The organism is Streptomyces sp. B6B3 (assembly GCF_039871525.1).
Taxonomy (GTDB): Bacteria; Actinomycetota; Actinomycetes; order Streptomycetales; family Streptomycetaceae; genus Streptomyces.
Genome location: NZ_JBDPLU010000002.1, coordinates 1 through 461,373, shown reverse-complemented (window position 1 = coordinate 461,373; position 461,373 = coordinate 1). Strand labels below are relative to the sequence as shown.

The following is a 461,373-nucleotide window of genomic DNA, read 5'->3' as shown; positions in this document are numbered from 1 at the left end:
ACCGGATCGCCACTCGTACGAATGGGGGCACCTCCCGGACGGAGTCTGGGGGAGTCGCGGGCCCGCGAAGATCCGCCGGACAGGGCCTAGGCGCGGGCCGCGCACAGGAGGCCGTCGCCGACCGGCAGCAGCGCGGGTACGAGATCCTTGCTCTCCCGGACCGCGCGCAGCAGTTCGCGCAGCCGCAGCACCTCCGTCGGCTGTACCCCCGAGTCCACCGTGCGGCCGTCCGCGAAGACACCGGTGAAGCAGAGCAGCCCTCCGGGACGCAGCAGACGCAACGATTCTCCAAGGCATTCCAGGCACTCCAGCCGGTTGCCGTCGTAGAACACCATGTCGTAGCCGCCGTCGGTGAGCCGGGGCAGCACGTCCAGCGCGTGGCCCGGGATCAGCCGGGCCCGGTTGCCGGGGAACCCCGCCATCCGGAACGCCTGCCGGGCGAACTGCTGCCGCTCCGGTTCGAGGTCCACGGTGGTGAGCACGCCCTCCGGGCGCATGCCGTGCAGCAGATAGAGGCCGGAGACGCCGGTGCCGGTGCCGATCTCGACCACCGCCCGGGCGCCCGCCGCGGCCGTCAGCAGCCGGAGCGCGTCCCCGGTGCCGGGGGAGACCGGACGCAGCCCCGCGTCCTGGGCCCGGTTACGGGCCCAGCGCAGCGCCGCACCCTCGGCGGTCTCGGCGTCCGGTGCGCCGTACGCCTCGGCGAACGCCCAGCTCGTCAGCCGGTTGCCGGTAATGGCCGTCTCCTGTCCCCGTCAGTCACGCGCTTTGACTGTAGCGACTCCGCCTGGGGAACAGGGCGGCAGGACCAAACGTTGGAACAATGAGCCGTGCGACCGAAAGTCGGTCAAAATTGCTTATCCGTAGTTGACGGGGGAGGTGGTTATGGTAGGGATCCCACTGGACACCACCACAGCCGACAGGGGAGGTGCGGCCGCCGGCCGGGGGGTGCTGAAACGCCTCTTGCGACCAGCCGGTGAGCCGAATTCCGTGACTGAGAACGCTGACGTAGACCGAGCCCAGGAGCCCGTCGGGCCCGCCGAGGACGCCGCGGCCCCCGTCGCCCAGCTGGCGACCTTCGGCGACGGACCCGACGGGGGCACGTGGGCCCCTCCCAGCTGGGAGGAGATCGTCAGCACCCACAGCGCCCGGGTCTACCGCCTCGCCTACCGGCTCACGGGGAACCAGCACGACGCCGAGGACCTGACCCAGGAGGTCTTCGTCCGGGTGTTCCGTTCACTGTCGACGTACACCCCCGGCACGTTCGAGGGCTGGCTGCACCGGATCACCACCAACCTCTTCCTCGACTCGGTGCGCCGCAAGCAGCGCATCCGCTTCGACGCGCTCGGCGACGACGCGGCCGACCGGCTGCCCAGCCGGGAGCCCACCCCGCAGCAGCACTTCAACGACACGCATTTCGACGCCGACGTGCAGCAGGCGCTGGACACCCTGGCGCCCGACTTCCGGGCGGCCGTGGTGCTCTGCGACATCGAGGGCCTGAGCTACGAGGAGATCGCCACCACCCTCGGGGTGAAGCTCGGCACGGTCCGCAGCCGGATCCACCGCGGCCGTTCCCACCTGCGTAAGGCCCTGCGTCACCGGTCCCCGCGGGGCCGCGTCGAGCACGAGCAGGAGTCCGTCCTCGCCACCGTGCCCGCCGCGTCGCCGGCGGAGAAAGGTGGGGCCGGGTGACGAGCGCCCCCGAGACAGGCCCCGCCGATCAGCATCTGGGCGAGAGCCTGGCCGCGTTGATCGACGGCGAGCTCTCGCACGACCGCAGGGATCGGGTGCTCGCGCACCTGGCCACCTGCCCCAGCTGCAAGGCCGAGGCCGACGCCCAGCGCCGGCTGAAGAGCGTGTTCGCCCAGAGCCCGCTGCCGGCGCTGTCCGCCGGCCTGCTGGCCCGCCTCCAGGGACTGCCGGCCACCGACGGCGCCGGGCCCGCGCTGGACGACGGGCCCGACGAGGAGCCGCCGGGCCCTGACTTCGGCCCGCTGCCCGGTGGCCGCGGGCGCGAGTCGCTGCTCGGCCCGCCCGTCATCGGCGGCGAGCGCGGTTTCCGGATACACGAGCCGGGGGCCGCCGTTCGTCTGCACCGCGGTCACCGGCTTGCCTTCGCCGCCGCGGGCGCCGTCTCGCTGGCGGCCTTCGCCATCGGCGGCGCCATGTCCAGCGCGGGCACCGTGGGCGCCGGCACCGGCTCGAACGGCAGCACCCTCAGCACGGTCGCCGCGGGCGGCGGCGCACCCGTCAGCACGGCGCGCCCCACGAGCGCGCGGGGGAGCGAGACCGAGGAGTCGACGGACCGCGGCGTCTCGCTGCCGATCACGCTGGTCTCGTACACCGGCGACTACCCCGAAGGGTTGAATCCGTCGGGCACCTCGGGCTCCACCGGCCTGGCGGAGGGCCTTTTCCCGGCGCTGGGGCCCATACTGGCACCGGGCCCGGTCTCGGAATCGTCCACGTCGGCGTCGACACCCATGCTCACCGGCCTCGCTCCAGCCGGCGGCTCCGGGGGCATCGGGACGATGAACGCCCGCTGAAACGCGGGTCTGGTGACCCGGCGGACGGGTACCTGGTTGAATCCCTTGCCGAGACCGAGCACTGGCCGGTACCAGGCAGCGCGGACACGATGGGGACGGGAATGGACAAGGGGAAGAGCGATTCCTGGGGGTCCCCAGGGCAGAGCCAGGGGGAGGCCCCCGACCCGCGACACGCGGAGGAGCCGTACGGCACGCCTCCGTACGGGCAGCCGGGCCCCTGGGCGCCGGCCCCGCCGGTGCAGCGGCCCGACCCCACGCCGGCCGCGGGCACGCCCCTCGCGCCCCGCGAGCCGGCGGACGCCCCGCCCGCGGGATCCGCGTCCGAGCCCAGGGACGCCGTGCCCTCCGGCCCGCCGGCCGGCCCGCCCGCGGCGGAGCCGCCGAACCCCGCGCGACCACATCCCGGAGCCACGCCCGCGGGCGGCACCCCCTATCCATCCGGCGCCACCCCGGCGGGTGGCACGCCGTATCCCCCCGGTGGCACGCCCGCGGGCGGCACCGCGCTCCCCGGCGGCGTCACGCCGCCCGGCGGCACCCCCCGGCCGGCGGCCGGGATGACCCCGCCCGGCGGCACCGCGCTCCACGCCCCGGCGGGCATGACCCCGCCCGGCGGCACCGTGACGGGCGGCGCCCCGCCCGGGGCCGGGCCCTACGCGCCCCCGGCGCAGCACGCCGCGGGGCCGGGGACCACGACGCTGCCGGGGGAGCCGTTGCAGCGCTACGACCCGTGGGGCGCGACGAACGGCGGCGGTATCCCGTTGCCCGGGCCCCAGGCCCCCGAGGGCGGCCGGGAGCCGCTCCGGCTCAGCCGCGCCAGGCTGCTGGTCGGCGCCGCGGCGATCGCCCTGCTCGCCGGCCTGCTCGGCGGCGCGGTCGGCGTGCAGATGGAACGCAACGGCGGCGGGGAGGTCGAACTGCCGCAGGCCCGGGACGACGACCGCGAGATCGCCGAGGGCAGCATCGCGGGCATCGCCGAGGACGTGCTCCCCGGCGTGGTGACCCTGCACGCCTCGGGGGCGGAGGCGGCCACCACCGGCACCGGCTTCGTGCTCGACGAGGAGGGCCGCATCCTCACCAACGCCCATGTGGTCTCGCCCGCCGCCGACGGCGGCGGCGTGATAGAGGTCACCTTCAGCAGCGGCGACACCGCACAGGCCGAGGTGGTCGGCCACGACACCGGCTACGACCTGGCCGTGGTGCAGGTCGAGGGCGTCTCCGGGCTCAGCCCGCTGGAGCTCGGCGACTCCGACTCCGTCCGGGTCGGCGATCCGGTCGTGGCCTTCGGGGCGCCGTTCGACCTGGAGGGCACCGTCACCTCCGGCATCATCAGCGCCACCGAGCGTCCGATCACCGCCGGCGGCGCCGAGTCGGACGGCTCCGACATCAGCTACGTGAACGCCCTGCAGACCGACGCCCCGATCAACCCGGGCAACTCAGGCGGACCCCTGGTCGACATCAACGGCCGGGTGATCGGCATCAACAGCGCGATCCGCAACGGCGACTCGGACAGCGGTATGGACACCGGCTCCGGCAGCGTCGGCCTCGGCTTCGCCATCCCGATCAACACGGGCCGGGACGTCGCCGAACAGCTGATCAACGTCGGCTACGCCACCCATCCGGTCATCGGCGTGATGCTGGACACCGGGTACCTGGGCGAGGGCGCGCGGGTCGGCAGCACCACGGGCGATCCGGCGGTGACGCCCGGCGGCCCGGCGGAGTCGGCCGGCGTCCGGGACGGCGACATCATCACCGCGGTGGACGGCGAGCCGGTGCGCAGCGGCGACGAGCTCATCATCAAGGTCCGCAGCCACGAGCCCGGCGACGTGGTCCAGCTGACGATCGACCGGGACGGCGAGGAGATCACCATCGACGTCAGGTTGGGCGCGCACACCTGTTGCTGTGGGTGGGGGGCCGGCCCCCCGGGCCGCCCCGCCACCGTTCACTCCCGGTCTAGTCGTCGAGGGTGTCTCCCATCCGCGGCCCCGGGCAGGTACCGTTGCCATCGCCGTATGTGTGGAATGCGGGAAGCAGGTCGTTCGTCAGGCCCGGCGTGAGGGAGCTGTCAGGTGTTCTTCGATATAGGGTCCCTGGAGTTCTTGTTCCTCATCGTGCTGGCCATCATGGTCTTCGGGCCGGAGAAGCTGCCGAAGATGATCCAGGACGCGGCGGGGTTCCTCCGCAAGATCCGGGACTTCTCGGACAGCGCCAAGCAGGACATCCGCAACGAGCTCGGCCCCGAGTTCAAGGACTTCGAGTTCGAGGACCTGAACCCGCGTCGGTTCGCCAAGAAGCACCTGATGGACAACGACGACCTGGGCCTCAAGGAGCTGACCAACAGCCTTGACATGCGCAAGGAGCTCTCCGAGGTCACCGACGCGGTCAACGGACGTCCCGCCAACGGCAGCCGGAGCAGCCGCCTGAGCAAGGGCGCCGGCGCGGCCGGCTCCGTGTCCACCGCCAAGGACACCGCGGCGAGCGCCACCCCGACGAGCGAAGGCGCCGCCACTCAGGTGAGCCTGGCCAAGGAGGGCGACGCCAAGCCCGCCGCCGCGCCCCGCGAAGAACCTCCGCCGCCCTTCGACGCCGACGCCACCTGACGGGCCCGCTCCGACCGCGCCACGCGGGGGCGCGTTCGCGCCATGCGATCACGCCATGCGCGCCTGTTCGAGGGCATATGACCCGACCTGATCTCCGGTCATGCCCGACACCCCGGACCCGTATGGCTATCCTCCCTATGTCCGGGGTGAGCCCAGGACGAGGGCAATGAGGAGGCGTCGCGCAACATGGAGACGACGAGTCGGACCGAGCCGCAGGACGCGACAGACACCACGCCGGCACCCCAGGGGGTGCCGGGTGCGCGCCGGGCGCTGGACGGCTACCTGATGGCCGGCTTTCCCTGGTACGGACTTGACGAGGCGTTCACCGGACCCCGCTGGCTGATGCAGGTCGGCGTCGCCGCCGACGGCGCGGTCGAGCACGGTTCCACCGGGCACGGGGACGAGCCGTCGCTGCGCGGCGAGCTGGGGCAGACGCCGCAGCGGTTCACCGTCGTGGTGACCGTCGCCAGCCGGCCGGTGCGGCGCAGCGCGGACGGCACGGGCGTGTTGGAGGCCACGTCCGCCTCCTCGGCCGCGTGGCTGGCCGGCTCGGGACTGCTGTCCTCGACCTGGCCCACGCAGATGGAGCGGGCGCTGCGCCAGGACTGGCTGGAACAGCAGACCGCCATCGCCTGGGAGCTCGCGGACGACCTGCACGGCGGCGGCTGGACGACGCTGTCGCTGCCGGTGGACGGCGAGCCGACGGACTTCCACTACCGGGAGTCCGAGTACGGCTGGGTGCTGGCGGGTGCCGCGCAGCACGGCGTGCACCTCGGCGCGTACGGCCGCGGCATGAGCGCCTACGGCCTCGGCTTCGCCGTGATCAAGGACATCGAAAGCTACGGATAGCGCGTGCCGGCCGCGCGGTCCGGGCCGGGACCGCGCGGCCGGAGAGCCTTCCGGTCCCGGAGAGCCTCCCGGTCAGCGCCTGGTGGGCGTGAGAGACAGGGACATCCCGGCCAGGCCGCGCTGGCGGGCGCCGAGCGCGGAGGCCACCGCCCGCAGCGCCGTGGCGGCGGGCGAGTCGGGGTCGCCGAGCACCACGGGGGTGCCGTCGTCGCCGCCCTCCCGCAGCCGCACGTCGATCGGCACGGTGCCGAGCACCGGCACCTCCGCGCCGGTCGCCCTGGTCAGCCCCTCCGCGACGCGCTGGCCGCCGCCGCTGCCGAAGACGTCGACCATCTCGCCGCAGTGCGGGCACGGCAGGCCCGACATGTTCTCCACCACGCCGACGATCTTCTGGTGCGTCTGCACGGCGATCGACCCGGCGCGCTCGGCGACCTCCGCGGCGGCCTGCTGCGGCGTGGTGACCACCAGGATCTCCGCGCCCGGCACCAGCTGGGCGACCGAGATGGCGATGTCGCCCGTGCCGGGCGGCAGGTCGAGCAGCAGCACGTCCAGGTCGCCCCAGTAGACGTCCGCCAGGAACTGCTGCAACGCCCGGTGCAGCATCGGGCCGCGCCAGACCACCGGCGCGTTGCCCGGCGTGAACATCCCGATCGAGATGACCCGCACGCCGTGCGCCGTGGGCGGCATGATCATGTTCTCCACCTGGGTGGGCCGGCCGTCCGTGCCCAGCATCCGCGGCACCGAGTGGCCGTAGATGTCCGCGTCCACCACGCCCACCTTGAGGCCGTCGGCCGCCATCGCCGCCGCCAGGTTGACCGTCACCGAGGACTTGCCGACCCCGCCCTTGCCCGACGCCACGCAGTACACGCGGGTGAGCGAGTCGGGCTTGGCGAACGGCACCTCGCGCTCGGCCTGCCCGCCGCGCAGCGAGGCCGCCAGCTGCTGCCGCTGCTCGTCGCTCATCACGTCCAGCTCGACCCGGACGTCCGTGACGCCCGCGACGCCCCGGACCGCCTCCGTCACGTTCGCGGTGAGCGTGTCCCGCATCGGGCAGCCCTGGATCGTCAGGTACACCCCGACGTGCACCGTGCCGTCCGGCTCGATGTCGACCGACTTGACCATCCCGAGGTCCGTGATCGGCCGGTGGATCTCCGGGTCGTTCACCCGGGCCAGCGCGGCGCGCACCGCGGCGTCGGTGGGCCCGTCGGTGGGCACTGTCGTGGGCGTTTCGGTAGCCATGCCCCGATGGTACGGCGGACCCGCGGGGGCCCGGCGGGGCGGGGGACGGGCGGCCGGTACGCTGCGGCTCAACCAGCCTGGGAGGAGAGGCAGCCGACGTGACAGCAAACGTCTACGCGTCCGGTTTCCCGTGGCGCAGGGCGGTCGGGGCGGGAGTGGCGGCGCTGCTGCTGACGCCGCTGGCCGCGTGCGGTTCGGGCGGCGGGTCCGGCGAGGACACCAACGGCATGGAGGAGCTGTCAGCGGAGGAGATCGAGCAGCAGGCCAGAACCACCGCGCTGGAGGCCCAGACCGTGCTGCTGACCGGAACGGTCATCTCCGGGGAGCAGTCCTACCGCATCGACATGCGGCTGGCCGAGGACGGCGGCGTCGGCGAGGTGTCCGCGGAGGGCGGTAGCACGTTCGAACTGCTCCGGGTGGGCGAGGAGCTGTACCTGAAGGCCGACGAGGCGTTCTGGGAGAGCGAGGACCTGCCGGCCGAGCTGGAGTCCGACCCGGCCAAGAAGCTGGACGACAAGTACGTGAAGGTCGCGCCCGACGACCCGGCGTACGAGGAGCTGAGCGGGTTCACCGACAAGAACCTGCTGCTCGACGGCCTGCTCTCGCTCCAGGGCGAACGGGACACCGGCGACCACGGCGAGGTCGGCGGCGTGGAGACGATACGCGTCGAGGCGGACGGCGGCACGGGCGGCGCGATGGAGGTGGCGCTGGTCGGCCCGCCCTACCCGCTGCGGCTGGTGCGCGGCGGCGGCGCCGGCGAGGTCACGCTCGCCGACTGGAACCAGGACTTTCCGCTGCGCCCGCCCGCGGAGGACGACATCGTCGACTACGGCGAGGACATGATCTCGCCCGGCGGCGACGGGGACGGCGACGGCGGGGACTGAGCCGGGGCCCGGCCGCCTCAGCCGCGGCGGCGGCGCCGCACCGGCAGCCCCGAGGGGGCGTCCACCCGGGTGCTCGCGGCCGTCGGCAGCGGCGGCGCCGCGTGCGACTCCGCGGGCATCGCGCCGGGCCGCTGGAGCGCCGTGCCCGACGGTTCCAGGCGCAGCACCCGGCAGGCGCGGGCCCACCGGCTCGGCAGCTCCTCGGCGTCGGGGGCGTTGAGCCGCTTGCCCTTCAGCTCCGCGACGGCCGCCTGCCACGCCTCGCCTTCGGGCGCCAGCTCGGCCACCAGGGCCGGCCACACGATGAGGCGCCCGCCCTTGTCCTTGCTGCGACAGGTGACGGTGGCCCGGCCGCCGTCGGCCAGCCCCAGACCGTCGAGCGGCTGCTCGCCGGGGCCACCGACCAGACAGACCGCGCCCTCGTGCCAGACGTGCCACAGGGCCCGGGGCGACCCCTGCTGCCCGCGCACCCACACCAGCGCCGACTTCTTCGCCGACTCCTCGATCAGCGCCCGGTCCATCAGCGGGGCACTCGGCACGTCACTCGCCATGCCCGGAGCGTAGGCCCTTCCCGGGCCGCCCGCCACCACACCGGCCTTGCCGGCCGCGAACCCCGTCCCAACGTCCGGCGGTTCCGTCCGGACCGCCGAGCGCGGGGCGGGGCGGCCGGGCGTGGGCCCGGTTGGTGCCTTCGGCCCGCGTCCGTGCCCTGCGGGCGGCCACCCGGCCACCCTGCCCTGTCCGCGGGCTCCCCGCCGGGCCCTGCGGGCGGACTCCGAGGGCTGGCAGCCTGCCCGGGGCGGGCCGCCCCGCCAGCGCACCGGCCAGCCCGGGCCGCCGGGCGCGGGGCGGCCCGGGCGGATGCCTCAGGATCGTGCCGGGTCCGCAGGCCCTCGCCCCACGGGCCCCGGTCCTGTGGTGCTTCCGCTCCTTCCGGGCAGCGCCGGAGGGGGTGGACGAGACAGGGAGCCGTCACGGCCGACGAGGACGCGGTGCCCCCGGGCACCTCGGCCCACCGGACCGTCGGGCGGAGGCCGCCTGTACCGGCCCGGAGGGCGTCGTCGGGCGTCTGCGACGCGGCGCGGGCCTCCCGGGCCGCGGGCCGGGGTGGCGGGGCACCCCGCGGCTGCCAGGACAGGCGGTGTCCTGCTCCCCGACGCTTCGGGACGCCCGGGGAAGGGGCTACGCCGAGAGGCCGAGGGCGGACATGCGGCGGGTGTGGGCCTCGGTGATGCGGGAGAACATCCGGCCGATCTCCGCGAGGTCGAAGCCCGCCGCGACGCCGCCCACCAGCATCGTGGAGAGCGCGTCGCGATCGGCCACCACGCGCTGCGCCTGGGCCAGTGCCTCGCCCATCAGCCGCCGGGCCCAGAGCGCCAGCCGGCCGCCGGCCCGCGGGTCGGCCTCGATGGCGGCGCGCACCTTCTCCACGGCGAAGGAGCCGTGCCCGGTGTCGTCCAGGACGCGCAGCACCAGGCCGCGGGTGTCGGAGTCCAGCCGGACCGCCACCTCGCGGTAGAAGTCCGCGGCGATCGCGTCGCCGACGTAGGCCTTGACCAGGCCCTCCAGCCAGTCGGAGGGCGCCGTCATCGCGTGGAACTCGTCCAGCGGTGCGGCGAACGGCTCCATCGCCACCGTCGGATCCTCGTCGATCGCCCGCAGTCGCTCGGTCAGCTGTTCGAAGTGCTGGAACTCGGCCGCGGCCATCCGGGCCAGCGCCGCCTTGTCGGCCAGCCCCGGCGCCATCTTGGCGTCCTCCGCCAGCCGCTCGAACGCCGCCAGCTCGCCGTAGGCCAGCGCGCCCAGCAGGTCAACGACCGCGGCCCGGTATCGCGCGTCCGCGCTCGCCTCCACCCAGTCCTGCGTGGCGATGTCCTTCGCCTCGGCGTCCGGGGCGGCGTCGGCCTCCGGCTCGGCGGGAGAGCTCTCTGGCGCTGGGGTGTCGGACGTCTCCATGGCTCAGCAGAATAGCCCCCAGCAGCACGTTCGCGGCGAACGAGGGAACCGTCCCCGGGATTCTCAAACGTGACCTGATACACAGCCTGACACATGTGCGTGGATCCGGGGTAGAGTGATATAAGCCCGCTGAGGTGGGCCCGATTCCCAAGCTGGAGTCCCCTGGACCCGTACGTCACGGGGAGCCAGGACCTGCGGATGCCCGGTCGGTGGCCCGATCGGCTCCGACCTGACCAGCCCTCCGCGTGGTCCGTGCACCCCGCACGAGCCGCCGCAACGAGGGACCCGCTCGCGCGGTGCGTGCGCTTGAGCGAGACGACCGGGTCCCGCGCCGGACAGCCCCCTGTGGGCGTCACCGACCGGCGCGGTACGCAAGACCCGCCTCGCCGCCGCGTGCCGCGTCACACAGAAGAGGCAAAACGCTGTCCGCAACCACCACCACCTTCCGTGATCTCGGGATCCTGGCCGAGACCGCCGAGGCCCTCGAGGCCGTCGGCATCATCACCCCGTTCCCCATTCAGGAGATGACCCTGCCCGTCGCGCTCGCCGGCAGCGACGTCATCGGTCAGGCGAAGACCGGCACGGGCAAGACCCTCGGGTTCGGCCTGCCGCTGCTGGAGGCCGTCACGGTTCCCGCCGACGTCGAGGCGGGCCGGTCCACCCCCGAGGAGCTGACCGACGCGCCCCAGGCGCTCGTCGTCGTCCCCACCCGCGAGCTGTGCCAGCAGGTCACCAACGACCTGCTGACCGCCGGCAAGGCGCGTAACGTCCGGGTGGTCTCCATCTACGGCGGCCGGGCCTACGAGCCGCAGGTCGAGGCGCTGGCCAAGGGCGTGGACGTCGTCGTCGGCACGCCGGGCCGGCTGCTCGACCTGGCGGGCCAGCGCAAGCTGCGCCTGTCGCAGGTGCGCTGCCTGGTGCTGGACGAGGCCGACGAGATGCTCGACCTCGGCTTCCTGCCCGACGTGGAGAAGATCATCGAGATGCTGCCGATCCGGCGGCAGACGATGCTGTTCTCCGCGACCATGCCGGGCCAGGTGATCTCCCTCGCCCGGCGCTACATGAACCAGCCCACCCACATCCGCGCCGCCGAGCCGGACGACACGGGCGCGACCGTGGCGAACACCACACAGCACGTCTTCCGCGCCCACTCGCTCGACAAGCAGGAGCTGGTGTCCCGGATCCTGCAGGCCGACGGGCGCGGCCTCGCCATGGTGTTCTGCCGCACCAAGCGGACCGCGGCCGACGTCGCCGAGCAGCTGACCAGGCGCGGCTTCGCCGCGGCGGCGGTGCACGGCGATCTCGGTCAGGGCGCTCGGGAACAGGCGCTGCGCGCCTTCCGCAAGGGCAAGGTGGACGTCCTGGTCTGCACCGACGTCGCCGCGCGCGGCATCGACGTGGACGGCGTCACCCACGTGATCAACTACCAGACGCCCGATGACGAGAAGACCTACCTCCACCGCATCGGCCGCACGGGCCGGGCCGGCGCGGCCGGCACGGCGGTCACGCTGGTGGACTGGGACGAGATCCCGCGCTGGCAGCTGATCAACAAGGCCCTGGACCTGGGGCTCCCCGACCCGCCGGAGACGTACTCCACGTCCCCGCACCTGTACGAGGCGCTCGGCATCCCGCAGGGCACGAAGGGCGTGCTGCCGCGGGCGGAGCGCACCAGGGCCGGGTTGGACGCCGAGGAGGTCGAGGACCTGGGCGGCCGGGACAGCCGGCGGCAGCGCGGCCGGGGCACCGGCGGCCGGAGCTCCGGCCGGACCGGCGGCACCGGCGGTGGTTCGGGCTCCGGTGGCTCCGGTGGCTCCGGTGGCTCCGGCGCGACGAGCGGCACCGGCGGCGGTTCCGGCGGCGAGGGCGAGCGCGAGCGCCGCTCCCGCACGCCGCGCCAGCGGCGCCGCACCCGGGGCGGGGTGACGCTCTCCGCGTCCGCCGCCGCGGCGGAGGCCGTGGCCGAGGCACCGGCCGTCGTCGAAGGGGCGGCGGCCGAGCCCGCCGCGTCCGAGCCGGCGACGCCCACGTCCCGTCCCCGTCGCCGGCGGCGCCGCCGCCCCAGCGGCGGCGGGCAGCAGAACCGCCCGGCGGAATGACAAGGGCCTGAGGCCCGACGACGCGACGACCGGACGCCGCCCCGCCCACCAGGCGCGACGGCGTCCGCTCATGTGCACGCGGGCCTCGGCCGCGGCTGCCGCCCGGCCGGCGCGTCGCCCTCCGGGCCCGGCCGCGGCCAGCCGCTCGTCTCTCGCGCCCGCCCGCACCGGCCCGGGTCAGAGGACGGGCGTGCCCTCGCGGGTGAGCAGCCAGTCCGTGCCGGCGAAGTCGGCGGGGTCGATCTGGCCCCGGTCCTGGACCCAGCCGACGATCGTGTTGCGGATCTCGTCCGAGTTCGCCCAGAGCTGTTCGGCCGCCGCGACATGCGGGAAGTTGCCCCCGCCGTTCGCCCGGTAGTTGTTCACCGCGAGCACGAACTCCGCGTCGTCGGCGACCGGCTCGCCCCGGAAGCTCAGCCCGGTGATCCGTGAGCCGGCCTCCCTCGCGATGTCGATCTCGTACGCCACGCCGCCGACCACGTCGTAGTTGTAGTCGGGGATGCCGTCGGCGTTGGTCAGGTCCGCCGGGTCCACCTCGCCGCCGGCCGGGGTGCGGACGAAGTAGCGCGCGGAGAACTCCAGGTAGTCCCGCAGCTGGGCGCCGGTGATCAGCCGCGCCTCCAGCGTGTTCTCGTAGACGTACAGGCCCGCCACGTCCCGGATCGTCACCTCGCCGGCCGGGATGGCGGCCGAGCGGGAGAAGCACGCCGCCTGCGACAGCACCGGCAGGTCCGCGTACTCGCCGCCGGCCAGCGCCGCGCCCACCGTCTCCGCCTGCACGTGGTTGATCAGGTCGATGATCGACGTGTCCCGGTACGGCGCCTCGGCGGCCGACATCGCCTCGGTCGCGGTGCCGATGACCTGGTTGACGTAGCCGACCACCCGCTCGTGCTGCTCCGCGACGAGGCGGGTGATCCGCCGGTCCTCCGGCACCGTGTTGGAGTTCAGCACGCCGGCCGCGACCGAGGCGACGTGCCAGGACCCGCGCCGCCACTCCACCTCGATGTCGAACAGGGTCAGCCGCTGGCCCCACATCAGCGGCTCGGAGAGCACCACCTCGCGCCCGGTCTCCGCGTTCCGCACCCGGAGCTCGGGGATCTCGTCGTGCGCGTGACCGACCAGGATCGCGTCGATGCCCGGCACCTGCTCGGCCACCAGCGCGGCGGCGTTCTCGACGTACGGCAGCTGGTCGCCGTACGAGGAGGACCCGTCGCTGCCGGAGTGGGCGGCTACCACCACCACGTCGGCGCCCATCGCCCGCAGCCGGGGCACCCAGCGCGCGGCCTGCTCCCGCAGGCCGGGGAAGACCATCTCGCCCTCCACGTGGCCGCGGTCCCAGATCGCGATGCCGGGGTTGGTGAGGCCCAGCACCGCGAGCGTCACGTCCGGGCCGTGCGGGGTGCGCAGCCGGGTGAGCCAGTACGGCGGGAACGCGGGGCGCTCGGTGCGGGCGTCCAGCGCGTTGGCGGCCAGCAGCGGGAAGTCGCACTGCCGCTGGAACCTGCGCAGCAGCGGGATGCCGTAGTTGAACTCGTGGTTGCCCAGCGCCGCGGCGTCGTAGCCGATGGCGTTCATCGCCAGGGCCATCGGGTGCACCGGGGCGGCGTCGCCGGCCCCTCCGCCGGTGATCGGGTCGATCTTGGCGTAGTAGTAGGCGAGCTGGGTGCCCTGGATGGTGTCGCCCGCGTCGATCAGGACGGTGTTGCGGCGGCCGCGGTCGGCCCGCACCTGGTCGATGAGGGTGGACAGCTTGGCCAGGCCCACGTCGTTGTGCGCGGCGTCGTCGAACTCGGCGTCCGTGAAGTAGTCCCAGTTCATGACGTGGCCGTGCAGGTCGGTGGTGCCCATGACGGTGAACGCGTAGCGCCGCTCCTGGCCGCCGGAGGCCGCGGTGGCCGGCGCGGCGCCCGCCACGCCCGCGGGGCCGGCGAGCGCGGCGCCCGCGCCGGTCGCGGCGGTTCGGCCAAGGAACGTTCTGCGGTCGAGCGGAGACATGGGAGCTCCTCGCGGGTGGGGCGGCGGTGCCGTGGTGCTTAACGCGCGTAGATTCTGGCGCACCCCGCGCCCCGGGGGACAGCCCCGGGGCGGAACCCCCGCAACCCGGTGCCGATACGCTCACAGTCGTGAGCAGACCGCCCTTCCTCGACCCGCCGCCCGGGGTGCGCGCCTACGCGCTGCGGACCCGGCGCGGGTCGTTCGCCGTGCTGGACGCCGAGCCCCGCGGGCCGGTCGGGACCGCGCTGCTGGTGCCCGGATACACCGGCAGCAAGGAGGACTTCATCGCGCTGCTGGAGCCGCTGGCCGACGCGGGCTTCCGCGCGGTGGCGGTGGACGGTCGCGGGCAGTACCAGTCGCCGCGCGGCGGCGGGCGGCACGCCTACCGGCTCGGCGAGCTCGCCGAGGACGTGCTGGCCCAGGCCGAGGCGCTGCCCCCCGGCGGGCCGCTGCACCTGGTGGGGCACTCGCTGGGCGGCCTGATCGCCCGCGGCGCGGTGCTCCGGGCCACGGCCCGGCGGCGGACGCCGTTCGCGTCGCTCACCCTGATCGGCTCGGGACCCGGCCGGATCGCCCGCGGGTCGCGCTGGCGGGTGCGGGCCCTGGTCGCCGGGCTGCCGGTGCTCGGGCCCCGCGCGATGTGGCGGCTGTGGCACCCGGTGCGCGACCCCGGCATCACCGGGACGTTCCTGCGCCGGCGCTGGCTGGCCAACGAGCCGGCGCAGGTGCTGGTCACCGGGCGGACGCTGCGCCACGAGCCGGACCGGGTGGCCTGGTTGGCCGACGCCGGGCTGCCGGTGCACGTGCTGTCGGGGGAGCGCGACGGCGCCTGGCCGCTGCCGCAGCAGGACCGGATGGCGCGGCGGCTGGGCGCGCACCGGACGGTGATCAAGGGCGCCGAGCACTCGCCCAACGCGGAACAGCCGCTGCCCACCGCCGCCGCCCTGGCCGACTTCTGGACCGGCCTGCGCCCGGCCACCGAGGCCCCGGAGACCCCGGAAGCCCCGGAGACCACCGAGGCCGGGTCGGTCACGCGGTGAGCGGCTTGGCGCCCTTCGCCTGATCGACGATCCTGGCGTACTGCTCGGGGGAGGTGAGGTCGTTGCCGAGCCGGACCTCCTTCACGTCACCGTGGTAGTCGCTGGCTCCCGTGACGATCAGGCCCAGATCGGCCGCCAGGCCGCGCAGCTTGGCGCGGTTGGCGTCGTCGTGGTCGTAGTGGTCGATCTCCACGCCGTCGAGGCCCGCCTCGGCCAGCTTCACGATCGAGCTGTCGGACACCACCTGGCCGCGGAGCACCGCCAGCGGGTGGGCGAAGATCGCCACGCCGCCGGCGTCGTGGATCATCCGCACCGCCTTGTAGCCGTCCAGCTCGTGCTTGTCCACGTGGGCGCGCCCGCCGTCGGCGATCCACTCCAGCGTGAAGGCGTCGGCGACGCTTCCGACGACCCCGGTCTCCACCATGGCGGCCGCGATGTGCGGGCGGCCCACCGCGCCGTCCCCCGCCAGGCGGCTGACCTGCTCCCAGGTGACCGGCACGTCCAGGGCCCGCAGCTTGTCGATGATCGCCTTGGCCCGGGGCACCCGGTCGTCGCGCAGCAGCTCGCGCTGGGCGGCCAGCCGGGGCTCCTCGGGGTCGAAGAGGTAGCCGAGCATGTGGATGCTGACGCCGTCCAGCCGGCAGGAGAACTCCGTGCCGGTGACCAGGGTCATCCCGGCGGGCAACTCGGCGGCGGCCTCGGCGTGTCCCCCGACCGTGTCATGGTCGGTCAACCCCAGCACGTCGAGCCCCGCGGCGGCCGCGTTGCGGATCAGCTCGGTCGGGGTGTCCGAACCGTCGGAGGCGGTGGAGTGGGTGTGCAGGTCGATTCGCACGGGGGCGCTCCTGACGAGGCGAGGGGGGTGGGCCGCGAAGCCCAAGGATATCGGTGCGTCAACTCCCCGTGACGGCCGGTCTCGGCTCGGCCGGGGCGGCCGGGGCGGCTCAGGAGAGGATGCGCGGCGACAGCGCGCCGCAGGGCACCAGGTCGACCTCCGAGCCCGCGTCCCGCAGGTCGGTGAGCACGAGCTCGTCGTAGAGCAGCACGCCGCAGCGCTCCGGCCAGACCACGGCCCACAGCCACAGCCCCATCGCCTCGCCGGCGAACACCGCGCGGTCGCTGGGCACGTCGTTGACCTGCCACAGCGGGGTGGGCCGGCCCGCCGCCAGCACCTTGACCTGCGGCGGCTGGTCCACCCGCAGCCCCGGCCCCGGGTCGGGTCCCTCGATGCCCGCGTAACGCGCGCCGAGGCCCACGCCCAGCTCCTCGGCGATCAGCAGCAGCTCGCCGGGACCGCCCAGCGGGCTCGGGCCCGAACAGGCCACGGCCGTCGCCCGGCCGCCGGTGCGCTCGTCGCCCGCGCAGGCGACGCCGGTGAACAGCCAGCCCACGGGCAGCGGCCACGGCATCCAGACCGGCACCTGGGTGCGGTTGACCACGACCGTGAGCGCCTCCGCGCTGGGCGGCACCACGGGCTGCATCGGGTGGACGGCGCCGTGGACGGCGCACTGCCAGGAGTCCGCGAAGAGTCCGGGCGCCCGCACCCGTCCCCCGCACTTCGGGCAGCTGGGTTCGCCCCTCATGTGCATCAACGGTCCCCGCGCGCCGCCGGTACGTCAAGGACTGTCACCCGCCCAGAGGCGTCAGCCGCACCGAGCCCCTGGTCGGGTCGCGGAGATCCGTTCCGTGTAGCCGCCACAGATCGCGCAGCGCGTCGGTGCCGCGGGCCCTCCGCCAGGCGGCCTCCGCCGGGGTCAGCGGCAGCAGCGGGAGCAGCCACGGCGTCCCGGCGTCGGTCGGCCGGTCCACCAGCACGGCGCTGAACGGCGCGCCCGGCCACAGCGGCTCGCCGAGGTCCAGGGCGGCGCCCGGCGCCAGCGTCACGCCCTCCACCTGCGGCGACGCGGCGACCACCGCCAGCGCCCGGAGCACGCCGTCGGTGTCGGCCCGGCCCGCTCGCAGGGTGAGCAGCAGCTCGGCCTCCGGGTCGGCGCCCAGCGTGGCGTAGCGCACCAGCCCGCCGTCCGCCGGATCGCGGAAGCGCAGCACCTCGATCCGCGCCGCGCCGAGGAAGGTGACGCCGGCCCGCGCGTCGGGCTCGCCGAGCGCCGCGCGCAACCTCTCCCACCCCGCCGCCGGGGGCACGGCGCTCACCGCGCGCCCCGTTCGCCGCGGACCACCAGGACGAGGCCCAGCAGGATGAGCACCAGCGCGGGATACGCGGCGGGCGGCGGCAGCTGGCCCAGCCAGACCGCGGCGAGCAGCGCGGCGCCCGGGGTCTCCAGCAGCACGCTGGTGGCGACGATCGACGGGCCGAGGCCGCGCACCACGCGGTTGAGCAGCGAATGGCCGAGGAACTGGGAGGCCACGGTCAGCATGAGCAGCTTCAGCCAGGTCTCCGCGCTGTAGCCGGCGCCCAGCGAGACACCGCCGACCAGACAGGCCGCGAGCAGCCCGACGGAGGCGGTGCTGTAGCACACCAGGGTGTACGAGGTGGTGCTGAGCGTGCGCCGCGCCTCCGCCCCGGCCAGCACGTACACCGCCATGGCCATGCCCCCGGCGAGCGCCAGCGCGTCGCCGGCCAGGGCGCGCCCGGACACGGCCAGATCGACCCCCGACAGCAGCAGCACGCCGGTGAACGCGACCAGCCCGCCGCCCCACACCCGGGCGGCCGGCCGGTGCCCCCGCAGCCGCAGCAGGATCGTGGTCCACACGGGCGTGGTGCTGACCAGGGCGATCGAGGACGCCACCGAGGTGAGTCCGATGCTGGGCAACCAGAGCCCGAAATGCAGAGCAAGCGCCCCACCGGCCACCGCGGACGACCTTACCGGTCGGATTCCCCGTGCGCCCGGCCCACCACCGGCGCCGAGGCCGCCCGCGGCCCGGTTGGCCAGGCCGGCCGGGCCACCGGCTGTGACCGAGGAACTGGCTGTCGTGCCGTCGGCGGGGCCGGTCGTCGTGTCGCTGGTGGTGCCGGCCACGGCGCGGCCAGCGGTGCTGTCCGGTGGGCCGGCTGTCGTGCCGTCAGTGATCGAGTCCGCGGGGCCGGTCGTCGTGCGGTCGATGGTGTCGGCCGCCGTGCCGGCCGTGGTGCGGTCGGTGGTGTTGGCCGGCGGGCCGGCCGCCGTGCCGCTGGCGGTGCCCGTCGCGGGACCGGCTTCGACGTCGTCGGTGGTGCCGGCCGGCGGGCCAGCTGGCGTGCCGTCAGTGGCCTTGCCGAAAAGGTGGGTTCTGCTGTCGGTGGCGCCTGCTGGGTCACCGGCATCGGCGTCCTCGCTGATGCCGGCCGGCGGGTCGGCTGTCGTGCCGCTGGTGGTGTCCGCCGCGGGACCGGCCGGCGAGCCGTCAGTGGCGATGCCGGCAGGGCCGACCGTGGTGCCGCTGCTGACACCGGTCGCAGGGCTGGCCGGCGGGCCGGTCGCGGGGCTGGCCGTGGCGTCGGAGGTGGTGTCAGCGGGGATGGCAGCCGGTGGGCCGGCTGGGGTTCCGTCAGAGGTGCTTCCGGCGGGACCGGTCGTCCTGTCGTCGGTGGTGCCGGCGGTCAGGCCGGATGCGGCGTCGTCGGTGGGGGCCGCCGGAGGCGCTCCGCGGAGGAGAGCGGCAAGCTCACCGCGGGTGGCCGCGACGGGAAGGAGCGCCGCGGCGGCGAGCGCGTTGCGCCAGAAGGCGATGGCCAGGGCCGGCGCCGCGGTGACCGCGACCAGCGGTCCGGAGAGGGAGATCCCGGCGATGCCGACCGCCAGCAGCAGCACGTCGACACGCGGATGGGCGGCCGGTCCGGCCGCCGCGGTCGCGGTGCCGGGCCCGGCCGGCCGCGGCGCGGCGGCGCGGGAGCGCCCCGCGCTCACGGGGTCGCCAGGGGCGTCCTCACAGAGCCCCGAAGCCGACCCTCCGGTGGGCCTGCTCGCCGATCTCCACATACGCCACCCGGTCGGCCGGGACGATCACCTTGCGTCCCCGCTCGTCGACCAGGGTGAGCAGCTTCCCGTTGCCGGTGAGGGCCTTCGAGATCTCCGCCTCCACCTCCTCGGCGGACTGCCCGCTCTCGAGAACGATCTCGCGCGGTGTGTGCTGTACGCCGATCTTGATCTCCACGGCCTGTCCCTCCGCTGTTCGATGGCGGTGCCCCGCCGACTGTGCACAGGCTATCCGGGGCCACGGCCAGCCCGGAAAGCGTTCGCAACGCCGAGAGCGAACGCGAACAGCGCCCCCGGCCGCCCGGCGGCCTCAGCCGTGCTGCATCGGGAACCCGGCGATGCCCCGCCAGGCGAGCGACGCCATGAGGTTCTTCGCGACGGCGCGCGGCACCTCCCGACCCGAGCTGAGCCAGTGCCGGGCGGTGATCTGGGCCATCCCGCACAGGCTCACGGCCAGCAGCATCGCCTGGTCCTCCGGCAGGTCGGTGTCCTCCGCGATCAGCGGGCTCACCAGCTTGGCGCAGTCCGACGCCACCTGGTCGACGCGCTCCCGCACCGCCGGCTCGTTGGTCAGGTCGGACTCGAAGACCAGCCGGAAGGCCCCGCCCTGGTCCTCCACGTAGGCGAAGTACGCGTCCATGGTGGCGGCGATCCGCTGCTTGTTGTCGCTCGTCGAGGCGAGCGCCTCGCGCACCCCTTGGACCAGCGCCGCGCACTGCTGGTCGAGCAGCGCGAGGTAGAGCTCCAGCTTGCCGGGGAAGTGCTGGTAGAGCACGGGCTTGCTGACGCCCGCGCGGTCCGCGATGTCGTCCATCGCCGCGGCGTGGTAGCCCTGGGCGACGAAAACCTCCTGGGCCGCGCCCAGCAGCTGGTTGCGCCGGGCTCGGCGCGGCAGGCGGGTGCCGCGCGGGCGTGCCTGGGTCTGCTCGGTGGCTGTCACGCCGCCTCCCGGGGTGGGTTCGTCCAGCGCGTTGGGTGGTGCTCGCGCGGGGTGGCGCGAGTCGCTCGCGCCGGTGCTCTTCGTGGTGTGGCGGATACGCCGTGACCGTCATCGTACGGTCGAGTAATCGTTCAGTGCGCTGCCCGCGGGGAGGATTTCCCGCCAGTGATCAGCCGCGGTCTCCCGATCACCGGTAGTCCTCGTCCCCGGGATCGACGGTCCGCGCCTGTTCGGCGGCGTCCGCCGGGTCGGCGTCGTCCGTGCCGCGCTCGGTCAGCGGCGTGTCACGCAGCCGCAGCAGCTCCAGGCGCTGTTCCGCGGCGTCGGCCTCCGGGGTCTCCGGGTCCTCAAGGGCGCGCTGGGCGTCCCGCGCGTCGTCCGGCTCGTCGTCGAGGTACTCGTCGAGGGTCTCGGGGTCGCTTGGGTCCTGGGTCACAGCGGCTCACCTCCGCATGGCGTGCATGACCGGTTCTGGCCGGTGGCTGACCGGTCGGTGCCCGGTGGGTGACACCCAGCCTAGGAGCCAGGCGCGCCTGAGGCGAACCCGCGTGTGACGCCGGACACAGCGAAGACCCAGGGGAGTGCGTGTGAGGCACGTGACGGGCTCGTAATATTGCGGCTATGCCGACGACCGAGCCGACCGCGCAGCAGCAGCGACTGCACGCCGCGCTCGCCGCGGCCGAGGGGTGGCCCGGCGTCCGGGACGGGGAGACGATCAGGTCGGTCCAGCTGCCGGGGATGACCATCGCGGTGCGCCGCCGCCCGGGGACCCGGGACGGTCTGGAGCCGGCGTTCCTGGTGCACGGGCTCGGCGGCTCCTCGCGGAACTGGTCGTCGCTGATGGCGCTGCTCTCGGACGACCTGGAGTGCGAGGCCCTCGACCTGCCGGGCTTCGGCGCCTCGCCGCCGCCGGACAGCGGCGACTACTCGATGTACGGGCACACCAGGGCCGTGATCCGCTGCCTGGAGGCGAGCGGGCGCGGCCCCGTGCATCTGTTCGGCAACTCGCTGGGCGGTGCCCTCGTCGTCCGGGTGGCCGCGCTCCGGCCCGATCTGGTGCGTTCTGTGACCCTGGTCTCGCCCGCGCTGCCCGAGGTGCGGGTGCAGCGCACGGCGCTGCCGACCGCGCTGCTCGGCGCGCCGGGAATGCCCCGGCTGCTGGCCAGGATGATGGGGGAGCGGCCGCCGGAGCAGCGGGCCAGGGAGGTGCTGCGGCTCTGCTACGGCGATCCCGCGCGGATCACCCCCGAGGAGTTCTCCGCCGCGGTGGCCGAGCTGGAACGGCGGGAGACGCTGCCGTACTTCTGGGACTCGCTCAGCCGCACCGCGCGCGGCCTGGTCAACGCCTACACCCTGGGCGGGCAGCACGCGCTGTGGCGGCAGGCCGAGCGGGTGCTGGCGCCGACCCTGCTGGTGTACGGGGTGCGCGACCGGCTGGTGTCCTTCCGGATGGCGAACCGCGCGGGGCGGACGTTCGGCCAGTCCCGGCTGCTGGTGCTGCCGGAGGCCGGGCACGTGGCCATGATGGAGTTTCCCGAGTTGGTAGCCCGCGGGGTCAGGGAGTTGCTCTCCGACGTCGCGGCGCACACCGGTCCGAGCAGCGACGACTGAGGGGCCGGATGACACACCAGGACGCGACCGACCAGCGCCACCCGCGGCAGCAGTCGGCGGGACTCCGCGGCCCGATGGGCTCCGGCCGGGTCCCCGGCCCGCGGCAGGAGTACGTCGACGCGTTCGACGACCAGAACTTCGGGCGGGTGTCCGAGCCGCGGCCCGCGGCCGGCACGGGCCCGCAGCGGGTGGTGCGGGATCCGCGTCCGGCCGGGCACCAGTACGCGAACGCGGGTTCGGCGAGGGCCGGCGGCGGGGCGTCGACCGGCCAGCACCCGGTGGTCGCCGGGTCCGCCGGGTCCGCGGCGGGGCCTGACGCCGACGAGCCGGCGGCGCAGCCGCGCGGCCGGTCGCGTGGCGGTAAGCGCCGCGCCCCGAAGAAGAGCCGGCGGGAGCGGCGGGAGGCCGGCGAGCGGGGCGGCTGGGGCCGCACCCTGACCGGCGTCGCCTCCGCCGCCGTGGTGACGGTGCTCGCCGTGGTGGTCGCGGTGCAGATCGCGCTGCCCGACGAGGACGCGGAGAGCCAGGCGGAGCTGAACGAGCTGGCGGGCCTGGACGGCGCCGACGGTCCTGACGGCGCCGGCGGCCGGGGCCCGGACGCCGGCGAGGGCGGTGACGGCACCGGCACCGACCTGGGCCGCGAGGAGCCGCCGCCCGCGGAGCCGACGTACCAGGAACTGCTCGACACGCCGTTCGAGATGGCGCCCGACCTCGCCGGATCCGGGGAGCTGGTGCCGGTCGGCGGCAGCGATCCGGCGCCGGATCCGGACGCCACCACCGTCGTGCGCTACCGGGTGGACGTCGAGGAGGGACTCGGGGTGGACCCGGAGTTCTTCGCCGAGGCGGTGCAGCGCACGCTGAACGACGACCGCAGTTGGGGGAGCGACGGCGAGCGCAGCTTCGCCCGGGTCTCCACCGGCGACTACGACTTCGTGGTCACCCTCGCCAGCCCGGGCACCACCGCGGAGTGGTGCGACATGTCGGGGCTCGACGTGCGCGAGGACAACGTCTCCTGCAACTCCTCGTTCACCGAACGGGTGATGATCAACGCCTGGCGCTGGGCGCAGGGCTCGGAGACCTACGGCGACGACATCGCCGGCTACCGGCAGATGCTGGTGAACCACGAGGTCGGGCACCGGCTGGGCTACGGGCACGCGCTCTGCCCGGCGAACGGCGCGCTCGCCCCGGTGATGATGCAGCAGACGAAGTTCCTCGCCACGGAGGGACACACCTGCGAGCCCAACCCCTGGCCGCACCCGGAGAACTGACCCGCGGCGGCGCCGCACCGCGCCTTAACGACGGGACACCGCTCAAAGTCACGAATGTTCACCCCTTCTGGTGGTGTGCGGGATGACTCCTGGTCGCACACGGCACATGTAGACATACCGTCTTTCCGCTGAAGTTCTTTGTCGTCCGTGGTTCCGCAGGGAGATCAGGGGGTGCGTCCGTGCGTGTGGCACTGCTCACCGAGGGTGGCTACCCGTACGCCCACGGCCAGCGACCGTCCGGGGCACGGGTGCCCGACGGGGGCACCCGCCGGCAGGCGGACCGTTTCGCCATTACCGGGCTCTCCGGGTTACCCGCGCCGGTCGTCGCCGAGTGAGAGGGACGACCGGCCGGCGCGCCGGTCCCGCCCGCGCCCCCACCCCCCGTGGGCCCCCACCAGCCGAACCGCCACCCCGCCCCCACCGTCACACCCGCACTGTCACCCCCGCACCGTCCCATCCCACGACACACACCGCACGGAAGGAGGGAGGGGCTCGTCTCGGCCGTGCCGGCCGCGGCGCCCGCCCCGACGTCTGATGACCCCACCACACCCCGGTTCCTCGGCCGCAGCGCGGAAGGGCATCCGATGAGAGTGCTGCTTCTGGGCGCGGCCGGGTACCTGGGCCGGTTCGTCGCCGACCGGCTGCTCGCCGACCCCGCCGTCCAGCTCACCGCCCTGGGCCGCGGCGACGACGCCGACGTCCGCTTCGACCTGTCCACCGGCAGTCCGGGCGCCCTCACCCGCTTCCTGGACGCGGTGCACCCCGGGGTCGTCATCAACTGCGCCGGCGCCATCCGCGGCACGGCCAGCGAGCTGACCCGGCACAACACCGTCGCCACCGCGACCCTCTGCGAGTCCCTCCGGCGCAGCCGATGTCGGGCTCGACTGGTACATATCGGCTGCGCCGCGGAGTACGGTCCGTCGGCCAACGGCTCCTCGATCGCGGAGGACGCCATCGCCCGTCCCGGCGGGCCCTACGGCGTCAGCAAGCTGGCCGCCACCGAGCTGGTGCTGGGCTCCGGACTGGACGCGATCGTGCTCAGGGTGTTCTCGCCGACCGGCCCGGCCACCCCGGCGGGCTCGCCGCTCGGCCGGCTGGCGGACGCGCTGCGCCGCGCCATGCAGCACGAGGACAGCGAGTTGAAGCTCGGCGGGCTGGCCGTGCACCGGGACTTCGTCGACGTCAGGGACGTCTCCCGGGCGGTGCACGCCGCGACGCTCTCCGCGGCCCAGGGAGTGATCAACATCGGCTCCGGGCACGCCGTCCGGCTGCGCGACGCGGCGCTGACGCTGGCCCGTATCTCCGGATACGGCGGGACGTTGCTGGAACTGGAGGGGCCGCCTCCCGGGGTGCCGGCCCAGCCGGCCGGCGGCGGCTCGACGGCCGTCGTCCCGCAGCCGGTGCCCGCCGCGGCGCCCTCCCATCCGTATCCGGACGGCTGCGGTGCCTGGCAGCAGGCCGACGTGCGCACCGCCCGGGACCGGCTGGGCTGGCGTGCCAGGATCGGCCTGGAGGAGTCGCTGGCCGACATCTGGATGGAGGCGGCGTGCCGGATGTGACCGGCGGGCCCTGCCCGAGGGTTGGGACGCCCTCGTCTCGACCCGCAAGACCGGCGTCTCGGAATGAGACCGCCCGTGGCAGTGTTGTACGGCAGAGCACTGATTCGTAGCCCCATGACCTTACGGAGTCCCCGTGTCGCTGCCACCCCTGGTCGAGCCGGCCGACGAGCTCACCGTCGATGAGGTCCGCAGGTACTCGCGTCACCTGATCATCCCGGACGTCGGGATGGCCGGGCAGAAGCGGCTGAAGAACGCCAAGGTGCTGTGTGTCGGCGCGGGGGGCCTCGGCTCGCCCGCGCTGATGTACCTGGCGGCCGCCGGGGTCGGCACCCTCGGCATCGTGGAGTTCGACGAGGTGGACGAGTCGAACCTGCAACGACAGATCATCCACAGCCAGGGCGACATCGGGAAGTCCAAGGCGCTGTCCGCCAAGGAGTCGGTGCTCGGCATCAACCCCTACGTCCAGGTCAATCTCCACGAGGAGCGGCTGGACTCCAGCAACGTGATGGAGATCTTCGCCGGGTACGACCTGATCGTCGACGGCACGGACAACTTCGCCACCCGGTACCTGGTCAACGACGCCTGCGTGCTGCTGAACAAGCCGTACGTGTGGGGCTCCATCTACCGCTTCGACGGCCAGGCGTCCGTCTTCTGGTCCGAGCACGGGCCCTGCTACCGCTGCCTGTACCCCGAGCCGCCGCCGCCCGGCATGGTGCCGTCCTGCGCCGAGGGCGGCGTGCTCGGCGTGCTCTGCGCGTCCATCGGCTCGATCCAGGTCACCGAGGCCATCAAGGTGCTGACCGGCACCGGCGACCCGCTGGTCGGGCGGCTGATGATCTACGACGCCCTGGAGATGAACTACCGCCAGGTCAAGGTGCGCAAGGACCCGAACTGCGCGGTCTGCGGGGAGAACCCGACGGTCACCGAGCTGATCGACTACGAGGCGTTCTGCGGGGTCGTCTCGGAGGAGGCGCAGGCGGCGGCGCGTGACGCCACGATCACGCCGCTGCAGCTCAAGCAGTGGATCGACGCCGACGAGAAGATCGACATCATCGACGTCCGCGAGCCCAACGAGTTCGAGATCGTGTCGATCCCCGGCGCGCGGCTGATCCCGAAGAACGAGTTCCTGATGGGGAACGCGCTCGGCGACCTGCCCCAGGACCGGCGCATCGTCCTGCACTGCAAGACCGGCGTCCGGTCGGCCGAGGTGCTCGCGGTGCTGAAGGACGCCGGGTTCTCGGACGCGGTGCACGTCGGCGGCGGGGTCATCGGCTGGGTCAACCAGATCGAACCGGAGAAGCCCGTCTACTGACGGCGACGGCCTCGCCGGCCGAGGGGCCACCCACGTTCCGCGCCGCGGGCTTGGCCCCCCGCCGCGCGAACGGGCCGACTCGTCCCGGGCGAGGCTCCGGCGCGGCGCAGCCCATGACGGACCGCGGGGCGACGGTGCGCAACCTGGCGGACCAGGTGTCAGGGCTGCGCTGCGCGTGGTTCCGGCCGGCGCGCGGGCCGACTCGTCCCGGGCGCGTCGCGGTGCGGAGCCTGGCGGGCCAGGTGTCAGCGTTCCGTGGGCTCGGCCGCGGGTGACGTACCCGCGGCCGAGCCGCCGGTCAGGCCCGTGCGGCCTCAGCACACCGTGCCGTCGTCGGGGAGCGTGCCGGCCAGCAGGTGGGCGTCGACCGCCTCCGTCACGCAGGTGTCGCCGTCGCCGTACGCGCCGTGGCCCTCGCCGTCGTAGGTGAGCAGCACGCCCACCCCCTCACCCAGCTCCTCGCGCATCCGCTCCGCGCCCACGTACGGCGTGGCGGGGTCGCCGGTGGTGGCGAGCAGCAGGATCGGCTGGGCCGCGTCCGCCGCCGAGACCTCCGGCTGGTCCTGCTCGCCGGTCACCGGCCAGTTGGTGCAGGACAGCAGGCCCCAGAGCAGGTGCGGGCCGAAGACCGGGGAGGCGGCGACGAAGGCGTCGCGCTGTTCGTGGACGGTGGCCAGCGTCGGCCGGGAGGCGAAGTCGGCGCAGTTGACGGCCCGGTTGGCGGCGTGCACGTTGCGGTAGTGGCCCGCGTCGTCGCGTCCGTTGTAGTTCTCCGCGGCGGCGAGCAGCAGGTCCCCGCGGCCCTCGTCCCGCATCTGCAGCAGCGCGCTGGTCAGGTACTCCCAGGAGCCCTGGGAGTAGAGCAGCCCGAGCATGCCGGTGACGGCCAGGCCCTGGGTGAGCTCGCGGTCGGTGTCGGTGGGCAGCGGCCGGTCCCCGAGCGCGTCGAGCAGCGCGTTGAGCCGCTGGTACGCGGCGGGTCCGGCGCCCGACCCGCCGGCGGGGCAGGGGCCCTCCCGGGCGGCGCAGTCGTCCAGGTAGTTGTCCAGGGCCAGTTGGAAGCCCTCGGTCTGCAGCAGCGCGCGCTCGACCACGTCCCTGGTCGGGTCGACCACGGCGTCGAAGACGGTGCGGCCGACGCGTTCGGGGAAGAGGTGGGCGTACACGCCGCCGAGCTTGGTGCCGTAGGAGATGCCGAAGTAGTTCAGATGCCGGTCGCCCAGCGCCTGGCGCAGCAGGTCCAGGTCGCGGGCCGCGTACTCGGTCGTCATATGGGGCAGCAGGTCGCCCGCCCGCGCCTCGCACGCCGCGGCGTACTCCCGCGCGTCCACCAGGTACGCCTGCTCCTGCGCCGGGGTCTCGGGCGGCCCGTCGTCCTGCTGTCCCGACCGGTCGATCTCCGCGCCGTCCAGGCAGACCACGCCGTCGCTCTCGCCGACGCCGCGCGGGTCGAAGCTGACCAGGTCGTATCCCTCGTGCAGGGCGGCGTAGTCGTCGCCGCTCCGGGGCAGCGCGGCGACCCCGGAGCCGCCGGGGCCGCCGAAGTTGAACACCAGCGAGCCGAGGTGCTCCCGGCCCGGCGCGGCCGCCGCCCGGATCAGCGCCAGGTCGATGGTCTCGCCCTCCGGATCGGGGTGGGCGTAGTCCAGCGGCACCGTGAGCGTGGCGCACTCCCACGGCGTGCCGTCGGGCAGCGGCTCGGGCGCGGGGCCGGAACCCTGCCGGATGGTCGGGCGCCCGCACTCCCCCCAGTCGAGGTCCTGTCCGGTGAACTCCGCGGGCGGCTCGGGCAGCTCGGTCCCGCCGGCGGGCTCGGGGCCGTTCGGTCGCTGCACGCCGGGTATCGGCTCGTCGCTCGCCCCGCCGCTGCATCCGGCCGCGCCCAACGCGACGAGGAGGCCGAGGGTCAGGGCGCGCGCACCGCGCCACCGGCTCCGACTCTTCGGCATGGCCCCCCTCCCCGCTTTCCTTCTCGGAGGCTACCCGCCCACCCCGACAGCCGACAGCGCACGGCTGGTTCGCCCGACTAGTCGGCGGCGGTCAGCTCGTACTCGTAGGTGACCAGTTGCGCCCGGTGGTCGCCGGGCGGGAGGTAGGCGGCGGCCTCGCCGCGGAAGGTCGAGGCGATGGACGGCTGCGGGGAGACGCCGAGGACGGCGGCCTCCTCGCTGGGCACGAGGTTCGCGTTCGAGCCCTGCACCGTCTCGGTCATGGTGTGACCGAGCGGCACGATCGCCAGCACCCCGCCGCCCGCGGTGCGCAGCGCGTACACCTCGGGGTGCTCCGGCGTCGCCCGCTCGTACTCGCGGGCGATCAGCGGATCCTCCGGCTCGCGGGCCGCCTCCTGGCACAGGTCGTCGAGCGCGGGCGTGTCGCCCCACACGTCGCCCTGCAACTCACCGCGGTGCTCCCAGGTCTCCTCGACGTGCTCGGTGACCGCGGCGGGGGTGATCAGCAGGCCGTCGTCCTCGGCGGGCACCGCCTCGGCCAGGTCCCCGCCGTCGAGCTCGATCTCCGGCACCTCGTCGTCCTCGAGCACCTCAAGCGCCGAGACCAGCTTCCAGTCCTCCCCGCGCTCGGCGAACGTCAGCAGCCGCTGGTGCCGGTCGGGATCCGCGCTGCTCACCGCGCTGACCAGGAACCACGGCTCGCCGCCGGCGGGGATGAAGTACTCCCGCTCCTCGAAGAAGACGTCGGTGTGCGCGGCGTCCGGCTCCAGCGCCTCGCGCTTGGTCAGCCGGGCGGTGTCCCGCTGGAGCTGCGAGCCGGCCTCGGCCTCCGCGAGCCGCTCGGCGTCGCCCGCCCGATGGGCGTCGTTGCTGATCCGCTCGTACCGGTCGACGGCCTGCTCCGCCAGGAGCGGTGTGATCGCCGGGTCCACGTCCTCGGGCGCGATGTCCTCCAGGTTGTCGGACGGCGACTGCAGCCCGTCCGCGCCGCAGCCGGCGGCGCCGACCGTCGCCAGCCCCACCGCGCAGGCCAGGACGAGTCTCCTGGTCCACGATCCGCCGACTCCTCGCACCGGCTCCAACCGAGCCACCCCCCACATCCCCAGGTGATCCTACGGAACGGTCATTCCTCGACGACGGCGAGCGTGAAACCGTCGTAGCCCTTCGCCCCCACGGTCTGCACGGCGGTCGCGGTCAACCGGGGCTCGGCGCCGACCCGTTCCAGATAGCGCCGGGTGCCCACCACGCCCGGATCCGTGCTGTCGGCGTCGAGCACCGCGCCGTTCCGCACGACATTGTCGCCGATGATCACCGTCCCCGGGCGGGACAGCCGCAGCGACCAGGCGTGGTACTCCGGGTTGTTCGGCTTGTCCGCGTCGATGAAGACCAGGTCGAACGGCGCCTCGTCGGCAAGCGTGGGCAGGGTCTCCAGCGCCGGGCCGATCCGGATGTCCACCACGTCGGCCAGGCCGGCGCGGGCGATGTTGCGGCGGGCCACCTCGGCGTGGTGCGGGTCCGCCTCCAGGGTCGTCAACCGGCCGTCGGGCGGCAGGGCGCGGGCCAGCCAGATCGTGCTGTAGCCGCCGAGCGTGCCGATCTCCAGGATGCGGCGGGCGCCGCTGATCCGCGCGATGAGGTGCAGCAGCTTGCCCTGGGTGGGCGAGACGCTGATCGCCGGCAACCCCTCCGCCGCGCTGTCCCGGGCGGCCGCCTCCAGCTCCGGATCCACCGGGAGGAGGAGGTCCACGAGATAGCGGTCGACGTCACTCCACAGCTGCTCCGGCATCAGCGTCTCCCCTCGTAGCGTTCCGCCGATCAACGTACTACGCCGGCCGCGGCGGTCAGCCGCAGCTACTGCCGTCCTCGGGGACCCTGCCCTCCAGCAGGTAGGCGTCGGCGGTGTCGCGCACGCACGCGTTTCCGCTGGTGTACGCGCCGTGCCCCTCGCCGTCGTAGGTGAGCTCCACGGCCACGTCGTCGCCGAGCGCCTCCTTCATCCGCCGGGTTCCCTCGTACGGGGTGGCCGGATCGCCGGTGGTGCCGATCAGCAGGATGGGCGCCGCGCCTTCCGCCCCGACGTCCGTGTCCCGGGAACTGCCCCGCACCGGCCACTGGGAGCAGCCCAGCAGGCCCCAGGCGAGCGGCGGTCCGAAGACCGGGGAGGAGTCGGAGAAGTCGTCGAGCAGCCGCCTGACGTCCCGCTCCGTGTACCGCTGCCGGGCGTCGGCGCAGCTGATCGCGGTCAGCGAGGCCTGCAGCGTGGTGTACGTGCCGTCGGGGTTCCGGCCGTTCATGGCGTCGCCGAGGGCGAGCAGCACGGTGCCGTCGGCGCCCTCCTCGGCCAGCGCGTCGTCCAGGCCCTGGGTGAGGTAGGACCAGAAGTCCTGGGAGTAGAGCGACTGGGCGATGCCGTTCCAGGCGAGGGACTCGGTGAGCCGGCGGCCGTCCGGGTCCTCGGTTCGCAGCGGTTCGGCGCGCAGCCGGGCCAGCAGCTCGCCGAGCCGGTCGGTGGCCTCGTCGGCGTCGTCGCCGAGCGGGCAGTCGTCCTCGCCGGCGCAGTGCTCCAGATAGGTTTCGAGGGCGTGTTGGAAGCCCTCGGCCTGGCCGCGCGCCGACTGCTCGGGGGTGAGCGTCGGGTCGACCACGGCGTCGAGCACGGCCCGCCCGACGCGTTCGGGGAAGAGGTGGGCGTAGACGCCGCCCAGCTGGGTGCCGTAGGAGACGCCGAAGTAGTGCAGCACGTCGTCGCCCAGCACCTCCCGCATCAGGTCCAGGTCGCGCGCGGTGTTGGCGGTGGTCAGGTGGGGCAGCAGCGGCCCGGCGCGGTCCTCGCAGGCGGCGGCGAACGACCCGAGGCGGTCGGTGAACCGCTGGCGCTGCTCGGCGGTGCGGGGCACGGCGAGGGCGGCGAAGTACGCGTCGAGCCGCTCGTCGTCGTAGCAGACCAGGCCCTCGCTGGCGCCGACCCCGCGCGGGTCGAAGCTGACCAGGTCGTACCGCTCGTGCAGGCGTCCGTACTCCTCGGCGAAGACCGGCAGGGTGGCCACGCCCGAGCCGCCGGGGCCACCGAAGTTGAAGACCAGGGAGCCGAGCCGCCGCTCGCCCTCCGCCTCGGTCCTGGCGCGGATCAGCGCGATCTCGATCGTGTCACCCTCGGGCTCCGCGTAGTCGAGCGGCGCCGTCATGTCGGCGCATTCCCAGGGGACGTCCTCGGTCAGCGGCGGGGGCGTGGACTCGTCGTCGCCCTGTTCGGGCCGGGGCGGCGGGCAGGGCGACCAGTCGAGCGTCTGTCCGGTCAACGAGGCGGGCAGGTCCGCGGTGTCGGTCCCGTCGTCCGCCTGGTCTGCCTGGTCTGCCTCGTCCGCGTCGCCGGTGGCGTCCGCCCGGGCGCTGGCGGAGCCGGTGGAGCTGGCCTCGGCGGCCGGCAGCCGGGTGCCGTCGCCGCCGGACGAGCCGGCGGGGCCGCCGGAACAGGCGGCGGCGACCAGCGCGGCGGCGGTGGCCGCCGCGACGAGCGCGGGCAGCGGAGGTCGGGCCATGGGGTCAGCCTGGTGAGGCCGCGGCCCGACCGCACCCGTTGCACGTCATCCGGGTGACGGCCGGGGCTCAGATCTGTTCCTTCCGGGTCAGCTGGGTGAACGCCAGCCAGCCGGGGATCACCGGCAGCCAGAAGGTCATCAGCCGGAACAGCAGCACGGCGGGGAGCGCCACGGCCTGCGGCACGCCGAAGGCGATGAGGCCGCCGGCCAGCGCCAGTTCGACCGCGCCGATGCCGCCGGGCGTGGGGGCCGCCGAGCCCAGCGCGTTGCCCGTCAGGTAGACCACCGCGACGGTGGCGAACTCCATGTCCTCGCCGAACGCGCGCAGCGAGGCGTCCAGGCACATGATGAACGCCAGCGTCATCAGCAGCATCCCGCCGATGCCGCCGAGCAGCTTCCGCGGCTGCTGCACCACGTCCAGCATCCGCGGCACCACCCCGGCGAACAGGCTGCGCAGCCGCTCGCCCAGGGCCTTGCGCAGCACCGGCACGGCGGTGACGATCAGGGCCAGCACCGCGACCGTCAGCACGCCGGCGATGATCGTCCGGGACGGGGACAGGCTCGGGGTGTTCTCCTTGCCGGTGACGTAGCCGAAGATCAGCAGCAGCGTCAGATGCGCGCTGAGGCCGAAGAGCTGGGACGCGCCGACGCTGGCCACCGCGTGGCCGGGGCGCAGGCCCTGCCGCTGCAGGAAGCGGGTGTTCAGCGCCACTCCGCCGATCGCCGCCGGGGCCACCAGCTTCACGAACGAACCGGCCACCATCACGACGACCGTCCGCAGGTACGACACCTTCTCCGGCACGAAGCCGAGCAGGCTGGCCGAGGCGGCGAAGTAGGTCAGCGTGGAGAACGCCGCGGCCGCGATGACCCAGGCCCAGTTCGCCTCCTCCCAGACGCGTCCGAACGGGATGTTCACCAGCTGCGTGGTCAGGAAGTACGCCGCGAACACCGCGGCGATCAGGCTGACCAGGGTGCGCGGCCTGATCCGTTCCACCCGGGCCGGCTCTATCGGGGCCAGCGGGCGGATCAGCAGCACCTGCTGCCGGATCTCCGAGAGCAGGTCGGGCTCCCTGGCCTTCTCCAGCGCCGCCTCCATCGCCTGCTTCTCGGCGTGCTTGGCCTTCCGCACGGTCCGGCGGTCGGCGTTCTCCGGCAGGCTGCCGCGCGCCTGCCGGTACGCGCGGGTGGCGTCCAGCACCGCCTGCCGCTCCCGCCCCGCCCGCTCCCTGGCCAGCTGCCGCAGGGTGGCCCGGGTGCCCCGGCTCAGCGCGATCGGCTGGAGCAGGGGCAGGCTGGCCGCGACCGCGTCGGGACCGAGCACCGCGACGGCGGCCGCCACCGCGCGGCTCGCGCCGACCCGCAGCGCGAAGGTGGTCAGCAGCTGCGCCACGTCCGTGCGCAGCGACAGGTCGCCGGCGGCGATCTCCCCGCCGCGCAGCTCCGCGAGGTACACGGTGCCCGTCCCAGCCACCAGCAGCGAGCCGCCGTCCAGCCGGCGGTGCGCGATGCGCCGAGACTGCAACGCCGCCACCTGCCGCCAGGCGTTCTCCATCAGCGCGTCGTCGATCTCCTCGTCGGTCAGCGCGTCCAGCGGCCGGCCGTCGAGGTACTCGTAGACCAGCATCACCGCGTCCGGGCCGAGCTCGGTCGTCGCGATGAGCCTCGGCGCGTTGGCCCCGGCGGCGCTGGCCGCGTAGACCATCAGCGCCTCCTGCTCCAGCGTCTGCCGCAGCGAGGGCAGGCTGCGGCGCTGGGTGAAGCCGCGCAGCGCGAGCCGCCGCCAGGCGCGGTAGAAGTAGCCCTGCGCCTGCTGCTCCCGGTCGACCACGGTGACGTCCAGCGGAGGTCCCGACTCCCGGGTCACCAGGTACCGGCGGGTCAGCACGGCGCGGTCCCCCCGCTCCGGCGGTCCGCCGTTCTCCCGGCTCCGCCCGGGCAGCCGCTCGGCGCGCAGCGCGCGGACCGGGGCGAAGCCGACCTGCCGCAGGCCGGCCAGCAGCTGCTGGCCGGTGGGGCGCACGTTCGGCGTGCCCACGGCGTACAGCGTGGCGTAGGCGACGGCCCAGCCGATCAGCACGGTGACGGCGATGGCGAACGGGGTGCTGTGCCCGGCCACCATCATGGCGGTGCCGTCCAACACCAGCACCGCCCACATGGCCAGCCGCCAGCGCGGGCGGTGCGCCATCCCGACGGCGGTGACGTACGCGATGACCGGCGCGAGATAGCCGTGCACCGGTTCGGTGGTGCCGCCGCCCGGCGCGGTGCGGGTCAGCGCGTTCTGCACGGAGTCGGGGGAGAGCCGGGCGACCCAGAGGCTGAACGACAGCGCGACGCCGTGCGCCAGCACGGCGGCCAGCACCCCGTCGGCGATCCGCAGGCCGTCGCGCTTCACCAGCCGCTCGATGGCGAAGGCGACCGGGACCACCAGCACGGCCACGCTGGAGGCGAAACCGGCGAAGTTGATCAGCAGCGACGGCGCCTGGTCGGCGCCCTTGTCCACGTCCTGCTCGATGCCCTCGGTGGTGCCGATGGCGAAGGTGGCCAGGGCCAGCACGATGCCGATGCCGAGCAGGCCGAGCAGCACCCGCAGCAGGTCGGAGGGGCGGTGCGCGCGGGCGGCCAGGATCGGCTCGTCCACCTCGACGTAGCCGGCCGGCACGGTGCCGGAACGACCCGGCTGGTCGTCCCGGTCGTCGGCCCGCTCGTCGTCGGGTTGGTCGTCGGGTGCGTCGTCGCGGTCCTGGTCCTGGTCCTGGTCCGGCTGGTCGTCCTGGTCCTCGGCGCGCTGGTCGTCCGGGTCCCGCTCCGGATCCGGTCGTTCGTCCCCGGCGTCCGGAGCGGCCGGCCCGGGCTCCGGCGTCGGCTCCCGGGCCGGGTCAGGGACGTCCGCCGCCCCGTCCGCCGCCGGGATGTTCCGCTGCCGGGACGCCGCGGCTCCTGCCGGGTCCTGTGCTTCGGCCGCGGGGTCGGGGTCCGGGTCGGGTTGTTCGCCGTCGGGCTGTGATTCGGGCGCCGGCTCGGGGTCCGGGCCCGGCCGCCTGTCGTCGGGGCGTGCTGTGGCTGCGGGGTCGGGGTCCGGGTCGGGTTGTTCGCCGTCGGGCTGTGATTCGGGCGCCGGCTCGGGGTCCGGGCCCGGCCCCTTGTCGTCGGGCTGTGCTGTGGCTGCGGGGTCGGGATTCGGGTCCGGCCGCTTGTCGTCGGGTCGTGCTTCGGGCGCCGGCTCGGGGGACCGGGCGGGTCGTTCGCCGTCCCGGTGGTGATGCGCCGTCGTGGGGGAGGGGGTGGTCGGCGAGCCGGCGCCCTCGGGGGCGTCCGCCGCGGCCGTCAGCCACGCGTCGGCGGGGAGCGCCAGCTCACCGCCGACCGGCGGCCGTTGCCCGGCCTGGTCCGCTGGCCGGCCCGGCGACCGCTCGGTCGGTCGCTGTGTTCGCTCTTCCTCGCCCCGTATCACTGGCCGCGTCCCCGGGATTCTGGTCGGCGTTCTCCCCGTCCGAGGGCGCCGACGCCGCTGCCACCCCCGCTGTGACGATAGTGACACGTGTGGCCCGCGGTCGGCCGTCCGGGCGTGGCCGGCCGTCCGTGACGTGCGGCACCATGAGCACCATGACCGGCCCGCCGATCCACCAGCTCCCGGACTACGCCGACCGCGTCCTCACCGTGGTCGAACGGATCCCGCCAGGACGCGTGCTGACCTACGGGGACGTCGCCCGGCAGCTCGGCGAGGGCGGGCCGCGCCAGGTCGGCCGGGTGATGGCGACGTACGGCGGCGCCGTGGCGTGGTGGCGCGTGGTGCGCGCGGACGGCCGGCTGCTGCCCGGACACGAGCACCGCGCGCTGGCCGAGTACCGCGTCGAGGGCACCCCGCTGCGCCCGGACGGCGCCGCCGACAGCGTGCCCCGGCTGGACATGCGCCGCGCCCGATGGCACGCCGACGACGGGGACGTCACGCCCTGACGTCACCTCGGCTGCCGGCCCCGCGGCGGGCCACGTGCGGCTCCTCACACCGACCAGCTTCCGTCATCCCGCCACCACGGATGCGACAGACCGTCCGTACGGGCTACCCGAGCGAAGAGCTGTGCCTCGGGGGCCGACTGGCGTAGCGTCGGCACCACCGACCCGCCCGGTCCCGTTGCCGAGCGGAGCCCCCGCCAGAGTCTGCGATGCACGTGAGTCTCTCCGTCCCGTCCACTGTCCCGAGCGCCGTTCCGTCCGCCGGCGAGGAGCCCCCCATCCCGGGAGCGTACCGACTGGTGCGCACCCCGGTGACCGAAGCGTGCGCCCCTGTCGTGGACGCGGACCAGCGCGCGGTGGTTGAGCATCCGGGCGGACCGCTGCTGGTGCTGGCCGGCCCGGGGACTGGAAAGACCACCACGCTCGTGGAGTCCGTCGCCCGCCGGGTGGACCGGGGGAACGACCCGGAGCGGCTCCTGGTCCTCACCTTCAGCCGCAAGGCCGCCGCCGAGCTGCGCGACCGGATGACCGCCCGGATGGGTGGTCGCACGCCGCGGGCCACCACGTTCCACTCCTTCGCCTACGCCCTGGTGCGGGCGCACCAGGACCGCGAGCTGTTCGCCGAACCGCTGCGCCTGCTCACCGGCCCCGAACAGGACCTCTACGTGCGCGAGCTGCTCGCCGGCCACCGCGAGCTCGAAGCGGCGGGGCGCGGCCAGGAGTGGCCCGCCGAACTGCGCGCCTGCCTGACCACCCGCGGTTTCGCCGACGAGCTGCGCGCGGTGCTCGCGCGCAGCCGGGAGCTCGGCCTGGACCCGGCCATGCTCGCCGATTTCGCCCGGGGCGCCGAGCGCGCGGACTGGACGGCGGCGGCCCGTTTCCTCGCCGAGTACCTGGACGTCACCCGGGCGCAGGGCGTGCTGGACTATCCGGAGCTGCTGCGCACGGCGGCCGCGCTCGCCGCCCGCCCCGACGTCGCGGCCGAGCTGCGGGCCCGCTACGACGGGGTGTTCGTCGACGAGTACCAGGACACCGACCCGGCGCAGGTGGCGCTGCTGACCGGGCTCGCCGGCGGCGGCCGCGACCTGGTGGCGTTCGGCGATCCGGACCAGTCCATCTACGCCTTCCGCGGCGCGGACGTCGGCGGCATCCTCGGCTTCCCCGACGCCTTCCGCACGGCCGGCGGCGAGCCGGCGCCGGTCGCCGTGCTCACCGCGAGCCGGCGCAGCCGGCCCGCGCTGCTGGCCGCCAGCCGGTTGCTCACCCAGCGCATGCCGCTGGCCCGGCTGCCCGCGGACGCCGTGCGCCGCCACCGGGCGCTCGTCCCGGCGCCGGAGCCCGAGGCCCCGGACGACGCGCCGGGCGCCGATCCCGGCCGGCTGGAGGTGTACACGTACCCCACGCCCGGCGCGGAGCTGGACAACGTCGCCGACCTGCTGCGCCGCGCGCATCTGGAGGAGGGCGTGCCCTGGGGCGAGATGGCGGTGCTGGTCCGGGCCGGGGCGCGATCCATCCCGGGCGTGCGCCGGGCGCTCACGTCGGCCGGCGTGCCGCTGGAGGTGGACGGCGACGACCTGCCGCTGCGCGACGAGCCGGCCGTGGCCCCGCTGCTGACGGCCCTGCGCGTGGTCGCCGATCCTTCCCCGGCGCTCGACGAGGAAGCCCCCGGCCCAGGGGACCCCCATACCGGGCTGACCGCCGATCCGGCTACGGCCACCGCGCTGCTCACCTCGCCGCTGGGTGGCATGGACACCGCCGACCTGCGGCGGCTCGGCCGGGCGCTGCGCAACGAGGAGCGGGCCGCGGGAGCGGCCGTGCCGCGGCCCTCCGAGGAACTCGTCGCGCGGGCGTTGGCGGAGCCGGAGCGGCTGGTCACCCACGATCCGGCGTACGCCGCCCCGGCCCAGCGGCTGGGTCTGCTGTTGCGCAAGGCACGGGAGCTGCTCGCCGGCGGGGGCAGCGCCGAGGAGGCGCTCTGGCTGCTGTGGGAGGGCACGCCGTGGCCGGGCCGGCTGGAGCGCGCCGCGCGGCGCGGCGGCGCCGCCGGGCGTAACGCCGACCGGGACCTGGACGCGGTGTGCGCGCTGTTCGCCGCCGCCGCGCGCGCGGAGGAACGCACCGGCGGGCGCGGCGTGCGCAACTTCCTCACCGAGCTTCAGGCGCACGACATAGCGGCCGACACGCTGGCCGCGCGCCCGGTGCGCCCCGACGCGGTGCGGCTGATGACCGCGCACCGGGCCAAGGGCCTGGAGTGGTCGCTGGTCGTGGTGGCCGGCGTGCAGGAGGGGCTCTGGCCCGACCTGCGCCGGCGCGGTTCCCTGCTGGAGGCCGACCGGATCGGGCGCGACGGGCTCGCGGAGCCGCTGAGCCCGGCCGCGCTGCTGGCCGAGGAGCGGCGGCTGTTCTACGTCGCCGCCACCCGGGCCCGGGACCGGCTGGTGGTGACGGCGGTGCGCGGCGCGGAGGACGGCGACCAGCCGTCCCGTTTCCTGTTCGAGCTCGGTGCCACGCCCGTCGAGGTGAGCGGCCGGCCGCGCCGCCCGCTGGCGCTCGCCCCGCTGGTGGCCGAGTTGCGCGCCACCACCGTCGACCCCGACGCCTCGCCGGCGCTGCGCCGGGCCGCGGTTCGCCGGCTGGCCGAACTGGCCGCGCTGCGCGACGACGACGGACACGCCCTGGCCCCCGCGGCCCACCCCCAGCGCTGGTGGGGCCTGCGCGAGCCGACCAGGTCCGCGGTGCCGCTGCGGGATCCCGAACGTCCCGTGGCGCTTTCGGGAAGCGCGTTGGGGCAGCTGGTCGACACCTGCTCGTTGCAGTGGTTCCTCGGCCGCGAGGTGCACGCGGAGGCGCCCGCGACAGCGGCCCAGGGCTTCGGCAACGTGCTGCACGTCCTCGCCGACGAGGTGGCCTCCGGCGCCACACCGGCCGACCTGTCGGTGCTGATGGAGCGCCTGGAGACGGTCTGGGACGCGCTCGCCTTCGAGGCACCGTGGCAGTCGCGGAAGGAGCAGGCCGAGGCGCGCGCCGCCCTGGAGCGCTTCCTGCGCTGGCACGTGCTGCAGCACGAGGCGGGCTACGAGCCGGCCGCCAGCGAGCAGGAGTTCGACGTCACGCTGCGGGCGGGGGAGCACCAGGTCAGGATCCGCGGGGTGGTGGACCGGGTCGAGCGCGACGCCCAGGGCCGGGCCTACGTGGTCGACTTCAAGACCGGCCGCACCCGGCCCACCAGGGCCGAGGTGGAGCGCCATCCCCAGCTCGCCGTCTACCAGCTCGCCGTCCGCCAGGGCGAGCCGGGCGAGGGCTCGGCGGAGGCCGGCGAGCACGAGGTGGCCGGCGCCGCGCTGGTCCACCTGCGGCAGGGCGCGGCCAAACGGGACGGCGGGGACGCGCTGCCCGCCGTGCAGCGGCAGCCGCCGCTCGACGGCGAACACGGTGACTGGGTCGGCGACCTGCTGGCCACGGCCGCCGGCCGGGTGCTGGACGAGAGCTTCGCCCCGTCCCCCGGACAGCACTGCGGCGGCTGCTCGTTCCGCACCGCGTGCAGCGGCCGCCCCGAGGGCCGACAGACCGTCGACTGACGGAGGCGGCGTGCGCCGCACGGCCCTGCCGGTGGCCCGGCCGAGGCGGCTCTCGACGACGGCCCGCGCCGGGTGACTTCACCCGTCGCGACTCCGTGCCCCGGCCCGCCGGGCCGGCCCACCGACGTGCCGCCCCACCGCGGACGTTGTTCCACCGTCGCGCGCGGCGGCCCGGCGCCGCCCGGCGCTGCCCGGACTCGTCCGGAGGCCGCCGCACGCTCCCGGCTGCCCGCCCGCGAGGGCAACGTGTCAGACCCCGCCGCTAGTCTCCCTTGGATGCCTGCCCGACTCAGCCGTCCCGAGGAGCTCAGCGAGCTGCTCGGGATCCCGTTCACTCCTGAGCAGTTGGCGTGTATCACCGCACCCCCGGCGCCGCAGGCGATCGTGGCCGGGGCCGGTTCGGGCAAGACGACGGTGATGGCCGCCCGGGTGGTGTGGCTGACCGGCACCGGGCAGCTGCCGCCCGAGCAGGTGCTCGGCCTCACCTTCACCAACAAGGCCGCGGGGGAGCTGGCCGAGCGGGTGCGCAAGGCGCTGGCCGAGGCCGACATCGCCACGCCCGACGGCGGCGAGCCGCAGATCTCGACGTACCACGCGTTCGCCGGGCGGCTGTTGACGGACCACGGGCTGCGGCTCGGCATCGAGCCGGCCTCCCGGCTGCTCGCCGACGCCGGGCGCTTCCAGCTCGCCGCGCAGGTGCTGCGCTCCGCCCCCGCCGACTTCGACGCCCCGGCCGGCACCTTCACCTCGCTGGTGGCCGATCTCGTGGCGTTGGACGGCGAGCTGTCGGAGCATCTGGTCGAGCCGGCGCGGCTGCGGGCGTTCGACGAGCGGCTGCTGGCCGAGCTGGCCGGCGCCGAGCTCACCAACGAGGCGCTCCGTCAGGTCCCGCAGGCCGCGCGCGGGCGCGGGGAGTTGCTCGGCCGGGTCGAGGAGTACCGGCGGCGCAAGCGCGAGCGCGACCTGCTGGACTTCGGGGACCAGATCGCGCTCGCCGCCCGGCTGGCGCGCGACGTTCCCGAGGTCGGCCGGGCGCTGCGCGAGGAGTTCGCCGTGGTGCTGCTCGACGAGTACCAGGACACGTCGGTGGCCCAGCGGATCATGCTCGCCGGGCTGTTCGGCGACGGCACCGGACATCCGGTCACCGCCGTGGGCGACCCCTGCCAGGCGATCTACGGCTGGCGCGGCGCCTCGGTGGCCAACCTGGACGACTTCCCCGAGCACTTCCCCGCCCGGGGCGGGCGTCCGGCCGCCCGGTTCAGCCTCAGCGAGAACCGGCGCAGCGGCGGCCGGCTGCTCACCCTGGCCAACGACCTGGCCGCCCCGCTGCGGGAGCGGCATCCCGCGGTGCGCCCGCTGCGGCCCGCCGAGGGCGCCGAGCACGCCGGGCGGGTGCGCTGCGCGCTGCTGCCCAGCCACGCCGAGGAGCTGACCTGGCTCGCCGACTCCGTGGCCCATCTGGTGCGCACCGGCACCGCGCCGGGCGAGATCGCCGTGCTGTGCCGGACCGCGACGGACTTCGCCGCGATCCAGCGCGAGCTGGTGGCCCGCGACGTGCCGGTCGAGGTGGTCGGCCTGACCGGGCTGCTGCACCTGCCGGAGGTGGCCGACCTGGTGGCGGTCTGCCAGGTGCTCGCCGACCCGACGGCGAACGCGGCGCTGGTGCGGCTGCTGACCGGCCCGCGCTGGCGGATCGGGGCGCGCGACCTGGCGCTGCTGGGCCGCCGGGCCCGGCTGCTGGTGCGCCGGACGGGCGGCGACGACGGGGCCGAGGGGAGGCTCGCCGCCGCGGTGGAGGGCACCGATCCGGCCGAGATCACCTCGCTCGCCGACGCCCTCGACACCTTCCTCGGCCAGGGTGGCCAGGGTGGCCAGCACGACCCGGGCGACCGGGGCGGGGACGAGGGCCCCGGGCAGGCCGAGGACGGGCTGCCGTTCTCCGCCGAGGCCCGGGTGCGGTTCGCGCATCTCGCCGCCGAGCTGCGCGAGCTGCGCCGGTCGCTGGGCGATCCGCTGATGGACGTGCTGCACCGGGTGCTGGCGGTCACCGGCCTGGAGGTCGAGCTGGCCGCCTCCCCGCAGGCGCTGGCCGCCCGGCGCCGGGAGACGCTGAGCGCGTTCCTCGACATCGCGGCCGGTTTCGCCGGCGGCCAGGGCGGTACCGCCGTGGACGGCGAGGTCACCCTGCCGGCGTTCCTGGCCTTCCTGCGCGCCGCCGAGCAGTACGACAAGGGGCTCGACGGCTCGCTGCCGGCCGGCGGGAACGCCGTCCAGGTGCTCACCGCGCACAAGTCCAAGGGCCTGGAGTGGGACGTGGTGGCGCTGCCTGGGCTGTGCGCCGACGCCTTCCCCGCCAAGCCGCGCCGGGACTCCTGGCTGCGGCAGCCGCGCGCCCTGCCGCACCCGCTGCGCGGGGACGCGGCGACGCTGCCGGAGGCGCCCGAGTGGACGGCGGCCGCGCACAAGGAGCATCTGGCCGAGGTCGCCGAGCATCTGGGCCTGGAGGAGCTGCGCCTCGGCTACGTGGCGGTCACCCGGGCCCGCTCCCTGCTGCTGGGCTCGGGGCACTGGTGGGGGCCGAACCAGAAGCGGCGGCGCGGCCCCTCCGCGTACCTGGAGGCGCTCCGCCTGCACTGCGCGGTGAGCCCGGACCACGGAGAGGTGGAGGTCTGGGCGGAGGCGCCGGCCGAGGACGCGGAGAATCCGGCGCTGGCCGCCGCCGAGCGGGACCGCGCCTGGCCGCTGCCGCTCGATCCGGAGGCCCTGGCCCGCCGCCGGGCCGCCGCCGACCAGGTGCTGGCGTTGCTGCGCGAGGGCCAGCCGGCCGACCCGGTATGGGGGTCCCCCCGGCCGAAGGCTGGGGGCGGGCCCGCGGCCCGGGAGGCCGAGCCTCCGCCAGACCCTGACGGCCTGGGAGGCGCCCCGGTGGCGGAGGAGGACGGGCTCACCCCGGAGGAGCGGCGGGCCGTCGCGTCCTGGGACCGCGACCTCGGGGCGCTCGCCGGGGAGCTGCGCCGGGCCAGGCAGGCGTCGCGCGACGTGCCGCTGCCGGTCTCGCTCTCCGCCACCCAGGTGCAGCGGCTGGCCGCCGACCCCGAGGGGTTCGCGCGCGAGCTGGCCCGCCCGATGCCGCGTCCGCCGCGGCCGGCGGCCCGGCGCGGCACCCGGTTCCACGCCTGGGTGGAGTCGCGCTTCGAGACGCTGGCGCTGCCCATGCTGGGCATGGACGAGCTGCCCGGCGGCGACCCGGAGGAGGACGCCGAGATCCGGGACGAGCGGGAGCTGGCGGCGCTGAAGGAGGCGTTCGGCCGGACCCCGTTCGCCAGCCGCACGCCGTACCGGATCGAGGAGCCGTTCCAGCTCCAGCTGGCCGGCCGGGTGATCAGGGGTCGGATCGACGCCGTCTACCGCAGGCGCGGGCCGGCCGGGCCCGGCAGCGACACCTTCGAGATCGTCGACTGGAAGACCACCCGCCGGCAGGACGCCGACCCGCTGCAGCTGGCGATCTACCGGCTGGCCTGGGCCGAACGGCACGAGCTGCCGCTCTCCGCGGTGAGCGCGGCGTTCCTCTACGTGCGCAGCGGGGAGCTGGTGCGGCCCCCGGTGTTGCCGGGGCGGGCCATGCTGGAGCGGCTGCTGCTGGGGGACGACTCCTGGGAGCCCAACGACCCCGGTTAGGCTTTTGTCCATGCGTACCACCCCGGCTCAGGACAGCGCGGTCCGGCCTCCCGTCCCCCTGACGGCCACCGGCGGCATCGACAGAGACGCCCATCACCGACTCGACGAGGCGTGGCTGGCCGCGGCGTGGAGCCATCCCACCACCAGGGTTTTCGTCGTCTCCGGCGGTCAGGCGTTGATCGAGGAGACCGAGGAGGGTCGCACCGAGCTGGTGATGATGCCCTCCTTCGACGCCCCGCTCACCGAGGCCCACCGGTACTTCCTCGGCACGGACCCGGACGGGGTGCGGTACTTCGCGCTGCAGAAGGACTCGCTGCCGGGCCGGATGGACGACCTGGCCCGGCCCGCGGGGCTGCGGGAGGCCGCGGGGCTGCTGTCCGAGCGGGACAACGAGCTGCTGGTGCACGCCGTGGCGTTGGAGAACTGGCAGCGCATGCACCGCTTCTGCTCGCGCTGCGGCGAGCGCACCGTCATCGCCGCGGCGGGTCATGTGCGGCGCTGCCCGGCCTGTGGCGCGGAACACTATCCGCGGACCGACCCGGCCGTGATCATGCTGGTGGCGGACGAGGACGACCGGGCGTTGCTGGGGCGGCAGCTGCACTGGCCGGAGGGCCGCTTCTCGACGCTGGCCGGCTTCGTGGAGCCGGGCGAGTCGGTCGAGCAGGCGGTGGTCAGGGAGGTCGCCGAGGAGGTCGGCGTGACGATCGGCGAGGTCGACTACGTGGCCAGCCAGCCGTGGCCGTTCCCGTCCAGCCTGATGCTGGGCTTCATGGCCAGGGCGACCTCCACCGAGCTGCGGGTGGACGGCGAGGAGATCGACGAGGCCAGGTGGTTCACCCGGGACGAGCTGCGGACCGCGCTGGAGACCGGCGAGGTGCTGCCCCCGCACGGGGTCTCCATCGCGGGCCGGCTCATCGAGATGTGGTACGGCAAGCCGCTGGTCTGAGCGACCCGACCCGACTCGACCCGACTCGGGCTCGGACGGCTCAGAGGCTCAGACGGCCAGTGCCTGCTTGACCTGGGCCAGCGAGGGGTTGGTCATGGTGACCTCGGCCCCGCCGTCGCGGGGCGCGATGACCACGGTCGGCACCGTCTGGTTGCCGCCGTTGGCCTGCTCCACCAGCGTGGCCGCATCGGGGTTCAGCTCGATGTCGACCTCGGTGAACGCGATGCCCTCGCGCTCCAACTGGCCCTTGAGCCGCCGGCAGTAGCCGCACCAGGTGGTGCTGTACATCGTCACGGTGCCCATCGTCGCTTCCGCTCCTTCAGGTCTGGCGCTCGTCCTCGGCGTCCCGCCCGCCATGCTGCCAGGCGTCGCGGGCGTCACCGGACCAACGCCCGGCGACGTATGAATAATCCCGTCCCGCTGTGGACAACGAGCCCGGAGTGTCGGCGACACCTGGCAGCATGGCGGGCGTGACAGCAGCAGCACCACACCCCCCTTCAGGCCCCGACGGCGCGGGCGGCCCTGGCGACCCCGGCTTCCCCGCGGCCCCGGACGGGGCGGCGGACGCCGTGCTCGAAGGGCTCGACCCCGAGCAGCGGGCCGTGGCCACCACGCTGCACGGGCCGGTGTGCGTGCTCGCCGGGGCCGGCACGGGCAAGACCCGGGCCATCACCCATCGCATCGCGTACGGCGTGCTGGCCGGGGTGTACCAGCCGGCCACCGTGCTCGCGGTGACGTTCACCGTGCGGGCCGCGGGGGAGATGCGCGGGCGGCTGCGGCAGTTGGGCGCCGGCGGGGTGCAGGCCAGGACGTTTCACTCGGCCGCGCTGCGGCAGCTGCAGTACTTCTGGCCCAAGGCCGTCGGCGGCGAGCTGCCCCGGCTGCTGGAGTCGAAGTACTCGCTGGTGGCGGAGGCCGCCTCGCGCTGCCGGATGCGGCTGCAGCGGCTGGAGCTGCGGGACGTCACCGGCGAGATCGAGTGGGCGAAGGTGACGCAGACCACGCCGGACGACTATCCGGCGGTGGTCGCCAAGCTGTCCCGCGAGGTCCCCCGCGACACGGCCGAGACGGCCCGGGTGTACGCGACGTACGAGCAGCTGAAGCAGGAGCGCGGGGCGATCGACTTCGAGGACGTGCTGCTGCTCACCGTGGGCATCCTCACCGACCGGCACGACATCGCCGAGATCGTCCGGCGCCAGTACCAGCACTTCGTGGTCGACGAGTACCAGGACGTCAGCCCGCTGCAGCAGCGGCTGCTCACGCTCTGGTTGGGGGACCGGGACAGCCTCTGCGTCGTCGGGGACGCCAGCCAGACGATCTACTCGTTCACCGGGGCGACCCCCGACCACCTGTTGAACTTCCGCGCCCGGCACCCCGAGGCCACGCTGGTGAAGCTGGTGCGGGACTACCGCTCGACCCCGCAGGTGGTGCACCTGGCCAACGGGCTGCTCGACCAGGCGAAGGGCCGGGCCGCCGAGCACCGTCTGGAGCTGGTCTCGCAGCGGCCCGCCGGCCCGGATCCGGTGTTCGCGGAGCATCCGGACGAGCCGGCCGAGGCGGAGGCCACCGCCCGCCGCATCCGGGACCTGCTGACCCCCGTCGCCGAGGGCGGCCCCGGGGTGCCGGCCAGCGAGATCGCCGTCCTCTACCGGGTGAACGCCCAGTCCGAGGTGTACGAGCAGGCGCTGACCGACGCCGGAGTGCCGTACCAGCTGCGTGGTGCGGAGCGGTTCTTCGACCGGCCGGAGATCCGGCAGGCCCGCCTGGCGCTGCGTGGGGCGGCCCGCGCGGGGGGGAACGACGCCGCCGTGGACGGGGCCGTCGACCTCGCCGGCCAGGTGGGCGCGGTGCTCGCCGCGACCGGCTGGACCCCGGAGCCGCCGGCCGGCTCGGGCGCGGCCCGGGACCGCTGGGAGTCACTGCGCTCGCTGGTCCGGCTCGCCGAGGATTTCGAGCGGGCCAGGCCCGGTGCGACGCTGGCCGACTTCGTGACCGAGGTGGACGAGCGGGCCGCCGCCCAGCACGCCCCCACCGTGGAGGGCGTCACGCTGGCCTCGCTGCACGCCGCGAAGGGGCTGGAGTGGGACGCGGTGTTCCTGGTCGGCCTCACCGACGGGACGCTGCCCATCACCCACGCCAGGACCGCCGAGCAGGTCGAGGAGGAGCGCCGGCTGCTCTATGTGGGCGTGACCCGGGCCCGGCGGCATCTCACGCTGTCCTGGGCGTTGGCGCGCTCGCCGGGCGGCCGGGCTGGCCGCCGCCCCAGCCGCTTCCTGGACGGCCTGCGGCCCGGGTCGAGCGTCCGGAGCGCGGGGAGCGGGGCGGGCGGCGGCGTGGAGCGCGGCGCCGGGCGGAGCCGCCGGCCGCGCGGCCCGGTGCGGTGCCGGGTGTGCGGGCGGACTCTGACCGAGGCGACCGAGGTCAAGTTGCGGCGCTGCGCGGACTGCCCGTCCAGCATGGACGAGGCGCTGTACGAGCGGCTGCGCGCCTGGCGCCTGGACCGGGCCAAGGAGCTCTCCCGGCCGGCGTACGCGGTGTTCACGGACGTCACGCTGATGGCGATCGCCGAGGACGTGCCGGGCTCCGAGGACGAGCTGGCCCGGATCTCCGGCGTCGGGCCGCACAAGTTGCGGCAGTTCGGCGCCGAGGTGCTGGCGCTGTGCGCGGGCGAGGAACTGCCCGAGACCGGCTCCGACCAGGAGTCCGTCGAGGATTCCGGGGATTCTGAGGAATCTCGAGAAAATGGTTTGCGCCCGCCGGAGAAGTCCGCATAGCGTTCTGCTCACGGCAGGGCCGGGGAGGCTTCCCCTTCCCCGCCAGCCATGTTGTACTGAGATGACCCCAACCGGGTGGGAATGAGTCCCGCCCTGTGAGCGCCGCGAAGGAGGCGAGCCCGATGGCCAGCATCACCAAACTGCCCGGTCGCGCGGCCTTCGCCTGCCTGCCTGGTGGTACGCGCCTGTCCGGCACCGGCCTGTCCGGTGCTGCCGCCGCGCGTCCGGCCACCATCGCGGTCCGTGATGTCGACCAGCGACCGATCCAGGCGCCGGCGGTAGTGGCGGCAGAGCGGTTCGACGCCTATGGCGCGTCCGCTGCCGCCGTGGCCAATGGCGCCGGACACCAGACCTTCGGACAGCAGAAGACGCGCCTTCACTCGATGTGGGCCCTCCGTGGGCTAGATCCCTGGAGTGATCCAACCTGATCGGCGAGATCAGGTCGGCACCTTCCAGGGCCGCGGAACCCACACAGGGATCCGCGGCCCTTTCGTTTTCCCTCGCCGTCCGGGCCACCAGCCCGGACAACCGACAACCGAACGACACGAGGACTCACCGTGCCACTCGCGCCGTACGCCAGCCCCGACCTGAACTCACCACCTGATCCGGAGACTTCTGTGACCCCGCTGTTCACGCTGAACGAGCTCGACGAGGCGATCGAGCGCCTCGACGACAGCGTGCCCTGTCGCACCGGCGACCCCGAGGTGTTCTTCGCCGAGACCCCCGAGGACGTCGAGTACGCCAAGTCGCTCTGCCGCACCTGCCCGCTGCGCGAGGCGTGCCTGGCCGGCGCCAAGGACCGCCGCGAGCCCTGGGGCGTCTGGGGCGGCGAGCTGTTCGTCCAGGGCGTCGTGGTGCCCCGGAAGCGGCCCCGTGGCCGTCCGCGCAAGAACCCGGTTCCGGCATGAACGCTCACGGCACCATCGGCCGACCGGCCGCCCACGGCCCGGACGACACCGGCACGACCCTCGTCCACCCCCCGACCACCGAACACACCGGCGCGCCCCGCGCCGAACCGGCCGCGGCCACGCCGCGCCGCAAGCAGAACAGGAACAGCACCTTGCATCTCATCCAGGAGGCGCTGGCCCGCTCCCATATGGAGGAACGGGTCAGGACAGCCGAAGCCGAAAGACGGGCGCACCGGCTGGCGATCGCCGACCGGCTGGAACGCCGGTCCCGCCGGCTCCAGTCGCGGGCCGAGCGCGCATCCCTGCGTGCCCGGCGCGCCCTGGCCCGGGCGATCACCCTCTGAGGTGATCGGTCAGCATCCAACACCCCGGACCCCGGTCCGGCGTCCTCAACCCGGACGCGCCCCGGTCTCGCCGACTCCCGCGGCTCAGACCGGGGCGCGCCCGTGTCTCCGGCCGGGCGGCCGGCAGCCGCGACGCCGGCCGCTGCCCCGGCCCGGCGACGATCCGCGGGACGGGCCCTAACCCGTGGTCGCGCCGGCTCCCTTGCCGCCGCGCTCATCGCCGGCCGCCTCGCCCTCGGCCGTCTCCTCGCCGTCGAACTCCTCGCCATCGAATTCGCCGGCCGGCTCCTCGAAGTCCGCCTCCTCGACGGGCGGCTCGGGGTCGGCCGGCTCCTCCCAGGGAAGGGGCTCCGCGAAGCCGGGGAGGCCGGCCTCGAGTTCATCGCGCAGCCGCACGCTGGCCCCGAGCTGGCACAGCACCCCGATGGTGCTGAGCGTGACCCGGTGTATCAGCAGGTACGACGGCGGCAGGTTCAGCTGGCGTCCCAACTGGTGGGCCGCCGACCTCGGGTCCGCGATCCGGGCCGCCTGCCGGCGCAGCCACTCCCGGCTGAAGGCGAACTCGTCCACCCGCGCGGGCTCGATGATCGGCAGGAGATAGTCCAGCACCGCCTGGGGGTCCAGCTCGATCGTCGACTTCACGAACCCCTCGGCGCACAGCTCCTGGTACACCTCGTCGGCCTCGCCGTCCAGGGTCATCCGCAGCGCCCGGCCGATCGCCGGGGGCAGCCCGCCGGGCAGCCGGCTGACCGCGCCGAAGTCCATCACCCCCAGCCGCCAGGATTCCGGATCCTCGTCGTCGGTCTGCACCAGTCGGAAGTTCCCCGGGTGCGCGTCGGCGTGCAGCAGCCCGGTCCTGGCGGTGCCGGAGAACAGGAAGCGGGCCAGCAACTGTCCCGCCCGGTCCCGCTGCTCCTGGCTGCCCTCGCCGATGATCCGGGAGAGCGGCACCCCCTCCAGCCACTCGCTGACCAGCACCTGGTCGACCTGGCAGACCACGTCCGGCACCAGCATCCCCGGATCGTCCCGGAACATCTCCGCGTACGTCCGCTGCGCCTCGGCCTCCAGGCCGTAGTCCAGCTCCTCCGACACCCGCTCCCGGAGCTCGCTGATCAGCGGCTTGAGGTCCATGCCGGGCACCAGCGGTCCCAGCAGCCGCGCGAACCTGCCGAGCTGGGTGAGGTCGGACAGCAACGCCTCGCCGGCCCCCGGGTACTGGATCTTGACGGCGACCTCCCGGCCGTCGTGCCAGACCGCGCGGTGCACCTGGCCGATGGACGCGGCCGCCGCCGGCCGCTCGTCGAACTCCAGGAACAGCTCGGCCCAGTCCTCCCCGAGCCGCTCGGCCAGCGCGGCGCGCACCGACGCCCGCGGCATCGGCGGAGCCGCCTCCTGGAGCTTGGTCAGCGCCGCGCGGTAGGGGGAGGCCATGGATTCGGGAAGGGCGGACTCGAAGACGGAGAGCGCCTGGCCCAGCTTCATGGCGCCGCCCTTGAGCTCGCCGAGGACGGTGAACAGCTGCTCGGCCGTCCGCTGCTGCAACTCGTTGCCGACCAGCTCGGCCGAGCGCCCGCCGATGCGCTTGCCGAGGCTCCAGGTGGCTCGCCCGGCGAAGCTCAGCGGCAAGGTGGCGAGCTTCGCGGTCCTGGTCACCGCCTTGCGGGGCAGATCCGACATGTTCCCCTCCAACTCCTACGGTCCCCCGAGGCCAGCCGATGTCGGTCCGGGCCCACCTCCGCGGCGACGAGACCCACCACGATAGGCACCATCGGTCAGGGAAGTACTACCCGTTTATCGTCGCCGGCTCCGCGGCCGCCGCCCGCGCCGAGGACCGCTCCGCCGCACCGCAGGGGCATTCGGCGTCCGGTTCGATCGGATGACTGGCCAGTGAGGGGCCCGGCAGCACCACCTCGACCCGGGTGCCAGGGCCCGGCGGCGAGGCGCCGTCCAGATAGTCCAGCGCGGCACAGGCGGTCAGGCCCGCCACGGCCGACGCCAGGGCCGCGTCGCAGGCCGGAACCCCGTGCCGCCGCGCGTTGCGCCACTGGCCGACGAGCAGCGGCCACCCCGGCTCGCGCCGGGCGCGCTCCCGCAGCATGCAGCCCGCGCAGCAGGTCCGCCCGGGCAGCACCAGCGGTCCGCAGAATCCGGTCGCCTCCACCACCCCCGCGTACAGATGGGCGGTGCCCGCCTCCCGCACCGGCTCGGCGAGCTCCGGATCCGGGGCGTAGGCCAGCAGGCCGTCCCGTGGGGTGAAGATCACCAGCCGGGCGCCGTCCGGGGGGCGGCGCCCGGAGTCGCGCCGCCACGGCAGCGCGGCCCGCACCATCCGCCGGGCCGCCACGTCCCGGCGCTCGCCGGCCTGCTCGGCACGGATCCCACCCGGGGCGGTGTCCGCCGCCTCCACCCGGCCGCCGTCCACCACCTCCACGCCGCCCACGCCGGCCTGCGCGAGCGTCGCCGCGACGGCCGCGCCCACCCGCCCGGCGCCCCGCACCTGCACCCACGCGCGGCGCCTGGCCGTGAGCCGGCGCAGTCCGGCGCCGGGCGCGGGATGCAGCAGGGACAGCGACGCCAGGTCGGGCCGGAGCCGCTCGGTCACCTGCGCGGCGGCGGCCCGGTCGGCCGTGGCGTCGTCCAGCACACCGGCCGCCGTCAGCTGTCCGGCCAACCGGTCGGCGGCACCCCGCCCGAGTCCGAGCGCCGCCGCGGCCTCCCGCAGCGCGGGCAGCCCGCGCGTGCCGTCCAGCAACGACAGGAAGCTTTCGGTGGCGCTGTCCAACGGGCCGAACAGCACCGAATGCGCCGGCGTCACCCCGTACCGGACGGTCTGCCGGTCCCGCCAGCCGCGCCGCAGTGACGGCTTGATCATCGGATGCATGACGGCTCCTTCGGTCGTCTCCCCCGCGGGCCCGCATCGGCCCACGCGGCACATCATGGGTGCGGAGGAGGCGGGGGTGACGTCCGTTATCCACAGGAGCCGGAGATAGTGTGATAAATGGTGCAGGGGTCGACGTGATTCGCGTTTCCGCTGATCGGCAGGGGGGACATTTCCACTTGTCAACGGGTAACGTCGAAGCGTGCCCGCCGATCCGCTGAACAGCGCCGGCCCGCCGCAGCGCACCTCCTCGGCGGGTCCGCACGCGCTGCACGGAGAGGCCGTGATCATGGAGCGGGGCTCGGTCGAGGTGCGGCGCAGCGTCCGCCGCCGGCGCACCGTCTCCGCGTACCGCGAGGGCGACCGCACCGTCGTCATGATCCCCGCCCGGATGAGCGCCGACGAGGAGCAGCGCTGGGTTTCGGTCATGCTCGACAAGCTCGCCGCCCAGGAGAGTCGCCGGCTGCTCGACGACGACGAGCTGGGGCGCCGGGCGGCCGAGTTGTCCCAGCGGTACCTCCAGGGGCGCGCCCGTCCGGACAGCGTGCGCTGGGTGACCAACCAGAACTCCCGCTGGGGCTCCTGCACGCCGGCGCTCGGCAGCATCCGGCTCTCCCACCGGCTCCAGGGCATGCCCGAGTACGTCATCGACTACGTGATGCTGCACGAGCTGGCACATCTGCTGGTCCCGGGCCACGGCGCCGGTTTCTGGGCGTTGCTCGACGGCTATCCGCGCACCGAGCGCGCCCGCGGGTTCCTGGAGGGAGTGGCGGCCACCGAGCGGCTGCCGTACGTGCCGCAGGCGCGCGGCGACTGAGCGTCCCCACCGGCCGTCGGCGGCCGCGCCCGAGGGCTCCCCGGACCGACGCGCTGCGCCCGGATCCCGGTCCGCGTCGGTCCCAAGGGCTAGTCTGGCGGCCGAAACTTTGTCTTATCGGATGGGGGACGGTCGTTACGTATGTCAAGGCAATTCCAACGCGGCCAGAAGGCCAGGCTGAGCGATCTGACGCTGGGCACCGATCTGTACGTGGGCGTGCAGATATCCGGGCCGGGTCTGACCTTTGACCTCAGCTGCTTCGGGCTCGACGCCGCTGAGCAGCTCTCCGACGACCGCTACTTCGTCTTCTACAACCAGCCCAAGTCCCCCGAGGAAGCCCTGCAGCTGCTCGGCGCCCAGGCCGGCGACACCGAGTCGTTCCGGATCACCCTGGACCGGCTGCCGGACGCCGTCGACCGGCTCGCCTTCACGGCCACCATCGACGGCGCCGGCACCATGTCCCAGATAGCCCCCGGATACCTGCGGATCGTCGCCGGCGGCGAGGAGGTGGCCAGGTACGCCTTCGACGGCTCCGAGTTCACCACCGAGCGGGCGGTGATGCTCGGGGACTTCTACCGCAAGGACGGCTGGCGCTTCGCCGCGATCGGTCAGGGCTTCGACGGCGGTCTCCAGGCACTGCTCCAGCACTTCGGCGGCGAGGCCGAGGAGGAGCAGCCGCAACAGCCGGCCGCCGGCGGCGTGCCAGGGTTCGCCCCGCCGGGCGGGGCCGCACCGCAGCCCGCGGCGCCCCCGGCCTTCGCGCCCCCCGCGGGTGCCGCGCCCGCCGCTCCGGCTCCCGCACCCGCGCCACCGGCTCCGGCCCCGGCGCAGGCCGCGCCGCCGCCGGCTCCCCAGCCGGCGCCCGCCCCCGCACCCGCGCCTCCCGCTCCGCAGCCGGGCCCGGCCGGCGGCTTCGGCGCCCCTCCTCCCGCGCCCGCCCCCTATCCCGGCCAGCCGCAGCAGCCGATGCCTCAGCAGCCGATGGCGCCGCAGCCGATGCCGGCGCAGACCCAGGCCTTCTCGCCGGCACCGCCGCAGTATCCGGGCCAGCCGCAGCAGCCGGCCCCGCCGCCCGGCGGCCAGCAGCCGTTTCCCGGCCACCAGCACCCCCCGGCCCAGCCGGCCACCAGCCTGCACGGCGCGCTCGAAGCGTTCCGCGGGGCCGTCGAGCAGCGGCGCTGGTCCCACCCCAACCCCTATCTGGTCCGGGTCGACCTGGGCCAGGACCGGCAGCCGTTCCTGGCCCGCCAGGGCAGCATGGTGCTGTACCACGGCGACGTCGAGTTCTCCTTCAAGGGCGGCGGGCTCAAGCGCCGGCTGACCGCGGGCATGACCGGCGAGGGCTTCGCCTCGATGATGCGCTGCACCGGTGCCGGCCAGGTCTATCTCGCCGAGGAGCAGGCGCATCTGCACATCGTCGAGCTCCAGGGCGACGCGATCTGCGTGGCCTCCCAGCACGTGCTGGCCTTCGACGAGTCCCTCGACCAGGACGTGCGCCGGATCGACGGCCACGGCATCCCGGGCGGCTCGCTCTTCGCGCTCCAGCTCAGCGGTCACGGCACCGTGGCGATCAGCACCCGCGGCGAGCCCGTGGTGCTGCCGGTCACCCAGATGACCTTCGCGGACGCGAACGCGGTGGTCGCCTGGTCCTCCGCCGCGCAGGTGCTCGTCGCCAACCAGGTGCGGCTGCGCCGCAGCGCGTTCCCCGGCCACAGCGGCGAGACCACCCAGCTGCAGTTCCGCGGTGCCCCGGGGAACTTCGCCATCATCCAGCCCTACGAGATCTGAGGGAGCGTTCGATGAACCAGCCGATGATGGCGGGCCTCGCCGCGAGCGCCCCCGTCGCCCGCATGGAGAACCACGGCCCGGCCATCGCCAAGATCGCCATGCAGTCGGGCAACGACCTGTACGCGCGTGCCGGATCCATGATCGCCTACGAGGGCTTCATCCAGTACGAGTCGAACCCGTCCGGCCTGCGCCGGGCCGCCGCCGGCGGGATCACCGGCGAGAACGTCCCGTTGATGAAGTGCCTCGGCGACGGCGTGCTCTACCTCGCCGACTACGGGGCGCACGTGGTCTGCGTGCCGCTGCAGAACGAGAACATCTCGGTGAACGCCACCAACGTCCTCGCCTTCGACGCCCACCTCGACTGGGGCGTCCAACGGGTCAAGGGCATCGCCAAGTTCGCCGGCCAGGGACTGTTCAACCTCGGCATATCCGGCACCGGCTGGGTGGCGCTCACCTCGCGCGGCACGCCCCTCGTGGTGGACTGCGCCTCCGCCGGCGAGACCTTCGTCGACCCCGACGCGCTGGTGGCCTGGTCCACCGGCCTGGACATGAAGGGCAAGCGCAGCTTCAAGGCGTCCACGCTGATCGGCCGGGGCAGCGGCGAGGCGTACCAGCTGGCCTTCACCGGCCAGGGGTTCGTCATCGTGCAGCCCAGCGAGGACAGCACCGACCGGCTCAACGGGCAGCAGGGCTGAGGGGGAGACATCATGCAGGGCACCATCTTCAACTACGCCGCCCAGCCGCCGGGGCAGCCCGGACAGCCGGGGCAGCCGCAGGAGCACCTGGCCCTCCAGAACCCGCAGATGCTGCGGGTGAGCCTGGCCGCGGGCGACGTGGTCGCCAGGACCGGCAGCATGGTCGGGTTCGAGGGCATGGTCGAGTTCGACGGCGAGTACCAGTCGCAGCGCCAACGGCACGCCCAGCACGCCACCGGCGAGCTGCTCCCGCTGATGCGCTGCTTCGGCCAGGGCACGGTCTACCTCGCCAACCTCGCCCAGTACGTGCACATCCTCGACGTCGGCCACGAGGGCCTGACCGTGGACAGCTCCTACGTGCTGGCGCTCGACTCGCACCTGCACTGGGACGTCGTCGCGGTGGAGAGCCAGTACGGCATCCCCGGCGCGGGCGCGTACAACCTGGTCATCACCGGCCAGGGCCAGGTCGCCATCACCACCTCGGGCGGCCCGCTGGTCCTCCGGGTCACCCCCGAGCGGTACTGCAACGCCGACGCGGACGCCGTGGTCGCCTGGTCGTCCAGTCTGCGGGTGCAGATGCAGGCCCAGACCAGCAGCCGTTCCGTGTGGCGGCGCCGGGGCCAGACCGGCGAGGGCTGGGAGATGAGCTTCATGGGGGACGGGTTCGTGCTCGTGCAGCCCAGCGAACTGCTGCCCCCGCAGCACACCTCCTACGGCGAGCAGGTCCGCTTCCGCCAGGGTCCGGGCCCGGGCCTCGGCCAGGGCGGCGCCTGGGGGCGCTGACCCCGCGACCGCGCCCGCCGCTCAGAGCAGCGCGCGGGTGCGGTCGACCAGCCGGACCACCGAGGGGTCGGCGACCCCGGCCACCTCGTCATAGCCGAACCACCGCACGTCCAACGACTCGTCGCTGACCGTGAACCGGGCGTCGGCCGGCGCGACGGCCGCGTACTGCACGTCCAGATGCGTCGCGCACGGCGTCCGGTGCCGGTCGAGGCCGACCGGCGCCGGACGCAGCATGCGCAGCCCGTCGATCCCCGACTCCTCCGTCGCCTCGCGCAGCGCCGCGCCGGCGAGCGTGGCGTCGGACGGCTCGCAGTGCCCGCCCATCTGCAGCCACCTGCGGAGCTTGCCGTGCAGGGTCAGCAGCACCCGGCCCCGGCCCGGGTCGAGCACCAGCGCGCTGGCCGTGATGTGCCCGGCCCCGCACGCCTTCCACATGCCGTCCGGATGCCTGTCCAGATGGGCGGCGTACGCCTGCCGGAGCGCGTCCTGGTCGGCGTCGGGCGCCGACCAGTCGTCGAGCACCCGGGCCGCGTCCGCGTGCAGCGTGCCGGCTTCCGGCCCGGTCACCTCCCGTCCCTGCCGGCCGTCCCGTCGCCCTCGCCGTCGTCACCGCGGTCGCCGCCGTCGCCGGGCTCCTTGCCGAGCCGCGGCCCCGGCTCGCCACCGGACCGGCCCTCGTCCGCGGCGCCCTCGACCGGCCCCGGGCCCTCATCGCCCAGCAGCCGCCGCAACTCGTCGAAGTCCGGCTGCTCGCGGTGCACGAAGCCGTCCGGGTCGTCCAGGTCGTCCGCCGTGGGCAGCATGTCCGGGTGGCCCCACAGGGCGTCCCGGCCCTGCGGGCCCCTGGCGTCGGTGAGCGACGCCCACAGCCGGGCCGCGTCCCGCAGCCGCCGCGGCCGCAGCTCGAGGCCGATCAGCGTCGCGAACGTCTGCTCCGCCGGACCACCGCTGGCCCGCCGCCGGCGCAGCGTCTCGCGCAGCGCCGACGCGGACGGCAGCCGGTCCTCCGCCGCCGCGAACACCACCGCGTCCACCCAGCCCTCGACCAGCGCGAGCGCCGTCTCCAGCCGGGCCAGCGCGGTCTTCTGCTGCGGGGTGTCCTCCGGCTGGAACAGGCCCTGCCGCAGCTTCTCCTGCAACTCCTCCGGGCGCCCCGGGTCCAGCTGCCCGACCAGGTCCTCCAGCTTGCCGGTGTCCACCTGGATGCCCCGCGCATAGCCCTCGACGGCGCCGAAGAGGTGCGCACGCAGCCACGGCACGTGGGCGAAGAGCCGCTGGTGGGCGGCCTCGCGCAGCGCCAGGTACAGCCGCACCTCGCCCTCCGGCACGCCGAGACCCTCGCCGAGGGCCGCGACGTTCTGCGGCAGCAGCGCGGCCTTGCCGGCCGGGCCCAGCGGCAGGCCGATGTCGCTGGAACCGACGACCTCGCCGGCCAGCACGCCCACCGCCTGTCCGATCTGGGTGCCGAACATCGCGCCACCCATCTGCCGCATCATGCCCAGCAGCGGGCCGGCCATCGACCGCATCTCCTCGGGCAGCACGTCGCCCATCGCGGCGCCGACGCGCTCGGCCACCGGGTCGACCAGCTCCCGCCAGACCGGCAGCGTCGCCTCGACCCACTCCGCGCGGCTCCAGGCCACCGCGGAGCTGGTCCCCGACGGCAGCGAGGTGACCCCGTCCAGCCACAGGTCGGCCAGCCGGAGCGCCTCCGCCACCTCGGAACGGGCGTGCGCGCCGACGCTCTCGTCCTTGGAACCGTCGGGCGCGCCCTGGGCCACGGTCTGCCGGGCGACGTTCTTCGCCAGGTCCCAGTTGACCGGGCCGCCCTCGTACGACAGCAGCTGGCCGAGCTGCTGGAAGGCCGCGCCCAGGTCCTGCGGGCCGGCCGCGCCGCCGAGGCCCATGCCGCCCGGGCCGAACATCGCGGCGAACGGGTTGTCCATGGGTCCGGGGCCGCCGGTGCCCTTGTCCTTGTCCTTGTCCGACCGGTCGCCGGATTCGCCGTCGTCCGGCTCCTCCGGGAGTCCGAATCCGAATGGCATGTTACTCACGGGAATCCTCGGCTCTACGTCGTCGGGCATGGTGAATCGCCGGTCTCTGCCTCCAGCCTAGACACCTCTCAGGCAGGATGGGCCTGCGCACCTCGTACCAGAAACAACCGCTGGAGTCGTCTCGTGAGTTCCCCGGAGCCAACCGTTCGCGCACCGCGAAACGGCACCGCGACCCCGTTGACCATCGCGGTGACCGGCGCGGCCGGCGGACTGGGATCCCTGCTCACGGAGCGACTGGTGGCCGCGGAGGGCGTGAAGCGGGTGCTGGCGCTCGACGAGCGGCTCGGCGAGACCAAGGGCGCCGAGTGGCACACCCTGGACGTTCGCGATCCGGCCATCGCGGAACTGCTGCGCACCTCGGGGGCGAGCCGCGGTCCCGCCGCCCGCGAGGGCGGCCGGGACGGCGCGCGGGAGCGCGAGGCGCAGGGCCCCGTCGACGTGGTGGTGCACCTCGCCGTCGACTTCGACCTGGCCTCCGACCCGGCCGCCCGCACCGCGCTCAACGTGCGCGGCACCCAGACCGTGCTGACCGCCGCCGCGGCGGCCGGGGTGCGCCGGGTGGTGCTGTGCACGTCGGCCATGGTCTACGGGGCCCTCCCGGACAACGACGTGCCGCTGGCCGAGGACGCCGAGCTGCGCGCCACCGCCGACGCCACCTGCGTCGGCGACCTGCTGGAGATCGAACGGCTGGCCCAGCGGGCGCCGCGCGCACATCCGGGCCTGAACGTCACGGTGCTGCGCCCCGCGGTGCTCGTCGGCGGCACCGACACCGCGCTGACCCGCTACTTCGAGTCGCCGCGCCTGCTGGTGGTCGCCGGCACCCGGCCGCGCTGGCAGTTCTGCCACGTCGAGGACCTGGTCAGCGCGCTGGAGTTCGCCGCGTTCGAGAAGGTGGAGGGCGAGCTGGCGGTGGGCTGCGACGGCTGGCTGGAGCAGGAGGAGGTCGAGGAGCTGACCGGCATCCGCCGAATGGAGCTGCCCTCCGCGCTGGCCCTGGGCGCCGCGGCCCGGCTGCACCGGCTGGGCCTCACCCCGTCGCCGGCCGGCGACCTGGCCTACACCATGCACCCGTGGGTGGTCAGCGGCAGCGGCCTGCACCAGGCCGGCTGGCGCCCCCGGTGGAGCAACGAGGACGTGCTCGCCGAGCTGGTCACCGAGGTCGCCGGGCGGCACACGGTGGCCGGGCGGCGCCTGGGCCGCAAGGACGCGGCGACCACGCTCGGCGCCGCCGGCGCCACGGTGGCGCTGGTCGGCACGGCGGCCCTGGTACGCCGGGCCCGCCGGGCGCGGCGGCGCTGAGACCATGGAGCACATGACGCGCTCCGATCCCCTCAGGCTGCTGGGCATCCGCGACACGCCGCTCTCGGTGGACGAGGTCCTCGCCGCCGTCGGCGACCCCGCGGCGGGCGGCACCGCGCTCTTCGTTGGCACGGTGCGCGACCACGACGGGCACGAACAGGGCGCGGCCGTCACCGCACTGGAGTACTCGGCGCATCCGACCGCGGAGGCGGAGTTGCGCCGGGTGGCGGAGCGGGTGGCCGCGGACTTCCCGGTGCGGGCGCTTGCCGCGGTGCACCGGGTCGGGACGCTCGCCGTGGGCGAGCTGGCGGTGGTGGTCGCGGTCTCCTGCCCGCACCGCGCGGAGGCCTTCGCGGCCTGCCGCCGCCTCATCGACGACCTCAAACACGAGGTCCCCATCTGGAAACACCAGTCCTTCGCCGACGGCTCGGAGGAGTGGGTCGGAGCCTGCGCGTAGCGCAGCTCCGGCCCACGATCGGGGGCACCCCCATTACGGAGTATTGGGGGAGGGTCGGAGCCTGCGCGTAGCGCAGCTCCGGCTCACGATCGGGGGCACCCCCATTACGGAGTGTTGGGGGAGGGTCGGAGCCTGCGCGTAGCGCAGCTCCTGGGTCCGGCGACGGTGTGGTGACCTGTGCGTAACGGGTGGATGAAGGTACGTCTGAGGTCGGCACTTCCGCGGTTGCGTAACTCGTTCCCACCGCAGAGCGTTGGTTGTACGTCGCCGAGGTGGGAGGTCGGTTCATGGCGGCTCTGGTCTGGCTACTGATTCCCGTCGCCGGTGCGGTGGTGGCCGCCGCGTGGAGTGCGTGGGCCACACGCCGTAGCAGTTCACAGGGCGGCGTGGGCGACGCCGCCGGCGTCCGCAGCTACGAGGCGTTCCGCGCTGCCATGGAGCGGGCCCCCGCAGACGGCTGACGGTGCCTTCACGTACTGTCAAGGCATGCCACGCCGCACCGCGACGCTGCTGACGTCGATCCTGCTCCTCATAGGGGTGCTCTGCGCCGGAGTGCTCATCCGGGTGCCGTATTCGGAGCTCTCCCCGGGGCCGACGGTCAACACCCTGGGCGAGCACGACGGCCAGCCGGTGCTGAGCGTGGAGGGCGCCGAGACGTACGACACCTCGGGCCATCTGAACATGACGACCGTCCGGGTCACCGGCGTGGACTACGAGATGAACCTGCTGGAGGCGGTCTACGGCTGGCTCGCCGACGACGCCGCTGTCGTCCCGTACGAGTCGATGTATCCGGAGAACGTCACCGCGGACCAGGTCGAGGAGCAGAACGCGGAGGAGTTCACCGCCTCGCAGGAGAGCGCCGAGGTGGCGGCCCTCGAGGAGCTGGGGTACGACCCGTCGCAGACGGTCGTCGGCGCGGTCCTCGAGGACACCCCGGCCCAGGGCAGGCTGCACGCCGGGGACGCCATCGTGGCGGTGGACGGGGTTCCGATCTCCGAGCCCGAGGAGGTCGCCGAGCTGGTGACCGAGCACGCGGCGGGGGAGGACGTCTCCTTCACCATCGTGCCCGCGGACGCGGCCGAGGCGGCCAGGAAGGACGGCGAACCGCTGCCCGAGGGCCCGGGCGCCACCGAGGAGGTCGTCATCACCACCATGGAGGCCCCCGACGACGGCCGGGCCCTGGTGGGCATCGAGACCCAGCCGGTGTACCCGGTGGAGATCGACATAAGGCTGGCCGACGTCGGCGGGCCCAGCGCCGGTCTGATGTTCGCCCTCGGCCTGGTGGACACCATGACCGAGGAGGACCTGACGGGCGGCTCCTTCATCGCCGGCACCGGGACCATCGACGGCGAGGGCACGGTCGGGCCGATCGGCGGCGTGTCGATGAAGACGATCGCGGCCCGGGAGGCGGGCGCGGAGTACTTCCTCACGCCGGAGGACAACTGCGCGACCGCCGCGGAGAATCCGCCGGACGGGCTGACGCTGGTCGAGGTCGGCACGCTCGACGACGCCCTGGCCGCGCTGGAGGACATCCGCCAGGGCACCACGGACCAGCTCCCCCTCTGCTCGGCGCGCTAGGTCCTGTCCGGGCACCCACCCGACGCACCACCCGGCTCCACCTCGGCACCCATCCGGCGGCCGCGCCGCCGCACGCTCCTCGCTCAGTCCTCGAAGGTGGCCGCGAGCGCCTGGGACAGCCCGGGCACCAGATCGGGACCGGTGAGCACCTCGGTCGTGTCGTCCTTCTCGCGCAGCCGGATGGCGGACTCGCGCCGGCCGTCCCGCAGCACCGCCACGGTCATCCGGACCTCCTGCCGCTCCGGGTGGTCGGCGACCCAGCGCTGCAGCGTCGCGGCGGCGTCCCCGCCGCCCGCCCGCAGGTCGTCCCGCAGCGCCTCGGGCATCGCCGCCTCGGCGGACGGCGGCAGCATCAGCCGCTCCACCGCCAGCGCGCAGCCGGCCACCGCGTCCGGCCAGGCGATGGTGGCGAGGAACTCGTCCAGCGGCACGTCGGGCGGCAGCTCGTCCTGCTCGACCGGGGTCAGCGCGTCGGCCGCCTCCGGGGCGTCGGCGCCGTCGGGCTCGGCGACGCCGAGGCGCTCGGCCAGTTCGGGCTCGTTGGCGCGCAACTGCTCGGTGTCGACGAGGGCGAAGAGCTGGGCCGGCCGGTCCCAGCCGAGCCCGGCCAGGTACTCGTCGATGTCCAGCACGGCGCGGGTCAGTGGGCTGCCAGTCAGCGGGGTGTTGTCCATGGGGATATCGTGCCGTCTCCAACCCCGGAAACGGGAACCGAGTAAAGCTTGAGTAAGTTAGTCGAGTGGGCCGCTTCTCCGGCTGGCCTGGCTGCAACCCTGCGAGAATCCAGCGAATCTTTGAGGTGCCACCTTGGCTTTCCAGATGCCGGACCGGGGCTCCGGCCGCTCGAACGGTCGGAACGGGCCGCGCGGTCCCCGCGGTCCACGAGGCCCCGGCGGGGGGCGATTCAGCGTGGGACGCCCGTCTCGTGGGGCGAGAACGCTGCTGATCACGGCGGCCGTTCTGGTCGGTCTGCTCATTCTGTTCGCGATGTTCGCCGGGTTCTGGACGGACTGGCTCTGGTACGACTCGGTGGGATACACCAGCGTCTACCGGACCGAGCTGTTGACCCGGTCGCTGATGTTCGTGATCTTCGGGGTCCTGATGACCCTGGCGGTGGGCTTCAACATCTGGTTGGCCCACCGGCTGCGCCCGCCGCTGAGCGCGATGTCGATGGAGCAGCAGAACCTCGACCGGTACCGGATGAGCATCGCGCCGTACAAGCGCTGGATCCTGATCGGCGTCTCGCTGCTGGTCGGCCTCATCGCGGGCGGTTCGGCCTCGGGTGAGTGGCGCACCTGGCTGCAGTGGGTGAACGGCACCTCGTTCGGGGTCACGGATCCGCAGTTCCACATGGACGTGAAGTTCTACGCGTTCGACTATCCGTTCTACCGCTTCCTGCTGGGCTTCGGCTTCGCGCTGGTGGTGCTGTCCATCCTGGCCGCCGCGCTCACCCACTACCTGTACGGCGGCCTGCGGGTGACCACCCCGGGCAGTCGTATCACCCAGGCGGCCACCAGCCACCTTTCGGTGCTGCTCGGTCTCTTCGTGGCACTGAAGTCGGTGGCGTACTGGCTCGACCGGTACGGCCTGGCGCTGAAGACCGGAGACTTCCGGGACGCCGGCTGGACCGGCCTGCGGTACGTGGACGCCAACGCCTACCTGCCGGCCAAGACGATCCTGACGATCATCGCGGCGATCTGCGCGCTGCTCTTCTTCGCCGCCCTGTGGCGGCGCGGTTGGCAGCTGCCGGTGATCGGGCTCGGCCTGATGGTGCTCTCCGCGGTGCTGATCGGCGGCGTCTACCCGGCCCTGGTGCAGCAGTTCCAGGTCCGGCCGAACGAGCAGGTCAAGGAAGAGCCGTACATCGACAAGCACATGGACGCCACGAAGGACGCGTACGACATCGCGGACGCGCAGATCACGGACTACTCCGGGGTCAGCGACGCGAGTCCGGAGACGCTCCGCGAGGCGGTGCCGGCGACGGCGAGCATCCGGCTGCTCGACCCGGACGTGGTGTCGCCGGCGTTCCAGCAGATCCAGCAGGTCCGCGGTTACTACCAGTTCCCGACGACGCTCGACGTGGACCGGTACCCGACCGAGGACGGCGAGCAGGACACCGTGGTCGGCCTCCGCGAGATGGACGTGAACGCCGTCCCGGAGAGCAACTGGATCAACGAGCACTTCCGGTACACGCACGGCTTCGGCATGGTGGCCGCCTCCGGCACCGAGGTGGACCCCAACGGCGAGCCGCTGTTCACCGAGGAGGACCTGCCGCCGCAGGGTGAGATCACCGAGGCCGAGGACTACGAGCCCCGGATCTACTTCGGTGAGTACACCACCCAGTACTCGATCGTCGGCGGCCCGCAGCAGGAGATCGACTACGCCGGCGAGGAGGGCGAGGTCGAGTACAGCTACGAGGGCGACGCCGGCGTCGAGCTGGACAACTACTTCAAGCGGGCGGCGTACGCGCTCACCATGGGCGAGCCGCAGATCCTCTACTCGGGCGCGATCGGCGAGGGTTCGCAGATCCTCTACAACCGCACGCCCAAGGAGCGGGTCGAGGCGGTGGCGCCGTGGCTGACGATCGACGGCGATCCGTATCCGGCGGTGGTCGACGGTTCCATCCAGTGGATCGTGGACGCCTACACCACGACGAGCGGCTATCCGTACTCCTCGCGCACCACGCTGGGCGAGGCCACGGAGACGTCGCTGACCGAGAGCCAGGGCGAGGTCGTCGCCCAGGAGAACCAGGTCAACTACATCCGGAACTCCGTGAAGGCCACCGTGGACGCGTACACCGGCGAGGTGGTGCTCTACGAGTGGGACGAGGACGATCCGGTCCTGCAGACCTGGATGAAGGCCTTCCCCGGCACGGTGGAGGACCGCAGCCAGATCAGCGACGCCCTGCTGGACCACCTGCGGTACCCGCAGGACCTGTTCAAGGTCCAGCGGGACCTGCTCCAGCGGTACCACGTGAACAACGCGGCGCAGTTCTACAGCGGTTCGGAGCGCTGGCAGGTGCCGGCGGACCCGACGCACGAGGGCACCACCTCCGTGCCGCCGTACTACCTGAGCATGCGGATGCCGGACCAGGAGGAGCCGGTCTTCTCGCTGACCACGACGTTCGTGCCGCTCAACCGGCAGAACCTCGCGAGTTATATGGCCGTCGAGGCCGACGCGCGAAGTCCCGACTACGGCACGATGAGAATCCTGACGTTGCCCACGGCGACCACCGTCTGGGGCCCCGAACAGGTGCAGGCGAGATTCAACTCCGACACCCAGGTCGCCGACCAGGTCAACATCTGGCAACGCGGTGACTCGACGGTGGACTACGGCAACCTGTTGACCGTCCCCCTGGAGGGTGGACTGCTCTACGTCGAACCGGTCTACATCCGCGGAGCCGGGCAGAACTATCCGCTGATGCAGAAGGTGCTGGTGGCCTACGGCGAGGAGATCGCCTTCGAGGACACCCTCGACGACGCGCTCAACGTCGTCTTCGGCCTGGAGGAGTCCGACGGCGGGACGGAGCCACCACCCGAGGGCGAGGAACCGCCGCCCGAGGGAGAGGGCGAGCAGACGCTGGACGAGGCCGTTCAGGAGGCCCAGGACGCCTACCAGGACGCCCAGGACGCGTACGCGGAGGGCGACTGGGAGGCCTACGGCGACGCCCAGGAGCGGCTGGAGGAGGCGCTCGACCAGCTCGGTCAGCTGGAGGAGGCGCGGCGGGAGGAGGACCCCGCCGACGGCACCGGCGGTTAGCCGGCGGCGCCGGGCAACTCTGCCGCAGGACGACCACCTTGACGGGCCCGGAGGCCGAACACGCCTCCGGGCCCGTCCCCTTCGCGCCCCACGACGTCAACCCCGTGCAACAGTTCGGCACCAGCGCCGCACCGCCGCTGACCGGCACTCCTCCGGAGCGGCACCATACTGCGAGTCGGCACCTGGACAATCCGCAGCCGGCCAAGCGTTTGGGTGTATCCATATCGGGAAGTCGATAAACCTCTGAAGTGACTTCACTGGCTGCGCTATACGAGGTGTACGCAGGTTTCAGGTGGTGCGACTATGGACCTTATGGGGGACAAGGCGAGGTTCGAGAGTAGTGCGGCAGTCGCGCGCGAGGGCGCGCGACTGCTGCGACTCGGCGACCTGGACCGCGCCGAACCGCCGCTGCGGGCCGCCGCCGCGGACGGTGAGCGTTCCGCTGCGAACAACCTCGGGGTGCTGCTCTTCCAGTCCGGCCGGTACGACGAGGCCGCCGAGTGGTGGCGGATCGCCGCCGTCGCCGGCTCGGCCCCGGCCGCCCACGCCCTGGGCCGGCACCACCGCGAGCGCGGCGACGAGGCCTCCGCCGAGTACTGGCTGCGCCAGTCCGCCGAGTCCGGGCACGCCTCCGGCGCCTACGCGCTGGCCGATCTGCTCGACCACCGCGGCGCGGCGGACGCCGAGGCGTGGTTCCGCGCCGCGGCCGAGCACGGCCACCGGGAGGCCGCCTACCGCTACGCCTGCCTGGTCAGCCGCCGCGCCGCGGCGCGCGCCGACGCGTCCGACGGGACGGCCGGCGACGCCGCCGGCACCGCGGGGCCCGCCGAGGCGTGGTTCCGGCAGGCCGCCGCCCGCGGCCACCGCCGGGCCGCGCTGCGCCTGGGCGCGCTGCTGGAGGAGCGCGGCCAGATCACCGAGGCCGGCCGCTGGTACCTGGACGCGGCGCAGGCGGGCGAGCCGCGCGCGGCCAGCGCGCTGGGCTTCCTGATGCGCGACGCGGGTGACGAGCCCGGCGCGGAGCGCTGGTGGCTGCGCGCCGCCCGGGACGGCGACGGCCCGGCCGCGAACGCGCTCGGCGCGCTGCACGCGGAGCGCGGCGAGCGTCAGGAGGCGCAGCGCTGGTACCGCGCGGCCCTGGACGCCGGGGACATCAACGGCGCGTTCAACCTCGCGCTGCTCTGCGCCGAACAGGGCCGGATCGCGCAGGCCGAGCAGTGGTACCGGCGTGCCGCGTACGCGGGGCACCGGGAGGCGGCCAACGCGCTGGCCGTGCTGCTGCTGCAGCGCGGCGACGCGGCCGGCGCCGAGCCGTGGTTCTCCAAGGCCGCCGAGGCCGGCAGCGTGGACGCCGCGTTCAACCTCGGCATCCTGCACGCCGGCCGGGGCGAGGACGACCAGGCGAGGCGCTGGTACGAGCACGCCGCCGCGGCCGGTCACGCCGAGGCGTCCCTGCAGATCGCGGTGGACCTGCTGCGCAACGGCGCGAACGAGGAGGACCAGCGCCGGGCCGCGCGCGAGCTGCGCCGGGCGGCCGAGGGCGGCAGCGTGGAGGGCGCCTTCCGGCTGGCCGTGCTGCTGGAGCGGCAGGGCGTGACGGACCAGGAGACGGCAGAGACGGGAGCGACGGGAGCGACGGGAGAGGCGGGAGAGGCGGGAGCGGCCGGCGCCGAGGGTCCGGCGGACGCCGAGGAGGAGGGCGCGGACGGCATGCCGGCGCACGAGCGCTGGTACGCCCACGCGGCCCACCGCGGCCACCGCAGGGCCCAGGTTCGGCTCGGCATGTGCGCCGCGGCGCGCGGCGAGGTCGTCGAGGCGGCGCGCTGGTACCGGGCCGCGGCCGAGGCAGGCAGCCGGAACGGCGCGTTCAACCTCGGGCTGCTGCTGGCCCGCGAGGGCAGCGAGCCGGAGGCCGCGCTGTGGTGGACCCGGGCCGCCGAGGCCGGGCACGGCCGCGCCGCGCTGCGCCTCGCCCTGCTCGCCTCCCGCCGCGGCGACCTGGCGGAGGGCGGCACGTGGTGCACCCGCGCGATGGAGCTCGGCCCCGCCGAGGTCACCGAACGCGCCGCCCGCCTCCGCGACGCCCTGCGCCAGGAACTGACGGCCTAGCCGGCCCACGCCCCGCGGCGACGCGAGGGGCGCCGTCGCCCACCGGCGACGGCGCCCCCGTCACCACACGCTGGCTCCAGCGGCCGGAGCACCGCTCGCTGGACCGCTGCGGCCCTGGCGCACGCCGAGCCGGAGGCGTGGCCGCACCCCGGCACCGGCGGCCGGTCCTCGGCGTTCGCGGGTACGGGCGAGAGGCACCCCTCGTGCCCACCCGCCGAGCCCTGGGGCCGCTGGCCCGGCCGGGAGCCGAGCGGCGTTCGCAGCCGTCCGGCACCGGCGACCGTCCCACCGGACTGGCGCACCGCCTCGTCCGTGCCTGGGCAGGTGTGAGGCCGCGCCGGCACCAGTGGGCGGGCCGGGTTGTTCCGGGGGTCGCCTCCGAACCGGTGGGCCGGCCCCAGGGTGGTGGCCCGCACCGCCTGTGGTCCGTGCCCGTGGGCACATGCGCGGGCCGGCCCCGCAGGGCACGTCCGGGCCGGGGTACCCGTGCCGGGGTCTGGCCGGCCGGGGGCCGGGGGGTTCGGGGGCGGAGCCCTCGACGGAAGGGGCGGGTGGGTGAGAGGGACTCAGCCGAACTCCCGGACCGCGTCGGCGACGATCGCCGCCAGCTGCGCGTGGTGCGCGCCGCGCCAGTACACCCGGCCGCACGCCGTGCAGCGGGCGAACGCGTCGTAGGTGCGCCGCGTCCCGTGCTCCAGGTCGTCGGCCACCGTCGCCTTCTCCGCGTGCTCCAGCCACCCGTTGCAGGCCGTGCACCGGGTCCACGGCGCCAGTTCGGGGGTGAACCGGCTCAGCACGTCCCGCAGCTGCTCCGCCGTCCTGTCGCTGTACACGTACGCGCCCGCCCACAGCTCCCGGCGCCGCAGCAGCCCCCGGTCCCGGGACAGCAGCACCCGTCGCTCCGCCGCCGAGCGGGTGGCCAGCGCCGGGTCGCCGATGTCCTCGTTCTCGTACGCCGTGTCCACGCCGAGCAGCCGCAGCCGGCGCGCCAGCGACCCCAGATGGACGTCGAGCAGGAAGCGCAGCGGCGCGCCCGGCACCCGCTGCGGCCGGTCCACCGGGCAGACCCGCACCGCCTCGTCGGCCCCCGCGGGCACGTGCGAGACGGGCACCTCGTGCCCGTCCACCAGCAGCCGACCCACCTCCGTGAGCGGCACGCCGAGCGACTCGACCACGTGCCCGAGCGTGGACATCCCGTCCACGGTGACGCTCCGCTCGTCGGGGGCGGCCAGCGGCCCCAGCTCCGGCGCGAAGCTGACCCGGATCCGCGGCACCGCTACACCCCCGCCGGCGCCGCGGCCGCGGCGGCCGCGAAGGCGCCGCGCGCCATGCGGTGCAGCAGCGCCGCGGTCTCGTCGCGGTCGGGGAGCGAGGCGGGCCGGGAGAGGTGGGGAGTGGAGTTCAGCAGTCCGAACACCGCGTGCACCGCGGCCCGGGCCCGCGCCTCCGGCAGCGCCGGGTACACCCCGCGCAGCACCGCGACCCACAGCTCCACGTACTGCCGCTGCAGCTGCCGCACCCGCTTGCGGTCCTCCGGCGGCAGCCGGTCCAGCTCCCGGTCGTGCAGCGTGATCAGCGCCCGGTCGTCCAGGGCGAAGTCGATGTGCCCGCCGATCAGCGAGTCCAGGGCGCTGCCCGGCGGCTCGCCCCGCTCCTCCGCCTCCGACACCCGCAGCTGGCCGCCGTCCCGCAGCCGGCTGCTGATCCCGACCAGCAGCTCGGTCAGCATGGCGTCCTTGCCGGGGAAGTGCCGGTACAGCGCGGGCCCGCTGATGCCGACGGCGGCGCCTATCTCGTCCACGCCGACGCCGTGGAAGCCGCGCTCGGCGAAGAGCCGGGAGGCGGCGCGCAGGATCTGCCCGCGCCGGGTGGCACGGGTGGAGCCGGTGTCGCTGTCGGTGCGCGTGTGGGGGCTCATGTACCCCATTCTAGACAAGCCAGGTTAGCGAACGTTAACCTTGGTTCCATGCGGCAGGCAACGTTGCTGAGCAGCTCCGTCGATCCGGCCTCCGAGGCGTTCCTGGCCAACGAGGCGGCGCACCGCGAGCTGGCCGCCCGGCTGCGCGAGCGGCTCGCCGTCGCCCGGCTGGGAGGGGGCGAGCGGGCCCGCGCCCGGCACGTGGCGCGCGGCAAGCTGCTGCCCCGCGAGCGGGTGGACGCGCTGCTGGACCCGGGCTCGCCGTTCCTGGAGGTCGCCCCGCTGGCGGCCGAGGGAATGTACGAGGGCCAGGCGCCGGCGGCCGGCGTGATCGCCGGCATCGGACGGGTCAGCGGCCGGCAGGTGATGGTGCTGGCCAATGACGCCACGGTCAAGGGCGGCACGTACTACCCGATCACCGTCAAGAAGCATCTGCGGGCCCAGGAGATCGCCCTGGAGAACCGCCTGCCGTGCGTCTACCTGGTGGACTCGGGCGGCGCCTTCCTGCCGCTGCAGGACGAGGTGTTCCCGGACCGCGACCACTTCGGCCGGATCTTCTACAACCAGGCCCGGATGTCCGCCGCGGGTGTCCCACAGATCGCCGCCGTGCTCGGCTCCTGCACCGCCGGCGGGGCGTACGTGCCGGCGATGAGCGACGAGGCGGTCATCGTCCGGGGCCAGGGCACGATCTTCCTGGGCGGCCCGCCGCTGGTGAAGGCGGCCACCGGCGAGGTGGTGACCGCCGAGGAGCTGGGCGGCGGCGAGGTGCACGCGCGGACCTCGGGCGTCGCCGACCACCTCGCGGAGAACGACGCGCACGCGCTGCGTATCGTGCGGAACATCGTGGCCACGCTGCCGGCCTCGCCGGCCACCGAGGGGGCCGGGCTGCCCTGGCCGGTGGAGCCGGCCGAGGAGCCGGCGGTGGACCCGGCGGGCCTGTACGGCGTGGTGCCGGCCGACCCGCGCACGCCGTACGACATCCGCGAGGTGATCGCCCGGCTGGTGGACGGCTCCCGGCTGCAGGAGTTCAAGGCGGAGTACGGCACCACGCTGGTGACCGGCTTCGCGCGGATCCACGGGCATCCGGTGGGCATCGTCGCCAACAACGGCATCCTCTTCTCGGAGTCCGCGCAGAAGGGCGCGCATTTCGTCGAGCTGTGCGACCAGCGCGGCGTCCCGCTGCTGTTCCTGCAGAACATCGCGGGCTTCATGGTCGGCCGGGACTACGAGGCCGGCGGCATCGCCAAGCACGGCGCCAAGATGGTGACGGCCGTCGCGTGCGCCCGGGTGCCGAAGCTGACCGTGGTCGTCGGCGGCTCCTACGGCGCGGGGAACTACTCGATGTGCGGCCGGGCGTACGGTCCGCGCTTCCTGTGGATGTGGCCGAACGCCAAGATCTCGGTGATGGGCGGAGAGCAGGCCGCCGCCGTGCTGGCCACGGTCCGGCGCGACCAGGTCGAGGGGCGCGGCGAGGAGTGGAGCGAGGCCGAGGAGGAGGCGTTCCGGGCGCCGATCCGCGCGCAGTACGACACGCAGGGCGACGCGTACTACGCGACCGCCCGGCTGTGGGACGACGGGATCATCGACCCGCTGGAGACCCGCACGGTGCTCGGCCTCGCCCTGACCGCCTGCGGCAACGCGCCGCTGCCCGCCCCGTCGTTCGGCGTCTTCCGGATGTGACGGGACCTGACGCACCCGACGCACCCGATGCACCCGACGGACCCGACGGACCTGACCGACCGACCTGACGGAGAGGACCGGGGAGCATGTTCGACACCGTGCTGGTGGCCAACCGCGGCGAGATCGCCGTCCGGGTGATCCGCACCCTGCGCCGGCTCGGCGTCGCCTCCGTCGCGGTGTACAGCGACGCCGACGCGGACGCCCGGCACGTGCGGGAGGCGGACGCCGCGGTGCGCATCGGCCCGACGCCGGCCGCCGAGAGCTACCTGTCGGCCGAGCGGCTGCTGGCGGCCGCCGCCCGGAGCGCCGCCCAGGCCGTCCATCCCGGATACGGCTTCCTCGCGGAGAACGCGGCGTTCGCCCGCGCCGTCACGGCGGCCGGGCTGGCCTTCGTCGGGCCGCCGGCCGAGGCGATCGAGGCGATGGGCGACAAGATCAGGGCCAAGCGGATCGTCGCCGAGCACGCCGTGCCGGTGGTCCCGGGCACCCAGGACGCCGAGGCGGACCTCACCGCCGAGGGGGCGCGTGCGCTGGGCTTCCCGTTGCTGCTCAAGCCCTCGGCGGGCGGCGGCGGCAAGGGCATGCGCCTGGTCCGCGATCCGGCCGAGCTGACCGAGCAGATCGCCGGAGCCCGGCGCGAGGCCGCCGCCGCCTTCGGCGACGCGACGCTGCTGGCCGAGCGGTGGATCGACCGCCCCCGGCACGTCGAGGTGCAGGTGCTGGCGGACGGCGCCGGAACGGTGCTGCGGCTCGGCGAGCGCGAGTGCTCGCTGCAGCGGCGCCACCAGAAGATCGTCGAGGAGGCGCCGAGCCCGCTGCTCGACGACGAGACCCGGGAGGCGATGGGCCGCGCCGCCGAGCGGGCCGCCCGGGCCTGCGGGTACCGGGGCGCGGGCACGGTCGAGTTCATCGTGCCGGGGGACGATCCCGGCACGTTCTACTTCATGGAGATGAACACCCGCCTCCAGGTCGAGCACCCGGTCACGGAGCTCACCACGGACCTGGACCTGGTGGAGTGGCAGCTGCGGATCGCGGCCGGCGAGCCGCTGCCGTTCGGGCAGGACGCCGTCCGGCACCGCGGCCACGCCGTCGAGGCGCGGATCTACGCGGAGAACCCGCGGGTCGACTTCCTGCCCTCCTCCGGCACCGTCCGGCTGCTGCGCGAGCCCGTGGGCGAGGGGGTCCGCGTCGACTCGGGCCTGGTCGAGGGCGCCGAGGTGGGCACGGCGTACGACCCGATGCTGGCCAAGGTGATCGCGCACGGCCCCGACCGCGCCACCGCGCTGCGCCGGCTGCGCGCCGCGCTGGCCCGGACCACCGTGCTGGGCCTGGACACCAACGTCGGATTCCTGCGCCGCCTGCTCGCCCACCCGGACGTCGCCGCCGGGGACCTCGACACCGGCCTGATCGAACGGGAGGCCGCCGCGCTCGCCGAGCCCGCCGTCCCCGACGAGGTGTACGCGGCCGTCGCCCTGCTCCGCCAGCACGCCCTGGCGCCGCGGACCGCGCCCGGCGGGTGGACCGATCCGTTCGCCGTGCCCTCGGGCTGGCGGCTCGGCGGCGAGCCCGCCTGGACCACCTCCGAGCTGCGGGTGCCGGGCGGCGACGCCGTCACGGTCCGGGTCAGGACCGGCGAGGTCCGGGTCGGCGACGCCGAGCCCGCGCCGGCCCGGCTCCTCGACCCGGCCACGGCCGCGGAGAGCGGCACGATACGCGTCGAGCACGCCGGCGCCACCCACACCTTTCAGCACGCGGCGGTGCCCGGCGGGCACTGGCTGGGTCGGGACGGCGAGGCGTGGCACGTCCGGGAGCACGACCCGATCGCGGCGGCCGGCACCGGGCCGACCGCCGCCGGCGACGCGCTGACCGCGCCGATGCCCGGCACCGTCACCGTCGTCAAGGCCGCCGTCGGCGACCGGGTGACGGCGGGTCAGAGCCTGGTGGTGGTGGAGGCGATGAAGATGGAGCACGTCGTCACCGCCCCGCACGACGGGACCGTCACCGAACTGACCGTGACCGCCGGCGCCGTGGTCGCCATGGACCAGGTGCTCGCCCAGGTCGCCCCGGATTCCCCGGACACCCCCGACGCCCCGGAGGAGGAGCCCCGATGACCGACGAGCCGACGGGCGGGTCGCCCCGCCCCCTGCCGATGCGGGTACCGGCCGACGGCCTACCTGACCAGGTCCGGATCCACGAGGTCGGCCCGCGCGACGGCCTGCAGAACGAGTCGTCCGTCGTCCCCGTCGAGGTCAAGGCCGAGTTCGTGCACCGGCTGGCCGCGGCCGGGCTGACCACCGTCGAGGCCACCAGCTTCGTCCACCCGCGCTGGGTCCCGCAGCTGGCCGACGCCGAGGAGCTCTTCCCGCTCCTCGGCGACCTGACCGGCGTCCGGCTCCCGGTGCTGGTGCCCAACGAGCGCGGGCTCGACCGGGCGCTCGCGCTCGGCGCCCGCGAGGTCGCCGTCTTCGCCAGCGTCACCGAGTCGTTCTCCCGCGCCAACCTCAACCGGTCGGTGGACGAGGCGCTCGCCATGTTCGCCCCGGTCGTCGCCCGCGCCGCCGGCGCCGGCGTCCGGGTCAGGGGCTATCTCTCGATGTGCTTCGGCGACCCGTGGGAGGGCCCGGTGCCGGTGGCGCAGACCGTGCACGTGGCGCGCCGGCTGCACGAACTGGGCTGCGACGAGCTGAGCCTCGGCGACACCATCGGCGTGGCCACCCCGGGACACGTCAGCACGGTGCTGCGCGCCCTGCTCGCCGCCGACATCCCCGTCCAGCACCTCGCGGTGCACTTCCACGACACCTACGGACAGGCCCTGGCCAACACCCTGACCGCGCTCGGCCACGGCGTCACCACCGTCGACGCCTCGGCCGGCGGCCTCGGCGGCTGCCCGTTCGCCCGGAGCGCCACGGGCAACCTCGCGACCGAGGACCTGCTGTGGATGCTGCGGGGCCTGGGCATCGAGACCGGCGTCGACCTCGACCAGCTCGTCGCCACCAGCGCCTGGATGGCCGACCACCTCGGCCGCCCCAGCCCCTCCCGAACCGTTCGCGCGCTCAGCCCGCATCCCGGCTGACACCTCTCCCGGCCGGCTCCCACAGGAGCCCGAACGATAGGAACCGACCATGCCCCTGGACCACCGACTCTCCCCGGAACACGAGGAGCTGCGCCGGACGGTGGAGTCGTTCGCCCGCGAGGTGGTCGCCCCGAAGATCGGCGACCACTACGAACGCCACGAGTTCCCCTACGACATCGTTCGCCAGATGGGCAGGATGGGGCTCTTCGGCCTGCCCTTCCCCGAGGAACACGGCGGCATGGGCGGCGACTTCCTCGCCGTCTGCCTGGTGCTGGAGGAGCTGGCCCGCGTCGACTCCTCCGTCGCCATCACCGTGGAGGCGGGCGTCTCGCTCGGCGCCATGCCGATCCACCGCTTCGGCACCGAGGAGCAGAAGCGCCGCTGGCTGCCCCGGCTGTGCTCGGGGGAGGCGCTGGCCGCGTTCGGCCTCACGGAGCCCGGCAGCGGCTCGGACGCCGGCGCCCTGTCCACCACCGCCGTCAGGGACGGCGACGAGTGGGTGATCAACGGCACCAAGTGCTTCATCACCAACTCCGGCACGGACATCACGGACCTGATCCTCGTCGCGGCGGTCACCGGGCGCGGCGACGACGGCTCCCCCCGCATCTCCACGATCGTCGTGCCGACCCCCAGCCCGGGGCTGACGGTCGCCGCGCCGTACTCGAAGGTCGGCTGGAACGCCTCGGACACCCGCGAGTTGTCCTTCGCCGACGTCCGCGTTCCGGCGGAGAACCTGCTGGGGGAGGAGGGGCGCGGCTTCGCGCAGTTCCTGTCCACCCTCGACGAGGGCCGGATCGCGATCGCCGCGCTCGCCACCGGACTGGCCCAGGGCTGCGTGGACGAGTCCGTGGCCTACGCCGCCACCCGCACCGCGTTCGGCCGCCCGATCGGGAAGAACCAGGCGATCCAGTTCAAGATCGCCGACATGGAGGCGCGCGCCCACACCGCCCGCACGGCGTGGCGGGACGCCGTCTCCCGGATGCTGGCGGGGGAGCCGTTCAAGAAGCAGGCGGCGATCGCCAAGCTGCACTGCTCCGACGTGGCGGTGACCAACGCCCGCGAGGCCACGCAGATCCACGGCGGGTACGGCTTCATGAACGAGTACCCGGTCGCCCGGATGTGGCGGGACGCGAAGATCCTGGAGATCGGCGAGGGCACCAGCGAGGTGCAGCGGATGCTCATCTCCCGCGAGCTCGGCGTGGGGTGACCCGGCGCCTCGACACAACGTGCCCGGGACGCGGCCTGTCGTCGCGTCCCGGGCACGTCACACCCGCCCTGGGTGTGCCGGGCCGGTGGCGGCGGAGCCACCGACCCGGTATCCCCCGTGAGCTCCGCCGGCCGGTGGAGGGGCTCCGGCGGTGCCACAACGACAAGAATGCGGGTGACGCTTTCGTCTCACTTTCCTCGCCAGGGAAGCCGGCACCGCCGACCCTGTGACCTGGTGCGCCAGACTGGGGCCCGGCGGGGTGGAGGAGTGCGAAAGAGACCATGGACTTCCTGGTGCTGGGCCCTCTGGAGATCCGGTGGGACGCGCGGCGTGACACGGTCCCGGGGCGGTTGCGGCGGATCCTGCTGGGTGTGTTGTTGGCGCGGGCGAACCAGTCGGTGCCGGCGGATGTGCTGGTGGATGTGTTGTGGGGGGAGCGTCCCGAGGAGCGGGCTCGGCAGCGGTTGCATCTTCATGTGCACCGGTTGCGGGCGGTGCTGGGCGATCCGGAGCGGCTTTCGCATGGTCCTGAGGGGTATCGGCTGCGGGTGGTGCCGGGGGAGTTGGACGCGGAGCGTTTCGAGTCGTTGGTGGCCGAGGGGTTGGAGGTCGCGGGTGGGGATCCGCGGCGGGCGGTCGAGGTCTTGCGCGAGGCGTTGGGGCTGTGGCGGGATGTGCCGTTCGCGGATCTGGATATCCCGCTGCTGACGGACTGGGCTCACGAGTTGGCCGAGCGTCGGCTGGTCGCCTGTGAGGCGTTGTTCGAGGCGGAGGTGGCGTGTGGCCGGAGCGCCGCGGTGGCCGGGGAGTTGGCCACCTTGGTGCGGGAGCATCCGTTGCGGGAGCGGTTGCACGGGTTGCTGATGATCGCGTTGTACCGGTCGGGGCAGCCGGGTGCGGCGTTGGCGGCGTACCGGGCGGCACGGGAGACGCTGGTCGCGGAGCTGGGGTTGGAGCCGGGTCCCGAGCTGCGGGAGCTGGAGGCCCGGATGCTGGCGGGCGAGCCGGTGGAGGTCGGCGCCGAACAGGAAGAGGAACCGCGCACCGCCGTGCCCGCCCAGCTTCCCGGCGACGTGACGGGGTTCGTGGGCCGGGAGGTCGAGCTGGCGGAGTTGGACGGGTTGCTGTCTCCCGACGCCGCGGGCGCGCGGGGTGTGGTGATCTCGGCGGTGGCGGGGACGGCGGGGGTGGGGAAGACCGCTTTGGCGTTGCGCTGGGCGCATCGGGTGCGGGAGCGGTTCCCCGACGGGCAGTTGTACGTCGACCTGCGTGGTTACGGGCCTGATCAGCCGGTGTCGCCGCTGGATGCGTTGGCGGGGTTCCTGCGGGCGTTGGGTCTGGAGGGCGCGGCGATCCCGCAGGACGAGGCGGAACGGGCCGCCCGGTTCCGCACCCTGCTGGACGGCCGACGGATGCTCGTCGTCCTGGACAACGCGCACAGTGTGGCGCAGGTGCGGCCGTTGCTGCCGGGCAGCCCGACCTGCTTCGCGCTGGTCACCAGCCGCGACGCGCTGGCCGGGCTGGTGGCGCGCGACGGCGCCCACCGACTCAACCTCGACCGCCTGCCGTTGGCCGATGCCCGTGCCCTGCTGCACGAGGCGCTCGGGGAACGCGCGGCGGTCGACCCGGCGGCGACGGACGCGTTGATCGAACGCTGCGCCCGGCTGCCGTTGGCCCTGCGGATCACCGCCGAGCTGGCCCGATCCCAGCCCGCCCGCACCCTCGCCGACCTGGTCGAGGAGCTCGCCGACCAGCAAGGCACCCTGGACCTGCTGGATGCGGACGGGGACCCCTACACGGCCGTGCGGGCGGTGTTCTCCTGGTCCTACCAGCGCCTCGACCCGGCCGTGGCCCGGGCGTTTCGGCTGCTGGGCGTGCATCCGGGGCACGACGTGGACGCGCACGCCGTCGCGGCCATGGCCGGCGCCGGGCCGAGGGAGACCCGCCGCGCCCTGGACGCCCTCCTGCGGGCGCATCTGGTCGATCAGGTGGCCGGCAGCCGCTACCAACCCCACGATCTGCTGCGCGCCTACGCCGCCGAACTCGCCGCCGACACCGAAGGACCCGTGGAGCGGGAGGCGGCCCTGGGCCGGCTGCTGGAGTACTACCTGGCCACCGCCTCCGCCGCCATGGACGTCCTCGTGCCGCACGAGGCCCACCGGCGGCCCAAGCTGTCGTCCCCCGGGTTCGGCGGCTTCCCCTTCGAGGCGCCGCCGCTCACCTCCCACGACCATGCCATGCGCTGGCTGGACGCCGAACGGGCCAACCTGCTGGAGGCCACCCGGCACGGCGACGACGCCTACACCATCGCCGTGGCGCAGACCATCTGGCGCTATCTCGACATCGGCGGTCACTCCCTGGAGATGCTCGCCCTGTGCACCCGGGAACTCCAGGCGGCCGAGACCCTCGGCGACCCGCTCGCGGAGGCCAACGCGCGCACTCATCTCGCCCTGGCCAGGAACCAGTTGGGCCAGGGCGACGAATGCGTGATGGCCCATCTGCAGCGGGCCGTCGACGCCTACGAACGGGCGGGTGAGCCGGAGCTGCAGGCCCTGGCGACGAACAACCTCGGAATCGTCCTGGTGCGCAACGGCGAACTGGCCGAGGCCGCAGGCCGGTTCGAACGGGCGCTGGAGCTGAACGGACCGACCGGGCCGTGGACCCTCCGCCGCGCGGCCAGGGTCAATCTGGCCTACTGCCTCAAGGGCCTCGGCCGGTACGAGGAGGCGCTGAGGACCAACGAGGCCGCCCTCGTGCTCTGCCAGGAGAACGGCGACCAGACCAACGAGGCCAACGTGAACGTCGGCATCGCCGAGGTGCACCACCTGGTGGGCCGGGGGGACAAGGCACGCGAGCACGCCCTCCGCGCCCTGGAGCTGGCCCGCAGGACGGGCTACCGGGGCGTCGAGTCGGACAGCGTGCGTCTCCTCGGCGTGCTGTGCCGCGACCAGGGGGACCACGAACAGGCGGTGCGCTACCAGGACGAGGCGCTGGCGCTGGCCCGTGCCGTGGGCCACACGGACTCGCTCGTCGAATGCCTGATCGAGCTCGCGGCCACCCACGCGGCGGCCGGAGACTCCGCCCGAGCGCTGGCGCTCTACGACGAGGCGCTGACCGTGTCCGGCGAGGCCGGCCACCGCAAGTGGCTGGCCGACTCGCACGCCGGCGCGGGCGCCGCCCGCGCCGGGCTCGGCGAGCTCGAGGCGGCGCGCGAACACTGGCGCCAGGCGCTCGGCCACTACGAGGCGCTCGACCTGCCCCAGGCGGACGAGATGCGGGCCCTGCTCGGCGGCGCCTGAGCCTGCCCGCCGCACGCCCCGGCCCCCGGCGGCCACCGGGGGCCGGGGCGTCCCGGTGTCGGCCCGGCCGTGGTCGCGCTCCGCCTCCCAAGGCGCCACGGTGAGTGCGCTCATGACACTGACACCCCACAGGTATGCATCCGTAACACTCCTGACGGAACGTCTCTCCTTGCCCAGACCTGATCGAACTGCGCGACTCGGGCGGTGCTCCGCGTCGTGGGCTAGGAGGCAACATGGAGGTGGGGGCTTCCCGCCGCGACTTCCTGCGGTCCGTGGGGATCGCCGGTGGTGCGGGGGTGCTGTACTCGACGATGGGCGCCATGGGCCTCGCGCCCGTTCCGGAGGCGCGTGCCGAGGAGTTCCGCCCCCCGCGGCGCGGTGATCTCACGCTCACCGGCCGGCAGGGCCAGCGGATCCTGATACTCGGCGGCGGGATAGCCGGTCTCGCCACCGCCTACGAGCTGGGGAAGGCCGGCTACGACTGTCACATCCTGGAGGCCAAGGACCGGCCGGGCGGCCGGAACTGGACGATCCGCGGCGGCACCGGGCTGACCGACCTCGACGGCCGCACCCAGCGGGCGTCGTTCTCCGAGGGCCAGTACATGAACGCCGGCCCGGCGCGGTTGCCGCAGTCCCACGTGACCCTGGACTACTGCCGTGAACTCGGCATCCCGCTGGAGGTGTTCACCAACGCCAACGCCAACGCCTACATCCACCACGAGAACAGCGCCGCGCTCGCCGGCCGGCCGGTGCGGTGGCGCACCGCCAAGGCGGACGTCTACGGCTACGTCTCCGAACTCCTCGCCAAGGCCACCGATCAGGGCGCCCTGGACGCCCAGCTGACCGCCGAGGACAAGGAGCGACTGCTGGCGTTCCTGCAGAACTTCGGCGCCATCAAGGGCCGCGCCGACGGCTGGTCCTACACCGGCACCGACCGGCGCGGCTACACCACCGAGCCCGGGGCGGCGTTCGAGGCGGGCACCGTGCTCGGCCCGCCGCCCTCCATGTCCGACGTGATCGCCAGCGGCCTGGGGCAGCGCCTCTCGTTCGAGTTCGGCTACGACCAGGCCATGCTGATGTTCCAGCCGGTGGGCGGCATGGACGCCATCCCGTACGCGTTGGCCGAGGCGATCGGCCGCCGCCGCATCACCTACGGAGCGCGGGTGACCGCGGTCACGAACCTCGACGACGGCGCCGAGGTCACCTGGACCGACTCCCGGGACCGGGAGCGGACCGAGCGCGCCGACTACGTGGTGGCGGCCATGCCACCGCAGATCATGGCCCGCGTCCCGCACAACCTCGGCGCCGACGTCACCGCCGCGCTGCGCTACGCCGTGCCCACGCCGGTGGGGAAGATCGGCCTGGAGTACCGCAGCCGTTGGTGGGAGCGGGACGAGCACATCTACGGCGGCATCACGCCGACCGACACCGACCTGGCCACCATCTGGTACCCCTCCTACGGCTACCACGGCCGCCGCGGCACGCTCATCGGCTACTACAACTTCGGCGACCACGCCCTGGCCTACAGCGCGCTCCCGCACCACCGCCGGGAGGAGCGGGCAGTCAGCCGGGGCGTGCGGATCCACGGCCCGAAGTACCGCGACGAGTTGGCCACCTCCTTCAGCGTGGCCTGGCACCGCACCCCGCACATCGAGGGCGGCTGGGTGGGTTGGCCCTCCCAGTCGGGACCGGAGTACCGGCTCCTCAACGAGCCGGCCGGGCACGTCTACTTCGCCGGTGACTGGCTCAGCCACGTCATCGCCTGGCAGCACGGGGCGTTCACCTCCGCCCGCAAGGTCGTCATGGACATCCACGAGAGGGTGATGGCGCAGTGAGCGCGTACCTCAACTCCCGACGTCTCCGGCTGTGCGGGGCACTCGCCGCCGTCGTCGCCCTGCTGGCCGGCACCGCCGTGACCGCCGAGGCCCGCGGCTGGTGGGCGCCGCGCCCGCACGAGGTGCGGGTCATGCTGCCGGAGGGCAACAGCAACCCGGCGATCGCCAACGGCGTGGCCGTCGGCGGCGAGGTGGCCACGTACACCAGCAGCGGCCTCGGCCCCGCCGAACGCAATCCCGCCGCCCCCGCCGGCTCGCCCGAGCGCTACACCGACCCGGAACTGACCGAGGGCAAGGACGGCGTGACCATCACCGAGGCCCAGGCCCTGGTGGTGCTGGACGCCATCGTCGCCAACCTCGCGGCGGCCGGGGTCGCCCCCGACGACGTCGTCACCATGACCTGTTACCTGGTCGCGCCGCCCGGGACGGCGACCGCCGACTACGCCGGCTGGAACCGCGCCTACCGCCAGTACTTCGCCAACGTCGACCTGGAGACCGAGGAGGTCCTGCCGGTGCCGATGGGCACCTCCGAACCGGCGCCGCCGCTGGTCCCCAACGATGCCCGCCCGGCCCGCGCCACCCTGGAGATCGACTCACTGGCCGTGCCCGGCTGGCTGGTCGAGGTCCAGGTGACGGCGACCTACCCGCGGCACCGCTGAGGCGCGTTCGCCCCCCGGTCCGCCTCACCCGCTGATCCACTCCACCCTGCTCCGCTCCGGACCGTCCCGACACCTCCACACCGTCACCCCACGTGCGGTTTCCCACGGAACTCCCCACACACGCGCCCCTCCTTCGCACCCGTCCCACCCGACGCGCTGGTTTCGGACCCGGCCGGGGCGGGGGAGGGGGCCTGGGACGCCACGATCCGCACCAACGTCGGTTCCCGCCACCCCTTCCCTCCACGTCCTCGACCAGGAGCCCACGGTGGACACAGACCCCTCCCGACGCCTCCCCGCAAGCGACTCCCGCCGCCTCTCCCGGCGCGACTTCCTCCAGGCCACCGCCGCGACGGCGGCCACGGTCGCCACCGTCACCGCCGTCGATCCGCCGGCCGCGGCGGCTCTCTCCGGCGCGGCGACGCACCCGCACCCCGGCACCGCGTCCGGCGCCGTCACCCTGTCCTTCTCCGCCGCCACCAACGGCTCCGCCACCCTCTCTCCCGCCGGCGACGTGCTCGTCGCCGAGGTGCAGACCGTGCTGTGGTCCCTGCCGCGCCAGGGCGGCGAGGCCACCCCGCTCACCCCGCCCGACCTGGAGCCCACCCGGCCGCACTTCTCCCCGGACGGCCGGTCGCTGGTGGTCAGCGCCTACCGCGGCGGCGGCTTCCACATCTGGACGCTGCGCCCCGACGGCTCCGGGCTGCGCCAGCGCACGGACGGCCCGTTCGACGACCGCGGCCCGGCGTGGTCACCCGACGGCACCCGGATCGCGTTCTCCTCGGAGCGCGAGGGCGACCCCGTGACCGGGAGCCCGTACCGGATCTGGGTGCTCGACGTCGCCACCGGCGGCCTGACCCGCGTCACCGGACTGCCGGGACAGGACGGGCCGCTCCAGGACGGCGCCTGGGAGGACTTCGATCCGACGTGGTCCCCGGACGGCCGGCGGCTGTGGTTCGTGCGCGGCTCGCTCACCGCCCAGGCGACGCTCCAGGCCCGCACCGTCGTCTCCGTGCCGGCCGACGGCGGCGGCCCGGTGACGGTCGAACACGTCGACGACGCGGACCCCGGCACCGGCGCCCAGATCATGACCCCGACCGTCTCGCCCGCGGGACGCCTCGCCTACCTCCGCACCACGCCCGCGCCCGCCGCCTCCTGCACCCTCGTCGTGGACGGCGGCCCCGTCGACCTCGGGGCCGTGGCCCTGCCCGTCCCGCCCCGCTGGGTCTCCCGTGACGACCTCCTGCTCACCGCCGGCGGCCAGTTCCGCGTCGTGCGCCCCGCCGCACCCCAGGACGCCCCCGCCATCCCGTTCACCGCCGCCCTCCCCGTCGAGCGCCCCCGCTACCGCGTGAAGCGCTACGACCTCGACGGCGGCGGCAGCATGGGGGTCCCCCCGGCCGAAGGCTGGGGGACGGTCCGCGCCCCGCACCTGCCCGCGCTGTCCCCGGACGGCCGGCAGGTCGCGTTCGTCGCCCTCAACGCCCTGTGGGTGGCGCCCGTCTCGGGCCACGGCCGACCGCGCCGCATCGTCCGGGCCGACCCCACCCGCTATCTGCTCGCGCCCACCTGGACGCCCGACGGGCGCGGCCTGGTGTACGCCGACGACCGCGACGGGCTCCTCGCCGCGCGCCGCCGCGACCTCGACTCGGGCGAGGAGACGGTGCTCGCCGCCGGCGGACGCGTCTTCCCGGTGCTCTCCCCGGACGGCGAACGGCTGGCCTGCCTGGACATGGCGGGCAACCTGCTCGTCGTCGACCTGGCCAGCGGGTCCGAACGCACCCTGGCCGCCCCGCTCGGCGGCGGCGGCCTGCCCGGCCCGCCGAGCTGGTCGCCCGACGGCCGCCACCTCGCGCTCTGCGACCGCAACCGGCTCAACCAGCGCTTCCGCGAGGGCTACAACCTCATCCGGGTGGTCGACACCGAAACCGGCGCTGCCGCCCTGCACGCCGTCCGGCCGCACACCTCGCTCTCCGACCGATACGCCTCGGGCCCCGCCTGGTCCCCGGACGGCCGCTGGCTGGCGGTGGTCGCCGAGTCCGCGCTGTGGCTGCTGCCGGTCGCGGCGGACGGCACGCCGACCGGCGAGCCGCACCAGCTCACCAGCGAGGCCGCCGATCATCCCTCCTGGTCCGCCGACGGGCGCACCCTGCTGTACCTCACCGCCGGAGGGTCGGCCGGCACGCTCCGCACGATCGACGTGGACGGCGGCACCCCCAGGACCGTGCCGCTCTCCCTCGACTACCGGCGCCCGAGCCCGGTGGACGTCGTGGTGCACGCCGGCCGCCTCTGGGACGGCACCGGCGACGCGGTGCGCGAGGACGTCGACCTCGTGGTGCGCCGGGGCCGGATCGCCGCCGTCGAACCGCACCGCGCCGGGCGCCCGGCCGCCCGCCGGGTCGACGCGTCCGAACGGACCGTCATCCCCGGCCTGTGGGACTGCCACACCCACCCCTGGCAGAGCACCTACGGCGGGCGGCAGACCGCACTGCAACTCGCCTACGGCATCACCACCGCGGTCTCGCTCGGCGGCTTCGCCTACGAACAGGCCCGGATCCGCGAGGCGGTGGCCGCCGGCGAGCTCGTCGGGCCGCGGCTGCTGGCCACCGGGGAGCTGCTCGACGGGACGCGCGTCGCGTACAGCATGGCCCGCGCCCACGGCACCCGGGAGGGGCTGCGACGCTCCCTGGACCGGGGCGCCGCGCTCGACTGGGACTTCGTCAAGACGTACGTCCGGGCGCCCGGCTGGATCATGGAGGAGGCGGCGGCCTTCGCGCACGACCGGCTCGGCGTGCGCACCGGCAGCCACCTGTGCACGCCGGGCGTGCAGCTCGGCCAGGACCTGACGACCCATCTCCAGGCCACCCAGCGCCTGGAGTACGGCCACGCCACCACGGCCGCCGGACACGCGTACCAGGATCTCGTCGAGACCTACGCCGCGGCCGGCGCCGACTTCCACCTGATCGCCACGCCGTTCACCGCGCTGCCGGTGCTGGGCGCCGACCCGGAGCTGGCGGACGACCCCCGGGTCGGCACGCTGATGCCGCCGTGGGACGTCGCGGCGGTCCGGGACCAGGCGGGACGCCCGCCCACCGCCGACGAGCTGGCCACGCTGGGCACCGAGACCGAGATCTACCGCCGGGTGCTGAGCGCCGGCGGCCTGGTCGCGCTCGGCACCGACCAGCCACTGGTCCCGGTCGGGCTGCACCTGCACCTGGCGCTGCGCGCCCTGCACCACGCCGGGCTGTCCCCGGCCGAGACGCTGCGCACCGCGACGGCGTTGCCGGCCCGGGTGTTCGGCGCCGACGAGGACCTCGGCACCCTCACCGAGGGCCGGCTCGCCGACGCCACGATCGTGGACGGCGACCCGTTCGCCGACTTCGCCGATCTGGTCCGCACGACCGCGGTGCTGCGCGCCGGCGTCCCGACCCACCAGTCCGATCTGCTCGACGCCTTCGCCGACGCCCCCGGCACGGCGGCCGACCCGGGTGCCGCCCGTTGGCGCGAGGTCACCCACCTGATGCGCCGGGACAGTTGCTGCGACCTGTCGGGGCCCGGGCACTGAGGAGCACTGGGCGGCGCCGGGGACCGGGGGGCGGCTGAGAAGCACTGAGAAGCACTGAGAAGCACTGAGGAGCGCTGAGAAGCACTGACGGGCGCGAACGGCCGCCGGCGCGCGGGTCAGGCCGGCGGCCGGCCCCGGTGCCCGGCCCACTCCGGGGCGAGGATCGACATCACCGTGGCGTCCACCCACCCGTCGCCGTCGCGCAGGGCGTCCCGCAGCACGCCCTCGGCCACGAAGCCGACCTTCTCGTAGGCCCGGCGGGCCCGCGCGTTGAACGCGTAGACCTCCAGCGAGATCCGGTGCAGCCCGAGCCGCTCGAAGCCGTAGCCGACGGTCAGCCGCACCGCCTCCGTGCCGAGCCCGCGGTCGCGTCCGGCCGGGCCCAGCAGGATCCGGAAGCTGCAGCCGCGGTTGCGCTCGTCCCACTCGTTCAGCACCGCCTCGCCCACGCAGCCGCCGCTCGCCCGGTCCACGACGGCCAGGTCGAGCCGGTCGGGCTGCGCGTCGCGCGACCCGTACCAGGCCCGCAGCGACGCGTCGTCGTCCGGCGGCAGCGGCGTGCTCCCGGTGAGCCGGACGGCCTCCGGATCGCGCAGCGCCTCGCTGAGGGCGGGCAGGTCCGCGACCACGTCGAACGGCCGCAGCACCACCTTCTCGCCGGTCAGGGTCGGCTTGACGGTGAAGTCGGTGAAGTCGGTGAAGTCGGTGAATTCGCCGGCCGGCACGCCACCGCTAGGCCCATTCGCTCTTGTAGAAGACACTCGCCTGCCGCACCCCGTCGGTGTTCGAATGGAAGCCGAAGGCCAACCGCGGGCCGCTCGAGGACAGCCAGACGGCCATGCCCTCCGGCTCCCGCCCCGAAAGCGACTCCCCGGCGGTGGTGCCGAACCGGTCCACCTCCGTCGACTGTCCCACGTCGTTGAGGTCGACCGCGGTGAGATACGAGGTGCGACCCACCCCGCCCTCCAGCAGGTAGGCGTACCGGCCGTAGGCCGTGAAGCCCTGGAAGGGGTGCTCCTCGCCCCACGCGCCCCGCGAGGGCAACGCCCGCTCGACGAGCCGGTACTCGCTGGTCAGCCGCCCCGCCCGGGCGTCGCTGAGCCGGAACGCGACGATGCGCGGCATGTCGGCGTCCACCTTGTAGCGCACCAGCAGCCGGTCGTGGGCGGGGTCGATGGCCGGCTGGGGGTTGACCATGGTGTCGCCGACGGAGGGGGTGCGGTCCTGGATCGCGGGGTCGTCCTGGTCGAGCGTCGCGCCGTTGACGAACCGGAACCGTCCGACGCGGGTGCCGAAGCCGCTGCCGCTGGTGCGCCACTCGGTCCACAGGTAGACCTGCCCGTCGTACGGCTCGACGCCGATCTGGACGCCGTGTCCGAAGCCGTGCAGCGCCATGGCGCCGAGCTCGTTGCCCGCGGTGTCGGTCCTGGTGACCCACAGGTCCCCGACCCGGGCGGGATCGGTGTTCGCGGGGTTGGTCTGCACGAAGTAGACGTGCTGGTTGACGTTGTCGTAGGCGAACGACTGCATCTGCCAGTTGGCGTGTAACGACGCCCGCCACACCGGGTTCCCGCCGGCGCCGTCCAGCGCGAACCGCGTCGAGTCCGGCACGTCGGCCGAGGCGGCCGGCGCGTTGCGCAGCCCGCCCACCCCCACCAGCGCCGCCGCGGCCGCCACTCCGCCGGCCCGAACCACTCCCCGCCGGCTCACGGTCATGAGGCCCCTCCCTCGGTCGTGCCCTGGCCATGTCTGGCGCTCCTCGGCGGCAGCCTAGCCTTCGGGCGCCCGTCCCGACCCCCGTTCGACCGAGTCGCGCACGACGCCCTTCCGGGCCCGCCCCACGGCGTCGCGCGACACGCCGCTGCCCGATATCGGGCAGGATTGTTGCGGAACGGCGTCTCGATCCCCAGTATCGAAGGGTGCTCTCGGCGTCGTACGGACATGACGATCTCGTGGACCATCTCGTGCGCACCACGTCGCTGGGGCGCGGCGAGGCGGCCCGGGTGGTGTTCGACGTGCTGGCGTACTTCGACGAGTCGACCGAGGAGTTCGTCCGGCGGCGGCACCGCGAACTGCGGGCCCACGGGCTGCGGAACGACGCGATCTTCGGGCGGATCGCCGAGGAACTGCCGCGCCGCGCGGTGGCCCCGCCGGCGCTGTCGCTGCGACAACTGCGACGCATCGTCTACGGCTAGGCCGCCGGAGACCGACCAACGGACAGCAGGAGGAGACCCTTCATGTGCGGGATCGTGGGATATATCGGGAAACGAGATGTTGCGCCCCTGCTGCTGGAGGGACTCCAACGGCTGGAGTACCGCGGCTACGACTCGGCCGGCATCGCCATCCACTCCAGCGGCCGGGCGGGCGGCATCAAGTCGGTCAAGAACAAGGGCCGGGTCCGCGACCTGGAGGGGATGATCCCCGCGCGGTTCGCCGGATCCGCCGGCATCGCCCACACCCGCTGGGCCACCCACGGCGCGCCGAACGACGTCAACGCCCACCCGCATCTGGACGCCAAGGGCCGGGTCGCCGTGGTGCACAACGGCATCATCGACAACAGCTCGGAGCTGCGCGCCAAGCTGACCGCCGACGGCGTCGAGCTGGCCTCGGAGACCGACACCGAGGTGCTCGCCCACCTCATCGCCCGGGCCCAGGCCACCACCTGTGAGGAGAAGGTCCGCGAGGCACTGCGCCACGTCGAGGGCACCTACGGCATCGCGGTGCTGCACGCCGACTTCCCCGACCGGATCGTGGTGGCCCGCAACGGCTCCCCGGTGGTGCTGGGCATCGGCGAGAAGGAGATGTTCGTCGCCTCCGACGTGGCCGCGCTGATCAGCCACACCCGCCAGGTGATCACCCTGGACGACGGCGAGATGGCCACCATCAAGGCGGACGACTACCGCACCTACACCACCGACGGCAGCCGCACCGCCGCGTCCCCCACCACCGTGGAGTGGGAGGCGGAGTCGTATGACATGGCCGGCCACGACACGTACATGCACAAGGAGATCGCCGAGCAGCCGGAGGCCGTGGACCGGGTGCTGCGCGGGCGGATCGACGACCGCTTCGCCACCGTCCGGCTCGGCGGGCTCAACCTGGACGCCCGGGGTGCCAGGGGCGTGCGCCGGGTGAAGATCCTGGGCTGCGGTTCGGCGTACCACGCCGGGCTGATCGGCGCGCAGCTGATCGAGGAGCTGGCCCGGGTGCCGGCCGACGCCGAGCCGGCGAGCGAGTTCCGGTACCGGAACGCCGTGGTGGACCCGGACACGCTCTACGTCGCGGTCAGCCAGTCCGGCGAGACGTACGACACGCTCGCCGCGGTCCAGGAGCTGAAGCGCAAGGGCGCGATGGTGCTCGGCGTGGTGAACGTGGTCGGCTCCGCCATCGCCCGGGAGACCGACGGCGGGATCTACGTGCACGCGGGTCCCGAGGTCTGCGTGGTGTCCACCAAGTGCTTCACCAACACGGCGGTGGCGTTCGCGCTGCTGGCCCTCCACCTGGGCCGGATCCGTGACCTCTCGGTCGCGGACGGCAAGCGGATCATCGCCGGGCTGCGCAAGCTGCCCGAGCAGATCGACGAGATCCTCCGCCAGGAGCAGCGGATCGCCGCGGTGGCGGCCGACTTCGCCGGCGCCAACAGCATGATGTTCGTCGGCCGGGTGCGCGGCTTCCCGGTCGCCAAGGAGGCCTCGCTGAAGCTGAAGGAGGTCTCCTACATCCACGCCGAGGCGTATCCCGCCTCCGAGCTCAAGCATGGCCCGCTGGCGCTGATCGAGCCGTCGGTGCCGACGGTGGCGATCGTCCCCGACGACGACCTGCTGGACAAGAACCGCGCCACGCTGGAGGAGATCAAGGCCAGGTCGGGGCGCATCCTCGCGGTGGCGCACCAGGACCAGCCGAAGGCCGACGACACGATCCTGGTGCCGCGCAACGAGCCGGAGCTGGACCCGGTCCTGATGGGCATCCCGCTCCAGCTGCTGGCCTACCACACGGCGCTCGCGCTGGGCCGGGACATCGACAAACCCCGGAATCTGGCCAAGTCCGTCACCGTGGAGTGACCGAAGAGGAACGGTCCGCCCGGCGCCCGGTGTCACCGGGCGGGCGCCCGGCGTGACCGGCCGCCGCGCGGCGGCTTGCCAGCGGCATACGGAGACCGCACGGAGACCGCGGCCGGGTGTGAGCGGGCATGCGGCGGCGTGCGAGGGCATACGGCGGCCCCCGTGGGGTGCGTGCCACCAAACGCACCCCCGGGGGCCGCCATCTTGTGCCGGCGTCGCCCATTACGCCGGCGGGAGGAGCCGCCGACGGGTCCGTCACCTCCCGTCGGCGGCCAAAGCCTTCCTGTCCCCCTTTATGCCCATCACAAGCGCACAATCCACCCCCGGTAGCTGGGGTTTTTGGTGAATGACCGGTGAGCGGTGCCGGTGGCCATCCCGAAGCCCCTACGGGATGACGACCACGGGGCGCTGGGCGCGCCGCGCGAGTCGTCCGGAGACGGAGCCGAAGAGCCTGCCGAGCAGCCCGGTGGTGGTGCCCACGACGATGGCGTCCGCCTCGTACTCACGCCCGACCTCCTCCAGCTCATGACAGATGTCGCCGCCGCGCTCCAGCAGCACCCAGGGCACGTCCGACAGGTGCTCGGCGCAGGCCAGCTCCAGGCCCAGCACCTCGGTGCGGTGGTCGGGGACGTCGACCAGGGCCGGGGGCTCGCAGCCCGCCCACACGGTGGTCGGCAGCCGGTTGGCCACATGCACGATGATCAGTCCGGAGCCGGACCGCTTCGCCATGCCCACGGCATAGGCGAGCGCGCGCTCGCTCGACATGGAGCCGTCGAAGCCCACCACCACGCCGTGCCGGAACGCCGGATCCTGCGTGGTGCGATCGTCTTCCGCCGGTTCGGGCGTGAAAGCCGCCGGATCGGCGACTCGCCTGCGATCCGCTGGTTCGGGGAACTCGTATCCAGCCATCGGAGCCTCAGCGGTGGGTCAGTGGGAAAACCTCGTGAGTGTGCCGGGGGGACGGAGGGGGGACGTGGAGAAACCGGATGCCAAGCATCCAGCGCCGTTCATCCGGCTGTTTCACCCGTTCCACCTCCAGGGTACGGCGTCGGCTGCGGGTCCATCCCTCGTAGCCCAGAGATTGTGCGGATACCCTCCGTGCAACCCCTGAAACTCGTGACCGAGCAGCATGCCGTAGTGCACCGCGCGGCGCAATGCTTTCGGACACTTTCCGATATGCCCGGTGCCGGAGCGTGACGGCGGGATACCGCGCTGCGTTCCCGTCGGCCTCGGGCCTGGGCGGAGTCCCGCCCGGAAGCCCGGTGGATGGAGGCATGAGGGGCGCACGGGGCGCACGGGGAGCGCGGGATGTGGCACAGAGGGTGGTGGGCGAGCGATCCTGGGCATCTGATGGGTAGTATTTTCAGCCAACTTCCTCACAGCCGCCACAGGTTGCTCATAGGGCACACCAACACCTTTGACATACCTGGAAGAAGGCGGGATGCCGGGCCACCGCCCGGCGTCGAGGACGTCGGCAACCCCGCCGATGACCTGCACCGGAGGTAGGCGCACTTCCCCCAACTGCTCCCACGTGTAACGCTTCCTGATCGAATGCTTCGCGCCACGCTGTCATGTCGATTTAGCGCCGAGTGATGAACTTGTCCCGCCGACCTCATCCGACACAGTAGATTCGATCTTGGCAATCACGTCGGGGGAAACGTGCAGGACCGAGAGGATGCGACGACCGAGGGAACTGAGGAGCATGAGCCAGGACCCAACGCACGGCCCCGAGCCCGCCGTCAAGCTCGCCGCCCGGCGCCGCCGCGAAATCGTCGCGGTGCTGCTGTTCAGCGGCAGCCCCATGTTCGAAAGCTCCATCCCGCTGTCCGTCTTCGGCGTCGACCGCCAGGATGCGGGCGTCCCGCGCTACCGGCTGCTCGCCTGCGCGGGGGAGGAGGGGCCGCTGCGCACCACCGGCGGTCTGGAGTTGCGCGCACCGTACGGGCTGGGGGCGGTCTCCCGAGCCGGGACCGTGATCGTCCCGGCCTGGCGGTCCATCACCGGACCGCCGCCCGCCGCTGCGCTGGCCGCGCTGCGTCGGGCACACACCGAAGGGGCGCGGATCATCGGCCTCAACACCGGGGCGTTCGCGCTGGGCGCCGCCGGGCTGCTGGACGGCCGCCCGGCCACCACCCACTGGATGTACGCCCCCACGTTGGCCAAGCGCTACCCGTCGGTGCACGTGGATCCGAGGGAGCTGTTCGTCGACGACGGCGACATCCTCACCTCGGCCGGCACCGCCGCCGGCATCGACCTGTGCCTGCACATCGTGCGCATGGACCACGGTCCGGAGGCCGCCGCGGCGCTGGCCCGGCGGCTGGTGCTGCCGCCCCGCCGGGGCAACGGCACGGAGGCCGGCCACGGCCGGCACCTCGACAGGTCTTTACCAGAGGACATCGGGGCCGACCCGCTCGCCGAGGTCGTGGCCTGGGCGTTGGAGCACCTGCACGAGCAGTTCGACGTGGAGGCGCTGGCCGCGCGCGCCTACATGAGCAGGCGCACCTTCGACCGGCGCTTCCGTGCTCTCACTGGGAGCGCTCCCCTGCAGTGGTTGATCACCCAGCGGGTGCTCCAGGCGCAGCGGCTGCTGGAGGTCTCCGACTACTCCGTGGACGAGGTGGCGGGCCGGTGCGGTTTCCGTTCGCCGGTGGCGCTGCGCGGGCATTTCCGCCGCCAGCTCGGCGCCTCGCCGGCGGCGTACCGCGCCGCCTACCGGGCGCGCCAGCAGGATCCGGCCAGCCGCGCCAAGCCGGTCAACGACGGCTACTCTCCGCGCCTGCCCGGCCAGCGGACCCGTCCGGGGCAGTGAGCCGCGGTGGGGGGACGTGGGGGGCCGGGGGGCGCGGGGCGGGAGGAGCCGGTGACGGCCGGGTGGGGCTCGGGCACGGTGCGCGATCGATGCGTGTCACAGCGGCGACGTAAGGTTGTTCGCATGAACGATCGCATGGTGTGGATCGACTGCGAGATGACCGGCCTCTCGCTGACCGACGACGCGCTCATCGAGGTGGCGGCTCTCGTCACCGACTCCGAGCTGAACGTGCTCGGTGAGGGCGTGGACATCGTCATCCGACCCCCGGAGGCCGCGTTGGAGTCGATGCCCGAGGTGGTGCGCGCCATGCACACCGCCTCCGGGCTGCTGTCGGAGCTGCCGGACGGCGTGACGATGGAGGAGGCGGAGCGGCGGGTCCTGGACTACGTCAGGGAGCAGGTGCCCGAGCCCGGCAAGTCCCCGCTGTGTGGGAACTCGATCGGCACCGACCGCGGCTTCCTGGCCCGGGACATGCCCCGTCTCGAGTCGCATCTGCACTACCGGGTGATCGACGTCTCCTCGGTGAAGGAGCTGGCCCGCCGCTGGTACCCCCGGGTGTACTTCAACAGTCCGGAGAAGAACGGCAACCACCGGGCGCTCGCGGACATCAAGGAGTCCATCGCCGAACTGCGGTACTACCGCGAGGCGATCTTCGTTCCGCGCCCGGGGCCCGACTCGGAGGCGGCCCGCCGCATCGCCGCCCACCACGTGGTCTCCTGACCCGCCGGCCGCGTCGAAACCCCGGCGCTGGCACCCCCTTCGACCATGTACCATCAGTACGGCCGGCCGAAGCCGGTCATGGTGGGTGTAGCTCAGTTGGTAGAGCACCTGGTTGTGGTCCAGGTGGCCGCGGGTTCGAGTCCCGTCACTCACCCCAGATCCCCTTCGTGGGTCCCGGCGGTGTTCGTAGGTTCCGTGGGTTCGTAGGATCGTCGTTCGCCACCAGTGCGCGCCGACCCCCGGGAGACGTGACGAATGGACATCGTGGACGCCGCCACTCTCGGCGAGCTGTGGGACCGCGTCACGGGCACCCAGCCCGAGCCCGACCGCTGGTTGGTCCTGGTGACCCTCGGCGTGGCCCTGGCCGCCGTCACCCCGTACGGCGTGTGGCGCCTGGCGCGGAACACCATCACCATCGCGCACGAGGGCGGGCACGGGCTGATGGCACTGCTCAGCGGCCGCACCCTGGAGGGCATACGCCTGCACTCCGACACCTCGGGTCTGACCGTCTCCCGGGGCAAGCCGACCGGCTTCGGCATGATCCTCACCGCCGCCGCCGGCTACACCGCGCCCTCGCTGCTCGGCCTCGGCGGCGCCGCGCTGCTGGCCGCCGGGCACATCACCGCCCTGCTGTGGGGCGCCATCGCGCTGCTGCTGGCGTTGCTGGTGATGGTCCGCAACGCGTACGGGATGCTCACCGTGCTGCTGACCGGCGCCGCGTTCTTCCTGGTGAGCTGGCTGACCGAGCCGGAGGTGCAGGCCGCGTTCGGCTACGTGGTCGTGTGGTTCCTGCTGCTCGGCGGCGTCCGGCCGGTCTTCGAACTGCAGGCCAAGCGGCGCCGGGGCGCGGCCAGGGACTCCGACGCCGACCAGCTGTCCCGGCTCACCCGCGTGCCCGCCCTGGTCTGGCTGCTCTTCTTCCACGCCGTCGCGCTCACCTCGCTCGTCGGCGGCGGGCGCTGGCTCCTCGACGCCTGACCCGCCCGTCCCCGCCCGTCCCCGTCCGCCGCCCGGGCCCGCCCGGGTCGCCGACGACCGGCCGGGAAGCGCCAGCCGGGCGGGTGTGGCCCACTACAGTGAGTGCCATGACGGAGCCCCGCCACCCTTCCGCCCTCTGGCCCGCGCCGCTCGCTTCCGGCGGAGTGGACGCGACCGTGACCGTGCCCGGATCCAAGTCGGTCACCAACCGCGCCCTGATCCTGGCCTCGCTCGCCGCCGACCCCGGCTGGCTGCGTCGCCCGCTGCGCTCCCGGGACAGCGTGCTGATGGCCGACGCGCTGCGCGCCCTCGGCATCGGCATCGAGGAGATGGCGTCCTCGTCCTCCGCGGTGTCCGGGCTCCCCGAGGGTCGCGGCGAGTCCTGGCGGGTCATCCCCGGCACGCCCCAGGCGCCCGCCTCGGTGCATGTGGGCAACGCCGGGACCGTGATGCGTTTCCTGCCGCCGCTGGCCACCCTCGCCGAGGGCCCGGTCCGGTTCGACGGCGACCCACGGGCCCGGCAGCGCCCGGTGGGCGCGCTGCTGGACGCGCTGCGTCACCTCGGCGCCCGGATCGACGACGACGGTCACGGCTGCCTGCCCGCCACCGTGCACGGCATCGGCTCGCTGGACGGGGGTTCGGTGTCGGTGGACGCGTCGTCGTCCTCGCAGTTCATCAGCGCCCTGCTGCTCTCCGCCCCCCGTTTCAACCAGGGCGTCGAGGTGCGGCACGTCGGGGCCACGCTGCCCTCGCTGCCGCATATCCGGATGACCGTGGACATGCTGCGGAAGGCCGGGGCCCAGGTGGACACCCCCGACTCCGGCGGCGAGCCCGGCGTCTGGCGGGTCACGCCCGGCGCGCTGCGCGGCCGCGACCTGGTGATCGAGCCCGACCTGTCCAACGCCCAGCCCTTCCTGGCCGCCGCGCTGGTCACCGGCGGGCGCGTCACCATCCCCGACTGGCCCGTCGCCACCACCCAGCCGGGGGACGCGTTGCGGCGGATCCTCACCGAGATGGGCGGCGACTGCACGCTCGACGAGCGGGGCCTGACCCTCACCGGCAGCGGCCGGGTCCACGGCATCGACGCCGACCTGAGCGAGGTCGGCGAGCTGACCCCGGGCATCGCGGCGGTGGCCGCGCTGGCCGACGGCGAGTCCGTGCTGCGCGGCGTCGCGCATCTGCGGATGCACGAGACCGACCGGCTGGCGGCGTTGACCAAGGAGATCAACGCGCTGGGCGGCGACGTCACGGAGACCGCGGACGGCCTGCGGATCCGCCCCCGGCAGCTGCACGGCGGCGTCTTCCACACCTACGAGGACCACCGGCTGGCCACCGCCGGCGCGGTGCTCGGCCTGGTCGTCAAGGACGTCGAGGTCGAGGACATCGCGACCACCGGCAAGACGATGCCGGACTTCCCCGAGATGTGGCACGAGATGCTGGGCGGCTCGGGAGCGAGAGTCTAGGCCGGCGGCCCCGCCATGCGCCGGTACGGCAAACACACCGACGAGGATGACGTCCGGGTGCGCCCGCGTGGCGGCAGCCGGCCGCGCACGCACCGCCGCCCGGCCCACGAGGACGCGGCCGAGGGGTTCGTGACGACGGTCGACCGGGGGCGGGTCACCTGCCTCGTCGAGGGCCGCCGCGTGGTGGCGATGAAGGCCAGGGAGCTGGGCCGCAAGAGCGTCGCGGTCGGCGACCGGGTGGCCGTGGTCGGGGACCTCTCCGGCGGCCGGGACACCCTCGCGCGCATCGTGCGGGTCGAGGAGCGGTCCTCGGTGCTGCGCCGCACCGCCGACGACTCCGACCCGTTCGAGCGGGTGGTGGTGGCCAACGCCGACCAGCTGGCCATCGTCACGGCGCTGGCCGACCCCGAGCCCCGGCCGCGGCTGATCGACCGGTGCCTGGTCGCCGCGTACGACGCGGGCCTCGAGCCGCTGCTCATCCTCACCAAGGCCGATCTGGCGCCGGCCGAGCCGCTGCTGCGCACCTACGCCCCGCTGGGCGTCCGGCACGTGGTGACCAGCGCGGAGAACTTCGCCGACGCCGAGGGCGCCGCCGAGGGCGCGGCCGTGGCCGCGGCCAGGGAGCTGCTGGCGGGGCGGACCACGGCGTTCGTCGGGCACAGCGGGGTCGGCAAGACCACCCTGGTGAACGCGCTCGTGCCGGGCCGCGAGCGGGCCACCGGCGCGGTCAACGCGGTCACCGGCCGGGGCCGGCACACCACGGTCTCGGCGCTCGCGCTGCCGCTGCCCGACGGCTCGGGATGGGTCATCGACACCCCGGGCGTGCGGTCCTTCGGACTGCACCACATCGACCCGTCGCGGGTCATCTACGCCTTCCCCGACCTGGAGCCGGGCACGGCCGGATGCCCGCGGGCGTGCAGCCACGACGAACCGGACTGCGCGCTGGACGCCTGGGTGGCCGAGGGCCACGCCGAGCCGGCGCGGCTCTACTCGCTGCGCCGGCTGCTGGCCACCCGGGAGCGCCGGGAGGGCGACTGACCGTCCCCCAGGCCCTGGGGGCCTGGGCGGTGCCCCCAGGCGCCGACCGGCGGGTGCACGAACCGCGCGGGCCGGTGCGGCGGCAGGTATCCGGGCGCCGGGCCGGCGTCGGCACCGGGGGCGGGCGCCACGATGTGCGACAGCGCCAGCCGGATCGCCGTCTCGCAGCGCCGGGCCAGCTCCGCCTCCGCCAGCTGGCCGTCCACCCCGGGGGCCGCACGGGCGCCGTCCGGGCCGGCCGCCCCGGCGTGGCCGTCCGCGCCGCCGGGTTCCGCCGCGGGCGTGCCGCGGAGCACCCGCAGCGCGCGCTCCCGCAGCTCGACCACGAGCCGCCCGGGCTCCCCGTCGCAGGGCGGCAGGTCCGGGGTGTGGCAGCCGGTGAGCGTGGCGCGCACCAGGCGGTCGCGGCGGGCGGCCTGCGGCAGCCAGTCGGCCATCCAGTCGGCGGCCCCGGACAGCAGGGCCTCGGGGGAGGCCCGGGTGGCATCGGCCGGCGAGCCGGTGAGCCCGCGCAGCCCGGTGACGAACCCGTCCAGGAACCCGGCGACCTGATGGCCCACCAGGGCGACGCCGAGCCCGGCCTTGTCGCCGAACTCGTTGTAGAGCGTCTGCCGGGACACCCCGGCCGCGGCGGCGACCTCTACCATCCTCACCACTGGCCACGGGCGCCGCTCCACGGCGTCCCTGGCCGCCTCCAGCAGTGATTCACGCGCGGTGGGCATCGTTGCCTCCTCGCCTCCAGGTACGGCTCTGCCTGGTGCCGGACAGGATTGACGCGGTACGAGGGGGTGTCAAGACGCCCTGCGCGCCCTGGCTCAGCCCGGCACGGGAGTGCCTGCTGGCTGGGGTGCCGGGGCGCGGATACTGTTTCGGCATGCCCGATTACCACGATGATCTGCGTCTGGCCCACGTGCTGGCGGACGCCGCGGACGCGGCGACCATGGCACGGTTCAAGGCGCTCGATCTGAAGATCGAGACCAAGCCGGACATGACGCCGGTCAGCGAGGCGGACAGGGCCGCCGAGGAGCTGATCAGATCGTCGTTGCAGCGCGCCCGCCCACGCGACGCGGTGCTGGGGGAGGAGTTCGGCAGCGAGGGCCAGGGGCCGCGCCGCTGGGTCATCGACCCGATCGACGGCACCAAGAACTACGTCCGCGGCGTGCCGGTCTGGGCCACGCTGATCGCCCTGGTGGAGCGCGGCGCGGGCGGCGACCAGCCGGTGGTCGGGGTGGTGTCCGCGCCCGCGCTGAACCGCCGCTGGTGGGCGGCGCTGGGCGGCGGCGCCTACACCGGGCGGAGCCTGCACTCGGCCAGCCGGTTGCAGGTGTCGCGGGTGGCGCGCCTCGCGGACGCCTCGTTCTCGTACTCCTCGCTCTCCGGCTGGGAGGAACTGGGGCTGCTCGGCGGGCTGCTGGACCTCAGCCGGGCCTGCTGGCGCACCCGCGCCTACGGCGACTTCTGGTCATACATGATGGTGGCCGAGGGCGCGGTGGACATCTGCGCCGAGCCCGAGCTGTCGCTGTGGGACATGGCGGCGCCGGCCATCGTGGTCGCGGAGGCGGGCGGCCGGTTCACGGGCCTCGACGGGCGGGACGGGCCGCACGGCGCGAACGCCGCGGCGTCCAACGGGCTGCTCCACGACGCGCTGCTGGACTATCTGGGCACCGCGGACCGCATGGCCTGATCGGCCTTCCCCTCGTACCGCGGCCGGATTGCCCACGTCGGCCCTCTTGTTGCGTGGGTCCTCTCATGTGAGCATGTAGCTCCCCCCGCTTGTGCCCTTGTGAAAACTCTCTCAAGCATCGGAGAGTTTCCCGGCACGGATCAGGAGGTGAACGGTCCATGCTCGTGCGAGACGCGATGAGCACCATCGTCCTCACCATCGGCCCCGACCACACGCTCCGCCAGGCCGCCCGGCTGATGTCAGCCCGCCGGGTCGGCGCGGCGGTCGTCCTCGACCCCGAGACCAGCGGAGTCGGCATCCTCACCGAACGCGACGTGCTGACCTCCCTGGGACTCGGCCAGGACCCCGACCACGAGCGGGCGTCCGCTCACACCACGACCGACGTCGTCTTCGCCGCGCCACAGTGGACGCTGGCCGACGCCGCCCACGCGATGACCCGGGGCGGCTTCCGGCACCTGATCGTGCTCGACGAACAGGAGCCGGTCGGCATCGTCTCGGTGCGGGACATCATCAGCTGCTGGACCCCGGTGCTGAGCGGCGTCTGACGGCGCCGTCCGAGCGGCGTACGACCCCGTGACAGGCCGGGGCGGCCGGAGCCTCCCAGTGGCGTCCGGCCGCCCCGGTGGGTACGGCGAAGCGGTCGTCCTCAGCCGCGGAGGGCCTGGACCGCGGCCTGCAGCCGCTTGCCGTAGTCCTCGTCCGCCCTGCGGAAGTTCTCGATCGCGCGCTCCGCGATGTCCTCGCGGGAGACCTGGGCGAGGGAGCCCGCCAGGTTGGCGATGAGGCGTTCCTGCTCGTCGGCGGACATCAGTCGGTACAGGTTGCCGGCCTGCACGAAGTCGTCGTCCTCGGTGTGCACCGGCGCCGGGTGGTCACCGGTCTGGCCGCTGACGGCCACGGAGTCCCACAGCGGGCGGTCCGTCTGGGCCGGGCCGTCGAAGCTGTTGGGCTCGTAGTTCTTCGCGCGCCCGTGCCGCCCGTCGTAGGCGTAGCCGTCCCGGCCGTAGGTGCGCGCCTCGGTGGCGTGCGGGCGGTTGACCGGCAGGTGGTCGGCGTTGATGCCGACGCGGTACCGGTGCGCGTCGCCGTAGGCGAACAGCCGGCCCTGCAGCATCTTGTCGGGCGACGGGCCGATCCCGGGCACGAAGTGGTGCGGCGAGAAGATGGACTGCTCGACCTCGGCGAAGATGTTCTCCGGGTTGCGGTTGAGCTCCATCCGGCCGACCTCGATCAGCGGGTAGTCCGCGTGCGGCCAGATCTTGGTCAGGTCGAACGGGTTGAAGCGGTACGTCGCCGCCTCCGCGACCGGCATGACCTGCACGTACACCGTCCAGGACGGGTACTCGCCGCGCTCGATGGCGGTGCGCAGGTCGCGCTGGTGGCTGTCCGGGTCCCTGCCCGCCAGGACCTCGGCCTCCTCGGTGGTGAGGCTCTTGATGCCCTGGTCGGTCGTGAAGTGGTACTTGACCCAGAAGGACTCGCCCGCCTCGTTCGTCCACTGGAAGGTGTGCGAGCCGAAGCCGTGCATGTGCCGGTACGAGGCCGGGATGCCCCGGTCACCGTGCAGCCAGGTCACCTGGTGGGTCGACTCCGGGCTCAGACCCCAGAAGTCCCAGACGTTGTCCGCCTCCTGGGAGCCGGTGTACGGGTCGCGCTTCTGGGTGTGGATGAAGTCGGGGAACTTGATGGCGTCCTTGATGAAGAACACCGGGGTGTTGTTGCCGACCAGATCGTAGTTGCCGTCTTCGGTGTAGAACTTCACCGCGAAGCCGCGCGGGTCGCGCACCGCGTCGGCCGCGCCGAGGTTGCCGGCGACCGTGGAGAAGCGGACGAAGACCTCGGTCTGCTTGCTGACCTCGGACAGGAACTTCGCCCTGGTGTACTGGGAGACGTCAGCCGTGACGGTGAAGGTGCCGTAGGCTCCGGCGCCCCGGGCGTGCACGATCCGCTCGGGAATCCGCTCACGGTTGAAGTGGGCCAGCTTCTCGATGAGCAGCTGGTCCTGGATGAGGACGGGCCCGCCCACGCCCGCGGTCTGACTGTTCTGGTTGTCAGCGACCGGGGCACCGGCCTCGGTGGTGAGGGGTCCTGCTGCGATCTGGTCGGTCATCTACCTTCTATGCCTTTCGGCTCGCTTTTGGTACAGGTCCCGGCCTTGGCCGGTCGCCTGAAGCGATCCTATATTGGACTCAATCTAAGTCAAGACGTGGACTGAAGTTGCACGGGATCGGTCCATGCGGGCGGGCGAACGTTAAGGTGGATGACATGACCGATCTGCTCCAGCGACTCAGGGACCGAGGCTGGCGGCTGACCGCGCAGCGGCGCGTCATCGCCGAGGTGCTGGACGGCGAGCATGTGCATTTCACGGCCGAGGAGGTGCACGCCAGGGCCGTCCGGCGGCTGCCGGAGATCTCGCGTGCCTCGGTTTATAACACGCTCGGTGAGCTCGTCGCGCTCGGAGAGGTCCTGGAGGTCACCACGGACGGCCGGGCCAAGCGGTACGACCCGAACGCCCACCAGCCGCACCAGCATCTGGTGTGCTCCGGCTGCGGCACGATCCGCGACGTCCGCCTCGTCGGCGATCCGATGGGAGCGCTCCCGGAGGCCGAGCGCTTCGGCTTCACCGTCTCGGAGGTGGCGGTGACCTACTACGGCCGTTGCCCCGAATGTGCCACGGCGGGCCGCTGATTTGCACCAACGGCTTGTGGCGGTCTACAGTTGAGACATCGCCGCGGGGTGGAGCAGCTCGGTAGCTCGCTGGGCTCATAACCCAGAGGTCGCAGGTTCAAATCCTGTCCCCGCTACTGATGACCGAGGCCCGGATCCGATCGGATCCGGGCCTCGGTGTTGTGTGCGTGCCCCTGTGAGTCCGCCGGCCTGTTGTGGCACCGGGTACCGATGGGTAGCTTGACACTGAGCAAGCGCTTAGACACCCACCACCCCTGGGAGGCACCGTGCGCCGCACCGTCTACAACGAGGACCACGAGGCCTTCCGGCGGATGCTCCGCGAGTTCATCGCGGAGGAGGTCGTGCCCGTCTACCCGGAGTGGGAGGCGCAGGGGCACGTGCCGCGGGACTTCTACAAGCGGCTCGGGGCACTCGGCGTCTTCGGCATGGAGGTGCCCGAGGAGTACGGCGGCGCGGGGGAGACCAGCTTCAAGTTCCACGCCGTGATCACCGAGGAGCTCAACCGCGCCGGGGTGAGCTTCGGCGGCTCCTCCGTGCACGCCGCGCTGTGCCTGCCGTACCTCCTCAGGTACGGCACCGAGGAGCAGAAGCGCCGCTGGCTGCCGCCGTTCGTCACCGGTGAACTGATGACCGCCATCGCCATGACCGAGCCCGGCACCGGCTCCGACCTGGCCGGCATGACCACCACGGCCCGGCTCTCCGCCGACGGCTCGCACTACGTGCTGAACGGCGCGAAGACGTTCATCACCGGCGGCGTCCAGGCCGACCGGGTCCTCGTCTGCGCCCGCACCGCCCCGGCGGGTCCGGAGGACCGGCGCGGCGGCATCACCATCCTGGTGGTGGACACGAAGAGCCCGGGCTACGCGGTCGGCCGCAACCTGGAGAAGCTCGGGCTGCTCACCTCCGACACCGCCGAGCTGTCCTTCACCGACGTCCGGGTGCCGGTCGAGGACCGGCTCGGCGAGGAGGGCAGGGCGTTCGAGTACCTCACCCACAACCTGCCGCAGGAGCGGCTCAGCATCGCGCTCTACGCCTACGCCCAGTCCGCCGCGGCCGTCCGTTTCGCCCACGCCTACGTGCAGGAGCGCACCATCTTCGGCAAGCCGGTGGCCGGCTTCCAGAACACGAAGTTCGTGCTGGCCGACTGCCAGGCGGAGGTGACCGCCATGGAGGCGCTCGTCGACCGCGCGCTGGACGCGCACGACGCCGGCGAGCTGTCCGCCGCGGACGCGGCCACGGTCAAGCTGTTCACCACCGAACGGGCCGCCACGGTGGTCGACCGCTGCCTGCAACTGCACGGCGGCTACGGCTACATGCGCGAGTACCCGATCTCCCGGCTGTACGCCGACACCCGGGTCACCCGGATCTACGGCGGCACCAGCGAGGTGATGCGCACCATCATCGCCAAGTCGATGGGCCTCTGACGGCCCTGGTCGCCGGGGCCGGCGGGCGGCGCGCGGGCCCTTCGAGGACAATCATCAGATGGACGCTACTGACCGGTATCTGCTCGACGTGCTGAACCTCGAACGGATCGAGGAGGACATCTTCCGCGGTTCCAGCCACTCCTGGGTGGCGCCGCGGGTCTTCGGCGGGCAGGTCGCCGCGCAGGCGCTGGTCGCCGCCTGGCGCACCGTTCCCGAGGACCGGCAGCCGCACTCGTTGCACTCCTACTTCCTGCGGGCCGGTGACCCGGGCGCGCCGATCGTCTACACCGTGGACCGGATCCGCGACGGCCACTCGTTCACCACCCGGCGGGCGGTCGCCGTCCAGCACGGGCAGGCGATCTTCCACCTCTCGGCCTCGTTCCAGCGCCCGGAGGAGGGCCTCGAACACCAGGAGCCGATGCCCGCGGCCCCTGACCCGGAGACCCTCCCGGACGCGGACGCCATGCTGCCGCGGTACCGCGACCTCTTCGTGGACCCGCGCGTCGTGGACCTGCTGCTCCAGGCCCGCCGGTCGATCGACCTGCGCTACGTCGCCGAGCCGCCGTTCGCCACCGCGGGCAAGCCGCGCGAGCCGCGCAGCCAGGTGTGGTTCCGGTACACCGGCAAGCTGTCCAGCGACGACGACAACCCGGTGGTGCACACCTGCCTCGGCACGTACGTCTCCGACATGACGCTGCTCGACTCGATCCTCCTCGCCCACGGCCGCGGCGGCTGGATGACCGGCGACATCGTGGGCGCCAGCCTCGACCATGCCATGTGGTTCCACCGCCCGTTCCGGGTCGACGAGTGGCTGCTCTACGACACGTCCTCGCCCGTCTCCCGCGGCGGCCGGGGCCTGGCCCACGGCCGGATCTTCACCCGCGACGGCGCGTTGGCGGTGTCGGTGGTCCAGGAGGGCCTGATGCGGGTGCCGCGGGGTGAGCAGGGGGGATAGCCGGCAACGCTGTTCGTCGACGAGCACCGAGTGGTGTCTCCGCCGGATCGATGTCCCCTTTGCTAGGGAGGGGACCATGCGTCGACGACCATCGAATATGTGTCTCGTTCCGTCTCGTTGCCGCTGGCCACGAACCACCGTTCTTGTGCCGATCGTGTGCCGGCGACAGGACACTCTCCCTGCGGACTGCTGCGGAGAAGGCCGACGATTCGCCCGGGGCCATATGACTGAGGCCAGCAACCCGGCTTGGTCATACAGCGGCGAGGGGTCAGAACTGCCCGAGTGTCGGTGAGCGTCTGACCCGTGCGGGACGATGACAGGACGCCACCCCAAACCTACTTCACTGGTGCGCGGTAGGATACCGCGATCACGGCTACGTGCGGGAGACAAAATGACCGACGACTTCAGCTTCAATAACATCACACAAGCCCTAGATGCCGTGAATGCTGTATTCGTTCCATCGGCCCCAGTCTCCGATCAAGAGTTGCTGGCAGGGCGCACGGAGCAGCTATTCAGGTTGATCGAGATGACGAGAACCGCAGGTGCTCATGCAGCCATTTACGGTGAGCGTGGAGTTGGCAAGACGAGTGTGGCATCAGTTTTCGAGCTGATGATTCACGGTGAATTCTTCGCCACTCGCATGAATTGCTCTGCGGAAGATGACTTCGCTAGCCTGTGGCTTTCTATGGCTGACTTCATCTCAGAAGAAGCAGGGGTTTCTGGAGCATTCAATCCCTCAGAGATTGAGCAGGCAAGGGAGGCTCTTGCCTATTCTCAGACAGCGAACGATATTGCACGCTTCCTCAAGCGTCTATCCGAGAAAAAGTCACTAGTTCTTCTCTTCGATGAGTTTGACGTCGTAGGAGATTCTCGCATCAGCGAACAGTTCGCTAATCTCATGAAGGCGCTTTCGGATTTGCGTATCCAGGCGCATATCGTAGTCATCGGCGTTGCCGAGGATATTGATGCCCTTCTCGAGGGTCACGCTTCAGTGGCGCGAGGTTTGCAGCAAGTTAAGATGCCTCGTCTCTCGGATGACGAGCTAAGAGATATTATCATTCGGGGAAGTCGTAAGCTAAATCTTTCCTTCGATGAGGAATTGATTGAAAAGATCGTCGCACTTTCACAAGGTTTGCCGCACTACACGCATCTACTTGCTCAGCAGGCTGCGTCCTCGGCAGTGATCGCGCGCAAGGACAGCGTAGGGTCAGAGCTGTGGGGAACCACTCTGTCTGCGGCGCTGCAAAGAGCGCAGCAGCAGATCGTGGACCTTTATCAAAGTGCGACAGTCTCGGCAAAGAAGGCAATGTTTGGCGATATTCTTGTCGCGTGCGCCCTGGCAAAGAAGGATAAGCAGGGTTTTTTCCGTCCGACAGATCTCGTTGAGCCGCTAAGTCGAGTACTTGATAGGCGTGTCGGAATTCCTGGCTTCATTAAGTCTTTGGCGCTCTTGGCTGATCCCGAAAGGGGTCCGGCATTGGAGACGCGTGTTTTCGCCGACAAGCGTCCGAGGTACCGATTCGCTAATCCGCTACTGCAACCGTACGCTCTTATTGCTGCCGAAGAGCAGGGAAAAATTCATCTTTGATGCCGTCTCCTTGAAAATTTTGATGGAGCTGAAGCGAAGAGTCACGGCGAGTCGCCTGGTGAGATCAAGAATTATCGGATAAGCGCTTCGTCTGTCGCTCTGCTGTCTATAATTTCGAAGTGCTCGGCGTTCGATATCGCAGAAGTTGGGTACAGCAATCTCATTGACTGCAACCCGGTTATTGCTGGCCCTTGAAGCTAACCTTATCGGTTATCCCGCAGTTGGCGGCGAGGGTATTGCCGGGTCACAAAACGCCCGGGTCGGCACCGAGGGCGGCGATGATGCGTTGGGTGGCGGCGGCTTGTTCGCCGTGGATGCAGCGGGCGTAGGTCTGGAGGAGGACGGGGACGGAGTTGCCGGCGCGGCGGGCTACTTCGGCAGGTGGGACGCCGGCGTTGAGCCAGGTGGACAGGGCCGCGTGGCGCAGGTCGTAGGGCCGACGGGCGAGCGGGGAGGCCGCCAGCGCGGGAGGCAGGGCGAGTTCGCGGGCCTTGTGCCAGACGTTGAGGTAGCGGGTGGAGTCCAGGATCTCGCCGCGTGGGCTGCGGAAGAGACGGCCGTCGTCGGCGGTGCCGAAGTCCTTCAGGTAGCGCTGGAGGATGCGCACCAGCTCGGGTGGGATCGGGACGTCGCGCACGTCGTCCTGGGCGCGATGCTTGAGGCCGCGCTCGTCGTGCTTGGAGCCGGTGTCGGTCCACTCCCGGCCGGCGCGGGTTGCGGCGCCGCTCAGCCACAACGTGCCAGGGCCGTCGCTCGGGAGGACGCAGTCGGCCAGGCGCAGGCGCACGGCTTCCTCGGGACGGAGCGCGGCGAAGTACAGGCAGGCGAAGAAGGGCATCAGGAGCCGGCCGCGGTTGTGAGCCCAGTCGCCGACGTAGGTCGTAGCGATGAGGATTTCTCGGGCCTGGCGAGGGCTGACCACGATTCTGGGGTCCACTTCGCGTGTCACGGCCGGGGCCCGCATGGTGAGTCGGGCCATGGGATTCTCGGGGAGCACGCCGCGTTCCACACCGTAGGCCAGGAGGTGATGGAGAACTGCGCGGTGGCGCTGTGCGGATGTGGGCTTCGCCGGTTGGCCGTTGAGCTTCAGGGAGAGCTGGTGGAGCACGTGACGGAGGAGGTCCAAGTCCCGGAGGTCTTCCAGAGGGCGGGAGCGGGTGGCCACCCATTCCAGCAGTGCCGCCGTTGCTGGTGGAGGTTCCTGCCGCGACGTGGCTGGCCGGAAGGACCAGAGGCGTAGGGCGGTTCGTAGTTCGCGCTCGGGGGGAATTCCGCGGTCGTCCGCGAGCATGAGCAGCGAAACCCTGGCGAGTGTGGAGGCGGTGTTGCGTCGGGAGTTTCCTGCGGAGGCCGGCCACATCATCGTGGCGTATTGGCGGGCGAACGTCAGCCAGGTGACCGGCTTCGGCTTCGGGCGCATCGAGGACGGAAAACCGTCCTCGTCGGAGAACTGCTCGCCGTTCCGAGCCGCCGACATGAGGTTGTTCCGGAAGTGCTCAGCCAGCGCAGCGGTGACGAACGACCGCGTGAACGGCTTGCTGCCAACCGCCCAGCGCACCTGGTACGGGCTCTTTCGGCCCTCGCGGTAGGCGGTCTTCCGGAAGTGCACGTTGTGCACGCGCAAGAGGTGCTTCTCCTCTGTCGGATGGGTTCGGGATGGGTGGGCCCGTTGGAGTGCGGGCCCACCCGGGCGAGTTAGCGGCGTCAGGAGCCGAGTTCGTCCATCCACTGCTTGAGGTCGGCGCGGCGCACGCGGATCTGGCCGTTGGGGAGGCGCTTGTACTTCGGCCCGCGGCCGGTCGCGCGCCAGCGGTAGAACGTGGAGCGGGGGACGCCACCGAGTTCCCGGAGGACCTGGCGGGTGCTGAGCCATTCGTCGGCGGACTGGTTCACGGTCACTTCTCCTTGCTCGAGCTGGGCGGGGCGACGGTGAGGTAGAGGCGGACCAGGCGGCTCGGGGGACGGTCCGGGTAGGGACGGCTGACGTCCAGGAGCTCGAGGTGCTGGGCGAGGTGGTCGGCGGTGCGGCGGCACTCGTCCTCGGTGCCGTGGAGGCGGATCTTCATCGGGTGTCGGCCCCTTCCGGTGGGTCGCAGGCGGGGTGGGTGGTGTCTCCCTGGGCGATGAGGAAGGCCGGGAGCGGGAGGCGGCACGCGGCGCAGCGGGTCGTGGGATCGGTGAGTAGCTGCGTTTCAGCACCCGGAGCGCCCGCAGCACCCGGTGAGGGGTGTTCAGCCTGCTCAGAGGGGGTGTCGGCTCCGGGTGCTGGGAGCGACGTAGCGCCCGGTGCGGTGCCCGTAGCGCCCGGAAGGGTGGGCGTGCGGGTGCTGCGGGCGCCCTCGCGGGTGCTGGCGGCTTCGTCAGCACCCGGTCGTTCGTGCTGGTCAGGAGCGGTTCCGGGTGCTGCGGGCGCTCCGGGTGCTGAAATGCGCCTACTCACCGATGCCGTGAGCTTGTAGAGCCGGGAGCGGTTGCCATCGGGCTGGCGTCGGCTGTCGTCCAGGTGGACGCCGATGGTGCGCAGGGCCGGTGCGAGGCGCTTGAGTTGGCCGCCGGCGCGGGTGGCGTCCTTGGGCCACTTCTTCGGCAGCTTCTCGGGCGCCTGGACGGCCTCCAGGACCTCCCCGGCGGTCATCTCGATGCCGTCGGAGTCGGCGCCGTCGACGAGGGCGACGACGGCCTGGGCGAAGGGCTCGCCGTCCAGCACGTCTGCGACGGCGTCTTCGGCGGTGGCCTTGTAGCTGGCCTGAGTGCGCCAGCCGGTGACGTGGTCGACGGCGGCCAGGACGCGGGCGAAGTCGGCCATGCGGGGCCGCTCAGTGAGTTCGACGTCGGGCAGCGCCTTGAGCACGGCGGCCAGGAGGTCGAAGAGCGAGGCGAGGATGGCTGGGTGGGCGTCGCGGTAGACGGCGTCCAGGTCGGCTTCCTCGCGGCGTTGGTCGTCGGGGATGAGCTGCAGCTCGATGGTCAGCATCCGCTCGGCCAGGTCGCCAGCGAGCGCGCCGGCGTCGATCGTCGTCATGGCCAGCACCCGGCGGTACTCCAGGACCACCACGTCGTCGTCGGTGAACAGCGCGCGGTCGATGACGCCGGCGCCGGTGACGGCCTGGCACAGCGCGTCGGAGAGCCAGTCCGCGATGTGCGAGACGTTGTCCAGGCACAGCGCCCAGGAGTTGAACGCCTGCACCGACCAGGACTTCATGTCCCTGGGCGAGGTCCGCTTGGGCGCTCCGGACGGGTCGACGAGGCCGATGACCATGGCGGCGCCCTTGGACTTGCCGGTGCCCTGCTCGCCGCGGAAGGTCAGGATGGGGTGCGGCAGGTCCGGGATGAACGCGGCGATGAGCCAGGCGACCAGGAGGTGGAAGCCCTCGTCGGTGGTGTTGAGCAGGCCGCGCAGCGCGGCCAGGCCGTCGCCGTCGCGGATGGGTTCGGGGAGCGGCTTCATCGCCCCGGAGCGGCGGAAGATGACCGGGGAGCATCCCTCTCGGCGCCAGCCGTTCGGGCCGACCATGACGCAACGGCCGTCCGGGGTGCCGAGGTCGATGACGATCTCGTCCTTGTGGCGGGCCACGCGGAGCTGGGGTGTGGCCGGTTCAGCCGTGGCGGCGATTCCCTCGAGGACGGTGACGGCGTCGGTGAGCGCGGACTGGCCAGGGACGGTGCCGCCGTGGGCGTCGGTGTAGATGCGGGCGAGCTGGGAGCGTAGGCCGGCCTTGCCGCGCAGCGGGAGCGCGACGTTCGGGCCGGCCTTTGGCACGCCGTACGGGCGGCCGTCGTCCGACATGAACAGCTCGTAGCGCTCCCGGGCCAGGGCGACGAGCTGGGACGCCTGCGAGGGACCCTTCTTGTCGGGGTCGACGCCGTTGGCGACCAGGAGCTCGCGAGCCTGGTCGGTGGTGTCGGCGTGCGCGCTCATCGGCCGCTCCCGCTGCTACGGCGGCGGGCCGAGGAGGCGAGGGTGGCGCGGATCTCCGCATCGGGCAGGCCGACGTGTGAGGCGGCGTCGGCCAGCGCGGCGACGAGCTGGCGGCCGTCGTCCGCCTCGTGGGCGCGGCAGGCCGCCCAGTAGAGCCGGGAATTGCGTTCGCCGGCCCGGGCCTCCAGGACGAAGCGCACGAGGGCGACGGCGCGTTGGCCGCTCGGGAAGGCGGCCGCGGGAGCCGGCGGTGCGGGAACGGGCGGCGGGGTGGCGAGGGAGAGCAGGCCGGCCGGGGCGGCGCCGATCCAGTGGCGTTCGGTGCCGGCGGTGAGCGTGTAGCGGCCTCGGGTAGTCACCGAGCCGGGGCCGACCAGGTAGCCGCCGGAACCGCGCACGTCGACGCCCGGCGCCAGACGGCCGGCGGAGTTCGGCACGGGGACGTCGGCGGGGCCGGACAACCACAGGTGTCGGCCGCCGGTCGGGGTGGTGATGGTGACCGTGGGAGGCAGGGCGAAGCCGTGTTCGGCCGCCAGGCGCTCGATGGCGGCGATGCCGTCGACGCCGTTCTTCACGTCCAGGTCCAGGCCGATGAGGTGATGCGGCGGCCGGCCGCAGGCGATGCCGTAGCCGGTGGCCCACGGTGCGGCGGCGAACAGCGCCCGGACGCGGTCGGGGTCGGCAGTGGCGTCGTGGACGCCGTGCCCCAGTCGCCCGCACTCGCCGCGGCAGCGACGGCTCGCGGACTGCTCGCCGTGCGGTGAACGGACGGCGGGCAGCTTGGTGCGGGAGAGCGGGATAACCGCCAGACCGCGTGCGGCGGCGGCCAGAGCGGGCGCCAGTGGGTCAACGTGCACGGTGGGCGACCCCTTTCACAGGTTGGTGGTGGACTTGCCGAACCACTTGTTGTGGTGGGTGATGTGGTAGGTGTCGCCGCCGCCGCGACCGGGCCGCTTGGGCATGCGGAGGGCGATGACCAGCAAGGCGAGAGCGAGCAGCGCGCCCGTGCCCACGCCGGCGAGGGCGTTGAGGAGCTGGCCGGCTCCCCAGCCGACGCCGGCCGCGCACACGCCGCCGGCGGCGACGAGTTGGGCTCGCGGGTCGATCAGCGGTCGGGGCGAGAGGTCGCGGGGCGGGGTGCGCTCGGGGAGCGACGGCGCGAGGTCGCGGGCGATGGGCACCATGCCGCGGCCGTACGCGTCGGGGACCCAGACGACGCCGCGCTCGGAGGCCGGGACGACGGCGGCCGGGGTGAGCGGCTGGTCGGGCTGGGGCGGGTCGTCGCCGCGCCGGGCCGGCGGGAAGGGCTGGGGAGGATCGAACTCGCGTTCGCGCATCGTGGGCTCCTATCGGGTGCGTGCGGCGGGGAGGCCGGGGCGGACGGCCCACGCAGGCCGGGGGACGAGGCGGAAGACGCCCGGTCGCCAGGTCTCGCGCAGCCGGCCGGCGTCGACGAGGCCGGCGAGGTGTCCGGCCAACTCGGACTTGGTGCGGCCGGCGCGGGCGGCGACGTCCAGGAGGTCGCGGGCCCGGACGCGGGTCCGGCCGGCTGCGGCCTGTTCGGTGAGCCAGCCGTCGACGTGGTCGGCGAGGGTGGCGGGGGTGCGGGCGACGTCCTCGCGCAGCAGAGCCAGAACGCGGTCGGCACCGGCGTCGTCGAGGTCGATCGTGGCCACGTGCGACCAGCGGTCGGGCTGGCGGACGTCGACGCGTACGGCTGGCGGCGTCGTGGTGCGGCGTAAGACGGCCCAGGTGCGCAGGGCGGCGGCGACCACGCGCGCCCGGCGGGATCGGTCCCGGCTCATGCGGGCTCCTCAGGTGTCAGCGGGGAGGTGTCAGTGGGCTGTCAGCGGCCGGCCGGCCGCGTGATGCCTAGAGGTGGCGGCGGGTGTCAGCTCGCTGACACCCGGCCCTGACACCGCCTGACACCCGAGGGGAGATGTCAGGCGGCGTCATCGCAGGCCGGGCCGGCGTCAGGCGTCGGCCGGCTCGGGGTAGAGCAGGCGGTAGACGCCTGGCTCGTCCGTCTCGGCCAGGTGCAGGCCGACCTCGGCGAGCTCGGCCAGCCGCGGGCTGAGCCAGGCTCGGGAGCGGTTGAGTCGGCCGGCCTTGCCCCAGAAGGGGGCGAAGTCCTTCGGCCCGAGGCTCTCCCGGTCCTGCGCGCGGAACTCGTCGAGGAGCACGAGGAGTTCGGCTTCGGCCTCGCTGGTGCTCAGCTCCGGGAACTCCTGGTCGTCGTCGACCGGCGGCGCGAAGCGCCACAGCTGGTCGGCCGGAACGGCGGGAATCTCCCGGTCGGGGTCGACCTCGAGGTCCGGGGTGCCATCGTCGTCCAGGCCGGCGATATCCATCGCCTCCCGGGCGACCAGTTGCTCCATCACCGCGTCGCGCTCCACGTCCTGGTCCTCCTCGGCGGACACGACGACGGCCTCGTGCGGGCTGGCCAGAGGCTCGGAGTACCGGGTGCGGTTGGCGTACGCCTCGCCGGCCGCGGTGGTGGTGATGCGGTCGGCCGGCGGCCGGGGCGCGATCGCCAGGGCACCGCCGATGGCGTCGTCGTCGGCCCGGTAGGTGCGCAGCGGTGTGGTGTACCGGTCCTCGTCGACGCCGGGGGCGACCAGGTAGGCGTAACCGGGTCGGCGGTTCTCCCACGCCTCCGGGCGGGCGCCGGCGTCGCGGACGTCCTCCGGCAGGGCCATGTCGGCGGTCGTGGCACCCTTCACGCCGAAGCAGATGACGCCACCGAGCTGCTCGCGCACGTCGGTCGGCATCGAGGTCGACGACGGTCGCTGGAGGCTGACGATGACGGAGATGCCGGCCGACCGGGCCTCCATCACCAGCCCTTCCATCTCGGCACCCTCACGGAAGAACTTCGCGGCCTCTTCGATCCAGACGACCATGTAGGGCATGCCGAGCCGGATGAAGGCCTCAGCGGTCCAGTTCTTGAAGCCGTTTCGGCCCAACGCGTCGGCCCGGGCGGTGATGACACGGGACAGGACAGCGATCATGGCCTCGCCGCCGGCGAGAGACATCTCGCACCAGTCCAGGTAGGGCAGGAACGGGCCGAACGTCTGCTGACCCTTGGACGGGTCGGTCGCCCACACGATGACGTCGCGCCGGGTGAGGACCTCGGTGATGCCGACGCTGACGCCGGCGCTCTTGCCCGAGCCGTTCATCCCGGCCGTCAGGAAGTGCGTCGCGTTGCGGCCGGATTCCTCGTCGGCCGGGAACCAGAGCACGGCGTCGGCGCCGTCCTCGTAGCGGCCGATGACAACGGGCTCCGTGATCGAGCCGCCCATCGAGGACGGCCCGGGCCAGTCGGTCGGTTGCCTGAGCATGTCCTGCGGCACGATGACCAGGTCGCCGCGGTCGGCTCGGTCGGGGTCCGGCAGGATGCGGATGCTGGTGGGGGAGACGCCCAGTTCGCCCGCGATGTGCTTGATGCGGTTGCCCAACTCGTCGGTGGTGATGTCGCCGCCGGCGAGCTGAAGCGGGGCGACGACCTTGTTCGGCTCGACTTCCGGCTTCTTGCGCAGCTTCGCGCGGGCCTCGCCGATCGCCTTGACCAGCACGCCCGTTTCGCTTGCGGTCTTCTCGCCGCCCTGCTTCGCGGCATCGGGGTCCGCTCGGAGGGCCTGCCGGATGTTCCAGGAGCCGGCGGCCACGGTGCCGCCCATGATGAGCGTGGACAGCAGCCCCGGTGTCAGTGGATCGGTGACCGTGGCCACGACCAGATAGCCGCTGCCGGCAGCGGTCGAGGCGGTGGCGTGCATGCGGCGGGCGATCCGGGTGCCGCTGCCGGCCCACCAGGTGGCCGCCGTGAGCACGCCGGCGGCCACCGTCAGGCCCACGGCCGCTGGGGGAGAGTCTCCCCAGGCCGCGTGCGCGGCCAGGGAGGCGGGGAGTTCGGCCGCGACCGCCAGCCACGGCCGCGTGCGGGGGTGCTTGGCGGCCTTCCAGAGGTCGCCCTTGAGGCTGTCAGCCACGGTGCCACTCCAGGTGTCAGAAGGGATATCGATGCAGGGCAGGAGCGGCGTCAGCCCCAGGTGAACGGCGCCCGCGGCTGTTGCTGGGCACGGCCCTTGCCGACCTTCCGCAGCTCGGACTCGTACTCGCGCTCGAAGGCGGCGTAGAGGGCGGCGGCGCGGCGAGCGATCAACTTCTCGGCCGCGGCGATGAGCTTCAGGTGTCGACTCACCCGGCGGGCCCGTGCCCGCGAGCCGGCCCGGGACCCGGTGCTGTCAGGGATGTGCCGCAGCACCGCCTGGAGCTGCTCGGCGTCCATCGAGCGCTCCGTCGCCCGGGTCCGGGCCTCCCGCCGCACGTGCTCGGAGAAGGCGCGGATGTCCTCGTTGCTCATGAAGTCTGAGCCGGGAGTGCCCTGCTGTCCCTGCGCGACGGCCGCGACGACCTGAGCGCCCCCGCCGCTGGCGGACTTGCCGATGTGCACGTGAATGGACTTGTTCCTGTTCACCGTGCGGTTGGTCGTGCGGTGGCTGGTGCGCTGCTTCTTCAGCGCCGCCGCCATCGCCGCGCGCCGCGCCGCCGCGCGCTCACTGCGCGGCGTCTTCGACTTCCGATCCTGCCGAGGATGTTCCGGTGCGGACGCGGACTCGCGGGAGGGAAAGCTGCGGACGTTGCTGTCAGACACGGGCGGTCTCCTTCGGCTCGGAGGTCGGCTCGCTCGCGTGTGCGGCGAGCTGGGCGCTGCGGGCGGTGCGGAAGTCCTTGAGCCAGTTGCGGGCGTTGCCCGGGTCGATGCCGAAGCGGTCGGCGAGCTGGGCGGCGCTGGGCTCCTGCTCGCCGTGCGAGGCGCTGAGGGTGGCCAGGTAGAGCTGCCAGCCGGCCTGCTTGCTCTCCGAGCGCCACACCGGATCGACCGGGCCGTCGCCCGGGTGAAGTTCGGCCAGGTCGTGACAGATCCGGTCGCGCAACATGCGGGCCTCGGCCGCCTGTGTCCTGGCCTCCTGCGCGGCTTGGGCGGTGCGCTGAACCTCGTCGCGGACCTGTTGCAGCTCGGCGTTGAGAGCGGCCAACACCTCGCGACGCGCGGCCAGCCCGCGGTCGGCATCGAGCCGCGCGGCCTCGTTGGACTCCCGCGCGCTGTCCGCTTCGCGTCGCGCAGCTTCCGCGCGCTGCCGCGCGTCCTGGGCATCCCGCCCCGCGCGGTCGGTCTGCTCGATGAGGTCCTGCCGCGCGGCAGTCGCTCGCTCGATCTCGGCTTGCACATCTGCCAGTTCGTCGACGGCGCGGCGCCGCGCGTTCTCCGCTTCCTGCCGCGCGGCTTCCGCGCGTTCCCGCGCGGCCTCGGCTTCGGCCACGTGCGCCGCGCCCTCGATCCGCGCGGCGGACCCGATGAGGTTCAGGTCCTCCAGGAGGGCGAGTACACCGGGAGCGTCGGTGAAGTCGAGCCGTGCGATGTCGTCGGCGCGGGTGAGCGCGGCCAGACGGCGGGCGAACGCCAACGCCTGAGCGGTGTTGGTGGCGATGTCCGCGCGGTCGATCGCCTTCTGCGCAGTCGCGCGTAGGTTGCCGATCCGCTTCTGTGCCTTCCGCAGGCTGCGCGGCCGGCCACCGGCCAAGGTCTCTCGAGGCTCCAGCGCGAGGCGCAGCTCGTAACAGCGGCGCGCGGCACGCTGGACGCGGGCCGCCTGGCTGATGGCGCCGTGGGAGGTGCTGGCGTTCAGCCCCAGGGCGGCGAACAGGGCCGCCCAGGCATGCTGCCACAGCAATGCCACGAGCCGGACCGGGCCGGGGCGGGCCTCGCCCTCGTCGTCGTGGTGCCGCGCCACGGTGCCCTGGAGCTTGGCGCGCAGCTGCAGCTCGATGAGCCAGGCCGCAAGCATCGGGATGGCCGCCAGCACCGGGCGAGACCACCAGTTCGGGGCGTGGACGGCGTTCATCGCCGCGGAGAATCCGACGAGGGTCCACGCGGTGCGGTGGATCAGCCGCAGCTCCCGTGTCCAGCCCACCGCTGGATCTGCCGTGCGGTACAGCATGGCCAGCAGCACCAGTTCAGCCGCGTCGAACGTCGCGATGAACCCGACGCGCAGCACCAGCGGCAGCTCCGCCGTGTCGGTGGCGAAGCCCCAGAGCCCGTGCACGCTGACGGCCACGCCACCCAGCGCGACGAGGGCCTGCGGACCGATCCCGCTCAGCCAGCCGGTGCGCTCGCCCGAACGTCGGCGGGCGACGACGAGGACGACGACCAGGAGCAGCACGCCGACGCCGATCCCCACGGACTGGGCCATCGGCGACCAGGCCGTTAACTGCGGCGTCTCGGTCAACCAGTTCACGACCGGTCACCCTCTTCCCGGGCGGCCTGGTAGCCGATGCGGCCGAGGGCCTGGTGCGCGCCGTCCAGCGCCCGCCGGAGCAACTGGGCGGCGCGGAAGGCATCGGCCGTCGACTGCTCGAAGGACGCCAGCTCGATGCCGAGCCGGCTCGGGTTGCCGGAGTCGTGCCGCAGCCGGCCCTCGTCCTGCAGGACGTCGATGAACAGGGCGAGCTGGCCGATCGCCTGCGGCAGCCGGCCGGCCATGGCGACAAGCTCGCCGAAGGTCGCGTAGACGTCGCCGGGATAGCGCAGGCAGGCGTTCGGCGTCGCCCGCGTGGCGTGGTTCAACGCCCGGATCGCCTCGGCGGCCTGTTCGGCGAGCTGGGGAGCGGTGCGTTTCGTCATGGGAGGTCTCTCCTCAGAGCGCGGCGATGAGCAGGGCGGCGACGAGCAGCCAGAAGTGGTGCCAGCTCTGGTCCAGGGCGTAGGCCCCGGTGCCCAGGTGGCTGGGGCGGCCGTGGGAGTCGGTCACCGTGCTGCCCAGGGCGTGGAACTCGCCCTTGCCGAGCAGCTGGGCGAGACGGGCCAGCGTCGAGCGACGGTCGGCCCACCAGTGCGAGTAGGCGTCTACAGCCAGGCCGACGCACGTGCCCGTCGTGGTGAGTGGAAGGGAGAGCACGACGGCGACGAGCGCCAGGAGCAGGAGCTTGGTCAGCGTCAGGCCCACGACGTGGCGGACGCCGGCCAGTCGGCCGGGCCAGCCGGGGCGTCCCTTGTTCCTGGCCTGGGGAGTGGTCTGCACCCAGTGATCGCCCACCGAGTGCGCCACGAACAGCGTCGCGAACACGGCCGCGAAGGTGCCGGCGGTGTCGTTCACCGGGCACCTCCGACCGAGTCGTCGCAGGAGGCGTGCGTTCCGGGACGGCCGGACCGACGGCCGTTGACCGTGGGGTGTGTCGGGTCGGCGGCGTGGGCGATGAGCCAGCCACCACCGGACCGCTTGACCGCGTACATGGCCTCGTCCGCCCTGCGCAGCAGTCCGGACAGACCCGCGCCGGGGTGGCGACTGGAGTAGGCGGCACCGATGGACGCGCCGACCCCAAGCGGCACCACGTGGCCGTCGATCGGGAGCGGGCTGCAGATGGCGCTGTGCAGCTCGGCGACGTGGAACGGCAGTCCCGGACCGTCCGTGGGAAGGCTGAGGACGGCGGCGAATTCGTCGCCACCCAGCCTCGCGGCGATCCCGTGGGCGGCGACGTGGTCGACCAGGCGGCGCCCGGTCGTCGCCAGCGCGATGTCGCCGGCGGCGTGGCCGAACTCGTCGTTCAGCCGCTTGAAGCCGTCGAGGTCGATGACCAGGACGCCGACCGACGCGTGCTTCCGCAGCATCCGAGCGGCCCGCTTCTGGAAGCCGTCGCGGCGGAGCAGGCCGGTCAACGGGTCACGGCCGGCGGCGGCCAGGCGGCGACGCAGCAACACGGCGTGCGCCGACCAGCCAGCCGCGAGCGGCGTCGCGGCGGCAGCGGCAGCCGCGGCGGGAAGGAGACTGCTCATCGGGCGTTCCCCTCCCGCTTGGCGTTGGTGCGGCGGGCCGGCCGCGGCCGGCAGCGGTGAATACGGGCCGCGCGGTGGCCGGCCTTCTGGGAGCGATAGACCGGACGCCAGCCGCAGACGGGGCAACGGGTGGGGGAGCTCACGCCAACCTCCAACCGATGGCGACCGCCAGGACCTCGTCCAGGTCCTCGTCGTCGTTCTGGTCGAGGGCGATCAGCGCGAGGTCGGTCAACTGCGGGGCGTACTCAGGGAGCTTGCCGAGCTGGTCGAGCGTGTCGATCAGCACGCCTAACGGCGAGGACTCGCCGTCGAAGTGCTGGACCACCGTCGTGCGGGCGGCGGCCACCAGCTCGTCGTGCGCGCGCCGCAGCTCACTCAGCTCACGGCGGAGCTGGGCGTTCGCGTCGACGAGCTGCTGGCGCGTCAGGTGCTTGGTGGACATCGGGGCAGGAACCTCCGTGCGTGCATGGCCGCTCGGCTGGCAGTGGAGCCAACGGCGGCGAGGAGTCCGGGGAGGGATTGAGGGCCCGGGGTCACCCAGCGGCACGCGGTGCGGCGGGGCGACCCCGGACGGCCGTCAGCGCCGGCCGTTGAGGTGGTTGTTCGCCTGCTGCTGCAGCCGGTCGGCGGCCGCGAGGGCGTGGGCCAGGTCGTCGGCCGTGCGCTGCGTCGCCGCGAGCTGCTGGCGCTGCTCCTCGGCAGCGGCCTGGAGGTCCGCGGCCTGGGCGGCCGACTCGACGCTGCGATCGATGAGCCTGCTCATCAGCTACCCCACCCCCGCTTCGACTTCGGCTGAGCGGTGTTCGCGGCGGCGTTGCCCGAGGCCTGCTGGTAGGCGGCCTGGTAGTGCGGCAGCACAGCGTTCGACGGGTTGGACGGGTCGGAGGAGATCTGATCGATCCGCCACGCCAGCCCGTCGGCTCGCTGCTGCTCCGAGTCGGCGAATGCCTCGTTCGCCCGCTCGTTCCTGCTCATCGGCCACCCCCGCGCGGCTTCCGGCGGGCGGCGTCCTCGCGGACGCGCCGCAACGCCTCGTCGGCCTGCGACCGGGGAGGAGGAGACGCCGCGGACGCGGCGTTACCCTTGTCGTGCATCGAAGACTCCAACTCAGGGTTCGATGTGACGGCCTCGGTGAGAGGAGCCGGAAGGCGTTGCAGCGCCGACTCGGTCCCGACGACCACCGGGGCCCTTCTTTGTGTGCCAGGGGTGCTCAGCCAGACGAAGGACGTCTCGGTGAGCCCCAGCCTGTCTCACTGTTCTGGTGTTGTAGCACAGATGGTGATGTGTAGCAATCGCCGGTAGGCTCGATGGGGCGCGAAGGGTGGTGAGCAGGCGCATGGCAAAGCGGATCAATCCCAGCGACCCGACCCCGGCATACCTGCAGATCGCCGGCGATCTTCGGCGTGCCATCAGCGACAAGGAGCTCGAGGACGGCGACCAGCTGCCCTCGCTCCGCAGCCTCATGGCTGACTACGGCGCGGCCTCGGGCACCGTGCGCCAAGCTCTGGACCAGCTCCAGAACGAGGGCCTGATCATCGCCCGCCAGGGCCAGGGCGTCTTCGTCCGCATGCCGCGGCGCCTGGAGCGTCGGGGGACGAAGCGTCATCTCCGATCAGCACGACCGAGCGCGACAGCACCGCTCGAGGCGGAAGCGCAGGCGCAGGGCTTCGTGCGCGGGCAGCAGCTCCTGGAGGTGGCCACCGTGCCGGCCCCGGAGAGCATCGCGCAGCGGCTTGGCATTGAGCCCGGCACTCAGGTCCTGGTCCGCCGACACCTGCTCACCCTCGACGAGGAGCCGGCTCAACTGGCCGACAGCTACTTTCACGTGGCGCAGGTCGAGGGCAGCCGAATCGCCCGCAACGAGAAGATCCCGGGCGGCGTGCACGCGGAGCTGGCGTCCGTGCTGGGCACACCTCTCACGCATGCCTCCGAGGAACTGATCGCGCGGATGCCCACCCCGGGCGAAGCCATCGAACTCCGCCTTCCCAGAGGCACTCCCGTGGTCGAGCTCCTGCGCACCATCTACGCCAGCGACGACCCGGTAGAGGCCACCCGCTTCCTCTTCGATGGTTCACGTCACACCTTCACGTACGACGTTCCATTGGATTGAGACGCCTGCGAAATCAATCTATGGGAAACGCTCATACATCAAAACATTGGGTGTTGTTCTGAACTCGGAGACTCCGTCGAAGTCTGAACAATCTCCATAGCAATCAACTCAATTTGATCAGGATCATAGAGCCAGTAATAGCGACCTTCGATTTCTTGGCGCCCTCGCATTTTCATGGCCAAGTTGTCTCTATGGGCGTCCACAGCGAGATCATAGTCTTCAGCCTTAAGCCTGACGCGCATCTTGCGTGCGGTTGTTCCACCTAGCACGTCGAGCCTGATGACACCCGGATGCCCCGGCTTCGGGCGCTCAAGCAGGGTGACTGAACCCACAACGGTCACAGTCTGAGGGCGAGAAGTTGCGGCCAGTACGTTGCCAGCGGTTTCCAAGATTGGGTAGTCGGCTGGACTGAATTCCAGTCGATGAGACTCCAGATGCTCTTCCGAGAAAAGATCGGCACCTACAGTCATCTCGACACTAACTTCTGCACCGTCGGAATCCCTCACCAAATCCCGCACCGCCTGGGTGATTTCGAAGCAGAAGCCGCGACCCACGCTTTCGATGAATCCTGCACTGGATCCAGTTTCGGCGAAATGATCTACCGCTTCCCTTGTCGTCTCAAGAACGTTCACCAGGCTGCGAGTGATATCGCGTCCAGTATGCCGCCCGGTAGCCGGGAGCGTATCTCCAGGTTTGAGCTTTTTCTCAGTGTAAACCTCATCCGGTGGGGCGTAGGCAGTCACGACATAGCTGCCCACCTCGGTTTGCCCCATCAGCACGGAGTCTAGGAAAGACCGTGCGAGGTGAGAATTTGAGTTCCCGTAGTAGGGAAGCTTCGATTTTCTGGATTTCGCGGCTACGGCCATGGATTTTCGCGCCGCCGCGTGAAGGTCTTCTCCGGCGAGCCATTGGATGGTGCCCTTAATGCTTCTGGCTTCTTTTTCAAACCTCATTTCATCGCCCAGCGAAGGTGCCGTTCCGGCCTTCTCTAGCAGGGTTCTCAGTCGATCATCGCCAAGCTTCCATGCTTTTGCTACGGCCTGCAGAAAAAGCTCGTGATAATCCTCGGCACTAGGGTCTTGGGGTAAGAGTAGGCTTATCGTCGGATGATCTCCAGCGGGGCGCCAGCGGCTGTAAAGATTCTCCTGGCCACCGAATCGTTGCCATCCGCTGCGTTTCAGGATCTGCGAAAGTTTCGAGTCTGTGAGCGTAGATGCAATCGCGCGATAGTCTGGGGCTGTCACGGTGTCCCCCCTTTGCCGATTCTCTCCATGATCGCGCAAAGAGCCAGATCGTCGAAGATGTTGTCTGTTGGAACCCGAACTGCCGTACTCTTCTGGCCTGAAGGTGTCTCGCCAATTAAGCTACGCCAGTACGCGCAGTGCCGTAAAGTGAAGTAATCATGGGTCGCTTCCACCCATCTGGCAATTTCTTCAGGGATGATCATTGCAACAATTATTCTATGAACGATCACAGATGGTCGGGCCAGCATCTCCAGGCGATCGTTGCTGACGTTCACGGATACGTATCCCTGCTGAGGGCTTGGCGGAGACAAAGAGGTGCTCTTGAGCTGAACCTTCAGATCGATCTGACAGTCGACTGCGTGAGATTGGGAAGAATGCGTTAACTGCCAGTCGATTCCATCATCCGGTTCCGGCTTCGCCATGGTGCATCCGGCCGCTGCGGCCACAGCTCGCAGGTAGCTGTCTTGCAACATCTCCATGCGATCCTTCGGTCGCAGCTTGCCCCGCAGCGGCTCAGCCGGTGACTCCCCGCCCACTCGCAGCATCTTTGCCCTCCCACCAAGCTATGAGCACACAGTATGTAGCTGTATGTGTTGTTGGCTAGATCGCGCGCGGCGGCCGTATCCGGAACGTAACCCAACGAAGCTGGAGCTTCCAGGAGGTTATTCGTGAACACGGATGTATCGGCAACCCTGAGGTGCAGTCAGGGCAAGCGTTCCTACGACTGGGTTTGACTCGGCGCCACCTGCCGAGGTTGTGCGAGTTGCGCGAGAGCCGATCTGGTGATCTCCCAAGGTCGGCGACACAGAGCGGGCAGCCTGTCGGGATGCGGCCATGAGTCAGGTCAGCCTTGTGGGGTGCCCTTCAGGAGAGTGCGCAGCACCTCCATGGCGGTGCGGCGCCGGCACGGGGTTCGGGCGAGGATGGCTGTCAACGCCGCGGCTGCCACGGTGGCCGCGTACAGGAGTGCGGCGGCGGCTAAGGAACCAAAGAACATGTTGGTCTCCGAGTGAGTCGGCGGAGTGGTTCGGAGCGGTAGGTTGCGGCCTCCCTGGCTGTGCTCGCACGCACTGTTCGCGTGCAGCACGTGACGTTGCGTGCGTAGCGAGCTGTTGCCGACTCATCCGTCCCAGGCGGTGGTGGATGCACGCGCAGCGTGCATCCACCACCGCCTGGGTGACGTGGCCGCTTGGGCCGCCTACCGTGAGTGGCGGGAGACCACCGACCGCAGCGAGGACTGCGCACGGTGTCTCGACACGTGGGGAGGGGCCATGGCCGGATCGGACGCCACGCCGCACTCGCTCGGTTGTGCTCGTGCTGTACGGGAGCAGTGCATGGCGCTGGACCTGAGCATCGAGGAGACAGCCCAGCGGATCGGAAAGCACTGTGGCGTATCGGCACTGCGAGCGTGGCGCCTGGCGTCGAACATGACGCTGCAGGACCTGGCCAAGCGCATCCGGCAGCACGCTAAGGAAACAGGCGAGCCAACGCCGTTGATCAGCCATCAGCGGATTTCGGCCTGGGAGCGTGGGGAGGACGTACCGTCCCCGCGCTACCTGGACGCCTTATGCCGGGCCTTCGGCACGCGCCCGGATCGGTTGGGCTTCGGGACCGACTATGGCCACGCCGCTGCCTCCACCGCCAATCAAGCTGACGTGGACAGATCGGGGGAAAATCGGCAGAACGTCCGAACCGGAGAGGAACTGCACGTGAAACGCCGGAATCTGCTGCGCGGCGCCGCAGGCCTCGGGCTTGGCGCTGGCGCCCTCGACCAGGTCGCTGACACCAGGATCCGTGTGAGTGATCTTTTTGGCACCTCCGGGCTCAGTCGGGAAGCGCTTGAGCGGTGGGAGGAAACGGCTGAACAGCACGGCCTCGACTACCGTGCGACACCCGCCCATCTGCATCTGCTGCAGGTGACCGAGGACTTCGAACAGATCGGCGCCTGCCTGGCCGCCCCGCAAGGGCTGAGAAGCCGGTACCGCCTCCATCGCGTTGCGGCCCAGCTCGCCGCCGTTGCTGGCGTCTTACTGATCGATCTGGAACAAGGGCAGGAGGCTCGAGCATGGTTTCGTACCGCTGCACTGGCAGCGGCGGAAACCGGTGATCGGCCGCTGCAATCCTGGATCCGCTCACGTGAGAGCCTTTGTGCCTTCTACTACAGCAGTCCGCAGACGGCCTTGAGGCTGGCCGGCTCTGCTGCGGCGCTGGCTGACGGCCTGGACGGCGCAGCGCCCGCCATGGCCCTCGCTGTCCTTGCTCGGGCTCGTGCTCTGGCCGGAGATCAGGTGGGGGCTGTCCAAGCCCTCCGCGCGGCCCGGGAGCGGCACGGACGGGCGACGCGATCCGAAGCAGGCCTGTATGGATTCGCCGAGCGCAAGCTCAGCTTCTACGAGGGCGAGGTTCTCGCTCGTGCGGGGGACACCAGGTCGGCCATGGCCGCGCAGGAGACAGCCCTGCAGCTTTATGGCCGGAGCGAGCGCATCGACCCGGCACTGGTGCGCGTAGCTCGCGCCCAGACCCTGCTCCGTTCAGGGGAGATCGACGAAGGAATGAACGTGCTGCTGCGGACGATGCTGCCGTTGACCTCGCAGGAACTTCACGGCACCGTGCTGGCAGCCGTCCAGGCCACGGCATCATCCGTGCCGGAGAGGTGCATTGAACGCCGGTCCGTCCGGGAGATCCGCGAGTTTCTCGCTGAGGTATCGCCCAGTCCGTAGGGAGTCGCCTCAGGTACTCAGGCGGCCGAGGTCCGAGCAGAGGACCTGATGATCAGGGTTCCCAGCGGGACTTGTGCCCATAGCGTGCCTGTCCCGCAGGAGAAGGTGCGCGACATCGTGTATCCGCAGATGAGAGGCCCCTTTGGCACACTGATACGTGCCCATGCCATGTGGTTCCACCGCCCCTTCCGGGTCGACGAGTGGCTGCTCTACGACACGTCCTCGCCCGTCTCCCGCGGCGGCCGGGGCCTGGCCCACGGGCGGATCTTCACGCGGGACGGGGCGTTGGCGGTGTCGGTGGTGCAGGAGGGCCTGATGCGCGTGCCGCGGGGTGAGCAGGGGGCCTAGCGGCTCGTCCGTGCGGCGCGGGCCCCGCGGCTGTCGAATTCCGTTGACTGGGGGCCGCGGAGGCACGAGAGTGTCGCCGCTGGTCGGGATCGAAGACATACCGGGGGGTGGTGTGCGGTGGCTGGTTCGGACACGACCCGTGACCTGCGGACCAAGGAGACCTCGACCGCGCGTCCGCCGCTGTGGACGGTGGACTTCCGGCTGTTCTTCGCCGCCCGCACCACCTCGCTGCTGGGCGACGCGATGCTCCCCGTCGCGATCACGGCCGCCGTGCTCAAGGCGGGGTACGGGGCGAGCGGGGTGGGCTACGCGCTGGCCGCGCTCGTCGCGCCGTTCGCGGCACTGATCATCTTCGGCGGGGTGCTGTCCGACCGCATCGGCGCCCGGCTGCTGATGATCGTCTCGGACACGACCCGGCTGTTCTTCCAGGCGGTGCTCGCGCTGCTGTTCCTGCTCGGCACGCCGGCGTTGTGGCAGATCCTGGTGCTGCTGGCCCTGGTCGGGGCGGGTAGCGCGATCTTCCAGCCGGGCGTCGCCAGCATCACGCCGCGCATCGCCCGGGACGTGCAGAAGGCCAACGCCACCCTCCGCATCTCCGAGTCCGTCACCGGTGTGATCGGCCCGTCGCTGGCCGGCCTGCTGCTGGTGGTCTCCTCACCGGCGACGGTGGTCGCCCTCGACGCCCTGACCTACGGCGTCAGCGGCGCCTGCCTCCTCCTGCTCCGCTCCGTCCCGATGCGCCCGGCCGGGCGGGGCGGCGTGACGTTCCGGGCCGATCTCGTCGAGGGCTGGCGGGAGTTCCGGTCCCGGACCTGGCTGTGGAACGTCATCGTCGTCTTCATGCTCTGGCAGCTGGTCGGCGGCGGCCCCACCATGACCCTCGGCAACAGCACGTTGGTCACCGACTACGGGGCATCGACGTTCGGCCTGGTCATGTCGTCCCTCGGGGCGGGAAGCGTGCTGGGCGGGATCGTCGCGATCAGGCTTCGCCCGCGGTATCCGCTCCGGGCCGGCGCCCTCTCCATGATCCTGTGGACGCTCATGCCGTTGGGGGTCGCGCTCGGCCTCCCCGCGCCGCTCATCGCCGGGTGCTACGCGGTGAGCGGCGTGGGCCTGGCGTTCTGGGTCGTCATGTTCCACACCAGCGTGCAGACGCACGTCCCGCAGGACGTCCTCGGCCGGGTGCACGCGTACGACGCGGCCGGCTCGCTGGTGATGAAGCCGGTCGGACAGGCGGTGGCGGGCCCGCTCGCGGTCGTCGCGGGCACGGTGCCGCTGCTGTTCGTGTCCGCGTCCATGGCGCTCGTCACCTGCGCCCTGCTGCTGTCCATCCCGGCCGTGCGCGGCCTCCGGCGCGCGGACGGCGTTCAGTCGTCTTGAGCCTCTTCGTCGGCGGGCGTGGGTGGGCGGTCGTTGATGACGATGCGGGTGGGGGCCTGGGCGCCGTTCTCCGGGGGTTCGAGCCCCTGGAGCGCGTCGTGGACGCGGCGGTAGGTCTGGATGGCGAGCGCGCGGGTGCCCGGCGCGTTGGCGGGGTCCCGGTGGGTGTTCCAGAGCGCGTCGATGACGGCGATCAGGGTGCGTCCTGACACCTCGGCGTTGATGGTGCCGTCGTCGTTCTCGTGAACGTCCACCGTGAGGCGGAAGTGCTCGACCCGGGCGGCCTGTTCGACGAGGAACGCCCAGGTGTCGCGGTGGCAGACGAGCTCCGCGCAGGCGACGCCCGCGGCGAACTCGAGCAGCTGGACGTAGCCCGGGTCCTCGTCCCCGGTGTCCCCGTAGTCCGCGCCGTCCACCCTGGCCGTGGGACGTCGCGGCGGCGGCTCCGCCGGAGGTCCCGTCACGGAGGCCGCCTCCGCGACGGCTGGGGGGACGAGGGTGGCCTCCAGCGCGCGGCGGGTGACCTCGGCCTCGGCACGCACGGCCGCGGCCTCGGCCCGCCAGCCCTCGATGAGCGCGTGGAGCTGGGTGATGTCGTTCCTGATCGCCCGGCCGTCGGCCGACGTCTGGGTTGCGGTGTCGCGCAGGCTCCGGATGTCCGCCTGTACGGCGTCGAGCCGGACGTTGACGTCGTTACGGGCCTCGCTGATGGCCGTGAGAACACGGTCGAAACCGCTGTGCATCTCCCGGTTCACCGCTGACAGGGCGGTCTGAATGTCGTTCACGGTCTGCTGGACGCGTTCGATCCCGAATGCCATGCATCGCCCCCTGATGCTGTAGCTCTCCGTGGCCGAGTCATGTCTCCCCGGATCCGGATGTGCTGATGCACTGTCAATCAGACGGTCATTTGATCGAGGGATTGCCGGGCGCCGGAGCGGCGGCCTGGGGCCTGAAGCCGCACGGCGTCGGCGGTGCATGACAGTCCGCGCCACTCGTCGGGCATATCGGCGATCTCCGGCATCTTGCGACCACTGGACTCGCAGATCACCATCAAGGAAACAGAGGAGGGCGTATGGACGATTCAGTCTGGGAGCAGCGCAGAGTCTCGACGAACCACCTGACGCTGTGGCTGCCCCAGGCCCTTCTCCTCCTCTCCCTTCGCAGACCTGGTCTGGGAGGTCATCAAAGCCAACCTGAGCGAGCCGGCACGCACCACGTGGCCCTGGCGCTTCACCATGCTCGACGCCTCCGTGTGTGCGGCGATGGTCACTCTGCTCACCGGCATAGTCGTCACTCGCGTTCAACTGTCCCTGACTCTGCGACCGGTGATCACTTGGTCCGGCTTCGCTGGGGGCAGTGAGAGCGTGCCTGACTCTGTGCGCACCGTGATACTGAGGAACGCGGGCGGTGGCCGCTCCATCGTGCGTTCTGTGTCCTATCGCATCACTCCGCGCCACTCACCTGCCAACCACGCGACGATCCCGTCTGGCTGGATCACGTGGCGTGCCGCAGCTCAGGACCTGATCACGCTGGGCCTCGTAGAGGAGCAAGACTTCTACCTCCATCACCTGGGTTCCGGAGCGGCTCTTCTTATGACAAGCAACAGCCGTGAGGGGCTGGAGCTGCTTGCCTTGGGCTCGAAAGCTCTTGAGCGCCTGTCCGCACTGGACGTCAGAGTCCGGGTCATCGACACGCTGGGCGACGTCTACGAACGGGACCTCCAGTGCATCCGGCCCTGGTGGGACCCCTCCTCCCGTCCGTGAAGGTCCCCACCTAGCGCGGCCCGCCGAGGTGTCAAGCCCGGCAAATGCAGGTATGGCGGCGGCTGCGAGCCGACCTTGAACTAAGCAGGCTCAGTGCGTTGCGTGCCCGAAACGACGTCGGTGGACGATTGGTGGGTGGTGACCACGGATACCCGTTCCAGGTGTTCGGTCGCCTGGCTCTGAAGGCGTACGGCGGTGGCGAGGGAGCGGGTCAGGTCGTCGGCCGCGCGCTGCGTCGTGGCGAACAGCAGACGTTGCTCTTCGACAGCCGTTTGTAGGTCCCTGGCGACGGGCTGGCTGCCGCGAACGGTGTGCCAGTTCGCCGCCCGTGCCACTCCGTGCTTCGGTTCCGGGGGGTCGATCGGCGTCTGCGGACCCGGCACCGGTGCCTCGTCCTCTTGGGGCCCGGGAGAAGGATGAGCGGCAGGAACGGCGCTAGCCTGGTCGTGCATCGAAGACTCCATGTCAGGGTTCGATGTGACGGCCTCGGTGTGGGGAGTCGGAACGGCGTTGCAGCGCCGACCGGTCCCGGGGAACACCGGGGCCTTCTTCGTGTCAGGGGAGCTTGATGGCTTTCTCATCAAGCTAGCAATCGCGTAATGAAAGGCTCATCGACTCAGTAGCCCGCTATCGTGGAGGAGCAGCCAGCGAAGGGGGCCGTTGTGGCAGGTCAGACGTGGGAGTCCGAGTCGGTGGCGTATCTCGTTCCTCGTCCGGCCGGGCGGGGTGACGCGTGGGCCGAGGAGGCCTCCCGGGGCGGCGGGCGGGGCATGCAGCGGCTGCTGGAGGTGCGGGAGCTGGTGCCGCCGGAGGATGTCGGCGTGGCGTTGGGGTTGGAGACGGGGGAGTGCGCGGTGGTCCGGCGGCGGGTGATGTATCTGGACGAGCGGCCGGTCGAGCTGACCGACTCGTACTATCCGGCGACCGTCGCGCGTGGCACCCGGCTGGCTGAGGCGCGGAAGATTCCGGGGGGCGCGGTGACGTTCGTCGCCGAGTTGGGCCACGCGATTCGGGAGGTGGTGGAGGACGTGGCGGTTGATCTGCCGGCACCTGAGGCGCGAGATGTCCTCCAACTGGCTGCGGGGGAGCCGGTGCTCGTGCTGACCCGCACCAGCATGACGGCGGATCTGCTGCCCGTTGAGGTGAGCCGGATGGTGATGCCCCGGGGACACCGGCTGCGGTATCGGACGCGGGTGGGCTGAGGCGTGGCGCGACACCAGGACAGCCGTCCGGCACATCACCGGATCGCCGCCTCGATACGAGCGGACATCATGTCGGGAGACCTGGCGCCGGGTGAGCAACTGCCCATCACCCAGCAGTTGATCGAGCGCTTCGGCGTCTCCAACCAGACCGTGCAGCGGGCGTTGCAGCTCCTGAAGGCCGAAGGGCTGATCGTCGGCAGGTCGGGGCGTGGGGTCTTCGTTCGGGAGACCGCGCTGCGCGGCTTCGACAGTGTCGGGACCATGGCGCCGTCCGGGGAGGGCGAGCCGTATTCCGTCCTCGCGCAGGCCGCGCAGCAGGCCACGCGTGGGATGTACCGGATTCTCGACGTTCGAGAGGTCGTTCCGCCGGTGCAGGTACGCGAGGCGTTCGGGCTGCGTGCCAACGGGACGGCGTTGCTGCGGTACCGCCTGTTGCTTCTTGACGACGATCCTGCGGAACTCGTCTGGTCGTACTACCCGATGGGCATCGCTCGCGGTACGGCGCTGATGGATCGGCGGAGGATCAAGGGTGGCTCGCCCACCCTGCTGACCGGACTCGGCTTCCCGCCGCGCGAGATGGTGGACACGGTGACCTGGCGGGCGCCCACGGAAGAGGAGTTCGTCACCCTCGAACTGCCCACCGGGGTTCCCGTGTCCCGCACCTTCCGCGTGGTTTCGTCCGACGACGCGAGGCCCATCGAGGCCACCGTCATCGTGCAGGCCGGGCACCTGCAACACCGGCTGTATCGCGTGACTCTGTGAACCCGTTCGCCGCCGCCATGGACCGGCGAGCCGTCGAATGAGTCAGATGGCGGGACGGCGGTAGATCTGCCGGGAACCGCCTTCCGGGCCCGGGTCGGTGGGTTCGGCGGGGGTGAAGCCGAGGCGTTCGTAGAAGGCGCGGGCGCCGCTGGCGATGGCGCCCGGGTGGTCGGCTCCGAAGGTGACCACCTCGATGGTGCCCTGGCCTTGTACGAATCTGCGTGTCGCGTCCGCCAGCAGTGCCCGACCGACGCCCCTGCCGCGTGCCTCCTCCGAGACGACGAGCCAGCGGATGTGGTAGGTCGGTGCCTTCGGTCCGAACAACAGCCCGCCGAGGAGTCCCGGCTCCGAGGAGACAGCGACGAGCGCGGTGGACCGACGAATCTGCTTGTTCACGGCGTTGTGGAAGCCGGGATCGTCGACCATCGGACCGAACCAGTGCTCGACCTGGGCGGCCAGGCCGAGGAAGCCGGAGAAGTCACGCTCTTCCGCGAGTCTGACGATCATCCGAGCAGTCTGACAGCACGACGAGCACCGACCGGTGCGACGGTTGGCGGAACCACCGGCCGGGCTGATCCACGAAGATCCGCCGGACAGGGCCTAGTAGGCGACGGAGATGCGGGCCTGGGGGTGTTCGGCCTTCTCGATCTCGTCGACGAAGGCGATGGCGTAGTCCTCGGCGCTGATGTTGCTGTTGCCCTCGGCGTCGGTGAGCAGGCTGTCCCCGCCGGTCCGGAAGGTGCCGGTGCGCTCGCCCGGGGCGATGACCGCGGCCGGGGAGACGCACGTCCACCGCGGATCGGTCACCCGGCGCAGCATCGCCAGCAGGTCGGCGTGGGCGGCGGCCTCGGGCCCGTACTCGGCCGGGAAGCCGGGAGCGTCCATCAGGGCCGTGCCGGGAGCGACCTCCAGTGAACCCGCGCCGCCGACGATCACGACGCGGCGCACGCCGGCGGAGCGCAGGCCGTCCAGAAGGGCGGTGTTCAGGGCGACGAAGGGGGCGCGCGGGTCGGTGCCGTCCCGTGGCGGGGCCAGCGCGGAGGCCGCGACATCGCCGCCACGCGCCAGGTCGGCGACCGTGGTGGCCGAGCCGGCGTCGCCCGCCACCGCGGTCAGCCGCGGGCTGTCGACCGGGGCGTCACCCGAGCGGGAGACCGCCACCACCTCATGGCCCCGGGCGACGGCCTCGGCGGCGATGCGGCTGCCGACCATACCGGTGGCGCCGAACAGAACGATCTTCACGGTCGTGTCCTCTCTTCCTGGTGTGCGTGACGGAGGGCGGCTCCTCGCCTTTTTCCGTCACCGCCAGGCCTTCTTGGTGGCCTGCGTCTCCACGCTAGGGCCACAACCTGCGGACTTCTGGATACGCTGGTGACCGATGATGGCCAAAAAGCGACACGGTGATTCCGGAGAGATTCCCGAGATCCCCTTCGTCGCCCCGGCGGGCACCCCGGCCGGCGTGGAGGTGATGTCCCTGGACGACCTGCGCCGGCGCCTCGCGGCGAGCGACTTCGCCAGACCGCAGCGCCCCGCCTTCCACCATCTGCTCCACGTGGCCGCCGGGACGCTGCGGCACACGGTGGACTTCCGCGCCCACGTCCTGCGGCCCGGCTCCTGGATATGGGTCCGCCCCGGCCAGGTGCAGCAGTGGGGCGACCTCGCCGGCGCCGAGGGCACCCTGGTCCTGTTCGAGACGGACTTCCTCGACCCCGCCACCGCCGCGGCCGCCCGGGTGGACGACCTCCACGGAACCGTCCTCGTCCCGCACCCGCCGGCCGATGCCGTCGCCCGGGCCCTGGACCTGGCGCTCGCCCACCTCACCCACGAATTCCACGCCCTCGGGCAACTCCCCCTGGCTCCCCACACCGCGGCGCTGCGCCACCTGCTGGCCGTCCTCGTGCTGCGCCTGGCGCACCCCGGCACCTCGGCGGGCGGCCCCGTGCCGGAGCCCAACGAGACGTACGCGCGCTTCGTGGCCGCCGTCGAGCAGCACTTCACCCGCATCCGCCGGGTGGAGGACTACGCCCGCATGCTGGGCTACTCCTCGCGCACCCTCTCCCGCGCCACCCTGGCCGCCGCGGGCGTCAACGCCAAGGAGTTCATCGACCGCCGGGTCGTTCTGGAGGCCAGGCGGCTGCTCGCCCACGGCGACGCCACCGCGAGCCAGATCGCCCACCAGCTGGCCTTCCCCAACCCCACCCACTTCAGCAAGTACTTCCAGCGGCGCACCGGCCAGACCCCGATCGCCTTCCGCACCACCGTCCGCGGCCGCGCCTGACCCGGCGCGGAGGGCCGTCAGCCTCCGGCGGCCGCACGCGGGTGGCGGGCGCCGTTCAGCACGGAGTCGAGCAGGCCGGGGAAGAGCGCGTCCAGGTCGTCGCGACGCAGTCGCACCAGCCGGGTCCGGCCCTTGACGGTGGTCCAGGTGACGCCCGCCTCGCGCAGCACCCGGTAGTGGTGGGACAGCGTCGTCTGGTGAACGTCCAGGTCGCCGCCGATCGCGTTGCAGCTCTCCTCGCCGGTCACGGCGAGCCGTTGGATGATCTCGAGCCGCACCGGATCCGCCAGCGCACGCAGGACGTCCACCATCCGGATCGCCTCGGTCGCCGGCTGGGACACCTCGCGCATCGCTTCCCTCCGTCCCTGACGGGCCCACAGCCTACCCACTCATTGATATATGGACAACAATCCATGTATCGCTTACGGTGCCATCCATGCTGAAGCGACTCCTGCCTCTCGCCCTGGCGGCGTTCGCCGTGGGTACCGACGGCTTCGTCATCGCGGGCCTCCTCCCCGCCATCGCGGCCGATCTGGGGGTGTCCACCCCGGCCGCCGGCCAGTTGGTGACGGTGTTCGCACTGACGATGGCGCTGTCGGCGCCGATCATGGGCGCCCTCACCGGCGGGCTGGACCGGCGGTCGGCGCTGCTGATCGCGTTGACGGTGTTCGTGATCGGCAACGCCGTCACCGCGTTGGGGACCAGCTACGAGGTGGTGATGTCCGCCCGCATCGTCACCGCCGTGGGAGCGGGCACCATCACCGCCGCCGCCTCCAGCACCGCCGCGGCCATCGCGCCGCCGGAACGCCGTGGCCGGGCGCTGGCCTTCGTGATGGGCGGTCTGACCCTGTCGACCGCGCTGGGACTGCCGCTCGGCACGCTGATCGGCCGCGCCGACTGGCACATCACGCTGTGGGCCGTCGCCGGGATCGGCCTGCTGGCAGCCGTCGGCATCGCCGTTGGCGTCCCCCGGGTCACGCTCCCCGCCGCCTCGCTGCCCGACCGCCTGCGTCCGCTCCGGCAGGTCCGGGTGCTCGCCCTGCTGGCGGTCACGTCACTGGCCTTCCTCGGCTCCTACACCCTCTACACCTACCTCGTCCCCGCTCTGCGGGACGCCACCGGCGGCAACGAGTCGCTGCTGACCCTGATCCTGCTGGCCTGGGGCGTCGGCACCCTGACCGGGAACATCGCCGCCGGGCGCCTGGTCGACCGCCACTCCTCCGCCCGCGTCCTCACCGGCACCCTCGCGTTCGCGACGCTCGCCCTGGCGCTGACCCCGCTGGCGACTCGCGCCCTCGCGCCCACCCTGGTCTGGGCGGCGGTCTGGGGCGTGTCCCTCGGCGTGGTCGTCGTCCCGCAACAGCACCGGCTCATCGCCCTCGGCCCCGCCGCCGCGCCCGTCCTGCTCGGCCTCAACTCATCCGCGCTCTACCTCGGCGTCGCCCTCGGCGGCGGTCTCGGCGGACTGGCGCAGCAATGGCTCGGGCTCGCCGAGGCCGAACTGGGCCTGGTCGCCGCCGGCATCACCGGCCTGGCCCTCCTGTGGCACCTGGGAACCACGCGTCATCCGGCCGGGTCCGCCGGGCTGTCGGCGCCGGCTGTTACGGTCCGTCGGTGATCACCGCAGGGGCTGAAGCAGCCGGGTGCTCAGGTCCCAGAGGCGGCGGGCGGAGGCCGGGTCGACGGCGTGGGGGGCGACGCCGGGGAGGGTGATGGGTTCGGTGCCGAAGGCGACGGGTGGGGTGGGGTCGTTGAGTGGGGCGATGTCGTTGTCCTTCAGGTAGACGCCGCCGACGTCGGCGAGTCGGGGGTTGGTCGCGGCGAACACGCTGGTGCTGGCGGCCTGGTGGGGCGTCTTCAGCTCGCGGTCCGGGTCGATGATCGGCTGGCCGGCGTCGTCGAGGATGCCCATGGCGCGTAGTTCGTCGTCGGTGATCCAGGGCCCGAGTGCGGTGCCGAAGGCGATGCCGGGGTGGACGGCGTAGCCGCGGATGCCGTCGTCGGCCCAGCGTCGGTCCAGTTCGACGGCGAAGAGGACGTTGGCGGTCTTGGACTGGCCGTAGGCGAGCATGCCCTCGTAGCCGGTGGTGAAGTGCGGGTCGTCCCAGCGGATGTCGGAGAGCTGGTGGCCGCCGGAGGACACGTTGACGACGCGGGCGCCGTGCGCGGCGCGGAGCGCGGGCAGCAGGCCCCGGGTGAGCTGGAAGTGGCCGAGGTGGTTGGTCGCGAACTGCGACTCGTAGCCGCGGGCGTCGCGCACCAGGTCGCCGCCCATGACGCCGGCGTTGTTGACCAGGATGTGCAGCGGGCGGTCGGAGGCGACGTACCGGGTGGCGAAGGCGTCGATCGACGTCGGGTCGAGGAGGTCGAGTCGGGCGATCTCGACGCGCTCGACGCACGTCAGGGAGGAGGCGGCGCGGTCCGGGTCGCGGGAGCCGACGGTCACGGAGGCGCCGGCCCGGCTGAGCGCCCGGGTGGTCTCCAGGCCGAGCCCGACGTGGCCGCCGGTGACGACGACGTTGGTGCCGGACAGGTCGATGCCCCGGAGGACCTCGTCGGCGGTCGAGGCGGCGGTGAAGCCGGATCCGAGGGGGCGTTGCCGGGTCAGGTGGGTCGTGTTCTGTGCCATGACGAATACTCTGCGCGGGAGTGGTCGTACTCTGAATAATTATGAGTTCGCATTTCCTGCGCGAGAGTACGGAGATGGCCGGCGATCAACTGTCCGAGGTGTTCGATCTCGTGGAGATCCGGGGCCTGTTGTCCGGTGGGTTCGCGGTGCGGGGTCCGTGGGTGTCGCGTGGTTCCATCGGGGACGCGCTGAAGTTCCTGGCGATGGTGAGCGGGCGCGCCCGGCTGACCGCCGACGGCGTCGACAGCCCGATCGAGTTGGCGGCCGGGGACGTCGCGATCCTCAACGGCCGGTCGTGGCTGGAGCTCCGGGGCGGCGCCGGCGACGGCCCGCCGCGCGAGGTGGTGCCCGAGGAGAACGATCCCGCCACGAGCCTCGTCGGTGCCGGTGCCGGTGCCGGTGCCGGTGCCGGTGCCGGCGACGTCGTCCTCGGCGGGCACGTCGAGCTCAACGCGGCCGGTCGGGCGCTGCTGTCGCAGGCGCTCCCGCCCGTGGGACACGTGCGGGCCTCGGCCGCCGCCGTCACCCCCCTGCGGGGCATTCTCGACCGGCTGTTCGCCGAGGTGAGCGGTCGGCGGATCGGTTCGGCGTTCGCGATCCGGCAGTACGGCCAACTCCTGCTGCTCGAGGCGCTGCGGGCCTACGTCGAGCAGGCCGACCTGCCCCCGGGCTGGCTGCGGGCGCTGACCGACGAGCGGCTGCGTCCGGCGCTGACCCTGATGCACGCCGAACCGGGCAGGCCCTGGCGGTTGGAGGAGCTGGCGCGGGCGGCGGCGATGTCGCGGACGTCGTTCGCCGAACGCTTCCGCAGCGTGGCGGGCGTGCCGCCGCTGACCTATCTCGGCCGCTGGCGGATGCTGTTGGCGCAGCGCGCGCTGCGGGACGCGGACGTCCGGGTGGGGTCGCTGGCGGTCGAGTTGGGGTACGGGTCGGAGAGCGCGTTCAGCACCGCGTTCAAACGGGAGGTGGGGGAGTCGCCGCTGCGCTTCCGCCACCGACACCGGGCGACGCCGGCCTGAGCGGCGGCGGGCGGCGGCGGGTTCAGCGGCTCACGGCGGTCTCGTGCTCGACGCGGGACAGCTTCTCGGGGTTGCGGACGGCGTAGAGGCCGCTGATGAGGCCGTCGTCGACGCGGACGGCCAGGACGGTGTCGATCTCGTCGCCGCGCCGGAGGATCAGCGCGGGGTGGCCGTTGACCTGTGCCGGCCGGAGCGACGCCGCGGCGATCCGGCCCAGCACGTCGGCGACGCTGGCGGCCCCGTGACGGGCGCGAGCGCGCCCGGACCACGCCGCCGCCGTCGGTCAGCAGGACGACGTCCGGCGCGAGGGCGTCGAGCAGGCGTCGCAGGTCGCCGGTCTCGACCGCCCGCTGGAACGCCAGGAGCGCGTCGTGGGTCTCGGCCGGGGACACGACCCCGCGCGGGCGACGGGCCGCGACGTGGGCCCGGGCCCGGTGGGCGATCTGGCGTACCGCGGCCTGGCTCTTGTCGACGGCCTCCGCGATCTCGTCGTACCCGAGGTCGAACACCTCGCGCAGCACGAACACCGCCCTCCCCCAGGCCCGGGGGCCTGGGAGGCGCCCCCATGGTCGGCGTGAGCGTCTCCAGCACCAGCAGCATCGCCATCGAGGCGCTGTCGGCCAGCGCCACGTCCTCGGCCACGTCGGGCGTGGTCAGCAGCGGTTCGGGCAGCCACGGCCCGACGTAGGACTCCTTGCGCCGGCGGAGCGTGCGCAGCCGGCTCAGCGCCAGGCGCGTGGTGATCCGGACCAGGTACGCCCGCTGGTCCCGCACCATGTCGTGGTCGACGCCCGCCCAGCGCAGCCAGGTCTCCTGCAGCACGTCCTCGGCGTCGGCGGCCGAGCCGAGCATCTCGTAGGCGACGGTGAAGAGGAGGTTGCGGTGGGTGACGAACGCCTCGGTGGCGGGGTCCATGGTCGGCTCGCCGCGCTCGTCGCGTGCGTCGTTCATGGCCGGCTCCTGCCTGCTCGTTTCTGACCGGGTGACGCGCACAGGACGCCGGTCCTGACCGTCGTGTGACGTCCGCGGGCGGTGGCGCTCGTCACAGCGCCACGCCGTCACAGGGACCGGGGCGCCGGCATCCCGCGTTCGTCAGGGCGCCGCGCGACGATCCGCGCGGTGTCGCGAGTCCACGAACGAGGACGGACCCATGGAACCCCGTTTCAACCTGCTGGCCAACGAGGTCGGCGCCAGGATCGCCAAGCGCACCTACGGCGTCAGCCTGGTGATCGAGCAGTCGTCGCTGCCCGGGACGACCCAGGAACTGGTCAGCCTCCGCGCCGGCCAGATCAACGGCTGCGGCTTCTGCGTCGACATCCACACCAAGGAGGCCGCGGCGGCCGGCGAGACCGCGGACCGGCTCCACCTGGTCGCCGCCTGGCGGCACGCCACCGTGTTCACCGACGCGGAACGGGCCGCGCTGGCGCTCGCCGAGGAGGGCACCCGGCTCGCCGAAGCCCGCGACGGCGTCTCCGACGAGACCTGGGACCGGGTGCGCGAGCACTACGACGACGACCAGATCGCCGCGCTGGTCGGCCTGGTCGCCATGATCAACGCGTCCAACCGGTTCGGCGTGATTCTGCACAACCAGGGCGGCTCCTACCAGCCCGGGATGCTCACCAGCATGACGAGCTGACCGGTGATCGCCTCACCCCCGACGTCGTTGAGCCCCGCGGCTGCCGATGGCAGAGTGCTGGCTCGGGCGGGCTCTCGGCCTGGCCCAGGAAGGCCAGGAAGGGAAATCCCATGTCGTACGGACGCATCGCCTCCTTGAAGGCTCGGCCCGGCCACCGGGACCAGGTCGTCTCCCTGCTGCTGAGCGGTTCCGACGGCCTCCGGGAGGCGGGATGCGACCTCTACGTCGTGGGCGTGGCCGACGACGATGACGTGACCATCTGGGTCACCGAGGTCTGGCGGAGTCAGGAGGCTCACGCCGCCTCGCTGGAACTCCCCGAGGCGAAGGCCGCCATCAGCGAGGCGATGCCGATGCTGACGGGAGAGTTCACCAGGCAGGAACTGTCCGTCGTGGGCGGGCTCGGCCTCTGAGTCGGCTCCGACGGCTGGCCGTGGCGCGGTCCTGGTCGTCGCCCTGGTCGCCAACGCGGCATCGTCCTGAACGGGCCGCGGGCCGCGGGTCGCCGCTGGCCGCCCAGAGGTCAGCGCGGGAGGCGGCGGGACCAGGTGGACCAGAGGGGGCGGTAGCCGCAGCGGTGCCAGAACGGGCCGGAGAGCGGGTTGAGCGCCGCGTAGTGCAGCAGGGTCGCGGTCTGTCCCGTGTCCGCCAGGGCCGCGTGCGCGGTGTTGGCCAGGGCGGCGCCGACGCCGGCGCCGCGGTGGTCGGCGGTCACGCACAGGTGCGTGATGTAGCCGGGCCGCCGCGCCGAGGTGTAGTCGGCCACCCAGCCGGTCGACTCCGGCGGTTCGACCGCCAGCATGCCGACGGTCTCCGAACGGCGCCGCCGGCCGGCCTCCGCCATCCAGGCCCACGGTCGTTCGCGGCGCAGCACCTCGGCCAGCCGGCGGCGGACGTTGCGTTCCGAGGAGGGGCGCACCACGCAGGAGCCGAACTGCGCGTCCCAGTTCAGCTCCTCCAGCCACAGCCGGACGGCGGCCTCCTCGTCGTCCGGGGTCATCGGCCGCACCAGCACGCCCTCGGCGGCCGGCGGTACGGGGGTCCGCCGACCGGCCGGGCGGACGGCGACGATGGTCTTGGGGCGCAGCCCGTGGTCCAGCAGCACCGGGGTCACCGCGGTGTCCCGGCTCGGCCAGGGGAACACCGCCTCGGCGTCCGCCCCCACGCCGGAGGGCTCGGCCTCCGCGATCTGCCGCTCCCAGGCGGTCAGCAGCGCGTCCATGGCGCGGGCCGGGTCCTTCCCGGTGAGGCGGGCGTTGAGCAGCTGGTGCTGGTCCAGGGCGCTCCAACTCGCCTCGAACGCCTCCGGGTCGACCCGGTGCCGGTGGTAGACGGCCGCGCCGTCCCCGGTGCGCACCACGCGGTCGCCGGGCGGGGGGTCGGGCAGGGGGCCGGTCGCGGGCAGCAGGCGGTCCAGCGACCGAAGCCGATCGGTGCCGCGCACGTCAGGCAGTGACCAGGCCCGCGGCATGCAGCAGGTACGCGGTCATCGGCTCGTAGTACATCGGGTTGACCACGTGGTCGTCCAGCGGCACGCAGACCGCGAGGGTGTCCTCGGCCTCGGCCAGGAAGAGGGCGGGGTCGTTGCTGTCCGCGTAGCCGATGGTGTCGATGCCGTGCTGGGCCGCGCAGCCCGCCCAGCCGTGGTCGGCGATCACCAGGTCGGGCAGCGCCTCGCCCTCCTGGGGCAGCGCGGCCAGGATCTCGGCCATCGGCGCGGGGGAGTGCGTGTGCCAGAGCGTCGCGCCCCGCTCGTACATCGCCACGCCGGCGAGTTGCGCCACCACGCCCTCGTCCGCCGTCAGCCCGAGCGGCACGCGGACCAGCTCGCAGCCGGCGGCCTGGAGAGCCGTGGCGGTCTGGGCGTGCACGTCGAGCAGGCCGCCCGGGTGGCCGGTGGCCACCAGCACCCGCTGGCCGTCCGCGGCGGCCTTGCGCAGCAGGACGGCGGCGCGGTCCAGGGCCTCCAGCGTCAGGTCCGGGTCGATGGTGTCCTGGCCCTGCCGGTGGGCCGGGTCGCCGTCCACGCCGCACCGCTCCGACATGACGGCCAGCACGTCCTGTTCGTCCACCCACCGGTCGCCGAGCTCGACGCCCAGCCAGTAGTAGCGGTTGCCGTTCGCCAGCTCGCGGTAGTGGGCCAGGTTGTTCTCACGTGGGGTGGCGACCTCGCCCGCGATCCGGGTGCGTACGAGATGTTCGATCAGTTCCGAACGTGATGGGGCGGCGGTCGTCGGCATACGGTCAGTATCGCCCGGAGGTGGCGATTCCGGCGTTCCCTTCTCCTACCTGTGATCTCGCGTGATCGGGTGTGATCCCGCACGGCCGGCGGAGCCTTCGGACCGGCGGTTCAGTGGTAGGCGTGCACGACGGCGTGGCCGCGACCCCGGCCGATCAGCCAACGGTTGACGGGCAGCGCGACCACGAACGCGACCGCCAGCGCGAACGCCAGCGTCCCCCAGAACAGCGGCGCGCTCAGCCCGGCGTCCATCGCGCCCGGAACGCCCACGATCACCAGGTTGTCGACGATCTCCATCACGGCGATGGACAGGGTGTCCGCGGCCAGCGCCACCTTCAACGCCTGCCGCAGGGGCACGTCGGCGCGCAGTACGCCGCGCATGGTGAGGGCGTAGCCGAAGACGAACGCGAGCACCACGGCGAGGGCGACGGTGGCGGCGCCGTGCATCCCGAGTGCGGTGCCGATGATCATGCCGAGCACCTCGCCGATGGCGCAGCCGGTCAGGCAGTGCAACGTGGCCTGCGCCGCCGGGCCCCAGCCGGCCGTTCCGCCGCGCGCCCCGTGGTGCGCGTGCCCGTGCGCGTCGTGCTGCATGGCGCCTCCTGCTCGGTTGCGGACTGTCGCGCCGTCTCCGCCCACCAACCTAATACCCCTCCAGGGTATTTCTACGCGTCCGCCGCCCCCCGGCGCGCCCGCAGCGCCGTCGCGCTGATCAGCACCGCGAGCACGGCCGCGACCGCCGGCACCAGCAGCGCCGCCCGGTAGCCGTCGAGCAGCGCGCCGGGCGAGTCCCCGTCGCCGGTGGCCACGACGTTCACGGCCGTGGTGGCGGCCAGGCCGAGCGCCGCGCCGAACTGGAACGACGTGTACAGCAGCCCGCCGGCCAGCCCCTGCTCCTCCTCGACGACGCCCTCGGTGGCCGCGATCGTCAGCGGCCCGTAGGCCAGCGTGAAGGTGAACGCGAGTAGCAGCATGCTCGGGAACATCGCGAGGTAGCTCCAGTCCGCGCCCAGCGGCAGGAACAGCGCGTACGCCACGGCGGCGGAGAGCAGCCCGGCGAAGATGACCCGCGCGTGGCCGTAGCGGCTCACCAGCCAGGGCGTGATCGTCGGTGAGAGCACCACGTCCGCGCCGGCCACCAGCATCGCCAGGCTGGTCTCCAGGGTCGACCACCCGCGCAGCTCCTGCAGGTAGAGCACGACGACGAACTGGAAGCCGAAGAAGCCGGCCGCGAGCAGCAGCGCGGCGGCGTTGGCGCGCAGCAGCGCGACCGAACGCAGGATGCCCAGCCGCACCAACGGCGCCGGCGACGCGCGTTCGATCAGCACGAAGGCGGCGAAAAGCGCCAGGCTGGCGCCCAGGGTGAGCAGCGTCCAGCCGGCCGCGGAGTGGGTGGCGCGCTCCACGCCGAGCACCAGCAGGATGATCGCGGTCGTGACGGTCACCGCCCCTGCGAGGTCCATCCGCCGGTCGGCGCGCCGCGGCGCCGTGTCGCGCGGCACCAGGGGCAGCGCGGCGAGCAGGATCACCAGCGACAGCGCGACCGGGGCGAAGAAGACCCAGCGCCAGTGCAACGCGGTGAGCAGGCCGCCGAGCACCAGCCCGATGGAGAAGCCGCCGGCGCCCATGCCCGAGTAGAACAGCAGCGCCCGGTTGCGCAGCGGGCCCTCCGGATAGCTCGTGGTGATGATCGACAGGCCGGCGGGCATCATGAACGCGGCCGCGACGCCGGTGACGAAGCGCGCTACGACCAGCATCCAGCCCTCGGTGGCCAGCCCTCCCAGCCCGGAGAACGCCAGGAAGGCGACGAGCGGAATCAGGAACACCCGCCGCCGGCCGAACAGGTCCGCGGCCCGCCCGCCGAGCAGCATGAACCCGCCGTAGCCCAGCACGTAGGCGCTCACCACCCACTGCAGCTCTCCGGTGGCCAGCCCCAGGTCCTCGCGGATGGCGGGCAGCGCCACGTTGAGCATGGCGATGTCGATGCCCTCCAGGAATATCGCCCCGCAGAGCACGAGCAGCACGCCCCAACGTCGTGACCCCATCGCCTCCTCGGCGGCCGGCGCGGACCGCTGCCCCTGCTCCTGGTCGGTGATGGACACGGTGACCCTCCCCGGTGGCCGAACCGGCTTTTCCGGTTCCTTCTTGTAACCAACCGCATCCTGCGGCACCGTTAGTCCTCGTGGAAGAACGCACTTTCGAGTCACTCAGTAACTGCGGAGATACCGACCCAGCCCAGTGGGACGTGCGGGAGGGCTGCGAGGTGCGGCAGATCCTCGACCGGATCGCCGACAAGTGGTCGCTGCTCACCATCGCGCTCCTGGAGGGCCGCAGCATGCGCTTCACCGAGCTGCGCCGGGAGATCGACGGGGTCAGCCAGCGCATGCTCACCGTGACGCTGCGCCATCTGGAACGCGACGGGCTGGTGCGCCGCACCGTCCACCCCGTGGTGCCGCCGCGGGTGGACTACGAGCTGACGCCGCTCGGCACCACCCTGCACGCCACCATCCAGGCCCTCGTGGCCTGGACGGAGGAGCACCAGCACGAGATCGCCGCGGCCCGTGCCGCCTACGACGAACGGGCGGAGGCGCCCGCCGCGCTCACCGCGGCCCCGGAGTGAGGATCCTCACGGCAGCGTGAGGATCCGCGGCCCGTCGGCGGTGACGGCGACCGTGTGCTCGACGTGCGCGGCGCGGGAGCCGTCGTCCGTGCGCAGCGTCCACCCGTCCGGGGCGCAGTGGTAGCCGTCGAGGCCGCCGGCCAGCAGCATCGGCTCGATGGCCAGCACCAGTCCCGGGCGGAGCGGGAAGCCGCGTCCCGGCCGGCCCTCGTTCGGCACGTCCGGGTCCTCGTGCATCCGCCGCCCGATGCCGTGGCCGCCGAAGCCCTGCGGGATGCCGTAGCCCGCGGCGCGGGCGGTGCGGCCGATGGCGTGCGCGATGTCGCCGATCCGGGCGCCCGTCCTGACCGCGGCGATGCCGGCGGCGAGCGCCGCCTCGGCGGTCTCGATCAGCCGCAGGTCCGCGTCGGCGGCCCGGCCGACGGTGAAGCTGACCGCCGCGTCGCCGGTCCAGCCGTCCAGTTCCGCGCCGCAGTCGATGCTCAGCAGGTCGCCGTCGCGCAGCCGGTAGTCGTCGGGGATGCCGTGCACGATGGCGTCGTTGACCGAGGCGCAGATGACCGCGGGATACGGCACGGGCGCGAACGACGGGAGGTAGTCGAGGAACGTCGGCTTGGCCCCGGCCTCCCGGATCACCCGCGCCGCCACCTCGTCCAACTCCCGCAGCGAGACGCCGGGGCGCGCCGCCGCGCGGGTCGCCGCGAGCGCCTCGCCCACCACCCGGCCGGCCTCCCGCATCGCCTCGATCGCCGCGGCCGACTTGATCTCCACCATCGTCGCGAGTCCTCTTCTTCCCATGCCGGCCCGGGGGTCGCCCCGGAGCTACCCAATTCTTATACCGGTATTAGTATCACGGCTATGGTGCGCACCCCACTGACCCCCGAGGAACGTGAACGCGGCCGCTCCCTCGGCCTGCTGCTCCGGCAGGCCCGCGGCGACCGCAGCATGACCGAGATCGCCGCCCGCGCCGGCATCTCCGCGGAGACCCTCCGCAAGATCGAGACGGGCCGGGCCCCCACCCCCGCCTTCTTCACCATCGCCGCCCTGGCCACGGCCCTCGGCCTCTCCCTCGACGAGATCGCCACCTGGTGCACGACGGCGACCGCCGGCAGGGAACCCAGCGCCGCCGCCTGAGCGCGTCGCCCCCGGTGCGCTCCGGATACCGTGTGGACATGGTGTTCGGGAAGCGGAAGGCGGCGGAGCCGCGGGTCGAGGTGGTCGACTGGCGGGGGGTGCGGGAGTTCCGACTCACCGAGACCGTGCGGCTTAAGGGGAAGGGACGTCGGAAGCCCGAGGTGGGGCGGTTGGCGGTGCGGGTGCCCACCGGGGACCCCGAGGATCCCGTGCTCGCGCCCTGCGCCTTCTTCGCCCCGCACGTCGCCGCTCCCGTCGCGGCCTCCCGGGTGTACCGGGACGAGGACGCCCGGGAGGTGCTGCTGAGCGTGGAGAAGCGGAAGCAGCCGGATGGTGAGGTGCGGCACCTGGTGTCCGACGAGGACGGGGTCGAGGTCGGGCTGATCCGGCGGATCCCTCCGGCGACGCGGCTGCACCGGCACAACTGGCGGATGGCGCAGGCCGGGCGACCGGAGATCGTGGCGCACCACGTGCGGTCCCGGCAGCGCCAGGGCATCGTCATGGACGCGTTGGGCAGCGCCCTCGGCGCCTCCGCGGGCGAGGGCGGCGACTTCGCCAAGCTGGCCCGCACCCTGGAGTGGCGGGCCGACGAGGAACACGTCATGACGTCGCGGACCTTCGATGCGGTCGTGATCGAGGCCGACTGGCTCGATCGGCGCCTCGCGATCGCGTTCGCGATGCTGCTCGACCGCTGATCGTCACAACTCCGCACGACTTCTTTCCGTTTCCTGACGACGTCCGGCGCACCGGCTATTCTCCCGACAGAGCGGCCTCTTGACGGCGTTTGCCGGCGAGGTCAGAAGCAAACGACGGGGGTAACCGGGACGGGGGTTGCTGCGATGACTTTCGCGAATGCCAATCCGGAACATCTTGAGGAGCTCGCCAGGAGGCTGGACGGGAACACGGGGGACGGGGGAGCGGGGGGCGATCTGTCCTCGATGTTCACCCGGGCGTCGAACCTGAACGCCAGCGACGCGATGTCGTCGCTGCAGCCCCTGCAGACCTGGGTGACCGACACGGCGCCCGACCTGCGCAACCGGGCCGGGTACGTCCGCCTCGACGAGGGTGACCCGACGGCGGGTCTCCGGCTCGCGGGTTTCAGCACGGAGGACATCGCGGGCTTCGACGGCGACGTGCCGGCCGGCGCGCTCGTCATGGCCAACACCCTGGCGGCGAACGGCAACGGGGACGACGACGTCTTCCAGCGCCAGCACCGCGAGGAGATCGACGAGTACCTGGCCCGCATCGCGGGCCACTACGCCGAGCAGCTGCCGGGACTGGAGGGGCACGGCGAGACCGTCGCGTCGATCATCGAGAACGGCGCCGACTGGGTCAACTTCACGGCCGCCGCCGCCGTCGTCGGCTCCACGACGGCGAACATCTACCGGGCCAGGGCCTGGAAGGGCTTCTTCCTCAACGCGCCGAAGAGCTGGCTGCCCGGCCAGTTGGGCACCTTCATCCGGGGCAACCCGACGGTCAACCGACTGATGATGATTCCGGGGCAGACCGCCTCGCGCATCGAGGCCAACATCTTCGGCCGGTCCTGGGACTGGGTGCGCAACTCCCGGCTGGCGAACTCCGCGCTGTTCGGGATCACCTCCAACAACGTCGCCAACTTCGTGGTGGGCAACGACCGGCTGGCCACCGCGCTCAGCTTCAAGCCGGGCTGGAGCACGGCGGAGCGGATCGCCGCCCGCGCCAGCATGGGCACCAGGGCCGCGAACGCGCGGCTCGACTGGGTCGCGCGGAACTCGTACTCGGGCCTGCGCGCGTTGGGCAACACCCGGTGGGCGTCCACGGCCGGGGCGGCGTTCAACACGGCGCGAGCGTCGGGTGCGTTGCGGTTCCTGGGCGTCGCCGGCGGGGCCGTCGCCACCGGGTTCAGCGTGGCGAACCTGGTCGCCCAGGGCAATCCGGTGGACGCCTGGAACGAGGCCAACGGCGTGCAGGAGAAGGCCGGTTACCTGGCGGACTGGGCCGAGGTCGGGTTCAACGCCTCGCTCACCGCGGCGATGGTCGCGCCCACGCCGTGGACCATCGGCGCAGCCGCCGTCACCGGCGTGATCTACGGCGGCCTGAAGGTCGTCGAGCACTGGGACGACATCACCAACGCGGTCGACACGGCGGCCGACTGGACCGGCGACCGGCTGGAGGACGCTGGCGAGGCCATCGGCGACGCGGCGGACGCCGTGGGTGACTTCGTCGGGGACCTGTTCTGAACGACGGGAGCCGCTGAGCGTGGCCCTGGTGCTGCCCGGCACGTGCCGGGCAGCACCAGGGCCCGCGCCCGCTACGGGCGCAGCTGCTGGAACAGGCGCAGCCACTGGTCGGGGGTGACGAGGCCGACCGGGGCGGACGGCGGGACGCCGGCCGTGTGCAGGGCCGCGCGGACCCGGCCGGCGCGGTGCCGAAGGGAGAGGGTCGCCGCGAGCGAGCCGCCGACGCCGGTGAAGCCCTCCGTCACCAGCGTCCGGTACGCCGCCAGCCGGTCCGGCGGCAGCAGCGGCGTCGGGCGGCGCCGCAGCACCAGCACGGCCGAGTCGGTGCGCGGCACCGGCGTGAAGTGGTGGCGCGCCACCCGCGGGCCGAGCCGCCACGCGAACTCCGGCCAGGTCAGCACGGTCTGCCGGCTCCACCGCCCGTAGTCGCCCGTCCGCTTCCGCGCGTACTCCCGCTGGGTGAGCAGCGTCGCCGACGTCAGCCGCGGCGCGGTCAGGCACCAGCGCACGATGGCGGAGGTGCGGGCGTAGGGGATGTTGCCGACCACGGCGAACGGCGCCCGGGGCGCCCGGGCTTCGAGGAAGTCGCCGGCCACCACGGAGACGTTCGCCAGCCCGTCCAGGCGGCGCGGCAGCCGGGCGGCCAGCGCCGGGTCGAGTTCGTAGGCGACGATCCGGCGCGCCGCGCCGGCCAGCGCGCGGGTGAGGGTGCCCTCCCCGGCGCCCGGCTCCAGCACCAGGTCGCCGGGGTGGACGCCCGACTCGCGCACGATGACGCGGAGCACGGAGGGGGAGTGGAGGAAGTTCTGCGAGAGCGCCTTACGGGCTCCGCGCGCGGAGCCGCGCGCGGAGATGGGTGTGCGTACCACGGGGGGTCCTCGAGGGGTGAGATACGAGGACAGGCCGACGACGGGCCCGCCCGGTCGATGGAGACACCGGACGGCCCTGGTACGCGCAGGGCAGGGAACGAACGCTGGGAAGACCCGAGCGGAAGAGGCTCAGGCGCCGGGCGAGTCCTGACGGACCAGGGCCGGGCGCCGAACGCGCGGGCGGATGACCAGGAAGGAGCTCCAGCCAGCCGGCAGCGCGGCGGCGCGCGCGCCCTGGCGAAGCAGCGTTCCGTTCATCGACATGCCGCCGACCGTACGATCCCGGGCGGTGCCGCGCAAACGCTTTTCCCCCGGGCCCGCCTCCCGGCCCGGAGGGCCGAACCGGAGCGTGGCCGGGATGAAAATGCTCGGGCCCCGGCGTTACGGATTGTGCATCCTGGACGAGGCGAGGTCGGCACGGGGTCGGCAGGAGAGGAGACGCGTCGGTGACGTCACACGAGGGCGAGAGCGCCGGCTGGGCCCGGCGGCTGACCGGCTACTGTTGGCACTACCGCCGTGACCTGCTGCTCTCCATCGGTGCGTCGCTCGTCGGCATGGGCGTGATGGCCCTGATTCCGTTGATCATCAAGGTCGTCATCGACGACGTGGTGATCGGCGGGGAGGACGGTCTGGGCCTCTGGGTGTCGTTGCTGCTGGCCGCCGCGGTCGTCGTCTACGCGCTGACGTTCATCCGCCGTTACTACGGCGGGCGCCTCGGCATAGACGTGCAGCACGACCTGCGCACCGAGATGTTCCGCAGTATCACCCGACTGGACGGACGCCGCCAGGACCAGCTCTCCACCGGGCAGGTCGTCGGCCGCGCCACCAGCGACCTGCAGCTCGTCCAGGGCCTGCTCTTCATGATGCCGATGGCGATCGGCAACCTGATGCTCTTCGCCGTCTCCCTCGTCGTGATGCTGGTGCTCTCCCCGGTGCTGACCCTGGTCGCGCTCGCGGTCGGGCCCGCGCTGTGGCTGATCGCCCGGCGCAGCCGCACCCGGCTGTTCCCCGCCACCTGGTACGCGCAGGGCCAGGCCGGCGCGGTCGCCGGGGTGGTGGACGGCGCGGTCGGCGGCGTCCGGGTGGTCAAGGGCTTCGGGCAGGAGGAGCAGGAGATCGGCAAGCTCCGCGCGGTCAGCCGGACGCTGTTCGCCGCCCGGATGCGCACGGTCCGCCTCAACGCGGTCTACACGCCGGCGCTCCAGGTGGTGCCCTCGCTCGGCCAGGTCGCGATGCTGGCGTTCGGCGGCTGGATGGCCACCCGGGGCGAGATCACCCTCGGCACGTTCGTCGCCTTCTCCACGTACCTGGCGCAGCTGGTCGGTCCGGTGCGGATGCTCACCATGATCCTCACGGTGGGCCAGCAGGCCCGGGCCAGCGTCGAGCGGGTGCTCGAACTGATCGACATCGAACCGGAGATATCCGAGGCGCCGGGCGCCCACGAGCTGCCCGCGGACGCGCCCGCGACGGTCGAGTTCGACCGCGTCACCTTCGGCTACGGGCCCAGCGCGGCGTCGGCGGCCCGGGGCGGCCAGGCGGCCGACGGCGCGGACGTCGACGGCGCGGATGTCGAGGGCGCGGGTCCCGACGGCGCTGACCTCGACGGCGCGGGCCGCCGCGCCAGCGGCCTCGTGCTGCGGGAGCTGTCGTTGCGCATCGACCCCGGCGAGACGCTCGCCGTCGTCGGGCCCTCCGGCAGCGGGAAGTCCACCGTCTCGATGCTGCTGCCCCGCTTCTACGATCCGGACGGCGGCACCATCAGGGTCGGCGGCCACGACATCCGCGAGCTGACCTACGCCTCGCTGCGCACCGCCATCGGCCTGGTCCCCGAGGACAGCTTCCTGTTCTCCGACAGCATCCGCGCCAACCTCGCCTACGGGCATCCCGAGGCCACCGACGAGCAGGTGCTGGCCGCCGCCCGGGCCGCGCAGGCCGACGGCTTCATCAACGACCTCCCCGACGGCTACGACACCGTCATCGGCGAGCAGGGGCTGACGCTGTCCGGCGGCCAGCGGCAGCGCATCGCGCTGGCCCGCGCCATTCTCAGCGACCCGCGGCTGCTGATCCTCGACGACGCGACGTCCGCCGTGGACGCCCGGGTCGAGCACGAGATCCACGACGCGCTGCGCTCGGTGATGGCCGGCCGGACGACGCTGCTGATCGCGCACCGGCTGTCCACCCTCCAGCTCGCCGACCGGATCGCCGTGCTGGACGCCGGGCGGCTGGTGGACACCGGCACGCACGACGAACTGGTGGCCCGCTGCCCGCTCTACCGGCGACTGCTCGCCGACCCGGGCGAGCTGGGCGGCGTGGAACGCGATCCGGCCGGGCTCGTCGACGCCGCCGCCGACGGCGCGGGCGGGGGCGTCGACGCTCTGGACGGCGGTGGCGCGGAGCCCGGCGCGGAGCCCGGCCAGGGCGTCACCCCGGAGCTGTGGGTGCGCGACGAGGAGGACGACGACCTGGAGAACGCGCCCGGCATGCCGCGGGTGACCGGCCAGCCCGCCGTGGGGCCGATGTTCTCCGCCGTCGGCACCGCCACCGCCACGCCCGAACTGCTGGCCCAGGTGGCCGCCCTGCCGCCGGCCTCCGACACCCCCGACGTCGACGAGGAGCAGGCCGCCAGCCCGGAGACCGGCTACGGGCTGCGGCGGCTGCTCGCCGGGCTCGGCAGGCCGCTGGCGCTGGCGCTGCTGCTGGTCGTCGTGGACGCCGCGGCGGCGTTGCTTCTGCCGATCCTGGTCCGGCACGGCATCGACGAGGGCGTGCAGCGTGCCGCGCTCGGCGCGGTGTGGACGGCCGCCGGGCTGGCGCTGCTGGTGGTGCTCGTGCAGTGGGTCGCCCAGTGGGGCGGCATCCGCGCCGTCGGCCGCACCGGCGAACGCGCCCTGTACACGCTGCGGGTGAAGATCTTCGCGCACCTCCAACGGCTGGGCCTCGACTACTACGAGCGCGAGCTGACCGGGCGGGTGATGACCCGGATGACCACCGACGTGGACGCGTTGACCACCTTCCTGCAGACCGGCCTGGTGCAGGCGCTGGTGGCGCTGCTGACGTTCTTCGGGATCATGGTCGTGCTGATCGTCATCGACCTCCAGCTGGCGCTGGTGGTGCTGGCCACGCTGGTCCCGCTGGTGGTCGGCACCGTCTTCTTCCGGCGGCACAGCGTGCGGGCGTACGAGCTGGCGCGGGAGCGGGTCAGCGGCGTCAACGCGCACCTCCAGGAGTCCGTGGCCGGGCTGCGCATGGTGCAGGCGTTCCGCCGCGAGGCCGACGGCTACGAGCGGTTCGCCGCCCGCTCGGACGGCTACCGGCAGGCCAGGGTCTACGGGCAGTGGCTGATCTCGGTCTACTTCCCCTTCGTGCAGCTGCTGGCCAGCCTCGCCACGGCGGGCGTGCTGGTGGTCGGCGCCGGACGGATCGGGGACGGCAGCCTGACCGCCGGCGCCCTGGTCGCCTACCTGCTGTACATCGAGCTGTTCTTCGCGCCGGTGCAGCAGCTCTCGCAGGTCTTCGACGGCTACCAGCAGGCCGTGGTGTCGCTGGGCCGGGTGCAGGAGCTGATGCGCGAGCCGACCAGCACGCCCGCGGCCGAGCGCCCGCGTCCGGTGGCCGAGCTCGGCGGCGCGCTGGAGTTCGACGACGTGCACTTCGCCTACCGCGGGAGCGAGCCGGACGAGGAGGCGCTGGCGGGCGTCAGCCTGCGGATCCCGGCCGGGCAGACCGTCGCGTTCGTCGGCGAGACCGGCGCCGGCAAGTCCACGCTGGTGAAGCTGGTGGCCCGGTTCTACGACCCGACGTCCGGCGCCGTCCGGGTGGACGGCACGGACCTGCGCGAACTGGACCTGGCCGAGCACCGGCACCGGCTCGGGGTGGTGCCGCAGGAGCCGTACCTGTTCGCCGGCACCATCAGGGACGCGATCGCCTACGGCCGCCCGGACGCCACGGACGCGGAGGTGGAGGCCGCCGCCCGGGCGGTGGGCGCGCATCCGATGATCGCCGCGCTGCCCGGCGGCTACCTGGCGCCGGTCGCCGAACGCGGCCGCAACCTGTCCGCGGGCCAGCGCCAACTCGTCGCGCTGGCCAGGGCCGAGCTGGTGCGGCCGGCGATCCTGCTGCTGGACGAGGCCACCGCGGCGCTCGACCTGGCCACCGAGGCGCTGGTGAACCAGGCCACCGACCGGCTCGCGGTGCGCCGCACCACACTGGTGGTCGCCCACCGCCTCACCACCGCCGCCCGCGCCGACCGCGTCGTGGTCCTCGACCACGGCCGGGTCGTCGAGGACGGCACCCACGAGTCCCTCCTGACCGCCGGCGGCCCCTACGCCACCCTCTGGTCCACCTACGCCGGCGAACCCGTGGGCGTCTGATCCCGCGCCGACGGACCACCGTCCGGCGCCGGGCGGGTGGGGAAGGCGGGGTGTCTTCGGGTGTTCGTGAAGGCCAGCAGCTTCGTCCCTCCCGGCCGGCGGCCGGTGGCTCCGGGGCAGATTCCGTGATGCTCCGCCATGCCCCGGGTCTGTGGGTGTGTCAGGCGGCGCCCGGTGGCGCCTCCGTGGCGGTCGTCGCGTCGATCTCCGCGAGTAGATTCAGCACGCGCCGCTCGATCTCGTCGCGGATCGGCCGGACGGCCGCGAGGTCCAGGCCGGCCGGGTCGGCCACCTCCCAGTCCGCGTAGTGGCGCCCGGGCAGCACGGGGCAGGCGTCGCCGCAGCCCATGGTGATCACGTGGTCGGAGGCCCGGACCGCCTCCAGGGTGAGCCTTTCCGGCCATCCGTCGGAGATGTCGACGCCGACCTCCTTCATCGCCGCGACCGCCACCGGGTTGACGCGTTCGGCCGGCAACGAGCCGGCGGAGCGCACCTCGATCCGGTCGCCCGCGAGGTCGATGAGGAAGCCGGCCGCCATCTGGGAACGGCCGGCGTTGTGCACGCAGACGAACAGCACGGAGGCGACAGGTCTGTCGGAGATCCCGGGCATCGTTGTCCTCCCCGTGACTACGGTGGTTTCCGGGACTGGCCCGGCCGACCTTATCAGCTTTTGCTGACATCAGATCTAACTGGTGCATGTCCGATTTTCGCCGGTCCCGCGCCGTTCGGGAGGGTGTTCGGTCAGCGCCGGTTCCGCGGATGGTTGCGGGCGGTGCGCTCGTTGCCCCGGCGGTAGTTGCCGGTCCAACGGGCCATCACCGCCTGCGGGTCGCCGTCCGCGACCTCGGCGAGGAACTCGGCCGCGCGGGGCCCGCGCAGCGTGGTCGCCTTGCGGCCGTGGTGGGTGATGCGGACGCTGCCGTCCGCGTGTTCGTCGTAGGCGAAGCCCTGTGGTGTGCCCATGAAACGACCCCCGTGTCGTTTTCTCAGCTGGTCGGCTCGGTCGGGTTGCTCAGCTCGGTCAGGTCCGGATGTGGAGGGCGAGATAGGTGTCGACGGTCTGCAGCCGGCCGCCGGGCGGCGGCGGGCCGGCCGGGTCCCACCAGTGCGCGTCGGCGATCTCGTCGTTCGGCGTGAAGTCGCCGACGCCGGTCGCCTCGGCCTGGTAGAGCGCGCCGTGCAGCACCCGGCGGTCGGGCAGGGCGGTGCGGGCGAAGCCCGCGAACGTCAGCGCGTCGGGCGCGACCCGCTGTCCGCTCTCCTCCCACAGCTCCCGGACCGCCGCCACCCGGGGCGTCTCGCCGGGATCGATGCCGCCGCCGGGCAACTCCCAGCAGTCGCGGGTGCGTTCCCGCACCAGCAACAGCCGTCCCGCGTGCCAGAGCGCCACCAGCACGTACCCGACCGGCTCGTCCGCGAACGCGGTGTCCTCGGGCTCGCGCGCGATGCCCAACAGCCGCATCCCCAACGGCCCGGTGGCCAGTGCGCCGTCGTCCGCGGCGTCCCCCGTATCCGTCATGTCCCCGACCCTAACGCTGGTACCGGTCCCTTCGTCCTCGTGGTGGGGTGGGCGCCATGACGACGAACGAGGCCCGCGCCGGGGCACCGGGGGAGCGGCGCCGCCGGTGGCGGGTCGTCGGCGCCCTGGTCGCGGTGGCCGCCGTGGCGGCCGGCTACCTCCTCCTGGTCCGGGGCGACGAGGGCGGCGCGCGGGCGACGGCCCGGGCGGCCGCCGAGGCGCTGAACGAGAGCGACGACGCCGCCTACCGGGCCCTGACGTGTCGAAACGCCGGGGCCGCGCTGCGCCCCGACGGGGAGGTGCCCGAGGTGGACGGCGACGTCTCCGTGGCCGGCGTGCTGGAGAGCGACGGGCAGGGGGAGGAGGCGGCCGGCGCGCTGGCGACGTTGGAGACGACGCGGGTCGGCGAGTACTTCGCGCTGGGGCTGGACGAGACCGGCGACGGATGGTGCCTGGCCAGCTTCGAGGCCTGCGACGTCGACGACACGGCCGAGGACAACCCGTACGTGCCGGCGTGCCCGCCCCTCGACTAGAAGCGGTCGGGACGGCAGCCCGCCAGCAGCGGTTCGACGACGCCGTCGACCAGCTCCCGCGCGACCAGGCGGCCCACGGCCGCGGCGAGCGTGACCGCGGAGTGCAGCACCGCCACGTAGAGACCGGGCACCTCCGCGACCGGGCCGACGATCGGCTCGCCGTCCGCCGGCATCGGGCGCATGCCGACCCGGGCGCTGAGCAACTCGACGTCCGCGGCGCCGCGGAAGGTGGACCGGACGGCGGCGAGGGTCCGTTCGGGCGAGTCCGCGGCGGCGATCAGCCGGTCCGCCGCGACCTGACGGAGATCGAAGTCCCCGTTGTGGACCACGGTGCGGACCAGGCCGGCCGGAGCGCGGAACCGGAAGAGCGTCGCCGGCGACGGATCGACCGGGACGCGTGTGCCGAGCGGCGCGGCCAGCGCGGCCGTGGCCACCCCGGCCGCGAGCACCACCGTCGCACCGGGGAGGGGCCCCGCGGCCGTCTCGACCCCGACCACCCGCCCGGCGGTGTCGCGGCGGACCGCGGTGACCGGGGTGTCCGGACGGACCAGGGCGCCGTGGGCGCGGGCGCCCGCGGCCAGCCGCTCGGCCACGCCCACCGGGTCGACGGCGCCGTCACCGGGTGCCCAGACGGCCCACTCCGGCGGCTGCCGCAGGGCGAGTTCGAGCGTCCCCACGGTGGCCGCGTCCACGATCTCCTGCCCGGGTCCCGCCTCCCGCGTGCTGTCCGCCGCGCCCCACGACAGGGAGCCGGACCAGGTCACGGGAAGCCCCGGCAACTCGGCCTCAAGCCGGCGGTACTCCTCCGCCGCGGTCGCCCGCAGCGCGGCGGCAGGACCGGTGCGTACGCCGGACGCCCCGATCCAGGCGAACGAGTCCGCCGTGACGCCGGCGCCCGGCCCTCCGGCGTCGACGAGCGTCACGGCGGCGCCGGCCCGGGCGGCGTGATAGGCCACCGAGGCGCCGACGATACCGGCGCCGACGACCACCACGTCGCCGCTCACCGCGGGCTCGGCACGTTGACGGCGTTCCCGTGATCGTGCCTCAGACACCGTGTGCCTCCTCGCGTTTGGCCATGACGATCACACCCGGCCCCGTGTACTCGTCCGCGGGGAGGCGGAGTTCGGCGACCGGGCGCAGCCCGGCCCGCTCGATCAGGTCGACGAGCTGTTCCGGCCGCCACCTGTGTGTCGTCCACCGGACGGACACGCCCCCGTAGGCCTCGGTGCGCACCGCGTCCTCGTCGCCCACGTGGGTGCCGGTGATGAGGTGTCCGCCCGGCTTCAACGCGCGCGCGAACAGGGCGAGAACCTGCGGAAGGACGTCACGGGGGAGGTTGAACGCGACCACCAGCCGAGGACGCCGCCGAGGGACGCCTCGTCGAGGTCGAGGTCGGTGGCCGACGCGACGCTGAAACGGCACTCCGGATGCAGCCGGCGCGCGTTCTCGATCATGCGGGGAGAGAGATCGACCCCGGACACGTCGAGTCCGCGTTCGGCGAGGTAGGCGGTCACCGTCCCGGGTCCGCAGCCGACGTCGAGAACGGGTCCGAGGTCGCCGACGGTGTCGGCGAAGGCGTCGAGCGACGCCTTGAGCCAGGGGTAGCGGCGGACGTCGCCGACACCCGTGGTGAGCACCATGTGGGCGTAGTTGTCGGCCACGCGGTCATAGGACTCACGGACGGTGTCGAGATCGGCTGGGCGGTCAACGGGGTGGGCGCGCATCGGCCAACGATAGGACTGTCCGACGGCCGTGCCGGCAGCGGGCTCAGTCCGCGCGCGGGAGGCGGGCCGTCAGGCCGTCGAGGATGACGTCGAGGCCGTAGGCGAACTTGGTGTCGCGGACCTCGGCGGGGTCGATGTGCTCGTCCTCGTACGCGCTGGCGACGTGCTCGTGGCCGGCCGTGGCCCGTTGGGCGGCGGGCCGGAGGCGCGCGAAGAACGCGGTCTCGGTCTCGCCGGAGCGGGCCACCGCGGTCAGCCAGGCGGCCTCCGTGGTGCCCATGCCGATGACGTAGGACAGGATCGTGTCGATGGCGCAGTTCGGTTCGGCGAAGCCGGCGCTCGCGAACAGGGCGGCCAGCCGGTCGCTGAAGGCCACGAGGTTCGGGCCGAGATAGGCGAGTCCCGCCTGGCCGAGGACCGCCGCCAGCCACGGGTGGCGCAGGGTCGTCGCGCGGAAGGACTCGGCGGCCGCCACCACGCCGGCGCGCCAGTCGGAGCCGTCGGCCGCCCAGTCGTCCCCGGCGGCGTCCGGGGGGTCGGGGACGACGATCTCGCCGAAGATCTCGTCCACCGCGAGCTCCATCAGCTCGTCCTTGGTCGCGACGTGCCGGTACAGCGACGTCGCGCCGGCCCGCAGGCGCGCGCCGAGCTTGCGCATGCTGAGCGCTTCCATGCCCTCGGCGTCGAGCAGGGCGACCGCCTCGCGGACGATCACGGCCCGGCTGAGCGCGGGCTGGTCGGGTTCGGCTGGCTGTCGGGCCCAGACGGACGGGACCGGGTTCGTCCCGGTGGTCATGGCTCTCCTTCGGCTGCGGGCGATCTTCGGCTGCGAGCGATGCGGACGACGCGGATGACGCTGGCGTCTGTGTGAACTGTCCCACGCAACCTCTGCGTACAACGTTCGCATACAGCGTACATCGCTCGCAGGATTGCGAACACTGTTCCCGCTAGCGTACGGTGTGCGCATCCAAGGAACAGCGTGCGCGGTACCGCGTCGCGAGCGAAAGGAAGCCCATGGATACCCGCAACCCACGCCGTTGGTGGGTCCTCGTCGTGCTGTGCCTGAGCACGCTGGTCCTGGTGGTCGACGGCATGGCGCTGACCGTCGCGGTGCCGCCGATGAGCGAGGACCTCGGCGCCAGCGCCCAGGACACCCAGTGGATCCTCGACTCCTACATCCTGGTCTTCGCGGGCCTGTTGCTCACCTCGGGCAGCCTCGGCGACCGGTTCGGCCGCCGGAAGGTCATGATCATCGGCCTGCTGCTCTTCGGCGCGGCGTCCCTGGTCGCGACGTTCTGCACGAACCCGGGCGAGGTCATCGCCGCGCGGGTCGCGATGGGCCTCGGCGGGGCCCTGATCATGCCCTCGACGCTGTCGATCCTCATCACCGTCTTCGACGACGACGAGCGCCCCAAGGCGATGGCGGCGTGGAGTTCGGTGTCCATGCTCGGTCTGGTCGGCAGCCCGGTGATCGGCGGCCTGCTGGTGGACCACTTCGGCTGGGAGTCGATCTTCTACCTCAACGTGCCGTTCGTGGTGCTGGCCGTCGCCGCGGCCGTGACGCTGATGCCGGAGTCCAAGGGCCCCTGGCAGAAGCCCGACCCGTTCGGCGCGACCCTGTCCGCGGTCGGGATGACCGCCCTGGTCTGGTGGATCATCGAGATCCCGCAGCACGGCGCCTTCGGCGGCCGGTCCTGGATCTCGCTGTCCGTCGCGGTCCTCGCCCTCGGCGCGTTCGTGGTCTGGGAGCACCGGACCGCGCACCCGATGGTCCCGCTGGGCCTGTTCAAGCACCGCGACTTCAGCGGCGGCTCGCTGTCGCTGACCATCGTCCAGGTGGGCAACGGCGGCCTGCTGCTCGTGTTCACCATGTACCTGCAGTTCGTGCTCGGGTACTCGCCCATCAAGGCGGGGCTCGCGTTCGTGCCGCTGGCCCTGGCCGGACTGGTGGGCAACGCGCTGGGCGCCGGGCTCGTCGCGAAGGTCGGCCACCGCCTGGTGATCCAGGTCGGCCTGGTCGTCATGGCCGCCGCCTTCGCCCTGCTGACCACCGTCGAGGCGGACGCCGGCTTCACCGTCCCGGCCGTCGCGCTCGGCGTGCTCGGCCTCGGCGCCGGCCTCGCGATGCCGGCCGCGATCGGCGCGCTGATGGGCACCATCCCGCCGGAGAAGGCGGGCGTCGGCTCGGCGCTGAACGACACCATCCAGCAGGCCGGCACCGCGCTCGGCATCGCGATCCTGGGCTCGCTCCTGGCGAGCGGCTACACGCGCGAGATGCCCGAGGACGCGCCCGAGCAGGCGAGGGAGTCGATCACCGACGCCCTGGCCGTCGTCGGGGACGACCCCGGCCTGGTCCAGGTCGCCCGGGAGGCGTTCACCACCTCGATGTCGACCACCTTCACCATCAGCGCGATCGGCTCGTTGGCCGCCGCCCTGCTGGCCACGCTGGTCATGCACGGGAAGAAGGCCAAGGCCCAGCCGGCGGCGCTCGCCAAGCCGGGAGACGGGCCGGGCGAGGAGCGCGGCGAGGAGGAGCGCGAACTCGTCGGCTGACCCCGGCCGACCCCCTCACGACCCGGGACCCCGTGACCGGGAAGGCCGGGAGGCCGGTGCCCCGCCTGGGCGCCGGCCTCCCGTCGCTCCTGGAGGTACGGGGGAACGCGGGTTCGGGCGGGCGTCGCGGTCAGGCGGCCACGCCGTTGACGTCGAAGGTGTACACGGACGACGCGGGCAGCGAGACGGTGAGCCGGCCGCCGGACAGCCGGGTGCCGGCGCGGGCGGCGTAACGGGCCCCGCCCGAGGCGCTGTCGGTGACCCGGAGCCCGACCTCGGTGCCGTCGGCGGGCAGCGTGCCGAACGCCGACAGGTCGAGCGTCAGGTCCTGCGCGCCGCTGCCGAGGTTGGCCGCGACCACGACCAGCCGGTCCGCGTTCTCGTCGAGCGCGGCGACCACGTTGTCCACGCCGGCGTCGATCATCCGCATCCCGGGCCGGATGTGCCGGGTGAACTGCGCCAGGAACCAGTACTTCTGCTGCACCGCGAGCAGCCGTCCCGCGGCCGGGTCGAACGAGATCGTCGCCCAGTTCGGGCTCTCGTCCAGCACCTGCCAGAAGTGCCAGGCGTCGGGACGCAGTTGGCGAAGGTCCAGCATCAGGTTGCGGACCATGGACAGGCCGGTGCCGTCGCTGTCGCCGTACTCGGAGTTCCACAGCCGTTTGCCGGCCGCCCGCACCTCGTCCCGCAGGGTCGAGCGCGGGCCGCTGGAACCCTGGTAGCCGTGCACGTTGACGCGCTCCACCAAGCCCTTGCTGGCCGAGGAGTAACTCCGCCAGGTGGACAGCGCCGCGTCGTACGACGTCTCGTCGGAGGCGGCGATCGGCAGGTCGGACAGGCCCCGGGCGTCCAGTTCGGTGCGCAGGTGGGCCAGCACCTGCTGCTGGATGTCCGAGTCGAAGTGGCAGCCCTCCTGCCGGCCGGTCGCGCTCCAGTAGTTCGAGGTGGACTCGTTGAACGCCTCGACGGAGACGAACGGGACGCCCCAGCGGTCCCGCGCCTGCCGGGCGGTCTCGGCCAGGTACACCGCGAACTGCCGGTAGTTCCAGGGCTGGAGGTTGTTGTCGGCGCCGTTGGCCGCGCCGGCCGGATTGTGGTTGAGGCACATCCACCACATCGGGGAGTTCGAGAACAGCTCCATCGCCACCCCGCGTTCGTGCGCGGCGACCATCATGGCCCGCTGCGTGGCGTCCGCCGACCAGTCCCAGGAGCTGGAGTTCGGGTCCTCGCTGCCCCAGTCGGTCCAGAAGCCGGGAATCTGCTTGAACGACTGCATGTTCGGCGAGACCACCATCGACTCGCCCTGGTAGGTGTTCCAGCTGCACGCGCCCACGTTGTAGCGGGCCAGGTTCATGCCGAGGCCGGGCAGCTGGGTGCCGGCGGCGGAGACCGTCCGGAGGGTGAAGAAGAGGTCGGCGAGCGACTCGTCGTCACCCATCACGTTCGCCCACCAGGCCAGCGAGGTGCCCCAGCCCTCCCACACGCCCCAGGCGTCGTCGGGGTCGATCGCGACGGTGGCGGCGCGCGCGGTGGCCGGGAGCAGCGGGACCAGCAGGCCCGAGGCGGCGGCGGTGCCCGTGGCGGTGAGCAGCGTCCTGCGTTTCATGGGAGTCCTCCATACGTCCGGTCGTCCCACCGGAGTCGAAGCCGAATCTGAAACGTTCCATCCCAGGCCGCGGCGCCAACTTCCCACCCCACGGCCGCGCGGTCAACCCCGCCTCGGCGTTGTGGCCCGTGGACAAACCGAGGTGACAGGCCGCGGGCCGGCGGGCGAGACTCGGGGGGTGCGAGAACGTGTGGACGCTTCGGCCGGACTGCAACTGCGCAGCTGGCAGGTGGGGGACGCCTCGGCGGTGCTGGCCGCGTTCGCGGATCCACTGATGCGCGGGCAGTCCCACGAGCCGGTCGACTCGGCCCGGGCCGCCGAGCGGTGGATCACCGCGCGCGGCGACCAGTGGGCGGCGGGCTCCGGGTACTCCTTCGCCGTGGTCGACGGCGGCGGCCGGGTGCTGGGCCAGGTGTGTGTCGGCCCGGTGGACCTGCGGCACGGCACGGGCTGGGTGTCCTACTGGACGACGGCCCCGGCCCGGGGCCGGGGCACGGCGTCCCGCGCCTGCCGTGCCGTGGCCCGCTGGGCCTTCGACGACGCGGGGCTGTTCCGCCTGGAGCTCGGGCACCGGACGAACAACCCCGCGTCCTGCGGCGTGGCGCGCGCCGCCGGCTTCGCCGTGGAGGGGCGGCAGCGACAGAAGCTCGAGTACGACGGCGTCCGCTACGACGTCGAGCTCCACGCCCGGCTGGCGACGGACCCGGAGCCCGCGTCGTCGTGAGGCCGCGCAGCCCGGGCTGACGCCGGCCCACCCGGTCGCGCGCTCCGACCCGCCGCCCGCCGTGAGCGCGGGTTGCCCGACGGCCCGGACCAACCCTCCTGCCTCTCCGGTGGGTTGGTCCGGGCGGCGGGTGTGGCGCCGATGCCGGCGGTCAGCCGCCCATCGCGGTCAGCAGGGCCGAGAGGTCGGCCACCATCTCCTCCTCGGTGAACGCCCGTTGGTCGAAGCCCTCGATCACGAGGAAGCCGCTGAGGCTGATGGTGATGTAGTTGTCGCCGACCACCCAGCCCGCCTCCAGGAAGCTGCTCCCGTACTCGTCGGCGTTGTAGATCATGTAGCCCGAGGTGCCGGCCGGCAGCGCGTAGAGCTGGCCGAAGCCGTCCTCCGTCTCGGTGCGCTCCATGGTGTGCCGCAGTTGGGAGCCGAGGTCGCCCGCAGCGTAACTGACGTCGTTGTCGGTGTAGTTGTTCATCGTGAGCCGGATGTTCCTGATGCCGGTGTCGCTCTGGCCGTAGGCCGACTCGGCCGGCTCGTAGTTGCAGAACGTGGTGGGCACGACCCCGCCGATCGTGTCGGTGCCGGTGCCCATGACCTGCGAGTCGAGCTGCTCGGTGGCCACGGTCGTCAGGGCCGCGCACCGCTCCTCGCCGGAGCCCTCCGCCGGCAGCACCGGGTCGCCGAACTCCGGCAGCTCGCCCGGGTACTCCTCGGCGGCCGACTCGCTGATCTGCGGCTCGCCCGCCTCGCCGCCGCCGAGCGCGGTGATGATGTCGGTGATCTCCCGGAAGGTGGTCTCCTCGGTGAGCGGCTCGTCCGTGTCGCCCTGCTCGATCCAGCCGTAGGCGGTGACGTAGAAGGTGGTCCCCTCCTTGCGGAACGACGCGGTCCCGTCGCCGCGGACGTCGGTCTGGTTGTGGCGGATCCACCCCTCCTCGCCGACCGGGAGCTCGTAGAGCGGGCCGTACGTCGTCCCGCCGCCGTTCTCCCCCTCCGTGTAGGAGGCCATGGCGGAGGTGAAGGAGGCGTACGCGTCCTCCGCCACGGCGCCCATGGACATGTACACGTTGGCCGTGATGTGGTTCGTGCCGTCCTCGAACGAGCTGGCGGCCGGGGTGGCGTACCAGCAGTCGATGCCGCCGTCGTTGTTCTCCGCGCTCTGGAACTCGTAGCCGCGGGCCGTCATGATCTCCGAGACGGCCTCGCACGCGGCGTCGGCGCCCTCGTCGTAGCCCAGCGCCTGCGCGTCGGGGAAGTCCATCGGCTCCAGGTCCGGGTTCGGGGTCAGCGCCACGTCCGAGCCGCCGCCCCCGCCCGGGCCGCCGTCGTCGTCTCCGCCGAGGAACATCACACCCCCGACGCCCAGGGCGATCGCCACGACCACCGCGACGGCGATCAGCGGCCCGCGCTTCTTTCCGCCGCCGGGCGGCTGCGGCGCCGCGCCGCCCGGCGGGTAGTACGGGGCGCCGTGCTGCGGGCCGCCCTGTTGGGGGGCGGCTTGCTGTGGCGCGGCGTAGTAGGGCTGCTGTTGCGGTGGCTGCTGCTGATAGGGCTGTTGCTGATGCGGCCGCTGTGGCTGCTGGTAGTTGCTGGACATCGCTCGCCTGCTCGCTGTCGATGGGATACGACCGGAGCAAGGGGCGCCGCCGTGCGGACCGCGCCCCGCCAAGCCGGTCCTGCGGCCACGATGTCGGCGGGTCCTTTCATTCCACTTTCATCGCGGCGCCGGTCCGTCCCGGGCGGCGCGCGGCGGGCGGCGAGCGCTAGCCGGCGTGCCCCGGCACGTGGTCGCGCCAGCTGTGCGCGGGGGCGTAGCCGAGCAGGCGGCGGGCCTTGGCGGTGGACATCAGCGACTCGTGGCGGCCGAGCTCGCCCCTGACCTCCACGCCGGGGAACTCGGCGGCGGCCAGTTCGGCGGACGGCGTCGACATCACGGTGTCCGGGCTCGCGATGACGAAGACCTCGACGCCCGCGGCCTCGTACTCCAGGCCCTTCCGCACGGCCTGGGCGCCGTCCCTGGCGTCGATGTACGACCACGCGTTCCAGCGGCGCAGCCGCGGGTCCGCGTCGAAGTCGGGGAAGCGCGCGTAGTCGGCCACCTCCATCACGTTGGAGAACCGCAGCCCGACCATCTTCAGCTCCGGGTCCCACCGGCACAGCTGGACGGCCATCTGCTCCTCCAGATGCTTGGCCAGCGAGTAGTTGCTCTCCGGCCGGCCCGGGTACTCCTCGTCCACCGGCAGGTAGGGCGGCGGCGTCTCGAACGGCAGGCCCAGCACCGTCTCGCTGGAGGCCCAGACCAGGTTGCGGATGCCCGCGAGCCGGGCGGCGGAGAAGACGTGGTACGTGGCGGTGATGTTGTTGCCGAAGACGGCGGCGTTGGGCACCAGCCCGGGAGCCGGCACCGCAGCCAGATGCGCCACGGCGTCGACGCGGTCGTAGCGGTCGTCCACCGCGGTGAGGGCGCCCACGGTCTGACCGTAGTCGGTGAGGTCCACCCGGACGAACGGGCACAGCGGCTCGGCCGGCGGCACCAGGTCGAGGTTGACCACGTCCCACCCGTGGTCGAGCAGTTCGCGGACCACGGCGCGGCCGAGCTTGCCACTTCCACCGGTCACCACAACGCGGGACATGATCACGCACCTTTACGAGCAGGAGTTCGAACCGTTGCCCAGACAACCACATCGAGCGCACTCCAGCCGATGCCCGAGGCGATCCGCGGGTCGGGGGCGTTGTCAGTGGTGGGGGGCATGCTGGCCGCATGCGAACGCTTTTCGACGGCGAGTTCTGGGTGTCCTACGGGCAGCTGTACATCGACGACGGCACCGACCGCGAGGTCGCCGGACTGAACGAGTGCTTCATGGGGCAGCGGTCGGGGCTGTGCGGGGCGGCCGTGCCCGGGCATCTGTTCGTGCAGACCGGGCTGCACACGGGCACCGTTCCGCTGACCATCGAGCTGCACGACGCGGAGCCGGTCGTGGACCTCGCCGGCTGGGAGGACATCGTGGAGGTGTCGTTCCGCGCGGACTCGGACGACACGCAGCTGATCGAATGGGGCGGCCCCGGCCGGGACCTCGGCCTGCCCGAGGGCGACTACCGCGTCCGCTACCACGGCCGCGGCATGGACGAGGCGCACGACGGCACGCGGGAAGAGGACGAGCCGGTGCTGGACGAGTACCTGCTGCAGTTCTGGCCGGCACCGCCGGAGCGGGACCGCGTCGTCAAGGAGACGAGCCGCTCCGCCGGGTACTGGCACCGGTTCGCCAGCGAGCTGCCGCCGCCGCCCACCCCGGAGGAGCTGGCCGAGGCCAGGCGCCTCGCCCGGGAGAAGGAGGAGCGGGAGCGTCGGGAGGAGCGGGAGCGGTATGAGCGGAAGCACTGGGGTGGACGCCTGCCCAGCGACCGGCTGCGGACGGTCGGGGGGAACGTGGCCGGGTTGGTGGAGTTCGACGTCGCCCTGGTGCACGCGATCGACGAGGCCGGTCCTGACGTCCAGCGCGGGATAGCCCGGTGGGCCGCGCACCGGGCCTGTGCCGTGGCCGGGCTCAGCGGCGTGGACTGGATAGCGCGCGGCCTGGCGGAGCTGGACCACGGCCAGCCGTTCTCCCCGCCGCTGGACGACGAGCGGCGGAAGTGGGACCGCCTCTTCTCCGACCCGCGGGTCCCGGAGACGGTCATCACGATGTTCGACGGCACCCCCAACGCCTCCCAACAGGCCATGGCCTTCCCGGCGCTCACGGAGGCGGCGCACCCGGACCCGCTCCAGGCCGCGCTCGACGCGCTGTACGCCGCCGCCATAGCCCACGGCACCGGCTGGCGCGAGTTCCTCGCCGAGGTCCGCGGCGCGTTCCCGGCGACGGCCCACGCCCCGCTGCCGCCGCCCGAGGCCAGTCCGCCACAGCGCATGGCGAACACCGTGCGGACCGCCATCGCGTGGCATGTGGTGAGGGAGCCGGGGCGGGAGAGCGCTGAGCCGCTGGGGTCCGTCTTCGAAGGGGACGTCGGGCAGGGCGGGCCCTTCGAAGACAGGCTCTAGTAGTGCTTGGTCAGGTTCACTCGCCGGTGGCGTGTCCGTTTGATTGGTGTGTGGTTGTCCGGGTGTGACGGGCGGGGAGTTGACTGCGGTCCGGTGTGGTCTGGAGGATTTCGCGGCGGAGATGTTCGAGCCGTTCGCGCCGGCGGATCAGCGTCGGTGGGGCGAGGCGTATCTGCGGGGGTCTGTTGCTGGACGGGCGGCGTAAGTCGGTGGAGCCGATGGCCGGCACCGCCACATCCCCCCGTGTCCGTCGCCCACGCGATCTGCACCCTCCAACGCATCACCCGATCCCCAAAAGACACGGCGCTGGCCTGAGCCTCAACCACGTCGCCGCGAACTACAGACACCCCTCGAGGTCCGGACCGGCGCCTGCCCCACCTGTCACCGCGACACCCCAGAACCCCTGCCAACCTGACCAAGCGCTACGAGGAGCGCGTCACGGGCGGCGCGGCTAGACCGGTGAAGACGATATCGAGGAGGCGGTCGAGCCGTTCCCGCGCGCCATCCGGTGTGCGCTCGTGCGCCCAGGCGACGGCGGAGACCAACGTGAGGACGTCGAGCGCGGCCAGGTCGGAACGCACGGCGCCCGCCCGTTGCGCCGCGGTGAGCAGGGCGGCGCCGGCGTCGCGCATGGCCACGCAGGAGGCGTGCAGGTCGGAGGCGTCGTCCCGCAGCGTGTCCACGAGCACGGCCGTCAGCCCCCGGTAGGTCGTGGACATCTCCACCAGGGCCAGAACCCAGACGCGCAGCGCCGCCTCGGGGGGCCGCCGGCCGCCCAGCAGGTCGCGGCCGGTGGCCGCCAGGGCGTCGAACCGCTCGCGCAGCAACGCCTCCAGCAGCGCTTGGCGGGTGGGGAAGTGCCGGTACAGCGTGCCGATGCCGACGCCGGCGCAGGCCGCGATCTCCTCCAGGGACGCCTCGGTGCCGTGTGCGAGGAACGCGGCGCGCGCCTCGGCCAGCAGCCGCTCGCGGTTCCGCCGTGCGTCGGCACGTAGCCGCGGGCCGGTCGTCTCGCCCATCCGCCCTCCTCCTCCACGCCGCACGCCGTGCGCCGCCAACCCCGACCTTGCCAACCGGAGGCAGCCTCCTTATCGTACCCACACGACAACCGGAGGCTGCATCCGGTTAGTTGGACGAAGGGATGGTCCTGCCATGACGGCTGGGATGGCGGAGGAGACCCGGGGGCGGCTGGGCCGGTTCGGGGTGTGGATCGCGCCGGCGACGCTGCTGGGCGCTCCGGTGGCGGAACAGCGGGAGCAGTTCGCCCGCCTGGAGCGGCTCGGGTACGGCTCGCTGTGGACCGGCGAGGTGCCGGCCGGGTCGCCGGTCGGGGGACGCGAGGCGTTCGCCCAGGCCGCCGTGGCGCTGGCGGCGACCGACCGGCTCGTCGTCGGCACCGGAATCGCCAACGTCTCGGTCCGCCAGCCGCACGCGATGCACGCGGGCGCGGCCACCCTGGCCGAGGCGTACCCGGGCCGGCTGGTCCTCGGGCTGGGCGGGCAGCAGGGTGCCCGTCCGGTCAGCGGCCTGCGCGACTATCTGGACGCCATGGACGCGGCGGCCACGCGGCTGTTGCCGGACGTCCGGTACCCGCGGGTGCTGGCCGCTCTGGGCCCGCGGGCGCACCGGCTGGCCGGGGAGCGCGCGGACGGCGTCCACCCGTTCCTGCAACCCGTCGCGCACACGGCGGCCGCGCGGAAGCTGCTCGGGCCGGGCCCGCTGCTGGTCCCGCAGCAGGCCCTCGTCCTTGACGCCGACTCCGCCGCGGCTCGCGGCCGGCTGCGCGCCATCTTCGCCGTGGGCCGGGACCGGGCCGACAACCCCTACACCCTGAACTACCGGCGCCTGGGCTGGGGCGATGCCGACCTGGCGGGTGAGCGCAGTGACCGGTTCGTCGATGCCGTGCTGGCCTGGGGCGACGAGGCGGCGATCGTCCGGCGCCTGCGCGACCACCTCGCCGCGGGCGCGGACCATGTGCTGCTCCACCCGCTCGCCGCCACCCTCACCGCCGCCGTCGACGAGCTGGCGGCCCTGGCGCCCCACCTCCTGGAGCCACAGCAGACAGACTTCTCGTAGTGCTTGGCTGGCGCCGTGTCTTTTGGGGATCGGGTGATGCGTCGGAGTGCAGATGGCCTGGGCGACGGACACGGGGGGATGTGGTGGTGCCAGCCTGGCCAGGTGCGGCCCTCGAAGTGGGCCAGGCCCAGGGCCTGTTTCATCTCGCGGTGGTCGTGCTGGCTGCGCCAGCGCAGCTTCGCGGTACGCACGAGGGTGGCCAAAAGGGGTGTGCCGGCAGGTTGGAGATCCAGAACCGGACAGGTTCGGGCTGGGTGGCGGGCCATTCGGCTCAGCAGCCAGCGCCCCGGTAGTTCCGGACCGTCGGTGTTCTTCGGCCCGGCCGCTGCCGGGCCACACGCCGAGGGGGCTCCGTCCTTGAGGAACCCGGTGCCATCGACGATCAACGCGGTCGGTTCGATCACCTGCTGCATCCGCCAGGCCAGGCGGGCACGCAGCCGGTAGGGGCCGATCTCCGCCGGGTCATCGGACGCGAGCGGGCCCGCCCCCGCCCTCTCTCCCCAGGACACGTGGTCCCCTTCCTGCCTTGCAACGGGACCCGATCCTGCGCCGTGGCAGGGAAACTGCCAGAGAACAGACAAGATCGGTCGTGTAACAGCCCTGGTCCGGCAGGGCCGATCAGGAGGAGTCCGGGTTGCCGAGGCAGCCTCACCGCCGATGCGGCGAGTCGTCGTACCAGTCCGTCATCTCCTTCCTGGCGAGCTGGAGCGCGACGACCATCGGAATGATCGGCGGGATGCCCGCCCCGCCGCCCGTCCCCGCGGCGAACAGCATGACGAACCAGGAGGCGACAAGCAGCCACTCGATCGTGATGACCGTGTAGCGCGGCCAGCCGAGGCGGCGCCCGACCAGCAGCACGGCGCACACCGCGAGCAGCGCCGCCGCCAGGAAGGAGACGTAGCCGATGAAGTAGACCAGGCCGGGGACGTCCCGGCCATGGCTCTCGTCCTCCTGGGCGAGACCGAGCACCAGCAAGCCGAGCAGGACGTTGGCCACCACCTGGACCCAGATCAGCACCACCACCCACATGACCGCACGGGGCCTGCGCTCCTGCCGGAGCTCGGGCCTCACCTCCGGCTGCGATCCGGTTTCGTACGCCATTTTCATGCTCCCCTCAGCATCTGTCCGGAGCCGGAGCGTAAGGGCGACGCCCTGGGACCCCTCCCACATCCGACGCCGAGCGGCGTCGGGTTGACCTTGCCCCTGGGTGAAGCCCCAGGCTCCTGGAACCGGCTGGGGTGGCCGGGGCGAGGAGGGGGCGGCGATGCGGCGACTGCTGACGATCGGAGCCTTCGCGCGTGCTGTTCGGCTGTCGCCGAAGGCGTTGCGGCTGTACGACGAGCTCGGGCTGCTGCGGCCGGCCGCGGTGGACGGTGAGTCGGGCTACCGCTACTACGATCCGGCGCAGGTGGAGCGGGCCCGGTTGATCGCCTGGCTGCGACGGCTGGGCATGCCGCTGGCGCGTATCCGGCGGGTATGCGACCTGCCGGCGCCCGAGGCGGCCGCGGAGATCGACCGCTACTGGCAGCAGGTGCAGGCCGAGACCGCCGCCAGGGGGCGGTTGGCCACCTTCCTCGTCGACTACCTGACAGGAGGAGGCACCTCTGTGGACGAGTCGACAATCATGCTCGGGATCCGGTACGCCGCCCGCTCGGAGTTGGGGCTGATGCGCACGAGCAACGAGGACACCGCGTACGCGGGACCTCGACTTCTGGCCGTGGCCGACGGGGTCCGCGGTTCGGGTGGCCTGGCGAGTGCGGCGGCCGTGGCCGCGCTCAAACCGCTGGAAACGCTGGCCGTGCCGGCCGCGGATCTGCTCGGCACGCTCGCCGACGCGGTCGGCGAGGCCGACCGGGCGATCGGCGAGATCGCCGCGTCGACGGACCAGGGGGAGGCCGCCACCACGCTGACCGCGCTCTGGTGGTCGGGCTCCCGGCTGGCGCTGGTGCACATCGGCGACACCCGGGCCTACCTCGTGCGGGACGGAGAGCTGTTCCAGATCACCCATGACCACACCCACGTGCAGTCCCTCGTCGACGAGGGACGGCTGACCGTGGAGGAGGCGGCCTCGCATCCGCAGCGCTCGCTGCTGACGCAGGCACTGACCGGCACCGGCGGAGCACAGCCCGACCTGTCGCTGCACGGCGCCGCGGCCGGCGATCGGTACCTGCTCTGCTCCGACGGCCTGTCGGCCGTCCTGTCGAACGGGACGCTGCACGAGGCACTGACCGGAGGCGGCGGCCCTCGGCAGGTGCTCGACGACCTGCTCGCCGCGGCGTACGCCGCCGGCGCACCCGACAACGTGGCCTGCGCGGTCGCCGAGGTCGTGAGCCTGGACACACCACCCGCGCCGGACAACACCCGTCGCGGCGCCACCGGTCGGTGAACACGTCGGGAGTCCGTTCCCTGGCCGCCTACGGAATCGACCGCCGTCCGCTGGCCATCGCGGCGTATCGCCGCCTGTGGGTGGCCTCGGCGGTCTGTGCGGTGGGCGGCTCGTTCAGCGTGGTCGCGATCCCGGCGCAGCTGTTCGCGGTGACGGGATCGTCGGCGGCCGTGGGCCAGTCCGCGGCGGTGTCGCTGGTCACGCTGGTGGTGGCGGCGCTGTGGACCGGTGCCGTCGCGGACACCAGGGACCGGAGAACGGTGCTGCTGACCGGCCACGTCGGCCTGGTGTTGACGTACGCGGCGTTATGGGCCCAGACGGCGGTGCTGGGCGGCGGTTCGGTCGCGGTGTTGATGGTGCTGGTGGCCTGCCAGGGGCTGGCCTTCGGGGCGATCATGACGACGATGGGCGCCGTGCTGCCCCGGCTGGTCCCCGCCCAGTTCCTGCCGGCGGCCAACAGCCTCAGCGCGTTGGTCCGCTACGGCGCCTACATGACCGGGGCCGCCGCCGCGTGGGGCGTCACCGTGGTGGTGCTCGGGCTCGCCGCCCAGCTGTGGCTCGCGCTGGCGGCCCTCGTCGTTGGCGGAGCGGTGAACTTCGTGCTGAGCACCTTCCGCAACGCCATCACCCAGGCACTCACGGACGACGCCCTGCGCGGTCGCGTCCAGGGATCGCTCACCATCGTGACCATCGGAGGCCCGCAGGTCGGGAACCTGGTGCACGGCGTCGCGGCGTCCGTTCTCGAACCGCGACTGGTGATCTGCGCGGGAGGCGTGCTCACCACGGTGACCGTGGCCGTGATCGCCTGGAGGGTGCCCGAGCTGAGGCATTTCACCCGGCAAGACAGTGAGGGCGGCGGCGGATGAGGACGCGAGGCCTGCTGGCCACTCAGGCGTCCGTCACCCGGCGGCGGGTGAGGAGGACCACGAGGCCGCCGGTGATCGCGAGGGTTGCCAGGGCGGTGCCGAAGCCGGTCGCTCCGGCGGTCAGCCCGACGGCGTCGCTGAGGTAGCCGGCCGACATCGGCAGCAGGCCGGCCGGGACGTAGCCGCCGATGTTGAGTGCGGCGTTGGCCTCGGCGAGGCGCTGGGGCGGGACCGTGGAGTTGAGCAGGGAGAGGCCGCCGAGCTGGCCCAAGCCCTGGCCGGCGCCGGCGAGCAGCGCGGAGGTGAGGAGCGCCGGGGCCGAGGACGCGTGCACGGCGATGACGAGGGTCAGCATGCTGAGCGTGGTGCCGATCGCTCCGGCGAGCAGGATCGCGCGCCTGGGCAGCCGTTGGACCGCGAACTGCACGCCGGTGGCGGTCAGGAACATGGCGAAGGCCATGGCCCCGGCGACGATCCGGTTGGTGGTGCCGAGCAGGCCGGCCAGCAGTGACGGACCGAGCGACAGCACGAACGACGTCGCGGTGATGCCGGGCGCGAATACCGCGATGCCCAGGGCGAGATGGCGGCCGGCGCCGCGCGGGACGCCGGGCGGGCGGACCCGGACCCGTGCTCCCGTTGCCTCGGGTCGCCGCACGGGCATGCGCCAGACGGCGAGCACCGCGGTGGCCAGCAGCGCCGTCTCGACGACGAAGACGGTGACGGTCGGCGCGGGCAGGGTTTCGGAGAGCACGCCCGCGAGGAGCGGACCGAGGCCCGCCCCGAAGACCATGGCGGAGGAGGCGAGCAGGGCCGCGAGCCGCCTGCGGTCCCGGCCGGCCACGTCGGTCACGGCGGCCATGCCCGCGGACACGACGGCCCCGACCGCGATGCCGGTGAACAGCCGCGCCATGATCAGCGCCGGCACGCTGGACGCCGTGGCGAAGATCAGGCAGGCGGCGAGGGCGAGGGCGAGCGCGGGCAGCAGCACGGGTCTGCGTCCGATCCGGTCGGACACGACGCCGGAGATCAGCAGGGAGCCGAGCAGCCCGACGATGTAGAAGGCGAAGATCACGGTCAGGGTGCCCTGGGAGAACCCGATGTCACGCTGCCACAGCACGTACAGCGGGGTGGCCGCGTTGGACAGGACGAAGACCGCGGTCACCGGCCACGCCGCGAGCCACACCCACCAGGTGGGAGCCGCCGGCGAGGCGGCCGGACGCGGTCGTCCCTCCGTCGCCCTCACCGTCACTGTTCGACTTTCCGACACGGCTGATCCCTCCGATGAGCCCAGTACGAGTTGAGTCGAACATAGCATGCAGTACGATTTCAGTCGTACAAGCGATGTGGCTGATGAGGAGCTGTCCATGCCTTCGACGGTGCGTTCGGAGCGTCCGACGCCGAACATCAGGGTGCTGCCGGAGCCCGCGGGCCTGCCCGAGCCGTTGCCCGAGCCGGCGGTCGAGGACCTGCGGCTGGAGACAGTGCTGGGTGCGCTGAGCGACCCGCTGCGCCTGCTGATCGTGCGGAAACTGCTCCTGGAGTCGGAGGCGTTCGACCACACCTGCGGCTGGTTCGGCCTGGACCGTCCCAAGTCCTCTCTCACCCACCACTTCAAGGCCCTGCGGGAGGCGGGCGTCACCCGGCAGCGCCAGTACGGCCTGGAACGCCGCAGCCACGTGCGCGTCGCCGACCTCAACGCCCGTTTCCCCGGCCTGCTGGACCTGGTGGCGGCCTGGACGCCGGACGGGCACTGAATCGTGGCGGACTGGGAGATACGACCGGCCTCGGCGGCGGACGTCGAGGCGGTGGCCGAACTCCGGGCCGTGGTGCTGCGGGCGGACCTGGAACGGCTCGGCCGGTACGACGAGTACCGGGTACGGCAGCGACTACGGGACGGCTTCGCGCCGGCGCACACCTGGGTGATCGAGGCGCGCGGCGCGTTCGCCGGCTGCGTCGCGCTGCGGCCGGCCGAGGACGCCCACTGGCTGGAGCACTTCTACCTGGCCCCGGAGCTGCAGGGCCGGGGCATCGGAGCGGCCGTGCTGCGCCGACTGCTGGAGCGGTGCGACCGGGCCGGCACGGTGGTCCGGCTGAACGTGCTCCGGGGCAGCCCGGCCCGCCGGCTGTACGAGCGGCACGGCTTCGTGTTCGAGGCGGAGGACCCTGTGGACGTGTTCCTGGTCCGCGAGCCCGCCTCGGCCGTCAGCCCTTGAGGCTGTCGACGAAGCTCTGCCAGGCGGGGCCTGGTATCACCAGGACCGGACCGGGGTCCTTGCTGTCCCGGACGGGGACGCCGCCGGGGTGGCCGTCGGCGACCTCCAGACAGTTGTTGTCTCCTCCATTGCTGTAGCTCGACTTGCGCCATGCAGCGGTGCTGAGGTCCATGGCTGGTCAGTCCTTGAGGCTGTCGACGAAGGTCTGCCAGGCGTGGGCAGGCAGGACCACAAGAGGGCCGGGGTTCTTGCTGTCGCGGACTGGGACAAAGCGTGGGTGGCCGTCGGCGACCTCCAGGCAGTTCCCGTCTCCCCCATTGCTGTAGCTGGACTTGCGCCATGCAGCGGTGCTGAGGTCGGTTCGAGGGGTCATGATCTCTTGCCGTCCTTCAGGAGGGATCGAATGAACTCCAGAGAGTCCTCGGGGGAGAGCGCGAGGTCTCTGAGGCGATCGTAGGACAACTTGAGCTGTTCGACCTCGTCCGGTTCCTCGATGACCTCACCGGACTTGGCGCTTTCCAGGTAGGCAGCCGAGGTGCCGTCCGGAAGCCACAGAATCGTCAGTGACCCTCCCAGCAGGTCATGCACACCCGCCTCGAACCGCAGCACATGCAGGGTGACGTTTGGTAGCTCTGCATCCTCCAAAAGGCGATCCAATTGCCGCTGCCACGCCTCGCGATCCTGGAGAGGACGGCGAAAGACCCCCTCGTCCAGGACGATCCGCAAGTGCGCCGGGGAGTCGCCGTTGCGCAGTATCGCCTGCCGGCTCATGCGAAGAGCCAGCTGTTCTTCCAGCGCGTCTTCCTCGTCGACGTGGTGAGGTGTGGACCAGAGCAGTTCCCTGGCGTACTCCTCGGTCTGGAGGAGCCCAGGAAGGTACTGGGCCATGTACTTCTGGATGACGCTGGCCCGCTCCTCAAGATCCATGTACCGCTGATACCGCCCGAGGTACACGTCGTCCTTGGCCAGCTTCCACAGGTTCTGGAGGCTGCGCCTCGTCCCGTACACGTCGTCGAGCCGCTTCGCGGTCTCCAGGTCGCCGAGGCGTTCGCCGCGCTCCAGCTTGTTCAGGTACGAGCGGTCGAACCTCGCCGCCTCCGAGAGCTGGCTAAGCGACATGCCGGACTCCTCGCGGAGTCGGAGCAGCTCCTCCGCGTACATGCGGCGGGCCGGTGCCACGTGCTTCGGAGCCATCGAACCCCCAGAAGAGAAACGTGCGGTGTGGCCGCGATGAGGGTCCACACCAAACTCCTGGTCAGCGTACTCCCGGCTGCCGACGCTTGTAGCGGAACAGTTACGGAACGCAGCAGGAGGAATCCCGTCATGCAGCAGCCACAGCCCGATCCGCTCGCCGTGCGTGACCGGCTTCGGCGGAACTTCGCCCTTCTGGGCGTACGCAGCCGCGTGGAGTTGACGACCTACGGGCTCAACCGGGCCGTCGTCGTCAACCCGTTGACGCTCGCCGAGGCGACCATGCTGGCCGAGGCGCTGGAGGGCAGCCCCCGGGCCGGGGCGAGTCCGCGGTGACCACCGAGGCGCCCCCGCCGGATCAGCCGGGCGGTCAGGCCACCGGCGGGTCCGCCGAGGAACTGCGCAGGAAGGTCAGGGAAGCGAACCAGCAGAGCGAGGCCAACCGGCTGAGTCGGGGCGGGAGGTGACCTCCCGATGCCGCGCAAACGCATGCCGGAGATACCCAGGGACGAGGCGCTTGCCCGCTACCGGGACGGGCAGCCGATGGCCTCGCTCGCCCGGCGGTACGGGGTCTCGGCCGGCTGGCTGACCGCTCGTTTCCGGGAGTGGGACGAGCCGCTGCGTGGCCGGGCCGAGGCGCAACGGGCCCGGCGCGGGATGACCCCGACGGAGTGGCGGCTCCGGTACGAGTAGCCCTGGGCGTGTGGGGAGGGGTGCGCTCCGGGTCGCGCGTCCGGCCGACTGGGGCGCGCGCTCCCCGTGGTGGATCAGGCGGGTGAAGACGGAGGCTGACGGGACGTCACGCCGTCGGGAGGGGACGCCATGGGACAGCACAGGAAGCCGGACCCCGATCCGGGGCAGGGCACGCCGCCGCCGGACAATGCCGACGGGCAGGTGCCCAAGCCGCCACCGCCGTCCGGGACGCACCGGAAGTAGCCGGCGAGGTGGACGCGTTCGTGGGGCGTCGGGAACGGCTGGCCGCCGCCATGGCCGCGTGCGGCGCGTGGCCGGAGCGGTCACCGTGGGTGCGGGAGGCCTTCGACGCGCTGCCGCGCCACCGTTTCGCGCCGGAGCGGCTGTGGCGGTGGGACGGCGACGCGTACCTGCCGATCGACCGCGCCGAGGACCCGGAGGCGTGGGCGGACGAGGTGTACGGCGGGCCCGACGACCCGGCCGTCACCCGGGTCAACGACGGTGTGGCCGTCTCCAGCATGTCGTGTCCGTCGGTCGTCGCGGACATGCTTGACGCGCTGTTGGTGCAGCCGGGTCACCGGGTGCTGGAGTTGGGCGCCGGCTCGGGATGGAACGCCGCGCTGCTGGCCTGGCGCGCGGGTCCCGGCCGGGTGGTCAGCGTCGAGGTGGATGCCGGGCTGGCCGCGACCGCGAGCGGGCATCTGCGGGTGGCGGGCGTGGACACGGCGGTGGAGATCGCGGACGGCGTGGGCGGCTGGCCGGCGGGCGCGCCGTTCGACCGGGTGATCGCGACGTACGCCGTGGAGCGGGTGCCCTGGGCGTGGATCGAACAGACCCGGCCCGGCGGCCGGATCGTCGCGCCCTGGGGGCGGCTCGGCCACGTGGCCCTGACCGTCGCCGAGGACGGACGGTCGGCGACCGGCTGGGTGCAGGGCTTGGCGATGTTCATGCCTGCGCGGGGGAGCCGCGCGGCGCGCGGCTGGCGGCAGGTCCGGGGCGACGAGGCACCTCGCGGGGAACGCGCCCCGAAGCGCGACCCGCGCGCCCTCCGCGACAACGCGCACCTGCTCTTCGCGCTGCGCGTCGCCCTGCCCGACGTGCGGATCACCACGGGCGGGGACCACAGGGGCGAGGGAGCGACGGCGTGGCTGGACGACGGCGTCGCGTCGTGGGCCACGCTGGTCGCCCCGGACGACGGCGAGCCGGTCGCGTACCTTGGCGGGCCGCGGGACCTGCTCGACGAGGTGGAGCGGGCCTGGGACGACTGGCGCGAACTGGGCGAGCCCGGGCTGTACGACCACGGTATGACCGTCGAGCCCGATCGGCAGTACGTCTGGTGCCACGACCCGGTGTCGGGCCCACGCTGGCCGATGTAGGGTCGCGGATTTCGTGTCGGAATCTCACGGCTGGTGCCGGATGGGACTCGGATCCTCGCGTTGAACGCCGACGCCTGGACGGCCAAGGGGCCGCGCCGGGAACAGCCGGTACGGCCGGCACGGTTGCATTGACCGGGGGACCCGCGCCGCACGGGCGGGGGACACGGAGACCACCAGGTCGTCCGCCCCACCAGGATTCCGGGCCCCAGGATCGCGGTACGCCCGCCGCGCACTCGGACCAGGACGTATTTCTGCAGGAGGACTGTTTCATGACTGACCGGCCCTTGACGCTCATGGCCGTACACGCCCACCCCGACGACGAGGCGACCGGAACCGGAGGGGTCCTCGCGCAGTACGCGGCGGAGGGCATCCGGACGGTTCTCGTGACGTGTACCGACGGCGGTTGCGGTGACGGACCGGGGGGCGTCAAGCCGGGCGATCCCGGGCACGATCCGGCGGCGGTCGTGTCGATGCGCCGTCAGGAACTCGAGGCGAGCTGTGGCGTCCTGAAGGTCAGCGATCTGGAGATGCTGGACTATGCCGACTCCGGGATGATGGGCTGGCCGAGCAACGACGCCCCCGGATCCTTCTGGCGGACCCCCGTGCAGGAGGGTGCGGCCCGACTCGCGGAACTCATGCGGCACTACCGACCTGACGTGGTCGTCACCTACGACGAGAACGGCTTCTACGGCCACCCCGACCACATTCAGGCCCACCGCATCACGATGGCGGCGCTGGAGATGACCGCGCTGGCGCCGAAGGTGTACTGGACCACGGCGCCCCGCTCGATGATGCAGCGGTTCGGCGAGATCATGCGTGAGTTCGGTGAGGACATGCCGGAGCCGGATCCTGCCGAGGCCGCCGCGCTGGCCGAGATCGGCCTCCCCGACGACGAGATCACCACGTGGGTGGACACGACCGCGTTCAGCGGTCAGAAGTTCGACGCGTTGGCCGCGCACGCCAGTCAGGGCGAGAACATCTTCTTCCTCAGGATGGGCAAGGAGAGGTTCGGCGAGTTGATGGGCATGGAGACCTTCGTACGGGTCCGGGACACCACCGGCGCGGCCCTACCCGAGAACGATCTCTTCGCCGGACTGCGCTGAGCCGCCGTGCGGCCGGGAAAAGCGCACCGGCCGCACGGCGCGGTCGAGCGGGTCACGTACCCGGAGCCGGGGGCACCTCCAGAACGAAGAGCAGGAAGCACATCCTCGTCGAGAGGTCGTGGAAGTCGTCGGGGTACGGCTCGCGGGCGGCCGGGTCGGGCTGTGGCTCGCCGATGACGGCCAGGCGGAAGCCGGCCGCGGTGAAGGCGTCGGTCATCGCGTGCAGGGGCCTACGCCAGAAGGTCATCGGGGCGGCCTGCCCCACCAGCCCTGCCCAGTCGTCGGTGAAGCTGGTGGTCGCGTGACAGTCGGGCCGAGGATCCCGGGTCGCGTAGTCCACGAAGGGGTGCTGCACCGACGCGATCAGTCGGCCGCCGGGCCTGAGCACCCGCCGCGTCTCGGTACGCCCGGTTCCCGCGTCGCCGTCCAGGAGCCGGCCCACGAGAGCGCTGGCGCTGCTCGTGGGCTGTGACCGGCGTCACATCCGCCGCTGTGTCGAGAACGTCGAGCCAGCTCCGTCCCAGGGGCACGAGCGGCCACGACGGGCCGCGTGACACAGGAGAGATCATGATCAAGCGGATGGATCACGTGGGCTACGTCGTCGAGGATCTCGCGGCCGCTGCCGCGTTCTTCGTCGAACTGGGCCTGGAGGTGGAGGGCAAGGCGACGGTCGAGGGCGCGTGGGTGGACCAGCTCGTCGGGCTGGAGGGCGTCCGCGCGGACATGGTCGTCCTGCGGACCCCGGACGGCCACGGCCGGGTCGAGCTGTCGGCGTTCGACACGCCGGTGGCCACCGGCACGGCGCCGAGGGCGCCGGTGAACGTCCCGGGCATCCCCCGCCTCACGTTCGCCGTCGACTCCGTCGACGACGTCCTGGGGCGCCTGCGCCCCCACGGCGCCGAACTCGTGGGCGAGGTGGCGCAGTACGAGGACTTCTGCCGGTACGGCTACGTCCGCGGTCCCGCCGGCGTCATCATCGGGCTGTGCGAGGAGCTCAACCGAAACTGACGCGGACAGCCAGTCAGCACCTTCCGTATCAGCTTCCGTTCCAGAAAGGACCTTCCGTCATGGCTGTCGCCGAAGACCTCGACCGCGCCACCGACTCGCAGTGGGACTGGGTCGCCGAGCAGACCCGCACGTATCTGGCCTCGGGCGGCACCGAGGGACACGAGTCCAACGGCGTCCACATGCTCGTGCTCGCCACGACCGGCCGCAGGACCGGCATTCCGCGCCGCACCTGCCTGATCTACGGCACCGCGGGCGAGGACCTCGTGGTCGTCGCCTCCAAGGGCGGTGCCGACGAGCATCCGGCCTGGTTCACCAACCTCCGGGCGGACCCGAGCGTCGGGGTGCAGGTCGGCGGCCGTCGGTTCACCGCGCGCGCCCGGGTGGCGTCCCCGGCCGAACGAGAGCTCCTCTGGCCTCAGATGGTGGGCATCTTCCCGCTGTACGACGAGTACGCGCAGAAGACCGACCGCGAGATCCCGATCGTCCTGCTCAGCCCGCAGGACTGACTCCGACCCGGCGGTCAGTCACCCGCGGCTTCGGTGTCGAACCCGGGGGGCGCCTGCAGGTCGTGGGCGCGGAACAGGACGGCGTGCTCGACGCCCAGGGCCTTGCCGCTCATCGCGGTGAACCGCGGGATGAAGTCCGCGGGGGCGGGGTGGTCCGGGAGCGCGGCCAGGTACGCGGCGTGCGCCTCCAGCGAGGCGACGCCACGACGCAGCGGCTCGCCCGTGACCTCGACGCCGTGGGTCGCGCCGGAGTCGGCGAGTCCGGGGACGATGTACCAGCGCGCGGAGTGCGGTTCGAGACCCTCGTCGTCGACCTGCTCAGGGAAGACCCACCGGTTGCCCGCGTCGCGCACCGCGTCGAGCGTCGCGAGCCCGGCCGCGCGGTGGTCGGCCTGGTCGAAGCCGTACGGCGTCTCGATCGCGTAGCCGGTGCCGAGTACGACGTCGGGCCTGAACCGGCGGATCTCCCGGCAGATGTCCCGGCGCAGGTCGAGACCGTAGACCAGCACGCCGTCCGGGTGTTCGAGGACGGTCAGGTGCTTGACGCCGACGACGTCGCAGGCGGCCCGCTGCTCGGCGACGCGCAGGCGTGCAGTCTCCTCGGGAGGGTTCGGCATGCCGGCCTCGCCGCGGGTGAGCAGCAGATAACCGACCTCGATGCCGCGCGCGGTCCAGCGCGCGACGGCCGCGGACGTGCCGTACTCCATGTCGTCAGGGTGCGCGACGACGCAGAGCACGCGCTGGAAGGACTCCTCGGGGAGGGCAGGCAGTGTCATGCCGGCCATCCTTTCGCGTTCCGGGCCCGCCGTGCGCCGTTTCGAGGCGCCGTCCGCGATCGGTCAGGAGTCGCTTCGGGCACGAGTCACTTCGGGCAGGTGTCGCCGTCGGCGGGCGGAACGCCACCGCCGCTCGGGCAGTCACCGCCGGTGGGCTCGCCGTCGGTGGGGCCACTGTCGGCCGCGGGCCGACTCGCGGCCAGGGCCAGAGCCGCGGCCACGGCGCAGATGGTGAATGCGAGGTCTGCCATCTTCCCCTCCACCTGATGGTCGTACGCACCACGCTACGTTCGCCCGATAAACGAATGATTGACGAGAACGGCCACCTTCGCCCGACGCGACCGGCCTCGGCGGCGGCTCAGCGGTCCAGGTCGGCGGTCCTGGCCGCGCGGCGGGCGAAGACGTCCTCGCGCCGGTCCGCCATCTGCCGCACCGCGTCCTTGCGGTCCCGTCGGGAGAGCCGGTCGAGGTACGTGTGGCCGTCGAGGTGGTCGGCCTCGTGCTGCAGACAGCGGGCGAAGTACCCCGTGCCCTCGATGACCAGCGGCTGCCCGTCCTTGTCGAACCCGCGAGCGACGACGCGGTCCGGGCGCGGGACCCTCATCACCGCGCCGGGCACGGACAGGCAGCCCTCGGCGTCCTCGACGAGCCGGCGGCTGGCGGGATCGACCGGGTCCAGCACCGGGTTGAGCAGGTGCCCGACGTGCCGGACCCCGTCGTCGTCGGGGCAGTCGTAGACGAACAGCCGCAGGTCGACGCCGACCTGGTTCGCCGCCAGGCCGGCACCCTCCGCCACGTGCATGGTCAGGAACATGTCGTCGATCAACGCCGACAGCTCCGGGGTGCCGAACTCGACCGCCTCCGCGCACGGGCGGCTCAGGATCTCCTCGCCCACGACCGTGACCCGGCGCACCGAACCCCGCTCCGCCTCCGGCGCCAGGGCCGGATACGCGTCGACGGGCCTGCCCTGCACCCGGACCCTCCCCCAGGCCCTGCGGCCTGGGAGGTGCCCCCAATCGACGGGACGGGACCGGTCGTGATCGGACATCGCTGCCTCCCCTTTCGCGCACGGCACTGCGCCGGCGCCGGCCACTTGTCAGGCGCTTTGCAAAGTAGCAGACTTTGCAAAGTGACTGAAGACGACCTCAACCCACCGGCCGGGCCGGGCCGCGACGCCGGGGCGGGAGCCGGGGCCGCGGCCGGAGCTGGAGCCGGGCTGCGTGCGCACGAGGTCCGCACGGCGCTGCTGGGCCTGCTCGCCGACGTCGGCACGGTCACGGCGACCGAGGCCGCCGGCCGGCTCGGCTACAGCTCGGGTCTCTGCTCGTTCCACCTGCGGCAGCTGGCCCGCCACGGATACATCGAGGAGGCCCCGCACCGCGGCGGCCGGGCCCGCCCGTGGCGGCTGCGGCGTGGCGACGAGCCGGCCGAGGAGCGGTTCAGCGATCTGGCCCGCGGGTTGGAGGACGAGAGCTGGCAGCGGTGGCTGGACCAGCGGGCCATGCTGCCACGGGAGTGGCGTCGCGACGAGGCGTTCAGCGCCGTCGCCTACCTGACGCCGGAGGAGACCGGCCGGGTGGCCGAGGCGATCCGCCGGGCGCTCGCGCCGTACCGCGACCGCGAGCACCGGCCGCTGGCGCGGCCGGCCGACGCGCGCCCCGTGGCCCTCATCGCCCGGCTCTTCCCGCTCCTGCCCCACGGCATGGACGAGGGCGAGGACCCGCCCTCGCGCTGAGCGGGAGCCCGACACGGGCGACGGCGTGCACCGCGCCTCGCGCGGCAGTCGCGCGGGGCGCGACGGCCGTGGGGGCGGGGGCCGCTCTTTGGGGTGATCGTGCGCGGGACGTGCTGCGCACGTTCCGCGTGCGGCGCCGGCGCACGTGCCGCGCCCGCGCGCGCCATCCAGGACGAGCGGGGCGTCGCGCTCAGCGGTGACCGTGCGCGCTGAGTCCCGTATCGCGGGACGTCCCGCGCACGATCCGCGGGTGCCCACCCGCGACACCCACCCGCGCCATCCGGGAGGGGCGGGGTGTTGCGTTCGGCGGGTGGTCGTGCGCAGGGGTCCCGCAGTGCGGGACCAGACGCGCACGATGCGTGGTGCCCACCCGCGAGATCTGCTCGTGCCATTCGGGACGGGTGGGGCGTTGCTCTCGGCGGTGGCCGTGCGCGTTGAGTCCCGTATGGCGGGACGTGCTGCGCGCGATGCGTGGTGCCCGCGTGCGGCGCCGGCGCACGTGCCGTGCCCGCGTGCGACACCCTCCCCGTGTTATCCGGGAGGGGCGGGGGCCGGTCTCGGCGTGATCGTGCGCGCTGAGTCCCGTATCGCGGGACCTCCTGCGCACGATCTGTGGTGCCCGCGCGCGAATCCCGGTGCCCGCGTGCGGCGCCGGTGCACGATCCGTGGGTGCCCCACCCGCGACAGCCACCGGGGGCCGCTCTCGGCGGTGATCGTGCGCGTTGAGTCCCGCATTACGGGACGTCCTGCGCACGACACCCACCCGCGCCAATCCGGGGCGGGCCGACACTCAGTCGGTGCCTCGCCCCGGCCGGGCTCCCGCGCCAGCGGGCCCCGCGCCGCCGGTCAGGGTCCCGCGCCAGCGGGTCCCGTGGAGGCGCGGGGGACGAGGGTGGCGGGGCAGGTGGTGACGCCGCCGGCGGGGCGGGCGTCGCGGCCCAGGGCCAGCCGGGCGGCGATCCGGCCGGCCTCGGCCAGCGGCAGCCGGACGGTGGTCAGCGCGGGCGCCGCGTCGGCGGCGAACGGCAGGTCGTCGAAGCCGGTGACCGACACGTCCTCGGGGATCCGCACCCCGCGCTCCCGCAGCGCGGCGCAGACGCCGAGTGCGACCGTGTCGTTGGCCGCGACGATCGCTGTCAGATCCGGCTCGCGGGAGAGCAGTTGCACCGCGCCCTCGTATCCGGAGGCCCGGTCGTAGCGGCCGTGCACGGTCAGCCGTTCGGCGTCGCCGGCCAGCCCGGCCTCGGCCAGCGCCGCGCGGTGGCCCTCCAGCCGGTGCCGGGTGGTGGTGCGGGCGGCCGGCCCGCCCACGTACCCCAGGCGGCGGTGGCCGAGCTCCAGCAGGTGGCCGGTGAGTTGGCGGGCGCCGCCCCGGTTGTCGAAGGTGACCGCGGTGGGCGGTTCGTCGGTGACGGAGCCCGGCAGCGGTGGCCGCCCGCAGAGCACGGTGTGCGCGCCGGCCGCGGCCAGATGGCCGATCCGGGTGGCCAGCGCGGCGGAGTGCTCCTCGTCCTCCAGGGCGCCACCGGTCAGCACCACGGCGGCGGCGCGTTGCCGCTGCAGCAGCGTGAGGTAGGTCAGCTCGCGCTCCGGGGAGCCGCCGGTGTTGCACACCACGGCCAGCTTCTGCCGGGTGCCGTCGCCGCCCGGCCCGATCTCGGTCTGCACCGCGCTGGCGATGATCCCGAAGAACGGGTCGGCGATGTCGTTGACCAGCACTCCGACCAGGTCGGACGTGGCCGCGGCCAGCGCGCTGGCCGGCCCGTTGACCACGTACTCCAGCTCCTCGACGGCGCGCAGCACCCGGCGCCGGGTCGCCCCGGCCACCGGATAGTTGCCGTTGAGCACCCGGGAGACGGTCGCCGCGGACACCCCCGCGCGGGCCGCCACATCGGCCAGCGTTACTGACATGCTCTGCTCCCACTTGTCCCAGGCACTGAGGAGAGGTTAGCTTCTCCTGGGGTAGAAAGCGCTTTCTAGGGAGGTTGTCGGATGTCGGGTACACACTCGACCGCGCGACGCCGGACCGTCCGGATCGCCATGAACGGCGTCACCGGGCGGATGGGATACCGCCAGCATCTGGTCCGCTCGATCCTCGCCATCCGCGAGGACGGCGGCATCGACGTCGGCGACGGCACGGTGATCTGGCCCGAGCCGGTCCTGGTGGGGCGGCGCGAGCACGCGCTGCTGGCCATCGCGGAACGGCACGGGCTCGGTCCCGAGGCGGTCGCCACGGACCTGGACGCGGTGCTCGCCGCCGACGGTGACGCCGGGATCGACGTTTACTTCGACGCGCAGATCACGCTGGCCCGCGAGGAGGCGATCAGCCGGGCGATCGCGGCCGGCAAGCACGTCTACACGGAGAAGCCCACCGCGACCGGCCTGGCCGGCGCGCTGCGGCTGGCGCGGCTCGCGGCCGACGCGGGCATCAAGCACGGCGTGGTGCAGGACAAGATCTTCCTGCCCGGGCTGCGGAAGCTGAAGCGGCTGGTGGACGGCGGCTTCTTCGGCCGCATCCTGTCGGTGCGCGGCGAGTTCGGCTACTGGGTCTTCGAGGGCGACTGGCAGCCGGCGCAGCGCCCGTCCTGGAACTACCGGGCGGAGGACGGCGGCGGCATCGTCGTGGACATGTTCCCGCACTGGGAGTACGTGCTGCACGAGCTGTTCGGGCGGGTGGAGAGCGTGCAGGCGCTGGCCACGACGCACGTTCCGCAGCGCTGGGACGAGCAGGGCAAGCCGTACCAGGCGACGGCCGACGACGCGGCGTACGGCGTCTTCCAGCTCGACGGCGGCGTCGTCGCGCAGATCAACTCCTCCTGGTCGGTGCGGGTGAACCGGGACGAGCTGGTGGAGTTCCAGGTGGACGGCACGGAGGGCTCGGCGGTCGCCGGGCTGCGCGAGTGCCGGGTGCAACACCGTTCGGCCACGCCGATGCCGGTGTGGAACCCGGACCTGCCGGCGACCCACCGGTTCCGGGACCAGTGGCAGGCGGTGCCGGACAACCAGGAGTTCGAGAACGGCTTCCGGGCGCAGTGGGAGCTGTTCCTGCGGCACGTGGTGCTGGACGAGCCCTACGCGTGGGACCTGCTGGCCGGCGCGCGGGGCGTGCAACTCGCGGAACTCGGCCTGAAGTCCTCGGCGGAGGGCCGCCGCCTCACGGTGCCGGAGCTGACGCTCTAGCCCTTGCCGGGCGTCAGGGTCCCAGGGCGGGCGGGAGTCCCCAGCTTTCCGTCGGTCCGGCCCCTGACAGCAGCGATGCCCTTGCCGGGCGGGGGGTCTCCGAACGACGGACAACCACGCCGGAGCGCGGGTGCCGGGGCCAGGCCAACGGCCCCGGCACCCGCCCCTTGCCGGGGGTCACACCGCGACGTACCCCTTGCCGGGGGCCCACCGTGACGGCTGCGGCGTACCCCGCGCCCGGCCGGCCCGGCCCGCCCGGGCCCTCCGGCCACGGGCCCCGGTCCGGGCGAGCGGTCCTGGCCCGGGTCCGGGTCTGCGGTCCCGGCCGCCGGTCCCGGTTCGGGCCCGCCGGTCAGCGGTCTCGGTCCGGGGCACCGACCGGCGGTCTGGGCCGGCGGTCTCGACCAACCGGTCTGGGCCGGCGGCCCCGGCTGCCGGCCAATGGATCCGGTCCGGGACGCCGACCAGCGGTCTCGGCCATGCGGGCCAGCGGTCCGGGCCAACGGTCTTGGCCGCCGGCCGGCGGTCCGGGCTACCGGTCCGGGCCACCGGTCTCGGCCGCCGGCCACGGGCCTGGCCTCCGGCCGCAGGCCACGGCCAGCCACGGGTCCCAGCACCCGGCCGCAGGTCCCGGCCTCAGGTCGGGCGCCGCGCACAGCAGGAATGACCACGAACAACCAGAGTCAGCAGCCAGAAGTGAGGACAGCATGATTCGACTGCCCGATGTGGGCGGGGGGTTGCGGGAGTACCAGCCGCGGGCCGAGCCGGCCGCCGCCGTGCTCACGCCCGGCAAGGGCCTCGCGCCGCCGGCCTCCCGCACCGTGTTCTCCGCCGCGCACGTGGTGGCCGACCCGTTCGCCGACGCCACGCCCGACGGGCCGGCGGCCGTGGACTGGGACGCCACCCTCGCGTTCCGCCGCCACCTGTGGTCGCACGGCCTGGGCGTCGCCGAGGCGATGGACACAGCGCAGCGCGGTATGGGCCTCGACTGGTCGGGCGCGGCGGAGCTGATCCGCCGGTCGGCCGCGGAGGCGCGGGCCGAGGGCGGCGGGCGCATCGCCTGCGGCGTCGGCACCGACCAGCTCATCGAGCCGGTGGGCTTCGACGGCGTCGCCGGGCTGGCCCGGGTTCGCGCCGCGTACGAGGAGCAGCTCGCGGTCGTCGAGGAGACCGGCGCGCAGGCCATCCTGATGGCCTCCCGGGTGCTCGCCGCCACCGCCACCGGGCCCGAGGACTACGCCGAGCTCTACGGGCACCTGCTGCGGCAGGCGTCCGAACCGGTGATCCTGCACTGGCTGGGCCCGATGTTCGACCCGGCGCTCACCGGCTACTGGGGCAGCGAGGACCTGGACAAGGCCACCCACACGTTCCTGGAGATCATCGCCGCGCACCCCGACAAGGTGGACGGCGTGAAGGTGTCGCTGCTCGACGCCGACCGCGAGGTCGCGCTGCGCCGCCGGCTGCCGGACGGCGTCCGCTGCTACACCGGGGACGACTTCAACTATCCCGAGCTGATCGCCGGCGACGACCGTGGCTTCAGCCACGCGCTGCTCGGCATCTTCGACCCGCTGGGGCCGCTGGCGGCGGACGCCGCGCGGCTGCTGGACACCGGGGACGTCGCCGGCTTCCGGGCCCTCCTCGACCCGACCGTGCCGCTGTCCCGGCACCTGTTCCGGACGCCGACCCGGTACTACAAGACGGGCGTGGTCTTCCTGGCCTGGCTGGCCGGACACCAGGACCACTTCGCCATGGTGGGCGGCCTGCAGTCGGCGCGCTCCCTGCCGCATCTGGCCCGCGCCTACGAACTCGCCGACGGCCTGGGCCTGTTCCCCGACCCGGCGCTGGCGGAGACCCGGATGCGGCAGCTGCTCGCGGTGCACGGGGTGACGGCATGAGCGCCCGCGCGCAGGACCCCGCGCACGACCTCGTCGGGTTCTCGATCAACCAGATGACGGTGAAGCAGCTCTCGATGCCCGACCTGGTCAAGGGCTGCCTGGAGCTCGGCGTGCCCGGCGTCGGCCTGTGGCGGGAGCCGGTGCAGCAGCACGGCCTGCACGCCACGGCCCGGCTGGTCAGGGAGGCCGGGCTGGCCGTCACGTCTCTGTGCCGGGGCGGCTTCTTCACCGGCGCCACCGCGGCCGAACGGGCCCGCGCGCTCGACGACAACCGCGCCGCCATCGACGAGGCGGCGGTGCTCGGCACCGACACCCTGGTCCTGGTCTCCGGCGGCCTGCCGGCCGGCAGCCGGGACCTGCCGGGCGCCAGGGAGCAGGTCGCCGAGGCGCTGGCGGAGCTGTGGCCGTACGCGGCGCAGCGCGGGGTGCGGCTGGCCGTCGAGCCGCTGCACCCGATGTACGCGGCGGACCGTTGCGTGGTGTCCACCCTGGCGCAGGCCCTGGACCTGGCGGAGCCCTTCCCCGCGGAGTGGGTCGGCGCGGTGGTCGACACCTACCACCTGTGGTGGGACGACCAGATCGCCGCGCAGATCGCCCGGGCGGGCGCCGCGGGGCGGATCCACTGCTTCCAGTACGCCGACTGGATCACGCCGCTGCCGGCCGGCGTGCTCACCGGCCGCGGCCAACTCGGGGACGGTTCGGTGGACTTCCGCTGGTTCCGCGACCGGGTGCGGGCGACGGGCTTCGCCGGACCGGTGGAGGTGGAGATCTTCAACGACGAGATGTGGTCCCGCGACGGCCACGAGATGCTGGCCCAGACCGTGGCCCGCTACCGCGAACACGCGCTCTGACGTCGGCGGTCCGGGGATCGTGCGGTGCCGCCGACTCTGGCTACTCTGTGGGGAGTTGACGGGGAGGTGGATGACACTGCGGTGGTGGCGCCGGGGCGGTCGGGACGTGCGGGTGGTGCAGAACGTCATCAACGACGGCGTCTTCCACGGTCCCGTGGTGCAGGCGAACTCGCTCTCCGTGCGGTGGGAGTACAACAGGAGCCGGCGTTGGACCGAGGACCTCGCGTCGCTCGTCCAGGGTGCGGAGCAGGACGCGTGGCACCGGCTGCTCGGCCGTGACACCGAGCGCATCGACCTCACCTACCAGCGGGTCGCCACGCCGGGGCGGGAGGCGGACAACGCCGAGGACGCCGGCCGGCTGTTGGCCAAGGGCATCCACACCTACTACACCGCGCTGAGCCCGCGCCGGCTCGTCGTGACGGGTGATGCCGGGGCGGGAAAGACCATGATCGCCCTGGAGTTGCTGCTCGACCTGATTGGGAAGCGCGGCCCCGACGATCCGGTGCCGGTGCTGCTGCCGATGGTCGACTGGGATCCGTCGGTTCCGCTGGCCACCCATCTCGTGGAGCGGCTGCGCCGGGTCTACGGCTGGCCGCGGCGCAAGGGGCGTTGGCTGGTCGAGCGCGGTCTCGTGCTGCCGGTCCTGGACGGTCTGGACGAGATGGACGAGCCGCTGCGGGACGGGCGGCCCAACCCCGCGGCCGCGCGGGCGCGGGCGGCGCTCGAGGCGCTCAACGACCACCGGGTCGGCACCCGGATGGGCCCGCTCGTCCTGACCTGCCGCCACGATCCCTACCTGGCGCTGGCCGGCGGTCCCGACCGGGACGACCGGCGGCGTCGGCTGCTCGACGCGGCGCACGTCAGGGTGGATCCGGTGAAGGCCCCGGACGCCCTCGCGTACCTCACCCGGCGCGCCACCGACCAGGCCCGCTGGCGTCCCCTCCTCGACCACCTCGGGACGCGGCCCAACTCGCCCGTCAGCCGGCTGCTGTCCACGCCCTGGCGGCTGTGCCTGGTGGCCACCGTGTACCGGGCCTCGGGGAATCCGGCGGACGTCGTCCGCGCCCGCAGCGCGAAGCGCCTGGACCGGCTGCTCCTGGCCCGCTACGTTCCCGCGACGGTCGAGCAGTCGAAGTCCTCCCGCCACGACGCGGATGCGGCGCACCGGTGGCTGCACGTGCTCGCCGGGTACCTGGGGCCCGCGGACGGGAGCGCGACCCGCTCCGTGATCGAGCCGGCGGAGCTCTGGCGCGAGGGATCGAACGCCGCCGTGCAGTTCAACCGGATCGCGATGGTGCTGCTGGGCACCATGTTCGGGCCGCCTCTGATGTGGATCCTGCCGTTCCACGAGACGCCGCGTCAGCTGTACGTCCCGATCGCCATCGGCCTGATGTACGGCCTGGCCATGGCCATGGTCAACATGGAGCTCCCGTTTGACGTGCGGCCCCGGACGCTGCGCCATCTGGCGCCATGGCGCCGGCCGTTGCGCTTCCTGGCGGTGGTCGGCCTGGGCGCGGGGATCGGGTTCGCGGTCGGCGGGTCGTTCGGCTGGCGGTGGGGGGTGTTCGTCACCTGCTCCGCTCTCGTTCCCGTCTTCCTGGCGAACCAGTTCACCTCGCCGGGCGACGTGCTCACCGCGCGCCAGCTGCTCCGCGGCGACCTCCTCACCACGGCGGTCGCCTGCCTGGTGTTCGCGGTCGGCTTCGCGGCCGTGGCCAGCCGCGAGTTCGACACACACGACGCGGTGCTCGCGGCCGTGGTCCTCACGGTGTTCGACTACTTCGCCTTCTTCGGCGGCCCGAGCCTGCGCTACCTGTACTTCCTCTACACCCACCGTGAGACGGTGCCGCTGCGGCTGGTGGCCTTCCTCGAATGGGCCGCGGACGTCGGCCTGCTGCGGCGGACCGGGGCCGGCTACCAGTTCCGTCACGACGAGCTGCGGCGCTGGCTGGCGGCCCACCCGGAGGCGCCCGCCGGCGGCCAGGTCCGGGCGCGTTAGCCGACGGGTGTTCGCACGGACCTTGGCGGCGGGCCCGCGACCGCGCCAGGATGCTCGTGTGCACAGCGATCTGTTCAACGCGCGGTACGCGGCGGCCCAGGCGACCGAGCCCGGGATGGCGCTGCAGAACTCCAAGTCGATCAAGTACACGGTCTACGGCGAGTGCTACGCCCGGCAGGGCGCCATGATCGCCTTTCGCGGGAACCTCCAGTTCGAGCGGAAGGGGCAGGGCGTCGGGAAGTACTTCAAGCGCGCCCTCACCGGCGAGGGCCTGGACCTGATGGTGGTGCGCGGCCAGGGCGAGGCGTGGTTCGCGCACCAGGCGGCGAACTGTTTCATCGTCGACCTCGATCCGGGCGACAGCATCACCGTCAACGGCCACAGCGTGCTGTGCTTCGACGCCACGCTCTCCTACGACATCGGGCTGGTGAAGGGCGCCGGCATGGCCGGCGGCGGGCTGTTCAACAGCGTCTTCACCGGGCACGGCCGGCTCGGCCTGGTCTGCGAGGGTGAGCCGGTGGTGATTCCCGTCAGCCCGGGGGCGCCCGTCTTCGTGGACACCGACGCCGTGGTGGGCTGGAGCGCCCAGCTCGGCACCTCGCTGCACCGCTCGCAGAGCATCGGCTCGATGCTGCGCGGCGGCTCCGGCGAGGCGGTGCAGCTGAAGCTGGAGGGCGACGGGTTCGTCATCGTCCGTCCCAGCGAGGTGCGTCCGGACGGGAAGGGCCAGAGCTGACCCTGAGGCGCCGGGGTGGTGGGGCGGCGGTCAGGCGCGGCGGAGGATCAGCACCGCGTTGTGGCCGCCGAAGCCGAACGAGTTGCTCGCCACGGCCTCGATCGCGCCCTCGCGCGGCGCCTTGGTGACGACGTCTAGGTCGATCTCGGGGTCCAGGGTGTCCAGGTTGGCGGTCGGCGGGATGGCGCGGTGCCGCAGGGTGAGGACGCTCAGCGCGGCCTCGATGGCGCCCGCCGCGCCCAGCGTGTGACCGAGGACGCCCTTGGCGGAGGTGACCGGGGGCGGGCTGCCGCGGAAGAGCCGCCGGAGGGTGGCGCCCTCGATGCGGTCGTTCATGGGGGTGCCGGTGCCGTGCGCGTTGACGTGACCGATGTCGCCGGTCTGGAGGCCGGCGTCCGCCAGGGCGGCCTGGAACGCCCGCACCACCCCGGCGCCCTCGGGGTGCGGGGCGGCGTAGTGGTGGGCGTCGGTCGAGGCGCCGTACCCGGCGAGATGGGCGAGGACGGGGACGCGGCGGGCCCGCGCGTCCTCGGCCCGTTCCAGCACGAGCAGTCCCGCGCCCTCCGCCAGGACGAAGCCGTCCCGGTCGGCGTCGAAGGGGCGGCTCGCGCCGGCCGGGTCGTGCAGCCGGGTGGACAGGGTGCCCATCCGGGAGAAGCTGAGGGAGGTCATGGGGTGGCACGGGGCCTCGACGCCGCCGGCCAGCGCCACGTCGCACCGGCCGGCCACGAGCAGGTCCCTGGCCACGCCCAGCGCGGTGGCGCCCGAGGAGCAGGCCGTGGTCACCGCCATGCTGGGACCCCCCGCGCCCAGCGCCATGCAGATCTCCGCGGCGGCGGCGTTCGTCGTGGTGCGGGGGATGGTCAGCGGGGAGACCGTCGCGTAGTCGCGGCCGTGCAGCTTGCGGGCGGCCGTGAAGGACGCGTCCTTGCTCTCGGTGCCCACGCCGACGACCACGCCGACGCGGGCCCCGTCCCAGGTCGCGGGGTCGAGCCCGGCGTCGGCCACGGCCTGGTGGGCGGCGGCGAGCGCCAGATGCGCGAACCGGTCCATCCGCCACACCTCGCGGCCGAGCAGCGTCCTGGCGTCGAAGTCGGGAACGCGGCAGGCCAACGGGACGGGCACGTCGCCCAGCGCCGGATCGACGGCCGCCGCGGTCGCGGAGCCGGCGCACACCGTCCGCCAGGTGGCCGCGGCGTCGGCCCCGGCCGGCGTCACCAGCCCGAGGCCGGTGACGGCGACGGCGCTCACGCCGGGGACTCCGCGTCGGCGACGGCCGGCTGCTGGGCCCGCTCGACGGCGGCCACGGCCTCGGCGAAGGTGCTGCCCGTGGACCGCAACGCCTCGTCCTCCGGCACCCGCAGGCCGAGCTCGTCCTGGAGCACGCACGCCAGCTCCACCAGGCCGAGGGAGTCCATGCCGAGATCCTCCAGGGTGGTGTCCGGCTCGATGCTGTCCTCGGGGATGTTGAAGTGCTCGGCGACGCTGGCCCTGACGGATCCGTAGAGAGCTGACATGGGGTTCCTCCGTGGGGGAGTGGGGGAGTGCGCGGGCGGGGCCGGGTGGCGTGACGGGAGTGGCTGCGGGCTCTACAGCCGTATGACGACGAGGCCGGCGCTGGCGCCGGCCGCCAGGCCGATGAGGGCGACCAGGTCGCCGGGGTGGGCGAGGCCCGTCTCCAGCGCCAGGGAGAGCTGGAGCGGGAGGGAGGCGGAGGCGACGTTCCCGTGTCGGGGGAGAGTGACCACCAGCTTGTCGCGGGGCACGCCGAACTCCGGGCCGCACAGCTCGTCGACGTCGGACAGGGACACCTGGTGCACGCCGACGAACGCGAGGTCGTCGAACGTCAGCCGCCACTCGTCGAACACCGGGCGCAGCTCGTCGCGGGCGAGCCGGCGCAGGCTCTCCCGCATCCGCAGGCTCTCCATCCGGAAGAAGCCCTCGCCGTCGTCGAGGGCGCGGCGGGCGAGGGTGCCGCCGGTGCGGACGGTGGCCGAGTCCCAGACCGCCGACTCGGCGGCGAAGCGGCTCGCCAGCACGCCGCGGTCCTGGCCGTCCGGGTCGGCCTCCTCGGCCGTGAAGAGCAGCGCGCATCCGGCGTCCGAGAACCCGTAGGCGGGCAGGGCGCGGGCGAACGCCTGGGCGTCCGGGACGTTCAGCCGGGTGTAGAGCGAGGGCGCCTCGCCGCAGGTGATCAGGACCGTCCGGTACTGGCCGGTGGCGATCAGGGCGTGCGCGGTCTGCACGGCGTTGAGGACGCTGTTGCAGGCGTTCTTCACGTCGAAGACGGGGCAGCGAAGGCCCAGCTTGGCGGCGACGACGTGCGAGGTGGCCGGCTCGGCCAGGTCCTGGCAGCAGGCGGCGAAGAGCATCAGGTCGATGGCGGCCGGCTCGACCCCGCATCCGGCCAGCAGCTTGTGTCCGGCGGCGGCGGCGAGGTCCGAGGCCTGCTGGTCGTCGTCGATCAGATGCACGCCCCGCACCCCGGTCAGCCGGGTGACCAGGCCCGGCGGAGGCGTGAACGACGGGCTCGCGGCGGCGATCTGCGCCTCCCGCTCGGCCATGGAGACCCACCGCTCGGGCAGCTGTGCGGTCACCCCGGTGAGGCATGCTCGACGCTCAGTCACGAGCCGCAGGCTAGCGCCGGGCTCGGCCATTCTCGTGACGCCGAATCGGGATGAATGGGAACAGTGGCGAACGATCCGGGCGGGAGGTTCACCCAGTCGAGCGAGGCTCCGGTGCATCTGGTGAATCCGGTGAATCCGGCGACGCCGGAGTCTCCGGTGGCCGGGTGGACGAGGGCGGCTCGTTCCGGCGGGCGAGGTCCGCCAGGCCGTCGGCGAGCGTGACCGGCGGGACGAACCCCAGGTCGCGGCGGGTCGCGGCCAGGTCGAACCAGTGCGGATGGGTGAGCTCGGCGACCAGGAAGCGGCTGAGGCCGTGGGTGCCCGACGCGCGGGTGACGCCGGCCGCCGCCTCCCGGACCGCCGCCACCCCGCGGACCAGGTGGGCCGGCAGGCCGCGCCATTCGGCCCGGACCCCGGCCGCCGCCAGCAGCGAGGTGGCCAGGTCGCGCAGCGGGCGGGGCTCGCCCTGGGACACGAAATAGGCGCGGCCGCCGATCGGCCGGCGCTCGTGGAGCAGGTCGAGCGCCAGCAGATGCGCGTGCGCGGCGGTGCGCACGTGGGTGCTGTCCACCAGGTTCGACCCGTCGCCCGGCATCAGCAGGCGGCCCCCGCGGGCGGCACGGACCAGCGCCGGGGTGAAGTGCGGGTCGCCGGGGCCCCAGATGAGGTGCGGCCGCAGCGACACGGTGGCCAGCGACCGGCCGTTGGCGGCCAGCACCAGGGCCTCGCCGCGGGCCTTGGTCAGCGGGTAGGCGGCCAGATGGCGCCGGGGGTAGGGGGAGTGGTGGTCGGCGTTCTCCAGGCCGCCGGGGCGGAACACCACGCTGGCGGTCGAGGTGTTGACGAGGGTCCGCACGCCGTGGGCCAGGCACTGGGCCAGCACCGTCCGGGTGCCCGCCACGTTGGTCGCCCAGTACGGCCGGAGCGGCCCGCTGACCCCGGCCAGCGCCGCGTTGTGGATGACGGCCGCGCAGCCGGCGACGGCCTCGGCCAGCGCGGCGGCGTCGGTGAGGTCGCCGTGCCGCTGGGCGACGCCGAGCCGTTCGAGTTCGGCGCTCGGGCGGCGGGTGAACGACACCACCTCGGTGCCGCGGGCGACCAACTGCCGGCAGATCTCCAGGCCGAGGAAGCCGCTGCCCCCGGTGACGAGGACCTTCCCCCAGGCCGGGGATGCCTGGGAGGTGCCCTCGCCCAGGGGATCGGAGGCCGGGGAGCCCTCGGAGGTGCCTCCACTCCCGACCGCGGCGGCCCGGGAGGCGTCCCCGGTGGGCGCGGTCACGGCCGGCCCCGCAGGCGGGGCGCGGCCCAGGCGGCCAGGCGCTCCCGGTCGATCTTGGCGTTGTGCCGGATGTCGGTCGGCAGCCGGGGATGGACCAGCACGGTCTCCACCCGCCGTCCCTCGGGATGGTCGGCCAGCACCCCGCGCAGCGCGTCGAGGACCCCGGGGCGGTCGCGGCGGGCGCCCGCCAACTCCGCGCAGAGCACGGCCCGCTGCCGGCCCGGCGCGCCGACGCCCACCAGCGCGGCGCGCCGCACCCCCGGCACCCGGCCGGCCGCGGCCTCGACGTCCTCGGTGTTGAGGGTGAACCCGGCGCCCCGCACCTGGTGCGCCCGGCGGCCGTGGAACCACAGCCGCCCCAGGTCGTCGAGCCGGCCCATGTCGCCGGTGCGGTGCAGCAGCCCGCCCTTCGTGGTCAGCTTGGCGGCGGCGTTCGCCTCGGGCCGGGCGTGGTACGCCGGGCTGACGTTCGGTCCCGCCACCGCGACCTCGCCGACGCCGCCGCGGTCCGCGTCCAGCACCCGCACCCGCAGGCCGGGCAGCGGCGGGCCCAGGCAGGTGCCGGCCGCGCCGCCGGCCGGGCCGGGCTCGTCGAGGTCGGCCACGTTGACCGCGCTGACCGGCAGGCATTCGGTGGCCCCGTACACGCTGAGCAGCTCCGCGTCCGGCCTGAGCACCGCGCGCAACCGGCCGCCGGTCCCGGCGTGCAGCGGCGCGCCGAAGGACACCACCCGGTCCACCGACGGCAGCGTCAGGCCGCGGCGGGCGCAGTGCTCGGCGAGCAGCCGCAGCATCGCGGGGGACGCGGCGAGCACGGTCGCCCGGTGCTCCAGCAGCGGCCGCAGGATCCGCTCGGGCGGGGTGCGGATCGGGGCGCGGTGGTTGACCGCCGGCGCGACCGTGGTCACGCCGAGCGCGGGTCCGAACAGCACGAACGGCAGGAACCCGGACAGCAGCACGGTGGGCTCCCGCGGCACCAGAACGGTGGCCAGCGCGTCCAGTTGTCCCGCGAGGGTGGCGTAGCGGTACTCGACGCCCTTGGGCACGCCGGTGGATCCGGAGGTGAAGGCGATCACCGCGAGGTCCGCGTCGGCGGGTGCGCGGGCCGCCGGCCCGGCGTCCGGCGGCTCCGCGGGCGGGGGCAGGCGCCCGGCGAGCGCGTCGTCCAGCGCGGCCAGCCGGCGCCCCGTCGTCACGGGGACGCGGACGTGGCCCCGCGCCCAGCCGAGGACCCGGCGGGCGAGGTGGGCCAACGGCTCGCCGACGAACACCTCGGGCGCCGCCTCGTCGAGGCAGACGCACAGATCGCGCCGCGGCAGGCCCGGGTCGACCAGCAGGGGAACGGCGCCGATCAGCATCAGGGCGTAGACCACGGCCGTGAGTTCGTCCGGATTACGGGTCATCACCACGGCCCGCTGGCCGGGGGCGACGCCCGCCTCGCGGAGCGCCTCGGCCGTGCGCAGGCAGCCCGCGGCCAGCCGTGCGAACGTGACGGGCCGGCCCGACCCGTCGCGGCGACCCCGCACCAGGGCGACGGCGTCGGGCCGGGCCGCGGCCAGCCGCAGCAGCCGGTCGAACAGGGGCGTCCCGTTCGTCGGGTCCGTTGGGTCCGTTGGGCTCATCGGGTTCATCGGGCCTCCGTCTCGCGCAGGAACGCGACCAGGTCGCGGCCGAGATCGCCTGCCGCGTCCTCCGTCACGAAGTGGCCGGCGTCCGGGTAGCGGTGGACCCGGGCGTGCGGGTACCGGCGTTCCCACTCCGTCAGCAGCGCCGGGGTGAACACCGGATCCCGCATGCCCCAGCCGACGAACGTGGGCAGGCCGGCCAGGGCGGCGTCCGCGCCCGGGTCCGCCGGGTCCAGCAGGCGCCACACCGGATCGTTCGGGTCTCCGCCGGGGATGGCCCTGACGAATTCCAGCACGGCGGAACGGTTCCGGCGCCGCCGGTACGGCCGCAGGTAGGCGCGGCGCACGGGTGCGGGCAGCCGGCGCGTGACGCCGGCCAGAACCGCCGTGCGGGCGAACAGGTTGGTGGTGTGCACGAGGCCGGCGACGGTCCTGGAGTCCCTGATCCACCGCAGGAAGGGCGGCAGCCGGTAGTCCGGCGGGAGGCGGAACCCGACGGTGTTGAGCGCCACCAGCCGGCCCAGCACGCCGGGATGGCGGCGCGCCCAGGCGAGTCCCAGCGGGCCGCCCCAGTCGTGCAGCGCGAACGTCCAGCCCCGGTCGGGCAGGCCCGCGGCGACGAGGTGCTCGAACAGGGCGTCCAGTTGCGTGAGATGGCGCGCCAGCCGGTCCGCGGGCGCGGCCGGCATCGGGGAGCGCGCGGAGAGCCCCATGCCCGGCCAGTCGGCGGCGACACACCGGTGCTCGGGCGCGAGCGCGGTCAGCAGATGGCGCCACAGGTAGCTCCACGACGGGTTCCCGTGCAGGAAGAGCACCGGGTCGCCCGCGCCGACGTCGACGTAGTGCTGTCCCGTCTTCGGGACGCGGCGCCAGTGGCCGCGGCCGGGGTAGCCCGGCAGGGAATCCGACACCGGAGCAGTGTGGCCCCCAACCGGCCCCGGGCGAAGCCGGCCTCACCCGATGGAGTGACGCTGACCGGCGGGTTTCCCGCCAGGGTGCCGGACGGAGCGGGACGGAGCCGGACGGAGCCGGACGCGACGAGGCGGGCGCCCCCCGAGGGACGGCGCCCGCCTGTCTGTCGTGTGTCCGCTCGGCCCGAGCGGTGGGGTGGGTCAGCTGGCGGAGCTGCCGCGGCGCTTCACCAGGAACAGCGCGCCGGCGCCGACCACCAACAGGCCCGCGCCCACCGAGGCGTACAGCGTCGTCTGCGAGCTGTCGCCACCGGTCTCGGCGAGCTCGACGGTGGTGTCCTCGGGCAGCGCGATCGGCTCGCCGACCGGCTCCTCGGCGCCGCCGCCGGAGGGCTCGGGCTCGTTGTCGGCGGGCGCGTCGGTCGGCTCGGGGGTGGGTTCCTCCGAGGGCTCCTCGGACGGCTCCTCCGAGGGCTCCTCCGGCTCGTCGACCGGCGGCTCCTCCTCGCAGGGGGCCTCGCCGTTCCAGGCGGCGATGAGGTTCTCCGGGGTCGGCGAGTCCGGGTAGTGCGGCAGCGCGCCCTCGACGCCGTCGTACTTGGTGCCGTTGCCGTAGAGGTCGATCTGGCCGAAGCAGGACGGCGCGAAGTCGGACACGTCGAGCGTCGCCTCGGGGGTCTCGCTGGACAGCACCGTGGTGTCCCAGCCGAGGAAGGCCTGCTCACCCGAGCTCTCCCAGCTGGGACCCTCCGCGCTGTAGGAGGCGAGCGAGACGGGGTACTCGCAGCCCTCCGCGAGGGTGCCGACCAGGCGCACCGAGATGGTGGTCGGCGCGTCGCCCTCGAAACGACCGGTGGTGGACCACGAGTCGCCTCCGTCGAGGGAGTTCTCGATCTGGACGCCGCCACACTGCTGTGTGTCCGCGAAAGCCGGGCCGGCCCCGAGGCCGACCAGGGACATGCCGGTCAGACCGGCCACACCGACGGCGCCTATCGCGCTTCTGACAAGTGAACGCTGCACTCTGGGAGCTCCCTGCATGCGGGTGGAGACCAGCGTCCAGGCTGCGCTGCCGACGACTCCCCGTTGCCACCGAAGTTCCGCCGACGGCACCGAAACTCGGGCCTGCCGGCGGGACGCGAGATCCCGCAGCCTGATCCGTGGATGGATGAGTACGCGGGATTCCACCACTTCCGTCGACCGGTGGGTAATCCGTCTCGTGGCTCGTGCGTTGGTATGCCCTCTTTGGGGCGCGAGTTATTGCGAGACCGTTATGTAGGCAACGTGTGACAGGGCGTGGTGCGGGGCTCGTCGGAGGGGTGCGGGTGGGAGTGGGCCGAGGCCCGACCCCCGGCCACGGCGGACACCGAGGGCCGGACCGGGGGCCGGGGGTCTCATTCGGCGCTGGCCTTGGTGCCGTCGGGGGCGACGGCCCACCAGGTGCCGTTCACGCCGTGCCCGGTCGTGTCGCCTGGCTCCTCGTCACCCGTGTACCAGTAGAGGATCCAGCAGTCGATCGCCAACTGCTCGGTGCCGTCGGGCCGCTCGAACGTGTTGATCAGCTCCGGGTCCAGGCCGTCGGCCGCCTCGTCGGGGTCGACGACGGCGGCGGGCTTCCACACGTCGAGGCAGTCGCCGGTGCAGCCGGTCGACATCGGCCACGCGGTGTCCTCGTCGAACCGGTACAGCGTGCGGCCCTCGGCGTCGGCCAGGATCCTCCCGAGCTCCGGATCCTCGACGACCTGGAGGGCCACCTCGTCCTCCTCCGCGGCGGCCGTGCCGGCCGGGGCGCCGTTCGGCGCCAGCGCGTTCCACGTGCCGTTCACGCCATGGCCGTTCGTGGTGCCCGGCTCGGTGTCCTCGGCGTAGCGGTAGACCGGCCAGCCGGCCAGCGTCAACTGCGTGGTGCCGTCCTCGCGTTCCACCTCGCCGAGGAGCTCGGGGTCGATGCCGGAGGAGACGTCGGCGTCGTCGGCCGGGACCGGCGGCCACGCGGTGGCGCAGTCGTCGACGCAGGTGGACTCCGGCGGGTCGGCGGTGTCCTCCTCGAAGCGGTAGAGCGTGAAGCCCTCGCTGTCGGTGACCAGGTCGCCCAGCTCGGCGTCGGCGGCCACGGCCAGCTCTCCCGCCGGATCGCCGAGTTGGGCCTCGGCGTCGGAGCCGGCGGCCCCGTCGCCGTAGTCGTCGCCGTAGTCGTTGCCGTAGCTGTCGCCGCCGCCGTAGTCGTCCTGGGCGGCGGAGACGTCCTCGGTCGCGCCGTACTCTCCGGAGCCGCCGTCGGTGCCGCACGCGGCCAGCAGCATGGTCGCGACGGCGACGCCGGCCAGCGCCGCGGACGCCTGACGTGTGATCTTCATGCCGGTCTACTCCTTGGATCGGTGGGGGTGGGGAGGGACAGGGGGAGGAACGGGAGAGGTAGAAGGGACAGGAGGGGCGTGGGAGGTTGTGGTGATGGCAGGGAGCGGTCGGGGGTCGGGAGCCGAAGGGGGAGGTGAGTCGGGAACGGGGTCAGTCCGCCACGCGGAGCGCGAGGGCGGGGCAGCGCCGCACGGCGCGAACGGCCTGGGCGCGGGCGGGTGGTGGCACGGGCATCGAGGCCGCGGCCGGATAGCCGTCGGCGTTCAGCCGGACCACGCCGGGGAGGATGTCGGCGCAGAGCGCGTGGCCCTGGCACAGGGTCCAGTCGACGACGAGCCGCGGCCCGTCGACGTCGGCGGGCACGGGCGCGGGCGCGTCGAGGGCGACGGGATCCGGCAGCGGCAGGGTGCCGAGCACCGGCCGGCCGCAGCCGCGGCCGAGCGCGTGATCGGTGAACTCCTCGGGGAACGTGACCAGTGCGGAGGCCACGAACCCCGCCGTGCCGTCGGGGTGGGAGCAGGCGCCGCGCTTCCGCACGCCGGCCATCCGGTCCCGCACCGCGTCGAGCGCGGCCAGGCCGCCGCCGTCGGCGGCCCGGGCCAGCGCGTCGGCGATCGCGGGCAGGCCGAGGAAGCACGGGCCGCACTGGCCGGCCGACTCGTCGGCCATCCAGCGGGCCACCCGCACCACCTCCCCGACCGGGCAGGTCGCGGCCGGCAGCGGCAGCACGGCGCCGGCGCCGAGCGTCGCGTCGTGGTGGGTGAGCGCCTCCCGGGAGACGATGACCGCGTACGCGGCCTCCGCCGTCAGCCATCTGCCGTGGTAGCCGCCGACGAGCACGCCCTGGCCCGGGTCCAGGCCGCACAGCCACAGCACGTCGCGCAGCGGCACGCCGGTCGGCGTCTCCACCACATGCGTGCCGGCGACGCTCAGCAGCACCGTGCCGGGCTCGGTGGCGAGTCCCACCTCCCGGTAGGGCAGCGCGCCCATCCGGGCGGCGACGGCGAGTTGGGCGTAGGTCTCGGTGTTGGAGAGCAGCGTCGGGGCGCCGCCGAGCCCGCTCTCGCTGGTGCGCACCCGGCGTCCCGAGGGCAGACTGAGGCCGGTTTCGAGGCCGCGCACCAGCGCCGTGCCCTCGCCGGTGACGAAGCGCTCGGGCAGCCGGACGACGCGCACGGAGCGTTCCTCCGGCGGGCGTTCGGCGACCGCCTCGCGCAGGGAGCGTTCGACGTCCGCCCGGGTCACGGCGATCACCGTCCGGTCGGCGCCGAGCGCCCCGGCGGCCAGCAGCGCGCCGTCGATCACCAGATGCGGCGCGCGTCGCAGCAGTTCCTTGTCCTTCAGGCAACTCGGTTCGCCCTCACTGCCGTTGACGACCACCGCGGGCGCCTGCGAGCGGCGTCGCGCCGCCTCGGCGACCGCCCGGAACTTCCGGGCGAACGGAAAGCCCGCACCGCCCCGGCCGCGCAGATCGATGTTCTCCGCGAGCGCTGTCACCTCCTCCAGGCGCGGCCGGGGCAGGGGACCGTGCACCGTCAGGTGCGTCACGCGGTCGAGCCGCGTGGAACCGGCGAGTCCGGCGAACAGCCGGGGCCGGCCGATCGTGGCGAGCGCGGGGTGTCCGCTGGCCCGCTCGTTGGTACGGGTGCTCATCGGGACCTCCGCTGGGCGACGACGACGATGCGCACCGCGAGCGCCACGGCGGCGCCGACCAGGCAGGTCAGGTACAGGACGGTGACCCAGCCGCTCGCCGCCCGGCCCGAGCGCAGCCCGTGCACGAGCGAGGCGCCCCAGGCCACGTACGCGCCCGTGTGCAGGGCCCGCCACCAGCGGGAGCGGCGCCGCGTGGCGAACGCGCCGCGCACCGCGCCGATCGCGGCGGTCAGCAGGAAGAGATAGGCGGCCAGGGTGCCGAGGCCGATCAGCGTGGGCTGGGTGTCGTCGGTGAACGGCACGGCGGCCGCGCCGGCGGTGACCCGCTCGTTGGCGATCTTGACCCAGACGTGCAGGGCCAGGAAGCCGATGCCGCAGACGGCGAGGCCCCGGTGCACGGCCTGGGCGAGCAGCCGGTGGCCCGGGTGCAGCACCAGCCGGTCGGTCGCCGCGAGGCCCCACAGCACCGCGCCGGTCAGGCACACCAGGGCGACCACGCCGGCGCCCCAGTCGAGGAAGTCCCAGACGGCCTCGAAGACCCCGGCGCTCGCCGCGGCGAGCGTGGTGACCAGCGCGACACCCAGGAGATAGGCCACGGTGAGCCGGGAGCCGTGTGCCGCGGGCAGCCGCGGCGCGCGGCGCGCCGTCCGGCTCGGGGCCCGGCGCAGGCCCTGGCCCTGGACCAGGCGCACGGCCCGGTTCGGCGTCCGGGTGCGGCGCGCCGCCCGGCCGGGTGCGGCCCGGTGGGGCGTCAGGTCCGGGGACCGGCGGGGCGCCGGGACCGTCAGCGTCGACGGGCGCCCGGCGTGCCGCGGTGCCTGGACTGGGTGTGTGGACATCGGATCCTCCGAACGCCTCGGCAGGGCTGGGGCCTTCTGGGACGGCTTGCAGCATCACCGGAGCGTCCGGGTCCGCATGGCCAGTTATCGAAACGTGATAAATTTCTTCGACTTCGCGGCCGTCACGCTGTGCAGCCACGAAGATGCCGCTCCAGAAGGAATTCGGAAGTCACCTGTCACGAGTCACTTTTCGTAAACCATCGCAAACGGCACGTGTCCTCCCGATGTAAAGGAGGTAAGATGCGTGACCTTCTGAACCGCGCCCGGTCGCATCCTCAAGAGGAATGGATTCGCGTTCTCTTCCGCGAACTTCCGGCTCTCACAGAAGAGGTGGTGGAGGTGCTTCGGCACCGAATTCCGGGTTTTTCCGCACTTCTGGTGGACAATCGCAGGGAAGAGGTGCAATGGGAACTCGAACAGGCGCTAATGACCGCACTGAGCCATATCGGCCCAGGTGAGGACGACAGTTACTCCCTGACCGGCCCGACGGCGATGATCCCGGCCCCCAGGGCGCCGGGAGACGCGCGTCAGGACCTGGCACGGCAGGAACTCCTCGCGCTGCTGACCGGGGAGACCACGATTCCGGACGACGACCTCGCCGCCCTGGCCCGCGACGCTGGATGGCCGCTGCCCGAGCGGGTGCAGGCCGTGGTGCTCGCCGCGTCCGGCGAACCACCCCTGCCGACCGAGGTGTTCGGCGAGTTGCTGGCCGGCCCCGCCGGAGGTCAGCAGCAGCGGTTGCTGTTGCCCGATCCGAGCGCCGAGTCCCGGGCCGCGCTGCGCACCGCGCTGCGCGGCCGGAGCGCCGCCGTCGGACACGAGGTGCCGCTGCACGACGCGGCGTCCTCGATGCGCTGGGCGAGCCGGCTGCTGTCGCTGGCCCCCGGCCTCCACGAACCCGGGGACGCGCAGCCGGTGTTCGTCGACGACCACCTCACCACCCTGTTGTTACTCCAGGACGAGTCCCTGGTGCGGGCGCTGGCGGCCCGCTGGCTGGGCCCGATGGAAGGACTGACCGACCGTCAGTGCGAGCGACTGGAGGGAACGTTGCTCGCCTGGCTGGAGGGCGGCGGCGTGCCGGAGGCGGCCAGGGCGCTCCAGGTGCACCCCCAGACGGTGCACTACCGGCTGCGCCAGCTGGAGAAGCTCTTCGGGCCCACGCTGCGCGATCCGCTGTCCCGTTTCGAACTGGAGATGACGCTGCACAGCCGGCGTCTGGTGGCCCGGATGCGCAACGCACAGTCCCGGGCCAGTCGCCGCGCCAAATCCACGGCGCTGGGCCTGCGCCACCTGCGGCTGTCCCGCGAGTCCCGGGTCAACGGGCGCTGAGAGAGGCGAGCGACGGAGCGGAAGGACGACGGGCGCCGGCGGTGGGGGAGTGAGGGGCAGGCCGCCGGCGCCCGTCAGTTCGTGTGGAACCTCCTCGTCAGCTCGTCAGCTTCGTCAGCCGCAGTCCGTGCCGCTGTTGATGCAGTTCACCGTCTCGGCCATCAGCTCGTCCGACATCACGTTGATGAAGTCGCTGTGGTCGGTGACCGGCTTGTGCAGCTGCTCGGGGAAGCTGTCCAGCGCGAACGGCGTGTCCGCGGGGGCGTCGTCCGGGATGTCGTAGGTGATCCGGTGCGTCAGCTGCGGGATGGCCTGGAAGCCCTCGGGGCAGGAGCCGTCCTCGGCCGCGAAGGCCACGTGGTCCCGGTGGTTGGCGCTGTCGGTGTTCACCCCGTCCCAGCAGCTCTGGAAGTCGAAGCTGCGGACCACCTCGCTGCCCTCGGGGCACAGCGGATACCTGTCCGTCAGCTGACGGTCCTCGAACCCGGTGCAGCTCCAGGAGGCGTTGGCGTTGGCCGTGCCGTTGGTGAACGACTTGGCGTCGCCGGTGATGATGCGCAGGAACTGCGGCATCTCCACCACGGGGCCGAGCGGGTTGCCGACGAAGGTGAGGGTCGCCGAGGTGGGCTGCAGCACGGTGCCGTTGTTGCCGTCCGGGTCGCCGCCGGTGTCGTCCTCGCCGTCGTCCTCGCCCTCGTCCTGACCGTCCTCGCCCTGGTCGCCGCCGTCGCCGAAGTGGTCGGTGTGCACCTCGCCGTCCGGCACCCGCAGCACCGGCCAGTAGTGGGTGGACTGGTCGCCGTTGACGCAGGTGGTGTCCGCGGCGAGCAGGCTCTCGTCGGTCGAGAAGGCGTCGGTCGACACGTTGCCCACGTAGTCGTGCAGGTGGTGGGCGCCGTTGCTGACGCCGGGGGCGGCGATCACGTTGTCCGTGTTGAAGTGGCCGTTCTCGTTGACGCCGCAGTCCACGGTGAACGAGCCGGTGGAGGCGTTCTCGCCGAACACCGGCTCGGCGACGTTCGGCTCGACGGTGGTGATGTCCACGAAGTCCTCGGGCACCGGGCCGCCGACCGGGACCTCGGGGTCCTCCGGGTCCTCGGGCTCGTCGTCCTCGTCCGGCGGCCGGATCTCGCAGTCGTCCAGCCCCTCCAGCCAGTCCAGCCAGGAGGGCCACCCGCCCCGGGAGCCCAGCGTGTCGACCATCTCGTCGATCGTCGCCTGGCGCTCGGCCTCCAACGCGCCGAGCACCGCCTCGGGATCGCCCTCCTCGACGGCCAGCTCGGTGTAGGCCTCGGCCACCTGGGCGTCCAGTTCGGCGAGGTCGGCGCCCACCTCCTCCTCGGTGCCCTCGGGCACCTCCTGGAGCTCCTGGCCGACGTCGGGACAGACGATGGTGCCCCACCACCAGCCGGCGCTCTGGCCGAAACCGCCCCGGCCGTCGCCGTCGTGCCGGCCGTCGTGCCCGTCGTCGTCCCGCGACCCCCACGCGGACGCCGTCTGCGAGATCACCACGGCGCCCCCGCCCCCCACCACCAGCGTGGTGACCACCGCGAGAATCACGATCCTCACGCGTGAACGTTTGTGTCGCTGATGACCCATGAACTGCTCCTTTCTCGGTCTCCCGGCGTGGGAGTGCGTCGGGAGTGCTACGACAGGCCCGCGTAGTCCACGTGCCCGGTGGCCTCCAGGACCGTGATGTGGTCGAGCACGGTGGCGTTGGCCAGATCGGCCAACTCGCGGACCTTGGAGTTCTGCGTCGTCGCCCGGATCTGCGCGACCAGCACGAACACCTCGCCGTGCGCGCGCCGCAGGGTGTTCGCGAACATGCGCTCGTACTCGGTGCCCTCGGCCTCCTCCAGGGAGGCCAGCCAGCCCCGCTGTTGCGCCGTCGGCTGGTTAGGGAGCTCGATGCCGAGCACCCGGCCGGCCTCGATCGCGGCCGCGTCCAACTCGTTGTGGCCCTCGACCAGATGCTCGCCGGCGTGCCGCATGGCGTCGGTGGTGGCGCGCTCGACGGCCTGGCGTCCCGCCGGTCCCTCCCACAGCCCCGCCGCCCTGACCCGGCGCACGAACTCCCGGTCGAGCGGCGTCAGCGGCCCGTACTGGGTGGTCAACGTGCCGTGTCCGTCGTCCGGAACCCGACTCAGCTGGCCGGACGAGCCGGCGACCGTGGTCCCCGGTTCGAAGACGCTCAGCGGCACCAGCAGCGCGGCCACGGTGAACGCGAGCGCGCAGATGACGATGCTGGTGCCGAGCGTGTGGGCGGACGTGAACGCCCCGGCGATGCCGGCTCTTCGGGAGGCCAGGCGCACCATGCCCCTCCTGACGCGTACGGTGGGAGGGCGCGTCGGCACCCTCGTGGAGTGCCCCGGACGCTAGTGGGGGTGCTGAGGTTCCGTTCCGGAATCATCACCAACAGATAAAGCCCCGATGGAGCGCCGATGTTGGTGTTATGCTCCGCGGCCCGTGTGGTCTCCGGAGGGTGGGGCGGCGGAGGTTCAGCCGCGCTCCACCGAGGCGACGGCCGTGGTGCCGATGACGTGCAGCTGGACCCGGTCGATGGCGGCGTCCTCCAGGCAGCCGAGCAGCCGCGTCTGGTCGTGCTCGCTCAGCGAGGGGTAGATCGTCGCCGCGTAGATCCCGTCGTCCAGCGCGGTCATCCCCGCATGGTCCAGCGGCACCGAGGTGGCGTCCCGGCAGCGCTCCCACTGCTGCTGCGCCGCCAGCGCGCCGCGTTCCTCCGGCAGGCCGCGGCTGTCCACCGAGAACAGCACCGTGGTGGCCGCGTCGGCGCCCCGCTCCGGCGGCTCGGTCCGGGTCAGCTGCGCCAGGCCCACCACGAGGCCGCAGCAGACGGCGACCACCGCGGCCCAGCCGGCGACCCGCAGCCAGCGGCGCCGCCCGCCGGGCCCGGGTCCGACCGCGGGCCGGTCGGGCAGCTCCGGGACGCCGCCGACGCCGCCGGGCGGGGCGGCCAACGGTGCCAACCGGGCGGCCAGGCCGGCCCCGGCGATCGGCCGCACCATCCGGCGGGCGATCCGCTCCACCACCCAGGCCAGACCCGACATCGCCACGCCGGCCGCCATCAGCACCGGCACGAAGACGAAGGTGTGCCGCTCCCGGTCCAGCGTCTGGTCGAGCCAGGCGAAACGGGCGCGGGCCCGGGCGGCGTCCTCCTCGGTGCCGGGCCGCTCACCGGCCGCGGCGGGCGGCGCGGCCCCGACCTCGGACGGCCCGGCGGACGGCCCGGCGGACGGCCGGTCGGGCAGCCTGGCGAGCGGCTCCGCCCACTCCTCCTGCCTCCCCCAGGCCTTGGCGGCCTGGGAGGCACCCCCATGCCGGTCGTCGTCCCGCACCCGCCGCTCCAGCCGGGATATCCGGTCCAGGATCGCGAGGCCGAGCAGCAGCACCTCGACCACCAGCAGCAGGACCCCGGAGAGGATGGCGCGCTGCCACTGCCAGCGGTAGAGGTAGATCACCAGGTAGCTCGCGGCCCCGGCGGCGACCAGGCCGCCGAAGAGGTACGCGAGCGTCTTCGCCGATCTCATCGCCGTGCCTCGCCGACCAGCGTGTCCCTGGCCGGCGCGCCGACCGCGGTCGGGGCCTCGGTCACCTCACCGGACGAGCCGTCCACCACCACCCGGGTGCCCGGCGGGAACCGGTCCACCGCGCCCGCCGCCCCGGTCACCGTGGCCAGCCGCATCTCCCTGGCCAGCACGGCGAGGTGGGACAACGGGCTGCCGGTCTGCGCGACCAGCCCGGCGAGCGAGGGCAGCAGCGTGGCGAGCCCCGGGTCCAGCGTGCGCACCACCAGCACGGGGTCCGCGGGGCGCGGTCCCGCGCCGTCCCACACGGTGCCGGTGACCCGGCCGCCCGCGACGCCCTGGCCCGCGCCGCCCCCGGCCGGTCGCCCGGCCGTGGGCTCGGCGACCACCAGGCCGCCCTCCGCCAGCCGGAACGCGTCGGGCAGCGGGGCGCCCGCCGCCCGCGGCCGGCGGGCGGCGAGATCGGCCGGCAGCGGCCCGCCCTCCGCCGCGCGCACCAGCTCCGGATAGCTGAGCAACGCGACGCGGCGCCCGAGCGGGGCCCCGGTCCGGGCGGCGACCCGGTACGCCAGCTCCCCGACCAGCCGGGCCTGGAACTCCTGCACCCACCGGACGCGCAGCCGCAGCGCCTCCCTGGGACCCAGCCGGCCGACTCCGTCCTTGCCGGACAGGTCCCCGCCGGCCACGGTCGCGGGCAGCCGCGGCGGCTCCGTCAGGCTGGGCGGGACGAGGGCGAGCACCTCGGGCATCGCCGCGACGATCTCGCCGTCCGTCAACCCCGCCGCCCGCCCCCACCGCAGCGCGGCCAACCCACTCCCCGCAGCGGTCGCGCTTCCCGCGCCGAGACCCACGTCCCGCGCGGACGGGACATCCGCCCCGAGCCCCGTCTCCCGCCCCGACACCGCGGCCGTGTGCCGTGCCGACGGCGCGTCCGTGCCGGTCGGCGCCATCCACCCGGGCGGCGCCTCGGCGCCGAAGCGTGCCTCCCGCGCGGGCACGGGGTCCGTGCCGGAGGCTGCCTGCCGCACAGACGGTGTGCCAGCGCCTGGTGCCTTCCCGGCGTGGGTCGTGTCGGCACGGGAGGTCACCCTCCGCGCGGGTGTCGGGTCCGTGCCGGACGTCGCGTCCCGCGGGGGCGCTGGGGTGGTGCCCGGGCCGGGTGTCTCCTGGGCGAGTGCCGCCCCGGCGCCGGAGATCAGCCGCCGCGCGGGGAGTGTGTCCGGGCGGGAGGCCGGGTCCCGCGCGGGTGGTGTGGCGGCGTCGGGCGCCTCCCTGGTGAGGTTCGCATCGGCGCCGGAGGTCAGCCCTCGCACGGGGAGTGTGTCCGGGCCGGCGGGTGTCTGCCGCGCGGGGAGTGTGTCCGGGCGGGAGGCCGGGTCCCGCGCGGGTGGTGTGGCGGCGTCGGGTGTCTCGTGGGTGAGGCCCGCATCGGTGTCGGAGATCACCCCGTGCGTCGACACCGCGTCCCAGCCGAAGGTCGCCTGCCGTGCGGGCGGTGCGTCGGCTCGGGAGGTCGCTCCCCGCTCGGGCATCGGGCCCGCGCCGGAGGGCTTCTCCCGCGCGGGAAGCGCGAGGGCGCCGGTGAGGGCCTCCTGGGCGTGGAGGGAGACGAGGGTGGCGCGGGACCAGCGGAGGGCGGCGGTGAGGGCGGTCGTGCTCAGTGCGGTGGGCGGCGGGGTCTCGGACAGCTCCCGGTCCACGTCGGCCGTCAGCGCGGTGGCCAGCCCGGGAAGGGCCCCGTGCAGGCGGCCCACCCGCCACGCCGCGGCCAGCCGGCGCGCCCCGGGGAGCGGGTTGAGCGCGGCCAGCAGCCGGCGGCGGCGCGGCGCGACGCCCAGCAGGGTCAGGTCGGCCACGGCCCGGCCCCCGACCGTGGAGACCACGGGCACGGTGCGCAGCCGGCGCCGCGGGGCCGCGCCGGCCAGGTCCAGCGCCAGGGCCAGCCCGTGCGCCATCGGCACCACCCAGAGGTCCTCCTCCAGCGGCTGCAGCACCCCCGGCAGCGTCTCGGCCACCGGGCCGGGGCCGAGCAGCCGGGCCCGCCGCTCCGGGCGCGGCGCCATCGCGGTGATCGGACGGCTCTGGAAGAGCCACAGCGTCCCGGTGCGCTCGTCGAAGCCGAACTCGATGTCCTGCGGCCCGCCGAAGACGTGGGCGGCGCGCCGGGCGAGCGCCGCGAGCCGGCGCAGCTCCGCCGGGCGCAGCAGCCGCTCGACGGCCTCGGGTTCCGCGGTGTGCAGCGGCCGGCCGTGCGGGGAGAGGTGCAGCGTGGTGCCCTGCTGGGCGCCGCCGACCAGCCGGTCGGGGCCGCCGCGCACCACGCTGACCAGGAAGCGGTCGGTCCGCCCGGCCACCGGGTCGGCGCCGAACAGCACCCCGCCGACCCGGCTGCGCACCATCGGCTGCACCAGCACCGCCATGGCCGGCGCGGGTCCCGGTCCGGCCGGCTCGGGCCCGGACTCCCGGACGACGGCGAGCGCCGCGCGGAACGCGTCCCAGCCGCGCACGTCCAGCACCGAGTCGAAGCGGCCGGCCATGGAGGACTCGGCAGTGTCCTCGGCGGCCGAGGAGGACCTGACGACCAGCGGCCGGGCGCCGTTCCCGCTCAACTCGCGCCAGACGCGGCGCAGGTCGGTGGCCCGGTGCGGGCGTTCCGGGTCGGGCGGCAGCACCACGAAGCCGGGCAGCACGGGCAGCCCGGCCGCCGCGGCGCGGGCCAGGGCGGCGGCCTTGCCGCCGGTCAGCTCCGCCGCGCCGGCGCGCGGGTCGTCCAGCGGCAGCACCAGCCCGGCGTCGGCCGGGTGGGGCGGGCTCGTCCGCTGGCTGCTCTCGGAGGGCTCCGGGTTGGCGTCGCGACCGCTGACCTCGATGTCCATCATCCGCTCCTCCACTGCGCCCCACCCGGCCCCGCCGGTCCCGCCCCCCTGGGATGAGACGCGGGGAGAACCGCCGGTACCTGACACCACAACGGGATGTGTCGGGAATCTCGCCACCGGGTAACGCCCCTCTGAGGTGCAACCATTCCATCTTGTGGCGGGTCGTACCGGTGTGGGGGGAGGAGGGGAGCGAAGGGCCCGGAGGCGGGGGCCGGGCCCTTCGCCCGCCGGCGCTCTCGGCGCCCGTGAGACCGGGGTGTCGGCGCCTGCCGATACGGTCGGGGCATGTCCTTCGGCAGTCCAGGGTCCGGGAAGCCGCCCCAGCACGGCGCGGTGCTCGAGGGCGTGCTGGAGCGCATCACCTACGCCAACGCGGAGAACGGCTACACCGTGGCCCGGGTGGACACCGGCCGCGGCGGTGACCTGCTGACCGTCGTCGGCTCGCTGCTCGGCGCGCAGGTGGGCGAGTCGCTGCGGATGACCGGCCGCTGGGGCTCGCACCCGCAGTACGGCCGCCAGTTCACCGTGGAGAACTACACCACCGTGCTGCCGGCCACCGTGCAGGGCATCCGCCGCTATCTGGGCTCCGGGCTGATCAAGGGCATCGGGCCGAAGACCGCCGAGCGGATCGTGGACCATTTCGGCGAGGCCACCCTGGACGTCATCGAGGCCGACCCGAAGCAGCTGATCGCCGTGCCGGGGCTCGGCCCCAAGCGCACCGCGCGGATCGCCGCGGCCTGGGAGGAGCAGAAGGCCATCAAGGAGGTCATGGTCTTCCTGCAGGGCGTCGAGGTCTCCACGTCGATCGCCGTCCGGATCTACAAGAAGTACGGGGACGCCTCGATCTCCGTCGTGAAGAACCAGCCGTACCGGCTGGCGGCCGACGTGTGGGGCATCGGCTTCCTCACCGCCGACCGCATCGCCCAGGCGGTCGGCATCCCGCAGGACAGCCCGGAGCGGGTGATGGCGGGCCTGAAGTACGCCCTCTCCCAGGCCTCCGACTCCGGCCACTGCTATCTGCCGGAGGAGCGGCTGATCGCGGAGGCCGTGAAGCTGCTCCAGGTGGACACGGGGCTGGTGATCGACTGCCTCGCCGAGTTGGCCGCCGACCCGGAGGGCGTGGTGTCCGAGCCGGTGCCCGATCCGGAGCGGCCCGACGCGACCGTGACGGCGGTGTACCTGCCGCCGTTCCACCGGGCCGAGCTGTCGCTGGCCGGCCAGCTGCGCCGGCTGCTGCGCGGCGGCGACGAGGCGGCGGACCGGCTCGCGGCGTTCCGGGACGTGGACTGGGACCGGGCGCTGGCCTGGCTGGCCCGGCGGACCGGGGCCGAGCTGGCCCCGGAGCAGCGGGAGGCGGTGCGGCTGGCGCTGACCGAGCGGGTCGCGGTGCTGACCGGCGGCCCCGGCTGCGGAAAGTCGTTCACGGTCCGTTCGGTGGTCGAGCTGGCCCGCGCCCGGCGGGCCCGGGTGGTGCTGGCCGCGCCGACCGGGCGGGCGGCCAAGCGGCTGGCGGAGCTGACCGGGGCCGAGGCGTCCACGGTGCACCGGCTGCTGGAGCTCAAGCCGGGCGGGGACGCCGCCTACGACCGGGACAGGCCGCTGGAGGCGGACCTGGTGGTGGTGGACGAGGCCTCCATGCTCGATCTGCTGCTGGCGAACAAGCTGGTCAAGGCGGTGCCGCCGGGTGCCCACCTGCTGCTGGTGGGGGACGTGGACCAGCTGCCGTCGGTGGGCGCGGGCGAGGTGCTGCGGGACGTGCTGGCGCCCGGCGGTCCGGTACCCGCGGTGCGGCTGACCCGGATCTTCCGGCAGGCGCAGCAGTCCGGCGTGGTGACCAACGCGCACCGGATCAACGAGGGGCTGCCCCCGGTCACCCAGGGCCTGTCGGACTTCTTCCTCTTCGTGGAGGACGACACGGAGGAGGCCGGCCGGCTGGCGGTGGACGTGGCGTCGCGGCGGATCCCGGCGAAGTTCGGCCTCGATCCACGGCGGGACGTCCAGGTGCTCACGCCGATGCACCGCGGCCCGGCCGGCGCCGGCGTGCTGAACGGGCTGCTCCAGCAGGCGGTGACCCCGGCCCGCCCCGGGCTGCCGGAGAAGCGCTTCGGCGGGCGGGTCTTCCGGGTGGGCGACAAGGTCACCCAGATCCGGAACAACTACGAGAAGGGCGCGAACGGCGTCTTCAACGGCACGGTCGGCGTGGTCACCGGGCTGGACCCGGAGGAGCAGCGGCTGACCGTGGTCACCGACGAGGACGAGGAGGTGGGCTACGACTTCGCCGAGCTGGACGAGCTGGCCCACGCCTATGCCGTCACGATCCACCGTTCGCAGGGCAGCGAGTACCCCTGCGTGGTCATTCCCGTCACCATGAGCGCCTGGATGATGCTCCAGCGCAACCTGCTCTACACGGCGGTCACCCGCGCCAAGCGGTTGGTCGTGTTGGTCGGCTCCCGGCGGGCACTCGGTCAGGCGGTGCGGTCCGTCTCGGCGGGCCGCAGGTGCACGGCGCTGGACGCCCGGCTCGCCGGTCGGCTCGCCCCACGAGTCGACGCCCGAGTCGACGCGGACCGCGACTAGCCTGACAATAATTCCCCGTGGTCGACGCCGGACATGTGCCGGTATCGACCCTTCTGGGCGGCAGGACGACGGCACGGCGTGCCAGAAAGTGCGGTAAAAGCCGACCCCGAGTGCACAATATGGCGCCACATGAGGGACAGTGGAGGGAGTCAGGGCACCTCGAAGAAGAGGCACAACGTCGGTGAGGGATGACGTGAGCGAAAACCGCTACGACGACACGAATGACAGCGCGGTATCTCTGCGGTACGGCGCGGACGAGTACCGCTTCCCGCTGGTGGAGAGCTCGGTGGGGGACCGCGGGTTCGACATCGGCAAGCTGCGCGCCCAGACCGGTCTGGTGACCCTGGACTCCGGTTACGGCAACACCTCGGCGTGCACCTCGAAGATCACCTATCTCGACGGCGAAGAGGGCATTCTTCGCTATCGCGGGTATCCGATCGAGCAGCTGGCGGAGCGGGGCAGCTTCCTCGAGACGGCGTACCTGTTGATCAACGGCGAGCTGCCGACGGTGGACGAGCTGTCGGCGTTCCGCAAGGAGATCACCCAGCACACGCTGCTGCACGAGGACGTCAAACGCTTCTACGACGGGTTCCCCCGGGACGCGCACCCGATGGCGATGCTGACCTCCGTGGTCAGCGCGCTGTCCACGTTCTACCAGGACAGCCACAACCCGCTGGACCCCGAGCAGCGGCGCATCTCCACGATCCGGCTGCTGGCCAAGCTGCCGACCATCGCCGCCTACGCGTACAAGAAGGCGGTCGGTCAGCCGCCGGTCTACCCGAGCAACGACCTCGGGTACGTGGAGAACTTCCTGCGGATGACCTTCTCGGTTCCGGCCGAGGAGTACCACTCGGACCCGGTGGTGGCCGACGCGCTGGACAAGCTGCTGATCCTGCACGCGGACCACGAGCAGAACTGCTCCACCTCCACGGTGCGGATCGTCGGCTCCTCCCAGGCCAACCTCTTCGTCTCCATCTCCGCGGGCATCAACGCCCTCTGGGGCCCGCTGCACGGCGGGGCCAACGCCGCGGTGCTGGAGATGCTGGAGGTGATCCAGGCCGAGGGCGGCGACGTGGACAGCTTCATCCGCAAGGTGAAGAACAAGGAGCAGGGCGTCCGGCTGATGGGCTTCGGGCACCGGGTCTACAAGAACTTCGACCCGCGCGCGAAGATCATCAAGGCGGCGGCGCACGACGTGCTCTCGGCGCTCGGCAAGTCCGACGAACTGCTGGACATCGCGCTGCGGCTGGAGGAGCGCGCGCTGAGTGACGACTACTTCGTCTCGCGCAACCTCTACCCGAACGTCGACTTCTACACCGGTCTGATCTACCGCGCCATGGGCTTCCCGACCAGCATGTTCACCGTGCTGTTCGCGCTGGGCCGGCTGCCCGGCTGGATCGCCCAGTGGCACGAGATGATCACCGACCCGACGACCCGGATCGGCCGTCCGCGGCAGGTCTACACGGGCGTCGTCGAGCGGGACTACCTCCCGGTCGAGCAGCGTTGAGACGTGATTGAGAGGCTCGTGAGCAAGGCAAACGAGGTCCGCCCTATAATGTGACTCAGATCACATCGCGGCCTCTGCAACCTTTCTCCGAGCCGTGGGTCTAACCGGTCAGCGTTGGCGCGGATTCGGCTGGATCCACGCCGGCGGCCGTCCAGCCGGGGTCCCGTGGGGGGACGCTCTGAGCGGACGGCAGGAAGCGCCCCGCGCCGGGCCCTGTGGGGGGACCCGTAGCGGGGCGCTTTTCCGTTCTCGGAACTTCTACTCCCCCTGGATCGGCACCTCTTGGGGGCGACCGGCGAGATTCGGTCAGGCCGGACCGACGAGTTCGTACCCCGCCTCGTCCACGGCGGCGCGCACCGCGTCGTCGTCCAGCGGACCCTCGGAAACCACGGTGACCAGGCCGGTCGTCGCCGTCGCGGTGACCTCGGTGACACCAGGGAGCGCACCCACCTCGGCCGAGACGGCGCCCTCGCAGTGCCCGCAACTCATGCCCGAAACCTGGTAGGTGGTGGTCGTGGCGGTGGTCATGGCCGTTCCTCGATTCTGGTCTCGTCTCTCCCGCGGCGGCGCCGCGTGTCGCCAGTTTATACCCCCAAGGGGTATTGAGGGGAAGCCCGGGTCACCCCTTAGGGGAGCGGGGCCCCGGTCCCGGGTATGACCCCGGTATCGATCCGACGTTGTTCCGACGAGGGTCCTCGATCTGTCAGCTTTGGCTGACAGGTTGATGGGCGAAGGAAGCGGACCGGGCTGGCTCCGCGGAGACGAACGGACGTGGCATGGACGGCGCACTGTGGATGTACGCCCTGCTGGTGCTCGGCACCGCGCCGCCCCTGGTGCCGAACTCCGCGATGATCGCCTCGGCCGGCGCCATGGCCGCGGTCGGCGACCTGAGCCTGCCGATGGTGCTGCTGGTGGTCGCCGGCAGCGCGATCCTCGGGGACGCGGCCGTCTACGGGCTCGGCCGGCTGTCCAGCGCGCGGGCGTTGCGCTTCCTGTCCCGCAGCCACCGCAGCCGGATGGCGCTGGAGTGGACCGCGCACCGGCTGCACGCGCACGGCCTGCCGTTCGTCATCGGCGTGCGGTTCCTGCCCAGCGGCCGGGTGGTCGGCGGGCTGTCCGCCGCCATCGTCCGCTACCCCGCCCGCCGTTACCTGCTGGGCGCGCTGATCGCCGAGGTGATCTGGGCGTCGTACTCCGTCGGCCTGGGCTACTGGGGCGGCGCGGCGCTGCACAACTCCTGGGTGGCGCTGGGCATCGGCGCCGGGGTCTCGGCGCTGGTGGCCGGCGTCGCGCACCTGCTGTCGCTGCGGTCCCGGGAGCGGACCGCCAGGACCCGCGCCGGCAGCCGGGTGCGGGCGGCCGGCGGCCCGGCCGTCCGGCGGCGCCGTGCGGACGGCCGGGCCGGCCGGGCCTGCCCCGGGCGAACGGCCTGCGGCCGGTCGCCCGGTGGGCACCAGGTCCCGGGTCCGGCCGGGCGCCAGCCGTAGTCGGCCATGGTCGGCCGTGGTCAGCCGCGGTAGCCGGGGCGGCGGGTGACCCACTCCTCGATGGTCTCCGGATACCAGAACGGTCTGCCCCGCTCGACGACGTCCGGCGGCGGCAGCAACCGGTGCTTGCGATAGGAGCGCACGGTGTCCGGCTGCACCCGGATATAGGCGGCGATCTCCTTGTACGACCACAAACCGCGATCCGTCATCCCCACGCACCTCCTGCGGCGCCAACTGATGGGTGAACAGCCTGTGCTGGCCGAACGACGGAATGTCACACCCGCGGGGCGTCGTCGATCACCTGTGACGGACGGGCCGCGGAACGGTGACGTTCGTGGAACCGCCGTGGCGGGCGTCAGCTGTGGCTGGGGAAGCCGAGGTTGATGCCGTCCGCCGCCGCTGCCGGATCGGGCCAGCGGGTGGTGATGACCTTGCCGCGGGTGTAGAAGCGCACCCCGTCGTCGCCGTACACATGGTGGTCGCCGAAGAGTGACTCCTTCCAGCCGCCGAAGGAGTGGTAGCCGACCGGAACCGGGATCGGCACGTTGACCCCGACCATGCCGGCCTCCACCTCCAGCTGGTAGCGCCGGGCCGCGCCGCCGTCGCGGGTGAAGACGGCGGTGCCGTTGCCCCAGCGCGAGGAGTTGATCAGTTCGAGCGCCTCGTCGTAGGTCGCGACGCGCACCAGGCACAGCACCGGGCCGAAGATCTCGTCACGGTAGGCGTCCATCTCCGGCGTCACCCGGTCCAGCAGCGAGACGCCGAGGAAGAACCCGGCCTCGTGCCCCGGCACCGTGTACCCGGTGCCGTCCACCACCACCTCCGCGCCCTGCGCGCGGGCGCCGGTGACGTAGCCCGCCACCCGGTCGCGGTGCTCGGCGGTGATCAACGGGCCCATCTCGGACGCCGGATCGTCGCCCGGGCCGATGCGCAGCCCGGCCGCCCGTTCGGCGATCCGCGCGGCCAGCGCGTCGCCGGTCTCCTCGCCCACCGCGACCACCACCGACACCGCCATGCAGCGCTCGCCGGCCGAACCGTAGGCCGCGTTGATCGCGTTGTCCGCCGCCGCGTCGAGGTCGGCGTCCGGCAGCACCAGCATGTGGTTCTTCGCGCCGCCCAGCGCCTGCACCCGCTTGCCGTGCGCGACCGCGCCCTGCTGGATCGCCCGGGCCACCGGCGTCGAGCCGACGAAGCTGACCGCCGCCACGTCGGGGTGGGCCAGCAGCCGTTCCACCGCCACCCGGTCGCCGTTGACGACGTTCAGCACGCCCGGCGGGAACCCGGCCTCGGCCGCCAGCTCCGCCAGCCGCAGCGCCGCCGACGGGTCCCTCTCGCTCGGCTTCAGCACGAACGCGTTACCGCAGGCGAGGGCCACCGGGAACATCCACAGCGGCACCATGGCCGGGAAGTTGAACGGCGTGATGCCGGCCACCACGCCCAGCGGCTGGCGGATCGCCGCCACGTCCACGCCCGTGGACACCTGCGTGGACAGCGCGCCCTTGAGCTTCTCCGCGATGCCGCAGGCGAGTTCCACGACCTCCAGGCCGCGCGCCACCTCGCCCAGCGCGTCGGCGTGCACCTTGCCGTGCTCGGCGGTGATCAGCCGGGCCAACTCCTCGCGGTGCGCGTCCAGCAGCGCCCGGTACCGGAACAGCAGCGCGGTGCGGCGCGCCAGCGAGGAACGGCCCCACTCCCGGTACGCCGCGACGGCCGCGGCCACGGCCGCGTCCACCTCGGCCTCGGAGGCCAGCGCCACCCGGGCCGGCTGCGCGCCGGTCGCGGGCTCGTAGACCGGGCCGAAACGCCCCGAGGCCCCGTCGGTCGGCCGGTTGTCGATGAAATGAGGGATGCTGCGCATGGCTCTGGCCCTTCGGCTGGTGCTCCTGGCTACGGGTGAGGGCTGCGGCGGGCGTCGACGCCGTCCCCGGCCGCGTCGCCGTCCTAGAGGTGGTGGCGCCGGTCGACGGCGTGGCGGTCGTACTCCTCGCGGGCCTTGCGGGCCGCCGGGCGGCTCGCGGTCGCGGCCACCGGCACGTCCCACCACGCCTGCGCCGCCGGTGCGGTGGGCGTCGGGTCGGTCGCCACGTAGACGCAGGTGGGTCGGCCGGCGGCGCGCGCCGCGGCCAGCGCCTCGCGCAGCTCCGCGTAGCTTTCGGCGCGCCGCACCTCCAGGCCCAACGAGGCGGCGTTCGCCGCGAGATCGACCGGCAGCGGCTCGCCCGTGTAGGAGCCGTCCGCCGCCCGGAACCGGTAGCCGGTGCCGAACCCCTCGCCGCCCGTCGCCTCGGACAGCCCGCCGATCGAGGCGTAGCCGTGGTTGTCCAGGATCACCACGATGATCGGCAGGCCCTCCTGCACGGCGGTGACGATCTCGGTCGGGTTCATCAGGTACGTGCCGTCGCCGACCAGTGCCCACACCGGCCGGTCGGGCGCGGCCAGCCGCACCCCGATCGCGGCCGGGATCTCGTAGCCCATGCAGGAGTAGCCGTACTCCAGGTGGTACTGCCGCGGCGAGCGGGCCCGCCAGAGCTTGTGCAGGTCGCCGGGGAGCGACCCGGCCGCGTTGATCACCACGTCGTCGTCGCCGACCACCGCGTCCAGCGCGCCCACCACCTGCGTCTGGGTGGGCCGGGCGGTCTCGTCCTCCGGCGTGAAAGCGGCGGTCACCACCCGCTCCCAGCGCGCCTTCCCGGCCGAGTACTCCTCGGCGTACGCCGCGGGCACCCGGTGGCCCGCGAGCGCCTCGGCGAGCGCCTCCAGGCCCGCCCTGGCGTCGCCGACCAGCGGCAGTCCGGCGAGCTTGTGCGCGTCGAACGCCGAGATCGAGAGGTTGACGAAGCGGACGCCAGGCTCGGCGAACAGCGTGCCCGAGGCGGTGGTGAAGTCCGTGTACCGGGTGCCCACGCCGATCACCAGGTCGGCCGTGCGGGCGAGTTCGTCGGCGATCTCGGTCCCGGTGTGCCCGACCGCGCCGACCTCGCAGGGGTGGTCGTGGCGCAGCGCGCCCTTGCCCGCCTGCGTGGTGGCCACCGGGATGCCGGTCGCCTCCACCAGCGCCCGCAGCGCCTCCTCGGCGCGGCTGTGGTGCACCCCGCCGCCCGCGACCAGCAGCGGCCGGCGGGACGCCCGCAGCATCCCGGCCGCCTCGGTGACCGCGGCCGCGTCCGGCGCCGGCCTGGGCACCCGCCACACCCGCTCGACGAAGAACTTCTCCGGCCAGTCGTACGCCTCGGCCTGCACGTCCTGCGGCAGCGCCAGCGTCACGGCGCCGGTCTGCACCGGGTCGGCCAGCACCCGCATCGCCTGCAACGCCGCCGGGATCAGCGCCTCGGGGCGGTGCACGCGGTCGAAGTACCGGCTCACCGGGCGCAGCGCGTCGTTGACCGAGACGTCGCCCGCCTCCGGGTGCTCCAGCTGCTGGAGCACCGGATCCGCGGGGCGGGTGGCGAACGCGTCACCCGGCAGCAGCAGCACGGGCAGCCGGTTGATGGTGGCCAGCGCGGCGCCGGTGACCAGGTTGGTGGCGCCCGGGCCGATGGACGTCGTCACGGCCTGTGCGGAGAGCCGGTCCCGTTGCCGCGCGAAGCCGACGGCGGCGTGCACCATGGCCTGTTCGTTCCGCCCCTGGTGGAACGGCAGCGGCGCGCCGGGGCCCTGGCCGCTCTCCACGAGCGCCTGGCCGAGGCCGGCGACGTTGCCGTGCCCGAAGATGCCCCAGCAGGAGTCGACCAGCCGGTGCCGCTCCCCGTCCCGTTCGGTGAACTGCCGCGCCAGGAACGTCACCAGCGCCTGCGCCACGGTCAGCCGGCGGGTGCGTGCGGTCATGGCCTCTCCTCCTGTGCCGTCGGGGCGTCGTAGAGCGGCAGCCGGGGGTCGACGGGCTGGTCGGCCCAACTCTCCCGGATCCAGGCGTGGTCGGGATGGTCGCTGATCAGCCACCGGCGTTCGCTCCCGGGGCCCGCCATCACGTTGAGGTAGTACATGTCGTGTCCCGGCGCGGCGATCGCCGGGCCGTGCCAGCCGTCGGGGATCAGCACCACGTCGCCGGTGCGGACCTCGGCCAGCACGTCCGTGCCCCGACCGTGTCCCGACGGGGTGACGCGCTGGTAGCCCACGCCCTCGGCGGCCGGGTTGCCCGGGGCCGCGGCGATCTCGAAGTAGTAGATCTCCTCCAGCTCGGACTCGTGGCCCGGGCGGTGCTCGTCGTGCTTGTGCGGCGGATAGGAGGACCAGTTGCCGCCCGGGGTCAGCACCTCGACCGCGATCAGCCGGTCCGCCTCGAACGTGTCGGCGGCGGCGAAGTTGTTGACCTGCCGCGAGCAGGCGCCGGAGCCGCGCAACTCCACCGGCACCTCGGCGGCCGGCCGGTAGCGCGCCGGCAGCCGGTTCTCGCAGCGCGCCCCGACCAGCGCGAAGCGGCCGCCGTCCGGGGCGGCCACCGTCACCTCGGAGTCGCGCGGCGCGTAGGCGAAGTCGGTGACGCCCGCGAAGACGTTCCACCGGCCGTGCAGCGGGAACGTCCGCCCGTCCACCGTCACGGCGCAGCCGCCGGCGAGCGGCAGCACGATCCACTCGCTGTCGCCGGTGGGGAACGTGTGCTCGCCGCCCGGCGGGAGCGGCAGCACGCGCAGCGAGGAGTACCCCCACCCCGCGCTCTCCGGCGAGACGTCCACGCTTCCCGCGTCGCCCGCCGGCAGGTGGTAGCTGGTGCTGGTCACGCGCACGCCCCTTCGCTTCTGCGGTCGGCCCGGCGGCCGGCTTCGCGGATGGCTCCGTCCCGGGACACGGTGCCGGCCCGGGCGTCGGCCCCGACGCGGGGTGTCAACCCGGCCGCGGTGTCGGCTCCGTCGGCCACCGTGGCGGCACTGCCGGTCGGCGGGCCGGGGACAGGGCCGGTTGCGGGGCTCACAGGAGCCCCACGGCGGTGTCGACGGCTCGGGCCACGTCGTCGTCGGCCGGGTAGAGCAGCGAGCGGCCGGCCACCAGGCCGTGCACCGTTGGCTGCCGCAGCGCCGTGCGCCACCGCTCGTAGGTGCCCTCCTGGTCGCCGTTCACCTCGCCGCCCAGCAGCACGGCGGGCAGCGACGAGGTGGCGAGCACCCGCTCCATCTCCCCGGGATCCCTGGTCACCGGCAGTTTCAGCCAGGTGTACGCCGAGGTGCCGCCGAGTCCGGACGCGATGGCGATGGAGGTGGCGATCGCCTCCGCGCTCAGGTCGTTGGTCAGCCTTCCGTCCGCGCGGCGGCACAGGAACGGTTCGACGAACACCGGCATCCGGCGCTCGGCCATCGCGTTGACGGCGTGGGCGGTGGCGGCCAGCGTGGCCAGCGAGCCGGCGTCGTCGTAGTCGATGCGCAGCAGCAGCTTGCCCGCGTCGAAGCCGAGCCTGGTCAGGTCCTCGGCCCGGTACCCGGTGAACCGGTCGTCCAGCTCGAACGAGGCGCCGGCCAGGCCGCCGCGGTTCATCGAGCCGACCACCACCTTGCCGTCCAGGGCGCCGAGCAGCAGCAGGTCCTCCAGGACGTCGGCGGTGGCCAGCACCCCGTCCACCCCGGGCCGGGACAGCGCCAGCAGCAGCCGCTCCAGCAGTTCGGGGCGGTTGGCCATCGCCAGCTTCCGGCCGCCGACGGAGAGCGCACCGCGCGCCGGATGGTCGGCGGCGATGATCATCAGCCGGCCGCCCGGGCCCAGGAACGGGCGGCGGGCGCGCCGCGCGGCGGCCTCGGCTATCGCCTCGGGATGTCGGGCGCGCACCGTCGCCAGATCGGTGATGCTGATGGTCACGGAAGGCTCTCCTTCTCGGACGTGCCGGGCTCGGGTACGCGCTCGGCGCCGTCGAGCAGCGCCGCCACCTCGTCGGCGTAGGGCATGGCCGAGGAGCAGGCGAGGCGCCCGGCGACCAGCGCGCCCGCCGCGTTGGCGTACCGCATCAGCCGCGGCAGCTCCCAGCCGGCGAGCAGGCCGTGGCAGAGCGCGCCGCCGAACGCGTCGCCCGCGCCGAGGCCGTTGACCACCTCCACGGGGTGCGGCGGCACCTCGGCCGAGCGGCCGTCGCGGTGCACCGCGAGCACCCCGTCGGGGCCGCGTTTGACGACGGCCAGTTCCACCCCGGCGGCGAGCAACGCCTCTGCGCAGGCGCGTGGTTCCCGTTCGCCGGTGGCGACCTCGCACTCGGCCACGTTGCCGACGGCGACCGTGGCGTGCGCGAGCGCGGCCCGGTAGTGCGGCCTGGCCGCGGCGGGGTCGCCGTCGGGCCAGAACATCGGCCGCCAGTCCAGGTCGAAGACGGTGGCCAGCTGCGTCCCCGCGGCCCAGTCCCGGCGCGCCTGGGCCCGGTCGGCGAGCGCGGCCAGCGTCGCGGTGCGGCTCGGCTCCGCGCACAGTCCGGTGCCGGTCATCCAGAACAGCCGGGCCGCCCGGATCGCCGGCAGGTCGAGCTCCTCGGGGTGGATCACCAGGTCGGGCGCCTTGGGCAGCCGGTAGAAGTAGAGCGGGAAGTCGTCCGGCGGGAAGATCTCGCAGAACGTCACGGGCGTCGGGTACTCCGCGACCGGGGTCACCCAGCGGTCGTCCACCCCGAAGTCCCGCAGCGCCTGGTGGCAGTACGCGCCGAACGGGTCGTCGCCGGTGCGGCTGACGACGGCCGCGGCGCGGCCGAGCCGGGCGGCGGCGACGGCGACGTTGGTCGCGGAGCCGCCGAGGAACTTCCCGAAGGTCTCCACCTGGGGGAGCGGCACCCCGGTCTGCAGGGGATAGAGGTCCACCCCGATGCGCCCCATGGTGACGACGTCGAGCGGCTCGCCCATGTGTCCGATGCCCCCTTGGCTCAGGTTTCCCTCGTGCGCCTGTCCAAGGCTTAGGCCCTTCCCGAGCGCCTGTCAATACTTTGTCATTACATATGGACGTCAGTACGTGTGGGGTACGTGCTCGGTACGTGCGCCGGTGGCTCCGGAGTAACGATGAAGTATTGTCCGGACAAAGCAATTGACAGGGTCGTCCCACCGGCGGTTTGCTCCGGTTCTGCAACCCTCCCTCGGTGCGACTCGCCGAAGTCGCCGACGTCGAAGTGAGGTACCGGACGATGACTCTCGTCTCCCGTTCCCGCGGTTCCCGCGGAGCTCGCCGGGCGGTCGCGCTCGCCGCCGCCGGCGCCGCGGGCCTGCTGCTGCTCACCGGCTGCTCCAGCGACTCCGGTGGCAAGGAGGCGGAGGAGGAGGCGGACGACGTCTCCGCGGGCCAGGCAGACACCCCGCGGATGAAGGTCGCCATGATCACCCACGCGGCCCAGGGCGACCCGTTCTGGGACACCGTGCGGGAGGGTGCGGAGACCGCCGCCGCCAAGGACAACGTGCAGCTGATCTACCACGGCGATCCCGAGGTGGCCTCCCAGGCCAACTACGTCCAGAACGCCATCGACCAGGACGTCGACGGCATCGTGGTCAGCCTCGCCAACCCCGACGGCATCGCGAACGCCGTGGCCGACGCCCAGCAGGCCGGGATCCCGGTCGTCGGCATCAACTCCGGCATGGACGCCTGGCGGGACCTCGACCTGCTGTCGTTCTTCGGCCAGGACGAGAGCGTGGCGGGCGAGGCGTTCGGCGAGCGGCTCAACGAGGAGGGCGCCGAGCACGCGCTCTGCGTCATCCACGAGCAGGGGAACATCGGCCTGGAGTCGCGGTGCGGCGGCCTCGCCGAGACCTTCGAGGGCGAGACCGAGAACCTCTTCGTGGACGGCACCGACCTGCCGTCCGTGCAGTCCACCATCGAGGCGAAGCTGCGCGAGGACGACTCCATCGACTACGTCGCCACGCTGAACGCGCAGTTCGCCCTGCCGGCCGGCGAGGCGGCGGGTGACGCCGGCAGCGACGCGCGGGTGGCCACGTTCGACCTGAACACCGAGATGGTGCAGGCCATCCAGGACGGCGAGGTCCAGTTCGCCGTGGACCAGCAGCCATACCTCCAGGGCTACTTGGCCGTGGACGCGCTCTGGCTCTTCCAGAACAACGGCAACTTCTCCGGCGGCGGCGCCGAGCCGGTGCTGACCGGACCCGCCTTCGTGGACGCGGAGAACGTCGAGGAGATCGCCGAGTTCGCCGAGAACGGGACCCGGTGATCGCGTGACCGACGTGCTCGACAGCACCGGCGCTCCCGACGGGTTCGGCTCGGCCGGTGGTTCGACACGCCCGGCACGGCGGTCCGCGCGGCGGTCGCTGGCGCGGCGGCTGCTGAGCGGGCCCGAGATGGGTGCCCTGGCCGGCGCGATCGCCGTCTACGCGCTCTTCTACGCGGTCGCGCCCGCCTTCCGGCAGATCGACGCGCTTTCCACGATGCTCTACGAGTCGTCCACCCTGGGCATCATGGCCGTCGCCGTCGCGCTGCTGATGATCGGCGGCGAGTTCGACCTCTCGGCCGGCGTCGCGGTCGTCGCTTCGGCGCTGACCGCCAGCATGTTCGCCTTCGAGCTGACGCTGAACGTCTGGATGGGCGTGCTCGTCGCGCTCGTCTTCTCCCTGGCGATCGGCGCGTTCAACGGCATCCTGCTGATCAGGACCCGGCTGCCCAGCTTCCTGGTCACGTTGGGCACGTTCCTGATGCTCCAGGGGCTCAACGTGGCCATCACCAAGGCCGTCACCGGCAACGTCACCTCCCAGTCCATCCGCGACATGGACGGCTTCGACCAGGCCGAGGCGGTTTTCGCCAGCAGCTTCACGCTCCTCGACACCAGGTTCCGGATCACCGTGCTGTGGTGGCTGGGCTTCGCCGCGCTGGCCACCTGGGTGCTGCTGCGCACCCGCTACGGCAACTGGATCTTCGCGGTCGGCGGGAACCGGGAGAGCGCCCGCGCGCTCGGCGTGCCGGTGACGTTCGTCAAGATCAGCCTCTTCATGGTCGTCGGCTTCGCCGCCTGGTTCGTCGGCATGCACCAGCTGTTCGCGTACAACACCATCCCGTCCAACGGCGGGGTGGGCCGCGAGCTGTACTTCATCGCCGCGGCGGTGATCGGCGGCTGCCTGCTCACCGGCGGCTTCGGCTCCATCGTCGGCGCGGTGATCGGCGCCTTCCTGTTCGGCATGGCGTCCCAGGGCATCGTCTACGCCGGCTGGGAGTCGGACTGGTTCCTGTTCTTCCTCGGCACGATGCTGCTGCTGGCCACCCTCCTCAACCAGTGGATCCGCAGCCAGGCGACCCGGAGATGACGCCCGTGACCGCACCTCCCGCCGCCCCGCTGGTCGAACTGTCCGGCGTGGGCAAGTCCTACGGCAACATCCGCGCGCTGCACGGCGTGGACCTCACCGTCCGGCCAGGACGGGTCAGCTGCGTGCTCGGCGACAACGGCGCCGGCAAGTCCACCCTCATCAAGATCATCTCCGGGCTGCACCAGCACAGCGAGGGCGAGTTCCGCATCGACGGCGAGCGGGTGCGGCTCGGCGGCCCGCGGGCGGCCCTGGACCGCGGCATCGCCGCCGTCTACCAGGACCTCGCGACGGTCACGCTGATGCCGGTCTGGCGGAACTTCTTCCTCGGCTCCGAGCTGACCCGCGGCCGCTGGCCGTTCCAGCGGCTCGACATCCGCCGGATGAAGCAGCTCGCCGACGCCGAACTGCGCGCCATGGGCATCGCGCTGGACGATCTGGACCAGACCGTCGGCTCGCTCTCCGGCGGCCAGCGGCAGTCCGTCGCCATCGCCCGCGCCGTGTACCTCGGCGCGCGGGTGCTGATCCTGGACGAGCCGACGGCGGCGCTCGGCGTCAAACAGTCGGGGGTGGTGCTGAAGTACGTCGCGGCGGCCCGCGAACGCGGCCTCGGTGTCGTCTTCATCACCCACAACCCGCACCACGCGTACCTGGTCGGCGACCATTTCACCGTGCTCCGCCTCGGCGGGATGGAGATCAGCGCGGAGCGCGACGAGGTCACCCTGGAGGATCTCACCACCCACATGGCGGGCGGCGCGGAGCTGGTCACGCTCCGGCACGAGCTGGAACGCGTCTCCGGCGTCGACGTCGGCCGACTGCCCGACGACGGGGGAGAGCCGGGAGGGGCGGAGGCCGCGCACGGGTGATGCGACCGGCGCGCCACCCGCCCGGCTCCGCCTCCCGCTCGTCGCGCTGTTCGACCCGCGGCCGCGAGCCCGGGGGCGGACCCCGGCGGGGCCACCCCCGGGTGGTCGGGGTCGATCAGGCGGAGGCCGGCGCGGTGCGCTGTCCCGTCCGGCCGGTCCGGCCGGTCACGGGGTGGCCTGGGTGGGCTGGAACTGCGTGATGAAGTCCCACGCCTCGCCCGGCACCCAGGTGTCGCCGCCGTCCCCGGGGGCCCCGTCATGGGGAGCCGCGATGTGGCCCTCGTCGAACGCGGCCCACCTGACCGGGTGATCCTCCGAGCAGCCCTCGTAGTCGGTGGTGATGTGCGTCAGGCTGCCCGCGGCCGGCGCCGGCGTGTCCTGCGGCGTGCAGCCGTTGTTCGTGACCCACCTGTCTCGCTGTGCCTCGCCGCCGGTGAAGTTGTCGGCGGTGCCGTGCACCCCCATGTACGCCACCGGCTCGGTGCCGCCGTCGCACCCACTGATCTCTCCGGGCGAGGACTGCGCCACTACGGCGCGGAACACGTCCGGCCGGGAGCAGGCCAGGGAGATGCTCATGGCGCCGCCGTAGCTGAAGCCAATGGAGAACCGCAGCGAGGTGTCGACGCAGAGGTCCGCCTCGATCATCGCGAGGATGTCGTCGATGAAGGCCACGTCCTCGCCGCCGGGGTTGGCCCAGCCGTTGTCGGTGCCCTGGGGCGCGACGAAGATGGTGCTGTTGTCGGCCAGACCCTGCAGGCCGTAGTAGGCCCAGGTGCCGGTCTCCACGGTGCGGCCGGTGGCGACGTCCTCGGCGGTGCCGCCCCACCAGTGCAGTCCGAGGACCAGCCGGTAGGGGTTGCTGCTGTCGTAGTTGTCGGGGACGTCAAGAATGAACGACCGGCCGCTGGGGACCGTGTGCGTGCCGTCGGTCAGCGTCGGCTCCTGCCCGCAACCGGCCGTCGCCTCGAACGTCCCGGCGTCCGGGGCGGGCGCCGTCCCGCCGGGACTGCTGCCCAGCGCCTGGGTGCCCGTGGTCAGGCCGAGAACCGCCGCGAGCACGACAGGCACGAACAGCAGTTTGTGCCTGCTCCATCGTGTGAATGCCGACATGGTCTCCTCTTTCATCGGGGTGGGGAGCGCCGGCGAGCCGGCGCCTCCGGAGAGGTCGAGCCATCGAGCCGCCTCGGGCCGGCGGGAGCGGCGCCGGCGCGACGGCCGTGTGGCCGTGGGCGAGCGCGGCGGTCCCATCGGCGTTTTCGCCGTCCCGTCCGAAACGAATGTCACTCCCGCACCCGCCTCGGGCGGGCGCGGCGACACGGTGGGAGACACGGGCGACTCCACGGCGGCTCTGACGCAAGGGCTCACCTGACGGAATCGCGACCCGTTGGGCAGTACGAGGTCAGCCCTTCACCCATCGGTTCGACGTGGCGAACAACGATCGGCTTGTCAAACAAGGATGATAGGGAGTCAGCGCGCGGCGTCAACCTCCCCCGGCGGCATTTGTTTTCGAATGATGTGACGAAAGATGTGGCCGAAGGTGGCGCCACTCGATGCCGCTGGACACATCCCCATCATGTTCTTCATTGTTTGATGGCGTGTGAATTTTCGTGCGTGACTGGTTGACCCTGTCGGCTCCGGGGTGTTGCCTGTGGCCTGCAGGGGCTGCTGACCGGAAGGACCATCCGTGGAAAGCGCGCGCACACGTACGCTCCTGACAGGACTGACCGGTATGGCGCTGGTCGCCTCCACTGTCGTCGCCGGCACCGTGTTCGGCGCGCCCTCGGCCGCGGGCAAGGATCCCGCGCTCGCGCAGACGCCGCCGATGGGCTTCAACAACTGGAACGCGTTCGGCTGCGACGTCAGCGCTGACCTCATCATGGAAACCGCCGACGCCATGGTGGCCACCGGCCTGAAGGGCGCCGGCTACGAGTACGTCAACATCGACGACTGCTGGTCCGAGCACGAACGCGACGCCGAGGGCCGCCTCGTCCCCGACGACGTCAAGTTCCCCGACGGCATCGCGGCCGTCGCGGACTACGTGCACGACCTCGGGCTCAAGCTCGGCATCTACGCCGACGCCGGCACCGCCACCTGCGCCGGCTACCCCGGCAGCCTCGGCCACGAGGAGATCGACGCCCAGACCTTCGCCGACTGGGGCGTGGACTACCTCAAGTACGACAACTGCAACAACAACAGCGACGGCTCCCAGCAGGACTACATCAACCGCTACCAGGCCATGGAGGACGCCCTCGACGCCACCGGTCGGCCCATCGTCTACTCCATCTGCGAATGGGGCGCCTCCGCGCCGTGGGAGTGGGCCGCCGACGTGGGCCACCTGTGGCGTACCACCGGCGACATCCAGGACAACTGGACCAGCCTGAAGAACATCATCGGCTGGAACCTCCCGCACGCCGATGCCGCCGGGCCCGGCCACTGGAACGACCCGGACATGCTGGAGATCGGCAACGGCGGTATGACCCAGACCGAGTACCAGACCCACTTCAGCATGTGGGCGGTCATGGCCGCGCCGCTGCTGATCGGTTCCGACCTGCGGAACGTCTCGCAGGATGCGCTGGACATCCTCCTCAACGAGGACGTCATCGCGGTCGACCAGGACCCGCTGGGGGCTCAGGGCACGGTGGTCACGGACGCGGGCGGGCTGGTCGTCGTCGACAAGCCGCTTCAGGACGGCAGCCACGCCGTGGCGCTGTACAACTCCACCGACGGCGACGCGGCCATCTCCACCACCGTCGAGGAACTCGGCCTGGCCGCCGGCTCGTACCAGTTGACGGATCTGTGGAGCAAGGAGACCAGCGAGACCACCTCGGAGATCGCCGCCACGGTCCCGGCCCACGGCACCGTCCTCTATCGGGTCCAGTCCGCCGGCTGAGCGGCGCCGCTGTCCAACTGCGTGAAATATGAACGAAATCTGCTGAAGATTTTCCTCCGGTCGCGTCGTGCGGCGGCGCGACGGCCCGATGACCGGAGGGAGTTCCTTCATGCGGTGGAGCACGCCAGGGGACAGGTACGGGAACGGCGGGCGGGGCGGGCGGTCCTGGTTCGGTGTGCTGGTCTGCGCGCTGCTCGGCGCGCTGCTGGGGCCGGTGGGCCCGGCCGCCGCCGCGTCGGCCAGGCGCTCGGCCGGCCAGGCCCGGCTCAGCGGGGCTGGCTCTCCGCGGGGACCGAGTAGTCGTCGTTGGTTCCGCCGTCGCCGTCGTCGTCGTCCGCGATGAGGACGATGAGGCCGATGATCGCGAGCACGATGGCGACGGCGCCCAGGATCGCGCCGACCAGGGACAGCCGCCGGCTGTTGTCGGCGCCCCGCGGCGTGCTCCTGAGCCCCATGAGGCCCAGCACCAGGGCCGCGATGCCCAGGATGGCGGCGAGCCAGAACAGCACGGCGAACAGCCCGACGACCACGGCGATGATGCCCAGCACCAGTGCCGCCATGGCCTTCCTGCTGTCGGGCGGCTGGCCGCCGGGGCGCTGCGAGGGGTCCTCGGACCAGACGGGTGGGCGGCGCTCGTTCGGACGCTCGTTCGGATCCGTCATCTGCGCTTCTCCTCTCGTCCCCCACATCAGGACATCCGCGCACCGCCGTCCGCGCCACCCGGCCCGTGGCAAACGGGTGGTGCGCCCGGGTGTAGCCTCGTCGGTGCGCGAGGGACGCGTGTGCCGGTGGAGAGGGCGAGGAGGTCGATGAATATGGCCGCGGTCGGCCTTCTTCGGCATGCCCTTGTCCCGGTCGCGTCAGCGTAGGAACGCACGCGATCCGGGTCGTACGAAACGACCAGGAGCACACGTGTCATCCACTTCTTCAACCGGTTCCACCGGTTCCATCTCTTCCTCCCCGGCCCCGGCCGAACTGCTCACCGATCGCCTGCGGCTGCGGACGTGGCCGGGCGACGATGTCGCCGCCGTGCTCGCCGGCGAGTGGTCGGCCGGTTGGGCCGAGGACTTCCCCGCCGAGGGCGACCAGGTCATCGTCGGCCTCTTCGCGGACAATCCCGCCTGGCTCGGGGAGTTCGGCCACCGTCAGATCATCGAGCGGGAGAGCGGCCTGGTGGTCGGCTCGATCGGCCTGTTCTGGCCGCCCGGGGACGACGGCGCCCTGGAGATCGGCTACGGCGTCGTGGCCTCCCGCAGGGGCCGCGGCTACGCCTCCGAGGCGACCCGCGCCCTGACCGCGTTCGCGCTCACCGCGCCCGGCGTCCACAGCGTGGCCGCCGGCGTGGAACTGTCGAATCCCGCCTCCGTCCGCGTGCTGGAGAAGGCCGGCTTCGAACGGTGCGGTGACGGGCCCGAGGAGAACACCGCCCGGTACCGCGTCATCCGGTAGGCAGGTCCCGAGCGTGGACCGGCGTGCTCCCCGATAGGGGGCGGGGAGCACGCCGGGTTTCCGGTGTGGGGGTGTGGTGGGGGAGCTAGGCGTCGGGGGTGGTGAGGTCGAGGTGGAGGGTGGCGATCTGCCAGGGGCGTAGCGGGAGGGTGACCGTGCCGTCCGTGACCGGGAGGTCGTCGCCCGGGCGGCCGAGCAGGTCGGCGTGGCGGGCGTGGGCGACGGGGCCCGCGACGGTGGCCGTGGTCGGGCGGTCGGTCTCGGCGACCACCCGGAGCTCCACCCGTCCGTCCCGTTCGCGCAGCGAGCTGAGCACCACGCCGGTGCCGGTGACCGTGAGTCCCGGTGCGGCCGGGGGCAGCGCCCCGCCGGCGGGGCCGGCGCCCGGGGTGGTGAGCAGCGGGTGCCGGTAGTCCTCGGCCGCCGGCACGACCTCCTCCCACGAGTCCGCGTAGGGCATCAGCGCCAACGACACCTCCCGGACGCCCCGGCTCTGCGCGCCCGGCGTCGGCACCTGCGGGCCGGCCGGTTCGTCGCGGTGGACGTGGCGGTTGCGGGACAGCTGGCCGACCGCGCGGAGGACGGTCAGGGCCAGCTCCCGCCCGTGGTTCACCAACTCGTACTCGGTGTACTCGGTGAGCAGCGCCGCCAGGCCGCCGGCCGCGACGAAACCGGAGGCGGGGAACGTCGGCAGCGGGTGCTCGCCGCCCCCGCCCTCGGCGGTCAGGCCGCGTTCCACCACCGCGAACTGGCCCTCGGCGTAGGACGCCGTGGCCCGCCGGGGCAGCGGCAGGTGCAGCCGCACCCGGTGGTCGTCGCAGCGGTTGTCGAAGCGGACGGTGAGCCGGACGAACGGCTCGGCGGCCCGCAGCTCCAGCCGGGTGGTGACGGTGATGGCCTCGGCGCGCTCCTCGCGGCCGTCCGCCGCGAAGTCGCCGGCCGCCGGCCAGGCGTAGCCGCGGGTGATCTCGATCGCCGAGGCCAGCGGGTCCGTCAGCACCGGGGTGACCCGGACCGTGGCGGGCTCGGTGACCAGCAGGTCGGCGGCCGGCGGGGCGTAGTTGTAGGAGTCGCCGAGATCGCCGCCGTCCACGATCCCGCCCAGCCCGGTGGCCGTGACACCGGGCCCGCCCGCACCGCCCGGCGTGCTGAGCGTGAACGTGCCGTCGGCGGCGACCGCGACGCCCACCAGGCCGTTGTCCATGACCCTCCCGGAGGCCCGGACGTCGTACTGGGACAGCGGCGGTTCCGTCGGCACCCGCACCGCCGCGTGCCCCAGCGCCGGGGCCTCGGCCCAGACCGGGACGGTGCGGCGCGGCACCGCGAGGATGCGAACGCGCAGCGGCGCGCCCTCGGGTCGCTCGCGGAGCAGCGCGCGGACGTCGGCCACGTCGAAGGGCGTGTCCGTGTGGTGGGCGACCCGGAAGGTCAGGGTGTTCCCGCTCAGCGACCAGCCGGTGATGTGCTGCCCGTAGAGCTCCGTGCCGTGGATCCGGGTCAGCGCCAGCTCCGGGTCGGCCAGCACGTCGTCCGCGAGGACGTCCGCGCCGCGCTCCGGGGCCTCGGTGGCCAGGAGGACCACGCCGGCGCGCGGGCGCGGCGACGGGTTGACCACCAGATGCGCGTCCCGCGGCACGTCGCGGGCGAGCCGGGCCAGGGTCATGTCGCAGACCGCCTGGCCGAGCTGCTCGGCCTCCGCCATCCGGGCACCGACCTGGACGGCCGTCTCGTCGCAGCCGCAGCCGGTCACCGAGTCGTGGCAGCTCACGGAGATCAGGTGCCGCCAGGCCAGGTCGAGGAAGCGCCGCTCGGTGCGGTCGCCGAAGAGCGCGGCGAGCGGCTCGGCGTAGCGCTCCACGGTGCGTTCGGCCCGCGCCATGGCCTGTTTGAGCGCCGGCCGCACGGAGATCACGCCGGGCAGGATGTTCGACCGGGAGTGCGAACGCAGCTCGCCGCGGGTCACCGGCAGGCCCGCCACCGTCTCCGGCAGGGCCGCGAAGAACTCGGCGAGGGTCGCCAGCCGGACCGGCACCCCGGTCCGCTCGCCGACGGCCGCCAGCAGATCGGGGGCGTCGGCCGCCGGCGCGGTGTGGTCCGAGCCGTACATGCCGAGCATGGGGGCACCTCCCAGGCCGTCTAGGCCTGGGGGAGCGTCGGGTCCCTCGGCCCACGGCTCCATCCGCTCGACCAGCTCCAGCAGCCGGGCCTCGGCGCGCTCCGGGTCCTCCAGCAGCCCGGCCGCGTTGCCGTAGCCGCCGGCGGCCAGGAACCGGGTGCGGATCGCGGTGCCGTCCGGCGCCTCCCAGGCGAACGTGTCGGTGGTGACGGAGCTCGGCACGCCCCGGTAGACGCAGGCGTGAGCCAGCCCGGCGCCGCGCAGCAGCTGCGGCATCTGCGCGATGTGGCCGAACATGTCGGGCAGGTAGCCGACCGGCATGGCGGCGCCCAGCTCCTCGGCCCGGCGGATGCCGCGCTCCAGGTTGCGGATCATCTGCTCGCCCGAGCACAGGAACTCGTCCATCAGGATGTCCCAGGGGCCGATCGCCAGCCGCCCGGACTTCACCAGCGCGGCGACCCGTTCGCGCGCCTCGGGGCGCACCTCCAGATAGTCGTCCACGGCCGCCATCTGGCCGTCCAGCGTGAACCGCTGGCGCGGGTCGCGCTCCATCCGGTCGAGCAGCTCGTCCAGCAGGCCGACCAGCTGGAGCCGGAACCGCTGGAACGGCAGGTACCACTCCCGGTCCCAGTGGGTGTGCGGGACGATCACCAGCGCCCGGGCGTTCTCGCGGGCGGGTGCGGCCGGCGCGGACGATGCGGACGGTTCAGGCATGGGCGGCTTCTCCTTCGAGTGGCGTGCCGAGCCGTTCGGCCAGTCGGCGGGCGGCCTGCTGCGCGGTGACGACGTCGGCGACCCCGTCGGCGACGCCGGACAGCGGGGGCGTGCCGTGGGTGACCAGAGCGTGGAAGGCCAGCAGTTCGGCCTCGAAGCCGCCCATCGTCGAGCGGTAGACGGAAGTGCGCTCGTCCCCGTTGCCGCCGCCGTGCGGATCGTCGCCCGTGGAGGTGCGCTCGGTGAGCACCGTCGGGACGTTGAGCAGGTAGGGGGAGGGGAAGACCAGCTCCAGGGAGCCGGTCGCGTGGTGCACGGTGACCGTCTCCCGGTAGGCCGGATAGCCGGGCAGGTAGAGCCAGCGGATGGCGTAGCGGCCGACCCTGGCGAGCGGCCCGGAGAGCTCCACGGACGGCGCCGAGCCGCGCTCCGCGCCGGCCGGGGCCGGCCACAGGGCGGCGTGGTCCACGCCGGCCGGGGGGTCGGCGAACAGCCGGATCAGGGACAGCTCGTGGCAGATGCTGCCGAGCGTGATGTCGTAGAGGGTGCGGACCTCGTCCGGCACGTCGTCGCCGAGCGCGGTCCGGGTCAGCCGCTCCCGTTCGGCGGCCGACGCCGCCAGGGCGGCGTCCGGCACGTCCCCGGCGGGCCTGACGTCGCCGAAGGCCAGCTGGGACGGCGTGGAGGGGTGCAGCACGGTCACGTCGACGTGGTGCACCGCCGCGGGACCGCCGAGCGTGTCGAGCAGCCGGCGCAGCCGCTGGGCGGCCGGGTCGTACTGCTTCATGTACCCGACCATCAGCCGGTCCGCGGCGGGCTCGGCGGCCAGCGCGGACAGCTCGTCGCGGGTGTAGCCCAGCGGCTTCTCGGAGAGCACGGCGTGGCCGGCGCGCAGCGCGGTGGCGGCGGCGGGCACGTGGGAGCCGGGGGTGAGCAGCAGGACGGCGTCGAAGCCCTCGGCGGCCAGCATCTTGTCGACGTCGGTGAAACGGGCCGCCTCGGGCACGCCGTAACGCTCCCCGACGCGGCGCAGCAGCGTGGGGGAGACGTCGGCGACGGCCGTCAGCCGGAACCGGCCGTCGAGGCGTTCCAGCAGAGGCAGGTGGATGGTCTGGGCTATGGTGCCGAGCCCGGCGACGGCGACCCTGAGCTCCCTGAGCTCCCTGAGCGGGGCGGTCATCAGATGCCCACCTCCCGCAGCACGTCGCGGTTGGCGCGCTGTTCGGCCATGATCTGCTCGAAGTCCTGTCCGGTGGCGGGCGCGTCCTGTTCGATGACGATCCAGCCGGTGTAGTCGATGGCGCGCAGCGTGTCGGCCACCGCCGCCAGGTCGACCTCGCCGGCGCCCAGCGGGGTGAACCCGCCGGCCGCGACCATGCCCATCAGGTCCTCGCCCGCCGCGGCGCTGTCCGCGGCGATCGCCCGGGACGCGTCCTTGATGTGGACCTGACGGATGCGGGGGGCCCAGTCGCGCAGCCCGGCCAGCGGGTCGCCGCCGGCCAGCCACAGGTGCCCGGTGTCCAGGCAGAGCGACACGTCGGTGCTCTCCAGCAGCCGTTCGACCTCCGCCGCGGTCTCCACGTCGGTGCCGAGGTGGTGGTGGAACACCGGCTCCAGGCCGCGTTCCCGGCAGCGGTCGGCGGCGCCCTGCACCCGGCTCGCGAAGCCGGCCCAGTCGTCGAGCCCGCCGACGCCGGCACCCGGCCGGGCGAAGCGCTCGGGGCGGGGCGGGCAGGCGAGGGTGGGGCGCGGGGCGAACCGCGGGTCGGGCACCGGGACCGCGGTGAACGCGTCCAGCGCCGCGGCCAGTCCCGGCAGGTCGGCCGTCCAGCCGTCGGGATCGTCGTAGCGCAGGTCCACCCAGCCGCCGGCCAGCGCGAGGCCGGCCTCGGCGAGCGCCGCGGCCAGTCCCGCGCCGGTGCCCAGATAGCCGATGGGGCCCGAGTCGATGCCGTCGTAGCCGGCCTCGGCCAGCCCGGCGAGCATCTCGGCCGCGCCCAGCGGGGGCGCGTCGGCCGCGTAGATGCCGAAGTTGACGGGGGCGTTGGCCACCCGCGTCGTCGCTCCTGTCGGTGGGGTCGCTCCTGTCGGTCCGGTCGAGCCGGTGGTCACTGGCATAGTGCGATTACCTCGTTCTCGTGCGTCTCCAGCCGGTGCGGCCCCGCCGTGGCGGCGAGGACGACCCGGTTCCCGTGCAGCACCTGACGGCGGCCGTCCGGCCGCACCAGCACGGTGCCCTCGGCGTCCAGCGCGAGCAGTTCGTCCCCCAGCCGGAGCAGCAACGGTGCGTCCGGTGCCGCCGAGACGGCGGTGCGGCCCGCGGCCAGGGCGGCGACCACCGCGGTGGGGGAATCGTCGGCGGCCAGCACCCAGGTGGTGGGGTCGCCGGGCAGCCCGTTGTCCCCGTGCCGGTGGAAGTCGCTGCCGCCGATGGCCACCACGTCGGGCCGCCAGACCTGCGCCCAGGCCAGCGGGGCGCCCCAGCGTCGGTCCGACCAGCCGGAGTGCCACACCTCGGCGTGCCGCGGGCGGGTGCCGGCGAACGGCGTCCGCCAGGCGCAGTCGCCGCCCAGCGGATGGTTGACGGACAGCACGCCGCCCGCGCGTTCGGCGTGGGCCAGCCACTCGTCGACCGGGCGGCGGAAGTCCACCCAGCCGATGTCGCCGAAGGCGTTGGCGTGGCCGGCGTCGGTGGTGACCTCCTGGCCCGGCACCAGGGTGATGTCGTGGCGCAGCCCGACACCGGGCAGCTCCCGGTGGTGGCTGGTGGTGTTGTGGTCCGTGACGGCCAGGAAGTCCAGGCCGCGTCCGGCCGCCAGCGCGGCCAGCTCCGGGATGGTCAGCGCGCCGTCGCTGTGCACGCTGTGGCTGTGGCAGTCGCCGGCCAGCCAGCGCATGCCGTCCACGGTGGGCATCTCCCGCCGGGGCGGGCGCCGTCCTGGCGTCGGCGGCCCGGGCTCGGCCGGGCGCGGGGGGCGGGTGCCGGTGACGCTGACCCGCACCTCGTAGTCGAGGCCGCCGGGCGGGATCCGGTGCAGCCGCAGCAGCACCCGCCAGTCGCCCGGCGCCAACTCGCCGCCGGCGGGCGGCAGATAGCCGGGGGTGGCCCAGTCGGTGGCGATGCTGAACCGGTCCCTGGCGCCGCCCGACCAGCCGTGGAACGAGGCACCGCCCGGGCCCAGGCAACCCAGGTCGAGCACGCCGGCGGCGCGGTCGTAGCTCAGCTCGACGGTGAAGCCGGCCGAGCCGGCGGGCACCTCGAACGGCAGCTCGCGCAGCGACGCGTCCAGCCGGTCCTGGAGCGTCCACCGCCCGCCGTGCACCGTCTCGGCCATCGGCGTCACGGCGCGCCTTCCCGGCCGGAGCCGCCCTCTTGGGCCTCGTCCACCGGCCCGTCGCCCGGGTGGGCCCGGTCGGCATCCGACGCGCCGGCGTCGGCCGGGCCGTCCGCGGTGTCGCCCGGCGCGTCGGCCTCGGCACCGGCGTCGGTTGGCGGGCCGCCGGCCCGACGGGGCTTCGCCAGCGTCGCCGCGTCGCCGGGGCTCGCTGGCGTCTCCCCCTGCTCGTCGCCGGCGGGGGCCACCATGTCGGGCGTCGGGCACACGGTCGGCGGGAGGCGCCTGTCCGCCGGCAAGGCGTGCGTGGTGACCAGCTCGCCGTCCCGGTAGACGAGCACCCGGTCGGCGCGCGGCACCGCGTAGCCGGTCTCGCCGAGCCGCAGCTCCGCGTCCTCGTCCACCACGACCTGCACGAAGCCGGCCGGGCCCTCCAGGGTGACCAGTTGGGCGCTGCCGAGGTTCTCCACCACCCGCACCGCGCCGGACAGCGCGCCGGACCCTTCGCCGGACGGGGGCTCCGCCGAGTACCGCAGGTACTCGGGGCGGACGCCGTAGATCACCTTCTCGTCGGCCAGCGCCGCCAGTTCGTCGTCGAGCCCGGTGGGCGCCGGCAGCGCGGCGTCCCCGACCTCGACGCGCACCGGCTCGCCGGCGCCGGCCGCGCGCACCACGCCGTCCAGCAGGTTCATCGGCGTGGAGCCGATGAACGAGGCCACGAACGTGTTGGCGGGGCGCCGGAACACCTCGGCCGGGGTGCCCAGCTGCCGGATCCGGCCGCCCTCCATGACGGCGATCCGGTCGGCCAGGGCCAGCGCCTCGGCCTGGTCGTGGGTGACGAAGACGGTGGTGACGCCCAGCTCGCGCTGCAGCCGCTTGAGGAACGTCCGCGCCTCGAGGCGCATCCGCGCGTCGAGGTTCGACAGCGGCTCGTCGAACAGGAACACCTTCGGGTGACAGGCCATCGCCCGGGCCAGCGCGGCCCGTTGCTGCTGCCCGCCGGACAACTGCCCGGGCCGGCGCTGGAGGTAGTCCGCCAGGCCCAGTTCGGCGGCGGTCTCCGCCGCCTTCGCGCGCCGCTCCCCGGCGGACACCTTCTTGATCCGCAGCGGGTAGGCGATGTTGTCGCTGACCGTCATGTGCGGGAAGAGGGCGTAGTCCTGGAAGACCATGGCCACGTCCCGGCGGCCCGGCGGCAGTGTGGTGACGTCCCGGCCGCCGATGCCGACCGAGCCGCCGGTCGCCACCTCCAGCCCGGCCAGGGTGCGCAGCAGCGTGGTCTTGCCGCAGCCGGAGGGGCCGAGCAGGGCGAAGAACTCGCCGTCGCCGATCGTCAGGTCTATGGCGTCCAGGGCCCGGACCCCGCCCGGGTAGACCTTGGTCAGAGCGGCCATCGAGATGTCGGCCATCAGCGTTTGATCCCTCCGTGGAACCGGAATCCGTACCGGGAGCTGACGAAGAGGAACATCAGCACCACCGGCAGGGAGTAGAGCAGCGAGAACGTCGAGATGAGCCCCAGATCGGGCTGGCCGCCCTCCGTGTAGAACGTGTACATGACTACGGCGGCCGGCGACTTCTCCGGCGTCCGCAGCAGCAGGAAGGGCACCAGGAAGTTGCCCCACACCTGGGCCACGGACCAGACCGCGATGGTCGCCAGGCCGGGACGCACCAGCGGCACCACGAGATGCCGGACGATCTGCAGCGGGGAGGCGCCGAAGACCTGCGCCGACTCCTCGTAGGACCGGGGGGTGCCGTCCATGAAGTCCTTGAGGATGAAGATCGCGCTGGGCAGCAGGCCGCCGGAGAGCACCAGGATGACGCCCAGTTGGGAGTCGATCAGCTCCAGCTCGTAGGCCAGGTTGAACAGCGGCACCATCGCCGCCGTGCCGGTCACGATCGAGGACAGCAGCAGCAGCGAGTACAGCAGCGCGTCGCGGCCCGGCAGCCGCACCCGGCTGAGCGCGTACGCGGCCAGCGCGGCCAGGACCACCACGAGGGCGCCGGTGCCGCCGGCCAGGATCACGGAGTTCCACAGCGAGCGCATCGCGTACCGGTTGTCCATCAGCGCCTCGAAGTTCTCCAGCGTGAACTCCGGCAGCGAGGCGGTGATGGTCGGGTCGCGGTCGAACGGGGCGGCGGCGACCCACAGCAGCGGCAGCGAGAAGAACGCCAGCAGCAGGCAGCAGAAGACGTAGTAGCCGATCCGCCGCACGGCGTCCCGCGCGTCGGCCACGCCCGCCCGGTGGCGGTCGTCGCGTGCCGTCTTCTCGGGTACGGTGCCGGTGCTCATGCCGGGGTGTCCTTCCGCTGCCGCAGCAGCCGCACGTAGACCAGCGCGATCACCAGGTTGATCAACAGCATCAGCACCGAGATCGCCGCGCCGAAGCCGAGTTCGCCGCCGAACAGGGCGGTCCGGTAGATGAACACCGGCATGATCTCGGTCTTGTTCTCGGGACCGCCGCTGGTCAGCAGGAACGGCGTGAAGTCGTTGAACGTCCACAGGCTGATCAGCAGCAGGTTGGTGAGGATGTGGCCGCGGATCCGCGGGAACACCACGTCCCGCAGCTGCTGCCAGCTCGACGCGCCGGCCAGCCGCGCGGTCTCCAGATGGGACGGCGGCACGTTACCCAGCGCCGCGGCGTAGAGCATCATCGAGAACGCGGCGCCGCGCCAGATGTTGAAGACGATGATCGACGCCATCGGGTAATCGAGCAGCCACGAGGTGCCCGGGGTGTTCAGCACGTTGTTGAGGGTGCCGTCGTCCCCGTCGAGCAGCGCGATCCACAGGAACGCGATCACCGAGCTGGGCAGGATCCAGGCCGCCAGCACCAGCGCCTCGACCAGCCGGCGCAGCACCCCGCGCCGGTTGCGCATCACCCACGCGATGGCGAAGCCGAGCACCGCCTGCCCGATCACCGCGGAGCCGACGACGAACTGCAGCGTCAGCCACAGCGAGTTGGAGAAGTCCTCGTCGTCCAGCGCCTCCCGGAAGTTCTCCAGGCCCACCATCTGCGGGTCGGTCGCGGCCAGCCCGGTGAGCCGGTAGTCGGTGAGCCCCAGGTAGATCGTCCACAGCGCGGGGAACACCAGGAACGCCGCGATCAGCAGCAGCGCGGGCGTGACGAAGGCGGCGGCCCTGGCCCGGCCGAGGCCGGCCGCGTCCGGGTCCGACCGGCGGCCGGGGGCGCCCTTCCCGAGGGTCGGGCGCCCCGCCGCTGCCGCCGCCCCGCCCCCCGTGGGCGGGAGGGCGGCGGGTGTCTCAGGGGGTGATGCTGTCGGCACCGCCGACGACCTCCTCAAGGTCCTCCCGGTACTGGTTCGCCGCGTCCTCGGCGCTGTCACCGCCGACCACCGCGGCGGTCGCCTCCTGCAGCAGCACGGAGACCTGCGGGTAGATCGCGAGCGAGGGCCGGTAGGAGGTGAGCGGCAGCACCTCCGCGGTGAGGAAGTTCATCAGCGGGTCGTCGCCCATCGTCGCCTCGTTGACGTCGGTGCGCGGGGTCATCCGCGGACCGCTCTCCAGCGACGCCTCGAACGCCTCGGCCGAGCTCATGAACTCCAGCAGCTCGTACGCCAGGTCGGCGTTGTCGCTGGCCGGGTTGATGACCCGGACGCCGCCGCCCGACATGCTGACGAAGTCCTGGCCGCGCACGCCCTGGCCGGGCTCCATCGCCGGGATCATCGCGTAGCCGACGGCCTCGTCGCGGTTGTCCATCGGCGCCACGCCCGTGTCCGGGTTGATCACGTCGTGCCAGAGGTACTCGCTCTCCAGCAGGATGCCGATCTCGCCGCCCGCGAACTGCTCGAACGACTTGTCCCGGCCCTGGGTCTCCTGCTGCAGCTCCGGGTCGCCGAGGCCGCCGCCGTAGATGTCCTCGTAGAGGCCGAGGGTGTCGGTCAGGCCCTGGCTGGCGCCGGTCCACCTGCCGTCGGCGTAGATCTCCTCGCCGGTGCCGGCCAGCAGCGGCAGCACGCCCTGCATGGTGGTGGCCTCGCCCATCGCGGTGCCGCCGTTCAGCTGGATCGGGGTGACCCCGTCCACCCCGGAGAGCGCCTCGGCGGCGTCCAGCACCTCGGCCCAGCTGGTCGGCTGCCAGTCGGCGGGCAGCCCGGCCTCCTGGAAGAGCTCCTTGTTGTAGAAGAGGACCCGGGCGTCGGTGCCGGCCGGGATGCCGTACCGCTCGTCGTCGAACATCGCCAACTCCTGGACGGCGTCCGGGATCTGCTCCCAGCCCTCCCAGTTCTCCGAGTCGGGAGAGGTCTCGCTGAGCGGCGCGACGTAGCCCGCCTCGGCGAACTCGCCGAGCCAGATGCCGTCCAGGGCGAACACGTCGGGCCCCGATCCGGACTGCAGGTCGAGCGCCAGACGGGACTTGTACTGCTCGTCGTCCACGCCGCTCGGCTCGAAGGTGACGTCCACCTCGGTGCCGGCCCGCTCCTGCGCCCGCTCGAACTCAGGGATCAGCCAGTTCTCGATCCACTCGGCCTCCTCCGTGTTCTTCCCGCCGACGATCGCGTTGGTCGAGATCGTCAGCTCGGCGGCCCCGCCCGAACCACCGTCCGAGTCACCGCCGCAGGCGGCGACCACCAGGGACACGGCGGCCACGCCGGTCATCGCGGCCGCCCGTCTGGTCAGCACCCTCATGAGCCATCTCCTCTTTGAAATGTGTGTCCCGGAGAGTTTCATGAAGTCCGGACGACGTAAAGACCTATTGTCTTAACATTTCGGTAGCACCACGCTATGGTCATGCCGTGGCCAGGGTGAGGAACGAACCGAGCGAGCCTTCTGAACTGAAGCTCAGCGTGGACCGGGGCAGCCCGGTGCCGCTGTACTTCCAGCTCTCGCAGCAGTTGGAGGCCGCCATCGAGCAGGGCCGGCTGCTGCCCGGCACCCTGCTGGGCAACGAGATCGAGCTCGCCAACCGGCTCGGACTGTCCCGGCCGACGGTGCGTCAGGCGATCCAGGCACTCGTCGACAAGGGGCTGCTGGTGCGCCGGCGCGGGGTGGGCACGCAGGTGGTGCACAGCCAGATCCGGCGCCCCCTGGAGCTCAGCAGCCTCTACGACGACCTGGAGGCGGCCGGCCAGCGGCCCGCCACCCGGCTGCTGGACATCGGCCTGGTGCCGGCGCCCGCCGAGGTGGCGGCGGCGCTCGGCGTCGGCGAGGGGGAGGAGGTGCGCCGCGTCGAACGGCTGCGCCTCACGCACGGCGAGCCGATCGCGCGGATGCGCAACTACCTGCCCCGGGAACTGCTCGACCCCAGCCCGCAGGACCTGGAGTTCACCGGCCTGTACCGGCTGATGCGGGCCGCCGGCACGACGCTGCACAGCGCGCGCCAGTCGATCGGGGCGCGCGCGGCGACGGCCGAGGAGGCGGAACTGCTGGCGGAGCCGGCCGGGGCCCCGCTGCTGACCATGGAACGCACGGCCTTCGACGACACGGGGCGCGCGGTCGAGTACGGCTCACACCTCTACCGCGCATCGCGCTACGCCTTCGAGCTGCAGTTGCTCATCCGCCCCTGAGGGGGCCTTGCCGGCCGAAGCCCCGCGGCCGGCCCGGTCGGCCGCGCCGCGGGGTGTTACGCGGGTTCGATTCCCGCTTCTCGTGGTTCCGGGGCGGCGTTGTGAACGCCGATGACGGTTGCGTTGCCTGGTGTTGCGATTCCCGGTGATCCGTTGACCGGGGGCCGGCCGGGCGGCGAGAGTCGAGGAACACGGCAGTGTGCCCAAGTGGTTCAGGGGCACGCCTGCAAAGCGTGTTACGCGGGTTCGATTCCCGCCACGGCCTCGCTTCCCGCGACGACCCGCGACCGCCCGAGGCGTGCGGCTGCGCCGCGGCCTCACTTCCCGCGATGCGGTGCCCTGCCGGGCGGCCGGCGGTTCGGCGGCGCTGCCGGGGGACTCCCGCCGGGATCGCCCTCCCTATGGGGCGTATCACAAAGCCTCCACGCCCAGACCTCGTCGGGCCTGTGCGGTGCCCTCAGCAACCGCCCAGCCGTGGGGGTTCCCCGGACGAGGTCCGCGTGAGTACGGCCGCGCGACCGCACGCGCATTCAGGGGTCGCCGGGGTCGTCCGGGGGTTCGCGGCGCGGCCTAGTCCTCTGCGGGGTTGGTCGCCGGCGATCCGCCGGCAAGGCGTTTGCGGCCTCGGAGGGTGAGGACGGCGCTGGCGGCCAGGGCGGCGATGAGGGAGCCGAGGAGGACGGCGACCTTGACGTGGTCCTCCAGCTCCGGCAGGCCCGCGAAGGCCAGCTCCGTGATCAGCAGCGAGACCGTGAAGCCGATGCCCGCCAGCAGCGCCAGTCCCGCTATGTCCGCCCAGCCCAGCGACGGGTGCAGCCGGGCCCGGGTGAAGCGGGCCGCGAGGTACGTCGAGCCGAACACCCCCACGAACTTGCCGACGAAGAGGCCGAGCAGCACGCCCAGCGCCTCCGGTTCGCCGAACAGCTCGCCGACGATCGCCGGCGACACCTCGACACCGGCCGCGAACAGGGCGAACACCGGCACCGCGATCGCCGCCGAGTACGGGTGCAGCAGGTGCTGCACCCGCTCCGCCGGCGACTGCTTCTCGAACTCCGTCGTGGTGGCCCGCAGCAGCATGCCGATGGCGACGCCGGCGATCGTCGCGTGCACGCCGCTGTTGAACATCAGCACCCAGATCGCCAACGACAGCGGCACGTACACGTACCAGCCGCGCACGTTGCGCCAGTGCAGCAGGCGGAAGAGCACCAGGCCGGCCAGCGCTCCGCCCAGCGCGGGGAGGTTGAGCGTGGAGGTGTAGAAGACCGCGATCACCAGGATCGCGATCAGGTCGTCCACGATGGCCAGCGTCAGCAGGAACGTGCGCAGCGCCGACGGCAGGTGCCGCCCCACCACCGCGAGCACGCCGAGCGCGAACGCGATGTCCGTGGCCATCGGCACCGCCCAGCCGTCCAGCCGGCCGCCGCCCGGGCCGGCCACCGCCAGGTAGATCAGCGCGGGGCAGACCATGCCGCCTATCGCCGCCAGCACCGGCAGCGCCGCCGCGGCCGGATGCCGCAGTTCGCCGACCACCAGTTCCCGTTTCAGCTCCACCCCGGCGACGAAGAAGAACACCGCCAGCAGGCCGTCCGAGGCCCAGTGCCCGACGGACAGCTCCAGGCCGAGGGCGGGGATGTCCAGGTGGTGGTCGCGCAGCGAGGCGTAGGCGTCGGAGAGCGGGGAGTTCGCCAGGATCACCGCGAGGGCGGCGGCGATCAGCAGCAGCAGGCCGCCGGACACCTCGGTGCGCAGGTACTCGGCCACCGAGCGCCGGTTCCTGGTCGCGTCGTGCTCTTCCCGGGAGCGAACCGGCAACGAGGGCGGGAGCTTCATGGTGGCCTTCCGGGCAGCGACGGCAGAGCTTCGTACGTCGCCGACCAGACTTCCCGGCACACCTCGCGTCGATCGGGTGTGATCCTGACGCGTCCTTAACACCCTACCCGCTATGTCCGTGATCTTCAGCCCGGGGGAGCGGTGACCAGGCTCAGCTGAGGTTCGCGAACGCCTCCACGGCCGGCGTCTTGCCCGTCACGATGAGCACGTCGCCCGGCCTGACCACGGTCTCCGCGGTCGCGTAGGTGAAGTCGTGCCCGGGACGCTTGATGCCGACCACGGTCACGCCGTGTTTGGTGCGCACCGCGCTGACGCCGAGCGGCACCCCGGTGGCGACCTTCGGCGCCACCGTCTTGACCAGCGCGAAGTCGTCGTCGAACTCGATGAAGTCCAGCATCTTGCCGGTCACCAGATGGGCCACCCGCTCGCCCATCTCGTGTTCCGGCAGCACCACGTGGTGGGCGCCGAGCCGCTCCAGGATCTTCCCGTGCTGGCGGCTGATCGCCTTCGCCCAGATGTTCGGCACGCCGGCGTCCAGCAGGTTCGACGTGGTGAGGATGCTGGCCTCGATGTCCGTGCCGATGCCGACCACCGCGCTGGTGAACTCGTGCACGCCGAGCTGCCGCAGCACCTCGTCGTCGGTGCAGTCGGCGACCGCCGCGTGGGTCAGCGAGTCGCTGTAGCGCTGCACCAGCCGCTCGTCGTCGTCGATGCCGAGCACGTCCCAGCCGCGCCGCATCAGCTCCGCGGCCAGGGAGCTGCCGAACCGGCCGAGGCCGATCACCGCGATGCGCTGCTCCCCGGTGTCGCCGCCCCGCGTCTCGGCGTCCGTCCGGTCCTCCCGGCGCCGGCGCAGTCCCTGCAGATAGTTCGCCATCAGCTCCCCTAGCTCCGTGCCGCGCTCTCTCCTAGCCAATGATCGGTCGCTCCTCGGGCAGCTGGTAGCGTCGCGGCCGCTCGCGCAGGGCGAGCGCGGAGACGAGGGTGATCGGACCGACCCGCCCGACGAACATCAGCGCGACCAGGATCAGCTGGCCGGCGGCGGGCAGCTCGGGGGTCAGCCCGGCCGACAGGCCGACCGTGCCGAACGCCGAGACCGCCTCGAACAGCACCACCTCGGCGCGCGCCTCCACCACGGTGAGCAGCGCGATGGTGGAGGCGATCACCAGCCCGATGCCCAGCAGCGCCACGGTCAGCGCCTGCCGCAGCACGTGCGGGGCCAGCTTGCGTTGGAACACGCCCGAGGTCGGCTCGCCGCGCACCTCGGCGAGAATCGCCGCGCCGAGCACGGCGAAGGCGGTGACCTTGATGCCGCCGGCCGTGCTCGCGGCGCCGCCGCCGATGAACATCAGCACGGAGGTGCCGAGCAGCGTCGCCGGCTCCATGGCGGCGATGTCGGTGGCGTTGAAGCCGGCGGTCCGGCTCACCGTGGAGTGGAAGAAGGAGCCGAGCACCTTGGCGTCGACGGACTGCGGCCCGAGGGTGCCCCGGTTCCCCCATTCCAGGGCCAGCGTCAGCAGCGTGCCGGCCAGCAGCAGCACGGCCGAGGTGACCAGGGTGAGCTTCAGGTGCAGCGTCCAGCCGCGGCGGCCGGTCCGGCGCCGGCGGGACCGGTGGCGCAGCAGCTCGATGATCACCGGCGAGCCGAGGCCGCCCAGGATCACCGCGGCGGCCAGCGGCAGCAGCACCCACGGGTCGTGGGCGTAGCCGACCAGGTTGTCGGGGCGCAGGCCGAAGCCCGCGTTGTTGAACGCCGAGATCGCGTAGAAGACGCCGTGGTAGAGCGCGCTGCCGGGGGACTCGCCGTAGCGCAGCCAGAACCGCAGGGCGAGCACGGCGGCCACGACCGCCTCCACGGTCAGCGAGATGGCGACGATCCGGTAGACGACGCGGCGCACCTCGCCGATGCCCACCGTCTTGGTCTCCGCCTGCACGGTCAGCGCGAGGCGGAGCCGCAGCTTGCCCGCCACCAGCAGGCCGAGCAGCGAGGCGAGGGTCATGATGCCGAAGCCGCCGACCTGGATGAGGGCGAGGATGACGGCCTCGCCGGTGCCGCTCCAGTAGGCGCCGGTGTCCACGACCACCAGGCCGGTCACGCAGATCGCGGAGGTGGCGGTGAAGAGGCAGGTGAGGAGGGGCGCGGAGGTGCCGTCGGAGGAACAGAACGGCAGCGCGAGGAGGGTGGTGCCGATGACCACCGCGATCGCGAAGGCGATCGCCACCATGCGCGCCGGGTGGATGGAGAGGACCACCCGACGCAACGGCGTCATGAGCTGCGCCACGTCGTTACCGTCCTCGCGGTTCGGCGGGCCGTCCACCCGTTCCTGCTGACCGTCGCACGATAACGTCGCGCGATGACACATCCCGGGTACGACAGGGCTGTCCTAACGGCCTCCTGATGCCCCGCTGACGCCCCCTTGATGTGACACTGACGCCACTCTGATGTCGGCGTGCCGAATCTGACCGAACGTGACCTGGCGAGCGCCGAACGTCGCCGTCCTGCCCCGTCGCCGGTCCGGCTCTCCCGACCGTGACCAGCAGCCGGATCCGGCCAGCTGGCCGGCGGATGCCGCAGGTAGGCTCTTCCCGGCGCGCTGACCGTCGCGAGTGTCGGCACGCCGGCCGGTCCCGCGCGCCCCACGTGCATCCAAGCCGTGCCCTGCCGCGTCCCTCCCTGCAGAGCCCATGCGCACCACCGTCCGGCCACAGCAAGGAAGAGCGACGACATGACCGAAGGAATGAGCGACTGATGCCCTCCTACGACCTCGCACGAGAACGATTCCGGTTGGCCCACCCGCATCTCGGGGTCCTGGGCCTGCTGCACGACAACGAGCCGGTCGTCGAGGAACTCATCCAGGCAAGGGACGAGCTCATCGAGATCGGCCTGGTCAGCGACGAGGGCGAGATCTCGCCCGTGCTGTCCGATCTGGTCGCCGTCATGTCGAAGCCCGTGATCCAGGTGCTGGTGGAGGTGACCGGCGCGCAGGGGATCATGACGCACGGGCTGGTCATCGGCGAGGAGGCGGTCTTCGCGCACGAGGAGTGGCCCGGCACCGGCGAGTCCGAGTACGTGCAGATCGAGCCGGCCACCGTCGTGTTCGAGCTGGCCCGGATCGTCGGCCTGCGGCAGCGGGCCCGCGCCGAGGCGCGGCCCCCGGTGCTGTCCGTGGAGAGCACCATGGGCGCGCTGGACGCGGTGCTCAATGCGATCGGCGAGATGGCGCCGGAGGAGCAGGACCAGCCGGGCGCGACCGGCGCCAGGGGTCGGCAGGTGTTGACCGTCACGGACGAGGAGTTGGACCACGTCTCGCGCGGAGTGTTCGCGGATCTGATCTCGGCGTTGCGTGCGAACTGGCGGATGACCGTGGTCTGGCCGAGCGTGGAGGGCGACACCCCGGGCACCGGGGCGGCCAGCTTCGCCGTCTGGGACTGCGGTCACTTCGGGTACTGGCATCGGGAGTTGCCGGCCGAGCCGATCGTGGAAGGCCAGGTCGGGCCGGAGACGCCGCTCCGGCTGGTGCAGGTGCCGACGAAGAAGGTCTGGAAGATGATCACCGATCTGTTGCCGAACCGGGACCAAATCCGGAGCACGGCCGCCTGACGGCGCACCGAAATGTCCGCTCTGCCCCCCGCAGTTCCACAGTCGTGTCACAGGGGTCGCTACCTATTCCATCTGCGAATGACGATGCGGTAGCGTGCAGTTGCGGATGGGGAACGAACCATCTACAAAGCCGATTTGGGGAGGACTTGCTATGGACCGCGGTGCAGATATCCAAAGGCTTCGGGACCTCGCGACCAGCTTCGGAGAGAAGGCGACGACTCTCCGGACTGAGATCATCGAGGCCCTGTCGACGGCGTCCGAGGACAGCGAGAGCTACTGGAAGGGCCCGGACTCCGACCGGTTCCGTCAGGAGTTCCGGGACGCCAAGCCGACCTTCACGTCCTTCGCCGACGCCCTGGACGACGCGAAGACGGGTGCCAACAACAGCGCCGACCGGATCGAGCAGGCCACGTCCTGACCTTCGGGAAACGGCGCGTAGCCACGACGCGTAGGGCCCTGAACACCGCGGAGGGTGTTCAGGGCCTTTCGCATGTTCCGGTGCGGCTAATCGCGGTCGGATCCGGGTCTCGGAATCCCCGGATCCGTTTACGCCGCCGGGAAGTCGGGCTTTTCCCGACGGCGCTGACCAGCGCTAGTCCAGCATTGCCGACTGAATCGGCGTCAGGGCGCCGCCCATCACCATTATTCCGTTGCCGACAGGACCGGCGCCGCTGTTCGCGGGAAGTCGGACGCCGAACAGCTCGCCCTCGGCGGGCGTACGCGGTCGCAACAGCATGCCGTTCCGCGACTTGCGGGCGGTGGCCGCGAACCCCCGGTACTGGGAGGCCAGGGAGTCGGTGGTGCCGGCAGCGACCAGCGCGTGCTCGCCGTCCATGCCGGTCTTGATGACCTCCTCCAACGGCTTGTCCAGCGGCGTGTCGTAGACCAGCTCGGCGTCGTCCACCACCACGGCGTACTGCTGGTCCTTGATCGGCTCCAGCAGTTCGGTCAGCTCGTTCTTCGACGCGTCGCCGCCGAGCACGGCCAGCACGCCCTCCTGCCCCTCCAACTGCCGCAGCGGGGACCGGCGCGGCGTGACGATCACCAGCGGAACGCCGTTGCGCAGCAGCGACTGCGCGGCGCCCGCGAGCGTGGTGGAGCGGCCCGACTTGGGCGGTCCCGCGATGACGAAGCCGGGACCCAGCTCCTCCAGGTCCACGCCGACCGGCGCCAGTTCGTCGCCGCCGACGCCGAGCATCACCCACAGCCGCGACGGCGGCCGGAACGACGGGGCGAGGCGCAGCGCCTCCGCCATGCCGATCTTGGCCGGCAGCGCGTCCACCCGCATCGGTCGCTGACTCTGCGGCGCCTCGGCGGCGCGCTGCTGCGCCTGGCGGCCGATCTCCTGGAGCGCCGCCACCTGCGCCTGACCCGAGTCGTCCTCGGCCAGCAGGGCGAGCTGGCTCTCCAGCACGCCGTCGCCTGACAGTTGCAGCGCCCGGCCGCCGGGCATCTCGCCGGGGATGTCGCGGTGCCGCAGGCCGGCGGAGCCGTAGTCGGCCTTGTCCGCCAGCCGCAGGATCAGCTTGGACGCGAACGCGGAGGACATCTGGCCGGTCAGGCCGCGTCGGTCGGCGGTGACGACGGCCTTCAGGCCCACCGCCGAACCCTCACGGAAGACGAGCTGCATGGCCTCGATGAGCTGGCCGTAGTTGTACTTCTCGAACGCCGAGACGTAGCCCTCCCACGCGTCGAGCATCACGACCATCCACGGCAGCCGCTCGTCGGGCGGCGCGGTGGCCCGCTGTTCGGCGGCGCTCGACGCGCCCCGCTCCGCCAGCAGCTCCTGGCGCCGGGAGATCTCGGCGCGTAGCCGGTCGATCAGCCGCCGCACCCGGTCCGGCTGCTCGCGGGTGACGACCGCCCCGGTGTGCGGCAGGCCGACCAGCGGCAGCAGCGCGTTGGAACCGCAGTCGATGCCGTAGATGTGCACGTCGCGCGGGTCGGTGGTGCGGGCGACGACGCCGGCCAGGGTGCGCAGCGCGGTCGACCGGCCGGAGCGGGGGCCACCGATGATCATCATGTGGTCGCCGCCCACCAGGTCCAGCGACAGCGGGATCCTGGCCTGTTCGGAGGGCAGGTCGGTGACGCCGAAGGGCAGCGGTGCGACGTCCCTGGAGGGGCCCGCGTCCTGCGGTTCGCCGTGGGGTGCGGGCAACTCGTCCAGCGTCACCCGCTCGGCCAGCGGCTCCAGCCACGGCCGGTGCGGCGGGCCGAAGCCCATCCGCTGCGAACCGTCCCTGATCGCGTCCACCAGCACCGCGAGGTCGGTCACCATCGAACCGTCGTCGTCGGCCTCCTTGCGACGCGGCACCGGCCGGCTGTACGCGGACCAGTTCAGCGGGACCAGCTCGGCCTTCGGGCCGCTGGAGTCCTGGCGCGGCCGGCGGCCACCGATGCGCGCCGACTGCACGCCCACCAGGTTCTGCGCGCCGGAGCGCACGTAGCACCGGCCCGGCGTGGACTTGGCGATGGCGCCGGAGTCCGGGGCGTCGATGACATCCAGCGACTCGGCGGAGTTGGTGACCCGCAGCGCGATGCGGAGGTTGGTGTTCGCCCGGATGTCGGCGCTGACGACGCCGGCGGGGCGCTGGGTGGCCAGGATCAGGTGCACGCCCAGCGAGCGGCCACGCCGGGCGATGTCGACCAGGCCCGCGACGAAGTCGGGCAGCTCGGCGACCAGCGAGGCGAACTCGTCGATCACGATCATCAGCCGCGGCATCGGCTGCAGTTCGGGCCGCAGTTTGCGGTCGTCGTTGTAGTCCTCGATGTCCTTGTTGCCGGTGCGGAAGAGGATCTCCTCGCGGCGGTGCAGCTCCGCGGCGAGCGAGGCCAGCGCCCGCTCGGTCAGATGCGCGTCCAGGTCGCTGACCATGCCGACGGTGTGCGGCAGCTTCTCGCAGTCCTGGAACGCGCTGCCGCCCTTGTAGTCGATGAGGACGAAGTTCAGCGCCTCCGGATGGTTGGCGACCGCCAACGAGGCGATGATCGTCTGCAGCAGCTCGGACTTGCCCGCGCCGGTGGTGCCGGCCACCAGGGCGTGCGGGCCGTCGCGCCTGATGTCCAGCACGAAGGGGCCGTCCGAGGTGACGCCGATCGGCGCCGCCGTGGACTGGCCGCCGGCCCGCCAGATCCGCTCGATGTCCTCGCCCGACGGGTTCGGCATGCCCATCAGCGACAGCAGCCGCGCCGCGGTGGGGATCGCGGAGTCCGCGTCGTCCCGGCTGACGTCCCGCACCGGGGCCAGCGAACGGGCCACCCGGTCGCACCACGCGGTCGGCACCTGGTCGGCCAGCACCTCGCCGAGGCTCTCCAGGCCTGCCCCCCGCAGCTGCACCCGGGTCGGCGAATGCGGCGACCAGGACACCACGGCCTGGCACTCCTCGGGCAGCAGCCGCTCGTCCTCGTCGATGCACAGCGCGATGATGCCGAGCCCCGGGCCCTCCTGGAGCAGCTGCGGCACGCCGGGCATCCGGCGCAGCAGCCGGGCGCCGTCCAGGATCACGAAGATGAACGGGTCGGGTCGCAGCTGGCTGTACGAACTGAACCCGGGCTGCTTCTGCGCCTGCCGCCGCTGCAACTCGGCGAGCAGCTCGTTGACCCTGCGGCCTATCGGCTCGGCCTCGGAGGCGACCAGCGAGACGCACGGCTGGCCCTGCTGCGGGGTGGCGTGCGGCAGCCAGTGCGCCCAGTCCCAGGTGGCCTCGGCGTCCTGCGCCGAGGACAGCACCACCAGCGACAGGTCGCGCGGGCTGTGCAGGGTGGCCGCCTGCACCGCCAACCAGCGGGCGGTGGCCAGGGTCCGGCTGCGCTCGCCGGCGACGCCGACCACGCCCAGCTCGGGCAGCGAGAGGGAGACCGGGAGGTTGGGCACCACGGGCGGCTCGGGCGGCGCCACGCTGGACTTCTGGTAGCCGGCGGGTTGGACGTCGATCTCGGCGCGCTGCGCCGCGAAGCCGACCCGCAGCTTCAGCACGTCGGGATCGGTCAGCCGCCGCTCCCACAGCCGGCGGCGCGGCCCGGTGGCGAAGAGCAGGATCTCCGCCGGGTCGGGCGCCGCCTCCCGGCGGATCCGCTGGTCCTCGCGGGCGTAGGCGTTCATCGCCTGCCCGAACTGGATGATCTCCTCGCGGTACTGCTTGGTCGACTTCTTGTACTTCTTGCCGCGGTACTGCTTGTCCTGGAAGAACTGGCCGATCATCATCAGCGGACTCATCACGCAGAACAGCAGCATGTAGATCGAGTCGAAGATCATGAACATGGTCAGGCCGAAGATCATCGGCACCATGGCCGTGATGAACTGCAGCCGGGCGCCCTCGCCGCGGGTCGGCTCCGACGGCATGTACATCCGGGGCCGGTGGTGCACCGGCAGCAGCCGGGGCGGCCGGTTGTAGGCGAGGCCGCCGTCGCCGGTCGGCGCGAGGTGCGCGTCGGGGACCGTCGGCCGGTCCAGGACCAGCAGCGACTCGCCGATCGCGAGCATCGCGCCCAGCGGCCAGTCCTGACGCTGGGTCACCGGTTCGTCGTTGAGGAACGCCGCCAGGCCCGGCTGCGGTATGACCTTCACGCCGCCGTGGATGTCGATGCCCACCCGCACCGCGACCGGCGGCAACGCCGGGTCCGCGACCGGCACGGAGCAACTGGGCGCCGAGCCGACGGTGGCCGCGCCGACCGACAGCCGAGCCACCCGGCCCGCGCCGGGTCCGCCGACCACGCGCAGCTCGTACTGCCCGGAGGGCTCGTCGCTGCGCAGCAGCGGCCCGATCTCGTCGTCGAGGGAGATGCGCATCCCGTCCCGCAGCAGCGGCCCGATCCGGGCGGCGGGATCGGCGCGCCAGCCGTCCAGCCACAGGCCGGTGGGCGGCGCCATCGGCCCGGGCGGCATCGCTGCCTGGGCCACCGCGCCCGGCTGCTGCGCGGGCCAGCCCGGTTGCTGCGGCGTCAGCGCGGAGACCAGCGCGTTGTTCGCGGCGAACGGGAGACGCGAGCCCTGGCCCAGGGCGCCCGCGAGGGAGGTCACGAGATCCGCGACGGTGGTGTCCTCCTCAACTCTGATCAGGACGTCCTGAGGCTCCTGGGCTTTCCGGACCAGCGTCACCAGGACCTGCATGACCGAGTTCCTCCCCGCGTTCGAACACCATCAGTGAGCCTACCCGCGAGTCCGGCAGGGGGTCCAGGCGCGTCGCACGGCCTCGGGCAGGGCCCGTCCGCCCGTGTTTCCCAACGATCGCGGCGCCCGCGTCGCATGCCCCCCGCGGGCCCTGGACGAGGGCTCCGATGGGGATCAGTGTCATCCCGCCGTGGCCGCCGTGGTGTGTTTTCGGCCACCGGACCACGGCAGCGGGCCGGCGCAGGGCCCGGCGGGCACCGGCCCGCGGGGTCTACACGGGCAGCGGAACGCCGGCCTGGATCACCTCGCGCGGGCGGGTCTCGTCCCACAGCACCGCCGGCTCGCTCAGCGGGTCGCCGTCCACGACCAGCAGGTCGGCCCGGGCGCCGACGGCCACCCGGCCGAGATCGTCCCGGCCGATCAGGGTCGCGTTGACCGAGGTGGCCGAGCGCAGGCAGGCCAGCACGCCGGCGGCCTCGGCCTGAAGCCGCAGGCCGAGCAGCTGGTCGTCCTCCAACTCGCCCATCAGATCGGTGCCGAAGCCGACCCGGACGCCGGCCGCGTGCGCCAACTCGACCGCCCGGGCGCCGGAGTGCAGCACCTCCTCGTTCTTCGCCCGGATATGGGCCGGCAGCGCGAGCTCGTCGCCCCTGCGCCCCATCGCGTCGTAGGCGACCAGCGTCGGCACCAGGAACGTGCCGTGCCGAGCCAGCAACTCGGCGGTGGGCTCGTCGAGCAGGTTGCCGTGCTCGACGCAGCCGACGCCGTTGGCGATCGAATGCCGGATCGCCTCCGCCGAGTACGCGTGCACGGTGACGTAACTGCCGCGCCGGGCCGCCTCGTCGGTGGCGGCGGCGATCTCCTCGGCCGAGTACTGGGGCGGCCGGATGGGGTCCGTGGGCGACGCGACGCCGCCGGAGGTCATCATCTTGATGGCGTGCGCGCCCCGGTGGAAGCGCCGGCGCACCGCGTGCCGCACGTTGTCCACGCCGTCCACCACCTCGCACATGTGGTGGCCGTGGAAGCAGAGGTCGTACTCGGCGGGCCGCGCGTCGCCGTGCCCGCCGGTCTGGCTCAGCGCGGGCCCGGTGTAGAGGTAGCGCGGCGAGGAGACCAGGCCGGCGCGGATCGCCCGGGCCAGGCCGACCTCGCCGCCGGCCACGTCCCGGACCGTGGTGAAGCCGCGGCGCAGCGCCCGGCGCAGCCGCTCGGCCCCGGCCAGGGCGAGGTAGCTCAGCGGGCTGGCCGCCCACTCGGTGGCGTCCAGGGAGATGCCGTAGGCGTGGAAGTGCGCGTCGATCAGGCCCGGCAGCACCGTGCGCCCGCGGGCGTCGAGCACCCGCTCGGCCCGGGTCACGCGGGTGTCGAACTCGGCGACCACGCCGTCCCTGACGTACAGCGACCCCTCCGTCAGCTCGGCCGACGAGCCGTCGAAGACCAGGGCGTTGGTGATGGTCAGCTCCCCCGACATGGTGCAACCTCCGCGTGTGGGTCCGGCACCCGGCGCGACGCGGGCACCGCGCCACGGTAACCCCGTCGGCCGTGCCCCAGTTGACGTCGGCGGGCTCCGCGTCCTCCGGGAGCAGGATCAGCACGCACAGCGCGGCCTGGTCGCCCTCGGCCAGCGGTCCGGTGGGCTCCATCTCCTCGGTGCAGCCGCCCGGGATGTCGACGTTGCCCTGCGGGGTGGCCGGGTTCTCGGCGGCCGACTCGCCGACGAAGGAGAGCGTGGTCAGCCGCCCGATCAGCATGTCCTCCAGCGTCGCGCCGCCCGCGTGCTCGACGTTGAGGTAGACGGCGGCGGGCTTCATCCCGCTGGCCTCGTCGCCGTAGGCGTCGGCGAGGTCCTCCGGGGCGCCCACGTCGATCCGCTCGGCCGTGACGCGCAGGTCCGCCTGGTTGCCGTTCGCGTCCTCGAACGGGACGGCCTCGCTGGTCTCGCCCAGCTGGTAGACCAGGGTGTCCGGCGGGTAGCCGTTCCCACCCGAGTCCTCGCCGTCCGCCGAGGCGCCGTCGCCGGCCTCCGCCGGGTCCTCGGTGGACTGCTGTTCGACGCCGTCGTCGCCCGACTGCTCGGCGTCCTCGCCGGGGTCCTCGCCCGATTCCTGGTCGGCCGACGAGCCGCCGTCCGCCGAGGCGTCGGCCGACCCCGAGCCCGACTCGTCCGACGAGTCCTCCGAGCCACAGGCGGTGAGTGCCATCGCCAGCACGGCCGCCGGGACGGCGGCTCGCAGCCAGCTGGACCTACGCTTCAACACGCGCTTCTCCTTCGTGGGGGTTGATGGTTCACGGGGAGGTGGGGTCTACCCGGTTCCCCTTTTCGTGCGGTCCGTCACCGCCGGAACGCGGTGGGTGGGGGCACACGACGGTGGTACGGGAGCGCGACCGTCCGGCGGATGGCCGGCCAGGTGCCGCGTCGCCCGCCTCCGTTCCTCCGACGGAACGTCGCCGGCGGGCGGTTCCGCCGATGCGGACGGGCCGCGGTCAGCACGACCCGGCCGAGGCCCTCCCGCCGCCGGTCGGTGACGGCGTCGGCGCGCCCGGTCTCTCCTGGGCGAAGGCGTCGCCGCGCCGGCACGGGGCGGTGTCCCGGCCGCGGCGCGGGCGGCCGAAAGGACTCACGGGCTCGGCCCGCGTCGACCGACCGACGCGGGCCGAGCCCGTGATCCCACCCCTCGTGCGCCTCATGTCCCTCACGGTGCCCGCCCGGGTGGCGGGCGGGCATCCGCGAAGGTACTCATCCGGACCTCATCTACTCATGAGTAGCCGTGGAGGCGGTGGTGGCGGTGCCGGCGGTCGGGGGCACCACCCTGATGTTGAAGGTGTGGGTGCCCAGCGCCCCGGCCACGCCGAGGAACAGCAGCGCGAAGTGCTCCTGGCCGCGGGCGGTGGCGATGCCGCCGAGGTCGAGCTGCGACGACTCTGGCCAGCCCAGGTCGCTGAGCAGCGCGCGGGTGGTGCGCTTGGCCGCGTCGTCGTCGCCCGACAGGAAGACGGTGCTCCGCTCCGCCACGAGGCCGGGATCGCGCATCACGGCCGCCGTCATGGTGCACAGCGTCTTCACCACCGCGGTCTCGGGGAACGCCTGCTGGATCTCCTCGCCCAGCGAGACGCCGGGGTGCGAGAGCCCCATGTCGTCGGTGAAGCCGATGCCGATGTCGACCAGCACCTTCCCGGCCAGCGCCGCGCCTCCGACGCCCCGCAGCAGCTCCATCGACGCCGTGCCCGGGGTCGCGTTGACCACCACCTCGCCGAACCCCGCCGCGTCCGCGACCGGCACCGTCCGTTCCGCCCCCGGCGTGCGGGATCCCCACACCACCTCGTGCCCCGCGTCCCGCCAGCCCTCGCCGACGGCCCGGCCGACATTGCCCGTACCAAGAATTCCGATCCTCATTCCACGACGCTAACCACGCGCGCGCCCATCCCGGATCCGACGCCAGGACCACCCGCGACCTAGTCCCTCGGTCGCAGTCCCCCGGCCGCGGTCCCCGCCGGCCGGGCCGCCTACCATCGGCCGATGAACCCCACAGCGACGCGACTGCGGGCGGACGCCGGCCCCTCGGCGCCCGCCCTCCTCCTCCGCCCCTGGCGCCCGGCGGACGGCCCCGACCTCGTCGACATGTGCTCGGACGAGGCCCTGCGCCGGTGGACGCGCACCACCGTGTACGACGAGGCGAGCGCGGCCCGGTGGATCCAGGTCCAGCACCGCGGCTGGGAGGTCGGGGACCGCCTGGCGTTCGCCGTCGTCGAGCCACACGCCGGCCGGGACGGGGAGCGGCTGGTGGGTCACGTGGTCCTCAAGTACCCCGACCGCGGCGCCGCGGCGGCCGAGGTCGGCTACTGGACCGCGGCCCACGCGCGCGGCCGGGCCGTGGCGCCGCGCGCCCTGGAGGCGCTGACCACCTGGGCCTTCGACAGCTTCGCCGGTGACGGCCTGACCCGTCTGGAGCTGCTACACCAGGTGGACAACGAGGCGTCGTGCCGCGTCGCACGGAAGTGCGGGTACACCCTGACCGGGCTCCTGCCACCGGCGCCCCCCGACCATCCCCTCGACGGCCACCGCCACATCAGGGAGCGAGGCCCGTCTGAGCGCTAGAGGCAGCCCGCGGGCAGGGTGGCCCCGGCGGCGCACAGGTGCCGGAGGGCCGCGGCGAGCGAACGGCAGTCGAAGAGCGCCGAATGCTCGTCGCCGGCGCCCGGCCGGGGCAGGCCGAGCACCTGCCACAGACGACCGACGTTGGCCGAGGCCGTCACCGGCGCGAGGGTGTTCACCCACGGACGGATGTTCAGGAAACTGGCGGCGAGGAACCCGTCCTTCACCTCTTCTCCCCGCGCCCGGGCCCAGCCCACGTTCTCCCCGAGCACGACCATGTCGTTGCCGTAGGAGAGCACGGACTGCCCCTGGCAGAACCCCAGGAAGTCGCCCAGCGCCTCGGCCGGGGCGAGCCCGTCCCGGTCCACGGCCCGCTGGCTGATGCCGGTGAGCTCGGTGAAGTACGACGACAGCCGCGGGTTGACGATCGGCCGGACCAGCGCCTCGTACTCCTCGACGACGGTGTGGTCCTCACCGATCCGCAGGGCGCCGATCTGCACGATCTCCCGCAACTGCCCCGGCGCGGCCCAGTCCCGCTCCAGCGCCCCCGACCACGTGGTGAACTCGAGGTCGAACACGACAAACGACGACATGTCGCCTTCCTCTCCGCAGCCCTCTCGCCGGAGGCCAACGGTCGCACGCCGGGCCCCGATCCGGGTGAACGACAGGTCTCGTTCCGAGGGCGGGAGGGGATCGTGACAGTGCCCGCGACCGTGCCCGTTCGGGACTGGTACACGTGTTGCACGGGCGTGACAGTCCAGTCGTTGTAGGCCCGATGAAGCGGCTGATACGGTTCCAAGGGCTTGTTGGAGTAATCAGTTCGCTTCTTTCCGCAGGCGTTTCGCAGGGGACGAGATGAGCCCGGGGCGACGCCTGTCGCTAGCGGGGTTGGGTGTCATGAAGACTGAAGACCGGGTGTCTGCGGCTGCGAAGAGGCAAGTTGCTGCCGGGCCCATGGCGGGGGACCGGCTGCCCAGCCCGCCGCGGGAGCGCAAGCCCGCGCTCGCGGCGCTCGCCGCGCTCCTGGTCCTGGTCGGCGCGCTCGGCGCGGCCCTGCTGGTGATGCGCGCGGGCGACCGGATCGAGGCCATCCAGATCACCGCGGACGTGTCCGCCGGTCAGCCGATCCCCGACGACGCGATGCGCCCGGTGATGGTGGCCGACAACACCGACGTCGCGTACGTGGAGTGGAGCCAGAAGGACCAGCTGGCCGAGGAGGACCTGCGCGCCAAGACCGATCTGGTCGACGGCGCCGTGCTGGTCGGCCCGATGCTCTCCGAAAAGCCATCGCTGCCCGAGGGCGAGGTCGTGGTCGGCGTCACCCTCCAGCCCGGCCAGTACCCGCCGAGCCTGGAGCAGGGCGACCGGATCGACGCCTACTGGGTGGGCGACGAGGCCACCGAGGAGGATCCGGAGACCGGCACCACCCCCGACGCGCGGCTGGCCGTCGGCGCCCTCGTCGCTCAGATTCACGGTGAGGAGGAGGCGGACGGCAACAGCGCGCTGGCGCTGCGGCTGCGGGTCGACGCGGCCGAGGCGCAGGATCTCACCCGCGCCGCCTCGAACGGCGAGGTGACCGTGGTCATCGTGGGCGAGCCGGACGCCGACTGACCATGTGCGCCGCACGGGGACCCGCGGCACCCGGGCACGGGGCGGACGGGTCCGCGGGGCGGGGCCCGGCCTCCGGCACGGCCGCCGCCCGCCGGTTCGGCGGGCCGACGGCGCCGACGGGCCCGACAGCGGCGACTGAGACACAGACACAGACACAGAACAGGTTGAGACGGATTAGGGGCAGATAGCTGATGGCGCTGATCGCACTGGCCGCGGACAAGGGCGCACCTGGTGTCACGACCACGGCCGTCGCCCTCGCCGCGCTGTGGCCGCGTCGCGTGCTCCTCGCCGAGGCCGATCCGGCCGGCGGCGACCTCGTCTACCGCTCCATGGGCGCCAACGGCCGGCCGCTCGATCCGACCACCGGAATACTCTCGCTGGCCGCGACCGCGCGTCGCGGCATCGCCGCCGAACAGCTCTGGGACCACGCCCAGCGACTGTCCGGCGGCCTCGACGTGATCGTCGGCCTGGCCGCCTCCGAACAGGCCGCGGGACTGACCGGCCAGTGGAACGCGCTGGGCCGGGCGTTCGCCGAGCTCGCTCAGTCCCCGCACCAGGAGGCCGCCGCGGACGTGCTGGTCGACCTCGGCCGGCTGGACGCGCACTCGCCGGCCAACGCCCTGCTGCCGAACGCCGCGTTGCTGCTGCTGATCACCCGCGCGCAGCCGGAGAACATCGCGCATGTCAGGGACCGCGCCGCCGCCCTGCACACCAAGCTGCACGGCCCGCAGCGGGGCGCGGCCACGCTGGCGCAGCCGCAGATCGGCGTGGTGCTGGTCGCCGACCCGCAGCAGGGCGGCAAGATCGCCTCGCAGATCAACGAGATGCTCATCGCGTCCCAGTCCGGCGCCCGGGTGGTCGGCCTGATCGCGGACGATCCGGCGGGCGCCGAGCAGCTCGCCGGGCGGCGCCGCGGTCGCCTGGACAAGTCGCTGCTGATCCGCTCCGCCCGGCAGCTGGTGGTGGACGTGCACAACACCTACCGCGCCGAGCTGAACCCGTCGGGCGGCGGCCATACCGGCGAGCACCAGGTGCAGCCGCCCGCCCCGCACACGCCGGGCGCGGGACCGCAGCGGGCCGCGGCGGCCCCGCCGGCCCCGTCCTACGGACAGCAGGGGTACGCCCAGCCCGCGTACGGCCAGCAGGGCTACCAGCAGCAGGGCTACGCCCAGCCCGGACAGCAGGGCCAGCAACCGGGCCAGCAGGGACAGCAGCCCGGCCAGCAGGCGCAGCAGCCGGGCCAGGGCGCCGCCCCGGCCGGTAACCAGCCCTGGCAGGCCGGACCCGCGGGGGGTGCGGGCACATGAGCGAGGTCAACCACCAGCTGGTGAAGCGGTTCCGCCAGGAGGCGGGCGACCGCATCGCCGAGCAGCGCCGCATCGACCAGGCCAGCGGCGTCCGCCCGATGACGTCGGAGGACGAGCGGCACTACGCGAGGGCCGTCATCGCCGGCGTGCTCGAGGAGTACGTGCGGGCCGAGATATCCGAGGGCCGCGCGCCGCTGGACGCGCACAACGAGGAGCAGTACGCCTCGGCCGTGCACGCCGCGCTGTTCGGCGTCGGCCGGCTGCAGCCGCTGCTCGACGACGTCGAGGTCGAGAACATCGACATCAACGGCTTCGACCAGGTGTTCATCGGCTACGCGGACGGCCGCGAGGTGCGCGGCGAGCCGGTCGCCGAGAGCGACGAGGAGCTGATCGAGCTCATCCAGATCCTCGGCGCCTACTCGGGACTGTCGTCCCGCCCGTTCGACTCCGCGAACCCGCAGCTCGACCTGCGGCTGCCCGACGGCTCCCGGCTCTCGGCCGTGATGGACGTGACCCGCCGGCCGGCGCTGTCCATCCGTCGCGCCCGCCTCGGCAAGGTCTTCCTCGCCGACCTGGTGGGCAACGGCACGCTGACCCCGGAACTGGGCAGCTTCATGACCGCCGCGGTCCGGGCCCGCAAGAACATCATGATCGCCGGCTCCACCAACGCGGGCAAGACGACGCTGCTGCGCGCCCTGGCCAACGAGATCCCGGCCGACGAGCGGCTCATCACCGTGGAGCGGGCGCTGGAGCTCGGCCTCGACCAGTTCCCCGAACTGCACCCGAACGTGGTGGCGTTCGAGGAGCGGCTGCCCAACTCCGAGGGCCACGGCGCCATCAGCATGGCCGAGCTGGTCCGCCGCTCGCTGCGCATGAACCCCTCCCGGGTGATCGTCGGCGAGGTGCTCGGCGACGAGATCGTCACCATGCTCAACGCCATGAGCCAGGGCAACGACGGCTCGCTCTCCACGATCCACGCCAACAGCTCGGCGGAAGTGTTCAACCGCATCTCCACCTACGCGTTGCAGGCGTCCGAACGCCTCCCGATCGAGGCCAGCCAGATGCTCATCGCCGGCGCGGTCAACTTCGTCGTCTTCATCGAGCGCCGCAACACCTACACGCAGGGCGGCGGCCTGCGGCGTTTCGTCAGTTCGGTCCGCGAGGTCAACGGCGTGGACGGCCGGGTCCTCTCCAGCGAGATCTTCTCCGAGGGCCGCGACGGAATCATCCGCCCCGACGCCGCGATCAGCTCCGCCGAGGAACTCGCGGCCTTCGGCTACCGAGGGGCCTGGGGGTGACCCGATGACGACGATGACCGGACTCTTCTCGCTGACCACGCTCTACGCGCTGCTCAGCGGTGTGGCGGTGGGCGGCGGCCTGGCGCTGCTGATCACCGCGATCCGCGGAGTGCCGCCGAAGACCGAGGAGGAGAAGGCCAGGGCCCAGCGGCGCTCGGCCGAGCTCGCCGCGTTCCTCGGCCGGCGCACCACCTACGCCTCGCTCGCCGCGGTGCTGGCGCTGGTCCTGACCCGCTGGCCGGTCGCGGCGATCGCCGCCGCGCTGCTCGCGTTCTCCTGGAACCAGCTGTTCGGCGGCGCCGGCGAGGAACGCCTCTCCATCCGCCGGGTGGAGGCGCTGGCCGGCTGGACGGAGTCGCTGCGCGACACCATCGCCGGCGCGGTCGGCCTGGAGCAGGCCATCCCGGCCTCCGCCCGCGCGGCCGCGCCGGTGCTGCGCGAGCCGCTGAACAACCTGGTCGACCGGCTCAGGTCGCGCACGCCGATGCCGGACGCGCTCCAGGAGTTCGCCGACGAGCTGAACGACTCCTCGGCCGACCTGATCATCGCCTCGCTGATCCTCAACGCCCGGCTGCGTGGCCCGGGTCTGCGCGAGGTGCTGGGCGCGCTGGCCAAGTCGGCCCGCGAGGAGGTGGACATGCGCCAGCGGGTGTTCGCGCAGCGCGCCTCCACCCGGCGCAGCGTGCAGATCGTCGTCGGGGTGAGCGTGGCGTTCCCGCTGGGCCTCGCCATCTTCAACCCCGGTTTCGTCGAGCCCTACGGTGACCCGCTGGGGCAGGCCGTGCTCAGCATCGTGGCCGCGCTGTTCGGTCTCGGCTTCTGGTGGATGCGTCAGCTCGCCAAGATCGAGGTGCCCGAGCGCTTCATGATCCGCCCCGAGCCGGTGGCGGTGCTCCGGCCGCGGGAGCCCGAGGGCACCCGGCCGCAGGAGACGCCGATCGGGCTGCGGGAGGGCCTGCGCGGCCACGGCGGCCGGGACGCGGGCCGGAACAAGGGGGCGCAGCAGTGATCTTCACGTCCGACATCAGCCTGGCCGTGCTGGTCGGGGCGATCTTCGGCCTCGGCGTGTACGCCCTGATCCGGGCGCTGGTGCCGACGCACCGCAGCCCGGTGTCCACCGTCGCGCGCATCGACGCGCTGCGGATGCGTTCGGGGGCCGGGCCCATCTACGCGCCCAACCCCTCGCGCCCGGCCGACCAGACGCAGAAGAAGAGCGGCGCGCTCAACGACCTCCAGGACCAGATCGGCGACCGGCTGGCCGAGATCTACCTGCAACGCGGCTGGGAGCTGCGTTCGCTGCGGGCCGACCTCGCGCTGCTCGACCGCAGCTGGGAGGGATTCCTGGCGAACAAGGTGGTGCTGGCGGCGGCCGGCCTGTTCTTCGGCCCGTTCATCTTCACCGCGCTGTGGATGGTCGGCTTCGGCACCAGCCCGGTGATTCCCGTCTGGGTGGCGCTCGCCTGCGCCGCCGGCTTCTTCTTCCTCCCCGACCTGGAGGTGCGGCGCGACGCCAAGGAGAAGCGACGGGACTTCCGCCGGGTGGTGGGCGCGTACCTGGACCTGGTGGCGATGAGCCTGGCGGGCGGCCGAGGGCTGCCTGAGGCGCTGAAGGCCGCCGCCGAGGTCAGCAACGGCTGGGCGCTCAAGCGCATCCAGACGGCGCTGGCCGACGCCCGGATCACCGGGCTCACCCAGTGGCAGGCGCTGGGACGCCTCGGCGACGAGGTCGGGGTGGAAGAGCTGCGGGACCTGTCGATCTCGCTGGCGCTGGTCGCGGACGACGGCGCGAAGGTGCGCGCGTCGCTCTCGGCCCGCGCGGAGACGATGCGGCACCGCGAGCTCGCGGAGATCGAGGGGGGTGCGGGGGAGAAATCGCAGTCCATGCTGATCGCACAGCTTCTGCTGTGCGTGGGATTTCTTATCTTTCTGATCTTCCCGGCCGGCATGCGAGTCTTCGAGGGCGGTTGATCCTTCGAGGGAGCTGACGGCCAGACCGAAAGTGGAGAGGAAGTACATCATGTTCCGGAACTCAGGACTCGGCACCTTCCGCCATCCGGCGGCCGACCTGCTGATCGCCCACCTGCGGGCCCGGCTGGAGCGAGCGCGGTCCGAGGACGGGGACCGCGGGGCGTCCGCCATCGAGTGGGTGGTGATCGCCGCGGTCGTGGTCACCGTCGTGGCCGCGGTCGGCTTCATCATCTCCCAGGCGCTGGAAGGCCGCGCCGAGGACGTCAGCAACTGCATCGAGGGCGTTGACGGAAACTCCGAGAGCTGCTGATGGCACGACGGCTGTCGCGGTTTCTGCGTCGCAGGCTCGGCCAGGGGGCCGACCGCGGCGGCTCCGTGCTGCGCGCGGGCGGATCGGACCGCGGGGCCAGTGCCATCGAGTTCGTCTTCCTCACCCCGGTGATGTTCTTCATGATCTTCGGGGCCGTCCAGTTCGCCCTCTACTCCTTCGCCGAGACCGTGGCGAAGGCTGCCGCCCAGGCCGGGGCGCGCACCGCCAGGGCCGAGGCCGACGCCAATCCGGACGGGTGGCAGGGCGAGGCGCGGGACAAGGCGAACGCCTACATCGCGGAGTTGGGCCGCGGCCTGTTCCAGGATCCGCCCGACGTCACCACCTCGCAGCCGGGGGCGAACGTCGTCCGGGTGGAGGTGGAGGGCGACGTGCCCTCGATCATGCCGTGGATCGACCTCACCGTGCACGCGGCCTCCGAGGGCCCGGTCGAGCGGTTCACGCAGGACACCGGGGGGTGACGGGGGAGATGGAAGCACGGGGGACGGGACGGCGCGTCAGCCGCGGCGTCCGCTTCCGCGACGCCGGATCCGGCGGCGTCGGGGCCGACGCCGGGGTCTCCACCGTCGAGATCGTCATCATCGCCCCGCTGATCATCCTGTTCGTGCTGGTCCTGGTCTCGCTCGGGCAGACCGTCTCCGGACGCAGCGCGGTCTACGGGGCGGCCAGGGACGCCGCCCGCGCCGGCTCGCTGGAACGCAGCCAGGGCGCGGCGATGCAGGCCGCCAGGGACGTCGCCGACGAGCAGCTGAACGACGTCTGCGTCGGCGGCACGGTCGACGTCACGGCCACCGGCGAGACGTCGCACGCCCCGGGATCGCTGTTCAGCGTCGAGGTCAGCTGCGAGGTGCGCGGGCTCGACGTGATGGGCATCGGGCTGGAGACCACCATGACCGGCGCGTCGAGCTCACCCATCGACCCGTACCGGAGGTCCGGATGACCACCCCGACGAAGCACGCGCGGAGGGCGTCCCGCCGGCAGGCCCGGCTGCGGGCCCTGCGTGGCGACCGCGGCTCCGGCGCGATCGCCGTGGTGCTGTTCTCGCTGGTGGTGCTGGCGCTCGCCGCGTTCGTGGTGGACAGTGGCCTGTCCATCTCGCAGCGCGAACGGGCCATGGACATAGCCGAACAGGCCGCCAGGTACGCCGCGCAGGACCTGGACCTGGAGGCGCTGCGCGACGGCGTCCGCCCGGCCCCGATCAACTTCGGCAACTGCGAGAACCGCGTTGCCGAGTACGCTTCTGAGGTGGGCATGTCGGCCGCGGACGTCGCCGCCTCCTACTGCGAGAACCAGGGGACGGCCGTGAACCAGGTGACCGTCCGCATACGTCTCACCTACGACCCCATCTTCACCGGCATCCTCTACGACCAACCGCTGGAGGTCTGGGGCGAGGCGACCGCCGAGGCCCAGACCGGCTGACCGGACGGTCAGCCACCATCCACCGACCCACCTGACCACACAGGATCACGTATCACACTCAACGGGAGCACACGTCATGGCCGGCACCACCCCCACAAACCGCGGGAACCGCACGCCCGTGAACGTCAGGGTCGGGCGTAGCTTCGGCGACGTGATGAAGGCGATGTTCGCCTTCATCGCCCTGGCGTGCCTGGTCGGCGGAGTCCCGTTCTCCCTCGCCTACTTCATCGGCTGGCCGCTGCCCGACTCGATGCCGGACGCCGACACGCTGACCGAGGAGATCAACACCGAGGTCTTCCTCAACTTCCTCGGCGTCCTGGTGTGGGTCGCCTGGGCGCAGTTCACCGCCTGCGTGCTGGTCGAGGTGCGGGCGGCGATGAGCGGCGTGGGCATCCCGCGCCGCGTCCCCGGCGCCGGCCCGAGCCAGATGCTGGCCAGGCAGCTCGTCAGCGCCCTGCTGCTGCTCAGCTCGGCGGCCGCCTCGCTCGCCCCCGGGCTGAGCGACATGCCCTCCTACTTCGACAACTCCAACACCGCCGTGGTCGCCGAGGCCGAACAGGACGGGCGCGGAGGCGGCGGCGGGGGCGCCACCCGGGTGGAGCCGGCCGTGGTGCTGCCCGACGAGGGCAGCTCGGGACAGGCGGACCAGGGGACCCAGTACTACCGCATCCAGCCGCCGGAGGGCCGGCACCACGACACGCTCTGGGGCATCGCCGAACGCCATCTGGACGACGGGCTGCGGTACAAGGAGATCTTCCAGCTCAACAAGGACCGGGTGCAGCCCGACGGTTCGCGGCTGACCGAGGCCAGCCTGATCCGTCCCGGATGGATCCTGGAGATGCCGGCCGACGCGCACGGCGGCGAGCTCGTCGAGGCGCCCTACGAGCTGGAGGAGCTGAACCCCGACGAGGTCCAGGAGTTCCAGGAGTACCAGCGGACCGGGGACACCGCGTGGCCCGACCCCGACTCGCCGAACCAGCCGGACGAGAACGAGCAGCCCAGCGTCGACGACACCGACATGGAGCGCTCCGACCTCACCTACTCGCCGGACGGCCCGGACGGCGACCGTGGCGGCCCCGACCACGCCGTGGACACCGAGGAGTCCGAAGGCTCCGGGGAGTCCGAGGAGGGCGCGGGCGGCGCCGAGGCGACCGCGGACGACGAGGACCGGTCGTTCGGGCTGCCGGAGGCGCTGATGGGCGCCCCGCTGCTGGCCGCCGGCCTGCTGATGGCCCTGGGCCGCACCCGCCGCAACGCGCTGTGGCAGTCGGCCGCCGGCGTGCTCGGCCGCAGCGTGGGGGACGGCCTGTCCCCCGACTCGCCCGAGTCGTTCAACGCCCGCGACGCGCTGTTGGTCGGCGCCGACCCGGGCGCGGTGGAGTTCCTCGACCGGGCGCTGCGGCAGCTGTCCGCCGCCCTCGACGGGGCCGGCCGGGTGCTGCCCTCGGTCTACGCCGCCTGGCTCGGCGAGCGGGAACTGCACCTCCAGCTGTCCGCCCCGGCCGGCACCCCGCCGGCGCCCTGGCAGACGGGGCAGGGCGACACGTACTGGATGCTGGACCGCGGCCACCTGCCGCCCGCGCCGGCCGGGGTGGCCGCCGCGCCCGAGGCGGAGGCCCCGTACCCCGGGCTGGTGAGCCTGGGCATGCGCGACGACCTGCGACTGCTGCTCAACCTGGAGGCGGTGCCGGGGCTCGTCTCGGTCACCGGCGCGGCCCGCGACCGGGAGGCCGTGCTGGCCTCCATCGCCGCGGAGCTGGCCACCAGCGGCTGGTCGGACCGGATGACCGTGTCGCTCGTCGGCTTCGGCGCCGACCTCACGGCGCTGGCCCCGACCCGCGTGCGCCACCTGGAGGACATCGCCGGGCTGCTCGAGGTCATGGAGACCGAGACGAACCTGCGGCGCGGCGCGCTGCGGCACACCGGCCAGGACTCCATCCTCACCGGCCGCACCGGGCCGGCCAGGCAGCAGCAGTGGGCGCCGCACCTGGTGGTCATCGGGGTGCCGCCCAGCCCGGAGGAGGCCGAGCGGCTGGCCGGCCTCGCCGCGGTCTCCGCGCCGCTCGGCATCGGCTACCTGGTCACCGCCGACCGCACCGAGCTGCCGGGCACCGCCTGGGAGTTCGAGGTGACCGGGGCGGGCATGCTCCGGGAGCCGGTGATGGGCCTGGACCTGGTCGCCCAGCGGCTTCCCGCCGTGCACCGGGCCGCCGTCGTGCAGCTGTTCACCGAGCTGACCCGCGACCCGGCCGGCGGCCCCGAGGCCCGCGACGGCGGGCTGGCGTTCGTCGTCGACCTGTCCGAACAGGGCAAGCCCGAGGTGTACGCCCAGCTGATGGGCGGCTACGAGCTCACCGGGCTGTCCGAGCCCGAACCCGAGCGGGCCGCGCAGCTGCGCGAGGCGCTGGCGATGCTGCTGCTGCACCGCGAGGGCGTGCACCCGCGGGTGCTGGCCTCGGCGCTGTGGCCGCGCGGCGTGTCCGACGACGTGCGGGACGCGTTCCTCACCCGGCTCGGCCAGTGGCTGGGTCAGGACGGCGCGGGCGGCCCCCGGCTGATCACCACCCCGGACGGGCGACTGACGCTCGCCGCGCGCGTGGTCTCGGACTGGGACGTGCTGCGCACCCTGCACCACCAGGCGGTGGCCCGGGCCGCGCACCTGCCGCGGGACCAGCGCAAGCGGCAGCTCGCCGACGCGCTGAGCCTGGCTCGGGGCGCGCTGCTGGAGGGCCAGCGCACGGACGGCCGCTTCGGCTGGCTGGACCACGAGATCGTGGACGCCCAGTACCCGCTGCTGGTCGCCGACATCGCGCTCACCCTGGCCGGCGAGCAGCTCAGGTCGGGCGAGGCCGAGCAGGCGTACACGGCCGTGCGCACCGCGCTGGGCGCGGCGCCGATGGACGAGCGCCTGTGGAACGAGCTGCTGCGCGCCGCGCACGCCACCGGCCGCGCGGAGTGGCTGTCCGGCGCGACCGAATGGCTGGTCGCGCACCACCGCCAGCTGTTCGGCGAGGACCAGCCGCTGCCGGCCCAGACCGAGGCGCTGCTCGACGAGCTCCAGCCCAGCTGGCGCGCCGCCCTTGCCGGACAGCCGGCCCGCACCTAGCCCTTGCCGGGCCCGCACCGTGCCCCGGACGGGGATTCCGTCCGGGGCTGGTGCGGCTTCGCGTCGCGGCGGTCGCCGGTCGGCGGCGGGGCCGGAGCCCCCGGGGTAGCCCTGCCGGGCGGGCACGCGTGCCGCGCAGGCCCCCTCGGGCGACCGGCCGGCGGCCGGTGCGTGCCGTCGGGGGTGACTGTCGGCACGTCAGGTCTCGTCGGGGAGGGGCCAGTCGGGTGGTACCAGGTCGCGGAGGGCGTCGCGGGTGCGGGTGAGGTCGAGGATGCGCTGCTCCACGCGGCGGAGTTGGGCGGCCAGCAGTTCCGCCGTGCTGGCGCAGTGCGGCACGCCCCCGTCGCGCACCCGCAACACCAGGCGGATCTCCCGCAGGCTCAGCCCGGCGGCCTGGGCGGCGCGGATGAACTCCAGCCGTTCGGCGCTCTCCGGCGGGTAGTCGCGGTAGCCGGACGGCGTGCGCGGCGGCTCGGGCAGCAGGCCCGAGCGCTCGTAGAACCGGATCGTCTTCGTGGTCACGCCTGCCGAGTGAGCCAGCGTTCCGATGCGCATGGCTACCAGCATAGGAGCGCACGAGCACGCAGGGTGGTCGGCGGACCATCGGACGGACGCCGGGGATGTCACCCCGCGGTGTACGTACGGCAGTTCGGTGGTCCGTCCGGGGCGGGCGCGGCAGCCGTCGCGCCGCGGCCCGTGGACGCGGCGGCGCGCCGATCCGGCTCCGGCTCGTCAGATAGAAGGCCAAGCGGTGCGGAGGGCCCGTTCGGCTGGTGAGACGCTAGTCGCGGCGAGGCCGCCGAACATAGCCGAAAACCACCTTCCGGGCGCGAGGTTCACTCCTCACAACTCCCCGGGCGCCGTCTGCGCCGTGAGGTGTGTCGACATGGTTACTCTGAGAGAGCCGGTCGTGCGCCGGTCGGAAATCGAACTGAGGGACGTCCGGCGGCAGGGTCTGACTTGGGTGCTGATACCCGCCTTGCGCAGGAAGGTTGGGACTGCTTGACTTCAAGTCAGCCGTTCCGCGGAGGATCGAAACCGACCCTTCCGCACCATCAGTTCCCGCGGTCGGACCCCGACCGGCGGCCGATGGGGGACGGTTGGCCGAGGCAAAACTCGGGCTCGGCCTGTTGACGGCTGTCGAGCGCAGCGGCCAGCGCCCGTCACCGGGCGTCGACTTTCGGACTTCCCCAAGTCCCCGTCACGGCCTAAGTTCTCCCCAACCGTCGCTACCTATGGAGTGGGAACGATGCAGATACCGGCAGTGGTGGTCGCGTGTCTCTCGGCGGGTTGCGCGGTGGCCCTACTGCTGGCCGTGCTCTGGCCGCGGCAGCACCGCAGGGTCACGGACGCACGCCGGCAGGCCGACGCCGCCCGCGTGGAGACCAGGACTCTGCGCGGTCAGCTGGCCGAGGCCGGACGCCGGGAGCGCATGATGGTCGAGGAGGTCGGGCACCTGACCACCACCCGGCTGCCGGCGTTGGCCAAGGCCCTGCGGCATCCGCATGTCAGGGTCCCCGAACCGCTGCACCCCCCGCTCGCGGAGACCAGCGGCGGACAGGCGCTGGAGGCCGTGCTCTCCGAGGTGTCCAGGGCCGTGGTGGGTGAGCGTCGCCGGGTGGACGGCGCGGCGCAGGCCGCGATGCGCGGTGCCACCACCAAGCTCCAGACCATGTGCTACCAGGTGCAGACCACGGTCGACGAGTTGCTCCACAAGTACGACGACCCCGAGCTGGCGGAACGACTCGCCGGTCTCGACTACCTCAACGAACAGATCCTGCGCCGGCTCCAGGTCACCCGCGTGGTCTGCGGCGCGGGCGCCGGTCTGGTGCGCACCAAGTCGCCGCTGCGCGCCCTGGTGACGGGCGCCAGCTCGCGCATCCCGAGCTACGAGCGGGTGCAGATCGTCGACCATCTGCCGGAGCCGATCGCGGTGGCCGACCGCGCCGCCGAACCGGTGGCGATCATGGTCGCGGAGCTGCTGGCCAACGCGGTGCACCACTCGCACGGCACGCTGCCGGTCGAGGTGAGCCTCCATCAGGCGCACAACGGCGCCGTGGTGGTCATCAACGACGCCGGCATCGGGATGAACGCCGAGGAGTTCACCAAGGCCAGGAAGCTGCTCGCGGGCACCGGGGAGACGTTCCTCGCGGAGCTCGGCGACCCGCCGAGCTCGGGCTTCGCGGCCATCGGCCAGCTCTGCCGCCAGTACGGCGTCTCGGTCTCGGTCGAGCCGTCGCACTACGCGGGCGTCAAGGCGGTGGTCTTCGTACCCTCCGAACTGCTGACCGCCGTCTCGGAGGAGGATCAGCCGCCGATTCCGGCGCCGCTGTCCCGCCCGATGCCGCCCCCGGCCATGCCGCCGCCCACCGAGCAGTTGCCCGTCCCGGCGCCGCCCGTCGTGTCCACCCGCCCGGCCACCCCGGCGAACCCGGTCGCGCCGACGACCCAGCCGGTGCCGCCGGGGCCGCCCGCGCCCCCGGCGCCGCGGACCGGTGCGGGCGACCCGACGGTCGCCCCGCCGGGCGGGGTGCCCGGCGGGGTGCCGCCGCTGCCGCAGCGCCGGAACCGCCGCACCGGCCCGTCCCCGGAGCAACTGCCCCCCGAGCGCGGCCAGGCCGAGTACCTTCGTGATCCGCAGGAAGCCGCCGCGCGCATGGGCGCCTTGCAGCGCGGCACCGCTCAGGGGCGCGCCGCCGGTGTCTCAGGACCTGGTTTTCGGGCCTCCGACGGCCCCGCTTCCGAGGACGAGTCCGAAAGGGATAACCGATGAACGCCCGCGTCCCCGTCATCAGGCCGAAAGTCGACCTGTCGTTCGTGCTGACCCCGATCCTGGAGATTCCGGACGTCCAGCACGCCATGGTGATCACCGCGGACGGGTTCTTCGAGGCCCATTCGGGCATGGACAACGAGAGCGCGGAGAAGCTGTCCGCGGTCCTGGCCTCGTTGCTGGCCTCCGGGCGGGGGACCAGCCACACCTACTTCGGCGGCCGTTCGCTGCTGCGCCAGGTGATGGTCGAGACCCAGGACGGGTACGTTTTCGTGATCCCCGCCGGGGAGGGCACCTACCTGGCGGTGTTCACCGGCCCCAACGTGGCCATGGACAACGTGTGCTACGAGATGCAGAAGCAGGTGCAGACGTTGGGCAAGGCCATGGTCAGCCCGCCGCGCGCGGACGTCCAGGGCACGCAGCCCGGGGGGGACGGCTACTCCGCATGAACCGGCGGCTGATTCCGCCCTACGTGTGGACCGGCGGCCGCACCCGACCCAGCAGGAACGTGCTGGACCGGCTGACCGTGCTGCGCGCGGCCACCGACCATGTGCCCTCCGGCGTGCCTCCCGCCGGGCAGCGGGTGCTGGAGATCCTGCAGGCCGGCGCGCTGCCCCTGGCGGAGGTGGCCGCGCACCTGTCTCTTCCCGTCAGCTTCGTCAAGGTCCTGGCCAGTGATCTGTTCGACGAGGGATGGCTGATCGTGCGCGCCCCGGCGCCGACCGAGAGCGGCCAGCGGCCCGATCAGCAGCTTCTTGAAAGGGTGATCCGTGGACTCCGCGCCCTCCAGTAGTGCCGGCGGCAGCCGAGGCATCTACCTGCGCAATCCTGACCAACAGCTGGTCAAGGTCATCGTCAGCGGCCCGTTCGGCGTCGGCAAGACCACGATCATCCGGACCCTCTCGGAGATACCTCCGCTGAAGACGGAGGAGGTGATGACCGCCACCGGTGCGGTGGTCGATCACCTGGACGGCGTGCGGGACAAGACCACCACCACCGTCGGCCTGGACTACGGCCGCCTCTCGCTCGGCGACGACCTGGCCCTGTGCCTCTTCGGCACGCCGGGGCAGAAGCGCTTCCACGCGCTGTGGGAGGACATCACCCGGGGCGCGTTGGGCGCGCTGATCCTGGCCGACACCCGGCGCATCGAGGACTCGTACGAGGTGATGGGGCTGATCGAGGAGCAGGGCATCGACTACGCGGTGGCGCTCAACCTGTTCCCCGACTCGCCGCAGTACTCCGACGAGGAGCTGCGGAAGGCGCTCGACCTGGCCCCGGAGACGCCGTTGGTGGCCTGCGACGCCCGTGACCGGTCCACCTCGCTGGCCGCCCTGCTGGCCCTCGCCGAGCACCTTCTGGCCTTCCCCAGGCCCCCGTCCGGGGGCGACGCAGCACTGGCCCTGGAGCAGTCGTGACCACAGCACCCCTTCCGAGACAGCCCGCGGACCCGTCCGCCACGCCCGCGGACCGGGTGCCCCTCTGGGGCCCCGAGTTCGCCGCCGATCCGCACGCCGTCTACGCCCGGTTGCGGGACTACGGCGCGTGCGCCCCGGTGGAGCTGGCCCCCGGCGTCAACGCCACGCTGGTGACCAGCTACCGGGCGGCGCTGGACGTGCTGCACGACACCGAGACCTACTCCAGGGATCCGCGGGTCTGGCAGGACACCGTTCCGGCGGACAGTCCGGTGCTGCCGATGATGATGTGGCGGCCGAACGCGCTGTTCAACGACGGGGAGACGCACGCGCGGTACCGCCAGGCGATAAGCGACTGCCTGAGTCTGATCGAGCCGCACGAGCTCCGCGACGTCACCCACCGGGCGGCCGACACGCTGATCCAGACCTTCGCCGCGGACGGCCGGGTCGACCTGGTCGGGCAGTACGCGGCGGCGCTGCCGCTGCTGGTCTTCAACGACATCTTCGGGCTGCCCGACGCGCACGGCCCCGGCATGGTGTCCGCCATGGGTCGGATGTTCGACGCGGCCTCCCCGGAGGACGCCGGCTCGGCGCTCGTCGAGATCGAGCGGTACCTGAGGGACCTGGTCGCGCTGAAGGAGCGCATGCGCGGTCAGGACGTGACGTCCTGGCTGCTGGACCACCCGGTGGGCCTGACCGCCGACGAGGTGGTGGTGCAGCTGTTGACGGCGACGGCCGCCGGGTACGCCCCGATGTCCAGCCTGATCAGCACCGTGCTGTCCCGGATGCTGTCCGACCCGCGGTACTACCGCACCATCTCCAGCGGCGCGCTGACGTCCGGCGACGCCATCGCCGAGGTGCTGTGGAACGACCCGCCGCTGGCCAACTACTCGGTCCACTACCCGCGCCGCGACGTGGACCTGCACGGCACCTGGATACCCAGGCACACCCCCGTCGTCATCTCCTACACCGCGGCCAACACCGCCCCGGCGGACCTGCCGCCGGGCCCGCGCTCCGACTCCGGGGCGCATCTGGCGTTCGCCGCCGGACCGCACGCCTGTCCCGCGAAGCAGCCGGCCGTGCTGATCGCCGGCACCGCGATCGACCGGCTCACGGGCTGGCTGTGCGATGTCGAGATAGCCGTCCCCTACGACCAACTGACCTGGCGCCCCGGGCCCTTCCACCGGTCGCTGACCGCGCTCCCGGCCCGGTTCACCCCGATAGCTCCCGACCAGAAGGGCACCAGCCCGTGGACCGTCAGCCCGCCGTCGCCGGCCCGCGCGCCGGGCCGGCCGGGGACGGCGCCACGCTCCGCGCCGCGGGACGCTCGGCACGACGGCTGACAGGGGCACCCGCCGGCCGTCCCCCGACCCCCGACAGGCGGAGGGGCGAGTTGTCGGAAGGGGACGACTTCGGGCAGGGTGGCCCGATCCGGACCTCCCTCGCCGCGGCCGGCGCCGACCCACCACACCTCGGGCCGGACGTCGACCGGCTCGACACCACCCGGGGCACCCCCGGTCAGCCCGCCTCCGGCCGCCGCCTTCCCCGCGGTCTCGGCGCGCCACCGGCTCGCCCGGCGGTCCGGATGGAACCCCTCGCCGCGCGCGTGCGTCTCCGTGGTTCCCGGCTCACCGTCTGAGACCGGTCGACCGCGGAGCGCGCCGCTCACCCGTTCTGGAGCAGACGTGACCCTCCCCTCCTCCCCGCCAGACCCGTCAGCCCGTCCCCTGCCACCGGGAGGCGAGGGGCCCTCCGTGCTGGGCCGGGTGGCGCTGTGGGGGCCGGAGTTCGCCGCCGATCCGCACGCCGTCTACGCCCGGTTGCGGGACTACGGCGCCTGTGCGCCGGTGGAGCTGGCCCCCGGCGTCAACGCCACCCTGGTGACCAGCTACCGGGCGGCGCTGGACGTGCTGCACGACACCGAGACCTACTCGAAGGACCCGCGGGTCTGGCAGCACACCATCCCGGCGGACAGCCAGATCCTGCCGATGATGATGTGGCGGCCGAACGCGCTGTTCAACGACGACGAGACGCACGCGCGGTACCGCCAGGCGATCAGCGACAGCCTGAGCCTGATCGAGCCGCACGAGCTCCGCGACATCACCCACCGCGCCGCCGACACGCTGATCAGGGATTTCGCCGCCCGCGGCGAGGCCGACCTGATCGGGCAGTACGCGCTGCCGCTGCCGCTGCTGGTCTTCAACGACCTGTTCAGCATGCCCGAGACGCACGGCGAGCAGTTCGTCACCGCCGTGAACCGCATGTTTGACGCCGCGTCACCCGAAGAGGCGGCCCGGGGCAACGAGGAGATCACCCGTTACCTCATCGAACTGGTAACCATGAAAAGGGGGCGTCCGGGACAGGATCTGGCCTCCTGGCTCATCGAGCACCCCACCGCACTCAACGACCAGGAGGTGGTCGACCAACTCGTCACGGCCCTCTCCGCGGGGTACGAACCAGTGACGAACCTCATCGGCAACGCGCTCTCCCGGATGCTCTCCGACCCCCGCTACTACCGCACCGTCTCCAGCGGCGCGCTGACCGCCACGGACGCCATCACCGACGTGCTGTGGAACGACCCGCCGCTGGCCAACTACTCGGTCCACTACCCGCGCCGCGACGTGGACCTGCACGGCACCTGGATTCCCGCGCACACCCCCGTGGTGATCTCCTACGCGGCCGCCAACACCTGTCCCGCCGACCTACCTCCGGGGCCCCGCACCGACTACGGGGCCCATCTGGCCTTCGCGGCCGGGCCACACGCCTGTCCCGCGAAGCAGCCGGCCGTGCTGATCGCCACCACCGCGATCGACCGGCTCACCGGCTGGCTGTGCGACATCCACCTGGCCGTTCCCTACGACCAGGTGGCCTGGCGGCCCGGACCCTTCCACCGGGCCCTGGCGTCGCTGCCCGCCCGCTTCACTCCGATCGCACCCGATCAGAAGGGAACCAGTCCGTGGACAGCATGCCCGTCGTCATCGACCCGTCAGGCCGCGACATCCCAGGGGAGGCCGCTCGCCTCCGCGACGCAGGATCCGCCGTCCGCGTAGTGCTCCCCGGCGGGGTGACGGCCTGGGCCATCACCAGCCACCGCCTGATCAAGGAGCTGCTCACCGACGCCCGGGTCTCCAAGGACGCCCACCAGCACTGGCCGGACTTCTACCAGGGCCGGATCCCGCGGACGTGGCCGCTGTACTCGTGGGTCGCGGTGCGGAACATGCTCACCGCCCACGGCCGGGACCACACCCGGCTGCGGAAGCTCGTCGCGCCGGCCTTCACCGCCCGCCGCACCGCCGCGCTCCAGCCGCGGATCGAGGCGATCACCCGGCAGCTGCTGGACGATCTGGCGGCCACCCCGGCGGGCGAGCCGGTCGACGTGCGCGCACGTTTCACCGAGCCGCTTCCGGTGCGGGTGATATGCGAGCTGTACGGGGTGCCCGAGCATCTCCAGCCGGGGCTGCGCGCGGCGGCGTCGAGCCTGTTCCGCACCTCGGCCGACCCGGAGGAGGTGCTCGCGACCCACCAGGGCATCTACGCGTTACTGGGCGAGCTGGTCGAGATCAAGCGCTCCCGGCCGAGCGACGACCTCACCACGATCCTGACCCAGGCCAGGGACGGCGCGGACCGGCTGGGCGAGCAGGAGCTGCTGGACACGCTGCTGCTGGTGCTCACGGCGGGCCACGAGACCACCGTGCACCTGCTGGGCAACGCGATACACGGCCTGCTCACCCACCCGATCCAGCTGGAGCTGCTGCGGCACGGCGAGGCCACCTGGGAGAGCGTCATCGAGGAGACGCTCCGCTGGGCCCCCTCGGTGGCCGCCCTCCCGCTGCGCTACGCGACCGAGCCGATAGAGCTCGGGGGTGGGGTCACCATAGGCAGGGGTGAGCCGATCCTGGTCGCCTACGCCGCCGCCGGCACCGATCCGGTGCAACACGGCGAACTCGCGGACCGCTTCGACATCACCCGCCCCAACCCCGAGCATCTCGCCTTCGGCCACGGCGTCCACTACTGCATGGGCGCCCCGCTGGCCCGCCTGGAGGCGCGCATCGCCCTCCCGGCCCTCTTCGAACGTTTCCCCGGCCTGCAACTCGCCGACGGGACCGGGCTTCGGCCCATAGAGTCCTTCATCTCCAACGGCTACCGGGACCTCCCGGTGCTCCTCCGCTCCCGCTCCTCGTCCGGCTCGGAGTCGCGCTCCCCGTACCCCACCGTCATCGGCTGATCCGCGCCGCGCGTGCTCCCCTCCGGAGCGCCGGCCGGGCTCGGCGTTCCGGGGTCGGCGACCTCGTGCAGCCCGTAGCGGCGGTGCACCCGGGCCAGCCGGGGTGGCAGCCACCAGATGGCGCGCCCGCCGAGCCGCATCGTGGCCGGCAGCAGCGCGCCGCGGATCAGGGTGGCGTCCATCAGCACCGCCAGCGGCAGTCCGACGCCCATCGCCTTCATGAACGTGATGCCGGACACCAGGAACCCGAGGAACACCACGGAGAGCACGGCCGCCGCGGCCGTGACGATCCGACCGATCCGCTCCAGGCCCACCGCCACCGCGTCGGTCGGCGAACCGGTGCGCTCGTACTCCTCGCGGATCCGGGAGAGCAGGAACACCTGGTAGTCCATGCCGAGCCCGAAGGCGACGGTGAACAGCAGCACCGGCACGGTGCCGACCACGTCGCCGGTGCTGGTGAAGTCCAGCACGCCGGCCAGGTGCCCGTCCTGGAAGCCCCATACCAGCGCCCCGAGGGTGGCGGTGAGGCCGAGCGCGCTGAGCAGCATGGCGAGGAACGGCAGCAGCACGCTGCCGGTGAGCAGGAACAGCAGCACCACCATCGTCACGACCAGGGTGATCGCGGCCGCCGGCAGCCGGTCGCCTATCGCGGCGATGCCGTCCAGGTTGACCGCCGCGCGCCCGCCGACCAGCGCCTCGGTGCCGTCGGGCGTCGGAGCGGCGCGCACCGTGTCCACCAGGTCCTCGACGGCCGGGCCGCCCACCGGGTCCGGCACCACGGAGAGGTAGCCGGCGGCGCCCTCGGCGGCGGTGCCCCCACCGGCCACGCTCCCACTGGCCAGGCTCCCACCCTCTACAAACCGCTCGTGCGCGGCCCCCGGCGGCGCCACCCGGGCCCCGTCGACGTAGGAGCCGGTGGCGGCGTCCACCCGGGCCACGTCGTCGAGCCGGGACAGCCCGGCCGCGTACCCGGACGTCGCGGTCGGGTCGGGCGCGTGCTCGAAGACGACCTGGAGCGCCTGGCTCTCGCCCGAGTCGAAGTGCTCCCGCAGCGTCTCGGCGACCTGCCGTCCGGTGGACGACTCGGGCAGCGCCCGCTCGTCCGCGGTGCCCGTCCGCAGGCCGAGGAACGGCGCGCCGAACAGCAGCAGGACGAGCACGCCGACGGTGGCGACCGGCACCGGGCGGCGCATCACGAACCACGCCAGCCGGTGCCAGAAGCCCTGCGCGACGTCCCGTTCGGCCGCCGCGTCGGCGCTCCCGTCGGCGCTTCCGGCGGTCGCGGCGGCCTTCCTGCGGCGCCCGAGCCGGCCACGCTCCACGCGTGGGCCGAGCACGGCCAGCAGCGCCGGCAGCACCAGCAGCGTGGTCAGCGCGGTGAGCAGCGACACCAGCACCCCGGCGTAGGCGATGGACCGCAGTGCCAGCAGCGGGAACCAGGCCAGGCAGGCCAGCGACACGGCGACCGTCACGGCCGAGAACAGCACCGTGCGCCCGGCGGTCACCAGGGTGGTCCGGATCGCGGTGGCGCCGTCCCGTCCGGCGCGCAGCTCCTCGCGGTACCGGTTGACCATCAGCAGGCTGTAGTCCACGGACAGGCCGAGGCCGAGCAGCGTCACCACGTTGACGGCGAAGACCGACAGGTCGGTGACCCCGCCCAGCGCCCACAGCAGGCCGAGCGAGAGCAGGATGGTGACGGCGCCGACGGTCAGCGGCAGCGCGGCGGCGACCAGGCTGCCGAACACCAGCACCAGGACCACCAGCATGATCGGGAAGGCGATCATCTCGCCGCGCACCGCGTCCTGTTCGCTGAGCTCGCCCAGCTCCTTGGTGACCACGGCGGTGCCGCCGAGCTCAACTCGCAGGCCGGCGTGCTCGCCCTGGTACTCGGGCTCCAGCTCGGCCAGCCGCTTGCCGGCCTCGGTCTCGTCGCCCTGGACCGTGGCCAGCACGAGCGCCAGTTCGCCGTCGGCGCCGCGCAGCTGCGGGGCGCGTCCCGAGTCCCAGTAGGAGGCGACGTCCGCCACCCCGTGCTCGGCGGCCAGCCGGCGGCCGAGGTCGTGTCCGGCGGCGGTGGCGCGTTCGGTGTCCACCCCGCCGGGGGCGTGCACCAGCAGCACCAGGTTGGCCTCCTGATAGCCGAGCTCCTCGGCGAGCACGTCGGCGGCGCGGCCCGACTCCGCCCCCGGATCGTCGAAGCCGCCGGCCTTCATCCGGTCGAAGACGCCGCTGCCGGCGGCGCCTCCGGCGAGTGCGAGCAGCACGGCCAGCAGCAGCACCGCCCTGCGGCGGCCCAGCAGGAACTGCGACAGTTTCGCGAGCATCGATCCATCTCTCCCGGTTGCGGTCGGTGGTCCGTGGGTTCCGTGGTCTCCATGGGTGGTGGGAACCGCAGCGTTGACCGGTGAGGCGGCGCCGGCGTGACACGGTGCCGGGCGGGGGCCGCGAAAACGAGGCGCACGTCACAGTTTCGGCGTCCCCCGCCGGTTGCATCATGAACATGCCACCGGTGGGGCTGCACGCGGTCGGGCGGGACCGGACGCGTGGCCGGCGGAGCTGACGCTCACGCTCATCCGGGAGCATTCATGACGACATCTCGAACCGTGCGAGGCCGCGCCACCGGCGGCCTCCTCCTCACCGCGCTCGCCGCGCTCGCCGTGCTGGTCGCGACGTGTCTGGTGCCGGCCGCCCGGCCGGCGTCCGCGGCGGAACCAGGGCCGGCGGCGGCGCCGACGCGGATCATGCCGCTCGGCGACTCCATCACCGGTTCGCCCGGCTGCTGGCGCGCCCTGCTCTGGCAGGACCTGGTGAACACCGGCTACTCCGACGTCGACTTCGTCGGCACGCTGGCGGGCCAGGGCTGCGGCTTCGCCTACGACGGCGAGAACGAGGGCCACGGCGGCATCCTGGCCACCAACATGGCCGACCAGAACCAGCTGCCGCCCTGGCTGTCCGCCACGAACCCCGACGTGGTGCTGATGCACCTCGGGACCAACGACGTGTGGAGCAACCGCTCGCCCGACACCATCCTCGCCGCCTTCACCAAGCTGGTCGAGCAGATGCGGGCCAACAACCCGCAGATGGAGATCCTGGTCGCGCAGATCATCCCGATGGCGCCGGCCAACTGCGGCGAGTGCGGCCAGCGGGTGGTGAACTTCAACGCCGCGATCCCCGCCTGGGCCGAAGGGCTCAGCACCGAGGCCTCGCCGATCACCGTCGTCGACCAGTTCACCGGCTTCGACACGGCGACCGACACCTACGACGGGGTCCACCCCAACGACGCGGGCAACCGCGTGATGGCCGACCACTGGTACCCGGCGCTCACCGACGCCCTGTCCTGAGCACCGCCGGGCCCTGGGCCCGACCAGCAACCCGCCGCCACCGCCACGGACTCGCCACCACTCGCCACCACTCGCCGTCACCGTGGAGGAGCGGTCGCCGGGGCGCGCGCCGCCCAGCACAGGCCGCGCCCCGGCGTCAACCCCGACGAACGTCCAGGTGGCACCCTGCCGTTCGACCCGGGCGCGCGCCGGCCGTCGTTCCTAGCGTCGGCGGTCATGGAAACGCAGACACACTCCCGACCCGGCCGCCGTCTGGGCCTGGCCGCGGCCCTGCTCGGCGCCGGCGCGGCCGCCGTGCTCTGGCTGGCGCCGGGCGGACTGGGCCAGGACGAGCCGGTGCGGATCACCGACGGCGCCTCGGCGTCCGGCTACCGATCCGTCACCGAACGGCTCGCGGACGCGCCCTCCTGGGTCGGCTCGGCCCTGGAACTCGCCGGCGAGGGCGCCCTGGTGCTCCTCGGCCTGCTGTTGCTCGCCGCCGGCTGGCGCGCCCTGCGGCGGGCGGACGCCCGCGGGGTGGCCGGGGCCGTGCTGACCCTGGCCGGCACCGGTGTCGCGTACGCGCTGAGCGAGGCGCTGAAGCTGGTCGTCGACGAGGAGCGGCCGTGCCGGGCGCTGACCGACGCCGAGCCGATCGCGCACTGCCCGCCGGTGGGCGACTGGTCCTTCCCCAGCAACCACGCCACGCTGGCCGCCGGGCTCGCGGTGGGGCTGGCCCTCGTCCGCCCGCGGCTCGCCGCGGTCGCGCTGCCGCTGGCCGGCGCGGCGGCGCTGCTGCGGGTCGCGGTGGGCGTCCACTATCCGCACGACGTGCTCGCCGGCGCGCTGCTCGGCGGCACCCTGGTCGCGGCGGTGCTGGTGCTCTGCCTGCCGGTTGCGTCTCGGGTTGCGTCTCGGGTTGCGTCCCGGCGGGTACTAGAGCCGCTCGCCCGGCGGCGCGGGGACGATGCCGGCCTCGTGCGCCACGACGGCGGCGGCCGCCCGGTTGTCCACGCCGAGGCGCGCCAGGATCGAGCTGACATGGGCCTTGACCGTGCCCTCCACCACCCCCAGCCGGCGCGCGATCTGCCCGTTGGACAGCCCGCCGCCCAGGCAGGCGAGCACCTCACGCTCCCGGGACGACAGCGCGTCGACCCGCTCCCTGGCCGCCCGCCGACGCCCGGCCGCGACCCCGGCGCCGCCGGCGGCGAGATGCGCCACCACCCGGGCGGCGACCCGCGGTGACAGGTAGGCGGCGCCGTCGGCCACCGCGCGCACGCCGGCGATCAGCTCCTCGGGGTCGCCGGACTTGATGAGGAAGCCGGCGGCGCCGCCGCCCAGCGCCTGGAGGATGTAGTCGTCCTCGCCGAACGTGGTGAGGATGACGACGCCGGTCTCCGGCGCGGTGCGGCGGATCTCGGCCGCCGCACCGATGCCGTCGAGGCCCGGCATGCGGATGTCGAGCACCGCCACCCGGGGGCGGTGCCGGCGCACCAGCTCCACCGCCCGGTGCCCGTCCTCGGCCTCGGCGACGATCTCGATCTCCGGGTCGGTGGCCAGCACGGCCCGGACCCCGGCGCGGATCATCGGCTCGTCGTCGGCGATCAGGATCCGGATCATCGCACCGCGTTCCCGGTGAAGGCGTCGGCCGAGACGAGCGCGCCGTCCCGGAAGCACAGCCGGTAGACGTCGCCGGAGCGGTTGTCGAAGCGGTCGGCCGTCATGTCGTAGTACTCGCAGGCGGTGCCCGGCTGCTCCGGCTCCGCGGCGGCCGGCCGGCGGTGCGACTGCCGGTCCGGCAGGAAGTGGGCTATCTCGGCACGGTCCTGTCCGATCCGCAGGCTCGCGTAGTCGTCAGGGGCCAGCACCGAGCGCCCGACCATCACCGCCTCCCAGGCGATCAGCGCGCCGCCCAGCAGCACCGCGGTGACCAGCGGAACCGTCACGGCGGCCAGCAGCGTGCGGCGCAGGGCCCTGGCCGGGCGGGGAGCGGGGCCCCCGGCCGGGCGGTCCCCGGCCGGCCCGGAGGCCCTTGCCGAGCGATCCCCGGCCGGCACGGTGTGCGGCAGCGTCGCCACGACGGCGAAGCCCGTGCCGGCCGCGCCCAGCCCCGGGACGCCGCGGTCCGCGGGCTGCGGGAGGCGCGTGGCGGTTCCGTGGGAGCGGACGCGCCCGTCGCTTTCGCCGGTGCTGTCTGGTCCCTCCGGGGTGTCGTCGCCTGGGCGGTCACGGTGGGCGGCGTGGTGTCCGGCGTCGGCGGCGGGGCGGTCGGGCCGGGTTTCCCCGGCGATGCCGTGCGCGGTGCCGGGGTGGGGTGGGTCGCCCGGGTCCGTCGGGCCGAACGACAGGGTGCCGCCCGTGAGGCGGACGCGTTCGTCGAGGCCGATCAGCCCGAACCCGCCGGCGGCGGGTTCGGCGGCGGGTTCGGCGACGGGGTCCGGGACGGAGACCGGGGGAGGAGGGCCGTTCGTCACCCGGACCTCGGTCGCGGCGGCCGTGTGGCGCACCCGCACGGCTGCCGTCGCGCCCGGGGCGTGCTTCGCGACGTTCGTCAGCGACTCCTGCACCACCCGGCGCACGGCACGTTCGGTCATGGGGGGCGCCGCCTCCGGATCGCCCGTGACCGACAGCTCGACGGCGAGCCCCGCCGCCCGCACCCGGGCCACCACGTCCGCGACGCCGTGGTCGGGCGGCTCGCCCGCCGCCCCCTCGTGCCGGAGCACGCCGACCACCTCGCCGAGCCGCTCCACGGCGGCCCCCGCCTTCGCGCGGATGTCCTGGGCCGCCGCCCGGTGCGCGTCGGACAGCCCGGGCGCGAGCTTCAGCGCCCCGGCGGACAGCGCTATCAGGCTCAGATCGTGCCCCAGCGCGTCGTGCACGTCCTGCGCTATCCGGGCCCGCTCGCGCAGCCTGGCCTGCTCGGCGACCAGCCGCTGCTCCCGCTCCAGATGGGCGGCCCGCTCCCAGCCGGCCCGCACCAACTCCTGGTACTGGCGCCAGAACCGGCCGGCGAACCAGGGGAGCATGGCGGCGCAGACCAGCACCGCGACGAACCGGCTGCCCAGCACGATCCAGGCGGGCACCAGGGCGATCGCGAGCACGCCGGCCGCCAGCACCGCGAGCAGGGCCAGCGCGGTGTGCCGGGTCCGGCCCGGCCGCCGCCCGGCCAGGAACGCGCAGACCGCGGTCGGCACCGTCCAGCACAGCGCCCACAACGGCCCGGCGACGCTGAGCGCGACGCCGGCCGTGGCCCCGGCGAACAGCAGGCGCCCCGCGGTGATTCCTCGACTGATGGACGAGCTCATGGACGCGACCCTACGGAGCGTGCCGGCGCCTCCGACACTGTCGAAAGTCCCATCCCGGCGCGCCCCGCGCCGGGCGGGCGTCGCGTCACGACGTTCACGGTTTCCTCAAGTCTCACGTCCGTGCGCCGGGTTGGGCACGAAACGCACCGGGGGTGGGAAGAAATTCTCACCGTGATCGAACGCAACGCGACCCCCCGCCGGCATATGCCGTTCACCCCCAGGACCGGCGCGCCTGCTTCGATCGCGATTCGCCGCTCGGCACCACACCACTTCGTCCGTGGAGGGCATCCGTGCAGAACCCCGGTGTGACTCGTCGTCGATTCCTGTCCCTCGCCGGCGTTGGCAGCGCCGCCGTCGTGCTGCCGCTCGCCGTCTCGGCCGCGCCGGCGCGCGCCGAACCCCGCCTCCCCGTCGACCCGTTCAGCCTGGGCGTGGCGTCCGGCGACCCGCTCCCCGACGGCGTCGTGCTGTGGACCAGGCTGGCCCCCGACCCGCTGGCCGAGGACGGCGCCGCCGGGATGGGGAAGTGGGTCATCCCCGTCTCCTGGCAGGTCGCCGAGGACGAGCGCTTCCGCCGGGTGGTGCGCTCCGGCGTGGAGTGGGCCACCGCCGACCTCGCCTACTCGGTGCACGCCGAGGTCGACGGGCTGCGCCCGGGGCGCGACTACTGGTACCGCTTCCGGGTCGGCCCGTGGCTCAGCGAGACGGGCCGCACCCGGACCGCCCCGGCCGCCCACCAGTCGCAGGGCGCGGTCAACTTCGGCTTCGTCAGCTGCAACAACTACTCGGACGGCTTCTTCACGGCCTTCCGCCACCTGGCCGACGAGGACCTCGACCTGGTGGTGCACGTCGGCGACTACATCTACGAGGGCGAGGGCCACGACGACATCGGGCGGGCGCACCTGCCGGCCACCGAGATCTTCTCGCTGACCGACTACCGGATCCGGTACGGCCAGTACAAGAGCGACCCGGACCTGCGGGCGGCGCACGCGCGGTTCCCCTGGGTGGTGGTGCTCGACGACCACGAGGTGGACAACAACTGGGCCGACGACCTGGACGGCGAGGACAGTGGGGGAGAGGCGTTCCTGGCGCGCCGCGCCGCCGCGCTCCAGGCGTACTACGAGAACATGCCGCTGCGCCGGTCCGCACTGCCGTCGGGGCCCGACGCCCAGCTCTACCGGCGGCTGCGGTACGGCCGGCTCGCCGAGTTCAACGTCGTGGACACCCGGCAGTACCGCGACAACCAGGCGTGTGGTGACGGGCGGCAGTTCGACTGCGTCGAGCGGCTGGATCCGAACCGGACGCTGCTCGGCGCCGAACAGGAGAGCTGGCTGGTCGAGGGCCTCGCGGCGTCCGAGGCCACCTGGAACGTGATGGCCAACCAGATATTCATGTTCCAGGGCGACTCCGAGCCGGGTGAGCTCCAGGCGTTCGGCATGGACACCTGGGACGGCTACGCCGCCTCCCGGCAGCGCCTCTTCGACGCCATCCAGGAGCACGACGTCGAGAACTTCGTGGTGATCACCGGCGACGCGCACCGCAGCGTGGCCGCCGACCTCAAGGCGAACTTCGACGACCCCGGATCCGCGACGCTGGGCACCGAGTTCCTCGGCACGTCGATCAGTTCGAGCGGCGACGGATCCGACCAGGACCAGTGGGGTCTGACCTGGCTCGCGGAGAACCCGCACCTGAAGTTCCACAACCGGCAGCGCGGCTACGCCACCTGCCGGCTGACCCCGGAGGAGTGGCGCACCGACTACCGGGTGGTGCCCTACGTGACCCAGCCCGACGCGCCCATCAGCACCCGGGCCAGCGTCTACGTGGCCGCGGGCGAGCCGGGCATCGCGCAGGTGGAGGAGTAGCGAACCGCCCGCGCGCCCCGGCGGCGACGGCGCCGGGGCGCACGGGCGGCGTGGTCGGACCTCCGGCGTGATCTCACGTGCTGTCATCGCGCCATTGCTGTGTGTATGCGCTCAACCACATACTGCTCGTCATGCGTTCGCCCCCACGGACCGGGCACCGGCGGGCGCCGCGCCGCGAGTCGATGATCATCATCGGCGGCGGTCTCGGCGGCCTGTCCACCGGCTGCTACGCGCAGATGAACGGGTACCACAGCCGGATCTTCGAGATGCACGAGAGCCCGGGCGGGTCCTGCACCGCCTGGGACCGCGGCGACTACACCTTCGACTGGTGCGTCAGCTGGCTGCCGGGCAGCGGCCCCGGCACCGAGCTGTACCAGATCTGGCTCGAACTCGGCGCGCTCCAGGGCAAGGAGATGCGCCACTTCGACGTCCTCAACGTGGTCCGCGGGCAGGACGGGCGCACCGTCTACTTCTACTCGGATCCCGACCGGCTGCAGGCCCATCTCACCGAACTGGCGCCCGGTGACGCCCGGCGGATCCGGGCGTTCTGCGACGACCTGCGGGCGTTGCGGAAGCTGCTGTCCCGCTTTCCGGTCCTGAAGCCGGTCGGCGTGCTGGGCCGCCGGGAACGCTGGCGGCGGCTGGCGGCGTTCGCGCCGCGCCTCGCCGTCGTCCGGCGGAGCCTGGGCACCCTGATGACGGACTACGCCGCCCGGTTCGCCGACCCGCTGCTGCGCGAGGCGTTCACCCTCATCCTCTACGAGGAGCAACCGGACTTACCGGTGCTGCCGTTCCAGTTCCGGCTCGCCTCGCACGCCAACCTCGCGGCCGGCGTGCCCGAGGGCGGCTCGCTGGGCCTGGCCCGTTCCGTCGAGCGCCGCTACCTGCGGCTCGGCGGCCTGGTGGCGTACGACGCGCGGGTGGACGAGGTGCTGGTGGACGGCGACCAGGCGGTCGGGGTGCGGCTGAGCGACGGCAGCGAGCACCGCGCCGACATCGTGGTCTCCGCCTGCGACGGCCACACCACGGCGATGCGGCTGCTGCGCGGGCGCTACCTGAACGACTTCTACCGGCGCCTGTACACCGAAACGATCGACGAGCCCGGCGTGGTGTCGCCGGGCTACTTCGGCCTCTTCCTGGGCCTGAACCGGCCGTTCCCTGAGGCGGATCCGTGCACCACCTACCTGCTCCCCGCGGCGGTGGCGGCCCGGCTGACCGGCATCAGGACGCTGAGCCTGCACGTCCAGTTCCGCAGCCGCCACTACCCCGAGCTGTCGCCCGGCGAGACCGACATCGTCTTCGCCAGCTACGTCTCGGACACCGAGCCGTGGCGCGGGCTGAGCGAGGGGCCGGAACGGGTCAGCCGCGGGCGCCGGGGCGCCGAACGGCACACGCTTCCGGTGCGCCGGGGGCGCGACTACCAGTTGGCGAAGCGCCAGGCGCGCGACGCCCTGGTGGACTTCCTCGACGAGCGCTTCCCCGGCCTGCGGGACGCGGTAGTGGTGCGCGACACCAGCACTCCCCTCACCCAACTCCGGTACACCGGCAACTACAACGGCTCGTTCCCCGGCTGGCGGCCGTTCGTGGCCAGCGGCGACGCCGTGGCCCGGGAGATGAGGAAGCGCGGCCCGGTGCTGCCCGGGTTGCGGAACTTCTACCTCTCCGGCGTCTGGGCCACGGTCGGCGGTCTGGGCCGGGCCGCCACCGCGGGCCGGCAGGTGATGCAGTGCGTCTGCCGGGACGACGGGCGGCCGTTCACCGCCAGCGTGGACGACGCCGCGCCGCCGCCGACGCACGTGGTGCTGCCGGTCGGGGCCCGCCCGGCAGCCGTTCCGCCGCCGTTGTTCGAAAGTGCCCCGTGAAGGGTCCGGGGAGGGGAACGCTCGAAAGCCGCATAGGCGGGTTCCGTCACCCGGTGATCAGAAAAGATCACAACGGGGCCAGTAGTGGGCCACATGCCTGGCCTGGGCTTCTCCGGTCGTCGTCCCTGTCACAGTGGTGCACTCCCGCGCACGCGGGGTCCCCCCACCGAGAGGACGAACATGCGGCAGTTCCCGATCGCCGAGCTGGACATCGCACCCGGTCACCTCGTTCAGTGGCGACTGCGATCGACCAGAGCAGGCCACCTCGGGCGCCCACGCAGGTCCGCCTCGTTCAACCAGGACAAGCACTTCTCGGCGGCCCGCCAGGTCCGCAGCGCCCCGGACTCGCTGTCCTCCTGGGTGGCCGCCACGTTCGAGATCCCCGGCCAACTGGACCGTGCCGCCCTGGAGGCCGCGATGCTCGGCCTGGTCGGCCGCCACGAGGTGCTGCGCTGCGAGTTCGAGCAGCTCATGGGCGATCCGGCGGGCGATCTGACCTGCGCCGCGCTGCGCCCCGACGAGGTCGCCCTGGAACCCTTCGAGGTGGGGTACCTGGACTCGGCGGACGAGGTCAGGGCCTATCTCGCCGACCATTTCGAGAAGGAGATCGACACCCTCTCCTGGCCGCTGCTGGTGATGGGCGCGGTGGTCAGGGCCGGCTCCGCGACGGTGTACTTCGCCTTCGACCACCTGGTGTCCGACGGCCTGTCCGTCCCGGTCGTGGTCCGCGACCTGGCCACCGGCTACGAGGCGGCGGTGGCGGGGCGCACGCCGGAGCTCCCGCCGACCGGCAGCTACGTGGCCTTCGGCCACGAACAGCGGCGCCGCTACCTCGCGATGCGGTCGGACGACGAGCGGCTCGGCTACTGGAAGTCGTTCATGGCCTCGGCCGGCGGCTTCTTCCCGCACTTCCCGCTCGACCTCGGCGTCGCGCCCGGCCGGATGTACGGCACGGTCAACGAGGGGCACCGGCTGCTCGACGCCCGGGAGGCGGCGGCGTTCGAGGCCCGCTGCCGGGGCGCCGGGGGCAGCTGCTTCACCGGCACCCTGGCGGCGGTGGGGCGCGCGCTGCGGGACGCCGGCGGCCCGGCCGTCTACCGCGGGCTGCTGCCGGTCAGCGAGCGCGGGCGGGGCGATCTCGAGAACGCCATGGGCTGGTTCGTCAACACCGTGCCGATCGAGTTCCCGGTGCCGGCGGGCCGGCCGTTCGGGGAGCTGCTGGGCGAGGTGCGGACCGCCTTCCGCGAGCTGCTGCGGCACACCGACGTGCCCTTCGTCAGGGCCTGGCAGCTGCTGGCCCCGGAGTACGCGGGGCTGCCGTGCTGGCCCCATCCGGTCAACTTCTTCTCCTACATCGACTCCCGACGGGTGCCGGGGGCCGAGCACCACGACCGGTGGCACCCGACCCAGCACGTGTGGGCGTCCCGCTGCAACGGCATCTCGTTCTGGTTCCACCGGGACGCCGACGGGCTGCACGTCAACTCGATCTACGCGGACACCCCGCGGGCCGCGGCGGCCACGGCGACGTTCTGGCGCGCCCTGACCCGCATCCTCGCCGCGCTGGCCCGCGGCGAGGACTGAACGGGCGGGCGGCAGGCTACCCGTCGACCATCGCGGTGGGCAGCCGGGCGAAGGTGATGTTCTGGTAGTACGGCGGGTCCGGATCCTCCGCCGTGGGGACGCCGTTCTCGTAGAGCACGCCGATCCCCTCGGTGCGGTGGCCGAACCCGTGGCCGCCGTGGTCCGTGTCGCGGATCTCCACCAGATCGGAGTAGCCGGCCGGGCCGTAGTGGATCACCGGCCCGGTCAGCCAGGAGCTGCCCTCGGTGAAGCTCACCGAGAGGGTCAGGTTCTGCCGGACGTCGGCGTCGCCGGGCGCGGAGAAGACCAGCGGCTGGAAGTGTCCCGGCCAGCCGGTCAGCGAGAGCACCGAGCCCTGGACCACCGGGGCCACCAGGTCGGGCACGTCCTCGTAGGGATGGTCGAACGAGGCGCCGCCGTCGCTGCTGGTGGTCGCGGCCCGGGTGCCCGGGCTGCTGCCGTGCTGGTCGCGGGCGTTGAAGTAGACGGTGCCGTCGGCCAGCTCGGCGACCGTGCTCTCGTTCGGGTTCACCACGCCGGTGACCGGGGTGTCCACGCCGCCGAGGTGCCAGGTGGTGCCGCCGTCGTCGCTGTACAGCGAGTGCGCGCCGAACAGCGAGTTGTCCAGGCAGTCGATCCCCGAGCCGTCGGGCGGGGCGATGGAGTGGTTGCCGGGGATCACCAGCCGGCCGGCGTGTTCCCCGTGGGTGAGCTGGATGGCGTGCCCGGGGCCGCCGACGAAGTGCCGCCAGTCGTCGGGACGGACGTCCTGGGTGATCTCCTGTGGTTCCGACCAGGTCGCGCCGTTGTCGTCGCTGTGCAGCACGTAGGCGCGGCGCATCTCCTCGGGCTCCGCCCGGCCGCACCTGATGTCGTCACCGGTCACGCCGCCGCCGGTGTGGGTGGTGTTCAGCACGATCCGGCCGGTGCGCTGGTCGAGCACCGGCACGGGGTTGCCGGCCTTGTTCTCGCCGTCGTCCACCACCACCTGGAGCGGGCCCCAGCTGATGCCGCCGTCCGTCGAGCGCTTCAGCACCAGGTCGATGTCGCCGTTGTCGCTGGACCCGTTGACCCGGCCCTCGGCGAACGCCAGCAGCGTGCCGTCGGCGGCCTGCACCACCGCGGGCACCCGGAAGGTGTGGTAGCCGCTCTCCCCCTGCTCGAAGACGGTCGAGTACCAGACCCCGTGCGCGGCCTCGGCCCGTCCGGCGCTCATCGACGCCATGGACGTGGCCAGTACGAGCCCTGCGGTCGCGAGGCCGGCCATCCGCGACCGCCTTCTCCTGCCTCTGGCTCCGGACATCCCGGACATGAAGACTCCCCTACGGTTCGATGGGTGCGGTCGGCGCCGGGGCTGCCCGGCGGACCTGTGCGTCGAAGTAGGCCCGGTGCTCGGCGCGACGGGCGGGATCGGCGGGCGGCACGTTCGGTGCGTGGACGCGCGGCGCGTCCTCGTCCAGACAGGTCGGCACCGGCGTGTCGAAGAGCGCCCAGCGGGTCAGGGCGGCGCGCAGCTCGCCGAGAACCTCGGCGCTGCCCGGGTCGTCGATGCGGTTGTCCAGCTCCTGCGGGTCGGCGGCCAGGTCGAACAGGGCGTCGCGCGCCCCGTCCCTTCCGCCTTCCTGGTCTCCGTTCAGCAGGAGCTTGTGGGTGCGGGTGCGGGCCATGACCATGGGGCCGAAGGTGCGGTTCTCGGCGAACACGCAGGCCCGGTCCGCGGCGGGGTCCGACAGGTCGAGTCCGGGAGCCGGCGGGGACGTGGTGAGCGGTCCGGCGCCGCACACCGAGACGATGGTCGGGGCGAGGTCGACCAGGGACACCAGGGCCCCGCTGGTCTCGCCCCGCCGCGCCGGCGGCCGCGCTGGTGCGCCTGCGCGCCCCGTCCCCGGTGGGGTGGGGAACTTCACCAGCAGGGGCACCTTGACCAGCGGGTCGTACATGGGGCCATTCTTGAGTAGCAGATGGTGAAAACCCAGGTACTCACCGTGGTCGGCGGTGAAAATGATCAACGTGTCGTCATACAGTCCCTGGTCGTGCAGCCGGTCGAGGAGCCGGCCGACCTGGTGGTCGAGCTGCGTGATGGTGGCGTAGTAGTGGGCCAGCACCCGGCGCAGCACCGGCTCGTCCAGCCCGTCGCCGTAGTCGAAGTAGCCGCTCTCGTGCGGCAGGTCGGCGGCCGGCACCCGTTCGGTCCAGCCGGGCGGCAGGGTCAGCGCGGCCGGGTCGTACAGCTCGTCCCAGGGCGCCGGCGGGTCGAACGGGTGGTGCGGCTTGATGAACGAGACGTGCAGCAGCCGCCCTTCCCCGTCCGCGGCGTCGGACCAGCCGGCGAGCTCGTCCAGCGCGCGCTCCCCGATCCAGGTCGTCGAGTGCCACTCCTCCGGCAGGTCGGAGCGGCCGGTGCCGTAGCTGGCCCAGTACGAGGCGGGCGCCAGCGGGCGCAGGTGCTCCTCCTGGTCGAGCAGGTCCAGCACCGGCGCCAGGCCGGCGGCGCGCAGCTCCCGGTGGTAGTCGTCGTCGTACCTGCCCGGGCCGTGCTGTTCGGCCAGCGTCAGCCGGTCGTAGCCGACGTCCAGGTAGGTCGGGGTGAAGTGCATCTTGCCCACGCCCGCGGTGCGGTAGCCGGCCCGGCGCAGCGCGCGGGGGAACGTGTCGAGCCCCGGCGCCAGGGTGCAGTGGTTGGTCCAGCCGCCGTGCTGGTGCGGGTACAGGCCGCTGAGCAGCGAGTACCGGGAGGGGGTGCAGATCGGCAGCGGGCAGTACGCGTCCGGGTAGCGCACCCCGTCCGCGGCCAGCCGGTCCAGATGCGGGGTGCGGACGTCGGGGTGACCGGCCGAGCCGAGGCAGTCCCAGCGGAACTGGTCGGCCTGGATCAGCAGCACGTTCGGGCGCCCGGGCGCCCCGCTCACCCCGCCACCTCGCCCGCCACCCGCACCGGGCCGGGGGCCGGGCCGGGGGTCGCGCCGGGGGTCGCGCCGAGCAGGCCGAGCCGGGTCAGGTCCGCCCGCAGCCGGTCGCGTTGCCGGTCGTCCAACGAGCCGAGCGGCGGGCGGCAGGGCCCGCAGTCCGGGCCGACCAGCGCGGACGCCGCCTTGAACCCGGCCAGCTCGCCCGCGTGCCCGGACACGGCGTCGATCGCGTCCTGGGCCCGCAGCTGGCACTCCAGCGCGGCCTCCCGCTCGCCGCGCTCGACGTGCTCCAGCATCCGCAGGAAGAGCGGCGCGGCGAAGTTGTACGCGGAGCCGATCGCGGCCCGCGCGCCCAGCCCGACGGCGGCCAGCACCAGCCGGGCGTTGCCGAAGTACAGCTCGTGCTGGTCGCCGGCCAGCCGGAGACATCGCTGGAAGTCCGCGAGGTCGCCGTGCGCGAACTTGATGCCCGCGAAGCTCGGCACCCGGTCCCTGGCCGCCTCCAGCACCGCGCTGGCCGGCACGGTCACCCCCGTGACCGAGGGGATGTGGTAGTAGATGAACGGCAGTTCCGGCGCCGCCTCGGTGATCCTGGCGATGAACTCGGCCACCGCGGTGGCGTCCTGCGGCCGGTGGAAGTACGGCGGCACCGCCGAGATCGCCCTGACCCCGGTCCGCTGCGCGTGCTCCGCCAGCGTCCTGGCCTCGGCCAGGCTGGTGTGGCCGACGTGCGCGATGACGTCCAGCCGGCCGGCGGCCACCTCGCACCACCGCTCCAGCAGCAGCATCCGCTCGGCCGTGCTGAGCGAGGCGCCCTCGCCCGCCGTCCCGCCCACGTAGGCCGCGGGGCAGTTCCAGGCCGCCAGCGCGTCGGCCTGGCGCTCGACCACCTCCAGCGCGAGGCCGCCGTCCGGCTGGAACGGCGTGAACACGGCGGTCAGCAGGGTCATCACCGGCCGCGCGGCGGCATAGTGCAAGGCGTCCATCAGCGGGCCCTTCCTGGTCGATGTGGGTCGCGGCCGGTCGTGGGTCCCGGCCTCGTCATGCGGTCTCGGTGTCGGTCAGCACGACGAAGTCACGCTGGTCCATGGCCAGGCCGGTGATGCCCTGTTCGAGTCCGGAGAGCGAGGGCCGGGTGGCGATGCCCACCGCCCACGCCTCGTCGACCAGCACCTGGTTCAACGCCTGCCACGCCGTCCGCTGCGCCTCGGGGTCGACCGCCGTCCTGGCCTCGTCCACCGCCCGCACGTACGCCTCGGGCACGTTGGCGCCGAGCATCACGTTGTCCTCGCCGGGCAGCATCTGGCGGCCCCTGGCCACGAGGGACGGGCTCTGCAGGTTGTTCGGCTGGGCGGCCACGCAGCATTCCAGGTTGCTGGCGAAGAGCTCCTCCAGGAACGTCGTCTGCTCCATCGGGTCGATGTTCAGCGTGAACCCGATCTCCTCGAAGTCGGCCTGGATGATCTGGAGGATCTCGATCGCGCCCGGCTCGTCGCCGACCCCGGCGCTGGCCTCCCGCGCCCCGCCCGCCCGCCGCAGCAGCGATTCGGCGGCCTCCAGGTCGTAGCCGTTCGAGTCCAGGTATCCGGCGTCGAAGGCCGGCGAACTCGGCATGAAGGCGGTGTAGATGGGCTCGCCGTAGCCGAACCGCACCTGCTGGATGATGCGTTCCCGGTTGATGGCGCGGGCCAGCGCCTGGCGCAGCTCCCGGTTGTCGAACGGCGGCCGGGACGCGTTCATGAAGAACAGGTCCATCCGCCCGCCGCCCTGCACCAGGGTGAAGCGGTCGCGCAGCCGCTCGTCGTGCCGCAGCGACAGGTAGAGCGCGCCCTGGACGTCGCTCGACTCCAGGGCGCTCACCAGCGAGTCCTCGTCCCGGAAGAAGCGGATCTCGACCTCCCGCAGCAGCGGCTTGCCCCGCTCCCAGTAGTCCGGGTTCCGGGAGATGACCAGCCGCTGGTCCCGGTCGAAGCTGTCCATGACGAACGGACCCGAACCGGCCGGCTCGTTCTCCAGCGAGGCGGCGTCGTTCCGCCCGGCCGGCACCAGCGGGAAGGCGAACATCCAGTCCAGCACCAGCTCGTCCGGGGTGGGCGCGACGAAGTCCAGGCGCACGGTGCGCCGGTCCACCTCCGTCGCCGACTCGATGAACGCCGACGGCTCGGCCAGCGTGTAGCCGGCCTCCGGATCCTTGGCCCGCTCCACCCCGGCCACCACGTCGGCGGCGGTCACCGGGTCGCCCGAGTGGAATTTCTGGTCCCGCAGCGTGATGGTCGCCGAGCGGTGGTCGCCGGCGAACTCCCACTCCCGGGCGCCGGCCGGCCGCGTGTCGTAGTCCTCGGTGTAGTCCAGCAGGTAGGTGTAGAAGGTGTGGATGTGCAGGGCCGAGTTGGTCTGGTAGGGGTCGAACTGCATGATCTGCGTCGTCCCCAGCGTCAGCCGCCCGTCCGCGCTGGCCGAACTGCCCGCACCGCAGCCGCTGAGCAGGGGCACGCCGAACAGGGAGCTCATACCGGCCAACCCTCCGGCCCTCAGCAGGGAACGGCGACTGTACCGGCGGGTCCACGGGGCGGCTGGGTGGGCCATGGCAGGCTCCTCACGAGTCTCGGCTGCACGGGCATGTGCCGGGTGCGTCGGGTGTCGGGGTGCGTCGGGGTGTCGGGGTATGCCGGGGCGGTGCCGGGATGCACGGGACACGGAGTAGGGGACACGGGCGCCTCCCGGGCCGCCGGGCCCGGGAGGGTGGTCAGGCGAGGCGGATCCGCGGATCGAGGTACGCGTAGAGCACGTCGACCAGCAGGTTCAACACGAGGAAGGCGGCGACCACGAACAGCACGCCGCCCTGCACGACGGCGTAGTCCCGCTCGCCGATGGAGGTGTAGAGGAGCCGGCCGAGGCCGGGATAGTTGAAGACGGCCTCGATGACGACCGTGCCGCCGAGGAAGCCGCCCAGCTGGATGCCGACGATCGTGACCGTCGGCAGCGAGGCGTTGCGCAGCGCGTGCCGGAGCACCACCCGGCGCTCCGGCACGCCCTTGGCGCGCGCCGTGCGGATGAAGTCACGTCCCATGACTTCCCGCACCGAGGCGGAGAGAAAGCGCGCGACCACGCTGGAGGCGTGCACCGCGATGGCGAGCGCCGGCAGGATGGTGGCGCGCAACGCCTCGCCCGGGCTGCTGAAGAACGGCACGTAGTCGCTGGTCGCCGGCAGCGCGTCCAGCTCCACGGCGAAGGCGATGATGAACAGCAGCCCCAGCCAGAACGCGGGAATGGCCAGGCCGGCCGTGAGGTACGCCTGCAGCAGCCGGCCGGCGAACGACCGCGGCCACAGCGCCACCACCAGGCCGGTCGGGATGGCGATCAGCAGCGTCAGGGTCATGGCGATGGCGGCGAGTTGCGCCGTCGCCGGCACGTGCTCCAGCAGCGTCGACCACACCGACTCCGCGGAGAAGTACGAGGTGCCCAGGTCGCCGGTGACCGCGTTGCCCAGCCAGACCGCGTACTGCTCCAGCACGGAGCGGTCGAGCCCGAGCCGTTCGCGGGTCGCGGCCAGTTCGGCGTCGCTGGCGTCGGGCCCGGTGAGCACGGTGGCCGGATCGCCGGGCAGCGCGAACGCGAACGCCCACACGGCGATCGAGCCGAGGAAGAGCACCACCACGAACTGCAGGAGGCGGCGGACCAGGTAGGCGTACATCTACAGCGTCCCCTCCCGCGCCCCGCTGGACACCGCCGTGCCGACCGCCAGCTGCAGGCCGCGGCCCACCCGGTCGAGACAGAAGACGGTGAACGCCAGGCAGAGTCCAGGAAACACCCCGTACCAGGGGCTCTGGTACAGGTACGAGCGGGCCTCCTGGAGCATCGCGCCCCAGGACGGCGTGGGCGGCGCCGTGCCCAGACCCAGCAGGCTCAGGCCGGCCTCGATCACCACGGCCAGCGAGGCGGTGACGACGAGCTGGACCAGGATCGGGCCGAGCACGTTCGGCAGCACGGTGCGGAACATGGTGTCCGGGGTCGGCGCGCCCATGCCCCGGGAGGCGACCACGAAGTCGTGTTCCCGTATGGCCAGCGTGGCGGCCCGGGTGAGGCGCCCGAACTCGGGCACCGCGCCAATGCCGATGGCCAGCACCAGGTTGAGCCGGCCCGGACCCAGGATGGCGATGATCACCAGGGCCAGCAGGATCCCGGGCACCGCGAGCAGCAGGTCGAGCAGCCGCATCGCCACGGCGTCCACCCAGCGGCCGAGGTAGCCGGCGACCAGGCCCAGCGGCACGCCGACGAGGGCGCCGAGCGCGGCCGCGCCGAAGCCGACGACGAGCGAGGCACGGGCGCCGTAGATCACCCGCGAGGCGATGTCCCGGCCCAACTCGTCGGTGCCCAGCGGATGCGAACCCGACGGGCCCAGCAGGTTGTCCGGGCTCTGCGCGTACGGGTCGTACGGCGCGACCCAGGGCGCCAGCAGCGCCATCAGCACCAGCAGGCCGAGGCCGACGGCCCCCACCACGGCGGCCCGGGACCGCGCGAAACGCCGCACCGCCGCCAGCCGCCGCGCGCGCCGGCCGCTCTCCGCGGCACCGTCCGCGGCATCGTTCCTGACCGCCGGCGGGGTGGCGACCTTGGCGAGCGAGGACCCCGTGCCCCGCCCCGCCTCGGTCGCGCCGCCGTCGCCGGCGACGGCATCGGGCGAGGTGGTGCGCGCACCGCTCTCGGTCTCCCGAGGGCCGGGACCCCGGCCGCCGGCGTCGGCGTGCGGGGAGGCTCGCCGGTCCCGGTCCGGTCCCGTGGCCTCGCCCGATGCCGCCGGCTCGTCGGGGCCCGCGTGGTCGGGCCCTGGGTGGTCGGTCATCAGCTCACCGTCCGTTCCTGCTGGAGGGCTCGGGCGGCCGACAGCGCGTCCGGTGTCACCCGTTCCGCGAAGTGGCAGGCCGTGCGCACGCCGTCGACCAGGCGCGGCTCGGGCTCCTCGGCCGCGCACCGCGCCTCGGCGAGCGGGCAGCGGGTGCGGAAGCGGCAGCCGGACGGCGGGTCCGCCGGGCTCGGCACGTCGCCGCCGAGCGGAGCCCGCTGCCGCGACTCCCGCCCGACCGGATCGGGAATCGGCACGGAGGCCAGCAGCAGCCGGGTGTACGGATGGTGCGACCCGCCGTAGACGCGGTCCACGGGGCCGCTCTCCACGATCTTGCCGAGATACATCACGGCCACCTCGTCGGCCACCTGCCGCACCACGGACAGGTCGTGACTGACGAACAGGTACGCCATCCCCGACTCGGCCTGGAGATCGGCCAGCAGGTTCAGCACCTGCGCCTGCACCGAAACGTCGAGCGCCGACACCGGCTCGTCCAGGATCAGCAGCCGGGGCTGCAGGGCCAGCGCCCGCGCGATGGCCACCCGCTGGCGCTGCCCGCCGGAGAACTCCGCAGGGAAACGGTCCACGTGCTCGGGCAGCAGGCCGACCCGCGCGAACAGGTCGAGCACCCGGGCCCGGCGCTGTGCCCTGGTGTACCCGCCGGCCAGGCGCAGCGGCTCGGCGACGTTGTCGCCGACGCTCAGCCGCGGATTCAGCGAGGCGAACGGGTCCTGGTACACCATCTGCACCCGCCGCCGGATGGCGCGCAGCCCGGAGCGTCCCGCCGTCGCCAGCTCCTCGCCCTCCACCGTGATGGAGCCGCCGCTGGCGTCGATCAGCCGCAGCACCATCCGGGCCAGGGTCGACTTGCCGCAGCCCGACTCGCCGACCAGCCCCAGCGTGCGGCCCGGGGCGATCGCGAACGACACGCCGTCCACCGCCCGCACCCAGCCGCGGGCGCGGGCGAAGACCCCGGTGCGGATCGGGAAGCGCTTGCGCGCTTCCCGGACCTCCAGCACGGGTGCCCTTGCCGGGCCGTCAGGCTCGGACGAACGCTCGGACCCGCCGGGCCGGGTCGTGACCGACCCCGTCGTGACCGGAGCCGCGGCGTGCGGCTCGTCGGTGATCTCCTCCTCGGTGAGCGGCAGCTCCACGGCGGACTCGGCGACGGCCGGCTTCGCCGCCAACGCCTCCACCACCGCCGCCTCCGCCTCGGTCGCGGTGGCCTTCCCGGCCTCGGCGGTGTCGGCTCCGCCGGTCCGACCACCGGCCGCGTTGCCGTTGCCGGCCGCCTCCGCTCTGCCGGCCCGGTCGCCGCCTGTGTCGGCATCGCCGTTGCGCCCGGTGCCCTCGGTGTCGACGCCGGCGTGTACGCCCCCGGCCCGCCCCGACCCGGTGCCCTCGGCGTGGGCCCGTGAGTTGGTGTTCTGCCTGGCCGCGGCGCCGGTGGCCGCGTCGTCGTGGTCGGCGTCGGCCGGTGCCGGGTTGGCCTGTCCGGCCGCGGGACCGGTGGCCCCGTCGTCGGCGTGCGCGGGGTTGGTCGGGCCCAGTCCGGTGCCCGTGCCATCGGCGCGTGCGGCGTCGGCCCGCGCCGCGCCGGACTCTCCGGTCTCGGCGCCGGCGCCGGTGGCCCCGCCTTCGGCGGTGGCCCGTGCGGGTGCGGTGGCTTCCCCTCCGCCGTGCGGGGCGTCGGCGCGCGGCGCGTCGGGCCGCGTGGATCCTGAGCCGGCACCGCCGACCGGCCCCGTGGCCGTACCGGCGGAGCCGTTCGCGGAGCCGTTCGCGGAGCCGTTCGCGTGGAGCAGGGGGGCCGCCTCCGTGGGGAAGTGGCAGGCGCTCGGGCCGCCGGAGCCCGCGGCCGTCAGGGGCGGCCGCTCCGTGGCGCAGAGGTCGCGCGCGTTGCCGACCGGGCAGCGCGGCTGGAACGCGCAGCCGCGCGGCAGCCGGATCGGGTCCGGCGGCTGGCCCGGAATCGGCACCAGCCGCCGCGCCGCGCCGTCCAGCCGCGGCAGCGACGTCAGCAGCGACGCCGTGTACGGGTGCTGGGGCGCGGCGAACACCCCGTGCACCGTGCCGGTCTCCACCACCCGCCCGGCGTACATCACGCACACCCGGTCGGCGACCTCCGCGACCACCCCCAGGTCGTGGGTGATCAGCACCGTGGCCGCGCCGGTCTCCGCCGCCGCGACCCGCAGCACGTCGAGGATCTGGGCCTGCACGCTGACGTCGAGCGCGGTGGTCGGCTCGTCGGCGATCAGCACCCGCGGCTCGTTCGCGATGGCCATCGCGATCACCGCGCGCTGGCACATGCCGCCGGAGAACTGGTGCGGGTACTCGTCGTAGCGACCCGCGGGGTTCGGCACGCCGACCAGGTCGAGCAGCTCCACGACGCGGGCCCGCGCGGCCCGGGCGGAGACCGAACGGTCGTGGACGCGCAGCGTCTCCGCGATCTGGTCGCCGACCCGCTGCACCGGGTTGAGCGCCGACATCGGGTCCTGGAAGATCATCGCCACATCGCGGCCGAGCACTCGGCGCAGCTCGTTCTCCGGGAGTTCCAGCAGGTCGATCCCGTCCAGCAGGGCCTCACCCGAGACCCGGCGGACGTTGCCCGCGGAGAGCAGCCCGAGCGCCGCGAGGACGGTCACGCTCTTGCCCGAGCCGGTCTCGCCGACCACGCCGAGGGTCTCCCCGGCGTCGACGTCGTAGCTCACCCCGTCCGCGGCTCGGACCACGCCGGCCGGCGTGGCGAACTCGACCGTCAGGTCCCTCAGGCTCAGCACCGAAACGCCCTCCGGCATCCTGATGGATATCCTACAGATTTAGCGACCGTAGGATCATGACACAATCACTGTCAAGGGTGTGGAACGCGTTGAGTGACACAGGGCGGAAGAAACCCGTGCAGCGGTCATCCGAGCGGACATATGGGCGGACATTCGATCGAATAGAGCCCGCCGTTCCGCTCCACAAGACGGTGCAGGACGAGATCCGGCACCACATCATCAAGCACGGCCTGCGCCCCGGCGACCCACTGAAGCCGGAGGCCGAACTCGCTCGGCTGTTCGGCGTCAGCCGCAACTCCGTGCGCGAGGCGGTGAAGGCGCTGGAGTCCACCGGGGTGCTGGAGACCCGCCGCGGCAGCGGCGTCTTCGTCAAGGACTTCTCGTTCGCGCCGCTGCTGGACAACCTGCCGTACGGGCTGATGCAGGGCAGCCGGGCGCTCGGCGAGCTGGTGGCGCTCCGCAAGGCGCTGGAGTCGGCCATGATCGGGGACGCGATGCGGGCGCTGACCCCGGAGAGCGCGGCGGCGCTGCGGGAGGCGCTGGCGACCATGCTGGAACGCGCCGAGCGCGGGGAGGACTTCGCGGACCAGGACCGGGAGTTCCACCGGCTGCTCTTCGCCGACCTGGGCAACGAGATGCTGCTCCAGCTCTTCGACCTCTTCTGGCTGGCCTACCACCGGGCGGCGCCCTCCGTGCCGCACCGCGATCCGGTCGAGATCCACGGCAACCACGCGGCGATCCTCGACGCGGTGCTCAGCGGCGACCCGGAACGCGCACGGGAGGCCGTGCGCCAGCACTACGTCGGCCTCGAGAAACGCATCGTCGCCTCCCTCGCGTAGCCCTTACCGGGCGGCCACCCGCGACGGCCCCTGCCCTTGCCCAGCGGGCGGCTGGCGGTCGGCGCGAAGCGCTGCCCACCGCCGTCCGGCGTCCCGTGGGCCCGGGAGGCGCCGCGATCGAGTCGTCAACCGGGACGCGATGGGCCGTCCGAGGCGGCGGGGTGACCCGCCGGCCCCCGCGCGCACGTGCGGCTCAAGCCTCGCCGCGACAAGCATCCGTGCGGGCCACCGAGCCGAGCTCGGTGCCATCGGCCCCGGTGCTGTCGTCGCCGGTTGGCGGCCGGTAGGCGACGGGCCGTCCGAGACGGCGAGGGCGTCCCGCCGGCCCCCGTGCGGCCGAGGCATCCGCACGACCATGACGTACCTGCTTCTCCCCCCGCGTCGCGGGAAGGGCCTTCAGGACTCCCCGGCGGAGCCGGGTTTCGCGCCCCGACGGCGAGCGCCCGCGCCGCCAGCGCCGGACCCGGTGCCGTCTCGCGCCATGGTGGCTCAGGCGGCGGCAAGCGTTCGGGCGCAGCGGAAGCCCGTGTTGCCGCCGGAGCTGTCCGGGGTGTTGCGGCTTCTGGCGGCCACCCGGTAGCGGTTGCAGTAGGACTCGTGGCACATGTACGAGCCGCCCCTGATCACCCGGGCGTCGCCGCTCGGTGGGCCCTTCGGGTCCCGGCGGGAAGCCGTGACGTGCCAGTCCGCGCTGAACCAGTCGGCGCACCACTCCCAGACGTTGCCCGCCACGTTGTACAGGCCGTGTCCGTTGGGCTGGTAGGCGTCGACCGGTGCGGTGCCGAGGTAGCCGTCCTCGCCGGTGTTCTTGAACGGGAAGCTGCCCTGCCAGATGTTGCAGCGGTGCTCGCCGTCGGGCGTCAGCTCGTCGCCCCACGGGTAGCGCGCGCCGGCCAGCCCACCGCGCGCCGCGAACTCCCATTCGGCCTCGGTCGGCAGCCGCAGGCCCGCCCAGTCGCAGAACGCGGCGGCGTCGGCCCACGAGGCGTGCACCACGGGGTGGTCCCCGCGGTCCTCGATCGTCGACCCCGGGCCCTCGGGGCGGCGCCAGTCCGCGCCCGGCACGCCGCACCACCACGGCGTGTCCGGCGGGCGCCTGGCCTGGCGGCGCAGCTCGCCCGGCAGGAAGCCGGCGTAGACGAAGCTCCAGCCAAACCGCTCCGCGTCCGTCACGTGTCCGGTGGCCTCGACGAACGCGGCGAAGCGCCGGTTGGTCACCGCGTACGCGTCGATCTCGAAGGGCGCGACGCGCACCTCGCGGACCGGGCCCTCGCCGTCGTCGGGGAAGCCGGTCGCGTCCTCCGTGCCCATCAGGAACGCGCCGCCCGGCAGCGTGACCATCTCGCCCAGCCCGGCCCGCGACGCCCCGGCGGTCCCGGCGCCCTGGGCGCCCGCCGCGGAGCGGACCCGCGGTGCCGGGACGGGCGCCGGAGCGTCCGGCGCCTGGTCGCGTCCACCCGGCGAGCAGCACGCTCGATGCACCTCAGCCATGGGTCCATCCAATCATCTGTCCTCCCGGGCCCGTTTGCATGGAGCGTTTTACTTCGGGCCCGCACCCGTTGTACCTTCCCCGAATGAGCGACGACGGTACGGCGGTCGGGGCGCGCCGCCCGCGCCCCCGCGGGGGTCTGGCCGACAAGCGGCGGGCGATCCTGGCCGGTGCCCTCACGGTCTTCGCCAGGGACGGCTACACCCGGGCCAGCATCGACGCGATCGCCGCCCAGGCCGGGGTGTCGACCCGCACCATCTACAACCACTTCACCGACAAGGCCGAGCTGTTCGAGGCCGTGATCCAGGCGAGCGCCAGCCGGGTCGCCGACGACCAGATCGCGGTCATCGACCGCCACCTGCGCAAGGTGACGGACCTGGAGGCCGATCTCGTGGAGTTCGGCCTGGCCTGGGTGGAGCCGGTGGCCGCCGCGCACGCCGAGCACTTCTCGTTGACCCGGCAGATCAACGCCGAGGCCGGTCACATCCCGCCGGCCGCGATCGCGGCCTGGCAGGAGACCGGGCCGCTGCGCGTCCGCCGGGAGCTCGCCGACCGGCTCCGGGTGCTGATGGACCGGGGCCTGCTGCGCGCGGGCGATCCGGGCCGGGCCGCGCTGCACCTGATGCTGCTGCTGTCGGTGACCAACCCGTCGTACCCCCAGATCGCGGACCCGGCCGGCGGGGACCTCCCCGAGGCGGTGACCGAGGGGGTCCGCGCCTTCCTGCACGGCTACGCCGGCTGAGCGCCCCGGCACCGATCAGTCCCCGCCCACCAGCCCGTTGGCCCGGGTGACGCCGGCGAACCAGCGGCCGCTGTCCTTGACCAGCCGCCGCTGCGTGTCGAAGTCCACCCGCACCAGCCCGAACCGCTTGGCGTACCCGTGCGCCCACTCGAAGTTGTCGAGCAGCGACCACACGAAGTACCCGCGCAGGTCCACGCCCTCGGACAGCGCCCGGTGGGCCGCCCGGAAGTGCCGTTCCAGGTAGGTGCGCCGGTCCTCGTCACGCACCCGATCCTCGCCGTTCTCCCGGGTCACCTCGTCGGCGAACGCCGCCCCGTTCTCCGTCACGTACAGCGGCAGCGGCCCGTACTCCCGCCAGACCCGGGTCAGCATCTCGTAGAGGCCGTCCGGGTCGATCTCCCAGCCCATCTCGGTCACCGGCACGCCGCGCTTCACGAACTCCACGTCCGCCGAGCCCGGCCAGTGCGAGGGCCGCCCGTCGCCCGCGACCCTGTCCACCGCCTCGCCGGCGCGCACCACGTGGCGCGAGTAGTAGTTGACGCCCAGGAAGTCCAGCGGGGTGCTGATCACCGCCAGGTCGCCGTCCCGCACGTGCGCCGTGTCGGTGACCGGCGCCAGGTCGGTCAGCACGTCGGCCGGGTAGGAGCCGCGCAGCGTCGGGTCGAGGAAGAGCCGGTTCATCAGGCCGTCGATGCGCCGCGCGGCGTCCCGGTCGGCGGGGGCGTCGCTGGCCGCGTCCGTCGGGTAGAGGTTGAACGTGATGCCGAGCCGGCGCGCGCCCTGGTCGCGCAGCGCGTTCACCGCGAGCCCGTGCCCGAGCAGCAGGTGGTGCGCGGCGTGCACCGCCGCCGCGCCGTCCGTGCGGCCCGGCGCGTGGTGCCCGTCGGCGTAGCCGAGGAACGCGGCGCACCACGGCTCGTTGTGCGTCGTCCAGTCCGCCACCCGGTCGCCGAGGTGCCGGTGGATGCCGGCCGCGTACTCGGCGAACCGCTCGGCCGTGTCGCGGACCGGCCAGCCGCCCGCGTCCTCCAGGGCCTGCGGCAGGTCCCAGTGGTAGAGGGTGATCCAGGGCTGGATGTCGTGTTCCAGCAGCCGGTCCACGAGGCGGCTGTAGAAGTCCACGCCGTCCGGGTTGAGCGCGCCGCGGCCGTCCGGCTGGATGCGCGGCCAGGCCAGCGAGAACCGGTAGTGGGTCACGCCCAGCTGGGCCAGCAGGGCGACGTCCTCGGGGTAGCGGTGGTAGTGGTCGCAGGCGACGTCGCCGGTGTCGCCGTCCGCGACCTTCCCCGGGCTGTGCGCGAAGGTGTCCCAGATCGAGGGCAGCCGGCCGTCCTCGCCGACCGCCCCCTCGATCTGGTAGCTGGCGGTGGCCGTGCCCCAGGCGAAGCCGTCCGGGAAGCGCAGGGTCGGTTGGGTGGACATGTCGCTGGTCATCGCAGCCCTTCGCGGTCGTTCGTGCTCTGCGGGGTCGATTGTCCCGTTTCGTTGGGTACGCCGGCGCGCCGGGGGGGTGGGTCGGCCGATCCGCGCCGCCTATCTGGCCGCCACCAGGCGCAGCGGAACCCCGTCCGGATCGGCCAGCCGGCGCGGGTCGCCGCCGAGCGTCCCTCCCAACCTGCCCGGGTCGTCGCGGAGGCCGATGGACCGCAGCCCGAGCCGGTCGTCGGGGTCGGGCGCGGGCGGGGGAGTGGTCGGCGTGGCGAAGGTGAAGACCTCCAGCACCGCCGGGCCCGCCTGGAGGTAGTGGATGACGAAACCGCGCGGGTCCGCGGTGTGGTCGAGACGCCCGATCAGCCGGTAGCCGAGCCGGTCCCGGTAGAACGCCAGGGTGGTGTCGAGGTCGGCGACGGTGACCGCCACGTGGTCGAACACCGGGCCCGCGTCCGGCGGACGGGCCGCGGCGGCCTCGGCCTCCCGCGCGGCGAGCGTCTCGTCGAACACCTCGTGGTAGGTCAGGTGGCCGTCGATGATCTCCAGCAGGGTGCCGTCCGGATCGCGGAAGAACGCGATGGTGACGTCGCCGACCGCCACCAGCGGCCCCAGGGTGAACGTCACGCCGGCGTCCCGCAGCCGCTCCGCCCGGCGGTGCACGTCGCCGACCTTCAGGCCGAAGTGCCGTATCCCGCGCTGCAGGTCGTCGCCGCTCCAGCCGCCGAGGGTGCTGCCCTCCGCCGCCCGCACGAGCTTGACCAGGGCGCCGCCCGCGTCGAGCCAGTGCACGCCGGGCGCGCTGGGGGCACCTCCCAGGCCGCCAAGGCCTGGGGGCGGCTCCGGGGGTTCGTCGGCCGGGCGCAGGCCGAGCGGCCCGCAGTAGAAGTCCAGCGAGCGTTCGAGGTCCGACACGCCGATCTCGACGTAGGACATTCCGTTGCGGGACGACGTGGGCGTCGTGGGGGGCATGGGCACCTTCCGGGTGTCGTACGGGCGGCGGTCTTCCGGGCCTCGGGGGGCCTGGGGGAGGGTTCCCACGCACCGGCCCGGCATTCGCCTCCGGCGGTTAGGGTGGCGATCGCGACAGGGCGGCCCGCCACGGCCACCCCCGGAGCAGGAACGATCCGCACCACCAGAACAGACCGGAGGCTCCATCCATGACCACGGACCGCCGCAGCGCCGCCTGGTTCCAGGCCGAGGGACGCAACGGCTTCATCCACCGCTCCTGGATGCGCAACCAGGGCTTCGGGCCCGAGGTCTTCGACGGCCGGCCGGTCGTCGGCATCGCCAACAGCTGGTCCGAGCTCACCCCCTGCAACGCGCATCTGCGCGAGGTCGCCGAGGCCGTCAAGCGCGGGGTCTGGGAGGCGGGCGGGCTGCCGCTGGAGTTCCCGGTGATGTCGCTGGGCGAGACCCTGATGCGCCCCACCACCATGCTGTTCCGCAACCTGATGGCGATGGAGGCCGAGGAGACCATACGGGCCAACCCGCTCGACGCCGTCGTGCTGCTGTCCGGCTGCGACAAGACCACGCCGGGGCTGCTGATGGCCGCGGCCAGCGTGGACCTGCCGGCGATCATGGTGACCGGCGGCCCGATGCTGAGCGGCAAGTTCCAGGGCCGTGACCTCGGCTCGGGCACCGACGTGTGGCGGCTGAGCGAGGAGGCGCGGGCCGGCCGGATCTCCGCCGCCGACCTGGCCGAGGCCGAGGGCTGCATGTCGCGCAGCCGCGGCCACTGCATGACCATGGGCACCGCCTCCACCATGGCCTGTCTGGCCGAGGCGCTGGGCATGCAGCTCTCCGGCGCCGCCGCCCTGCCCGCCGTGGACGCCCGCCGGTTCGCGCTGGCCCAGGCGTCAGGACGGCGCGCGGTGGAGATGGCCGACGACGGGCCGCGTCCGAGCGCGGTGCTGACCCGCGCCGCGTTCGAGAACGCCATCCGCACTAACGCCGCGCTCGGCGGCTCGACCAACGCCGTGGTGCATCTGCTGGCCCTGGCCGGCCGCGTCGGCGTGCAGCTCGACCTGAACGACTTCGACGCGCTGGCCGCCGAGGTGCCGGTGCTGGTCGACCTGATGCCCTCGGGGCGCTTCCTGATGGAGGACTTCGCCTACGCCGGCGGGCTGCCCGTGGTGCTGCGCCAGCTCGGCGAGGCCGGGCTGCTGCACCGCGACGCGGTGACCGTCAGCGGCCGCACGACGGGTGAGGAGACCGAGGGCGCCCGCTGTTTCAACGACGAGGTGATCCGGCCGTTCGCAGAACCGTTTCGTCCGGCCGGCGAGGGGACCGTGGTGCTGCGCGGCAGCCTCTGCCCCGACGGCGCCGTGCTGAAGGTGTCGGCCGCCTCGCCCGAACTGCTGCGGCACCGCGGCCAGGCGCTGGTCTTCGACCGGATCGAGGACTACGTGGTCGCCGCCGACGATCCGGAGCTCGCCGTGGACGCCTCCACGGTGATCGTGGTGCGGAACGCCGGACCGCGCGGCTACCCGGGCTTCCCCGAGGTGGGCAACCCGCCCGTGCCCAAGGTGCTGCTGGCCGAGGGCGTGACCGACATCGTGCGGATCAGCGACGCCCGGATGAGCGGCACCGGGTACGGCACGTGCGTGTTGCACGTCGCGCCCGAGGCCGCGGTCGGCGGCCCGCTGGCGCTGGTGCGCACCGGCGACTGGATCGAGCTCGACGTGCCCGCGCGGCGGCTGGAGCTGGACGTGCCGGCGGACGAGCTGGCCCGGCGCACCCCGGCGCCGCGACCGGAGGAGGACGAGGCGCCGAAGCGCGGCTGGGCCCGGCTGTACACCGAGCACGTGATGCAGGCCGACCGCGGCGCCGACCTCGACTTCCTCACCGGCGGCAGCGGCGATCCGGTGCCCCGGCACTCCCACTGACCGACGGCGCCGGGTGCCGGCCCGGGTGTCAGGCGCGGGCCAGGACCAGCACCTCCGAGGGCGTGATCGTGCCGTCGGCGCGTTGGCGGAGCACCGTGATGCCCGCCGCCGCCGTCCGGTACAGCTCGGCCAGGCCGCGGTCCCGCTGGTTGTGCTCGGCGACCGCGGCCAGCGTCCGGCAGGCGAGGTCCAGGTAGGCGGCGTCGTCGGCGTCGAGCGCGGTGGGCGCCGGCCCTGCCGTGCCGAGCAGCGCGGCGGTCTCCTGGGCCAGCAGGCCGGCGAGCCGGTGCAGCGCCGGCGAGCCGCCGGTCGGCTCGGCGTGGCCCAACAGCCGGCCGGTGGCGCGTTCGACGATCCGGTCGAGGTCCTCGGGGAACACCACGTAGCCCGTCAGGTCCGCGCACAGCGGGGCGGTGAGCCGGTCGTCGCCGTGCTCCGCCGGGTTCCGTTCCTGGTCCTCCCGCTCCCGCGTGCCCGCGCCGCGCGCCGCGAGCAGCGTGAGGCTGGCCAGGATCAGCGCGGCGATCCGGCTGCGGACGTGCACCAGCCGGCGCTCAGGGGCGAAGTCCACCTCGTGGTCGTGCGCCAGGTTCACCGCGAGCGCGGCGCTCGACTCGCGGTAGAGGTCGTCGTGGAGGTGTGCCCGGGTGAGCCCGCGGAACAGCCGGCGGGCGTGGTCGCCGTCGACGAGGGTGAGCGCCATGTCGTGACCGCGCGAGAGCGCCCGGGTCAGCTCCCTGGCCCGGGACAGCTCCCGGACCAGCTCGCCCGCGCGGCAGACGTTGTCGGGCAGCAGCCGGGGGAGCTGCGGTTCGTGGGTCAGCGCGTGGGCGAGCTCGCTGGCGTGGTCCAGGTGTTCGTCGAGCGCGGCGTCCAGCTTTCCCCAGGCCCCGCGGGCGGCGCCGCGCCAGGCGCCCGGGGCCTGCGCGCCGCCCCCGCCCCAGGCGCCCGGGGCCGGCGCGGCGCCGCCGTCCCTGGCCTCGGCGTCCTGGGCGGCGTCGCCCGGTCCCGACCCTGGCCCGGACTCGTCCGCGTCGAGGAAACGCGCCAGGTCGCGGGCCGGGGTGAGGTCGTGCGTCCGGGAGAGATCGCGGGCCAGCTCGCGGGCGTGCCCGCGGGCGCGGAGGTTGACCCGGGAGAGCTCGCCCGCGTAGTTGATGGGGTGCCGGCTGGCCCTGGCCAGGTGCCGGGTGAGCGTGTGGGCGAGCCGGTCGGCGAGGTTGAGGTTCCGGGTCAGGCGGCGGTCGAGCGCGTCGTAGGCGAGGCTGATCAGGCCCGACTGGCCGACCGTGAGCACCTTCTGGCAGTCCCGGTACAGCCGCTCGTCGAGACCGTCGGGACGCCGCTCGGCGGCGCGCGCGGCGGCGGGCCGGGTCGCCCACGGGTGGGCGGCGCCCTCGGGCACCAGCAGGCCGGGCGCGGAGTCCTCGGCCGGGTCGGCCGGCAGGTGCCACACCGTCTGCCCGGCGGCGCGTTCCACCAGGTCGAAGGCCGAGTCGTGGACGTCGGCCCGGGTGAGCAGCCGCCACGAGGGCCCGTCCGGGCGGAGCTCGTTGAGCCAGTCCACGAAGTCCCGCGCCTCCCGCCAGGACAGGCCCACCACCGGTTCGCGCGTCCTGCCGGACGGCGGGACGGGGACCGGGCCGCCCGGCCGGTCGGCGGCGAAGTGCCGGTAGGTGTCCAGGGAGACGGGTCGGGCGCTGACCAGCGTGTCGTCGCCGAGCCTGACCACGTCCTGGAGCTGGCGGGTGACGGTCACCGCGGTCATCAGCCGGCGCCGCCTCGAGGTGACGTGCTCGGTGAGCGCCTCGCGGCGGAACTCCTCCAGCCGGTGGGCGGCGTCGGGCGCGAACTCGGTGGCCACGTCGGCGCAGTCGAAGGCGAGCGAGAGCGCCGGGCAGGTCTGGGACGCCAGGCAGGCCTCGACGATCGGCGCCGGGTCGGTGCGCGCCGCGTACAGCAGTGTGGTCTCCCGCCACCAGTCGTCGTCGACGGCCTCGACCAGCACGTCCGTCAGCCGGTGGTGCAGGATGTGCGCGGCCGCCAGGTGCTCCTGGAGCGTGAGGTGGGCGAACGCGTAGAGGCCGCGTTCCCGTTCCACCAGGAGCCCGCCGTGGGCGACCTGGCGCAGGAAGTCGGCGACCGGGGTGCGGAGGCCCACCCGGGAGAGCGTCGGCGGCAGCACGTCCTGGGCGGTGGCGACGTCGATGTCGCGCAGCCGGTCGGTCATCATCCGGAAGGCCAGCGCGCGGAGCACGATCTCGTTGCGCGCGCCCACCGCGTCGGTGTCCGTGTCCGCCGGGTTCTTGGCCTGTTCGCGGCGCCAGAGCAGCACCTCGCAGATCTCCCGCAGCAGGTCGGCCCGGCTGCCGGGCAGCGCGCCGCGGTAGCGGTGCACGTTGGCGATCATCGTCAGCAGCAGCGGGTTGGCGGCCAGCTCGTAGAGCGCGGGGCGGTCCCGCAGCCGCTTGAGGAGCCCGGTCGCCTCGTCGGAGGCGCGTTCGGCGACGCCCACGTCGTCGACGCCGCTGTGGATCCGCTCGACGGCCCGACACCAGCCGTGCACGAAGCGGGTGATCTGTCGGCCGGTGAAACGTCTCACCTGGAGCACCTGGGCGCGGTTCAGCGGGGCGCTGAGGTAGCCGTGCGGCCGCGAGGTGAGCACGAAGTCGTTCCCCGGGTACTGCTCGATCTGCTCCTCGACCCAGTACGACACCGCGCGCCGCTGGTCCTCCCTGGCGACCTCGTCGAGTCCGTCGAACAGCACCACGCAGCGTCCGGCGCGGAGTTGTTCGGCGAACCAGCCGGGCGGCTCGTCGTCCCTGAGGCGGCGCAGCGAGGCCCTGACGACGTCGGGGAGGGTGAGGCCGGCGCCGCCCTCGGTGACCGCGGCGGTGATGGCGGCGGCGTGGTCGCGCAGGAACACGAGCACGGGCAGGTCGCGCCGCTGGCCGCCGCGGCGCGCGGCGAGCCGGGAGGCGAGATGCTTGAGCAGGGTGGTCTTGCCGGTGCCGGGGGCGCCGATCACCGCGAGCGCGACGCCGTCGGGGCGGCCGAGGAAGTCGCAGATCAACCGCCGGCGATGGCCCTCGCGGTCGGTGCCGGCAAGCGGCTGGCGCGGGGTCTCGTGCGCCGGGCGGGGGGCGAGGCTCACGTCGACGAAAATGTCGGAGAGTTCCGGGGTAAAGGTGCCCCGGGTTGCGAGGCCCTTGAGATCGACGAACCGGTGTCTGCTGAGCAGCGTCTCGCGGTAGTCGCGTTCGAAACGCGCAGCACGTAGCCGTAACCGGAGGTTGACCGGCCGGACATTGCCGAGAACTCGGCCCGGAAAGCCAAGGGTGAAAAGACCAACGCGTGCCACCATTTCCGAACGGTTGCCTGGCACAGTAGCCCCCTGAATGAACGTGCAAACAGTACCGCTGCCATTCATACCGGCTGGCGGGCGTCGGTGTGCCCCGAATGGCGAAGATGCCGCAAACGCGCCGGACTTGACCTGGTCGGGCAGGTCCCGCGCATATGCGTCGGGCATGCCCGGCCACCCGGTCACATGTTCGCCGAATGAGTGACAGAGGGCCGGAAAGGGGTCAGAGCCAGCCGTTGCGGCGGAATCCCCGGTACATCAGCAGGCAGGAGAGCGCGATGACCACCAGGACCGCCGGGTAGCCGAGGGTCCAGCCGAGCTCCGGCATGTGTTCGAAGTTCATGCCGTAGAGCCCGCAGACCATCGTCGGCACCGCGAGTATGGCGACCCAGGCGCTGATCTTCCGCATGTCCTCGTTCTGCGCCACGGTCACCTGGGCCAGGTTGGCCTGGAGGATCGAGTCGATGAGCGCGTCGTAGTTGCTGATCCGCTCGGCGGCCCGGGCCAGCAGGTCCGCCACGTCCCTGAAGTACGCCTGCACCGCCTCGTCGATCACCGGCAGCCGCTGCTCGGCCAGCCGCCGCATCGGCCCGGCCAGCGGGGTGACCGCCCGCTTCAGCTCCAGCAACTCCCGCTTGAGCTGGTAGATGTGGCCGGAGTCGGCGCCGCGCCGGTGCGGCGCGAAAACCTCCAGCTCGACCTTGTCGATGTCGTCCTGGAAGGCGTCGGTGACCGCCAGGTAGTGGTCCACCACATGGTCGGCGATCGCGTGCAACACCGCGGCGGGACCGCGCCCCAGATGCTCGGGGACCGCCTCCAGCCCCTCCCGGATCGGGCCGAGCGAACCGTGCCCGCCGTGCCGCACGGTGATGACGAAGTCCGAGCCGACGAAGACCATGATCTCGCCGGTCTCCACCACCTCGCTGGTCGCGGTCAACCGGTCGTTCGCGATGTACCGCACGGTCTTGAACACCGCGAACAGCGTGTCGTCGTAGCGCTCCAACTTCGGCCGCTGGTGCGCCTCCACGGCGTCCTCGACGGCCAGCGGGTGCAGGCCGAACGTCTTGGCGACGCCGGCGAACTCCGCCTCCGACGGCTCGTGCAGCCCGATCCACACGAAGGCCCGGCCGGGCGCCCTCCGCACCATGGCGATCGCCTCGTCGGTCGGGCAACTGCCGGACTGCCGGACGCCGTCCAGGTAGACCACGCAGTTGACCACGGCGGAGCCGAGCGGCGAGCGGCCCGGGTGCGTGAGGTCAACCTTCTGCCGCCGGGGCTGCCGATGCGCCCGGCGCACCGCCTGTCGCAACGCGGGAATCACCGACGCGCCCTCCGCCTCCGTACTTTCCGAACCGGCCACCCGGCCCAGTATGCCCCCGCCCGTTCGGCTCCGTCCCACGGCGGGCACCACCCTTGGTCGCACCCCCGCCGACCTTCGGACCCGCGGGCGCCGGCGGGCCGCTACGAAAGACGGGGCGCGCCGCAGTATTTCGCCTGATTTCCCGGAGTTCGCCGACTCGTAGCTTCGATTCCGTCGAAAAGGCCGCAGCGCGGCCCGGAACGGACGGAGAAATGCGTCAATGGCTCGGCGGACTTCGGGACGAATGATAAGGCGCGCGATCGCGCGCGCCGCTGTCCGGAACTCGGAAGGGAACTCCGAACGGCATTGCGTGGGTGGCGGCCTCCCGCCGTCTCCGGTGCCCGGGAGACGGCGGGGCACCCGCCCGGGCGTCGGCGTTCTCGCCGCGCTCGTCGCCGCGACCTCCCTCGCCCTGGGCGGTTGTGCGGCCGACCGCGTCGCGCCCGAGACGGTCAGGAACGAGGCGGCCGAGGACGCCGGCGGCGCCTTCGGATCCGTCGACTGCCGGGCGGCGAAATGCATCGCGCTCACCTTCGACGCCGGTCCCGGCCCTTATACCGCGGAACTGCTCGACGTTCTCGCCGAACGGGACGTGCCGGCGACGTTCTTCCTCCTCGGCAAGCGGCATATCGACACCTATCCCGAACTCGTCAGGCGCATCGCCGAGGAGGGCCACGAACTCGCTAACCACACCTGGTCGCATCCCCGGCTCACCGAACTCGACCGGTCCGAAATACGCGAGGAACTCACCCGCACCCAACGCGCGATAGCGGAGCTGACCGGCGTCACGCCCACCCTCATGCGGCCGCCCCAGGGCCGCACCGACGACACGGTCGGCGAGGTCTGCCGGGACCTCGGCCTGTCCCAGGTGCTGTGGAGCGTCACGGCCAAGGACTACGACACCAACGACTCCGCCCTCATCACCCGCCGCGTGCTGGACCAGGCGGACCGGGACGGCATCATCCTGCTGCACGACATCTACCGGGGCACCGTCCCCGCCGTGCCCGGCATCATCGAGGCGTTGCGGGACCAGGGGTACACCTTCGTCACCGTCCCCCAGCTGATGGCCCCGGGGGTGCCCGAGCCCGGCGTGGTCTACCGCTGAACGGCGCGGGCCGGTGCGGATGCGGCGGGGCTCAACGTGGCCTCGCGGAGCGGGGTCGCCTCAGCCCTCGCCCGCCTGGTGGACGGTCAGCGCGATCTGCACCCGGTTGGTCATGTCCAGCTTGGTGAGGATGTGCGAGACGTGCGCCTTCACCGTCGGCACGCTCATGTGCAGCAGCGCCGCGATCTCCGCGTTGGTCAGGCCCTCCCCGACGGCGACCGCGACCTCGCGCTCGCGGTCGCCCAGCAGCGCGAGCCGTTCCCGCGCCGCCGCGGCCCGGCCCGCCGTGTCGGACTCCGCCGTCACCTGGGCCGTCACCTGGGCGATGAGCTGCCGCGTCACCTCGGGCGACAGCACCGGCTCGCCGGCCGCCGCCCGGCGCACCGCCTCGACGATGCCGCGCGGCGGCGTGTCCTTGAGCAGGAAGCCCGCCGCGCCCGCCCGCAGCGCGCGGAGCACGTAGGCGTCCGCCCGGAACGTGGTCAGCACCACGATGTGCGGCCGGTGCGGATGATGGCGCAGCGCCTCGGTCGCCGCCAGCCCGTCGAGGACCGGCATCCGGATGTCCATCAGCACCACGTCGGGCCGGTGCGCGTCGACCAGCAGCGGCACCTCCCCGCCGTCGTCCGCCTCCGCGACCACCTCGATGTCCTCGGCCCCCGCGAACATCAGCCCCAGTCCGGCGCGCACCAGAGGGTCGTCGTCGACGAGCAGCACGCGGATCATGCGGGCCAGGGTAGCCAGGCCCGCACCACGAACTCCCCGCCGGTGCCCTCGTACGTCAGCCGACCGCCGGCGAGCGCCGCGCGCTCGACCAGCCCGATCAGCCCCTGGCCGGTGCCCGGACGCTCGCCCGCCGGATTCGACGCGGCGTCGGGCAGCGGGTTGCGTATCTCCACGGTCAGGCCCTCCTCCGGCGCGCCCTCCAACTCGACCCGCACCGGCTCGCCCGGGGCGTGCTTGCGCGCGTTGGTCAGCGCCTCCTGGACGACGCGGTAGGCCGCCAGACCGCTGGCTCTGGGCACGCCGACGAGCTCGGTCGGCCGCCGGCTGACCTCCACCTCCATGCCGGCCGCGCGGCACTCCGCGACCAGCGTCCGCAGGTCGCGCAGGGTCGGCAACGGCCGGGCCGCGTCCGACTCCGCGGTCGCGGGGTCGCGCAGCACGTCGAGCACCGTGCGGAGGTCCTGCAACGCCTGGTGCGCGCTCTCCCGGATCACCCCGGCCGCCCGCTCGATCTGCTCGGGCGAGGCCCGGGGGAAGTACTCCAGCGCCCCCGCGTGCACGCTGAGCAGCGACAGCCGGTGCCCGAGCACGTCGTGCATCTCCCTGGCCACCTGCTCCCTGGCCCGCCGCTGCGCGCGCTCGGCGCGCAGCGCCGCCTCCGCCTCGGCCCGGCTGGCGCGCTCCCTGAGGGAGTCCACCAGCAGGCGCTTCGAACGGAGGTAGAGCCCCCAGCCGACCGTCCCGCTGATCAGCAGGCAGCCGACGATCGGCATGACCATCAGCGGGAGCGGGCGCACCGAGAGCCACAGGCTGCCCCAGCCCGACATCCAGGTGACGAAGACCACCGAGGGAAGCACGGCCAGGCCGGCGACCCAGGCGGTGGTCCGGGGCGCGCACCGGACGGCCACCGTGTACAGCGCCACCATCGTGGGGACGGCTGCGGTCGCGAACAGGCTGAGCGCCAGCAGGCCGACGGCGACCGGGACCGGCCGGCGTCGCCGCCACCAGAGCACCCCGCAGGCCAACAGCCCGAGGAACTGGTCCGCCGGAGGCAGACCCGAAGGCCACGGCGACAGCTCGCTGGCCCGCAGGGGCGTGACGCCGGTGATGAAGTACGCGAGGAACAGGTCGTCGCTCGACGCCCTGGCCAGGACGAAGGTCACGCCGGCCGCGCCCAGCACGACGCCCGCGTCACCGAGCCGTTCGCGGGTACGGGTGCGCATGGTGCCCCCGATGCTACGGCCGCCGCGTCCGCCGTCCGCCCTGGCCCGGCCCGTCACGGCCGCCGCCCTCGCCCGCTCCTTGACCCTTGCCGGCCGACGCCCGGCAGGGTGTCCCGGCTCGCCGCGCGAGGCCGTTGTCCCTCGCCCTCGTGCGTTACGCCTGGCCGGTCTCCGCCCGCAGCGCGTCCCGGACGCCGTGGCGCGTCAGCGCCGTGAGGTCCGCGGTCAGCGCCGCCCGGAGCTCGGCGGACTCGGCCGCGTCCGGCCAGTCCCGTCCGAACACGCCGTCCAGCCGGAGCAGCGCGTCCACCACCGCGCCCGGCGCGCCGGCGGCGGCCCGCACCTCGCCCAGCGCGTCCGCCCGCGGGTCGTCCAGCGGCAACGGCGCGCCCGTGTCGTCGCGCTCCGCGGCGACGTACCGCATCCATCCGGCCAGCGCCAGCACCAGCCAGCGCGGCCGCCGGCCGGCCGCGAGCTGCTCGCGCAGCGGCGCCACCAGCCGGGCCGGCAGCTTCGCCGTGCCGTCGGTCGCGACCTGCCGGGTGGTGTGCCGCAGCGCCGGGTTGGCCAGCCGGCGCAGCACCCGCGTGCGGTAGTCGGCCGGGTCGAGCCCCGGCCCTGGCCGCAGCGTGGGGAGCATGTCCTCGGCGGTGAGCCGTTCCACGAACGCCCGCAGTTCGGGCAGCGCCAGGGCCGCGTCGATGGTGTCCGCGCCGGCCAGCCCGCCCAGGTAGGCGAGGGCGGAGTGGGTGGCGTTGAGCAGCCGCAGCTTCGCGGTCTCGTGCGGGGTCACGTCCGCCACCAGATCGGCGCCCGCCGCCTCCCAGGCCGGGCGCCCGGCCGGGAAGTGGTCCTCGATCACCCACCGGCCGAACGGCTCGGCGACGACCGCGCCCTCGTCCCGCACGCCGAGCAGCGCCGCGACCCGGTCGCGGTCGGCCGGCCGGGTCGCGGGCACGATCCGGTCGACCATCGTCGAGGGGAACGCGACCCGCTCCGCGACCCACGCGCGCAGCTCCGCGTCGCCGGACCCGTCGCAGGACGCCTCGACGAGGCGGCGCACCACCGCGCCGTTGCCCGGCAGGTTGTCGCAGCTCAGCACGGCCAGCGGGCCGCCGCCGCGGGCGCGGCGCAGCCGCAGCCCGGCCACCAGGCGGTCGATCGCGGTCGGCGGCTCCCGGGAGCCACCCACCCGGTAGCCCTTCTCGGTCACCGTCAGGGTCAGCACCCGCACCTCGGGATCCGCGATCCGCGCCGCCGCGGCGGCCTCGTCGTCCGGCGCGCACAGCAGCTCCACGAGGCTGCCCACCACCCGCGCCGACTCCGCCTCGCCCGCCCCGCCCACCGTCAGCGCCGTGTACAGCCCGTCCTGCGGGGCGAGCCGCGCCACGACGTCCCGGCCGCGCTGGGTGATACCGCAGACGCCCCAGCCCGGATCGCCGGCGGCGGCCATCGCGTCCTCGGTGTAGACGGCCTGGTGCGCCCGGTGGAACGCGCCGGGGCCCAGGTGCACGATGCCGACGCGGCGTTCGTCCAGCGGCACCCGGGGGCGCGCGACCTCGGCGGGCAGCCGGCCCAGGGCGGCACGCGTCAGCCGCTCAGTAGCGGACGTGCTTGCCGCCATCCACGATCACCACCTCGCCCGTCACCATGTCCATCGCCAGCAGCCCGAGCACCGCCTGGGCCACGTGTTCGGGCCCGGCCGTGGCGCGCAGGGGGACGATCTCCCGCTCCTCCCGGGCCCGGGCCGCGAAGCCCTGTTCGCCGTGCAGCCCGGTCTGCCAGCGGGTGGCGACCGTGCCGGGGGCGACCGCGTTCACCCGGACCTCGGGGGCGAGCGCGCTGGCGAGGTTCCTGGTGAGCTGGAGCAGCGCCGCCTTGCTGACACCGTAGGCGATGGAGGAGCCGCCGGCGCGATAGCCGGAGACGGAGGCGACGTTGATGATGGCGCCGCGCGCCGCGCGCAGGTCGGGCGCGAGGGCGCGGGCGCAGCGGAACGCGCCGACCACGTTGACGTCGAGCAGCTCCTGCCAGACGTCGTCGGTCAGCCCTTCCAGGTCGTGGTCGGGGACGGCCCGGGTGGTGCCCGCGTTGTTGACCAGGATGTCCACCCGGCCGAACCGGGCTCGGGTCGCCGCGGCCAGCTCCCGCACCGCCTCGTCGTCGCCGACGTCCGCCGGCCGGGCCAGTGCGGGCACGCCCAGCGCCTCCGCCTCCGCGACCACCGTGGCGGCGTCCTCCGCCGACCTGGCGTAGCCGACCACGACGCCCGCCGCCCCGGCGCGGGCCAGCGCCAGCGCGGTGGCCCGGCCGATCCCGGTGCCGCCGCCGGTGACGACGGCGACCCGTCCGTTGAGCCTCATCGCGCCCTCACCTGCCGCCGATCGCGGGCAGTTCCGCGTCGGCCATGTCGACGCCGCGGGTCTCCCGCGAGTACAGGAAGGCCACCAGCGACACCGCGGCGGTCAGCGCCAGGTACAGCGCGATCAGCCACGGCGAGCCGTCGCCGACGTCGAGCAGCCAGGTCGCGATGAACGGGGAGAACCCGCCGATCGCCGCGCCCGTCTCCCGGGAGGCGGCGAACCCGGTGTAGCGGACCCGGGCGCCGAACAGCTCGGCGTAGAACGCGGGCTGCACCGCGATCATGGGCGCGAGGCCGAGCCCGGTCATGACGATCAGCGCGACCCAGATCAGCACCGGCACGCCGGTGTCCATCAGCAGGAACAGCGGATAGGCGAACAGCCCGGTGAAGACGACGCTGAAGAGGTTCAACGGGCGCCGCCCCACCCGGTCGGACAGCGCGCCGTAGACCGGCTGCAGCGCGATGACGACGAGCCCGAAGCCGATCACCCCCGTCAGCGCGACCCATTTCTCCAGGTCCAGCTCGTCCGTCACGTACGACACCGAGAACGTCGCGCAGATGTAGACGAGCGACGTGTCGCAGACGTGCGCGCCGATCCCGACGAGGAAGTTCCGCGGATAGCGGGTCAGCGTCTCCCTGGCCGGCACCCTCACCACCTTCTCCTGGCGGCGCATCCGCTCGAACACCGGCGACTCCGCGACCCGCAGCCGCACGTACAGGGACACCGCGATCAGCACGAAGCTGAACAGGAACGGGATGCGCCAGCCCCACGTCTCCATCTGCCGGTCCGGCAACAGCTCCACGAACAGGAACGCGACCGTGCCCAGCACCAGCCCGATCTGCACGCCCATCTGGGCGAAGGAGGCGTAGTAGCCGCGCCGTTCGCGCGGCGCGTGCTCGGACAGCAGCGTCGAGGCGCCGCCGAACTCCGCGCCCGCGCCCAGGCCCTGACAGATCCGCATCAGCACCAGCAACGCCGGCGCCGCGATGCCGATCGAGTCGTAGGTGGGCAGCAGCCCGATGATGCCGGTGGACAGCCCCATGATCAGCGTCGTCATCACCAGGGTGACGCGCCGGCCGAGCCGGTCGCCGATGGAGCCGAAGAGGAAGCCGCCGAGCGGCCGGAAGAGGAAGCCGACGCCGAACGTCGCGAAGCCGATCAACGCGCCGGTCGTGGCGTCGTCCTGGACGAAGAAGTGGTCGTTGAAGACCAGGGCGACCGCGGTGCCGTAGATGAAGTAGTCGTACCACTCCAGGGCGGTGCCGACGATCGACGCCGAGATCACGCGCCGCAGTTCGCCGTCGGGCGCCGTCGCCTCGGCCGTCCCGGCCGGTCGGGAAGTGGTGGTCGGTGTCGTCGGGTCCTCGGCCATCGCTGCCTCCTTGGGGACGTCAGGGGCCGTTCTGCTCCGGGTGCTCGTTCTCTTCCGGCTCTTCCGGCTCTTCCGGCTCTTCCTGCTTCTCCGGCTTGTCCGGGTGCTCGGACTGCTCGACGAGCTCGGTCAGCTCGCCCCACGTGGGGAGCGGAAGGGGAATGCCGTGGGCGAGGCGGTGGGCACGGGTGCGTGCCTCGGGTTCGCCGGGCACCAGGACCTCGTGGTGGCCCTCGGCGAGCGGCGTGCGCGCCAACTCGGCGCAGAAGCTCTCGGTCTGGTCGCGGAACTCGGCCAGCGGCACGAACGCGTCGATCCGCACGCCGATCAGCACGGTGCCGAACCCACCCTCGTAGCCGGGCAGGCTGGAGATCCCGGTGTGGCTCAGCAGGCCGCCGGTGATCTCGATGACGACGCTGAGCGCGTAGCCCTTGTGGCCGCCGAACGGCAGCAGCGCGCCGCCGGCGTAGAAGTCGGCGGGGCGGGTGGAGGGCGCGCCGGCGGAGTCCAGCAGCAGGCCGGGGGCGACGGAACGGCCGTTGGTCCTGGCGACGTTCAGCTTGCCCTCGGCCACGGCGGCGGTGGCCCAGTCCATCACCACCGGCGGCCGGCCCTCGGCGCGGGGCAGCGCCCAGGACATCGGGTTGGTGCCGAGCCGGCGCTCCCGGCCGCCGTGGGGCGCCACGGTGGGGTCGGCGTTGGACAGCGCGACCGCGACCAGGCCGCGGTCGGCCAGGTCGGCGGTGTACTCGCCGAGCCGGCCGACGTGGTTGCAGTCCCGGACGCTGACCACGCCGACGGCGAACTCCCCGCACAGCGCGGCGACCTCCTCCGCGGCGCGGCGGGCGGCGAGCTGCCCGAAGGCGCGCTGGCCGTCGACGACGGCGGTGGCGCCGGTGCGCGAGCGCACCTCGCCGGTGCGGGTCGGATCCACGACGCCGTCCCGCACCCAGGTCAGGTAGCCGGGCAGCCGGCGCACGCCGTGCGAACCGTGGCCTGCGAGGTCCGCCTCGACCAGCGAACGGGCCACGCGCCGCGCCGCGTCGGGACCGGCGCCGGCCGCCGCGAGCAGCGTCGCGCCGAGCTCCGTCAACTCGTCGGCGCCGACGAGCCGCTCCTCGGCGCTCGCCGCGCCGGCCCTGCTGGCCTTGCCGGCTTCGTCCGCCGGTTCGGTGCTGCCTGTGCTGTGTGCCGCGGCCTCCGTCACGTCTGCCTCGCTCACTCGCGCGCTCGATATTCCGTGGGGTGGAACACCATTCCGACTTCGGTCTGCGTGATGCTGCCACGCGATCGCTCCGCTGTGAACCCCGTCACACGAGATCCCGCGAATCGCGGCGCTCGTGCCCTTCCCCGGCGGGACCGGGGTCCCGTGGCGATACATCGGAACGTGGCTATACGGTGTATCGGCATGAGACACCGTATAGCCGTGGTGGGCGGCGGCCCCGCCGGCCTCACCTTCGCCCGCGTCCTGCACCGCCACGACCACCCCGTCACCGTCCTCGAACGCGATCCCGCCCCCGACGCCCGCCCCCCGGGCGGCACGCTGGACCTGCACGAGAAGCTGGGCCAGCTCGCGCTGGAGAAGGCGGGGCTGCTGGCGGAGTTCCAGGCGCTGTCCCGTCCCGAGGGGCAGGCCATGCGCATCCTCGACCCGGACGGGACCGTGCTCCGCGACTGGCGACCCCGTCCCGATGACCTGGCCAATCCCGAGATCGACCGCGGGCACCTCCGTGACCTGCTGCTCGGCCCCCTCGACGTGCTGTGGGGGCGGGGCGTGACGGAGGTGGTACCGGGGACCCGGGACGGCGCGCTGGTCCGTTTCGCGGACGGGCGCCAGGAGACGTTCGACCTCGTGGTCGGCGCGGACGGCGCCTGGTCCCGGGTCCGCCCCGCGGTCTCGTCCGCGACGCCGCACTACACCGGCGTCACCCTGGTCGAGACCTCCCTGGACGACGTCGACGCCCGCCACCCCGACCTCGCCCGGCTGATCGGCGACGGTTCCCTGGCCGTGTACGGCGTGAACCGCGCCCTCGTCGCCCAGCGCAACAGCGGCGGCCACGTCAAGGTGTACGCCCAGTTCCGCGCGCCGCTGGACCGGCACCCGCACCCGGACCCGGCCGACGTCGAGGCCGTGCGGTCAGGCCTGCTGGGCCTCTTCGACGGCTGGGCCGCTCCCGTCCTCGACCTCCTCCGGCACGGCACCGCGTTCGCCCACCGCCCCCTCCACGTCCTGCCCGTGTCCCACTCCTGGGCCCACGTTCCCGGGGTGACGCTCCTGGGTGACGCCGCCCACCTGATGCCCCCGTTGGGGGCGGGCGCGAACCTCGCGATGCTGGAGGGCGCCGAACTCGCCGAGTCCGTCGCCGCCGCCTCCGGCCCCGGCGATCTGGACGAGGCCGTCCGGGCCTTCGAGGAACGGATGTGGGCGCGCGCCGGCAGGTGGGCGGAGATCACGACGGCCGGTCTGGAACGCCTCGTGAGCCCGGACCCCGCCGAGGCCATCGCCCTCTTCGACGAGGTCCAGCCGTCCTGAGGCCGTCAGCTGGCCCGTTGGGTCAGGTCGCTGTGCTGGAGCGGGGCGCCGAGGGACAGGGAGACCCGTCGGGCCGTGTCCGCGACCGCCCGGCCGCAGCCGGGCATCGCGGCGACGTCCGCGGGATGGTTGAGCGCCGCCGCGCTGATCCCTCCGATCACCTGCCCGGTGTGGTCGAAGACCGGCGCGCCGACCGCGACGACGCTCTCCTCGTTCTCCTCGTTGTCCTCCGCGAACCCGCGCCGCCGGATCGCGGCCAGCTCGGCGAGCAGCGTCCGCGGCTCCGTGTGCGTGTGCCCGGTGCGCGGCGGCATGCCCGCGCGGCCGAGCAGCGCCCGGACCGCCTCGTCCGGCAGGCACGCGAGCATCGACTTGCCCACCGAGGTGGAGTGCAGCGCCAGCGTCATGCCGACCCGCGAGGCGAGGTGGTACGGCCGGTCGCCCTCCACCTTCGCCGCGTAGACCGCCGCGTCGCCCGCCAGCAGCGCGAAGTGCACCGTCCACTTCGTCTCCCGCTGCAGCTCGTCGAGCGCGGGGCGTACGTGGTTCGGCAGGTCGATGGCGGGCTGGTGGCGGCCGACGAGGGTCAGGATGCGCGGCCCACCCACGTAGCTGCCGTGCTCGACCTGGCGGGCGAAGCCGCGTTGGACCAGCGTCTGCAGGATCCGGTGCACGGTGGGCTTCGGCAGCCGCGTCGCCTCCGCCAGCCCGGCGATGCTGCGGTGCTCGGCCAGCGCCTCAAGAACGTCGAGCGTCTTGTCCGCGGCGGTACGCCGGGCTTCGCCGGTCATGCCGGTCAGTCTACGTCGGCCCTCCGTTCCGCCACGCGCCCGTCGCGCAACACCAGATGGGAGCCGGTGAAACGGGACCGCATGCGCCGGTCGTGCGTGACGACCACCAGCGCGCCGGCGTACCCCACCAGCGCCTCCTCCAGCTCCTCGACGAGGGCGGGGGAGAGGTGGTTGGTCGGCTCGTCGAGCAGCAGCAGGTCCACCGGCTCGCTCACCAGCCGGGCCAGCTCGATCCGGCGGCGCTGCCCGTACGACAGCTCGCCCACCCGCAGCCGCAGGTCGGACGGGCTGAACAGGCCCAGGGACAGCAGCCGCGCGGCGTGCTCGTCCCGGTCACCGACCCGGCCCCGCGCGAACGCCTGGACGACGGTCAGCCGCGGCGGCCACGGCGTCTCCTCCTGCCGCAGATGCCCGACCCGCCCGCGCACCCGCACCGCGCCGGCGTCGGGCGCCAACTCCCCGGCCAGCACCCGCATCAGCGTGCTCTTGCCCGCGCCGTTCGGCCCGGTGACCAGCAGCCGTTCCCCCGGCACGAGGCGCAGCGACTCCACCGACAGCCGCTCCCCGACGCGCACGTCGCGCAGCTCGGCGAGGACCTCGCCGGCCGAGGGTTCCGTGGCGTCGTCCACAGGGCTCGCCGCACCGGCCGCCCGGCCCACCGGCCGCGGCTCGCCGGCCGGCGCCTCGACGCTCCTCGCCTCCGGAGCCTCGGCGGCCTCCGCCTCCGACTCCGCCCGTACGTCCGGCTCGGCGTCCGGTTTCGCCTCCGGCTCGGCCGTGGTGATCCGGGCGGTGAAGGTGAGTGGCTCGGGGGGCGGGGCCACCGGATCCTCCGTCAGCCGCGCGATGCGCTCCTTCGCGTTGCGGATCCGCACCATCGCGCCGTGCCCGCGCCCCCGGGCGCGAAACCCGCCGTGCCCGAAGGCCGCCATCGGCAGCTTGCGCGGGATGCCGTCCAGCCGGGCCGCGTTCGCGTCGACCAGCCGCCGGTTCCGCTCCACCTCCTCGCGCCACGCCTCGTACTCCCGCAGCCGCCGCCGGCGTTCGGCCGCCTTCGCGACGAGATAGCCCTCGTAGCCGTCCCCGTACCGCGCCACCCGGCCGTGGCCGACCTCCAGCACGGTGGTGGTGAGCCGGTCCAGGAACACCCGGTCGTGGGTGACCGCCACCACGGTGCCGCGGTGGCCGCGCAGGTACTCCTCCAACCACTCCAGGGCCTGGTCGTCCAGGTCGTTCGTCGGCTCGTCGAGCAGCAGCAGTTCGGGACGCGCCGCCAGCGTGGCGGCCAACGCCAGCCGCGACCGTTCGCCGCCGGACAGCGTGCCCAGGCGCCGGTCCCGGTCCAGCCGCGGCAGGCCGAGACCGTGCAGCGCGATGTCCACGCGCGCGTCCGCCTCGTACCCGCCGCGTGCCTCGTACCGCTCCAGCACCCCGGCGTACGCCCGCAGCGCGCGGTCGAGCTCCGGGCCCGGAGCCTCCGCCGCCATCCGCGCCTCGACGTGGCGCAGCTCCGCCTCCAGCTCGCGCAGGTCCGCCAGCGCCAGGTCCACGGCGTCCGCGACGCCGGCCTCGGGCGGCAGCGCCAGCGTCTGCGGCAGGTACCCGACGCCGCCGGGCGCGGACACGACCAGCTCGCCGTTGTCCGCGGGCTCCCGGCCGGCCATGATCCGTAGCAGCGTCGACTTCCCGGAGCCGTTGTCGCCGATGACCCCGACCTTCTCGCCCGGTTTGACGGTCAACGAGACCCGGTCGAGCACGACGTGCTCGTCAAAGCGCTTGGTGATGTCGTGTAGGGCCAATTGTGAGGTGTGCATGAGGGTGCCCCCTGTTCCCGGCCAGGCCGATCGAGACGGATCGATGCCGCCCGCGCGCCGGACCGGCGCGACGAGCCCCTACGGGGACGACCACGGAGCAACGCTCCACGCGGCCACCCACCACCCGGCCCTCACAGAGTTCCCATGCCCGGCATCGTACGGACCCCCACCGCCCCGCGGCAATCGCTTACCGAGGAACCGGCCGGCCGCGACCGCCGCGGCGCCCTCGCCACCCGGGGCCACCGCGCCCCGGGCCGCCGCCACCCGGGAGCCGCGACGCGGTCAGCCGCCGGCCAGCTCGCCGAGCATCGCGGCCCTGCGTTCGTCGGAGGTGAACGCCGCCCGGATCGCGTTCCGGGTGAAGCCCGCGAGCTGCTCGACGCTCATGCCGAGTCCGGCCGCCACGGCGTACTCCTGCTCGATCGTCGTGCTGAGCTGGACGGGATTGTCCGTGGCCAGGGTGACCGCGACGCCCGCCTCGACCAGGCGCGGCAGCGGATGCTCCTCGATCTCCGGCAGGACGCCGAAATAGGTGTTGCACGTCAACGCGCATTCCAGCGTCACGCCCCTGTCAACCAGCAGGTGCAGCAACTCCGGGTCCGCCGCGGCATGTATGCCGTGCCCGATCCTGGTCAGACCCGGCATTCGCGCGGCGGCGGCGATATTGGCCGTCGACACCTCGCCCGCATGCGCCGTTATCCCCAGACCGGCTTCGGCGAATCGCTCCGCCAGCCGGTACATGGGGGTCCAGTCCGCCTCGGTGTCGTACGGCGCGTAGAGGAAGTCGATCCCCGCCAGCCCTTCGCCGGCCGCGCGGACGCAGCCGTCGGCGAACGCGTCCGTGCGTTCGGGATCCCGCCCCGCGTGGACGACGATCGCCAGCGCCTCGGCGCGCAGGCGCGGATAGTCGGCACGCACCTGCTGCTCGGCCCGCCGAAACATCGACATGAAGCCGTCGCGGGTGACGACCTCGCCACCACAGCGAATCTCGACGTACCACGCGCCGGCGGCAGCGTGGTCGCGCATCAGCGCCGCGAACCGCGCGACGAACAGATCGTCGTCATCGTCGTGTTCGAGCGGAACCGGCTGCACCGACCCGATCCGCTGCAGGCGCTCCTTGCCGGGCGGAAGCTCGGCCGCCAGCCGCCGACGCCAGGCCGACCAGTCGTAGGGCTCCCGGCCCTCGCGTTCGGCCAGGACCAGATCCAGATAACGAGTCGCTTCCTGATGGACGTGCAGATCGGCCTTCGGCAGATTGGCAAGGGAACTCGATATCTTCACCGCCCTACTCTAGGGGCTGGTGGATGCCCGATCAAGCGAACAGTGTCGCTGATTCGGGGGCCTGCCTGCGGTGGTCCCTGCGTGCCCGCAGATAGGAAATCCCGATACTGATGCGGGCGCGGGTGGTGCCGAACAGCCGGCTCCTGACATGTCGTCCCAGTAGCCGAAGTGCATATGGCTGCCGTACGATTCGGCCAGAATACCGGTGAGTGCGTCAAAGAACTTGTCGTCCGACTCTTCCATGCGCTCGCGACTCTGGGGCATCCGGCTCTCCTTCAAAGAAGAAACGGCAGCGAGGCGCGTCTTCGGCTCCCTCTTCCGGCGAAATCGGTGAACCCATTCGGCGGTGCCGCCCAAGGGCGGGGACATCTGCGGGGACTGGCGTCGTTCGTTCGTGCCATCAGCGCCGCCACCGGTACCCTCACCTAAGATATTCGCTCGAATATCACAGGTGACACATGGAAGTGGAGTCACGCGGTTCACCTGCGCACCTGGGCGCACGACGGGTGCACAACCCAGGTGCGCTGTCGCGACGGGACCGCTCCATCGAGAGGTTTGGCCACCATCGCGACCCGGACAGCAGGATCATGAACGGCGCAGCTCCACGGACGGTCCCAACACCGCGGCGTCCCGGTAGTCCGCGGGGGACACCCCGTACGCGGAGCGGAAGACGCGGCTGAAGACCGCCGCGTGGCTGAAGCCCCACCGGGTGGCGATCCTGTGCACGGGCGTCGCCCGGAGCAACGGGTCGGCCAGGTCCCGGCGCGCATGTTCCAGGCGCTGACGGCGGATCCACGCGGCGGCCGTGACGCCGCCGCCGTAGTCACGGAACAGCTGGTGCAGGTGGCTCACCGATATGTGGTGCGCCGCCGCGGCGGTGCGCGGAGTCAGCTCTGGATCGTGCAGGTGCAGCCCCATGAAGCCCTGGACGCGCAGGAGTAGACTCCGGTGGTGGGACGCGTGGACCAGCGTCGCGTCGTCGTCGAGCAGGTGGGCGATCGCCGCCTGCACCAGTTCGAGCAGCGCCGCACCGAGCCGTGGCCCGTCGGCGGGCCGGTACCCGCCCGTGCCCGCCGCCATCTCGTCGGCCAGCCGCTCAACGAAACCGGAGAGCAGCGCGCCGACCCCCTCCTCGCCCGGCAGTTGCTGCCCCAGCACCCGGTCCGTCCAGCCCTCGGGTAACGCGAGCCGCCGCTTGGGCACGACGACCGCGGCGACCCGGACCGGACCCCCCTCCGCGGGCGCTCCGAACGCGAAGCTCTCCAGCCTGGTCTGGTCGTGGATCCCCAGATCGCCCTGCCCGACGGTGCTCTGCCGCCCGTTCCACCTCGTGTGCATCGACCCGCGCGTCGGCAGCACGAACTGGTACGTCCCCCGGGGGGTCTCCAGCCCCTGGGTGCACAGCTCGCGCTGGTTCGTGAGCTGAATCGCCGCCACCTGGACCGGCCCCAGCGAGACCACCCGATGCTCGGACGCGGGAGCGCCGCGCCCCTCTCCCGGGCCGACGTCCCGGCGTCCACCGACCTCGACCGACCTTCCCATCCCCGAAACCCCCCTCATCCCGTCCCCACCCCGATCAACGGCCCGTGGGGCCCCGCCATTCCCGTCCATCAACGGAACATCAAGTACCCGCGACCGATGGTCAATGCCCCAAACTCGCGGGTCGCGCAGGCTGGAGAAACGCGCGAGCCACGCGCGGCGCAAGGAACACGAGGAGGCGCAAATGCGGTCACGCACCCGACGTATGGTCCTGGCGGTCCCCGTCCTCACCGTCGCCCTGCTCTCCGCAGCGGCAACCCCGGCGCTCGCGGACAACCACGTCGACGACGCCACCGACCGCCACACGGCCACGGTGACCCCGGACGACAACTGGCCGAAGGACGTGTGGCCCAAGGTCCCCTGACCTCCGGAGGACCGCGCCCCACGCCGACGCTCGGCGTCACGGGCGTGGTGCGCCTGCCCGGGGCCGGCTGCGGAGGGGATAGCCGGCCCCGGGTGGGGGTGGTTGAGCGGAAGTCAGCTCAGCCGGTTCGGACGGGAAGTGAGCACCACCGACTGTCTGATGGAACCCGGGCGCGCCCGCCCGCGTTCTCGGGGAGTGACGCACGCGGCGTGCCTCGTCGCCACCGGAGCCGGAACGGCGGCCCTGCTCCTGGCCGACCGTCTCCCGCTGTGGATGGGGCAGGAGCCTGCCGTCCATGGGCGTTGACCTGATGCGGGAGGACGATCCCGGAGCGCAGGCCGTCCGGCGGGCGGAGGACCCACCCGCCCCGGTGGACCTGGAGACGGGCATCGCGCGGATCCGCCGTACCTACCGGTGCGGACGCGCCGCTGCCGAAGGAGTGATGGTGTGAACGGGCTCCTCTCCCTTCTGGTCCTCACCGGAAGCCTGCTCGCCGTCATGGGCGTTCTCACGTGGCTCGCGTCCCGCATCCGGCGCCGCGGGATGGCCAGGGACGCGTTCCAGGTCATCACGGGGGCCCACGACACGATGTACCGGCCGACAGCCGAGGAATCCCACTACGAGGTCCAGGCCCAGGCCGAACGCAAGACCCCGCTCTCCTCCTCGGACACCCCCTGGCGCCCGTCCGGCGCAAGAGGCCCCCGTACGCCTCGGGACTCCACCCGTTCTCCCCGACGCCCCTCGTGGCGGGCCCTCCGCCGCCGCGGCCGCTGAGACCCGGCTCAACACCGAAACACCGTGCGCGGCACGTCCCGGAAACCGGGACACCCGGCGCACGATCTCCCGGGCGTCCCGGCCGCTCACGCATCCGTCGGTCGCTTGATCTCGTACCGCGTGTGCTGCCCGAGGACTACGGGTTCCCGTCCGTGCCGCAGGAGCGCGAGGCGGGCGGCGCGGCCAGGGACCCAACGCAGGTCCACCACCTGGAAGAACAGCCCGTCCACGGCGAGGAGATCGCCGATGCGGATGCTCTGCGCGCCGACCTCCATGAGCTGGTGCCTCCTGCCGCCCCCGGTATCGTCCCGCGCACCGGCGAGCGAGGCTTGGGGCACGCGCCAGAGGTCCGTCACGGTACGCGTGAACGAGTGGTGTCCCGCTTCGTCCTGCCCCTGCCGCCGGGCGTGGTCGGCCGCCCATCGCTGAGGGCGGTCCGGGGTCTCCGACGGGGGAGAGGCGTGCTGGCAGGTCATGCACTCGAAGACGTAGGCCTGGCGGGCACCGTGTTCGCGGGCGAGGTCAGGCATCCGTCCGGGTCACCCCCGTTCGTAAGCCGCCGGCGAGCACCGGCCGCACGCTGAATTCGTAGACGGTGTCGTGGGTCGAGTCGGCGTAGCTGATCACCAGGCCGCGCAGCAGCAGCCGCAGGTACATGGACCAGGTCGGCTGGTGGTTCAGCCACTCGTGCACCGACGTCGTGAAGCCCGGGGCGTCGTCCGCCTGATGATTCGCGATCTCGCAGGCCCGGCCTCGCAGCCACCGCAGGGCGAGCCGGGGGTCCGCGTCGAAGCCGTCGCCGAGGTGGAACAGGGTCCCGTCTCCCGGCACGTACGCCACGGCCTCGACGCGGTACCCGACCGCGGGGCTCACCGCGCGTCCTCCGGCGCCGGCCCGCAGCTGAACCAGATTTTCTTCCCGGTCGGCACGACCCACCACCCCATCCGGCCCTCGACCATGTGGTGCAGCAGCCACAGCCCGCGTCCGTCGATGTCCGAGGGATCGGGACAGAGGATGCGCGGCAGCCGGTGCGAGTGGTCCTCGACGGTGACCACGACGGCTGTCCCGACGCGGCGGAGCGTCAGCGCGCAGCGCGGATCCCCGGCGTGCGCCAGCACGTTGCTGAGCAGTTCGGTGACGCCGAGCAGCACCGCCTCCTCCGCCCCGCGCGCCGCCTCCCACTCCGCGACCACGCCCCCCACCCGCCGCCGCCACCCCGGCACCTCCGCCGCACGCAACGTCACTTCCCACCGACGCGAGTTGAGCTCTTCCCGAACCGCGATTGCCATCTCACGTACCTCCGAGGCCCCGACGAGACGCTGGCCGTGTTCGGCTGACGGACGACGACATGCCGTCAGTCAGCGAACACGCAGCGTCAATGAATGATGGAGGGCACCGGAGAAGGAAGTCAAGTCTGTGAATGGCAATGTGCCATTCGATGCGCCGAGCATGTGTACTACGCTGCGAGCGTGAGGCTGTCGGCTGGCTGTTGGCTACGGTTGAGAGCCGGCCGCGCGGACATCAGGGAGACGTGTCGATGGCCATCGTCGCCAGCGGGAGTCCGCTGACCGCCCGGAGGAAGCTGGGCGGTGAGCTCCGCCGGCTGCGCGATCGTGCCGGCCTGACGGCGGAGGAGGTAGGCGCCGAGCTCGGCTGCCACAACTCGAAGATCACCAGGGTGGAGACCGCCAAGCGGGCGTGCACGAAGCGCGACTTCGAGGCCCTGATGAACCTCTACGAGGTCCCCGACGACAAGCGGGCCGAGCTCGCCCAGCTGATGATCCGAGGCAGACAGCGCGTCCCACCGTGGTGGGACGCGTACGCGGACGTGATCTCCGCCAACTACGCCGAGTTCCTGGCCTACGAGGCCGAGGCGGTCCGCTGCTACGAGTACCAGCCGCTGCTGATCCCCGCTCAACTACAGACGGAGGACTACGCCCGCGCCGTGACGGCGGTGAGTTTCCTGGCACTCGGTCCCGACCAGGTCGAGGGTCTCGTCGAGGTGCGTATGCGCCGCCAGCAGAGGCTGCACGAGGAAGCGCCACTCGCGCTGGAAGCCGTGGTCACCGAGGCGGCGCTCAGGCTGCTCGTCGGCGGGTCCGAGACCATGCGTGCACAACTCCGCCACCTCCGACAGGTCTCGGCCCTGTCGCACGTGTCGATCCGAGTCATTCCCTTTGACGCCGGGGAGAAGGCCGCCTGTACAGGCGCCTTCACGCTCCTCGGCACGGGGCAGGATGCCGACGCCGACGCGGCGTTCACGGAGGCTGCGGACAACACGGCGAACTTCCGTGATGATCCGCTCACGTTGAGACGACTCAATCGACTGTTCCAGAGCTTGGCTCAGGCTGCTCTTCCCACGCAAGATAGCCTCGAACTGGTGGAGCAGATCGAGGAAGCGACCAGGTGATGGACGGAACGCGCAAAGCGGGGATAGCCGACCTGAGGGGTGCCACGTGGCGCACGAGCAGCTACACGGCCGGTAACGGCAACTGCGTTGAGGTTGCCACGCTCTCTGACCGAGCGGGTGTGGCGATCCGTGACTCGAAGGATCGACGCGCGAGGGACGCTCGGGCTTCACGAGAAGCCTGGGAGGCGTTCATGACCGCACTCGCGAGTGACTCTCTGTGATCGAAGCTAGTCGATGAAAGTCCGTGCAAGATGCACAGCTGAGAGTCCCTGACATAGCATCTGGACCGCGAGATGGAACGGTCTGCCCGCCAGATGACTGGCGGGCAGAGGTAGATGCAGGAGAGTTAGGCCATCTGGGCCGAGTGCTGCGTTTTCCCGGATTGGTCATTGAGGTAGATGCAGTCGGCCTGGATCACGTACTGCGCAGAACGCGCTGTCGAATGCTCCACTGACTGACCCAACTCAAGCCGCGGAGTTGGGCTAGTGAACGACGGAATGCTCGGTGCCAACGAGTAGCCTGCATAGACCAGGGCCGGGACGGCAATGGCTCCGGCTAGCATTCGGAGTGCGGTGCTCACTGTGTAGATGGGGACTTTCTAACGATTTGGACGGAAGGATGCTCAAAGAGAGCCGATGGTGGCCTGTTTGAACAGGTCCATTCTACGTCCTAGATCGTCTTCCTCGCAAATTCGTACCCAGGGTACCCGTTAGGCAGTGCGTGGCGAGAGCTTTGTCCACAATATCTGCCGGAAATCACCCCGTCGCCCCTTCTTGTCGTTGGCGCATAAGTTTGGTAAGGATTTGCTTCGCCTCTGAGATGGCACTCGGGGACTTCGTTTGTTCGGCAACTTGGAGTGCATGCTGGGCATGTGCTATCGCTACTTCTTTCCGTTGATAGTATTGATCAAGAAGTGCCATGTTCAGCAGGATCTGCACCTTCTCGGCTCCGGCTCTGATCTCCTCTGCTATATCCAGCGCTCTGCGGTGATGGGCCGCAGATTCAGCAAAGTGTCCCATCATTCGGAAAGTTATGCCGATCCCGTCCAAAGAGAGCATCTCCCGGCGTCTCTCGCCGATGCTGCGGAAGGCGGAAAGGGCTTGCCGATATAAGTCCAGTGAGCCGTCTAGTTGACCGGTGAGCTGGTGAACTTTGGCGCGGTTCATCTGAATCGTTGCTCGTTCTGCGGCGTGTCCATATTTTCGCGCGAGATTCCAAGCCCGATCATATGATGCACGGGCTCGCTCTGTTGAACCGGTGACGCGATGCAGATCTCCGATGTTGTTCAGAACTGCTGCCTGCACATGTTCGTCTCCGCACGATCGGAACTTGGAAAGCGCATACTGAAAAGACGTCAGCGCTGAATCATGCTCTCCTAGGCGGAGTAAAGTTATGCCCATATTATTGTAGGCGCGAGCTTGTTGGCGCTGATCTGTCATGCTCAGCCTCAGCTCCAAAGCGGAGCGTTGCAGAGAAAGTGACTTATGAAAGTCGCCAAGATAGCCGTAAGGTACGGCCAGTTGGTGAAGCGCCTCTGCTCTTCCTTCGTGGTCGCCTGCAGCACTTGCCATTTCAAGCGCTCTGTCTGCCGCCGACATCGCCTGGGAGTAACGGTCCGCGTGTGCGTGGGTGAGGCTTAGGTCTATCAGCGCGCGCACCTCGGCGCGCTCGTCGCCCACGGAACGCCAGTGAGAAACGGATCGCTGGTGCAGCCTGTCGGCTACTGCACCATGACGCTCCTCGTCTAGGAGTCCTCCTAAGGCGTTGGCGAACAGGGCGGCACGGGAGGGAGGGCCAGCAACCCATGCCTGTTCTGCGACGGCGATCAGATTCATTCGCTCAGAAACGAGCCACTGATGGGCATCTGCGCGATCGTCCCAGCCCAACGGTGTGTTCGTCGCGTAGTCGGCCGGGGTCTCGATGCGTGCGCGGTGTGGGTAGGTGATGCGATCTGCGACGTCAGCGGCGATGAGATAAAAGTCAAGAAGGCGATCGACGGCCTCCTTGCGCTCCTCATCGGTCTCCTCGGCAACCGCGAGGTTGGTTGCGAATTCACGCAACAGATCGTGAAGCCGATACCGATGTGGAGCAGGCTCCTGGATGATATGGAAGTTGAGGAGATCCTCTAGTATGTGTTCCGTCGTGTGGAGATCAAGCCCTGCGAGACAGGATGCCGCATGAGGGCTGATATCGTTTGTGCTGTGCAGCCCTAGACGGCGGAAGACCATCTGCTGCTCACTGCTGAGCCACTGATAAGAGAAATTGAAGCTTTGTGCAATTGCCCCTGTGCTGTCATCTATCTCTCTGAGGCGCTTATCTGAATTCACCACCCGTTGGGCGATCTCGGTTATGCTCCAAGTGGGATGGGAGTTCAGGCGGCTGGCTGTGATCTCAATGGCTAATGGGAGGTATGCGCAGAGCCTGGCAATCTCAGCGACCGCTGTGTTCGCTGATGCCCGTGCGTCTCCAATCCTCTCCTGGAACAGGGAGATCGCGTCTTCTTCCGACAGTACGTCGAGGTGGACATGCTGATGTCCATGAAGCTTTGTGAGCCGGCGACGGCTTGTCGTGATAACCAGGCACTCGGGGTTCCCAGGTAACAGTGGGAGTACTTGATCTGTGTTCGCCGCATCGTCTAACAGGATAAGCATGCGACGATTGGCGAGAAGGGAACGCCACAGTGTGACGGCCGCATCCAGATCCTGAGGCATCCTTTCTGCCGGAACACCCAAAGCTCGTAGCAACCGGTCCAGCGCCTCCGCTGGTGTGAGCGGAGCATGGTCTCCAGCGTGTGCCCCGAGCGGGATGTAGAGTTGGCCGTCTGGAAATAGCGGTGCGAGCTCATGTGCTGCATGTATCGCCAGTGCGGACTTGCCGATACCTGGCATTCCTGCGATCAATTCGAGAGAGGCCACTTTCCCTGTCTCGCGCGATCGCATCGCGGCCTGATAGATTCTCTCCATCTCGACTGCTCGTCCTACGAACGGAACCCGATGAGGGAGATTGTTGGGCGGAGAGTCGGAAGAGAGATGGATGGAGTCTCGGGGAACGGGATTGGGGATCAACGCTCTAAAATCACTATTTCGGAGAATTCCTAGTTGGACATCACGGAGACGGCCTCCGGGTTCGGAGGCGAGTTCCACGCTGAGGCGACGCCGGACGGTCTGGTAAACATCCAGAGCCTGTGCCGTGCGACCTCGTCCGTACAAGGCGAGCATCAAGTGCTCGGCGAGTGCCTCGTCGGTCGGGTGTTGTGCTGCCAGAGGAGAGAGACAGCCGATCGCTTCGGCGAAGCGGGTGCGGCGCAGGGCGATGCCAGCGCGGATCAGAGCGACATCGAGATGCGTGTGCGAGAGGGCTACGCGTGTCTGCTCCCCCCACAGGCCGGGGAGGCCGGCCAAGGGCTCGCCGCGCCATAGTGGCTCGGCCTCACCGACCAAGCGCAGGGCCTGCTCGTCATCGCCGGAGTCGGCGAGCGATCGTGCCTGTGCGGCAAGTGTCGCGTAACGACGGGCGTCGATCGATTGCGCGTCCGCTTCGAGCCAGTAGGTGCCCGAACCGCCCTCGATGGTGGGGCTGCCCGCGCCTCCCACCTCGCGGAGCTTCCGCCTCAGTCGTGAGACGTATGGCTGGAGCCGCTTCCCTGCGTCTGTGCCTGACGTGTCACCGTCCCACATCCGTTCGACGAGTGTGTCCGCCGGGATCTGGCGGCCCACGTCGTAGGCCAGGCAGGCAAGGAGGTGCCGTTCCTTGAGTGAACCCAGAGCGTGAGACTGACCGTTCGCCCACAGGTCGACCGTGCCGAGTATGCGGAGTTCCACCCCCAGCGCCCCTCCTCGCCGGTATCGGACTCTCCATCAGATGTCGGTCCCTTTCGAGGATGACACCCGACACAGCCCGCGACTAGTCATCGGCGCGAGCACCGGGGGCGCACCGTTGTTGGGCCGTGCGCCCCCCGTGGAGCGTCCTGTCTCGACATGGTGCTGTGACGTGATGCGGCATCCGGGGCATCCATGCCCAGAGGGGCATTCTTTCTACGCTTTCGAGCGATCGTGCGGTTGCACGTGCGCTGACCGAGGGCAACTTCCTGAGTGGGGGGAGTGATGCCGGTGCGAGAGCTAGGGGAGAGGCTCGCGTACGTCGTCGGCGGCGGGCGGGGGTCAGGCGCGTGGACGGCGTTGTCCGCGCTCGTGTTGTCCATCGTTGCCACGGATTCTGCCGTGGCCGAGGCATGGCAACGGGTCGAGAGGGGCGGCGCTGCGATGGAGGACGTTCAGGAACTGGCACGTTCGCTCACGCGGAGGGCAGCGGAGGACCCCGTCTTCGGCAGGGAGCTGCGCCGGTTGGTGATGGGGGAAGAGGGGCAGCACACGAATCTGATCGGGGAATCCGCCCAGGTGCTGGGGCCCAGCGTGCAGGCGCGGGACATCGCGGGCGGCGTGCACTTTCACCAGGCGCCGACCAGCCCGCCGCCCCCGAGCCGGCCAGTGCCCCGGCAACTGCTGCCGGTTCCGGCCACGTTCACCGGGCGGCAGGAGGATCTGCGGGCCCTCGACGCGTTGCGGGATGCGCGGGACACCGGCGTTCCCCAGATCATCGTGGTCTCCGGGCCGGGTGGGGTCGGGAAGACGACGCTGACCTCGCGTTACTTACGTGACAGGCAGGCCGATTTCCCCGATGGCCAGCTCTACGCTGACCTGCGCGGCTTCGCCCCCAGCGAGTCGCCGAGCGCCGGGGAGGTGCTCGGGCACCTGCTCCGCTCGCTCGGGGAGCAGGAGATCCCCGCCACGCTTCCCGAGCAGACCGCGCTGTGGCGGTCCACCACCGCAGGCCTGCGGTTCGCGCTGATGCTGGACAACGCGTCGACCGCCGCCCACGTGCGGACCCTGCTGCCGAGCGCGCCCGACGCACTGGTCGTGGTCACCAGCCGGCACCGGCTCTCCGGCCTGGTCACCGACGGCGCCGTGTTCCACCAACTCGGCCTGCTCGACGACGGCACGGCCATGGAACTGCTCGCGCGCAGCGTGGGCCGCCAGCGCGTGGACCGCGACCGGTCGGCGGCCCTGGAGATCGTCACGCTGTGCGCCTTCCTGCCGCTGGCGGTCTGCCTGGCCGCCGCGCGCCTCGCCTCCCGACCCGAACAACCCATCGCGGCCCTCGCGGCCGCCCTCACCCGGGGCACGGGACCGATCGGCGCACTACGCGCGGAGGGGACACCAACGGTGCAGACGGTTCTGGACGAGTCCTACGGGGCGCTGACCCCGGAGCAGGCGCGGACCTATCGGCGACTGGGGCTGCTGCCGGTCCCGGACTTCGACGTGGACCTGGCAGCCGCGGCCTGCGACCTGGAGGAGGCGGACGCGGAGCGACTACTGGAGGCGCTGGCCGAGGCGAACCTGTTGGAGGAGACGCCCGGGGAGCGGTACCGCTTCCACGACCTGGTCCGGGCACATGCCGCACAGCGCGGAGCGCGGGACGATACGGAGGCGACCCGACACGCAACGGCGCGCCGCCTGGTGGACTGGTGCCTGGCCAGGGCGAGTGCGGCGGACAGGCTGTTGGCACCCGCCCACCGCAGTCTGCCGATCGACCTTGAGTTTCCGCCCGCCGCGCCAGTGCCGTTCACGGACGAACGAGGTGCGCTGGCCTGGTCCCGCACGCACCACGAGACGCTGATGTCCGTGCTGCGCGCCGCCGCCGAGGCTGGCTGGCCGGCCGCGGTCTGGCAGTTGACCGACGCGATGTGGCCGGCTTTCGCGCGGCTGCGCGGCTACGAATCCTGGATCGAGGCCCACCGCCTCGGTCTCGCCGCCGCGCGCGGGGCGGGCGAGCGTGGCGCGGAGATGCGGATGCTCACCTCGGGCGCCAAGGGGCTGGTGAGGGCGGGCCAGCACGAGGAGGCGCGGGAGTGGTACGAGCGCGCGCTGGTGCTCGCCCGTGAGGCCGACGATCCACGGGACGAGGCCCAGGCGCTCAGCGGCCTGGGCACCTGTAGCCGGGCCGTGGGGCGGCTGGCGGCGGCGGAGGAGTACTACCGGAGGGCGCTGGCGTTGCGCGAGGCGGTGGGTGACCGACGTCAGGTGGCGCTCTCCCGCCTCCGCCTGGGCGAGATGGCCTTCGAACAGGAGCGCCACGGGGAGGCGGTGGAACACCTCTCGCTGGCCCGGGCGGGACTGGTCGCCGTACAGGACGCCTACGACGCGGCCCGCGCGCGTGCGTTGCTCGGCTTCGCCCTGGCCAACAGCGGCAGGCGGGCTGACGGGATCGGCGAGTTGCGGGCGAGCCTCGCCGAGTTCGACGACACCGGCTCCGGGTTCTGGCGCGGCAGGGCGCTGGAGATGCTGGGCCAACTCGCCGCGGCCGAGGACCAGACGAGGGCGCGGGAGCACTACGGGGAGGCGTTGGCGCGTTTCGCGGGCAGCCCGGTGGACGCCGAGCGTGTGGAACGGCGCCTGCGGGAGCTGGGTCCCGCAGGCGCCTGAGCCCTGTCCGCGAGCGTCACTCCGCCAGCGCGTCGGCCAGCGGCAGCAGGCGTAGCGCCAGGGGCCCGCGGGCCGTCCGTTCGACCAGCACCAGGCGGGCCGCGGCCCGGCCGGGCCGCGGCCTCCAGCTTCGGCCCACCACGAGTTGTCCGTGCAGGAACGACGCCAGGCTGGCACGTTCCCGCGCGGTCATGCGGCGCTGGGTCCGGGTGTCCGGAACCGCCGCCATCCGGGCGCCGTCCCGGGCCCCGACGACGCAGCCACCCGGGCTCGCCGGGACCAGGGCGACGAGGCACCCCGGGAACCGGTGAAGCAGCCGGTCCACGGCCGCGGCCGCCGGCGCGATCGCCCGCTCCGGCGCCCGGAGGCAGAGCACGTCGGCCCGTTCGGCGCAGCCCGAGGACCGGCCGGATCCGTCGATCTCCACCCGGAGGTGGACGTCGAGCGCGGCCGGCTCCCGTCGCGTCGGCCGCCACAGCGCTACGCGGGCGCACGCCGACCTGTCACGTGTCACGGTCATGCCGCGCCCTCCCTCGTGTCGCGCGTCCAGGCGTCCAGGGACGCGGGGAGCGGAGCGGGCTCCGTGACCGGTCGGTAGGCGGGTTCCCCGATGCCGAGCTGCCGGTAGATGAGCCGGCGCATGCGCTCGTTGAACCGGCCGGGCTCGGAGGTGATCCGCGCGGCGACCGCCGCGTGCTCGGGCCGCCGGTAGACCTCGGCCGCGTAGCGCAGTTGCTCGTCCAGCGGAGTCGTCGGCACCAGCGCCGGCGCGATGCCCGCCAACGCGGCGGCCGGCGAGGCGACGTGCACGTCGGCGTGCGGGTACGCGGCCAGCAGGACCGGCGCCGACGTCACCGTCGCGTACGCGGTGACCGAGCCGTGGTCGCCGATCACGAAGTCGGCGGCGGCCAGCGGCGCCCGCCAGTCCTGGTCCGGCGGCATCACCGCGATGCCCCGCCTGCGGTACTCGGCCAGCCAGGCGTCGATCTGCCACCAGCCGTGCCCGGCCGAGATGTTGGGGTGGGTCGTCACGATCGTCCGGAACCGGTCCGCGGGAAGCTCGCCGAGCAGCCTCGGCAACAGCGTGTCCAGACGGCCGAACGTGCCGGTCTGACCCCAGGTGCACGTCGTCAGCACCAGCTTCTGTTCCGGCCGGAGACCGAGCGCCGCCCGGTACTTCTCGCGCAGGCGCAGGCTTTCCGCCAGCCGGTCGTGGGCCGGATCGCCGATGACCCGGGCGACCTCCAGCGCCTCCGGGCAGCCGCGCGCGAGCGTCGCCAGCTCGTCCCGGTGGGCCAGTCCCAGGACCGCCGGAACGACCCGCCCGTCCCGCACGAGGTTGTCCCGGCTCAGCCTTCCCGGCAGTCGTTCGCGCTGCGCCGGACCGCCGGGCCGGACGCGGCGCAGCTTGTTGGTGCCCGCGCCGTGCGACAGCAGGATCAGCGGGGCACGTATCTGGTCGATGCCCTCGTGGCCGGCGGCCAGGGCCAGGTCGAACTCGGTGCGTACGGCGTCGTCCCAGGGCAGCAACGGGCAGCCCATTCCTTCCAGGAAGCGGACGACCCCCTCGCCGAACGGGTGCGGGGCGACGGTGAACGACACCTCGATCCGCAGGTCGGACGCGAGTAACGGGAACACGTCGAGCAGCCGCTGCACGTACGTCAGCGTCGACACGACGGCGAGAACCTTCTTACAGCCGCGAACGGTGAGCCACTGCTCGCGCTCCAGATGGGTCGGCCCGGACAGGCCGACGACAGCAGACATGATTGATCTCCCACACGCTTTCCCCGAACCCCCCTGATCCGGGACGCGGCCGTGCGTCCGCCGGTGGCGGGCGCGCTGACCGGCCGCAAGAAGGGCATGCCCGGGGCGCCGGACAGAAGCCTTGCAAGAAACTTGCAGTCCTGGTCACACGGCGCGGGTGTGGCTGTCTCGATCGGATCTCAGTCGAGCGATCGTGATCGGATGTTGTCGACGGCAGTCGTGTCGGGGCGCGGTCGACCCGACGCCGTCACGGCGTCGACCAGGACCTCGGACAAGGCCGTACGGCGGGGACGAAATGCCCCGGCGGAGCGACATGCCGCGAACGCGTCGGCACAGCACTGAGGCCAGGTAATCTGTCGTCCCATGACCTGGAACACCATGAAACTCCCTGTCTCCGTGAAAGGAATCGTCTTCGAGGAGGGGGAGGTCTGGCTGCGGAGGAACGAGCGCCAGGAGTGGGAACTTCCGGGGGGAAAGCTGGATCCGGGTGAGCAGCCGGTGGAGACCGTCGAACGAGAACTGAAGGAAGAAATGGGCATGGTCGTCCGGCCGATCGCACCCGTACATGCGTATCGGCATACGATTCCCGGATCGGCCGACGAGGAGAACGGCGTGCTTGTCATCTCTTATCTGTGCGAGATGCTGGACAGCACGGGGGATTTCGAGACCGAGGGAGAGTCGGGCGCGGCCAGCTTCCGGAGATTCGCACTCGACGCGTTGGACGACGGCGTAAGCATGCCACGCTTCTACGTCGAAGCCATCAGGCTGGCGGAATCCGCCGCCCGCTGACTGCGCCGCACCGGCCTCCTGGGCCGGCGACCCACTCGGATCGGGGTCAGCGCGACAGGTGCCTCTTCCATCGGGCGATGGTGTCCTTGTAGTGGCTGGGCATCTTGAGCGTGTTGATCTCCTGGTATTCGAAGACGCCGAGCTTCTTGTGCTCATGAGACAGCCGTGGATCCCTGAGGCCGCGATACTCCGAGCCGTAGCTCACCACGAAGACGTGTCGCTGGGGAAAGATCTCATAAACCCAACTGTCGATGATGGTGGGTTCGTCCAGCCGTTCCGGCTCGAGGTCCAGCTCCTCCTGGGCCTCACGCACGGCCGTGGACTCGGGCGTCTCGCCGACCTCCAGCTTGCCTCCTGGGAGTTCCCACTCGTCTCGCTCGTTCATCAGGAGCGGGATCCTGCCCGCCAGATCGATCACCAGTTTGACGGAAACGGGAAGCTGGTACTCGAAGTATCCGGGGCTTCTTTCCACCAGGTACGGACGCTGTTCGGGGTTCATGGCCGGCTCCGGTTGTGGGTCACGTCTCGATCAGTAGGGCCGTGGCGTCATCGGATCGCTTGAAGTGTTTCGACACGCCGGTAACGTCGGAAGCGCTCCCCTCGTGTTGGCGCAGTGACTCGACGACCGAAGGAAGTCCCCGGCGCAGTGAATCGCGTTTCAGATCACTCCAGCCAGCGTAGAGGCCATAGTCGACGACGGCGCGCGCAAATCCGTCGGTACAGAGAAGAAAATGTCTCTCCTCACGCGTGCTGCCCTTGGCGGACTGGATGACGAGGCGCGCGTCCGGATGCCCGGAGAACACCGACTCGCCCAGGCGTCCCTCAATGTACTGTTGTCTACGCTCGATGATCCCGCGACGGTTCTCCCGACGGTCGGGGCCGCCGTCTCTCCCCTCTCTGACAGCCTGTTCCTCGCGGCGTCCGAAGAAGTCGGTCGACAGTTCCACGGTTCGTGAGCCGAAGGCGAGACACGTGGGATCTCCGATGCGGGCCAACTCCCAACGGTCGTCCCCCAGGAGCAGCAGGCCGACCGAACAGGTCGGATGGATTCTTCCTTCCGGGAATCCGAGAGCCACGATGTCGTCTCTCGTGCGTTCCCACAGGAGGCGCAGAATGCCCTCGACGTCTTCCTTGCCCGTGTGGGAGCCCAGTTCCGTGAGGCGCTCGCCGAGCCTGTCCACCAGCCACTGCACGTCCGAGGCGGCCGGCAGCCGGACGTCCTTCTCCAGGTCTGTTGCCCCGTCGATCACCCATGCCAGCCGGCCCGCGTAGCCGAGCCGATCCTCGTTGAGCCGCTGCCCACCCGGTGATGTCACCTGGCCGATGACCCTCATCAGGGGCGCACCAGCCAGGTCGGAGCGAGGAGACCGATGGACAGAAGCAGGAGTCCAACGCCTGTCGCCAGGAGCGCGCGGCGCCAGTCCCGGCCTCCCATGATCGTGGAGAAGGCTCCGAAGACTATGATCAGCGTGCCCGCCATCGCGCAGATGAGACGCACCCCGGTGGCGCCGGTTGCCTGGCTCGCGATGTTCGCGGTGCTGGCCACGAAGGCGACGACGCCTGCCAGGAGCCCCAGCAGTTCCAGTTGCTGTGTGCGAAACTCGCGCATCTCCCTGCGGAAGTCGTCGCGGGACTTCAACCAGTCCGCCCGCTGCGCGTAGACGTCGATCTTCACCCTCGTGGTCTGGTACTGGGAGATGCGTCGCAGATAGTCCTGTCCGCCCCTCCTTTCGAGTTCGATCGCCCGACGTACCAGGCTGCGAGCCGTGGTGAAATCGCCTCGCAGACACAAGAGACGAGCCTTGGTCTCGAAGTAGTGGGCGACGCGTCCATGAGCGAGGGTGATGGCCCGGTCCACGAGGGACTCGCCCTCGTCCAGGTAGCCGGGGAGTGGCGGGCCCTCACGTCTCTCCAGGTACTCCGCGATGAACTCGGCGAGTTGGTGCTGCACGCCCGGAACATCGGTGAGCAGCCGCGCGGCCTCGCGGGTGTGATCAATCGCCTGAAGCAGGCTGGCAAGCTCGCCCTCCAGCCGCAGCACGACAGCGCGAAAGGTATGGAAGTACGGCTCACCGCCGAACTCCCGCTCGTGCTGGCGAAGAAACTGTCCGTACTCCGTCAGCCGTTCCTCTCTGCGCAGCCGCAGCAGCACCGCGTACAGGGCTGCGAATCGCACGGACGCGGGCTTCGAGGTGTCCTCGCATATCAGTCGAAAGGTCGCTTCCGGGTCCGTGGTGCGTTCGATCACCCTGCGGATGTCCTCCAGAAAGGAAGAGACCGAGGTGGGAGGTAGGGCGGCCAGAGCGCTTTCGACTTCTTCTCGGCTCGAGTAGGGAGGCGGCACGCTCATGAGTCGTCTCCTGGGCGGCTTTCGTCGCGGAGCCGGAAACCCCTGTTCAGCCAGGAACGTGGTGCCTGGGGAGCCAGGAATGCGAGGAGGCGCACACCTTGGCGATTTCCGGAGTAGGCTGACCGTCCGTGCAGGACACGGTGGTTGTGCAGAAGATACCCCTCACCTCGGCGCAGGGGGATCCGGTGCGGCGCGTTGATGGCTCGGACCAGTTCCGACAGAAGAGTCCGGCCGGCGGGCGAGAGAGGCCTGGGAGAGCCGACGCGATCGTTCCGAAACCGGTTGATGCACAGACCTTCGGCCACTGAGACCAGCGGCTGTCTTCCGACTCCCGAACGATCTCTGAGCCACAGTTGCGTCTGCAGCTCCGCCAGCATCTCGTCGCTGTAGTCACGGTAGACGGGTGCGCTGTCCACGAGCAGGGCGTCACCGCCCGTCCGGGAGTCACTCTCCAGGAGGAAGCAGAGAAACGCCGGAGGATGGCTGAGGAAGCTCCGGTCGGTGTGTGGTTCGAGCGCCGATGAGGTGAAACCCCTCAAGGCCGGGTCCTGAATGGCATGATCTCGGGTGCGGATGACGGTCCAGCCGTCAGGTCCAGCATGAGGGTGGCGAAAGCTGCTGAAAAGATGACCAAGCTCCCGAACGAAATCAGCCGGACCTGTCTCCGACAGAAGAATGACGCCATCCGCGTCGAGCCTGGACACGACCTCGCTCTTTCCTAACGGCGTTCCCTGTAAATCGGTGATCTCCATCTGCGGCGGCCCTTCGGACATCGGCGACGATGCTGATGATTTCGTGGTCTGATCATCAGCGCGCGCGATCAACGTCGGATCCTGCGGTAGTTCGGCGTGGGTGGGTGTGGACACCTCATCCGCCCCATGAAGGAACTCGCTTGCCACGCGTACTCCCCGTCCACACGCGGTGTTCGTTCGCTGACGATCACGCTAGCGCATTCCGGTGCCCACTGGCACGGCTGGTCACCGGTACGGTCCGAAAAGGCGACGAGGTCGACATGTCGTCGCTGTGTGGCCTGCCGCCAAGGTATTCACGGCTCACGATCCCGCACGGCACCGCGCGGCCGGCCACGTCCCGGAGCATGTTTTCTCCATTCGCTCTCAGGGATCGTGAGGGGGAAAGCGACACCTTCCGCGGAACGGGATCGTGCGCGGCGCGTCCCGGTTTCCGGGACGCGCCGCGCACGATGTCCCGGGCGGGTCGCCGCCCGGGGGTGTCGTGGAGGCGTCGGGTCAGCCGACGGAGAGGCCGTAGGCGGAGAGGATCTCGGGGAGGGGTTGGAAGAAGCTGGTGCCGCCGGAGGAGCAGTTGCCGCTGCCGCCCGAGAGGATGCCGTAGCCGGTGTTGCCGGCGAAGAGCAGGCCGCCGCTGTCGCCGGGCTCGGTGCAGATGTTGGTCTGGATCAGGCCGTAGACGATGGCGCCGCCGCCGTAGTTGACGGTGGCGTTCAGGCCGGTCACGGTGCCGCCGTGGCAGCCGGAGGTGGAGCCGGAGAACATCACCGACTGGCCCACCGTGGGCGTGCCGATGCTGGTGATGGGAATGCTCTGGCCCCCGCATTTCACCGAACCCGGATGCGGGATGGCGGAGTTGGTGTAACGAATGATGCCGTAGTCGTTGTTCGGGAAGCTGCTGCCCGCCGTCGTGCCGAACGCCGTGGTGCCCGAGGAGTTGGTGTACCACGTGGTGCCGACCTGGGCGCAGTGGCCCGCGGTGACGAGGTAGTAGGCGGAGCCGGAGCGCGCGTTGAGTCCCGCCGAGCAGCGGGAGCCGGAGGCGTAGATCGCCTCGCCGGCCTGGAGCAGCGGCCGCAGCGTGCCGGTCGTGCGTTCGACGGCGAGCGCGTCGGAGAGGGCGCCCGCGTGCCGCTCGATCCGGGCGAGTTCGCGGTCGGAGACGGTGTCGTCGGCCCAGACGCGGAGGGCGCCGGTCTCGTGGTCCACCGCCCATGCGGTGCCGGGGACGTCGGCGTCGAGCACCGCGTCGGCGGCGTCGGCGAGTTGGGCCGCGCTGAAGGTCCGCGCCGGTTGGTCGTCGGCGGCGGCTCCCGCGGGCAGCGCCAGGGCGATCGCGACGGCGAGCAGGGACGCGATCGCGCCCCCGGCGCGGGCCCAGCGGGACCCGGGTCTGATGCGGTGGGGACGTTGGCTGGTCACGGTTCCTCCCGATGGGGTCGGGCCAACGGACGCTGGCCGACAGGCAGATGACACGCGCGCATGACACGCGTAGCGCGCGTGTGGAGAGGCATTCCCACAACCAGGGGATAGTCATGCGCCTGACAATTCTGACGACAGCGCGGTGGGGGCTCCCCACCCCCCCCCCCCCCCCGGGGCGGGGGATCAGGCTGCCGTGGTGAGTTGGGCGCGGCCGAAGAGCAGCGCGAAGCCCTCGGGGAGGGCGTCGACGAGCCGGGTGACCAGGTCGTCCGGCGCGGACGTGGCCAGCACGGTCAGCACCGAGCCGACGTCCCACCGGGCGGTGGCCGCGGTGGCGCCCTCGGTGCGTGCCGCCACGTCGGCCACGAACTCGGCCGCGGTCGCCGGGCGCGTCGCCGCCGGCCGAGTCGCCGGCCGCTCGCTCAGCAGCGGGCCGGCCTCGGTCGGCAGCGCGGTCGCCAGCCGGCGGCGCTCCGGCTCGGCCAACTGGCCGCCCACTGCGGCCAGCACCGCGCGGGTCACCCGCTCGGCCTCGTCCCGCGTGTCGTACATCCCTGACTGCCGTACCTGGTCGATGAAGTCGCTCCAGCGCATGGAACGCGTTCATCTCCTCTCTCTGGGTTCCTGGTGCTCGATGACCGGCCGCGCTGCCGGACAGGGCCTGGCCCCACGAGACCCCGGCCGGCCCGGCCGGGGTCTCGTGGGGCGTGTCGGAGGGCGGTCAGCGGGTCAGCTGCTTTGCGGACCGCCCACCGGTGATCTGGATCTTGCGCGACTTGGCCTGCTCGGCCACGGGGATGCGGAGGGTCAGCACCCCAGCGTCGTACGAGGCGTCGATGCGCTCGGTGTCCAGTGTCTCACCCAGGAAGAGCTGACGGCTGAAACGGCCGGTCGGGCGCTCGGCGACGATGCTCTGGGCGCCCTCGGGGGCGGGCCAGGCGCGCTCGGCCTTCACCGTCAGCACGTTCCGCTCGACGTCGAGGTCGATGGTCTCCGGATCGATACCGGGGAGGTCGAAGTGGACGACGACGTCCCCCTCCACCCGGTACGCGTCCATCGGCATTCCGACGGGGCGGGTCGCGGTGCCGAAGAGCTGCTCGGCGACTCGGTCGAGCTCCCGGAACGGATCGGTGCGCATGAGCATCACGGTCATCTCCTTCCACTGACTGGCGGCGATGCTCGCTGACTGTCTCTTATATACATCAGGGACAGGAAAGTTGACAAGTCGAGACTCAAGGTGGGGAGCGTCGCAGGTCGGAGGGGGTGCAGGGGAGGGGGTGAGGGGTGGCCGTCGGCGTGTTGGCGGGCGCCCGGCGGCGCTCCGCGCCGTGGTCGCTGACCAGTGCTGACGGCGGCGTGTGCGGGGCCCAAGGGTGCTGGGCGGCGAGCGCTGTGCCGCCCGGAGGGCGCATGGAGAGGGATCGAGGAACCGGCGGGAAGGGGAAGGGAAGGGAGAGCGCTCTCTCGACGGGCCCTCGATCAGACATCCGTCCGGATGGGTCTGTGCCGCTACGAGGCGAGACGGCCCCGCGCCGGACCGCCCGCGCCGGACCGCCCGCGCCGGCCGCGGGGTTTCATCGCGCGGCCGCGCCGGGTTGCCAGGGCCGCCGGCCCGCGCCGGCCGCAGGCCACCGCGCCCGCTGTGGGCCCAGCGGGCCCCCGCCCGCGGGCGACCGGGGCAGGCGTGGCGGCGGGTCACCCCGAGCCGGTGAGGCGGGTCCTGGTGCGGGCCGGGGCCGTGGGGGGCAGCGTGGCGAGGATGTCGGCGAGGGTGACTCCGGCGAGGCTGCGGCGCCACGCCTCGTGTGCGTCGGCCATCTTCTCGGCGAGCACGCAGGTCCGCCGGCAGTCCTCGGGGGGCAGCGCGCCGCGGCCCTGCTGCCGGATCTCGCGGCACTCGTACGGGGAGGACTCGCCGTCCACGGCCTCCACGATCCGCAGCAGGGTGATCCCGGCGGCCGGTTCGGCGAGTCGGAAGCCGCCGCGCGGGCCCGTGTTCGCGGTCAGCACGCCCGCCTTGACCAGCAGCTTCAGCTGCTTGACGAGGTACGCCGCCGGCAGGTCGTAGTACTGCGCGAGCTGCGTCGCCGACGCGCTGGCACCCGGTTCCAGCTGCGCCAGCGTCGTGGCGCAGTGCAGGACCCATTCGGTGCTCACAGGCAGCTTCACGATCCCGAGTCTATCGAAGATATTGTGGAGTCATTTAGTCCATGATAAGTTCCCGTCGGGTACCAGGAGGATGGAGAGCAACATGCGGATCGCGGTCGCCGGCGCCACCGGGAACATCGGGTCCCTCACCGTCGCCGCCCTGGAGCGGGACGGGCACGACGTGACGCGGATCAGCCGCTCCCTCGGCGTCGACCTGACCAGCGGGGAGGGGCTCGACGAGGCGCTGGTCGGTGTGGCTGCGGTCGTCGACGTCACCAACGGTCCGGCGACCGGCCGGAAGGAGACGGTGGCGTACTTCGGCGCCACCACCCGGCGGCTGCTCGCCGCCGAGGAGCGGGCCGGGGTCCGGCACCACGTGCTGCTGTCGATCGTCGGGCTCGACCGGGTGGAGGGCAACGCGCACTACGCCGGCAAGCGGGAGCAGGAGCGCCTGGTGGCCGCCGGGCCCGTGCCCTGGACGATCGTGCCGGCCACCCAGTTCCACGACTTCGCCGAGATGGTCGCGGGCTGGGCGGAGCGGGACGGGGCCGCCACGATCGCGCCGCTGCTGGTGCAGCCGATCGCGCCCGCGGACGTGGCCGAGGTGCTCGCCGAGGTGGTGGTCGGCGAGCCGCGCGGACGGTACGTCGACGTGGCGGGTCCGGATCCGCAGGACCTGGTGGACATGGCCCGGCGCACCCATCAGGCGCGCGGCCGGACGGTGCGGCTGGTGCCGACGTGGTCGACGCTCCTCGGCCCGGAGATGGCCGGCGACGTGCTGCTGCCGGGCGAGGGCGCGCGGATCGCGCCCACCTCGTTCGACGCGTGGCTCGCCCAGCAGCGGTAGCGAGCGCTGGTCCACCGGCCCGGGAGCACACGGCCCTTCCGCACCGCGGAAGGGCCGTGGCCGTCCCGGGAGTTCCGGCACGGTTCCGGACCACCGGGTCCCTTGACACCCCGCACCCCCGGCAAGAGACTCGGCGCGACGGCTGAGAGAGCGCTCTCTCAGCCCGGTCCCGCCGACCCGGACGTACGTGGAGCCGCGCCGCACCCGCCCGTTCCGGTCGTGCCCGCGCCTCCCCGCGGCACGCGTCAGGACCGCCCGCGTTCCCGCCGTCACACCCCCCACACAGGACAGGAGATGCCCATGACTCCCGCCCCGGGCCCCGAGGAACCCGCCACGCACCGCCTTCGTTCACCGTCCCTGCGCCGCCGTTCGCTGCTGGTCGCCGGCGCCGCCGCCACCGTTCCGGTCACCGCGGCGACCGCGGCGCGCGCGTACGAGACCCTGGGCTCCGACGGCGCGGCCGCGGCGCCCGCCGCCGCGGCCCCGGCCGACCCGATGAACCCGGACTTCGGCCCCAACGTCCTCGTCTACGCCCCCTCGACGCCGTCCTCGGAGATCCAGAGCCGGCTGGACGCCATCTCCAACGAGATGCACACGAACCAGTTCGGCACCGAGCGGTACGCGATCCTGCTCAAACCGGGCAGCTACGACCTGGACATCAACCTGCGCTTCTACACGCAGGTGGCCGGGCTCGGCCTGTCGCCCGACGACGTCAACGTCAACGGCCACGCGCGGGTCGAGGCGGACTGGCTGCAGCAGGGCGACGATCCGAACAACCTCGGCAACGCCACCCAGAACTTCTGGCGCGGCGTCGAGAACTTCCACGTCACCGTGCCCGCCGGCGAGATCGAGCGCTGGGCCGTCTCGCAGGCCGCGCCGTACCGCCGGATGCACCTGTCCGGCATCGGCGTGCAGCTGTGGAACGGCTACGACGGCTGGGCCAGCGGCGGCCTGATGGCCGACGTGAAGGTCGACGAGTTCGTCGAGTCCGGCTCGCAGCAGCAGTGGCTGACCCGCAACAGCGAGCTGGGCAACTGGAGCGGCTCGGTGTGGAACATGGTGTTCGTCGGCACGGCGGGCGCGCCGCCGCAGAGCTTCCCGAACCCGTCCCACACGGTCGTCGGCAGCACGCCGGTGGTGCGCGAGAAGCCGTTCCTGTACGTCGACGGCTCCGGCGCGTACAGCGTCTTCGTGCCGGCGCTGCGGCAGAACTCGACCGGCACCAGCTGGGCCGGCGGCAACGCGCCGGGCACGTCGATCTCGCTGAGCGAGTTCACCATCGTCCAGCCCGGCACCTCCGTGGCGACCATCAACCAGGCGCTCGCCGACGGCTTGCACCTGATCTTCACGCCCGGCGTGCACCACCTGGACGGCGCGATCGAGGTCACCAACCCCGACACCGTGCTGCTTGGCCTCGGCCTGGCGACCCTGGTGCCGGACACCGGACAGCCGGCGATCACCGTCGCCGACGTGGACGGGGTGAAGCTGGCCGGCCTGCTCGTCGACGCCGGCGAGCAGAACTCGCCGACCCTGGTCGAGCTCGGCCCCGAGGGCTCCTCGGCCGGCCACGCCGACAACCCGACCTCGCTGCACGACGTGTTCTTCCGGGTCGGCGGCTCCCACCTCGGCCGCGCCGACGTCAGCCTGACCATCAACAGCAACCACGTCATCTGCGACCACCTGTGGGTCTGGCGCGCCGACCACGGCAACGCCGGCACCGTCGGCTGGTCGGTCAACACCGGCGCCAACGGCGTGATCGTCAGCGGCGACGACGTCACCATCTACGGCCTGATGGTCGAGCACTACCAGGAGCACAACGTCATCTGGAACGGCGAACGCGGCCGGGTCTACTTCTTCCAGAACGAGATCCCCTACGACCCGCCGACCCAGGAGGCGTGGGGCTCCAGCGGCGGCGGCGCGCTGGGTTGGGCGCCGTACAAGGTGGCCGACAACGTGACGGACCACCAGGCGTGGGGCGTCGGCGCCTACTGCTTCTTCAACGTCAACCCGTCCGTCACCGCCAGCCGCGGCTTCGAGGTGCCGAACGCGCCGGGCGTCCGGTTCAGCGGCATCGTGACCGTCTCGCTCGGCGGCGTCGGCACCATCAACACCGTCATCAACAACACGGGCGGCACCGCCAACACGGCGACCCAGGTGCAGTACGTGGCCAACTACCCCTAGGGGCCGGGGGTAGAGGGCAACCGGCACCCGGGGAGCGGCGCGGCTCGCCCCCCGGGTGCCGGCGCGTGTCCGGACGCGTGTCCGGGCGGGCGCCCGGGAGAAGCCGGTTCCGGAACTCGGCGCCGGCCTTGACGCCTCACCGAGGCGTTCGACCAGCTGACGGCCTCGGACTACGCCTCGCCCTCGCGCGCCCCGAGCCCGCGCGAGGTCGTCGAGTGCGGCTCCTACTCCAACCCCCAACCACGGCCGCACCGACGAGCGCGAGGACGCCATCGCGGCCTACACCAACGCGCTGGCCTGGTACATCACCGAGGACGACCGGTACGCCCGCAAGGCCATCGAGCTCATGGACGCCTGGTCCGCGGTGATCAGGGACCACACCAACAGCAACGCCCCACTGCAGACCGGCTGGGCCGGCTCGGTCTGGCCCCGCGCCGCCGAGATCATCCGCTACGAGTACGGCGACTGGCCGAACGCCGGCCGGTTCGGCACGATGCTGCGCGACGTCTACCTCCCCGAGGTCATCGGCGGCTCGCACAGCAACGGCAACTGGGAGCTGACCATGATGGAGGCGGCCCTGGGCATCGCCGCCTTCCTGGAGGACCGCGCCGCCTACGACACGGCCGTCGACCGCTTCCTGGACCGGGTGCCGGCGTTCCTCTACGTCACCTCGGACGGCGCGCTGCCCCGCACGGTGCCCGGCAGCGGCCTGGACAGCGCGTCCGAGATCATCGGCTACTGGCACGGCCAGACCACGTTCGTGAACGGCCTCGCCCAGGAGACCTGCCGCGACTTCACGCACACCGGCTACGGCATCTCGGCCATCCCGCACTTCGCCGAGACCACCCGCATCCAGGGCGACGACCTCTATCCGCAGATCGCCGACCGGCTGCGCCACGCGCTGGGCTTCCACTCCGGCTACCAGCGGGGCAACGCGGTGCCCTCCTGGCTGTGCGGCGGCTCCGTGGAGCTCGGCCTCGGCCCGATCACCGAGGTCGGGTTCAACGCGCTGAACAGCCGCATGGGCTACGCGATGACCAACACCCAGGCGCTCACCGAACAGCAGCGCCCGGCCGGCACGAACAACCTCTTCGTGGCCTGGGAGACGCTCACCCACGCGGAGAACCCGTACTGACCCGCCGATCCACCGATCCGCCGACCCACCACCGGACCCGAACGGGCCGTCCGCCCCGCGCGGACCGGCCCGTTCCGCGTGTCAGGAGCAGATCTTCCGTCCTCAAGCTGCTCAGTCTGACTAATTAGATGGCGCGAGATGATTGATTCACGCAAATAGCCGGGTGCATGATGACGCGCATGTCTCCGTAGACCCAGGAGGATCAGCGTGGATCTTCAGCTACTCGCGGCACTCGTGCTCGGCATCGCCGCGATCGTCGTCATCGTGCTGCGCACCAGGCTCGACGCGTTCGTGGCCCTGCTCGTCGCCTCCCTCGTGACCGGCTTCGTCGCCGGGGCGTCCGCCACCGACGTGCTGGACTGGATCACGGCCGGCTTCGGCTCGACCCTGCAGTCCATCGGCATCGTCATCGGCCTGGGGGTGGGCATCGGCAAGATACTGGAGGTCTCCGGCGCCGCCGACGCGCTGGCCAGGAGCTTCGTCCGGGCCTTCGGGAAGGGCCGCGAGGAGTGGGCCATGGCCGGCTCCGGCGCGGCGGTCTCGGTGCCGGTTTTCTGCGACTCCGGTTACGTGATCATGAACCCGCTGGCCCGGTCGATCGCCCGCCGCAGGCGCGGCGGATACGTGGCGCTCGCCCTGGCGCTGGGCTGCGGCATGACGCTGACCCACCACCTGGTGCCGCCGACGCCAGGACCGCTGGGGGTGGCCGGCATCCTCGGCGCCGACCTCGGCGCGCTGGTGTTGGCGGGCATGGTCTTCTCCCTGATCCTCCTGCCCCTCGTGGTGATCTACGCACGCTGGATGGGCCCGCGGCTGGAGGCCGACATGCTGCCCGAGGTGCGGGAGGCGGTCTACGGCACCGCGCCGGCCGGGGCCGCGGCCCGGACCCCCGGCACCGGGACGGCCACCAAGGTGGCGACCGGCGGGGACGGTGCGACCGGCGCCGACGGGCCGGACGCCGAGTCGGCCGACCCGCACCCCGCGCTGGGCCCGGCGCCCGACGGGGCGCCGCCGCACCGGGTCTCCGCGCCGCTCGCGTTCCTGCCCCTGGTCGTGCCGCTGCTGCTCATCGTCGCCAACACCGTGACCACAGCGATCGACCAGGACCGGAAGGGCGCGATCGGCAGCGAGGACTACGAACCGTCCCGGTTCGCCGAGGTGCTGGCCTTCGTCGGCGACCCGGTGATCGCGTTGATCATCGGCATGGTCCTCGCCGTCTACGTGCTGCTGCCCCGCTGGACCCCGCGCGAACGCGTCACCGGCTGGCTCGCGGAGGCCGCCGCCTCGGCCGGGCTGGTCATCCTCATCACCGGCGCCGGCGGCGCCTTCGGTTCCGTTCTTCGCGAGACCGGGGTCGGCGACGAGCTGGCCGAGGCCATATCGTCCTGGAACATGCCCGCCGTACTCGTGCCGTTCCTCGTCGCCAGCCTGGTCCGGATAGCCCAGGGATCCGGCACCGTCGCGATGATCACCGCGGCGTCCGTGACCGCCCCCCTCCTCGACGGGCTGGGCATCTCGGCCCTGCTCGCGGCCCTGGCGTGCTGCGCCGGGTCCATGGTGCTGAGCTACTTCAACGACTCGTACTTCTGGGTCGTCACCCGCTTCACCGGGCTCGACGGGATGGCCGCGATACGTGGCTGGTCGGGCATCACCACCACCGTGTGGCTGGGTTCGCTGCCGCTGCTGCTCGTGGCGAGCGTGATCCTGTGAGATCCGCGACCCAGGTGCTGGTCGTGGCCGACGACCTCACCGGAGCCAACGCCACCGCCGCCGGCTTCGCGAGAGCCGGCCTGCGGGCGGTCACGGCCGGCGCCCCGCCTCCCCCAGGCCCTGGAGGCCTGGGCGGTGCCCGCATCCCGAGCACCGGCCCGGACGCCGCCGTGCTGGCGGACTTCGTGGCCCGGTTCGACGCCGTCGTGGTCAACACGGACGCCCGGCACCTGCCGCCCGACGCGGCCGGCGAACGGGTGACCGCGGCCATCCGCGCCGCCTGGCCGGTGGCGCTGGTCTGCAACCGCGTCGACTCCACGTTGCGCGGCAACGTGGGGGCCACCACCGCCGCCGCGCTGCGCGCCGTGCGGGGACTGCACGAGGCGTCGGGTCAGGACGGGCGCCGGGCGGTGGTGCTCTGCTCGCCGGCCCATCCCGCGGCCGGCCGGCACACCGTGCAGGGCCGGCAACTGCTGAACGGCGTCCGCCTGGAGGACACCGAACTGGCCCACGACCCGAGGTCGCCGGTGCCCACCTCCGACATCGCCCGGCTGCTCGCGGCCCAGGCGCCGGGACTGCGCACCGCGCCGGTGCCGCTGTCCGCGGTCACCGGCGATCCCGGCGCGCTCCGCGCCCTGCTGGGGCGGCTGCTGGAGCGCGGCGTCGACGTGATCGTCGCCGACGCCCTGACCGCCGACCACCTCGACCGCACCGCCGCCGCGGCCGTCGCCGCCGGCGGCGACCGCGTCGACTGGCTCGCCGTCGACCCGGGGCCCGGATCCGTCGCCCTGGCCCGGGCGCTCGGCCTGATCGAACACGCCGAGACCGGCCCGGTCCTCGCCGTCTCGGGCTCCACCACCCGACTCACCCGGCTGCAACTCGCCCGGCTCCGCGCCGAGCACCAGGTGCGCGTGGTACGCCCGAAGGTGTCGGGTCTCCGCGACGCCGTGCCCGACGTGGAGGCGACGGCGGCGGCGCTGGAGGGCGCGCTGGCCGCGGCGACACCCGGCGGTGGCACGGTGCTGGTGGCCACCGTCCTGGAGGAGATCGACGTCGTCGACGGCGGCCCCGAACACGCCGACCGGCTGCCCGTCGCGCTGGCCCAGGCCGTCCGCCGGGCGCTGGAACGGCACGCGGTGAGCGGCCTGTTCGCCACGGGCGGCGACGTGGCCACCGCGCTGCTCGCCGAGTTGGGCGCGCACGGCCTGGACATCGAGGGGGAGGTCGCCCCGCTCGCCGTCGCCGGCACGCTGGTCGGCGGCGCGTGGTCCGGGCTGCCCGTCGTCACCAAGGGCGGCCTCGTCGGCGACGCGGACACGACGGCCGACTGCGTGGCCCGGCTCCGCCGGATGGCCGCCGCACGCCGCCGCCGAGTCCGGACGGCCCTGCAGGATGAGCCCGCGGCGGTCCCGCAGGATGGATCCGCGGCGGTCCCGCAGGATGGACCCGTTGCGGACTCGCAGGGTGGGCCCGCGACGGTTCCGGGGGCGGCGCGGCCGGCCGGGTCCTCGGGGGCACCGGCGGGTGGTCCCCCGGGGCCGCCGGAGGCAACTCAGCGCCATCCGAACACCGACCCGCAGACCCCGAGGAGCACCCCATGAACGACCCCGTCCTGGCCCTCACCCTCGGCGACCCCGTCGGCATCGGCCCGGAGATCACCGCCCGCACCCTCGCCGAGGTCGCCGGCGAGGACGGCCACCACGGGGTGGCCGTCGGCGACGCCGAGGCGCTGCGCCGCGGCGCCCGGGCCGCCGGTCTCGACGTGACGGTGCGGGAGGTCTCCGACTTCGCCACCCCGCCCGCCGGGCCCGGCGTCATCGACGTGCTGGACACCGGCGTGCTCGGCGCGGACGTCCCCGCCTGGGGCACCGTGGACGCCCGCGCCGGGCGGGCCGCGGTGGCCGCCATCGAGACGGCGACCCGGGCGGCGCTGGACGGCGCGGTGGCCGGCGTGGTCACCGGGCCGATCAACAAGGAGGCGATCTGGCAGGCGGGTTCGAAGCACCTCGGGCACACCGAGATGCTCGGCGAGCTGACCGGCGTGACCCGCCAGGACACCATGTTCGTCGTGCGCAACACCGAGGTGCCCGGCCACCACCTGCGGATCTTCTTCACCACCCGGCACGTGTCGCTGCGGGTCGCGCTGGACCAGATCACCCGGGAGCGCGTCGGCCGGTCGATCCGCGAGGCGGCCACCGCGTTGCGGATCTTCGGGACCCCGGAGCCCCGGCTGGCGGTCGCCGCGCTCAACCCGCACGGCGGCGAGAACGGCGCGTTCGGCGACGAGGAGATCGAGCACATCGGCCCGGCCTGCGACGACGCGCGCGCCGAGGGTCTCGACGTGTCGGGTCCGGTGCCCGCCGACTCGGTGTTCCACCAGGGCCTCACCGGCCGCTTCGACGGGGTGCTGTCGCACTTCCACGACCAGGGTCACATCCCGGCCAAGACCTACGACTTCAACGGCACCATCTCCGTCACCGTCGGCCTGCCGATCCTGCGCACCTCCGTCGACCACGGCACCGCGTTCGACATCGCGGGCAGTGGGAAGGCCGATCACGGCACAATGCTCTCGGCGTACCGGGCGGCGGTGGAGTACAGCCCCTCGGTGCCGACGATCCGCACGACGTACGGCGGGAACGCCTGAGGACCTGAGGGGAGGGGTTCGGTGGATCCGGTGGCACGTCCCGCGGTGCGGCGCGGCACCCGCGCCCGGCACGAGGCGCTGCTGAAGTTGCTGCGCGGCGGCACCACCCGCGTCGAGGAACTCGCCGACGCGCTGGGCGTCTCGCCGTCCACGGTCCGCCGCGACCTCGGCCGGCTGACCCGGGACCGCAAGGTCGCCAGGACCTACGGCGGCGCGCTGGTGCCCGAGGCGTTCCACGAACGACCGGTGTCCGAGAGCGCGCTGCTGCGGCGCCAGGCCAAGGCGGAGATCGCGGCGACCGCCCGGTCGTTGGTGCCGCGGACCGGCGCCGTGTTCGTGGACGCCGGCTCCACGTGCACCGCCCTGGCCCGGCATCTGGCCGCCACCGGCGCGGCCGGTGCGGCGGCGGGCGAGGCGTCGGGCGGCGCCCCGCGCGGCGGTCTGGTGGTCACCCGCGGTCTGGAGACGGCCAGCGCCCTGACCGGCGCCCCCGGCTACGACGTGCTGCTGCTCGGCGGGCGGATCCTGCCGCTGAGCCACGGGCTGATCGGCCCGTTGACCGATCTGGCCCTGGAACGGCTGTCCTTCGAGGTGGCGTTCCTGGGCGCGGACGCCGTGGATCCGGAGCGCGGCGTCGGCGAGCCGACGCTGGAGGAGACCGCGGTCAAGGAGCGGGTCGCCGCCCGCTCCCGCCGCGTCGTGGTCCTGGCCGACGCCACCAAGCTGCGGATCCACGACGCCCCGGCGTGGACCCGGCTGCCGCCGGGCTGGACCCTGGTCACCGACGCCGACGCGCCCGCCGACCTGGAGTCCCGCTGCGCGCTCGCCGGGGTGACCCCGCTGCGCGCCCCCCGGCTACCCGAACCGCGCCAGCGCGCCTAGCGGTCAGTGGTTGTCCTGGGGCGGCGGCCGGCGCCGCCCCAGGACAACCTGGCGATCACCGGCCGGACTGCAACGCGCCCCAGGTCAGCGGGCCGACGATGCCGTCCGCGTCGAGGCTTCTGGAGCCCTGGTAGTCGATCACGGCCTGCTCGGTCTCCGGTCCGAACTGGCCGTCGATGCCCACCGTCCGGCCCAGGGCGGCGGTCAGCGCCCGCTGGAGCCTGGTCACCGCCTCGCCGGTGGAGCCGTTCTGCAACTGCGGGGTGGAGCCGAGGGACAGCAACGCCGTCCAGGTGCCGGCGTCGAGGTCGCCGGTCACCGTGAGGCCGCGGTCCCCCTGGAACGCCTCGACCGCCGCCACCGTGCCCGCGTCGTACTCGCCGGTGGGCGTGCCCTCGCCGGGGTCGAAGCCGGCGGCCAGCAGCTGGCACTGCGCCGCCGAGACCTCCGCGCCGCCGTCGCCCGAGACCAGGTCGGGGTAGGCGGTGAAGTTGGTGTTCACCCCGGCGCAGCTGGGCGCGGGCACGGTGCCCTCGCCGACGTCCAGGTAGTCGCGGTCGATGTTGATCGAGACCCCTCCGTAGGTCTCGGTCACCTCGCCGACGTACTGGTGGATGCGCTGGTGGTCGGCCCAGTACTCGTTCGGCGCGTACTGGCCGGAGTCGGTGTCGGCCCGGCCGTTCCACCAGGCGAAGAAGAGGTGGTCGACCCGGGTGTAGGAGGTGTCGTTGTACGCGGCGGCGACGTCGGCCACGCCGGAGGCGCCGCTGGAGTACATGCCGGAGAGGTAGCCGGCCGCGTGCAGGCCCTCGGTCCAGCCGGAGAGGTAGTTGAGGACACCGGTGGTGCAGCTGCCGCCGCGCGAGTACGCCTCGATGTCGCTGTAGACCGCGCTGCCGGCCGGGATGCCGAGGGACTGCGCCGCCGACACGGCGCCGGCCGCGGCGTCGACGCCCTGCTGGTGCGCGGTCGCCGGGTCGGTGGAGATCCGCTGCGAGTAGTTGGAGCAGGGCGCCTGCCGGCCCACGTCGATCGGGAACAGGTGCCAGCCCTTGCTGGTCTGGGACTCCACCCAGCTCGCGGTGAGGTTGCCCTGCGAGCAGCCGCGCTGGGCGCCGCTGATGTAGACGCCGATGGCCTGGTAGGGCGAGTTGGCGAGCCAGGCGTCCATGGAGCCCTGCGAGGGCGCGGTGCACGCGTCGAAGCCCAGGCCCAGGTAGTCGCCGGGCTGCGGCCCGGCGAGCAGCGGCTCCGGCTGTTCCGCCGGCGCCTCGGGCAGCGCCGCCGGCTCCGCCGCGTCGGTCACCCGGGCGGAGCCGAGCACCTCCCGCACGGTGGCCTCCTGGGCCGGTCCGTGCGCGGCGGTGACGAGCACCCCGGCCTCCTCGACGGCGAGTTCGATGGCTCCGTCGTGGGACTCGGCGTCGGCCAGCGAGGTCGCGGTCCGCTCGGAGACCCGGTCCGCCGCCACCTCCTCCAGCGGCTCGATCAGCACCGCGGCGGTGCGGCCCACCACGTTGGCCGGGCAGTCCTGCTGCGCGGCCGGCTCGCCGAGGTAGACGGTGGGCCGGTCGAAGCGCACGCAGGCGGTCGGGTCCTCGGCGAGGTCCACCACCCGCCAGTCGTCGGGCACCTCGACCTGGTAGCCCTGGTAGCTGACGGTGCGGGTGCCGTCGGACTCGGCTCCCGAGGCCGCCGGCTGCCCGGCCACCAGCGTGGTCGCGCCCAGTCCGGCCAGCGCCGCGAGCAGCAGCGGCCATCTCCGTCCGGCGCGGGTGGAGCGCGATATGAGGTGGGGCATGTGGTCCTCCAGATGAGTGGGGGGAGAACTACGCTGGCGGAAAATATTGTCATGCTCACCACCTCTGGTGGAAGAAGTCGCCAAGAGTGAACGCCGGTTGGGCGACGGGGGCGTGAAACGGAGAGGTGGCGGGTCGTCAGCGGACCGTCAGGACCCGGGGACTTCAGGGCCTGGGGGAGGCCGTCACCAGCCGGGCGCAGCGCCGGCAGGCGCGGGCCGAGGTCGCCACCGCCCCGTGCGAGGCCGCGGCGAGGGCGCCGGCCGCGGCGAGCAGCGGCCAGTTGGTGGCCAGGAGCGCGGCGATGACGAGGGCGAGCGTGGCGAGCGCCATGGCGGCGCCGGCGGTGGTGCCGGCCCAGGCGACCACGAGGGGCAGCCTGCGCGGCGTGGGCAGCCACCGGGCGAGGGTGCCCGTGGCGACCGGGGTCGCGGCGGCGAGCAGTGCGGCGACGATCGCGACGCCGGCCAGCGACACGGCGAGGAACTGGGCGGTCCGCGGCAGCGGTCCGGCCTCCTGGTGCCCGGAGATCCCGGTCAGGTACCAGCACGCGATCAGGAACGGGGCGGTGAGGGCGGCGACCCGGCCCGTGTGCCGGGCCTGCGCGATGGTCAGCTCCCGTTGGCAGCTCGGCACCAGCTCGTCGGGGGTCCCGAACTCGCGCACCGCCCGTTCGGCGGCGCGGCGCTCCGGCAGCCCGTCGTCGGCGTGCGCCGCCACCGTGTCCGCGAGGCCGTCGCGGATCTCCTCGATCATCCGGGCCTTGGCCCGGGCCGGGCCGAGCAGCGCGGCGCTCAGCGTCGCGACGTACTCCTCGACGGGGTCGCTGACGGGGTTGTTCACGGGGTCGTCCACGGGATCCTCGACGGCGTTCATGTCGTCAGCCCGGGCGGGGTGCCGGGGTCCAGGACCGAGCCGATCGCCGAGGTGAACTCCCGCCACGCCGTCCGCTCGCCGGCCAGGGCCTGCCGTCCCGCGTCGGTCAGCGCGTAGCACCGCCGCCGGCGCTCGCCGGTGGACTGCCAACTGCTGCTCAGCAGCCCGAGCCGCTCCAGCCGGTTCAGGGCCGGGTAGATGGTGCCGGTGCGCAGTTCGAGCGCGCCGCCGCTGCGCTTCTGGACCGCGGCGATGATCGCGTAGCCGTGCAGCGGGCCCGGCTCCAGCACGGCCAGCAGCAGCCCGTCCAGATGCCCGCGCACCGCGTCCGCCTTCATGGGTAGGCAGCCTACACACAAGCGGTAGGCCGTGTATATATTGGCAGCCAACATATGACCCCAGGGGAGGCCCCGAAGGTGACGAAGCTGATGCTGTCCATACACGTGCTCGCGGCGATCGTGGCCGTCGGGTCGATCACCGTGGCGGCCTCGATGTTCCCGCGCTACGCGCTGCTCGCCGCCGGGCCGGAGGATCCGGACGGGCGGGCCGCCGGGATCGCCGGCCTGCTGCACCGGGTCTGTCGCGGCTACGCCGTCGCCGGCCTCGCCGTGCCGGTCTTCGGCCTGGCCACCGGCGCCCTGCTCGGCGTCCTCACCGACGCCTGGCTGATCGTCTCCCTCGTGCTGACCTTCGTCGCCGCGGCCCTCCTGGTCCTGGTCGTGCTGCCCGGACAGGAACGGCTGCTGGCGGTCGCCGAGACCGACGCGGAGGGCGCGGCGGCCGAGCCGCGCCCGCTGGCCTCCCGACTCGCCATGTTCACCGGCGTGTTCAACCTGCTCTGGGCGATCGTCGTCGTCCTGATGATCGTCCGCCCCGGCTCCACCACGGGAGCGTGACCGTGGTGCGCGCCCTGAGGCTCGCCGCCGTCGTGGAGGCCGGTTCGCTCGTCGTCCTGCTGGCCAACCTGGCCACCGTCCACGTGCCGGCGGTCGCGAGCCTCGTCGGCCCGGTGCACGGCATGGCCTATCTCGTCGCCATCGCGACCGCCCCACCGGGCGCCCGCTGGCGCGCCGTCATCCCCGGCATCGGCGGCCTCCTTGCGGCCCGCCGGGCCGGGGCGCGGGTAAGTGCCGTGTGAGGAGCGACGCTCGGCCGGGGAGCGGGGTCGGCGCGTAGAACTGGAGCGCGTTCTGGCACGTTACGAAAGGTCCTCTGAATGTCTCCCTCCCGTCGCTCCCTGCTCGGTCTCCTCTCGGCAACCCCCCTGGCCGCCGGAGGAGTTCTCGCCGCCGCCGACGCGGCGTCGGCCGGCCCTGACGGCTCGGGGCAGGTGCCGCGCGGACTGCGGCCCGGTGGTGAACTCGACCGGCTCATCGCCGAGATGGCGGACGCCGGCATGTTCTCGGGCAGCGTGCTGCTGACCCACCGGGGCCGCACCGTGCTGGCCCGCTCGCACGGCATGGCCGACCGGGACGCGTCGATACCCAACGGCGCGGACACCATCTTCCTCCTGGGGTCGGTGACGAAGCTGTTCACCGCCGTCGCCATCGCGCAGCTCGCCCAGCGCGGCGCGGTGAGCTACGGCGCCACGATCGGCACCTACCTCGACGGCTTCCCGCCCGAGATCGCCGACACCGTCACCGTGCACCACCTCCTCACGCACACCTCGGGAATGGGCGACGCCCTCCGGGACCGCTCCTACTGGGAGGCGGCGCGTGAGTGGCGGAGCGAACAGGAGGTCATGGACGGCACCATGCGGTTCGTCCGGGCGGCCGGCCTGGAGTACGCGCCGGGGGCCGGCCAGTTCTACAGCAACTCCGGCTACGTGACCCTCGGGGCGATCGTGGCCGCCGCGTCGGGCGGGGAGACCTACTACGAGTACGTGCGGCGGCACGTCTTCGAGGCCGCCGGCATGACCGTCGCGGACTTCTACACCACGCCGGAGTGGCGGGACGACCGGCGGATCGCCCGCCCCTACGCCGCGCAGGAGTCCGGGGAACGCGTCGAGGCGATGGACGGGCACGGCTTCGTCGGCACCCCGGCGGGCGGCTCCTTCGCCAACTGCCGGGACCTGGAGAGCTTCGCCCGCGCCCTGCGGGGCGGCGACCTGCTCGACCCCGCGCACACCGAACTGGTCCTCGGGCCGAAGGTCCCGGAGGCGCCCCGCCCCGCACCGTCGGCGGCGTCGTCGGCGGACGACGCCCCGCGGTACTTCACCTACGGGGCGTCGGCCATCCTCGCGGGCGGCTCCTGGGCGGTGGAACGGGGCGGGGACGCGCCGGGGGTCTCCGTCGGGCTCACCGTGTTCCGGCCGGACAACGACTGGGTGCTCGTGGCCCTCGGCAACTTCGACTCCCCGCTCGACGTCAGCCCGCGGACGTCACCCTCGCGGGAGATCACCGACGAGGCGACCAGGATCATCACCGACGGGCGGTGACCCCGGCGCCTGCCGACGGGCCGACACCGACCCGTCCGCCCGGGGCTAGCCGAGGCGGCGGGCCAGGGTGAGGGTGCGGTGGGCGCCGGCCACCACGGCGGGGTCGACGAAGCGGCCGTCGGGCAGCGCCAGCGCGCCGGTTTCGGTGGCCGCGGCGGTCAGCACCTCCTCGGCCGCGTCGATCTCCTGCCGGGTGGGCAGGAAGGCCCGCTCGATGACCCTGAGTTGGCGGGGATGGATCGCCGCCCGCCCGAGGAAGCCGAGGGCCCGGCCGGTCGTGCAGGACCGGGCGAGGCCCTCGGCGTCCCGGACGTCGGGGTACACCGACTGGGCCGGGGCCGGCAGCCCCGCCGCCCGGGCGGCGAGCACCAGCCGGCCCCGCGGCCAGGCGAGGCCCGCCTCGTCGGTGACGCCGAGGTCGGCCCGCAGGTCGGCCTCGCCGAGCGCGAGCCCGGCCACGGCCGGGTGCGCGGTGGCGACGGCGTACGCGTGCTCGACGCCGAGCGCGTCCTCCAACAGCGGGTACAGCGCCGGGACCCGGACGCCGTGCCCCAGCGCGCCGGTCACCCGGACCAGGTCCGCGGCCCGGGAGACCTTCGGCAGCCGCAGGCCGCCCAGGCCCGGCAGCGAGGCCAGCCGCCGCGCCTCGCCGGCGGCCAACGGCCCGCTCAGCGCGTTGATCCGGACGTGCACCGGCACCTCGTGCCGGTCGGCGAGCAGCTCGGCGGTCGCGTCCAGGGCGTAGCGCTTGCGGTCGGCGGCGACCGCGTCCTCCAGGTCGACGATCACCACGTCGGCCCCGGAACGCAGCGCCTTGGCCACCACCTCGGGCCGGTCTCCCGGGGCGTACAGCCAGGTCAGCACCGGGTCGGTGGCGGCTCGGCGGACGGCCGTGGCGTTCACAGGGCGCCCTCCTCGCGCAGCGCGGCGATCTCGCCGGCGGACAGGCCAAGATCCGCGAGCACGGCATCGGTGTCGGCGCCGTGCGGGCGGCCCGCCCAGCGGATCGAGCCCGGCGTCTCGGAGAGCCGGAACAGCACGTTCTGCATCCGCAGGGTGCCCAGCTCCTCGTCCTCGACCTCGGTGATCGAGTCCAGGGCCCGGTACTGCTCGTTGGCCATCACGTCGCGGATGTCGAAGACGGGCGCGATCGCCGCCTCGGCCTTCTCGAAGGCGGTGACCACCTCGTCCCTGTCGTGCCGGGCGATCCAGGCCCCGACCGCCGCGTCCAGTTCGTCGGCGTGCGCGGCGCGGCCCGCGCCGGTGCGGAACCACTCCTCGTCGATCACCTCGGGCCGCCCGACCAGCCGCATCACCCGCTCGGCGATGGACTGGGCCGACGTGGAGACGGCGACCCACCGGCCGTCGGCGGTGCGGTAGGTGTTGCGCGGCGCGTTGTTGGTGGAGCGGTTCCCGGTGCGCGGCTGGACGTAGCCGAGCTGGTCGTACCAGAGCGGCTGCGGGCCCAGCACGGTGAGCATCGGCTCGATGATCGCCATGTCGATCACCTGACCCCGTCCGGTGCGGTCCCGGCCGGCGAGCGCCGCCATCACGGCGTAGGCCGTGGACAGCGCGGCGATCGAGTCGGCCAGGCCGAACGGCGGCAGCGTCGGCGGTCCGTCCGGCTCGCCGGTGACCGCGGCGAAGCCGCTCATCGCCTCGGCGAGCGTGCCGAACCCGGGCCGCCTGGCGTATGGGCCGAACTGGCCGAAGCCGGTGACCCGGGCCAGCACCAGCCGCGGGTTCTCGGCGGCGAGTTGCTCCCAGCCGAGGCCCCACCGCTCCAGCGTGCCGGGCCGGAAGTTCTCGACGACGACGTCGGACTCGGCGGCCAGCCGGAGCAGCACGTCGCGCCCGGCGTCGGTGGACAGGTCGAGGGTGATGGCCTTCTTGTTGCGGCCGAGCAGCTTCCACCACAGGCCGACGCCGTCCTTGCTGGGCCCGTGCCCGCGCGACGGGTCGGGCCGGCGCGGGTGCTCGACCTTGATGACCTCGGCGCCGAAGTCGCCGAGCAGGGTGGCCGCCAGCGGTCCGGCGAAGAGGGTGGCCAGGTCGAGGACGCGCAGCCCGGCCAGCGGCGGCCCGGCCGGCGCCGCGCCGGCCGGGCCGGTGGAGCCGGCAGGGAGTGGGGTGGCCGCCGCCGGTGGTTCGGTGCGGGCCGTTCGGCCGGCCTGGTCCGCGTGGCGCGGCCTGCCGGCACGAGCGCTCTGTCCCGCCCGCCCGGTCGGCACGGTGGTGGCCTCCCCAACGGCCGGTTCGGCCGGCTCAGCCGGCAGGTCGCGGGTGGGGTCGGTCATCGGACCGCCTCCTCGGGGCGTGCGTGCAGGGCGTCGATCTCGGCGCGGTGGGGCATGGAGGACGAGGCGCCGGGACGTTGTACGGCCAGCGCGGCGGCCGCCGCGGCCCAGGCCATCGCCTCGGGCATCGGGCGGCCCTCGCCGTGCGCGACGGCGAGCGCGCCGACGAACGTGTCGCCGGCGGCGGTGGCGTCCACGGCGGCGACCGGCACCGCCGGCACCCCCACGATCTCCACGTGGCCCGCGGCGTCGCGGGCGGCGTGGCGGCTGCCCGCCTCGCCGAGCGTCACGACCACCTCGGGCACCAGGTCGAGCAGCGCCAGCGCGGCGGCGTCGAGGTCGTGCTCGCCGGTGAGGGCGGCGGCCTCGTGCTCGTTCGGCACCAGCAGGTCCACCAGCTCCAGCAGTTCGGCGGGCAGCGGCGTGGCCGGCACCGGGGCGGGGGTCAGCACGGTGCGCACGCCGTGCGCCCGGGCGGCCCGGGCGGCGGCGAGCACGCCCGACAGGGGCAGTTCGAGCTGCAGCAGCAGGGTGCCGGCGGCGGCGATGCGCGCCTCGTCGCCGGGGGCGAGGCCGGTGACCGTGCCGTTGGCGCCGGGCACGACGACGATCGAGTTGTCGCCGCCGTCCTCGACGACGATGTGCGCGGTGCCGCTGGGGCCCGGCATGGTGCGCAGCCCGGCCGTGTCCACGCCGGACTCGGCGAGCGCGGCGCGCAGCCGGGCGCCGAAGTCGTCCTCGCCCACGGCGCCGACCATCGCGACCTCGCCGCCCGCCCGGGCGGCGGCGATCGCCTGGTTGGTGCCCTTGCCGCCGGGCACGGTGCGGAACTCGTGCCCGGACACGGTCTCGCCCAGGCGCGGCGCGGTCCGCACGTAGGCGACCAGGTCCATGTTGGTCGAGCCGAAGACCGCGACGGTCGGCGCCCGGCCGGTGCGGTGGGTCATGCGGAAGCCTCCAGGGTGAGGGTCGCGAGTGCGTCGAAGCCGATGCCGTCGAGGCCGGCGACGGTGGTCGCGAGCCGGTTCTTCAGGGGCGCGGTCCAGTGGGCGGGTATCGCCTCGGCGGAGCCGGCCAGCAGACCGGCCACGGACCCGGCGGTCGCCCCGTTCGAGTCGGTGTCCCAACCTCCCGACACCACACGGCAGATGGACGCCGAGAAGTCGCCGTCGGCATGGGTCAGCGCGGCGGCCAGCAGCGCGGCGTTCGGCAGCACGTGCACCCAGTGGTGGTCCGGGCCGTACCGGGCGTGCAGCCGGTCCACGACGGCGTCGAACGCCTCCGGGGCGCGGTCGGCGCCGGCCGCCTCCGCGATGCCGAACCGCACCGCCTCGGCGAGCCGGGACCGCGGCGGCACCACGGCGAGCCCGGCGCGCAGGCAGCCGTGCACGTCCGTGCCGCCGCCGGCCGCGGCGGCCACCACGGCGGCGGCGAACATCGCCCCGTAGACGCCGTTCGCGGTGTGGCTCAGCACGGCGTCCCGGTGGGCGAGTTCGGCGGCGGTCCCGGGGTCGCCCGGGTTGGTCCAGCCGAACACGTCGGCCCGGATCTGCGCGCCGATCCACTCCCGGAACGGGTTGTGGTGGGTGGCGGTGTCCGGCGGCTCGATGCCGGCCAGCAGGTTGCGGTACGCCACCCGCTCGGCGGTGAACGTGCGGCCGGCTGGCAGCTCGTCGAGCCAGAGCTGGGCGACGTCCGCGGTGCCGAACGCGCGGCCGTGCCGGCGCAGCAGCAGCAGGTTGAGCAACGGGTAGTTGAGGTCGTCGTCCTCGGGCGCGCCGTCGATGGTCTCGGCCAGCGAGGTGGTCCGGGAGCGGCGGTTCCACGGGTGCGCGGCGGCGATGTCGGCGGGCAGCCCGACCTCCGTGAACCAGGTGCGCAGCGGCCAGTTGCCGGTGGCCCGGGCGATGGCCCGGATCCCGTCGAGCGTCAGCTTCTCCACCGGCTTCCCGAGCACGCAGCCCGCCGCCCGCCCCAACCACCCGGCGTGCAGCACGCTGCGCTGAGCTTCGGGAGATCGGGGCGCCGGGGCCGCGGGCCCCGGACCCCGGCCGCCCCGCGCAACCAGGCGGGCTTCGCCCGCACCCGCCGCACCCGCCGGGCCGGCCCCGTCGGCCGAGCCCGCATGGCCGGGCGATCCGTGCCGAACGGCGTCCGGGCGCGCGGCACCGTCCGTCGGCCGGTGGCCGTCGTACTCCGCGGCCGGACCGTTCTGGCTGGCCGCTCCACCGGCTGTTCCGCCGTCAGCGGCGTCGGCCGGCGGGACGGTGCTGCGCCGGCGGGGCCCCGCCGGCGTGGTGCGCGTGGGCCAGTCGGGGCAGGTGGCGCGGATGGCGCGGAGGTCGGTGGGCTCGTCGGCGGCCAGGGCGGAGGGGAGGGCGGCGAGTTCGTCGAGCAGGTCGCGGGCCAGGGCGCGCAGCGCCGGGTCGGGGGCGGCGGGGGAGGCCCCGGCCCGTGCCGGGGCCGGCCGGCCGCCGACCGCCGACCAGCGGCGTTCGACGGCGGCCAGCGCCGCGGGTTCGCGCCCGTCCTGCGCGGCCTGGCGGAGCTCGTGGCCGACCAGGTCCTCGGGCTGCACCCAGGTGAGCCTCAGCATCACGCCTCCGAGTTCCGTGCGATCCGCTGGAAGAGCGCCTCGTGCGCCCGGCGGCGCTCCAGGTCGCGGGCGAACACCTCGCGGGTGACCAGCGCCAGCGCCGCCGCCGGGGCGTGCAGGTCGAGACGGCTGGCCCGGGCGATCTCGCCGCTCCACTCCTCCGGCACCGCGGCGGCGCCGGCCAGCGCGCCCGCGATGGCGCCGCTCATGGTGGCGATCGAATCGCAGTCCCGGCCGTAGTTGACCGAGCCGAGCACGGTGTGCCGGAACTCGCCGCCGCCGACCAGCAGCATGCCCAGCGCGACCGGCAGCTCCTCGATGGCGTGCAGCCGGGACGGGCGGCGGGCGCCCAGCGAGGGTTCGCGGTACTCGGGTCCCACCGTGTCGAACGGCGCGACCGCCTCGCGCAGCGGGCCCAGCGCCGCCTCGTAGTCGTCGAACCGGGTCGCCGCCTCGCACACCGCCTCGACGGCCGCCCTGGTGCCGTCCTTGGCGAGCGCCAGCACGTCCTCCACCACCGAGGCGGGCGTCGCGTCCGGTTTGAACGCCGCGGCCACGGCCGCCGCGAAGACGCCGGCCGCCTCCCGGCCGTAGGACGACTGGTGCGCGCCCGCCACGTCCAGCGCCTCCGCGTACGCCCCGGCGGGGTTGCCCGCGTTGACCACGCCGACGGGCGCCATGTACATCGCGGCACCGCAGTTGACGATGTTGCCGACGCCGGCCTCCCGCGGGTCCACGTGGCCGTAGTGCAGCCGGGCGACGATCCACTTCTCGGCGAGGAACACCCGCTGCAGCGGCAGCGCCTCCGCGCCGAGCTCCGGGATCCAGCGCGGCTCGCCGATCAGCTCGGGCACCAGATGGTCGGCCACCGAGTACGCGTCGAGGTGGTCGCGCACCTTCTCGTAGACCCGGACCAGGGCGTGCGTCATCAGGGTGTCGTCGGTGACGTGCCCGTCGCCCTTGTGATATGGCGCGATCGGGCGGGCGGTGCGCCACTCGTCCCGGTGGAAGGGACCGACGATGCCCGTCACCCGGCCGCCGTGCCGTTCGACGATGGCCTCGGGCGACCAGCCCTCGACCGCGCCGCCCAGCGCGTCGCCAACGGCGGCGCCGACGAGCGCGCCGGTGGCGCGGTCCTCCAGGGACGGCCGCGCGCCTCCTGCGGCGGTGGGGGACGCGGCGGGGGTGCTCGGCGCGGTCATACGAGTGGTCCTTCCGGGGTGGAGGCGAGGGATGTCCGGGAGAGCTGCTCGGCGATCTCGACAAGGTCCGTGCCGGCCAGCCGCGGCAGCGCGCAGCCGGCCAGGACGCGGCAGGCGTCGCGCCAGGTGGCGGGCAGCGCCTCGGCGCCGCCGACCACGCCGGTCAGCGCGCCGGCCAGGGCCGGCGCCGAGTCGGCCACCCGGGACAGGCAGGCCGCGCTGGGCACCGCCTCGGTGACGTCGCCGGCCGCCGCCGTGGCGACCGCCAGCGCGACGGGCACGGTCTCGGCGGCCGCGATGCCGTAGCTGTAGACGTGGTCGACGATCTCGTGTTCCAGGACCGGGACCAGCGCGAAGGCGTTGCCCGGCAGGCCGGGGCGGGACGCGGCGGCGGAGCGGCCGAGCTCCACGGCGTTCAACGCGTTGCGCCGGATCTCGGTGTGCTCGGGGAGCTGCTGCAGCGCCTCGTCGACGCAGGCGTCCATGGACGCGCCGTCGAGCCCGGCGGCGATGGCCGCGGCCACCGCCCGGGCGCCGTGCACGCCGTCCCCGTCCTGGGTGTAGCGGGCGTCGAACTCGGCGAGGTCGGCCGCCGACTTCGGGTCGCCCGGGTGCACCACGGCGAGCACGGCCGCCCGCACGCAGGCCGCGTCGTCGAAGTAGTGCGGGTTGTCGTGCCCGGTGGCCGGCGGGCGCAGCCCGGTGGCCAGGTTGCCGAGCCCGGCCCGCACCGAGATGCGGGCGCGCAGCGGGATCTCCGCCGACTCGATCTCGTCCGCGCGTTCCGCCGCGGCGGCCACCTCGTCGGCGAGCGCGTTCCAGGCCAGCGCCAGCGCGGAGCGCACCCGCTGGTCGGCGGACAGGTCGCTGCCGCCGTAGGCCGTGGCGGACAGCACGGACAGCGCCGTGAACGCGGCCCATTCGGCGTCGTCCGACGGGCCGAGGCGGAGCGGTTCGGGCGGCTGGTTGAGCGCTATCGGGACGGGCAGGGTGGTCGTCGCGTTCTGCTCGGCGAACGTGTCCAGCTCGCGGGTCAGACGCCGGGTCCAGTCCGGCATCCGGGCGGCGCGGTGCCGCCCGGACGGCCAGCCGGCGGCGTCGCCGGCGGCGAGGCCGAGGAGCAGGCCCTCGACGCGGCTCGGGCTCTCGCCCGACGCGGCGGGTTGGCCCAGGGCCGCCTCGGTCACGGTGCGGGGTGTCATGGCGCATTCCTTCGAGGTGCGGGGGTCGCTGCGCTGGCCCGCACGGTGCCCGGGCTGGCGGCCGGCTCGTGGGTCGACGGGCCGGGGTTGTCGGGTACGGAGGGCAGCGGATCCGGCGTCATGCGACGGCCCTGCCGGCCGTTTCCGGTCGGGCGGCGGGTCGGGCCGCGGGTCCGGTCGCGCCCGCACCCACGTTCGGGGCCGGCCCGTCGGACCCCGCGTCGTCGCGAGGGGCGTCGTCGGGGTGGTCGGCTCGGCCCTTCCGGTCGGCGTCCCGCGCGGCGTGCGGGGGCCGTTCCGCTCGGCCTGGTGGGGCCGCCGCGGTGGCGTGGGGGGTGCCGTCGGGGTGGTCGGTGTCGTCGGCTTCCGTCGGTGTCTCTCGGTCGTCGCGGTCGTCGCTGGTGCTCCGGTTTCTTCCGTTGCCCCCGCCCCGTCGTGCCTCGTCGTGGTCGTCGGGGGGTGGGGTGAGGCGGTCGGCGACGTCCAGGATGTGGCGTCCGGCCATCGAGGGCAGGCACTTGCCACGCACCGGGCCGATCGCGTTCGCCCAGTCGGCGGGGATGGCGGCCTCGCCGCGCAGCGCCCCGGCGAGCGCCCCGGCCACCGCCGCCGTGGTGTCCGCGTCGCGACCCATGTTCACCGCCATCGGCACCGCGCCGGTGAACTCGCCGCGCGCCGCCGCGAACGCGCCGAACGCCAGCCCCACCGCCTCGGGCGCCAGGTCGGTCCACGGGTAGCCGCCGACCACCGTGGCCGAACGCACCGCCCGCTCGATCGACAGCGGCGTCGCCCGCGGATCGCGGCGCGCCCGGCGGGCGGCCGACACGGCCCGGTGCAGGGTGCGCGAGGTCCAGGAGTCCTCGGGGACTACGGACAGCGCGGCCTGCACGACGGTGTCCGGGTCGTGGCTGACCATGGCCGCGGCCACGCCCGCGGCCACCGCCTGCCCGCCGTAGATCCCCTCGCCGTCGTGCGAGACCGTGCCGTCGATGGCCACCAGCCGGGCCGCCTCCACCGGCCGCCCCGCCGCGAAAACGCCGAACGGCGCCGCCCGCATGGCCAGGCCGTCGCTCCAGGCGTGCCGGTGCTGCGCCGAGATCGGCGCGGCCAGCCCGCGCCGCAGGTTCTCCAACGTGCCGCGCTCGCTGAACCCGGCCCCGCGGAACGGTCCCTCGTCCCGGTCGGCGATCCACTCGTGCCACGCCGACTCGACGTGGGCGACGGTCAGCGCGGAGCCGTGCCGGGCCAGCAGCAGCCCGGAGAAGATGGCGTACTCGGTGTCGTCCGTGCCTGCCGGCTCGTCCGTGACGAAGCCCTCGATCCGGCCCCACCGCTCGCGGATCTGCGAGGGTTTCAGGTTCTCCGCCGGCGCGCCGATCGCGTCGCCGACGGCGAGGCCGAGCATCGCGCCGCGGGCGCGGTCCCGTGGCACGATCGGGGCGGGCGACTGCCGCCGCGGCACCGTCCGGAGCCGGCGGGGGCGGTCCGCGTCGCGGGGGTCCGGGTTCAGGTCGGTATCGACACTGACGCTCATAATGCGTTCGAGCTCATTTCTCGCGAGTGCTGCGGGTTTCGCTGGGTTCTCTGGGGTCGCTGGGTTCGCTGGGTTCGCTGGGTTCGCTGGGTTGACTGGGGCGTGTGGGGTCTCTGGGGACCCTGGTGTCGCTCGGTTCTCGGGCCGTGCCCGGTGCGGTTCATGTCAGCGCTGGTAGCGGTCGAGGATCCGGTTGCCGTCGTCGGTGAGCTCCTCCCGTAGTTCCGCCAGGTCGTAGGCGCCGCTGTAGAAGTTCTGGAACGCGGGGGTGGCGATCTTGTCCCGCCACTCCCAGTAGCCGCGCACCCCGAGCACCGGGGACGGCTCCAGTTCGGCGGCCACCTCGGCGCCGGTGCGCCAGCCCTGCTCCTCGGTGTTCAGCGCCGGATCGGCCAGCGCGGTCTCGCTGGTGGGCAGCATCCAGTCGCCGAGCGCCAGCTCGACGACGTGGTCGGCGCTGGTCAGATAGGCGACGAAGTCCGCGGCGGCCTGCTGGTGGTCGCTGTCCTCGGACACCGACAGGGTCTGCGGGGCGACGCCCTGCGCCAGCCCGTGCTCCGCCCCGCCGGTGGGCATCGGCAGCACGGTCCACTCGAAGTCGTCCGGCGCCTGCTGCACCACCTGCTGGCGGTAGGAGAAGTTCAGCGGGAGCATCGCGTACCGGTCGGCGAAGAAGCCGGGCAGCGTGTCCGAGCCGGTCATGCCGAGGCTGCTGTCCGGCGCGGTGTGGTCGTCGTTGACCTGCCGGTTGATCAGCTCGGCGACGGCGGACTCGGCGGCGTCGAAGCGGATCGCGTTGTCCCCCGCGTCGTCCTGGTAGAACATCTCGCCGCCGGTGGTCAGCGTCAGGTTCACCGACTGGCTGACCGGTTCGCTCATCGACCAGGCCACGCCGTAGGTGTCGGTCTCGCCGTCGCCGTCGGTGTCCCCGGTCAGCGTCCGGCAGGCCTCCTCGAACTCCGCCCACGTCCACGGGTCCTCGGTGGTGGGCATCCGGACCCCGGACCGCTCCAGCAGCTGGCTGTTGGCGATCAGCACCCGCGGCTCCTGGAGGAACGGCACCCCGTAGACGCCGCCGTCGTAGGTGGTGGTCTGCCAGGACTGCTCGGGGATGTCGGAGCGCAGCGAGTCGGGCAGCAGCGGCGCCAGGTCGGCGAGGTACCCGCCGTTGGCGAAGTCCACCAGGTCGGAGGCGTCGTTGTGGAAGATGTCCGGCGCCTCGCCGCCCATGAACGAGGTCAGCAACTGGTCGTGGACGTTGGCCCAGTCGCCCTGGACGTACTCGACCTGGACCTTCGGATGTTCGGCGTTCCACTGGTCGACGAGCGCCTGGGTCGCCTCGATGGACTCCTCCTGCCAGGCCAGGCTGAGGAACTCCAGGGTCACGGTGCCGTCGTCCGCGCCGTCGCCGGAACCGCAGCCGGCCACCAGGGCCAGCGTGAGGCCGACGGCCGCGGAGACTCTCAGGTGCGTGCGCATCAGCCCTTCACCGCCCCGGCGAGCATGCCGCTGACCAGCCGCCGCTGCAGCAGCGCGAAGAACAGCAGGCTGGGCAGGGTGGCGAGGAACGAGGCGGCGGCCAGCGGCCCCAGGTCGGCGGCGCCCTCGGCCCCGATGAAGTGGTTGAGGATGACGGACATCGTCTGGTTCTCCGGGGTCTTGAGCAGGACCAGGGCGAAGAAGAACTCGTTCCAGGCGAGGACGAAGGAGAACATCAGGGTGGCCACCAGGCCGGGCGTCAGCAGCGGCAGCACGACGTTGGTCAGGATGCGCAGCCGGGACGCGCCGTCCACGGCCGCCGCCTCCTCCAGGCTGATCGGCACCGCCCTGACGTAGCCCTGGAGCATCCACAGGCAGAACGGCAGGCTCCACACGACGTAGACCAGGGTCAGGCCCGGCAGCGAGTCGATGAGCCGGAGGTTCCGCAGCACCAGGAACAGCGGGATGATCAGCAGCACCAGCGGAAACATCTGGCTGACCAGGACCCAGGCGTTGCCGGCGCGGGAGAGCCGCGAGCGGTACCGCGCCATGACGTACGCGGCGGGCACCGCGATGGCCACGGCGATCAGCGCGGAGCTGCCCGCCACCAGCAGGCTGTTGAGCGCGGAGCGGAGCAGCGGCTGGGTGTCGAAGGCGGTGCGGTAGTTCTCCAGGGTGGGGTCGGTCGGGAACCAGGTGGGATCGATGGACCCGAGCTCCTGCGGCGACTTGAACGAGGTGGACACCAGCCACAGCAGCGGGAACCCGAGGAACACGAGATAGCCGAGGAGCGCCAGGTACTGGCCGGTGCGGCCGGCGGCGCGCAGCGTCCGGGTGCGTGCCGGCACGGCCGGGGGCGGGGTGGTCTTCGCGACGCTCATGACTCGACGTCCTCCCTCAGCCGGTTGCGGAGGAACAGCGCGAGCAGCACCGCGACGACCGCGACCATCACCAGGCCCATCGCCGCCGCGTAGCCGAACTGTCCGTAGCGGAACGCCTCCTCGTAGGCGAAGAGCATCGGCAGCCGGGTCTTGCCGCCGGGGCCGCCCTGGGTCAGCACGTAGACCAGGGCGAAGGAGTTGAAGTTCCAGATGAAGTTGAGCGCGGTGATGGCGAGCACCACCGGCTTGATCGCGGGCCAGGTGACCGTCGTGAACCGACGCCACAGACCCGCGCCGTCTATGTGCGCCGCCTCGCGCAGCTCGTGCGGCACGTTCTGCAGGCCGGCCAGCAGCACGACGGTGGTCTGCGGCATGCCGGCCCAGACGCCGACCGCGATGACGGCGGGAAGGGCCAGCGACAGGTCGGTGAGCCAGTCCACGTTGTCGTCGAGCAGGTGCAGGTCGGTGAGCGTCTTGTTGAGGATGCCCGCGTCCTGGTGGTAGACGAGCCGCCACATGATGCCGACCACGACCTCGGGCATCGCCCACGGCACCAGCGCCAGCGTGCGGGCCAGCCAGCGGAAGCGCAGGTTCTGGTTGAGCAGCAGCGCGAGGCCGAGGGCCAGCAGGAACTGCAGCGTGGTCACGCAGAACGCCCAGACCAGGCCGATGCGGAAGGAGTCCCAGAACAGGTCGTCGTGGCGCAGGTCGGTGAAGTTGACGACGCCGACGAACTGGGTGGGTTCGGTGCGGCCCGACTGGGAGTCGGTGAAGGCCAGGGACGCGCCGTAGAGCAGCGGCCCGACGCTGAGCACCAGGATGGGGATGAGCGCGGGCAGCAGCAGGAACCAGGCGCCCCGGTCGAGCCCGAGCGCCTCCCTGCGTTTCTGTGGGGATCTGGGGGGCGGCGTGCCGCGCGGGCCCGGGACGGCTCTGTCCCGGGATTTGGTCAGACTCATGCGAACCTCGTCTCGGGGGGGCGGGGTGGGGTGGTCGCCGGCGCGGTGGAGGCACGCACGACGAGCCGGGGTGGAGCGGTGGTGGTACGGGCCGTTCCCACGGGGGGTTGGGGGCGGCCGGGGCGCGGCCGTGGACGCCGGCCGGCGTCCACGGGACTGGCAGTGGGGACGTCGGGACGGCGCGACGGGCCGGACCCCGCCGCACCGGAACGGTCGCCTCCGGCGGGGCCAACACCGTCGCGCCCCCCGCCGTCCTGGCGACCGGGGCTTCCACCGGGAGCACCGCCGGGGTCAGTGTCGGGGTCGGGATCAGCGTCGCGTTCGGCGTCGGTGACACGGTCGGTGACGTCGTCGCCGGGACGGTGGCCGGCGCTGTCGTGTGCCCCGTCGTCGGGGCCGGGGTCGTCACCGCGGAGGTGGTCGGTGGCGCGGCCTCCGGCACGGCCACGGCCGGCGCTGCCGCTGCCGCCACGGCCGCCGTTACTACTGCGGACGTTGCCAGCGTCGTCGACGTCGTCGGCGCCCGCGTCGGCGGCCTCCAGGCGGTCGAGGAGCATCTCGGCGGCAAGCCGTCCGCGTTCCGAGGAGCCGAGATCGACGCTGGTCAGCGGGGGCCAGCCGGCCTGGGCGAGGGCGCTGTCGTCCATGCCCGCGACGGCGACGTCCTGGGGGATCCGGAGCCCGGCCGCGAGCAGCGCGTGCGCCGCGCCCAGCGCGAGTTGGTCGTTGGCGCAGAAGACGGCGTCGAACGGGGCCGCCGTCTCGAGCAGCCGGCGGGCGGCCGCCGTGCCCGGGCCGATGCCGAACTCGGTGTGCACCACGAGCCGCTCGTCATAGCTGAGCCCGCAACCGGTCAGCGCGAGGCGGTACCCCCGCTCGCGGTTGTGTCCCGGCACGGTGTCGGGCGGGCCGTTGATCAGCGCGATCCGCCGCCGGCCGCCGGCGAAGAGGTGGCGCACCGCCATCGCCGCGCCGGCGATCGAGTCGGCCCGCACGCTGTCCACCGGCACGCCGGCCGGCAGCGAGCCGATCACCACGACCGGACCTGCGGCGTTGGTCAGCGCCTCGATATGCGCCTCGGTGATGCGGATCGGGCAGATGATGAGCCCGTCGCTGGTGCGGTCGCCGAGGCTGCGCAGCACGGCGAGTTCGTCCTCGGCCACCGCGTCCGTGGAGTGCAGCAGCAGCCGGTACCCGGCGGCCTTGGTGACGGCCTGGATGGCGCGGACCATGGCGACGTAGACCGGGTTGCCGATGTCCGGCATGGCGAAGGTGAGCTGCCGGGTCCGCCCGCCCTTGAGCGAGCGGGCCACGGCGTTGGGCACGTACCCGAGCTCGTCGGCGGCCCGGCGCACCCGCGCCACGGTGTCGGGCCGGGCGGGCTGCCCGTTCAACACCCGGGAGACGGAGGCGATCGAGACACCGGCGCGCGCCGCTATCGACACGATCGTCGGCTGCCCGCCGTTCGACGTCCTCATGGCCCCTTGTGATCCGGTTCGTCCGGGTGCTGTAAACGTTTCCCGCTGCTGTAATCGTTTACAGATGGTGCGACCGGACGTCCCGTCCCGTCAAGGGGTGGTGAGCGGGCAATCCTGCCCGGCCCCGTCAGGCGAGCAGGCCCTGGATGCGGAACTGCATCGAGTGGTACGTCCAGGAGTTCGGCACCTGGTCGTCCGGGTTCTCCCACTGGCTGACGACGATGTGCAGGTCGCTGAGCGTGGAACCCGGAACGGTGTAGCCGCCGTACACCTGTGCGACGCGGCCGGCGGCCGGGTCGTTCTCCGGCCAACTGACGCCCTGGATCAGGGTGTGCCCTGGCCCGGGATCGCCGTCCGGCACGTCGAGGACGTGCGCGACGATCCGCCCGCCGCCCAGGTCGAGCCCGGTGAAGAGCCACTTCCCGTCGATCGGCCGCAGGCACAGCTCGCGGTACCTGCCGGTCAGGACGAACGCGGCCACGTCGCCCCAGACGCCCCAGCCGTTGGGGGTCCACGGCTCGTAGGCCGTCGGGTTGGTGATCTGATCCTCGCGCACCCGGTGCATGATGATCGACTCGCTGCCGTCGAACTTCGTCGACCAGCAGTACACGTAGCCGTTGTCGCCCTGACCCCACGTCACCATCTGGAAGTGCGGGCTCAGCCCCGGGTCGCCGGGTTTGCCCCAACGGCAGCCGGTGTGCTGCCAGCTGGCGCCCGAGTCGGTGGACTGCCAGATCTCCGTCCACACCACGGTGGGGTACGGCTTCTGGACGGCCACGTGCAGGTACATGGTGTCGCCGATGGTGATCACGTCGCCCGGCAGGACCGTGTCGAACTCCGGGTTGCCGTGCTCGTACGCCCACAACTGCTGCGCGCGGGCACCGCCGACGGCCCCCGACCACTCGATGCCGGCGGCGAGGTCGGTGGTCTCCGAGTACAGCGCGACGGGGGCCCGCCAGTCGATGCCGAACGGAACGTCCTCCCAGGTGTCGCCGAAGACGAACAGCAGTCGCCCGTCCGGCGTGCGCGCCGGCACGCCCAGGTCGGTGGCCGCCATGCCGTACGCGTCGGTGATCCCGGGCCCCGTCAGGTTCTTCACGTGGCTGACGGTCGCCGCGTTGGTCTGCTGCCCGGCCTGCCCGGCCTGCCCGGCCGCGTCGTTCCCCGAACCGGCCGCCGCCCGCGTGGCGGCGACCCCGCCCAGCAGCGCGGCCCCGCCGGCCACGGACCCCGCGGCGGCCTTCAGGAACCTCGCCCGGCTCAGCGGGCGGCGATGCCCGGCCCGCGCCCCCGCGTTCCCCGCCGCACGCTCTTCTCGATGCTCCATGGGTTGCTCCCCGTTCGCTGAGACGAAACGAGGGGGCCACGCTGCCAACCGGCCGCCACACCGTCAATGCCCGTGGCCGCGTGCCCGCGACGGCGTCACGCAAACGCCACGCATGTGTCAGCCCCGTGCTGCCAGACTTCCGGTATCCGGGCCCTGACCTGGCGCCCAGCCCGCACGTCGCCGCGCACACCGCAGAACCGGAAGGAGCCCAACCACCGTGCAGCACCACCCTCCCCGCCGGCAGGCCGGCACTCCGCCCGGCACTCCGCCGCGAACGCGCCGTGGGCCGCGGTGGGCTGGCGGCTCCTGATCGTCGGCTGCGCGTTCACCGGACTCAACGCGGCGATCGGCCAGGCCGAGACCGGCTGGGCCCGGTCCTGCTCAGTCCGTGTCCTTCCTGAAGAGCTCCGACATCGTGGTTCCCGCGGCGTGGCCCAGTGGTTCCGGCGGATCGGCCGTCAGGAGGCCAATCTGCGTGGCGAGTTCCCGTGCGTGCACGTCGACGGCCGCCTCCGTCAACGAGGCCAGCGCGTCCAGCGCGTCCCGAGCGCGGGCCCGGGCGACGACGGCGCAGCCGGCCGCGATGAGGGCGGACGGCCACCACCACAGGGCGAGCACCGCGTAGAGGACGGCCCAGGCCGCCAGGCGCGCCGCCACGGAGAAGGACTCCCGGGCCGACTGGATCTGCCGCTGCCCGGGTTCGGCCAGCACCAGCCACAGGCGGGGCCACACGGCGGCGAGGTCGATGCCGTAGGCGTCGTGGACGCGTTCGGCGGCGCTCTCCATGCGGTCCCCGTACCAGGTGGGGCGTACCGGCCGCCGCAGCGCGATCCGGTCCCGGGCCGCGGTGCGGGCGACGACCTCGGCCCAGGCGTCCGCCGGGATCACCAGGTCGTCGCCGCTCTCGTCGGGCCGCGCCGCCGCCTCGCTGCGGGCCCTGGCCGCCTCGCGGGCCGCCGCCTGTCGTTCCCACCGGCGTCGGCGGCGTTTCACGAGCGCCCGCGACACCGGGTCGCGCGCCGTGCGCAACCAGAACCGCTCGATCGCCCCGCCCAGGAACTGCCCCGCCAGGGAGGCGGCGCACGCCAGCAGCAGGACGGCGGCCACCAGCAGGACCACGGTGCCCGGCTGGTCGGCCGCCGGCCGCTCGGCGAACTCGTCGAGCTCGGCGCCGAGCCGCTCCGCGTCGTACCAGTGCGCGTGGCCCAGCGCGGCTCCGGCGACCGTGACGCCGAGGAAGAGGGCGCCCGGCAGCACGAGCAGGCTGAGCCAGCGCTCGACGAGCCTGCTGGCGAGGGTGCCGAGCAGCGGGTGCACGGTCAGGTCCCCGGGCGCAGGCGCACCTTGCGCATCCGGTCCCCGCTGACGGCGCAGGGCGGCGCGGGCAGCAGATCGCGGGCGCGTTCCACCCGGCTGCAGCGCACCGCCGCCGGGCATACCGCGACCCTGAGCTGCGGGCCGATCCCCGGTGCCTGCCCGGAGGCGACCCCGCGGGAACGGCCCAGCAGGCCGCGCGCCTCGCCGGCCCTGCGCAGCGCGTCGTCCACCGCCCGGAAGGCGGCCCGCAGTTCCTCGGCGCCGACCCGCGACGCCACCAGGGACCTCGCGTGGGTCGCGGCGTCCGACACCTCGGGCAGTCTCCGCAGCTCCCGCTCGTCGGCCAGCAGAGCGCACAACGCCGCCGTGTGGTCGGCGACTTGACGGTCCTCGGACTGCGCGGTCATCTCCCCAGTGTGCCGCAGCGGGCGCACACTGGGTGGGACAACGGCGTCGTCGACGGGGGTGCGGCAGCAAGTGACGGACGAACGCGACCGGGCGCTGGCGGCCGTGCGGGAACGCCTCGCCGAGGCCCAGGAGTCCGAGGACCCCTGGCCGCTCTTCGGCGCCGAGGCCGACGCCGAGGTACGGGCCCTGCTGGTCGCCTGCGATCCGACCCGCGACCTGGAGGCGCGGTGGGCCGCCGGGTGGCTGTTCTTCGGCCGAGCCGCCGCCCTCCCGGCCGGGCGTGGCGGCGAACCGGGTGCGGCGGCCGGCACGTTGCTCTTCCCGGTGTGGGCCGCCGACCCGTCAGCCGTACCCGAACCGCTGGCCAGGTGGTTCGCCGCCACGCCCCGGGAGGCGTGGCCCGATCCCACGAAGGCCGACGGGCCGGCCGAATGGGCGGCGTCGTCCGTCGCGTGCGTGATCGCGGCCGAGGGCCGGCAACACATCCCGCCCCGGGGCGCCTCGGCGGCCATCCTCCGACTGCACGCCCTGGCCGCCGAGTTCGCCGCGTCGGGGCTCGGCTTCGAGGCGCTGCTGCACAGCGCGGTCGGCGGCGGCATCCTCGCCCATCTCGGCACACCGGACCGCGATCTCGCCTATCCGATCCGGGTGTTGGAGTACGCGCTGGACGCCGTCGACCGGTACCGGGGTGTGCCGGGCACCCCCGCCCCGGGCGACGCGCCGTTACCGGACGACGAGGCGACCCGGGAGGTCGCCGTCCGGCTGACCCGCGAGACGCTGGGCGGCGCCCCGGACGACTCCGGCGACCGGCTGGAGGCGGTGAGCGCCCTCGCCTTCCAACTGCACGACCGTTATCTCGTGGAGCGGCGTCCCGAGGACCTGGCCGAGGGCATCCGCGTCGGCCGCGAGCTGCTCGGCCTCCTGCCGGCGGGCCACCCCGTGCTCGAACGGGCGCGGCGCGCGGTCGGTTTCCTGCTGGTGGCGCGGCTCGAGGAGGAGGCCGGCGCGCCGGCCGCGTACGACGAGGCTGTGGGACTTCTCCGGCGGGCGCTGCCGGGCGCCCCGAACGGTCCGAGCGATCGGGCGATGGCGAGGTGGCAGCTCGCCACCGCACTGCTGCTGCGGTACTCGCGCACGGCGCGGCGGCAGGACCTGGACGAGGCCGTGGGCCTGCTCGGCGAGGCGCTCGCGGGGCCGTGGACCGAGACCGGGCCGCGCGTCGAGGTGCTCGTCACGCTCGGCAACGCGCTGCGTCTCCGCTTCCAGGCGACCGGGGACCCGGCGGAGCTCAACGCGGCGATCGGGCACCTGACCGAGGTGCTCGGCGCCGCCGGCGAGGTCACGCCGGGCACCGTCCAGCGGCTGCACGTGCCGGCGATGGCGCTGTACAACCGGTACGGGGTCACCGGCGACGCGGCGGACCTGGACCGGGCGCTGTCCCTCCTGCGCCGGGCCGCGGCCCTGCTGCCGGCCGGCCATCCGACGCGGCCCAGCGTCCTGAACCACCTCGGCCTCGCGCTGATCGACAGCCATCACCGCACCGGCGACGCCGGGGAACTGGCTGAGGCGGTGGCCGCGTTGCGCGAGTCGGTGAACGCCACCCAGGAGACCCATCCCCAGCTGGTGCCCCGCCTGACGAACCTCAGCAACGCCCTCGTCGCGCGCTACCGCGCGACCGGGGACAGCGCGGACCTCGACGAACTGCTGCGCTGCCGACGCAGGGCCGCGGCACTTCCCACGCTGGGCGGGAGGGACCGCACGGCGACCATGTCCGCCACCGGGCTGGGCCTGGTGCTCAACGCGGAACGCGGCCCCGCCGGCACCATCCCGGACGAGGCGATCGAACTGCTCAGGGAGGCGGTCCGACTCACCCCGCCCGACGACGCGAAGCTGCCGGACCGCAGGCTCAACCTCGCCATCGCCCTGAACGCGCGGCAGGGGGCCGCGTTCGACAGCGCGGAACTGCGGGAGGCCCGTGCCCAGGTGGACGCGGCGCTCGCGGCCCTGCCGGACGACAGCCCGCGGTTCCCCGGCGCCCTGGTCGTGGCCGCCGGCATCCGGCTCTCGTCGCTGACCGCCCGGTGGTCGCGCCGCACCCAGGACGAGGCGATCGCGCTGCTGCGGCGCGCGGTGGCGGCCACGCCCCCGGGCCACGTCCTACGCGCCAACCGGCTGACGATCCTGGCCGACGTCGTGCGCCTCCGGCACGGCGGCCGCCTGCGCGGCCCGGGCGGCCGGGACCGGAGGGCGGGCCTGGCGGAGGCGGCCGGACTCTACCGGGAGGCGGCGCTGGAGGAGGGGTGCGCGCCCTCCGAGCGGCTCCCCGCCGCCCGGCGGTGGGGCGAGACCTGGGCGGAGCTGGGAGCGTGGGACCGGGCGCTGGAGGGCTTCTCCTTCGCCGTGGACCTGCTGCCGCGGGTCGCCCCGCGCGAGTTGGTCGGCGACGACCAGGAGTTGCTGTTGGGAGACGCGGCCGGCCTCGGCCCCGCCGCGGCGGCCTGCGCCGTGCGCCGCGGACGCCCGGGGCTGGCGGTGCGCCTGCTCGAACAGGCCAGGGGAGTGCTGCTGTCCCACGCCTTCGACGCCGACAGCGACCTCACCCGGCTCAGGGTCGTGGCGCCCGATCTCGCGCACCGCTTCGAATCGCTGCGGGACGCGCTGGACGCGGCGCGGCACGGCCCCGGGTTCCTGGAGGAGGGCGAGGCGGTGGGAGCGGCGGGAGGCGGGCGTCCCGCGTCCGCCGACCCGCGTCACCAACTCGCCGCCGAGTGGCGGGCGCTGGTCGACACCATCCGCGCCCGGCATCCGGATCTGGGGATGTTCCGGCCGGTCGGGGAATGGGACGAGAGCGAGCTGCGGGCGACGTCGGCCGAGGGGCCCGTCGTGCTGGTCAACGTGTCGCCGTTCGGCAGCGACGCGTTGGTCGTCACCTCGCACGCCGTCGAGGCGGTGCCGCTCCCGGAGCTGGATCCGTCGACGGTGGCGCGGCACGGCGCGTCGTTCCAGGACGCGCTGGGCCGGCTCGACGACCCGGGCACCGGCCGCGCGGAATCGCTGCGCGCCCAGCAGGAGGTGCGGGACACGCTGGACTGGCTGTGGCGGCGGATCGTCGGGCCGGTCCTCGACCATCTGGACCTGCCCGCCTCGGCGTTGCGGGGCCCGTGGCCCCGGCTGTGGTGGTCGCCCACCGGCACGCTCGGCACCCTCCCGCTGCACGCCGCGGGGCCGGCGGACGGCTCGCCCGGCGCCCTGGACCGCGTGGTGTCCTCGTACACGCCGACGCTGCGGGCCCTGCGCCACGCCAGGGAGCGCGCGGCGCCCCCGCCGGCCGGCACCGGGCGCCTCCTCGTCGTCGCCGTCGTCGACACCGAGGGACTGCCGCCGCTGCCCGCCGCACGCGACGAGGCCGAGCAGTTGGGGAGGCTGCTGCCCGCCAGCACCGTCCTGGTGGACGGCGCGGCCACGCGGGCGGCGGTCGTGTCCGCGCTACCAGGGCACGCCTACGCCCACTTCGCCTGTCACGCCCTGGGCGATCTCGAACGCCCGTCCGGCAACCGGCTGGTCCTGCACGACCACGGCGAACGCCCGTTGACGGTGCGCGATCTCGCCCGGCTGCGGCTGCCCGGCGTGCGGCTCGCCTATCTCTCCGCGTGCGACACCCTGCGCACCACCCCGGAACTCGCCGACGAGGCCGTGCACCTGGTCAGCGCGTTCCAGATGGCGGGGTTCCCGCACGTGGTCGGCTCGCTCTGGCACGTCGACGACGCCATCGGCGCCCGGGTCGCCCAGCAGGTGTACGCGACGCTCCGCGCGGGCGCGGGCGGGACCGGCGGCCTCGACGTCTCGGGCACCGCGTCGGCCCTGCACGCGGCGGTGCGGGCCCTGCGCGCCGACTACCCGCTGACCCCGAGCCTGTGGGCCTGCCAGGTGCACCTGGGCCCGTAGGCCCTCAGTCCCTGCCGGCGGGCTCCGTGGCCAGCAGCGGTCCGAGCGGGCCGAGGTCGAGGTTGAGGTCCTCGGGGGTGAGGTCGTGGCGCCGGCACAGCTCGTCCATCCGCTCGCTGAGCAGCATCAAGGTCAGGCCGACGCGCTCCTCCTGGTCCTCCGTGAGGTCGCCCTGGTCGGCGCGGCGCAGCGCCTGCCGTTCCATGAGCTGGCGCAGCAACTCGACGACGGTGAGCACGAGCCGCATCAGGTCGCGTTCGACGGTGTCGCGGTCGAACTCGAGTCGGGCGTCGCTCATGGCACGTCTCCCGCGGTGACGGAGGTGATCAGCGCGTTGAGGTCGATCCGGACCAGGTCGACGTCGGCGATCCGCAGCGTGAGATGCCCGGAGAGCACGACGCCGCCGGCGAGCAGCCGGTCGAGCAGGTCCACCAGCGCGATGCGCCTCTCCGGCGTCGCGGACGCGGCGGCGCTCCGCGCGGGCACGGGGAACGGCTCGGTCATCGCGCCTCCTCGCCGGCCCGCGCGTCTCCGGCGGAGACGCGGCCGTCCGCCCGGGCCGCGTCGTCGGCACGTGTGCCTCCGGCGGTGACGCGGGCGTCCGTCCGGGACCGGGCGTCGGTGCCGTGCTCGGCTCGGCCGGCCGCTGCCGCGGGGTCGCGTACGCCGGTGTTCTCCCTCGCACCGGAGGAGTCGGCTGACGAGCCGGGAGTCCGTGGGAGGTGGGCGGTGACGCGAGCGCCGGTCCGGGAGCCGTCCGCGGCGCACGCCTCCGCCCGGGGCCGGGGCCTGGCCGGTGTGCCCGGCCGGCTACCGGTCCTGTCGTCCTGGTCCTTCGCCACCCTGACGTCCGCCTCCGCCACCCGGGAGGGGCCGCCGGAAGCGTGGTCGCCGGAGGCGTCCGCGGCGGCGTGGTCCGGGGCGTGGGTGGTGTCGTCCTCCGGCGCCGTTTCGGGGGCCTCGGCGGAGACCTCCGCCGCGTCCGTGGTGAAGGAGTAGGGGGCCCAGGGGCCGGAGAGGGTGATGCGCAGTCCCGTCACCTCGCCCGCCAGTTGGCCGGCGAGTTCGGCGAACTCCGACTCGCGGTGCCGGGGCACCAGGTACGCGGCGTTCAGCAGGTTGCGTCCCGGTTCGCCGGACAGCCTGGCGTCCTGCGGGGGATGCAGCCGGGTGCGTTCGGCCGTGGCGGCGAGCGCCTCGTGCACCTCGCGCGCCGCCGCCTCGGCCAGCCGCCAGGCGTCCTCGGCGCGTTGTCGCTGTTCCCGGCGCCGCCGCAGGTAGTCGCGGCCCGACGCCGGGCGGCCGGCGTCGCCGTTCGCCGGTTCGGCGGCCATGGGGGCGTCGTGGCTGGACGGGGGGTCGACGTTGATCTTCAGGCCCCATTCGGCGCGGCCGTCCAGCCGGGTCACCGCAGTCGCGAAGAGCTCGCGGTGCTCCGCGACCAGCCGCCGCACCCCGGCCGTGCCGCGGCAGACGGTCGCCAGCCGCAGCGGCACCACGCAGCCGGCCGACAGCAGGGCGTCCACCACGTGCTGGTGGTCCCTGGCGGTGCGCTCCAGCCACCGCAGGTCCTCCAGATGCGCGCGCAGCGGCCCCTCGGCGAAGTCCTCCGCGGCCACCGGGCTGACCACGGCGGCCAGTTCGCCCTCCGGCACCGCCCTGACCTGGCCGCCGGCCACCCCGGTCAACAGTTCCGCCGGGTGGGGGTACCTCCCGGGCCCGCCAGGGCCTGGGGGAGGGTCGGCGCCGCCGGCCGGGGTGACGGCGTAGACGTACCACAGGCTCTCGCTCACCGCTCCTCCTCCGACTCCTCCGACGACGGCTCGGCGCGCCGCTCCGTACGGTCCTCGGCCCGCCGCTCCAGGGCGGCGAGCCGGTCGCGCAGGCGCTCGTTCTCCGCCGCGAGTTCCGCCGCGTCGCGTCCCCCGTCGCGGCGCTCCGCCGCGTCGAGTTCCGCCCGGCGGGCGCCGGAGGACAGCGCCGGATCGTGTTCCCACCAGTCGATGCCCATCTCCCGCGCCTTGTCGACGGAGGCGACGAGCAGCCGGATCTTGATGGTGAGCAGCTCGATGTCGAGCAGGTTGATGCGGATGTCCCCGGCGATCACCACGCCCTTGTCGAGCACCCGTTCCAGGATGTCGGCGAGGTTCGCCCCGCCGCCGGGACCGCCCAACGAGCCGGCGCCGGCCACCCCGTAGGGGCCCGGACCGCCGCTCGGCCGCGGCATCGTCGTGGTCATGGCGTCTCCCCTGAGCCCGGGCCCGCGCCCGGCGCGTGGCCGAGGCGGTCGAGCAACTCGTCCTCCCGGCGGTCGAACTCGGCCTCGTCGATCAGGCCGTCGTTCAGCTGCTGCTCCAGGTCGACCAGCTCGCGCTGCACGGCCACGGGGTCGTAGTACCGCCGCTCCGCCTCGTCGACCACCTGGGACAGCACCCACCCGGCGCCCCTGGCGGGCGCGAGCGGCAGCAGCAGCAACTCCCTGAGCAGACCCATCAGGGCCGCTCGCCCTGCGGTGTCAGCTGGGTGCGTGGCGTGCCCGCGGCGTCCACGGTCTCGGACGTCCGCACGAAGCTGTACGGGGGCAGCGCCCCGCTGGTGTGGATCTCCAGATGTGGGCTGGCGTGCTTCACGCGCTCCAGGGCGGCCAGGAAGCGGTCGACGTCGTCGCGCGGGACCAGGAACGACAGGTTCACCAGCCGGCCGGCGCCGACCGGGCCCCAGCAGTGGCGCTCGGCGAACGGGGCCAGCGCCTCCTCCATGGCGTGCGCGTCGCGGATCTCGTGGTCGCGCACCGCCTCGGCGATCAGCTGGCCGAGCTGCACCCGGTCCTGGTAGGTGGCCTCGCCGCCCCGCTGGCGGATGGCCTCGCTCAGCGCCTGGATCTCCGGGTTCTCGGCGAGGATCCGGCGCAGCACGGCCTCCTCCCGGTGCCCGGCCTTGACGTTGTACTCGTCGCGGTCGGCGAGGGCGGCCAACTGCTCCCGATAGAGCTCGGCGTGCTCGGCGAGGGTGGCGCGGATCCGCGAGTCGTCGGCGGACACGCTGCCGAACCGCAGTGGCAGCACCGGCGTGGTCCTCGCGACGGCGGCCAACACCCGCTGGTGGGCGAGCAGATCGCGGCGCTTCGGCCGCAGCCCGGCCGGGCAGTCGCTGACCACCGCGGCCAGGTCTCCCTCGCGCAGCACCCGCACCCGGTGCGGTGGGTCGCCGACGCCGTCCACGGTGCCGGCGCCGCCGTCGCGGTCGGCGCCGGCCACCGGGTCGGGCACCGTGGATCGGGTGATGCCGTAGACGTAGGTGGTCATTCCTCGGGCTCCTTCTCCCGGCGCGACGCGCTGGTGCGGCGGCTGGTCCTGCGGGGCTCCTTCTCCTTCTCGTCCTCGGAGCCGCGACCCGACCGGAACGCCTCGGCCACCGACTCGGCGGCGCCGGACAGCGCCCCCTTGGTCCTGCTGCGCGCGCCGGACTCGTTGGCCTGGCCGAACAGCTCGGGGACACCGGGGTCCTTGTTGGGCCCCGCCTCCAGGTCGAGCCGGTTGCACGCCTCGGCGAACCGCAGGTACGTGTCCACGCTGGCGACGACGACCCGGACGTCGATCTTCAGGATCTCGATGCCGACCAGCGAGACCCGGACGAAGGCGTCGATGACCAGTCCGCGGTCCAGGATCAGCTCCAGGACGTCGTACAGACTGCTGCTGCCGCCGCCTCGGGTCGAAGCGGCCGGGGGATGGGCTTGGGCGACTGCTGTGGTCATGTTGGTGCCTCCTGACACTTCCGTGCGCGTCGGCTATCCGTGGTCGGCCCGGCCACGCTCGTAACGCCGCAGGCGTCGGTAGCCGGTGACCCGTCCGTCGGAGTCGGTCGTGATCTCGTAGCTGGCCATCAGGCTCATCGTGTCCGGGACCCGGGCGAGTTCGGTGACCTCGATCTCGAGTGCCCAGCCGGAGCCGTCGCCCTCCAGGCGGGTCACCGCCTCGGCGCGGAGCCCGGTCAGCTCCGCGAACTCCGCACGAGCCGCGCGCAGCACGTCCACCGCGGGACGGGCTCCGTTCGCCCGGTCCTCGTCGGTCTCTCTTCTTCTCGCAGATGATTTCTCGACCATGAGGCGGGACGTGTTCCTTGTCCGAGGCAGGCGAAACCTCGCCGGTCCACATCGCCGGATCGCCGGCGCGGCGGCCCGTTCGGGGGGCCGGCTCGGTCACAAACGTTTTCCTTCTTTGGACCGCGGTGGTTCGCAAACGCCCGGATCTGGTTAGCCTCTCCGGTCGGGGCCATCTCCCAGGTCCCCAGGGCCTGGGGGCGGTCGGGGCAGCCGGGACACACGAGTGGTGGTCGCATGACGGACGGCGGAGCGGCGGCAGGCTACGAGCACGCGCCGGATCCGGAGCGGGTCGACGTCGAACAGGGCTTCGAACAGGTGTACCGGCAGCACGCGTTAGCGGTGGCGCGCAGCGCCCGCCAGTGGAGCCGGGACGCGCACACCGCCGAGGACCTCGCCGGGGAGGCGTTCGAGCACACCCTGCGGGCGATGCGCGCGGGTGGCGGCCCGCAGACCTCCACGCGCGCGTACCTGCTGACGGTGGTGCGCCGTCTCGGTCACCGGTGGAACGCGCTGGCCGGCCGGGAGCGGCTCTTCGCCGACCTCACGACCGTCGGCTACGGCGAGCCGGGCGTGACGGGCCTTCCGCCGGCCGCTTCTCCGGAGGAGGTGGCCCTGCACCGGGCGGACCAACTCCTGGTCGCCGAGGCGTTCCTCACCCTGCCGGAGCGCTGGCAGCGGGTGCTGTGGCACACCGTGGTGCTGGGCGAGCCGATCGTGCGGGTCGCCCCGCTGCTCGGCCTCACGCCGAACGCCACCGCCGTGCTGGCGCACCGGGCGCGGGAGGGCCTGCGGCGCGCCTATCTGCGGGCGCATGTGCGTCACGCGCCGGGCGGACGGGAGGAGTGCCGGCGCTACGCGGGCCAGCTCGCCGCCTTCACCCGCGCCGCGCGCGGGGACTACCGGACGCTGCGCCGGCACCTGAGGGGGTGTGCGCGCTGCCGGGAGATTCGCCGCGACCTCGCCGACGTGAACGCGAAGCTGCGCGCGGTGGTGCCAGCCGCCCTCGTCGGCTGGTTCGCGGTGGCCCGGCTGACGGGCGTCGGCCAGGCCGGCGCCGAGGCGTCGGCACCCGTGGCGGTGGGGGCCACGGCCGGCGGGATCGGCGTCGGGCTGCTGCCGAAGGTCGCGGTGCTCACCGCCTCCTGCGCGCTGGCGACCGGGCTGACGAACGGGCCGGTGGCGGCGCCGGAGGCGGGACGTCCGGCGCCGCCGAGTTCCACGGTCGAGGACCGCCCGTCGCCGGCTCCCACCAGCCCGGTCCGGGGCAACCCGTCGGACGGCGCGGACGACGGCGGCGCCGGGAACGCGAAGGACGACTCCGACACCCGACCGGGGAGCGGCGGCGCCACCCCCGAACCGTCCCTTCCCGCCGGGGCGTCGCAGGCCCCGGCCGCCGGCGACCACGCGAACGAGCCGCCCGGTCAGGGGAGGCACGAGGGCGAGACGCCGGAGGAGACCCTCGCGGCCGAGGAGACCGTCGCGGCGGAGGAGACCAACGCCGCCGAGGAGAGCGAGAGCGGCGGCGAGAACGGCAGCAACGGCACCGGGGAGGAGAACGGCAACAACGGCACCGGTGGGGAGAACGGCAACAACGGCACGGGCGGCGAGAACGGGAACAACGGCACCGGTGGGGAGAACGGGAACAACGGCACCGGTGGGGAGAACGGCGACGACGGCACCGGCGACGGTGGCGCGGACGACGGCGCATGACACCCAACGCGCGCCGCGCCGCGCAACCTCACCCCAACCCGGGCGGCAGCACCACCTCCGCCGCCTCCCGGTCGGGACGCAGCCCGCGCCACACCGGATGCCGCAGCCGCCCCTCCCGGGTCCAGGTGCGGTGCGCGACCTCCACGACCAGCCGCGGCTCGACCCACCGCGCGCGCCTGGCCTGCGGCGCCGGCACCGGGTTGGCGAACGGGCTCGCCGGCCTGGCCACCTCGGTCAGCCGCCGCAGCAGATCCGCGAGCACCGGTCGGCTGAAGCCCGAGCCGACGTGGCCGATGTAGCGCAGCTGGCCGCGCCCGTCGTGCGCGCCGAGCAGCAGCGAGCCGATGCCGGCGGAGCGGTGGCCATGGCCCGGCTGCCAGCCGCCGACCACGGCCTCCCGGGTGGTGAAGAGCGCCCGCTTGATCCACAGCCGGGTGCGGCGGCCCGGCCGGTAGGGCGAGTCGAGCCGCTTGGCGATCAGCCCTTCGAGGCCGTGCTCTTTGACCACCGAGAGCAGGTCCCGGGGATCGGCGTCCGCGCGGGTGTAGTGCGGCGGGACGGACAGCCCGCCCTCCGGGTCACGGGCCGCCAGGTCGGCCAGCAGTTCGCGGCGCCGCAGGTACGGCTCGTCGAGGAGCCGGCGGTCGTCGAGCAGCAGCAGGTCGAAGGCCAGGTAGCTGACCGGGAAGCGCTCCAGCAGGGTGGGCGTGGGCCGGCGCTGGTGACGGCGCTGGAGCAGGCCGAAGTCCGGGCGGCCCGCCGCGTCGAGCACCACGAGCTCGCCGTCCAGCACCGCGGCCCGGCCGGCCAGTGCGGGCCCCGGCGGGCGAACCAGTTCGGGGTAGGTCTCGGTGAGGTCGTGGCCGCTGCGGCTGCTCAGCCGCACCTCGCCGTCGGCGCCGACCCGCAGGCAGCAGCGGTAGCCGTCCCATTTGTACTCGTACGCCCAGCCCTCGTCGCGGGGCAGTTCGCCGTCGGTCGCCAGTATCGGCGGTACCGGTTCGGGGACGCCGGTCGGCGTGCGCGCCATGTCCTCCTGGCCTCCGTCTCCCGCTCGGCGGTGGGAGACAGTAGACGCGCCGGGGGGCGCGGGACGGACGACGACGGCGCCCGTCCCGCCCAGACCGACCGGGATGGACTAGACCCCGTCATTCCACCCGCAGCGTGACGGGGATGTTGCCGCGGGTGGCGCGGGAGTACGGGCAGGTCTGATGCGCCTGCTCGACCAGCCCGCGGCCCGCGTCGCCCTGCAACGCCTCAGGGAGCTCGACCCGGAGCGTCACGGCGAGCCCGAAGCCCTCGTCGTCCCTGCCGAGCGAGACCTCGGCGGTGACCGCTATGTCCCTGACGTCGGCGCCGGCGCGCTTGCCCGCCGCGGCGAGGGCGCTGGCGAAACAGGCCGCGTAGCCGGCCGCGAAGAGCTGCTCGGGGTTGGTGCCCTCGCCGCTGCCGCCGAGGGACGCGGGCTTGGCCAACCGGAGGTCGAGATACCCGTCCGAGCTGACGGCCCGTCCCTCCCGGTCGGTGGCGGTGGCGGCGGCGGTGTACAGGGCCTCCATGGCGGCTACCTTCCCTCAGTCGTACGTCCCAGCGGATAGCTGGACGATCGGATGGTAACTCTCTTCACTCTTCCAGGCGTATACCTCCCCCTTCAGGATTGGCCGCGAGAAACGCAACACATTTCTATTTCAGGAGTTTCCCAGCATGAAGGAAAGGAGCTCCCCGATGGCAGGTCTCCCGCCCTTCGTGCTTGAGCCCTTCAACGACAGATGCCGCGTCACCTGCGAGGAGAGGGAGCATGTGGTGGTCGGCGTCAGTCCCGGAAACAGCTATTTCCGGGCGGAACTGTTCGCCAGTCTTCTCGGATGGTTGTGTGAGGAATTCCGCCAGGTCGACGTCGTCGTTCCGGACTCCGCCCTGCGGTACACCTATCTCGCCCTGGGCTATTCCGAGCGGCGCGCGGCGAAGAAGGTGCACACGGAGGTCAGCGTGCTGCGCAACCGAGTGGAACGCGGCTGGAGCGCCGGCGGCGGGCGCCGGCCACGGGACGGCGTGTATCTCATGTCCGACCTGGTCGGCCGGGACAGCTACCAGTCCCTGCTGGCCCGGGCCGAGGAGGCGATGGACGGGGACCCGACGCTGCGGCTCACCGGGCTGCGGATGACCCGCGTCGTGCTGCTCTCCCGGGGCCAGGGCGCGGAGCCGACGTCGGGGCAGTTGGAGCAGGGCCTGCGCTATCTCGTGGCCGAGCTGCCGTTCTTCCTCTCCTCGGCCGACATCTTCGGCGTCCCGTCGTCCGTCTGCGTCTACCACCAGGAGGTGCCGCTGGCCGACGTCATCTTCGCCGGCGGCTCGCCGCTGTGTCCCTCGGCGCAGCAGGCGTACGCGGTCGTCCGCGCCGTCGACGCCCCGGGGCGCCGTCCGGAACGGGTCACGGCGTGAGCCGGCGGGAGATCGACGCCGCCGGGCTCCGCGACCCGCACCTGGTGCGCGCCTACACGACGTGCGACACGTTCCTGCGCCGGCACGACTCGGCGTCCCATCCCGTCGCCCGGGTGCTGCTGCCACCGGGCCGCCGCCCGTACTGGGACGCCATCCTCGCCTTCGCCACGCACGTGGGCGACCTGATCGGCGACCCGGACCGCAGCACCGCGGAGCGGCTCACCCGCTACGAGACCTTCGAGCGGGAGTTCCTGCTGCTGCTGGACGGTGAGGACCTTCCGCCCGCCCGCCGACCGGGAGGCGTCGCCACCGGGCGCCCGCCGCCGCCCTTCCTTGGACGTCAACTTGCTTACGCCTTCGAACACTTCGTGCGGACGTGGAACATTCCCCCCGTCTCCGTGCGGCGTTACCTGACCACCGTCCGCAACGATCTGCACGTCACCGAGTACCCGCGCTACGCCGACCTCGCCGGATACGTGGAGGGGGTCTGTGGCCAGGGCACCCGCTGGGGCAACGCGCTCCTCGAACCGTGGCACGAACAGGCGGACCACCACGCGCTGTCCGCCAGCTTCGGGCTGCAGCTCACGGACTACCTGTGGGACCTGCGCGAGGACCTGGCCGACGGCCGCCTCTACCTCCCGCTGGAGGAGCTGCGGTCGTTCGGCCTCAGCCGCACGGACGTGGAACGGGCCGCCCGGGACCGGCGGATGACGCCGGGGCTGCGCGAGCTGGTGGAGTTCCAGACCCGACGCGCCCGGGGGTACATCGCCGACGCGGCCGACTGGTGGCGCCTGGTGCACCCCTCCTGCCGTGAGCTGCCGCGTCAGTACGTCCGGCTCGGCCGGATCGCCCTGGAGCGGATCGAGCGCTCGGGACACGACGTCTTCCTCCCGGTGCGTCGCACCCGGTTCGCCGGGGCCGCCGCCTCCTGCGCCGGATTCGCCGCCGGGTACCTCAGGTCCACGACGCGGCGGCTGGCGGCGCGGTCACCGGTGGCGCGCGTCTACCGAGCGAGATCGGCTCGGCGGTAGCCGTGCGTCGCACGTCGCCGCACCGGGCCGAACGTGAGAACGGGTCGTCGGTTCGTCAACTCCCTTCCACAAATGCCACTTTGCTCGTGCGGATGGGCGATGAGACGGTGAGCGGACTCGGCTCGCCGTTCAATGTCCGGACGTCCAGACTCGTCGGAGAGGGGCGCGACGCGCGGCGGCCACGCGCGTGGATAGGCTCCTGGCATGGACGTGCTCAGTGACGTGCTCGCGGTGATGCGCGCGGGGCGGCCCCTGGCGAGGCGGGCCGGCTGTCAGGCGCCGTGGGGCATGCGCTTCGCGGCGGGCGACGCCGCCACCTGCCACGTCGTGTTGCAGGGCGCCTGCTGGCTGATCCCGCCGCACGGCACCCCGTTGGCGCTCGGCGTCGGCGACGTGGTGCTGATACCGCGCGGCGACGCCCACGCCCTTACCGACCGCCCCGGCGGTTCGCCGGCGCGTCACGTACCCGAACAGGACCAGGACGCGCCGCTCGGCGAGCTGCGGATACCCGGACCCGGCGCCACCACCATTCTGCTGTGCGCCTCCTACCGCTTCGACCACGCCCGCCCGCACCCGCTGCTGCACGATCTGCCCGAGCTGATCCACCTGCCCGACCGGGTCGGCCAACACCCCTCGCTGCGCGCCGCCGTGGAGCTCCTGGGCAGCGAGCTGCGGCAACCCAGGGCGGGTACCGAGGCGGTGCTGCCGGCCCTGGTCGACCTGCTGCTGCTCTACGTGCTCCGCGCCTGGCTGGACGAGCAGTCGAGCCGGCCCGCGCCCGGCTGGGCCGCCGCACTGCACGACCCGGCCCTCATCACGGCGCTCCGGCATATCCACCGACGCCCCGAACATCCGTGGACCGTCGTGGAGCTGGCGACCCAGGCCGGCCTGTCCCGGGCGTCCTTCGCCAAGCGCTTCACGACCGTGGTCGGCCAGCCGCCGCTGACCTACCTCACCTGGTGGCGGATGACGACCGCCGCCGGGCTGTTGCGCGGCTCCGACGCCTCGCTGCGCTCCGTCGCCGAACGCTGCGGCTACGGCTCGGAGTACGCCTTCGCGAAGGCGTTCAAGCGGGAGTACGGCACGGCGCCGGGACAGTACCGGCGGCAGGAACGCGCCGGCGGCACGCGCCGCTGAACCGGCCATGGGCACCGGGAAGTCACCGCACCGGCCCGAGGGTTTCACCGTTCCGTTCCCGGCTACTCGTGGCGCATGGAAGTTGTCAGCCTGGTCCTTTCGGTCATCGCCCTGTTCCTGGTCGGCGCCGTCGGCTACCTGATCTGGCGTCAGCAGCTCAGCGCCCGTGGCACGGGGCCCACGGAGAAGCACCCGCACGACGAGGAGAAGCCGCATCTCTCGTGCGAGTTCGAGAAGAGCGACGAGGCGCACCGCCTCACCCTGCGGCTGGAGTCGGCGCGTCCGCTGACCGCCTGCCAGGTCCGGGTCCTCGACGGCCCCGTGACCTTCACGGACGGCCAGGACGGCGTCACCTCCGCCGACCTCACCCGCGCCGACTACGGCGCCATCGAGCCGGGACCGCCCGCGACGCGCCGGGTGCGCATCAGCGACGCGGTCACCGGCAACGGACACCCGCACGCGCCGCACGAGCACGACGCCGGGCACGGCAACGGGCACGCCGCCGACAACGGGCACGCGCGGATCATGCTCGACTGCACCTCGGGATCCGAGTCCTGGACCGCCGTGCACACCGTGGCGCTGCCTCCCGGGCGGTCCCGCATCCGCTTCATCTGACCGCAGGATCGCAGCGTCCCCGATCTCACCGGCGGCCGATCCGGGGGACGTGCGACCCGCGGCGCACCCGGCTCTCCCCGGACCGGGTGCGCCGTCGGCATCCCGGACCTAGGATGTCCCACGTCCCGCGCACGACGTGCTCATCACGGGGGTGGCGAATGCGACCGCTGAACGCGGCGAACCTCAGGGGCGTCTGGTCCACGGTGCTGCTGCCCGTCGAGCCCGACGAGAGCATCGACTTCGGGCGGCTGGAGGGGGCCCTCGACGCCGTGCTCGGCGCGGGCGTGCACGGCGTCTACACCAACGGCACGGCCGGCGAGTTCCACACCCTCTCCGAACCCGAGTACGACCGGCTGCACGAGCTGGTGGCCGCGCGGTGCGCGGCGGCCGGGGTTCCGTACCAACTCGGCGCCAGCCACCCCAGCGGCCAGCTCAGCCTCGACCGGATCCGCCGCGCCGCCGCGCTGCGGCCCGGCGCGATCCAGGTGGTGCTGCCGGACTGGCTGCCGCTGCACCCGGTCGAGGTGCTGGCCGCGGTGTCCCGGATGGCCGAGGTCGCCGACGGCGTCCCGCTGGTGCTGTACAACCCGCCGCACGCCAAGACCCGTCCCGACGCGGAGCTTCTGGCCCGCCTCTCGGACGAGGTGCCCGCGCTCGTCGGCCTCAAGCTGCCCGACGTGACCGTGGCCAAGGCGCTCACCGAGCGGCTCGCCGTCTTCGTGCCGGGCCACACGCTGGCCACCGCGCACGGCCAGGGCGCGGCCGGGTCCTACTCCAACGTCGCCTGCGTGAGCCCGGCCGGCGCCGTCCGTTGGTACGAGCAGACGCTCGCCGACCCGGCCGCGGCCCGGGAGGTCGAGGCCCGGATCCAGCGCTTCCTGGCCCGGCACGTCGCGCCGCTCGCCGGCGACGGCTACGCCGATCCGGCGCTGGACAAGACGCTGTGCGCGATCGGCGGTTGGGCGCCCGTCGGCACCCGGGTCCGCTGGCCGCACCGTACCGTGCCCGAGGAGTCGGTCCCCGCGCTGCGCGCGGCGGCCGAGCGGGAGATTCCCGAGTTGCTCGTCAGCCCGCTCGGCGACGCAACCTGACTCCTGTGTACTGTCGTCCTGTCCTATGGCGCCGGGGCGAGGCCGACGCGGGGAATATCGGGAGGATGTCGTGGCTGTATCGCTGACCAAGGGCGGAAACGTCTCGCTGACCAAGGAGGCACCAGGCCTGACCGCCGTCACGGTGGGTCTCGGCTGGGACATCCGGTCCACCACCGGCACGGACTTCGACCTGGACGCGAGTGCCATCGCGGTGAACACCGCCGGCCGCGTCTACTCGCCCGGCCACTTCGTCTTCTTCAACAACAAGCAGACGCCGGACAACACGATCGTGCACACCGGCGACAACCGCACCGGTGAGGGCGTCGGCGACGACGAGCAGATCAACGTGAACCTGGCGGGCCTGCCGGCCGACATCGACAAGATCGTCTTCCCGGTCTCCATCTACGAGGCCGAGACCCGCCGGCAGAACTTCGGCCAGGTCCGCAACGCCTACATCCGCATCCTCAACCAGAGCGGCGGCGGCGAGATCGCGCGCTACGACCTGAGCGAGGACGCCGCCACCGAGACCGCGATGGTCTTCGGCGAGCTGTACCGCAACGGCGCCGAGTGGAAGTTCCGCGCCGTGGGCCAGGGCTACGCCTCGGGCCTCGCCGGCATCGCGGCCGACTTCGGCGTCACCGGCTGACCCCGGCTCGGCCCTCGCGGCCGAGCCCACCATCCACGCGGCGACCGTCGCGCCCCGCCCCGGCAGCATGCCGGCGGCCGGGCACCGGCGGTCGCCGTCTGGCGTTTCCGGGGGCGCGCGGGCGTCGTTCGGGCCCGCCCGGATGGCCGCGTGCCGCCGCCGGTGGCGCCATCCGGAGCCACCAGTGCCCAGAATGGCGCCACTCTGGCGCCCGATGGCTCACATCTGGTGCGGCGCGGGTCCCTGACGGACGCGTGGCACGTCGTGGCCCGGTGTCGGACTGGCCCCTCGCCGGGCCCGGCGGCCCATGTCCCGGCGCCGCGTCGCGCCATTCCGGCGCCCGGTGGCGCGCCTTGGCGTCAGGTGGATGCCGCGATGGGGTTGCCATGGCGCCATAGTGGTGCCACTATGGCGCCATGGATCTCACGCCGTACGTCGACAACCTCCGGCACGCGCTCGCGGTCGCCGCCGAGGCCAGCGGCGAGGACGCCCGCGTCCTCGCCGAGCGGCTCACCGGGCCGCTGGACTCCGCGGCCCGGCTCGCGCTGCTCAACGTGCTCTCCGACGCCATGGGGGAGGTCACCCGCGAGCTCGCGCCGGGTTCGGTCGACGTGCGGCTGCGCGGGCTCGACCCCGACTTCGTGGTGACGCCCCCGCCGAGCGGCGAGCCGGGCCGGGCCGACGAGGGGCCGGTCGGGCCGTTCCCTCCATCGCCGCCCGGCCCGCCCGCTCCGCCCGCGCCGCCGGGCCCGCCGGCCGTGCCCGACCTGGACGACGGCGGCACCTCCCGGATCAACCTCCGCCTGCCCGCGCAGCTGAAGCTCCGGGCCGAGGAGGCCGCGGCTCGGGACGGCCTCTCGCTCAACGCCTGGCTGGTGCGCGCCGTCGCGGCCGCCGTGGATCCGGGCGGCGCCGCGGGCCGTCAGGACTGGGACCCCGAGGCCCGGCAGCGCGGCCGCCGGAGCGGCCGGCAGAGCTTCACCGGCTGGGTTCGCTAGGTCCTCTGTCCGGACCCGCGCGCGGCGCCTCGCGCACACCCTCACCACGCCCCACACCACACCCTGCGCCACACGGCGCATCACACGTCCCACCAGCGGGGACGCCCACAAGACCCACGACGACGGGACAGCCATGCCTACGTTCGACACCCCCGAGCCCATCACCGTCACCTTCCACGTCGAGGTCGGGGCCGTGCATCTCGCGGCCGAGGACCGGCGCGACACGGTCGTCGAGGTGCGGCCGCACTCCGACGCCGACGCGACCGACGCGAAGGCCGCCGAGCAGACCCGCGTCACCTACGCCGACGGGGAGCTGCAGATCAGGAGCGGCCGGGGCCGTCCCATCTTCGGCCGGCCCGGCGCCGTCGCCGTGCGGATCACCCTGCCGGAGGGCTCGCAGGTGCACGGCACCACCTCGCTGGTCGACGTGAGCGCCCAGGGCCGGCTGGGGGAGTGCCGGCTGAAGACGGCGGTCGGCCATATCCGGCTCGACGAGGCGGGACCGGTCAGGCTCACCACCCAGCACGGCAACATCGGCGTGGCCCGGGTGACGGGCGACGCGGAGATCGGCAGCGGGATCGGCGAGGTGCGCGTCGGGACGCTGGCCGGCGCCGGAGAGATCAAGAGCACCCAGGGCGACGTGCGCGTGGCGGAGGCCGTTGGCGCGCTCCGCCTGAAGGTCGCCAACGGGAACATCCGGATCGGCCGGGCCCTCGCCGGCGTCGCCGCCACCTCAGCCCGCGGTAACGCGCGGGTGGACCAGGCGGTCCGCGGCGCCGTCGAGCTGGAGACCCGGTCGGGCGACCTGGAGGTGGGCATCCCCGAGGGCACCGCCGCCTGGCTCGACATCGACTCCCGCCTCGGCAACGTGCGGACCACGCTCGACGCGGCCGAGGGCCCGGGCGACGAGGCGGCGACCGTCGAGGTCCGGGCCCGCACCGGCATCGGCGACATCCTGGTCCGCCGCCCGACCGGCGCCTGACCCCCCACCGGACATCCGTCCGCCATCCGCCACCGCGAACCACCCAGAAGGGACAGGGCATGACGGCCCGCACACCACCGGCCGCCCCGCCGCAGGCGATCACCGCGCTCGGGCTGCGCAAGTCGTACGGCGACAAGCGCGTGCTCGACGGCGTCGACCTGCGGATCCCGCGCGGCACGATCTTCGCGCTGCTCGGGCCCAACGGGGCCGGCAAGACGACCACCGTCCAGATACTCTCCACGCTGATCTCCGCCGACGCTGGCCACGCGCAGGTCGCGGGGCACAGGCTCGACGAGGATCCGGACGCGGTCCGTGCCGCGATCGGCGTCACCGGCCAGTTCTCCGCCCTGGACAACCTGTTGACCGGCGAGGAGAACCTGCTGCTGATGGCGGATCTGCACCATCTCGACCGCGCCGAGGGCCGGCGCCGTACCGCGGGACTGCTGCGCCGGTTCGAGCTGACGGACGCCGCCGGCGTCACCGCCGCCACCTACTCCGGCGGTATGCGCCGCCGCCTCGACCTGGCCATGACGCTGGTCGGCGAGCCGAGCGTGATCTTCCTCGACGAGCCGACGACCGGCCTCGACCCGCGCAGCCGCCGCACCATGTGGCAGATCATCAGGGAGCTGGTCGCCGACGGCGTCACCGTCTTCCTGACCACGCAGTACCTGGACGAGGCCGACGAACTCGCGGATCGCGTCGCGGTGCTCGACGACGGCCGGATCATCGCCGAGGGCACCCCCGAGGAGCTCAAGCGGCGGATCCCCGGCGGGCATATCCAGCTGCGGTTCGGCGACCCGGACCGGCTCGCCGCGGCGGCGGCGCTGTTCGCCCTGCCGGCGTCGCGGGACGAGGCGTTGAGCCTGCGGATCCCCAGCGACGGCGGCATCCCCGCGCTCCGGACGCTGCTCGACCGGCTCGACGACGCCGGCATCGAGGCCGAGGAGCTGACGGTGCACACCCCCGACCTGGACGACGTCTTCCTCACCCTCACCGGCTCCGACAGCGCCACCGACAGCGCCACCGACAGCGCCACCGACAGCGCCACCGACGGTGCCTCCGACAGTGCCACCGACCACGCGAAGGACTCCGCGCGATGAGCACCACCTCGTACGCCATGCGCGACGCGATGACCATGCTGCGGCGCAACCTCAAGCACGCCAGGCGCTACCCGGAGCTGACCGTCTCGGTCGTCGCCATGCCGATCCTGATCCTGCTGATGTTCGTCTACGTCTTCGGCGGCGCGCTCGGCGAGGGCATCGCCGTGGCGGGCGCCCCGGGACTGGCCGACGGCGACGACTACATCGACTACATCGCCCCCGGCATCATCCTGATGGCCGCCACGTCCGGGGCGATCATCACCGCCGTCTCGGTGTGCACCGACATGACCGAGGGCATCATCAACCGCTTCCGCACCATGGCGATCTCCCGCACCTCCGTGCTCACCGGACACGTGGTGGGCAGCATGATCCAGACCATGGCGAGCCTCGTCCTGGTGGTGGCGGTGGCGCTGCTGGCCGGGTTCCGACCCAACGCGACGCCCCTCGAATGGCTCGCCGCGATCGGCATCCTGGTGCTGCTCACCTACGCGCTGACCTGGCTCTCGGCGGCGATGGGCCTGACCGCCAAGACCGTGGAGACGGCCAGCAACCTGCCCATGCCGCTGCAGTTCCTGCCGCTGCTCGGCAGCAGCGTCGTCACGCCGGAGTCGATGCCGACGGGCGTGCGCCTCTTCGCCGAGTACCAGCCCTTCACGCCCGTCAACGAGACGCTCCGCGGGCTGCTGATGGGGACCGAGATCGGCCTCAGCTGGCTGGTGGCCCTGGGCTGGGGGGTGGGCCTCGGTATCGCCGGCTACCTGTGGGCGCGGGCGGTGTTCCGCCGCGAGGTGACGCGCTGAGCCCGACCGGCCGGCCGGGCGCGCGCCCGGCCGGTCACTCCGCGAGCCGGTGCACCACCACGACGCCCCCGTGCGCGGGCTGGTCCAGGCGCTGGTCGTCGGTCCGCACGTACTCGTCGACGAGCGCGAGCAGCCGGCGGTCCAGCTCGGCCGCGTCCTCGGGGGAGAGGTGCAGCGCGAACCTGACGAACGTGCCGACCGACTCCGGGCCCGCCGCGTGCAGTTCCTCCCGCAGCGCGTCGAGCGGCGCGTCGATCGACGCGAACCCGTCCGCCTCGGGCTCCGCGCTGGCGGCGGCTCCGCCCGGGCCCACCCCCGGACCGCCGGGTCCGGGCGGCAGATCGTCCAGCCACCAGGTGCGGGGCCGGGCCCGGTAGGGCTTCTCCAGCGCGCCGCTCTCCCCGGCCCGCACCGGCGCCTGCTCCAGCAGACCCGCCTCGGTCAGCTGGCGGACGTGGTAGAGCACGGTGCCGGGATCACGGCCGAGCCGGTCGGCCAACTGCTTGTTGGTCAGCTCCCGCTGCCAGCACAGCCGCAGGATGCGCAGCCGCAGCGGATGCCCCAGCGCCTTCGCCTCGCGGGCCGTGGCCCGTCGTCGTCGCGGCGTCGTCGCCGCGCCCTGGTCGTCCATGGAACCAGGCTAGCCGGCCGATGGATCCGTACCCACCGATGGAGTTTTCCCCATCGATGTGCCATTCTCCATGGATGGCGAGCGCGGAGCGCGGGCTGGGTCCCGCCTACTGGTGGGTGTGGACCGCCTCCGCCCTGTCCAACCTGGCGGACGGCGTGTTCAAGGTCGCGGTGCCGCTGCTGGCCGTCGGCCTCACCCGGTCCCCGACGCTGATCGCCGGCCTGACGTTCGCCTTCACGCTGCCCTGGTTGCTCTGCGCGCTGCCCGCAGGCGCGCTCGCCGACCGCCTGGACCGGCGCCGGCTGATGGTCGGCGCCAACGCCGTCCGCGCCGCCCTGCTCGCCACGCTCGTGGCCCTGGTCTCCCTGGACGCGGACTCGATCGCCGCGCTGTACGCGGTCGCGCTCTGCGCCGGCACGGCGGAGACGGTCCACGACACCGCGGCCCAGTCGCTGGTGCCCCGGTTGGTGCCGCGGGACCGGCTGCCGCGGGCCAACGGCCGGCTGTTCGCCGCCGAACTGACCGCCAACGAGTTCGTGGGTCCGCCGCTGGCCGGGCTGCTGGTGGTGGCGGGCGCGGCGGTGGCCCTGGGCACGCCGGCCGCGCTCTGGGCCCTCACGCTGCCGGCCCTGCTCCTGATGCGCCCCCCGCGGCGGGCCGATCGCTCCCCGGAGCCGGACGAGACCCGGCCGGGGACGCTGCGCGCCGACATCCTGGAGGGACTGCGCTTCCTGTGGGGCCACCGGTTGCTGCGCACCTTCGCCGGCATGGTCGGGGTGTTCAACTTCGCCAGCAGCGGCACGCAGGCCGTGCTGGTGCTGTACGCGGTCGGGCCGGCGTCGCCGATGGGCCTGAGCGCCGAGTCCTACGGCTGGTTGCTCAGCACCGTCGCCGCCGGCAGCCTGCTCGGCTCGTTCCTCGCGGAACCGGCGGAGCGACTGCTCGGCCGGACCCGCGCGCTGGTCGTCTCGCTGGCCGCCGCCGCGCCGCTCGTCGGCCTGCCGGCCGCGACGGCCGACCCGTTCCTGGTCGGCGCGGGCTTCCTGGTCGGCGGCGCCGGGCTGGTCGTGGCGAACGTGCTGATGGTGTCGCTGCGCCAGCGGGCCACGCCCGACCGGCTGCTCGGCCGCGTCAACAGCGGATACCGGCTGGTCGCCTGGGGCGCCAAGCCGCTCGGCGCGCTGGCCGGCGGCGTGCTGGCCCAGCTGCTCGGGCTGCGCGCCGTCTTCCTGGTGATGGGCCTGTTGGCGCTCGCCGTCCTCGCCGGCCTGATCCGGGTCACCGACGACGCCCTGGCCGCCGCGGAACGCTCCGCCGACCGGGCCTGACGGCACCGGGCCCGCCGCCGGGCGGGTGACGTGCGGACGCCGTTCGGGTGGGTCTCGACGCCGCCACGGCGCGTCGGCTCCGCCGCCGACCCATACCCACAACATCAGGTTGTCCTCTCGTATGTCTGTGGGGTCGCGGCATGGGACACGTCCGATGTTGAGGAAGGTCTCGCCCGAGGCCAGGGAGCCCGCGCGCGATCCGGCGGCACCGCGGTCCCGGAACACGCAGGACCACGGGTTCCGGCCGGACATCGAGGGCCTGCGCGCCGTCGCGGTGCTGCTCGTGGTGCTCTGCCACGCCGGGGTCGGCCGGTTCGCCGGCGGCTACGTCGGCGTGGACGTCTTCTTCGTCATATCGGGCTTCCTGATCACCTCGCTGCTGGTCCGTGAACTGGCCGCGACCGGCTCGCTCTCGATCCCGCGGTTCTACGCCCGCCGGGCGCTGCGGCTGCTGCCGCTGTCCACCCTGGTCGCCGTCGTCACGCTGGCCGGCGCCTGGCTGTACCTGTCGAAGGTGCGCTTCACCGAGTACGCCTCCGACGCGCTGAGCAGCGTGCTGTACCTCGTGAACGTCCGGCTGGCGAGCACCGGCACGGACTACCTGGCCGAGGGCGCCCCGCCGTCCCCGTACCGCCACTACTGGTCGCTGGCCGTGGAGGAGCAGTTCTACCTGCTGTGGCCGCTGCTCCTGCTGCTCAGCTGGCGGCTGGTCCGGCGGTGCGGGCGGCTCCCGGGCCTCAGGGCCCGCGGGACCGGTGGGCTGCTCGCGGTGCCGCTGGCCGCGCTGTGCCTGGTCTCGCTGTGGCTGAGCGTCACCGTGACGCCGGAGTCCGCGCCGTGGGCGTACTTCGGCGCCCACACCCGATTCTGGGAGTTGGGCGCCGGCGCCCTGCTCGCGCTGCTGGCCGACCGGCTGCGCCGGCTGCCGGCGCCGGTCGCGGCGGCGCTGAGCTGGATCGGCCTGGCCGCCATCGCGCTGGCCGCGGTGCGCTTCGACGAGCGCACCCCCTTCCCCGGACACCACGCCCTGCTGCCGGTGCTCGGCGCCGTCCTCGTGGTGGCCGGCGGCTGCCGGCGCACGTCACTGGGCGCGGGACTGCTGCTCGGCCGGTGGCCGATGGTCCGGATCGGGGCGCTGTCCTACGGCTGGTACCTCTGGCACTGGCCGCTGCTGCTGGTCGGGCCCGCGGCGCTCGGCCGGACCGGGTCGGTCCGGCTGTCCCTGCTGCTCTGCGCCGTCGCGCTGGCCCTGGCCTGGGTGACGTTCCACCTGGTGGAGAACCCGGTGCGGTTCCATCCCCGGCTCCGGCAACGGCCCCGCCGCTCGCTGACGGTGGGCCTCGGCCTGTCGGCCGGCGCCGCCGCGCTCACCCTGGTCGCGGCGGCCTTCCCGCCGCCCATCGCCGCCGCCGGGAAGGTCCCGGCGTTGCGGGGCGCCCTGACCAGCGCCGCGGACCCGCGGGCCGCGCTCGCCGACCTGCTGGAGACGGCGGACGACCAGCTGCCGGGCAACCTCGACCCGTCGCTGCAGGAGATCAAGGCGGGACGCTCCCAGGTCTACGACGATGGCTGCCACGTCAGCTACCGCGGCACCCGCTCCCCGTCCTGCGCCTACGGCGACCCCGCCGCGGACCGGACCGTGGTGCTCCTCGGCGACTCGCACGCGGCCCAGTGGTTCCCGGCGCTGGAGCGGCTCGCCGAGGAGAACGGCTGGCGGCTGTACTCGCTGACCAAGGCGGCCTGCAAGATAGCCGACCTGACCACCGTCAAGCTCGGCCGGGCCTACGCCTCCTGCGACGCCTGGCGGGAGGACGCGCTCGACCGGATCGAGACGCTGAGTCCTGAGCTGGTGCTCGCCTCGGCCTCCGACGCCGGCCGGGCGCTGCGGCCGGCCGACGACCCGGACCGGCAGTGGGCCGACGGCTACGCCGAGACCTTCCGCCGGCTCGCCGCGACCGGGGCCGACGTCGCCTACCTCCTCGACACGCCGTGGCCGAAGTCCGACGCGGTGGAATGCGCCGCCGCCCACCCGTTGGCGCTCGACCGTTGCGCGCACGGGCTGCCCGAGGCGTTCCGGGATCCGGACCGCAGGGCGGCGATCGCCGACGCGGGCCGCGCGTCCGGCATCCTGCTGGTCGATCCCGCCCCCTGGCTGTGCGTCGAGGCGGGACGTTGTCCGCTGGTGGCCGGCAACACCTTCGTGTACCGGGATGCCAACCACATCAGCGAGGCGTACGCCGAGGCCCTCGCCCCGGTGCTGGGCGCGCAACTCGCCGAGCTCCTCGGCCCCGGGTGGGCGCCGGGGACCGGGCTGCCGGTGGCCGAGTCCTCGTAGCCGGACTGCCGGTGCGCCCGGTGGGGTGGTCGGGGGCCACCGGGCGCGGGTGGGGCGTGGCCTACAGGCCGTCGGCGACCATGGCCTCGACGATCTCGACGTGCCGGTCGGCGTTGGTCTGGCTGAACTCGTTCTCGTAGTTGAGCCCGTAGGGCCAGAAGTGGCCGCCGCCGCAGGAGATGCTCGCGCCGGAGCCGTCGTACTGCCGGACGAGCGTCGTGGCCTGGGCGCCGCGCCAGGTGCCGCCGCTGGACAACGAGCCCCAGCTGCCGCTGGTGCCGACGCCGATGGTGTGGGCGATCTCGTGCAGGGCGGTCCGCTCGGTCATGTAGGCGCGGTTCCCGAAGCGGATGGTGCCGTTGATGTTGCCGTCAGCGGTGGGGACGCCCGGTTCGTAGTGGACGGTGATGGACTTGCCCAGGTCGCTGAGGTTGTTGTAGCGGGCCACCGCCGCGTTCATGGCGGAGGTGATGAGGTCGTACGCCGCCAGCTGGTCCTGGGTGGGGTTCTGGGCCCTGACCAGGGTCCAGCTGATGCTGGCGACCGCCGTCCGGTCCGGTGCGGCGGCCGGGGCCGCGGCGGCGGTGGGCGTGGCGTGGGCCACGCCGGGGACGGCCAGCACGCCGGCGGCCAGCACGGCCACGGCCAGCCGCCTTCGGCGGGAAGGAAGCATGTCGGATCCTCCTGGGGTGTGGGGATGCACGTCCGTCGAGATGGCACGTCCATGACATCTCGACGGATGTTCGACTCTGTGCGAACACCACCAGAGCCCACCCCCGTCCGTCTGTCAACCAGGCGTGCAGCAGGGCCACTTGGCGGGACCGCGCCCCGGCTCGGATGCCACGGAACCGCACATCCGCCGGCCCGCCGGGGATTGTCAGTGGAGCCCGCCATGCTGGTGTCCAAGATCGAGGAGATGCCCGGCGGGTGCGACCGCCGGGGTGTGGGCGTGGGCAGGAGGCCGATGGTGGCGAGCGGGGAGTGGGGCGCGGCGGAGGCCGCGTGGGCGGAGCGCAGCGCGGTGCGGGTGGTGCCGCCGGTCCGGCCGCGGAAGCTGGCGAAGGTGCCCTTCGTGGAGCTCGCGGACGGCCGGTTGCGGGGCGTCGTGTCGAGCGGTTCCGACATCGCCCGGGTGTACGTGTCGTCGATCGCGGCGCGCACCCACGACTTCAGCTGCGGCACGAACAACAATCGGCCCTGCGGCGGGCTGTCCGCGACGCCGTGCAAGCACCTGCGGGCGCTGGTCGACGAGGCGGTGCTGCAGTACGGCAGGGACCGGGTCGCCCGGTACCTGCACGTGACGGCCGGCGAGGACGAGGACCTGGTGCGCGCGCTGCGGGGCTCCCGGGTGTCGGCACCGGCGGCCGTCGTGTTCAGCCGGTTCCTGCGCCATCTGGCGTACCTGGAGCTGCCGGACACCGGCGCGCCGGTCCCCGAGCTGCAGTGGTTCCCGGCGACGGGGGCGGTCAGCTGATGCTCGGCATCCAGCTCGCGGAGCTGCTCGACGCGGAGCCGCCCGGGGTCGACGAGGCGCTCGGCCTGGTCGCCGGCCTCGACGACGCGCTGGGGCACGGCCTCGGCCGGCTCGGGCCGGAGTCCGCCGCGGCGTTGGCCGACCTGGCGGGCGCGGTCGCCACCGCCCCGCTCGGTCCCGCGGCGGCCGAGGCGGCGGAGAAGATCGCCGCCGGATCGCCGACCGAGGAGCATCTGGCGGCCCTGGCGGGCGCCCGCACCGCCCTGCTCGGAGCCGTGCACGACGCGCTGCTCGGCACGCTGGACGCGGCGCTCGGCCGCGACCGCGAGCCGTGGCGGCAGCCGCCGTCCGAGTCGGTCCGGCGCTCCGGCGGGCCGCTCGCCGGCAGCCGGTCGTGGCTCGGCGAGTTGGCCATCGGCGGCTGGCGGGGCGTCGGCCACGACCTGGTCGCCGCCGCCGACCCGACCATCGAGGCGCTGCTGGCCGAGCCCGACCGGCGCCGGCTCGCGGTGCTGCTCGACGGGCTCGCGGGAGAGCTCCGCGCCTGCGCCCCGGTCGGCGCCATGGACCGGCTGCCCGGCCGGCGTTGGGCCGACCTGTGGTCCCGGGCGCTGCTGCTCTCCCAGGACGGCGCGGCTCCGGACGGCTCGGTGGGGGGCGAGCCGGCGGACCCGGTGTCGGGCCGGCTGCTGCCGCTCGGCGTGGACGTGCACGAGCACGGCACGGCCGTGCAGGCCCAGCTGCACGCGGTGCTGGAGCCGGCCGGTGGCGCGCCCGCGCGGCTGGTCCGCGCGAGCGTGGGCGCGGCCAAGGTGGACACCATCGTCGGGCCCGCGGTCTGGCGGCTGCTGCACCGGCACCCCGCGCTGCTGGCCGCGCTGGCCGAGCACCGCGCCCTGGACATCGCCGACATGCCGCTGCTGGCCGGCGGCGACCTGGTGTGGCGGGACGACCTGGCGACCGCGGGGGAGCCCGCCGACGCCTTCGCCACCGCCCGGGTCGCGCTCGCCGGCGCCGTCGCCGGTCCGGTGCCGCCGCTGGACCGACACCCGGTGCGCATCGCGGAGCCGGTGTTCGTCGAGGGATACGAGACGGACGGCGCGTCGCTGCTGCTGGACGGCCGGTCCCTCGCGTTCGACCTGGACCGGCTGCCGGCCTGCGGGCCGCTGACGCCGCAGCTGGTGGCCGCCTCCACGGCCTGCGTCGGGCTGCTCCGCTGGGACGCCGGCCGCTGGGCGCTGCAACCCCTGGCGGTCCAGGCGACGGTGAAGCGCCGGCAGGTGGCGGCGCACGGCGGGGACTGGGCGCTGGGCGTCACGGATCCGAAGATCGCGAAGGCGGAGGCCAGGGCCGGCGACGCGGTCGCGGTACTCCGCGAACGAGCGGGACGGCTGCTGCGGAAATGACCCACACCAGGACGAACGCAGCGAGTGCCGCCCCGATCGGCGGCCCGGCGCACGCCCCGACCGACGGCCCCAACGGTGGCCCGGCGCACGCCCCGACCGAGAGTCCGGCGAACACCGCGACCGATGCCACGAGCGGCGTTCCGACGAACACCCCAAGTGGCATCCCGGCGCGGGCCCCGGCGGACGCCCCGATCGGTGGCCCGGCGCGTGGCCCGGAGGCAGGCGCCCAGAAGGACACTCCGACCGGCGCCCCGACCGACGCCCTGGCCGGCGACCCGGCACAGGACCGGTCCGCCGCGAACCGGCGGCAGGTGCTCTACTGGCGGCTGCTGGCCCGCCTGTTCGACCCCGAGGAGCAGCCGGCCCTGGAGGCCGGCAGCGTGGCCGTCGTCGAGGACCTCGGCCTGCCTCCGGCGCTGCTCGACCCGGCGGTGTCGGTGGACACCCTGGTGCAGCGCTTCCCCGACCTCGCCGACGAGTTCCGCGGCCTGATGACCCCCGGCGGCGGCAACGGCGGCGGCCGGGAGCCCGCCGGGGACCGTCCCGGCGACGCCGGGCCCGCGCCCGGCGCGGAACCGGAGGCGGAAGCCGCCCCGGTTCCCCGGGCCGCCTCGGAGCCCGCCGCGGGTCCGTCCACCCCGGAGGGGCCAGCGGACCCGGAGCGACAGGTGCGGCGGGCGGCCCTGGCGTCCAAGCTGCTGCTCAACGTGTTCGCGACCGGCGGCGGCGACGTCACCGCCACCCGGCTGTCCGACTGGCAGCGGGACGCGGACTGGTGCCGGCAGGCGTTCGGCGAGGGGGGCGCGGGGCAGCTGGCGGGGACGCTGTCCGAGCTGGAGAGCGACCTCGTCTCCCGGATGCGGCTGCGCGAGGTCCTCGCCGACCCGGCGCTGGCCACCCAGCTGACGCCGAGCATGTCCCTCATCGAGCAGTTGCTGCGGGACAAGGCCAACCTCTCGGGCGTGGCGCTCGCCAACGCGAAGGCGCTGATCCGCCGCTTCGTCGACCAGGTCGCCGAGGTGCTGCGCACCCAGGTGCGGCAGACCAGCGCGGGCACCCTCGACCGGTCGGTGCCGCCCAAGCGCGTGTTCCGCAACCTCGACCTCGACCGCACCATCTGGAAGAACCTCACCAACTGGAGCCCGGAGGACCAGCGGCTCTACGTGGACCAGCTGTACTACCGGCACACCGCTAAGCGGACCACGCCCGCCCGGATGATCGTGGTCGTCGACCAGTCGGGCTCGATGGTCGACTCCATGGTGAACTGCACCATCCTGGCGTCGATCTTCGCCGGGCTGCCCCGGGTGGACGTCCACCTGGTCGCGTACGACACCCGCGCGCTCGACCTCACCCCCTGGGTGCACGACCCGTTCGAGGTGCTGCTGCGCACCAGGCTCGGCGGCGGCACCGACGGGACCGCCGCCATGGCCCTGGCCCGGCCGAAGATCTCCGACCCGCGCAACACCGTGCTGGTGTGGATTTCCGACTTCTACGACAACCGGGCCCTGATGACCGACTTCGAGGCCGTGCACCGCTCCGGGGTGAAGCTCATCCCGGTCGGCTCGGTGAACAGCTCGGGGCGCGCCAGCGTCGACGGCTGGTACCGCCAGCGGCTCAAGGATCTCGGCACGCCCGTGATCTCCGGACACATCCGCAAGCTCGTGTTCGAGCTGAAGAACTTCCTCGCCTAGGAGACCGACGAATGACCGACAGCATGCTGCGCGCCCCCGCCGAGGTGAAGTACGCCGAGGAGCTGGACTGGCTGGAGTCCGTGGACGACGGGCCGAAGCCCTTCTCCTGGCGGCTCAGTCCCCGGATGGTGCGGCTGTTCATCCTGGGCTCCGAGCGCGCCGACGGGCTGGACCGGGAGATCCCGCAGAAGTGGTTCGGCGACCGCAGCTTCGTGGAGCGCGCCATCGTGACGCTCGCCTCGGACCGCGGCCTGCTGCTGATCGGCGACCCGGGCACCGGCAAGAGCTGGCTCGCCGAGCTGCTCTCGGCCGCCATCAGCCGGAACTCGACGCTGGTGGTGCAGGGCACGGCCGGCACCACGGAGGACCACATCAAGTACTCGTGGAACGTCTCCATGGTGATCGCCAAGGGACAGTCCCGTGAGTCGATGATCCCGTCGCCGATCATGACGGCCATGGAGCGCGGCGTCATCGGCCGCTTCGAGGAGCTGACCAGGTCGACCAGCGACGTGCAGGACGCGCTGATCTCCATACTCTCCGAGAAGTACGTGTCGATCCCGGAGCTCGACGAGGACAACACGGTGTTCGCCAGGCCGGGGTTCTCGATCATCGCCACGGCCAACAGCCGGGACCGCGGCGTCAACGACCTGTCCTCCGCGCTGAAGCGGCGCTTCAACTTCGTCCGCATCCCCGTGGTGACCAACAGGCGCAGCGAGGCCGAGATCGTCAGGTTCCGCACCGCCGAGCTGATGCGCCGGCACCGGATCGAGGTCGAGGTGCCGCCCACGCTGCTCGACATCCTGCTCCAGAGCTTCGCCGACCTGCGGGCCGCGGCGGCCTCCGCGACCAGCGACGACGAGAAGTTGGAGTCGGCGCTGTCCACCGCGGAGCAGATCGGCGTGCTGGAGGACGCCATCCTGCACAGCCAGTTCTTCGGGGACCGGGCGCTCGGGGCGCGGACGCTCGCCGGCTCGCTGGTGGGTTCGCTGGCCCGGCGCAGCCCTGAGGACCTCGCCATCCTGAACAAGTTCTGGCACGGCGTGGTCGAACCGCGGGGCAGGAAGGACGCGGACGGGCCCTGGCAGGACTTCCTGGAGGGCGGACGCGAGGCGATCGAGACCCTGTCATGACCCGGACCCGGACAGACACCCAGCGCCACTCCGCCCGACCACCGGGCGAGGGCGGCCCGTTCGGCGCGCTCCGGGAGCAGCTGCGGGCCGCGGCAGACGCCTTCGCGGGGGATCCGGGGGCGGTGCCGGGCATCCTCGCCGGCATGGTCGACGACGTCGACCGCGCGCTCGGCGAGGAGCTGGAGATCATGCCGGTGTGTCACCATTCGCCGGCCTCGGCCCTGGCGATGGCCCGCCGGCTCCGCGAGAAGCGCCCCCAGGTCGTCTACCTGGAGCTGTGCGAGGATCTGCGCCCGCTCCTCGACGAGCTGCGCAACTGCCGCCTGCCCGTGGCGTTGCAGGCGTTCGCGACCGAGCTCGACGGCTTTCCCACCGCCTGGTCGCCGCTGAGCGTGGTGGCGCCCGTCACCGAGGCGTCCGCCGAGTACCAGGCCGTCGCCTACGCCCTGGACACGCCGGGCGTGGAGCTGGTGCTGGTGGACCGCTCCGCCGACCACGTCTTCCAGTGGCAGCCGCGGGATCCCGAGCCGCCGGCCGAGCCCGCGGCGCCCGCCGCCGAGGAGGCCGCCGCGCCGCCCGACGAGGCGGCGCTGCACGGCGACGCCGTCGGCGTCGAGATCGGCGACCTGCGGCCGCGCTTCGCCGAGTTGGAGCAGCACCTGCTGCACCACGGCAGGGTCAGGCACTGGTCCGAATGGTGGGACCAGTACGTCGAACGGCCGCTGGCCGGCGCCGACCACGACACCTACCGGCAGGTCCTGGTGATGATCGGCAGCCTCTTCCGGCGGCTGCGGCCCGACGGCGACGCGCGCGACGCGAGGGACGAGGACCGCGAGCGGTACATGTGGACCCGGATGCGCGAGCACCTGGCCGCCTCGGGCGCCGACCCGGCGCGCTGCGTGTACGTCTGCGGCGCGTACCACGCGGCCAGCCGCGTCCCGGAGTTCGGCCTCGCCGGCACGGGCGCGGATGCGGGCGCGGACGCGGGGGAGGAGTCGGGTGCGGAGCCGTTCCGGATCAGCCCGCGCACCGGCACCGACTGGCGGTACGGGCTCATCCCGTCCAGCCACTCCGCCATCGAGGCGCAGTTCGGGCTCGCCCCCGGATCCGTGTCGATCGCCGCCGCCACCTGGGCCAAGTCGCTGAAGCGGCACCGCGTCCAGCCGTTCCGGTTCGGGAGCGCCCGGCGGGGCGGCGCGGGTCGGGCCGCCGCGAACGTCGCCGCGGCCGGCGAGGCCGTCACCGACCGGCTGTCCGGGTTCCTGGCGAGCGCGCCCGAGCCGGGCGGGCTCGACGAGTCCGAGCTGCGCGCCTGGTGCGTCGACATCGTGCGGCTGGCCCGCCGCAACGGGTACCTGGCCAGCACCGCCGACGCCATCGCGGTGTTCGAGACCTCGGTGCTGCTCGCCGGCATGCGCGGCCGCGCGCGCCCCACCCCGTACGACTTCGAGGACGCCGCGGTCACCTGCATCGAGAAGGACACCGTGCCGGGCCGCCGCGACGTGCGGCGGCTCTGCGAGATCCTGCTCGGCGGCGACCGGGTCGGCACCGTCGGCTACGACTCGCTGCCGCCGCTGGCCCGCGACGTGCTGGACCGGCTCGCGCCGCTCGGGCTCAACCTCACCGCCCGCACCAACCAGCGGGCGCTGCTCGACCTGGAGGCCGACCCCGGACTGCGGCCGTGCTCCGACCTGCTGTGGATCCTGCGCCGCCTGCTGGGTGACGTGGCCCGCCCCATCATGGGCACCCGGCGGCTCGGCGAGCGGTCCATCCAGGAGAGCTGGGACCTGGCGCTCGGCCGCAACCAGCGGGCCCTCGTCGAGCTCGGCTACGAGGGCGTCACCATCGAGCAGGTGCTGGAACAGCGGCTGCGGCGCGACGCGTGGGCTCCCAGGGCCACGGCGGCGGGCGCGCTGGAGGCCGTCGAACAGGCCGTCGTCTACCTGGGCGGCGGCCGGCTCGCCGACGATCTCGGCGCGCGAGCCGTGGAGTTGCTCGCCGCCGAGCGCACCGTGGACGACGCGCCCCGGGTGCTGCGCCAGACCCGCCGGCTGCTGGCCCACTACCGCGCCACCGAGGCGGGGCCGCCGCCGTGGTGCGAGCGGTTCGTCACCGCCGGGTACGCCCACTACTGCACGCTGCTGCCCACCGCCTGCGCCGCCGAGGAGGACGGCGTCCGCCAGGTGGCCGCGATGCTCGGCTTCCTCTTCGGCATGGAGAGCTTCGCGCTCTCCCTCGGCTGCGACCGCGTCCAGCTCGAGCTCGCGGTGCGCCAGTCCCACCCCGAGGCGCCGGACAAGACGGCGCTGCTGTGGGCCGCCAGGCGACGGCTCGGCCTGCTCACGCCGGACGAGCTGCGCGGGCGCTGCGACGAACTGCTCGACAACCCGCTGGTGATACCGGCGTTCCCGCGCTATCTGACCGGCTTCCTGCACGCCCTGGAGCCGGTGCCGTCGCTGGCGCCCTTCGTCGTCGAGCTGATGTCCAAGGCGTTCGCCCGGCTGCCCGACGCTGTGCTGCTGCCCTGGCTGCCGGGCCTGATCGGCACGCTGCGCGCCGAGGCCCGGGACCTCGTTCCGGTGCTGGTGCGGGAGGCGGGCCGGACCTTCCCCGGCGCCCTGCCCGCCCTCGACGCCTGGCTGCCGCCCTGGTCGGCGGCGCCCGCGGAGCCGGCCGGTGGTCCGGCGCGCGGTCCGGCGGTCGGCGCCGCCCGGTCACCCGCGGCGGACCTGCTGGCCGGCCATCCGGCGGCGTGCGACGCCGTGGCCGCGCTGCTCGGCCACGACGCCCCCTGGCGGACACCCGCCCCCACCCCCGCCGCGCCGCACGCGGAGACGACCACGCTGCTGACCCGCCACCCCGACACCGCGACCGCCGTCGCCCACCTCCTGGCCCCGGCCGGGGCCGGCTAGCCGCGCCGGGCGCCGGGATCAGGGGGTCGAAGGGGGGGCACGGGGGCGCCGGCCGCGCCTCAGGGGTTGGCGTCCCTGATGGCGCGCAGCACGGCGTTGGCCAGGGCGGCCCGCAGCGTGGGGAGGAAGTCGCCCGCCTCCGTGGCGGTCAACCAGGGGTCCATGGTGCACGAGATCAGGTGGGTGATCGGGTCCGCCGCCGGGGCGCCGGCCACCCCGAGCCGGTCCATCAGCCGGCCCACGTAGGCCCGCCCGTACAGCCGCGGGTCGAGCCGGGAGCCGCTGAGGATCAGCTCGGGCCGCTCCTCGGGCGCCGGCATGCCCTCGGCGGCGGCCAGCTCTTCGGGGACCATCAGCCGCTCGGCGAGCAGCTGGTTGATCCGGTTCGCCGTGGCCAGGTTCGGGTTCGGCTTCCCGGTCGCCTCATCCCTGGCGTTGAACGCGTAGGCGACGATCGTCTGGTCGGAGCCCAGCTGGGCGAGCAGCCGCATCGCCTCCTCGTCGCCCATGATCTCCTCGTTGGTCCGGGGCACGATGAGTTCCCGCACCCGCACCAACTCGTCGTGCAGCGCCGCCGCGTCGCCCGGATGACGGCGCTCCGCGGGCAGCCGCTGGAACGGCACGACGAGCAGCCCGGGATGGTCGAGGCCCAGCGTCACCACGGCCGCGTACAGCCGCTTGCTGTTGAACAGCGTCTGCCCGAGCAGCCTGCCGTAGCCCCGCTCGTCGGTGGTGATCAGCCGGTGACTCAGGTACACGCCGGCCGCCGCGGCCCCCGGCTTGGAGCCCTCGACGCCGAACAGCCCGACGCCCGTGGTCCCCGCCCCCTGGTCGAGGTAGGGCGCGGAGAACGCCACCAGGTTCCGCTGCGTTCCGTCGCGATAGCACAGCGCGCCCGCCGGATACGGCGCGAACCCGGCCTTGTGCGGGTCGATGGTGATCGAGTCGGCCTGGCCCAGCCGGTCGTACTGCCGGTTCACGTGGTCGCTCATCAGCAGGTCGGGCGTGTACCCCGAACGGTGCCCGTCGGGGTGCGGCGTCCGCCGGCGCCGGATCGCGGCGAAGTACCCGCCCCACGCGGCGTCCGCGTGCACCGGGAAGGAGACGTTCCGCTCGTGGAACTCCTCCCGCACGTCCAGCATCCCGTCCAGCGGGTCCACGGCGCTCTGCTCGGTGCTGCCCAACACCGCGACGGCGCAGACCACCGGACGCCTGTCGCGCACGCAGCCCGCCAACTCCATCCGCAGGCTGCCCAGGTCGGCCCGCGCGTCCAGGTCCACGGCGACCGGGATCAACCCGCCCTGGCCGAGGCCGAGCACGGCCGCGGCCTTCGGCCAGGAGTAGTGCATCGTCGCCGTCACCAGCACCGCCGGATCCCCCACGTCGTCGCCCAGCAGGCGCCGCCGGAAGGCGTCGAGGCCCAGGTACTGCACGGTGTAGGCGTTGATCAGCGCCAGGTCCTCGCGGGCCACGCCGAGCGCGGTCATCCGGGCCGGGAGCGCCAGCACCTCGCCGACCGGCAGGTTGACGCCCTGCCAGGCGTCCAGGTCGAGCAGCGGCAGCTCGTCGCGGCCGTTGGCCAGCCGCACGGTGAGCCCGCGCGCGGCGCCCAGCGCGTGCGGATGGCGCCGGATCGCCTCGGCCACGGCGAGCGGGTAGTACGTCAGGTTGCGCGCCGACCAGAGTGCCTCCAGGTTGGCGACGGTGCCGTCGCACGTGACGTGTCCCCACGGCTCCGGCGCGCCGGGCGCGGCGTACCCCAGCAGGCGGCAGAGGTCGCGGCCGACCTCCTCCTCCAGCCGGGTGGTCACCGGGGAGCCCTCCAGGGCGACGTTGTTGGGGTTGTACAGCATGGCCGCGAAGTAGCCGGCCAGCGCGGGCAGCGTGACGTCCCAGTTCATGTGGGCCTGGTACCGGTAGCTGAAGAACGGCACCGAGCCGCGCAGCCGGTCCAGCAGCCGGCGGTACTCCCGCTCCATGGTGGCCACGCTCCGCCGGTACGCCGCCGAGTCCTTGACGTCACGGGTGACGTACACCGGGTCGCCCGGGTAGAACTGCCGGCGGTCCTCGCAGTGCGACGCGATCGCCATGTCGATCAGCGAGGTGAGCACCTCCTGGTTCTCGGCCAGCGGCCCGAGGAACCAGGCGGCGAGCGAGTCGCTGCCGGGCGCGCGGGTGAGGTCGAGCTCGGCGGCGAGTGCGGACGCGGCGGTCAGGCGCTCGCGTGGGGTGTCCCGGATGGTCACGACGGCTCTTTCGATCGGGCGGCCCGCGACGGACGCCCGCCGCGAGGGGTGCCCCGCACTGTTTCCCGCCCCGGACCGCGCGCACCGCGCCCGTGCGGGTGAAATCGACGGGCGAACCTTGACGCCGGCCGGGCTCGGGGCCCATGAGCCGCTGCGGCGAGCAGCCCGTCGCTCCGGTTCGCCACGCCCGACCGACGGAGACGCGACGGCGCGTCAGGCGGTGACCACGACCCCCCTGTGGTTGGCCCACGCCTCGGCCGCCTCCGCCATCGCCCTGAGCCAGGACTCCTCGGGTCGCCGTGTGGCGGCCGTCCAGTACATGCGTGTGGTGGCAGCCGCGAAGGCGTCGATGGCATGCGGATCGGCCTCGGTCCACGCCTCACAGCGAGCCGCCCACGACTCGGCAGCCTCGGGAGTATGGCCGGACGAGACGAGCTGCACGACGAGAACCGCTGGATCGATGAAAGCCGCCCCTCGTGAAGGGCCAGCCCAGTCCACCACCCAGGCCCCCTGCTCCGCGATGATGAAGTTGTCCGGGTTGATATCCACGTGAAGCAGTGCGTCACCCCGGAACAGCTCGGCTTCCGCCTCGTCGCCCACGAAGCGATCCCATCGCCTCTCATGCCACCGGTGGGCGACCTCGGGAAGGCCAAGCGCCCCGATGCGGTTCATGAGACCGACCACAACGGGTAGGTCAGCGGAATCTACGCCGAAATCAGCTCGCCGGCCGTCCACGGCCTCGAACCCCAGAACGATCCATTCGTCGTTCTCGGCCTGCCACAGCACCGGCGGCGAGATCGGCTGGACGAACGGGTTGATGGCCAGCTCGCAGCGAATGGAGACGCGACGCATTCCCTCGTTCCGAACAGCTTTGACGAAGAAGGTGCCGTTCTCACATCTGAGCACCGCGACCAGATCCGCGCTGAAGCCGCGTGGTGGTCGGACGTCTGCCACGTGTCCCGTGTATGGATGCATCAGCGCCTGGAGTTCAGGCGTGGGGAACTGCATGCTCATCTCCTCGGGTCACACCCACTCAACGGCCCGGGGCCGCAGTAGTTGTCGGGCTCACACGGCTTCGCGGAGGAATCGTGTCGGGCTGACAGTCATGGTCGTCGGAGCCACCACCGCCGTGAGCGCTGCGGACCAGTAAGAGTCAGTTGGCGAGGATCGAGTCCGGCGAGCAGATGGCGCCTCCGGGCCTCTCCGAGCACTTCGACCGTGTGTTCGGCAGGAGCGGCTGGCGTCCAGCAACCCGCCTCATGTGTGGGCGATTCTGGACGAGGGCGTTCTACGCCGCGAGATCGGTGGGTCGCAGGTCATGTATAACCAGTTGGCCAAGCTGCTCCCGCTGGTGGACACTCCAACCAGCAAGGTCCAGGTGTTGCCGTACAACCATGGCGCCCATCCGTTCCTCGGTGGTTCGATGACGTTGCTCAAGCTCTCCGGTGGCAGGGAAGTCGCCTACGAGGAGGGCATCGACGTGGGACGGCTCTACGAGGATTCGGGCCAGGTTGAGCGGCGCAAGCGTGTCTACGATGAGCTACGGGCGCACGCCCTCTCACCCAGGGAGTCGGCGGCCCTGATCCGTAAGTTGATGGAGGAGTACAAGTCGTCATGCGAGCCTCACGACCAGACCTGAGTGCTGTGGCGTGGCGCAGGTCGAGCTACTCGAACACCAGCGGGGGTAACTGCCTTGAGGTCGCTGACGGCTTCCCCGGCGCTGTTCCCGTCCGGGACAGCAAGAACCCCGGCCCGGCCCTGGTTGTGTCCGCTGATGCCTGGGCGGCGTTCGTGGCGGAGATCAGGCGCTGAGGCGAGGCCGGCCCGGGTGACGTACGGCCGGGTCCCCGGGGTAGAACTGCCGGCGGTCCTCGCAGCGTGACGCGATCGCCATGTCGATCAGCGAGGCGAGCGCCTCATGGTTTTCGGCCAGCGGCCCGAGGAGCCAGGCGGCGAGCGAGTCGCTGCCCGGCGCCGCCCGGAGGGCCCGGGAGCGCCGCCGCCGCTCCCGACCAGGGACGCCGCCGGGCCGCGAACGCCGGGCGCGACGCGAGGGGTTGACGGGGCGGGGCGGCTGGCATACGTTCCGCGCAGATCAGTATTCCGAACCATGTTCGTCATGTCGAACATGAGAGCCGCCCCCCACCGGACCACCGTTCCGAGACGCCGCCTCCGGCGGCGGCCTCGCGTCGGCTGATCCCGCCGCCGGAGCCGACCGGCGGCCGTGTCCTCGCGGTCCCCAGGGGTCGGACGACTCGCGGGACGTTGATCCTCGTGTCCCGTTCGCGCGATCGGGGCGCGATCACTGCTCGCCGCCGCCGGCCGCCGTGCCGGCAAACTTGGGAGCGCTCCCAAAACGGGCGCTCCCGCTCGCCGAATGAAACGTTTTTGTTCGAACGAGTTCGTTGAGGGAGCCGCCATGACCCGGCCGAGCACGACGCACCCGCGCGCGAAGGCGCGCAGACGCAGACACGTTGGTCTGCTCCTCGCCCTGATCGCCCTCGTCCTCTCCGGAGGCACCGTCGCGGCGCCGCATCCCGCCGCGGCGGCCCCGGCGATCGACCCGAACGCCAACTACGCGCTGGTCAACCGGCACAGCGGGATGGCGCTCGACCTGTACAACTTCGCCACCAACGACGGCGCCGACATCGTGCAGTGGACCCGCAACGACGGGGCCTGGCAGCAGTGGCGGTTCGTCGACGTCGGCGGCGGCTACTACGAGATCAGGTCCGTGCACAGCGGCAAGGTCCTCGACGTGCAGGACGCCTCGACCGCGGACGGGGCCGGGGTCGTGCAGTGGACCGACCTGAACCGGGCCAGCCAGCAGTGGCGGTTCGTCGACTCGGGCGACGACTACGTGCGGCTGATCAACCGCAACAGCGGCAAGGCGCTCGACGTCCTGGACTTCTCGACCGCCAACGGCGGCCAGATCATCCAGTGGCCCGACCTGAACGGCCCCAACCAGCAGTGGGAGCTGGTCAAGGTCGGCGCCTCCTCCGGCACGTTCACCAACCCGATCAAGAACAACGGTCCCGACCCCTGGCTGCAGTACCACGACGGGTACTACTACCTGGCCACCACGACGTGGAACTCCACGATCACCATGCGCCGTTCGCAGACCCTCGCCGGCCTGCGGAACGCCCAGGACCAGACGATCTTCAACCTGTCCGGCATGCCCAACGGCTGCTGCAACATGTGGGCCCCCGAGTTCCACCTGCTCGACGGCCCCAACGGCCCCCGCTGGTACCTCTACTACGTCGCCGGGCAGAACGTCTCGGACTACAACCCCACGCAGCGGCTGCACGTGCTGGAGAGCGAAGGCACCAACCCCATGGGCCCGTACCACTTCAAGGCGGACCTGAACGCGAACGCCTGGGAGCTGGACGCGAGCATCCTGGAGGTGGGCGGCCGGCTCTACCTGCTGGGCAGCGGCATCGACGGCACCCAGAGCCTGACCATCACGCCGCTGAGCAACCCGTGGACCACCAGCGGTTCGCGGCGCACCATCAGCTCCCCGACGTACTCCTGGGAGACGCAGTCGGGTTCCGTCAACGAGGGCGCCGAGGCGCTCTACCACGACGGCGAGGTGATGATCGTCTACTCGGCCAGCGCCTGCTGGGGCCCCGACTACAAGCTGGGCCTGCTCACCCTCACCGGTAACGACCCGCTCAGCCGCTCCAGCTGGACCAAGCATCCGAACCCGGTCTTCCAGCGCAACGACGCGGCCGGCGTGTACGCCCCGGGCCACAACGGGTTCTTCACCTCGCCCGACGGCACCGAGGACTGGATCGTCTACCACGCCAACAGCTCGGCCAGCGGCGGCTGTGACATGAACCGGTCGACCCGCGCCCAGCAGTTCACGTGGAACGCCGACGGCACGCCGAACTTCGGCACCCCGGTGCCCAACGGCGTCGCCCTGACGTCGCCGTCCGGCGAGTAGCCGCAGCCGCTCACCAGAACCACACGTACCCCCAAGGAGACCGCACCATGTCCGAGACCCCCGAGTCCCGCCCGACGCCCGGCGCGTCGTCGCCGTCCCGGCGCCGGCTGCTGAGCGCCGCCCTGGCGACCGGCGCCCTGACCACGACGTCCGTCATCGGCGCGAACGGCCTCGCCCGGGCCGCCGCCGCGGGCCCCCGGCCGCTGGCCTACCCGTTCCCCGGCGCCGTGACCGGAGACGTCACCGTCCACGACCCGAGCTTCGTCAAGCGGTCCGACGGCACGTACCTCGTCGCCCACACCGGTGACAACGTCGCCCTGAAGACGTCGTCGGACCGCACGGCGTTCCGCAACGCCGGCTCGCTCTTCCCCAACGGCGCTTCCTGGACGAGCAGTTACACGGGCGGTTCGCGCAACCTCTGGGCGCCGCACCTCTCGTACCACAACGGCCAGTACTACTGCTACTACTCGGCCTCGACGTTCGGCTCGAACCGGTCGGCCATCTTCCTGGCGACCAGCTCCAGCGGGTCCTCCGGCTCCTGGGCCAACCAGGGCCTGGTGATCGAGAGTTCCTCGTCGAACGACTACAACTGCATCGACCCGCACCTCGCCGTGGACCAGAGCGGCGCCTGGTGGCTGGCGTTCGGCTCGTTCTGGTCGGGCATCAAGATGATCTCCATCAACCCGTCCACCGGGAAGCGCTCCGGCAGCTCGCTGTACTCCATCGCCGGGCGCGGCGGCGGCGCCATCGAGGCCCCGACCATCTTCCGACACGGCAGCTACTACTACCTGTTCGTCTCGTTCGACCTGTGCTGCCGCGGCGCCGACAGCACCTACCGGGTGATGGTCGGCCGCTCCAGCAACATCACCGGACCCTACGTCGACCGCAACGGCACGGCGATGACGTCGGGCGGCGGCACCGAGATCCTGGCCGGGCACGACAACATCCACGGCCCGGGACACCAGGACGTCTTCGCGGACAGCGACTACGACATCCTCACGTACCACTACTACAACGACAACGGCACGGCGCTGCTCGGCATCAACTGGATGAGCTGGGACTCCTCCGGCTGGCCCTACGTCCACTGATCCTGGATCCCGCGCGGTCCGTCCCGCGCGGCCCGTGACGGTGCCGGTGGTCCCACGGCGGGGCCACCGGCACCTCGCGTTCGGCCCCGGTCAACGCGCGTCGAGCAGCGGCGTTCGCGGCGACCGAAAGCGGAAGCCCGAATTCCCGCCGCCTTTTCCGCGCCCCGGAAAGCGCCCGTCGGGAAGCCCTCACGAAGATCAACTGAGCAGTTGGACGCGCCCGATGCTCGATAGACTTCCTTCGTGATCTTCGGCCCTCGGGGTCCGAAGAGTGGGCGGGACGGGAGGGGCGTGTATGGGGAAGCGCGCGATTGCCGATATCTGGCCGTTGACGGCCGTACAAGAGGGCATGATCTTCCATGCGGAATACGATCCGCAGGCGACGGACGTCTATCGCGGCCAATCGATACTGGAGTTCGAAGGGCCGCTCGACCTGGGTCTGTTACGGGCCGCCTTCGAGCGGCTCACGGCCCGGCACGCCGCGCTCAGGGCCGCGTTCCGCAAGGTCGACACGGGCGAGACCGTGCAGGTCATCCTGCGCGAGGTGCGGCTTCCCTGGACCGATCTCGACCTCCGCGGCGCGCCTCCTGCGGCGGTGGAAGAAGCGATGGAACGGGAATGGCTCCACCGCTTCGACCTGGCGCGGCCACCCCTTTTACGAGTGACCGCGATCCGGCTCGGCGAACAGCGTTACCGGATGGTTCTCACCCATCACCATATTCTCTGTGACGGCTGGTCCCTCCACATTCTCGTCGACGAGCTGATCGCCCTCTACGAACGCGACTGCGACGACTCCGCACTTCCCCCGATCGCCCCGTTCCCCGAATATCTCGACTGGTTGGCACGGCAGGACAGGGATGCCACGATAGCGGCCTGGCGCCCGGTCCTTTCCGGCGTGGAACCGACCCTCGCCGCGCCCGCCAAGGGCACCACCGCGCCCGCCGACCCGGCCCACTGCCCGGTTCCCCTCACCCCGCATCTGGCCGAGGCGTTCCGAGCGCAGGCGCGCCGGCTCGGCGTGACCATGAGCACCCTGGTGCGCGCCGCCTGGGGGATACTCCTCGGCCGGCTGCACGGCCGCGACGACGTGGTGTTCGGCGCGACGACCTCCGGCCGCCCGCCGGACGTCCCCGGCGTCGACCACATCGTCGGCATGTTCCTCAACACCCTGCCGGTGCGGGTGCGCTGGCGCGAGCGGGAATCGCTCGCGGACCTCCTCCGCCGCCTGCTCGACGAGCACACCGGGCTGCTGCCGCACGAGCATCTGAGCCTCTCCGACGTGCACCAGATCACCGGCACCCGGGAGCTCTTCGACACGCTGACCGTCTTCCAGAACCTCCCGACCGACGTCCAGGGCCCCGGCCCCGGCATGGTCAGGACCCTCCGCGGCGGCCTCCGCCTCGTCGAGGCCTCGGGACGCAACGCCGCCCACTACCCCCTCCTGCTGACCGCGACGGCCGAACGCCTCCGGCTCACCTACCGGCCCGACCTGTTCGAGCACCACCAGGTCGAGACGCTGGCCGCCCGCCTGGTCCGGGTGCTGGAGCAGGTCACCGGCGACCCCGCCGCGCCCGTCGCGGAGATCGACGTGCTGCTGCCCGGCGAACGGGACCGGCTCACCGCCGGCGCCAACCTGGGGCTCCCGGCCCCGGCCGCCGGGGACACGCTGCTCGACGCCTTCGACCGGGTCGTCGCCCGCCGCCCCCGGCACGTGGCCGTCGCCGCCGGCGCCACCCGCCTCAGCTACGCCGAACTGGACGGCCGGGCCAACGCGTTCGCCCGATACCTCGCCTCCCGCGGCGTGACGCCGGGCGACCGGGTCGCGGTGCTGCTGCCCCGCTCGGCGGACCTGCTGGTGGTCCTGCTCGGCGTCGCCAAGGCGGGCGCCGCGTTCGTGCCCGTCGACCCCGACGACCCGGCCGAGCGCACCGAAACCCTGCTGGCCGACGCCGCCCCCGCCCTGGTGGTGACCGAGTCCGACCTGCGCCACGCCGCCGCCCCCGCCGTCGCCCCCGCCGTCGACTCGGCCCCGCCGGTCCGCGTCACCGCCGACTCCGCCTGCTACCTGATGTACACCTCGGGATCGACGGGCGCGCCCAAGGGCGTCACGACGACCCACGGCGCCGTCGCGGCCCTCGCCGCCGACCCCTGCTGGGGCGCCGACTTCCCCACCGGCCGGACGCTGTTCCACGCGCCCGCCACCTTCGACGCCGCCACGTTGGAGATCTGGGTGCCGCTGCTCAACGGCGGCACCGTCGTCGTGGCCCCGGCGGGCGTCGTCGAGTACCAGGAGCTGGCCGAGCTCGTGGCGGACCTCGACCTCACCGCCGTGCATCTGACGGCTGGCGTGTTCCGGGCGCTGGCCCAGGCGAGCCCGGAGTGCTTCGCCGGCCTCCGGCACGTGCTCACCGGCGGCGACGTGGTGCCCGCCGAGGCCGTCGCCCAGGTGGCCGGCGCCTGCCCCGAGGTGGAGATCCGCCACCTGTACGGCCCGACCGAGACGACGATGTGCGTCACCGTGCACACCCTCGCGCCCGGCGGCGACCGCCGTCCGGACACCCTGCCGCTCGGCGGCCCCCGCGCCGGGGTCGGCCTCTACGTGCTGGACGGGCTGCTCCGGCCCGTTCCGGCGAACGTCCCCGGAGAGCTCTACGTCGCCGGCGACGGTCTCGCGTGGGGCTACCACGGCCGGTCCGGACTGACCGCGGAGCGCTTCGTCGCCTGCCCCTTCGGCGCCCCGGCCGGGGGAAGGATGTACCGCACCGGCGACCGGGTCCGCTGGAACGACCGGGGCGAGCTGGAGTTCCTCGGCCGCGTCGACGACCAGGTCAAGATCCGCGGCTACCGCGTGGAGCCGGACGAGGTCGCCGCCGTGCTGGGCCGCTGCCCGGAGGTGGCGCAGGCGGCGGTGCTGGTCCGCGAGGGCCGCGACGGGACCCGCCGGCTGGTCGCCCACGTGGTCCCCGAGCGCCCGGGGACCCGGGTCGAGGACGCCGCGCGGCGGTTCGCGATCGAGCGGCTCCCCGCGTACCTGGTGCCCTCCGCGATCGTCGTGGTCGAACGCCTGCCGCTGACGCCGAACGGCAAGGTGGACCGGGCCGCGCTCGCCGCCCTCACCCCGAGCCCCGACCCCGACGCCTCCCCCGTCACCGCTCGCGGCGCCGAACCGGCCACGGCCGGAGGCCGGCCCACGCCCCGCACCCTCACCCCGCGCCAGGAGATCCTCTGCTCGCTCTTCGCCCAGGTGCTGAACGCCCCCGGGTTCGGCGTCGAGGACGACTTCTTCGACCAGGGCGGAGACTCCCTCTCCGCCACCCGGCTGTCCAGTCGGATCCGGACGACGCTCCGGGTCGAGGTCTCCAACCGGATGCTCTTCGAGGCGCCCTCGCCCGCCCAACTGGACCGGCGGCTCGACGGACTGGACGCCGCCCGGCCCGCCCTGCTCCCGGCCGAACGGCCCGCCCGGCTGCCGATGTCGGCCGGGCAGCGGCGCACCTGGTTCCTGCACCGCCTCGCCGGCCCCGACGAGACCAACCACATCCTGCTCTGCCTGCGGCTGAGCGGCCCTCTGGACTCCCCGGCGCTCGTCGCGGCGTGGGGCGACGTCGTCGGGCGGCACGAGATCCTGCGCACCGTCTACGGCGAGGCGGACGGCGTCCCGTACCAGCGCGTCCTGACGGACCTGGACGCCGGGGCCCACGTCACCACGGCCGAGACCGACGAGGCCGCGCTGGCCGAGACGTTGGCCGCCGAGGCCGACCACGGCATCGACCTGGCGTCCGAACTGCCCTGGCGCGCCAGCCTCCACGCCACCGGGCCGGACGAACACGTGCTGCTGCTGGTGCTGCACCACATCGCCGCCGACGGCTGGTCCCTGGGCGTCCTCACCCGCGACCTCACCACCGCCTACGCCGCCAGGACCGCCGGGCGCGCCCCGGACTGGCGGCCACTGCCCGTCCAGTACGCCGACTTCACCCTCTGGCAGCGGGAGCTGCTGCGGCACGAGGACGAACCCGAGAGCCTCTTCGGCCGCCAACTCGCCTACTGGACCACGGCCCTCGCCGACCTGCCCGGCGAACTGCGCCTGCCCACCGACCGGCCACGCCCGACCGCCGCCAGCCACCGCGGCGCCACCCTCTCCACCATCACCTCGCCCACCACCCACGCGCGGCTGCACCAGGTCGCCCGGGAATGCGACGCCACCATGGCGATGGTGACCCAGGCGGCGCTCACCGTGCTGCTGTCGCGGCTCGGCGCGGGGGAGGACATCCCGGTGGGGTCGCCGATCGCCGGCCGGACGGACGAGGCCCTGGACGACCAGATCGGCTACTTCCTCAACACCCTGGTCCTGCGCACCGATCTCGGCGGCGACCCCACCTTCGCGGAGATCGTCACCCGCACCCGGGAGACGGACCTGGCCGCGTACGCCCACCAGGACCTGCCGTTCGACCGCCTGGTGGAGGTGCTGGGGCCCGATCGCTCGCTGTCCCGCACCCCGCTGTTCCAGGTCACCTTCACCTTCCAGAACACGCCGGAGTCGCGGTTCGCCTTCCCCGGCGTCGAGGTCCGGCCCGTGCCACTCCGGACCTCGACCTCGCCCTTCGACCTGTCGCTCCTGGCCCGCGAACGCACCGAACCCTCCGGCGCGCCGGCCGGCCTCTCCTGCAACCTCGAGTACGCCACCGACCTGTTCGACGCCGACACCGCCCAGGCCCTGCTGGACCGCCTGGTGCGGGTGCTGGAGCAGGTCGCGGCGGATCCCGGCGTCCGGCTGGGCGACATCGACGTGCTGCTGGAGGGCGAACGCCACCGGGTCGTGGCGGAGTGGAACGCCACGGAGCGGGCGCTGCCGTCCGCCACCTGGCCGGAGCTGTTCCGGGAGCGCGCCGAACGGTCGCCCGACGCGCTCGCCGTGCGGTGCGGTGCCGAGTTGCTGTCCTACGCCGAGCTGGACGAGCGGGTGAACCGGCTGGCCCGGCATCTCGCCGGGCTCGGGGTGGGTGCGGAGTCGCGGGTGGGTCTGTTGCTGCCGCGGGGCGTGGACGTCGTCGTGGCGATGCTGGCGGTGTGGCGGGCCGGCGGCGCGTTCGTGCCGCTGGACCCCGACTACCCGACCGACCGGCTGGCCTTCATGGTCGCCGACAGCGGAGCCACGGTGGTGCTGGGCACCGCCGAGACACTGACGCGCATCCCGGCGGACGCCGCCCGGCGCGTGACGCTGGCGGAGGCCGAGCGCCTGGCCGCCGCCGAGTCGCTCACCCCGTCGCAAGCGGCCCTCGACCCCGCGCGGTTGGCGTATGTCATCTACACCTCGGGTTCGTCGGGGCGGCCGAAGGGTGTGGCGGTCTCGCATCGGGGTCTGGTGAATCTGGCGGAGTCGCTGCGGCCGGTGTTGGGCGTGGATGTGGGTGTGACGGCGTTGCAGTTCGCGTCGTTCAGCTTCGACGCGTCGATCCTCGACGTCGCCACCACCCTCGCGGCCGGCGGCACCCTCGCCATAGCCACCGCGGAGGAGCGGTCGGAACCCGAGGCCTTGGCGGCGATGATCCGCGAGGCCGGCGTCACCGTGGCCAGCGTCGTGCCGTCGCTGCTGGGCGCGTTGGATCCGGAGTCGGTGCCGGGGATCACCAACTGGGTACTGGGCGCGGAGAGTTTGACGTCGGAGCTGGCGTCTCGCTGGACCCCGCAGTCCCAAGTCTGGAACACCTACGGGCCGACCGAGGCCACCGTCATCACCACCGTCACTCGTGAGCCGGTCCGTTCGGGTGAGCGGGCGCCCGCGATCGGTGGTCCGATCGGCAACACTCAGGTCTACGTGCTGGACGGGTTCCTGCGTCCGGTGCCTCCGGGGGTGACGGGTGAGGTCTACATCGCCGGGCCCGGGCTCGCGCGTGGCTACGTCGGACAGCCGGGCCTGACGGCCGAGCGGTTCGTCGCCAACCCCTTCGCCAGCGCGGAGCGTATGTACCGCTCAGGCGACCTCGCCCACTGGGACCGGGCCGGCCAACTGCACTTCGACGGCCGGGCCGACGCGCAGGTCAAGCTGCGTGGCTTCCGGATCGAGTTGGGCGAGGTCGAGGCGGTGCTGGCCGCGCACGAGGCGGTTCGCGAGTCCGTGGTCGTCGCCCGCGAGGAACGCCTGGTGGCCTATCTGGTGCCGGCGGACGAGGAGTTTGACGCCGAGGGCGTGCGCCGGTTCGCCGCCACCCGCCTCCCGGAACACATGCTGCCGGCGGCGTTGGTGTCGCTGGACGCGATGCCGCTGACCCCGAACGGCAAGGTCGACCGCAGGGCCCTGCCCGCCCCCGACCTCGCCGCGCAGCCCAGCCGCGAACCGCGTACGGCGGCCGAGGCGGCGCTCTGCGGGCTGTTCGCCGAGGTGCTGAACCTTGGGGGCACCTCCCAGGCCGGCAAGGCCTGGGGGAGGGTGGGCGCCGAGGACGGGTTCTTCGAGTTGGGTGGCGACTCGATCATGTCGATGCAGCTGGCCTCCCGGGCCCGCCGCGCCGGTCTGGTCATCAGCCCGCGCCAGATCTTCGAGCACCGCACTCCCGCCGCCCTCGCCCGCGTGGCCGGCGCCACCGACGACACCGACCCCGTCCGGGGCGAGCCGGGTGTGGGCGAGGTTCCGCTGACGCCGGTGATGCACGAGATCCTGGAACGGGTCGGCGCCGACAACGTCGGCAGGGTCGTCCAGTCCACCCTGGTGGCCGCGCCCGCGGGCCTGGATCTGGGCGTGCTGATCCGTGCGGTGCGGGCCGTGGTCGATCACCACGACGTGCTCCGCGCCCGTCTCGTCACCGACGCCGATCGGCCCGTGCTCGTCGTCGGCGAGCCCGGCACGGTCGACGCCGCCGACCTCGTGACCCGTTGCGACGCCACCGGTCTGTCCCCCGACGACCTGCGCCGGGTGACGGGCGACGTCGCGCGGGAGGCCGTGGCGCGGCTGGAACCGCGGGCCGGGGTCATGCTTCAGGCCGTCTGGCTCGACCACGGGGCCGGCCGGGCGGGGCAGCTGTTGCTGGTCGCCAACCACCTGGTGATCGACACCGTCTCCTGGCAGGCCCTGCTGCCCGACCTGGCCGCCGCCTACGCCGCCGCCGACGACGGGCGGGAGATCGCCCTCGACCCCGTTCCCACGTCGTTCCGGCACTGGGCCCGTGAGCTGGCCGCCCAGGCCGACAGCCCGGAACGGCTGGCCGAAGTGCCGGCCTGGGTGGCGGCGTTGGCGGGGACCGGCCCGCTGCTGACCGGGGAGCCGGTGGATCAGACCGGCGACGAGGGTGCCCGGGTGCGGCACGCGTCGGTGACCGTTCCGGCCGAGGTGACGGCGGCGCTGCTGACGGGCGTGCCGACCGCGTTCCATGCCGGCGTCGACGACGTGCTGCTGACCGGCCTGGCCGGCGCGCTCGGCGGCTGGGGCGGGCGCACCGCGGCGGGCGGGGTCCTGGTGGACCTGGAGGGCCACGGTCGGGAGCCGCTGGGCCACGCGAACGACCTGTCTCGCACGGTGGGTTGGTTCACCAGCGTGCGTCCCGTGCGGCTCGACGCGACCTCGGTCGACCTCGCCGAGGCACGCGCGGGCGGTCCGGCCGCCGGTCGGGCACTCAAGCTGGTCAAGGAACAGCTGCGAGCCGTCTCCGGTGACGGCCTGGGGTACGGCGTCCTGCGGTACCTCAACGCCGCGACCGGCCCGATCCTGGCCGCGCTGCCCGCCGCGCGGATCGGGTTCAACTACCTCGGCCGGATGCCCGCTCCGGGCCCGGCCGGCGTGCCGACCCCCCGGGCCTGGGAGCCCGTCGGCGGTCTGGGACCCGATGGCGGGGCGGGGACCGAACTCCCCGCCCCGCACCCGCTGGAGATCACGGGCGTCGTCCACGACCAGCCCACCGGACCCGAGTTGGTGCTGAGCGTCGAGTGGCCCGAGGGCCTGCTCGGCGAGGCCGCCGTTCGGGAACTCCTGGACGGCTGGGCGGCGATGCTGGCCGGGCTGGTCGCCCATGCCGCGTCCCCGGGGGCCGGCGGGCACACGCCCTCCGACTTCCCGCTGGTCGCCCTCGACCAGGGGCAGGTCGAGGAGCTGGAGGAGTCCGTTCCGGAGTTGGAGGAGGTGCTGCCGGTCTCGCCGCTGCAGGAGGGCATGGTCTTCCACGCGGTGTTCGACGAGGAGGGCACGGACGTCTACGTCGAGCAGCTGCTGCTGGCCGTGGACGGGCCGTTGGACCCCGGCCGGCTGCGGGCGTCCTGGCAGACGGTGCTGGACCGACACGCCAGCCTGCGGGCCGGCTTCCGGCAACTTGACGGCATCGACCGGCCGCTCCAGGTCATCCCGCGCCGGGTGGGCCTGCCGTGGCGGGAGGCGGACCTGTCCGGGCTGGACGAGGCGGCCGCGGCGGCGGAGGCCGATCGGGTCGGCGTCGAGGAACGCGGTCGGCGCATGGACGTGGCCGATCCGCCGCTGCTGCGGGTGCTGCTGGTCAGGCTCGGCGAGGAGCGACACCAGTTGGTGGTGACGCTGCACCATCTGCTGCTGGACGGCTGGTCGTTGCCGCTGCTGATGCGGGAGCTGTTCGCCTGCTACGAGGCGGGCGGCAGTGCCGACGGCCTGCCGGCCGTGGTGCACCACCGGGCGTACCTGGCCTGGCTGGCCCGCCAGGACGCCGACGCCGCCCGGCGCGCCTGGCGGGAGGCGTTGCGCGGGACGGACGAACCGACGCTGGTCGCCCCGCCGGGGACGACGACCGAGCCGGCGCTCGGCACCTCCGTGACGGGCGAGGCGGGCGAGGAACTGGCGGACGCGATCCGGGCGCTGGCCCGGCGCTCCGACGTGACGGTCAACACCGTTCTGCAGGCCGCCTGGGCGGTCGTGGTCGGTCAGCTGACCGGGCGTCGCGACGTGGTGTTCGGCGCGACCGTTTCGGGCCGCCCGGCCGACCTGCCGGGCGCGGAGGACATGCTGGGCCTGTTCCTCAACACCGTGCCCGCCCGGGTCGAGTTCGACCCCGCCCAGTCCGTCCTGCGGACGCTGGCGCGACTCCAGGAGCGGCAGGCCGCGTTGCTGGACCACCAGTACCTGGGCCTGTCGGAGATCCAGCGGCTGGCCGGCCCCGGCGCCGGCTTCGACACGATGGTCGCGTTCGAGAACTTCCCCGCCGTCCCGAGGCGGCCGGCCTCCTCCTCCGGGCCGAGGTTCACCCCGACGGGCATTCGGGAGTCGACGAACTTCGCGCTCGCACTGGGTGTGAACCCGGCGGGCGAGCTGCCCTTCCGCCTGGACTACCGGCCGGACCTGTTCGACGCGGACACCGCGCGACTCCTGATCCGGCGGCTGGTGCGGGTGCTGACCCAGCTGACGGCCGATCCCGGGGGCCGGATCGGCGGGATCGACGCGTTGGACGAGGCCGAGCGCGCGCGGGTGGTGGTGGAGTGGAACGACACCGCGCGGCCGGTCGTCGGCGGCACGCTGCCGGAGGCGATCGCAGCCCGGGCCCGGCGGTCGCCGGAGGCGCCCGCGGTGCGCTCGGGCTCGGCCGCGCTGTCCTACGCCGAGCTGGACGAGCGGGCGGCCCGGTTGGCGCGGCAGCTGGCCGGGGTTGGGGTCGGTGCGGAGTCGCGGGTGGGTCTGTTGCTGCCGCGCGGTGTGGACGTGGTGGTGGCGATGCTGGCGGTGTGGCGGGCCGGCGGGGCGTTCGTGCCGCTGGATCCGGACCATCCGGCCGACCGCCTGGCATACGTGGTGCGCGACAGCGGTGCCTCCGTCGTGCTCGCGGTGTCCGAGACCCTGCACCGGGTGCCAGCGGACGCGGCGCGCGTGGTGGCGCTGGACGACGCCGAGGTGCTGGCCGCGCTTGCCGCCCGGTTCGAGGCGGCGCCGGAGCAGCGGTCCACGGACCTCTCCCCATCCCAACTGGCGTATGTCATCTACACCTCGGGTTCGTCGGGGCGGCCGAAGGGTGTGGCGGTCTCGCATCGGGGTCTGGTGAATCTGGCGGAGTCGCTGCGGCCGGTGTTGGGCGTGGATGTGGGTGTGACGGCGTTGCAGTTCGCGTCGTTCAGCTTCGACGCGTCGGTGCTGGACGTTGCGACGACGCTGGCGGCCGGTGGCACTCTCGCCATAGCCACCGCGGAGGAGCGGTCGGAGCCCGAGGCGTTGGCGGCGATGATCCGCGAGGCCGGGGTGTCGGTGGCCAGTGTCGTGCCGTCGCTGTTGCGGGTGTTGGAGCCGGAGTCGGTGCAGGGCGTCTCGAACTGGGTGCTGGGCGCGGAGCGTTTGACGGCGGAGCTGGCGTCCCGGTGGGCGGGACGGGTGAGGGTGTGGAACACCTACGGGCCGACCGAGGCCACGGTCATCACCACCGCCACTCGTGGGCCGGTCCGCCCGGGGGAGCGGGCGCCCGCGATCGGTGGTCCGATCGGCAACACGCGGGTGTTCGTGCTGGACGGTTTCCTGCGTCCGGTGCCTTCGGGGGTGACGGGTGAGGTCTACATCGCCGGTCCTGGGCTGGCGCGTGGCTACGTCGGTCAACCGGGCCTGACGGCCGAGCGGTTCGTGGCGTGTCCGTTCGCCGCCGCGGAGCGGATGTACCGCTCCGGCGACCTCGCCCACTGGGACGACGTCGGCGAGTTGCACTTCGACGGCCGGGCCGACGACCAGGTCAAGGTCCGTGGCTTCCGAGTCGAACCCGGTGAGGTCGAGGCGGTGCTGGCCGCGCACGAGGCGGTTCGCGAGGCCGTGGTCGTCGCCCGCGAGGAACGCCTGGTCGCCTATCTGGTGCCGGAAACGGACGGGCAGCTCGACGTCGACGCACTGAGGGCGCGGGCGGCGCGGTCGCTGCCCGAGTACATGGTGCCGGCGGCGTTCGTGCCGCTGCAGGCGATGCCGCTGACGGTCAACGGCAAGGTCGACCGCAAGGCCCTGCCGGCCCCGGACCGCGCCGGCCAGGTCACCGGCCGCGAGCCGCGCACCGAGGCCGAGGCGACCCTGTGCACCCTCTTCGCCGAGGTGCTGGGCCTTGGGGGCACCTCCCAGGCCGGCAGGGCCTGGGGGAGGGTGGGCGCCGAGGACGGGTTCTTCGAGTTGGGTGGCGACTCGATCATGTCGATGCAGCTGGCCTCCCGGGCCCGCCGCGCCGGCCTGGTCATCAGCCCGAAGCAGGTCTTCGAGCTGCGCACGCCGGCCGCCCTGGCGGGCGTCGCCGGGTCCTCGGCCCGGGATGCGGTGCGGGGCGAGCCGGGTGTGGGCGAGGTTCCGCTGACGCCGGTGATGCACGAGATCCTCGACCAGGTCGGAGCGGACCGGGTCGGCAGGGTCGTCCAGTCCACCGTCGTCGGCACCCCGGCCGATCTGGATCTGGGCGTGCTGATCCGCGCGGTGCGAGCCGTGGTCGATCACCACGACGTGCTCCGCGCCCGTCTCGTCACCGACGCCGATGAGCCCGTGCTCGTCGTCGACGAGCCCGGCACGGTCGACGCCGCCCGCCTGGTCAGTCGCGTCGAGACCGGAACGACGGACGCGCGGCAGCGGATCGACGAGGAGGCCCGCCACGCGGTGGGGCGGCTCGACCCGCGGTCCGGGGTGATGCTGCAGGCCGTCTGGTTCGACCACGGACCCGATCGGTCCGGACGGCTGCTGCTGGTCGCCAACCACCTGGTCGTCGACACCGTCTCCTGGCAGGCCCTGCTGCCCGACCTGGCCGCCGCCTACGCGGACTTGGCCGCCGGACGGGACGCGACGCTCGACCCCGTACCCACGTCGTTCCGGCACTGGGCCCGTGAGCTGGCCGCCCAGGCCGACAGCCCGGAACGGCTGGCCGAACTGCCCGCCTGGACCGGGATGCTGGAGGGCACGGGCACCGACCCGCTGCTGACCGCCGAGCCCGTCGACCCGACCAGGGACCTCGGCGACACCCTGCGGCACGTGTCGGTGACCGTGCCCACGGAGACCGCGGCCGCGTTGCTGACCGACGTCCCGACCGCGTTCCACGCCGGGATCGACGACGTGCTGCTGACCGGCCTGGCCGCGGCCGTCGCCGGCTGGACGAGTCAGGACACCTCGGGCGGCTTCCTGGTGGACGTCGAGGGCCACGGCCGCGAGCCGTTGAGCCCGGACGAGGACCTGACCCGGACGGTCGGCTGGTTCACCAGCCTTCACCCGGTCCGCCTCGGCGGCGGAACCATCGACCCCGCCGAGGTGCGGGCCGGTGGATCCGCCGCGGGCCGGGCGCTCAAGCGGGTCAAGGAGCAGCTCAGGGCGGTGCCCGGCGACGGTTTGGGCTACGGGGTCCTGCGCCGCCTCAATCCGGGTACCGCGTTGGCGCTGGCCGCGCTGCCCGCCGCCCAGATCGGGTTCAACTACCTCGGCCGGATGCCGGCCGTGGACGCGGCCCAGACGCCGGAACCGTGGGCGCCCACGGGAGGCCCGGGACCCGACGGCGGGGCACGCGGCGAACTCCCGGTCGCCCACGCCCTGGAGATCATGGGCATGGTCCGCGACCTGCCCACAGGGCCGGAGCTCACGCTGAGCATCGCCTGGCCGGAACGCCTGCTCGACCAGGTCGCGGTCCAGGAACTCCTGGACGCGTGGGCGGCGATGCTCGCCGGCCTCGTCGCCCACACGGGCGAGCCCGGCGCCGGCGGACACACCCCCTCCGACTTCTCCCTGGTGGCGCTCACCCCGGGCCAGGTCGAGGAGCTGGAGGAGTCCGTTCCAGCACTGGAGGAGGTGTTGCCGGTCTCGCCGCTGCAGGAGGGCATGGTCTTCCACGCGGTGTTCGACGAGCAGGCCACCGACGTCTACGTCGAACAGCTGGTCCTGGCCCTGGACGGGGCGCTCGACGCGACGACCCTGCGGGCGTCCTGGCAGGCGGTGCTGGACCGGCACGCCAGCCTGCGGGCCGGCTTCCGGCAACTCGACGGCATCGACCGGCCGCTCCAGTTCATCGCCCGGGACGTCACCCTGCCCTGGCGGGAGGCGGACCTCTCCGGGCTGGACGAGGACGCCGCCAGGGTGGAGGCCGAGCGGCTGAGCGTCCAGGAGCGGGAGCGGCGCATGGACGTGGCGGACCCGCCGCTGCTGCGGGTGCTGCTGGTCAGGTTCGACGCGGACCGCCACCACATGGTGGTGACGCTGCACCATCTGCTGCTGGACGGCTGGTCGTTGCCGCTGCTGATGCGCGAACTCCAGGCGTGCTACGAGTCCGGCGGGACCGCCCACGGCCTCCCCGCGGCCACCCACCACCGCGAGTACCTCGCCTGGCTGGCCCGCCAGGACCGGAGCGCGGCGGAGGGAGCCTGGCGGGAGGCGCTGATCGGTGTCGAGGAGCCGACGCTCGTCGCGCCCCGAGCCGCCAGGAACGCGTCGGTGCTGGCCGAGACCATCCCCGGCGAGGGCGGGGCGGAACTCGCCGACGCGCTGCGGGCGCTCGCGCGGGCGCACGACGTGACGGTCAACACCTTCGTCCAGGCGGCCTGGGCCGTCGTGATCGGCCAGCTCACCGGCCGGCGGGACGTGGTTTTCGGCGCCACCGTCTCCGGCCGGCCCGCCGACCTGCCGGGCGCGGAGGAGATGCTGGGCCTGTTCCTCAACACCGTCCCGGTGCGCGTCACCCTCGACCCGGCGGTCAGCATCGCGCGGAACCTGTCGCGGCTGCAGGAGCGACAGACGGCGTTGCTCGACCACCAGCATCTCGGCCTGCCGGAGATCCAGCGACTCGCGGGCGCCGGCGCGACGTTCGACACCCTGGTGGCGTTCGAGAACTTCCCGACCGGTCCGGAGCAACGCCCCGAGGGCTCCGGTGTTCGGTTCACCCCGATGGGCATTCGGGAGTCGACGAACTTCGCCCTGGCGCTGGGCGTGGACCCGCGAGGCGACCTTCGGTTCCGCCTGGACTACCGGCCCGACCTGTTCGACGCGGCCACCGCCCGGCTCGTGTCGCGACGGTTCGTGCGCGTTCTGGAGCAGCTGACGGCCGATCTCCAGGCGGGGTTCGGCGACATCGACGTGCTGGACGACGTCGAGCGCGCGCGGGTGGTCATGGAGTGGAACGACACCGCGCGGCCGGTCTCCGGCGACACGCTGCCGGAGGTCATCCACGCCCAGACCAGCCGGACGCCCGACGCGGTCGCCGTGCGGTGCGGTGCCGAGTTGCTGTCCTACGCCGAGCTGGACGAGCGGGTGAGCCGGCTGGCCCGGCATCTCGCCGGGCTCGGGGTGGGTGCGGAGTCGCGGGTGGGTCTGTTGCTGCCGCGGGGCGTGGACGTGGTGGTGGCGATGCTGGCGGTGTGGCGGGCCGGCGGGGCGTTCGTGCCGCTGGACCCGGACCACCCGGCCGACCGGCTGGCGTACGTCGTTCGGGACAGCGAGGCGACCGTCGTGGTCGCGGTGTCCGAGACCCTCGCCCGGGTGCCGGCGGGCGTCGCGCGTCGGGTCGTCCTGGACGACCCGGGGACGCGGACCGCGCTCGCGGCCCACCCCGGCGACGCCCTCGACGCGACGCCGGATCCGCGCCGACTCGCCTACGTGATCTACACGTCTGGTTCGTCGGGGCGGCCGAAGGGTGTGGCGGTCTCGCATCGGGGTCTGGTGAATCTGGCGGAGTCGCTGGCGCCGGTGTTGGGCGTGGATGTGGGTGTGACGGCGTTGCAGTTCGCGTCGTTCTCCTTCGACGCGTCGGTGCTGGACGTTGCGACGACGCTGGCGGCCGGTGGCACTCTCGCCATAGCCACCGCGGAGGAGCGGTCGGAGCCCGAGGCGTTGGCGGCGATGATCCGCGAGGCCGGGGTGTCGGTGGCCAGTGTCGTGCCGTCGCTGTTGCGGGTGTTGGAGCCGGAGTCGGTGCAGGGCGTCTCGAACTGGGTGCTGGGCGCGGAGCGTTTGACGGCCGATCTCGCGTCCCGGTGGGCGGGACGGGCGAGGGTGTGGAACACCTACGGGCCGACCGAGGCCACCGTCATCACGACGGCGACCCGCGAGCCCATCCGTACGGAAGAGCAGGCGCCCGCGATCGGTGGTCCGATCGGCAACACCCAGGTCTACGTGCTGGACGGTTTCCTGCGTCCGGTGCCTTCGGGGGTGACGGGTGAGGTCTACATCGCCGGTCCTGGCCTGGCGCGTGGCTACGTCGGTCAACCGGGCCTGACGGCCGAGCGGTTCGTGGCCTGTCCGTTCGCCGTGGGGGAGCGTATGTATCGCTCCGGGGACCTTGCCCACTGGGACCGGGCCGGCCAACTGCACTTCGACGGCCGGGCCGACGCGCAGGTCAAGCTGCGTGGCTTCCGGATCGAGTTGGGCGAGGTCGAGGCGGTGCTGGCCGCGCACGAGGCGGTTCGCGAGGCCGTGGTCGTCGCCCGCGAGGAACGCCTGGTGGCCTATCTGGTGCCGGCGGACGAGGAGTTTGACGCCGAGGGCGTGCGCCGGTTCGCCGCCACCCGCCTCCCGGAACACATGCTGCCGGCGGCGTTGGTGTCGCTGGACGCGATGCCGCTGACCCCGAACGGCAAGGTCGACCGCAGGGCCCTGCCCGCCCCCGACCTCGCCGCGCAGCCCAGCCGCGAACCGCGTACGGCGGCCGAGGCGGCGCTCTGCGGGCTGTTCGCCGAGGTGCTGAACCTTGGGGGCACCTCCCAGGCCGGCAAGGCCTGGGGGAGGGTGGGCGCCGAGGACGGGTTCTTCGAGTTGGGTGGCGACTCGATCATGTCGATGCAGCTGGCCTCCCGGGCCCGCCGCGCCGGTCTGGTCATCAGCCCGCGCCAGATCTTCGAGCACCGCACTCCCGCCGCCCTCGCCCGCGTGGCCGGCGCCACCGACGACACCGACCCCGCCCAGGGCGAGCCGGGTGTGGGCGAGGTTCCGCTGACGCCGGTGATGCACGAGATCCTCGACCAGGTCGGAGCGGACCGGGTCGGCAGGGTCGTCCAGTCCACCGTCGTCAGCACCCCGGCCGGCCTGGATCCGGGCGTGCTGATCCGCGCGGTGCGGGCCGTCATCGATCACCACGACGTGCTCCGCGCCCGCCTCGTCACCGACGCCGATCGGCCCGTGCTCGTCGTCGACGAGCACGGCACGGTCGACGCCGCCGACCTCGTCACCCGTTGCGACGCCACCGGTCTGTCCCCCGACGACCTGCGCCGGGCCATGGACCGGGCCGCCCGCCACGCGGTGGGGCGGCTCGACCCGCGGTCCGGGGTGATGCTGCAGGCCGTCTGGTTCGACCACGGCGCTGACCGGTCCGGACGGCTGCTGCTGGTCGCCAACCACCTGGTCGTCGACACCGTCTCCTGGCAGGCCCTGCTGCCCGACCTGGCCGCCGCCTACGCGGACTTGGCCGCCGGACGGGACGCGACGCTCGACCCCGTACCCACGTCGTTCCGGCACTGGGCCCGTGAGCTGGCCGCCCAGGCCGACAGCCCGGAACGGCTGGCCGAACTGCCCGCCTGGACCGGGATGCTGGAGGGCACGGGCACCGACCCGTTGCTGACCGCCGAGCCCGTCGACCCGACCAGGGACCTGGGCGCCACCGTGCGGCACGCGTCCGTCACCGTCCCGGCCGACGTGACCGCCGCCCTGCTGACCGCGGTGCCGGCCGCGTTCCACGCCGGCGTCGACGACGTGCTGCTGACCGGCCTCGCCGTCGCCGTCAGCGAATGGAGCGACGAGGACGCCGCCGGCGGTTTCCTGGTCGACGTCGAGGGCCACGGCCGCGAGCCGTTGAGCCCGGACGAGGACCTGACCCGGACGGTCGGCTGGTTCACCAGCCTCCACCCGGTCCGCCTCGTCGCCGGCGACCTCGACCCGGCCGAGGTGCGGATCGGCGGCTCCGCGGCCGGCCGGGCGCTCAAACGGGTCAAGGAACAGCTCAGGGCGGTGCCCGGCGACGGCCTCGGCTACGGCGTCCTGCGGCACCTCAACCCCGAGTCCGGCCCGGTCCTCGCGGCCCTGCCCGCCGCCCAGATCGGGTTCAACCACCTCGGCCGCACGCCGGCCGGCGACCCGAACCGGACGGCCGAGGCGTGGGCGCCCGCCGGCGGCCCGGGACCCGACGGCGGCGCACGGGCCGAACTCCCGGTCGCCCACGCCCTGGAGACCATGGGCATGGTCCGCGACCTGCCCACAGGGCCGGAGCTCACGCTGAGCATCGCCTGGCCGGAACGCCTGCTCGACCAGGTCGACGTCGAGGAACTCCTGGACGCGTGGGCGGCGATGCTCGCCGGCCTCGTCGCGCACGCGGGCGAGCCCGGCGCCGGCGGACACACCCCCTCCGACTTCCCGCTCGTCCCGTCCCTCACCCAGGAGCACCTGGACGCCGTGGCGTCGGACCTTCCGGCGCTGGAGGAGGTGCTGCCGGTCTCGCCGCTGCAGGAGGGCATGCTCTTCCACGCCCTCTTCGACGAGGAGGGCACCGACGTCTACGTCGAGCAGCTGGTCCTGGCCGTGGACGGGCCGTTGGACCCCGGCCGGCTGCGGGCGGCCTGGCAGGCGGTGCTGGACCGGCACGCCAGCCTGCGGGCCGGCTTCCGGCAACTCGACGGCGCCGAGCGGCCCGTCCAGCTGGTCGCCGCGAACGTGGCCCTGCCCTGGCGGGAGGCGGACCTCTCCGGGCTGGACGAGCCGGCCGCGCTGGCCGAGGCCGAGCGCCTCGGCGTCGAGGACCGGGCCCGGCGCTTCGACCTGGGCGCGCCTCCGCTGCTGCGGGTGCTGCTGCTGAAACTGGCCGACGACCGGCACCAACTGGCCGTCACCCTGCACCACATCCTGCTCGACGGCTGGTCGCTGCCGCTGCTGATGCGGGACCTGCAGGCGTGTTACGACGCCGGCGGCACCGCCCACGGCCTGCCGGCCCTCACCCACCACCGCCAGTACCTGGCCTGGCTCGCTCGGCAGGACCAGGGCGCGGGGAAGCGGGCCTGGCGGGAGGCGCTGGCCGACGTCGACGGGCCCACGCTGGTCGCGTCGCGGGCCGACAGGAACGTGTCGGTGCTGGCCGAGACCATCCCCGGCGAGGGCGGCGCGGAACTCGCCGAGGCCCTGCGGGCGCTCGCCCGGGCGCACGACGTGACCGTCAACACCGTGGTCCAGGCGGCGTGGGCGCTGGTGATCGGCCAGCTCACCGGCCGGCGGGACGTGGTGTTCGGCGCCAGCGTCGCCGGACGGCCGGCGGAGCTGCCGGGCGTGGAGGAGATGCTGGGGCTGTTCCTCAACACCGTTCCGGTGCGCGTCGCGCTCGATCCGGCGCGGACCGTCGCACGAACGCTGACCCGGCTCCAGGCCGAGCAGACGGAGCTGCTGGACCACCAGCACGTCGGCCTGGCGGACATCCAGCGGCTGGCCGGCGCGGGCGCCACGTTCGACACCCTGGTGGCGTTCGAGAACTTCCCCGCCGTTCCCGGCCGACCCGCGACCGCGGGCCCGCGGATCACCCCGGTGGGCATCCGGGAGTCGACCAACTACGCGCTCGCGCTGGGCGTGGACCCGCGAGGCGACCTTCGGTTCCGGCTGGACTACCGGCCCGACCTGTTCGACGCGGCCACCGCCCGGCTGGTCTCCGAGCGGCTGGTCGGGGTCCTGGCGCAGCTGGCGGCGGATCCGCGGGCCCGACTGGCGGACCTCGACGTCGCCCTGCCGGGGGAACGCCGCCGGGTCGTGCGGGAGTGGAACGACACCGAGCGGCCGGTCAGCGCCGGCACCCTGCCCGAGGCCATCCACGCCCAGACCAGCCGGACGCCCGACGCCCCCGCGCTGCGGTGCGGCGCCGAACTGCTGACCTACGCCGAACTGGACGCGCGCGCCAACCGGCTGGCCCGGCACCTCGCCGGGCTCGGGGTCGGTCCTGAGTCCCGGGTGGGCCTGCTGCTGCCGCGCGGCGTGGACATGGTCACCGCGATGCTCGCCGTGTGGCGGGCCGGCGGCGCGTTCGTGCCGCTGGACGCCGACCACCCCGCCGACCGCCTGGCCCACGTGATCGGCGACAGCGCCCCCGCCGTGCTGCTGGCCACGGCGGAGACCGCCGAACGCGCCCCGGACACCGGCGTTCGGGTGGTGGCCCTGGACGACGCCGACACCCTGGCCGCCCTCGCCGCCGAGCCCGCCGCGCCCCCGCACGTGACCACGAACCCGGAGCTGCTGGCCTACGTCATCTACACCTCGGGATCGACCGGCCGCCCCAAGGGCGTCGCCGTCTCGCACCGGGGCCTGGTGAACCTGGCCGAGGCGATGCGCCCGGTGCTGGGCGTGGCCGAGGGCGTGACGGCGCTGCAGTTCACCTCGTTCTCCTTCGACGCCTCGATCCTCGACGTCGCCACCACCCTCGCGGCCGGCGGCACCCTCGCCGTCGCCACCGCCGAGGAACGGACCGAGCCGCGGGCGCTCGCGGCGCTGGTCCGCGAGGCCGGCGTGACCGTGGCCAGCGTCGTGCCGTCGCTGCTGGGCGCGTTGGAGCCGGAGTCGGTCCCCGGGATCACCAACTGGGTGCTGGGCGCGGAGCGTCTGACGGCCGACCTCGCGTCCCGCTGGGCGGGACAGGCGAGGGTGTGGAACACCTACGGGCCGACCGAGGCCACCGTCATCACCACCGCCACACCGAACGCCCTGGACGCCGGCATCGCGCCGCAGGACCCGGCCCCGGCGATCGGCGGCCCGATCGCCAACACGCGGGTGTTCGTGCTGGACGGCTTCCTGCGCCCGGTGCCCCCGGGAGTGACGGGCGAGATCTACCTCGCCGGTCCTGGCCTGGCCCGCGGCTACGTCGGACAGCCGGGAGCGACCGCCGAACGCTTCGTCGCCAACCCGTACGCGGAGCAGCCCGGCGACGGGGGCGCCTCCCAGGCCTCCCAGGCCTCCAAGGTCTGGGGGAGGATGTACCGCACCGGGGACCTCGCCCACTGGGATCAGGTCGGTCAACTCCACTTCGACGGCCGGGCCGACGCGCAGGTCAAGGTGCGCGGCTTCCGCATCGAGTTGGGCGAGATCGAGGCCGTGCTCGCCGCGCACGGCTCCGTGCGCCAAACCGTCGTCGTCGCCCGCGGCGACGCCTCCGGCGCCGGAGGCGGCCTCGTCGCCTACGTCGTGCCGGCGGCCGTCCTCGACGCCACCGACGACACGGATCTCTCCCGGCTGCGCGCGTTCGCGGCCACCCGGTTGCCCGAGTACATGGTGCCCGCCGCGTTCGTGTCGCTGGACGCGATGCCGCTGACCCCGAACGGCAAGGTGGACCGGGCGGCCCTGCCCGCCCCGGACCGCGCGGGACGGGCCACCAGCCGGGAACCGCGCACCGCCACCGAGGCGGCGCTGTGCGCGCTGTTCGGGGACGTGCTGGGCCTGGAGCAGGTCGGGGCGGAGGACGGCTTCTTCGAGCTCGGCGGGGACTCCCTGTCGGCGATGCGGCTGATCGCCCGGATCCGCGCGGCGCTGGACGCCGACGTGAGCATCCGCGAGCTGTTCGCCGAGCCGACACCGGCGCGGCTGGCCCGGCGGATCGAGGGCGTGGAGAGCGGGCAGCGGGTGCCGTTGCGGCCGTGGGCGCGGCCGAAGCGGGTGCCGTTGTCGTTCGCCCAGCAGCGGATGTGGTTCCTCAACCAGCTGAACGAGAACCGCCCCGACGAGGCCGCGGGGGACGCCGGGCGGGAGGCCGCGCCCGGGGCCGCGGCGGCGTACAACCTGCCGTTGCCGATGCGCGTGTCGGGCCCGTTGGACGTGGCGGCGCTGCGGAGGGCGCTCGGGGATGTGGCCGACCGACACGAGAGCCTCCGCACCGTGTATCCCGCCGTGGAGGGCACGCCGTACCAGCGGATCCTGGAGGGCGACGACGCCCGCCCGCGGCTGGCGGTGGTGGACGTGGCCGACGAGGAGGAGATGCTCCGGCTCCTGTCCGTGCTCGGCGACCTCGAGTTCGACCTGCGCGAGGACCTGCCTTGGCGCGTCTGGCTGCTGCGCCGGTCGCCGTCCGAGGCCGCGCTGCTGATGGTGCTCCATCACATCGCCTCGGACGGGCTGTCGATGGGTGTGCTGACGCGGGACCTGACGACGGCGTACACCGCCCGGCTCGGGGGCGAGGCGCCCGCCTGGGCCCCGCTCGGCGTGCAGTACGCGGACTACGCGCTGTGGCAGCGGGCGGTGCTGGGCGAGTTGGCCGCGCCGGAGAGCGTCGCCAGCGGGCAGGTGGCGTACTGGAAGGAGGCCCTGGCCGGCCTCGATCCCGAGACCCCGCTGCCGCTGGACCGGCCGCGCCCGGCGGTGCCGTCGTTCCGCAGCGCGAGCGTGCCGGCGTCGGTGGCCCCCCGGACGCACGCGCGGCTGCTGGAGGTCGCCGGCGAGCGCCAGGCGACGCTCTTCATGCTGGTGCACGCCGCGTTGGCGGTGACGCTGGCCCGGACGGGCTCGGGACGGGACATCCCGATCGGGACCGCCATCGCCGGCCGGGGGGACGAGCAGCTCGAGGAGTTGGTCGGGATCTTCGCCAACACCCTGGTGCTGCGGGTCGACCTGAGCGGCGACCCCACCTTCGAGGAGCTGCTGGCCCGGGTGCGGGAGACCGACCTGGCGGCGTATGCGCACCAGGACGTGCCGTTCGAGTGGCTGGTGGAGGAGCTCAACCCCGACCGCTCGCTGTCCCGCAACCCGCTGTTCCAGGTGATGCTGGCGGTGCAGAGCATGCCCGACGCCCGGTGGGAGCTGCCCGGTCTCCAGGTGACGGCGGTCAGGTCGCAGGCGCCGCCGCCCGCACGTTTCGACCTGTCGGTCGCGCTCGCCGAACGGCACGACCCGGACGGCACCCCGGCGGGCCTGGGCGGCGGCATCGTCTACGCGGCCGACGTCTTCGACGAGGCCACCGTCCGGGGCCTGGCGGACCGGATGATGCGAATCCTGGAGCAGGTCGCGGAGAACCCGGCGATCCGGCTGAGCGAGATCGACGTGCTGCTGGAGGGGGAGCGGCACCGGCTCGTGGCGGAGTGGAACGCCACGGCGTCGCCGGTGCCGTCGGGCACCTGGCTGGACGCGTTCCGCGGCCGGGTCGAGGCGTCGCCGGACGCGGTGGCGGTGCGCTGCGGGTCCGAGGCGCTGTCCTACGGGGAGCTGGCCGGGCGGGCGGACCGGCTGGCGCGCTACCTGACCGGCGTGGGGGTGGGGCCCGAGTCCCGGGTGGGGCTGTGCCTGCCGCGCGGGGTGGACGCGGTCGTGGCGATGCTGGCGGTGTGGCGGGCCGGCGGGGCGTTCGTGCCGCTGGACCCCGACTACCCGTCGGGCCGGCTCGGCTTCATGGCCGCCGACAGCGGCGTGGCCGTGATCCTCGGCACCGCCGGCAGCCTGACCCGGCTGCCGTCGAACGTCGGGCGGGCGGTGACGCTGGAGGACGCCGAGCGGGTCACCCCGTCCGGGCCGTCGGGGCCGTTGCCCGGGGTGGCCGATCCGGACCAACTGGCGTACGTGATCTACACGTCGGGTTCGTCGGGCCGGCCGAAGGGTGTGGCGGTGTCGCACCGGGGTCTGGTGAATCTGGCGGTGGCGATGCGTCCGGTGCTGGGTGTGGGTGAGGGTGTGACGGCGTTGCAGTTCGCGTCGTTCAGCTTCGACGCGTCGGTGTTGGATGTGGTGACCACGTTGGCCGCGGGCGGGACGCTGGCGATCGCCGCGGGCGTGGAGCGGGGTGATCCGGCGGCGTTGGCCGCGATGATCCGCGGGGCGGGCGTTTCGGTGGCGAGCGTGGTGCCGTCCTTGCTGGGCGTGCTGGATCCCGATTCGGTGCCGGGGGTGTCGCGTTGGGTGTTGGGCGCGGAGCGGCTGTCCGCCGATCTGGCGTCCCGGTGGGCCGGCCGGGCGGGGGTGTGGAACACCTACGGGCCGACCGAGGCCACCGTGATCGCGACGGCCGTTCCGCTCGACGGGGACATCTCTCCGGAGGACGCGCCGCCGCCGATCGGCCGGCCGATCGCCAACACTCGGGTGTTCGTGTTGGACGACGTGCTCCAGCCGGCACCGGTCGGGTCCGTGGGCGAGGTGTACCTCGCCGGCCCGGGCCTGGCCCGCGGCTACGTGGGGCAGCCGGGTCTGACGGCGGAGCGGTTCGTGGCCTGCCCGTTCCTGCCGGCCGGGGGCACCTCCCAGGCCTCCCAGGCCGGGGGGAGGATGTACCGGACCGGGGACCTGGCCCGCTGGTCCGCCGACGGGCAGCTGCACTTCGCCGGCCGGGCCGACGCCCAGGTCAAGCTCCGCGGCTTCCGCATCGAACTCGGCGAGATCGAGGCCGTGCTGGCCGCCCACCCCGACGTCGCCCGGGCCGCCGCCGTCGTCCGCGAGGACCAACCCGACGCCGGGGGACGGCTGATCGGGTACGTCGTCCCGACCGGCCAGGGCGTCGACGCGGCGGCGATCCGGGACTTCACCGCCGGCCGGCTGCCCGCCCACATGGTGCCCGCCGCCGTGGTCGCCCTCCACGACCTGCCGCTGACGCCCAACGGCAAGCTCGACCGGGCGGCCCTGCCCGCCCCGGCCGTCGTCGCGCCGGCGAACGAGGCCGAGCCGACGGACGAGGCGGAGCGGACCGTGTACCGCCTGTTCGCCGAGGTGCTCGGGCTGGAGCGGGTGGCCGGCGGCGCCAACTTCTTCGACTCGGGCGGCGACTCGCTGCTGGCGATCCGGCTGACCTCGGGGATCCGCGACGCGCTCGGCGTCGAGCTGAGCATGCAGCACTTCTTCGGTGCGCCGACCCCGAGCGGCGTGGCCCGGATGCTGAGGTCGAAGACCCTCCCCGCGCTGCGCCCGGTCGACCACGCCGACGAGGGAGACGAGGGAGACGAGGGAGGGGTGCCGCTGATCTCGGCGCAGCTCCGCAGCTGGCGGCAGTCCCGGCGCGGCGACGACCCGGCGACCCACCAGAGCACGGTGGCGCTGCGCCTCGACGGGCCCCTGAACCGCGCGGCGTTGGGCGAGGCGTTGGCCGACGTCGTCGCGCGGCACGAGATCCTGCGCACCCTCTTCCCCGAGACCGCGGTCGGCGGCGAGCCGCGGCAGCACGTCCTGGCCGCGGACGATCCGGCCGCCCGGCCGGCGCTGCCGGTGACGCCGGCGACCGAGGAGGAGCTGCCCGGCCTGCTGGCGGCCCGCGCTCGCCACGCCCTCGACCTCACCCGGTACCCCGCGTGGGCACCGCACCTTTTCGCGCTGTCGGACACCGAGCACGTGCTGCTGCTGGTGGTCCACCGGATCGCCGCGGACGACGCGTCGGTGGACCTCCTGGTCCGCGACCTGTCGGTGGCCTACGGCGCCAGGCGGGAGGGCCGGCCGGTGGAACGCCTGCCGCTGGCCATGCAGTTCGCCGACTACGCCCGCTGGGAGGCGGAGCTGCTGGAGCGCGAGTCCCTGCCGGACAGCCTGGTCAGCGAGCAGGTCGCGCACTGGCGGGAGACCCTCGACGGCGCGCCCGCCGAGACGGTGCCGCCGACCGACCGGCCGCGGCGGGACCCGGCCGGCACGCCACACCCCGTCGGCGAGGTGCCGCTCCGCCTCGACGCCGAGACCCACCTCCGGCTCACGGAGACGGTGACCCCCGACGACGGCGCCATGCCGATCGAGGCCTCGGCGGGCGCGGCCCTGCACGCCGGGCTCGCGCTGCTGCTGACCCGGCTCGGCGCGGGACACGACGTCGTGTTCGGCACGACGCTGCCGCGCCGGGAGCTGGAGGAGTTCCTGACCGGCGCGGTCGGGCCCTTCGCGAGCCGGCTGGCGCTGCGCGCCGACACCTCGGGCGACCCCAGCTTCGTCGACCTGGTGGCCCAGACGCGGGAAGCCCTCCGCCAGGCGGAGTCGCACGCCGACGTGCCCTTCGCGCGGCTGGCCGAGCTGCTGACGCCGCCCGGCGTTCCCGCCCCGCGCCATCCGCTCTTCCAGGTGATGCTCGACCTGAACGACGACGTGGACGAGGAGTGGCAGACCTTCGGCCTCCCCGGCCTGCGCACCACGGTCCTGCCGGCGGGCGCGCCCGCCTCCGAGCTGGACCTCTGGTTCGACCTGGTCGAGCACCACCGGGAGGACGGCAGCCCCGGCGGCATCGACGGCGTCCTGCGCTACGACACGAGCCTCTTCGAGCCGTCCACCGCGACGGCGCTCGCCAACCGCTTCGTCCGGGTCCTCACGCAGGTGGCGGAGGAGCCGGGGCTGCGCCTGAACGAGGTGGACGTGCTGCTGGACCCGGCCGAACGCCACCGGCTGGTGGCGGACGGGCACGGCGCCGCGGCGGACGTGCTCCGGGCCACCGTCGTCGACCTCCTCGCCGACCAGGCGGTGCGCGCCCCCGACGCCGTCGCCGTCGTCGACCAGCACCGGGCCCTCAGCCACGGGAGCCTGGACGCGGCGGCCGGCCGGCTCGCCGGAGGGCTGGTACGGCTCGGCGTCCGCCCCGAGGACGTCGTCGCCGTGGCCGTTCCGCCCACGGCCGACCTCGTGGTCGCGCTCCTGGGCGTCCTCCAGGCCGGCGCGGCCTGCCGTTTCGTGGAGCCCGCCCGGGCCGCGGAGGCGGTCGCCCCCTCCCCGCACGCGGCACCGCCCGCCGCGCTGGTCTGCACGGCGGCGACCGCGGAACTCCTGCGGGTCGACAGCTCCGTGCCCCTGCTGCGCCTCGACGATCCCGCGCCCGCCACCGCGGGCCGGAACCGGCGCGCCCGGCCGCTGCCCGGCCACGCCGCGGTCGTGCTGGACCCGGCGTCCGGCCGGCACGCCGCGGTGATCGAGCACCGCGCGCTGGCCAACCAGGCGGCGCACCATCGGCGCACGGCGCCGGCCGGGCACGCGGTCACGCTGGACACCCGGGCCGCCGTCGCCACCCTGCTCGCCCCGCTGCTCGGCGCCCTGTGCGCCGGCGGCACCGTCCGGCTCGGCGCCACGTCCCCCGACGGCGCGTCGCTCCTGGTGACCACGCGAGACCTACTGCCCACCGCCCTAAGGGACCCGGCGGGCGACGAGGACACCCCGCAGGACAGCGCACAGGACACCGCGCAGGTCGTCGCACAGGTCGTCGTGATGGACGGCGGGGAGGGCGGCGGGGACAACGGCGAGCCTCCCCCAGTCCCCCAGCCATGGGGGTCCCCCCGGACGAAGTCTGGGGGAGGCTGGGAGGCGCCCCCATTCGCCGGCCTGGGAGGTGCCCCCAAGGCGGAGCGCCGCGAGCCGCCCGGGGGGCGCCTCGTGCACAGCCTGAACGACGTGGAGACCGCCGGCCGGTGGCTCGACGGGGCGGGCGCGGCCGGGGAGCCGGACGCCGGGGAGCCGTCCCCCGGGGCGCGCACCGGCCGGCCGGTCACCAACACCCGCGCCTTCGTGCTGGACGAGCGTCTGCGCCCGCTCCCACCGGGCGTGGTGGGCGACCTCTACCTCGCGGGCGCCTCCCTCGCCCGCGGCTACGCCGACAACCCCGCCCACACCGGCGAACGCTTCGTCGCCTGCCCCTTCGGCCCGGACGGCGAGCGGATGTTCCACACCGGCCGCCGCGCCACCCGCAGCGCCGCCGGCGTCGTCACCCTCCGGGACGAGGAGCGGGTCCGCAGCCGGCCGGCCGCCCCGGCCCGCCGCGCCGCACGGCCGCGCGACGACCTCGACGTGCTGCTGCCGCTGCGCTCGGCCGGCAGCCGGTCGCCGCTGTTCTGCGTGCACCACAGCACGGGACTGAGCTGGGGCTACGCCGCCCTCCTCCCGTACCTGCCGGCGACGCTGCCGGTGTACGGGCTCCAGGCGCGCGGACTGGCCAGTCCGGAGTCGCTGCCGACCAGCCTGCACGAGATGGCGGCCGACTACGCCGAACAGATCAGGACCGTCCAGCCCACCGGCCCCTACCACCTCCTGGGTTGGTCCCTCGGCGGCGTGATCGCCCACGCGGTCGCCACCCACCTCCAGGCGGCCGGCGAGGAGGTGGCGCTGCTCGCCCTGCTCGACGGCTTCCCCGAGGGCGACGCCCGGCTCCCGTCCGCCGCCGAGGGGGCGTCCGAACGGGCCGGACACACGGTGACGGAGCCCGTCGAGGGACAACCGGCGCCCGGCGACGACCTGCTCCGCACCACGGACGGCCCGCTCCAGGGGAAGATGCGGACGGTGATGCGGCACGCGGGGGAGCTCGCGCAGCGCCACCTGCCCGGCCGCTTCCACGGCGACCTCCTCCTCTTCCTCGCGGCCGAGAACCGCCCGGAGGACCTGCCGCTGCCGCGCGCCCGCACCGTCTGGGGCCCGTTCGTCTCGGGCGACATCGAGACGCACGAGATCGCCGTCGACCACCAGGGCATGCTCCGGCCCGCGCACGTGCCGCGGATCGCGCACGTCGTCACGCAACGACTCCAGGCCCCGACGGACGCCGCGCGGGGGACGACGGAAGGGACAGGCGAATGAAACCCGGCTACCTCACCAAGTACCGCGACGAACTGGACCCGTTGCCTGATCTGCACCTGCTGACCGCGGCGTCGCCGATGGCCAAGGAGGACGAGGAGAGCAACACCTGGTTCGCCCTCGGCCGCGACGAGGTGCGCACCGTCCTCAGCGACGCCAGCTTCAGCAACCTGCCCGCGGCGGGGGACTCGGACCCTCCCCGGGTCCCGCGACCCGAACCCGGCAACCCGTTGCAGTGGGACGGCACCGAACACGGCCGCCTGCGCAGGATGCTGGGCCGGGAGCTGTCCCCGCGGCGGGTGCGCGCGATGACGCCCCTGCTCCGGGAGATGGTGACCGAACAACTCGACGTCCTGGAGGCCGCCGGACAACCGGCCGATCTCATGCGGTACTTCGCCTGGCCCCTGGCGGGCCGGGTGTGCAGCCTGCTGTTCGGGCTGCCCCGCGACGACATGGCCGAGTTGGCCCGGCACGCCGCCATCCGCACGCTCCGGGTGGGCCAGAAGCAGACGGCGTCGGCCAAGGCGTACGGCAACTGGGTGCACCGGATGCTGGCCGCGAAGCGGCGCGAGCCCGGTGACGACCTGCTGGGCAGGCTGGTGCGCGAACACGGCGACGCGATCACCGACGAGGAACTGATGGGCCTCTTCTCCTCCATCCTGTTCTCCGAACTGGAGGGGATGACCCACATGACGGGGGCGGGCGTCCTCGCGCTGCTGCGGCACCCCGACCAACTCGCCCTGCTCAGGGAGCGACCCGAGCTGATGGACCACGCCGTGGAGGAGCTGATCCGCTACGCGTCGGTCATCCCCTTCGCCTCGCCCAGGAACGTCGTGGAGGACGTGCGCCTCGGCGGCCGGACGATCAGGGCCGGGGACGTCGTGCACTGTTCGCTTTTCGCGGCCAACCGTTCCCAGCCGCCAGGGGAGCCGCCGGACGGCCTGGACGTCACCCAGGACAGCACCAACCACCTGGCCTTCGGCCACGGCGCCCACTTCTGCATCGGCGCGACGCTCGCCAGGGCCCAGCTGCGGACGTCCCTGGAGGGCCTGCTGCGGCACTTCCCCACGCTGCGCCTCGGCGTGGCGCCGGACGCGATCAGGTACCGCGTGCACTCGCCACAACACGGCATCGAATCGCTGCCCATCGCCTGGTAGCGAACCGCGCACCAGATCGTCGCCGACAACGGAGGGGAGACCATGGAGAGTCGGCCCGGGCACTCGCTGCCCCTGTTCGACAGCCAGGAGGGCATCTGGCTGGCGCAGCGCATTCAGGGCTCCGGCAGCGCGTACACCATCTGCCACCGCGTCGACATCCGCGGGCCCGTGGACCCGGGCGTCTTCGAACGCGCCCTGCACCGGGTCGTCGCCGAGACGGAGATCCTCCGGGCGCGCTTCGTGGAGGACGCGGACGGGGTGTCGCAGGTGTTCGGGCCGGTGCCCGACCACCGACCGCGGTTCGTCGACCTCACCGCCGAGGAGGACCCGTGGGCCGCCGCCGACACGATCGTCCGGGCCGAGGCGCGCCGACCTGAGGACCCCACGGGCGACGAGCTCTTCTCCTTCATCCTGTTCCGCCTCGCCCCCGACCGGCACGTGTGGTTCCAGCGCTACAACCACCTCCTCGTCGACGGGTTCGGCTACGCGCTGGTCAGCCGCCGGGTGGCGGAGGTCTACACGGCGCTGACCCGCGGCGCGCCCGTCCGGCCCGCCGAACACACCCCGCTTCGCGAGCTGTTCGAGCGGCAGGCCGCCTACCGCGAGTCGCCGCGGTACGCCCTCGACCGGGACTACTGGCACGAGCACCTCGCCGACCGGCCCGAACCCCCCGGCGTGCCCGGCTACGGCCCGCCCGCCGCGCGGGGCGCCGCCGCCCGGGACGAGGCGGCGGATCCGCTGGCCGCCAGGTCCCCCCTGGCGCCCGACGTCGCGGCCGCCCTGCGCGCGGTGGCCGGCCGCCTCGGCACCCGGCCCTCCCGCCTCACCATCGCGGCGCTCGCCGCGTTCGTCGCCCGGCTCTCCGGCTCCGACGAGACGGTCCTCAGCCTCCCCGTCACCGGACGCGTCGACGACGAGGCGCGGCGCACGCCCTGCGTCCTGTCGAACCTGCTGCCGCTCCGGCTGCGGGCGGGCGCCGCCACGCGTTTCGCCGACCTGGCCGACCAGGCCCACCGGGCGGTGGACGACCTGCTCCGCCACCAGCTCTTCCGCGGCGAATGGCTGCGCCGGGAGCTCGGCTGGCCCGGCGGCGACCGGCGGCTCTTCGGCCCCGACGTCAACATCCTGCCGAGCGGTGGCGATCTCGACTTCGCCGGGCACCGCGGCATCGTCGACGACCTCACCGAGCGCCACGTCGAGGATCTCGGCCTCATCGTCTCCGGCGGGTCGGACGGGACGGGACCGCGGATCGCCCTGGAGGCCAACCCCGCACGCTACGACCGGGACTGGGTCGAGGCCGCCGGCCGGTCCTTCCGCACCCTCCTGACGCGGATAGCCGAGGACCCCGGGCTGCGGCTCGACCGGATCGACGTGTGGCAGGACGGGCCTCGGCGCCGGGTCGTCCAGGGCTGGAACGGCACCGCGCCGCCGGTGCCGTCGGGCACCTGGCTGGAGTCGTTCACCAGGCGCGTGCGGCGGTCGCCCGACGCGGTGGCGGTGCGCTGCGGGCCCGAGGCGCTCTCGTACGCGGAACTGGCGGCCCGCGCCGACCGGCTGGCGCGCCACCTGACCGGGCTGGGCGTCGGCCGGGAGTGCCGGGTGGGGCTGTGCCTGCCGCGCGGGGTGGACGCGGTCGTGGCGATGCTGGCGGTGTGGCGGGCCGGCGGGGCGTTCGTGCCGCTGGACCCGGCGTACCCGGCCGAGCGGCTGGGCCTCGTGGTGGCCGACAGCGAGGCCGTGTTGGTGCTGGGCACGCCCGAGACGCTGGCCCGGCTTCCGGTCGGCGCGGCGCGGGCCGTGCCACTCGCCGAGGCCGAGCGCGCGGCCGCGGCGGAGCATTCCCCCGGCCCCGGCGGACCGGGAGACCTCACCGACGGACCGCCTGAGGTGCCGCTCGACCCCGACCAACTGGCGTACGTGATCTACACGTCGGGTTCGTCGGGCCGGCCGAAGGGTGTGGCGGTGTCGCACCGGGGTCTGGTGAATCTGGCGGTGGCGATGCGTCCGGTGCTGGGTGTGGGTGAGGGTGTGACGGCGTTGCAGTTCGCGTCGTTCAGCTTCGACGCGTCGGTGTTGGATGTGGTGACCACGTTGGCCGCGGGCGGGACGCTGGCGATCGCCGCGGGCGTGGAGCGGGGTGATCCGGCGGCGTTGGCCGCGATGATCCGCGGGGCGGGCGTTTCGGTGGCGAGCGTGGTGCCGTCCTTGCTGGGCGTGCTGGATCCCGATTCGGTGCCGGGGGTGTCGCGTTGGGTGTTGGGCGCGGAGCGGCTGTCCGCCGATCTGGCGTCCCGGTGGGCCGGCCGGGCGGGGGTGTGGAACACCTACGGGCCCACCGAGGCCACCGTCATCAGCACCGCCACGCCGGCGCCCATCGACCCCGCCATCGCACCGGCGGACCCGGCCCCGGCCATCGGCCGGCCGATCGCCAACACCCGGGTCTACGTCCTGGACGGCTTCCTCCAGCCCGTGGCGCCCGGCCTGGTCGGCGAGGTCTACGTGGCCGGCCCGGGCCTGGCCCGCGGCTACGTGGGGCAGCCCGGCCTGACGGCGGAGCGGTTCGTGGCCTGCCCGTTCCTGCCGGGCCAGCGGATGTACCGGACCGGTGACCTCGCCCGGTGGAACGCCGCCGGCGAGGCGGAGTTCGTCGGCCGGGCGGACGCCCAGGTGAAGGTGCGCGGCTTCCGCATCGAACTCGGCGAGATCGAGGCCGTGCTGACCGCCCACCCCGACGTCGCCCAGGCCGCCGCCGTCGCCCGCGACGACCTCGGGGACAGCCGGCAGCTGGTCGGCTACGTGGTGCCCGCCTCGGCCGGCATCGACCCGGAGGCGGCGCGCGCGATGCGGGAGTACGTCGCCGGGCGGCTGCCGGAGTTCATGGTGCCGGTGACCGTGGTGGTGCTCGACGCGCTGCCGTTGACCCCCAACGGCAAGCTCGACCGGGCCGCCCTGCCCGCGCCCGAGGCCGCGGGCGGGCCCGCGGGCCGGGACGCCGCGACGCCGGCGGAGGAGCTGGTGTGCGGGCTGTTCGCCGAGGTGCTCGGCCTGGAACGGGCGGGCGCCGAGGACGACTTCTTCGCGCTCGGCGGTGACTCCATCCTGGCCATGCTGCTGGTGTCGAGCGCCCGCCGGGCCGGCCTGGTCATCACCTCCCACCAGGTGTTCCGGCTGCGTACCCCCGCCGCCCTGGCGGCCGTGGCCGGCGCGGCGGACGACGCGACGCCCGGCGGCGGGGAGCCGGGGGTGGGCGAGGTGCCGTTGACCCCGGTGATGCGGGAACTGCTCGGCCGCGTCGGCCCCACCGGCGTGCGGGACGTCGTGCAGACGGCCGTGGTGTCCACCCCGCCGGGACTGGGTGTGGACGCGGTGGTGGCGGGGCTGGGTGCGGTGCTGGATCGGCATGAGGTGTTGCGGGCGCGGTTGGAGGTGGAGCCGCGGGCGCGTTTGGTGGTGCCGGGGCCGGGCGGGGTGCCGGTGGCGTCGTGGGTGCGGCGGGTTGACCTTCCGTCGGGGTCGGAGGGTCTGCGGGCCGCGGTCGCGGAGCAGGAGCGGGCGGCGGTGGGTCGGTTGGATCCGCGGGCCGGGGTGATGGTGCAGGTGGTGTGGTTCGACGGTGGGCCGGGGGTTGGCGGGCGGCTGTTGGTGGTGGCCTGTCATCTGGTGGTGGACACGGTGTCCTGGCGGGTGTTGGTGCCGGATCTGGCGGAGGCGTGTGCGGCTGCCGCGGAGGGTCGGGAACCGGTGTTGGAGCCGGTGGGCACGTCGTTCCGGCACTGGGCCCGCGCCCTGTCCGCCCAGGCGGAGAGCCGGGAACGGCTCGCGGAACTCCCCGCCTGGACGCGGCTGCTCGCCGGCGCCGAACCGGCGCTGACCGTCGAGCCCGTGGACCCGGCGCGGGACGTGGAGTCGACGGTCCGTCGGGTGTCGGTGACGGTTCCGGCCGAGGTGACGGCGGAGCTGCTGACGCGGGCTCCCGCCGCGTTCCACGCCGGCGTGGACGACGTGCTGCTGGCGGGGCTGGCCGCGGCGGTCGCCGAATGGCGGGGCCGGGACGCGGCCGGCGGGTTCCTGGTGGACGTGGAACGACACGGCCGGGTCCCGCTCGACGGCCGGACGGAGCTGTCCCGGACGGTCGGCTGGTTCACCGCCACGCATCCGGTCCGTCTCGACGCCGGCGGAATCGACCCGGCCGACGTGCGGGCGGGCGGCCCGGCCGCCGGCCGGCTGCTGAAGCGGGTCAAGGAGCAGGTGCGGGCCGTGCCGGGAGACGGCCTCGGCCACGGCCTGCTGCGCCACCTCAACCCCACGACCGAGCCGGTGCTCGCCGCGCTCCCCGCCGCCCGGATCGGCTTCAACTACCTGGGCCAGGTGACCGGAGCGGGCGGGGCGCACAGCGCTGCCCGGGCGCCGGTGATGCACGCCCTGGAGATCCTCGGCGTGGTCGGCGAGAGCCGGCCGGAGGCCACGTCCGGGGCCGCGGGGCCCGGGACGGGGCCGGTGCTCACGCTGACCCTCGCCTGGCCCGAACGGCTGTTGGCGGAGCCGGACGCGCGGGCCCTGCTGGACGCCTGGGCCGCGCTGCTGGCCGGCCTCGTCGCGCACGCCGCCCGGCCCGGCAGCGGCGGCCACACCCCCTCCGACTTCCCCCTCGCCGCGATCGACCAGGCACACGTCGACGAGTTGGCGGCCAACGCGGCCGGCCTGGCGGACGTGCTGCCGGTCTCGCCGCTGCAGGAGGGCCTGCTCTTCCACGCCCTGTTCGACGAGCAGGGCTCCGACGTCTACGTCGAACAACTCGTCGTCGGCCTGGCGGGCCCGCTGGACGCCGCGGTGCTGCGGGCGTCCTGGCAGGCGCTGCTGGACCGGCACCCGGTCCTGCGGGCCGGATTCCGGCAACCGGCCGGCGCGGACCGGCTCTTCCAGGTCGTCGCCCGGGACGTGACACTGCCGTGGCGCGAGGAGGACCTCGCCGGCCTGGACCCGGAGGCGGCACGGGCCGAGGCGGAGCGGATCGGCGCCGAGGAACGCGCCCGCGGCCTCGACGTGACCCGACCGCCGCTGCTCAAGGTGGCGCTGCTCAGGGTGGCGCCCGCCCGCTACCGGATGGCGATCACGCTGCACCACCTCGTGCTGGACGGCTGGTCGCTGCCGATCCTGATGCGGGAGCTGTGGGCCGTCTACGCCGCCGGCGGCGCCACCGCCGGCCTGGCCCCGGTGACGCCCTACCGCGACTACCTGGAGTGGCTGGGCCGGCAGGACCAGGAGGCCGCCCAACGGGCCTGGTGCGCGGCGCTCGACGGCGTCACGGAACCCACGCTCGTCGCCCCCCACGCCTCGCGGTCCCGGTCCGGCCTCAACCGGGTGCTGGCCGCCGGGTCGGGCGGGCGGCTGGCGGCGGCGCTGCGGGAGACGGCCAGGTCGTGCGGGGTCACCGTCAACACGGTGGTCCAGGTCGCCTGGGCGATGGTCGTGCGCCACCTCACGGGACGCCGGGACGTGGTGTTCGGCGCGACCGTGGCGGGGCGGCCGGCGGAGCTGCCGGGGATGCGGGAGATGCTCGGGCTGTTCCTCAACACCGTCCCGGTCCGCGTGCGCCTCGACCCGGCCCTGACCCTGGACGAACTGCTGGGCCAGGTGCAGGCCCAGCAGTCGGCGCTGCTGGACCACCAGCACCTCGGGCTCGCCGAGATCCAGCGGCTCGCCGGACCGGGCGCGGTCTTCGACACCCTGCTCGCCTTCGAGAACTTCCCCGGCGACCTCGCCCAGGAGCCCTCCGCCGACGGCCTGACCATCACCGACACCCAGCTGCGGGAGTCGACGAACTTCGCCATCGCCCTGGGCGTGATCCCCGCGGACGAGTTCACGTTCCGGCTGGACTACCGCACCGACCTGTTCGACGCCGACACCGCCCGGAGCCTGCTGGACCGCCTGGTGCGCGTCCTGGACCGGATGGCCGCCGATCCTCCCCCGGGCCCCGGCGGGCCCGGGAGGTGCCCCCAGGTCCGGCTGCGCGACCTCGACCCGCTCGCCGAGGCCGAACGGGCGCTGCTCTCGGAGTGGAACGACACGGCGCGGCCGATCCCGCCGGGCACCTGGCTGGAGTCGTTCACCAGACGCGTGCGGCGGTCGCCCGACGCGCCGGCGGTGCGCTGCGGCTCGGCGTCCCTGACGTACGCCGAACTGGACGCCGAGGCCAACCGGCTGGCGCGGCACCTGCTCGCCCTGGGGGTGGGGCCGGAGTCCCGGGTGGGCCTGTGCCTGCCCCGCGGGGTGGACACGGTCACCGCGATCCTGGCGGTCTGGCGCGCCGGCGGCGCGTTCGTGCCGCTGGACCCGGCGTACCCGCCGGAGCGGCTGGCCGCCGTGGTGGCCGACAGCGGCGCCGACGTGGTGCTGGCCTCGGCCGCGACCGCCGCCCCGGCGCGGCGCGCGGCGCCCCGGACGGTGCTGCTCGACGAGCCGGACACGGCCGCCGCCATCGCCGCGCGGCCGGCCCGGCCCGTCGACGCGGCGCCGGATCCCGACCAGTTGGCCTACGTGCTCTTCACCTCGGGTTCGACAGGCCGGCCGAAGGGCGTGGCGGTCGCGCACCGGGGCCTGGCCATCCTGGCCGAGGCGATGCGTCCGGTGCTCGGGGTGGGCGAGGGCGTGACGGCGTTGCAGTTCGCGTCGTTCAGCTTCGACGCCGCCGTGCTCGACATCGTCACCACCCTGACCGCGGGCGGCACGCTGGCCATCGCCTCGGACGAGGAGCGCGCCGACCCGTATCCGCTGGCGCGGATGATCCGCGAGGCGGGCGTGTCGGTGGCGAGCGTGGTGCCGTCCCTGCTGGCGGTGCTGGACCCGGAGTCGGTGCCCGGGGTGTCGACCTGGGTGGTCGGCGCCGAGCTGCTGACCTCCGACCTCGCGTCCCGGTGGACGCCGCGCGCGCGGGTGCACCACGCCTACGGGCCCACCGAGGCCACCGTCATCGCCACCACGACGCCGGTGCGCGGGGACATCGCGCCCGAGGACGCGCCGCCGCCGATCGGCCGGCCGATCGCCAACACCCGGGTGTTCGTGCTGGACGACTTCCTTCAGCCGGTCTCGATCGGGTCCGTGGGCGAGGTGTACCTCGCCGGCCCGGGCCTGGCCCGCGGCTATGTGGGGCAGCCCGGTCTGACGGCGGAGCGGTTCGTGGCCTGCCCGTTCCTGCCGGCTGGGGGCACCTCCCAGGCCTCCCAGGCCGGGGGGAGGATGTATCGCAGCGGCGACCTGGCGAGGTGGTCCGCCGACGGGCAACTGCACTTCGTCGGCCGGGCGGACAACCAGGTCAAGCTCCGCGGCTTCCGCATCGAGCCCGGCGAGATCGAGGCCGTCCTCGCCGCCCACCCCGACGTCGCCCAGGCCGCGGTCCTGCTCCGGGAGGACCCACCCGGCCCCCAGGACCCGGGGGACGCCCCCCGGCCCGGCGAACCCCGGCTGGTCGGCTACGTCGTTCCGCTCGGAGGCGGGCTCGACCTCTCTGAGGTCCGGCGGTACGTCACCGACCGGCTGCCCCCGTACATGGTCCCGGCGACGCTGACGGCGCTCGACGGGCTCCCGTTGACCCCCAACGGCAAGCTCGACCGCGCGGCGTTGCCGGCCGTCGAACCGGACGGCGACCGGACGGGCCGGGACGCCGCGACGCCGGCGGAGGAGCTGGTGTGCGGGCTGTTCGCCGAGGTGCTGGGCCTGGAACGGGCGGGCGCCGAGGACGACTTCTTCGCGCTCGGCGGTGACTCCATCCTGGCCATGCTGCTGGCCTCCGGCGCCCGCCGGGCCGGCCTGGTCATCACCTCCCGCCAGGTCTTCGAGTGGCGGACGCCGGCGGCCCTGGCCGCGGTCAGCGAGCCGTTGGACGGCGGCGCCGCGATCGATGCCGGGGAGCCGGGGGTGGGCGAGGTGCCGTTGACCCCGGTGATGCGGGAACTGCTCGGCCGCGTCGGCCCCACCGGCGTGCGGGACGTCGTGCAGACGGCCGTGGTGTCCACCCCGCCGGGACTGGGTGTGGACGCGGTGGTGGCGGGGCTGGGTGCGGTGCTGGATCGGCATGAGGTGTTGCGGGCGCGGTTGGAGGTGGAGCCGCGGGCGCGTTTGGTGGTGCCGGGGCCGGGCGGGGTGCCGGTGGCGTCGTGGGTGCGGCGGGTTGACCTTCCGTCGGGGTCGGAGGGTCTGCGGGCCGCGGTCGCGGAGCAGGAGCGGGCGGCGGTGGGTCGGTTGGATCCGCGGGCCGGGGTGATGGTGCAGGTGGTGTGGTTCGACGGTGGGCCGGGGGTTGGCGGGCGGCTGTTGGTGGTGGCCTGTCATCTGGTGGTGGACACGGTGTCCTGGCGGGTGTTGGTGCCGGATCTGGCGGAGGCGTGTGCGGCTGCCGCGGAGGGTCGGGAACCGGTGTTGGAGCCGGTGGGCACGTCGTTCCGGCACTGGGCCCGCGCCCTGTCCGCCCAGGCGGAGACCGAACGACGCCTGGCCGAGCTGCCGCGGTGGACCTGGATCGCGGGAGACCGCGAGCCGGCGCTCACCGCCGAGCCCGTGGACCCGGCGCGGGACGTGGAGGCCACGGTCCGTCGCGTGTCGGTGACGGTTCCGGCCGAGGTGACGGCGGAGCTGCTGACGCGGGTTCCCGCCGCGTTCCACGCCGGGGTCGACGACGTGCTGCTGGCGGGGCTGGCCGCGGCGGTCGCCGAATGGCGGGGCCGGGACGCGGCCGGCGGGCTCGTGGTGGACGTGGAACGACACGGGCGGGTCCCGTTGGCCGAGGGCATGGACCTGTCCCGGACGGTCGGATGGTTCACCGCCATGCACCCGGTGCGGCTCGACGCCGGCGGGATCGACCCGGCCGAGGTGCGGGCGGGCGGCCCGGCCGCCGGCCGCGTCCTCATGGACGTCAAGGAGCAGGTGCGGGCCGTGCCGGGAGACGGCCTCGGCCACGGCCTGCTGCGCCACCTCAACCCCACCACCCAGCCGACCCTGGCCACCCTGCCCACGCCACCGATCGGCTTCAACTACCTCGGCCGGCTCGACGTCGACGCGCCCGGCCGGGGCGCCGCCGGCCGCGACTGGTCGGTGACCGACGAGGGCACGCCCGGCGGCGGGGTGGCCGGCGCGTTCCCGGTCCTGCACGCCCTGGAGATCCTCGGCGCCGTTCGCGAGAGCGAGACGGGCACGGGGCCGGTGCTCACGCTGAGCCTGGGATGGCCGGAGCGACTGCTCGACGAGGCGGACGCGCGGGCCCTGCTGGACGGCTGGGCGGCGATGCTGGCCGGCCTGGCCGCGCACGCCGCCCGGCCCGGCAGCGGCGGCCACACCCCCTCCGACTTCCCCCTGGTCGAGCTGACGCGGAGCCACCTCGCGGAGATCGAGGCACGGGTCGCCGACCCGGAGGACGTGCTGCCGGTCTCGCCGCTGCAGGAGGGCCTGCTGTTCCACGCCTCGTTCGACGAGCGGGGCGGCGCCGACGTCTACGTGGAGCAGCTGGTCATCGGACTGGCGGGCCGGCCGGACCCGCGGCTGCTGCGGGCGTCCTGGCAGGCGCTGGTCGCGCGGCACCCGACCCTGCGCGCCGGCTTCCGGCACCTGGACGGCCTGCGGCGGCCGGTCCAGGTGATCGCCCGGGACGCGACGCTGCCGTGGCGCGAGGAGGACCTCGCCGGCCTGGACGCGGAGGCGGCGCGGGCCGAGGCGGAGCGGATCGGCGCCGAGGAACGCGCGCGGGGCTTCGACCTGGGCGCGCCGCCGCTGCTGCGGGTGGCGCTGCTGCGGACCGGCGCCACCGGGTACCGGATGGCGATCACGTTGCACCACATCGTGCTGGACGGCTGGTCGCTGCCGATCCTGATGCGGGAGCTGTGGGCCGTCTACGCCGCCGGCGGGGACGCCGGCGGCCTGGCCCCGGTGACGCCCTACCGGAAGTACCTGGAGTGGCTGGGCCGGCAGGACGGGCGGGCCGCCCGCACGGCGTGGCAACGGGCGCTGGCGAGCGTCGCGGAGCCCACCCTGGTGGCGCCGCTCGCGCCGAGCACCGCGTCGGGCCCGATCGGCGTGCTGACCGCCGAACCGGGCGAACGGCTGGCGACGGCGGTGCGGGAGACGGCCCGGTCGTGCGGGGTCACTGTGAACACGGTGCTCCAGGTCGCCTGGGGCGTGGTGGTACGAGGGCTGACCGGGCGGCGGGACGTGGTGTTCGGCGCCACGGTGGCCGGACGGCCGGCGGAGCTGCCGGGGATGCGGGAGATGCTCGGGCTGTTCCTCAACACCGTCCCCGTCCGCGTGCGCTTCCACCCCGCCGACGGCCTGGCCGACGTGCTCGACCAGGTGCAGTCCCAGCAGTCGGCGCTGCTGGACCACCAGCACCTCGGGCTCGCCGAGATCCAGCGGCTGGCGGGGTCGGGCGCGAGCTTCGACACGCTGCTGGCGTTCGAGAACTTCCCCGGCGACCCCCGGATGCAGCCCTCGGTCCCCGGCCTGACCGTCACCGACGCCGCGCTGCGCGAGTCGACGAACTTCGCGCTCGCCCTGGGCGTGAACCCGGCCGAGCACCTGAGCCTCCGGCTGAACTACCGCGCCGACCTGTTCGACCCGGACACCGCCCGGAGCCTGCTGGACCGCGTCGTGCGGGTGCTGGACCGGATGGCCGCCGACCCTCGGGTCCGGCTGCGCGACCTCGACCCGCTCGCCGAGGCCGAACGGGCGCTGCTGCTCACGGGGTGGAACGACACCGCGGCGCCGATCCCCACCGGGACGGTGGCGGAGCTGGTCCGGGCCCACGCGACGCGCTCGCCGGACACACCCGCGGTGCGCTGCGGGGCCGAGGCGCTGACCTACGGAGAACTGGCGGAGCGCGCGGACCGGTTGGCGCGGCGCCTGCTCGCCCTGGGGGTGCGCCGCGAGTCCCGGGTGGGGCTGTGCCTGCCCCGCGGGGTGGACATGGTCGTGGCGATGCTGGCGGTCTGGCAGGCCGGCGGCGCCTACGTGCCGCTCGACCCCGACCATCCGGCCGACCGGCTCGGCTACCTGGTCGCGGACAGCGGCGCCCAGGTGGTGCTGGGCACCGCGGACTGCCTGACCCGGCTGCCGTCGAACGTCGGGCGGGCGGTGACGCTGGAGGACGCCGAGCGGGTCACCCCGTCGCGGCCGTCCGGGCCGTTGCCCGGAGTGCTCGATCCCGGCCAACTGGCCTACGTGATCTACACGTCGGGCTCGACCGGCCGCCCGAAGGGCGTGGCGGTGTCGCACCGGGGCCTGGTGAACCTCGCGGCGGCGATGCGTCCGGTGCTGGGCGTGGCGGAGGGCGTGACGGCGTTGCAGTTCGCGTCGTTCAGCTTCGACGCCGCCGTGCTCGACATCGTCACCACCCTGGCCGCGGGCGGCACGCTGGCCATCGCCTCCGAGGAGGAGCGCGCCGACCCGTATCCGCTGGCGCGGATGATCCGCGAGGCGGGCGTCTCGGTGGCGAGCGTGGTGCCGTCCCTGCTGGGCGTCCTGGACCCCGAGCTGGTCCCCGGCATGGCGAACTGGGTGCTGGGCGCCGAGCTGCTGACCGCCGATCTGGCCTCGCGGTGGACGCCGCGCGCCCGGGTGTGGAACACCTACGGGCCGACCGAGGCCACCGTGATCGCGACGGCCGTTCCGCTCGACGGGGACATCTCTCCGGAGGACGCGCCGCCGCCGATCGGCCGGCCGATCGCCAACACCCGGGTGTTCGTGTTGGACGACGTGCTCCAGCCGGCACCGGTCGGGTCCGTGGGCGAGGTGTACCTCGCCGGCCCGGGTCTGGCCCGCGGTTATGTGGGGCAGCCGGGTCTGACGGCGGAGCGGTTCGTGGCCTGCCCGTTCCTGCCGGCCGGGGGCACCTCCCAGGCCTCCCAGGCCGGGGGGAGGATGTACCGGACCGGGGACCTGGCCCGCTGGTCCGCCGACGGGCAGCTGCACATCGCCGGCCGGGCCGACGCCCAGGTCAAGCTCCGCGGCTTCCGCATCGAACTCGGCGAGATCGAGGCCGTGCTGACCGCCCACCCCGACGTCGCCCAGGCCGCCGCCGTCGTCCGCGAGGACCACCCGGGAGACCGACGCCTGACCGCCTACGTCACCACCGCGGGGCGGACCGTGGACCCGAGCGAGATACGCGCCTTCGCCGCCGCCCGGCTGCCCACCTACATGGTCCCCGCCGCCGTCGTGCCGCTCCGCGCGCTGCCGCTGACCCCCAACGGGAAGGTGGACCGCGCGGCGCTGCCCGAGCCCGGCGCCGCGGCCACCGCCCGGGACCCCGGAGACCCGGGCGGCGAGCCGGCCCCGGCGGCCGGCAGCCACGAGCCCACGCCCCAGGAGGTGATACTCCGCTCCCTGTTCGCCCAGGTCCTGGGCGCGCCCGAGGTCGGCGCCGAGGACAGCTTCTTCGATCTCGGCGGCGACTCGCTGCTCGCCACCCGCCTGGTCAGCCGGGTGCGGTCGGTGTTGGGCGTGGAGATGTCCAACCGGATGCTGTTCGAATCCCCCACCCCCGAGCTGCTGGCCAGGCGGCTGACCGAACTCGGCGCCGCCCGGCCCGCGGTGGTGCCGGCCGAACGCCCCGAGGTGCTGCCGATGTCGTCCGGGCAGCAGCGAATGTGGTTCCTCGACCGGCTGGCCGGCCCCGACGCCGCCAACAGCATCCTGCTGTGCCTGCGGATGCGCGGCCGGCTCGACGTTCCGGCGCTCCGCACCGCCTGGGCCGACGTGGTGGGGCGGCACGAGCCGCTGCGCACCGTCTACGGGGAGGTGGACGGCGTCCCGTACCAGCGGGTGCTGGCCGAGGTGGCGGCCGGGACCCGGCTGGCGACCGGGTCGCCGCGGGAGCACGAGCTGGCGGCGGTGCTCGCGGCCGAGGCCGCCCGCGGGTTCGATCTCGCGTCCGACGTGCCCTGGCGGGCGACGCTGTACGGCACCGGGCCCGACGCGCACGTGCTGCTGGTGGTGCTGCATCACATCGTCGCCGACGGCTGGTCCATGGACGTGCTGACCCGGGACCTGGCGACCGCGTACGCGGCGCGGGCCGCCGGCCGCGCCCCCGACTGGGCGCCGCTGCCGGTGCAGTACGCCGACTTCACGCTCTGGCAGCGCGGGCTGCTGGCCGACGACGGGAACCCGCTCAGCCTCTTCGGCAGCCAACTCGCGTACTGGACCGGGGCGCTCGCCGATCTGCCCGACGAGCTGGAGCTGCCGACCGACCGGCCGCGCCCGCCGGTGGCGAGCCACCAGGGCGGCCGGGTCGCCGCCGTCACCTCGGCGCGGACGCACCGGCGGCTGCGCCGGCTCGCCGGCGACTGCGACGCGACCATGGCGATGGTGACCCAGGCGGCGCTGGTCGCGCTGCTGTCCCGGCTGGGCGCCGGCGACGACATCCCCCTCGGCTCGCCGATCGCCGGCCGCGTCGACGAGTCGCTCGACGACCTGGTGGGGTACTTCCTCAACACCCTGGTGCTGCGCACCGACGCCGGCGGCGACCCGGCGTTCGCCGAGCTCGTCGCGCGGGTCAGGGAGACCGACCTGGCCGCCTACTCCCACCAGGACCTGCCGCTGGAACGGCTGGTGGAGGCGCTCAACCCCGACCGTTCGCTGTCCCGGCAGGTGCTGTTCCAGGTCAGCTTCGCCTTCCAGAACACCCCCGCCTTGCCGCATGTCCGCGACGCCGACCTCGGCTTCCCCGGCCTGGCGGTGCGCCACGAGCCGGTCGGGACGTCGGCCACCCAGTTCGACCTGTCGCTGCTGGCCCGCGAGCTGGAGGAGGCGGACGGGGCGCCCGCCGGGCTGGCCTGCGACCTGGAGTACGCCACCGACCTGTTCGACGAGGCCACCGTACGGCGGCTGGCCGACCGCCTGGTCCGGGTGCTCGACCAGGTCGCCACGGACCCGCGGCTGCGGCTCGGCGACCTGGACGTGCTGGACGAGGCGGAGCGCGGCCGGCTGCTGGGGGAGTGGAGCGACGCGGGCCGGCTGGCCGGCTCCGGACCGCTGGCCGAACTGGCCGAACTGGCCGAACGGCTCGGCGGCGGGCGGCCGGGCCCGGGCGACGACACGCGGCTCTACCTGCTGGACCGGCACCTCGCGCCGGTGCCGGTCGGCGTGCTCGGTGAGGTCTACCTGACCGTGCCGGCGCCGGCGCCGGGGTCCGAGGGGCCGGCGGCGGTGCAGCGGCTCGTGGCCTGCCCGTTCCTGCCCGGGACGCGGATGTGCCGGTCGGGGCAGCTGGCCCGCTGGACGGCGGAGGGCGAGTTGGTACTCGCCGGACCGGCCGTCGCCCGGGCCACGTCCGGCACGTCCCGCGCGGGCCGCGCCGGGCCCGAGCCCGGCCGGCCGGCCGCCGACCGGGGCCCGCGGACCGAGACCGAGCACGCCGTCCACCGGATCTGGCGCCAGGTGCTGGGCCGAGCCGACCTCGGCATGCGGGAGAAGTTCTTCGACATCGGCGGCACCTCGCTGACGCTGCTGACCATCCGGGCGGAGCTGGCCCGGCTCTGCGGTGACGGCGAACTACCGGTCGCGCTGTTCTTCGAGCACTCGACCATCGAGTCGATGGCCGAACTGGTCGACCGGCTCAGGCTCGCGGCCGTCCCCGACGAGCACAGCTATGAGTTGTGACGAATCCCGGTCCGTCCCGGATCGTTCGAGCATGGGAGAAGTGGATGAGGAAGGACGACGTCGCGATCATCGGGAGCGCCGGGATCTTCCCGGCGGCGGAGGACCTGGAGACGTTCCACGCCAACCTGCTGTCCGGGCGCGAATGCGTGACCGCGCCGGGTGAGGACCGGGTGCGCTCCGGCGACGACGACCCCGGCGAGCGCTACCTGAACATGGGATACCTCGACCGGATCGACCTCTTCGACCACGAGCTGTTCGGCCTGACGCGCCGCGAGGCCGAGCAGATGGACCCGCACCAGCGGCTGCTCGTGCAGCTCACCCACCAGGCGATCGAGTCCGCCGGCTACGCCCCGACGCGGCTGCGCGGCGCCGCGGCGTCGGTCATGCTGGCCGCGATCGATCCGGGCGCCGCCGTCCCCGACGCGGACCGTGACGTGGAGACGATGCTCGGCACCTCCACCGCCGCGCTCGCCGCCCGGATCGCCTATCTCTTCGACCTGCAGGGGCCGGCCCTGGTGGTCGACACCGCGTGCAGCAGCGGCCTGACCGCGCTGAGCCTCGCGGTGCGGCAGGTCCGCGGCCGGGAGGTGCCGTTCGCCGTCGTCGGCGCCGTCAACGTCTTCCCGCGGCTGGTCAGGAGCGCCGACTGGATCCCGATGCAGAACCTGGAGTCCACCGACGGGCGGTGCCGCCCGTTCGACGCGGGCGCCAACGGCCTGGCGGCCGGGGAGGGCGGCGGCGTCCTCGTGCTGAAGCTGCTGTCCGAGGCGGTCGCCGACGGCGACAACGTCCTCGCGGTGCTCAAGGGCATCGCCGTCAACCACAACGGGTTCCGCGCCGCCAGCATGGCGGCGCCCAGCCAACTCGGCCAGGCCAACGTCATGACGCAGGCCTGGCGGGACGGGGACGTCGACGCCGACAGCATCGGCTACGTCGAATGCCACGGCTCCGGCACCCCGTTGGGCGACGTCGTGGAGGTGGAGGCGCTGAACCGGGCCTTCGCCGACGCCGGCGGGACCGGGCGGGAGTGCGCCATCAGCTCCGTGAAGGCCAACATCGGCCATCTGGGCAACACCGCCGGCCTGGCCGGCCTGTTCAAGGTGATGTCGGCGCTGCGGCACGGCACCCTCTACCCCGCGGTCAACTTCACCGAACCGAACCCGCTGATCGACTTCTCGGGCCCGGTGTACGTGAACACCGAGGCGCGGCCCTGGCCGAGCGACGCCACCGGCCCGCGCCGGGCCGGCGTGAGCAGCTGGGGCCTGACCGGCACCAACGTGCACGCCGTGCTGGAACAGGCCCCGGTCCTCGCCCGCCGGACCGCGCCCGGCGGGCCACGCCCGGAACTCGTCACCGTCTCGGCGAAGTCGGCCGCGGCCCTGGACCGCTACCGGACCCGGCTGGCCGAGTTCGCCGAGACCACCGACCAACCGCTGCGCGCCGTCGCGCACGTCCTCAACCGGGGCCGCGACGACCACCCCTACCGGTTGGCGGTGACCGCCGGCGGCACCGGGGAACTCGCCGAACGGCTGCGGACGGCGGCCGTACCGGAGCGGCCCTGCGCCGACGCGCCGCGCGTCGTGCTGTTGTTCTCCGGGGACGCCCTGCTGGACGACGCCGTGTGGCGCCGGCTGCTGGCGGAGTTCCCCGTGCCCGCCGAATGCGAGGAACTCGACGCCGCCGCCGAACCGGCCGGCCGGCTGGTGGCCCGGCAGTACGCGCTCTACCGCGTCGCCGAGACGCTGGGCCTGACGAACGTCGCCCTCGTCGGCTCGGGAGCCGGCAACCTGACCGTGCGCGTCGTCCGCGGCACCACGACGCTCGCCGCCGCCGTCACCGAGGCGGCCGCGACGCCGCTCGCCGCCGACCCCGACCCGGCGCGGCTCAAGGCCGCGGTGACGGGCTTCGTCCGGGACGGCGCCCTCCTCGTGGAGATGGCGCCCGGCGGCGTCCTGGCACGGGAGATCGGCGGCCTCGCCCCCGAACTTCCGCTAGTCGACCTGGTCGTCGACGGGTCCCGCGCGGGCGTGCTCGGCATGCTCGGCCGGCTGTACGCGCTGGGCGCCCCGCTCGACTGGGACCGCCACTACCGGGACGTCGCCACCCCGCGCATCGAGGCCCCGACCTACCCGTTCGAGCCGACCAGGTGCCGGATCACCGCGCCCCGCCCGGCCGCGACGAACCCCGCCCCGGCCGCCGCACCCGCCCCGGCGGCGCCGGCCGACCTCGCCACCATCGAGCGCCGGGTCGCCGAGGTCTGGTCGGAGCTGCTGGAACAGCGGGACGTCGGCCCCGACTCCGACTACTTCATGCTCGGCGGCACCTCGCTCGTGGGCGTCGGCATGCTCCGCCGCCTCCAGCAGAGCTTCGGCGTAGAGGTCACCTTCGCCGACCTCTACGCCCACCACACCGTCCGCGCGCTGGCCGCGCGGCTGCACGCCCTGGCCGCCGAACGCGGCGAGACGCGGGACGCCGAGCCGATCGCGCTGCTCGAACGCGGCGGCCCGCTGCCGCTGTCCCCGGGGCAGGAGGCGCTCTGGTACCTCGACCAGATCAACCCGGGCAGCCCGCTGTACAACGTGCCCACGCCGATGCACCTGGTCGGCCCGCTCGACGAGGCCGCGCTCCAGGACGCGCTCGTGGACATGGCCGAGCGGCACGAGACGCTGCGCAGCGTCTTCCTGACCGACGACGGCGGCGTGCCCTACCTGCTGCCGACCGCCATCGAGCCGCTGCTCAGCGTCGTCAACCTCAGCCGGCTGCCCGCCGAACGGCGCGGCGAGCGGGTGCGGGCCCTGATCCGTCAGTCGGTGTCCATCCCGTTCGACCTCACCAGGGACACCCCGGTGCGGGCGATGCTCGTCCGGCTGGCCGAGGAGGAGCACGTCCTGGTCCTGACGTACCACCACATCGTCTTCGACGGCGGCTCGCAGCCGCTGTTCGGCCGCGACCTGGGGGAGTTCTACCGGGCGCGGAGCACCGGAACCGAGCCCCGGCTGCCCGAACTGCCCGTCCAGTACCAGGACTACGCCGCCTGGCACCGCGCCCTGCTGGCCGGGCCGCGGCTGGAGCGCGGCCTGGAGTTCTGGCGCGCGGAACTCGACGGGCTCACCCGCCCCGAACTGCCCCTGGACCACCCGCGGCCGGAGCGGCAGTCCTACGCGGGCGACATGATCACGTTCGTCGTGGACGCCGAACTCGCCGAACGGGTGCGCGACTACAGCCGCCGCAACGGCGTCACCACCTTCGTCACGATGCTCGCCGCGCTCGACTCGCTGCTGCACCTGTGGACGGGCCACACCGACGTCGTCGTCGGCGTCGCCACCTCGGGCCGGATCCACCCCGACGTGCAGGACCTGATCGGCTACTTCAACAGCATCCCGCCGTTCCGCACCGGGATGAGCGGAGACCTGCCGTTCGACGAGATCGTCCGCCGGTGCGCGACCACCGTCGCCGGCGTCCTGGACCACGAGGAGATCCCGCTCAACCGGATCATCGCCGCCGGCCGGGCCCCCCGCGACCTGGCGCGGCACCCGCTGTACGACGTCACGTACACCTACCAGAACGTGCCGCGGTACGAGCCCGGCATGGGCGCCCTGGAGAGCACCCGCTTCGTGGACACCGAGGTCGGCGGCACCGTGCCCGGCACCGCGAAGTTCGACCTCACCTTCGCGCTCGTGGACGCCGGCGCCGGCCCGATGGACGGCGAACTGGAGTACGCGACGTCGCTCTTCGACCGGTCCACCGCGGAGCGCCTCGCCCGCTGGTTCCCGGCACTGGTCGCGGCGGTCATGGCAGAGCCGGACCTGCCGCTCGCGGAGATCGGACCCGAGGCCGCGTCCGCGGAAGGACCGGCACCGGCACCGGCACCGGAGCCGCTCCCGCCGGCCGCGGAGCCGGCCTCCGCCGCCGCGCCGTCGCCCGCCGCGGAGCGGGCGCGGGAGGTGCTGCTGCGGCTCTTCGGAGAGCTGATGGAGTCGGACGAGGTCGGCGCCGACGACGACTTCTTCGCCCTCGGCGGCGATTCGGTGATCTCCATCCGCCTGGCGGCCCAGGCCCGCCGCCACGGCGTCCGGATCAGCCAACAACAGGTCTTCGAACTCCGCACCCCCGCCGCGATGGCCGCGGCGGCGACCGTCGACCCACCCCAGCCCTCCGCCACGGCGCCGGCCGTCGACCCCGCCACGGGCGCGACCCCGCAGCCCGCCGGGGGCCTGACCACGGGGCACCCCGCTGCCCCACCCACGGCCCCCGCCGAGGGCCTCACCGCGGGGTCGGCCGTGGATCCGACCGTGGGCTTGCCCACGGAGCCCAGGGCGCGCCTGACCGCGCAGCCCGCGCCGGTGCCGACCGCAGGGCCCGCCACGGCCCCGCCCACGACACCGGCCGTGGACCCACCCACGGCCCCCGCCACGGGCGGACCCGCGCAGCGAACACCGGCCCGGGCCACGGCCCCGCCCACCGCGAAGTTGACCGCGCAGCCGGTCGTGGACCCGACCACCGGGCCCGCCGCAGGCGGACCCGCACAGCCCGCCGAGGGCTCGACCGCGCGGCCCGCCGTGGACCGGCTTACGGCGTCCGCCGCAGGCGGAGCCGCACGGCCCGCCGTCCCGGATGCGGCCCGGGACCCGGAAAACGTCCCGGCAAGGGGCAGCGTGCCGCTCACCCCCGCGATGCGGGACTTCGTGGAACGGGCCGGTGCGCCGGGGCGTTTCACGCAGTCCGTCGTCGTGACCACCCCCGCGGGTGCCGACCACGCCACCCTGACGGCGGCCGTCCGGGCCGTGGCCGGGTGCCACGAGATGCTGCGGGCCCGGCTGGTCGCCGCCGGCCCGGTCGCCGACCCGGGCACCTGGTCGCTGACCCTGCCGGCCGATCCCGACGAGCCGCCCGCCGTCGAGGTGAGCCGGGTGGACGCCACGGGCCTGGACGCGGCGGCGCTCGACGATCTGGCGGGCCGCGAGCGGCAGGCCGCGGCCGGTCGGCTCGATCCGTGGGGCGGGGAACTGGCGCGGTTCGTCTGGCTGGACCGCGGGCCGGCCACCGCGGGCCGGCTCGTCGCGGTCGTGCATCATCTGGTCGTCGACGTCCTGTCCTGGCCGGCGCTGCTCGCCGACCTGGCGGGCGCGTACGCCGCGCTGGCCGCCGGCCGGCCGGCGGTGCTGCCGCCGGTGCGGACCTCGTTCGCGCGCTGGGCGCGGGCGCTGGCCGCGCACGCCGAGGCGCCGGCCCGGCGGCTGGAACTCCCCGTCTGGCAGCGGACCCTCGCCCCCGGTGCGGCGCTCCTCGGCGGTCGGGAGCTCGACCCCGCCCGCGACACCGCAGGCAACGGCAGGGCCGCCACGGCCCGGGTGCCGGCCGCGGTGACCGCCCGGTTGCTGGCCGACGCCCCCGCGGCGCTCCGCGCCGGGACCGGCGACCTGCTGCTGGCCGCGCTGGCCGCCGCGGTGGCCGAGCGGCAGGCGGCCCGTGGCGCGGCGCGGGAGCCCGTGGTGGTCGAGGTGGAGAGCCACGGCAGGGAACCCCTGACCGACGACATGGATTTGTCCAGGACCGTCGGCTGGTTCACCGGCCTCTACCCCGTGCGTCTCGACCCGGGGCCGGTCGACCTCGCCGAGGCCCGCGCCGGCGGCCCGGCCGCCGGGGAGATCGTCAGGCGGATCAGGGACCAGCTCGCCGTCGTCCCCGGCAACGGCCTCGGCTTCGGCGCGCTGCGCCACCTCAACGCCGAGACCCGGGAGACGTTGGCCGCCCTGCCGGCCCCGACCGTCGGGTTCAACTACCTCGGGGAGCTGCCGGGCGCCGGGCCAGCCCCCGAGCCCGCCCCCGGTGACCCGGAGCCGCCCTGGCGGCTGCTCGAAACCGACGGAGACGTGGCGGAGACCACACCCTTCGCCCACGCCCTGGAGGCCAGCGGCGTCGTCCGGCACGACGGACCCGAGGGGCCCGAGTTCGACCTGTCGCTGTTCGCCTCGCGGCACCTGGTCGACGAGGCCGAACTGCGGGCCCTGTGCGAAGCGTGGGTGGCGCTGCTCACCGGACTGGCCCGGCACGCGTGCCCGGAGCCCTCCGGGACGGACGACACGCCGCCTCCGCCCGACGACGACGACCGACCGGGACCCGGGGACTTCCCGCTGGTCTCGTTGAGCCAGTCCCAGATAGACCTCCTGGAAGCGGAGTACGGCGCGTGAACGGCTACCTGCGGACCACCGCCACCCACCTGCCGGGTCGCGTCGCTCTGGCCGATCTGCCGGAGCTCGCCGAGCAGGACGAGCGGGAACGCGCGGCGTGCCAGGCGCTCGGTATTGAACGGGTGGCGGTCGCGGAGGATCTGACGGCGGTGGACCTCGCGGCGCGCGCTGGTCGGCAGGCGCTGGCCGCGGCTGGTCTCGAGCCTGGCCAGGTGGATGGCGTGGTTCTCGTGGAGTCCCGGGCGCCGGAGGCGCTGTCCAGTTCCGAGGCGACGCGGTTGCAGGCGGAGTTGGGTGCGGACCGGGCTTGGGCGTTCTCGGTGGGTGGTCTTGGTTGCGCTTCGGTGGTGCCGGCGTTGCTGACCGCGTCGGGGTTGCTGGCCGCTGATCCGCATGCCTCGCATGTTTTGGTGGCGCATGGTAGTAAGCCGGTGACCACCCGGCGTTATCGGCATCCGGTGACCGTCAACGGTGACAGTGGTCAGGCGGTCCTGGTCTCTCGGGATGGACCGTTGCGTGTCCGGGATCTGTTGTTGGAGACCAATGGCGGTTACTGGGACCTGTTCCGGGTGGATTATCGGGCGGGTCCCCAGGAGCGGTGGCGTGAGGAGTGCACGGACCTGCCGCGTTATTCCTTTGCGTTGGCGGTGGAGTCCCGGAAGCGTGTGGCGTCGTTGACGCGGCGGCTGTTGGAGCGTAACGGCGTGGATCGTGACCAGGTCGCGTGTTGGGTGGGGCAGAACCTGTCGCTGGCGGCGTTGCGGGTGGTCGGGGAGTCGCTGGATGTGAAGGTGTCGCAGGTGTGTGCCGAGAACCTGCGGGAGTACGGCCATCTGGGTCCCAATGATGCGTTGTTGAACCTGGAGACGGCGATGGCGCGTGGTGAGGTGCCGGAGGGTGGCTTGGCGGTGGTGCTGAACATGAGTCCGGTGGCGGCGTGGAGCGCGATGCTCGTCGAACACGGCACGGGGGGTGGCGGAACCCTGCTCCTCTAGCCGACCAGTGCACCTCAGCGACACACAGAGATGGGGGACGACCTTGCCTCAGCAAGCGACTGATGAGATCACCGGCAGGATCTTGGAGTTCCTGTCCGCCGCCACTGGCGGGCGGGAGCTGGCGGTGGATCAGGACTATGTGGCGGAGGGGTTGATCGACTCGTTACTGGCTCTGGAGTTGGTGACCCAGGTTGAGCAGCTCTTCGATGTCGAGGTCGATGTGGCGGATCTCGACCTGGACAACTTCCGTACGGCTGGGCGGATCGCCGCGTTCGTCCGGCGCAAGCGCGGCGAACCGCAGCCGAAGCCGGGGCCGGCCGATGGCTGAGTCCATGGACCCGGCACGGCCTGCGGCGCTCGCCGCGGTGGTCGACTTCGTGGAGGGTGTGCGGGGTGACGCCGGCGCTTGGGATCGTGCCGGTGCGTTGCCCGCGGAGGTGGTCAAGGCGGTCGCGGCGGCCGGGTTGCTCGGCGCCGATGTGCCCCGTGGGTATGGGGGTGCGGGTCTGAGCGCGCGGTCGCTTGGTGAGGTCTGTGCTCTGTTGGGTGGGGTGTGTAGCGCGTTGCGTGGTCTGGTCACGGTCCAGGGGATGGTGGCCGCGGCGTTGTTGCGTTGGGGTACGGATGAGCAGCGGGCGGTGTGGTTGCCGGCGTTGGCTGGTGGTGACCGGCTTGCGGGTTTCGCGGCCACGGAGGCGGGCGCGGGCAGCGATCTTGGTGCGCTGGGGGCCAGCGTGGTCCGGCACGGGTCCGAGTTCGGGTTGACCGGGCGCAAGGTGTGGGTGACGTTCGGGGAACTCGCCGACGTCTTCCTGGTGATCGGCCGGCTCGATGAGGGGTCGGGCGCGCGGATGGTGGCCCTGCTCGTCGACGCCGACCGGCCGGGTGTGGCGGTGGAGCCGGTGCGTGATCCGTTGGGGATGCGTGCCGCGCGGTTGGCGCATGTCGCGTTCGATGATGTGCGGGTCCCGGCCGGGCGGCTCGTGGCCCCGCCGGGTTTCGGGCTGAGCCATGTGGCGGCGACGGCTATCGATCATGGGCGGCACACGGTGGCGTGGGGCTGTGTGGGTATCGCGGAGGCGTGTCTGGCCCTCGCGGTCGAGCATGCCGGCCGCCGTACCCAGGGTGGTGTTCGGCTCGCCGATCACGAGGCGGTGCGGGCGGTGTTGGGTCGGGCCAGGGTGGCGGCGTCCGGCGCGCGGCTGATGTGTGCGCACGCCGCCGGGTTACGGGACGGTCGGTCGCCCGCCGCGTTCGCCGAGACGGTGGTGGCCAAGTACGCGGCTGCCGAGGCCGCGGCCCGGGTCAGTCAGGACGCGCTGCAGTTGCACGGCTCCGCGGGTTGTGGTGCCGACAGCGCGGTCGGGAGGCATTTCCGCGACGCGCGGATCATGCGGATCATCGAGGGCTCCCGTGAGGTGGCCGAGGTGCGGATCGGGGACCTCGCACTCCGCCACGGCCAGCCGGCCAGCCGGCCAGCCGGCCGGCGGGTCGCGGGGCCTCTGAGGAGGGAGTGACGTGATGTCGACCGGCATGTCGACCGGTACCGCGCAGCATCCGACCGTCAAGTGTCTGGTCTGGGATCTGGATGACACCGTGTGGGACGGCGTGGTCGTGGAGGGTGACCCGGCGCGGCCCACGCCGGCGGCGTTGGCGGCGTTGGCGGCGCTGGATGAGCGCGGCATCCTGCACGCGGTGGCGAGCAGGGGTGACCACGACGTGGCGCACGCGCATCTGACCGCGCACGGGCTGGCCGAGTACTTCTGCGCGTTGGAGATCGGGTGGGGTGCGAAGTCCGAGGCGGTGCGGCGGATCGCGAGCA

Annotated in this window: 364 protein-coding genes, 3 tRNA genes and 10 pseudogenes; 184 read left to right on the top strand and 193 right to left on the bottom strand. The window is 73.4% G+C overall.

The annotated features are described in order from the left end of the window. Positions 1-86: 86 nt before the first annotated feature. Complete coding sequence (locus ABGB06_RS06320; RefSeq protein ID WP_347586583.1) at positions 87-737, bottom strand: class I SAM-dependent methyltransferase; 651 nt, start codon at positions 735-737, stop codon at positions 87-89. Positions 738-885: 148 nt separating this feature from the next. Between ABGB06_RS06320 and sigE the strand changes: the two genes are divergently transcribed. The 5 genes from sigE (at position 886) to ABGB06_RS06295 (ending at position 5,989) form a co-directional block, all read left to right on the top strand. Continuing rightward, the gene (gene sigE, locus ABGB06_RS06315) at positions 886-1,692 is read left to right on the top strand and encodes an RNA polymerase sigma factor SigE (protein WP_347586087.1); all 807 of its coding nucleotides are present in this window, start codon (positions 886-888) and stop codon (positions 1,690-1,692) included. Continuing rightward, on the top strand, positions 1,689-2,543 hold the full coding sequence (locus ABGB06_RS06310; protein WP_347586085.1) for a zf-HC2 domain-containing protein: 855 nt from the start codon (positions 1,689-1,691) through the stop codon (positions 2,541-2,543). The genes sigE and ABGB06_RS06310 overlap by 4 nt, the downstream gene beginning before the upstream one ends. 101 nt (positions 2,544-2,644) lie before the next feature. After that, positions 2,645-4,597, top strand: coding sequence for a trypsin-like peptidase domain-containing protein (locus ABGB06_RS06305; protein ID WP_347586083.1), 1,953 nt, complete (start codon positions 2,645-2,647; stop codon positions 4,595-4,597). A gap of 12 nt (positions 4,598-4,609) precedes the next feature. Beyond that, on the top strand, positions 4,610-5,140 hold the full coding sequence (locus ABGB06_RS06300; RefSeq protein WP_347586081.1) for a sec-independent translocase: 531 nt from the start codon (positions 4,610-4,612) through the stop codon (positions 5,138-5,140). Positions 5,141-5,326: 186 nt separating this feature from the next. After that, entirely contained in the window at positions 5,327-5,989 is a 663-nt protein-coding gene (locus ABGB06_RS06295) for a hypothetical protein (RefSeq protein WP_347586079.1), read from the top strand. A 72-nt stretch (positions 5,990-6,061) separates the two neighbouring features. Here the strand turns inward: ABGB06_RS06295 and ABGB06_RS06290 are convergent, their stop codons facing one another. After that, positions 6,062-7,228, bottom strand: a complete 1,167-nt coding sequence (locus tag ABGB06_RS06290; RefSeq protein WP_347586077.1) for a P-loop NTPase — start codon at positions 7,226-7,228, stop codon at positions 6,062-6,064. A gap of 98 nt (positions 7,229-7,326) precedes the next feature. On the opposite strand from ABGB06_RS06290, the gene ABGB06_RS06285 reads away from it, so the two are divergent. After that, positions 7,327-8,112, top strand: a complete 786-nt coding sequence (locus ABGB06_RS06285; RefSeq protein WP_347586075.1) for a hypothetical protein — start codon at positions 7,327-7,329, stop codon at positions 8,110-8,112. A gap of 17 nt (positions 8,113-8,129) precedes the next feature. On the opposite strand, the gene ABGB06_RS06280 is transcribed toward ABGB06_RS06285, so the two are convergent. Together ABGB06_RS06280 and ABGB06_RS06275 are read right to left on the bottom strand one after the other, a co-directional pair. Then, the gene (locus ABGB06_RS06280) at positions 8,130-8,663 is read right to left on the bottom strand and encodes a hypothetical protein (RefSeq protein WP_347586073.1); all 534 of its coding nucleotides are present in this window, start codon (positions 8,661-8,663) and stop codon (positions 8,130-8,132) included. A gap of 631 nt (positions 8,664-9,294) precedes the next feature. Then, positions 9,295-10,068, bottom strand: coding sequence for a ferritin-like fold-containing protein (locus ABGB06_RS06275; protein ID WP_347586071.1), 774 nt, complete (start codon positions 10,066-10,068; stop codon positions 9,295-9,297). Between the two features lie 524 nt (positions 10,069-10,592). Between ABGB06_RS06275 and ABGB06_RS06270 the strand changes: the two genes are divergently transcribed. Beyond that, positions 10,593-12,164 carry a DEAD/DEAH box helicase gene (locus tag ABGB06_RS06270; protein WP_347586070.1) on the top strand — a complete coding sequence of 524 codons (1,572 nt, stop codon included), beginning with the start codon at positions 10,593-10,595 and terminating at the stop codon, positions 12,162-12,164. Positions 12,165-12,341: 177 nt separating this feature from the next. Here ABGB06_RS06270 and ABGB06_RS06265 read toward each other — a convergent pair whose 3' ends face one another. Next, positions 12,342-14,159, bottom strand: coding sequence for a 5'-nucleotidase C-terminal domain-containing protein (locus ABGB06_RS06265; protein ID WP_347586068.1), 1,818 nt, complete (start codon positions 14,157-14,159; stop codon positions 12,342-12,344). 128 nt (positions 14,160-14,287) lie between these two features. Between ABGB06_RS06265 and ABGB06_RS06260 the strand changes: the two genes are divergently transcribed. Continuing rightward, positions 14,288-15,199: an alpha/beta fold hydrolase gene (locus tag ABGB06_RS06260; protein WP_347586066.1), complete on the top strand. Its 912-nt coding sequence runs from the start codon at positions 14,288-14,290 to the stop codon at positions 15,197-15,199. Here ABGB06_RS06260 and ABGB06_RS06255 read toward each other — a convergent pair. From ABGB06_RS06255 to ABGB06_RS06225, 7 genes are all read right to left on the bottom strand, one after another. Continuing rightward, positions 15,189-16,034 (bottom strand): PHP domain-containing protein, encoded by an 846-nt coding sequence (locus tag ABGB06_RS06255; RefSeq protein ID WP_347586064.1) that lies wholly within the window; start codon positions 16,032-16,034, stop codon positions 15,189-15,191. The genes ABGB06_RS06260 and ABGB06_RS06255 overlap by 11 nt on opposite strands. Before the next feature lie 109 nt (positions 16,035-16,143). Continuing rightward, on the bottom strand, positions 16,144-16,782 hold the full coding sequence (locus tag ABGB06_RS06250) for a DUF6758 family protein (RefSeq protein ID WP_347586063.1): 639 nt from the start codon (positions 16,780-16,782) through the stop codon (positions 16,144-16,146). Positions 16,783-16,825: 43 nt separating this feature from the next. Next, a complete protein-coding gene (locus tag ABGB06_RS06245) occupies positions 16,826-17,344 on the bottom strand; it encodes a suppressor of fused domain protein (protein ID WP_347586581.1) in 519 nt (172 codons plus the stop codon). A gap of 5 nt (positions 17,345-17,349) precedes the next feature. Then, on the bottom strand, positions 17,350-19,047 hold the full coding sequence (locus tag ABGB06_RS06240; protein ID WP_347586061.1) for an EamA family transporter: 1,698 nt from the start codon (positions 19,045-19,047) through the stop codon (positions 17,350-17,352). A gap of 19 nt (positions 19,048-19,066) precedes the next feature. Then, entirely contained in the window at positions 19,067-19,294 is a 228-nt protein-coding gene (locus tag ABGB06_RS06235; RefSeq protein WP_347586059.1) for a DUF3107 domain-containing protein, read from the bottom strand. 132 nt (positions 19,295-19,426) lie between these two features. After that, a complete protein-coding gene (locus tag ABGB06_RS06230; RefSeq protein ID WP_347586057.1) occupies positions 19,427-20,056 on the bottom strand; it encodes a TetR/AcrR family transcriptional regulator in 630 nt (209 codons plus the stop codon). 187 nt (positions 20,057-20,243) lie between these two features. Continuing rightward, positions 20,244-20,492, bottom strand: a complete 249-nt coding sequence (locus ABGB06_RS06225) for a hypothetical protein (RefSeq protein WP_347586055.1) — start codon at positions 20,490-20,492, stop codon at positions 20,244-20,246. Between the two features lie 302 nt (positions 20,493-20,794). On the opposite strand from ABGB06_RS06225, the gene ABGB06_RS06220 reads away from it, so the two are divergent. The 5 genes from ABGB06_RS06220 to moeZ all read left to right on the top strand — a co-directional run bounded on the left by ABGB06_RS06220 (position 20,795) and on the right by moeZ (position 25,806). Further along, complete coding sequence (locus ABGB06_RS06220; RefSeq protein ID WP_347586579.1) at positions 20,795-21,667, top strand: alpha/beta hydrolase; 873 nt, start codon at positions 20,795-20,797, stop codon at positions 21,665-21,667. A gap of 8 nt (positions 21,668-21,675) precedes the next feature. Next, positions 21,676-22,935 (top strand): DUF3152 domain-containing protein, encoded by a 1,260-nt coding sequence (locus ABGB06_RS06215; RefSeq protein ID WP_347586053.1) that lies wholly within the window; start codon positions 21,676-21,678, stop codon positions 22,933-22,935. Between the two features lie 179 nt (positions 22,936-23,114). Next, positions 23,115-23,270: a hypothetical protein gene (locus tag ABGB06_RS06210; RefSeq protein WP_347586051.1), complete on the top strand. Its 156-nt coding sequence runs from the start codon at positions 23,115-23,117 to the stop codon at positions 23,268-23,270. A gap of 249 nt (positions 23,271-23,519) precedes the next feature. Then, a complete protein-coding gene (locus tag ABGB06_RS06205; RefSeq protein WP_347586049.1) occupies positions 23,520-24,494 on the top strand; it encodes an NAD-dependent epimerase/dehydratase family protein in 975 nt (324 codons plus the stop codon). 133 nt (positions 24,495-24,627) lie between these two features. Beyond that, positions 24,628-25,806: an adenylyltransferase/sulfurtransferase MoeZ gene (gene moeZ, locus ABGB06_RS06200; RefSeq protein ID WP_347586047.1), complete on the top strand. Its 1,179-nt coding sequence runs from the start codon at positions 24,628-24,630 to the stop codon at positions 25,804-25,806. Between the two features lie 314 nt (positions 25,807-26,120). On the opposite strand, the gene ABGB06_RS06195 is transcribed toward moeZ, so the two are convergent. The 5 genes from ABGB06_RS06195 to ABGB06_RS06175 all read right to left on the bottom strand — a co-directional run bounded on the left by ABGB06_RS06195 (position 26,121) and on the right by ABGB06_RS06175 (position 34,745). Next, entirely contained in the window at positions 26,121-27,755 is a 1,635-nt protein-coding gene (locus ABGB06_RS06195) for an alpha/beta hydrolase (protein WP_347586045.1), read from the bottom strand. Between the two features lie 77 nt (positions 27,756-27,832). Beyond that, complete coding sequence (locus ABGB06_RS06190) at positions 27,833-28,846, bottom strand: hypothetical protein (protein ID WP_347586043.1); 1,014 nt, start codon at positions 28,844-28,846, stop codon at positions 27,833-27,835. A gap of 32 nt (positions 28,847-28,878) precedes the next feature. Continuing rightward, positions 28,879-29,541, bottom strand: coding sequence for an O-methyltransferase (locus tag ABGB06_RS06185; protein ID WP_347586041.1), 663 nt, complete (start codon positions 29,539-29,541; stop codon positions 28,879-28,881). Positions 29,542-29,596: 55 nt separating this feature from the next. After that, positions 29,597-31,294, bottom strand: a complete 1,698-nt coding sequence (locus ABGB06_RS06180; protein ID WP_347586039.1) for an alpha/beta hydrolase — start codon at positions 31,292-31,294, stop codon at positions 29,597-29,599. 67 nt (positions 31,295-31,361) lie between these two features. Beyond that, positions 31,362-34,745, bottom strand: a complete 3,384-nt coding sequence (locus ABGB06_RS06175; protein WP_347586037.1) for a flippase-like domain-containing protein — start codon at positions 34,743-34,745, stop codon at positions 31,362-31,364. Between the two features lie 143 nt (positions 34,746-34,888). Here ABGB06_RS06175 and ABGB06_RS06170 point away from each other — a divergent pair, with 143 nt between their 5' ends. From ABGB06_RS06170 to nudC, 4 genes are all read left to right on the top strand, one after another. Then, entirely contained in the window at positions 34,889-35,248 is a 360-nt protein-coding gene (locus tag ABGB06_RS06170; protein WP_347586035.1) for an MGMT family protein, read from the top strand. 212 nt (positions 35,249-35,460) lie between these two features. Then, positions 35,461-38,823 carry an ATP-dependent DNA helicase gene (locus ABGB06_RS06165; RefSeq protein WP_347586033.1) on the top strand — a complete coding sequence of 1,121 codons (3,363 nt, stop codon included), beginning with the start codon at positions 35,461-35,463 and terminating at the stop codon, positions 38,821-38,823. 276 nt (positions 38,824-39,099) lie between these two features. Continuing rightward, positions 39,100-42,501 (top strand): ATP-dependent DNA helicase, encoded by a 3,402-nt coding sequence (locus ABGB06_RS06160; protein ID WP_347586031.1) that lies wholly within the window; start codon positions 39,100-39,102, stop codon positions 42,499-42,501. A gap of 10 nt (positions 42,502-42,511) precedes the next feature. Further along, a complete protein-coding gene (nudC, locus tag ABGB06_RS06155; protein WP_347586029.1) occupies positions 42,512-43,447 on the top strand; it encodes an NAD(+) diphosphatase in 936 nt (311 codons plus the stop codon). A 48-nt stretch (positions 43,448-43,495) separates the two neighbouring features. Here nudC and ABGB06_RS06150 read toward each other — a convergent pair whose 3' ends face one another. Then, entirely contained in the window at positions 43,496-43,750 is a 255-nt protein-coding gene (locus ABGB06_RS06150) for a glutaredoxin domain-containing protein (protein WP_347586028.1), read from the bottom strand. 266 nt (positions 43,751-44,016) lie between these two features. Between ABGB06_RS06150 and ABGB06_RS06145 the strand changes: the two genes are divergently transcribed. From ABGB06_RS06145 to ABGB06_RS06130, 4 genes are all read left to right on the top strand, one after another. Next, the gene (locus tag ABGB06_RS06145) at positions 44,017-46,221 is read left to right on the top strand and encodes an ATP-dependent DNA helicase UvrD2 (protein WP_347586577.1); all 2,205 of its coding nucleotides are present in this window, start codon (positions 44,017-44,019) and stop codon (positions 46,219-46,221) included. A gap of 122 nt (positions 46,222-46,343) precedes the next feature. Further along, positions 46,344-46,649, top strand: a complete 306-nt coding sequence (locus tag ABGB06_RS06140; protein WP_347586026.1) for a hypothetical protein — start codon at positions 46,344-46,346, stop codon at positions 46,647-46,649. A gap of 129 nt (positions 46,650-46,778) precedes the next feature. Continuing rightward, positions 46,779-47,129 (top strand): WhiB family transcriptional regulator, encoded by a 351-nt coding sequence (locus tag ABGB06_RS06135; RefSeq protein WP_347586025.1) that lies wholly within the window; start codon positions 46,779-46,781, stop codon positions 47,127-47,129. After that, positions 47,126-47,473, top strand: coding sequence for a hypothetical protein (locus tag ABGB06_RS06130; protein ID WP_347586023.1), 348 nt, complete (start codon positions 47,126-47,128; stop codon positions 47,471-47,473). Before ABGB06_RS06135 ends, ABGB06_RS06130 begins: the two co-directional genes overlap by 4 nt. 177 nt (positions 47,474-47,650) lie before the next feature. Here ABGB06_RS06130 and ABGB06_RS06125 read toward each other — a convergent pair whose 3' ends face one another. Both ABGB06_RS06125 and ABGB06_RS06120 read right to left on the bottom strand, forming a co-directional pair. Continuing rightward, positions 47,651-49,150, bottom strand: a complete 1,500-nt coding sequence (locus ABGB06_RS06125; protein ID WP_347586021.1) for an AarF/ABC1/UbiB kinase family protein — start codon at positions 49,148-49,150, stop codon at positions 47,651-47,653. Between the two features lie 106 nt (positions 49,151-49,256). After that, positions 49,257-50,354: a ThiF family adenylyltransferase gene (locus ABGB06_RS06120; RefSeq protein ID WP_347586019.1), complete on the bottom strand. Its 1,098-nt coding sequence runs from the start codon at positions 50,352-50,354 to the stop codon at positions 49,257-49,259. A 199-nt stretch (positions 50,355-50,553) separates the two neighbouring features. On the opposite strand from ABGB06_RS06120, the gene ABGB06_RS06115 reads away from it, so the two are divergent. The 4 genes from ABGB06_RS06115 (at position 50,554) to ABGB06_RS06100 (ending at position 54,434) form a co-directional block, all read left to right on the top strand. Further along, complete coding sequence (locus ABGB06_RS06115) at positions 50,554-51,168, top strand: M48 family metallopeptidase (RefSeq protein ID WP_347586017.1); 615 nt, start codon at positions 50,554-50,556, stop codon at positions 51,166-51,168. Between the two features lie 141 nt (positions 51,169-51,309). After that, positions 51,310-52,956, top strand: a complete 1,647-nt coding sequence (locus tag ABGB06_RS06110; protein ID WP_347586015.1) for a TerD family protein — start codon at positions 51,310-51,312, stop codon at positions 52,954-52,956. An 11-nt stretch (positions 52,957-52,967) separates the two neighbouring features. Then, positions 52,968-53,651, top strand: coding sequence for an AIM24 family protein (locus ABGB06_RS06105; protein WP_347586013.1), 684 nt, complete (start codon positions 52,968-52,970; stop codon positions 53,649-53,651). A 12-nt stretch (positions 53,652-53,663) separates the two neighbouring features. Next, a complete protein-coding gene (locus ABGB06_RS06100; protein WP_347586011.1) occupies positions 53,664-54,434 on the top strand; it encodes an AIM24 family protein in 771 nt (256 codons plus the stop codon). 21 nt (positions 54,435-54,455) lie between these two features. Here ABGB06_RS06100 and ABGB06_RS06095 read toward each other — a convergent pair whose 3' ends face one another. Together ABGB06_RS06095 and ABGB06_RS06090 are read right to left on the bottom strand one after the other, a co-directional pair. Then, entirely contained in the window at positions 54,456-55,001 is a 546-nt protein-coding gene (locus tag ABGB06_RS06095) for an NUDIX hydrolase (RefSeq protein WP_347586009.1), read from the bottom strand. After that, positions 54,998-56,485, bottom strand: coding sequence for a zinc-dependent metalloprotease (locus tag ABGB06_RS06090; protein ID WP_347586007.1), 1,488 nt, complete (start codon positions 56,483-56,485; stop codon positions 54,998-55,000). Before ABGB06_RS06090 ends, ABGB06_RS06095 begins: the two co-directional genes overlap by 4 nt. A 123-nt stretch (positions 56,486-56,608) precedes the next feature. Between ABGB06_RS06090 and ABGB06_RS06085 the strand changes: the two genes are divergently transcribed. From ABGB06_RS06085 to ABGB06_RS06075, 3 genes are all read left to right on the top strand, one after another. Next, complete coding sequence (locus ABGB06_RS06085) at positions 56,609-57,784, top strand: NAD-dependent epimerase/dehydratase family protein (RefSeq protein ID WP_347586005.1); 1,176 nt, start codon at positions 56,609-56,611, stop codon at positions 57,782-57,784. 13 nt (positions 57,785-57,797) lie between these two features. Further along, a complete protein-coding gene (locus ABGB06_RS06080) occupies positions 57,798-58,241 on the top strand; it encodes a molybdenum cofactor biosynthesis protein MoaE (RefSeq protein ID WP_347586003.1) in 444 nt (147 codons plus the stop codon). Positions 58,242-58,727: 486 nt separating this feature from the next. Then, positions 58,728-59,819, top strand: coding sequence for a S16 family serine protease (locus ABGB06_RS06075; RefSeq protein ID WP_347586001.1), 1,092 nt, complete (start codon positions 58,728-58,730; stop codon positions 59,817-59,819). An 83-nt stretch (positions 59,820-59,902) separates the two neighbouring features. Here ABGB06_RS06075 and ABGB06_RS06070 read toward each other — a convergent pair whose 3' ends face one another. Next, complete coding sequence (locus tag ABGB06_RS06070) at positions 59,903-60,493, bottom strand: PPA1309 family protein (protein ID WP_347585999.1); 591 nt, start codon at positions 60,491-60,493, stop codon at positions 59,903-59,905. Between the two features lie 271 nt (positions 60,494-60,764). Here ABGB06_RS06070 and ABGB06_RS06065 point away from each other — a divergent pair, with 271 nt between their 5' ends. Both ABGB06_RS06065 and ABGB06_RS06060 read left to right on the top strand, forming a co-directional pair. Continuing rightward, positions 60,765-63,578, top strand: a complete 2,814-nt coding sequence (locus tag ABGB06_RS06065; protein WP_347586575.1) for a UPF0182 family protein — start codon at positions 60,765-60,767, stop codon at positions 63,576-63,578. Between the two features lie 312 nt (positions 63,579-63,890). Further along, the gene (locus ABGB06_RS06060) at positions 63,891-65,687 is read left to right on the top strand and encodes a tetratricopeptide repeat protein (RefSeq protein ID WP_347585997.1); all 1,797 of its coding nucleotides are present in this window, start codon (positions 63,891-63,893) and stop codon (positions 65,685-65,687) included. 566 nt (positions 65,688-66,253) lie between these two features. On the opposite strand, the gene ABGB06_RS06055 is transcribed toward ABGB06_RS06060, so the two are convergent. Both ABGB06_RS06055 and ABGB06_RS06050 read right to left on the bottom strand, forming a co-directional pair. After that, entirely contained in the window at positions 66,254-66,952 is a 699-nt protein-coding gene (locus tag ABGB06_RS06055) for a Mut7-C RNAse domain-containing protein (RefSeq protein ID WP_347586573.1), read from the bottom strand. Between the two features lie 11 nt (positions 66,953-66,963). Then, positions 66,964-67,605: a TetR/AcrR family transcriptional regulator gene (locus ABGB06_RS06050; protein ID WP_347585995.1), complete on the bottom strand. Its 642-nt coding sequence runs from the start codon at positions 67,603-67,605 to the stop codon at positions 66,964-66,966. Between the two features lie 48 nt (positions 67,606-67,653). Between ABGB06_RS06050 and ABGB06_RS06045 the strand changes: the two genes are divergently transcribed. From ABGB06_RS06045 to ABGB06_RS06010, 8 genes are all read left to right on the top strand, one after another. Continuing rightward, a complete protein-coding gene (locus tag ABGB06_RS06045) occupies positions 67,654-69,285 on the top strand; it encodes a carboxyl transferase domain-containing protein (RefSeq protein ID WP_347585993.1) in 1,632 nt (543 codons plus the stop codon). Positions 69,286-69,371: 86 nt separating this feature from the next. After that, complete coding sequence (locus ABGB06_RS06040) at positions 69,372-71,396, top strand: biotin carboxylase N-terminal domain-containing protein (protein WP_347585991.1); 2,025 nt, start codon at positions 69,372-69,374, stop codon at positions 71,394-71,396. Next, positions 71,393-72,358, top strand: a complete 966-nt coding sequence (locus ABGB06_RS06035; RefSeq protein WP_347585989.1) for a hydroxymethylglutaryl-CoA lyase — start codon at positions 71,393-71,395, stop codon at positions 72,356-72,358. The genes ABGB06_RS06040 and ABGB06_RS06035 overlap by 4 nt, the downstream gene beginning before the upstream one ends. Before the next feature lie 49 nt (positions 72,359-72,407). After that, on the top strand, positions 72,408-73,565 hold the full coding sequence (locus ABGB06_RS06030) for an acyl-CoA dehydrogenase family protein (RefSeq protein WP_347585987.1): 1,158 nt from the start codon (positions 72,408-72,410) through the stop codon (positions 73,563-73,565). 281 nt (positions 73,566-73,846) lie between these two features. Further along, positions 73,847-76,864 (top strand): BTAD domain-containing putative transcriptional regulator, encoded by a 3,018-nt coding sequence (locus tag ABGB06_RS06025; protein ID WP_347585985.1) that lies wholly within the window; start codon positions 73,847-73,849, stop codon positions 76,862-76,864. A gap of 233 nt (positions 76,865-77,097) precedes the next feature. Then, on the top strand, positions 77,098-78,699 hold the full coding sequence (locus ABGB06_RS06020) for an FAD-dependent oxidoreductase (RefSeq protein WP_347585983.1): 1,602 nt from the start codon (positions 77,098-77,100) through the stop codon (positions 78,697-78,699). Further along, on the top strand, positions 78,696-79,358 hold the full coding sequence (locus ABGB06_RS06015) for a Rid family hydrolase (RefSeq protein ID WP_347585981.1): 663 nt from the start codon (positions 78,696-78,698) through the stop codon (positions 79,356-79,358). Before ABGB06_RS06020 ends, ABGB06_RS06015 begins: the two co-directional genes overlap by 4 nt. Positions 79,359-79,623: 265 nt before the next feature. Beyond that, positions 79,624-82,920 (top strand): amidohydrolase family protein, encoded by a 3,297-nt coding sequence (locus ABGB06_RS06010; protein ID WP_347585979.1) that lies wholly within the window; start codon positions 79,624-79,626, stop codon positions 82,918-82,920. Positions 82,921-83,036: 116 nt separating this feature from the next. On the opposite strand, the gene ABGB06_RS06005 is transcribed toward ABGB06_RS06010, so the two are convergent. Next, entirely contained in the window at positions 83,037-83,645 is a 609-nt protein-coding gene (locus ABGB06_RS06005) for a GNAT family protein (RefSeq protein WP_347585977.1), read from the bottom strand. Positions 83,646-83,652: 7 nt separating this feature from the next. After that, positions 83,653-84,636 carry a hypothetical protein gene (locus ABGB06_RS06000; protein WP_347585975.1) on the bottom strand — a complete coding sequence of 328 codons (984 nt, stop codon included), beginning with the start codon at positions 84,634-84,636 and terminating at the stop codon, positions 83,653-83,655. A 203-nt stretch (positions 84,637-84,839) separates the two neighbouring features. On the opposite strand from ABGB06_RS06000, the gene ABGB06_RS05995 reads away from it, so the two are divergent. After that, positions 84,840-85,115, top strand: coding sequence for a hypothetical protein (locus ABGB06_RS05995; RefSeq protein WP_347585973.1), 276 nt, complete (start codon positions 84,840-84,842; stop codon positions 85,113-85,115). Between the two features lie 42 nt (positions 85,116-85,157). Then, the gene (gene glmS, locus ABGB06_RS05990) at positions 85,158-86,978 is read left to right on the top strand and encodes a glutamine--fructose-6-phosphate transaminase (isomerizing) (RefSeq protein ID WP_347585971.1); all 1,821 of its coding nucleotides are present in this window, start codon (positions 85,158-85,160) and stop codon (positions 86,976-86,978) included. 384 nt (positions 86,979-87,362) lie between these two features. On the opposite strand, the gene ABGB06_RS05985 is transcribed toward glmS, so the two are convergent. Next, positions 87,363-87,887 (bottom strand): universal stress protein, encoded by a 525-nt coding sequence (locus ABGB06_RS05985; protein WP_347585969.1) that lies wholly within the window; start codon positions 87,885-87,887, stop codon positions 87,363-87,365. Positions 87,888-88,680: 793 nt separating this feature from the next. On the opposite strand from ABGB06_RS05985, the gene ABGB06_RS05980 reads away from it, so the two are divergent. The 6 genes from ABGB06_RS05980 (at position 88,681) to rsgA (ending at position 93,986) form a co-directional block, all read left to right on the top strand. Further along, on the top strand, positions 88,681-89,787 hold the full coding sequence (locus ABGB06_RS05980; protein WP_347585967.1) for a helix-turn-helix domain-containing protein: 1,107 nt from the start codon (positions 88,681-88,683) through the stop codon (positions 89,785-89,787). A gap of 123 nt (positions 89,788-89,910) precedes the next feature. Next, positions 89,911-90,507 carry an oligoribonuclease gene (gene orn / locus ABGB06_RS05975; RefSeq protein WP_347585965.1) on the top strand — a complete coding sequence of 199 codons (597 nt, stop codon included), beginning with the start codon at positions 89,911-89,913 and terminating at the stop codon, positions 90,505-90,507. 81 nt (positions 90,508-90,588) lie between these two features. After that, positions 90,589-90,664 (top strand) — tRNA-His (locus ABGB06_RS05970). Positions 90,665-90,762: 98 nt separating this feature from the next. Next, complete coding sequence (locus ABGB06_RS05965; RefSeq protein WP_347585963.1) at positions 90,763-91,485, top strand: M50 family metallopeptidase; 723 nt, start codon at positions 90,763-90,765, stop codon at positions 91,483-91,485. A 107-nt stretch (positions 91,486-91,592) separates the two neighbouring features. Continuing rightward, positions 91,593-92,948, top strand: a complete 1,356-nt coding sequence (gene aroA / locus ABGB06_RS05960; protein ID WP_347585961.1) for a 3-phosphoshikimate 1-carboxyvinyltransferase — start codon at positions 91,593-91,595, stop codon at positions 92,946-92,948. A 15-nt stretch (positions 92,949-92,963) separates the two neighbouring features. Beyond that, positions 92,964-93,986, top strand: a complete 1,023-nt coding sequence (rsgA, locus tag ABGB06_RS05955; protein ID WP_347585960.1) for a ribosome small subunit-dependent GTPase A — start codon at positions 92,964-92,966, stop codon at positions 93,984-93,986. Here the strand turns inward: rsgA and ABGB06_RS05950 are convergent. Then, positions 93,935-94,708 (bottom strand): TetR/AcrR family transcriptional regulator, encoded by a 774-nt coding sequence (locus tag ABGB06_RS05950; RefSeq protein ID WP_347585958.1) that lies wholly within the window; start codon positions 94,706-94,708, stop codon positions 93,935-93,937. The genes rsgA and ABGB06_RS05950 overlap by 52 nt on opposite strands. A gap of 152 nt (positions 94,709-94,860) precedes the next feature. Between ABGB06_RS05950 and hisN the strand changes: the two genes are divergently transcribed. Further along, positions 94,861-95,670 carry a histidinol-phosphatase gene (gene hisN / locus ABGB06_RS05945; RefSeq protein ID WP_347585956.1) on the top strand — a complete coding sequence of 270 codons (810 nt, stop codon included), beginning with the start codon at positions 94,861-94,863 and terminating at the stop codon, positions 95,668-95,670. 158 nt (positions 95,671-95,828) lie between these two features. Then, positions 95,829-96,215 (top strand): CBS domain-containing protein, encoded by a 387-nt coding sequence (locus tag ABGB06_RS05940; RefSeq protein WP_347585954.1) that lies wholly within the window; start codon positions 95,829-95,831, stop codon positions 96,213-96,215. Between the two features lie 101 nt (positions 96,216-96,316). On the opposite strand, the gene ABGB06_RS05935 is transcribed toward ABGB06_RS05940, so the two are convergent. Continuing rightward, positions 96,317-97,768, bottom strand: a complete 1,452-nt coding sequence (locus tag ABGB06_RS05935; RefSeq protein WP_347586571.1) for a catalase — start codon at positions 97,766-97,768, stop codon at positions 96,317-96,319. A 167-nt stretch (positions 97,769-97,935) separates the two neighbouring features. Here ABGB06_RS05935 and ABGB06_RS05930 point away from each other — a divergent pair, with 167 nt between their 5' ends. The 5 genes from ABGB06_RS05930 to ABGB06_RS05910 all read left to right on the top strand — a co-directional run bounded on the left by ABGB06_RS05930 (position 97,936) and on the right by ABGB06_RS05910 (position 102,325). Further along, the gene (locus ABGB06_RS05930; RefSeq protein WP_347585952.1) at positions 97,936-98,358 is read left to right on the top strand and encodes a Fur family transcriptional regulator; all 423 of its coding nucleotides are present in this window, start codon (positions 97,936-97,938) and stop codon (positions 98,356-98,358) included. A 42-nt stretch (positions 98,359-98,400) separates the two neighbouring features. Beyond that, positions 98,401-98,474 (top strand) — tRNA-Met (locus ABGB06_RS05925). Positions 98,475-98,624: 150 nt separating this feature from the next. Next, positions 98,625-99,782 (top strand): acyl-CoA dehydrogenase family protein, encoded by a 1,158-nt coding sequence (locus ABGB06_RS05920; protein ID WP_347585950.1) that lies wholly within the window; start codon positions 98,625-98,627, stop codon positions 99,780-99,782. 58 nt (positions 99,783-99,840) lie between these two features. After that, positions 99,841-100,737, top strand: a complete 897-nt coding sequence (locus ABGB06_RS05915; protein ID WP_347585948.1) for an acyl-CoA thioesterase II — start codon at positions 99,841-99,843, stop codon at positions 100,735-100,737. Between the two features lie 391 nt (positions 100,738-101,128). Beyond that, complete coding sequence (locus ABGB06_RS05910; RefSeq protein ID WP_347585946.1) at positions 101,129-102,325, top strand: AAA family ATPase; 1,197 nt, start codon at positions 101,129-101,131, stop codon at positions 102,323-102,325. 244 nt (positions 102,326-102,569) lie between these two features. Here ABGB06_RS05910 and ABGB06_RS05905 read toward each other — a convergent pair whose 3' ends face one another. Then, on the bottom strand, positions 102,570-103,274 hold the full coding sequence (locus ABGB06_RS05905) for a hypothetical protein (RefSeq protein WP_347585944.1): 705 nt from the start codon (positions 103,272-103,274) through the stop codon (positions 102,570-102,572). A 340-nt stretch (positions 103,275-103,614) separates the two neighbouring features. On the opposite strand from ABGB06_RS05905, the gene ABGB06_RS05900 reads away from it, so the two are divergent. Beyond that, a complete protein-coding gene (locus ABGB06_RS05900) occupies positions 103,615-103,914 on the top strand; it encodes a hypothetical protein (RefSeq protein WP_347585942.1) in 300 nt (99 codons plus the stop codon). Positions 103,915-104,029: 115 nt separating this feature from the next. On the opposite strand, the gene ABGB06_RS05895 is transcribed toward ABGB06_RS05900, so the two are convergent. The 15 genes from ABGB06_RS05895 to ABGB06_RS05825 form a co-directional block, all read right to left on the bottom strand. Continuing rightward, on the bottom strand, positions 104,030-104,218 hold the full coding sequence (locus ABGB06_RS05895) for a helix-turn-helix domain-containing protein (protein WP_347585940.1): 189 nt from the start codon (positions 104,216-104,218) through the stop codon (positions 104,030-104,032). A 2-nt stretch (positions 104,219-104,220) separates the two neighbouring features. After that, positions 104,221-104,391 carry a hypothetical protein gene (locus ABGB06_RS05890; RefSeq protein WP_347585938.1) on the bottom strand — a complete coding sequence of 57 codons (171 nt, stop codon included), beginning with the start codon at positions 104,389-104,391 and terminating at the stop codon, positions 104,221-104,223. Further along, positions 104,388-106,244, bottom strand: coding sequence for an ATP-binding protein (locus ABGB06_RS05885; RefSeq protein WP_347585936.1), 1,857 nt, complete (start codon positions 106,242-106,244; stop codon positions 104,388-104,390). The genes ABGB06_RS05890 and ABGB06_RS05885 overlap by 4 nt, the downstream gene beginning before the upstream one ends. Further along, the gene (locus ABGB06_RS05880; RefSeq protein WP_347585934.1) at positions 106,241-107,101 is read right to left on the bottom strand and encodes a bifunctional DNA primase/polymerase; all 861 of its coding nucleotides are present in this window, start codon (positions 107,099-107,101) and stop codon (positions 106,241-106,243) included. Before ABGB06_RS05880 ends, ABGB06_RS05885 begins: the two co-directional genes overlap by 4 nt. A gap of 15 nt (positions 107,102-107,116) precedes the next feature. After that, positions 107,117-107,581, bottom strand: a complete 465-nt coding sequence (locus ABGB06_RS05875) for a hypothetical protein (RefSeq protein ID WP_347585932.1) — start codon at positions 107,579-107,581, stop codon at positions 107,117-107,119. A 9-nt stretch (positions 107,582-107,590) separates the two neighbouring features. After that, a complete protein-coding gene (locus tag ABGB06_RS05870; RefSeq protein ID WP_347585930.1) occupies positions 107,591-108,049 on the bottom strand; it encodes a hypothetical protein in 459 nt (152 codons plus the stop codon). A 168-nt stretch (positions 108,050-108,217) separates the two neighbouring features. Continuing rightward, positions 108,218-110,230, bottom strand: a complete 2,013-nt coding sequence (traB, locus tag ABGB06_RS05865) for a plasmid transfer protein TraB (RefSeq protein WP_347585929.1) — start codon at positions 110,228-110,230, stop codon at positions 108,218-108,220. A gap of 50 nt (positions 110,231-110,280) precedes the next feature. Further along, a complete protein-coding gene (gene traA, locus ABGB06_RS05860; RefSeq protein ID WP_347585927.1) occupies positions 110,281-110,895 on the bottom strand; it encodes a plasmid transfer protein TraA in 615 nt (204 codons plus the stop codon). Then, complete coding sequence (locus ABGB06_RS05855; protein WP_347585925.1) at positions 110,888-112,540, bottom strand: hypothetical protein; 1,653 nt, start codon at positions 112,538-112,540, stop codon at positions 110,888-110,890. Before ABGB06_RS05855 ends, traA begins: the two co-directional genes overlap by 8 nt. Beyond that, entirely contained in the window at positions 112,537-112,926 is a 390-nt protein-coding gene (locus ABGB06_RS05850) for a hypothetical protein (RefSeq protein ID WP_347585923.1), read from the bottom strand. The genes ABGB06_RS05855 and ABGB06_RS05850 overlap by 4 nt, the downstream gene beginning before the upstream one ends. A gap of 13 nt (positions 112,927-112,939) precedes the next feature. Next, a complete protein-coding gene (locus ABGB06_RS05845) occupies positions 112,940-113,398 on the bottom strand; it encodes a DUF3307 domain-containing protein (RefSeq protein WP_347585922.1) in 459 nt (152 codons plus the stop codon). Then, positions 113,395-114,075 carry a GGDEF domain-containing protein gene (locus ABGB06_RS05840; protein WP_347585920.1) on the bottom strand — a complete coding sequence of 227 codons (681 nt, stop codon included), beginning with the start codon at positions 114,073-114,075 and terminating at the stop codon, positions 113,395-113,397. Before ABGB06_RS05840 ends, ABGB06_RS05845 begins: the two co-directional genes overlap by 4 nt. 139 nt (positions 114,076-114,214) lie before the next feature. Continuing rightward, positions 114,215-114,517 (bottom strand): hypothetical protein, encoded by a 303-nt coding sequence (locus ABGB06_RS05835; protein ID WP_347585918.1) that lies wholly within the window; start codon positions 114,515-114,517, stop codon positions 114,215-114,217. 135 nt (positions 114,518-114,652) lie between these two features. Beyond that, a complete protein-coding gene (locus tag ABGB06_RS05830) occupies positions 114,653-114,838 on the bottom strand; it encodes a hypothetical protein (protein WP_347585916.1) in 186 nt (61 codons plus the stop codon). Then, the gene (locus ABGB06_RS05825; protein ID WP_347585914.1) at positions 114,838-115,050 is read right to left on the bottom strand and encodes a hypothetical protein; all 213 of its coding nucleotides are present in this window, start codon (positions 115,048-115,050) and stop codon (positions 114,838-114,840) included. Before ABGB06_RS05825 ends, ABGB06_RS05830 begins: the two co-directional genes overlap by 1 nt. Positions 115,051-115,411: 361 nt before the next feature. Here ABGB06_RS05825 and ABGB06_RS05820 point away from each other — a divergent pair, with 361 nt between their 5' ends. Beyond that, entirely contained in the window at positions 115,412-116,185 is a 774-nt protein-coding gene (locus ABGB06_RS05820; protein WP_347585912.1) for a GntR family transcriptional regulator, read from the top strand. A 38-nt stretch (positions 116,186-116,223) separates the two neighbouring features. Here the strand turns inward: ABGB06_RS05820 and ABGB06_RS05815 are convergent, their stop codons facing one another. Further along, complete coding sequence (locus ABGB06_RS05815; protein WP_347585910.1) at positions 116,224-117,429, bottom strand: hypothetical protein; 1,206 nt, start codon at positions 117,427-117,429, stop codon at positions 116,224-116,226. Further along, positions 117,426-117,902 carry a DUF4365 domain-containing protein gene (locus tag ABGB06_RS05810; protein ID WP_347585908.1) on the bottom strand — a complete coding sequence of 159 codons (477 nt, stop codon included), beginning with the start codon at positions 117,900-117,902 and terminating at the stop codon, positions 117,426-117,428. Before ABGB06_RS05810 ends, ABGB06_RS05815 begins: the two co-directional genes overlap by 4 nt. A gap of 861 nt (positions 117,903-118,763) precedes the next feature. Here ABGB06_RS05810 and ABGB06_RS05805 point away from each other — a divergent pair. The 3 genes and pseudogenes from ABGB06_RS05805 (at position 118,764) to ABGB06_RS05795 (ending at position 121,877) form a co-directional block, all read left to right on the top strand. Beyond that, entirely contained in the window at positions 118,764-120,149 is a 1,386-nt protein-coding gene (locus tag ABGB06_RS05805) for a helix-turn-helix transcriptional regulator (RefSeq protein WP_347585906.1), read from the top strand. Positions 120,150-120,311: 162 nt separating this feature from the next. Continuing rightward, positions 120,312-120,497: pseudogene (locus ABGB06_RS05800) on the top strand (acyl-CoA thioesterase II); the annotation flags it as partial. Between the two features lie 117 nt (positions 120,498-120,614). Beyond that, positions 120,615-121,877, top strand: a complete 1,263-nt coding sequence (locus tag ABGB06_RS05795) for an MFS transporter (RefSeq protein WP_347585904.1) — start codon at positions 120,615-120,617, stop codon at positions 121,875-121,877. Here ABGB06_RS05795 and ABGB06_RS05790 read toward each other — a convergent pair. Then, a complete protein-coding gene (locus ABGB06_RS05790; protein WP_347585902.1) occupies positions 121,865-122,695 on the bottom strand; it encodes a hypothetical protein in 831 nt (276 codons plus the stop codon). The two genes, ABGB06_RS05795 and ABGB06_RS05790, sit on opposite strands and share 13 nt — an antisense overlap. A gap of 612 nt (positions 122,696-123,307) precedes the next feature. On the opposite strand from ABGB06_RS05790, the gene ABGB06_RS05785 reads away from it, so the two are divergent. After that, complete coding sequence (locus tag ABGB06_RS05785) at positions 123,308-123,640, top strand: hypothetical protein (protein WP_347585901.1); 333 nt, start codon at positions 123,308-123,310, stop codon at positions 123,638-123,640. Between the two features lie 80 nt (positions 123,641-123,720). On the opposite strand, the gene ABGB06_RS05780 is transcribed toward ABGB06_RS05785, so the two are convergent. Then, entirely contained in the window at positions 123,721-124,092 is a 372-nt protein-coding gene (locus tag ABGB06_RS05780) for a hypothetical protein (RefSeq protein WP_347585899.1), read from the bottom strand. A 210-nt stretch (positions 124,093-124,302) separates the two neighbouring features. Between ABGB06_RS05780 and ABGB06_RS05775 the strand changes: the two genes are divergently transcribed. Together ABGB06_RS05775 and ABGB06_RS05770 are read left to right on the top strand one after the other, a co-directional pair. Next, on the top strand, positions 124,303-124,842 hold the full coding sequence (locus tag ABGB06_RS05775) for a UTRA domain-containing protein (RefSeq protein WP_347585897.1): 540 nt from the start codon (positions 124,303-124,305) through the stop codon (positions 124,840-124,842). Positions 124,843-124,845: 3 nt separating this feature from the next. Continuing rightward, positions 124,846-125,604: a GntR family transcriptional regulator gene (locus ABGB06_RS05770; RefSeq protein ID WP_347585895.1), complete on the top strand. Its 759-nt coding sequence runs from the start codon at positions 124,846-124,848 to the stop codon at positions 125,602-125,604. 42 nt (positions 125,605-125,646) lie between these two features. On the opposite strand, the gene ABGB06_RS05765 is transcribed toward ABGB06_RS05770, so the two are convergent. Both ABGB06_RS05765 and ABGB06_RS05760 read right to left on the bottom strand, forming a co-directional pair. Beyond that, positions 125,647-126,111, bottom strand: coding sequence for a GNAT family N-acetyltransferase (locus ABGB06_RS05765; RefSeq protein WP_347585893.1), 465 nt, complete (start codon positions 126,109-126,111; stop codon positions 125,647-125,649). 93 nt (positions 126,112-126,204) lie between these two features. Beyond that, a complete protein-coding gene (locus tag ABGB06_RS05760; protein ID WP_347585891.1) occupies positions 126,205-126,846 on the bottom strand; it encodes an NAD(P)H-binding protein in 642 nt (213 codons plus the stop codon). Positions 126,847-126,982: 136 nt separating this feature from the next. On the opposite strand from ABGB06_RS05760, the gene ABGB06_RS05755 reads away from it, so the two are divergent. After that, entirely contained in the window at positions 126,983-127,882 is a 900-nt protein-coding gene (locus tag ABGB06_RS05755; RefSeq protein WP_347585889.1) for a helix-turn-helix domain-containing protein, read from the top strand. A gap of 17 nt (positions 127,883-127,899) precedes the next feature. Here the strand turns inward: ABGB06_RS05755 and ABGB06_RS05750 are convergent, their stop codons facing one another. Beyond that, positions 127,900-128,232: a metalloregulator ArsR/SmtB family transcription factor gene (locus ABGB06_RS05750; RefSeq protein WP_347585887.1), complete on the bottom strand. Its 333-nt coding sequence runs from the start codon at positions 128,230-128,232 to the stop codon at positions 127,900-127,902. A gap of 86 nt (positions 128,233-128,318) precedes the next feature. Between ABGB06_RS05750 and ABGB06_RS05745 the strand changes: the two genes are divergently transcribed. Beyond that, positions 128,319-129,500, top strand: coding sequence for an MFS transporter (locus ABGB06_RS05745; RefSeq protein WP_347585885.1), 1,182 nt, complete (start codon positions 128,319-128,321; stop codon positions 129,498-129,500). On the opposite strand, the gene ABGB06_RS05740 is transcribed toward ABGB06_RS05745, so the two are convergent. Continuing rightward, positions 129,501-130,511: an SDR family NAD(P)-dependent oxidoreductase gene (locus tag ABGB06_RS05740; RefSeq protein ID WP_347585883.1), complete on the bottom strand. Its 1,011-nt coding sequence runs from the start codon at positions 130,509-130,511 to the stop codon at positions 129,501-129,503. It abuts the gene before it with no gap. 41 nt (positions 130,512-130,552) lie between these two features. Here ABGB06_RS05740 and ABGB06_RS05735 point away from each other — a divergent pair, with 41 nt between their 5' ends. Then, positions 130,553-131,530: an AraC family transcriptional regulator gene (locus ABGB06_RS05735; RefSeq protein WP_347585881.1), complete on the top strand. Its 978-nt coding sequence runs from the start codon at positions 130,553-130,555 to the stop codon at positions 131,528-131,530. Between the two features lie 22 nt (positions 131,531-131,552). Here the strand turns inward: ABGB06_RS05735 and ABGB06_RS05730 are convergent. Beyond that, positions 131,553-132,445 (bottom strand): annotated as a pseudogene (locus ABGB06_RS05730) (RNA polymerase sigma-70 factor). 235 nt (positions 132,446-132,680) lie between these two features. Between ABGB06_RS05730 and ABGB06_RS05725 the strand changes: the two are divergent. Further along, the gene (locus ABGB06_RS05725; protein WP_347585879.1) at positions 132,681-133,166 is read left to right on the top strand and encodes a carboxymuconolactone decarboxylase family protein; all 486 of its coding nucleotides are present in this window, start codon (positions 132,681-132,683) and stop codon (positions 133,164-133,166) included. Positions 133,167-133,276: 110 nt separating this feature from the next. Then, complete coding sequence (locus ABGB06_RS05720; RefSeq protein WP_347585877.1) at positions 133,277-133,576, top strand: antibiotic biosynthesis monooxygenase; 300 nt, start codon at positions 133,277-133,279, stop codon at positions 133,574-133,576. A gap of 110 nt (positions 133,577-133,686) precedes the next feature. Here the strand turns inward: ABGB06_RS05720 and ABGB06_RS05715 are convergent, their stop codons facing one another. From ABGB06_RS05715 to ABGB06_RS05700, 4 genes are all read right to left on the bottom strand, one after another. Continuing rightward, entirely contained in the window at positions 133,687-134,607 is a 921-nt protein-coding gene (locus tag ABGB06_RS05715) for a GNAT family N-acetyltransferase (RefSeq protein WP_347585875.1), read from the bottom strand. A gap of 1 nt (position 134,608) precedes the next feature. Further along, complete coding sequence (locus ABGB06_RS05710) at positions 134,609-135,403, bottom strand: phosphatase (RefSeq protein WP_347585873.1); 795 nt, start codon at positions 135,401-135,403, stop codon at positions 134,609-134,611. 110 nt (positions 135,404-135,513) lie between these two features. Further along, positions 135,514-135,996 carry a DUF4396 domain-containing protein gene (locus tag ABGB06_RS05705; RefSeq protein WP_347585871.1) on the bottom strand — a complete coding sequence of 161 codons (483 nt, stop codon included), beginning with the start codon at positions 135,994-135,996 and terminating at the stop codon, positions 135,514-135,516. 71 nt (positions 135,997-136,067) lie between these two features. Further along, positions 136,068-137,447 (bottom strand): MFS transporter, encoded by a 1,380-nt coding sequence (locus tag ABGB06_RS05700; protein ID WP_347586569.1) that lies wholly within the window; start codon positions 137,445-137,447, stop codon positions 136,068-136,070. A gap of 137 nt (positions 137,448-137,584) precedes the next feature. Between ABGB06_RS05700 and ABGB06_RS05695 the strand changes: the two genes are divergently transcribed. After that, positions 137,585-138,022 carry a helix-turn-helix domain-containing protein gene (locus tag ABGB06_RS05695; RefSeq protein ID WP_347585869.1) on the top strand — a complete coding sequence of 146 codons (438 nt, stop codon included), beginning with the start codon at positions 137,585-137,587 and terminating at the stop codon, positions 138,020-138,022. Between the two features lie 6 nt (positions 138,023-138,028). Here the strand turns inward: ABGB06_RS05695 and map are convergent, their stop codons facing one another. Continuing rightward, positions 138,029-138,796, bottom strand: coding sequence for a type I methionyl aminopeptidase (gene map, locus ABGB06_RS05690; RefSeq protein ID WP_347585867.1), 768 nt, complete (start codon positions 138,794-138,796; stop codon positions 138,029-138,031). An 84-nt stretch (positions 138,797-138,880) separates the two neighbouring features. On the opposite strand from map, the gene ABGB06_RS05685 reads away from it, so the two are divergent. From ABGB06_RS05685 to ABGB06_RS05675, 3 genes are all read left to right on the top strand, one after another. After that, on the top strand, positions 138,881-139,156 hold the full coding sequence (locus ABGB06_RS05685) for a helix-turn-helix transcriptional regulator (RefSeq protein WP_347585865.1): 276 nt from the start codon (positions 138,881-138,883) through the stop codon (positions 139,154-139,156). Positions 139,157-139,194: 38 nt separating this feature from the next. After that, the gene (locus tag ABGB06_RS05680) at positions 139,195-139,851 is read left to right on the top strand and encodes a hypothetical protein (RefSeq protein ID WP_347585864.1); all 657 of its coding nucleotides are present in this window, start codon (positions 139,195-139,197) and stop codon (positions 139,849-139,851) included. Positions 139,852-139,995: 144 nt separating this feature from the next. After that, the gene (locus tag ABGB06_RS05675; RefSeq protein ID WP_347585862.1) at positions 139,996-141,375 is read left to right on the top strand and encodes a hypothetical protein; all 1,380 of its coding nucleotides are present in this window, start codon (positions 139,996-139,998) and stop codon (positions 141,373-141,375) included. 71 nt (positions 141,376-141,446) lie between these two features. On the opposite strand, the gene erm is transcribed toward ABGB06_RS05675, so the two are convergent. Further along, entirely contained in the window at positions 141,447-142,244 is a 798-nt protein-coding gene (gene erm, locus ABGB06_RS05670) for an ErmE/ErmH/ErmO/ErmR family 23S rRNA (adenine(2058)-N(6))-methyltransferase (protein WP_347585860.1), read from the bottom strand. A 129-nt stretch (positions 142,245-142,373) separates the two neighbouring features. After that, positions 142,374-142,508, bottom strand: coding sequence for a hypothetical protein (locus ABGB06_RS05665; RefSeq protein WP_347585858.1), 135 nt, complete (start codon positions 142,506-142,508; stop codon positions 142,374-142,376). A 182-nt stretch (positions 142,509-142,690) separates the two neighbouring features. Here ABGB06_RS05665 and ABGB06_RS05660 point away from each other — a divergent pair, with 182 nt between their 5' ends. Continuing rightward, positions 142,691-146,614 carry an ABC transporter ATP-binding protein gene (locus ABGB06_RS05660; protein ID WP_347585856.1) on the top strand — a complete coding sequence of 1,308 codons (3,924 nt, stop codon included), beginning with the start codon at positions 142,691-142,693 and terminating at the stop codon, positions 146,612-146,614. 160 nt (positions 146,615-146,774) lie between these two features. Here ABGB06_RS05660 and ABGB06_RS05655 read toward each other — a convergent pair whose 3' ends face one another. The 3 genes from ABGB06_RS05655 to ABGB06_RS05645 form a co-directional block, all read right to left on the bottom strand. After that, positions 146,775-147,215, bottom strand: a complete 441-nt coding sequence (locus ABGB06_RS05655) for an arsenate reductase ArsC (RefSeq protein ID WP_347586567.1) — start codon at positions 147,213-147,215, stop codon at positions 146,775-146,777. Between the two features lie 140 nt (positions 147,216-147,355). After that, entirely contained in the window at positions 147,356-147,577 is a 222-nt protein-coding gene (locus ABGB06_RS05650) for a hypothetical protein (protein WP_347585854.1), read from the bottom strand. A gap of 58 nt (positions 147,578-147,635) precedes the next feature. Continuing rightward, the gene (locus tag ABGB06_RS05645; protein WP_347585853.1) at positions 147,636-148,133 is read right to left on the bottom strand and encodes an NUDIX domain-containing protein; all 498 of its coding nucleotides are present in this window, start codon (positions 148,131-148,133) and stop codon (positions 147,636-147,638) included. Positions 148,134-148,189: 56 nt separating this feature from the next. Between ABGB06_RS05645 and ABGB06_RS05640 the strand changes: the two genes are divergently transcribed. After that, positions 148,190-148,666, top strand: coding sequence for a hypothetical protein (locus ABGB06_RS05640; protein ID WP_347585851.1), 477 nt, complete (start codon positions 148,190-148,192; stop codon positions 148,664-148,666). Here the strand turns inward: ABGB06_RS05640 and ABGB06_RS05635 are convergent. From ABGB06_RS05635 to ABGB06_RS05625, 3 genes and pseudogenes are all read right to left on the bottom strand, one after another. After that, positions 148,663-149,718, bottom strand: coding sequence for an FAD-binding oxidoreductase (locus ABGB06_RS05635; protein WP_347585850.1), 1,056 nt, complete (start codon positions 149,716-149,718; stop codon positions 148,663-148,665). The genes ABGB06_RS05640 and ABGB06_RS05635 overlap by 4 nt on opposite strands. After that, positions 149,711-150,390 (bottom strand): annotated as a pseudogene (locus ABGB06_RS05630) (class I SAM-dependent methyltransferase). Before ABGB06_RS05630 ends, ABGB06_RS05635 begins: the two are co-directional and overlap by 8 nt. 43 nt (positions 150,391-150,433) lie before the next feature. Beyond that, positions 150,434-151,186, bottom strand: a complete 753-nt coding sequence (locus ABGB06_RS05625) for a TetR/AcrR family transcriptional regulator (protein ID WP_347585848.1) — start codon at positions 151,184-151,186, stop codon at positions 150,434-150,436. Between the two features lie 218 nt (positions 151,187-151,404). Here ABGB06_RS05625 and ABGB06_RS05620 point away from each other — a divergent pair, with 218 nt between their 5' ends. Further along, positions 151,405-152,943 (top strand): MFS transporter, encoded by a 1,539-nt coding sequence (locus ABGB06_RS05620; protein WP_347585846.1) that lies wholly within the window; start codon positions 151,405-151,407, stop codon positions 152,941-152,943. A gap of 130 nt (positions 152,944-153,073) precedes the next feature. Here ABGB06_RS05620 and ABGB06_RS05615 read toward each other — a convergent pair whose 3' ends face one another. Next, positions 153,074-154,549, bottom strand: coding sequence for a glycoside hydrolase (locus ABGB06_RS05615; RefSeq protein ID WP_347585845.1), 1,476 nt, complete (start codon positions 154,547-154,549; stop codon positions 153,074-153,076). A gap of 178 nt (positions 154,550-154,727) precedes the next feature. On the opposite strand from ABGB06_RS05615, the gene ABGB06_RS05610 reads away from it, so the two are divergent. Then, a complete protein-coding gene (locus ABGB06_RS05610; RefSeq protein ID WP_347585843.1) occupies positions 154,728-155,273 on the top strand; it encodes a GNAT family protein in 546 nt (181 codons plus the stop codon). 151 nt (positions 155,274-155,424) lie between these two features. Here ABGB06_RS05610 and ABGB06_RS05605 read toward each other — a convergent pair whose 3' ends face one another. Further along, entirely contained in the window at positions 155,425-156,867 is a 1,443-nt protein-coding gene (locus ABGB06_RS05605) for a hypothetical protein (RefSeq protein WP_347585842.1), read from the bottom strand. A gap of 166 nt (positions 156,868-157,033) precedes the next feature. Then, positions 157,034-157,903 carry an NAD(P)-dependent oxidoreductase gene (locus ABGB06_RS05600; protein WP_347585841.1) on the bottom strand — a complete coding sequence of 290 codons (870 nt, stop codon included), beginning with the start codon at positions 157,901-157,903 and terminating at the stop codon, positions 157,034-157,036. Between the two features lie 128 nt (positions 157,904-158,031). Between ABGB06_RS05600 and ABGB06_RS05595 the strand changes: the two genes are divergently transcribed. Both ABGB06_RS05595 and ABGB06_RS05590 read left to right on the top strand, forming a co-directional pair. After that, positions 158,032-159,306, top strand: coding sequence for a hypothetical protein (locus tag ABGB06_RS05595; RefSeq protein WP_347585840.1), 1,275 nt, complete (start codon positions 158,032-158,034; stop codon positions 159,304-159,306). Positions 159,307-159,370: 64 nt separating this feature from the next. Further along, positions 159,371-159,530: pseudogene (locus tag ABGB06_RS05590) on the top strand (transposase); the annotation flags it as partial. A 198-nt stretch (positions 159,531-159,728) separates the two neighbouring features. Here the strand turns inward: ABGB06_RS05590 and ABGB06_RS05585 are convergent. Then, positions 159,729-160,325 carry a helix-turn-helix domain-containing protein gene (locus ABGB06_RS05585; RefSeq protein WP_347585839.1) on the bottom strand — a complete coding sequence of 199 codons (597 nt, stop codon included), beginning with the start codon at positions 160,323-160,325 and terminating at the stop codon, positions 159,729-159,731. A 133-nt stretch (positions 160,326-160,458) separates the two neighbouring features. Between ABGB06_RS05585 and ABGB06_RS05580 the strand changes: the two genes are divergently transcribed. Then, positions 160,459-161,382, top strand: a complete 924-nt coding sequence (locus ABGB06_RS05580; protein ID WP_347585838.1) for a TIGR03620 family F420-dependent LLM class oxidoreductase — start codon at positions 160,459-160,461, stop codon at positions 161,380-161,382. A gap of 77 nt (positions 161,383-161,459) precedes the next feature. Here ABGB06_RS05580 and ABGB06_RS05575 read toward each other — a convergent pair. Together ABGB06_RS05575 and ABGB06_RS05570 are read right to left on the bottom strand one after the other, a co-directional pair. Then, positions 161,460-161,617 (bottom strand): annotated as a pseudogene (locus ABGB06_RS05575) (IS701 family transposase); the annotation flags it as partial. Between the two features lie 413 nt (positions 161,618-162,030). Further along, positions 162,031-162,483: a hypothetical protein gene (locus ABGB06_RS05570; RefSeq protein WP_347585837.1), complete on the bottom strand. Its 453-nt coding sequence runs from the start codon at positions 162,481-162,483 to the stop codon at positions 162,031-162,033. 163 nt (positions 162,484-162,646) lie between these two features. Between ABGB06_RS05570 and ABGB06_RS05565 the strand changes: the two genes are divergently transcribed. Together ABGB06_RS05565 and ABGB06_RS05560 are read left to right on the top strand one after the other, a co-directional pair. Next, on the top strand, positions 162,647-163,768 hold the full coding sequence (locus ABGB06_RS05565; protein ID WP_347585836.1) for a MerR family transcriptional regulator: 1,122 nt from the start codon (positions 162,647-162,649) through the stop codon (positions 163,766-163,768). Continuing rightward, the gene (locus ABGB06_RS05560) at positions 163,765-164,634 is read left to right on the top strand and encodes an MFS transporter (protein WP_347585835.1); all 870 of its coding nucleotides are present in this window, start codon (positions 163,765-163,767) and stop codon (positions 164,632-164,634) included. The genes ABGB06_RS05565 and ABGB06_RS05560 overlap by 4 nt, the downstream gene beginning before the upstream one ends. Positions 164,635-164,656: 22 nt before the next feature. On the opposite strand, the gene ABGB06_RS05555 is transcribed toward ABGB06_RS05560, so the two are convergent. Further along, on the bottom strand, positions 164,657-165,901 hold the full coding sequence (locus tag ABGB06_RS05555) for an MFS transporter (protein ID WP_347585833.1): 1,245 nt from the start codon (positions 165,899-165,901) through the stop codon (positions 164,657-164,659). Positions 165,902-165,998: 97 nt separating this feature from the next. Between ABGB06_RS05555 and ABGB06_RS05550 the strand changes: the two genes are divergently transcribed. Beyond that, positions 165,999-166,388, top strand: a complete 390-nt coding sequence (locus tag ABGB06_RS05550; protein ID WP_347585831.1) for an ArsR family transcriptional regulator — start codon at positions 165,999-166,001, stop codon at positions 166,386-166,388. A 3-nt stretch (positions 166,389-166,391) separates the two neighbouring features. After that, complete coding sequence (locus ABGB06_RS05545) at positions 166,392-166,847, top strand: GNAT family N-acetyltransferase (RefSeq protein WP_347585830.1); 456 nt, start codon at positions 166,392-166,394, stop codon at positions 166,845-166,847. On the opposite strand, the gene ABGB06_RS05540 is transcribed toward ABGB06_RS05545, so the two are convergent. Genes ABGB06_RS05540 through ABGB06_RS05530 form a run of 3 tightly spaced genes read right to left on the bottom strand, consistent with a single transcriptional unit; the run spans position 166,837 to position 168,041 of the window. Next, positions 166,837-167,019, bottom strand: a complete 183-nt coding sequence (locus tag ABGB06_RS05540; protein WP_347585828.1) for a DUF397 domain-containing protein — start codon at positions 167,017-167,019, stop codon at positions 166,837-166,839. The genes ABGB06_RS05545 and ABGB06_RS05540 overlap by 11 nt on opposite strands. 6 nt (positions 167,020-167,025) lie before the next feature. Then, on the bottom strand, positions 167,026-167,220 hold the full coding sequence (locus ABGB06_RS05535) for a DUF397 domain-containing protein (protein ID WP_347585826.1): 195 nt from the start codon (positions 167,218-167,220) through the stop codon (positions 167,026-167,028). Beyond that, a complete protein-coding gene (locus ABGB06_RS05530; protein ID WP_347585824.1) occupies positions 167,217-168,041 on the bottom strand; it encodes a helix-turn-helix transcriptional regulator in 825 nt (274 codons plus the stop codon). The genes ABGB06_RS05535 and ABGB06_RS05530 overlap by 4 nt, the downstream gene beginning before the upstream one ends. Positions 168,042-168,170: 129 nt before the next feature. On the opposite strand from ABGB06_RS05530, the gene ABGB06_RS05525 reads away from it, so the two are divergent. The 5 genes from ABGB06_RS05525 (at position 168,171) to ABGB06_RS05505 (ending at position 171,210) form a co-directional block, all read left to right on the top strand. Continuing rightward, on the top strand, positions 168,171-168,374 hold the full coding sequence (locus tag ABGB06_RS05525; RefSeq protein ID WP_347585823.1) for a hypothetical protein: 204 nt from the start codon (positions 168,171-168,173) through the stop codon (positions 168,372-168,374). Further along, a complete protein-coding gene (locus ABGB06_RS05520; RefSeq protein WP_347585821.1) occupies positions 168,371-168,505 on the top strand; it encodes a hypothetical protein in 135 nt (44 codons plus the stop codon). The genes ABGB06_RS05525 and ABGB06_RS05520 overlap by 4 nt, the downstream gene beginning before the upstream one ends. A gap of 7 nt (positions 168,506-168,512) precedes the next feature. Next, positions 168,513-168,731 (top strand): hypothetical protein, encoded by a 219-nt coding sequence (locus ABGB06_RS05515; RefSeq protein ID WP_347585819.1) that lies wholly within the window; start codon positions 168,513-168,515, stop codon positions 168,729-168,731. A gap of 251 nt (positions 168,732-168,982) precedes the next feature. Next, the gene (locus tag ABGB06_RS05510) at positions 168,983-170,107 is read left to right on the top strand and encodes a protein-L-isoaspartate O-methyltransferase (protein WP_347585817.1); all 1,125 of its coding nucleotides are present in this window, start codon (positions 168,983-168,985) and stop codon (positions 170,105-170,107) included. A gap of 269 nt (positions 170,108-170,376) precedes the next feature. After that, positions 170,377-171,210 carry a PIG-L family deacetylase gene (locus ABGB06_RS05505; RefSeq protein ID WP_347585815.1) on the top strand — a complete coding sequence of 278 codons (834 nt, stop codon included), beginning with the start codon at positions 170,377-170,379 and terminating at the stop codon, positions 171,208-171,210. Positions 171,211-171,262: 52 nt separating this feature from the next. Here the strand turns inward: ABGB06_RS05505 and ABGB06_RS05500 are convergent. Then, a pseudogene (locus ABGB06_RS05500) lies at positions 171,263-171,610 on the bottom strand (SAM-dependent methyltransferase); the annotation flags it as partial. A 164-nt stretch (positions 171,611-171,774) separates the two neighbouring features. Here ABGB06_RS05500 and ABGB06_RS05495 point away from each other — a divergent pair. Both ABGB06_RS05495 and ABGB06_RS05490 read left to right on the top strand, forming a co-directional pair. Then, positions 171,775-172,218 carry a VOC family protein gene (locus ABGB06_RS05495; protein WP_347586565.1) on the top strand — a complete coding sequence of 148 codons (444 nt, stop codon included), beginning with the start codon at positions 171,775-171,777 and terminating at the stop codon, positions 172,216-172,218. Between the two features lie 59 nt (positions 172,219-172,277). Continuing rightward, positions 172,278-172,724 (top strand): nitroreductase family deazaflavin-dependent oxidoreductase, encoded by a 447-nt coding sequence (locus ABGB06_RS05490; protein WP_347585814.1) that lies wholly within the window; start codon positions 172,278-172,280, stop codon positions 172,722-172,724. Between the two features lie 14 nt (positions 172,725-172,738). On the opposite strand, the gene ABGB06_RS05485 is transcribed toward ABGB06_RS05490, so the two are convergent. The 3 genes from ABGB06_RS05485 to def all read right to left on the bottom strand — a co-directional run bounded on the left by ABGB06_RS05485 (position 172,739) and on the right by def (position 174,473). Further along, positions 172,739-173,500, bottom strand: coding sequence for a PIG-L deacetylase family protein (locus ABGB06_RS05485; protein WP_347585813.1), 762 nt, complete (start codon positions 173,498-173,500; stop codon positions 172,739-172,741). 86 nt (positions 173,501-173,586) lie between these two features. Next, positions 173,587-173,751 carry a hypothetical protein gene (locus tag ABGB06_RS05480; RefSeq protein WP_347585811.1) on the bottom strand — a complete coding sequence of 55 codons (165 nt, stop codon included), beginning with the start codon at positions 173,749-173,751 and terminating at the stop codon, positions 173,587-173,589. Positions 173,752-173,858: 107 nt separating this feature from the next. Then, a complete protein-coding gene (def, locus tag ABGB06_RS05475; RefSeq protein ID WP_347585809.1) occupies positions 173,859-174,473 on the bottom strand; it encodes a peptide deformylase in 615 nt (204 codons plus the stop codon). A 243-nt stretch (positions 174,474-174,716) separates the two neighbouring features. Between def and ABGB06_RS05470 the strand changes: the two genes are divergently transcribed. Next, positions 174,717-175,235 carry an ArsR family transcriptional regulator gene (locus ABGB06_RS05470; protein ID WP_347586563.1) on the top strand — a complete coding sequence of 173 codons (519 nt, stop codon included), beginning with the start codon at positions 174,717-174,719 and terminating at the stop codon, positions 175,233-175,235. Positions 175,236-176,081: 846 nt separating this feature from the next. Here ABGB06_RS05470 and ABGB06_RS05465 read toward each other — a convergent pair. Then, positions 176,082-177,146: a LacI family DNA-binding transcriptional regulator gene (locus ABGB06_RS05465; protein ID WP_347585807.1), complete on the bottom strand. Its 1,065-nt coding sequence runs from the start codon at positions 177,144-177,146 to the stop codon at positions 176,082-176,084. An 81-nt stretch (positions 177,147-177,227) separates the two neighbouring features. Between ABGB06_RS05465 and ABGB06_RS05460 the strand changes: the two genes are divergently transcribed. The 5 genes from ABGB06_RS05460 to ABGB06_RS05440 all read left to right on the top strand — a co-directional run bounded on the left by ABGB06_RS05460 (position 177,228) and on the right by ABGB06_RS05440 (position 183,896). Then, a complete protein-coding gene (locus ABGB06_RS05460) occupies positions 177,228-178,415 on the top strand; it encodes a Gfo/Idh/MocA family oxidoreductase (protein WP_347585805.1) in 1,188 nt (395 codons plus the stop codon). A 707-nt stretch (positions 178,416-179,122) separates the two neighbouring features. Then, on the top strand, positions 179,123-180,310 hold the full coding sequence (locus tag ABGB06_RS05455) for a dihydrodipicolinate synthase family protein (protein WP_347585804.1): 1,188 nt from the start codon (positions 179,123-179,125) through the stop codon (positions 180,308-180,310). After that, on the top strand, positions 180,307-181,161 hold the full coding sequence (locus ABGB06_RS05450) for a sugar phosphate isomerase/epimerase family protein (protein ID WP_347585802.1): 855 nt from the start codon (positions 180,307-180,309) through the stop codon (positions 181,159-181,161). The genes ABGB06_RS05455 and ABGB06_RS05450 overlap by 4 nt, the downstream gene beginning before the upstream one ends. 70 nt (positions 181,162-181,231) lie before the next feature. Next, a complete protein-coding gene (locus ABGB06_RS05445; RefSeq protein WP_347585800.1) occupies positions 181,232-183,160 on the top strand; it encodes a hypothetical protein in 1,929 nt (642 codons plus the stop codon). Positions 183,161-183,218: 58 nt separating this feature from the next. Next, positions 183,219-183,896, top strand: a complete 678-nt coding sequence (locus ABGB06_RS05440) for an AIM24 family protein (protein ID WP_347585798.1) — start codon at positions 183,219-183,221, stop codon at positions 183,894-183,896. Between the two features lie 30 nt (positions 183,897-183,926). Here ABGB06_RS05440 and ABGB06_RS05435 read toward each other — a convergent pair whose 3' ends face one another. The 10 genes from ABGB06_RS05435 to ABGB06_RS05390 all read right to left on the bottom strand — a co-directional run bounded on the left by ABGB06_RS05435 (position 183,927) and on the right by ABGB06_RS05390 (position 195,185). Next, positions 183,927-185,147 carry a beta-ketoacyl-[acyl-carrier-protein] synthase family protein gene (locus ABGB06_RS05435; protein WP_347585796.1) on the bottom strand — a complete coding sequence of 407 codons (1,221 nt, stop codon included), beginning with the start codon at positions 185,145-185,147 and terminating at the stop codon, positions 183,927-183,929. Next, positions 185,144-185,413 (bottom strand): acyl carrier protein, encoded by a 270-nt coding sequence (locus tag ABGB06_RS05430; protein ID WP_347585794.1) that lies wholly within the window; start codon positions 185,411-185,413, stop codon positions 185,144-185,146. Before ABGB06_RS05430 ends, ABGB06_RS05435 begins: the two co-directional genes overlap by 4 nt. Positions 185,414-185,485: 72 nt before the next feature. Continuing rightward, the gene (locus ABGB06_RS05425; protein ID WP_347585792.1) at positions 185,486-186,523 is read right to left on the bottom strand and encodes a 3-oxoacyl-[acyl-carrier-protein] synthase III C-terminal domain-containing protein; all 1,038 of its coding nucleotides are present in this window, start codon (positions 186,521-186,523) and stop codon (positions 185,486-185,488) included. A gap of 88 nt (positions 186,524-186,611) precedes the next feature. Further along, on the bottom strand, positions 186,612-187,802 hold the full coding sequence (locus tag ABGB06_RS05420) for an NAD-dependent epimerase/dehydratase family protein (protein ID WP_347585790.1): 1,191 nt from the start codon (positions 187,800-187,802) through the stop codon (positions 186,612-186,614). Next, positions 187,799-189,424, bottom strand: coding sequence for an AMP-binding protein (locus ABGB06_RS05415; RefSeq protein WP_347585788.1), 1,626 nt, complete (start codon positions 189,422-189,424; stop codon positions 187,799-187,801). The genes ABGB06_RS05420 and ABGB06_RS05415 overlap by 4 nt, the downstream gene beginning before the upstream one ends. Before the next feature lie 5 nt (positions 189,425-189,429). Beyond that, on the bottom strand, positions 189,430-190,338 hold the full coding sequence (locus tag ABGB06_RS05410; RefSeq protein WP_347585786.1) for an alpha/beta fold hydrolase: 909 nt from the start codon (positions 190,336-190,338) through the stop codon (positions 189,430-189,432). 201 nt (positions 190,339-190,539) lie between these two features. Continuing rightward, a complete protein-coding gene (locus tag ABGB06_RS05405) occupies positions 190,540-191,358 on the bottom strand; it encodes an LAETG motif-containing sortase-dependent surface protein (RefSeq protein WP_347585784.1) in 819 nt (272 codons plus the stop codon). Between the two features lie 371 nt (positions 191,359-191,729). Next, the gene (locus ABGB06_RS05400) at positions 191,730-192,692 is read right to left on the bottom strand and encodes an SCO0930 family lipoprotein (protein WP_347585782.1); all 963 of its coding nucleotides are present in this window, start codon (positions 192,690-192,692) and stop codon (positions 191,730-191,732) included. A gap of 151 nt (positions 192,693-192,843) precedes the next feature. Further along, on the bottom strand, positions 192,844-194,346 hold the full coding sequence (locus tag ABGB06_RS05395) for an NADH-ubiquinone oxidoreductase-F iron-sulfur binding region domain-containing protein (protein WP_347585781.1): 1,503 nt from the start codon (positions 194,344-194,346) through the stop codon (positions 192,844-192,846). Continuing rightward, on the bottom strand, positions 194,343-195,185 hold the full coding sequence (locus tag ABGB06_RS05390) for a hypothetical protein (RefSeq protein WP_347585779.1): 843 nt from the start codon (positions 195,183-195,185) through the stop codon (positions 194,343-194,345). Before ABGB06_RS05390 ends, ABGB06_RS05395 begins: the two co-directional genes overlap by 4 nt. Positions 195,186-195,611: 426 nt before the next feature. On the opposite strand from ABGB06_RS05390, the gene ABGB06_RS05385 reads away from it, so the two are divergent. After that, on the top strand, positions 195,612-196,514 hold the full coding sequence (locus ABGB06_RS05385; RefSeq protein WP_347585777.1) for a helix-turn-helix domain-containing protein: 903 nt from the start codon (positions 195,612-195,614) through the stop codon (positions 196,512-196,514). A gap of 114 nt (positions 196,515-196,628) precedes the next feature. Here the strand turns inward: ABGB06_RS05385 and ABGB06_RS05380 are convergent, their stop codons facing one another. From ABGB06_RS05380 to ABGB06_RS05365, 4 genes are all read right to left on the bottom strand, one after another. Further along, complete coding sequence (locus ABGB06_RS05380; protein WP_347585775.1) at positions 196,629-198,083, bottom strand: DUF1996 domain-containing protein; 1,455 nt, start codon at positions 198,081-198,083, stop codon at positions 196,629-196,631. A 77-nt stretch (positions 198,084-198,160) separates the two neighbouring features. After that, a complete protein-coding gene (locus ABGB06_RS05375; protein ID WP_347585773.1) occupies positions 198,161-198,829 on the bottom strand; it encodes a DUF4142 domain-containing protein in 669 nt (222 codons plus the stop codon). A 183-nt stretch (positions 198,830-199,012) separates the two neighbouring features. Continuing rightward, entirely contained in the window at positions 199,013-200,062 is a 1,050-nt protein-coding gene (locus tag ABGB06_RS05370; RefSeq protein WP_347585771.1) for a hypothetical protein, read from the bottom strand. Next, complete coding sequence (locus ABGB06_RS05365) at positions 200,059-202,938, bottom strand: PEP/pyruvate-binding domain-containing protein (RefSeq protein ID WP_347585769.1); 2,880 nt, start codon at positions 202,936-202,938, stop codon at positions 200,059-200,061. Before ABGB06_RS05365 ends, ABGB06_RS05370 begins: the two co-directional genes overlap by 4 nt. A 282-nt stretch (positions 202,939-203,220) precedes the next feature. Here ABGB06_RS05365 and ABGB06_RS05360 point away from each other — a divergent pair, with 282 nt between their 5' ends. Next, on the top strand, positions 203,221-205,512 hold the full coding sequence (locus tag ABGB06_RS05360) for an ATP-dependent RecD-like DNA helicase (protein ID WP_347585768.1): 2,292 nt from the start codon (positions 203,221-203,223) through the stop codon (positions 205,510-205,512). Between the two features lie 193 nt (positions 205,513-205,705). Then, positions 205,706-207,019, top strand: a complete 1,314-nt coding sequence (locus ABGB06_RS05355) for a citrate synthase (protein ID WP_347585767.1) — start codon at positions 205,706-205,708, stop codon at positions 207,017-207,019. 306 nt (positions 207,020-207,325) lie between these two features. Here ABGB06_RS05355 and ABGB06_RS05350 read toward each other — a convergent pair whose 3' ends face one another. Continuing rightward, a complete protein-coding gene (locus ABGB06_RS05350; protein WP_347586561.1) occupies positions 207,326-207,622 on the bottom strand; it encodes a heavy-metal-associated domain-containing protein in 297 nt (98 codons plus the stop codon). A 173-nt stretch (positions 207,623-207,795) separates the two neighbouring features. Here ABGB06_RS05350 and ABGB06_RS05345 point away from each other — a divergent pair, with 173 nt between their 5' ends. After that, positions 207,796-208,506 (top strand): DedA family protein, encoded by a 711-nt coding sequence (locus tag ABGB06_RS05345; protein ID WP_347585766.1) that lies wholly within the window; start codon positions 207,796-207,798, stop codon positions 208,504-208,506. A 20-nt stretch (positions 208,507-208,526) separates the two neighbouring features. Here the strand turns inward: ABGB06_RS05345 and ABGB06_RS05340 are convergent, their stop codons facing one another. The 6 genes from ABGB06_RS05340 to iolC all read right to left on the bottom strand — a co-directional run bounded on the left by ABGB06_RS05340 (position 208,527) and on the right by iolC (position 215,312). Continuing rightward, complete coding sequence (locus tag ABGB06_RS05340; RefSeq protein ID WP_347585765.1) at positions 208,527-208,715, bottom strand: MerR family transcriptional regulator; 189 nt, start codon at positions 208,713-208,715, stop codon at positions 208,527-208,529. A gap of 146 nt (positions 208,716-208,861) precedes the next feature. Then, the gene (locus tag ABGB06_RS05335; protein ID WP_347585764.1) at positions 208,862-210,364 is read right to left on the bottom strand and encodes a CoA-acylating methylmalonate-semialdehyde dehydrogenase; all 1,503 of its coding nucleotides are present in this window, start codon (positions 210,362-210,364) and stop codon (positions 208,862-208,864) included. A gap of 83 nt (positions 210,365-210,447) precedes the next feature. Further along, entirely contained in the window at positions 210,448-212,331 is a 1,884-nt protein-coding gene (gene iolD / locus ABGB06_RS05330; protein ID WP_347585763.1) for a 3D-(3,5/4)-trihydroxycyclohexane-1,2-dione acylhydrolase (decyclizing), read from the bottom strand. Beyond that, positions 212,328-213,224, bottom strand: a complete 897-nt coding sequence (gene iolB / locus ABGB06_RS05325) for a 5-deoxy-glucuronate isomerase (protein WP_347585762.1) — start codon at positions 213,222-213,224, stop codon at positions 212,328-212,330. The genes iolD and iolB overlap by 4 nt, the downstream gene beginning before the upstream one ends. 187 nt (positions 213,225-213,411) lie before the next feature. Next, on the bottom strand, positions 213,412-214,290 hold the full coding sequence (locus ABGB06_RS05320) for a deoxyribose-phosphate aldolase (RefSeq protein WP_347585761.1): 879 nt from the start codon (positions 214,288-214,290) through the stop codon (positions 213,412-213,414). Further along, a complete protein-coding gene (iolC, locus tag ABGB06_RS05315; protein WP_347585760.1) occupies positions 214,287-215,312 on the bottom strand; it encodes a 5-dehydro-2-deoxygluconokinase in 1,026 nt (341 codons plus the stop codon). The genes ABGB06_RS05320 and iolC overlap by 4 nt, the downstream gene beginning before the upstream one ends. Positions 215,313-215,587: 275 nt before the next feature. On the opposite strand from iolC, the gene ABGB06_RS05310 reads away from it, so the two are divergent. From ABGB06_RS05310 to ABGB06_RS05300, 3 genes are all read left to right on the top strand, one after another. Then, a complete protein-coding gene (locus ABGB06_RS05310) occupies positions 215,588-216,619 on the top strand; it encodes a substrate-binding domain-containing protein (protein WP_347585759.1) in 1,032 nt (343 codons plus the stop codon). Positions 216,620-216,716: 97 nt separating this feature from the next. Further along, positions 216,717-217,703: an ABC transporter permease gene (locus tag ABGB06_RS05305; protein ID WP_347586559.1), complete on the top strand. Its 987-nt coding sequence runs from the start codon at positions 216,717-216,719 to the stop codon at positions 217,701-217,703. Next, positions 217,700-218,566 carry an ATP-binding cassette domain-containing protein gene (locus tag ABGB06_RS05300; RefSeq protein WP_347585758.1) on the top strand — a complete coding sequence of 289 codons (867 nt, stop codon included), beginning with the start codon at positions 217,700-217,702 and terminating at the stop codon, positions 218,564-218,566. Before ABGB06_RS05305 ends, ABGB06_RS05300 begins: the two co-directional genes overlap by 4 nt. 165 nt (positions 218,567-218,731) lie before the next feature. Here ABGB06_RS05300 and ABGB06_RS05295 read toward each other — a convergent pair whose 3' ends face one another. After that, positions 218,732-219,634 (bottom strand): hydrolase, encoded by a 903-nt coding sequence (locus ABGB06_RS05295; RefSeq protein WP_347585757.1) that lies wholly within the window; start codon positions 219,632-219,634, stop codon positions 218,732-218,734. A gap of 661 nt (positions 219,635-220,295) precedes the next feature. On the opposite strand from ABGB06_RS05295, the pseudogene ABGB06_RS05290 reads away from it, so the two are divergent. Further along, positions 220,296-221,441, top strand: a pseudogene (locus tag ABGB06_RS05290) (glycoside hydrolase family 27 protein); the annotation flags it as partial. Positions 221,442-221,722: 281 nt separating this feature from the next. On the opposite strand, the gene ABGB06_RS05285 reads toward ABGB06_RS05290, so the two are convergent. Next, entirely contained in the window at positions 221,723-222,118 is a 396-nt protein-coding gene (locus tag ABGB06_RS05285; protein WP_347585756.1) for a DUF4190 domain-containing protein, read from the bottom strand. 250 nt (positions 222,119-222,368) lie between these two features. On the opposite strand from ABGB06_RS05285, the gene ABGB06_RS05280 reads away from it, so the two are divergent. Continuing rightward, positions 222,369-222,905: a GNAT family N-acetyltransferase gene (locus ABGB06_RS05280; RefSeq protein ID WP_347585755.1), complete on the top strand. Its 537-nt coding sequence runs from the start codon at positions 222,369-222,371 to the stop codon at positions 222,903-222,905. 85 nt (positions 222,906-222,990) lie between these two features. Here ABGB06_RS05280 and ABGB06_RS05275 read toward each other — a convergent pair whose 3' ends face one another. Genes ABGB06_RS05275 through ABGB06_RS05240 form a run of 8 tightly spaced genes read right to left on the bottom strand, consistent with a single transcriptional unit; the run spans position 222,991 to position 233,715 of the window. After that, positions 222,991-225,735 (bottom strand): alpha-mannosidase, encoded by a 2,745-nt coding sequence (locus ABGB06_RS05275; RefSeq protein WP_347585754.1) that lies wholly within the window; start codon positions 225,733-225,735, stop codon positions 222,991-222,993. Continuing rightward, positions 225,728-226,915 carry a Gfo/Idh/MocA family oxidoreductase gene (locus ABGB06_RS05270; RefSeq protein ID WP_347585752.1) on the bottom strand — a complete coding sequence of 396 codons (1,188 nt, stop codon included), beginning with the start codon at positions 226,913-226,915 and terminating at the stop codon, positions 225,728-225,730. The genes ABGB06_RS05275 and ABGB06_RS05270 overlap by 8 nt, the downstream gene beginning before the upstream one ends. Beyond that, positions 226,915-227,787, bottom strand: a complete 873-nt coding sequence (locus tag ABGB06_RS05265; RefSeq protein WP_347585750.1) for a sugar phosphate isomerase/epimerase — start codon at positions 227,785-227,787, stop codon at positions 226,915-226,917. The genes ABGB06_RS05270 and ABGB06_RS05265 overlap by 1 nt, the downstream gene beginning before the upstream one ends. A 56-nt stretch (positions 227,788-227,843) precedes the next feature. Next, complete coding sequence (locus ABGB06_RS05260) at positions 227,844-229,070, bottom strand: CehA/McbA family metallohydrolase (protein ID WP_347586557.1); 1,227 nt, start codon at positions 229,068-229,070, stop codon at positions 227,844-227,846. Between the two features lie 5 nt (positions 229,071-229,075). Further along, entirely contained in the window at positions 229,076-230,479 is a 1,404-nt protein-coding gene (locus ABGB06_RS05255; RefSeq protein WP_347585748.1) for an ATP-binding cassette domain-containing protein, read from the bottom strand. Next, positions 230,479-231,360: a carbohydrate ABC transporter permease gene (locus tag ABGB06_RS05250; RefSeq protein WP_347585746.1), complete on the bottom strand. Its 882-nt coding sequence runs from the start codon at positions 231,358-231,360 to the stop codon at positions 230,479-230,481. Before ABGB06_RS05250 ends, ABGB06_RS05255 begins: the two co-directional genes overlap by 1 nt. Then, entirely contained in the window at positions 231,357-232,352 is a 996-nt protein-coding gene (locus ABGB06_RS05245; RefSeq protein WP_347585744.1) for a sugar ABC transporter permease, read from the bottom strand. The genes ABGB06_RS05250 and ABGB06_RS05245 overlap by 4 nt, the downstream gene beginning before the upstream one ends. Then, positions 232,330-233,715, bottom strand: coding sequence for an extracellular solute-binding protein (locus ABGB06_RS05240; RefSeq protein ID WP_347585742.1), 1,386 nt, complete (start codon positions 233,713-233,715; stop codon positions 232,330-232,332). Before ABGB06_RS05240 ends, ABGB06_RS05245 begins: the two co-directional genes overlap by 23 nt. Positions 233,716-233,822: 107 nt before the next feature. Between ABGB06_RS05240 and ABGB06_RS05235 the strand changes: the two genes are divergently transcribed. Both ABGB06_RS05235 and ABGB06_RS05230 read left to right on the top strand, forming a co-directional pair. Beyond that, positions 233,823-234,593 carry a GntR family transcriptional regulator gene (locus tag ABGB06_RS05235; protein ID WP_347585740.1) on the top strand — a complete coding sequence of 257 codons (771 nt, stop codon included), beginning with the start codon at positions 233,823-233,825 and terminating at the stop codon, positions 234,591-234,593. A gap of 193 nt (positions 234,594-234,786) precedes the next feature. After that, positions 234,787-234,858 (top strand) — tRNA-Cys (locus tag ABGB06_RS05230). 305 nt (positions 234,859-235,163) lie between these two features. On the opposite strand, the gene nhaA is transcribed toward ABGB06_RS05230, so the two are convergent. The 3 genes from nhaA to ABGB06_RS05215 all read right to left on the bottom strand — a co-directional run bounded on the left by nhaA (position 235,164) and on the right by ABGB06_RS05215 (position 238,705). Further along, the gene (nhaA, locus tag ABGB06_RS05225) at positions 235,164-236,423 is read right to left on the bottom strand and encodes a Na+/H+ antiporter NhaA (protein ID WP_347585738.1); all 1,260 of its coding nucleotides are present in this window, start codon (positions 236,421-236,423) and stop codon (positions 235,164-235,166) included. Between the two features lie 151 nt (positions 236,424-236,574). After that, positions 236,575-237,300 (bottom strand): TrkA family potassium uptake protein, encoded by a 726-nt coding sequence (locus tag ABGB06_RS05220; RefSeq protein ID WP_347585736.1) that lies wholly within the window; start codon positions 237,298-237,300, stop codon positions 236,575-236,577. Between the two features lie 31 nt (positions 237,301-237,331). Then, the gene (locus tag ABGB06_RS05215; protein WP_347585734.1) at positions 237,332-238,705 is read right to left on the bottom strand and encodes a potassium transporter TrkG; all 1,374 of its coding nucleotides are present in this window, start codon (positions 238,703-238,705) and stop codon (positions 237,332-237,334) included. Positions 238,706-239,172: 467 nt separating this feature from the next. Between ABGB06_RS05215 and ABGB06_RS05210 the strand changes: the two genes are divergently transcribed. Together ABGB06_RS05210 and ABGB06_RS05205 are read left to right on the top strand one after the other, a co-directional pair. Next, positions 239,173-240,024 (top strand): hypothetical protein, encoded by an 852-nt coding sequence (locus tag ABGB06_RS05210; protein WP_347585733.1) that lies wholly within the window; start codon positions 239,173-239,175, stop codon positions 240,022-240,024. 151 nt (positions 240,025-240,175) lie between these two features. Further along, complete coding sequence (locus ABGB06_RS05205; protein WP_347585731.1) at positions 240,176-240,442, top strand: WXG100 family type VII secretion target; 267 nt, start codon at positions 240,176-240,178, stop codon at positions 240,440-240,442. Between the two features lie 174 nt (positions 240,443-240,616). Here the strand turns inward: ABGB06_RS05205 and ABGB06_RS05200 are convergent, their stop codons facing one another. Both ABGB06_RS05200 and ABGB06_RS05195 read right to left on the bottom strand, forming a co-directional pair. Continuing rightward, positions 240,617-245,134: an FtsK/SpoIIIE domain-containing protein gene (locus ABGB06_RS05200; protein WP_347585730.1), complete on the bottom strand. Its 4,518-nt coding sequence runs from the start codon at positions 245,132-245,134 to the stop codon at positions 240,617-240,619. Positions 245,135-245,405: 271 nt separating this feature from the next. Then, positions 245,406-246,605, bottom strand: coding sequence for an amidohydrolase family protein (locus ABGB06_RS05195; RefSeq protein ID WP_347585729.1), 1,200 nt, complete (start codon positions 246,603-246,605; stop codon positions 245,406-245,408). Between the two features lie 71 nt (positions 246,606-246,676). Here ABGB06_RS05195 and ABGB06_RS05190 point away from each other — a divergent pair, with 71 nt between their 5' ends. Then, the gene (locus ABGB06_RS05190; RefSeq protein WP_347585727.1) at positions 246,677-246,928 is read left to right on the top strand and encodes a hypothetical protein; all 252 of its coding nucleotides are present in this window, start codon (positions 246,677-246,679) and stop codon (positions 246,926-246,928) included. 958 nt (positions 246,929-247,886) lie between these two features. Here the strand turns inward: ABGB06_RS05190 and ABGB06_RS05185 are convergent. Then, positions 247,887-248,528: an NAD(P)-binding domain-containing protein gene (locus ABGB06_RS05185; RefSeq protein WP_347585725.1), complete on the bottom strand. Its 642-nt coding sequence runs from the start codon at positions 248,526-248,528 to the stop codon at positions 247,887-247,889. 123 nt (positions 248,529-248,651) lie between these two features. Between ABGB06_RS05185 and ABGB06_RS05180 the strand changes: the two genes are divergently transcribed. Further along, a complete protein-coding gene (locus ABGB06_RS05180) occupies positions 248,652-249,230 on the top strand; it encodes a GNAT family N-acetyltransferase (RefSeq protein WP_347585724.1) in 579 nt (192 codons plus the stop codon). On the opposite strand, the gene ABGB06_RS05175 is transcribed toward ABGB06_RS05180, so the two are convergent. Further along, on the bottom strand, positions 249,227-249,820 hold the full coding sequence (locus ABGB06_RS05175; RefSeq protein WP_347585722.1) for a 3'-5' exonuclease: 594 nt from the start codon (positions 249,818-249,820) through the stop codon (positions 249,227-249,229). The two genes, ABGB06_RS05180 and ABGB06_RS05175, sit on opposite strands and share 4 nt — an antisense overlap. 361 nt (positions 249,821-250,181) lie before the next feature. Here ABGB06_RS05175 and ABGB06_RS05170 point away from each other — a divergent pair, with 361 nt between their 5' ends. The 10 genes from ABGB06_RS05170 to ABGB06_RS05125 all read left to right on the top strand — a co-directional run bounded on the left by ABGB06_RS05170 (position 250,182) and on the right by ABGB06_RS05125 (position 260,264). Beyond that, on the top strand, positions 250,182-250,838 hold the full coding sequence (locus ABGB06_RS05170) for a hypothetical protein (RefSeq protein WP_347585720.1): 657 nt from the start codon (positions 250,182-250,184) through the stop codon (positions 250,836-250,838). Between the two features lie 191 nt (positions 250,839-251,029). Continuing rightward, positions 251,030-252,145 (top strand): hypothetical protein, encoded by a 1,116-nt coding sequence (locus tag ABGB06_RS05165; protein WP_347585718.1) that lies wholly within the window; start codon positions 251,030-251,032, stop codon positions 252,143-252,145. Continuing rightward, complete coding sequence (locus ABGB06_RS05160) at positions 252,142-253,443, top strand: ATPase, T2SS/T4P/T4SS family (protein ID WP_347585717.1); 1,302 nt, start codon at positions 252,142-252,144, stop codon at positions 253,441-253,443. The genes ABGB06_RS05165 and ABGB06_RS05160 overlap by 4 nt, the downstream gene beginning before the upstream one ends. A 13-nt stretch (positions 253,444-253,456) precedes the next feature. Then, positions 253,457-254,452, top strand: a complete 996-nt coding sequence (locus ABGB06_RS05155; RefSeq protein ID WP_347586555.1) for a type II secretion system F family protein — start codon at positions 253,457-253,459, stop codon at positions 254,450-254,452. After that, on the top strand, positions 254,449-255,411 hold the full coding sequence (locus tag ABGB06_RS05150; RefSeq protein WP_347585715.1) for a type II secretion system F family protein: 963 nt from the start codon (positions 254,449-254,451) through the stop codon (positions 255,409-255,411). Before ABGB06_RS05155 ends, ABGB06_RS05150 begins: the two co-directional genes overlap by 4 nt. A gap of 49 nt (positions 255,412-255,460) precedes the next feature. Then, positions 255,461-255,721, top strand: a complete 261-nt coding sequence (locus ABGB06_RS05145) for a hypothetical protein (protein WP_347585713.1) — start codon at positions 255,461-255,463, stop codon at positions 255,719-255,721. Continuing rightward, entirely contained in the window at positions 255,721-256,200 is a 480-nt protein-coding gene (locus tag ABGB06_RS05140) for a TadE family protein (RefSeq protein WP_347585712.1), read from the top strand. The genes ABGB06_RS05145 and ABGB06_RS05140 overlap by 1 nt, the downstream gene beginning before the upstream one ends. Positions 256,201-256,208: 8 nt before the next feature. Continuing rightward, positions 256,209-256,679, top strand: coding sequence for a TadE/TadG family type IV pilus assembly protein (locus tag ABGB06_RS05135; RefSeq protein ID WP_347585710.1), 471 nt, complete (start codon positions 256,209-256,211; stop codon positions 256,677-256,679). Next, positions 256,676-257,158 carry a Tad domain-containing protein gene (locus tag ABGB06_RS05130; RefSeq protein ID WP_347585708.1) on the top strand — a complete coding sequence of 161 codons (483 nt, stop codon included), beginning with the start codon at positions 256,676-256,678 and terminating at the stop codon, positions 257,156-257,158. Before ABGB06_RS05135 ends, ABGB06_RS05130 begins: the two co-directional genes overlap by 4 nt. 118 nt (positions 257,159-257,276) lie before the next feature. Further along, positions 257,277-260,264: a BTAD domain-containing putative transcriptional regulator gene (locus tag ABGB06_RS05125; protein WP_347585706.1), complete on the top strand. Its 2,988-nt coding sequence runs from the start codon at positions 257,277-257,279 to the stop codon at positions 260,262-260,264. Positions 260,265-260,462: 198 nt separating this feature from the next. Here the strand turns inward: ABGB06_RS05125 and ABGB06_RS05120 are convergent, their stop codons facing one another. Continuing rightward, the gene (locus ABGB06_RS05120) at positions 260,463-260,822 is read right to left on the bottom strand and encodes a heavy metal-responsive transcriptional regulator (RefSeq protein ID WP_347585705.1); all 360 of its coding nucleotides are present in this window, start codon (positions 260,820-260,822) and stop codon (positions 260,463-260,465) included. 694 nt (positions 260,823-261,516) lie between these two features. Between ABGB06_RS05120 and ABGB06_RS05115 the strand changes: the two genes are divergently transcribed. From ABGB06_RS05115 to ABGB06_RS05085, 7 genes are all read left to right on the top strand, one after another. After that, positions 261,517-263,040, top strand: a complete 1,524-nt coding sequence (locus ABGB06_RS05115; protein WP_347585703.1) for an ATP-binding protein — start codon at positions 261,517-261,519, stop codon at positions 263,038-263,040. Then, the gene (locus ABGB06_RS05110) at positions 263,037-263,486 is read left to right on the top strand and encodes a roadblock/LC7 domain-containing protein (RefSeq protein ID WP_347585701.1); all 450 of its coding nucleotides are present in this window, start codon (positions 263,037-263,039) and stop codon (positions 263,484-263,486) included. Before ABGB06_RS05115 ends, ABGB06_RS05110 begins: the two co-directional genes overlap by 4 nt. Beyond that, positions 263,483-263,830 (top strand): DUF742 domain-containing protein, encoded by a 348-nt coding sequence (locus tag ABGB06_RS05105; RefSeq protein ID WP_347585699.1) that lies wholly within the window; start codon positions 263,483-263,485, stop codon positions 263,828-263,830. The genes ABGB06_RS05110 and ABGB06_RS05105 overlap by 4 nt, the downstream gene beginning before the upstream one ends. Before the next feature lie 19 nt (positions 263,831-263,849). Beyond that, entirely contained in the window at positions 263,850-264,452 is a 603-nt protein-coding gene (locus ABGB06_RS05100) for an ATP/GTP-binding protein (protein WP_347586553.1), read from the top strand. Next, positions 264,449-265,792 carry a cytochrome P450 gene (locus tag ABGB06_RS05095; protein WP_347585698.1) on the top strand — a complete coding sequence of 448 codons (1,344 nt, stop codon included), beginning with the start codon at positions 264,449-264,451 and terminating at the stop codon, positions 265,790-265,792. Before ABGB06_RS05100 ends, ABGB06_RS05095 begins: the two co-directional genes overlap by 4 nt. Positions 265,793-266,203: 411 nt before the next feature. Further along, complete coding sequence (locus ABGB06_RS05090; protein WP_347585695.1) at positions 266,204-267,499, top strand: cytochrome P450; 1,296 nt, start codon at positions 266,204-266,206, stop codon at positions 267,497-267,499. Then, complete coding sequence (locus ABGB06_RS05085; protein WP_347586551.1) at positions 267,415-268,674, top strand: cytochrome P450; 1,260 nt, start codon at positions 267,415-267,417, stop codon at positions 268,672-268,674. Before ABGB06_RS05090 ends, ABGB06_RS05085 begins: the two co-directional genes overlap by 85 nt. Here the strand turns inward: ABGB06_RS05085 and ABGB06_RS05080 are convergent. Beyond that, the gene (locus tag ABGB06_RS05080) at positions 268,590-270,998 is read right to left on the bottom strand and encodes an MMPL family transporter (RefSeq protein WP_347585693.1); all 2,409 of its coding nucleotides are present in this window, start codon (positions 270,996-270,998) and stop codon (positions 268,590-268,592) included. The genes ABGB06_RS05085 and ABGB06_RS05080 overlap by 85 nt on opposite strands. Positions 270,999-271,259: 261 nt before the next feature. On the opposite strand from ABGB06_RS05080, the gene ABGB06_RS05075 reads away from it, so the two are divergent. After that, complete coding sequence (locus tag ABGB06_RS05075) at positions 271,260-272,015, top strand: SGNH/GDSL hydrolase family protein (RefSeq protein WP_347585692.1); 756 nt, start codon at positions 271,260-271,262, stop codon at positions 272,013-272,015. A gap of 368 nt (positions 272,016-272,383) precedes the next feature. Here ABGB06_RS05075 and ABGB06_RS05070 read toward each other — a convergent pair whose 3' ends face one another. Then, on the bottom strand, positions 272,384-272,692 hold the full coding sequence (locus tag ABGB06_RS05070; protein ID WP_347586619.1) for a hypothetical protein: 309 nt from the start codon (positions 272,690-272,692) through the stop codon (positions 272,384-272,386). Here ABGB06_RS05070 and ABGB06_RS05065 point away from each other — a divergent pair. Then, positions 272,580-272,813, top strand: a pseudogene (locus ABGB06_RS05065) (phosphatase PAP2 family protein); the annotation flags it as partial. The gene ABGB06_RS05070 and the pseudogene ABGB06_RS05065 sit on opposite strands and share 113 nt — an antisense overlap. Before the next feature lie 117 nt (positions 272,814-272,930). Here ABGB06_RS05065 and ABGB06_RS05060 read toward each other — a convergent pair. Both ABGB06_RS05060 and ABGB06_RS05055 read right to left on the bottom strand, forming a co-directional pair. After that, the gene (locus ABGB06_RS05060; protein ID WP_347585690.1) at positions 272,931-273,614 is read right to left on the bottom strand and encodes a response regulator transcription factor; all 684 of its coding nucleotides are present in this window, start codon (positions 273,612-273,614) and stop codon (positions 272,931-272,933) included. Next, on the bottom strand, positions 273,611-275,299 hold the full coding sequence (locus ABGB06_RS05055; RefSeq protein WP_347585688.1) for a histidine kinase: 1,689 nt from the start codon (positions 275,297-275,299) through the stop codon (positions 273,611-273,613). Before ABGB06_RS05055 ends, ABGB06_RS05060 begins: the two co-directional genes overlap by 4 nt. A gap of 305 nt (positions 275,300-275,604) precedes the next feature. Here ABGB06_RS05055 and ABGB06_RS05050 point away from each other — a divergent pair, with 305 nt between their 5' ends. From ABGB06_RS05050 to ABGB06_RS05040, 3 genes are all read left to right on the top strand, one after another. Next, positions 275,605-277,161, top strand: a complete 1,557-nt coding sequence (locus tag ABGB06_RS05050) for an alkaline phosphatase D family protein (RefSeq protein ID WP_347585686.1) — start codon at positions 275,605-275,607, stop codon at positions 277,159-277,161. A 131-nt stretch (positions 277,162-277,292) separates the two neighbouring features. Continuing rightward, positions 277,293-279,023 (top strand): NAD(P)/FAD-dependent oxidoreductase, encoded by a 1,731-nt coding sequence (locus ABGB06_RS05045; protein WP_347585685.1) that lies wholly within the window; start codon positions 277,293-277,295, stop codon positions 279,021-279,023. A 180-nt stretch (positions 279,024-279,203) separates the two neighbouring features. Next, positions 279,204-280,604, top strand: a complete 1,401-nt coding sequence (locus ABGB06_RS05040) for a condensation domain-containing protein (protein ID WP_347585683.1) — start codon at positions 279,204-279,206, stop codon at positions 280,602-280,604. A 16-nt stretch (positions 280,605-280,620) separates the two neighbouring features. Here ABGB06_RS05040 and ABGB06_RS05035 read toward each other — a convergent pair whose 3' ends face one another. The 7 genes from ABGB06_RS05035 to ABGB06_RS05005 all read right to left on the bottom strand — a co-directional run bounded on the left by ABGB06_RS05035 (position 280,621) and on the right by ABGB06_RS05005 (position 291,154). After that, entirely contained in the window at positions 280,621-281,871 is a 1,251-nt protein-coding gene (locus tag ABGB06_RS05035) for a sialidase family protein (RefSeq protein WP_347585681.1), read from the bottom strand. Positions 281,872-281,926: 55 nt separating this feature from the next. Further along, entirely contained in the window at positions 281,927-283,513 is a 1,587-nt protein-coding gene (locus ABGB06_RS05030; RefSeq protein ID WP_347585679.1) for a sulfatase-like hydrolase/transferase, read from the bottom strand. Next, positions 283,510-284,499: a dihydrodipicolinate synthase family protein gene (locus tag ABGB06_RS05025; RefSeq protein ID WP_347585678.1), complete on the bottom strand. Its 990-nt coding sequence runs from the start codon at positions 284,497-284,499 to the stop codon at positions 283,510-283,512. The genes ABGB06_RS05030 and ABGB06_RS05025 overlap by 4 nt, the downstream gene beginning before the upstream one ends. Positions 284,500-284,554: 55 nt before the next feature. Continuing rightward, positions 284,555-286,024 carry an ABC transporter substrate-binding protein gene (locus ABGB06_RS05020; protein WP_347585677.1) on the bottom strand — a complete coding sequence of 490 codons (1,470 nt, stop codon included), beginning with the start codon at positions 286,022-286,024 and terminating at the stop codon, positions 284,555-284,557. Positions 286,025-286,259: 235 nt separating this feature from the next. Then, positions 286,260-287,207 carry an ABC transporter permease gene (locus tag ABGB06_RS05015; RefSeq protein ID WP_347585675.1) on the bottom strand — a complete coding sequence of 316 codons (948 nt, stop codon included), beginning with the start codon at positions 287,205-287,207 and terminating at the stop codon, positions 286,260-286,262. Continuing rightward, positions 287,208-288,356: an ABC transporter permease gene (locus ABGB06_RS05010; RefSeq protein WP_347585673.1), complete on the bottom strand. Its 1,149-nt coding sequence runs from the start codon at positions 288,354-288,356 to the stop codon at positions 287,208-287,210. Next, a complete protein-coding gene (locus ABGB06_RS05005; protein ID WP_347585671.1) occupies positions 288,356-291,154 on the bottom strand; it encodes a dipeptide ABC transporter ATP-binding protein in 2,799 nt (932 codons plus the stop codon). The genes ABGB06_RS05010 and ABGB06_RS05005 overlap by 1 nt, the downstream gene beginning before the upstream one ends. Before the next feature lie 173 nt (positions 291,155-291,327). Between ABGB06_RS05005 and ABGB06_RS05000 the strand changes: the two genes are divergently transcribed. Then, positions 291,328-291,975 (top strand): FadR/GntR family transcriptional regulator, encoded by a 648-nt coding sequence (locus ABGB06_RS05000; protein WP_347585669.1) that lies wholly within the window; start codon positions 291,328-291,330, stop codon positions 291,973-291,975. A gap of 489 nt (positions 291,976-292,464) precedes the next feature. On the opposite strand, the gene ABGB06_RS04995 is transcribed toward ABGB06_RS05000, so the two are convergent. Next, positions 292,465-293,316 carry a formylglycine-generating enzyme family protein gene (locus ABGB06_RS04995; protein ID WP_347586550.1) on the bottom strand — a complete coding sequence of 284 codons (852 nt, stop codon included), beginning with the start codon at positions 293,314-293,316 and terminating at the stop codon, positions 292,465-292,467. A gap of 233 nt (positions 293,317-293,549) precedes the next feature. Between ABGB06_RS04995 and ABGB06_RS04990 the strand changes: the two genes are divergently transcribed. Further along, positions 293,550-294,206, top strand: a complete 657-nt coding sequence (locus ABGB06_RS04990; RefSeq protein ID WP_347585667.1) for a TetR/AcrR family transcriptional regulator — start codon at positions 293,550-293,552, stop codon at positions 294,204-294,206. A 15-nt stretch (positions 294,207-294,221) separates the two neighbouring features. Here the strand turns inward: ABGB06_RS04990 and ABGB06_RS04985 are convergent, their stop codons facing one another. Together ABGB06_RS04985 and ABGB06_RS04980 are read right to left on the bottom strand one after the other, a co-directional pair. Then, complete coding sequence (locus ABGB06_RS04985; protein WP_347585665.1) at positions 294,222-295,628, bottom strand: GH1 family beta-glucosidase; 1,407 nt, start codon at positions 295,626-295,628, stop codon at positions 294,222-294,224. A gap of 111 nt (positions 295,629-295,739) precedes the next feature. Continuing rightward, positions 295,740-296,606 carry a VOC family protein gene (locus ABGB06_RS04980; RefSeq protein ID WP_347585663.1) on the bottom strand — a complete coding sequence of 289 codons (867 nt, stop codon included), beginning with the start codon at positions 296,604-296,606 and terminating at the stop codon, positions 295,740-295,742. A gap of 188 nt (positions 296,607-296,794) precedes the next feature. On the opposite strand from ABGB06_RS04980, the gene ABGB06_RS04975 reads away from it, so the two are divergent. Continuing rightward, on the top strand, positions 296,795-298,522 hold the full coding sequence (locus ABGB06_RS04975; protein WP_347585662.1) for an IlvD/Edd family dehydratase: 1,728 nt from the start codon (positions 296,795-296,797) through the stop codon (positions 298,520-298,522). A 28-nt stretch (positions 298,523-298,550) separates the two neighbouring features. On the opposite strand, the gene ABGB06_RS04970 is transcribed toward ABGB06_RS04975, so the two are convergent. Both ABGB06_RS04970 and ABGB06_RS04965 read right to left on the bottom strand, forming a co-directional pair. Beyond that, the gene (locus ABGB06_RS04970) at positions 298,551-301,676 is read right to left on the bottom strand and encodes an NACHT domain-containing protein (RefSeq protein WP_347585660.1); all 3,126 of its coding nucleotides are present in this window, start codon (positions 301,674-301,676) and stop codon (positions 298,551-298,553) included. Positions 301,677-302,106: 430 nt separating this feature from the next. Beyond that, the gene (locus ABGB06_RS04965) at positions 302,107-303,204 is read right to left on the bottom strand and encodes a magnesium and cobalt transport protein CorA (RefSeq protein WP_347586548.1); all 1,098 of its coding nucleotides are present in this window, start codon (positions 303,202-303,204) and stop codon (positions 302,107-302,109) included. Positions 303,205-303,580: 376 nt separating this feature from the next. Here ABGB06_RS04965 and ABGB06_RS04960 point away from each other — a divergent pair, with 376 nt between their 5' ends. Then, positions 303,581-304,348 carry a polysaccharide deacetylase family protein gene (locus tag ABGB06_RS04960; RefSeq protein ID WP_347585658.1) on the top strand — a complete coding sequence of 256 codons (768 nt, stop codon included), beginning with the start codon at positions 303,581-303,583 and terminating at the stop codon, positions 304,346-304,348. A 60-nt stretch (positions 304,349-304,408) separates the two neighbouring features. Here the strand turns inward: ABGB06_RS04960 and ABGB06_RS04955 are convergent, their stop codons facing one another. From ABGB06_RS04955 to ABGB06_RS04930, 6 genes are all read right to left on the bottom strand, one after another. Next, positions 304,409-305,074: a response regulator transcription factor gene (locus ABGB06_RS04955; RefSeq protein ID WP_347585656.1), complete on the bottom strand. Its 666-nt coding sequence runs from the start codon at positions 305,072-305,074 to the stop codon at positions 304,409-304,411. Further along, positions 305,071-306,297 carry a histidine kinase gene (locus ABGB06_RS04950; protein ID WP_347585655.1) on the bottom strand — a complete coding sequence of 409 codons (1,227 nt, stop codon included), beginning with the start codon at positions 306,295-306,297 and terminating at the stop codon, positions 305,071-305,073. Before ABGB06_RS04950 ends, ABGB06_RS04955 begins: the two co-directional genes overlap by 4 nt. 154 nt (positions 306,298-306,451) lie before the next feature. Further along, positions 306,452-307,921: a mannitol dehydrogenase family protein gene (locus ABGB06_RS04945; RefSeq protein ID WP_347585653.1), complete on the bottom strand. Its 1,470-nt coding sequence runs from the start codon at positions 307,919-307,921 to the stop codon at positions 306,452-306,454. Beyond that, positions 307,896-308,660, bottom strand: a complete 765-nt coding sequence (locus ABGB06_RS04940; RefSeq protein WP_347585651.1) for an SDR family oxidoreductase — start codon at positions 308,658-308,660, stop codon at positions 307,896-307,898. The genes ABGB06_RS04945 and ABGB06_RS04940 overlap by 26 nt, the downstream gene beginning before the upstream one ends. 7 nt (positions 308,661-308,667) lie before the next feature. Continuing rightward, positions 308,668-310,032: an MFS transporter gene (locus ABGB06_RS04935; RefSeq protein WP_347585649.1), complete on the bottom strand. Its 1,365-nt coding sequence runs from the start codon at positions 310,030-310,032 to the stop codon at positions 308,668-308,670. A 19-nt stretch (positions 310,033-310,051) separates the two neighbouring features. Further along, on the bottom strand, positions 310,052-311,254 hold the full coding sequence (locus tag ABGB06_RS04930) for an Ldh family oxidoreductase (protein ID WP_347585647.1): 1,203 nt from the start codon (positions 311,252-311,254) through the stop codon (positions 310,052-310,054). A gap of 186 nt (positions 311,255-311,440) precedes the next feature. Here ABGB06_RS04930 and ABGB06_RS04925 point away from each other — a divergent pair, with 186 nt between their 5' ends. After that, positions 311,441-312,565, top strand: coding sequence for an NAD(P)/FAD-dependent oxidoreductase (locus tag ABGB06_RS04925; protein WP_347585645.1), 1,125 nt, complete (start codon positions 311,441-311,443; stop codon positions 312,563-312,565). Positions 312,566-312,570: 5 nt separating this feature from the next. On the opposite strand, the gene ABGB06_RS04920 is transcribed toward ABGB06_RS04925, so the two are convergent. The 4 genes from ABGB06_RS04920 to ABGB06_RS04905 all read right to left on the bottom strand — a co-directional run bounded on the left by ABGB06_RS04920 (position 312,571) and on the right by ABGB06_RS04905 (position 317,993). Continuing rightward, positions 312,571-313,356: an IclR family transcriptional regulator gene (locus ABGB06_RS04920; RefSeq protein WP_347585643.1), complete on the bottom strand. Its 786-nt coding sequence runs from the start codon at positions 313,354-313,356 to the stop codon at positions 312,571-312,573. 5 nt (positions 313,357-313,361) lie between these two features. Then, on the bottom strand, positions 313,362-315,170 hold the full coding sequence (locus tag ABGB06_RS04915) for an ABC-F family ATP-binding cassette domain-containing protein (protein WP_347585641.1): 1,809 nt from the start codon (positions 315,168-315,170) through the stop codon (positions 313,362-313,364). Between the two features lie 282 nt (positions 315,171-315,452). Continuing rightward, the gene (locus tag ABGB06_RS04910) at positions 315,453-316,451 is read right to left on the bottom strand and encodes a hypothetical protein (protein ID WP_347585639.1); all 999 of its coding nucleotides are present in this window, start codon (positions 316,449-316,451) and stop codon (positions 315,453-315,455) included. A 585-nt stretch (positions 316,452-317,036) separates the two neighbouring features. Continuing rightward, positions 317,037-317,993, bottom strand: coding sequence for an AraC family transcriptional regulator (locus ABGB06_RS04905; protein WP_347585637.1), 957 nt, complete (start codon positions 317,991-317,993; stop codon positions 317,037-317,039). 181 nt (positions 317,994-318,174) lie between these two features. On the opposite strand from ABGB06_RS04905, the gene ABGB06_RS04900 reads away from it, so the two are divergent. From ABGB06_RS04900 to ABGB06_RS04890, 3 genes are all read left to right on the top strand, one after another. Next, positions 318,175-318,354 carry a hypothetical protein gene (locus ABGB06_RS04900; protein WP_347585635.1) on the top strand — a complete coding sequence of 60 codons (180 nt, stop codon included), beginning with the start codon at positions 318,175-318,177 and terminating at the stop codon, positions 318,352-318,354. Positions 318,355-318,649: 295 nt separating this feature from the next. Beyond that, positions 318,650-318,805 carry a hypothetical protein gene (locus tag ABGB06_RS04895; protein ID WP_347585633.1) on the top strand — a complete coding sequence of 52 codons (156 nt, stop codon included), beginning with the start codon at positions 318,650-318,652 and terminating at the stop codon, positions 318,803-318,805. Next, positions 318,802-319,128 carry a hypothetical protein gene (locus ABGB06_RS04890; protein ID WP_347585631.1) on the top strand — a complete coding sequence of 109 codons (327 nt, stop codon included), beginning with the start codon at positions 318,802-318,804 and terminating at the stop codon, positions 319,126-319,128. The genes ABGB06_RS04895 and ABGB06_RS04890 overlap by 4 nt, the downstream gene beginning before the upstream one ends. 86 nt (positions 319,129-319,214) lie before the next feature. Here ABGB06_RS04890 and ABGB06_RS04885 read toward each other — a convergent pair whose 3' ends face one another. Genes ABGB06_RS04885 through ABGB06_RS04875 form a run of 3 tightly spaced genes read right to left on the bottom strand, consistent with a single transcriptional unit; the run spans position 319,215 to position 320,417 of the window. Next, positions 319,215-319,658, bottom strand: a complete 444-nt coding sequence (locus ABGB06_RS04885; protein WP_347585629.1) for a hypothetical protein — start codon at positions 319,656-319,658, stop codon at positions 319,215-319,217. Continuing rightward, positions 319,651-320,001 (bottom strand): hypothetical protein, encoded by a 351-nt coding sequence (locus tag ABGB06_RS04880; RefSeq protein ID WP_347585627.1) that lies wholly within the window; start codon positions 319,999-320,001, stop codon positions 319,651-319,653. The genes ABGB06_RS04885 and ABGB06_RS04880 overlap by 8 nt, the downstream gene beginning before the upstream one ends. Next, a complete protein-coding gene (locus tag ABGB06_RS04875) occupies positions 319,998-320,417 on the bottom strand; it encodes an ATP-binding protein (protein ID WP_347585625.1) in 420 nt (139 codons plus the stop codon). Before ABGB06_RS04875 ends, ABGB06_RS04880 begins: the two co-directional genes overlap by 4 nt. Positions 320,418-320,665: 248 nt before the next feature. Between ABGB06_RS04875 and ABGB06_RS04870 the strand changes: the two genes are divergently transcribed. Further along, positions 320,666-321,538: a helix-turn-helix transcriptional regulator gene (locus tag ABGB06_RS04870; RefSeq protein WP_347585623.1), complete on the top strand. Its 873-nt coding sequence runs from the start codon at positions 320,666-320,668 to the stop codon at positions 321,536-321,538. Continuing rightward, the gene (locus ABGB06_RS04865; RefSeq protein WP_347586546.1) at positions 321,538-321,759 is read left to right on the top strand and encodes a DUF397 domain-containing protein; all 222 of its coding nucleotides are present in this window, start codon (positions 321,538-321,540) and stop codon (positions 321,757-321,759) included. The genes ABGB06_RS04870 and ABGB06_RS04865 overlap by 1 nt, the downstream gene beginning before the upstream one ends. Positions 321,760-322,293: 534 nt before the next feature. Here ABGB06_RS04865 and ABGB06_RS04860 read toward each other — a convergent pair. Continuing rightward, the gene (locus ABGB06_RS04860) at positions 322,294-325,359 is read right to left on the bottom strand and encodes a tetratricopeptide repeat protein (protein ID WP_347585621.1); all 3,066 of its coding nucleotides are present in this window, start codon (positions 325,357-325,359) and stop codon (positions 322,294-322,296) included. Between the two features lie 441 nt (positions 325,360-325,800). Between ABGB06_RS04860 and ABGB06_RS04855 the strand changes: the two genes are divergently transcribed. Then, on the top strand, positions 325,801-328,020 hold the full coding sequence (locus tag ABGB06_RS04855) for a tetratricopeptide repeat protein (protein ID WP_347585619.1): 2,220 nt from the start codon (positions 325,801-325,803) through the stop codon (positions 328,018-328,020). A gap of 16 nt (positions 328,021-328,036) precedes the next feature. On the opposite strand, the gene ABGB06_RS04850 is transcribed toward ABGB06_RS04855, so the two are convergent. Then, positions 328,037-328,540, bottom strand: a complete 504-nt coding sequence (locus ABGB06_RS04850; protein WP_347585617.1) for a hypothetical protein — start codon at positions 328,538-328,540, stop codon at positions 328,037-328,039. Then, entirely contained in the window at positions 328,537-329,784 is a 1,248-nt protein-coding gene (locus ABGB06_RS04845; protein ID WP_347585615.1) for a hypothetical protein, read from the bottom strand. The genes ABGB06_RS04850 and ABGB06_RS04845 overlap by 4 nt, the downstream gene beginning before the upstream one ends. Positions 329,785-330,147: 363 nt before the next feature. Between ABGB06_RS04845 and ABGB06_RS04840 the strand changes: the two genes are divergently transcribed. After that, positions 330,148-330,573 (top strand): NUDIX domain-containing protein, encoded by a 426-nt coding sequence (locus tag ABGB06_RS04840; RefSeq protein ID WP_347585613.1) that lies wholly within the window; start codon positions 330,148-330,150, stop codon positions 330,571-330,573. A 46-nt stretch (positions 330,574-330,619) separates the two neighbouring features. Here ABGB06_RS04840 and ABGB06_RS04835 read toward each other — a convergent pair whose 3' ends face one another. The 8 genes from ABGB06_RS04835 to ABGB06_RS04800 all read right to left on the bottom strand — a co-directional run bounded on the left by ABGB06_RS04835 (position 330,620) and on the right by ABGB06_RS04800 (position 337,263). Next, complete coding sequence (locus tag ABGB06_RS04835) at positions 330,620-331,072, bottom strand: NUDIX hydrolase (RefSeq protein ID WP_347585611.1); 453 nt, start codon at positions 331,070-331,072, stop codon at positions 330,620-330,622. A gap of 19 nt (positions 331,073-331,091) precedes the next feature. Then, positions 331,092-331,907 (bottom strand): hypothetical protein, encoded by an 816-nt coding sequence (locus tag ABGB06_RS04830; RefSeq protein WP_347585609.1) that lies wholly within the window; start codon positions 331,905-331,907, stop codon positions 331,092-331,094. After that, positions 331,907-332,923 carry a hypothetical protein gene (locus tag ABGB06_RS04825; protein WP_347585607.1) on the bottom strand — a complete coding sequence of 339 codons (1,017 nt, stop codon included), beginning with the start codon at positions 332,921-332,923 and terminating at the stop codon, positions 331,907-331,909. Before ABGB06_RS04825 ends, ABGB06_RS04830 begins: the two co-directional genes overlap by 1 nt. Further along, a complete protein-coding gene (locus ABGB06_RS04820) occupies positions 332,920-333,822 on the bottom strand; it encodes a TauD/TfdA family dioxygenase (protein WP_347585605.1) in 903 nt (300 codons plus the stop codon). Before ABGB06_RS04820 ends, ABGB06_RS04825 begins: the two co-directional genes overlap by 4 nt. A gap of 348 nt (positions 333,823-334,170) precedes the next feature. After that, the gene (locus tag ABGB06_RS04815; RefSeq protein WP_347586544.1) at positions 334,171-335,070 is read right to left on the bottom strand and encodes a S1 family peptidase; all 900 of its coding nucleotides are present in this window, start codon (positions 335,068-335,070) and stop codon (positions 334,171-334,173) included. A 207-nt stretch (positions 335,071-335,277) separates the two neighbouring features. Then, a complete protein-coding gene (locus ABGB06_RS04810; protein ID WP_347585603.1) occupies positions 335,278-335,688 on the bottom strand; it encodes a DUF2267 domain-containing protein in 411 nt (136 codons plus the stop codon). A gap of 127 nt (positions 335,689-335,815) precedes the next feature. Beyond that, a complete protein-coding gene (locus ABGB06_RS04805) occupies positions 335,816-336,238 on the bottom strand; it encodes an Hsp20/alpha crystallin family protein (protein ID WP_347586543.1) in 423 nt (140 codons plus the stop codon). 551 nt (positions 336,239-336,789) lie between these two features. Beyond that, positions 336,790-337,263, bottom strand: coding sequence for an Rrf2 family transcriptional regulator (locus ABGB06_RS04800; RefSeq protein WP_347585601.1), 474 nt, complete (start codon positions 337,261-337,263; stop codon positions 336,790-336,792). An 82-nt stretch (positions 337,264-337,345) separates the two neighbouring features. Between ABGB06_RS04800 and ABGB06_RS04795 the strand changes: the two genes are divergently transcribed. From ABGB06_RS04795 to ABGB06_RS04765, 7 genes and pseudogenes are all read left to right on the top strand, one after another. After that, positions 337,346-338,089, top strand: a complete 744-nt coding sequence (locus tag ABGB06_RS04795) for an NAD(P)H-binding protein (RefSeq protein ID WP_347585599.1) — start codon at positions 337,346-337,348, stop codon at positions 338,087-338,089. A 300-nt stretch (positions 338,090-338,389) separates the two neighbouring features. Beyond that, positions 338,390-340,270, top strand: a complete 1,881-nt coding sequence (locus tag ABGB06_RS04790) for a coagulation factor 5/8 type domain-containing protein (RefSeq protein WP_347585597.1) — start codon at positions 338,390-338,392, stop codon at positions 340,268-340,270. Positions 340,271-340,414: 144 nt separating this feature from the next. Next, positions 340,415-341,405 (top strand): annotated as a pseudogene (locus ABGB06_RS04785) (alginate lyase family protein); the annotation flags it as partial. A gap of 207 nt (positions 341,406-341,612) precedes the next feature. After that, a complete protein-coding gene (locus ABGB06_RS04780; RefSeq protein ID WP_347585596.1) occupies positions 341,613-343,115 on the top strand; it encodes a GntP family permease in 1,503 nt (500 codons plus the stop codon). Continuing rightward, entirely contained in the window at positions 343,112-344,716 is a 1,605-nt protein-coding gene (locus tag ABGB06_RS04775) for a four-carbon acid sugar kinase family protein (RefSeq protein WP_347585595.1), read from the top strand. The genes ABGB06_RS04780 and ABGB06_RS04775 overlap by 4 nt, the downstream gene beginning before the upstream one ends. Continuing rightward, a complete protein-coding gene (gene pdxA, locus ABGB06_RS04770; RefSeq protein WP_347585593.1) occupies positions 344,713-345,759 on the top strand; it encodes a 4-hydroxythreonine-4-phosphate dehydrogenase PdxA in 1,047 nt (348 codons plus the stop codon). Before ABGB06_RS04775 ends, pdxA begins: the two co-directional genes overlap by 4 nt. Before the next feature lie 21 nt (positions 345,760-345,780). After that, on the top strand, positions 345,781-346,641 hold the full coding sequence (locus tag ABGB06_RS04765; RefSeq protein WP_347585591.1) for a DeoR/GlpR family DNA-binding transcription regulator: 861 nt from the start codon (positions 345,781-345,783) through the stop codon (positions 346,639-346,641). 55 nt (positions 346,642-346,696) lie between these two features. On the opposite strand, the gene ABGB06_RS04760 is transcribed toward ABGB06_RS04765, so the two are convergent. The 3 genes from ABGB06_RS04760 to ABGB06_RS04750 all read right to left on the bottom strand — a co-directional run bounded on the left by ABGB06_RS04760 (position 346,697) and on the right by ABGB06_RS04750 (position 349,654). Then, positions 346,697-348,442 (bottom strand): glycoside hydrolase domain-containing protein, encoded by a 1,746-nt coding sequence (locus ABGB06_RS04760; RefSeq protein ID WP_347585589.1) that lies wholly within the window; start codon positions 348,440-348,442, stop codon positions 346,697-346,699. A 163-nt stretch (positions 348,443-348,605) separates the two neighbouring features. Continuing rightward, on the bottom strand, positions 348,606-349,316 hold the full coding sequence (locus tag ABGB06_RS04755; protein WP_347585588.1) for a permease prefix domain 1-containing protein: 711 nt from the start codon (positions 349,314-349,316) through the stop codon (positions 348,606-348,608). Then, entirely contained in the window at positions 349,313-349,654 is a 342-nt protein-coding gene (locus tag ABGB06_RS04750) for a helix-turn-helix transcriptional regulator (RefSeq protein WP_347585586.1), read from the bottom strand. The genes ABGB06_RS04755 and ABGB06_RS04750 overlap by 4 nt, the downstream gene beginning before the upstream one ends. 78 nt (positions 349,655-349,732) lie before the next feature. Between ABGB06_RS04750 and ABGB06_RS04745 the strand changes: the two genes are divergently transcribed. The 3 genes from ABGB06_RS04745 (at position 349,733) to ABGB06_RS04735 (ending at position 351,753) form a co-directional block, all read left to right on the top strand. Beyond that, positions 349,733-350,212: a DUF2269 family protein gene (locus ABGB06_RS04745; RefSeq protein ID WP_347585585.1), complete on the top strand. Its 480-nt coding sequence runs from the start codon at positions 349,733-349,735 to the stop codon at positions 350,210-350,212. Between the two features lie 5 nt (positions 350,213-350,217). Continuing rightward, positions 350,218-350,454 carry a hypothetical protein gene (locus tag ABGB06_RS04740; protein ID WP_347586541.1) on the top strand — a complete coding sequence of 79 codons (237 nt, stop codon included), beginning with the start codon at positions 350,218-350,220 and terminating at the stop codon, positions 350,452-350,454. Between the two features lie 78 nt (positions 350,455-350,532). Next, positions 350,533-351,753 carry a serine hydrolase domain-containing protein gene (locus tag ABGB06_RS04735; protein ID WP_347585583.1) on the top strand — a complete coding sequence of 407 codons (1,221 nt, stop codon included), beginning with the start codon at positions 350,533-350,535 and terminating at the stop codon, positions 351,751-351,753. 45 nt (positions 351,754-351,798) lie between these two features. On the opposite strand, the gene ABGB06_RS04730 is transcribed toward ABGB06_RS04735, so the two are convergent. The 14 genes from ABGB06_RS04730 to ABGB06_RS04665 form a co-directional block, all read right to left on the bottom strand. Further along, positions 351,799-352,656, bottom strand: coding sequence for a CoA ester lyase (locus ABGB06_RS04730; RefSeq protein WP_347585582.1), 858 nt, complete (start codon positions 352,654-352,656; stop codon positions 351,799-351,801). Further along, positions 352,653-354,050, bottom strand: coding sequence for a CoA transferase (locus ABGB06_RS04725; protein ID WP_347585580.1), 1,398 nt, complete (start codon positions 354,048-354,050; stop codon positions 352,653-352,655). The genes ABGB06_RS04730 and ABGB06_RS04725 overlap by 4 nt, the downstream gene beginning before the upstream one ends. Beyond that, positions 354,047-354,997, bottom strand: a complete 951-nt coding sequence (locus tag ABGB06_RS04720) for a ribokinase (RefSeq protein ID WP_347585579.1) — start codon at positions 354,995-354,997, stop codon at positions 354,047-354,049. The genes ABGB06_RS04725 and ABGB06_RS04720 overlap by 4 nt, the downstream gene beginning before the upstream one ends. Further along, the gene (locus tag ABGB06_RS04715) at positions 354,994-356,646 is read right to left on the bottom strand and encodes an ADP-ribosylglycohydrolase family protein (protein WP_347585578.1); all 1,653 of its coding nucleotides are present in this window, start codon (positions 356,644-356,646) and stop codon (positions 354,994-354,996) included. Before ABGB06_RS04715 ends, ABGB06_RS04720 begins: the two co-directional genes overlap by 4 nt. Beyond that, positions 356,646-357,848: an ADP-ribosylglycohydrolase family protein gene (locus ABGB06_RS04710; protein WP_347585577.1), complete on the bottom strand. Its 1,203-nt coding sequence runs from the start codon at positions 357,846-357,848 to the stop codon at positions 356,646-356,648. The genes ABGB06_RS04715 and ABGB06_RS04710 overlap by 1 nt, the downstream gene beginning before the upstream one ends. Beyond that, a complete protein-coding gene (locus ABGB06_RS04705; protein WP_347585576.1) occupies positions 357,845-359,050 on the bottom strand; it encodes an ADP-ribosylglycohydrolase family protein in 1,206 nt (401 codons plus the stop codon). The genes ABGB06_RS04710 and ABGB06_RS04705 overlap by 4 nt, the downstream gene beginning before the upstream one ends. Positions 359,051-359,168: 118 nt before the next feature. Continuing rightward, the gene (locus tag ABGB06_RS04700) at positions 359,169-360,455 is read right to left on the bottom strand and encodes an ADP-ribosylglycohydrolase family protein (RefSeq protein WP_347586539.1); all 1,287 of its coding nucleotides are present in this window, start codon (positions 360,453-360,455) and stop codon (positions 359,169-359,171) included. Positions 360,456-360,749: 294 nt separating this feature from the next. Then, positions 360,750-362,063: a sugar ABC transporter substrate-binding protein gene (locus tag ABGB06_RS04695; RefSeq protein WP_347585575.1), complete on the bottom strand. Its 1,314-nt coding sequence runs from the start codon at positions 362,061-362,063 to the stop codon at positions 360,750-360,752. Continuing rightward, positions 362,063-362,944: a carbohydrate ABC transporter permease gene (locus tag ABGB06_RS04690; protein ID WP_347585574.1), complete on the bottom strand. Its 882-nt coding sequence runs from the start codon at positions 362,942-362,944 to the stop codon at positions 362,063-362,065. Before ABGB06_RS04690 ends, ABGB06_RS04695 begins: the two co-directional genes overlap by 1 nt. Next, complete coding sequence (locus ABGB06_RS04685) at positions 362,941-363,903, bottom strand: sugar ABC transporter permease (protein ID WP_347585573.1); 963 nt, start codon at positions 363,901-363,903, stop codon at positions 362,941-362,943. Before ABGB06_RS04685 ends, ABGB06_RS04690 begins: the two co-directional genes overlap by 4 nt. Next, positions 363,900-365,381, bottom strand: coding sequence for a LacI family DNA-binding transcriptional regulator (locus ABGB06_RS04680; RefSeq protein WP_347585571.1), 1,482 nt, complete (start codon positions 365,379-365,381; stop codon positions 363,900-363,902). The genes ABGB06_RS04685 and ABGB06_RS04680 overlap by 4 nt, the downstream gene beginning before the upstream one ends. Positions 365,382-365,508: 127 nt before the next feature. Further along, on the bottom strand, positions 365,509-366,708 hold the full coding sequence (locus ABGB06_RS04675; RefSeq protein ID WP_347585569.1) for a DUF4185 domain-containing protein: 1,200 nt from the start codon (positions 366,706-366,708) through the stop codon (positions 365,509-365,511). A 381-nt stretch (positions 366,709-367,089) separates the two neighbouring features. Then, entirely contained in the window at positions 367,090-368,025 is a 936-nt protein-coding gene (locus ABGB06_RS04670) for a hypothetical protein (protein WP_347585568.1), read from the bottom strand. Positions 368,026-368,027: 2 nt separating this feature from the next. Then, a complete protein-coding gene (locus tag ABGB06_RS04665) occupies positions 368,028-368,432 on the bottom strand; it encodes a hypothetical protein (RefSeq protein WP_347585566.1) in 405 nt (134 codons plus the stop codon). A gap of 70 nt (positions 368,433-368,502) precedes the next feature. On the opposite strand from ABGB06_RS04665, the gene ABGB06_RS04660 reads away from it, so the two are divergent. Then, the gene (locus tag ABGB06_RS04660; protein ID WP_347585564.1) at positions 368,503-372,378 is read left to right on the top strand and encodes a CHAT domain-containing protein; all 3,876 of its coding nucleotides are present in this window, start codon (positions 368,503-368,505) and stop codon (positions 372,376-372,378) included. Between the two features lie 4 nt (positions 372,379-372,382). Here the strand turns inward: ABGB06_RS04660 and ABGB06_RS04655 are convergent, their stop codons facing one another. From ABGB06_RS04655 to gvpO, 8 genes are read right to left on the bottom strand one after another with little or no spacing between them, the layout of a single operon-like run. After that, positions 372,383-372,676, bottom strand: a complete 294-nt coding sequence (locus tag ABGB06_RS04655) for a gas vesicle protein K (RefSeq protein ID WP_347585563.1) — start codon at positions 372,674-372,676, stop codon at positions 372,383-372,385. Next, positions 372,673-372,882 (bottom strand): gas vesicle protein, encoded by a 210-nt coding sequence (locus tag ABGB06_RS04650; protein ID WP_347585561.1) that lies wholly within the window; start codon positions 372,880-372,882, stop codon positions 372,673-372,675. The genes ABGB06_RS04655 and ABGB06_RS04650 overlap by 4 nt, the downstream gene beginning before the upstream one ends. Then, positions 372,879-374,171, bottom strand: a complete 1,293-nt coding sequence (locus ABGB06_RS04645; protein WP_347585559.1) for a GvpL/GvpF family gas vesicle protein — start codon at positions 374,169-374,171, stop codon at positions 372,879-372,881. The genes ABGB06_RS04650 and ABGB06_RS04645 overlap by 4 nt, the downstream gene beginning before the upstream one ends. Then, positions 374,168-374,617 carry a gas vesicle protein gene (locus tag ABGB06_RS04640; RefSeq protein ID WP_347585557.1) on the bottom strand — a complete coding sequence of 150 codons (450 nt, stop codon included), beginning with the start codon at positions 374,615-374,617 and terminating at the stop codon, positions 374,168-374,170. The genes ABGB06_RS04645 and ABGB06_RS04640 overlap by 4 nt, the downstream gene beginning before the upstream one ends. Next, positions 374,614-374,871, bottom strand: a complete 258-nt coding sequence (locus ABGB06_RS04635; protein ID WP_347585556.1) for a gas vesicle protein GvpG — start codon at positions 374,869-374,871, stop codon at positions 374,614-374,616. The genes ABGB06_RS04640 and ABGB06_RS04635 overlap by 4 nt, the downstream gene beginning before the upstream one ends. Continuing rightward, positions 374,871-375,683 carry a GvpL/GvpF family gas vesicle protein gene (locus ABGB06_RS04630; RefSeq protein ID WP_347585554.1) on the bottom strand — a complete coding sequence of 271 codons (813 nt, stop codon included), beginning with the start codon at positions 375,681-375,683 and terminating at the stop codon, positions 374,871-374,873. The genes ABGB06_RS04635 and ABGB06_RS04630 overlap by 1 nt, the downstream gene beginning before the upstream one ends. Next, positions 375,680-376,132 (bottom strand): gas vesicle structural protein GvpA, encoded by a 453-nt coding sequence (locus ABGB06_RS04625; RefSeq protein WP_347585553.1) that lies wholly within the window; start codon positions 376,130-376,132, stop codon positions 375,680-375,682. Before ABGB06_RS04625 ends, ABGB06_RS04630 begins: the two co-directional genes overlap by 4 nt. Before the next feature lie 33 nt (positions 376,133-376,165). Beyond that, the gene (gene gvpO, locus ABGB06_RS04620; protein WP_347585551.1) at positions 376,166-376,480 is read right to left on the bottom strand and encodes a gas vesicle protein GvpO; all 315 of its coding nucleotides are present in this window, start codon (positions 376,478-376,480) and stop codon (positions 376,166-376,168) included. Positions 376,481-376,714: 234 nt separating this feature from the next. Between gvpO and ABGB06_RS04615 the strand changes: the two genes are divergently transcribed. Then, positions 376,715-378,190: a sigma factor gene (locus ABGB06_RS04615; RefSeq protein ID WP_347585549.1), complete on the top strand. Its 1,476-nt coding sequence runs from the start codon at positions 376,715-376,717 to the stop codon at positions 378,188-378,190. Between the two features lie 28 nt (positions 378,191-378,218). Here ABGB06_RS04615 and ligD read toward each other — a convergent pair whose 3' ends face one another. Both ligD and ABGB06_RS04605 read right to left on the bottom strand, forming a co-directional pair. Then, on the bottom strand, positions 378,219-379,220 hold the full coding sequence (gene ligD, locus ABGB06_RS04610; protein WP_347585547.1) for a non-homologous end-joining DNA ligase: 1,002 nt from the start codon (positions 379,218-379,220) through the stop codon (positions 378,219-378,221). A gap of 118 nt (positions 379,221-379,338) precedes the next feature. Further along, entirely contained in the window at positions 379,339-379,749 is a 411-nt protein-coding gene (locus ABGB06_RS04605; RefSeq protein WP_347585545.1) for an Ohr family peroxiredoxin, read from the bottom strand. 166 nt (positions 379,750-379,915) lie between these two features. Here ABGB06_RS04605 and ABGB06_RS04600 point away from each other — a divergent pair, with 166 nt between their 5' ends. From ABGB06_RS04600 to ABGB06_RS04555, 10 genes are all read left to right on the top strand, one after another. After that, positions 379,916-380,632 (top strand): tRNA-dependent cyclodipeptide synthase, encoded by a 717-nt coding sequence (locus ABGB06_RS04600; protein WP_347585544.1) that lies wholly within the window; start codon positions 379,916-379,918, stop codon positions 380,630-380,632. Further along, positions 380,629-381,663 carry a squalene/phytoene synthase family protein gene (locus tag ABGB06_RS04595; RefSeq protein ID WP_347585542.1) on the top strand — a complete coding sequence of 345 codons (1,035 nt, stop codon included), beginning with the start codon at positions 380,629-380,631 and terminating at the stop codon, positions 381,661-381,663. Before ABGB06_RS04600 ends, ABGB06_RS04595 begins: the two co-directional genes overlap by 4 nt. A 204-nt stretch (positions 381,664-381,867) precedes the next feature. Beyond that, complete coding sequence (locus ABGB06_RS04590; RefSeq protein ID WP_347585540.1) at positions 381,868-382,800, top strand: AraC family transcriptional regulator; 933 nt, start codon at positions 381,868-381,870, stop codon at positions 382,798-382,800. A gap of 75 nt (positions 382,801-382,875) precedes the next feature. Next, positions 382,876-383,415: a hypothetical protein gene (locus tag ABGB06_RS04585; RefSeq protein WP_347585538.1), complete on the top strand. Its 540-nt coding sequence runs from the start codon at positions 382,876-382,878 to the stop codon at positions 383,413-383,415. Between the two features lie 158 nt (positions 383,416-383,573). Further along, entirely contained in the window at positions 383,574-384,506 is a 933-nt protein-coding gene (locus ABGB06_RS04580) for a dihydrodipicolinate synthase family protein (RefSeq protein ID WP_347585537.1), read from the top strand. A gap of 70 nt (positions 384,507-384,576) precedes the next feature. Continuing rightward, entirely contained in the window at positions 384,577-385,152 is a 576-nt protein-coding gene (locus ABGB06_RS04575) for a TerD family protein (protein WP_347585535.1), read from the top strand. A 416-nt stretch (positions 385,153-385,568) separates the two neighbouring features. Continuing rightward, positions 385,569-386,150, top strand: coding sequence for a toxin-antitoxin system HicB family antitoxin (locus ABGB06_RS04570; RefSeq protein WP_347585533.1), 582 nt, complete (start codon positions 385,569-385,571; stop codon positions 386,148-386,150). A gap of 133 nt (positions 386,151-386,283) precedes the next feature. Beyond that, positions 386,284-387,132 carry a DUF4097 family beta strand repeat-containing protein gene (locus ABGB06_RS04565; RefSeq protein ID WP_347585531.1) on the top strand — a complete coding sequence of 283 codons (849 nt, stop codon included), beginning with the start codon at positions 386,284-386,286 and terminating at the stop codon, positions 387,130-387,132. A gap of 59 nt (positions 387,133-387,191) precedes the next feature. Then, positions 387,192-388,232: an ATP-binding cassette domain-containing protein gene (locus tag ABGB06_RS04560; RefSeq protein ID WP_347585529.1), complete on the top strand. Its 1,041-nt coding sequence runs from the start codon at positions 387,192-387,194 to the stop codon at positions 388,230-388,232. Beyond that, positions 388,229-389,032, top strand: coding sequence for an ABC transporter permease (locus ABGB06_RS04555; protein ID WP_347585527.1), 804 nt, complete (start codon positions 388,229-388,231; stop codon positions 389,030-389,032). The genes ABGB06_RS04560 and ABGB06_RS04555 overlap by 4 nt, the downstream gene beginning before the upstream one ends. A gap of 34 nt (positions 389,033-389,066) precedes the next feature. Here ABGB06_RS04555 and ABGB06_RS04550 read toward each other — a convergent pair whose 3' ends face one another. After that, positions 389,067-389,663 carry a winged helix-turn-helix domain-containing protein gene (locus ABGB06_RS04550; RefSeq protein WP_347585525.1) on the bottom strand — a complete coding sequence of 199 codons (597 nt, stop codon included), beginning with the start codon at positions 389,661-389,663 and terminating at the stop codon, positions 389,067-389,069. Positions 389,664-389,737: 74 nt separating this feature from the next. Between ABGB06_RS04550 and ABGB06_RS04545 the strand changes: the two genes are divergently transcribed. Further along, entirely contained in the window at positions 389,738-390,991 is a 1,254-nt protein-coding gene (locus ABGB06_RS04545) for an MFS transporter (protein WP_347585523.1), read from the top strand. 154 nt (positions 390,992-391,145) lie between these two features. After that, positions 391,146-393,326, top strand: coding sequence for an acyltransferase family protein (locus ABGB06_RS04540; RefSeq protein ID WP_347585521.1), 2,181 nt, complete (start codon positions 391,146-391,148; stop codon positions 393,324-393,326). Positions 393,327-393,387: 61 nt separating this feature from the next. Here the strand turns inward: ABGB06_RS04540 and ABGB06_RS04535 are convergent, their stop codons facing one another. Continuing rightward, a complete protein-coding gene (locus ABGB06_RS04535) occupies positions 393,388-393,999 on the bottom strand; it encodes a hypothetical protein (RefSeq protein ID WP_347585519.1) in 612 nt (203 codons plus the stop codon). Between the two features lie 291 nt (positions 394,000-394,290). On the opposite strand from ABGB06_RS04535, the gene ABGB06_RS04530 reads away from it, so the two are divergent. Genes ABGB06_RS04530 through ABGB06_RS04510 form a run of 5 tightly spaced genes read left to right on the top strand, consistent with a single transcriptional unit; the run spans position 394,291 to position 401,939 of the window. Beyond that, entirely contained in the window at positions 394,291-394,800 is a 510-nt protein-coding gene (locus tag ABGB06_RS04530) for a hypothetical protein (protein WP_347586537.1), read from the top strand. Beyond that, positions 394,800-396,206, top strand: a complete 1,407-nt coding sequence (locus tag ABGB06_RS04525) for a hypothetical protein (protein ID WP_347585517.1) — start codon at positions 394,800-394,802, stop codon at positions 396,204-396,206. Before ABGB06_RS04530 ends, ABGB06_RS04525 begins: the two co-directional genes overlap by 1 nt. Beyond that, positions 396,203-397,897: a VWA domain-containing protein gene (locus ABGB06_RS04520; protein ID WP_347585515.1), complete on the top strand. Its 1,695-nt coding sequence runs from the start codon at positions 396,203-396,205 to the stop codon at positions 397,895-397,897. The genes ABGB06_RS04525 and ABGB06_RS04520 overlap by 4 nt, the downstream gene beginning before the upstream one ends. A gap of 11 nt (positions 397,898-397,908) precedes the next feature. After that, the gene (locus tag ABGB06_RS04515) at positions 397,909-399,027 is read left to right on the top strand and encodes an AAA family ATPase (protein WP_347585513.1); all 1,119 of its coding nucleotides are present in this window, start codon (positions 397,909-397,911) and stop codon (positions 399,025-399,027) included. Further along, positions 399,024-401,939 (top strand): hypothetical protein, encoded by a 2,916-nt coding sequence (locus ABGB06_RS04510; protein WP_347585511.1) that lies wholly within the window; start codon positions 399,024-399,026, stop codon positions 401,937-401,939. Before ABGB06_RS04515 ends, ABGB06_RS04510 begins: the two co-directional genes overlap by 4 nt. 59 nt (positions 401,940-401,998) lie before the next feature. Here the strand turns inward: ABGB06_RS04510 and ABGB06_RS04505 are convergent, their stop codons facing one another. Together ABGB06_RS04505 and ABGB06_RS04500 are read right to left on the bottom strand one after the other, a co-directional pair. Continuing rightward, positions 401,999-404,185: a pyridoxal-dependent decarboxylase gene (locus tag ABGB06_RS04505; RefSeq protein WP_347585509.1), complete on the bottom strand. Its 2,187-nt coding sequence runs from the start codon at positions 404,183-404,185 to the stop codon at positions 401,999-402,001. A gap of 213 nt (positions 404,186-404,398) precedes the next feature. Next, positions 404,399-405,193, bottom strand: a complete 795-nt coding sequence (locus tag ABGB06_RS04500; protein WP_347585507.1) for a protein kinase — start codon at positions 405,191-405,193, stop codon at positions 404,399-404,401. A gap of 229 nt (positions 405,194-405,422) precedes the next feature. Between ABGB06_RS04500 and ABGB06_RS04495 the strand changes: the two genes are divergently transcribed. The 12 genes and pseudogenes from ABGB06_RS04495 to ABGB06_RS04440 all read left to right on the top strand — a co-directional run. Beyond that, positions 405,423-405,824: a DUF5753 domain-containing protein gene (locus ABGB06_RS04495; protein WP_347586536.1), complete on the top strand. Its 402-nt coding sequence runs from the start codon at positions 405,423-405,425 to the stop codon at positions 405,822-405,824. Beyond that, a complete protein-coding gene (locus ABGB06_RS04490; protein ID WP_347585505.1) occupies positions 405,800-405,997 on the top strand; it encodes a DUF397 domain-containing protein in 198 nt (65 codons plus the stop codon). Before ABGB06_RS04495 ends, ABGB06_RS04490 begins: the two co-directional genes overlap by 25 nt. A 607-nt stretch (positions 405,998-406,604) precedes the next feature. Then, on the top strand, positions 406,605-408,125 hold the full coding sequence (locus ABGB06_RS04485) for an RICIN domain-containing protein (protein ID WP_347585503.1): 1,521 nt from the start codon (positions 406,605-406,607) through the stop codon (positions 408,123-408,125). A 47-nt stretch (positions 408,126-408,172) separates the two neighbouring features. Next, complete coding sequence (locus ABGB06_RS04480) at positions 408,173-409,213, top strand: arabinan endo-1,5-alpha-L-arabinosidase (protein WP_347585501.1); 1,041 nt, start codon at positions 408,173-408,175, stop codon at positions 409,211-409,213. Positions 409,214-409,508: 295 nt separating this feature from the next. Beyond that, positions 409,509-436,574 (top strand): non-ribosomal peptide synthase/polyketide synthase, encoded by a 27,066-nt coding sequence (locus ABGB06_RS04475; RefSeq protein ID WP_347585499.1) that lies wholly within the window; start codon positions 409,509-409,511, stop codon positions 436,572-436,574. Beyond that, positions 436,571-437,728 (top strand): cytochrome P450, encoded by a 1,158-nt coding sequence (locus ABGB06_RS04470; protein ID WP_347585497.1) that lies wholly within the window; start codon positions 436,571-436,573, stop codon positions 437,726-437,728. Before ABGB06_RS04475 ends, ABGB06_RS04470 begins: the two co-directional genes overlap by 4 nt. Positions 437,729-437,770: 42 nt before the next feature. Then, entirely contained in the window at positions 437,771-452,365 is a 14,595-nt protein-coding gene (locus ABGB06_RS04465) for an amino acid adenylation domain-containing protein (protein WP_347585495.1), read from the top strand. A gap of 44 nt (positions 452,366-452,409) precedes the next feature. Continuing rightward, on the top strand, positions 452,410-458,556 hold the full coding sequence (locus tag ABGB06_RS04460) for a condensation domain-containing protein (protein ID WP_347585493.1): 6,147 nt from the start codon (positions 452,410-452,412) through the stop codon (positions 458,554-458,556). After that, positions 458,553-459,551, top strand: a complete 999-nt coding sequence (locus ABGB06_RS04455) for a 3-oxoacyl-ACP synthase (RefSeq protein ID WP_347585491.1) — start codon at positions 458,553-458,555, stop codon at positions 459,549-459,551. The genes ABGB06_RS04460 and ABGB06_RS04455 overlap by 4 nt, the downstream gene beginning before the upstream one ends. Positions 459,552-459,633: 82 nt before the next feature. Beyond that, positions 459,634-459,879 carry a phosphopantetheine-binding protein gene (locus ABGB06_RS04450; protein ID WP_347585489.1) on the top strand — a complete coding sequence of 82 codons (246 nt, stop codon included), beginning with the start codon at positions 459,634-459,636 and terminating at the stop codon, positions 459,877-459,879. Continuing rightward, complete coding sequence (locus ABGB06_RS04445; protein WP_347585487.1) at positions 459,872-461,068, top strand: acyl-CoA dehydrogenase family protein; 1,197 nt, start codon at positions 459,872-459,874, stop codon at positions 461,066-461,068. Before ABGB06_RS04450 ends, ABGB06_RS04445 begins: the two co-directional genes overlap by 8 nt. A 4-nt stretch (positions 461,069-461,072) precedes the next feature. Continuing rightward, positions 461,073-461,373 (top strand): annotated as a pseudogene (locus tag ABGB06_RS04440) (hypothetical protein); the annotation flags it as partial.

What these genes read in the sequence shown, in the direction of transcription:
- sigE (WP_347586087.1), top strand. Translation starts at nt 886, where the DNA reads ATGGTAGGGATCCCACTGGACACCACCACAGCCGACAGGGGAGGTGCG.
- ABGB06_RS06305 (WP_347586083.1), top strand. Translation starts at nt 2,645, where the DNA reads ATGGACAAGGGGAAGAGCGATTCCTGGGGGTCCCCAGGGCAGAGCCAG.
- ABGB06_RS06295 (WP_347586079.1), top strand. Translation starts at nt 5,327, where the DNA reads ATGGAGACGACGAGTCGGACCGAGCCGCAGGACGCGACAGACACCACG.
- ABGB06_RS06290 (WP_347586077.1), bottom strand. Translation starts at nt 7,228, where the DNA reads ATGGCTACCGAAACGCCCACGACAGTGCCCACCGACGGGCCCACCGAC.
- ABGB06_RS06280 (WP_347586073.1), bottom strand. Translation starts at nt 8,663, where the DNA reads ATGGCGAGTGACGTGCCGAGTGCCCCGCTGATGGACCGGGCGCTGATC.
- ABGB06_RS06275 (WP_347586071.1), bottom strand. Translation starts at nt 10,068, where the DNA reads ATGGAGACGTCCGACACCCCAGCGCCAGAGAGCTCTCCCGCCGAGCCG.
- ABGB06_RS06270 (WP_347586070.1), top strand. Translation starts at nt 10,593, where the DNA reads ATGACCCTGCCCGTCGCGCTCGCCGGCAGCGACGTCATCGGTCAGGCG.
- ABGB06_RS06265 (WP_347586068.1), bottom strand. Translation starts at nt 14,159, where the DNA reads ATGTCTCCGCTCGACCGCAGAACGTTCCTTGGCCGAACCGCCGCGACC.
- ABGB06_RS06250 (WP_347586063.1), bottom strand. Translation starts at nt 16,782, where the DNA reads ATGAGGGGCGAACCCAGCTGCCCGAAGTGCGGGGGACGGGTGCGGGCG.
- ABGB06_RS06220 (WP_347586579.1), top strand. Translation starts at nt 20,795, where the DNA reads ATGACCATCGCGGTGCGCCGCCGCCCGGGGACCCGGGACGGTCTGGAG.
- ABGB06_RS06215 (WP_347586053.1), top strand. Translation starts at nt 21,676, where the DNA reads ATGACACACCAGGACGCGACCGACCAGCGCCACCCGCGGCAGCAGTCG.
- ABGB06_RS06205 (WP_347586049.1), top strand. Translation starts at nt 23,520, where the DNA reads ATGAGAGTGCTGCTTCTGGGCGCGGCCGGGTACCTGGGCCGGTTCGTC.
- ABGB06_RS06195 (WP_347586045.1), bottom strand. Translation starts at nt 27,755, where the DNA reads ATGCCGAAGAGTCGGAGCCGGTGGCGCGGTGCGCGCGCCCTGACCCTC.
- ABGB06_RS06185 (WP_347586041.1), bottom strand. Translation starts at nt 29,541, where the DNA reads ATGCCGGAGCAGCTGTGGAGTGACGTCGACCGCTATCTCGTGGACCTC.
- ABGB06_RS06180 (WP_347586039.1), bottom strand. Translation starts at nt 31,294, where the DNA reads ATGGCCCGACCTCCGCTGCCCGCGCTCGTCGCGGCGGCCACCGCCGCC.
- ABGB06_RS06170 (WP_347586035.1), top strand. Translation starts at nt 34,889, where the DNA reads ATGAGCACCATGACCGGCCCGCCGATCCACCAGCTCCCGGACTACGCC.
- ABGB06_RS06160 (WP_347586031.1), top strand. Translation starts at nt 39,100, where the DNA reads ATGCCTGCCCGACTCAGCCGTCCCGAGGAGCTCAGCGAGCTGCTCGGG.
- nudC (WP_347586029.1), top strand. Translation starts at nt 42,512, where the DNA reads ATGCGTACCACCCCGGCTCAGGACAGCGCGGTCCGGCCTCCCGTCCCC.
- ABGB06_RS06150 (WP_347586028.1), bottom strand. Translation starts at nt 43,750, where the DNA reads ATGGGCACCGTGACGATGTACAGCACCACCTGGTGCGGCTACTGCCGG.
- ABGB06_RS06140 (WP_347586026.1), top strand. Translation starts at nt 46,344, where the DNA reads ATGGCCAGCATCACCAAACTGCCCGGTCGCGCGGCCTTCGCCTGCCTG.
- ABGB06_RS06130 (WP_347586023.1), top strand. Translation starts at nt 47,126, where the DNA reads ATGAACGCTCACGGCACCATCGGCCGACCGGCCGCCCACGGCCCGGAC.
- ABGB06_RS06125 (WP_347586021.1), bottom strand. Translation starts at nt 49,150, where the DNA reads ATGTCGGATCTGCCCCGCAAGGCGGTGACCAGGACCGCGAAGCTCGCC.
- ABGB06_RS06120 (WP_347586019.1), bottom strand. Translation starts at nt 50,354, where the DNA reads ATGCATCCGATGATCAAGCCGTCACTGCGGCGCGGCTGGCGGGACCGG.
- ABGB06_RS06110 (WP_347586015.1), top strand. Translation starts at nt 51,310, where the DNA reads ATGTCAAGGCAATTCCAACGCGGCCAGAAGGCCAGGCTGAGCGATCTG.
- ABGB06_RS06105 (WP_347586013.1), top strand. Translation starts at nt 52,968, where the DNA reads ATGAACCAGCCGATGATGGCGGGCCTCGCCGCGAGCGCCCCCGTCGCC.
- ABGB06_RS06100 (WP_347586011.1), top strand. Translation starts at nt 53,664, where the DNA reads ATGCAGGGCACCATCTTCAACTACGCCGCCCAGCCGCCGGGGCAGCCC.
- ABGB06_RS06080 (WP_347586003.1), top strand. Translation starts at nt 57,798, where the DNA reads ATGACGCGCTCCGATCCCCTCAGGCTGCTGGGCATCCGCGACACGCCG.
- ABGB06_RS06075 (WP_347586001.1), top strand. Translation starts at nt 58,728, where the DNA reads ATGCCACGCCGCACCGCGACGCTGCTGACGTCGATCCTGCTCCTCATA.
- ABGB06_RS06070 (WP_347585999.1), bottom strand. Translation starts at nt 60,493, where the DNA reads ATGGACAACACCCCGCTGACTGGCAGCCCACTGACCCGCGCCGTGCTG.
- ABGB06_RS06060 (WP_347585997.1), top strand. Translation starts at nt 63,891, where the DNA reads ATGGGGGACAAGGCGAGGTTCGAGAGTAGTGCGGCAGTCGCGCGCGAG.
- ABGB06_RS06050 (WP_347585995.1), bottom strand. Translation starts at nt 67,605, where the DNA reads ATGAGCCCCCACACGCGCACCGACAGCGACACCGGCTCCACCCGTGCC.
- ABGB06_RS06045 (WP_347585993.1), top strand. Translation starts at nt 67,654, where the DNA reads ATGCGGCAGGCAACGTTGCTGAGCAGCTCCGTCGATCCGGCCTCCGAG.
- ABGB06_RS06040 (WP_347585991.1), top strand. Translation starts at nt 69,372, where the DNA reads ATGTTCGACACCGTGCTGGTGGCCAACCGCGGCGAGATCGCCGTCCGG.
- ABGB06_RS06035 (WP_347585989.1), top strand. Translation starts at nt 71,393, where the DNA reads ATGACCGACGAGCCGACGGGCGGGTCGCCCCGCCCCCTGCCGATGCGG.
- ABGB06_RS06030 (WP_347585987.1), top strand. Translation starts at nt 72,408, where the DNA reads ATGCCCCTGGACCACCGACTCTCCCCGGAACACGAGGAGCTGCGCCGG.
- ABGB06_RS06025 (WP_347585985.1), top strand. Translation starts at nt 73,847, where the DNA reads ATGGACTTCCTGGTGCTGGGCCCTCTGGAGATCCGGTGGGACGCGCGG.
- ABGB06_RS06020 (WP_347585983.1), top strand. Translation starts at nt 77,098, where the DNA reads ATGGAGGTGGGGGCTTCCCGCCGCGACTTCCTGCGGTCCGTGGGGATC.
- ABGB06_RS06000 (WP_347585975.1), bottom strand. Translation starts at nt 84,636, where the DNA reads ATGACCGTGAGCCGGCGGGGAGTGGTTCGGGCCGGCGGAGTGGCGGCC.
- glmS (WP_347585971.1), top strand. Translation starts at nt 85,158, where the DNA reads ATGTGCGGGATCGTGGGATATATCGGGAAACGAGATGTTGCGCCCCTG.
- ABGB06_RS05985 (WP_347585969.1), bottom strand. Translation starts at nt 87,887, where the DNA reads ATGGCTGGATACGAGTTCCCCGAACCAGCGGATCGCAGGCGAGTCGCC.
- ABGB06_RS05980 (WP_347585967.1), top strand. Translation starts at nt 88,681, where the DNA reads ATGAGCCAGGACCCAACGCACGGCCCCGAGCCCGCCGTCAAGCTCGCC.
- orn (WP_347585965.1), top strand. Translation starts at nt 89,911, where the DNA reads ATGAACGATCGCATGGTGTGGATCGACTGCGAGATGACCGGCCTCTCG.
- ABGB06_RS05965 (WP_347585963.1), top strand. Translation starts at nt 90,763, where the DNA reads ATGGACATCGTGGACGCCGCCACTCTCGGCGAGCTGTGGGACCGCGTC.
- aroA (WP_347585961.1), top strand. Translation starts at nt 91,593, where the DNA reads ATGACGGAGCCCCGCCACCCTTCCGCCCTCTGGCCCGCGCCGCTCGCT.
- rsgA (WP_347585960.1), top strand. Translation starts at nt 92,964, where the DNA reads ATGCGCCGGTACGGCAAACACACCGACGAGGATGACGTCCGGGTGCGC.
- ABGB06_RS05950 (WP_347585958.1), bottom strand. Translation starts at nt 94,708, where the DNA reads ATGCCCACCGCGCGTGAATCACTGCTGGAGGCGGCCAGGGACGCCGTG.
- hisN (WP_347585956.1), top strand. Translation starts at nt 94,861, where the DNA reads ATGCCCGATTACCACGATGATCTGCGTCTGGCCCACGTGCTGGCGGAC.
- ABGB06_RS05940 (WP_347585954.1), top strand. Translation starts at nt 95,829, where the DNA reads ATGCTCGTGCGAGACGCGATGAGCACCATCGTCCTCACCATCGGCCCC.
- ABGB06_RS05930 (WP_347585952.1), top strand. Translation starts at nt 97,936, where the DNA reads ATGACCGATCTGCTCCAGCGACTCAGGGACCGAGGCTGGCGGCTGACC.
- ABGB06_RS05915 (WP_347585948.1), top strand. Translation starts at nt 99,841, where the DNA reads ATGGACGCTACTGACCGGTATCTGCTCGACGTGCTGAACCTCGAACGG.
- ABGB06_RS05910 (WP_347585946.1), top strand. Translation starts at nt 101,129, where the DNA reads ATGACCGACGACTTCAGCTTCAATAACATCACACAAGCCCTAGATGCC.
- ABGB06_RS05900 (WP_347585942.1), top strand. Translation starts at nt 103,615, where the DNA reads ATGAGCAGCGAAACCCTGGCGAGTGTGGAGGCGGTGTTGCGTCGGGAG.
- ABGB06_RS05890 (WP_347585938.1), bottom strand. Translation starts at nt 104,391, where the DNA reads ATGAAGATCCGCCTCCACGGCACCGAGGACGAGTGCCGCCGCACCGCC.
- ABGB06_RS05885 (WP_347585936.1), bottom strand. Translation starts at nt 106,244, where the DNA reads ATGAGCGCGCACGCCGACACCACCGACCAGGCTCGCGAGCTCCTGGTC.
- ABGB06_RS05875 (WP_347585932.1), bottom strand. Translation starts at nt 107,581, where the DNA reads ATGCGCGAACGCGAGTTCGATCCTCCCCAGCCCTTCCCGCCGGCCCGG.
- ABGB06_RS05870 (WP_347585930.1), bottom strand. Translation starts at nt 108,049, where the DNA reads ATGAGCCGGGACCGATCCCGCCGGGCGCGCGTGGTCGCCGCCGCCCTG.
- ABGB06_RS05850 (WP_347585923.1), bottom strand. Translation starts at nt 112,926, where the DNA reads ATGACGAAACGCACCGCTCCCCAGCTCGCCGAACAGGCCGCCGAGGCG.
- ABGB06_RS05840 (WP_347585920.1), bottom strand. Translation starts at nt 114,075, where the DNA reads ATGAGCAGTCTCCTTCCCGCCGCGGCTGCCGCTGCCGCCGCGACGCCG.
- ABGB06_RS05835 (WP_347585918.1), bottom strand. Translation starts at nt 114,517, where the DNA reads ATGTCCACCAAGCACCTGACGCGCCAGCAGCTCGTCGACGCGAACGCC.
- ABGB06_RS05830 (WP_347585916.1), bottom strand. Translation starts at nt 114,838, where the DNA reads ATGAGCAGGCTCATCGATCGCAGCGTCGAGTCGGCCGCCCAGGCCGCG.
- ABGB06_RS05825 (WP_347585914.1), bottom strand. Translation starts at nt 115,050, where the DNA reads ATGAGCAGGAACGAGCGGGCGAACGAGGCATTCGCCGACTCGGAGCAG.
- ABGB06_RS05820 (WP_347585912.1), top strand. Translation starts at nt 115,412, where the DNA reads ATGGCAAAGCGGATCAATCCCAGCGACCCGACCCCGGCATACCTGCAG.
- ABGB06_RS05810 (WP_347585908.1), bottom strand. Translation starts at nt 117,902, where the DNA reads ATGTTGCAAGACAGCTACCTGCGAGCTGTGGCCGCAGCGGCCGGATGC.
- ABGB06_RS05805 (WP_347585906.1), top strand. Translation starts at nt 118,764, where the DNA reads ATGGCGCTGGACCTGAGCATCGAGGAGACAGCCCAGCGGATCGGAAAG.
- ABGB06_RS05790 (WP_347585902.1), bottom strand. Translation starts at nt 122,695, where the DNA reads ATGGCATTCGGGATCGAACGCGTCCAGCAGACCGTGAACGACATTCAG.
- ABGB06_RS05780 (WP_347585899.1), bottom strand. Translation starts at nt 124,092, where the DNA reads ATGCACGACCAGGCTAGCGCCGTTCCTGCCGCTCATCCTTCTCCCGGG.
- ABGB06_RS05765 (WP_347585893.1), bottom strand. Translation starts at nt 126,111, where the DNA reads ATGATCGTCAGACTCGCGGAAGAGCGTGACTTCTCCGGCTTCCTCGGC.
- ABGB06_RS05755 (WP_347585889.1), top strand. Translation starts at nt 126,983, where the DNA reads ATGATGGCCAAAAAGCGACACGGTGATTCCGGAGAGATTCCCGAGATC.
- ABGB06_RS05750 (WP_347585887.1), bottom strand. Translation starts at nt 128,232, where the DNA reads ATGCGCGAGGTGTCCCAGCCGGCGACCGAGGCGATCCGGATGGTGGAC.
- ABGB06_RS05745 (WP_347585885.1), top strand. Translation starts at nt 128,319, where the DNA reads ATGCTGAAGCGACTCCTGCCTCTCGCCCTGGCGGCGTTCGCCGTGGGT.
- ABGB06_RS05740 (WP_347585883.1), bottom strand. Translation starts at nt 130,511, where the DNA reads ATGGCACAGAACACGACCCACCTGACCCGGCAACGCCCCCTCGGATCC.
- ABGB06_RS05735 (WP_347585881.1), top strand. Translation starts at nt 130,553, where the DNA reads ATGAGTTCGCATTTCCTGCGCGAGAGTACGGAGATGGCCGGCGATCAA.
- ABGB06_RS05725 (WP_347585879.1), top strand. Translation starts at nt 132,681, where the DNA reads ATGGAACCCCGTTTCAACCTGCTGGCCAACGAGGTCGGCGCCAGGATC.
- ABGB06_RS05720 (WP_347585877.1), top strand. Translation starts at nt 133,277, where the DNA reads ATGTCGTACGGACGCATCGCCTCCTTGAAGGCTCGGCCCGGCCACCGG.
- ABGB06_RS05710 (WP_347585873.1), bottom strand. Translation starts at nt 135,403, where the DNA reads ATGCCGACGACCGCCGCCCCATCACGTTCGGAACTGATCGAACATCTC.
- ABGB06_RS05705 (WP_347585871.1), bottom strand. Translation starts at nt 135,996, where the DNA reads ATGCAGCACGACGCGCACGGGCACGCGCACCACGGGGCGCGCGGCGGA.
- ABGB06_RS05700 (WP_347586569.1), bottom strand. Translation starts at nt 137,447, where the DNA reads ATGGGGTCACGACGTTGGGGCGTGCTGCTCGTGCTCTGCGGGGCGATA.
- map (WP_347585867.1), bottom strand. Translation starts at nt 138,796, where the DNA reads ATGGTGGAGATCAAGTCGGCCGCGGCGATCGAGGCGATGCGGGAGGCC.
- ABGB06_RS05685 (WP_347585865.1), top strand. Translation starts at nt 138,881, where the DNA reads ATGGTGCGCACCCCACTGACCCCCGAGGAACGTGAACGCGGCCGCTCC.
- ABGB06_RS05680 (WP_347585864.1), top strand. Translation starts at nt 139,195, where the DNA reads ATGGTGTTCGGGAAGCGGAAGGCGGCGGAGCCGCGGGTCGAGGTGGTC.
- ABGB06_RS05675 (WP_347585862.1), top strand. Translation starts at nt 139,996, where the DNA reads ATGACTTTCGCGAATGCCAATCCGGAACATCTTGAGGAGCTCGCCAGG.
- ABGB06_RS05665 (WP_347585858.1), bottom strand. Translation starts at nt 142,508, where the DNA reads ATGTCGATGAACGGAACGCTGCTTCGCCAGGGCGCGCGCGCCGCCGCG.
- ABGB06_RS05650 (WP_347585854.1), bottom strand. Translation starts at nt 147,577, where the DNA reads ATGGGCACACCACAGGGCTTCGCCTACGACGAACACGCGGACGGCAGC.
- ABGB06_RS05645 (WP_347585853.1), bottom strand. Translation starts at nt 148,133, where the DNA reads ATGACGGATACGGGGGACGCCGCGGACGACGGCGCACTGGCCACCGGG.
- ABGB06_RS05640 (WP_347585851.1), top strand. Translation starts at nt 148,190, where the DNA reads ATGACGACGAACGAGGCCCGCGCCGGGGCACCGGGGGAGCGGCGCCGC.
- ABGB06_RS05625 (WP_347585848.1), bottom strand. Translation starts at nt 151,186, where the DNA reads ATGACCACCGGGACGAACCCGGTCCCGTCCGTCTGGGCCCGACAGCCA.
- ABGB06_RS05620 (WP_347585846.1), top strand. Translation starts at nt 151,405, where the DNA reads ATGGATACCCGCAACCCACGCCGTTGGTGGGTCCTCGTCGTGCTGTGC.
- ABGB06_RS05615 (WP_347585845.1), bottom strand. Translation starts at nt 154,549, where the DNA reads ATGAAACGCAGGACGCTGCTCACCGCCACGGGCACCGCCGCCGCCTCG.
- ABGB06_RS05605 (WP_347585842.1), bottom strand. Translation starts at nt 156,867, where the DNA reads ATGTCCAGCAACTACCAGCAGCCACAGCGGCCGCATCAGCAACAGCCC.
- ABGB06_RS05600 (WP_347585841.1), bottom strand. Translation starts at nt 157,903, where the DNA reads ATGTCCCGCGTTGTGGTGACCGGTGGAAGTGGCAAGCTCGGCCGCGCC.
- ABGB06_RS05595 (WP_347585840.1), top strand. Translation starts at nt 158,032, where the DNA reads ATGCGAACGCTTTTCGACGGCGAGTTCTGGGTGTCCTACGGGCAGCTG.
- ABGB06_RS05585 (WP_347585839.1), bottom strand. Translation starts at nt 160,325, where the DNA reads ATGGGCGAGACGACCGGCCCGCGGCTACGTGCCGACGCACGGCGGAAC.
- ABGB06_RS05580 (WP_347585838.1), top strand. Translation starts at nt 160,459, where the DNA reads ATGACGGCTGGGATGGCGGAGGAGACCCGGGGGCGGCTGGGCCGGTTC.
- ABGB06_RS05570 (WP_347585837.1), bottom strand. Translation starts at nt 162,483, where the DNA reads ATGGCGTACGAAACCGGATCGCAGCCGGAGGTGAGGCCCGAGCTCCGG.
- ABGB06_RS05565 (WP_347585836.1), top strand. Translation starts at nt 162,647, where the DNA reads ATGCGGCGACTGCTGACGATCGGAGCCTTCGCGCGTGCTGTTCGGCTG.
- ABGB06_RS05550 (WP_347585831.1), top strand. Translation starts at nt 165,999, where the DNA reads ATGCCTTCGACGGTGCGTTCGGAGCGTCCGACGCCGAACATCAGGGTG.
- ABGB06_RS05540 (WP_347585828.1), bottom strand. Translation starts at nt 167,019, where the DNA reads ATGGACCTCAGCACCGCTGCATGGCGCAAGTCGAGCTACAGCAATGGA.
- ABGB06_RS05535 (WP_347585826.1), bottom strand. Translation starts at nt 167,220, where the DNA reads ATGACCCCTCGAACCGACCTCAGCACCGCTGCATGGCGCAAGTCCAGC.
- ABGB06_RS05530 (WP_347585824.1), bottom strand. Translation starts at nt 168,041, where the DNA reads ATGGCTCCGAAGCACGTGGCACCGGCCCGCCGCATGTACGCGGAGGAG.
- ABGB06_RS05525 (WP_347585823.1), top strand. Translation starts at nt 168,171, where the DNA reads ATGCAGCAGCCACAGCCCGATCCGCTCGCCGTGCGTGACCGGCTTCGG.
- ABGB06_RS05515 (WP_347585819.1), top strand. Translation starts at nt 168,513, where the DNA reads ATGCCGCGCAAACGCATGCCGGAGATACCCAGGGACGAGGCGCTTGCC.
- ABGB06_RS05505 (WP_347585815.1), top strand. Translation starts at nt 170,377, where the DNA reads ATGACTGACCGGCCCTTGACGCTCATGGCCGTACACGCCCACCCCGAC.
- ABGB06_RS05490 (WP_347585814.1), top strand. Translation starts at nt 172,278, where the DNA reads ATGGCTGTCGCCGAAGACCTCGACCGCGCCACCGACTCGCAGTGGGAC.
- ABGB06_RS05485 (WP_347585813.1), bottom strand. Translation starts at nt 173,500, where the DNA reads ATGACACTGCCTGCCCTCCCCGAGGAGTCCTTCCAGCGCGTGCTCTGC.
- ABGB06_RS05480 (WP_347585811.1), bottom strand. Translation starts at nt 173,751, where the DNA reads ATGGCAGACCTCGCATTCACCATCTGCGCCGTGGCCGCGGCTCTGGCC.
- ABGB06_RS05465 (WP_347585807.1), bottom strand. Translation starts at nt 177,146, where the DNA reads ATGTCAGTAACGCTGGCCGATGTGGCGGCCCGCGCGGGGGTGTCCGCG.
- ABGB06_RS05460 (WP_347585805.1), top strand. Translation starts at nt 177,228, where the DNA reads ATGTCGGGTACACACTCGACCGCGCGACGCCGGACCGTCCGGATCGCC.
- ABGB06_RS05455 (WP_347585804.1), top strand. Translation starts at nt 179,123, where the DNA reads ATGATTCGACTGCCCGATGTGGGCGGGGGGTTGCGGGAGTACCAGCCG.
- ABGB06_RS05450 (WP_347585802.1), top strand. Translation starts at nt 180,307, where the DNA reads ATGAGCGCCCGCGCGCAGGACCCCGCGCACGACCTCGTCGGGTTCTCG.
- ABGB06_RS05445 (WP_347585800.1), top strand. Translation starts at nt 181,232, where the DNA reads ATGACACTGCGGTGGTGGCGCCGGGGCGGTCGGGACGTGCGGGTGGTG.
- ABGB06_RS05430 (WP_347585794.1), bottom strand. Translation starts at nt 185,413, where the DNA reads ATGTCAGCTCTCTACGGATCCGTCAGGGCCAGCGTCGCCGAGCACTTC.
- ABGB06_RS05415 (WP_347585788.1), bottom strand. Translation starts at nt 189,424, where the DNA reads ATGAGCCCAACGGACCCAACGGACCCGACGAACGGGACGCCCCTGTTC.
- ABGB06_RS05400 (WP_347585782.1), bottom strand. Translation starts at nt 192,692, where the DNA reads ATGAAGATCACACGTCAGGCGTCCGCGGCGCTGGCCGGCGTCGCCGTC.
- ABGB06_RS05395 (WP_347585781.1), bottom strand. Translation starts at nt 194,346, where the DNA reads ATGAGCACCCGTACCAACGAGCGGGCCAGCGGACACCCCGCGCTCGCC.
- ABGB06_RS05390 (WP_347585779.1), bottom strand. Translation starts at nt 195,185, where the DNA reads ATGTCCACACACCCAGTCCAGGCACCGCGGCACGCCGGGCGCCCGTCG.
- ABGB06_RS05385 (WP_347585777.1), top strand. Translation starts at nt 195,612, where the DNA reads ATGACCGCACTGAGCCATATCGGCCCAGGTGAGGACGACAGTTACTCC.
- ABGB06_RS05375 (WP_347585773.1), bottom strand. Translation starts at nt 198,829, where the DNA reads ATGGTGCGCCTGGCCTCCCGAAGAGCCGGCATCGCCGGGGCGTTCACG.
- ABGB06_RS05370 (WP_347585771.1), bottom strand. Translation starts at nt 200,062, where the DNA reads ATGAGATCGGCGAAGACGCTCGCGTACCTCTTCGGCGGCCTGGTCGCC.
- ABGB06_RS05365 (WP_347585769.1), bottom strand. Translation starts at nt 202,938, where the DNA reads ATGATGGACATCGAGGTCAGCGGTCGCGACGCCAACCCGGAGCCCTCC.
- ABGB06_RS05360 (WP_347585768.1), top strand. Translation starts at nt 203,221, where the DNA reads ATGTCCTTCGGCAGTCCAGGGTCCGGGAAGCCGCCCCAGCACGGCGCG.
- ABGB06_RS05345 (WP_347585766.1), top strand. Translation starts at nt 207,796, where the DNA reads ATGGACGGCGCACTGTGGATGTACGCCCTGCTGGTGCTCGGCACCGCG.
- ABGB06_RS05340 (WP_347585765.1), bottom strand. Translation starts at nt 208,715, where the DNA reads ATGACGGATCGCGGTTTGTGGTCGTACAAGGAGATCGCCGCCTATATC.
- ABGB06_RS05335 (WP_347585764.1), bottom strand. Translation starts at nt 210,364, where the DNA reads ATGCGCAGCATCCCTCATTTCATCGACAACCGGCCGACCGACGGGGCC.
- iolD (WP_347585763.1), bottom strand. Translation starts at nt 212,331, where the DNA reads ATGACCGCACGCACCCGCCGGCTGACCGTGGCGCAGGCGCTGGTGACG.
- iolC (WP_347585760.1), bottom strand. Translation starts at nt 215,312, where the DNA reads ATGGGCGAGCCGCTCGACGTCGTCACCATGGGGCGCATCGGGGTGGAC.
- ABGB06_RS05310 (WP_347585759.1), top strand. Translation starts at nt 215,588, where the DNA reads ATGACTCTCGTCTCCCGTTCCCGCGGTTCCCGCGGAGCTCGCCGGGCG.
- ABGB06_RS05300 (WP_347585758.1), top strand. Translation starts at nt 217,700, where the DNA reads ATGACGCCCGTGACCGCACCTCCCGCCGCCCCGCTGGTCGAACTGTCC.
- ABGB06_RS05285 (WP_347585756.1), bottom strand. Translation starts at nt 222,118, where the DNA reads ATGACGGATCCGAACGAGCGTCCGAACGAGCGCCGCCCACCCGTCTGG.
- ABGB06_RS05275 (WP_347585754.1), bottom strand. Translation starts at nt 225,735, where the DNA reads ATGCCTGAACCGTCCGCATCGTCCGCGCCGGCCGCACCCGCCCGCGAG.
- ABGB06_RS05270 (WP_347585752.1), bottom strand. Translation starts at nt 226,915, where the DNA reads ATGACCGCCCCGCTCAGGGAGCTCAGGGAGCTCAGGGTCGCCGTCGCC.
- ABGB06_RS05260 (WP_347586557.1), bottom strand. Translation starts at nt 229,070, where the DNA reads ATGGCCGAGACGGTGCACGGCGGGCGGTGGACGCTCCAGGACCGGCTG.
- ABGB06_RS05255 (WP_347585748.1), bottom strand. Translation starts at nt 230,479, where the DNA reads ATGGCCGACATCTCGATGGCCGCTCTGACCAAGGTCTACCCGGGCGGG.
- ABGB06_RS05250 (WP_347585746.1), bottom strand. Translation starts at nt 231,360, where the DNA reads ATGAGCACCGGCACCGTACCCGAGAAGACGGCACGCGACGACCGCCAC.
- ABGB06_RS05240 (WP_347585742.1), bottom strand. Translation starts at nt 233,715, where the DNA reads ATGAGGGTGCTGACCAGACGGGCGGCCGCGATGACCGGCGTGGCCGCC.
- nhaA (WP_347585738.1), bottom strand. Translation starts at nt 236,423, where the DNA reads ATGAAGCTCCCGCCCTCGTTGCCGGTTCGCTCCCGGGAAGAGCACGAC.
- ABGB06_RS05220 (WP_347585736.1), bottom strand. Translation starts at nt 237,300, where the DNA reads ATGGCGAACTATCTGCAGGGACTGCGCCGGCGCCGGGAGGACCGGACG.
- ABGB06_RS05210 (WP_347585733.1), top strand. Translation starts at nt 239,173, where the DNA reads ATGCCCTCCTACGACCTCGCACGAGAACGATTCCGGTTGGCCCACCCG.
- ABGB06_RS05205 (WP_347585731.1), top strand. Translation starts at nt 240,176, where the DNA reads ATGGACCGCGGTGCAGATATCCAAAGGCTTCGGGACCTCGCGACCAGC.
- ABGB06_RS05200 (WP_347585730.1), bottom strand. Translation starts at nt 245,134, where the DNA reads ATGCAGGTCCTGGTGACGCTGGTCCGGAAAGCCCAGGAGCCTCAGGAC.
- ABGB06_RS05195 (WP_347585729.1), bottom strand. Translation starts at nt 246,605, where the DNA reads ATGTCGGGGGAGCTGACCATCACCAACGCCCTGGTCTTCGACGGCTCG.
- ABGB06_RS05185 (WP_347585725.1), bottom strand. Translation starts at nt 248,528, where the DNA reads ATGAGGATCGGAATTCTTGGTACGGGCAATGTCGGCCGGGCCGTCGGC.
- ABGB06_RS05180 (WP_347585724.1), top strand. Translation starts at nt 248,652, where the DNA reads ATGAACCCCACAGCGACGCGACTGCGGGCGGACGCCGGCCCCTCGGCG.
- ABGB06_RS05175 (WP_347585722.1), bottom strand. Translation starts at nt 249,820, where the DNA reads ATGTCGTCGTTTGTCGTGTTCGACCTCGAGTTCACCACGTGGTCGGGG.
- ABGB06_RS05170 (WP_347585720.1), top strand. Translation starts at nt 250,182, where the DNA reads ATGGCGGGGGACCGGCTGCCCAGCCCGCCGCGGGAGCGCAAGCCCGCG.
- ABGB06_RS05165 (WP_347585718.1), top strand. Translation starts at nt 251,030, where the DNA reads ATGGCGCTGATCGCACTGGCCGCGGACAAGGGCGCACCTGGTGTCACG.
- ABGB06_RS05160 (WP_347585717.1), top strand. Translation starts at nt 252,142, where the DNA reads ATGAGCGAGGTCAACCACCAGCTGGTGAAGCGGTTCCGCCAGGAGGCG.
- ABGB06_RS05155 (WP_347586555.1), top strand. Translation starts at nt 253,457, where the DNA reads ATGACCGGACTCTTCTCGCTGACCACGCTCTACGCGCTGCTCAGCGGT.
- ABGB06_RS05145 (WP_347585713.1), top strand. Translation starts at nt 255,461, where the DNA reads ATGTTCCGGAACTCAGGACTCGGCACCTTCCGCCATCCGGCGGCCGAC.
- ABGB06_RS05140 (WP_347585712.1), top strand. Translation starts at nt 255,721, where the DNA reads ATGGCACGACGGCTGTCGCGGTTTCTGCGTCGCAGGCTCGGCCAGGGG.
- ABGB06_RS05135 (WP_347585710.1), top strand. Translation starts at nt 256,209, where the DNA reads ATGGAAGCACGGGGGACGGGACGGCGCGTCAGCCGCGGCGTCCGCTTC.
- ABGB06_RS05130 (WP_347585708.1), top strand. Translation starts at nt 256,676, where the DNA reads ATGACCACCCCGACGAAGCACGCGCGGAGGGCGTCCCGCCGGCAGGCC.
- ABGB06_RS05120 (WP_347585705.1), bottom strand. Translation starts at nt 260,822, where the DNA reads ATGCGCATCGGAACGCTGGCTCACTCGGCAGGCGTGACCACGAAGACG.
- ABGB06_RS05115 (WP_347585703.1), top strand. Translation starts at nt 261,517, where the DNA reads ATGCAGATACCGGCAGTGGTGGTCGCGTGTCTCTCGGCGGGTTGCGCG.
- ABGB06_RS05110 (WP_347585701.1), top strand. Translation starts at nt 263,037, where the DNA reads ATGAACGCCCGCGTCCCCGTCATCAGGCCGAAAGTCGACCTGTCGTTC.
- ABGB06_RS05105 (WP_347585699.1), top strand. Translation starts at nt 263,483, where the DNA reads ATGAACCGGCGGCTGATTCCGCCCTACGTGTGGACCGGCGGCCGCACC.
- ABGB06_RS05085 (WP_347586551.1), top strand. Translation starts at nt 267,415, where the DNA reads ATGCCCGTCGTCATCGACCCGTCAGGCCGCGACATCCCAGGGGAGGCC.
- ABGB06_RS05080 (WP_347585693.1), bottom strand. Translation starts at nt 270,998, where the DNA reads ATGCTCGCGAAACTGTCGCAGTTCCTGCTGGGCCGCCGCAGGGCGGTG.
- ABGB06_RS05075 (WP_347585692.1), top strand. Translation starts at nt 271,260, where the DNA reads ATGACGACATCTCGAACCGTGCGAGGCCGCGCCACCGGCGGCCTCCTC.
- ABGB06_RS05060 (WP_347585690.1), bottom strand. Translation starts at nt 273,614, where the DNA reads ATGATCCGGATCCTGATCGCCGACGACGAGCCGATGATCCGCGCCGGG.
- ABGB06_RS05055 (WP_347585688.1), bottom strand. Translation starts at nt 275,299, where the DNA reads ATGAGCTCGTCCATCAGTCGAGGAATCACCGCGGGGCGCCTGCTGTTC.
- ABGB06_RS05045 (WP_347585685.1), top strand. Translation starts at nt 277,293, where the DNA reads ATGCGTTCGCCCCCACGGACCGGGCACCGGCGGGCGCCGCGCCGCGAG.
- ABGB06_RS05040 (WP_347585683.1), top strand. Translation starts at nt 279,204, where the DNA reads ATGCGGCAGTTCCCGATCGCCGAGCTGGACATCGCACCCGGTCACCTC.
- ABGB06_RS05035 (WP_347585681.1), bottom strand. Translation starts at nt 281,871, where the DNA reads ATGGCCGGCCTCGCGACCGCAGGGCTCGTACTGGCCACGTCCATGGCG.
- ABGB06_RS05025 (WP_347585678.1), bottom strand. Translation starts at nt 284,499, where the DNA reads ATGGACGCCTTGCACTATGCCGCCGCGCGGCCGGTGATGACCCTGCTG.
- ABGB06_RS05020 (WP_347585677.1), bottom strand. Translation starts at nt 286,024, where the DNA reads ATGAGCTCCCTGTTCGGCGTGCCCCTGCTCAGCGGCTGCGGTGCGGGC.
- ABGB06_RS05015 (WP_347585675.1), bottom strand. Translation starts at nt 287,207, where the DNA reads ATGTACGCCTACCTGGTCCGCCGCCTCCTGCAGTTCGTGGTGGTGCTC.
- ABGB06_RS05010 (WP_347585673.1), bottom strand. Translation starts at nt 288,356, where the DNA reads ATGACCGACCACCCAGGGCCCGACCACGCGGGCCCCGACGAGCCGGCG.
- ABGB06_RS05005 (WP_347585671.1), bottom strand. Translation starts at nt 291,154, where the DNA reads ATGCCGGAGGGCGTTTCGGTGCTGAGCCTGAGGGACCTGACGGTCGAG.
- ABGB06_RS04995 (WP_347586550.1), bottom strand. Translation starts at nt 293,316, where the DNA reads ATGGTCACGCTGCCGGGCGGCGCGTTCCTGATGGGCACGGAGGACGCG.
- ABGB06_RS04990 (WP_347585667.1), top strand. Translation starts at nt 293,550, where the DNA reads ATGAGCGACGACGGTACGGCGGTCGGGGCGCGCCGCCCGCGCCCCCGC.
- ABGB06_RS04985 (WP_347585665.1), bottom strand. Translation starts at nt 295,628, where the DNA reads ATGTCCACCCAACCGACCCTGCGCTTCCCGGACGGCTTCGCCTGGGGC.
- ABGB06_RS04980 (WP_347585663.1), bottom strand. Translation starts at nt 296,606, where the DNA reads ATGCCCCCCACGACGCCCACGTCGTCCCGCAACGGAATGTCCTACGTC.
- ABGB06_RS04975 (WP_347585662.1), top strand. Translation starts at nt 296,795, where the DNA reads ATGACCACGGACCGCCGCAGCGCCGCCTGGTTCCAGGCCGAGGGACGC.
- ABGB06_RS04955 (WP_347585656.1), bottom strand. Translation starts at nt 305,074, where the DNA reads ATGATCCGCGTGCTGCTCGTCGACGACGACCCTCTGGTGCGCGCCGGA.
- ABGB06_RS04950 (WP_347585655.1), bottom strand. Translation starts at nt 306,297, where the DNA reads ATGCGCACCCGTACCCGCGAACGGCTCGGTGACGCGGGCGTCGTGCTG.
- ABGB06_RS04945 (WP_347585653.1), bottom strand. Translation starts at nt 307,921, where the DNA reads ATGGCGGCAAGCACGTCCGCTACTGAGCGGCTGACGCGTGCCGCCCTG.
- ABGB06_RS04940 (WP_347585651.1), bottom strand. Translation starts at nt 308,660, where the DNA reads ATGAGGCTCAACGGACGGGTCGCCGTCGTCACCGGCGGCGGCACCGGG.
- ABGB06_RS04935 (WP_347585649.1), bottom strand. Translation starts at nt 310,032, where the DNA reads ATGGCCGAGGACCCGACGACACCGACCACCACTTCCCGACCGGCCGGG.
- ABGB06_RS04925 (WP_347585645.1), top strand. Translation starts at nt 311,441, where the DNA reads ATGAGACACCGTATAGCCGTGGTGGGCGGCGGCCCCGCCGGCCTCACC.
- ABGB06_RS04920 (WP_347585643.1), bottom strand. Translation starts at nt 313,356, where the DNA reads ATGACCGGCGAAGCCCGGCGTACCGCCGCGGACAAGACGCTCGACGTT.
- ABGB06_RS04915 (WP_347585641.1), bottom strand. Translation starts at nt 315,170, where the DNA reads ATGCACACCTCACAATTGGCCCTACACGACATCACCAAGCGCTTTGAC.
- ABGB06_RS04905 (WP_347585637.1), bottom strand. Translation starts at nt 317,993, where the DNA reads ATGGGAAGGTCGGTCGAGGTCGGTGGACGCCGGGACGTCGGCCCGGGA.
- ABGB06_RS04900 (WP_347585635.1), top strand. Translation starts at nt 318,175, where the DNA reads ATGCGGTCACGCACCCGACGTATGGTCCTGGCGGTCCCCGTCCTCACC.
- ABGB06_RS04895 (WP_347585633.1), top strand. Translation starts at nt 318,650, where the DNA reads ATGGGCGTTGACCTGATGCGGGAGGACGATCCCGGAGCGCAGGCCGTC.
- ABGB06_RS04885 (WP_347585629.1), bottom strand. Translation starts at nt 319,658, where the DNA reads ATGCCTGACCTCGCCCGCGAACACGGTGCCCGCCAGGCCTACGTCTTC.
- ABGB06_RS04875 (WP_347585625.1), bottom strand. Translation starts at nt 320,417, where the DNA reads ATGGCAATCGCGGTTCGGGAAGAGCTCAACTCGCGTCGGTGGGAAGTG.
- ABGB06_RS04870 (WP_347585623.1), top strand. Translation starts at nt 320,666, where the DNA reads ATGGCCATCGTCGCCAGCGGGAGTCCGCTGACCGCCCGGAGGAAGCTG.
- ABGB06_RS04865 (WP_347586546.1), top strand. Translation starts at nt 321,538, where the DNA reads ATGGACGGAACGCGCAAAGCGGGGATAGCCGACCTGAGGGGTGCCACG.
- ABGB06_RS04855 (WP_347585619.1), top strand. Translation starts at nt 325,801, where the DNA reads ATGGAGGACGTTCAGGAACTGGCACGTTCGCTCACGCGGAGGGCAGCG.
- ABGB06_RS04850 (WP_347585617.1), bottom strand. Translation starts at nt 328,540, where the DNA reads ATGACCGTGACACGTGACAGGTCGGCGTGCGCCCGCGTAGCGCTGTGG.
- ABGB06_RS04845 (WP_347585615.1), bottom strand. Translation starts at nt 329,784, where the DNA reads ATGTCTGCTGTCGTCGGCCTGTCCGGGCCGACCCATCTGGAGCGCGAG.
- ABGB06_RS04840 (WP_347585613.1), top strand. Translation starts at nt 330,148, where the DNA reads ATGACCTGGAACACCATGAAACTCCCTGTCTCCGTGAAAGGAATCGTC.
- ABGB06_RS04835 (WP_347585611.1), bottom strand. Translation starts at nt 331,072, where the DNA reads ATGAACCCCGAACAGCGTCCGTACCTGGTGGAAAGAAGCCCCGGATAC.
- ABGB06_RS04830 (WP_347585609.1), bottom strand. Translation starts at nt 331,907, where the DNA reads ATGAGGGTCATCGGCCAGGTGACATCACCGGGTGGGCAGCGGCTCAAC.
- ABGB06_RS04825 (WP_347585607.1), bottom strand. Translation starts at nt 332,923, where the DNA reads ATGAGCGTGCCGCCTCCCTACTCGAGCCGAGAAGAAGTCGAAAGCGCT.
- ABGB06_RS04810 (WP_347585603.1), bottom strand. Translation starts at nt 335,688, where the DNA reads ATGCGCTGGAGCGACTTCATCGACCAGGTACGGCAGTCAGGGATGTAC.
- ABGB06_RS04805 (WP_347586543.1), bottom strand. Translation starts at nt 336,238, where the DNA reads ATGCTCATGCGCACCGATCCGTTCCGGGAGCTCGACCGAGTCGCCGAG.
- ABGB06_RS04795 (WP_347585599.1), top strand. Translation starts at nt 337,346, where the DNA reads ATGCGGATCGCGGTCGCCGGCGCCACCGGGAACATCGGGTCCCTCACC.
- ABGB06_RS04790 (WP_347585597.1), top strand. Translation starts at nt 338,390, where the DNA reads ATGACTCCCGCCCCGGGCCCCGAGGAACCCGCCACGCACCGCCTTCGT.
- pdxA (WP_347585593.1), top strand. Translation starts at nt 344,713, where the DNA reads ATGAACGACCCCGTCCTGGCCCTCACCCTCGGCGACCCCGTCGGCATC.
- ABGB06_RS04760 (WP_347585589.1), bottom strand. Translation starts at nt 348,442, where the DNA reads ATGCCCCACCTCATATCGCGCTCCACCCGCGCCGGACGGAGATGGCCG.
- ABGB06_RS04755 (WP_347585588.1), bottom strand. Translation starts at nt 349,316, where the DNA reads ATGAACGCCGTCGAGGATCCCGTGGACGACCCCGTGAACAACCCCGTC.
- ABGB06_RS04750 (WP_347585586.1), bottom strand. Translation starts at nt 349,654, where the DNA reads ATGAAGGCGGACGCGGTGCGCGGGCATCTGGACGGGCTGCTGCTGGCC.
- ABGB06_RS04735 (WP_347585583.1), top strand. Translation starts at nt 350,533, where the DNA reads ATGTCTCCCTCCCGTCGCTCCCTGCTCGGTCTCCTCTCGGCAACCCCC.
- ABGB06_RS04725 (WP_347585580.1), bottom strand. Translation starts at nt 354,050, where the DNA reads ATGACCGACCCCACCCGCGACCTGCCGGCTGAGCCGGCCGAACCGGCC.
- ABGB06_RS04720 (WP_347585579.1), bottom strand. Translation starts at nt 354,997, where the DNA reads ATGACCCACCGCACCGGCCGGGCGCCGACCGTCGCGGTCTTCGGCTCG.
- ABGB06_RS04715 (WP_347585578.1), bottom strand. Translation starts at nt 356,646, where the DNA reads ATGCTGAGGCTCACCTGGGTGCAGCCCGAGGACCTGGTCGGCCACGAG.
- ABGB06_RS04710 (WP_347585577.1), bottom strand. Translation starts at nt 357,848, where the DNA reads ATGACCGCGCCGAGCACCCCCGCCGCGTCCCCCACCGCCGCAGGAGGC.
- ABGB06_RS04705 (WP_347585576.1), bottom strand. Translation starts at nt 359,050, where the DNA reads ATGACACCCCGCACCGTGACCGAGGCGGCCCTGGGCCAACCCGCCGCG.
- ABGB06_RS04700 (WP_347586539.1), bottom strand. Translation starts at nt 360,455, where the DNA reads ATGCTCGGCCTCGCCGTCGGCGACGCGATCGGCGCGCCGGCGGAGAAC.
- ABGB06_RS04695 (WP_347585575.1), bottom strand. Translation starts at nt 362,063, where the DNA reads ATGCGCACGCACCTGAGAGTCTCCGCGGCCGTCGGCCTCACGCTGGCC.
- ABGB06_RS04690 (WP_347585574.1), bottom strand. Translation starts at nt 362,944, where the DNA reads ATGAGCGTCGCGAAGACCACCCCGCCCCCGGCCGTGCCGGCACGCACC.
- ABGB06_RS04685 (WP_347585573.1), bottom strand. Translation starts at nt 363,903, where the DNA reads ATGAGTCTGACCAAATCCCGGGACAGAGCCGTCCCGGGCCCGCGCGGC.
- ABGB06_RS04680 (WP_347585571.1), bottom strand. Translation starts at nt 365,381, where the DNA reads ATGAGGACGTCGAACGGCGGGCAGCCGACGATCGTGTCGATAGCGGCG.
- ABGB06_RS04675 (WP_347585569.1), bottom strand. Translation starts at nt 366,708, where the DNA reads ATGGAGCATCGAGAAGAGCGTGCGGCGGGGAACGCGGGGGCGCGGGCC.
- ABGB06_RS04665 (WP_347585566.1), bottom strand. Translation starts at nt 368,432, where the DNA reads ATGACCGCGCAGTCCGAGGACCGTCAAGTCGCCGACCACACGGCGGCG.
- ABGB06_RS04655 (WP_347585563.1), bottom strand. Translation starts at nt 372,676, where the DNA reads ATGAGCGACGCCCGACTCGAGTTCGACCGCGACACCGTCGAACGCGAC.
- ABGB06_RS04650 (WP_347585561.1), bottom strand. Translation starts at nt 372,882, where the DNA reads ATGACCGAGCCGTTCCCCGTGCCCGCGCGGAGCGCCGCCGCGTCCGCG.
- ABGB06_RS04640 (WP_347585557.1), bottom strand. Translation starts at nt 374,617, where the DNA reads ATGACCACGACGATGCCGCGGCCGAGCGGCGGTCCGGGCCCCTACGGG.
- ABGB06_RS04635 (WP_347585556.1), bottom strand. Translation starts at nt 374,871, where the DNA reads ATGGGTCTGCTCAGGGAGTTGCTGCTGCTGCCGCTCGCGCCCGCCAGG.
- ABGB06_RS04630 (WP_347585554.1), bottom strand. Translation starts at nt 375,683, where the DNA reads ATGACCACCTACGTCTACGGCATCACCCGATCCACGGTGCCCGACCCG.
- ABGB06_RS04625 (WP_347585553.1), bottom strand. Translation starts at nt 376,132, where the DNA reads ATGACCACAGCAGTCGCCCAAGCCCATCCCCCGGCCGCTTCGACCCGA.
- gvpO (WP_347585551.1), bottom strand. Translation starts at nt 376,480, where the DNA reads ATGGTCGAGAAATCATCTGCGAGAAGAAGAGAGACCGACGAGGACCGG.
- ABGB06_RS04615 (WP_347585549.1), top strand. Translation starts at nt 376,715, where the DNA reads ATGACGGACGGCGGAGCGGCGGCAGGCTACGAGCACGCGCCGGATCCG.
- ligD (WP_347585547.1), bottom strand. Translation starts at nt 379,220, where the DNA reads ATGGCGCGCACGCCGACCGGCGTCCCCGAACCGGTACCGCCGATACTG.
- ABGB06_RS04605 (WP_347585545.1), bottom strand. Translation starts at nt 379,749, where the DNA reads ATGGAGGCCCTGTACACCGCCGCCGCCACCGCCACCGACCGGGAGGGA.
- ABGB06_RS04600 (WP_347585544.1), top strand. Translation starts at nt 379,916, where the DNA reads ATGGCAGGTCTCCCGCCCTTCGTGCTTGAGCCCTTCAACGACAGATGC.
- ABGB06_RS04590 (WP_347585540.1), top strand. Translation starts at nt 381,868, where the DNA reads ATGGACGTGCTCAGTGACGTGCTCGCGGTGATGCGCGCGGGGCGGCCC.
- ABGB06_RS04585 (WP_347585538.1), top strand. Translation starts at nt 382,876, where the DNA reads ATGGAAGTTGTCAGCCTGGTCCTTTCGGTCATCGCCCTGTTCCTGGTC.
- ABGB06_RS04580 (WP_347585537.1), top strand. Translation starts at nt 383,574, where the DNA reads ATGCGACCGCTGAACGCGGCGAACCTCAGGGGCGTCTGGTCCACGGTG.
- ABGB06_RS04570 (WP_347585533.1), top strand. Translation starts at nt 385,569, where the DNA reads ATGGATCTCACGCCGTACGTCGACAACCTCCGGCACGCGCTCGCGGTC.
- ABGB06_RS04565 (WP_347585531.1), top strand. Translation starts at nt 386,284, where the DNA reads ATGCCTACGTTCGACACCCCCGAGCCCATCACCGTCACCTTCCACGTC.
- ABGB06_RS04560 (WP_347585529.1), top strand. Translation starts at nt 387,192, where the DNA reads ATGACGGCCCGCACACCACCGGCCGCCCCGCCGCAGGCGATCACCGCG.
- ABGB06_RS04555 (WP_347585527.1), top strand. Translation starts at nt 388,229, where the DNA reads ATGAGCACCACCTCGTACGCCATGCGCGACGCGATGACCATGCTGCGG.
- ABGB06_RS04550 (WP_347585525.1), bottom strand. Translation starts at nt 389,663, where the DNA reads ATGGACGACCAGGGCGCGGCGACGACGCCGCGACGACGACGGGCCACG.
- ABGB06_RS04545 (WP_347585523.1), top strand. Translation starts at nt 389,738, where the DNA reads ATGGCGAGCGCGGAGCGCGGGCTGGGTCCCGCCTACTGGTGGGTGTGG.
- ABGB06_RS04540 (WP_347585521.1), top strand. Translation starts at nt 391,146, where the DNA reads ATGTTGAGGAAGGTCTCGCCCGAGGCCAGGGAGCCCGCGCGCGATCCG.
- ABGB06_RS04535 (WP_347585519.1), bottom strand. Translation starts at nt 393,999, where the DNA reads ATGCTTCCTTCCCGCCGAAGGCGGCTGGCCGTGGCCGTGCTGGCCGCC.
- ABGB06_RS04530 (WP_347586537.1), top strand. Translation starts at nt 394,291, where the DNA reads ATGGTGGCGAGCGGGGAGTGGGGCGCGGCGGAGGCCGCGTGGGCGGAG.
- ABGB06_RS04525 (WP_347585517.1), top strand. Translation starts at nt 394,800, where the DNA reads ATGCTCGGCATCCAGCTCGCGGAGCTGCTCGACGCGGAGCCGCCCGGG.
- ABGB06_RS04520 (WP_347585515.1), top strand. Translation starts at nt 396,203, where the DNA reads ATGACCCACACCAGGACGAACGCAGCGAGTGCCGCCCCGATCGGCGGC.
- ABGB06_RS04515 (WP_347585513.1), top strand. Translation starts at nt 397,909, where the DNA reads ATGACCGACAGCATGCTGCGCGCCCCCGCCGAGGTGAAGTACGCCGAG.
- ABGB06_RS04510 (WP_347585511.1), top strand. Translation starts at nt 399,024, where the DNA reads ATGACCCGGACCCGGACAGACACCCAGCGCCACTCCGCCCGACCACCG.
- ABGB06_RS04500 (WP_347585507.1), bottom strand. Translation starts at nt 405,193, where the DNA reads ATGCAGTTCCCCACGCCTGAACTCCAGGCGCTGATGCATCCATACACG.
- ABGB06_RS04490 (WP_347585505.1), top strand. Translation starts at nt 405,800, where the DNA reads ATGCGAGCCTCACGACCAGACCTGAGTGCTGTGGCGTGGCGCAGGTCG.
- ABGB06_RS04485 (WP_347585503.1), top strand. Translation starts at nt 406,605, where the DNA reads ATGACCCGGCCGAGCACGACGCACCCGCGCGCGAAGGCGCGCAGACGC.
- ABGB06_RS04480 (WP_347585501.1), top strand. Translation starts at nt 408,173, where the DNA reads ATGTCCGAGACCCCCGAGTCCCGCCCGACGCCCGGCGCGTCGTCGCCG.
- ABGB06_RS04475 (WP_347585499.1), top strand. Translation starts at nt 409,509, where the DNA reads ATGGGGAAGCGCGCGATTGCCGATATCTGGCCGTTGACGGCCGTACAA.
- ABGB06_RS04470 (WP_347585497.1), top strand. Translation starts at nt 436,571, where the DNA reads ATGAAACCCGGCTACCTCACCAAGTACCGCGACGAACTGGACCCGTTG.
- ABGB06_RS04465 (WP_347585495.1), top strand. Translation starts at nt 437,771, where the DNA reads ATGGAGAGTCGGCCCGGGCACTCGCTGCCCCTGTTCGACAGCCAGGAG.
- ABGB06_RS04460 (WP_347585493.1), top strand. Translation starts at nt 452,410, where the DNA reads ATGAGGAAGGACGACGTCGCGATCATCGGGAGCGCCGGGATCTTCCCG.
- ABGB06_RS04445 (WP_347585487.1), top strand. Translation starts at nt 459,872, where the DNA reads ATGGCTGAGTCCATGGACCCGGCACGGCCTGCGGCGCTCGCCGCGGTG.